Annotated in this window: 342 protein-coding genes, 4 tRNA genes and 15 pseudogenes (1 of these 361 running past the window's edge); 183 read left to right on the top strand and 178 right to left on the bottom strand. The window is 61.4% G+C overall.

All coding sequences use genetic code 11. The features are described from left to right. Positions 1-37: 37 nt before the first annotated feature. The gene (locus X741_RS01000000166335; protein WP_245272663.1) at positions 38-1,075 is read right to left on the bottom strand and encodes a hypothetical protein; all 1,038 of its coding nucleotides are present in this window, start codon (positions 1,073-1,075) and stop codon (positions 38-40) included. 939 nt (positions 1,076-2,014) lie between these two features. After that, on the bottom strand, positions 2,015-2,812 hold the full coding sequence (locus tag X741_RS159880; RefSeq protein ID WP_023776749.1) for a response regulator transcription factor: 798 nt from the start codon (positions 2,810-2,812) through the stop codon (positions 2,015-2,017). 517 nt (positions 2,813-3,329) lie between these two features. Here X741_RS159880 and X741_RS159885 point away from each other — a divergent pair. The 8 genes from X741_RS159885 (at position 3,330) to X741_RS159915 (ending at position 13,640) form a co-directional block, all read left to right on the top strand. Beyond that, a complete protein-coding gene (locus X741_RS159885; protein WP_198023934.1) occupies positions 3,330-5,183 on the top strand; it encodes a polysaccharide biosynthesis/export family protein in 1,854 nt (617 codons plus the stop codon). 333 nt (positions 5,184-5,516) lie between these two features. Beyond that, positions 5,517-6,659, top strand: a complete 1,143-nt coding sequence (locus tag X741_RS159890; protein ID WP_084018345.1) for a GNAT family N-acetyltransferase — start codon at positions 5,517-5,519, stop codon at positions 6,657-6,659. Between the two features lie 96 nt (positions 6,660-6,755). Beyond that, positions 6,756-6,840: transfer RNA gene (locus X741_RS159895), tRNA-Asn, on the top strand. Positions 6,841-7,113: 273 nt separating this feature from the next. After that, entirely contained in the window at positions 7,114-8,013 is a 900-nt protein-coding gene (locus tag X741_RS23680) for a 4'-phosphopantetheinyl transferase superfamily protein (protein ID WP_245272662.1), read from the top strand. Positions 8,014-8,229: 216 nt separating this feature from the next. Further along, positions 8,230-9,273, top strand: coding sequence for a thioesterase domain-containing protein (locus X741_RS159900; protein WP_245272661.1), 1,044 nt, complete (start codon positions 8,230-8,232; stop codon positions 9,271-9,273). Further along, entirely contained in the window at positions 9,266-11,272 is a 2,007-nt protein-coding gene (locus X741_RS159905) for a non-ribosomal peptide synthetase (protein ID WP_023776744.1), read from the top strand. The genes X741_RS159900 and X741_RS159905 overlap by 8 nt, the downstream gene beginning before the upstream one ends. Positions 11,273-11,306: 34 nt before the next feature. Further along, complete coding sequence (locus X741_RS159910; protein ID WP_084018370.1) at positions 11,307-12,485, top strand: acyl-CoA dehydrogenase family protein; 1,179 nt, start codon at positions 11,307-11,309, stop codon at positions 12,483-12,485. 297 nt (positions 12,486-12,782) lie between these two features. After that, on the top strand, positions 12,783-13,640 hold the full coding sequence (locus X741_RS159915) for a class I SAM-dependent methyltransferase (RefSeq protein WP_023776742.1): 858 nt from the start codon (positions 12,783-12,785) through the stop codon (positions 13,638-13,640). A 469-nt stretch (positions 13,641-14,109) separates the two neighbouring features. Here X741_RS159915 and X741_RS159925 read toward each other — a convergent pair whose 3' ends face one another. From X741_RS159925 to X741_RS1000000167415, 7 genes are all read right to left on the bottom strand, one after another. Next, the gene (locus tag X741_RS159925; protein WP_156937846.1) at positions 14,110-15,444 is read right to left on the bottom strand and encodes a hypothetical protein; all 1,335 of its coding nucleotides are present in this window, start codon (positions 15,442-15,444) and stop codon (positions 14,110-14,112) included. Then, positions 15,435-16,709 carry a glycosyltransferase family 4 protein gene (locus X741_RS0134210; RefSeq protein WP_051410406.1) on the bottom strand — a complete coding sequence of 425 codons (1,275 nt, stop codon included), beginning with the start codon at positions 16,707-16,709 and terminating at the stop codon, positions 15,435-15,437. The genes X741_RS159925 and X741_RS0134210 overlap by 10 nt, the downstream gene beginning before the upstream one ends. A gap of 14 nt (positions 16,710-16,723) precedes the next feature. Further along, positions 16,724-17,482, bottom strand: a complete 759-nt coding sequence (locus X741_RS159930; RefSeq protein WP_023776738.1) for a DUF1616 domain-containing protein — start codon at positions 17,480-17,482, stop codon at positions 16,724-16,726. Continuing rightward, a complete protein-coding gene (locus X741_RS159935) occupies positions 17,469-19,370 on the bottom strand; it encodes a hypothetical protein (protein ID WP_156937845.1) in 1,902 nt (633 codons plus the stop codon). Before X741_RS159935 ends, X741_RS159930 begins: the two co-directional genes overlap by 14 nt. A 68-nt stretch (positions 19,371-19,438) precedes the next feature. Then, complete coding sequence (locus X741_RS159940) at positions 19,439-20,584, bottom strand: glycosyltransferase family 4 protein (protein ID WP_023776736.1); 1,146 nt, start codon at positions 20,582-20,584, stop codon at positions 19,439-19,441. 5 nt (positions 20,585-20,589) lie between these two features. Then, positions 20,590-21,390, bottom strand: a complete 801-nt coding sequence (locus X741_RS0134205; RefSeq protein WP_023776735.1) for a glycosyltransferase family 2 protein — start codon at positions 21,388-21,390, stop codon at positions 20,590-20,592. A 642-nt stretch (positions 21,391-22,032) separates the two neighbouring features. Further along, complete coding sequence (locus tag X741_RS1000000167415; protein WP_023776734.1) at positions 22,033-23,667, bottom strand: hypothetical protein; 1,635 nt, start codon at positions 23,665-23,667, stop codon at positions 22,033-22,035. A gap of 94 nt (positions 23,668-23,761) precedes the next feature. Here X741_RS1000000167415 and X741_RS159945 point away from each other — a divergent pair, with 94 nt between their 5' ends. The 8 genes and pseudogenes from X741_RS159945 (at position 23,762) to X741_RS1000000171430 (ending at position 38,477) form a co-directional block, all read left to right on the top strand. Then, complete coding sequence (locus tag X741_RS159945; RefSeq protein WP_023776733.1) at positions 23,762-25,006, top strand: cellulase family glycosylhydrolase; 1,245 nt, start codon at positions 23,762-23,764, stop codon at positions 25,004-25,006. Next, positions 25,003-26,010: a glycosyltransferase family 2 protein gene (locus X741_RS159950; RefSeq protein ID WP_023776732.1), complete on the top strand. Its 1,008-nt coding sequence runs from the start codon at positions 25,003-25,005 to the stop codon at positions 26,008-26,010. Before X741_RS159945 ends, X741_RS159950 begins: the two co-directional genes overlap by 4 nt. A 1,273-nt stretch (positions 26,011-27,283) precedes the next feature. Beyond that, entirely contained in the window at positions 27,284-29,473 is a 2,190-nt protein-coding gene (locus tag X741_RS1000000167410) for a glycoside hydrolase family 16 protein (protein WP_023776731.1), read from the top strand. A 101-nt stretch (positions 29,474-29,574) separates the two neighbouring features. Further along, the gene (locus X741_RS159955) at positions 29,575-32,262 is read left to right on the top strand and encodes a type I secretion system permease/ATPase (RefSeq protein WP_023776730.1); all 2,688 of its coding nucleotides are present in this window, start codon (positions 29,575-29,577) and stop codon (positions 32,260-32,262) included. Beyond that, entirely contained in the window at positions 32,249-33,676 is a 1,428-nt protein-coding gene (locus tag X741_RS159960) for an HlyD family type I secretion periplasmic adaptor subunit (RefSeq protein WP_023776729.1), read from the top strand. The genes X741_RS159955 and X741_RS159960 overlap by 14 nt, the downstream gene beginning before the upstream one ends. A gap of 180 nt (positions 33,677-33,856) precedes the next feature. After that, positions 33,857-34,684: pseudogene (locus X741_RS1000000168010) on the top strand (hypothetical protein). Between the two features lie 13 nt (positions 34,685-34,697). Then, the gene (locus X741_RS159965) at positions 34,698-36,998 is read left to right on the top strand and encodes an AGE family epimerase/isomerase (protein WP_023776726.1); all 2,301 of its coding nucleotides are present in this window, start codon (positions 34,698-34,700) and stop codon (positions 36,996-36,998) included. Positions 36,999-38,351: 1,353 nt separating this feature from the next. Next, the gene (locus X741_RS1000000171430; RefSeq protein ID WP_023767916.1) at positions 38,352-38,477 is read left to right on the top strand and encodes a hypothetical protein; all 126 of its coding nucleotides are present in this window, start codon (positions 38,352-38,354) and stop codon (positions 38,475-38,477) included. Positions 38,478-39,953: 1,476 nt separating this feature from the next. On the opposite strand, the gene X741_RS0134175 is transcribed toward X741_RS1000000171430, so the two are convergent. From X741_RS0134175 to X741_RS0134160, 3 genes and pseudogenes are all read right to left on the bottom strand, one after another. Next, positions 39,954-40,205 carry a DUF768 domain-containing protein gene (locus X741_RS0134175; protein WP_023776724.1) on the bottom strand — a complete coding sequence of 84 codons (252 nt, stop codon included), beginning with the start codon at positions 40,203-40,205 and terminating at the stop codon, positions 39,954-39,956. An 871-nt stretch (positions 40,206-41,076) separates the two neighbouring features. After that, positions 41,077-42,287, bottom strand: a pseudogene (locus X741_RS01000000166320) (phosphomannomutase/phosphoglucomutase); the annotation flags it as partial. A gap of 2 nt (positions 42,288-42,289) precedes the next feature. After that, positions 42,290-43,045: pseudogene (locus X741_RS0134160) on the bottom strand (phosphomannomutase/phosphoglucomutase); the annotation flags it as partial. 348 nt (positions 43,046-43,393) lie between these two features. On the opposite strand from X741_RS0134160, the gene X741_RS1000000169585 reads away from it, so the two are divergent. Both X741_RS1000000169585 and X741_RS1000000169580 read left to right on the top strand, forming a co-directional pair. After that, complete coding sequence (locus X741_RS1000000169585; protein WP_023769451.1) at positions 43,394-43,648, top strand: hypothetical protein; 255 nt, start codon at positions 43,394-43,396, stop codon at positions 43,646-43,648. Between the two features lie 121 nt (positions 43,649-43,769). Next, positions 43,770-44,066 carry a hypothetical protein gene (locus X741_RS1000000169580; RefSeq protein ID WP_156937843.1) on the top strand — a complete coding sequence of 99 codons (297 nt, stop codon included), beginning with the start codon at positions 43,770-43,772 and terminating at the stop codon, positions 44,064-44,066. A gap of 984 nt (positions 44,067-45,050) precedes the next feature. Here X741_RS1000000169580 and X741_RS159985 read toward each other — a convergent pair. From X741_RS159985 to X741_RS160000, 4 genes are all read right to left on the bottom strand, one after another. Next, positions 45,051-45,824: a response regulator transcription factor gene (locus X741_RS159985; protein ID WP_023769453.1), complete on the bottom strand. Its 774-nt coding sequence runs from the start codon at positions 45,822-45,824 to the stop codon at positions 45,051-45,053. 368 nt (positions 45,825-46,192) lie between these two features. Then, positions 46,193-46,912 (bottom strand): Crp/Fnr family transcriptional regulator, encoded by a 720-nt coding sequence (locus X741_RS159990; RefSeq protein ID WP_023776718.1) that lies wholly within the window; start codon positions 46,910-46,912, stop codon positions 46,193-46,195. A gap of 152 nt (positions 46,913-47,064) precedes the next feature. Further along, the gene (locus X741_RS159995) at positions 47,065-47,352 is read right to left on the bottom strand and encodes a hypothetical protein (protein WP_023776717.1); all 288 of its coding nucleotides are present in this window, start codon (positions 47,350-47,352) and stop codon (positions 47,065-47,067) included. 2,294 nt (positions 47,353-49,646) lie between these two features. Continuing rightward, a complete protein-coding gene (locus tag X741_RS160000) occupies positions 49,647-50,015 on the bottom strand; it encodes a hypothetical protein (RefSeq protein ID WP_023776715.1) in 369 nt (122 codons plus the stop codon). 888 nt (positions 50,016-50,903) lie between these two features. On the opposite strand from X741_RS160000, the gene X741_RS160005 reads away from it, so the two are divergent. Genes X741_RS160005 through X741_RS160025 form a run of 5 tightly spaced genes read left to right on the top strand, consistent with a single transcriptional unit; the run spans position 50,904 to position 58,949 of the window. Then, on the top strand, positions 50,904-51,950 hold the full coding sequence (locus tag X741_RS160005; protein WP_245272660.1) for a glycosyltransferase family A protein: 1,047 nt from the start codon (positions 50,904-50,906) through the stop codon (positions 51,948-51,950). A 2-nt stretch (positions 51,951-51,952) separates the two neighbouring features. Then, complete coding sequence (locus tag X741_RS160010; protein WP_198023937.1) at positions 51,953-53,125, top strand: glycosyltransferase; 1,173 nt, start codon at positions 51,953-51,955, stop codon at positions 53,123-53,125. A gap of 6 nt (positions 53,126-53,131) precedes the next feature. Beyond that, positions 53,132-56,146: a trifunctional glycosyltransferase/class I SAM-dependent methyltransferase/polysaccharide deacetylase gene (locus X741_RS160015; RefSeq protein WP_031249836.1), complete on the top strand. Its 3,015-nt coding sequence runs from the start codon at positions 53,132-53,134 to the stop codon at positions 56,144-56,146. Further along, a complete protein-coding gene (locus tag X741_RS160020) occupies positions 56,143-57,132 on the top strand; it encodes a glycosyltransferase family 2 protein (protein WP_023776711.1) in 990 nt (329 codons plus the stop codon). The genes X741_RS160015 and X741_RS160020 overlap by 4 nt, the downstream gene beginning before the upstream one ends. Next, positions 57,129-58,949, top strand: a complete 1,821-nt coding sequence (locus X741_RS160025; protein ID WP_023776710.1) for an ABC transporter ATP-binding protein — start codon at positions 57,129-57,131, stop codon at positions 58,947-58,949. Before X741_RS160020 ends, X741_RS160025 begins: the two co-directional genes overlap by 4 nt. 154 nt (positions 58,950-59,103) lie before the next feature. Here the strand turns inward: X741_RS160025 and galE are convergent, their stop codons facing one another. Next, on the bottom strand, positions 59,104-60,078 hold the full coding sequence (gene galE / locus X741_RS160030) for a UDP-glucose 4-epimerase GalE (protein ID WP_023776709.1): 975 nt from the start codon (positions 60,076-60,078) through the stop codon (positions 59,104-59,106). Continuing rightward, entirely contained in the window at positions 60,075-61,049 is a 975-nt protein-coding gene (locus X741_RS160035) for a UDP-glucuronic acid decarboxylase family protein (RefSeq protein ID WP_023776708.1), read from the bottom strand. The genes galE and X741_RS160035 overlap by 4 nt, the downstream gene beginning before the upstream one ends. 765 nt (positions 61,050-61,814) lie before the next feature. On the opposite strand from X741_RS160035, the gene X741_RS1000000169570 reads away from it, so the two are divergent. From X741_RS1000000169570 to X741_RS160055, 4 genes are read left to right on the top strand one after another with little or no spacing between them, the layout of a single operon-like run. Continuing rightward, the gene (locus X741_RS1000000169570; protein WP_156937842.1) at positions 61,815-62,078 is read left to right on the top strand and encodes a hypothetical protein; all 264 of its coding nucleotides are present in this window, start codon (positions 61,815-61,817) and stop codon (positions 62,076-62,078) included. After that, positions 62,075-63,289: a glycosyltransferase family protein gene (locus X741_RS160045; protein ID WP_023776706.1), complete on the top strand. Its 1,215-nt coding sequence runs from the start codon at positions 62,075-62,077 to the stop codon at positions 63,287-63,289. Before X741_RS1000000169570 ends, X741_RS160045 begins: the two co-directional genes overlap by 4 nt. A 1-nt stretch (position 63,290) precedes the next feature. After that, positions 63,291-64,535, top strand: coding sequence for a glycosyltransferase (locus tag X741_RS160050; RefSeq protein WP_023776705.1), 1,245 nt, complete (start codon positions 63,291-63,293; stop codon positions 64,533-64,535). Beyond that, positions 64,532-65,680 carry a glycosyltransferase family protein gene (locus X741_RS160055; protein ID WP_023776704.1) on the top strand — a complete coding sequence of 383 codons (1,149 nt, stop codon included), beginning with the start codon at positions 64,532-64,534 and terminating at the stop codon, positions 65,678-65,680. Before X741_RS160050 ends, X741_RS160055 begins: the two co-directional genes overlap by 4 nt. On the opposite strand, the gene X741_RS160060 is transcribed toward X741_RS160055, so the two are convergent. Next, positions 65,658-66,233, bottom strand: a complete 576-nt coding sequence (locus X741_RS160060; protein WP_348625671.1) for a class I SAM-dependent methyltransferase — start codon at positions 66,231-66,233, stop codon at positions 65,658-65,660. The two genes, X741_RS160055 and X741_RS160060, sit on opposite strands and share 23 nt — an antisense overlap. 374 nt (positions 66,234-66,607) lie before the next feature. Between X741_RS160060 and X741_RS160065 the strand changes: the two genes are divergently transcribed. From X741_RS160065 to X741_RS160075, 3 genes are read left to right on the top strand one after another with little or no spacing between them, the layout of a single operon-like run. Continuing rightward, positions 66,608-69,322 (top strand): ABC transporter ATP-binding protein, encoded by a 2,715-nt coding sequence (locus X741_RS160065; RefSeq protein ID WP_023776702.1) that lies wholly within the window; start codon positions 66,608-66,610, stop codon positions 69,320-69,322. 35 nt (positions 69,323-69,357) lie between these two features. Continuing rightward, complete coding sequence (locus X741_RS160070) at positions 69,358-69,804, top strand: cyclic nucleotide-binding domain-containing protein (protein ID WP_023767387.1); 447 nt, start codon at positions 69,358-69,360, stop codon at positions 69,802-69,804. 7 nt (positions 69,805-69,811) lie between these two features. Next, positions 69,812-70,666, top strand: coding sequence for an MBL fold metallo-hydrolase (locus tag X741_RS160075; protein WP_023767388.1), 855 nt, complete (start codon positions 69,812-69,814; stop codon positions 70,664-70,666). 15 nt (positions 70,667-70,681) lie between these two features. On the opposite strand, the gene X741_RS160080 is transcribed toward X741_RS160075, so the two are convergent. Continuing rightward, a complete protein-coding gene (locus X741_RS160080) occupies positions 70,682-71,458 on the bottom strand; it encodes a polysaccharide deacetylase family protein (protein ID WP_023776701.1) in 777 nt (258 codons plus the stop codon). Then, a complete protein-coding gene (locus X741_RS160085; protein ID WP_023776700.1) occupies positions 71,455-72,543 on the bottom strand; it encodes a glycosyltransferase family 4 protein in 1,089 nt (362 codons plus the stop codon). Before X741_RS160085 ends, X741_RS160080 begins: the two co-directional genes overlap by 4 nt. A gap of 93 nt (positions 72,544-72,636) precedes the next feature. On the opposite strand from X741_RS160085, the gene X741_RS160090 reads away from it, so the two are divergent. From X741_RS160090 to X741_RS160125, 8 genes are all read left to right on the top strand, one after another. Continuing rightward, positions 72,637-73,797 carry a DUF3095 domain-containing protein gene (locus X741_RS160090; protein ID WP_023776699.1) on the top strand — a complete coding sequence of 387 codons (1,161 nt, stop codon included), beginning with the start codon at positions 72,637-72,639 and terminating at the stop codon, positions 73,795-73,797. Between the two features lie 111 nt (positions 73,798-73,908). After that, the gene (locus X741_RS160095; RefSeq protein WP_023776698.1) at positions 73,909-75,255 is read left to right on the top strand and encodes a nucleotide sugar dehydrogenase; all 1,347 of its coding nucleotides are present in this window, start codon (positions 73,909-73,911) and stop codon (positions 75,253-75,255) included. A 237-nt stretch (positions 75,256-75,492) separates the two neighbouring features. Then, a complete protein-coding gene (locus X741_RS160100) occupies positions 75,493-76,833 on the top strand; it encodes an adenylate/guanylate cyclase domain-containing protein (protein ID WP_023776697.1) in 1,341 nt (446 codons plus the stop codon). Between the two features lie 155 nt (positions 76,834-76,988). Continuing rightward, a complete protein-coding gene (locus tag X741_RS160105) occupies positions 76,989-78,884 on the top strand; it encodes an ABC transporter ATP-binding protein (RefSeq protein ID WP_023776696.1) in 1,896 nt (631 codons plus the stop codon). Then, the gene (locus X741_RS160110) at positions 78,881-80,779 is read left to right on the top strand and encodes an ABC transporter substrate-binding protein (RefSeq protein WP_023776695.1); all 1,899 of its coding nucleotides are present in this window, start codon (positions 78,881-78,883) and stop codon (positions 80,777-80,779) included. Before X741_RS160105 ends, X741_RS160110 begins: the two co-directional genes overlap by 4 nt. 2 nt (positions 80,780-80,781) lie before the next feature. After that, entirely contained in the window at positions 80,782-81,780 is a 999-nt protein-coding gene (locus tag X741_RS160115) for an ABC transporter permease (RefSeq protein ID WP_023767396.1), read from the top strand. Next, complete coding sequence (locus tag X741_RS160120; RefSeq protein WP_031249832.1) at positions 81,777-82,958, top strand: ABC transporter permease; 1,182 nt, start codon at positions 81,777-81,779, stop codon at positions 82,956-82,958. Before X741_RS160115 ends, X741_RS160120 begins: the two co-directional genes overlap by 4 nt. 174 nt (positions 82,959-83,132) lie before the next feature. Then, positions 83,133-83,612 (top strand): class I SAM-dependent methyltransferase, encoded by a 480-nt coding sequence (locus X741_RS160125; protein ID WP_023767398.1) that lies wholly within the window; start codon positions 83,133-83,135, stop codon positions 83,610-83,612. A 124-nt stretch (positions 83,613-83,736) separates the two neighbouring features. Here the strand turns inward: X741_RS160125 and X741_RS160130 are convergent, their stop codons facing one another. Continuing rightward, complete coding sequence (locus X741_RS160130) at positions 83,737-85,152, bottom strand: adenylate/guanylate cyclase domain-containing protein (RefSeq protein ID WP_023767399.1); 1,416 nt, start codon at positions 85,150-85,152, stop codon at positions 83,737-83,739. 205 nt (positions 85,153-85,357) lie between these two features. On the opposite strand from X741_RS160130, the gene X741_RS160135 reads away from it, so the two are divergent. From X741_RS160135 to X741_RS160145, 3 genes are all read left to right on the top strand, one after another. Further along, on the top strand, positions 85,358-86,182 hold the full coding sequence (locus tag X741_RS160135; RefSeq protein WP_031249831.1) for a hypothetical protein: 825 nt from the start codon (positions 85,358-85,360) through the stop codon (positions 86,180-86,182). 73 nt (positions 86,183-86,255) lie between these two features. Further along, entirely contained in the window at positions 86,256-86,780 is a 525-nt protein-coding gene (locus X741_RS160140; protein ID WP_023776692.1) for a GNAT family N-acetyltransferase, read from the top strand. A 383-nt stretch (positions 86,781-87,163) separates the two neighbouring features. Then, the gene (locus tag X741_RS160145; protein WP_245272659.1) at positions 87,164-88,357 is read left to right on the top strand and encodes a hypothetical protein; all 1,194 of its coding nucleotides are present in this window, start codon (positions 87,164-87,166) and stop codon (positions 88,355-88,357) included. 22 nt (positions 88,358-88,379) lie between these two features. On the opposite strand, the gene X741_RS160150 is transcribed toward X741_RS160145, so the two are convergent. After that, positions 88,380-90,143 carry an adenylate/guanylate cyclase domain-containing protein gene (locus X741_RS160150; RefSeq protein WP_023776690.1) on the bottom strand — a complete coding sequence of 588 codons (1,764 nt, stop codon included), beginning with the start codon at positions 90,141-90,143 and terminating at the stop codon, positions 88,380-88,382. 238 nt (positions 90,144-90,381) lie between these two features. Between X741_RS160150 and X741_RS160155 the strand changes: the two genes are divergently transcribed. Further along, positions 90,382-93,681 (top strand): adenylate/guanylate cyclase domain-containing protein, encoded by a 3,300-nt coding sequence (locus tag X741_RS160155; protein ID WP_023776689.1) that lies wholly within the window; start codon positions 90,382-90,384, stop codon positions 93,679-93,681. A 19-nt stretch (positions 93,682-93,700) separates the two neighbouring features. Further along, positions 93,701-94,381, top strand: a complete 681-nt coding sequence (locus X741_RS160160) for a redoxin domain-containing protein (protein ID WP_023767405.1) — start codon at positions 93,701-93,703, stop codon at positions 94,379-94,381. A gap of 89 nt (positions 94,382-94,470) precedes the next feature. Here X741_RS160160 and X741_RS160165 read toward each other — a convergent pair whose 3' ends face one another. Genes X741_RS160165 through X741_RS160180 form a run of 4 tightly spaced genes read right to left on the bottom strand, consistent with a single transcriptional unit; the run spans position 94,471 to position 98,972 of the window. After that, positions 94,471-95,541 carry an adenylate/guanylate cyclase domain-containing protein gene (locus tag X741_RS160165; RefSeq protein WP_023776688.1) on the bottom strand — a complete coding sequence of 357 codons (1,071 nt, stop codon included), beginning with the start codon at positions 95,539-95,541 and terminating at the stop codon, positions 94,471-94,473. Positions 95,542-95,544: 3 nt separating this feature from the next. After that, complete coding sequence (locus X741_RS160170) at positions 95,545-96,039, bottom strand: Rab family GTPase (RefSeq protein WP_023776687.1); 495 nt, start codon at positions 96,037-96,039, stop codon at positions 95,545-95,547. 11 nt (positions 96,040-96,050) lie between these two features. Continuing rightward, a complete protein-coding gene (locus X741_RS160175; protein WP_023776686.1) occupies positions 96,051-98,300 on the bottom strand; it encodes an OmpA family protein in 2,250 nt (749 codons plus the stop codon). A 6-nt stretch (positions 98,301-98,306) separates the two neighbouring features. Next, positions 98,307-98,972 carry a hypothetical protein gene (locus tag X741_RS160180; RefSeq protein ID WP_031249829.1) on the bottom strand — a complete coding sequence of 222 codons (666 nt, stop codon included), beginning with the start codon at positions 98,970-98,972 and terminating at the stop codon, positions 98,307-98,309. Between the two features lie 540 nt (positions 98,973-99,512). On the opposite strand from X741_RS160180, the gene X741_RS1000000169565 reads away from it, so the two are divergent. The 4 genes from X741_RS1000000169565 to X741_RS160195 all read left to right on the top strand — a co-directional run bounded on the left by X741_RS1000000169565 (position 99,513) and on the right by X741_RS160195 (position 107,333). After that, positions 99,513-99,692, top strand: coding sequence for a hypothetical protein (locus tag X741_RS1000000169565; protein ID WP_023776685.1), 180 nt, complete (start codon positions 99,513-99,515; stop codon positions 99,690-99,692). Positions 99,693-99,713: 21 nt separating this feature from the next. Continuing rightward, on the top strand, positions 99,714-102,611 hold the full coding sequence (locus X741_RS160185) for a glycosyltransferase (protein ID WP_245272658.1): 2,898 nt from the start codon (positions 99,714-99,716) through the stop codon (positions 102,609-102,611). A gap of 256 nt (positions 102,612-102,867) precedes the next feature. Next, on the top strand, positions 102,868-105,261 hold the full coding sequence (locus tag X741_RS160190; RefSeq protein ID WP_245272657.1) for a mechanosensitive ion channel family protein: 2,394 nt from the start codon (positions 102,868-102,870) through the stop codon (positions 105,259-105,261). A gap of 407 nt (positions 105,262-105,668) precedes the next feature. Next, the gene (locus X741_RS160195; RefSeq protein ID WP_023776682.1) at positions 105,669-107,333 is read left to right on the top strand and encodes a sulfotransferase; all 1,665 of its coding nucleotides are present in this window, start codon (positions 105,669-105,671) and stop codon (positions 107,331-107,333) included. A 142-nt stretch (positions 107,334-107,475) separates the two neighbouring features. Here the strand turns inward: X741_RS160195 and X741_RS160200 are convergent, their stop codons facing one another. Beyond that, complete coding sequence (locus X741_RS160200) at positions 107,476-108,624, bottom strand: porin (RefSeq protein ID WP_023776681.1); 1,149 nt, start codon at positions 108,622-108,624, stop codon at positions 107,476-107,478. 534 nt (positions 108,625-109,158) lie between these two features. Here X741_RS160200 and X741_RS1000000170795 point away from each other — a divergent pair. Continuing rightward, positions 109,159-109,578 (top strand): annotated as a pseudogene (locus X741_RS1000000170795) (site-specific integrase); the annotation flags it as partial. 493 nt (positions 109,579-110,071) lie between these two features. Here X741_RS1000000170795 and X741_RS160205 read toward each other — a convergent pair. Then, positions 110,072-111,139 carry a cyclic nucleotide-gated potassium channel gene (locus tag X741_RS160205; RefSeq protein WP_023776679.1) on the bottom strand — a complete coding sequence of 356 codons (1,068 nt, stop codon included), beginning with the start codon at positions 111,137-111,139 and terminating at the stop codon, positions 110,072-110,074. A gap of 383 nt (positions 111,140-111,522) precedes the next feature. Between X741_RS160205 and X741_RS24000 the strand changes: the two genes are divergently transcribed. Next, positions 111,523-112,599: a RelA/SpoT domain-containing protein gene (locus tag X741_RS24000; protein ID WP_023776678.1), complete on the top strand. Its 1,077-nt coding sequence runs from the start codon at positions 111,523-111,525 to the stop codon at positions 112,597-112,599. Between the two features lie 500 nt (positions 112,600-113,099). Here X741_RS24000 and X741_RS1000000170785 read toward each other — a convergent pair. The 5 genes and pseudogenes from X741_RS1000000170785 to X741_RS160225 form a co-directional block, all read right to left on the bottom strand. Then, positions 113,100-113,430, bottom strand: a pseudogene (locus tag X741_RS1000000170785) (Arm DNA-binding domain-containing protein); the annotation flags it as partial. 290 nt (positions 113,431-113,720) lie between these two features. After that, on the bottom strand, positions 113,721-115,283 hold the full coding sequence (guaA, locus tag X741_RS160210) for a glutamine-hydrolyzing GMP synthase (RefSeq protein ID WP_023767418.1): 1,563 nt from the start codon (positions 115,281-115,283) through the stop codon (positions 113,721-113,723). Positions 115,284-115,338: 55 nt separating this feature from the next. Continuing rightward, entirely contained in the window at positions 115,339-116,004 is a 666-nt protein-coding gene (locus tag X741_RS160215; protein ID WP_032927502.1) for a 5'-methylthioadenosine/S-adenosylhomocysteine nucleosidase, read from the bottom strand. Further along, on the bottom strand, positions 116,004-116,462 hold the full coding sequence (locus tag X741_RS160220; RefSeq protein WP_023686843.1) for a PaaI family thioesterase: 459 nt from the start codon (positions 116,460-116,462) through the stop codon (positions 116,004-116,006). The genes X741_RS160215 and X741_RS160220 overlap by 1 nt, the downstream gene beginning before the upstream one ends. A 140-nt stretch (positions 116,463-116,602) precedes the next feature. Then, positions 116,603-117,892, bottom strand: coding sequence for an RsmB/NOP family class I SAM-dependent RNA methyltransferase (locus X741_RS160225; protein WP_023776676.1), 1,290 nt, complete (start codon positions 117,890-117,892; stop codon positions 116,603-116,605). A 318-nt stretch (positions 117,893-118,210) separates the two neighbouring features. Here X741_RS160225 and X741_RS160230 point away from each other — a divergent pair, with 318 nt between their 5' ends. After that, the gene (locus X741_RS160230; protein WP_023776675.1) at positions 118,211-118,888 is read left to right on the top strand and encodes an MIP family channel protein; all 678 of its coding nucleotides are present in this window, start codon (positions 118,211-118,213) and stop codon (positions 118,886-118,888) included. A gap of 69 nt (positions 118,889-118,957) precedes the next feature. Here the strand turns inward: X741_RS160230 and katG are convergent, their stop codons facing one another. Then, on the bottom strand, positions 118,958-121,168 hold the full coding sequence (katG, locus tag X741_RS160235) for a catalase/peroxidase HPI (protein WP_023776674.1): 2,211 nt from the start codon (positions 121,166-121,168) through the stop codon (positions 118,958-118,960). A 178-nt stretch (positions 121,169-121,346) separates the two neighbouring features. Between katG and X741_RS160240 the strand changes: the two genes are divergently transcribed. Next, positions 121,347-122,255: a hydrogen peroxide-inducible genes activator gene (locus tag X741_RS160240; RefSeq protein ID WP_023776673.1), complete on the top strand. Its 909-nt coding sequence runs from the start codon at positions 121,347-121,349 to the stop codon at positions 122,253-122,255. 37 nt (positions 122,256-122,292) lie between these two features. On the opposite strand, the gene X741_RS160245 is transcribed toward X741_RS160240, so the two are convergent. From X741_RS160245 to X741_RS160260, 4 genes are all read right to left on the bottom strand, one after another. Next, positions 122,293-123,099: an amino acid ABC transporter ATP-binding protein gene (locus X741_RS160245; RefSeq protein ID WP_023776672.1), complete on the bottom strand. Its 807-nt coding sequence runs from the start codon at positions 123,097-123,099 to the stop codon at positions 122,293-122,295. Then, positions 123,096-124,040, bottom strand: a complete 945-nt coding sequence (locus tag X741_RS160250; RefSeq protein ID WP_023776671.1) for an amino acid ABC transporter permease — start codon at positions 124,038-124,040, stop codon at positions 123,096-123,098. The genes X741_RS160245 and X741_RS160250 overlap by 4 nt, the downstream gene beginning before the upstream one ends. A gap of 56 nt (positions 124,041-124,096) precedes the next feature. Beyond that, positions 124,097-125,029, bottom strand: coding sequence for an ABC transporter substrate-binding protein (locus X741_RS160255; RefSeq protein WP_023776670.1), 933 nt, complete (start codon positions 125,027-125,029; stop codon positions 124,097-124,099). A 121-nt stretch (positions 125,030-125,150) separates the two neighbouring features. After that, on the bottom strand, positions 125,151-126,164 hold the full coding sequence (locus tag X741_RS160260) for a 2OG-Fe(II) oxygenase family protein (RefSeq protein WP_023776669.1): 1,014 nt from the start codon (positions 126,162-126,164) through the stop codon (positions 125,151-125,153). A gap of 103 nt (positions 126,165-126,267) precedes the next feature. Here X741_RS160260 and X741_RS160265 point away from each other — a divergent pair, with 103 nt between their 5' ends. Together X741_RS160265 and X741_RS160270 are read left to right on the top strand one after the other, a co-directional pair. Further along, the gene (locus X741_RS160265; protein ID WP_023776668.1) at positions 126,268-127,212 is read left to right on the top strand and encodes a nucleoside hydrolase; all 945 of its coding nucleotides are present in this window, start codon (positions 126,268-126,270) and stop codon (positions 127,210-127,212) included. A gap of 125 nt (positions 127,213-127,337) precedes the next feature. Beyond that, complete coding sequence (locus tag X741_RS160270; RefSeq protein WP_023776667.1) at positions 127,338-128,012, top strand: TetR/AcrR family transcriptional regulator; 675 nt, start codon at positions 127,338-127,340, stop codon at positions 128,010-128,012. A gap of 58 nt (positions 128,013-128,070) precedes the next feature. On the opposite strand, the gene X741_RS160275 is transcribed toward X741_RS160270, so the two are convergent. Next, positions 128,071-128,595 carry a hypothetical protein gene (locus X741_RS160275; protein ID WP_023776666.1) on the bottom strand — a complete coding sequence of 175 codons (525 nt, stop codon included), beginning with the start codon at positions 128,593-128,595 and terminating at the stop codon, positions 128,071-128,073. 99 nt (positions 128,596-128,694) lie between these two features. Here X741_RS160275 and X741_RS160280 point away from each other — a divergent pair, with 99 nt between their 5' ends. Further along, entirely contained in the window at positions 128,695-129,603 is a 909-nt protein-coding gene (locus X741_RS160280) for a LysR family transcriptional regulator (protein WP_023776665.1), read from the top strand. A 48-nt stretch (positions 129,604-129,651) separates the two neighbouring features. Here the strand turns inward: X741_RS160280 and X741_RS160285 are convergent, their stop codons facing one another. The 5 genes from X741_RS160285 to hisS all read right to left on the bottom strand — a co-directional run bounded on the left by X741_RS160285 (position 129,652) and on the right by hisS (position 136,227). Then, positions 129,652-130,755: a calcium:proton antiporter gene (locus X741_RS160285; RefSeq protein ID WP_023776664.1), complete on the bottom strand. Its 1,104-nt coding sequence runs from the start codon at positions 130,753-130,755 to the stop codon at positions 129,652-129,654. Positions 130,756-130,823: 68 nt separating this feature from the next. Next, positions 130,824-132,596, bottom strand: a complete 1,773-nt coding sequence (locus tag X741_RS160290) for an AMP-binding protein (protein WP_023776663.1) — start codon at positions 132,594-132,596, stop codon at positions 130,824-130,826. Positions 132,597-132,726: 130 nt separating this feature from the next. Beyond that, positions 132,727-133,431, bottom strand: a complete 705-nt coding sequence (hisG, locus tag X741_RS160295) for an ATP phosphoribosyltransferase (RefSeq protein WP_023776662.1) — start codon at positions 133,429-133,431, stop codon at positions 132,727-132,729. Continuing rightward, positions 133,428-134,549: an ATP phosphoribosyltransferase regulatory subunit gene (locus X741_RS160300; protein ID WP_023776661.1), complete on the bottom strand. Its 1,122-nt coding sequence runs from the start codon at positions 134,547-134,549 to the stop codon at positions 133,428-133,430. The genes hisG and X741_RS160300 overlap by 4 nt, the downstream gene beginning before the upstream one ends. Before the next feature lie 181 nt (positions 134,550-134,730). Continuing rightward, complete coding sequence (gene hisS / locus X741_RS160305; protein ID WP_023776660.1) at positions 134,731-136,227, bottom strand: histidine--tRNA ligase; 1,497 nt, start codon at positions 136,225-136,227, stop codon at positions 134,731-134,733. A gap of 484 nt (positions 136,228-136,711) precedes the next feature. Here hisS and X741_RS160310 point away from each other — a divergent pair, with 484 nt between their 5' ends. Beyond that, positions 136,712-136,963, top strand: coding sequence for a hypothetical protein (locus X741_RS160310; RefSeq protein WP_023776659.1), 252 nt, complete (start codon positions 136,712-136,714; stop codon positions 136,961-136,963). A gap of 3 nt (positions 136,964-136,966) precedes the next feature. On the opposite strand, the gene X741_RS160315 is transcribed toward X741_RS160310, so the two are convergent. After that, the gene (locus tag X741_RS160315; protein WP_023776658.1) at positions 136,967-137,605 is read right to left on the bottom strand and encodes a DNA-3-methyladenine glycosylase I; all 639 of its coding nucleotides are present in this window, start codon (positions 137,603-137,605) and stop codon (positions 136,967-136,969) included. Between the two features lie 217 nt (positions 137,606-137,822). Here X741_RS160315 and X741_RS160320 point away from each other — a divergent pair, with 217 nt between their 5' ends. Next, complete coding sequence (locus X741_RS160320) at positions 137,823-138,566, top strand: L,D-transpeptidase (RefSeq protein WP_023776657.1); 744 nt, start codon at positions 137,823-137,825, stop codon at positions 138,564-138,566. A gap of 270 nt (positions 138,567-138,836) precedes the next feature. Beyond that, positions 138,837-139,757, top strand: coding sequence for a bifunctional 5,10-methylenetetrahydrofolate dehydrogenase/5,10-methenyltetrahydrofolate cyclohydrolase (locus X741_RS160325; RefSeq protein ID WP_023767442.1), 921 nt, complete (start codon positions 138,837-138,839; stop codon positions 139,755-139,757). 15 nt (positions 139,758-139,772) lie between these two features. Here the strand turns inward: X741_RS160325 and glcF are convergent, their stop codons facing one another. The 4 genes and pseudogenes from glcF to X741_RS160340 all read right to left on the bottom strand — a co-directional run bounded on the left by glcF (position 139,773) and on the right by X741_RS160340 (position 145,714). After that, positions 139,773-141,098, bottom strand: coding sequence for a glycolate oxidase subunit GlcF (gene glcF, locus X741_RS160330; protein ID WP_023776656.1), 1,326 nt, complete (start codon positions 141,096-141,098; stop codon positions 139,773-139,775). Positions 141,099-141,102: 4 nt separating this feature from the next. Beyond that, positions 141,103-142,388 (bottom strand): annotated as a pseudogene (locus tag X741_RS01000000166315) (FAD-binding protein). Between the two features lie 221 nt (positions 142,389-142,609). Then, positions 142,610-144,106 carry an FAD-linked oxidase C-terminal domain-containing protein gene (locus tag X741_RS160335; protein ID WP_023776655.1) on the bottom strand — a complete coding sequence of 499 codons (1,497 nt, stop codon included), beginning with the start codon at positions 144,104-144,106 and terminating at the stop codon, positions 142,610-142,612. A gap of 285 nt (positions 144,107-144,391) precedes the next feature. Beyond that, positions 144,392-145,714 carry a DUF3422 family protein gene (locus X741_RS160340; RefSeq protein WP_023776654.1) on the bottom strand — a complete coding sequence of 441 codons (1,323 nt, stop codon included), beginning with the start codon at positions 145,712-145,714 and terminating at the stop codon, positions 144,392-144,394. Positions 145,715-145,925: 211 nt separating this feature from the next. Between X741_RS160340 and X741_RS160345 the strand changes: the two genes are divergently transcribed. Genes X741_RS160345 through X741_RS160355 form a run of 3 tightly spaced genes read left to right on the top strand, consistent with a single transcriptional unit; the run spans position 145,926 to position 148,696 of the window. Next, a complete protein-coding gene (locus tag X741_RS160345) occupies positions 145,926-146,729 on the top strand; it encodes an FCD domain-containing protein (RefSeq protein WP_023776653.1) in 804 nt (267 codons plus the stop codon). A 25-nt stretch (positions 146,730-146,754) separates the two neighbouring features. Then, a complete protein-coding gene (locus tag X741_RS160350) occupies positions 146,755-147,891 on the top strand; it encodes an alpha-hydroxy acid oxidase (RefSeq protein ID WP_023776652.1) in 1,137 nt (378 codons plus the stop codon). Between the two features lie 37 nt (positions 147,892-147,928). Then, entirely contained in the window at positions 147,929-148,696 is a 768-nt protein-coding gene (locus X741_RS160355) for a metallophosphoesterase (protein ID WP_023776651.1), read from the top strand. Positions 148,697-148,856: 160 nt separating this feature from the next. On the opposite strand, the gene X741_RS1000000171425 is transcribed toward X741_RS160355, so the two are convergent. Both X741_RS1000000171425 and X741_RS160360 read right to left on the bottom strand, forming a co-directional pair. Next, positions 148,857-148,988 (bottom strand): hypothetical protein, encoded by a 132-nt coding sequence (locus X741_RS1000000171425; protein ID WP_280940330.1) that lies wholly within the window; start codon positions 148,986-148,988, stop codon positions 148,857-148,859. Between the two features lie 293 nt (positions 148,989-149,281). Next, positions 149,282-149,980 (bottom strand): type 1 glutamine amidotransferase, encoded by a 699-nt coding sequence (locus X741_RS160360; protein ID WP_023776649.1) that lies wholly within the window; start codon positions 149,978-149,980, stop codon positions 149,282-149,284. An 88-nt stretch (positions 149,981-150,068) separates the two neighbouring features. On the opposite strand from X741_RS160360, the gene X741_RS160365 reads away from it, so the two are divergent. The 5 genes from X741_RS160365 (at position 150,069) to X741_RS1000000169550 (ending at position 154,640) form a co-directional block, all read left to right on the top strand. Then, positions 150,069-150,731, top strand: a complete 663-nt coding sequence (locus X741_RS160365) for a hypothetical protein (RefSeq protein ID WP_023776648.1) — start codon at positions 150,069-150,071, stop codon at positions 150,729-150,731. 31 nt (positions 150,732-150,762) lie between these two features. Next, positions 150,763-151,497 carry a 16S rRNA (uracil(1498)-N(3))-methyltransferase gene (locus tag X741_RS160370; protein WP_023776647.1) on the top strand — a complete coding sequence of 245 codons (735 nt, stop codon included), beginning with the start codon at positions 150,763-150,765 and terminating at the stop codon, positions 151,495-151,497. Positions 151,498-151,872: 375 nt separating this feature from the next. After that, the gene (locus X741_RS160375) at positions 151,873-153,246 is read left to right on the top strand and encodes a glutamate--cysteine ligase (protein ID WP_023776646.1); all 1,374 of its coding nucleotides are present in this window, start codon (positions 151,873-151,875) and stop codon (positions 153,244-153,246) included. 90 nt (positions 153,247-153,336) lie between these two features. After that, positions 153,337-154,353, top strand: coding sequence for a DUF937 domain-containing protein (locus tag X741_RS160380; RefSeq protein WP_023776645.1), 1,017 nt, complete (start codon positions 153,337-153,339; stop codon positions 154,351-154,353). A gap of 29 nt (positions 154,354-154,382) precedes the next feature. After that, the gene (locus X741_RS1000000169550) at positions 154,383-154,640 is read left to right on the top strand and encodes a hypothetical protein (RefSeq protein WP_156937839.1); all 258 of its coding nucleotides are present in this window, start codon (positions 154,383-154,385) and stop codon (positions 154,638-154,640) included. A 140-nt stretch (positions 154,641-154,780) separates the two neighbouring features. Here X741_RS1000000169550 and X741_RS160385 read toward each other — a convergent pair whose 3' ends face one another. Next, positions 154,781-155,071, bottom strand: a complete 291-nt coding sequence (locus X741_RS160385) for a DUF1127 domain-containing protein (protein WP_023776643.1) — start codon at positions 155,069-155,071, stop codon at positions 154,781-154,783. A gap of 274 nt (positions 155,072-155,345) precedes the next feature. On the opposite strand from X741_RS160385, the gene X741_RS160390 reads away from it, so the two are divergent. From X741_RS160390 to X741_RS160400, 3 genes are all read left to right on the top strand, one after another. Continuing rightward, on the top strand, positions 155,346-156,302 hold the full coding sequence (locus tag X741_RS160390; protein ID WP_013893864.1) for a LysR substrate-binding domain-containing protein: 957 nt from the start codon (positions 155,346-155,348) through the stop codon (positions 156,300-156,302). Positions 156,303-156,386: 84 nt separating this feature from the next. Continuing rightward, entirely contained in the window at positions 156,387-158,033 is a 1,647-nt protein-coding gene (xseA, locus tag X741_RS160395; protein ID WP_023776642.1) for an exodeoxyribonuclease VII large subunit, read from the top strand. Between the two features lie 4 nt (positions 158,034-158,037). Next, positions 158,038-159,156 carry a P1 family peptidase gene (locus X741_RS160400; RefSeq protein WP_023776641.1) on the top strand — a complete coding sequence of 373 codons (1,119 nt, stop codon included), beginning with the start codon at positions 158,038-158,040 and terminating at the stop codon, positions 159,154-159,156. 54 nt (positions 159,157-159,210) lie between these two features. On the opposite strand, the gene X741_RS160405 is transcribed toward X741_RS160400, so the two are convergent. The 4 genes from X741_RS160405 to X741_RS160415 form a co-directional block, all read right to left on the bottom strand. Then, positions 159,211-159,462: a DUF768 domain-containing protein gene (locus tag X741_RS160405; RefSeq protein ID WP_013893861.1), complete on the bottom strand. Its 252-nt coding sequence runs from the start codon at positions 159,460-159,462 to the stop codon at positions 159,211-159,213. Next, positions 159,459-159,779 (bottom strand): hypothetical protein, encoded by a 321-nt coding sequence (locus X741_RS0134130; protein WP_023767835.1) that lies wholly within the window; start codon positions 159,777-159,779, stop codon positions 159,459-159,461. Before X741_RS0134130 ends, X741_RS160405 begins: the two co-directional genes overlap by 4 nt. A gap of 114 nt (positions 159,780-159,893) precedes the next feature. Next, positions 159,894-160,583: an SDR family NAD(P)-dependent oxidoreductase gene (locus X741_RS160410; RefSeq protein ID WP_023776640.1), complete on the bottom strand. Its 690-nt coding sequence runs from the start codon at positions 160,581-160,583 to the stop codon at positions 159,894-159,896. A 294-nt stretch (positions 160,584-160,877) separates the two neighbouring features. After that, positions 160,878-161,897 (bottom strand): isopenicillin N synthase family oxygenase, encoded by a 1,020-nt coding sequence (locus X741_RS160415; RefSeq protein WP_023776639.1) that lies wholly within the window; start codon positions 161,895-161,897, stop codon positions 160,878-160,880. 403 nt (positions 161,898-162,300) lie between these two features. Between X741_RS160415 and X741_RS160420 the strand changes: the two genes are divergently transcribed. The 6 genes from X741_RS160420 to X741_RS1000000171420 are packed head-to-tail and all read left to right on the top strand — an operon-like array spanning position 162,301 to position 166,294. Then, positions 162,301-163,236 carry a MurR/RpiR family transcriptional regulator gene (locus X741_RS160420; protein WP_023776638.1) on the top strand — a complete coding sequence of 312 codons (936 nt, stop codon included), beginning with the start codon at positions 162,301-162,303 and terminating at the stop codon, positions 163,234-163,236. After that, a complete protein-coding gene (locus tag X741_RS160425; protein WP_023776637.1) occupies positions 163,233-163,880 on the top strand; it encodes an isochorismatase family cysteine hydrolase in 648 nt (215 codons plus the stop codon). Before X741_RS160420 ends, X741_RS160425 begins: the two co-directional genes overlap by 4 nt. Next, entirely contained in the window at positions 163,877-165,199 is a 1,323-nt protein-coding gene (locus X741_RS160430) for a glutamine synthetase (RefSeq protein ID WP_023776636.1), read from the top strand. Before X741_RS160425 ends, X741_RS160430 begins: the two co-directional genes overlap by 4 nt. Beyond that, a complete protein-coding gene (locus tag X741_RS160435) occupies positions 165,199-165,981 on the top strand; it encodes an N-formylglutamate amidohydrolase (RefSeq protein WP_023776635.1) in 783 nt (260 codons plus the stop codon). Before X741_RS160430 ends, X741_RS160435 begins: the two co-directional genes overlap by 1 nt. Next, positions 165,978-166,187 (top strand): hypothetical protein, encoded by a 210-nt coding sequence (locus X741_RS160440; protein ID WP_023776634.1) that lies wholly within the window; start codon positions 165,978-165,980, stop codon positions 166,185-166,187. The genes X741_RS160435 and X741_RS160440 overlap by 4 nt, the downstream gene beginning before the upstream one ends. Beyond that, positions 166,169-166,294, top strand: coding sequence for a hypothetical protein (locus X741_RS1000000171420; protein WP_023776633.1), 126 nt, complete (start codon positions 166,169-166,171; stop codon positions 166,292-166,294). Before X741_RS160440 ends, X741_RS1000000171420 begins: the two co-directional genes overlap by 19 nt. Before the next feature lie 120 nt (positions 166,295-166,414). On the opposite strand, the gene X741_RS160445 is transcribed toward X741_RS1000000171420, so the two are convergent. The 14 genes and pseudogenes from X741_RS160445 to uxuA all read right to left on the bottom strand — a co-directional run bounded on the left by X741_RS160445 (position 166,415) and on the right by uxuA (position 180,877). Continuing rightward, positions 166,415-167,269, bottom strand: coding sequence for an SMP-30/gluconolactonase/LRE family protein (locus X741_RS160445; protein WP_023776632.1), 855 nt, complete (start codon positions 167,267-167,269; stop codon positions 166,415-166,417). 16 nt (positions 167,270-167,285) lie between these two features. Beyond that, positions 167,286-169,061, bottom strand: coding sequence for a CoA-transferase (locus X741_RS160450; RefSeq protein ID WP_023776631.1), 1,776 nt, complete (start codon positions 169,059-169,061; stop codon positions 167,286-167,288). Then, positions 169,058-170,074: a hypothetical protein gene (locus X741_RS160455; RefSeq protein WP_023776630.1), complete on the bottom strand. Its 1,017-nt coding sequence runs from the start codon at positions 170,072-170,074 to the stop codon at positions 169,058-169,060. The genes X741_RS160450 and X741_RS160455 overlap by 4 nt, the downstream gene beginning before the upstream one ends. Continuing rightward, on the bottom strand, positions 170,071-170,859 hold the full coding sequence (locus X741_RS160460; protein ID WP_023776629.1) for an enoyl-CoA hydratase/isomerase family protein: 789 nt from the start codon (positions 170,857-170,859) through the stop codon (positions 170,071-170,073). The genes X741_RS160455 and X741_RS160460 overlap by 4 nt, the downstream gene beginning before the upstream one ends. A gap of 2 nt (positions 170,860-170,861) precedes the next feature. Then, positions 170,862-171,473 carry a CoA transferase gene (locus tag X741_RS1000000171415; protein WP_280940328.1) on the bottom strand — a complete coding sequence of 204 codons (612 nt, stop codon included), beginning with the start codon at positions 171,471-171,473 and terminating at the stop codon, positions 170,862-170,864. Between the two features lie 122 nt (positions 171,474-171,595). Then, positions 171,596-172,075, bottom strand: a pseudogene (locus X741_RS1000000171410) (CaiB/BaiF CoA-transferase family protein); the annotation flags it as partial. Positions 172,076-172,097: 22 nt separating this feature from the next. Beyond that, positions 172,098-172,883 carry an SDR family oxidoreductase gene (locus tag X741_RS160465; protein ID WP_023776628.1) on the bottom strand — a complete coding sequence of 262 codons (786 nt, stop codon included), beginning with the start codon at positions 172,881-172,883 and terminating at the stop codon, positions 172,098-172,100. 1 nt (position 172,884) lies between these two features. Continuing rightward, positions 172,885-173,880, bottom strand: a complete 996-nt coding sequence (locus X741_RS160470) for an ABC transporter permease (protein WP_023776627.1) — start codon at positions 173,878-173,880, stop codon at positions 172,885-172,887. A 54-nt stretch (positions 173,881-173,934) separates the two neighbouring features. After that, positions 173,935-175,473 (bottom strand): sugar ABC transporter ATP-binding protein, encoded by a 1,539-nt coding sequence (locus tag X741_RS160475; protein WP_023776626.1) that lies wholly within the window; start codon positions 175,471-175,473, stop codon positions 173,935-173,937. Further along, positions 175,463-176,446 carry an ABC transporter permease gene (locus X741_RS160480; RefSeq protein WP_023776625.1) on the bottom strand — a complete coding sequence of 328 codons (984 nt, stop codon included), beginning with the start codon at positions 176,444-176,446 and terminating at the stop codon, positions 175,463-175,465. Before X741_RS160480 ends, X741_RS160475 begins: the two co-directional genes overlap by 11 nt. A gap of 67 nt (positions 176,447-176,513) precedes the next feature. Then, entirely contained in the window at positions 176,514-177,545 is a 1,032-nt protein-coding gene (locus X741_RS160485) for a sugar ABC transporter substrate-binding protein (protein ID WP_013893838.1), read from the bottom strand. Between the two features lie 28 nt (positions 177,546-177,573). Next, positions 177,574-178,422, bottom strand: a complete 849-nt coding sequence (locus X741_RS160490; RefSeq protein ID WP_023776624.1) for an IclR family transcriptional regulator — start codon at positions 178,420-178,422, stop codon at positions 177,574-177,576. After that, the gene (locus tag X741_RS160495) at positions 178,422-179,570 is read right to left on the bottom strand and encodes an extracellular solute-binding protein (protein WP_023776623.1); all 1,149 of its coding nucleotides are present in this window, start codon (positions 179,568-179,570) and stop codon (positions 178,422-178,424) included. The genes X741_RS160490 and X741_RS160495 overlap by 1 nt, the downstream gene beginning before the upstream one ends. A gap of 122 nt (positions 179,571-179,692) precedes the next feature. After that, complete coding sequence (gene uxuA / locus X741_RS160500; protein ID WP_023776622.1) at positions 179,693-180,877, bottom strand: mannonate dehydratase; 1,185 nt, start codon at positions 180,875-180,877, stop codon at positions 179,693-179,695. Positions 180,878-181,044: 167 nt separating this feature from the next. On the opposite strand from uxuA, the gene X741_RS160505 reads away from it, so the two are divergent. The 4 genes from X741_RS160505 to X741_RS01000000166305 all read left to right on the top strand — a co-directional run bounded on the left by X741_RS160505 (position 181,045) and on the right by X741_RS01000000166305 (position 184,039). Beyond that, entirely contained in the window at positions 181,045-181,845 is an 801-nt protein-coding gene (locus X741_RS160505) for a FadR/GntR family transcriptional regulator (protein WP_031249820.1), read from the top strand. After that, entirely contained in the window at positions 181,838-182,623 is a 786-nt protein-coding gene (locus tag X741_RS160510) for an SDR family oxidoreductase (protein ID WP_023767812.1), read from the top strand. Before X741_RS160505 ends, X741_RS160510 begins: the two co-directional genes overlap by 8 nt. A 3-nt stretch (positions 182,624-182,626) precedes the next feature. After that, a complete protein-coding gene (locus X741_RS160515; protein ID WP_023776620.1) occupies positions 182,627-183,739 on the top strand; it encodes a mannonate dehydratase in 1,113 nt (370 codons plus the stop codon). 165 nt (positions 183,740-183,904) lie between these two features. After that, a complete protein-coding gene (locus X741_RS01000000166305) occupies positions 183,905-184,039 on the top strand; it encodes a KTSC domain-containing protein (protein ID WP_245272656.1) in 135 nt (44 codons plus the stop codon). A 571-nt stretch (positions 184,040-184,610) separates the two neighbouring features. Here the strand turns inward: X741_RS01000000166305 and X741_RS160520 are convergent. From X741_RS160520 to X741_RS160545, 7 genes are all read right to left on the bottom strand, one after another. Further along, positions 184,611-185,606, bottom strand: a complete 996-nt coding sequence (locus X741_RS160520) for an acyltransferase (RefSeq protein ID WP_051410403.1) — start codon at positions 185,604-185,606, stop codon at positions 184,611-184,613. A 15-nt stretch (positions 185,607-185,621) separates the two neighbouring features. Then, positions 185,622-186,290 carry an isoprenylcysteine carboxylmethyltransferase family protein gene (locus X741_RS160525; RefSeq protein ID WP_023776618.1) on the bottom strand — a complete coding sequence of 223 codons (669 nt, stop codon included), beginning with the start codon at positions 186,288-186,290 and terminating at the stop codon, positions 185,622-185,624. 293 nt (positions 186,291-186,583) lie between these two features. Continuing rightward, positions 186,584-187,123, bottom strand: a complete 540-nt coding sequence (locus X741_RS160530; RefSeq protein ID WP_023767808.1) for a prepilin peptidase — start codon at positions 187,121-187,123, stop codon at positions 186,584-186,586. Between the two features lie 8 nt (positions 187,124-187,131). Next, a complete protein-coding gene (locus X741_RS160535; protein WP_023767807.1) occupies positions 187,132-187,680 on the bottom strand; it encodes a tetratricopeptide repeat protein in 549 nt (182 codons plus the stop codon). Between the two features lie 65 nt (positions 187,681-187,745). Beyond that, positions 187,746-188,120, bottom strand: a complete 375-nt coding sequence (locus X741_RS1000000170780) for a type II secretion system F family protein (RefSeq protein WP_245272655.1) — start codon at positions 188,118-188,120, stop codon at positions 187,746-187,748. Between the two features lie 668 nt (positions 188,121-188,788). Next, positions 188,789-189,760 (bottom strand): type II secretion system F family protein, encoded by a 972-nt coding sequence (locus X741_RS160540; RefSeq protein WP_023776616.1) that lies wholly within the window; start codon positions 189,758-189,760, stop codon positions 188,789-188,791. Beyond that, positions 189,760-191,148, bottom strand: coding sequence for a CpaF family protein (locus X741_RS160545; RefSeq protein ID WP_023776615.1), 1,389 nt, complete (start codon positions 191,146-191,148; stop codon positions 189,760-189,762). The genes X741_RS160540 and X741_RS160545 overlap by 1 nt, the downstream gene beginning before the upstream one ends. A 542-nt stretch (positions 191,149-191,690) precedes the next feature. On the opposite strand from X741_RS160545, the gene X741_RS160550 reads away from it, so the two are divergent. From X741_RS160550 to X741_RS160595, 11 genes are all read left to right on the top strand, one after another. Then, the gene (locus X741_RS160550) at positions 191,691-191,906 is read left to right on the top strand and encodes a Flp family type IVb pilin (protein WP_023776614.1); all 216 of its coding nucleotides are present in this window, start codon (positions 191,691-191,693) and stop codon (positions 191,904-191,906) included. Between the two features lie 11 nt (positions 191,907-191,917). Continuing rightward, positions 191,918-192,133, top strand: coding sequence for a Flp family type IVb pilin (locus X741_RS01000000166295; protein ID WP_023776613.1), 216 nt, complete (start codon positions 191,918-191,920; stop codon positions 192,131-192,133). 94 nt (positions 192,134-192,227) lie between these two features. Next, on the top strand, positions 192,228-193,268 hold the full coding sequence (gene cpaB / locus X741_RS160555) for a Flp pilus assembly protein CpaB (protein WP_023776612.1): 1,041 nt from the start codon (positions 192,228-192,230) through the stop codon (positions 193,266-193,268). A 43-nt stretch (positions 193,269-193,311) separates the two neighbouring features. Further along, entirely contained in the window at positions 193,312-194,757 is a 1,446-nt protein-coding gene (locus tag X741_RS160560) for a type II and III secretion system protein family protein (protein WP_023776611.1), read from the top strand. Next, entirely contained in the window at positions 194,744-195,034 is a 291-nt protein-coding gene (locus tag X741_RS160565; protein ID WP_023776610.1) for a hypothetical protein, read from the top strand. Before X741_RS160560 ends, X741_RS160565 begins: the two co-directional genes overlap by 14 nt. Before the next feature lie 71 nt (positions 195,035-195,105). Then, complete coding sequence (locus tag X741_RS160570; RefSeq protein ID WP_084018333.1) at positions 195,106-196,620, top strand: pilus assembly protein TadG-related protein; 1,515 nt, start codon at positions 195,106-195,108, stop codon at positions 196,618-196,620. 4 nt (positions 196,621-196,624) lie between these two features. Continuing rightward, a complete protein-coding gene (locus X741_RS160575; RefSeq protein ID WP_031249817.1) occupies positions 196,625-197,119 on the top strand; it encodes a TadE/TadG family type IV pilus assembly protein in 495 nt (164 codons plus the stop codon). Further along, entirely contained in the window at positions 197,113-197,748 is a 636-nt protein-coding gene (locus tag X741_RS160580; protein ID WP_023776607.1) for a TadE/TadG family type IV pilus assembly protein, read from the top strand. Before X741_RS160575 ends, X741_RS160580 begins: the two co-directional genes overlap by 7 nt. Next, on the top strand, positions 197,745-198,908 hold the full coding sequence (locus tag X741_RS160585) for an AAA family ATPase (protein WP_023776606.1): 1,164 nt from the start codon (positions 197,745-197,747) through the stop codon (positions 198,906-198,908). Before X741_RS160580 ends, X741_RS160585 begins: the two co-directional genes overlap by 4 nt. Beyond that, the gene (locus tag X741_RS160590) at positions 198,892-199,470 is read left to right on the top strand and encodes a L,D-transpeptidase (protein WP_023776605.1); all 579 of its coding nucleotides are present in this window, start codon (positions 198,892-198,894) and stop codon (positions 199,468-199,470) included. The genes X741_RS160585 and X741_RS160590 overlap by 17 nt, the downstream gene beginning before the upstream one ends. Next, the gene (locus tag X741_RS160595) at positions 199,467-200,048 is read left to right on the top strand and encodes a hypothetical protein (RefSeq protein ID WP_023776604.1); all 582 of its coding nucleotides are present in this window, start codon (positions 199,467-199,469) and stop codon (positions 200,046-200,048) included. Before X741_RS160590 ends, X741_RS160595 begins: the two co-directional genes overlap by 4 nt. A gap of 26 nt (positions 200,049-200,074) precedes the next feature. On the opposite strand, the gene X741_RS160600 is transcribed toward X741_RS160595, so the two are convergent. Beyond that, positions 200,075-200,611 carry a hypothetical protein gene (locus X741_RS160600; protein WP_023776603.1) on the bottom strand — a complete coding sequence of 179 codons (537 nt, stop codon included), beginning with the start codon at positions 200,609-200,611 and terminating at the stop codon, positions 200,075-200,077. Positions 200,612-200,936: 325 nt separating this feature from the next. Between X741_RS160600 and X741_RS160605 the strand changes: the two genes are divergently transcribed. The 4 genes and pseudogenes from X741_RS160605 to X741_RS160615 all read left to right on the top strand — a co-directional run bounded on the left by X741_RS160605 (position 200,937) and on the right by X741_RS160615 (position 206,585). Beyond that, positions 200,937-202,385: a TolC family protein gene (locus X741_RS160605; RefSeq protein WP_023776602.1), complete on the top strand. Its 1,449-nt coding sequence runs from the start codon at positions 200,937-200,939 to the stop codon at positions 202,383-202,385. A 42-nt stretch (positions 202,386-202,427) separates the two neighbouring features. Continuing rightward, a complete protein-coding gene (locus X741_RS160610) occupies positions 202,428-204,560 on the top strand; it encodes a type I secretion system permease/ATPase (protein ID WP_023776601.1) in 2,133 nt (710 codons plus the stop codon). A gap of 43 nt (positions 204,561-204,603) precedes the next feature. Next, positions 204,604-205,960: pseudogene (locus X741_RS01000000166290) on the top strand (HlyD family efflux transporter periplasmic adaptor subunit). Continuing rightward, positions 205,950-206,585: a ribbon-helix-helix domain-containing protein gene (locus tag X741_RS160615; RefSeq protein ID WP_023767787.1), complete on the top strand. Its 636-nt coding sequence runs from the start codon at positions 205,950-205,952 to the stop codon at positions 206,583-206,585. The pseudogene X741_RS01000000166290 and the gene X741_RS160615 overlap by 11 nt, the downstream one beginning before the upstream one ends. 34 nt (positions 206,586-206,619) lie before the next feature. On the opposite strand, the gene X741_RS160620 is transcribed toward X741_RS160615, so the two are convergent. Beyond that, positions 206,620-207,603, bottom strand: coding sequence for a transglutaminase-like cysteine peptidase (locus tag X741_RS160620; protein WP_023776600.1), 984 nt, complete (start codon positions 207,601-207,603; stop codon positions 206,620-206,622). 324 nt (positions 207,604-207,927) lie between these two features. On the opposite strand from X741_RS160620, the gene X741_RS160625 reads away from it, so the two are divergent. From X741_RS160625 to X741_RS160655, 7 genes are all read left to right on the top strand, one after another. Beyond that, positions 207,928-210,834 (top strand): Ig-like domain-containing protein, encoded by a 2,907-nt coding sequence (locus X741_RS160625; protein WP_023776599.1) that lies wholly within the window; start codon positions 207,928-207,930, stop codon positions 210,832-210,834. Further along, entirely contained in the window at positions 210,828-212,990 is a 2,163-nt protein-coding gene (locus tag X741_RS160630) for a type I secretion C-terminal target domain-containing protein (RefSeq protein WP_023776598.1), read from the top strand. Before X741_RS160625 ends, X741_RS160630 begins: the two co-directional genes overlap by 7 nt. A 114-nt stretch (positions 212,991-213,104) precedes the next feature. After that, positions 213,105-213,473, top strand: coding sequence for a hypothetical protein (locus X741_RS160635; protein WP_023776597.1), 369 nt, complete (start codon positions 213,105-213,107; stop codon positions 213,471-213,473). A gap of 32 nt (positions 213,474-213,505) precedes the next feature. Next, on the top strand, positions 213,506-214,264 hold the full coding sequence (locus tag X741_RS160640) for a transglycosylase SLT domain-containing protein (protein ID WP_023776596.1): 759 nt from the start codon (positions 213,506-213,508) through the stop codon (positions 214,262-214,264). A 94-nt stretch (positions 214,265-214,358) separates the two neighbouring features. Beyond that, complete coding sequence (locus X741_RS160645; protein WP_023776595.1) at positions 214,359-215,576, top strand: ABC transporter substrate-binding protein; 1,218 nt, start codon at positions 214,359-214,361, stop codon at positions 215,574-215,576. A gap of 48 nt (positions 215,577-215,624) precedes the next feature. Beyond that, positions 215,625-216,320 carry a thermonuclease family protein gene (locus X741_RS160650; RefSeq protein ID WP_245272654.1) on the top strand — a complete coding sequence of 232 codons (696 nt, stop codon included), beginning with the start codon at positions 215,625-215,627 and terminating at the stop codon, positions 216,318-216,320. 105 nt (positions 216,321-216,425) lie between these two features. Continuing rightward, a complete protein-coding gene (locus tag X741_RS160655) occupies positions 216,426-217,157 on the top strand; it encodes a GGDEF domain-containing protein (RefSeq protein ID WP_023776593.1) in 732 nt (243 codons plus the stop codon). Between the two features lie 297 nt (positions 217,158-217,454). On the opposite strand, the gene X741_RS160660 is transcribed toward X741_RS160655, so the two are convergent. Then, positions 217,455-218,237: a Crp/Fnr family transcriptional regulator gene (locus tag X741_RS160660; protein ID WP_031249815.1), complete on the bottom strand. Its 783-nt coding sequence runs from the start codon at positions 218,235-218,237 to the stop codon at positions 217,455-217,457. A gap of 134 nt (positions 218,238-218,371) precedes the next feature. Beyond that, positions 218,372-218,536, bottom strand: a complete 165-nt coding sequence (locus tag X741_RS1000000170285) for a hypothetical protein (RefSeq protein ID WP_023767776.1) — start codon at positions 218,534-218,536, stop codon at positions 218,372-218,374. Between the two features lie 217 nt (positions 218,537-218,753). Here X741_RS1000000170285 and X741_RS160665 point away from each other — a divergent pair, with 217 nt between their 5' ends. From X741_RS160665 to X741_RS160695, 7 genes are all read left to right on the top strand, one after another. After that, complete coding sequence (locus X741_RS160665; protein WP_023776591.1) at positions 218,754-219,053, top strand: PRC-barrel domain-containing protein; 300 nt, start codon at positions 218,754-218,756, stop codon at positions 219,051-219,053. A gap of 89 nt (positions 219,054-219,142) precedes the next feature. Continuing rightward, positions 219,143-219,580, top strand: coding sequence for a GFA family protein (locus X741_RS160670; protein ID WP_023776590.1), 438 nt, complete (start codon positions 219,143-219,145; stop codon positions 219,578-219,580). A gap of 272 nt (positions 219,581-219,852) precedes the next feature. Further along, positions 219,853-221,565 (top strand): HAD-IIB family hydrolase, encoded by a 1,713-nt coding sequence (locus tag X741_RS160675; RefSeq protein WP_023776589.1) that lies wholly within the window; start codon positions 219,853-219,855, stop codon positions 221,563-221,565. 104 nt (positions 221,566-221,669) lie between these two features. Beyond that, positions 221,670-222,863: an HlyD family secretion protein gene (locus X741_RS160680; RefSeq protein ID WP_031249814.1), complete on the top strand. Its 1,194-nt coding sequence runs from the start codon at positions 221,670-221,672 to the stop codon at positions 222,861-222,863. An 8-nt stretch (positions 222,864-222,871) separates the two neighbouring features. Further along, positions 222,872-224,458 carry a DHA2 family efflux MFS transporter permease subunit gene (locus X741_RS160685; RefSeq protein WP_023776587.1) on the top strand — a complete coding sequence of 529 codons (1,587 nt, stop codon included), beginning with the start codon at positions 222,872-222,874 and terminating at the stop codon, positions 224,456-224,458. A 128-nt stretch (positions 224,459-224,586) separates the two neighbouring features. Further along, positions 224,587-224,982, top strand: coding sequence for a hypothetical protein (locus X741_RS160690; protein WP_023776586.1), 396 nt, complete (start codon positions 224,587-224,589; stop codon positions 224,980-224,982). Between the two features lie 73 nt (positions 224,983-225,055). Further along, entirely contained in the window at positions 225,056-226,246 is a 1,191-nt protein-coding gene (locus X741_RS160695; RefSeq protein WP_023776585.1) for an NADH-quinone oxidoreductase subunit D, read from the top strand. Positions 226,247-226,432: 186 nt separating this feature from the next. Here the strand turns inward: X741_RS160695 and X741_RS160700 are convergent, their stop codons facing one another. The 6 genes from X741_RS160700 to X741_RS160725 form a co-directional block, all read right to left on the bottom strand. Then, positions 226,433-227,176: a ribonuclease activity regulator RraA gene (locus X741_RS160700; protein WP_023776584.1), complete on the bottom strand. Its 744-nt coding sequence runs from the start codon at positions 227,174-227,176 to the stop codon at positions 226,433-226,435. Between the two features lie 23 nt (positions 227,177-227,199). Then, positions 227,200-228,363 carry a mandelate racemase/muconate lactonizing enzyme family protein gene (locus tag X741_RS160705; RefSeq protein ID WP_023776583.1) on the bottom strand — a complete coding sequence of 388 codons (1,164 nt, stop codon included), beginning with the start codon at positions 228,361-228,363 and terminating at the stop codon, positions 227,200-227,202. 42 nt (positions 228,364-228,405) lie between these two features. Further along, on the bottom strand, positions 228,406-229,503 hold the full coding sequence (locus X741_RS160710; protein WP_023776582.1) for an ABC transporter ATP-binding protein: 1,098 nt from the start codon (positions 229,501-229,503) through the stop codon (positions 228,406-228,408). 9 nt (positions 229,504-229,512) lie between these two features. Continuing rightward, entirely contained in the window at positions 229,513-230,403 is an 891-nt protein-coding gene (locus tag X741_RS160715; RefSeq protein ID WP_023776581.1) for a carbohydrate ABC transporter permease, read from the bottom strand. Then, positions 230,400-231,347: a sugar ABC transporter permease gene (locus tag X741_RS160720; RefSeq protein ID WP_023776580.1), complete on the bottom strand. Its 948-nt coding sequence runs from the start codon at positions 231,345-231,347 to the stop codon at positions 230,400-230,402. The genes X741_RS160715 and X741_RS160720 overlap by 4 nt, the downstream gene beginning before the upstream one ends. A gap of 76 nt (positions 231,348-231,423) precedes the next feature. Next, positions 231,424-232,905, bottom strand: a complete 1,482-nt coding sequence (locus X741_RS160725) for a sugar ABC transporter substrate-binding protein (RefSeq protein WP_031249812.1) — start codon at positions 232,903-232,905, stop codon at positions 231,424-231,426. A 185-nt stretch (positions 232,906-233,090) separates the two neighbouring features. Here X741_RS160725 and X741_RS160730 point away from each other — a divergent pair, with 185 nt between their 5' ends. The 7 genes and pseudogenes from X741_RS160730 to X741_RS1000000167965 all read left to right on the top strand — a co-directional run. Continuing rightward, complete coding sequence (locus X741_RS160730) at positions 233,091-233,801, top strand: GntR family transcriptional regulator (RefSeq protein ID WP_023767762.1); 711 nt, start codon at positions 233,091-233,093, stop codon at positions 233,799-233,801. A gap of 57 nt (positions 233,802-233,858) precedes the next feature. After that, positions 233,859-235,025, top strand: coding sequence for a mandelate racemase/muconate lactonizing enzyme family protein (locus X741_RS160735; protein ID WP_023776578.1), 1,167 nt, complete (start codon positions 233,859-233,861; stop codon positions 235,023-235,025). A 60-nt stretch (positions 235,026-235,085) separates the two neighbouring features. Then, entirely contained in the window at positions 235,086-236,444 is a 1,359-nt protein-coding gene (locus X741_RS160740) for a mandelate racemase/muconate lactonizing enzyme family protein (RefSeq protein ID WP_023776577.1), read from the top strand. Between the two features lie 45 nt (positions 236,445-236,489). After that, positions 236,490-236,816, top strand: a complete 327-nt coding sequence (locus X741_RS160745; RefSeq protein WP_023776576.1) for an NIPSNAP family protein — start codon at positions 236,490-236,492, stop codon at positions 236,814-236,816. Positions 236,817-236,824: 8 nt separating this feature from the next. Continuing rightward, the gene (locus X741_RS160750) at positions 236,825-238,021 is read left to right on the top strand and encodes a mandelate racemase/muconate lactonizing enzyme family protein (RefSeq protein WP_023776575.1); all 1,197 of its coding nucleotides are present in this window, start codon (positions 236,825-236,827) and stop codon (positions 238,019-238,021) included. A 335-nt stretch (positions 238,022-238,356) separates the two neighbouring features. Further along, a complete protein-coding gene (locus X741_RS160755) occupies positions 238,357-239,031 on the top strand; it encodes a GntR family transcriptional regulator (RefSeq protein ID WP_013893750.1) in 675 nt (224 codons plus the stop codon). A gap of 52 nt (positions 239,032-239,083) precedes the next feature. Further along, positions 239,084-239,348: pseudogene (locus X741_RS1000000167965) on the top strand (SDR family oxidoreductase); the annotation flags it as partial. Between the two features lie 293 nt (positions 239,349-239,641). Here the strand turns inward: X741_RS1000000167965 and X741_RS160760 are convergent. Then, positions 239,642-239,718 (bottom strand) — tRNA-His (locus tag X741_RS160760). 351 nt (positions 239,719-240,069) lie between these two features. Then, entirely contained in the window at positions 240,070-240,528 is a 459-nt protein-coding gene (locus X741_RS160765; RefSeq protein WP_013893743.1) for a phasin, read from the bottom strand. 250 nt (positions 240,529-240,778) lie between these two features. On the opposite strand from X741_RS160765, the gene X741_RS160770 reads away from it, so the two are divergent. Next, positions 240,779-244,711 (top strand): PAS domain S-box protein, encoded by a 3,933-nt coding sequence (locus X741_RS160770; protein WP_023776573.1) that lies wholly within the window; start codon positions 240,779-240,781, stop codon positions 244,709-244,711. A 285-nt stretch (positions 244,712-244,996) separates the two neighbouring features. On the opposite strand, the gene X741_RS160775 is transcribed toward X741_RS160770, so the two are convergent. Next, on the bottom strand, positions 244,997-246,955 hold the full coding sequence (locus X741_RS160775; protein ID WP_023776572.1) for an acetoacetate--CoA ligase: 1,959 nt from the start codon (positions 246,953-246,955) through the stop codon (positions 244,997-244,999). A 186-nt stretch (positions 246,956-247,141) separates the two neighbouring features. Between X741_RS160775 and X741_RS160780 the strand changes: the two genes are divergently transcribed. Further along, positions 247,142-248,995 carry an AsmA family protein gene (locus tag X741_RS160780; RefSeq protein WP_023776571.1) on the top strand — a complete coding sequence of 618 codons (1,854 nt, stop codon included), beginning with the start codon at positions 247,142-247,144 and terminating at the stop codon, positions 248,993-248,995. A 26-nt stretch (positions 248,996-249,021) separates the two neighbouring features. Here the strand turns inward: X741_RS160780 and X741_RS160785 are convergent, their stop codons facing one another. The 6 genes from X741_RS160785 to X741_RS160810 form a co-directional block, all read right to left on the bottom strand. Beyond that, complete coding sequence (locus tag X741_RS160785) at positions 249,022-249,840, bottom strand: ABC transporter permease subunit (RefSeq protein WP_013893738.1); 819 nt, start codon at positions 249,838-249,840, stop codon at positions 249,022-249,024. Further along, complete coding sequence (locus X741_RS160790) at positions 249,837-250,805, bottom strand: ABC transporter permease subunit (RefSeq protein ID WP_031249811.1); 969 nt, start codon at positions 250,803-250,805, stop codon at positions 249,837-249,839. The genes X741_RS160785 and X741_RS160790 overlap by 4 nt, the downstream gene beginning before the upstream one ends. Before the next feature lie 9 nt (positions 250,806-250,814). After that, positions 250,815-251,957 (bottom strand): ABC transporter ATP-binding protein, encoded by a 1,143-nt coding sequence (locus tag X741_RS160795; protein WP_023766764.1) that lies wholly within the window; start codon positions 251,955-251,957, stop codon positions 250,815-250,817. A gap of 76 nt (positions 251,958-252,033) precedes the next feature. Then, positions 252,034-253,131 (bottom strand): polyamine ABC transporter substrate-binding protein, encoded by a 1,098-nt coding sequence (locus tag X741_RS160800; RefSeq protein WP_023776569.1) that lies wholly within the window; start codon positions 253,129-253,131, stop codon positions 252,034-252,036. A gap of 324 nt (positions 253,132-253,455) precedes the next feature. Next, complete coding sequence (locus X741_RS160805) at positions 253,456-254,409, bottom strand: DMT family transporter (protein WP_023776568.1); 954 nt, start codon at positions 254,407-254,409, stop codon at positions 253,456-253,458. Positions 254,410-254,545: 136 nt separating this feature from the next. After that, positions 254,546-255,994: an XRE family transcriptional regulator gene (locus X741_RS160810; protein WP_023776567.1), complete on the bottom strand. Its 1,449-nt coding sequence runs from the start codon at positions 255,992-255,994 to the stop codon at positions 254,546-254,548. Positions 255,995-256,230: 236 nt separating this feature from the next. Here X741_RS160810 and aceA point away from each other — a divergent pair, with 236 nt between their 5' ends. The 3 genes from aceA (at position 256,231) to X741_RS0134095 (ending at position 258,520) form a co-directional block, all read left to right on the top strand. Next, positions 256,231-257,520, top strand: coding sequence for an isocitrate lyase (aceA, locus tag X741_RS160815; RefSeq protein WP_023766760.1), 1,290 nt, complete (start codon positions 256,231-256,233; stop codon positions 257,518-257,520). Between the two features lie 63 nt (positions 257,521-257,583). Then, positions 257,584-257,826, top strand: a complete 243-nt coding sequence (locus X741_RS160820; protein WP_023766759.1) for a hypothetical protein — start codon at positions 257,584-257,586, stop codon at positions 257,824-257,826. Positions 257,827-258,106: 280 nt separating this feature from the next. Continuing rightward, positions 258,107-258,520 (top strand): response regulator, encoded by a 414-nt coding sequence (locus X741_RS0134095; RefSeq protein ID WP_051410412.1) that lies wholly within the window; start codon positions 258,107-258,109, stop codon positions 258,518-258,520. 63 nt (positions 258,521-258,583) lie between these two features. Here the strand turns inward: X741_RS0134095 and X741_RS160825 are convergent, their stop codons facing one another. Beyond that, positions 258,584-259,300: an HAD family hydrolase gene (locus X741_RS160825; protein ID WP_023776566.1), complete on the bottom strand. Its 717-nt coding sequence runs from the start codon at positions 259,298-259,300 to the stop codon at positions 258,584-258,586. 145 nt (positions 259,301-259,445) lie between these two features. On the opposite strand from X741_RS160825, the gene X741_RS160830 reads away from it, so the two are divergent. The 4 genes from X741_RS160830 (at position 259,446) to X741_RS160845 (ending at position 263,925) form a co-directional block, all read left to right on the top strand. Continuing rightward, entirely contained in the window at positions 259,446-260,882 is a 1,437-nt protein-coding gene (locus tag X741_RS160830; protein ID WP_023766756.1) for a glutamine synthetase family protein, read from the top strand. Positions 260,883-260,926: 44 nt separating this feature from the next. Continuing rightward, entirely contained in the window at positions 260,927-261,292 is a 366-nt protein-coding gene (locus X741_RS160835) for a four helix bundle protein (RefSeq protein ID WP_023776565.1), read from the top strand. Between the two features lie 122 nt (positions 261,293-261,414). Beyond that, entirely contained in the window at positions 261,415-262,701 is a 1,287-nt protein-coding gene (locus tag X741_RS160840; protein ID WP_023776564.1) for an FAD-binding oxidoreductase, read from the top strand. Between the two features lie 366 nt (positions 262,702-263,067). Next, positions 263,068-263,925, top strand: coding sequence for an SH3 domain-containing protein (locus X741_RS160845; protein ID WP_023776563.1), 858 nt, complete (start codon positions 263,068-263,070; stop codon positions 263,923-263,925). 39 nt (positions 263,926-263,964) lie between these two features. Here X741_RS160845 and X741_RS160850 read toward each other — a convergent pair whose 3' ends face one another. Together X741_RS160850 and X741_RS160855 are read right to left on the bottom strand one after the other, a co-directional pair. Then, complete coding sequence (locus X741_RS160850; RefSeq protein ID WP_031249809.1) at positions 263,965-265,269, bottom strand: Mur ligase family protein; 1,305 nt, start codon at positions 265,267-265,269, stop codon at positions 263,965-263,967. A 105-nt stretch (positions 265,270-265,374) separates the two neighbouring features. Further along, complete coding sequence (locus X741_RS160855) at positions 265,375-266,121, bottom strand: SDR family oxidoreductase (RefSeq protein WP_023776561.1); 747 nt, start codon at positions 266,119-266,121, stop codon at positions 265,375-265,377. Between the two features lie 315 nt (positions 266,122-266,436). On the opposite strand from X741_RS160855, the gene zwf reads away from it, so the two are divergent. The 3 genes from zwf to edd all read left to right on the top strand — a co-directional run bounded on the left by zwf (position 266,437) and on the right by edd (position 270,491). After that, complete coding sequence (gene zwf / locus X741_RS160860; RefSeq protein WP_023776560.1) at positions 266,437-267,906, top strand: glucose-6-phosphate dehydrogenase; 1,470 nt, start codon at positions 266,437-266,439, stop codon at positions 267,904-267,906. Continuing rightward, positions 267,888-268,604, top strand: coding sequence for a 6-phosphogluconolactonase (pgl, locus tag X741_RS160865; RefSeq protein WP_023776559.1), 717 nt, complete (start codon positions 267,888-267,890; stop codon positions 268,602-268,604). Before zwf ends, pgl begins: the two co-directional genes overlap by 19 nt. A 63-nt stretch (positions 268,605-268,667) precedes the next feature. After that, complete coding sequence (gene edd, locus X741_RS160870; protein ID WP_023776558.1) at positions 268,668-270,491, top strand: phosphogluconate dehydratase; 1,824 nt, start codon at positions 268,668-268,670, stop codon at positions 270,489-270,491. Positions 270,492-270,556: 65 nt separating this feature from the next. Here the strand turns inward: edd and X741_RS160875 are convergent, their stop codons facing one another. From X741_RS160875 to X741_RS160890, 4 genes are all read right to left on the bottom strand, one after another. Then, a complete protein-coding gene (locus tag X741_RS160875) occupies positions 270,557-272,215 on the bottom strand; it encodes a VWA domain-containing protein (protein ID WP_023776557.1) in 1,659 nt (552 codons plus the stop codon). Between the two features lie 128 nt (positions 272,216-272,343). Next, positions 272,344-273,342, bottom strand: a complete 999-nt coding sequence (locus tag X741_RS160880) for a GlxA family transcriptional regulator (protein ID WP_032923168.1) — start codon at positions 273,340-273,342, stop codon at positions 272,344-272,346. 28 nt (positions 273,343-273,370) lie between these two features. Continuing rightward, the gene (folD, locus tag X741_RS160885; protein ID WP_023776556.1) at positions 273,371-274,270 is read right to left on the bottom strand and encodes a bifunctional methylenetetrahydrofolate dehydrogenase/methenyltetrahydrofolate cyclohydrolase FolD; all 900 of its coding nucleotides are present in this window, start codon (positions 274,268-274,270) and stop codon (positions 273,371-273,373) included. Between the two features lie 186 nt (positions 274,271-274,456). Beyond that, the gene (locus X741_RS160890; RefSeq protein ID WP_023776555.1) at positions 274,457-277,036 is read right to left on the bottom strand and encodes a GumC family protein; all 2,580 of its coding nucleotides are present in this window, start codon (positions 277,034-277,036) and stop codon (positions 274,457-274,459) included. A 199-nt stretch (positions 277,037-277,235) separates the two neighbouring features. Between X741_RS160890 and X741_RS160895 the strand changes: the two genes are divergently transcribed. Then, complete coding sequence (locus tag X741_RS160895) at positions 277,236-278,531, top strand: lipopolysaccharide biosynthesis protein (protein ID WP_023776554.1); 1,296 nt, start codon at positions 277,236-277,238, stop codon at positions 278,529-278,531. A gap of 24 nt (positions 278,532-278,555) precedes the next feature. Here the strand turns inward: X741_RS160895 and X741_RS160900 are convergent, their stop codons facing one another. Genes X741_RS160900 through X741_RS160910 form a run of 3 tightly spaced genes read right to left on the bottom strand, consistent with a single transcriptional unit; the run spans position 278,556 to position 281,463 of the window. Next, positions 278,556-279,500 carry a DUF6492 family protein gene (locus X741_RS160900; protein ID WP_023776553.1) on the bottom strand — a complete coding sequence of 315 codons (945 nt, stop codon included), beginning with the start codon at positions 279,498-279,500 and terminating at the stop codon, positions 278,556-278,558. Further along, positions 279,497-280,300, bottom strand: coding sequence for a WecB/TagA/CpsF family glycosyltransferase (locus X741_RS160905; protein WP_023776552.1), 804 nt, complete (start codon positions 280,298-280,300; stop codon positions 279,497-279,499). Before X741_RS160905 ends, X741_RS160900 begins: the two co-directional genes overlap by 4 nt. Continuing rightward, positions 280,297-281,463 (bottom strand): glycosyltransferase family 4 protein, encoded by a 1,167-nt coding sequence (locus tag X741_RS160910; protein WP_023776551.1) that lies wholly within the window; start codon positions 281,461-281,463, stop codon positions 280,297-280,299. The genes X741_RS160905 and X741_RS160910 overlap by 4 nt, the downstream gene beginning before the upstream one ends. Positions 281,464-281,634: 171 nt before the next feature. Between X741_RS160910 and X741_RS160915 the strand changes: the two genes are divergently transcribed. The 3 genes from X741_RS160915 to proC are packed head-to-tail and all read left to right on the top strand — an operon-like array spanning position 281,635 to position 284,806. Next, positions 281,635-282,633 carry a glycosyltransferase gene (locus tag X741_RS160915; RefSeq protein ID WP_023776550.1) on the top strand — a complete coding sequence of 333 codons (999 nt, stop codon included), beginning with the start codon at positions 281,635-281,637 and terminating at the stop codon, positions 282,631-282,633. Further along, a complete protein-coding gene (locus X741_RS160920) occupies positions 282,602-283,930 on the top strand; it encodes an O-antigen ligase (protein WP_023776549.1) in 1,329 nt (442 codons plus the stop codon). Before X741_RS160915 ends, X741_RS160920 begins: the two co-directional genes overlap by 32 nt. 60 nt (positions 283,931-283,990) lie before the next feature. Beyond that, positions 283,991-284,806: a pyrroline-5-carboxylate reductase gene (gene proC, locus X741_RS160925; RefSeq protein WP_023776548.1), complete on the top strand. Its 816-nt coding sequence runs from the start codon at positions 283,991-283,993 to the stop codon at positions 284,804-284,806. A 2-nt stretch (positions 284,807-284,808) separates the two neighbouring features. On the opposite strand, the gene X741_RS0134090 is transcribed toward proC, so the two are convergent. The 7 genes from X741_RS0134090 to X741_RS160950 form a co-directional block, all read right to left on the bottom strand. Then, the gene (locus tag X741_RS0134090) at positions 284,809-286,227 is read right to left on the bottom strand and encodes an NAD(P)H-dependent oxidoreductase (RefSeq protein ID WP_023776547.1); all 1,419 of its coding nucleotides are present in this window, start codon (positions 286,225-286,227) and stop codon (positions 284,809-284,811) included. Positions 286,228-286,311: 84 nt separating this feature from the next. Beyond that, a complete protein-coding gene (locus X741_RS160930) occupies positions 286,312-287,706 on the bottom strand; it encodes a multicopper oxidase family protein (RefSeq protein ID WP_023776546.1) in 1,395 nt (464 codons plus the stop codon). A gap of 223 nt (positions 287,707-287,929) precedes the next feature. Next, positions 287,930-288,697, bottom strand: coding sequence for an alpha/beta hydrolase (locus X741_RS160935; protein WP_051410402.1), 768 nt, complete (start codon positions 288,695-288,697; stop codon positions 287,930-287,932). Continuing rightward, complete coding sequence (locus X741_RS1000000169545; RefSeq protein WP_023766731.1) at positions 288,666-288,821, bottom strand: hypothetical protein; 156 nt, start codon at positions 288,819-288,821, stop codon at positions 288,666-288,668. The genes X741_RS160935 and X741_RS1000000169545 overlap by 32 nt, the downstream gene beginning before the upstream one ends. Before the next feature lie 54 nt (positions 288,822-288,875). After that, complete coding sequence (locus X741_RS160940) at positions 288,876-289,799, bottom strand: MurR/RpiR family transcriptional regulator (protein ID WP_023776544.1); 924 nt, start codon at positions 289,797-289,799, stop codon at positions 288,876-288,878. Between the two features lie 151 nt (positions 289,800-289,950). Then, positions 289,951-291,501, bottom strand: coding sequence for a DUF882 domain-containing protein (locus X741_RS160945; protein ID WP_031249805.1), 1,551 nt, complete (start codon positions 291,499-291,501; stop codon positions 289,951-289,953). A 209-nt stretch (positions 291,502-291,710) separates the two neighbouring features. After that, the gene (locus tag X741_RS160950) at positions 291,711-292,928 is read right to left on the bottom strand and encodes a hypothetical protein (protein ID WP_023776542.1); all 1,218 of its coding nucleotides are present in this window, start codon (positions 292,926-292,928) and stop codon (positions 291,711-291,713) included. A 704-nt stretch (positions 292,929-293,632) separates the two neighbouring features. Here X741_RS160950 and X741_RS0134085 point away from each other — a divergent pair. After that, positions 293,633-295,054: a recombinase family protein gene (locus X741_RS0134085; RefSeq protein ID WP_051410401.1), complete on the top strand. Its 1,422-nt coding sequence runs from the start codon at positions 293,633-293,635 to the stop codon at positions 295,052-295,054. On the opposite strand, the gene X741_RS160955 is transcribed toward X741_RS0134085, so the two are convergent. Further along, positions 295,051-295,338 carry an XRE family transcriptional regulator gene (locus X741_RS160955; RefSeq protein WP_023776540.1) on the bottom strand — a complete coding sequence of 96 codons (288 nt, stop codon included), beginning with the start codon at positions 295,336-295,338 and terminating at the stop codon, positions 295,051-295,053. The genes X741_RS0134085 and X741_RS160955 overlap by 4 nt on opposite strands. A 133-nt stretch (positions 295,339-295,471) precedes the next feature. Here X741_RS160955 and glnQ point away from each other — a divergent pair. Continuing rightward, a pseudogene (gene glnQ, locus X741_RS1000000171405) lies at positions 295,472-295,742 on the top strand (glutamine ABC transporter ATP-binding protein GlnQ); the annotation flags it as partial. A 186-nt stretch (positions 295,743-295,928) separates the two neighbouring features. Here glnQ and X741_RS160960 read toward each other — a convergent pair. Continuing rightward, positions 295,929-296,273 carry an antibiotic biosynthesis monooxygenase gene (locus tag X741_RS160960; protein WP_023776537.1) on the bottom strand — a complete coding sequence of 115 codons (345 nt, stop codon included), beginning with the start codon at positions 296,271-296,273 and terminating at the stop codon, positions 295,929-295,931. Between the two features lie 52 nt (positions 296,274-296,325). Continuing rightward, the gene (locus X741_RS160965) at positions 296,326-297,189 is read right to left on the bottom strand and encodes a methyltransferase domain-containing protein (RefSeq protein WP_031249802.1); all 864 of its coding nucleotides are present in this window, start codon (positions 297,187-297,189) and stop codon (positions 296,326-296,328) included. A gap of 293 nt (positions 297,190-297,482) precedes the next feature. Between X741_RS160965 and X741_RS160970 the strand changes: the two genes are divergently transcribed. Continuing rightward, positions 297,483-298,427, top strand: coding sequence for a ketopantoate reductase family protein (locus X741_RS160970; protein ID WP_023776535.1), 945 nt, complete (start codon positions 297,483-297,485; stop codon positions 298,425-298,427). 195 nt (positions 298,428-298,622) lie between these two features. Here X741_RS160970 and X741_RS0134080 read toward each other — a convergent pair whose 3' ends face one another. Further along, positions 298,623-300,788, bottom strand: coding sequence for an alpha/beta fold hydrolase (locus X741_RS0134080; RefSeq protein WP_084018319.1), 2,166 nt, complete (start codon positions 300,786-300,788; stop codon positions 298,623-298,625). Positions 300,789-301,836: 1,048 nt separating this feature from the next. Here X741_RS0134080 and X741_RS1000000167950 point away from each other — a divergent pair. Further along, positions 301,837-302,281, top strand: a pseudogene (locus X741_RS1000000167950) (transglutaminase N-terminal domain-containing protein); the annotation flags it as partial. A 127-nt stretch (positions 302,282-302,408) separates the two neighbouring features. Further along, a pseudogene (locus X741_RS1000000170765) lies at positions 302,409-302,541 on the top strand (transglutaminase family protein); the annotation flags it as partial. Between the two features lie 285 nt (positions 302,542-302,826). Here the strand turns inward: X741_RS1000000170765 and X741_RS160980 are convergent. The 7 genes and pseudogenes from X741_RS160980 to X741_RS161005 all read right to left on the bottom strand — a co-directional run bounded on the left by X741_RS160980 (position 302,827) and on the right by X741_RS161005 (position 312,623). After that, positions 302,827-304,731 (bottom strand): tetratricopeptide repeat protein, encoded by a 1,905-nt coding sequence (locus X741_RS160980; RefSeq protein WP_198023933.1) that lies wholly within the window; start codon positions 304,729-304,731, stop codon positions 302,827-302,829. A 309-nt stretch (positions 304,732-305,040) separates the two neighbouring features. Then, complete coding sequence (locus X741_RS1000000169535) at positions 305,041-305,916, bottom strand: hypothetical protein (RefSeq protein ID WP_156937838.1); 876 nt, start codon at positions 305,914-305,916, stop codon at positions 305,041-305,043. A 60-nt stretch (positions 305,917-305,976) separates the two neighbouring features. Beyond that, positions 305,977-307,188 (bottom strand): hypothetical protein, encoded by a 1,212-nt coding sequence (locus tag X741_RS160985; RefSeq protein ID WP_198023932.1) that lies wholly within the window; start codon positions 307,186-307,188, stop codon positions 305,977-305,979. Positions 307,189-307,443: 255 nt separating this feature from the next. After that, a complete protein-coding gene (locus X741_RS160990) occupies positions 307,444-308,742 on the bottom strand; it encodes a TfuA-like protein (RefSeq protein ID WP_023776525.1) in 1,299 nt (432 codons plus the stop codon). Beyond that, positions 308,739-310,082, bottom strand: a complete 1,344-nt coding sequence (locus X741_RS160995; RefSeq protein ID WP_198023931.1) for a YcaO-like family protein — start codon at positions 310,080-310,082, stop codon at positions 308,739-308,741. Before X741_RS160995 ends, X741_RS160990 begins: the two co-directional genes overlap by 4 nt. A 451-nt stretch (positions 310,083-310,533) precedes the next feature. Beyond that, positions 310,534-311,012, bottom strand: a pseudogene (locus X741_RS161000) (AMP-binding protein); the annotation flags it as partial. Positions 311,013-311,429: 417 nt separating this feature from the next. Continuing rightward, entirely contained in the window at positions 311,430-312,623 is a 1,194-nt protein-coding gene (locus X741_RS161005; RefSeq protein WP_023776522.1) for a phytanoyl-CoA dioxygenase family protein, read from the bottom strand. A gap of 95 nt (positions 312,624-312,718) precedes the next feature. Between X741_RS161005 and X741_RS161010 the strand changes: the two genes are divergently transcribed. Further along, positions 312,719-313,750: a LacI family DNA-binding transcriptional regulator gene (locus X741_RS161010; protein WP_023776521.1), complete on the top strand. Its 1,032-nt coding sequence runs from the start codon at positions 312,719-312,721 to the stop codon at positions 313,748-313,750. Positions 313,751-313,766: 16 nt separating this feature from the next. Here X741_RS161010 and X741_RS161015 read toward each other — a convergent pair whose 3' ends face one another. Then, on the bottom strand, positions 313,767-314,627 hold the full coding sequence (locus X741_RS161015; protein ID WP_198023930.1) for a sugar phosphate isomerase/epimerase: 861 nt from the start codon (positions 314,625-314,627) through the stop codon (positions 313,767-313,769). A gap of 296 nt (positions 314,628-314,923) precedes the next feature. Here X741_RS161015 and X741_RS161020 point away from each other — a divergent pair, with 296 nt between their 5' ends. From X741_RS161020 to pcaF, 9 genes are all read left to right on the top strand, one after another. Continuing rightward, positions 314,924-315,937: a sugar ABC transporter substrate-binding protein gene (locus tag X741_RS161020; RefSeq protein ID WP_156937837.1), complete on the top strand. Its 1,014-nt coding sequence runs from the start codon at positions 314,924-314,926 to the stop codon at positions 315,935-315,937. 2 nt (positions 315,938-315,939) lie between these two features. After that, complete coding sequence (locus tag X741_RS161025; RefSeq protein WP_051410397.1) at positions 315,940-317,493, top strand: sugar ABC transporter ATP-binding protein; 1,554 nt, start codon at positions 315,940-315,942, stop codon at positions 317,491-317,493. Further along, positions 317,490-318,497: an ABC transporter permease gene (locus X741_RS161030; RefSeq protein ID WP_023776517.1), complete on the top strand. Its 1,008-nt coding sequence runs from the start codon at positions 317,490-317,492 to the stop codon at positions 318,495-318,497. The genes X741_RS161025 and X741_RS161030 overlap by 4 nt, the downstream gene beginning before the upstream one ends. A gap of 32 nt (positions 318,498-318,529) precedes the next feature. Continuing rightward, positions 318,530-319,252 (top strand): SDR family oxidoreductase, encoded by a 723-nt coding sequence (locus X741_RS161035; RefSeq protein WP_023776516.1) that lies wholly within the window; start codon positions 318,530-318,532, stop codon positions 319,250-319,252. Positions 319,253-319,277: 25 nt separating this feature from the next. Beyond that, positions 319,278-319,565 (top strand): YciI family protein, encoded by a 288-nt coding sequence (locus tag X741_RS161040; protein WP_023776515.1) that lies wholly within the window; start codon positions 319,278-319,280, stop codon positions 319,563-319,565. A 15-nt stretch (positions 319,566-319,580) separates the two neighbouring features. Next, on the top strand, positions 319,581-320,639 hold the full coding sequence (locus X741_RS161045; RefSeq protein WP_023776514.1) for a maleylacetate reductase: 1,059 nt from the start codon (positions 319,581-319,583) through the stop codon (positions 320,637-320,639). Between the two features lie 62 nt (positions 320,640-320,701). After that, positions 320,702-321,436: a 3-oxoacid CoA-transferase subunit A gene (locus tag X741_RS161050; RefSeq protein WP_023776513.1), complete on the top strand. Its 735-nt coding sequence runs from the start codon at positions 320,702-320,704 to the stop codon at positions 321,434-321,436. Beyond that, positions 321,433-322,101 (top strand): 3-oxoacid CoA-transferase subunit B, encoded by a 669-nt coding sequence (locus tag X741_RS161055; protein WP_023776512.1) that lies wholly within the window; start codon positions 321,433-321,435, stop codon positions 322,099-322,101. Before X741_RS161050 ends, X741_RS161055 begins: the two co-directional genes overlap by 4 nt. 1 nt (position 322,102) lies before the next feature. Then, entirely contained in the window at positions 322,103-323,302 is a 1,200-nt protein-coding gene (pcaF, locus tag X741_RS161060; RefSeq protein ID WP_023776511.1) for a 3-oxoadipyl-CoA thiolase, read from the top strand. A 50-nt stretch (positions 323,303-323,352) separates the two neighbouring features. On the opposite strand, the gene X741_RS161065 is transcribed toward pcaF, so the two are convergent. Then, on the bottom strand, positions 323,353-324,267 hold the full coding sequence (locus X741_RS161065; RefSeq protein ID WP_023776510.1) for a LysR family transcriptional regulator: 915 nt from the start codon (positions 324,265-324,267) through the stop codon (positions 323,353-323,355). 108 nt (positions 324,268-324,375) lie between these two features. Between X741_RS161065 and X741_RS0134065 the strand changes: the two genes are divergently transcribed. The 8 genes from X741_RS0134065 (at position 324,376) to X741_RS161100 (ending at position 331,744) form a co-directional block, all read left to right on the top strand. After that, positions 324,376-324,768, top strand: coding sequence for a Dabb family protein (locus X741_RS0134065; protein WP_051410396.1), 393 nt, complete (start codon positions 324,376-324,378; stop codon positions 324,766-324,768). A gap of 46 nt (positions 324,769-324,814) precedes the next feature. Next, on the top strand, positions 324,815-325,597 hold the full coding sequence (locus X741_RS161070) for an SDR family oxidoreductase (protein ID WP_023776508.1): 783 nt from the start codon (positions 324,815-324,817) through the stop codon (positions 325,595-325,597). A gap of 23 nt (positions 325,598-325,620) precedes the next feature. Then, positions 325,621-326,421: an SDR family oxidoreductase gene (locus X741_RS161075; RefSeq protein ID WP_023776507.1), complete on the top strand. Its 801-nt coding sequence runs from the start codon at positions 325,621-325,623 to the stop codon at positions 326,419-326,421. Between the two features lie 88 nt (positions 326,422-326,509). Further along, complete coding sequence (locus X741_RS161080; RefSeq protein ID WP_023776506.1) at positions 326,510-327,580, top strand: zinc-binding dehydrogenase; 1,071 nt, start codon at positions 326,510-326,512, stop codon at positions 327,578-327,580. Positions 327,581-327,920: 340 nt separating this feature from the next. After that, positions 327,921-328,874, top strand: coding sequence for a sugar ABC transporter substrate-binding protein (locus X741_RS161085; RefSeq protein WP_023776505.1), 954 nt, complete (start codon positions 327,921-327,923; stop codon positions 328,872-328,874). 67 nt (positions 328,875-328,941) lie between these two features. Further along, positions 328,942-330,081, top strand: coding sequence for an ABC transporter permease (locus tag X741_RS161090; RefSeq protein WP_023776504.1), 1,140 nt, complete (start codon positions 328,942-328,944; stop codon positions 330,079-330,081). Continuing rightward, positions 330,081-330,860: an ATP-binding cassette domain-containing protein gene (locus X741_RS161095; protein ID WP_023776503.1), complete on the top strand. Its 780-nt coding sequence runs from the start codon at positions 330,081-330,083 to the stop codon at positions 330,858-330,860. The genes X741_RS161090 and X741_RS161095 overlap by 1 nt, the downstream gene beginning before the upstream one ends. A 44-nt stretch (positions 330,861-330,904) precedes the next feature. Beyond that, positions 330,905-331,744: an intradiol ring-cleavage dioxygenase gene (locus tag X741_RS161100; protein ID WP_023776502.1), complete on the top strand. Its 840-nt coding sequence runs from the start codon at positions 330,905-330,907 to the stop codon at positions 331,742-331,744. Between the two features lie 997 nt (positions 331,745-332,741). Here the strand turns inward: X741_RS161100 and X741_RS0134055 are convergent. The 4 genes from X741_RS0134055 to X741_RS161115 all read right to left on the bottom strand — a co-directional run bounded on the left by X741_RS0134055 (position 332,742) and on the right by X741_RS161115 (position 334,774). Continuing rightward, positions 332,742-332,966, bottom strand: a complete 225-nt coding sequence (locus tag X741_RS0134055) for a hypothetical protein (protein ID WP_031249795.1) — start codon at positions 332,964-332,966, stop codon at positions 332,742-332,744. Beyond that, the gene (locus X741_RS161105) at positions 332,966-333,283 is read right to left on the bottom strand and encodes a hypothetical protein (protein ID WP_023776500.1); all 318 of its coding nucleotides are present in this window, start codon (positions 333,281-333,283) and stop codon (positions 332,966-332,968) included. Before X741_RS161105 ends, X741_RS0134055 begins: the two co-directional genes overlap by 1 nt. Beyond that, positions 333,283-334,062 carry a DUF3102 domain-containing protein gene (locus X741_RS161110; RefSeq protein ID WP_198023929.1) on the bottom strand — a complete coding sequence of 260 codons (780 nt, stop codon included), beginning with the start codon at positions 334,060-334,062 and terminating at the stop codon, positions 333,283-333,285. The genes X741_RS161105 and X741_RS161110 overlap by 1 nt, the downstream gene beginning before the upstream one ends. Positions 334,063-334,189: 127 nt before the next feature. Then, entirely contained in the window at positions 334,190-334,774 is a 585-nt protein-coding gene (locus X741_RS161115) for a hypothetical protein (RefSeq protein ID WP_156937836.1), read from the bottom strand. Positions 334,775-334,967: 193 nt separating this feature from the next. Between X741_RS161115 and X741_RS161120 the strand changes: the two genes are divergently transcribed. Continuing rightward, the gene (locus tag X741_RS161120) at positions 334,968-336,269 is read left to right on the top strand and encodes a hypothetical protein (protein ID WP_084018310.1); all 1,302 of its coding nucleotides are present in this window, start codon (positions 334,968-334,970) and stop codon (positions 336,267-336,269) included. Positions 336,270-336,784: 515 nt separating this feature from the next. Here X741_RS161120 and X741_RS161125 read toward each other — a convergent pair. From X741_RS161125 to X741_RS161130, 4 genes are read right to left on the bottom strand one after another with little or no spacing between them, the layout of a single operon-like run. Continuing rightward, on the bottom strand, positions 336,785-340,210 hold the full coding sequence (locus tag X741_RS161125; protein WP_023776496.1) for a DEAD/DEAH box helicase family protein: 3,426 nt from the start codon (positions 340,208-340,210) through the stop codon (positions 336,785-336,787). Between the two features lie 6 nt (positions 340,211-340,216). Next, complete coding sequence (locus X741_RS1000000169530; RefSeq protein WP_156937835.1) at positions 340,217-341,149, bottom strand: hypothetical protein; 933 nt, start codon at positions 341,147-341,149, stop codon at positions 340,217-340,219. Beyond that, complete coding sequence (locus X741_RS0134050; protein ID WP_031249794.1) at positions 341,146-342,327, bottom strand: restriction endonuclease subunit S; 1,182 nt, start codon at positions 342,325-342,327, stop codon at positions 341,146-341,148. The genes X741_RS1000000169530 and X741_RS0134050 overlap by 4 nt, the downstream gene beginning before the upstream one ends. Next, positions 342,324-343,898, bottom strand: coding sequence for a class I SAM-dependent DNA methyltransferase (locus tag X741_RS161130; RefSeq protein ID WP_023776494.1), 1,575 nt, complete (start codon positions 343,896-343,898; stop codon positions 342,324-342,326). Before X741_RS161130 ends, X741_RS0134050 begins: the two co-directional genes overlap by 4 nt. A gap of 175 nt (positions 343,899-344,073) precedes the next feature. Between X741_RS161130 and X741_RS161135 the strand changes: the two genes are divergently transcribed. Next, the gene (locus X741_RS161135) at positions 344,074-348,774 is read left to right on the top strand and encodes a DUF3320 domain-containing protein (protein ID WP_023776493.1); all 4,701 of its coding nucleotides are present in this window, start codon (positions 344,074-344,076) and stop codon (positions 348,772-348,774) included. Between the two features lie 30 nt (positions 348,775-348,804). On the opposite strand, the gene X741_RS1000000169525 is transcribed toward X741_RS161135, so the two are convergent. From X741_RS1000000169525 to X741_RS161150, 4 genes are all read right to left on the bottom strand, one after another. Continuing rightward, entirely contained in the window at positions 348,805-349,119 is a 315-nt protein-coding gene (locus X741_RS1000000169525; protein WP_023776492.1) for a hypothetical protein, read from the bottom strand. 276 nt (positions 349,120-349,395) lie between these two features. Further along, positions 349,396-349,806: a hypothetical protein gene (locus tag X741_RS161140; protein WP_023776490.1), complete on the bottom strand. Its 411-nt coding sequence runs from the start codon at positions 349,804-349,806 to the stop codon at positions 349,396-349,398. A gap of 155 nt (positions 349,807-349,961) precedes the next feature. Further along, positions 349,962-351,602 (bottom strand): tyrosine-type recombinase/integrase, encoded by a 1,641-nt coding sequence (locus tag X741_RS161145; protein ID WP_023776488.1) that lies wholly within the window; start codon positions 351,600-351,602, stop codon positions 349,962-349,964. Positions 351,603-351,681: 79 nt separating this feature from the next. Beyond that, positions 351,682-351,756, bottom strand: a tRNA-Thr gene (locus X741_RS161150). Positions 351,757-351,915: 159 nt separating this feature from the next. On the opposite strand from X741_RS161150, the gene X741_RS01000000166270 reads away from it, so the two are divergent. The 9 genes from X741_RS01000000166270 (at position 351,916) to yacG (ending at position 357,551) form a co-directional block, all read left to right on the top strand. Further along, a complete protein-coding gene (locus tag X741_RS01000000166270) occupies positions 351,916-352,116 on the top strand; it encodes a hypothetical protein (protein WP_023776487.1) in 201 nt (66 codons plus the stop codon). A gap of 128 nt (positions 352,117-352,244) precedes the next feature. Beyond that, positions 352,245-353,537 carry a UDP-N-acetylglucosamine 1-carboxyvinyltransferase gene (gene murA, locus X741_RS161155; protein WP_013893698.1) on the top strand — a complete coding sequence of 431 codons (1,293 nt, stop codon included), beginning with the start codon at positions 352,245-352,247 and terminating at the stop codon, positions 353,535-353,537. 194 nt (positions 353,538-353,731) lie between these two features. Then, a complete protein-coding gene (locus X741_RS161160; RefSeq protein ID WP_023776486.1) occupies positions 353,732-354,166 on the top strand; it encodes a DUF2948 family protein in 435 nt (144 codons plus the stop codon). A 7-nt stretch (positions 354,167-354,173) separates the two neighbouring features. Beyond that, a complete protein-coding gene (gene hisD / locus X741_RS161165) occupies positions 354,174-355,466 on the top strand; it encodes a histidinol dehydrogenase (RefSeq protein ID WP_023776485.1) in 1,293 nt (430 codons plus the stop codon). A 6-nt stretch (positions 355,467-355,472) separates the two neighbouring features. After that, positions 355,473-355,958, top strand: coding sequence for a UPF0262 family protein (locus tag X741_RS161170; protein WP_023776484.1), 486 nt, complete (start codon positions 355,473-355,475; stop codon positions 355,956-355,958). Beyond that, positions 355,946-356,401, top strand: a complete 456-nt coding sequence (locus tag X741_RS161175; protein WP_084018304.1) for a low molecular weight phosphatase family protein — start codon at positions 355,946-355,948, stop codon at positions 356,399-356,401. The genes X741_RS161170 and X741_RS161175 overlap by 13 nt, the downstream gene beginning before the upstream one ends. A gap of 87 nt (positions 356,402-356,488) precedes the next feature. Further along, complete coding sequence (gene infA / locus X741_RS161180) at positions 356,489-356,707, top strand: translation initiation factor IF-1 (RefSeq protein WP_006200926.1); 219 nt, start codon at positions 356,489-356,491, stop codon at positions 356,705-356,707. Positions 356,708-356,730: 23 nt separating this feature from the next. Then, on the top strand, positions 356,731-357,339 hold the full coding sequence (locus X741_RS0134040; protein WP_031249788.1) for a Maf-like protein: 609 nt from the start codon (positions 356,731-356,733) through the stop codon (positions 357,337-357,339). A 14-nt stretch (positions 357,340-357,353) separates the two neighbouring features. Further along, complete coding sequence (yacG, locus tag X741_RS161185; protein WP_023766678.1) at positions 357,354-357,551, top strand: DNA gyrase inhibitor YacG; 198 nt, start codon at positions 357,354-357,356, stop codon at positions 357,549-357,551. Positions 357,552-357,576: 25 nt separating this feature from the next. Here yacG and X741_RS161190 read toward each other — a convergent pair whose 3' ends face one another. The 6 genes from X741_RS161190 to X741_RS161215 form a co-directional block, all read right to left on the bottom strand. Further along, positions 357,577-358,947 (bottom strand): alpha-glucosidase/alpha-galactosidase, encoded by a 1,371-nt coding sequence (locus X741_RS161190; RefSeq protein ID WP_023776482.1) that lies wholly within the window; start codon positions 358,945-358,947, stop codon positions 357,577-357,579. Between the two features lie 18 nt (positions 358,948-358,965). Then, a complete protein-coding gene (locus X741_RS161195) occupies positions 358,966-360,633 on the bottom strand; it encodes an ABC transporter ATP-binding protein (RefSeq protein ID WP_023776481.1) in 1,668 nt (555 codons plus the stop codon). Positions 360,634-360,643: 10 nt separating this feature from the next. Next, entirely contained in the window at positions 360,644-361,783 is a 1,140-nt protein-coding gene (locus X741_RS161200; protein WP_023776480.1) for an ABC transporter permease, read from the bottom strand. Continuing rightward, positions 361,784-362,791: an ABC transporter permease gene (locus X741_RS161205; RefSeq protein WP_023776479.1), complete on the bottom strand. Its 1,008-nt coding sequence runs from the start codon at positions 362,789-362,791 to the stop codon at positions 361,784-361,786. A 113-nt stretch (positions 362,792-362,904) separates the two neighbouring features. After that, entirely contained in the window at positions 362,905-364,986 is a 2,082-nt protein-coding gene (locus X741_RS161210) for an ABC transporter substrate-binding protein (RefSeq protein ID WP_023776478.1), read from the bottom strand. A 102-nt stretch (positions 364,987-365,088) separates the two neighbouring features. Then, on the bottom strand, positions 365,089-366,555 hold the full coding sequence (locus tag X741_RS161215; protein ID WP_013893686.1) for an alpha-glucosidase/alpha-galactosidase: 1,467 nt from the start codon (positions 366,553-366,555) through the stop codon (positions 365,089-365,091). Positions 366,556-366,798: 243 nt separating this feature from the next. Here X741_RS161215 and X741_RS161220 point away from each other — a divergent pair, with 243 nt between their 5' ends. Beyond that, positions 366,799-367,674 carry an AraC family transcriptional regulator gene (locus tag X741_RS161220; RefSeq protein ID WP_084018358.1) on the top strand — a complete coding sequence of 292 codons (876 nt, stop codon included), beginning with the start codon at positions 366,799-366,801 and terminating at the stop codon, positions 367,672-367,674. Positions 367,675-367,701: 27 nt separating this feature from the next. On the opposite strand, the gene X741_RS161225 is transcribed toward X741_RS161220, so the two are convergent. The 5 genes from X741_RS161225 to X741_RS161245 form a co-directional block, all read right to left on the bottom strand. After that, positions 367,702-369,729, bottom strand: a complete 2,028-nt coding sequence (locus X741_RS161225; protein ID WP_023776476.1) for an aldo/keto reductase — start codon at positions 369,727-369,729, stop codon at positions 367,702-367,704. Positions 369,730-369,764: 35 nt separating this feature from the next. Further along, positions 369,765-370,844, bottom strand: coding sequence for a sn-glycerol-3-phosphate ABC transporter ATP-binding protein UgpC (ugpC, locus tag X741_RS161230; RefSeq protein WP_023776475.1), 1,080 nt, complete (start codon positions 370,842-370,844; stop codon positions 369,765-369,767). 8 nt (positions 370,845-370,852) lie between these two features. Further along, positions 370,853-371,689, bottom strand: coding sequence for a carbohydrate ABC transporter permease (locus X741_RS161235; RefSeq protein WP_023776474.1), 837 nt, complete (start codon positions 371,687-371,689; stop codon positions 370,853-370,855). Then, a complete protein-coding gene (locus X741_RS161240) occupies positions 371,686-372,546 on the bottom strand; it encodes a sugar ABC transporter permease (protein ID WP_013893681.1) in 861 nt (286 codons plus the stop codon). The genes X741_RS161235 and X741_RS161240 overlap by 4 nt, the downstream gene beginning before the upstream one ends. 90 nt (positions 372,547-372,636) lie before the next feature. Beyond that, a complete protein-coding gene (locus tag X741_RS161245) occupies positions 372,637-373,908 on the bottom strand; it encodes an extracellular solute-binding protein (protein ID WP_023776473.1) in 1,272 nt (423 codons plus the stop codon). 104 nt (positions 373,909-374,012) lie between these two features. On the opposite strand from X741_RS161245, the gene X741_RS161250 reads away from it, so the two are divergent. The 3 genes from X741_RS161250 to X741_RS161260 all read left to right on the top strand — a co-directional run bounded on the left by X741_RS161250 (position 374,013) and on the right by X741_RS161260 (position 376,848). Next, the gene (locus tag X741_RS161250) at positions 374,013-374,885 is read left to right on the top strand and encodes a helix-turn-helix domain-containing protein (protein ID WP_023776472.1); all 873 of its coding nucleotides are present in this window, start codon (positions 374,013-374,015) and stop codon (positions 374,883-374,885) included. 364 nt (positions 374,886-375,249) lie between these two features. Next, a tRNA-Phe gene (locus tag X741_RS161255) sits at positions 375,250-375,325 on the top strand. Positions 375,326-375,537: 212 nt separating this feature from the next. Beyond that, entirely contained in the window at positions 375,538-376,848 is a 1,311-nt protein-coding gene (locus X741_RS161260; RefSeq protein WP_023729047.1) for an integrase arm-type DNA-binding domain-containing protein, read from the top strand. A gap of 264 nt (positions 376,849-377,112) precedes the next feature. Here X741_RS161260 and X741_RS161265 read toward each other — a convergent pair whose 3' ends face one another. From X741_RS161265 to X741_RS161325, 14 genes are all read right to left on the bottom strand, one after another. Next, a complete protein-coding gene (locus tag X741_RS161265; protein ID WP_051410395.1) occupies positions 377,113-378,435 on the bottom strand; it encodes a type II toxin-antitoxin system HipA family toxin in 1,323 nt (440 codons plus the stop codon). Continuing rightward, entirely contained in the window at positions 378,436-378,729 is a 294-nt protein-coding gene (locus X741_RS0134035; protein WP_023689355.1) for a helix-turn-helix domain-containing protein, read from the bottom strand. It abuts the gene before it with no gap. Positions 378,730-379,414: 685 nt separating this feature from the next. Beyond that, positions 379,415-379,693 carry a DUF2274 domain-containing protein gene (locus X741_RS161270; protein ID WP_023689356.1) on the bottom strand — a complete coding sequence of 93 codons (279 nt, stop codon included), beginning with the start codon at positions 379,691-379,693 and terminating at the stop codon, positions 379,415-379,417. Positions 379,694-379,706: 13 nt separating this feature from the next. Next, the gene (locus X741_RS161275) at positions 379,707-380,924 is read right to left on the bottom strand and encodes a TrbI/VirB10 family protein (protein WP_023776470.1); all 1,218 of its coding nucleotides are present in this window, start codon (positions 380,922-380,924) and stop codon (positions 379,707-379,709) included. 10 nt (positions 380,925-380,934) lie between these two features. Then, positions 380,935-381,963 (bottom strand): P-type conjugative transfer protein TrbG, encoded by a 1,029-nt coding sequence (gene trbG, locus X741_RS161280; protein WP_023776469.1) that lies wholly within the window; start codon positions 381,961-381,963, stop codon positions 380,935-380,937. Next, a complete protein-coding gene (trbF, locus tag X741_RS161285) occupies positions 381,953-382,684 on the bottom strand; it encodes a conjugal transfer protein TrbF (protein WP_023776468.1) in 732 nt (243 codons plus the stop codon). Before trbF ends, trbG begins: the two co-directional genes overlap by 11 nt. Then, a complete protein-coding gene (gene trbL, locus X741_RS161290; RefSeq protein ID WP_023776467.1) occupies positions 382,685-384,007 on the bottom strand; it encodes a P-type conjugative transfer protein TrbL in 1,323 nt (440 codons plus the stop codon). Between the two features lie 36 nt (positions 384,008-384,043). Further along, complete coding sequence (gene trbJ / locus X741_RS161295) at positions 384,044-384,769, bottom strand: P-type conjugative transfer protein TrbJ (protein WP_023776466.1); 726 nt, start codon at positions 384,767-384,769, stop codon at positions 384,044-384,046. Next, positions 384,766-387,216 carry a conjugal transfer protein TrbE gene (gene trbE / locus X741_RS161300; protein WP_023776465.1) on the bottom strand — a complete coding sequence of 817 codons (2,451 nt, stop codon included), beginning with the start codon at positions 387,214-387,216 and terminating at the stop codon, positions 384,766-384,768. Before trbE ends, trbJ begins: the two co-directional genes overlap by 4 nt. Next, positions 387,210-387,482, bottom strand: coding sequence for a VirB3 family type IV secretion system protein (locus X741_RS161305; RefSeq protein WP_023776464.1), 273 nt, complete (start codon positions 387,480-387,482; stop codon positions 387,210-387,212). Before X741_RS161305 ends, trbE begins: the two co-directional genes overlap by 7 nt. Then, a complete protein-coding gene (locus X741_RS161310; RefSeq protein WP_023669260.1) occupies positions 387,482-387,790 on the bottom strand; it encodes a TrbC/VirB2 family protein in 309 nt (102 codons plus the stop codon). Before X741_RS161310 ends, X741_RS161305 begins: the two co-directional genes overlap by 1 nt. Positions 387,791-387,801: 11 nt before the next feature. Further along, on the bottom strand, positions 387,802-388,770 hold the full coding sequence (gene trbB / locus X741_RS161315) for a P-type conjugative transfer ATPase TrbB (protein ID WP_023776463.1): 969 nt from the start codon (positions 388,768-388,770) through the stop codon (positions 387,802-387,804). Next, positions 388,767-389,180, bottom strand: a complete 414-nt coding sequence (locus X741_RS161320) for a CopG family transcriptional regulator (protein ID WP_023708017.1) — start codon at positions 389,178-389,180, stop codon at positions 388,767-388,769. Before X741_RS161320 ends, trbB begins: the two co-directional genes overlap by 4 nt. A 120-nt stretch (positions 389,181-389,300) precedes the next feature. Further along, the gene (locus X741_RS161325) at positions 389,301-391,331 is read right to left on the bottom strand and encodes a conjugal transfer protein TraG (protein ID WP_023776462.1); all 2,031 of its coding nucleotides are present in this window, start codon (positions 391,329-391,331) and stop codon (positions 389,301-389,303) included. A gap of 383 nt (positions 391,332-391,714) precedes the next feature. On the opposite strand from X741_RS161325, the gene X741_RS161330 reads away from it, so the two are divergent. Beyond that, positions 391,715-392,554, top strand: a complete 840-nt coding sequence (locus X741_RS161330) for a hypothetical protein (RefSeq protein WP_023776461.1) — start codon at positions 391,715-391,717, stop codon at positions 392,552-392,554. Positions 392,555-392,593: 39 nt separating this feature from the next. On the opposite strand, the gene X741_RS161335 is transcribed toward X741_RS161330, so the two are convergent. After that, complete coding sequence (locus X741_RS161335; RefSeq protein ID WP_023776460.1) at positions 392,594-392,965, bottom strand: TIR domain-containing protein; 372 nt, start codon at positions 392,963-392,965, stop codon at positions 392,594-392,596. 106 nt (positions 392,966-393,071) lie between these two features. Then, positions 393,072-393,347 (bottom strand): hypothetical protein, encoded by a 276-nt coding sequence (locus tag X741_RS161340; protein WP_023776459.1) that lies wholly within the window; start codon positions 393,345-393,347, stop codon positions 393,072-393,074. 116 nt (positions 393,348-393,463) lie between these two features. Here X741_RS161340 and X741_RS161345 point away from each other — a divergent pair, with 116 nt between their 5' ends. The 5 genes from X741_RS161345 to X741_RS161365 are packed head-to-tail and all read left to right on the top strand — an operon-like array spanning position 393,464 to position 397,168. Beyond that, positions 393,464-393,949: a toll/interleukin-1 receptor domain-containing protein gene (locus tag X741_RS161345; protein WP_023776458.1), complete on the top strand. Its 486-nt coding sequence runs from the start codon at positions 393,464-393,466 to the stop codon at positions 393,947-393,949. Between the two features lie 47 nt (positions 393,950-393,996). After that, positions 393,997-394,392 carry a TIR domain-containing protein gene (locus X741_RS161350; RefSeq protein ID WP_245272652.1) on the top strand — a complete coding sequence of 132 codons (396 nt, stop codon included), beginning with the start codon at positions 393,997-393,999 and terminating at the stop codon, positions 394,390-394,392. A 43-nt stretch (positions 394,393-394,435) separates the two neighbouring features. Further along, positions 394,436-394,984, top strand: a complete 549-nt coding sequence (locus X741_RS161355; protein ID WP_023776456.1) for a hypothetical protein — start codon at positions 394,436-394,438, stop codon at positions 394,982-394,984. 19 nt (positions 394,985-395,003) lie between these two features. Beyond that, positions 395,004-395,999, top strand: a complete 996-nt coding sequence (locus X741_RS161360) for a caspase family protein (RefSeq protein ID WP_023776455.1) — start codon at positions 395,004-395,006, stop codon at positions 395,997-395,999. Positions 396,000-396,010: 11 nt separating this feature from the next. Further along, positions 396,011-397,168, top strand: a complete 1,158-nt coding sequence (locus X741_RS161365) for a S8 family serine peptidase (protein ID WP_023776454.1) — start codon at positions 396,011-396,013, stop codon at positions 397,166-397,168. 177 nt (positions 397,169-397,345) lie between these two features. Here the strand turns inward: X741_RS161365 and X741_RS1000000171640 are convergent. Beyond that, positions 397,346-397,971, bottom strand: a pseudogene (locus tag X741_RS1000000171640) (tyrosine-type recombinase/integrase). Between the two features lie 209 nt (positions 397,972-398,180). Here X741_RS1000000171640 and X741_RS161370 point away from each other — a divergent pair. The 4 genes from X741_RS161370 (at position 398,181) to X741_RS01000000166260 (ending at position 402,409) form a co-directional block, all read left to right on the top strand. Then, positions 398,181-398,507 (top strand): DUF1294 domain-containing protein, encoded by a 327-nt coding sequence (locus X741_RS161370; protein ID WP_023776453.1) that lies wholly within the window; start codon positions 398,181-398,183, stop codon positions 398,505-398,507. 486 nt (positions 398,508-398,993) lie between these two features. Continuing rightward, positions 398,994-399,911 (top strand): hypothetical protein, encoded by a 918-nt coding sequence (locus X741_RS161375; RefSeq protein WP_023776452.1) that lies wholly within the window; start codon positions 398,994-398,996, stop codon positions 399,909-399,911. Beyond that, positions 399,901-400,389, top strand: coding sequence for a hypothetical protein (locus X741_RS161380; protein WP_023776451.1), 489 nt, complete (start codon positions 399,901-399,903; stop codon positions 400,387-400,389). The genes X741_RS161375 and X741_RS161380 overlap by 11 nt, the downstream gene beginning before the upstream one ends. Before the next feature lie 133 nt (positions 400,390-400,522). Next, positions 400,523-402,409 carry a hypothetical protein gene (locus tag X741_RS01000000166260; protein WP_245272650.1) on the top strand — a complete coding sequence of 629 codons (1,887 nt, stop codon included), beginning with the start codon at positions 400,523-400,525 and terminating at the stop codon, positions 402,407-402,409. Positions 402,410-402,430: 21 nt separating this feature from the next. Here the strand turns inward: X741_RS01000000166260 and X741_RS161385 are convergent, their stop codons facing one another. The 6 genes and pseudogenes from X741_RS161385 to X741_RS161400 all read right to left on the bottom strand — a co-directional run bounded on the left by X741_RS161385 (position 402,431) and on the right by X741_RS161400 (position 409,339). Continuing rightward, a complete protein-coding gene (locus X741_RS161385; protein WP_023776450.1) occupies positions 402,431-403,477 on the bottom strand; it encodes a DUF3800 domain-containing protein in 1,047 nt (348 codons plus the stop codon). Between the two features lie 111 nt (positions 403,478-403,588). After that, positions 403,589-404,728 carry a hypothetical protein gene (locus X741_RS161390; RefSeq protein ID WP_156937834.1) on the bottom strand — a complete coding sequence of 380 codons (1,140 nt, stop codon included), beginning with the start codon at positions 404,726-404,728 and terminating at the stop codon, positions 403,589-403,591. 526 nt (positions 404,729-405,254) lie between these two features. After that, positions 405,255-405,431 (bottom strand): hypothetical protein, encoded by a 177-nt coding sequence (locus X741_RS1000000170755; RefSeq protein ID WP_245270346.1) that lies wholly within the window; start codon positions 405,429-405,431, stop codon positions 405,255-405,257. A gap of 184 nt (positions 405,432-405,615) precedes the next feature. Further along, positions 405,616-406,131: pseudogene (locus X741_RS1000000170750) on the bottom strand (caspase family protein); the annotation flags it as partial. A gap of 565 nt (positions 406,132-406,696) precedes the next feature. Continuing rightward, a complete protein-coding gene (locus tag X741_RS161395; protein WP_023776443.1) occupies positions 406,697-408,112 on the bottom strand; it encodes a mannose-1-phosphate guanylyltransferase/mannose-6-phosphate isomerase in 1,416 nt (471 codons plus the stop codon). A 195-nt stretch (positions 408,113-408,307) separates the two neighbouring features. After that, positions 408,308-409,339, bottom strand: a complete 1,032-nt coding sequence (locus X741_RS161400; protein ID WP_023735778.1) for a nodulation protein NodZ — start codon at positions 409,337-409,339, stop codon at positions 408,308-408,310. 973 nt (positions 409,340-410,312) lie between these two features. Between X741_RS161400 and gmd the strand changes: the two genes are divergently transcribed. From gmd to X741_RS161415, 3 genes are all read left to right on the top strand, one after another. Beyond that, entirely contained in the window at positions 410,313-411,383 is a 1,071-nt protein-coding gene (gene gmd / locus X741_RS161405) for a GDP-mannose 4,6-dehydratase (protein WP_023692482.1), read from the top strand. Next, positions 411,383-412,327, top strand: a complete 945-nt coding sequence (locus tag X741_RS161410; RefSeq protein WP_023689384.1) for a GDP-L-fucose synthase — start codon at positions 411,383-411,385, stop codon at positions 412,325-412,327. Before gmd ends, X741_RS161410 begins: the two co-directional genes overlap by 1 nt. A gap of 352 nt (positions 412,328-412,679) precedes the next feature. Beyond that, a complete protein-coding gene (locus X741_RS161415; RefSeq protein ID WP_023735779.1) occupies positions 412,680-414,101 on the top strand; it encodes a phosphomannomutase in 1,422 nt (473 codons plus the stop codon). A gap of 168 nt (positions 414,102-414,269) precedes the next feature. On the opposite strand, the gene X741_RS161420 is transcribed toward X741_RS161415, so the two are convergent. From X741_RS161420 to X741_RS161435, 4 genes are all read right to left on the bottom strand, one after another. Beyond that, entirely contained in the window at positions 414,270-416,666 is a 2,397-nt protein-coding gene (locus tag X741_RS161420) for a transketolase (protein ID WP_023735780.1), read from the bottom strand. A 51-nt stretch (positions 416,667-416,717) separates the two neighbouring features. Further along, entirely contained in the window at positions 416,718-417,668 is a 951-nt protein-coding gene (locus tag X741_RS161425) for a PDR/VanB family oxidoreductase (protein ID WP_023735781.1), read from the bottom strand. Positions 417,669-417,674: 6 nt separating this feature from the next. Beyond that, complete coding sequence (locus tag X741_RS161430; protein ID WP_023776442.1) at positions 417,675-418,166, bottom strand: MOSC domain-containing protein; 492 nt, start codon at positions 418,164-418,166, stop codon at positions 417,675-417,677. Between the two features lie 159 nt (positions 418,167-418,325). Beyond that, positions 418,326-419,831 carry a PLP-dependent aminotransferase family protein gene (locus X741_RS161435; protein ID WP_031249775.1) on the bottom strand — a complete coding sequence of 502 codons (1,506 nt, stop codon included), beginning with the start codon at positions 419,829-419,831 and terminating at the stop codon, positions 418,326-418,328. A gap of 74 nt (positions 419,832-419,905) precedes the next feature. Between X741_RS161435 and X741_RS161440 the strand changes: the two genes are divergently transcribed. Together X741_RS161440 and X741_RS161445 are read left to right on the top strand one after the other, a co-directional pair. Continuing rightward, a complete protein-coding gene (locus tag X741_RS161440) occupies positions 419,906-421,138 on the top strand; it encodes a PLP-dependent aspartate aminotransferase family protein (RefSeq protein ID WP_023776441.1) in 1,233 nt (410 codons plus the stop codon). A 52-nt stretch (positions 421,139-421,190) separates the two neighbouring features. Continuing rightward, a complete protein-coding gene (locus X741_RS161445; RefSeq protein WP_023735784.1) occupies positions 421,191-422,093 on the top strand; it encodes a dihydrodipicolinate synthase family protein in 903 nt (300 codons plus the stop codon). 397 nt (positions 422,094-422,490) lie between these two features. Here X741_RS161445 and X741_RS1000000167940 read toward each other — a convergent pair whose 3' ends face one another. Further along, on the bottom strand, positions 422,491-422,641 hold the 3' end of the coding sequence (locus X741_RS1000000167940; protein ID WP_023689393.1) for a hypothetical protein. It continues 230 nt past the right edge of the window; the window shows 151 of its 381 coding nt (coding positions 231-381); the start codon falls outside the window, past its right edge; the stop codon is at positions 422,491-422,493.

Genomic DNA, 422,641 nt, shown 5'->3' with positions numbered 1-422,641 from the left:
CGATGTTCCCGCAGCGACACCGGTTCCGGGCGTTGCGCTACCCGGCATTAGCGCGCATCTGACGTCGGGATGTGCGCCTCGCGCGCGGCGCCGCTTCGACGATATGTCCATTTGGGGGCAACACAGCGTCTTTGCGCGATCTCGCGTCGGTCACTCGGTGCAACCGCTCGTAGGGCAGCAATTCCTTAATGCGCGCGTCAAGAGTCACGATCTCGGCGCGCAGATCTTCGCATTCCTGCCTCTGGATATCGAGCTGTATCTGGTCTGAAGCCAGTTGCAATGAAAGCTCCGATAGGTTGGTGCTGACCGCCGACAGGTTTTTCTTGTCGCCTTCGCTCTCGGTTTTGAGGGCGACAAGCCTTTCCTCCGCGATCCGGCGCTCGGTCGCGAAATCGTTAACCTGGGTTCTGAGCAGGGTGATCTCGGCGGAGGTTTCGCTGCTGTTGTTGGTTTCCTTCTCCAGCCTCGATCGCAACTCCTCTATCTCGGAACGCAGCCCGCGCATCTCCGCGTGGGCGCGCGCCCGTTCGGCAGCGCTGTCGCTTTCCACGATGCGGGCCGCCTCGGTTGCCTCGGCGAGCTTGGCATGCGTGGTCTCCAGTGACTTCTGCAGCCGGGCTCCTTCCTTCTCGTGCCTGCCAAGTTGCGCCAACAGCTCGGCTATGTGCGCGCTTTCGTTGGCGTGAGTTGCCGCGAACTCGTCCAGTTTATGCCGAGCCTCGGTCTCCCGCTTTTGCGCCTGCTCGAGCTCGACCGAAAGGCCGACCTGCTTTTCGCGCAGCAGCTTGTTCTCGCTTGCGCGTCTGTCGACCTCCACGGTTTTGACGGTCAGGGCATTGACGATCTCGCCGAACTGCGTTTCGCGCCTTGCACTCTCATGGCCCATTTCCACCAGCTCGAGCCGTGCCTTCGCAAGCGCTGTACGCAGCGACTCGCGGTCCTGGACTATGCCGGCCTCGCGCTGTTGCCAGACCTCGGCTGCACGGTCGAGTTCGCGCAGCTTGCGGCCGGTGTCGAGCAATTGTTCCGACAAGGTCTTGTGTTCCGTGGTCAAAGCGACATTGGCCAGTTCCAACTCGTTGGCCNAGGGTATCGCGATGCAGGACGTTCAGAATCTCGCGCGTCATGCGATGCGCGGTGGCTATCTCGGCCAATCTGGTTTCGATCTCTTCCAGGTGGCCTTGCCCGTCCCGGAAAAGCCCGGCGACGGCCTCCAGGGCAGCAAGCCGGGTCTGCGTGTGCGGTGTCAACCTCGCGGACGGCGCGTCGCTTTCGCCTTCAGCAGGGCCAGTGTCCTCGTTTGCCGGCACTTCCGCACCTTCCGAACCCTGCCCATCGGTCGAAAGGCAGTCCTCGATTGCTTCGGCCAGGTCCGATTGGAATTCCTGAAATTCCTTGTCTACGTTCTCGGCCCGCTTGATTAGAGATTTGAAACTCACCACGACACACCCCTTACGCTCACCTTAGGCTGGCCTCCGGGCACACTTAACGANTTGCTAATGTATCGCATCACCTTCCATTCCGAAAGAGGCGGCTGCCATGGCCGATCCCGACCAAGCCGGCCGCATGGTCGAGACCAGCGTGGCGAGGCGCAGCACCAGTCTGAGGAGACTCGAGGGTTGTCGTGCTTTGGCTATTTGTTCAGGCCCTGGGCGACATTCAGGCTGCTTACACCGCCGCCGCAAATGCCCTTAGCAGCCGCAGGATGAAATCGAAGAGGACGTGTATCTGCCCACCCAGTTCATAGCGTACTCAATCGTATCCAAACTCTTGTGCTGCCCGCTCAGCAACCCGAAGCCTGTGTCGGGAACCAGCTGCCCTTCGTGGAGTTGGCCTCCTCGCCGGTCCGAGCAGGACTGCATCCAGTTGGTCGAATTTCTCCGCCCTCGACCGCTTCGAGTCGGGCCTCGTGGAGCCAAAATCCAGGAAGCAAACTTTGCTTTGCCCCCTTGATAAATCCCCTCATCGCGGAGCCTGGTATTGGGCGTGAATTCATCAGCTCCCGATAAAGCGGTCACATCGGATGAGCGTTCGCGAGAAAGGGGTACCCCTTCTGTCCTTCAAATAGATCTTGCGGACCTGTCATCTTTTCGTTCCCTGACGGGCCAGACGCGAGAGTGAGCACACCATGGTTCATCGCCCAAACTGCAGCCTGCGTACGGTTGCGAACCCGAATCTTTCGAAGGATCGCCTTGACGTGTACCTTCACCGTAGCTTCGGCGATTCTAATCTCGCGCGCGATGGTTTTGTTGGACTCCCCTTCGACCAAACAACGTAGAATACATTTTTCCCTGTTTGACAAAATCGACAGGCCCCTCTCCACATTCTCGATTTTAGCAGCCGCGCTTGTCAAGTCATCTGTTACCGCATTATATTTAAGATCAGGCCTTATATCTTGAATAAACGCCGAAGGTTCCACAGGCAACACCATCTGTCCAAGCATAACCAATTCGAGAGCTTTGATGAACGTGTCGGAAGGAGCGGCTTTTGTCAAATACGCGTCAGCCCCCGCACGAAAAGCCGAAACTATATCGCTCGATCGACAGTGATCGGCTAGCACAACAACATGACTGTTCGCACAAATTGCCTTAAAGTGAGCAATCTGTGCGAATTCAGCATCTGCATCAGTACCGCCGACATCCATTATAAGTAAGATGGGCCGGTGCTGGGGTAGCGGCTTCTGCAGAAGATCGTGAACACAAGCCGCAGAAAAAAGAATACGAAACTTTGCTGTATCCAAGATTCGACTAAGGCCCTCTCGGAGTAACTCGCTCGGCCCGACGAGAACCGTTACAAAGGATTGTTTTGTCATCGTAGCTCCCCAGCCCGCCCGGTAAGGCGCTCGGCGCGCCAACCGCATTAACGTTAACGTTACGCTAGGAAAACCCTAAGCCAAAATACCGCCCTTAGGCGTAGGGCAGCATCGAGACTCGGGTTTCACAAGCCCGTGGCCTTGGGGAGGCATGATGCGGGCGCCACGGCGCCGCCATCGTGGCGTTGGACGCGCGGCAGTGAGGGTTGCCGGGGCTTGGTTTCCCGCGTTTCCCGCGATGCCGCTCCCGCGTGCCAGTTGCGTCGTTAGGGCGGCTCTTCGTTGCGTTGGATCGCCTTGCCATCAAAGAGGTTCTTCTGCAGCGCAGCACATTGGACGAGCTCGTCCAAGTCAGTGCTTCATCCATAGGGAGTGCCCACAAAGGGATAGTTGTGCCGCAGGCGGTGAAGGGCCACGATGAGGAGAGTCTTGCTCCGTCAACCCATGCTCGACCAGTTTGGGAGGCATGGTCACCAGAAGGTGAAAGCTACACGCCATGGCTACAGAGTACAATTCCTTGCCCGTCACTCCCTCGTCACAGGCCGGCGGCCGCAGGGGGACAAAGGCCGTCCTGCTGGTCTTTGGACTCTCCGGAGTCGCCGCCCTGGGAGGGGGCGCGGTCAGAAACTGGGAGCCCATCAACTGGAAGGTCATCGGGGCTGTTTCCAGAGCCGTGGCGCAGAAGGTCAACGATGCCTCCGGAGCCGCGGCGCAGAAGGTCGAGGATGTTTCCGGGGCCGTGGTGCAGAAGGTCGAGGATGTTTCCGGGGTCGTGGTGCAGAAGGTCGACGATGTCTCCGCAGCCGTGGTGCAGAAGGTGTCTGCTGCTATCGACAGCTGGCAAGATCAACCGGTTCGAGCCACGGCCGAACCCAGCGCGATCGTGTTGGGACCGGGTGCGTCGGCCGTAACGTTGGGGAGCGCCGCCCCTGCCGTCCCCACCAGTACCGAGCGCCCAAAAACCCTCAGCACGGGAACGGATGCGTCGACCGTGGCGTTGCTCGAACGCAACGCCGTCCCTGCCGTTCCCACCAGTGCCCAACGCCTCCTCAGTACGGCGCCGGACCTGCCAACCGGAAGCCAGTTCGGCGTCGGCGACCGCCTCAAGGTCGTGTTCTACGAGCGCGTCGACATCGAAGAAGACAAATGGGGGGGCGCGTCCTCAGCCTCGGCCCTACGCGGTATCGTGCAGCGTCCGGAGCTGAGCGGCGAGTATACTGTCCAAGAGGACGGCACGATTTCCTTGCCCTTGCTTGGCTCCATTCCGGTCGCCAACCGGTCGGCGCAACAGGTACAGGCCGACCTGGCGGCTACCTTCGAACAACTGCTGGGCCGCAAAGGACTGGTCAACATCCTGTCGCTGGAGCGCCCGCCCATTTACGTACTGGGGCCAGTCAAGAATTCGGGTTCGTTCAAGTACGCGCCCGGCATGACGATCCTGCACGCCATCGCGCTGGCCGGCGGCCTCGACCGGAGCCAGGGCGAGCCGTGGCAGAAGATTGAAGCCGTGCGTGAAACCCAGAGGCGGGGCGGGGCGATCGATGCAATTTCGAAGTTGCTCGCCCGCGTGGCGGTGCTGAAAGCCGAGCGCGACGGCACGGCGCCCAAGATCCCGCGCCAGTTGCTGGAGATCGCCGGCGCGACTGAAGCCGCCAACCTCGTCAGCGAGCAGAGCGACCGGCGCAAGGCCGTCGCCACGACCCGCAAGGATCGCGAGCGCACGATCTTGCGTGCACTGGAAGCGGCCAGGCAAGATGTTGCCGCGTATGGGCACATGGACTCACTCGATGAGCTCGTCAAGCTGCGCGAGGATCGCGTCAACAGCATGCGCACGCTCGTGAATCGCAACGTTCTCAGCATGACGGTGATGGATCAGGTCCGGAGCGAGTTGTCCGACGCACAACAGCGTCGGCAGGATGCCCTCAACCAGTACGCGATGGCCAAGCAGCGCCTTGCTTCGCTGGAGGCTGAGGCGTTGCAGACCCAGGCCGACCTCAGGAACGATCTGGAGGTTGAGATCGAGTCCACTGAGACCCAGATCGCAGCCAACACGCGCGACTTGAACGCCAGCGAAGGCGTCCTGGACACGTTGCCGATGAACCGCGCCCAGGCTGTGAACGCGAACAGCGTAACCTACCAAATCGTGCGGCAATCGGCAGCCGGGCCGGTCAGCATCGAGTCCCCCGGGATGACCCTGTTGCAGCCGGGCGACCTCGTCAACATAATAGTGGCCGAAGGCGAGCCGGACGCGCTGGGCGGTTCGCCGGTCTCGACCTCGTCCCTGACCGGCGAGAGCTCGCCGGCCGGGTCCACTCTCAACGATGCAGGACCTGGCAGCGAGGTGGCGGAGCAGCCAATCGGTCCGAATTGATGGCCGCAAGGAAACTGTTCTGCACGGCACGGTCTGCGTGAATGAACTCGTCGGGCCGACGTGGGAGCCGCAACGATCACTCGCCCACAGCTTCAGCCGTTTCACGAACGGGCATATCCGTCTCCGCCGAGTTCGAAGTGTGGCTTGGACTGCCCGCCGTGGGTACTCAGGAATAGGGTCTTCACTTCCCGCGCCGGCGATACGAAACTTCTATAAACAGGGCAAACCCCCGGGCGCTCCATGGCTGACCAGCAGCGCGCAACAAGGACAGGAGTTCGCGATGTCTCAGTCATCGGTGCACAACCCTAACGTGCGGCTTCTGTAGGACACGCCATGCCCCAGGATGCTGTTATCGATGTGACCGTGGAGGCCTTGCCGGACATCGCGAGACTTGAAGCCATTTGGAAGGAGCTCGAAGCCCGAGCAACTCACTCATTCTACCTGTCCTGGCTCTGGATCGGAACTTGGCTGCGGCATCTGCCGGGGGGCGCTCAACCACATATTCTGGTCGCCCGGACGTCAAGCAGAATCGTTGGGTTGGCGATTATTTGCCGGCGGAGCACCTGGAGCTTCGGGCCACATGCGCGGGCGCGTTGGCTACTCAATGAAACCGGCGATGTTCGTTTCGATCGATTGTTTATCGAGTACAACAACATTCTTGCGGAGCGATCCCTGGCCGATGCCACCAGGGTGGCATGCCTCGAGGCCTTAGCGCAGCACTTGCGCTACTCTGACCAGCTGGTGCTCTCGGGAATCGATCCGGACTTTGAGCTGGCCGCTTGCCGCACTGCGGGCCGGGCCGGGCTCCTTACCGATGTGAGAGCGGACGATACGGCGCGGTGGATCGATTTCGCAGAAGTCCGCCGGAAAGGCGGAAATTTCCGCGCCACCTTGGGCCGCAATACTCGGCAGGCGGTAAGCCGCGCCATGCGGTTATATACTGAACGCGGCCCCATTGCGTTCCAGACCATGGAAGGCACTTTGGAGGCGCTCGCCGCGTTTGATTTGCTGGCCGAGCTTCATCAGGCGCGGTGGGGACGCAAGGGCGCCTTTGCCAATCCGAGCTTCCGCCGATTTCACGAAGACCTCATTGCACTCGGAGTTCCCACTGGGACCGTGCGCATCTCGCGGACGTTGGCTGGGGACCAGACGATTGGGATCCTGTACAATTTCGTGCATGACGGCCGTGTTTACAACTACCAAAGCGGCTTTCTCTTTGAGCGCGACGGCCGGCTTAAGCCTGGGCTTATCAGCCATGTTCTGGCTATCGAGGACAGCATCGGACGCGGGGAGTGCAGCTACGATTTTCTGGCAGGCTTCTCGGGGCACAAGTCGCACCTGGCCAATGCGGAGCATCCCATGAAGTGGATCGCTATAGGCAGAGACGGTCCAGAGCGCCGCATCGAGGCAAAGTTGCGCGGTGCCAAGCGGGTGCTAGGGACCATTGCTGCGAACATGAAAGAGGCCATGGCTTGAAGCGCCAACCAAAGAAGGAGGGTCCATCTTCACTCTATATCGCCCACCGGACGAGCGCTGTTTGAAGCACAGCGCGGCGGGCTCTCTAGTCTATGTTTCAGCGTGGCGGAATTGGTAGACGCACCGCACTGTTGATGCGGCGCCGACAGGCTTGTAGGTTCGACTCCTACCGCTGGAGCCATCATTTTAGGTCGTTGAAGAAGGGCATTTCGGCCCCTTCTGCCCGACGCGCGAGTACTTTTGGTCCACCGATACGCCTCCCAGTAAAGAGATCACTGGAGCGCCAGTTCACTGTCAGTCCGGCAAGAGACATTTGGCAGTTTCGCCTCCGGGCATACCCCTTGCGAGCAGCGGTATGCCTGGGTGTTTTGACGTAGCCCATCCATACACCAAAATATCCACCAGGCGCTCCTTGCTTTCGCCCCTACGTGATTGTTTCATCGGGGAAAGCCGCATGAATGGCGCTTGCCGTTCATTTGAAAGAATTGCACTTGTGCGCATGAGCGCTCCCAGCGATCGGCATCCACGTATGACTCCTGACTGCTACCCTGAGCTCGACTTTATCGAATTTTCTGACGCGGGCGGGAACGATCGTCATGGCGTGGGCGCGAGCTGGAATTCTCATGCTGTCTCGGTTCGGCCGGAACATCGATTAATCGGCGTCAGTCAGCTTCTTGTGGAGCCGGCACCGCCCCCTCCAAACGTCTTGGGTAAAATCGAGCTGAGACCCGAGACCATAATGCCGGTTCTCGAGAATGATGGTTTAGAGATCCTGGCATTCATGCTCGATGTGGAGCCGAACGTCGTCCGCGAGATAGGTGTTTGCCTCAACGAAGAGGAACGGCGGCGCGCCGAGGGGTTGAGACTGGAGCGGGACCGCCGGCGCTTTGTCGCTACACGTGGGCGACTGCGTCAGGTCCTCGCTTCCAAACTGGGAATCTCGCCATCCGAGGTCGAACTAGAATATGGGCACCGAGGCAAACCACAGCTCTCGCACCGCATGGGTGCTCGCGATCTGTGCTTCAGCGTCTCACGATCCGGAGATGTCGCGGTCGTCGCCCTCTCGACCAGGCAGGAGGTCGGGGTGGACATCGAGGCAGTTCGCCCTGTGCCCGAAGCGGACGAGATCGCAGCGCTCTGCTTTTCCGCCTCCGAGTATGGGTCCTACACCGCCCTTGGTCCCGAAGACCGGCTGGAGGGCTTCCTCCGGCGCTGGACCCGGCTGGAGGCTATCTCCAAGGCCCTGGGGTGCGGCTTAGGACAGCCCTCTTCCTGGGATGAAGGGGATTGGGCTGTCCGTAGGTTCGTACCGAAACATGGGTACATCGGGACGGTGGTAGTCCGGAATTGGTAGTCCGGAATTGAAGTGCCCGCGATGCCATCATTCGCTTACGATGCACTGTGGATAAACGAGGGCACGCAAGTTCATTAACGGGGCAGCGCTCCACAACGGGCAGCGCTCCACTCACATGTCCGGGCGTACGGATGACGAGTTTCATGGTGAAACCGTCGTGCTGAGGGAGTTGGGATGCGGGTCGTGAATCATGAAGGAAGTGGTTCGGGAGGCCCTGTGTCGGCAAACGTGATGCACATCCCGGAGCTTCTCGCAAACCTCGCGGTCAAGGACATAAAGGTCTGGGTAGAGGGCGATCGGCTGCGGTGCAACGCCCCAGCTGGCACACTGACGGCGGAGTCTTCCGACCAGTTGCGGAACCGGAAGGGCGAAATCATCGCCTTTCTGAACATGGCCACGGCGGCGGCTCGGCAACAGCCTGCAATCATTCCCCTGCAGTCTCGTGGAACACGCACGCCCATTTATGCCGTACCCGGGCATATCGGCGCGCCCTTCTCATTCTCGGACCTGTCGAAGCACCTGGGCGGCGATCAACCGTTTTACGCACTCCAGCCGCCCGGCTTCGATGGGCAGAGCGAGCCGATGGACCGCGTCGAAGATATCGCCAAGTACTTCGCCCGCCAGATCGTCGAATATCAGCCCACTGGTCCGTACATCATCGCCGGGTACTGCTCCGGTGCTGCAACCGCTTTCGAGCTGGCGAAAATCCTGTGTGGACGCGGAGCGGAGGTCCCATGCGTAGCGCTGTTTGGCCCTCTTCACCCCACCACCTTTAGCAAATTGCCGCGTCTGCTGTATTTCAATGCTAGCCGTAGCGCCGATTCACTCCTGCGAGAGATGGCGAAAATGCCGACATTCGGTGCCCGTCTCCGACATTTCGGCAGTCGCCTGCGGAATCTCGGCGAGCGCGCCATCGTGACCCCCATTCGCAGAAGCAAAGAGCCTGTCACGTCAGATCCGGTGCTGGCGAGCAGAGCTCGGCTCAAATCCGCGGCGATCACGGCTTTGCGGCGGTACATTCCCACTCCGTATTCGGGTCGAGTATGCATATTCCTTCCGAACAAGGCCTGGATGCGATCGGGTGCAGCACCGCACCGCTGGCTTCGAGTGGTGCCCCATGCCGAATTCTATTTCGGGCCCGAGGACTGCAACGATACCCTTATGCTGGAGGAACCGGACGCACCTGCCATCGCAGAACTTTATCGCCAAGCAACCCAAAAAGCTGAACGATCTGCTATCGGGAGCGCATCTCATGAATGAAGTCCTACCTATCACGGCGGAGGGCGGAGCGCTTTCCCTGCTGAAAGATGCCGATCATCAGGCGCTGGTCGTCGAGTACAACGCCACGGCAGCGCCCTACCCGTCGGACAGGACGATCATCGATCTCTTCCTCGACCAGGCGATGCGTAATCCTGATGCCGAAGCGATCCGCTTCGGCGACGCAACGCTGACGTACCAGCAGCTCAACGAACGCTCCAACCAAATGGCTACGCATCTGAGCTCGACCGGCGTGGGGCAGGGCCGGATTACCGTTGTGTTCATGGAGCACTCCATTGAAGTCGTCGTCGCGATCTTAGGCGTCCTGAAGTCGGGCGCGGCCTATGTGCCGGTGGATGCGGCAACACCGAAGGGGCGTCTCGCAACAATCCTGAAGGACATTGCCAACGGGACCGACGGGCGGGCGCCGGTGGCGATCACTCAGACGCGCTTGCGGTCCGTCATTTCCCCGGACCTTGCCGACATTTTCGTGCTCGACGCCGATTTCGGGTCGATCTCGGCTCAGCCGGTCTCGGCCCGACCGTCGGCTGCCACTCCGCACGGCGCCGCCTACATCATCTTCACCTCCGGCTCGACCGGCACGCCCAAGGGCGTCGTGATCGAGCACCGGAACCTGGTGAATTACATCTGGTGGGCCGCTCGGGTGTACAGTTCCGGCGAACGTCTCGCATGGCCCCTTTTCTCATCCCTCGCCTTCGACCTGACCGTGACGACGCTCTTCACGCCACTCATCACCGGTGGCCGCATCGTGGTCTATCTTGGTGATCCCGGAATCCAGAGCATGGTCGTTCTCAAGGTCATCGACGACAATGCCGTCGATATTATGAAGCTGACGCCGGCGCATCTCGCGATGATCCGCGACCGCAATCTTGGGACCACAAGGCTGCGCAAGTTCATCGTGGGTGGCGAGGACTTCAAGACCGAATTGGCTCGCGATATCACGAAAGCCATCCCCCATCCTGTCGAGATCTACAACGAGTACGGACCAACCGAGGCCACGGTGGGCTGCATGATACACCGTTTCGACATCGACCGGGACCAAAGCTCATCGGTGCCGATCGGCGTTCCGGCCGCCAATGCGGGCATCTACGTCCTCAGCAAGGCACATCAGCCCACCTCCCCCGGCATTGTTGGTGAGATGTTCATTGCCGGCGACGGCTTGGCGAGGGGCTATTTCAATCGCCCTGACCTCACTGACGAACGTTTCCTTACGGCCGCCGATCCCCGAGATCGGTTTTCGCAGCTGCGGCTGTACAAGACCGGCGATCTCGCCCGCTGGAATGCGGAAGGGCGCCTGGACTTTCTCGGCCGCGCCGATCATCAGGTGAAGGTTGGTGGCGCGCGTGTCGAACTGGGCGAGATCGAAGCGCGGCTTCTGAAGCACCCGCACGTTCAGGAATGCGCTGTCGCTGCCATCGCCACCTCGGTGGTGAAATCGGCGACACAACTCGGCCATGTCGAACCGCCAGCGGTCGAAGACGGCATCGCACGACTTGTGGCCTACTATGTCTCGTCGAAACCTGTGACCGTTGCGGACCTGCGCGCCCACCTTGCCGAAGAACTCATGGAGTCCATGATTCCGACACACTATGTTCGCCTCGAACGGATGCCGCTCACGTCCAACGGGAAGATCGACCGCACCTCGCTTCCCGAACCGACGGCGGAAAACATCCAGCCTGCACAAGACTTCGCCGCTCCCTCGACGGAGACCGAGAAGATGGTGGCCGCGCTGTGGTGCGATCTCCTCCAGGTCGAGTCGATCGGCCGGGACGACAACTTCTTTGGCCTGGGCGGGCAGTCGCTGTTGGTGATGCGGGCGGTGTCAAAAATGCGAAAGACCTTCGGCGTCGACGTGCAGCTTCGCAATCTCTTCGAGCGCCCGACAGTGGCCGGACTGGCGGAAGTGATAGACGCAATGCGCTGGGTGGCCGATTCCAGAGCCCCTTCACTCGAGGGACCGAGAGAGGAAATCGAACTCTAGCTTTCGAACGGCCCTCCGAATGGCCTTGGGGCGGATGAAGATGATGGACAACGCTTGGGTACCGTCGCGAGGATCGGGGCTGCCGTGGACAACGGGGGAGTATGAACTCCTGCGGGACCAGGTCCGCCGGTTCGTCGAGGAGGAGATCAAGCCCTGTGCGGATCGCTGGGAAGAGGACGGGTTCGTTCCCCGTCCGGTCCTGCGCCGCATGGGCGAACTCGGCTTCTTCGGCATCCGCTACCCGGCCGAGTATGGTGGTGCCGAGATGGATGCGGTTGCATCGACGGTCTTCGCCGAGGAGCTCGGGCGCTCGACCTATGGCGGCGCCGCCGATGCGATGCTGGTCCATAGCGACATGGCTTCCATGTATGTCTTTCACGACGGGACCAAAGCCCAGCGGGCCCGCTGGATGCCGGGCATTGTCAGCGGCGAGGTGATCACCGCGGTCGCCATCACGGAGCCGGATGCCGGATCGGACGTGAAGGCCATCCATATGCGCGCGACCCGAGAGGGCGACTCTTACGTGCTCGACGGCACAAAGCTCTACATCACGAATGGCGTCCACGCAGATCTCTACTGCGTCGCCGCCAAGACCGATCCCTCGGCAGGAAGCAACGGAATCACGATGTTCCTGGTCGAGAAGGGCACGCCGGGCTTCAGCGTCGCCCGCGAGTTGGACAAGCACGGCTGGCGCTCCTCCGATACCGCGGAGCTCGTCTTCGACGGTTGCCGTATCCCCGCCGAGAGCGTGCTCGGCGCGGAGGGACAGGGCTTTTACTCCATGATGCGCAACTTCCAGAACGAGCGCCTTGTCCTCGCGGCCATGGCGATAGGGACGGCCCAGGCGGCGATCGATATGACCCTCGCCTGGGTGAAAGCTCGCCGCGCATTCGGGGGCGCCCTTTGGGACTTGCAAGCGATCCGTCAACGTCTCGCGATGCTTTCAGCGAAGGTGGAGGCAAGCCGCCAGTTTCTCTATGCCACCGCTTGGCGCATGGCGGCGGACCAAGATTGCATGCGCGAGATCTCGATGTTGAAGGCCATCTGCGGCGAACTGGTCAATGAGGTTGTCTATGCGTGCGTGCAGTTCCACGGCGCCATGGGCGTCATGCGCGAGAGTCCGATCGAGCGGATAATGCGTGACGCCCGCATCCTGTCCATCGCCGGCGGCGCAACGGAGGTGATGCTGGAGGTGGTCGCGTCGATGTCGTGAGCCCAATGCCGCCGCCACATCACGGGGGCTGTCGGTTGCGACTGGGTTGGACATACGCTTGAGCGGCTCCTGCAGCACTGCAGCAATGTGCTCATTTGGCCGAGTTCCAAGGCTTATCCGGAAGGAGTGCCCATGAAGGGTAGTTGTGCCGCTGGCGGTGAAGGATCACGATAAAGGCAGAGCCTTGCTAGTCGACCGTGCTCGACCAGTTCGGGATGGGATGCCCAGCATTGAAAGTGAAAGTCACATGCCATGGCCATGGGTATAGAAAACGATTCCGAGCCCGGGGCAGATCGAATGAGGGTCGTGAAGCTGAAGCCTGACTATGTCGCGATCCAGCGGCGCTGCAAGGACACACGGCCGCCCGACCACCTGATCGCGCACTACGAACTCGAACGCGGACTCGCGGATCGGCTACGGGGCGCCTCCCGCGACGAGCGTTCCCGAGTCTATTCCGAGGTCTATTCGGAACTGTTCAACAGCCTGCCGGACCATCCGCAAAAAGCCGCCGTCGGCTCGCGCCCAGACCGGATCGCGAAACAGGTCAGGGCCCTCTCGCCTCTGATGGGGCGCGGCGACGTGTACCTCGAGATCGGCTGCGGTGACGCCTCGCTGCCCTTCGCGCTGTCCGGGATCACCCGTGAGGTGCTGGGCCTCGATGTTACGGAGGCCCTGGTGGATTTCGCCGCCGCTCCGGCCAATTTCCGCTTCCTGAAGACGGAAGGGGTCGAGATCCCGCTCGCGGACAACTCCGTCGATCTGGCGCATTCGGACCAGCTCATGGAGCATCTGCACGTGGAGGATGCCGAGGCCCAGCTCCGGGAAATCCACCGGGTGCTTAGGCCCGGCGCGCACTATGTGTGCACGACCCCGAGCGCGATCACGGGGCCGCACGATATCTCGATTTATTTCGACGAGGTGGCGACGGGCATGCACATGCGGGAATACGACTATTGCTCACTGCGCTCCCTGATGCTCCAAGCGGGCTTTCGCCTGATCGAGTTCCCGCTGGTGTTCGGCGGATATTGGCTCGCTACGCCGCCCTACTGGCTCCTGCGCGGTATCGAAGTGGCTCTGCAACAGCTTCCGGCTCGGTTGCGGCGCAATCAATTGGCCGGCGTCCTGATGGGCATCACGGCAGTCGCCACCAAATAACAGCGCCGGACTTCAGACGCGCGGGGGCCCACCTGGCCTCGAGAGCGTCGGCGACCACGGGACGCGGAATCGGACAGCGCGCCAATCAGCACGCCGATGCCCAGGATCTCGAACTTCCCGAAGATCGACAGATCGAAGGCGAAAGGGTCAAATCGGCGTCACTAGAACAAGTGTTGGACAACAGGAATCGGGTCGCTTCGGGAACATCGCCACCACGGCTAGAGCATTTCACCGTTTCACGGAAACGGCGAACCGCTCTATCTCTTTGTTTTTACGCAATTCCGAACGGAAAACCATGTCACACTTTTCCTGGAATTGCTCTAGGGACCAGAACACCCCCAGCGCGCGCTGCCCGATGGGAAAGCGCTTCTGGCACACGGCCCGGCGAAGTGGTCGACCCAGTCCGATCACGACGGCCCGAAGGCCGTCCAATTGCGGTCGATAACCCTGTGCCACGATCGATGTCTCTTCACGTCTGGAGCCGCGACGCGGTCGGTTGTTCCCGCACAGGGCCGGCTGCAGAATCGAGGTTCGTCGCGAAGGCCAACATCAGGGCCGCACACGCACCCTCGATGCTGACGGCGAGCGTCCAGCCCAGGACCAGGCCTTGAAGTCCACCAAGTTTCGCTCCCGCGATCACCAGGCACAGCTCCAGCAATCCGCCAAGCGCGAACCAGCGAGATGCCTTGCGCATCCTGTCGCCCAACCGCGCCAGCGTGCAGGCATGAAATTTAAGCGTTGATCCCAACAGGCTGAAGCCGAGGAAGCGCAGGCTCGAACCGGCGATCTCAGGATAGGCTGGATTGAAGACTGCAAGGACCGTCTGCGAATAGGTGAAGATGAATACGGCGCAGACCAGCGAGAAGAGCAACGACGCCATCACCGATAAAAGGATGTCGTGTCTGGATTGTTTCGGGCTCGCTCTCACAACGGGGAACAGGGCCGTGGCCAAGGCCGCGGGAATCAACGAGGCCATGGAGACCAACATCCACAACGATACGAAGGCGGCATTGATGGCCGGCGACAGGAGAACCAGCACCAGGTAGGGCATGATGACGGCCGGGGCCTGCACGGCCACGTCGAGCGCGTAGTGGTCGAAGACCTTCTTGCGGAGCGTTTGGAGCAGCTGTAGGTCGGGAGGCCCAACGAGATGACGCGCACCGCCCCGCGTCAACAGGTCCACGCCGACGAGAGACGCCAGCAAGCCGGCCGCCCAGCTCAGAAGAATCGCGGCATTGGAGGTGTAGCCGCCAATCGCGGCGGCAGCGATCAGCATCAGCTTCAACGTGCCGAACAGCACTAGCCGGATCATCCTGCCGGAGCTGCGAAGGTTGCCCAGGAATGCCTGGTCGGCCACGACGGCAAGAACGGTCAAACCGCAGCCGAGGACGAACGCAATACCCTCGAACCAGCCGCCGATCAGCGCGGTCGAGCTGTAGAAGTACGCATGCCCGAGGACGAACAACAAGGCCAGGCCGACCGCCAGCGCCACCCCGACGCACGCTGCCGCGGCCACGAGGCCGCGCTCCTTGCCAGGATGGCGGACGATCTCGCCCACCAGCATGGTCCCGATCCCCGCCTCCCCCAGCATGCCGATAAGCCCCATCACGGACAGGAGGGCAGCGATGTTACCGATCACCTCCGGCGGAAACAGCCGCGCCGCGAGCCACCAATAAACAAACCCGAGAGCGGCCGCCGCAGCCGTTCCGATTGCGAGCGCGCCGGAATTCATCACAAGCGCGGCGTTCTCTCGAAGCTTTCGGCGCACGCGAATAATGGCCGTCCCGGCGCGGTCTACCGACATGATTGCTGTCCCGAACCTTGCGCCGGCACCGCGGACCTGCCGGCGGCTGGGCGCAGGACCTCCCGGTAAACCTGCTCGATCCGGGCCACGACCGCCCCAGCCTTGAGGCGCTCGACCCTGGCCAGGCTTGTCGCCTCCAGGCGGGCTAGCAAGGCGCGGTCGTCAAGAAGTGTCTGCATTGCGTTGGCGAGGGCGGGCGCGTTGCCGCTCGGCACGAGAAGGCCTGTTTCGCCATGATCGACGAGATCGGGCATGCCGCCGATGTCGGTTGCAACGACTGTCTTGCCGGACGCCATCGCTTCCATGATCACTGTCGCGCAGGCTTCTGGCCCCACCGATGGCAGCACGCCGAACAGTGAGCGCCGCCATGCATGCATGATAGCGGAATGCGGCCACATGCTGAAGACTCTAACGTTCGGCGGAAATTCGGTTGGCGTATCGGCGACCCGGCGCCCGACCAGGACCAGCGGCGGCGCCCGCTCCAGGCGGGCATAGGCTTGCAGGAGAACGTCAATGCCCTTGAGGCGCATCATGTCGCCGACGAACAGGATGAAGCCATCCCCGGGCAGTTCCCGCAGGCAGGCATCTTCCGGACCAAGCACCCCGACATCGTCGGGCACGAAGTTTGGGATGACGTCGTAAGGGGCGCGGCCTTGGGTGAGTCCGGTGTGACGGGCCACCGCGTGGCTGACCGCGATGAAGCGGTCCACCACGCGGCGAGCGGCGAAGCTCGACGCCCAGTTGCCCAAGGTGGTCACGGCTGCCTTCACCGCCCCGTAATGCCCCGTGGCGCAAGGCAGGCACTTGGCCGGCGCCGGGCCACTGCAGAGATGGACGCCCAAGTGCATGAAGTTCTTCTTGGCGCAGACAAGGCCGTAGTCGTGGAGCGTAACCACGAGGCGTGCCCCGCCCACGCCTTTGATTGGCAGGAGGGACGCGTAAATCCAGTTGTGGGCGTGAACGATATCCGGCTCCTCCCGGGCAACCAGCCGCTTCAGGGCAAGGACAAGTTCGGGATCCGGGAAGGGTGGTGCATGGCGGCGCTCGGGATCGGTATGCAGGCCCGACAGACGCTGGAGCGTGCCGCGCAGTCGATGCACGCGGACCGCGCCGTCCAGCTCGGTTTCGGGGGAGCCGGGATGCATCAAGGTCCCAACGCTGACATGATGGCCCCGCTGCGCCAGCGCTGCGCCGAGATTGCGGACGTGCCGCTCCTCACCCCCGATTACCGGAGGATAGAACTGCGATAGCAGCAGGATGCGCATGATCGAGCCTCTTTTCAGATGCGCGGCACCAGCGTCGAAACACTGCGATAGAGCCGGTTATCCGCCGGTCGATAGAGCCGCGCCTCGGCCATCTGGCGAGTTGCCAAGGCGGGTACCGGGATTTCTCGCGTCCAGGTGTCGCCCGGCACGACGGCGACCGATCGGAAAACGGCGAACGGTTGCCCATCAAGGGTGATTTCCACGTCGAATTGCTGAGGTTCGGCCTCGGCGCTCCTGATCCCGACGGTGATCCGGCGGGACTCGCCACCGGCCGATGGCAACAGCCAAAACTCGGTGTATTTGAATTCCCGGTGGACCGCTTCGTCCCGGACGGCCAGCGCATAGGCTCCGTTCGCAATAAGCACCGCCAGCATGAGCACGGCTCCCTGCCAAAGCCGGACCCGCGCTGGACCCGGCCAGGCTGGCAGATCGGGAGTGTCGCGGCGGACGGCGGCCACCAGTGCCGCGGCGGCCGTCACGGCCCAGAACCACAGCGCCCAGCCGAGCGGCGCAAGGAAGCCTGCCGCGTTCAGGGCAAAGCCCCCGGCGATGCATGCGGCGAGGCTTGCTCCGACCGCGTAGACGAAGTGTTGCGCAAAGGAGGTGGTCTTGACGCCAATGGCCCGCAGCACCGTGTGGCCAGGGACGAGGAACACCATGGGCGCGCCCAGGGCGGTACGGAGGAGCACGCTGTCGCTGACCGCAACGGCCGCCACAGCGGCCCCCGCCCACAGGCAGCCGGCCAGAAGGTCCCGCTTGCTACGAATTTTCATGCAATCCCCTCACGTCGTAGATGACGATCCAGCCATTGTCGTAGATGCGGGTGACGCCCTTGACGTCATTGAACTTGAGCAGCGCCGCGCCCGAGAGCGGTCCCTTCTGCCGCTGCCACGGCTGAAAGTAAAAGCCGAGCACCGGCGGAGCCGTCGTCAGGCGCAGGTCCATCAGCAGGAAATCAATGTCGCCTCCTGCCAAGGCCCAAAACTCATCAGGCTCCAACGTCTCGGTCTCGAATATGCGCGCGGTATCGACGCCTTCTCTGATCTCGACCCTGACGTCCTGCCGACCGTAGCTCGCAAGCAGAAGGCGGTTGATGCGGTCGGTGGTGAAGCGGTTGCCGGCACCGAGCCATTCCTTGGTCCAGCGCGCCGTTTCGATCCCCATCGGTTCGATCGACTCCTGATCTGCGGCCACCCTGTAGCGCCCGTGGATCGGATTGAGCGAAGAGCTCATGAGGCCGCCCAGGACGATGACCGACAGAGCAACGGCCGGAGCGACGCGGCGCAACCCGCGTGGCGCGCGCCCTTCCCAGAAGTGGACGACGCTCACAGCGACGACCAGCCCGACGCCGATGAAAACGAACGTTCCCATGCGGTTTCCGATTTCCCATCCGGCGCTGGTCAACCGGAACGCCACCGAGACCGGAAACCCGAAGGCCAACAAGGTGAGGAGTATGATGCGGCTTTCGTGCCAGCGACGTTTGAGAATGTCCTGGATCGGACGCCAACCGGACCGCGCACCACCAGGCGCTGCCATGGCCAGCGACCGAAAGAATCCCGTTGCCAGTCCGAGTGCCACCAGCAGGAGCGCGAGCAAGGTGGTCAGCCGCATGTAGAGGGCCTTGTCCGGCACTCCGAGGTGCTCCAACCGTGGGGCGGGGCCCATCACCTTCCTGAGCAATGAGTCGAAGCCGGACTCAATCACCGGGCCGAGATAGGCTGCGAGAGGGATGCCACGGGCCTGCACCCACAGCGACGGCAGGGTTATGGCGAGGATCGCCGCGAGGCCCACCGCAGTGCTGGTCTTGATGCGCAAGGGGTCGTGCCGGCGCCAAGCCTCCAGCGCCGCCAGCGATCCGAAATAGATGGCGGCGAAAGCGGCCGAGAGGTGATGTGTGACCGCGAGGCTTGCCAACAGCAACGCAATCAGCCCGAGCGACTTCAACCTCGCTCGCCCGACAAGATCCTTGGACGCTGCTTCGACAGCGAAGGTCAGCACGCACAGCACTATGCCGAGGCTCTCGTAGGCGAACATCGAGTCGAACAGGAAAAAGGTTGAGCAGCCCATATAGGCCAGACAGGCGATGGCCGAGATACGCGGCGATCCGGCGATGCTTTCAAGGAACAGAAACAGGGCACCGATGAACGTGCCCTTGAGGATGACCAGCAAGAGCGTCGCCGCCGCAAACAAAGGCAGTCCCGTAAGATTGACGATCGCCGTCGCCACTATTTCCAGAGCCGGGTACGTTGGCCCGATCGGTAAGAGCGGGTTGGATAGGAACAACCGGCGGGCGGCGATGAGATCTTGGGCCGCGATCCAGTGCAAGACTTCGTCGTAGCCGCCGAAGCTGGTCGGGGAATAGACGATCTTGCAATACAAGAAAGCTTCGGCAAGCAGGAACAGGAGGAAAAGGCGCTCAGCCCGGGCTGTTGTCGGCCAGGCGATACGAAGGCTGGTTGGGACGACCAAGAGGACGACACCGGACCAAAAGAACAGCGGCGCCACGTCATACCCACGGCGCCCGGCCGCGTGCCCAGCCACGACCAGGAGTAGAGCCGCGGCGGTCGCCAGGCACAGAACCGCGATCCATCCGGAGTTGGCCCGTTGCAGCGGGGGATCGGCGCTGCCGCCGCCAAGGTCAGGACCGATAACGGCCGACACGAACCGTATCCCGGCCCTGATCGGGTTTATCCTGGCGCCCGCAGTGAAATGAGCCGATATCATCCGCCTCATGCCCCCGTCTCGCGAGGCCACGACATCACCCCACCGGGGTGCAATCGGACCGCGGATCGGTTGCTCAGGACATCGCGATAAACGTCGTTCAGCGCTTGCGCGCAGGCATCCCAGTCGGGCAGCGCCAGATCCGGAACCTCCCGATGGGCCTCCAGTTCCCCGGCCAGGGCGTCGGCCAGCTCCCCCGGACCGGCGTTGCACGAAATCGCCCGGCACAGGCCATTGGCGGCCAGCTCCCGCAGGCCCGACGTGTCGCTGACGAGGACCGGACGGCGCAGCGACAGGGCTTCCATCACGGCGACCGGATGGGCTTCGTACTCGCTGAACAGCACGAACAGCCCGGCACTCGCCAGCAGGTCTGCCATTTTCTGCCGCTCGGATCCGGGGATGGCTGCGATAGTGACCCGCTTCTCGAGGCCGAGCGCTGCGACGAGGCGCCGCAATTCTCTCTCGTACGGCCCTGTACCGACGATGTGCAGCCGCACGTCCGGTACCCGGCGGATCAGTTTGGGCAAGGCCGCGATCGCCCGATGATGGCCCTTGTAGCGCTCCAGCCTGCCGCTCGAGACGATCAGGTGTGGATCGACCTTGACGCCGGGGCTAGGAGCCGGCATCGCGGCGCCGTTCGGGATGACGACAAACCGCTCCCGCGGCACGCCCATCCTCGAGCTGAAGAAGTCGGCTTCGAATTCGGAGACGCCGATCAGCCGCGCGGCCCGGGCTACCAGCGGCCGGAGCAGCGTTTGCTGGGTGCTGCGTACGGCGTTGCGCAGCCGGGAGGAATGCCCGCCGCTGTGGAAGGTCAGGACGAACGGCAGGTGCCCGCGGACGGCCGCAAGCAGCCCGATCGGCGCCACGAAACTGCTGTAACCCTGGAAGTGGACCAGATCCCAAGCGCCGCGCCGGATCGCGGTATAAATGCCAGGTGCCACATAGAGGTCCAGTTTCCTTGGCCAGGCCGGCACGCGCCGCACACGCATGCCGCGCACCTCCTCCTCAACCGGCAGTTCCCCCGAGGGATCGGTAGTGAGCACGTCGACTGCGTGGCCACGCGCGACCAAGCGGGGACCGACCTCCTGGATGTGGGTTTCAGTGCCGCCCATGAAGGGGTAGCAGCGAGCGGCAACCATCAGGATTCGCATCAGGATTACCCGCCGTCATCACAGGCTGTCGCGCCTCGCCTGTGCTGTTGGTGCACCCTTTCACGCAGGATGGTCTTGAGGACGCGCCAGCCGTCCGGGATGGCGCGCAGATGGCTCACTCCACTGATGCGCGGAGCCTCGAAACTCGCCACCTCGACGATGTTGAGGTGGTTCTTCAATGCCCGTACGTTGATGAGGGTCTCAATCTCGAAGCCATCGCAGTCGCAATTCAGCGTGCCGACGTGCTTGGTCCAGAAGGCGATGTATCCGTAGCACAAATCGGAGAACCAACCGCCATAGAGCAGCCGCACGAACAGGGTCAACCCCCTGTTGCCGAACATCCGGAACAGCGACATGTCGTCGGTACCGGCGCCCTGGATAAAGCGTGACCCCTTGACGAGATCCGCGCCGGCCATCAGCGCACTGACAAAGACAATCGCCTGCTCCGGGACCATGGAGCCGTCAGCGTCCAGCATCACGATGATGTCGCCCGTGGCGGCCCGGAATCCCGCTTGCAGTGCAGCGCCCTTGCCCAGCCGGGGTTCCATGACAACCTTCACGTCCGCGCGCAGGCGGCGCGCGACCGCGACCGTGTCATCAGTCGAACGACCATCCACGACAATAATCTCATGCGCCCAGTCGGGGATGCGCGGCAGAAGCCAAGGGAGGTTCTCGGCTTCATTGAGTGTCGGGACGATAAAGCTCACTCGGGGCAGAGTCACTGCTCGCTGCAGCGCAAAATCAATCGGGTCGGGCGGCAATACGGCACCGACATGGGCGAGATTGCTGGGGAGACGCTCATTCATGGCAGCGCTGTGACGTCGAGTAGTGGAACCCAACGGACGGGCTGAAAGTGCGCCAGGACTGCCGGTGTCGTGCCAGGTAATAGGCCCCGTACACGTATCGACATGCTAGGCCGAAGCTGTTCGCGGCAGTGCGAATGCAATGCAGGCCGGGACTGGAACGGATCTGAGCAACATACCGGTGATCATGTTGTCCTTCCATGACCGATGAGCTTCCCGAAAGTCCGGTGCTCCGCATGGCGCGCACGCAAATGCACTGCCGGCCACAAGTCGTGGGGACCATTTCCAATAATCGCCACATCCACGGGTGTACTCCAACCATTTGCGGACTCCGGACCAAAATGAAATGAAGATGAGATGCACGAAGATTGGTACGCTTGTCGCCGGCCCTTAAAGCGCTTGTGGCTGGCCCCTAAAGTTTTTGTTGTTGTGCGAGCTTTACCGGTGAAGAAATGAAATGAAAGGGAGATGGGTGGTTAGCAAAAGACAATAGAAGACTAACTCTTTTGGGGTATCCTTTCGGGTTGTTTTCAGCTCACACCGCCAGCGCAGAGGTACGGGCAGCGGCGGCGATCACCTTCAGCAGCTGTGTTGACAGGCTCAAGCGCGTCCGGCTCTTTGCAGGCGGGGTACCTGTGCGGATAGCTAACCCGGTGAGACCGGCCAGGAGAGGGGCTGCCCAAACGACTCCGAGACCCCGCTCAGTCCCGAGACCGTCGCCTCAGGCTCCAGCAACCGATACGAGGTCGTGACCTCTCGCAAACCCCGCATATGCCCGAACAGGTCGATCACCTCCAGGCCGGACCGGCGGTTGTAGGTGTGACATCCCAACGCTCCGGACCAGATGCGACCGATCGGGGTCTGGGCAAACTCCAACTCGCTCAGCGAATCGATCTGGCAGAAGGTCACCGCGCCGCCATAGCCGCGCGCGCAGTCTTGGACCGGGCGTAGCGCGCGTCCGCCGTGTCGGATGACGGCGCCTGCGGGCCGACTGAGCCTGGCATCGAGCAGGACCGGGTTGGCTGCATGAGGCGTCCAAGACCCGGTCAGGCTCTCGGCGTGGTAGAGGCTCAAGGCATCCCAGGACGTGGACTTCCACAGCCTTGGGCTGACGAAAAACCAAAAGCGGCCCTCATGCCAGAGCGGCGTGGTATCGTAGCCCTCAATGCCTTCCATGAGGCAGGCTTCCCGTGTCCACCGGTAAGGGAACTCGACTGCCCTGTAGAGGCAGACATTCCTGGCCGCTCCCGATTCAGGGATCATCCAGATCTGACCATTCTGCTCGAACACGAACGGGTACGAGAGGTGATGCGGTTCCTCCACAACGATCCGGGATGCACCGGCTGTCCCGTCCCGGTTCACGGCCACGACCGCAATGCACCCCCGGTTCTTTGAGTAGAGATACTGCTCGACAAAGATGAAATCCTGCCCCTGATGCCGGAATGGGAACGGGTCGGCAAGGTAGCTGTCGGCATTCCCGGTGAGCATCCTGAAGGGTGCTTCGCCTTTGTCGAGCAGACTCGCCGATTCGTCGATGCGCCAGCCAACCCCCCACGTCCTGCCGCCCCTCGCCAGAACATCCAGACGCCCGATCGCCTTCGATGCAACCGTGCCGGTCACCCTTGCAAGGGCCGAAAGCGCGCCGCACGAAGGTAGCGCCGTCCGTGGACCGGGATTAGCGGACGCAGATGAACCGGTTTCCTCGCACAGGGCCTTGAGAATCAGCGGCACAGCGCAGGAAAGGGCGCTGTCGAGCCTCAATGCCAACACTTGTCGGTCTGCACTGGTCGGGCGCGCCGTCCACGGTCGCAACGGGCGCGCCGTGTCATGCAGGTCGACGAGAAGATCCTGATGATGCACCCAGGCCGCCACGACACCGATCTCGCCGGGTGCGCCATTGAAGATCGGGGTGAGCACGCGCCGCGCCGCCGGGAGCGATTCCGACCCGCTCAAATCGATCACCACATCCGCTTGGCCGGCCGGAGGCGGCGGCAGGCACCGCAGCGCCGCCTCCACCGGGTCGACGGCGCCCTTCCCGCTAAAACCATAGACCAGTCGTTCGAGTTCGAGCAGCAGACGGAAGATTGACGGCAGCGGGCGGCAGCCAGCCGCGAGAACGCAGGAGACCTCGTTGCCGGGCACTTCAGCGAGCGCCTCTGCCAGCCATAGATGCCAGCGCAGCAGCCGCGACGGATCGAGACTCAAGCAAATGCGCATTGTTGTTCTCACGTCGGATTTCAAGAAGACGGGAGCTTTGACGAGAACCACCCAGCCAAGCATCACTATGCCCGATCGACGCCGGTCTGTGCGAGGCCAGAGGAGGTAATCCTTAGGGGCGATTGCACTCGGCGTCCGGCCAGAGCCACATGCAGGGATGATCGACTGGCATTGGGCGAAATACGGGGCGAAATACGGACTGCGCAATGCGTGGCTCTGTGCATTTGCTTTGGCGTTTATGTCTGTTGTGGCAATCGCGAGCACCGTGGATAAGCCATCGGCGATGTCTTTCATCAAGACTTCCGGTACAAATTTCACGTTGGACGGCAAGCCGTTCTTCGTGACCGGCGTAAACAACCATTATCTGACCTATGGTTCGCAGGTTGAGGTCACCCGCGTTCTCGATGACGCGGTGGCGATGGGCGCCAATGTGGTCCGCACCTTCCTTCAGCCGGTGATCGGGTCGATCGACGGAAGCGTCCCTACGATCTGGGATTGGCGGCTTGAAGGCGAAGCCAGCAATCTCGCGGTCAAGGGCACCTACCTGCTCTACTGGGATCCAAGTCAAAACAGGATGGCGATCAATGACGGCGCCAACGGCATGCAAAAGGTCGATTTCCTTATCGCCGAGGCCGGCAAACGACACCTCAGGCTCATTATCGCCTTCCTGGATTTCTGGGACTACACGGGTGGCGCCCAGCAGATGCGGGCTTGGTACGGCAGCCAGGACAAGTCCCGGTTTTTCTTCACCGACCCGCGCACGAAGCAGGACTACAGGACCTGGGTCCGCCACGTCGTGCAGCACGTCAACCTGCTCACCGGGCTCGCCTACCGGGATGACCCGACCATCATGGCCTGGGAGCTGATGAACGAAGGCAATGCGCAGCCGGAGGCATTGCTGTTGGCCTGGACTGGCGAAATGTCGGCTTACGTCAAGTCCCTCGATCCCAATCACCTTGTCGGCTCAGGGAATGCCAACATTCCCGTGAAGCTAGCCGATTTGACAATCCCGACTCTCGATTTCGGGACCTGGCACGGCTACCCGCTCTATTACAGCCTGACGGTCCAGCAATTCAACGACATGATCACCGAGTTCTGCCAGTTGGCGACCGGCGCCAAAAAGCCGGTTCTTCTGGAGGAATTCGGCTATGCCCGCTCCAATCGGGACTCCGCCGAGGCTTACGCCATGTGGCTTGATACGCTTGCCCGTAATCCCAGCTGCGCTGGTTGGATGGTGTGGCGGCTGGTATCGCTGCAGGACAGCGGACGCTATCCCGTCGATGAACACGACCAGTTCGATATCCGCAATGATGGAAGCGTGATCTGGAACATCCTCAAAGCCGCGACGGCCCGGGCGGCGCAGACCCGCTTGGCCTCAGAAACCGCCCGGGAAGCCCAATGACCGAAGCCTCCGTTGTGATCTGCGCGCACACTCTCGACCGCTGGGACGAGTTGAAGCGTGCGGTCGGGTCCGTCCGCACCCAAACACGTGCCGCGCGTGAAATCGTCGTGGTCGTGGACAACAACGAGGCCCTGCTAGAGCGCGCCGCGCGCGAGATTGCGGGCGTTACCGTCCTCGCCAATGCCAGGCAACCGGGCTTGTCGGGCGGGCGCATGACAGGAGCGGAATACATCACGGCCCCGGTGATTGCTTTCCTCGATGACGACGCCGTCGCCGACCCGCAGTGGCTGGAGGAGCTATTGGAGGCTTATCGGGATCCGGCGGTGTTGGGGGCCGGCGGTCCGGTTGAGCCGCTGTGGCAGGTGCCGCCGCCCTCGTGGTTTCCCGGCGAGTTCCACTGGGTCGTGGGCTGCACCTACGCCGGCATGCACGTGCGGGACGGGTGCATCCGCAACCCGATCGGGGCCAACATGTCGGTGCGCGCCGACGTGCTGGAGCGCGCCGGCGGCTTTGCGCCGGACCTCGGGCGCCGCAAGCTCGGATTCTCCGTCAGCGGCCGAGCAAGGATCGGCGGCAAAGCTGAGAGCTGTGAGGAGACGGAATTCTGCATCCGGGCCGCCGGCCTATACCTCGGGGGCTATTGGGCGTATCGGCCAGCGGCGCGAGTGCTCCACGCGGTGCCGGTCCAGCGCACCACGTGGAAATACTTCGTCCACCGCTGCCTCGTCGAGGGCACCGCCAAGGCAGTGTTGACGGGTCTCGCAGGGTCCAAAGACGGCCTTGGGGCCGAATGGCACTACGTCCGGGAGGTGCTGCCGCGCGCCGTTGCGAGCGACCTGAGGGCGGCTATGCGCGGCAACGTCGGCGCCGCCCAGCGGGCCGGGGCGATCATGGCGGGCTTTGCCCTTACTGCGTTCGCCTACGCCACGACGCGCCTCGGCGGGGTCGCCGGCGCTTTGTCACAACATTTGCTGTCGCGGGTCCACGCGGCCCATCTGAGATAGCTCATAGGAGCCAAAATTTCCGCGTTCCGCAGCGAGGCTGACTGCTAGAATGTTGTCGCCGATGAGGACAAGCGATGCCGCATTATCGGGTTTACGTTCTGGATGAAGATGGCCAATTCATGGGCGGGGTCAACCTTGCCTGCACGGACGACGATGCGGCGAATGAGCACGCCAGGCGGTTAGCAGACGGCCACGAGGTAGAGCTTTGGCGACTGGTTGCGCGGTTCAAATTTGACAATCCGCAGGGTCGTCCCGCGGCGACGAAGCGCCGCCCTCACGCCCTTGGGCCACGTTTCAGCCATTTCAACAAGCCGCTTAAGCGATCGTATTTCCCCTGGATGGGACGTTGCGATTGAAAGCGGATGATGCGGATATCGCCGCCCGTACCGCCGGCCACGTCGCTGAGCAATACGTGCAAAGGCTGGAGCGCGTCAACGCCGCAAGGCGACCTCGGCCAAGTGCATCGACGCGCAAATGGCACGGTCAAACGTCCGCGCCGGCAGCCCGATAGCCTCGACGGCTCGTCCGCCACGCAGCATCCGAAGACATCCGGGCCGTGCTTCTCGAGAACTTCATATACCAACGACCCGCTCGAACCAACCGGCGCCCAACCAGCGCAACATTTCAAACGAGGGACACAGTTTTGGTAGGACGTCCGGAAGGCTGTCTCGGGACGGCTGTTCGATCACTTTCCATATTAGAATGTGTTAATAATTTATATTAGGAATGTGTTGATAAGCGTTAACCAAGCCTCATTCTCGCCGTAAACCGTGGTAGGGTCCGGCTGGGTTTCGTACATCGTCCTCGAATGATCAATTCAGTAGGCGCAATACGGTGTGGGCGATTAAGTAACGAGCGGAAATGCCTGTGTTTTACTTAGGGGCGCGGGTGAAATGAAAACAAAAAAGACGCAATAAACTAAGGAACTATCGTGCCTATACTAGACAGCAAGCTCGGCAGATCGTTCGCCGGGAGAGATGCGCTCAACCTAAATTCGGCCGCGGCTCGAACCGTCGAACATCTTGCGCGTTGCCAGCCACACCCCTCGTGGGTTCAAGGGCGAAGGCCCGAAGAGCCCGTCGACCACACTCGCCACCGATGGCGAGTTCAACGTTAGGTTCGCTCGACAACAACGCCTAGGGCGAAGACTTCCAACTTTCCACGACTTTGAAATCCGTTCGCTGTGCTAGCTGCGAGCATGTGACATGTCGCGCGCCTTGGCGATGCGCGGCAGTGGAATCCCCTGTTTTCAACGCCAAAGAAGGATCACGGAATGGCTCTTTCCGCACCCGCAGGCTTTGCTTCTAGCGACCTCGTCTTCGAGGAAAACTTCTCCGGCACGGCGCTCGATAGCGATTGGCATACGTACATCACCAGCAATGCCGCCAACGGCTGGGCCTGGAACAGCTATGGATCAGGTGGAAGCGGCCCGGGCGGGGCGTATGATGCAGACTACGATATGCCGAGCCAAGTGTCCGTGAGCAACGGGCTGCTGGATCTCACGGCGATCAAACAGCCCGTCAGTGGTATGAACCAGGGAACTGCACAGACATTCCCGATCACGTCCGGCGCGGTCAGCAGCTATGGCAACTTCGAATTCAATGGCGGCTACCTTCAGATCAGCATGAAGGCGCCGAGTGGCGACGGCGCGTGGCCGGGCCTCTGGCTGATGCCCGGCAAAGGCGCCGGCACCAGCGGCGACAATTTCGAGATCGATATGCAGGAGGGTGGATACACCGGCTCGGGACCGGCAAACCAGGCGTTCTCCTACCACCTCCACACGCCGTCAGGGGAGTTCGGCGGCGTGGTCGACACCGGCATCGACCTCACGGCCGGCTTCCATACTTACGGCATCAACTGGGTGCCCGGTGAATCGATCACTTGGTATCTGGACGGGAAACAGATGGCGCAAGTGACCAGCGCGCAGGTGCCGATCCCGAATGAACCGATGGAATTGATTATGAGCAATCAGGTCGCGAATTCCAACGCGGCCGGATGGCATACGGCTCTCGATAGCTCGACCCCATCGTCGATGCAGATGCTGGTCGATGGGGTTCAGCTCTATCAGAGGGCGGGCAGCGGCGACACCGTCACGGGCGCCAACGTCACTCCCTCGACATCCTCATCGACCCAGACCCCGCCTGCGCCAACGATCCAGCCAGCGGTGACGCAGGTCACCGCTTCACCGGGAACGGGAATCGAGCATGCCGGCGATGCCATCACGATGACGGTCGCCTTCAACAAAGCCGTAACCGTCACGGGCACGCCAGCACTGTCGCTCAATGATGGCGGAACGGCCAGCTATGTCAGTGGGTCGGGCACCAACGCGCTCACCTTCCGCACCACGGTCGCTTCGACCGACAAGGATACCTCGGCACTCGCTGTCACCGGGGTCAATCTTCCGAGCGGCGCCAGCATCAAGGATGCATCCGGTGTTGCGGCGAACCTCTCGGGCGCGATGAAGACGTTCTCCGGCCTCCAGATCGATCCGGTCTTGCCGGCGGTAACGCAGGCCACAGCCTCGCCAGGAACCGGCACCGAGCACGTCGGAGACACGGTCACGCTGACACTCGGCTTCAACGAGGCCGTGGCGGTGTCGGGCACGCCGACACTATCGCTCAACAATGGCGCGACCGCCACCTATGTGGGCGGCTCCGGAACGAGCGCGCTCAACTTCCGCACAACGGTCGCGTCGACGGACACCGATATCTCGGCGCTCGGCATCGCCGGCGTCAATCTGCCGAACGGTGCGAGCATCCAGGACGCAAGCGGTGTCGCTGCGAATCTTGCGGGCGCGGTGAAGACCTTCTCCGGTCTCCAGGTCGCGACGTCATCGACAGCCCCAACCATCCCAACTGCCCCAACTGGCCCAACTGCCCCAACTAACCCGATTACCCCTACTGCCCCGTCATCGATCGCGCCGGTACTCACCATCGCGGATCCCACGCTCAAGGTGAACGGGGGAGGCGGTACGGTCGACCTGGGGGTCGAGGTGACAACGACCGACCCCAACGATGTCGTGACCGTGAACATAACGGGCTTGCCGAGGTACGAGACGATCACCGACAAACTCGATGGCAAGACGTTCAGGGGCGGCAACATCACCTTGACAGCCGCGCAGGTCGACAGCGGATTGACGTTGCAATCGAACTACGGGGGCTGGGACCAGCCGGTGGCGACACTCAAGTTGACGGCAACAGCGAAGGACCCGGCCACCGGCGCCGTCGCGACAGCCTCGCCGCAGACCATGACCATAACGGATCCTCGGCCTGCGGCCACCACGGCGGATCATCGGCATGCGACCGGCACGGCCACAGCGTCCCTGGCAAGCCACAGTTTTGCGCTGCTGAACCAGTACCTGGCCGGTCACTCCGGGCGGGCCGATCACGGTCAGATCGTGGCGTCCTTGTCGAATGGAGCCAACTGGAATCAGGACTTGTACCTGACCAGACCGCACCATTGATCGCCTCCAGGGCTTCAGCGCCTGGTGCGACACCGTCGCGTTCGCGAAAGCTGAGAAGGAACATGGAACGCGGACGTGTATCCGCGAAGGGTTAAGCCAGAATGGCGATGCAAAACGAGAATGCCAACGCCGCAGACCTTGAAGTTCGAGCCCTGGCTCTGTTCCTGCGCCTTCATGGCGTAGACGCTAAGCCCGATCAGATCCGCGATCGCTGCGGTGGCGGCGATGCGATCGGCGTCCGTGCGATGATTCGCTGCGCCCGTGGGCTCGGGCTGAAGGTCGGCTCGCGCAAGACAAACTGGAAGCGACTTGGGAATGTCCGGCTCCCCGGCATCGCGTCGCTGCGGAATGGCGGGTTTCTGCTCCTTGGAAAGGTCAACGACAAGGCAGCGATTGTGCTTGATCCAACCTGGTCCCGTCCGAAGCAGATCGCGCGCGCTGAATTCGAAGCAATCTGGGATGGCCGTTTGATCTTGGTTGGACCGACTGTTGCAAATCGGATCGTTCATGCATTCGTCAAAATCGGTGCCCGCGGGCGTGACCTGGCGCAAGGTGCAGGCAATGCCTTGATGCGCGCTCGCGATACATTGATGCGCGCTCGCGACACATTGATGCGTGCGCGGGTCGCCGATCGACGCGATCCGGCGCCTCAGGCGGCAAGCAACGATTCTGAGAATGACGACTCAGGCCTACTTGCCCTGGCGATATTGCTACATTGCCATGGTATCGCGGCCGATCCGGGCCAAATTCGCCACCGGATGGGCGCGGCGCGGGCAGGTGTCACCGAAATCCTGCGCTGTGCAAAGGATTTCGGGCTCAAGGCTAAGGTACAGAGGACGAACTGGGATCGGCTCGCGGTTACTCCGCTGCCGGGGATCGCCGTGCTACGGGACGGTGGATTCCTGATCCTTGGCAAAATCCTCGACGACAAACTCATCGTTCAGCGCCCATCGTCACCGCAACCCTATGCATTGACGCAGGAGGAACTCGAGGCCATCTGGGACGGCGACATCATCCTGATGACACGGCGCGCGGCCCTGACGGATCTCTCTCGCCGATTCGATATCAGCTGGTTTCTCGGCGCGGTCCACAAGTATCGCTATCTTCTCGGCGAGGTGCTGATCGCATCGTTCTTCCTTCAGATATTTGCCGTCATCACACCGCTGTTCTTCCAGGTGGTGATCGACAAGGTGCTTGTGCATCGAAGCATGAGCACGCTCGACGTTCTGGTCACTGGTCTCGTCGCGCTGACCGTTTTCGAAGCTATTCTCGGCACGCTGCGTGTCTATCTGTTCGCGCATACGACGAACCGCATCGACGTCGAGCTCGGCGCCCGGCTGTTTCGTCACTTGATGGCGTTGCCGATCGCATATTTCCAGACACGCCGCGTCGGGGATTCAGTCGCACGCGTCCGCGAGCTCGAGAATATCCGCCAGTTCCTGACGAGCTCGGCGCTCACGCTTGTCATCGATCTCGTTTTCACCTTCGTTTTCCTTGCGGTGATGTTCTATTACTCGACGTTCTTGACTCTGATCGTTCTGGCGTCGTTCCCATTCTACATCTGCATTTCCGCGGGAGCTGCACCGCTGTTTCGCCGGCGCCTTGATGAGAAGTTCGATCGCGGCTCGGAGAACCAAGCTTTCCTGGTCGAGACCGTCACGGGCGTCGAGACGCTGAAGGCCATGGCGGTCGAGCCGCAGATGCAGCGCCGCTGGGAGGAGCAGCTCGCAGCCTATGTCACCGCAAGCTTCCGCGTGCTCAGCCTGAACAATACGGCGAGCCAAGCGGTGCAGATGATCAACAAGCTGGTCGTCGCCGCAACCCTCTATTTCGGTGCCAGGCTCGTGATCGGCGGCGAGCTGAGCGTCGGCGGGCTCGTCGCATTCAACATGCTGGCTGCGCGCGTCAGCACGCCGGTGCTTCGGCTTGCGCAGATCTGGCAGGATTTCCATCAAGCCCGCCTGTCGATCGACCGTCTCGGCGACATACTCAACACCATTCCCGAGCCAAGCTTCAATCCTGGCCGAGCCGCACTGCCGACGATCCGCGGGCGGGTGACGTTCGAGCATGCGACTTTCCGCTACCGCATCGATGGCCCCGAGGTACTGCACGACGTGTCGTTCAGCGTCGAGCCCGGTCAGGTCATCGGCATCGTGGGCTCCTCGGGCTCAGGCAAGAGCACCGTCGCCAAGCTGATACAGCGGCTCTATGTGCCGGAGAGTGGGCGGGTGCTGGTCGATGGCGTCGACCTAGCAATGGTCGATCTAACCTGGCTTCGACGCCAGATTGGCGTTGTCTTGCAGGATAACGTGCTCTTCAATCGCTCCATTCGCGAGAACATCGCCCTCGCCGATCCGGCTATGCCCATGGAGCGCGTCATTGCGGCGGCATCGCTCGCCGGCGCTCACGATTTCATCCTGGAGCTGCCTGAGGGCTATGACACCATCGTGGGCGAACGCGGCAGCAGTCTTTCCGGTGGGCAGCGCCAACGCGTCGCAATCGCTCGCGCACTCATTACCGATCCGCGCATCCTCATCCTCGATGAAGCGACCAGCGCTCTGGACTATGAAAGCGAGCGCGCCATTCAGCAGAACATGAAACGAATTTCTGCCGGCCGAACCGTCTTCGTCATCGCTCATCGGCTCTCGACCGTGCGCCACGCGAACCGGATCATAACGATCGAGCATGGCCGTATCGTCGAGGACGGTACCCATGATGACCTAATCCGCTCGAACGGGCGTTACGCAAACCTCCACTATCTACAAGCCGGCATCCATGAAGTCCGCTAATCGAAATGTCGTCGAGTTTCCCAGAGCCCAGCTTCGGCGCCGCGAGCACGAAATTGCGTTCCTGCCGGCGGCGCTCGAAATCACCGAAACGCCGCCGTCGCCGATCGGGCGCGCGATCGCGGCGAGTATCGTCGCGGTCTTCTGCTTCGCGCTGGTGTGGGCGTCGCTGGGCACCGTCGATGTCGTGGCAACCGCGACGGGCAAGATCGTGCCAGACGGGCGCACCAAGGTGCTCCAGCCGTTCGAAGCGGGCGTTGTGCGCGCTATCAACGTACGCGATGGGCAGAGCGTGAAGGCTGGCGAGGTTCTGATCGAGCTTGATCCGACCATGACCGAAGCCGACCAGGAGCGCCAGAAAAGCGAACTCCTTTCGGCCGAACTCGACGTCGCGCGGCTGCGCGCGGCGCTCGCGGAGGACCCGCTTGCTGCTTTCCAGCCACCGCACAGGGCGAGCGCCGCGGAGATCGAGATGCATCGTCAGTTTCTGATCAGTCAGCTTGCCGAACAGGACGCCAAACTCGCCGAGATCGATCGCCAGCGAAATCAGAAGGAAGCGGAACGATCGACCACCTTGGCAAGCGGAGCGAAGCTCCAGGCGACGATACCGGTTCTTGAGGAGCGAGTCGACATTCGCAAGAAGCTCCTCGACGAGGCACTTTCTTCGAAGGTCGTCTACCTCTCCGAGTATCAGGAGCTGGTCGGCCTTCAGCAGGATCTCAAACTTGAGCAGGGCCGCCTGCGCGAAGCCGATGCGGCCATCGCACTGCTAAAGGAAACGAGGGAAAGGACCGCTGCGGAGTATCGGCGCGCGACCTATGACGCACTCGCCAAAGCCCAGCAGAGGGCTGCGAGCGCTGAGCAGGAGGTGATCAAGGCGGAGCGGCTCACAAAGCTCCAACAATTGACCGCGCCGGTCGATGGCGTCGTGCAACAACTCGCCGTTCATACGGTGGGGGGCGTGGTGACGCCTGCTCAGGCACTGGCCGTGGTGGTTCCGAGTGGGAGTCATATCGAGATCGAGGCCATGCTCTCCAACCGAGATATCGGTTTTGTCCATCCGGGACAGAAGACTGAAATCAAGGTCGATACATTCAATTTCACCCGCTACGGGCTACTTCATGGAGAAGTGCTCAGCGTGTCATCGGACGCGATAACCCGCAACAGGCAACAGAGCGCATCGAATGACCCCGCGTCGGGCGTATCGCAGAGCGAAAGTGAGCCGAGAGGTCAGGAACTGGAATATGCCGCACGGGTTTCACTTGACCGTACGGACATGCAGGTTGATGACAAACTCGTCAAGCTCAGTCCCGGCATGGCGGTGACGGTCGAGATCAAGACTGGTACGCGCAGTATCATCGGCTATTTTCTTTCGCCGCTGGCGAAATATAAGCAGGAAGCGCTACGAGAGCGGTAAAAGCCGGCTTCCAGCCGACGAACCTTCGTCCTCCCGTTGTCAACTCTAGAGCGCAGGGCGTGTTCCTATTGGATGAGTGGTCCGAACCAGGACGTTAGGGCTACCCCCAATTCGCCAAGGGGCCCACCTCCGGGGCGTGCTACGACTGTTCCGCGCAATTGCAGAGCGGAAACCGCGACCGTGAACATAGTCGGCCAAGCCACTCCAAACACATTTCATCTTCGAAATCAGTGCTCTCATCGAAGCCACTGGCTTGCGGGAATACGACGCGCGCTGGTGGTTCGGGCATCCAGGCTCGGACAAAGAACCCGAACTCAACCTGATGGGCGTGCAGGCGATCGGCGTCGGCTCGGCACCTTGATCCGCCGAATGGGTGTCGGCCCGGACATCGTCACCGGACACGACTTCCGCAGTTATTCCATGGCCATTGCGACGGCACTGGTCTCCGGCCTGATAACGGCCAGCGCGCGCGTCAAGGACATCGGTTTGGCCCTTCCTCCCACAGCCTACTTCGCCCGGTTCGCACTCAACTTTCAGTCGGTGGCCATGGTGACGGCCTCCCACAACGAGAACGGCTGGACCGCAGTGAAGATGGGGGCGCAAAGGCCCCTGACATTCGGTCGGAGGAGATGACAGCTTTGAAGGCGCTTGTGCTGGACTGCGATCTCGATCTCATCGGCGGGCGGAACTATGAATTCGGGCCCGGATTTCGCGAGAAATATATCGAAGACCTGACTGCCGGAAAGACCGTCGGCCGAAAGCTGAGGGTGGTGGCTGCCTGCGGCAACGGCACCGCAGGTGCTGCCCAATCTCGTCACAGTGAACGGAGTGCGTGTGGTTGCCCAGGACGGCACGTGGGGCCTGGCCGGGGCCTCGTCGGACAAACCGGAAATTGTCGTCGTGGTGAAAAACCCCATCTCGTCGGACCGAGGTCGCGAGATGTTCGAGGCTCTCGATACTGTGCCGCGCCGCAATCCAGAAGTCGGGGTCTACAATCGGACATTCTGAGAGGAACTGGACCATGCCTGGCCGGATCGTAAGTTTTATCATGAGCGGGGGCGTCGGCTCTCGGCTATGGCCGCTCTCACGCGAAGACAATCCCAAGCAATTCCACGACCTTTCGGGCGACGGCTCCATGCTCGCCAAGACCGTCCGACGCCTCAAGGCGCGGCCATATGCTGAAACGCCGATCTACCTGATCGCTGCCGAACGACACGCCGATCGCGTTATCTCTGACATCGGTCCGCTCGGCCTCCAGGGCGGCAAGCCGATTTTCGAGCCCGTAGCTCGCAATACCGCCGCCGCGGTCGCCATCGCCACCTTGCAGACGATCTGCGAGCATGGCGGCGACGCGCTTGTGCTGATGGTCCCGTCCGATCATCAGATATCAACCGAAGCGCAATTCTGGGAAACCGTCGAGGCGGGCACGCCTGCCGCCGAGGCAGGAAGCATTGTAGTGTTCGGCATCAAGCCGACACATCCCGAAACCGGGTACGGTTACATCGAGGTTTCGGTGAACCGTGGCGGGGTTGCCGCCGTTTCGCGTTTTGTCGAAAAACCCGATGCTGAGACAGCCGGCCAATATGTGTCTTCGGGAAGATTCTACTGGAATGCCGGCATCTTTCTGTTTCAGGCCAACACGATGCGGCAAGCATTCCTCGACCTGCGACCCGACATCTGGGAAAGCGTGGAACGGGCCTACAAGACCGCCCGGACTGACGTCTCAGGCATCTACCTGCCCCAGGGCTTCTACTCGGCTGTCCCTTCGACATCGATCGACTACGCAATCATGGAGCGCGCCCGCGGCATCGCGATGGTTACGGCCTCCTTCCGCTGGAACGACCTCGGATCGTGGCAATCGCTGCTCGAAGCCAGCCCGACGGACCGCGACGGCAACGTCGTCATGGGCGACGTCGTCGCCATGGATTGCGGCAGTTCCTACCTCAGAAGCCTGGGCAGGCTGCTGACCGTCATCGGGATGAAGGATGTGGCGGTGGTGGCGACGCCAGACGCGGTATTCGTCGCTCCAGTCAGCCACAGCCAGAACGTGAAGAAAGTCGTCGAACAGTTGGAGAAGAGCGGACGCCTCGAGACCAAGTTCACGGCGTCGGAAGACCAGGTCATTGTTTCCGGCTCATGGCGCAAGCGCGTCGAGCACTGGCTCTTCGAGGAGACGCTGCCGCTGTGGTCCACCGCAGGTGTCGACGATGTGCACGGTGGCTTCCACGAGGCTCTTGGTTTCGATGCAAGGCCACTGGGCAAACCCAAGCGCATGCGCACGATGGCTCGCCAGATCTACGCTTTCGCGGTGGCCAAAGAACGCGGCTGGGACGGACCTGCCGACAAGCTGATCGACCATGGTATCGACTTCATCGCGAAATACGGCCGGACCGACCGCGGGGGTTGGGTGCGCACGCTTAATGCGGACGGCAGCGTGGCTGACCGAGTCGAGGACGTGTACGACCATTCCTGCGTGCTCCTGGCGCTTGCCCATGCTCATCGATGCGGCCATCAGGAAGCCCTGCGGCTTGCCCAGGAGACATTCCAATTCATCGACGCCCATCTTGAAGACGACAGCCTGAACGGTTTCTTCGAGACCCCGGGCTGGAAGGGGGTGCGGTTCTCGAACCCGCACATGCATATGCTAGAATCCTTCCTTGCCTGGCACGACGTCACCGGCGACCGTGCATATCTGCGTCGAGCGGCACGCGTCATCGATCTCTTCCGGTGCCATTTCTTCGACCAGGAAAGCTGGACGCTTGGGGAACATTTCGACATCGATTGGCTGCCATTGCCGGGTGACAAGGGACAGTGGACCGAACCGGGGCACCATTTCGAATGGGCCTCCCTCCTCGTCGATTTCGCCCGCGCGAGCGGGCAGAAAGACTTGGCGGCCTACGCAAGGAAACTCTACTCGTCGGCTGTCGCCAGCGGATTGAATCGGGCCACGGGTCTGGCCTATGCAGCGGTATCGCGGCAGGGATTGCCCCTCGACCGGCTCTCCCGCAGTTGGCCGCAATGCGAGGCCATCAAGGCGGCCGTCGCCCTGGACGGCATTGGCGGACCGGATCTGAAACCCGAGATCGAAGCTCGTGTCGCCCGCCTCTTCCGATGGCATATTGATCCGGCACCGCTTGGCTTGTGGGTCGACCGGATTGACGAGCGCGGAAGGTCACTGGCGACGGAGGTCCCTGCGAGCATCTTCTACCACCTGGTGACGGCGTTGATGCAGTATCTGGACAAGACTGGAGGACAGGTCAAACCTTTCCCGCTGCCTGCTTTGGATAGGGGCGAAACGGTTCCGAAGCAGATTTACGGCTGACCGGAAACTGGGCTGCTTTAGTCGACGGCGGAATCCCACGCCGGTTGGGAAGCCATTTGGCAGAGGTCGATGGCTTCAAACCTGTCCAAAACCGAATCTGGCATCCCACTTTGTGCATAGGCAACCGCAATCCGGGCTGAGGCGCCGAGCGATCTCCACCAATCCCAGCAATCGTAGACTGGTCAGCGTCGTAGCCGACCTGTCGGATGCGCAACTGGCGCGAATGAAGAAACGCTGTGCGGACGTGCTGGGCAGTCAAGGGACCCACGATCGCGACTTGCGCCAACTTTGCCTGCTGATCGCCCGACGCTAAATAGAACAGCCGGGACGGAAGTGCGAAGCAGCCGCAAGCCGGTGTGACACTCTCCTGCCTTCGTCCAGTCAGAAAGCTCGTTTCCGCGAGGTGACGGGCTTTTTGGCGGCCATGAGTAGAACTCGACGCTGGTCTTTCTCCTGCTTGGGCAGAGACCCTGCGCCACTACATCCGCCGTTTTCTCAAGCCAGACACCGATATCTCCGAGGAGCAGCGGCCAAAGCTGACGAGCTGGACCGAGAGCGCAACGTAAAGCCCCATGGAATCCATATACGAACTAAAGACGGGCCGGCAACCACCCTAACCCGGGGTTCACCCAAGGCCGACCTTAACTGACCTGGCGATGTGCCTTACCGCCAACGATCTAGTCTAGCCCCCTGGATCGACGTTTCTTCAAAGCTTTGGAACCCTTAGCTTCGGCAGCAAGACGTTGTTCACGAAGTCGCGCAGTTTTTGTATCTCGTGCCTCCTTCTCGGCGGCGTTAGCAAGTTTTGCCTCGCGGTCGGCGCGCTCCAATCGGTCTTTGTCGACGCTTCGCTGGGACAGTTTGGCCTCCTACCAGAAGACCCTTCAATTTGAATTTTGCCGAAATGTTCCCATAAATTCATCAGACCGTGGCCCGCCACGTGGAAGCAGTGACGGGCCGACTACGGCTGTGCGTCATGGCCATCACCGCCTCCTCCCTATTGCTGTTCTCATACTTCATTCGGATGGCTTTGAGGTATATTAGCATTGGCGCATAAATCATCGAGCCGACGGCGCCGTGCTCACAAACAGCCCGACGGTTAGGCCCGGTTCCTGTTCACATCCCAAAACCCACAGGCGCCGGGCCGCCTCGGATCGTTCAAGGGGCTGCGACTACAGCGAGACTGGCGTTATGGGCCAAGACTGCGTTGACGAGCCTGGATTCGGCGGCCATCAGCGGACGCCATGTTCTTCCAAGGCATACTGCGCCGCGGACCAATGCCCAGCCGCTTGAGAAAGCACACTTTCTTGCCTCGGCAGTGCCGGAACCTTTGCGATCGAGCGCGCGACCAAGATGGTCGATGCGCTTGCGCGCGACTACGCCAACACGACCGCGATGATTTTCGGCGCCGCGCCCAGCTTTGATGATGTCATAGCGTCGGTGGGGCAAATCGAGAAGACCCTGAACGGTGGCAAATAGGTCATCCTCGACGGCGCCGTCTTTCCAACCCACGCGCCGCCCTTCGTGCGACCCCGAGGTCATCAAGAGTTGGCTGCCACCAAAGCGCGTCACCAATCTCCGTCTTGGTTCGCGAAGGCCAGGTCTTGATGAGCTCATCGAGGGCGGCGGGACGCCACCGACCCCAGACATAGTCAGGGTCGTCTGGAAAGTCAGCGTACTGGGATCCAAGAACGTTGCGATGGACGGGCTCGCCACCGCATCCGATGGCCAGCGGGCCCGGGGAAAACTCTTCTGGAAACGTTCGACGGTGGTCCGATCATAGGGCAAGGATGCTGGTGCGCCCCGTGGAGCATCGTCATTCGAACTTGATCCGTCCGTTCTCTTCATGATCGTGGAGCCTTCACCGCATCTCTGACAGGAGAACGTTTTACGAAGGCGCAAGTGCTCTTCGCGCCGATGTCGGCTAGAACACCCAGATTGCAGGAGGCGAACGGACTTGGCTAATGTGGCCTGCACGATAGTGTGATCGGCGATGCAGCAATGAAGCAAGCTCTGAGCCTTCCTTCGGGGAGGCCGAGCGGCCGATCAGGCTGGATCTGCGCCAGCTTTCTGAATCCGACAGTGATCGCAATTCAGTCCAATCTCGTGCGACTTTGCCCTTCTGGCTAGCTGCTGGATCGGCTTGCCGATAAGGGGGCTGCCCAGCGGTAGGGGAATGGCCGGTGCAGTTGGGCGCTAGGGGCGATCCACACCGGCCACGGCGGGAATGGTTGGGATGTTCCCCGCGCTGCTTAAATTAAAGGCATATTAGCGATCGCGCAATTATCCTTATGGGTGTGCGAGCCGCGGGAGAATGGATGGCGAGCTCGAGCCGAAACCGACATAAACGGCCTCGATCCTGTCTGTCCGAAAGCGATCGAACCTACTATCGCCAGCAGAATATCCTTGCATGTCTCGAATATTGTCTCGCCAGTTGCGAATGCCGGATTGGTGGATGCCGGAGGTAGCCAGGCACTCCGACGACCCACACAAGTACAGACCAAACCGGCCCGACGCTCCCCGGCGAACGAGCGACCCTCGACCCGACCGGCGTCCTGGTCGATGTTGCAAAAGAAAAACCCGCCGACACTGAAGTCGACGGGCTATCTTCCCTCGAGTGTGCGCCCCTTCCCGGATGGTCCGCCCGACCCAGGAACCCTGCACGGGACCAACTTAGTCAACGCGAGCCGTCAGCGCTGTAGTATTGCGGCAACAGCACGAAGGATTCACATTGTGGAACGTTTCCCAGACGGATAGATCGAAGCGCTGCGTTGCCAACCACCAGCGCTGTTCGAGTGCGCGATCTGCTTCAAGCGGAGCTCGACCATCACATCAACTCATGGGCGATTGACGTTCGCTGTTGGGCCGAATGGCATGGCTTGCGACGCAAAAGCACGGCACCTCTCGACAGTTCGTACAGGCGCCGGGGTCCGCGCCCCGCGAAGGACGCTGGGCCTATCGGGACGCCCGATACCTCGCCGGGCGCCTACTCTGGCGCCCGCCGCCCAATTGTGCAATGGCTTCGACGAATACCCGGTAAAGGCTTTCAACATCTTCGTCGATTTCTATCCTCTTGATGCCGACTGCTTTCGCGTCGGCGAAGAGCTTGTGTGTGAGTTCAGCGATAAACACTGCATCGGGAGGCGCTGTCTCGGGGACCTCGTTAGTGATCCATTTGTGCAGAAAACTGATGCCGCGTGTGCTCATCCAAAGATCCACCAGGCGCCTAGGCTACAGACCGCGAGCACAAGGACTGCAGCCGAGATCATTATCCCCCTCCGGTTCTGCCACTTCGGTGGAGGGCTAGGCACCAGTTTCTCTGAATGGTTGTCCATCAGGGACAAGCTATGGTGAGAAATTAGGTTCCGCTAATCATGAACGCCTAGAGAGAATGTCAGACGCCGCCATATGCGGTCTGCACGTTGGGGAGCTTGAGGCCAGCCCACACAATAGCTGATTGAGGATCTGTCTCTCTGGAAGGGTGGGATGGACATCCAATCATCTGGCCAGGTCTGCGCAGCGCACCACCTGCATTGGTGCGCGAGGCGCCCAGGACTGTATATACGGCGTCTCGGTGAAGGCGCGATGTTACGCAAACAGGGCTCTTATCGGGGTGAGACCGAGTGTCAGCCTATCGACGTGATCGTTGATGTGGCCGGCAAGTGGGGGCTGTTCGTTGCCATCGACATCCATGAACGTTGATGCCTCTCCGCTGGTTCACGGACCTCGCCATACCATTGGGCATGGCTTTCCATGAGCTGGCGTCGAGCGAGCGAGATTGCGATGGTCACTCCCAAGCAGCGGAGCTCGTTCCATGCCCGCTGATCCCACGTTATTCGGCGCGTCGAACCATGTGTCATTAACCTATGATGTACAGGGACAGCGGTTTTGTGCACGGAAGATCCCAGTTTGCACGGCCGATGCCGACCGGTCTCGCGCGCAGTGCCGCCCTGCCAGAGGGAACCGTTCCGTCATGTAACGGAATTCTTGGCGGCCGACCGCATTATCCAGTCTGATAGGCTTCTCGTCGTTGACCCAGTCCAGTCTGCCCTCAGACCGAATGGCAAGACCCCGCCTCTCAGAAGGTCTGGTTGTAGGCGCCGACTTCGGGGCTGCGGCGCAGCACGGCGTCGACGGCCTCGAACATCTGCCGGCGACGCTGCGACGACACCGGGCTTTCGACGACCACGACGAGCTCCGGCTTGTTCGAAGACGCCCGCACCAGCCCCCAGGTGCCGTCCTCGGCGACAACACGCACGCCGTTGACGGTGATCAGGTCCGATATCTTCTGGCCGGCGAAAGCGGCGCCGTCNCGCATCATCGCCTGAAAGTCGGAGACCACCCGCTCGACCACGCCATACTTCACGTCGTCGGCGCAGTGCGGCGACATGGTCGGCGTGCCGAAGGTCAGCGGCAGCGCACGGTAGAGGTCGGCCATCGAGCTGTCCGGGTTGCGGTCGAGCATCTGGCAGATGGCGATGGCCGTGACCAGCCCATCGTCGTAGCCGCGCCCGATCGGCGGGTTGAAGAAGAAATGCCCCGATTTCTCGAACCCGGCGACGGCGCCGAGTTCGGCGACACGCCGCTTGATGTAGGAGTGGCCGGTCTTCCAGTAGTCGGTGACGGCGCCATTGGCCTTGAGCACGCCGTCGGTGTTGAACAGCCCGGTCGACTTGACGTCAACCACGAAGGTCGAACCCGGGTACTGGCCGGAGATGTCGCGCGCGAGCATCACGCCGACCTTGTCGGCAAAAATCTCGTTGCCTTCATTGTCGACGACGCCGCAGCGGTCGCCGTCGCCGTCAAAACCCAGCCCAACATCGGCGCCGGTCTCCAGAACCTTGTCCCTTATGGCATGCAGCATCTGCATGTCTTCGGGGTTGGGGTTGTAGCGTGGAAAAGTGTGGTCGAGTTCGGTATCGAGCGGGATCACCTCGCAGCCGATGCGCTGCAACGCTTCCGGGGCAAAGGCGCCGGCGGTGCCGTTGCCGCAGGCGGCGACCACTTTCAGCTTTCGCGCGATACGCTTGTCCTNTTGTCCTTGGTCAGGTCGTCGAGATAGGTGGCGCGAAAATCGCGGATGAAATCATAGCAACCACCGCCGACAAGATCGAAATCGCCGGCCTGCACGATCGCCTTCAGTGCGCTCATCTCCTCGGGTCCGAAGGTCAGTGGCCGCGCCGCTCCCATCTTGACGCCGGTCCAGCCATTTTCATTGTGCGAGGCGGTGACCATGGCCACCGACTGGGTTTCCAGCGCGAACTGGGCGAAATAGGCCATTGGCGACAGCNGCCGGTCTCCAGAACCTTGTCCCTTATGGCATGCAGCATCTGCATGTCTTCGGGGTTGGGGTTGTAGCGTGGAAAGGTGTGGTCGAGTTCGGTATCGAGCGGGATCACCTCGCAGCCGATGCGCTGCAACGCTTGCGGGGCAAAGGCGCCGGCGGTGCCGTTGCCGCAGGCGGCGACCACTTTCAGCTTTCGCGCGATACGCTTGTCCTTGGTCAGGTCGTCGAGATAGGTGGCGCGAAAATCGCGGATGAAATCATAGCAACCACCGCCGACAAGGTCGAAATCTCCGGCCTGCACGATCGCCTTCAGCGCGCTCATCTCCTCGGGTCCGAAGGTCAGCGGCCGCGCCGCTCCCATCTTGACGCCGGTCCAGCCATTTTCGTTGTGCGAGGCGGTGACCATGGCCACCGACTGGGTTTCCAGCGCGAACTGGGCGAAATAGGCCATTGGCGACAGCGCCAGGCCAATATCCCTCACCCGTGCGCCCGCGGCCATCAATCCGGACACCAGCGCCAGCTTGATCGACAATGAATAGGAACGGAAATCATGCCCGGTGACGATGTCGGGGCCGGCGCCGAGACGGCGGATCAGCGTGCCAAGCCCCATGCCGAGCGCCTGNTCCGGCGGCACAGCCGAACCGGGGTGGCCAAACCACCAGCGGGCGTCATATTCGCGGAAGCCGGACGGCTTTATCAGCGCCTCGGTTTCGAATTCGAAGCTGTTGGGCAAGGCCTCGCCGACGATCCTGGGGGTCAAGACTGGAAAACTCCAGATGGCTGAATAGATAGCGATCAAGCGGCGACATTAGCACAAAAGCCTCCCAGCTCTTACTCATACCGCCTGAATTGGCTCCCCGAGAATCGCCCGATCGTAGCGCGAGGTCACATTGGTTTGCGTGTGTTCTGACGCGCTAGGTAACGGATTGTAGCCCTTGTTACATTTTGTGATGGAACTTCTACCAAGTTGTGCACAGCTCCGTTTGGTTCCCACCTGCGGTTGCTGTCCCGTGTCAAGAAATTGACTTAAGAACTGGCGCCAGCACAGCCTAAGCGCTTTCGCGACCGGTATTTTTGACGTCGCAGTTTCACAAGATTGAGATAATTAATGCCTGTGTTTTTTTTCGACATCCAAGATGGCAAAACACGCTCGCCCGACACAGAAGGTACCGAATACCGTGGCATTGCCGAGGCGCAGGCCGACGCCATCAGGATGCTCGTGGCTATAGCGCAAGACGAATGGCATGACGGTGTGAAGAGTGCGCTGGCTGTCCAAGTATATGACGACAAACACAGACCTGTGGTCGCAGCCAAGATCGATTGCGCCGTAACGGTCTATGACGGTCCGTTGCGAGCCAATTAGTTAGATCCGCGGTCCGAACTGTCAGGTGCAAGGCGTTCAATGGCTCCAGGCGGCGCGGCGCCTTGTGGAAGCCTCCGTAGCGTTCGTTCACTCCCACGGTCGACCAGTGCGGCGATGCTCATTGAAAGCAAGTGTGCAACACGCTCGCGTCAGGCGCCGGCAGCAGAACATGATTATGGGAAGGCGTGAGCTTGGTTTCGAGGAGGTAACATTTCCCAAGCCGCTCGACAACACGCCTTACATGCTGGCTTTCGGCTACTGGGGCCACGAAGTTCGCATCGGCTGTCGAGACAACGGCAACGTTCTTCAACCCGATTGCCGACAACAATCTGCCGCGGCTGCGCAGACAGGAATTCTCGCAGTCTACGGCAACGACATCGCCGATCACTACATTTCCGCTCTCATCGGTCATGCCTGAATCCAGCAATGACTGCCCGGAGCCAAGGTCGCTCCAAGTGAAGCTTACAGGTACCAAAGCGATATTGCTGACTTTCTCCATAATGGCGTAGTCAATGGAAGTCGCCGGGTCTGACGCATAGAGATTGAGCGGAAGATAGGTACCAGAGTCGTTTGTCGTCGCCGCATCCAGGGCTTTTTCAGCGCGAGTCCAAATCTCGGGGACGGTGTCGAAGAAAGGCTTCGCGCATGGTGCTCGCGCGGTGCAGAAAGATGCCTGTGTTCCAGAAAAATGAGCCGGGTGCCGAGGTAGCTTTTTGCCACCTCGGGCTCGCGTTTCTCGATGAACCGAAGCACATTGCGAATGTCGATTTCACGCCGCGGGCGCCCCGGCCTCGACATAGCCAAATCCAGCTTCAGGGCGACTGGACGCAGGCCAAACACAACAACGCTGCCTTCCTCCGCAGCTGGCACGCCCTTCTCGATTGTTTCTCAGAGTTCCAGGCTGGTGGAGATCGCATGATCAGATCGCGCGATGAGAACAAATCCCCACGCCATGGCAAGCGATCGTGTGCAGCGTCGCAGTAGGGACGGCAGCAGCTGTGTTGCGTCCGATCGGTACGGAGATGGCACATCCACCAGAAAGGCCAATTCGGGCAAGGTCAGACCGGACGCTGTCTGCGTTCCGCTCCGATGCTATCAGATGGATGGGAATCTCGGCGTTGCTGCTTCGGGTTGTCCTTCCGAGACAGCGGCCATAGCCCGAAACCAACTCCCCCACTCAAAACAAAAAAGGAAATTCGACCAGTCATTATGCTTGCAGCCCGCTCAGGCGCGACACAGATCTCCAACAAGGTTTCCTCTGAGAAGCGCGCCAGCCGGAGCCGACGCAAATCTCGAAGTGCTTGTGAACTGTAGTTACAACCTACGCCAGCGCAGTTTGCGAGAGTCGCGGCTGAGAACTCTCTCCAAAACAAGGCAATCTAGATAAACACGCAATAGCGCTTCAACTCGCGCGTAACGAATGATTCTCGCCGGGGAACATCTCGTTCAGCATGTAGACAGCCTCAGTCCTGTTGGTTGCCTTCAACTTCTTCATGATATTTCGGATATGAACTTTGACTGTACTTTCTCGAAGGTTGAGCTCGTGGGCGATTATCTTGTTCGCCTTCCCGCGTCTGAGAACTTGGACAACGTCCTCTTGCCGCTCGGTAAACACGCTCGCCATAGATCTTGGCATTTCGACATCAGCCTTACTGGTCTTGTGCAGCCCTGCAAGGCTACTTGCCGGAACAAATGTGCCGCCAGCGATGACGAAGTTTATGGCTTCGACACAAATTTCGAAGCGGAGGGATGAGGGGATATATGCTTTGGCGCCGTAGCTCAGGGCCTTGAGAATCTGCTCCAACTCATCAGTGTCGGCCAAGATCGCAACTGGGGCGGGATGGGCCTTCTTGACGAGGTCGGCTATCGCGTCACCTGTCTTTGCATCACTGGCCTTGCGGCTTCCCAGGTTTAGCAGAACTGCCGAAACTGGCGGCTTATTCTCGCACGACTGCCATTCATCGATCGAGCCGAATGACAGGATGTCTTTCCCGACACGGTAAGTGGTCAAGCTTTGCGCCAGGCATTGCCGGTCAAGCACACGTTCATCGAGCAGAACCAGACAGGCTTCGGCAGTCGCCTTTCCGTGAAGACGTATTGCCCCTGCCCCGCCTTTTTGACCGACGAGTTCCAGCCCACGGATCGGTTTGGTGCCTGTTTGAATTGCCGTAATCATGCCACTCACCCGTAAACAACACCCAAGTTCGAGACCGGCGCGAGACGGGGATTTCGAGACAAGCGAAATAGTGCAAACGATTTTCTGTTCGCGTCAAAGATAACAGACTGTGCGTTCCCAGGCCCCCGCCATCGCCACGCGTCCAACGTATGCAGGCTATCAGCGAAACTGTACGCTCTCACTAATGTAAGTTAAAGAAGCGTAAAAAAAATGAGTTCATTTGGCGAGAGGAAGATCGCCCCGGTATCCCTGCATAACCTCGGCAAAGGCTCGTGCTATTTGGGTTGCGAAACACGACGCACTGGGCCACATAGACCGCCGCGGTGGCCGAAATGGACCGTCTCGGGGATGCAGAGGGAGGACATGCGTCAGCTGTCGATATACCTGTCATCGAAGCCTGCAAACTTGGCGATGCGCTCTCTATCCAGGATCCGGACATGGCCCTGACGGAACTCCAGAAGCTTGCGTTCACGCAATTCTCGCAACATGCGATTGACGTGGATAGGCGTCAGCCCTAGCGCGTCGGCGAGGTCGTACTGGGTAAGCGGGCAAGAATAGCCATTGCGGGCGACACCACCCACGCGCTCCAAGCGCGTCCTCAGTTCGAGCAGCAGGTGTGCGGTGCGCGTCAACGCACTGCGCCGACCAACATTTGTCAGATGTTGGGCGACAAGCGCCCGCTGATGGACCAGAGTTTCAAGAAATAGGGAAGCTATGCGAGGCGATTTGGCGGTTGCAAGCGCAAACGTCTTGGTTGATGCCTCGAATACCGCAAGATCGGTCTGTGCGACAAACGTCTCCGGAGCAGTTCCTGGGAAAGAGTGTGGCAGGACGACGTCGCCCTTCAATGCAAAATCCAGGATCTGACGCTGACCGCCGGCCAGATTGTGCGATATGCATCCCCAGCCAGACTCGATTATAAAGACACGAGCAGCGTGCTGCCCTTGATCAACGATCGCCGTTTCAGCCGGATACCGCCTCAGCGCGAAGCCGAGCGCTTTGACGTAATCCTTGTCATCATCGTCAAGTCGGGTCGATGAGGGACGGTTTTCGTTCCCGGTCAAAAATGGATGCGATGCAGATACCATTGAACCCCACCAACCCCTCCTTTTGACAACCCGGGTTAGTGTATATCAGGCTCGAGCAGATGAGTAGCCTATATTAGCTACGCCTGTTGGAATAGGAAGCGACGTCGGGTTGGCCGGAGCCAATCTGGCGAACAGCGCCCGTCGGGCGCGGATCAGGCTTTGCTTTTCTTGAAACTTTCTCGGATGGCCTCGACCATCTCACTCGCCACCATGCAACTTCGGTTGTCCACTTGCGTTGCAGCATTCCGCAGCGTCGTTGCGGCGTCCTTCAGCACCCCCCTGATTTCTCTGGCCGTGAGTATCTCGGATGCTTCCAGTTCAAGCAACAGCGCTTCGCTCAGATGCAAGGCGGCAAGTGCTATCGCCTTGGGCCTGTTGCCCTGCACAACGGGCAGGTCGCCGCCCGGCCTGGTGCGTGACTTCCTTTTTCCCATCTTCAATCTCTCTCCGGGCGTACAGCGCACGCCGCTGTCAGAATTTGAACCATATTAGTCCTATTCAAGAGCCCGACACAGCATACGGCGCCTACCAAGTTAGCTGTAGCTCATTGACAGGCCGGAACTCCAACTGACCTCTCGACACCAGGCAGACGTCGCGCGCGGTTGGCCTTTGGGGAACTGATCCTGCGAAGGATCCCGCAGCACTGATCGTTGCCAACAAAAGCTGCCGCGGATTTGAACCGTCTGGGGTTGCGACCCTTCACATGGCCACCAGTTTGGCCGCACCTGAAACGGGACGTGCGGACCTTCCCGTAATGGCGTTCTGCCGGACTGCCGCGTGGCTAACCTTTGTTGCCATGGTCGTCGTGACGATTGTTCCGATCGGGATGCCGCCTGTGTCAGGCTTTGGACCGGAACCCGCGCGAATAGCCGCTTTTGTGGCCTTCGGCTTGCTGTTCGGGTTCGCATATCATCGCAATTGGGCTCCTGACCCTCTGCCTTGTCGTTGCTGCCGGATTCGGCATAGAGGCCTTGCGAGCTGTTAAGCCCAACACGACACCCAGCCGTCGATGACGCTGTCATTGAGGCTGCTGCGGGTGGTGCCGGGGTCATGGCGGTTGTCTAATTGCGAGGAACGGTCAGTCACGACAGAGCCCGCAACAACTCTCTTGCTCACGTATTCACAACTGAGGTTTTGCCGATACGGGTGAGGACGCACAATCCGTGGACCTGGGGTGCAAAACCGTTCGGTGGTGAATCGCTTGGGAATTTGAATGGATCAAACCTTGGGACGACGGGGCTAGTCCCTTTGCATGCCTGCATCATCCAAGTTGTGGAATGGACTGACCGTAGTGCCGGACTGTACGCTCACCAGGGGCACTGCGCCTTGGGGGCTATGGCAATACCGTTGCCGGTCAGAGAGTTGTTGGAACTTGACGCCTACCGGCGAACGATCAAGGCTTCGACCACGCGTATGAACTCACCCTGCGAGAGGCTGGCTCCGACATAGCATTCTGCATCGGCTTGGCAGTAAGGCTGCGCCACTGAAGAATGCGCGGACCAGGCGGATGCCAGATGATATCAAGCGCATACCCGAGCCGAGATCCTCCCCTTGCCGCCAGTTCAGGTTGCATGCCGGTTTATCATTTGTTGGAGAATTCAGGCGCATCGTTACTGCGGACATGCCATGTGATTCGTTCATGTCCACTGGCCTCGGCGTCTCACCCATCGCCGAGGCCTATTCGTGCCTGAAACTGTTGGCTCGAAAAGCCTCGGTCCGTTTTGTGCGATCACGAACGCATGGGGTTCGTTGTCTTCAGCCGGCCGTGTCGGCCCCCCCCAAATCATCAGTTGTCACCGCACAATTCCGAGGTCGATATTTGTGTTGAGCCTATCGCGTCCCTGCCCGAAATAGCAGTGCGAAACGATACGCCTTTGGCGGGACGGGTTGGCAGAGCGCACGAGAAAGTGCTTCCGCGGTGCGCTGATCAAGTTCAAGCATGACATTGTCGTAAGTGTCCGAGAGGCCGCAACTAGGGCAAGCTAACAGGTCGGACCCTTGAGACCCAGTGACACCAGTAAGGGGCACTTTGCATCGATTGCAGCCAACCTTAGGATCACTTTCGATCATGTAGGAAGTATCCCGCTTGTCTTTCAGAACAAGCAATTGCGGTGCCAAACGCGGTTGATCCGTTTCGGGACATCCTTACAGCGGCCTCGCCGTGTCCTACACGATCATTGAGACCACGCCTTCGATATGCCTGCATGGTCGATCAACTGGAAGGTGGCAGCCTCCACGGCATGATCTGGCTGAACTGGATACGGCTATCCGGCGCGATGATACCCACGGTCGCGACGCTCACGTGGCTTTGATACGCAAACGGCTTAGCCATTGCGGCTGTGCATCGAGGAGCGTGCGGGCACATCGGTAACCGGCTGGTCTATTCCAATCATCCTCAGTGAGCTGGATAGCTGCCATTCAGCGCGCCAGGTGGCGCGATGCTCTTCTATCTCTGCTGAGCAAGCTTACGAGCGCACCAGTGTCATCACTCCCAGTCTCAGCCAACGTCTTCGGAGACGCCAAGAGGGCCACGTCGCAGTTCGACCGTGCGACCCATTGCGTCGGGGGACGCCGAGCTACAGGCCCAATACGCTAGCCAGTTGCAGCCTCTCGTGGCTGATATCGTCGGGCGAGGGTTGCGGCCGGCGGGAACGAGGACGATGGCCTCCTTACCATTGTGGAACTCGCGCCGGATCTTACGAGAAACGTCGGGAGGATCTGTAGCAGCCCACAATCAGCGACGGCGGTCGCGTTTTCCTACGGGTAGGTCGTGACTTTGCCCCGGCCCGGCTGGGATTTCACGCCAGAACTTCGGTTGCTCGTTCGGGCTTGACTGCGCCCAGCGCGGCTTGCCGGGGCCATCCGACCACCAGTCGATATGAATATCCGAAAAGATGCGCGCATGGGGGCAAAGCACGAGAATCCTGGTACCGTCCTTGGGCGCAGATGAAATATCTTCCCATCTTTCATCCCGCACCCGTGCAGCCGCGATGACCTTCTTCGCGAAGAGCTCGTAGGACTCGATCGAAGACGGCAATTCACATGCGACCAGGAACTCTTGCGTAAGTGCCCGCGCCAACGTTGCATCGGCGTCATCTGTCATCTGTCTCCCCCTTGAGTGTCTCCCCCTTGAGGTGAAAACCGGTCGTGCGCGATGGCCAGCGTCATTGAGTAACTCAGTTCGCACAAAAGCTTCGGCAACAGCCATATTCATCACCTCAACATCCCGGAGCCGGTTTTGGGCCAATCCCGTTGGCTTGCAGTGTACGTTCCGCGCGCTCCTTGCCAAAGTCAGCACCACGTGGCAGCGCTAATTTAGCAACAGCTCATATATATCATATGAGCCCGCTTGAGTCACCCATCTCACCATTCTGCAATAAGTTCGCGGGTAAGTCTTCAATTTCGGGTCAGCGTGAACAAGATCGGCAAATATCATCCAGCATTCCCTGATCCAGCAAGGCTCTGTCTTGAAATTCCAGAAGGAAACAGTTTTGAACGGAAGTTATATAAGCTGCCTGTGCACACTAGGCCCGGCTAGGGCGTGAGATCTTGCGTTATTGATTTGCATGGACCTACCTCACGCGATAACGATCTTCTTTGCATGAATTGCGATGATGGGACGAACATCCGGGAGAACTCGCCATGCATGGCTGGACTAGGCGCTGACGAAGCCGCGAGTGGCTTGCCGTCTCCAATGAACCAGAAGCGATAGTTCCCCGGCGTCCGGCAGTGCCGCTCGACTCCCCGGCCCTGCCCTCACAGGGTCCGACCGAACAGCGTCACGATCAGGAGTCGCCGATCCGAGCCTGTGGGTTGACTGGATTAATCAGGAAAAGCTAATGAAACAGCGATTGAGCGCGATGGATCTCGCGCCTGCTTCTTGGATTTCGACATGATTTTGTCGCGATCGCAATTCCTGGTGAGGCGGCTGGGAACGCCCGAGTAATTTTCGCCGCGAATTCGCCGATCATTGAAGAGCAGTACTGACAGCATGGCAGCACAGCCGTTTTTACCGTTCCAGGGGGAGAAAACGAAGTCGCCGATGATCCAGGACAAAGCCACGGTTGGCGTCATAGTCCCTATGTTCAATGCCGAGCGAACCATTCGCTCCACCCTGACCAGCATCTGCCAGCAGACCTACCAGGCATTGGACATTATCGTGGTGGACGATGGTTCGACGGACGAGTCCCCATCAATTGTAGCCTCCTATGCCGAGAAAGATCGACGTATACGCCTCATAGGGCAGTCGAATGGCGGCGTTGCGCACGCTCGCAACCGCGGCGCGGCTTCCACGGACGCGGAGTTTCTGGCGTTCGTCGACGCAGATGATCTTTGGGCTCCCTCGAAAATCGCACTGCAATTGCGCGCCTTGCGGGAAGGTGGCTCCTCGGCCGGCTTGGCATATTGCTGGTTTGCGCATATCGACCAGGATGGTCGGGTATTCTCGCTGCGCCATCAGCCTGACGCCGAAGGTCACGTTCTCCAGCGCATGTGCAGACAAAACCTGGTCGGCAACGGAAGTTCGATGCTCCTACGTCGCTCCGCATTCGAGCGGGTGGGACAATTCGATCCGTCCTTGCGAGCCAGGAACGCACAAGGCTGCGAGGATCTTCTAATGTGCCTAAGGATAGCGGAAAATTACGAATTTCGCCTCGTGCCTCAGTACCTTGTCGGTTACCGGATGACGAACGTCAATATGTCGAGCGATGTCATGCAAATGCTTCGTTCCTGCGAAATCGTCCTTGCCGAATTTCGTGAAAAATATCCGTCATTCGCGAGCGATTTCGACGCCCATTTCTTCGACATGATTCATTGGCTTGCTACACGAGCTTTGATTGAGGGACGATTTTTCGCAGCCGGCGAGCTGCTGAGGAGGTTCTTTGTGATGGAACCGGGCGTTGCGATCTCTCGCATGCCCAATATGCTCGAAGAGTATTGCAGGGCCCGACTGGTTCCTCAATGGCTCAAGATATGCGTGAGACGAATGCGGAACGACAAGAACGAATTTCGGCCCCTCTATGGCGAAATGAGCTGGTGAAGATGTCCGTCACGCCGAATCGGCGCGCAAATTTGTTGAACTCAGAACTGCACAAGCTGTTTGGCCCGGATGGCTGCTCAGGTATCCGGCACGTGGATTTAGACACTGAAGCTGCTCCCAAGGATTGCGATTCTGGCATGATCGTGCTGTGGCGCGGCGGGCTTCCAGTCGGGCATCTTCTTAGAGGGAGCGACGGTGAATGCCGCGCCGCCCCAATCGCGGCCTCGCCTGACCGAAGACCAGCTCCACCGTTTCCGGACCTACCGAACTCCAGCGTGATCATATGCACACGCGACAGGCCGGATGAGTTGCGGCGTTGCCTCTCCTCGCTTCCACAGCAAAGCGTCCCGCCGGCAGAAGTCATCGTGGTCGACAACGCATCGACAGGCAGCCAAACGCGCGAGGTAGCACTCGCTGCCGGCGCAATATACGTCCGCGAGGACCGACCTGGCTTGGATATTGCCCGCAATCGGGGCGCTAAGCGCGCATCCTCGGAAATCATCGCCTACACCGACGACGACGTCTTGCTTCATCCGCAATGGCTTGAGCAGCTGATCACGGCATTCGACAGACCTTCGATCGGCGCAGTGACGGGCCTTGTACTGCCCGCCGAAATTGCCACCGAAGCCCAGCTTTATTTCGAGACGTTCTGGAGCTTCGGGCAAGGCTACAGGCCTCAATTTTTCCGCGCGGCCGACTTTGCTGCCAGCAAGCACGACGTGTTCCCGGCCTGGAAAATCGGCGCCGGTGCCAGCATGGCCTTTCGACGCGAGGTGTTTGACCGCGCGGGATTGTTTGACGAACGCCTCGACGTCGGCCAGGCTGGATGTTCAGGCGACTCCGAATATTGGTATCGGTTGCTCGCCAACGGATATGACTGCCTTTACCAGCCAACCTCCGTCGCGTTCCATTTCCACAGGCGGACGATGGACGGTCTGGCTAAGCAAATCTACTTCTACATGCGCGGTCACGCGGCCGCATTGCTCGTCCAGCATGAACGAACTGGCGTCAAGGCGAATTTAAAACAGGCTTTCAAATGGAAGCCGCTTTGGTACCTCGGCAGAGTTCGCAGAAGGCTGCTTGGACGCAGGATTACCGAGGATCGGTTCCTTTGGCATGAAATCGCCGGCTATGCTTCAGGAATCCTGTTCTACCTCCGAACCAAGCGCGGGTAGGGAGACGTGGCGGACAATCCCTTGGTTTCAATCGTGGTGCCCGCGCGCAACGCGCAACTGACGCTCGCACAAGCACTCGACTGTCTCCTCGGTCAGGACATTGCCGATTGGGAGGCGATTGTCGTCAATGACGGCTCGAGTGATGGCACCGCCGAAATTATCGCCGGTCACGTTGGGCGCGATGCCCGATTTCGGACGCTGAACTCTTCGGCACACAGCGCCGCCGGCGCGCGCAATAAGGGGATTTCGTCAGCGCGCGGACGCTGGCTAATGTTCCTGGATGCCGACGATTGGGTGGACGCCAGCTTTCTCGCGAAAATGCTGACCGCACTGGAAGCCGAGCCCGGTTCTGTGGCTGCGTATTGCGGTTCTCGGCGAGTGATGCCCGATGGCGAACTCACCCCACCGAGCATCGCCCCGGAGGTTGCGATCCAACCATTCGAGACATTCGCGCGACGCTGTGCCATCCGTACTCACGCGCTGCTGATTGACCGGGCGACAGTCGTCGAGTTAGGCGGCTTCGATGTGTCGCTGCGCACGTGTGAGGACTGGGATTTGTGGCAGCGCGTCGCACGTCTCGGAAACCGTTGGGTGATGGTTGACGAGCCGCTGGCCTTCTATCGAGCCAGCCCCAACTCGCTCACGCGCAATTCGACGCAGATGCTGGCGGACGCCGAAATCGTGATCGCCCGAGGCTTTTCTGCCGACCCCCGGGTGAAACGCCCGGCGTCCGCGCACGCCAACGGAGCGAATTCGGCGGACGGGCGCGCCGCTTCCGAAGCACTCGCATGGTTTGCGTTGTGGAACGCCGCATCGGATTGCGGCAACGGCGGCGGCCCAATCCACCCGCACATCCTACGCGCTCTCCCGGCCAGATATGAATGGGCGCCTGAGATCGCCAAGGTGGTCTTCGACGGCTTGGTGGTAGGAAGTCTGTCGACGCCGCAGCAATTGGCTGCCAGATGGGACAGGTTCGGCGGCCCCCTCATCGATTTGGTCGATCAACTCGGCTATATCTGGAGCGATCCGGTTGCGGGTCGTCGCGTGCAATATCATCTCGAGCAAATGCTTCTCGACTTCGACGACCTTGCCGCTCCTCGCAGGCTGGCGCGGACACTTGGGATTCGCATCGATGCTCGAAATCCGACCTCGACCAAACTGCCGGAAGGGATCGATCAAATCTATGCCTACCTAATGGTGGATGGCCAGATCGCGGCCCTGGTTCAGTTCGGTGCACTCGGGACAGTGACAAAGCGACACTGGATTGAATTGATCCTAGATGTCATGCCTCCTCAAGAGCTCACACGCGACCTCTCCGGGTTTAAGCGCATGGCATTCCGTTTGTGGAAGGGTGCCGCGCGGGTTGCGAGCCGATCGCCTGTGCCGACCCTGCAACGGGGCGCCGGGGCCGACAAAACAAACGTGCTCACGGCACAGACGTTGCTGCGAATGGCCGGACGGTCTGATCGGGACAGTCACTACGGCAGACTTGCGCAATTGACAACGGCAGCGCAACGGCTGGCGCGGCCAAACACCGAAGCGACGGAACCTTCCGCACCGCCGCGTCCTGCACAGGTTGAGGGAAGGCGCGACGGTGATCGCGCGTCATTCTGGGATCGCTTTTTCGTGACTGCGGATCCTTGGAACTACGGTTCGCCCTATGAGCAAGAAAAATATGAGCGGCAGCTCGAAATTCTGCCGGCCGGTCCGATAGGACGGGCGCTTGAGCTGGCGTGCGCGGAGGGCCATTTCACGCGGCAACTGGCGCCCCGAGTGGGCCATTTGACTGCAACGGACATCTCCGCCGTTGCCATCGCGCGAGCGCGCGCACGATGCAGGGACCAGCTGAATGTCGAATTCAGGGTCCTGGATTTGAGCGCGGATACCCTGCCAGGTGAGATGGATCTGATCGTCTGCTCGGAAGTGCTCTATTACCTGGATGATCTGGACGCGTTGCGGCGCTTCGCCACAAAACTCGTCGACGCGTTGGCGCCCGGCGGCAGTTTCATCAGCGCGCACGCATTCGTGCTTGGTGACAATATGGAACGGACAGGCTTCGATTGGGATAATAAATTCGGTGCGCAAGTAATCTCGCAGACGCTGGCAGCGACCGAAGGCCTCGTCCTTGAGCGATCGATCCAGACGGAACTCTATCGCATCGACCGGTTCCGCCGCTTGTCCCCGGAAGAGCTGGCGGCGGAACCGACGGTCGATTATGTCTCGATCCTGGCGCCCGTCGAAATCGAGGTCGCGCGAAACGTCGTCTGGGGTGGGGCGCGGGCGCGGCGCAGCTACGTGGCGCGCAACGAGCGGCGGCAGCGCATCCCCGTTCTGATGTATCACAGCGTCTGCGATGATGGTCCGGCCGCTCTCGCCCGCTATCGCTTCACGCCCGCCGCGTTCGACAGCCAGATGGCATGGCTGCGCGCTAATGGCTTTCACGCGATCGTGTCGGAACAGCTGGGATGGTTTATCGCCAACCGTCACCCTTTCGTGGGCCGCCCGGTGCTCATAACGTTCGATGACGGCTTTCAGAACTTTGCGGACCATGCCTGGCCAACCCTGCGCGCGAACGACTTTACCGCGGAAGTGTTCCTTGTGACGGACCTAGTGGGTGAAAACGCGCTGTGGGATGCAGACAGCGGTCCGCCGACACCGCTCATGGATGCCCGGACGGTGGGGCGCCTTGCAGCCGAAGGTGCATTCTTCGGAAGCCATCTGGCGACGCATCGCGCAATCGACGGTCTTTCGAGCTCCGAGCTGGCCGCCGAGCTGCTGCGCTCGCGCATGTTCATCGAGCGCTGGACTGGGCGGCCAACGACGGCGTTCGCGGCGCCCTTCTCTGTCACCGACCGACGGCTTGGCCGGCTGGCGAAGGAATGCGGCTATCGAATCGGGTTCGGCGCCAGATCTGGGCCGGCGGATCTCGATTGCGATCTGATCGACCTTCCCCGCATCGAGATGCGCGGGGATCGTTCGCTCGATGACTTTGTTGCCATGCTAGAGGCCGTGCTCGAATGAACGGCGAACTCGTCAGTGTCATTATCCCCGCTCACAACGCGCAAGATACAATCGAGGAGACGCTCCGCAGCGTTCGCTCGCAGACTCACCGCGCGCTCGAGATTATTGTCGTCGACGATGGTTCGCGCGACCAGACTGTCACCATAGCCCGACGTCACACGGAGACCGATCCGCGTGTCCGGCTGATCGAGCAGGAAAATGCCGGCGTGGCCGCTGCGCGCAACACGGGTTGGCAAGCGGCGCGATCCGATCTGATTGCGTTCGTCGATGCCGACGATCTCTGGGCGCCGACCAAGATAGAACGGCAACTGGCCGCGTTCGATCGGGCGGACGAGAAAGTGGGGCTCGTCTACTGCTGGTATCTGGTCATCGATGCGCAGGGAGCGGTAACGGATGATCGGCATCGGCCAAACTGGCGGGGCGATGTGCTTGAGCGCCTTTTCCACGGCAATTTCGTTGGCAATGGCAGCGCCGCCTTGGTACATCGGCAGGCGCTGATCGACGCCAACGGTTTCGAAGGCGGACTGCGTGAGGCCGGCGCGCAAGGTTGTGAAGATATCCTCTTCTACTGTCGAGTCGCCGAAAGATACCACTTCGAAGTCGTCGAAGAGCCGCTGGTGGGATATCGCTATCTGCCGGGAAATATGTCGAGCAACATGACTCGCATGCTGCGGTCCTGGATACTGGTGGTGGACGAGATGCTCGGCCGCCATCCGGAAGCGGCATCTAAGCTGCGTGAGGGCCTGCATTTCTATTCGGCGTGGCTCCTGGAGCGGACTTTGCGCCAGAGGCACCCGCACTATGTGCTCCCGATCCTGTCACTGCTGCTTCGCCGTCATCCCGCGATCGCCATGCGGATAATCGCCGTGGATTTGCCCTGGATCGGGGCGCATTTGGCCAAGCGCGCCGCGACAAAGCTGGTGCGCGGTCGCCCGCCTGTCCGCCCGCAGGCGATCGTACGCTTCCCGACCGGGGAACTGAAATGAGCGATGCGAACGGCGCCATTCGCCGCGGTGCGGTCCGCGCTTCGTTGCGCGATCTTTCGCACCTGCTTCGCATCGTCGGCAAGCCGCGGTGGGCGACGCCCGCGCTGCTTGCGCTTGGCTTTCTGTCATCCCTGGCCGAGACGCTCGGCATCACCCTGATCCTGCTGTTCCTCTATTTGGTGTCCGACCGGATCACAGAAACTGGAAATGGCCTTCAGGGCCGAGCGCTGGGTCTGGCAATCTCCTGGCTCGGTAGTCCTACCCGGCTCGCCTTCGCGATCCTCCTGCTCATTCTCGCGCGTGGAGCACTGGCGCTGCTATATTCGTTGATAAGCTCCAGCATCGGCGAACGAATCAGCGAACGGGTGCGCAACCTCGTCCACGAACAATATCTCAGGGTCGCCTTCGGACACATCCAACGGCACGAACAATCGCAGCTCATGGAGGTGCTCGGGACCGAGTCGTGGCTCGTGGCTCAAGCCTATGGTGCGGTGACCCGACTCATCATCAACAGCTGCTCTATCTTCGTGTTCGCCGTCTTTCTCTTCACGATCTCCTTGAAGATCCTGGTGATCGCTGCCATTGGCTCAATCGCGATTTCGGCGATCTTGCGCATCTTTTCGCGACCTGCGCGGGATCTGGGCCATCAGGTGAAGAAGATCCATCAATCGCTCGGCGAACACATGCTTATGACGCTCCAGGCGTTGCGCACCATCCGGGCCTATGGACAGGAGGCGCTTCATCAGCGCCGCTTCGTGCAATCGTCGGCGGCCGCGCGCAAGGCATCGCTGTCCATGATTCGCCTTTCGTCTTGGATCGGCCCAACAACCGAGATCGGCTATCTGGGAATGTTGGGGGCTATCGTCCTGGTCTCCGGGTGGTGGCACATCAGCTTCGAGGTGACGCTGGCCGCCGTCGCGCTGCTTTATCGGCTGCAGCCGCATACGCAGGAGTTCGAGAGCAATCTGCTATTTCTGGCGCAGTTGCAGCCGCAACTGCGCTCAGTCCTGGAGATGGTTCAGTCCGAGGACAAGGAATATCCATCGCAGGGGACCATCGCGCTCGAAAATTTGAACGCGAGTATCGTCTTCGAGCACGTAAGCTTTGGATATGATCAAAATACGCCGGTCCTGACTGACCTGTCGTTCGAAATTCCAGCCGGAGAAACCACCGCGCTGATCGGCGCAAGTGGCGCTGGCAAGACGACGATCGTGAACCTCCTCCTACGGCTGTACGAACCGACCTCTGGCGACATCAAGATTGACGGCACCCGGCTCCAAGACATCAGGCGGGACGACTGGTTGTCCAAGATCGCAGTAACGGGTCAGGACGTCGACCTCGTCGAGGGCACGGTGACAGACAATATCCGGATGGCCAAAGCCGATGCGGCCGAAGAAGAGATCATTGTCGCTGCCCGCAGTGCCGGCGTCGCGTCATTCGTCGAGGACCTTCCTGAGCAATACGATACCTGGATCGGGCAAGAGGGGCTGCGATTTTCCGGCGGACAGCGACAGCGCATTGGCCTGGCACGCGCTGTATTGCGCAATCCGGACTTCCTGATCCTGGATGAGGCCACGAACGCGCTCGATATCGCGCTCGAGGACCAGGTGCGGCGCGCGATTGACAGGCAGCTTGGCAAAAGGACAACTTTGCTCATCACGCACCGCGTAGAAACGGCGCGTGATGCGGCCAATGTCATTTGGATAGAGAACGGCAGGGTCAACAGCCAAGGACCTGCCTCCCTCGTTGTTCCTCAATACCAACGTCGTCAGCACGAAATCGTGCGTGACTCTGATGCTGAGGATAAAGGACGCTGACGCTGCTCTACTTCGTCAGTCGGCCCTAACGCTGAAAACGTGATTAATCTAGCCTCACCACCGACTCGGTCCGGCGCGGGCAGCGAACTGAAAGCTTTCGGGCGGCGCGGTAGGTCTCGACGCCGGTAGGACAGGCGGCGGGGTGGCGGGCCTGTCACAATTGCCTGCGGTACCAGGCCAGCGCCGTCTCGACGATCCTGTCTATTCCGGATTGCTCAGGCGCCCAGCCGAGTTCCCGGTGCGCCTTGCCGGCCGCGGCTACGAGCGCTGGAGGGTCACCTGCCCTGCGCGGACCGTAAACCACAGGAAGGCGCGATCTCGATGCCCGGTTCACCGCATCGACCAGTTCGTTCACCGACGTTCCAGTTCCAGTCCCGAGATTGTAGACGTGGACACCCTTGTCGCGAAGGAGTTTCTCCCCCGCCAGCACGTGAGCACGCGCGAGATCGGTGACATGGACATAGTCGCGTACTGCGGTCCCGTCGCGGGTATCGAAGTCGATGCCGTTGACGGTAAAAATCCGGTCCCGCCTGACCGCCGCCTCGATTGCGAGCGGTATGACATGTGTTTCCGGTTCATGCCGCTCACCGACCTCGCCATCGGGATCGCATCCAGCCGCATTGAAATACCGGAGCACGACCGCGTCGAGGCCATGAGCATACGAAAGATTGTCCACCATCCGTTCTATGATGAATTTCGACCATCCATAGGGATTGATGGGCGACTGCGGATGCGTTTCGTCAATCGGAGAGTGAACCGGAACGCCATAAGACGCGCACGTGCTGGAAAAGATCAGCTTTTTGACGTCGGCCTTCAACATTTCCTCAAGCAAGACCAGCGATCCGAAACTGTTGTTTCGATAATAGAGTCCCGGGTGCTCGACAGACTCGCCCACATAGGCATAGGCGGCGAAGTGCGCCACCACATCAGGCCGATATTGTCGTAGAGTCGCCGACACGGCCTCGGCGTCGGAAATGTCTCCCTCGACAATCGGGCCCCATTTGACCGCGTCGCGCCAACCGCGCGAGAGATTGTCATACGTGATGACCGACCAGCCCGATTCGGCGAATGCCTTGCAACAGTGTGATCCGATATAGCCGGCCCCGCCGGTGACCAGGACGGTCTTCATTCGGCAGCGGCGGGTCGTAGATACCCCGACGATACCAAGCCTTCGAAATAGGCAATGGTCTTGACAAGGCCGTCTCGCAACGCGGTTCTTGGCTCCCAATTGAGCTCACGCAAGGCACTTCCGATATCGGGCTGTCGCTGTCTTGGGTCGTCGATGGGCAAAGGCAAAGAAATGATCCTCGACCGGCTTCCGGTAAGTTCGATCACAAGATTGGCGAGCTCGAGCATCGTGAATTCGACCGGATTGCCCAGATTGATCGGACCGGTAACGCCGTCATCCGTTTGCATCATGCGAACCAGACCGTCGATGAGGTCGTCGACATAGCAAAATGACCGTGTCTGCTGGCCGGTGCCGTACACTGTTATCGGCTCATTCTGCAGGGCTTGCACGATGAAGTTGGAGATGACGCGGCCGTCGTCAGGACGCATCCTCGGGCCATATGTATTGAAGATGCGCGCTACCTTGATCCGCAGCTTGTGCTGTCGCCAATAGTCGAAAAACAGGGTTTCGGCACATCGCTTGCCTTCGTCGTAGCAAGCACGCGGTCCGATTGGGTTTACCCTGCCCCAATAATCCTCGGTCTGCGGGTGAATTTCAGGGTCGCCGTAAACTTCCGACGTGGACGCCTGAAGGATCTTGGCGCGAACCCGCTTTGCGAGCCCCAGCATGTTGATCGCGCCGTGAACGCTGGTTTTGGTCGTCTGGACCGGATCGAACTGATAGTGAATGGGGCTCGCGGGGCAGGCAAGATTGTAAATTTCATCAACTTCCACATAGAGCGGAAACGTCACGTCGTGGCGGATGATCTCGAAGGATCTGTTGTCGAGTAAACTCGAGACGTTTTTTCGGCTTCCGGTGAAGAAATTGTCGACGCATGCAACCTCGTGGCCTTCTCCAAGCAATCGTTCGCACAAGAACGATCCCAGAAAACCCGCGCCTCCGGTCACCAGGATTCGTTTTGCCTGCTGCATTTTCGAGGCCTCCAAGAGACAATTTAGCCAAACCTAATATGTTGTCAGATTAGGCCGATTGGCCAGTAACCTGCTTTCAATTTTCGTTACCGACAAGACATTGTTGTCAAAACGCGTCCTCTCCGGTAGCGAACAAGGTTGGATCCCGGTTCCTCTCTTAGCTGTAGGACGAACCTCCAGGCCAAAGATGAGCTGTCCACGGCTATCGGCGATTCCGCGAGTGACAGAGAATGGCAGGCGCCCTTCGGTGCACTACACCGGGCGAGTAGACTTGCGGGCAAGCGTAGTGATGCGCTCCCGGATTGGCATTGCAGCAATGGGGGCAAAACGGACCATGCGGCCAACGAATGACCTCCAAATGCTGGCGGGCCCCCTCGGCGTCGTGGTAAATTGGGCTGGTCATGGTCGAACATTGCGAGATAACTAGAGGCCATTACGATCGACCAGCAACTGGTCTTGCACACCCACCGGCGGGGCGGTGCGTTGCCCGCGCTGACATCCACTCGATTCTTGCTGAAATTCCGGCTAGCTTGCGCGACAGATGACTCAGTTCTGGTCGGTGAACCACAATCAGACGGCCCATCAACAGATTGTTGGGCAGCACCTTTGGTCCCCCAAGACCGAGGACAACGGCGCGCGAAATGAGTTCCACAACAACAATGAACCGTGGGACGATTGGCTACACGGGCTGGAAAGCGGAACTCACCCGCACCGCTCCGACCCAATGGTTTTCGGAGACACCGAAACTTTTTGGAATCAAGAGGGATGATTTCTGCCGATCTTTTGGATACCACATTCCCTTTCGATCCCTCCCAAAACGACAATCAGGAGTCTCGGCCCCGCAAGGCGATATTCGCCAATCCATCAAGTTTCCGACTCAGACGATCGGAATGCCTGTCTGGCAGGCATTCCACCGAAGTAAAATATATTGAAAATGGCGACCTTATTTCTCAAAGCTACGGTGGTTTCGAAGCCGGCGCGTCGCTCACGGTCCTTAAGGCGAGAATTCTAAGAGACGTTCAACAATGACCCAGCACGCAGAAAACGCTCGAATTCTCATGTACAGCCACGACACGTTCGGGCTTGGCCACTTGCAGCGCTGCCGGACTATCGCGCATTCGCTCGTCGAGGATTTCCGCGGACTTCAGGTGCTTATCATTTCGGGTGCGACGATCGCTGGCGCCTTCGATTACCGCGCCCGAGTCGACTTCGTGAAGATCCCCAGCGTCATCAAGTTACGCAACGGCGAATACACCTCCCTGGAAAAGGATATCGATCTGCATGAGACGCTGAGGCTGCGCCAGTCGATCATCCGCCACACAGCCGAGACCTTCCGGCCGGATATCTTCATCGTCGACAAGGAACCGCTCGGCCTGCGCGGTGAGATCGAGGATACCCTTTCCTATCTCAAGACGCGTGGAACAACGCTGGTGCTTGGCCTGCGCGAGGTGATGGATGCGCCGCACCTGCTCGAAGCAGAGTGGGCGCGCAGGGATGTGATGCGCAAGATAGGCCTGTTCTACGACAAGGTCTGGGTCTACGGCCCGCCGGATTTCTACGATCCGCTGACCGGCATGGATGTGCCGCCGGCTGTCAGGGCAAAGATGAGTTTTCTCGGTTTCCTGCAACGGAGCCTGCAGCGGAACGAGTTGCCCGGCCACCGGCCCGAGGGCGACTACATCCTGGTGACCACCGGCGGCGGCGGCGACGGTGCCGAATTGATTCACGACGTCCTCGATGCCTATCAGCAGGATTCGCAACTTCAGCACAGGGCGCTGATCGTGCTTGGGCCTTACATGCCGGCCCGCAAGCGCAACAAGCTGCTCAGGAAGGGGTCTAAGATCCCCTATATCAAGATGATCGAGTTCGACAACCGCATGGAAGACCTGATTGCCGGCGCCAAGGCGGTCGTGGCCATGGGCGGTTACAACACCTATTGCGAGATATTATCTTTCGACAAGCCGGCGCTGATCGTGCCGCGCATCGAGCCACGGCAGGAACAATTGATTCGCGCTCGGCGCGCATCCCAACTCGGCCTCATCGAGCTGCTTTTGCCGGAAGAAGCCAAGGACTCCCAGCGATTCGCCGATGCACTGGTGTCGCTGCCGGACCGGTCCCGCCCCTCACAAAGTAATCCGCATCTGACGCTGGAAGGGCTGCCTCATATTTCCGAGATTGTCGCGGAATTGCTCGACCGGCGGGCCGGCCACCACCTTTCGATCGTTGAAGGAATCAACTGACTTGCAACGTCGCAAGATCGTCGTGGTCCTGAAGGGTTATCCGCGGCTGTCGGAAACTTTTATTGCGCAGGAACTGCTCGGTCTGGAACGCGCGGGGTTCGAGTTGATACTCGTCGCACTCAGGCGGCCCACCGACGCAAAACGGCATCCCGTGCATGACGAGATCAAGGCGCCCGTCCACTACCTGCCGGAATACCTGCATGACGAGCCGCTACGCGTGCTTCGCTCGCTGCTTGCCAATTTGCCGCGGCCGAGTTTCTGGCGCGCGCTCGGATCGCTCGCCGCCGATATCCGCCGCGACTTTTCTCGCAATCGCGCACGCCGCTTCGGGCAAGCGCTCGTGCTAGCGGCCGAATGGCCTGAAGAAGCAGGATGGTTGCATGCGCATTTCGTGCACACCCCGGCATCGGTGACGCGCTACGCCAGCCAGCTTCGTCGCCTACCCTGGAGCTGCTCAGCCCATGCCAAGGATATCTGGACTTCGCCGGACTGGGATTTGGCTAGCAAACTTTCCTCGGCCCGCTGGACAGTCACCTGCACGAAAACCGGCTTCGATCGTCTGAAAAAACTCGCCAACGGCAACTCGTCCGTGCATCTGAGCTATCATGGGCTCGACCTTCATCGCTTCGGCAGTTTCCGCGAGGCGCGAAAACAGCATGACGGCTCGGTGCCGGCCGAACCGGTCATCATCCTGAGTGTCGGACGCGCCGTTGAAAAGAAAGGCTACGATACGTTGCTGGAGGCTCTTGCCCTCTTGCCTGGTGATCTGGCGTGGCATTTCGAGCATATCGGCGGCGGCGAAGAACTGAAACGGCTCAAGGCGCTGGCGCAAAAGCTCGGACTGGATGGCCGCGTCTCCTGGAAAGGCGCGCTGGCGCAGGAGGAGGTGCTCGAGCACTACCGCAGCGCCGATATCTTCGCTTTGGCCTGCAGGATCACCGCGGATGGCGACCGGGACGGTCTGCCCAATGTTCTGGTGGAGGCGGCCAGCCAGCGGCTTGCCTGCGTGTCGACCGATATTTCCGGCGTGCCAGAGCTTTTGTCGTCGGATGAGACCGGATTGCTGGTCTCCTCGGAAAACCCGATTGCCCTGGCACAGGCGCTGGAGCGCCTGATTCGCGATCCTGTACTGCGCGCCCGCCTCGGCGACGCCGCGGAGCAGCGCGTGCGAAGCAAATTCGATCATGTGGCAGGCATTGGACAGCTCAAGGAACTGTTCGAGCGGGAGTGGCGGGCCGCCGAATGAAGCGGCTCTGCGCATTCTTCTATGTCCAGCATCTGCTCGGCATCGGCCATCTCGCGCGCGCCAGCCGCATTGCGGCGGCGCTAGTCGATGACGGGTTTGACGTAACCGTCGTGACCGGCGGAGCGCCGATCGCGGGATTTCCCGGACCGGGTGTTAAATCTGTGACCCTGCCGCCTGTCACCTCCGGCGACGAAGGATTTTCCGGGCTTGTCGACCTGCAGGGCAAACCCATCGACGATGATTTCAAGAAACGCCGTTCAGAGATGCTGCTGCAGGCTTTCAGGGATTGCGGGCCCGACATCGTCATTATCGAGGCGTTTCCCTTTGGACGCCGGCAGATGCGTTTCGAACTCTTGCCGCTGATCGAGGCCATCGAAGCGACATCGCCCAGACCGCTTTTGGCGACGTCTGTCCGCGACATCCTTCAGGAGCGCGTCAAGCCTGGCCGAAACGAGGAAACGGTCGATCTCGTCAACAGGTATTTCGACCTTGTCATGGTCCATGGCGATCCGGCTTTCGCAACCATCGACAAGACATTTCCACTGGCCGGCGCCATCAGGGCCGAGGTCGCCTACACCGGGCTCGTTGCCGCGCCGCCGGCGCAAGCGGCCTGCGAGCATTTCGACGTTCTGGTGTCGGTTGGCGGCGGGGCCGCCGGAAAGAGCCTTGTCAGATCCACCGTCGCAGCGGCGCGCAATGCCGACAACGCCTGGACATGGTGTTTGATCACCGGCCCCAACCTGCCGAAGGAGGACTTTGAGGCGATCGCACGCGATGCCACGCCGGGCCTGTCCATCTTCCGGTTCCGCGAGGATTTCGCCAGCCTGCTGACCGGCGCCCGCCTGTCGGTCTCGCAGGCGGGTTACAACACGGTCTGCGATGTCCTGCGCGCGGGGTGTCGCTCCCTGCTCGTTCCCTTTGCAGCCGGCGGGGAAACCGAACAGACGCGTCGCGCCCTGATGCTCGAAGAACTCGGTCTTGCAACGGTGCTGATGGAACAGGACCTGACGCCTGAAGATCTGGCGCAAGCGATTGACCGGGCGCTTGCAGGACCGCCGCCAGTCGCGCATCGTCTCGACCTGGAAGGCGCCTGTCGCTCGGCGCAAATCCTGCGCGAGCGCTTCAAACAGCTCCGATCAGCATGAAGCGCGTATAATTTTTTGTCGGCAGTTCGCCGGAGAACCTGATATCCCGCAGCGCCGCCATTGCTTCGAAGGCTGCAAGTGACGCCACGCAGTTGATGTGCGTCGGCTCGCTGAAATAATCGTTCGATTGCAGCAGCACGTTCGTACCCCGCGGAAGCAGGGCAAGCCAGGCGCCGAGATCGGCTATGTGTTCGCAGCTCGTATTGACCACCAGGTCGGGCCGCCCGGCCGCATAGTCGAGGGCGTACATATCTGCCGTCAGCGCCCGGAACCGGTCACCGGCCTCCCGGTTGAGGGTCAGGGCGACCGCCGCGACTTCGGGATCGATGTCGATGCTGTCGATCGCCGCTATGTCGAAGCGGGCGTCGTTGAAAAGCATTGCCGGCAATACGCCGTACCATCCACCTAGAACCCATATACGCCCGAACCGGCCGCCGTCGCTTTCGAACAGCTTGTCAAGCGCCCACATCTTGCAGGCGACCTGCTTGTGGTTGAAGGCGTTGGCGATATCGGCCTGCGGATGCTTGGCGATGACGCGCGCCAGCCCGGCCACGAGAGGGTGGTCGACATAGGTGGCAATTCCCCGTGTGAGGTCCAGGGCCTGCTCGTGCCCTTCCAGGCTGGCATTGCGTGGGCCGGCATTGCGTGGTTGCGTGACATCCATCATATTCATCTTCTATGTTGGGATTTCGGGCGACACAACGCAATCTTGCCTCACGCAAGGCTGTTCGACTTGCGGACGCAACTGTGCCGCAAGCCGTTCCGCCATTGGCCGGTGGCGAAGGAGGCCGATTGCATCTGTCCGGACCATCGGCGCCCATTCGCCTGGCTCGCAGCTTCGAGCTTGTCGTTGGCGGCGAAGACGTTGCAGATACATCATTTGCCAGGTGCCTTCACATCCTGCATCCTTCAAACTGACAGTCGCATATGGAACCCAGCCTAGCCCGCTATATCTGGACGCACACCAGGAAGCAGCAGCTCTGGATATTGATGATCGTCGTGCTTTCGATGATCCCGTATTTCATGTCGTTCGACCTGCCGAAGCTGATCGTCAACGGCCCGATCCAGGGCAAGGGCTTCGAGCAACCGGGCGCGACGCTGCCGTTCATGCGGCTGCACTACAACCTGCCGTTCATTGGCGAGGTGCAGTTCTTCTCCGGTTTTCAGCTCGACCGCACGGCGACGCTGCTCGCGCTCAGCATCGTGTTCCTCTTGCTGGTCGTCATCAACGGCCTGTTCAAACTCTACATCAATACCTACAAAGGCCGCCTCGGCGAACGCATGCTGCGGCGTATCCGCTTCGATCTGGTCGATCGTGTGCTGCGGTTTCCGCCGGTTTACTTCAAGCGGGTGAAATCCGCCGAAGTGGCGACCATGGTGAAGGACGAGGTGGAGCCGCTGGGCGGCTTCATCGGCGATGCCTTCCTGCAGCCGGTGCTGCTCGGCGGCCAGGCGCTGACGGCCATGCTGTTCATCATGGTCCAGAACGTCTGGCTCGGAATGATAGCGGTCGTGATCGTGGCGATCCAGATCGTGCTCATCCCGCGGATGCGGCGGCGGCTGCTCGTGCTCGGGCGTCAACGGCAGTTGACGGCGCGCGCGCTTTCGGGCCGGGTTGGCGAAATCGTCGACGGCATCGGCGCGGTTCACGTCCACGACACGTCAAATTACGAGCGCGCCGACATAGCTGCGCGGCTCGGACTCATCTTCAAAATCCGCTTCGATCTTTACCAATGGAAATTCATGGTAAAGTTCCTCAACAATTTTCTCGCGCAGCTCACGCCCTTTCTCTTCTACATGATCGGTGGGTATCTGGTCATCCAGGGGCGGCTGGATGTCGGCCAGCTCGTGGCCGTGATCGGCGCTTATAAGGACCTGCCCGGACCGATGAAGGAACTGATCGACTGGGATCAGGATCGGCAGGATGTCCAGGTCAAATATCAGCAGGTCGTTGAACAATTCACCGTCGAGGATATCATCGCGCCTGATATCGGGGCATTGACGATCGACGATCCCGCTCCGATGACCAAGCCGCTGTCGGCGATCAGCCTGTCCATAGCCGACGATGGCGGCGCCATGCTCCTCAATCGCATCTCGCTCGAGGTCAAGCCGGGCGAGACGGTGGCGCTGGTCAGCACCGCAACAGGCGGAGCGGAGGCGCTTGCGGAAGCTTTCGCGCGGCTGAACTGGCCGGACAGCGGAAGGGTCGCTTCGGGCAGCGACGACCTGCTTGATCTCCCCGAAGCCGTAACCGGCCGGCGCATGTCCTATGCCTCGTCGGATGTTTTCCTGTTTCAGGCAAGCCTCCGCGACAACCTGCTCTACGGGTTGAAGCATGCGCCGCTGACAGCGGTGACTTATGACGGCGCCGCGGCGGACCAACACCGTTGGAACATCGACGAGGCGCGCCGGTCGGGCAATCCGGATCTCGATATCCGCAGCGACTGGATCAACTATGCCTCCGCCGGCGCTACCGGCCCGCACGACCTCTTCGAAGCGGTGCGCCGGGTGCTCGACGCGGTTCTTCTGTCGCGCGACATTCTGGATCTTGGCTTGCGCTCTTCGGCCGACCTCACGCGCCACACCAAGCTTGCCGAAAGGATCGTCGAACTGCGTGCGGCGCTGCGAGCACGGCTGGAAGAAGAAGGGCTGAGCGCGCTGGTGGTTCCTTTCGAACCGGGCGCCTACAACAAGGAAGCGACGATCGGCCAGAACCTGCTCTTCGGCGCCGCCGCCGGCCCCGAGCTGGCTCACAAGGCACTGGCGGCCAATCCCTATTTTGCTTCTGTGCTGAAGCAAGCCGGCCTCGACCGCACCCTCTACGAAATGGGCATGGAGATCGCCGAACAGGCGATCGAGCTGTTTGCCGACCTGCCGCCGGAACACCAGTTTTTCCAGCAGCTCGCCTTCATGAGCGCCGAGGAGATACCCGCCTACGAAACCTTGCTGCAACGGCTCAAGAATCGTCCCTACGATGCGGTTTCGGAGAACGACCGCGCCATGATGGTCACGTTAAGCTTTGCCTATATCGAGCCCCGGCATCGCTTCGGCCTGCTGACCGACGAGCTGATGGGCAAGATCGTCGCTGCACGCAACCAGTTCTACGAAAACCTGCCGGCCGAGCTGCAGGACGCGATCGAACGCTACGATCCTGCCAAATACATTGCCGCGGCCACGGTCATGGACAATGTCCTGTTCGGGCGTGTGGGCAGCAATCATCCCGACGCGCCTGACCGCATACGCTCCATCGTCTATGACATTCTCGACGAGTTGGGGCTTTATGCCGAGCTTCTGGATGTCGGCCTCGATTTCAATGTCGGCGCCGCCGGCAGGCGCCTGACCGGCGGACAGCGACAGAAGCTCGATATTGCCCGCGCCTTGCTCAAGCGTCCCGATTTTCTCATTCTCAACCGGCCGCTGTCGGCGCTGGAACAGCGGGTGCAGGAAAAGGTGCTGCGAAACGTGCTTGAGGAAGCCAGACGCGACGACCATTCGCCGGCCATTGTATGGGTGGTGACGAATCCGGCAATGGCGACGATGTTCGATCGCGTTATCGTCTTCGATGCGGGTCAATTGGTGGAAGACGGAACACACGAGACACTTTTGGCAGGAAACGGTATCTTCAAGGAACTTCTGTCATAGTCTGGCGGACGCGAATTGTGGGAAGGTTTGCGACAATGCTGCTCAAGGATGAAGTTGGAATGCTGCAACGCGTTCCCTTGTTCTCCGGCATCGAGCCGGCAAAGCTCAAGCTGCTCGCGTTCACATCCGATCGCGTGAATTACGGTGCCGGCGAGATCCTTTTCCGGCAGGGCGACGAGGCGGACGCCGCCTATGTCATCCTTTCAGGCAGGGCGGATATTCTGGTCGATTCCGACAACGGACCGATAAAAGTCGCCGAATTGATGCCAAATTCGATCGTTGGCGAGATCGCCATATTGTGCAACAGCTCCCGCACGGCCACCGTCAGGGCAGCAAGCCAATTGGAAGCCTTGAGAATTCGCAAGGACCATTTCCTGAGGCTTATGAAGGAGTTTCCGGAAATGACCATCGAGATATTGCGGGTGCTGGCCGAGCGGCTAAGCAGTACGACCGCGGACCTGATCGACGCGCGAACCGCCTAGGGCGTACATGGACGACGACATTTTCCTGGTCAGGTTTTGGGGCGTACGCGGCAGCATCGCGGTGTCGGGGCCAGAATTCGCTCGCTATGGCGGCAACACGATCTGCATCGAGATGCGGTGCGGCGAGCATACGCTTCTGTTCGACGCGGGCTCCGGCCTGCGGCCCGCCGGCAAGGCGCTTCGGGCGTCGGGCGTGACCGATTTCGATCTGTTTTTCACTCATTGCCACTACGATCACATCATCGGGCTGCCGGCTTTCAAGCCTATGTATGAACGGGGCATCAAAGTTACGCTTTGGTCCGGGCATCTCGCTGGACGCATGACGACGCGGCAGATGGTCGATGAATTCATTCGGCCGCCATGGTTTCCGGTGACACTCGGTGTCTGCAGGGCGAGCCTCGACTGCCGCGATTTCGCATCCGGCGACGTGCTTCGTCCGCGCGAAGGGGTGGTGGTGCGAACCGGTAGTCTTACCCATCCGGGTGGCTGCATAGGCTACCGGGTCGAATGGGGCGGCCGCGTCGTAGCGGTGATCACGGACACCGAGCACGAGCCGGGCGAACTCGACCAGGCGGTGCTTCAGCTGATCGAAGATGCCGACCTCGTCATCTACGATTGCACCTACACCGAGGAGGAAATGGAGCGCTACCGCGGTAACGGGCACTCGACGTGGCAACAGGGCGTCAAGCTCTGTGAAGCTGCCGGTGCGCGCGGACTTGCGCTGTTTCACCACGATCCGTCACGCACCGACGATGAGCTGGACGGGATGGAGAGACTGGCCAAAGACAGGTTTGCCGGCGCTTTTGCCGCACGGGATGGCCAGACGCTCAAATTTCCAGTCTCGGTGCACAAAAAGCGCTGAGGTACATTCCTCCGCCTACCCTTTTCCTGGAACAGCTTTAGCGGCGCCGCGCCCGATCAATGTCTTGATCGGAAGCCATGCGCAGGCTTCGGTCCGTGTGGTGATCTCGAACAACCGTTCGAGGAAAAGCCAGGCCGATTCATCATGGACGAGGTGGTGGGTGAGCAGGCCGACCGGTTCGCCGCCGTCGAATGCACGCTGCAATTGCGCGACGATGGCCTGAACCAACAGGCCATGATCGCGGCAGCCGCGCGTGCCATGCCAATCCATGATGTCGACATTGCTGTTGATGACCGCCAGGGCAGCCGGCTTCGGCGGTCCGAAGACCGACAATGCCGTAAATCCTGTCGATCCAAGATCGGATACCAGGCCGGCGTCGATCCTGTTCCAGGGTGGCACCAGCATCGGAACGGCACGTGCGGCGTGCAGGCCGGTTACGCGCGACAGCCCGCGACCCAGGTCGTCGAGCACCACCTCGCGTGGCCGATGCGCGCCGAGCTCCTGCTTCTTCTCGCCCTCGGGGGCATGATTTCGGTGCGCCCAGCCATGGACGGCAACGGTGGCATGGGGCGCCTGGTCAAGCCGGACGACAAGCTTTTCGTTGGTCAGGGCCGGAATGACGGCCAGGGTGACCGAAACCGCGAAGTCACCGGTGAGGTCGAGCAACCGATCGAGCGCCAGCGTCGGATCCACGGCGTCATCGTCGCGCAGCCAGAACTCCGCCTTGCGGCCCGCCCGTTGCAGGCGCGCCAGCTCCTCCACCAGGGGCTGCCAGATCGGGGCGGATGTCATGACACCGGGATCTTCTTGAGAAGTTCGGCCAGACGCGCCGCCGCGCCACCGAGGGAGCGTTCTTCGAGAACGAAACGTCTGGCTTGTGCAGCCATGATGGTTCTTTCGTCGGCGCCGGCCAGAAGCCTTTCAATGGCGGAAGCGAACGCCGCCACATCTCGCGGCGGGGTGAGAAACCCGGTCTGGCCATCCCGCACGACCTCCGGCACGCCGGCAATGTCCTGAGCCACCACCGGAAGGCCGGCGGCCTGTGCTTCAAGATAGGCAACGCCATAGGCCTCGCCGTAACCCGGCCAGACGTAGATTCCCTTGGTGTAGAGGACATCCCGCACGGCGGCCGGCTCAATCGCGCCAAGCCATTCGATACGGTCGGCGGACAAGCCGGCGAATTGCGCCTTGACCTCGTCACGGGCAGGTCCGTCGCCGACGACCGACAGGGTCCAGGGCAGGTGGCCGATCGACCCGAGCGCTTGCGCCAGCATGCGATAGCTCAAGAGCTTGTCGCCCGGGCGCATCATAGCGACGGTGACGAGGCGCGTCGGATAATCCGGTGCCGGCATTTCGTGGAATGCCGATGTGTCGATGAAGGGTGAAAGCATGCCGAAAGCTGCGCCAGGAATGGCATCCGCCAGTCCCTGACGATCCCTTTGGGTGAAGCAGATGTTCAGTGCCGCCTGTTCGATGGCTCGGGCCACCAGCGCCTGGCTATCGGCCCACAAGCCGGCGTTGCGTCGCCTGGAATAGGAGGCTTCCGCCGTCACATAGGGGACAGCAAAGGCCGAAGCCAGCGCGGGCCCGATCAGGTCGGGCGCCTTGTAGTAGGGATGATAGGAGAACCAGAGATCGGGCTTGCCGTCACGGTCCCAAAGCCTTGTCAGTCTCGCGGCTTCGTCTGCGGCCTCGATCTTGAGCGCATCGAAACTTTTCGGCTCCGGCTGGCGTAGATAGAAGCGCAACTCCGATGCCAGTTCGACGCTATGCCCGCCATGCTGCAGCGCCTGGACCAGCATCCGTGCCATCTGGCGATCGCCGGAGACAACGGGATGGTTGGGCGACTTCAGCGGCGCGTAGAAGGCAATTCGCATTGCGCGACCCTATCATCGGAAAGCATGCGCAAGTCAAATTTCCAAGCATCATCGACTGCACCTCCAAGCAGTGGAATGTGCTATCTGATGCTCATGGAAACAGCTGCCGCCTCGGACCCGTTTGTCGCTTCTCTGCCCGCCTTCGCAAAATTCGAAAGCGTTGCCGACATCGACAACTATCGGCCCCTCCCCGATGGTTGGGCGCTGGCCACCGCCGACATTGTCGGCTCGACCAAGGCGATCGAGACGGGACGCTACAAAACGGTCAATATGGCCGGCGCCAGCGTCATTTCGGCCCTCCTCAACGCGCTGGGTCGGCAAGACCTTCCCTTTGTCTTCGGCGGCGACGGGGCGCTCGTCGCCTTTCCCGGCTCGGCGATGGAGCCCACCCGCAAGGCGCTGGCGGCTGTCCAGAGATGGGTGGCGGACGAACTGGACCTAACCCTGCGTGCCGCAATCGTGCCGATAAAGGATATTCGAGCGCAAGGCCTCGACGTTCGCGTGGCAAGGTTCCAAGCATCCGATGCGGTCTTCTATACCATGTTCGCCGGCGGTGGCGGCAGTTGGGCGGAAGCCGAGATGAAAGCGGGGCGCTACCGCATCGATCCTGCTCCGGCCGGCGCACGGCCGGATCTGACCGGCCTGTCCTGCCGCTGGAACCCGATCGAAACCCGTCATGGCGAAATCGTCTCGATCATAGCCACTCCGGGTTCGTCGCGAGATCTGCGCGGTTTTCAGTTTCTGGCATCCGACATCATCGCCATTGCCGGCAGACAGGAACGCGATGGCCACCCGGTGCCGGTGAACGGGCCGAGTTACAGCTTGCTGCCCGCCGGCCTCGATATCGAGGCGCGGGCCACGGCGCCGGTGGGACGGCGGTGGCTGTCGAAGCTGTGGGTAGTGTTCCTGATGGCGCTTACGGCCGTCACCGATAGATATGGCTGGACCATCGGCAGTTTCGATCCGAAGATCTACAAACGCGACGTGGCCAGCAATTCGGATTTCCGGAAATTCGACGACGGCTTGAAGATGACCATCGACGTTGACGCTGATGTGTTGCAACGGATAGAGAACCGGCTGAAACAGGCGGAAGAGGCGGGCATCTGCAACTATGGCCTGCACCGCCAGAAATCAGCGTTGATGACATGCCTCGTCGCCTCGCCGCTGCACCGCGATCACGTTCATTTCATAGATGGTGCCGCCGGCGGCTATGCGATGGCTGCCGCGAACCTGAAGGCAAAGTTGCCGGTCTGATGACAGCTTGCGAGAATCCACTTTCCGCAATATGCCTCGGCCATGGTTCTGTGGGACTGGTAAGCCGCGCATGGCACCGGCCAGCCTGTCCCAATTAACGGGAAAGCAGATTTGGACGCTTCACGATCTTCGGCATATGACTGTCTGCTGAACCGTATCTCGACCCAGGCCGCGCAAATCGGCGTGATCGGATTGGGCTATGTGGGGTTGCCGCTGGCAATTGCGGTCGCACGCGCCGGCTTCCCCGTTTTCGGTTTCGACATAGAAGCCCAGAAGGTCGAGAGCCTGAACAGCGGCCAATCCTACATTGAGGCGGTGACGTCGACTGCCCTTGCCGGCCACGTGGCGAGTGGACGGTTCCGCGCCACGGCGGATTTTGCCGAACTGTCAACCTGCGACATCATCATCATCTGCGTTCCGACACCGCTGACGAAGAACCGTGAGCCGGACCTCTCCTTTGTCAGGAACACGACTGGCATCATCGCAAAGCATCTGCGTCTCGGCCACCTCGTCGTGCTGGAATCTACCACCTATCCCGGCACCACCGACGATGTGCTCAAGCCCATACTGGAAGAAACCGGCTTGCGGTCGAAGATAGACTTCTTTCTTGGCTTCTCGCCCGAACGCGAGGATCCCGGCAACCGCAACTTTGAAGTCGCGACGATCCCCAAGGTCGTGGCAGGTGACGGCGTTGAAGCGGCGACGCTCGTGCAGGCCTTCTACCAAGGCGTGGTCAAAACCGTCGTTCCGGTTTCCAGCACGGCGACCGCCGAGGCAGTCAAGCTGACGGAAAATATCTTCCGTTCAGTCAACATAGCCCTCGTCAACGAATTGAAGGTTGTGCTCGGCGCGATGGGCATCGACATCTGGGAGGTGGTCGAGGCGGCCAAGAGCAAGCCCTTCGGCTACATGCCTTTTTATCCTGGCCCCGGATTGGGCGGGCACTGCGTTCCAATCGATCCCTTCTACCTGACGTGGAAGGCGCGCGAATATGAACTGCCGACCCGCTTCATCGAGCTGGCGGCAGAGATTAACACGGCTATGCCGCGTCACGTGGTCGATGAACTTGCCAAAGCGCTGGACCGGCGCTGCGGCAAGGCGCTCAGCCGCTCGCGCATTCTCATCATCGGGCTCGCCTACAAGAAGAATGTGCCCGACATCCGCGAAAGCCCCTCATTGCGGCTCATCGAACTCATCGAGGAATGGGGCGGCAAGGCGGAATTCCACGATCCGCATGTTCCCGAGATCCCGACCACACGAGAGCATATGGCCATCAGGGGGCGCCGTTCGGTCGAGTTGACCGAGGCGGCGGTGAAGGATTTCGATGCTGTCGTCGTTGCAACCGACCATGACGCGATCGACTATCAGGCCATTGCTGATCATGCCCTTCTGATCGTCGACACACGCAATGTTTTTGGGCGTCTCGGGCTGCTCCGAGAGACGGTGGTGAAGGCCTGACAGCGCCCCAGCCGGCAACTTTTTGCGAATGTCAGGAACGTGATTGCACTCCGGCCGCAGCTTCGCCACATAAAGCCGCAAGGCATGAATGCGGTTAAGCCTGTTCCTTGGTTGCAACGACAGTCATTCGGGAATTCCTTCGCCTTTGCCGCCGCACGCGACCGTTGACCTAGGGTATCTTTGGGTCTCTGGCGGACTGTGTTATGGCGGATCGAAGTCGACGGGTTTCGAGGTGGTATGAGCATGGCGCGAGCAGAAATTTCCACAATTCTCATGGATAAGGTTGCCGACTGGCTTACTCAGTCGGCGCTGGCGGGCGACGAGCTGGAAACATTGGTAAAGGGGTTTTGCGAGCGGCTGGCTGCTGCCGGCCTGCCGCTGAAGCGGGTGCATTTGAGCTTTTCGATGCTTCATCCGCTCTATGACGCGCTTGGCTTCACCTGGATTCGCGGCCAGGGCATGGAAGTGGAAGGCTTCCGCAAAAAGGACGGCGTTCATTCCGACAGGTTCCTGACCAGCCCATACTACCATCTGCTCAGCAACAAGCTCGACCATCTGCGGCGTCGTCTCGACCCGTCGGTCCCCTCGGAATTTCCTGTCTTCGATGAACTCAGGCTTATGGGCGTGACCGATTACATGGCTTTCGTCCATCCCTTCAACGGCAATACCAGTCAGGGCATGATCGGATCCTGGTCGACCGACAGTGCCTCAGGTTTCAGCGACAGCATGATTTCGGCGCTGCTGCGTATCCAAAACCATCTCGCCATCGCAACCAAAATGGCGGTGCTTACCAAGCTGGCCGACAACATGATGACCACTTATCTCGGCGGCGACGCCGGCAGACGCGTGCTGGACGGCCAGATCAAGCGCGGCGAGGGCGACACAATCCGGGCCGCACTGGTCATGGCCGATATGCGCGGGTCGACACGGCTTGCCGAAACTTCGGGCCGCGAAATCTACATCGACACGCTGAACCAGTTTTTCGACGCCATTGCTGCACCTTTCAATCGCAAAGGCGGGCAGATCATGAGTTTCATAGGGGATGGCTTCATTGCCGTCTATCCTTGCGAAAGGCATCGCTCGCAGTCCGAGATCGCCTGCCAGGCGGCTCTGGCGGCAGCGCACAAGGCCACCGCGCGCATGATGGAGCTCAATCTGCGACGAAAGGAAAAAGGGTTGTCCGACATAAAATTTGGCATCGGCCTGCATGTCGGCAACGTGATGTTCGGCAATGTCGGGCTTACCGACCGGCTCACATTCTCTGTGTTTGGCTCGGCTGTAAACGAGGTCCAGCGTCTCCAGACCCTGACCAAGAAATACCCGCACCGCGTTCTCGCCAGCAAGGACTTCGCGAGCTATTGCGGCGCCAACAGCTGGCTGACGCTCGGCAGCGAGGAACTGGCGGGGCTCAAGCAGAAGCTGACGGTGCTTTCACCCGATCTGTCGGGCGCTCTCGCACTCGATGAAGAGGGTGCGCTGGAGGCGATCTACGACCGGAGATCGGAGGCAGAGCAGGTCATGCTGCTTCATCGCGATGCTGCACGGCTGTCGCCGGGCGACCCGAGGAAGCTCCAGTAGCCCGCCCCAATCTGATCCGAACGCCTTGTTGATGTCCGGTCGCCCGATTCGCCACCGGCAACCGTTTCGAATCCAAGTTGCTCTAAGCCTGCAATACGCTAGTCTCGCGTTCTGGTCTGCCGCCCGGCAGGCCGGCAAACTGGGCCGGTGTAAGCATGAATTCGGGCGTTGATCTACTGCGGGTCGAAGATGTTGGCATCTCTTTTGCCATTATCGGGGGACCCTTGCATGCCGTCAGGCGGGCAAATTTTCGCGTCCTCCCCGGCAAGGTTACCGCGCTTGTCGGCGAGTCCGGTTCCGGAAAATCGGTTCTCAGCCAGGCAGTGATGGGCATTTTGCCGAACACAGCCCATGTTCGTGGCCGTATCCTATTTTCCGATCCTGAAAAGCCCGGCACGACACAGGATATCCTGCAGATGCCGCGCGATGGACCCGAAATCCGGGCGTTGAGAGGCAGCCGCATCGGCAAGATCTTTCAGGAGCCGATGACATCGCTTTCGCCGCTGCACACGATCGGCAACCAGGTCAGCGAATCGCTGCAGATCCACACGCCCATGCCTCGGGCAGAGCGCAGGGCGCGGACCGAGGAAATGCTCAGCCTCGTCGGCTTTCCCGATCCCAAGCGCGCCTATGACATGTATCCGTTTGAACTTTCGGGAGGATTGCGTCAGCGCGCCATGATCGCCATGGCGCTTATCTGCCGGCCCGCCCTGTTGATCGCCGACGAGCCGACGACGGCGTTGGACGTCACCATCCAGGCGCAAATCCTGCAATTGTTGCGCGAGCTTCAGAGCAAGCTGAATATGGCCATGCTGCTGATCACCCACGATCTGGGCGTGGTCGCGAATGTCGCCGACGAGGTGGTCGTCATTTACCATGGCGAGATCATGGAAGCGGGACCTGTCGAGGCGATATTCCGCCGGCCAGGTCACCCTTACCTGAAGGGCCTTATGGCAGCCGTTCCGCATTTCGACCTGAAGCCTGGTGAACGGCTAAAGGCGCTGCGCGAGGTGCCGGTGAATGTCGAGAACCTGCTTGGCAAACAGACGGCGCCGGCATCGAAGGGGGCCCACGACATCCTGCTATCGGTCAGGAATCTGACAAAAACCTTCACCATCCGCAAGTCGGGATGGTTCGGCGGCGATCATCAAACGCCTGTTCGCGCCGTGGACGGCGTGAGCTTCGATATCATGCGGGGTGAGTGCCTGGGTCTGGTCGGCGAAAGCGGCTCCGGCAAAACCACCGTCAGCAAGATGCTCATGCGAGCTGTCACGCCTAGCGGCGGCTCTGTGCTTTTCAATGGCCGCGATGGACCGATCGATGTGTTGGGAGGCGACAGAGGCGCCCTGCGCCTGCTGCGCGCGAAAATCCAGATGGTCTTTCAGGATCCGGTTTCATCGCTTTCACCTCGCATGACGGTGGAGAACATCTTGAGCGAGCCGTTGGAAATCCATCAACGAGGCAATGCCGCGTCCCGACTAGCCACGGTGAAGAGCCTTATGCAAGCAATCGGGCTCGATCCGCGCTTCATCAAGCGTTATCCGCACAGTTTCTCCGGTGGGCAGCGGCAGCGTATCGGCATCGCGCGCGCGTTGGCGCTGGGGCCTGAACTGCTGATCTGCGACGAGCCGGTTTCAGCGCTCGATGTCTCTGTCCAGGCGCAGATTCTGAACCTCCTGAAGGACCTGCAGAAGGAACTGGGCCTGACTTACCTATTCATCTCCCACAACCTCGCTGTGGTGGACTACATGGCAGACCGCATCGCGGTGATGTGCGGCGGGCGTATCGTCGAGCTTGCGCCGCGCGAAATTCTGCTCAGGAAACCGGTCCATCCCTACACGCGCTCACTGGTCGCCGCAGTGCCGTTTCCCGATCTCGATAGGCCGATGGATTTCAAGACGCTGAAGCTCAGCGGTGCTTCCGACAGGAGCGCATGGGGACCGCAATTCCGGGACGAGGGCGACGAGGATGTGCTGTCGCCGCTCGACCTTGGCGGCGGCCACCTCGTGCTGGCCCGACGTTCGGCCCATGTCAGCGAGCTACGGCCTTGATCAGCCGGCGCACCGTCCTTGGGCTCGTGGCTTCGGCATTTGTGCCGGGCACGTTACGCGCAGGCGATCTGGAGCCGGAGTTCCTTCAGCCGCAGCTGAAGGCCAGGGCGCTGCCGGCACTCGCCGAACGCCTGCCCAAGAGTCCGCGCGTATTGAATCTGGCTGCGATGGGCCGGCATCCCGGCCAGTATGGCGGCACGCTGCGCACGATCATCGGCAGCCAGAAAGATATCCGGATAATGACGATCTATGGGTATGCTCGCCTGGTCGGCTATGACGAAAAGCTTAACATGCAACCCGACATCCTCGAAAGTTTCGACGTAGCGCATGATCGTGTCTTCACATTCAAGATGCGGGAAGGACATAAATGGTCTGACGGCAGCCTGTTGACGTCGGAAGATTTCCGCTATTGCTGGGAAGATGTCTGGCTGAACGATGAGCTTTCGCCAGGCGGGCTTGCTCCGGGCCTGATGGCAGATGGCAAGCCGCCACGCTTCGAGATCGTCGACCCGTTGACGGTCCGCTACAGTTGGGAGGCGCCAAATCCCGACTTCCTGCCCAAGCTCGCTGCTGCCTCGCCGCTATCGCTTGTTCTGCCAGCCGCCTATCTCAAGCAGTTCCACAAGAAATACCAAGATCCGTTCCGGCTCGCCGGCCTAATGACGGAGAACCGGGTCCAGAAATGGACGCTCCTGCATATCCGCATGTCGCGGCAGTATCGCCCGGAGAACCCGGAGTTGCCGACGCTCGATCCCTGGCAGAACCGGACCAAGCCGCCGGCTGAGCAGTTCATCTTCGAGCGAAACCCGTTCTTTCATAGAATAGACGAGAATGGCAGGCAGTTGCCCTATGTTGACCAGTTTGTCTTGAATGTCAGCTCGTCGGCGATCATTTCCGCCAAGACCGGTGCGGGTGAGAGCGACCTGCAAAGCATGGGCATCGACTTCGCTGATTACTCGTTCCTGAAGGATACGGAGAAGCGTTACCCGGTGAAGATGCATCTCTGGAAACGCACACAGGGTTCCCGGCTGGCGCTGCTGCCCAATCTGAATTGTGCCGACCAGGTATGGCGTAGCCTTTTTCGTGACGTGCGCGTGCGCCGCGCCCTTTCCCTCGCTGTGGACAGGCGGGAGATCAATTTGGCTGTATTCTACGGATTAGCGCGGGAAAGTGCCGATACGGTTCTGCCGGAGAGCCCGCTCTACCGGCCGGAATTCGCGAAGGCCTGGGTCGCCCATGATCCCGACCAAGCCAACGCGCTGCTCGACGAGGTCGGGCTTCAAAAACGCGACGATGATGGTCTGCGTGTACTTCCCGATGGACGCCCGGCGCAGATCATAGTGGAAACGGCCGGCGAAAGCACGCTGGAAACCGACGCGCTCGAACTCATCACCGATCACTGGCGCCATATCGGCATCGCCCTGTTCGTCCGGACTTCGCAGCGCGACATCTTCCGCAGCCGCGCGCTTGGCGGCCAGATCATGATGTCAATGTGGTCGGGCATCGACAATGGCGTGCCGACCTCCGACATGAATCCGTACCAGTTGGCCCCCACCATCGACGACCAGCTGCAATGGCCGCTGTGGGGCGCTCACTACCTGTCTCGTGGCACGCTCGGTGAGGCGCCCGATCTTCCGCCTGTGGTCGAGTTGATGGCTCTGCTCAAGCGCTGGAACGCATCGACCGAGGCCGCGGAGCGCGCCGAGATCTGGAATTCAATGCTGTCGATCTATACCGATCAGGTGTTTTCGATCGGCACGGTGAATGGAACGCATCAGCCGGTTCTGGCGTCCTCACGGCTGCGCAATCTGCCTGACAAGGCGCTCTACGGCTATGACCCGACCGCCTATTTCGGTGTCTACATGCCCGATACATTCTGGCTTGGAGAGTCCTGAGCGTGTTTCGATATATTGTCTGGCGCATCGCTGTGATGGTACCAACGCTGCTGATCATATCGGCGCTGGTGTTCACGATCATCGAGCTTCCCCCAGGCGATTACTTCGACAGCTATGTTTCCGAGCTTCGAGCCCAGGGCGAAGCGGTAGATTCCGACCGCATCCAAATGATGCGGAAGGAATATGGTTTCGACCAGCCGCCGGTCATTCGCTACTTCTACTGGGTCGGCGGGATGCTGCACGGCGATTTCGGCTATTCCTTCGAATATGAGCTGCCGGTTCGCGACGTCGTCGGGGACCGAATGTGGCTGACCGTGCTGGTTTCCTTCGTCACGATCATCTTCACCTGGCTCATCGCCTTTCCGATCGGCATGTACTCCGCCACACATCAATACAGTTGGGGCGACTACGGCCTTACTCTGTTCGGGCTTCTCGGCCTGGCCATTCCGAATTTCATGCTGGCGCTGATCCTGATGTATTTCGCCAACATCTGGTTCGGCACCTCCATCGGTCATCTCATGGACCCGCAATATCTCAGTGAGCCGATGAGCTGGGCCAAGGCGAAGTCCATCCTCGCCCATCTGTGGATCCCGGTCTTGATCATCGGCACCGGTGGCACGGCAAGCATGATCCGGCGGCTGCGCGCCAATCTGCTCGATGAGCTTCACAAGCAATATGTCGTGACCGCGCGCGCCAAAGGCCTTCATCCCTTCAGGGCGCTCGTCAAATATCCGCTGCGCATGGCGCTAAATTTCTTCATTTCCGACATCGGCTCTATCCTGCCGGCCATCATCTCCGGTGCCGAAATCACCGCGATAGTGCTATCTTTGGAAACGACGGGCCCGATGCTGATCAGAGCGCTGCAAAGCCAGGATATGTATTTGGCAGGGTCTTTCCTGATGTTTCTTGCCTTTCTGACCGTGATCGGTGTCCTGATTTCCGACCTGGCGCTGGCGCTGCTTGATCCACGAATTCGCTTGCAGGGCGGCAGCACCAAATGAACAAGCAATCGCCCCTGCCCGCTCCGGGTGCCCCACTGCAACACTATGTTTCCATCGCGCCCTTTGACCTGCAATCTGTCGAGGCGATGACGGCGGAGCAGTCGAAGGTCTTTCAGGCGTCGCAGTTGCGGCTGATGTGGTGGAAATTCCGCCGGCACCGGCTTGCCCTTGCATCCGGCATATTTCTGGCAGCGCTCTATTTCGGGATACTGATCTGCGAATTCCTGGCGCCCTACAATCTGCACACGCGCAACATGGACTACGTCTATTCGCCGCCGCAGCGGGTACACCTGTTCCACAACGGCCAGCTTATCGGGCCATTCGTCTATGGTCGCCAGATGACGCTGGATATGGACACACTCAAGCGCAACTATATCGACGAACCGGATGATGTTCAGCGGATTCGCTTCTTCTGCAAGGGCGACAGTTACCGGTTCTGGGGCCTCGTCGAAGGTGACAGGCATTTCTTCTGTCCTGCCGAAAAGGGCCAACTCTTTCTGGCCGGCACTGACAGGCTGGGGCGCGATGTGCTCTCGCGTATCATCTATGGCGCACGCATTTCACTGACAATCGGCCTTGTCGGCATCAGTTTCAGCTTCCTGCTCGGCATTGTCATAGGCGGACTGGCTGGGTATCACGGCGGTATCTTCGACCTGATCGTTCAACGGATAATCGAAGTTCTGCAATCGATCCCCAGCATTCCGCTATGGCTGGCTCTGGCGGCGATCATGCCGATAACCTGGAGTCCAATCCTGATCTATTTCGGCATCACCGTCATCCTCGGGCTGCTCCACTGGACCGGGCTGGCGCGGGCCGTGCGTTCAAAGCTTCTGGCTTTACGCGAGGAGGACTACGTTCTGGCCGCGCAATTGATGGGCGCCAGCAGCAGCCGCATTATCCGGCGGCACCTCATTCCCGGCTTCATGTCGCATTTGATCGCGACGGCGACGATCTCCATACCCGGCATGATCCTGGGCGAGACGGCGCTGAGCTTCCTTGGGCTGGGCCTGAGGCCACCGACAACCAGTTGGGGCATCCTGCTAACGGAGGCGCGCAGCGTCAGCGTGATCGCGTTCTATCCATGGCTGCTTTTGCCGATGTTGCCCGTTGTTCTCGTCATCTTGGCGTTCAACTTCCTTGGCGACGGCTTGCGGGACGCGGCAGACCCATACAAATGACATCGCCTATTACGACGCCCGCCGGGCCGCCAAGTCCACCCGGTACGACCCTCGTCGGCAGCCTGTTTGGTGGTTGCAGTGTCCATCGTCGGCCTCTATATGCGGCGAGGCGCGATCGGGGTTTAATCACGGGCATTACCGATCTCTTGATCTGGTTGAGGACACACAAAGCATATGAGTCGTCTCGAGAATTTCATCAGCAGGATGACCGCACAGCGTGACATTCTCGATTACGTCTGCCCCGAGGTGGCGAAGATGGAAGGGCTGGTGCTCGAGCTTGGCCTCGGCAATGGCCGGACGTTTCACCATCTGCGCGAGCGCCTGCCCGGGCGCCGGATCGTGGTGTTTGACCGCGAAGTCGGCGCACACGCCAGCTCAATTCCCGAAGCTGAAAACCTCGTGCTCGGCGAAATACGCGAAACCGGCCGCAAGTTCATTGGCATCGAAGCCGCCCTTGTTCATGCCGACATCGGCACCGGCTATGATGATCGCGATGCAGTGACCGCTACTTGGCTTCCCGATCTGATTGCGAGCCTGCTTCGCGTTGGCGGCTTCGCGGTCAGTGGCACGCCGCTCGATCACCCGCTGCTGCAACGCCTTCCGGCGCCGACGTCGGAGCCTGCCGATCGTTATTTCCTCTGCAAGCGCTTGTGAGCAGCCGAGAGCGCTTCACGGAGACGCTGCTCCAGCTTCTTGTTTTAACGCAATTGCCAAGCGAAAGCGTAGCCATTCTCCCGGAAACCATTTCACGCTTGTCCAGGAATTGCTCTGAAATTCCTCAGGGGATTGTATATACCGCGATCTCCCGCTCAATGCCGCGCAGCGAGACTTCGTGAGGCACGGGCGTCAGCGCGTTCCTGCGCAACAGATCGGCGGTGAGATTGTCGTCGACCACCGCGCGGGTGGCGAAGATCGCCTGTGCGTTGGCGAGGTTCTGGACCCGTGAAGCAATGTTGACCGTCTGGCCAAAATAGTCCTGCCGCTCGTTCATGGACACGGCGATGCAAGGGCCGGCATGGACTCCGATCTTGAGCAGCAGGTCCTCGCGGCCGCTTTTTTCATTGAGCCCACGCATGGCATCGCGCATCCTGAGGGCCGCGGCCACCGCACGATCAGGTGTCGCGAAGGTCGCCATCACCGCATCGCCGATCGTCTTCACCACCGCGCCCGCCTCGGCCGCGACGATCTCGTGCAGCACCTGGAAATGCTCGCGCACCAGATCGAAGGCTGACAGATCGCCCACCCGCTCGTAAAGCTCGGTCGATCCGCGCAGGTCGGTGAACAGGAAGGTCAGACTGGTGATCTTCAGCCGCTGGTTGATGTCGAGCGTGTCCGTGCGATAGAGATCGCGAAACGTCTGGTTGGTGAGCAAGCGCTTGGCGGTCAGGAAGGGCCGGCGCTTGCCCAGGAAATCATGCAATGCGTGGCCTGCGATGAAGACCGTCGGCAGCACGCGGGTGTCGGTCCTGTTTTCCAGGGAAATGCGCAAAGGGCCTGGTTGCATCTCCAACGTCTGGTTCTGGACATGGTCGCGGTCGAAAACCAAGGAGAGGCTTCGGCGCTCCTTTGTTGGTTCGCCCTTAGCATCGATGAACTGCGCTGAATGCGTGACCGGCTCGAACACGATGACGAATTCAGGCGGAAGCTGTATGGGCAGAACCGCCTTTTCACCGGGCGCAAGCTCGATATCCTCCAGCGCGAACGCTTCCATCTTCTCCGCCAAATCTTCTTCCGGCAGATCGGCGCCGGACGCTAAGTAGATCTGGCGGAAATATTCCACCAACGGCAGTTCGTGTGGAGTGTGGGCGGCAATCTTGCGTATGCGTGGACTGACGGTGAATGTCACCTCGACCATCTCGTCGAGGGTTGGCGAATAACCCTCGGAGCACAGCGCGCAGGTGTATTCGTCCTTCTGCATGGTTTTCAGCGTGGCGTTGGTGTCGAGCACGCCGCCGCAGCCGGGGCACAGAACATTCCAGGAGATGTCGAAGATGCCCACCCGCGCCGCATGCAGAAAGGCGCTGATGGTGCGTTCCTCGTCGACGCCATTCTTGCTGGCGAAGGCCAGCGCATTGATGCGGCAAAGCTCGCGGTCCTTGCCCTCGGCGATGGTTCGCCGGATCGCATCGATTGCCTGCGGATCGACATCGGTCGATTGCCGCAGAAGTGAGAAAAGATCCTGAGCTTCGGTCATCGTGCAGGCTCCGGAAAATGCGCCCCGAGGCGTATTGGCCGGACCGGGCTTCGGTCCGCGCACCCCATCTTACGTCGAAAGGGATCGAACGGCCATTCGAATGGATAGATCTGATGACAGCTCAATTTGCATGCGGCGGATTTTCACCGGCCGCAAGCGGCGCTAGGGTGGGTGCATGGGGCATTCATCTTTGGGGCATTCTCCCGTGCCGACATCCGACAACCCGCCACTTCCCGCGGCGCTACGGCTTTTCTCGGCAGGGGTCATTATCGTCCTCATCGTCGGCGCCGGCCTGTTTTTCGCGCCTGCGCTGGTCAAGCCGCGCTGGCCCTGGCCCGTCACGCCGTTCAGTGCCCGCTTTCTCGGCGGCTTCTACACCGCCGAAATGGCAGTGATGGCGGCGCTCTTATTCTGGAATCGCTGGTCGCCGGGCAGGCTCGTGCTGGTCATGGCGTTCATCTTCACCCTCATAGTGTCGGCGGTTTCGTTGATCAATCTCGGCTATTTCAACTTCGAGCGAAAAGCGGCCTGGCTCTGGTTTCTGGTCTATCTTGGTTCGGTCGCGATATCGGGGCTGTTCCTGTGGCGGGCCAGGGGCCGCCAGTCAGCAAATGGCGTGACCCCGAGCCCGGCATGGCGCAGCTACATGTTGGCGGAAACGGCGGTCCTTTGGCTCTATGGCTTGGGCATGTTGCTGTTTCCCGCTATGGTCAGCAGCACCTGGCCATGGACGGTCGATCCCTTTCACGCCCAGGTCTACAGCGCCATCTTCCTCGCCGGAGCTGGCGGCACCTACCTTATTTGGAAAAGCGCCCCGCGCGAAGAATTGCTGGTGCTAGGCTTGGCGCAATTTCTGGTCGGCCTGCTTTCCATCCTTGGCCTCGTCATCACCGACGGCGCGGTGCACCGGATCGACTGGACGGCGGCCGCTACATGGAGCTGGCTCGCCCTTTTCGGCTGGATCGGCATCAGCGGCGCCTTAAAACTCTACACCGCCTCTCGGTATTTTGGTTCGCAATCGACAGCATAGGCGGCAGAGACGGCTGGATTTTCAGGTGACGTCCGGTGCATCGTGTAGGGCCGATTGCATCGCCAGGAAAGCCATGACCAGCACGACCTCACCATCAGTGGAGAAAATCCAGCCGCAGCTCCGGGCCGTCCGGCCAGGCGATGCCGAGGCGCTTTGCGCCATCTTCAACATGCCAGGCTTTCGCTGGGGCACGCTCAGGATGCCGTTCGAGATGGTGGAGCAGGTTGAGCGGCGCATCGCCAAGTCCGGCCAGGAAACCACCTGGATCGTTGCCGAGCTGGACGGCAAGGTCGTCGGCCATGGCAGCCTGGTCGCGCAGGGTTCGCCGCGCCGTTCGCATATCGGCGAGATTAATATCGGCCTTGACGATGGCTTTGTCGGCAGGGGCATCGGCTCGGCCATACTTGGCGCGCTGCTTGACGTGGCCGACAACTGGCGCGCCCTGAAGCGGGTCGAATTGAGCGTCTATGTCGACAACGAACCCGCCATCCACCTCTACACCAGCCACGGCTTCGAGGTCGAAGGCCGGCATGTGAAGGCCGGTTTTACCGACGGCCAGTACCGCGACCTCCTGAGCATGGCCCGGCTGCGGTTCTAAGATCCGCTTTTATCAACGTGCTGGCGACACGAGCGCGGTCGACAGCAGGTATCCTCGGAGTGCCGGGACAGCGACAACACGCAATCTGAGGCTCATTGCATCATCTCTCACAACCCAGTTTATGGCGTTGACGTAGACAATTCGTGCCGGATCCGCTCTCACTTGGCGTTTGCCCCGCAAGCGGTTAGACGGGACCGATGACCGACGTCTTTGATCCAACCCCTGCGCCTCCGGCGGAAATTCTGGCTGTGCTGTCGCTGCTCTGCCCGGAAGTCGTGCGTGACATCGAGCAGAACTGGAATGCGCCGGTTTCCGACTACGCCCGCCAGCTGTGGCGCCCGGTGGCAAGGCCCGTATCGGGCCCGGCGATCGCTGCCCGCTCGATGCTGCGCGAAGTCCTGCATCAGCGCCTCGGTGTAATTATGCAGCCTGAGGAGATCGGCAAGACCCTCGATGAGTTCGAGTACAGACCGGTGATCCAGTCCGGTCTGCACTGCCTGCTTCTGATGGATCGGATCACCTTCGATTCCCTCCTGTTTGCCTGGCTCGGCGCGGTCGAAAACGAGCTGTCAGCCTTCGTCGGCTTCATGGGAACGACGATGACCATGGAGACAATTGGCCGGGAGGGGCCCGGATGGCTCCATGTCGGTGACGACAAGGTCAACCTGTTTGGCATGGGGCGCCACAAGCTGTGCCGCAAAAGCGCCTGCGCGGCCGGTCCCGTCTCCCTCAACAAGCGCGCGCTCGAAGCGGTGGGCGATGAAACGGATGCCAGCCGCTGGCTAGGTACACTGCTTGCCCACCAGGATAAGGTCTTTGGAACCGCCGCCGATGCCATAACAGCGCTGAACGAGGATCTGGTCGCCAATTGGGATCGCTCCGGCATGGCCCTGCCGGTTTTCATCGATGATCGGCTCGCCGCGGCTGCCATGGCGCGGCATCTACGACATGACGGCAGTCTTCTTTCCAGGCTGCTCATCGAACCCGCAAGACGCCGGCGCCTCGAACATGCCTTGCAAGAGGCGGCATCGGGTCCATTCGGCAGGTTCCTCCCCAATGCCACGGACTATTTCTGGGGCATCCGCGAGGAGCGCGTGCGCAAGCTCGTTCTTGAGAACGGGAACCTGATCGAGCCTGACAAGCCGCATGGTCTTTCCATCCCGTTCGAGCGGCCACATCTTAGGCAGGCGCTGCTGGACGGCGTGCTGCTGCCGAACTTGTTCCTGACGTTCCTGGTTCTCGCCATCTTGCCGCGGGTGCGGGTTGTCGGCGGCCTGAGACAGATTGGCTATGTAGCGCTTTTCCACTCGATCCTCCTAGCTGCGTTGGACGAAACCGCATCGGAAGAGCGTGATCTGGCTGCGGAGCTGCAGGTAAGGGAAAATGCTTGGGGCACCCGGGTCATCGATGAAAAGATTTCGGTCCGCGAGCAGCTTGCCGGCCTGCCGGAAGGGGCGCTCTTCGCGGACCTGCTCCGGCAATACCGTTCGCGGACATTTGCCGAGGCCACCGACAACCTGAAACTGATTCGCGAAAACGCGCGATGGCGCAAGATCGGCCAAGCCTACAGCGTCTGATCCCGCCGCATGGCCTCACCTGTCATTGCTCTATACCGGCCTTGCGGAGCCCCTCCACCATGAGTTCGAAATCGGCAGGGTTCTTGTAGGGCAGGACTTTGCGACGGTATTCCAGCGAATAGTCAGGATTGACGCGAAGCACCTCCTGCCATGCCGCTTGGGCCTCGGCGAAACGGCCCAGATGGCCGTAGCTGGCGGCCAGAAGCGCCCGCGAGACGTCGGTGACAGCGTTGCGAGCCAGCCGTTGCATCAAGAGGTCAGCGGCCTCTTCGTACCTTCCAAGTTGAAACAAGGCCAAAGCCTGAAAGTGGAGAAGCACATCCGGGAAATATGGATTCAAGGTTTTCCCCCGGGCAAAACTCTCGACGGCGTCTTCGGATCTGCCCGAATAGTACAACGCCTCGCCGAGGGCAACGTGCGCTTCGGCGAAGTTCGGATTGAGGACTAGCGCGCGCTCGGCCTCGTCGATGGCCCCATCGTGTCGCCGTGTGTACAGCTTGACAATAGCAAGCGCCCAGTGCGCCCAGGGATCGCTGCCATCCAGCATTACCGCTCGCGTTGCGGCCTCTTCCGCTTGCGTCATCGATTCCGGGGGCGACGCACCCCACCGGTTCAGGTAATCGATGCCGTGGGTAAGGGCCAGGAATGCGTGGGCAGAGGCAAATTTCGGGTCAAGTTCGATGGCACGTTGCAAGAGGTCGCGAGCCGCGACGTTCGTCTCCCTTGTCAGCCGGTGCCACAGCTCCCTGCCCCGCAGGAAATAGTCATACGCCTCCGTGTTGCGCGGGTACTCGGTAGCCAGCCGCTGCCGATCACCCGCGGTCAGATTAAGCGCCAGCGCGCCGACGATCTGTTGCGTCACGTCGTCCTGCACGGCGAATATGTCGGTCAGGTCGCGATCGAACCGCTCCGCCCAAAGATGGCCGCCCGAGGTTGCGTCGATGAGCTGCGCGGTGATGCGCACCCGGTTCCCCGACTTGCGTACGCTACCCTCAAGAACATACCGCACGCCGAGTTTCGTGCCCACCTCCTGCACACCGACGTTCTGGCCCTTGAAGGTGAACGACGAATTGCGTGCGATGACGAAGAGCTGCGACAGTTTGGACAGGGCCGTGATGATATCCTCGGAGATGCCGTCGGCGAAGTAGTCCTGTTCGGCGTCACCGCTCATGTTGGCGAACGGCAGCACGGCGATCGACAGCTTCGGCGGCACTGCCGCAGCCGGCCGGCTAGTTGCGCTTTCCGGGATGGCGGTCCCGGCGCTGCCAACTTGGAGCGAATAGACCCGGATCGGCTCGGCGATGTTCTTGAGCTGTGTGCTGCCGAGATCGCTGACGGAGAGGTCGAGCCTGGCCTTGACCTGGCGATAGGCATCCTCGGACAGGCAGATGGCGCCGGCCGCCGCGAGTCCCTCCAAACGCGAAGCGATGTTGACGCCGTCGCCCATCAGGTCGCCGTCGCTTTCTTCGACCACATCTCCCAGATGGATGCCGATCCTGAACTCGATACGGCGGTCTTGCGGCACGCCGGCATTGCGCTCAACCATACCATTCTGAACCTCTATGGCGCATCGCACGGCATCCACCACACTGCGGAACTCAACCAGCGCCCCATCGCCAGTGCGCTTGATCACCCGGCCGTGGTGCACTGCGATGATCGGATCGATCAGGTCGCTGCGCAGTGCCCGCAACCTCGCCAATGTACGATCTTCGTCCGCGCTCGCGAGCCGGCTATATCCGACCACATCCGCAGCTAGAATTGCGGCTAGCTTACGATTCTCGCTCAAGGGTCCGTCTCCTTATCTTCACGATAGCAGGAAGACCGAACCAAGAGGGAACTTTCGCAACCGACAGCCACGCAGAACCGAATTGGCTGCGCGCTGTCACAGGTCCCACCCGATCGCCCGATGCCCATTTGCGCTGCCGCTTGCCCATCGACGGCTATGGGTTCATGCTTGTGAATACACGGGCCGGGAAATGCGTAGGGAGAACACGCCGTCACGGCCCCTAGTGAGGTCTGGCTCGATGGACTGCGCAGGCTGCGGTTTCGAGGTTGAGGGCGGTTACGCTTTCTGTCCGAGGTGTGGCAAGCGCCAGCCCGTGCCATGCGCCAGTTGCGGTTATCCCTGCGCATCTGATTTCGGGTTCTGTCCGAAATGTGGGGCAAGCGTCGGTGTGCCCGCAAAAGCCGTCGAACGGCTTGCTCCGACACCAAGCCGAACCATTGTGCCGCCCTCTCGAACTCCGTCGCTGCTTCCGAACATTGATAACGACGAACGGCTGCAGCCCATCTCTGACGCCGATCGCCGGACGGTAACCGTCCTCTTTGCCGACCTTTGCGGCTTCACGACACTCAGCGAGCAGCTCGACCCCGAGGTCATGCAAACCCTGCAGAACGAGCTGTTCAAGGAATTGACGGCGGCGGTGCGAAATTTTGGTGGTTTCGTCGACAAATTCATCGGCGATGCACTGCTCGCTTTATTCGGTGCACCGGTCGCGCATGAGGACGATCCGGAGCGTGCGCTTCGCGCCGCTCTCGACATGATCGCCCGGACGGCGCGGCTCGGCGAAAGCACCTCTCACTCCGGCTCGCCTCTATTACTTCATATTGGCATAAACACTGGCCCCGTCGTTACTGGACGATTAGGCATCGGCACCGCCAAATCCTATTCGGTGACCGGCGACACCGTGAATACAGCACAACGCCTGCAATCGCTGGCCGCACCGGGTGAAGTGCTGGTAGGCGAACTCACTCACAGGCTGACCCGGCATGCCTTCTCTTACGAGTCGATGGGTGATGTCGTGCTTCGCGGCAAGGCTGGCAGTGTGCTCGTCCATCGATTGGATGCACCGCTTGCGGTGCCGCGTGCAGCGCGTGGGCTCGAGGCGCTCGGCCTCAGCGCGCCGATGATAGGTCGTGCTGCGGAGCTCGACAGAATGCTGGCGAGCCTTGACCGGGCGTGCGGCGGCACGGCCCAACTTGTCCGCCTCGTCGGAGAAGCCGGTATCGGGAAATCGCGGCTGGTGAAGGAGTTCGTCGCCCGTGTCGGCGACGAGGACCGTTTTCGCAACGTCGCCGTGCGACAGACCACGTGCTCACCACTGGGCGAACAATCATTTGGCGCCTTGGGCGCAGTGGTGCGCAGTGCTGCCGGGATGATGCAAAACGACGATGGGGACGATATGCGGGGGAAGCTCTCAGGCTTGCTTGCCGATCTCGGCCTGCAGGGCGAGGAGGCGAAGCGGCTGATGCCTTTGCTCTACCATGTGGTTGGGCTTGGCGACCCGGATGCCACCTTGCAGCATGTCGAACCCGAGCAGCTCCGGCGACAAATTTTCTACGCGGTCCGCACCATCATCGAACGGCGGCTTGCGTTGTCGCCGCTGTTGATTGTCGTCGAAGACCTGCACTGGGCCGACGCCGTTTCGCTCGAGGCACTACGTTTCGTGATGGACAGGTTGGAACGCACGCGGTTGATGGTGCTAGTCACGCATCGCTCGGCACCGGAGAGCGGCCAACTCGACTCAAGTCGGGTCAGTCACACGGCGCTCAGGCTTTCACCGCTCAACAGCGATGAAGGACGCAGCCTGCTGGCGGCGCTTTTCGGCGAGAGCTGGGTAAGCTCCGCAGCAGGGCTCGTCGATCAGATCCTCGACCGAGCTGGTGGCAACCCTCTTTTTGTCGAGGAGATTGTTCGCGGCCTTGTTGATCGCGGTGTACTGGTGCGCGAGGGGCAGCGATGGCGGACCGTAGCAGGCGAAGTCGCAACCGACATTCCCGCCACAGTCCAGGCAATGTTGCTCACTCGCTTCGACCGGCTGCCACAAGAAGTGCGCCGGTTGGCCCAGGAAGCCGCGGTAATCGGGCCGCGCTTCGATGCCACCCTTCTGAGGACCGTGACAGCCGACCCCGCCTGGCTAGAAGCCGGCTGCGAACTGCTTTGCGATGCGGAAATCATCGAGGAAGTTGCCGGATCAGGCTCTGTCTCGTCGCAAAGCTACCGCTTTACGCAAACCTTGCTGCAGGACGTGATCTACCAGAATCTGCTCCGGCAACGCCGGACCGAAATCCACGGGCGGATAGGTGCTGCCTTGGAGCAACTGTGCGGCGATAATCCGGAACGGCTCGAGGACTTGACCGTGCTCGGTCACCAGTTCGCACAAAGCGCCGAGCGGGAGAAGGGCGCGCACTACCTGCAGGCGGCCGGCGATCGCGCCCGCATGATATACGCCAACGACGACGCCCTTCGTTTCTACGAGCGAGCATTGACTGCGTTGGAGGCGACCGGGCAAACACCGCTCAAACTTACAATTACCGAGCGCATTGCCGATTTGAGCGGCTCGGCGGGCCGCCGCGAGATCGCGCACCACCACTACGAGGCGGCCTTGCAGGCATACCGTGAGTCGGCTGATCGCGTAGCCTCTGCCCGCGTTCTGCGTAAAATCGGTCGGCTGCTCTGGGACGTCGGCAAGCGGGACAAAGCAGAATTCCGCTACGCTGAAGCGGCAGCGCTCCTCGATGGAGCGGATGCTCCGGTCGAGCAGGCGCATCTCTGGCAAGAACGTGGCCGACAAGCGTTCCGTAGCGGAGATCACGATCTCGCGGCAAAATGGGCAGACGCGGCGTTGGATTGCGTACGCACTCTGACAGCAGAGCATGTTTCCGAGGCGGGGCGCGGTGCCACTCTCGTAACCGCCGAGGCACTTAATACGAAGGCTGTCGCGCTGGCTCGCCTTGGGCGAAACTGTGAAGCCGTGCGTCAGGTCGAGCATAGCATTGAATTGGCCGAAGCCGCCGGTCTGCTGGGCACGGCCTGTCGCGGCTATACCAATCTAGGTGTGCTTTACACGACCATCGATCCCGCACGGGCGATGGAGGTCTGTCGACGCGGTCTTGAAGTCGCGCGCCATATTGGGGATTTGGGCTTCCAGGCGCGCCTCCTCGCCAATCTGGCGGTGGCTTGTTGTACTTTCACCGATCGCTGTCCAACGGAGGGCGTGCCTGCTGCCGAAAAGGCCATCGAGATCGACCGGGCACTCGACCAGCGCGAGCACCTGGCGGTGCCGTTAATCGTGCTTGGGCAGATTCACCAGTGCAACGGCCATCCGGAACTGGCCGTCGGCTTGTTCCACGAAGCACTGGACGTCGCCCGCGAAACGGGCGAGCCCCAACTGCTGTTTCCGTGCTATGATGGTCTAGCAACGCTTAATCTCGACCTCGACAATCTGGCGGAGGCCGAACGCTACTTTTCCCTGGCGCAGGGTATATGCGCCCAGCACGGGCTCGACCCGGAAGCGCTTGTGGTGCTGCCTTTTCTCGACTAGCCGGGATAGGGGGTTGGACATGTCCGCGCCTAGTGAATTGCTACCACTTCAACCGGGCGACCGGGCGCCGAACCTGGTACTCGACGCCATTACCCAGGAAGGCAAGATTGCGCTTGACGACTTTCGCGGGCAAAAACCGGTGCTGGTCGGCCTGTTTCGAGGTTTGCATTGTGCGTTTTGCCGGCGCCACATCGCCGCCCAGGCGCGGCTTGACCCGGAGCTGCGCGAAAGGGGCGTGGAGAGCCTGACGGTGGTCAACACGCCGATCGAACGGGCGCGTCTCTATTTCCGCTACCACCCGATGCCGAACCTGCTTGCGGCCTCGGACCCGGAACGCGCTTCACATCGTGCTTTTGGGCTGCCTAATCTCCAATTCACCGAGAACGAGACGAACTGGCCGTACAAGGTCGCGATGGCAGCGGCACAGGATATGCGGGTCGACATACCTGGCGAATTGCCCGGTCCCATGGATCCTATGACAGCCGCCGCAATCCTCGACAAGAAGGACCACTACGAGCTTACCGAAGCCGACGAGCAGATGATCGCAACGGGACATGGACAACTGGTCGGTCAGTTCCTGCTGGACCGGCAGGGGATCGTCCGCTGGAGCTTCACGGAGGTGCCAGAAGGTGGGCGATACATGTTTGGGGCGCCAAACCCGCAAGAGCTGATGTCAGCCGTGTCCCAAGTCGCCCAATAGACCGTCGGCGGTCACCATCGGGTCAAACTTCGCGTTACAGCTTGGGGCTTGAGATGAATGAGCCCAGGATCGGCACTGCTGCGCGGCAATCAGGCCGGGAGCCGCCACATTCTCACACGACCTGTACCACGCAATTCCGTTTCCTCGAGTGGGTCGCAAGCAAAATTTGGCCCAAGCATTTGGCGAGTTGCATCCGAAATGCGGATTTCATCGGGCTCCGCGGAGGTTTGAATACGCGAGGCGAGATTAACCGTCTCGCCCCACAAATCATAGGCGAACCGCCTCTTGCCTATGACGCCGGCGACGATTGGCCCTGAGTGAATTCCAATTCTGAGTCTCAGCGGTTCTCCTGCGAAGCGTTCGCGCTTGACCGCCTTACGCAGCTCAAGTGCATAGCGCGCGAGTGCCTTCGCATGATCGGCTCGCGCGGTGGGCAGGCCAGCGACCACCATCACACAATCGCCGATTGTCTTGATCTTTTCGCAGCCGTATCGTTCCGAGAGCCGATCCGCCGTCTTGAAGAAGTAATTTAAAATTGCGAGTGTCGTTACGGCTCCGACGCTCCGCGCTCGTTCTGTAAAACCGACTATGTCGGCAAAAAGCACACTCACTTCTGCGTGGTTGTCAGCAATTTTTTTGTGCGCCTTCAGCCGCTCCGCGATCGACGCCGGAAGTATGTTGAGGAGCAGGGTTTCGGCGCGATGGTATTCACGCGCCAATCCTTCCTGGCTCTTCCTCAACGCCTCGTTCGTCGATTGTAATTCCTTGTTGAGTTGACGCTCCCTCTCTTGCAGGAGGGTCATTTCATAAGCCTTTTGTTGAAGCCGCTGCCTATTGTCGCGTTCGGCAGTGGCGTCAAGAAAGAGCAGCCACACGCAGGCATTGTCAGCAAAAAAATGAAGGTCAGCGACACGCCCGCTGGGCAGTTCGACCATGGCAATGTGAAACGGAAGCTCCGGGCAAGGCAGCAAACCTTCCATGAATTCAAGCTGCTCGGCAACGGGCTCGCCAATGCGAAGCGATGAGAGCCCGTAATGCTCAACATTACCGCCCTTCGCAGCCACGCAAAACTGAGTGTCGATTTTCAGATAAGCGACGGAGTTCCCATTGTAGAAGAAGTTGAAAATCCAACTGCTGACTTCTTTTGGCAATCCATGCATGATCTACTTGGTTACCATCAAAGCAAGTTGACGAAATGCATCATCGACATTATCACCCGAGAGCGCACTCGTCAGATATATTTGCCATCCACGCTGCCTGAGTTCGTTGATATCACTCTCCGATATTGCCCACCGATCGGCCAGGTCGGATTTGTTGATCAGCACTACGAACGGCATTGCGCCGAATTCAGCCTCGACCCGTTCGCGCAGCGTGAGCGCCACGGCAAGCGTCGCAGCGCGGGTCCCATCGACGACTAGCACAAGCCCGGTTGCACCTCGAACATAGCTGACGCGGAATGAGCCGATGTCGTCTTCGCCGGCCAAGTCCCACAAAATCAGATCGACGGTTTTATCTGGGAGTGCGACATTCTTCTTGTCGATTTTCACTCCCACCGTGGTCAGGTAGGTTTCTGAAAAGATGCTTTGCACAAACCTGCGAACCAGGCTCGTCTTTCCGACAGCGAACCCGCCCAGCATGCAGATCTTTTTTTGCACCATCTTGGGCTCCCCTAGTCCAGGTTTACCGTAATCGAAACCCGGCGATTGGTGGAGCTCCCGGCTTGACTGTTTTCAGGCACCAGCGGCTCAAAAGTGCCCGCGCCCCGAACCAGCAGCAGTTCCGGAGCGACGCCGCGTTTGTTGAGAAGCGCGCGAACGGTCTCGGCACGGGCTGCACTGATCGACGCGTTGGCCGTCTCACGGCCTGTGGCGTCCGAATGCCCGGTCAACATGAAACGCGCTGCCACGCCTGACTTGCGGGCATTTTGGGCGAATTCCTTGATTTGATCCGCCAGCCTGTCGAGAACCGGCAGTTGCTCTGGTCCCGGCACAACTTTGCCGGAAGAGAAGAAAATATCAGTCGTCTGGATGGCCTCTCTCAAATAATTAAGTTCTTCGAGGTTCAACTCGCGCAGTTGCGAGACATCCAGAACCACTCCGTCCGCCGAAAGCTGTTCGGCAGCGGCCTGCGCCCGGTTGATCCAAGCGACAGGAGCCTCCCCCACGACTAGGATGCGACCTTGGATGATCGAAAGCTGAACCGATTTCGGCGGGGACAGCGACGCCGTCAGCCGCTTCACCACGAACTTTGGATCAAGGCTCTGAAAGAATTGCCACTGTGAGTGAACGCGGGCAGGATCGATCTGCGTTCCGGACAGCAGAGCTTGCGGGTCGGCGGCAAGCGGGTCTCTCAGGCCGGAAATGTAGAATTGGCCGCCCCTAACCGTTTGCTGAGCGACGATGATTCCCGATTGGGCTTCAAGTCGCGACACATAATACTGCCAGTGCTCCGCCTCGCGTGCTTCTGGGCTCACATCACGAACCTTGGAGATGTCGAATTCCGGTCCGCCTACTGAAAGCTGTCGGGCCGCGGCGCGCGCCCGATCTATCCAAGTGTCGGGAGCCTCACCCTCGGCAACGATGCGCCCATCGACGATGGCAAGCCGTACTGACTCCGGCGGAGCCAGCGACGCCGTCAGCCGCTTCAACACGAACTCCGGTTCAAGGCTCTGATAGAATTGCCACTGCGAATGGACCCTGCCGGGATCGACCTGCGTTCCCGACAGCAGGGCTTGCGGGTCGGCGGCAAGCGGGTCTCTCAGGCCGGCAATATAGAATTGGCCATCGCGTATGTTTTGTTCGGCAACGATGATGCCCGGCTGGCTCTCCAGTCGCGACACATAAGCCTGCCAGCGCTGCCCGGATTGCCATGAAAGAAAGAACCAACCGCCTGCCAGAACCAACAGCAGCAGGCCCAGGCCCACCACCAGCCACGGAAATCCCTGGTTTGATTCCTCCTGCTTCAGCTCGACGCAGGCCTGCAACTGCGCCTCTATGCCGGCCAACTGCGACCCGTCGCCGTCAAACTCCATTAAAGCCTGCGAGTATTCCTCATGGACACGGAGCAACACGTCGCGAACTATGTCATGCAATCCTTCTGGGGGGTTTCCTCGGATCACCGAAACCAGGGTCGCGAACGGTCCTACTTCTGACCAGAGACGAAGGTCGCCAAAACGAATAGTGTCCAGGCCGCTCTGCTCCTTCTCGTTGAATGAGTCCTTCACAAAGTCTTGGATTGCACTCAGCATAGAAGAGATCAGTTGAGGATCTTCGCTCGTCGCATTGTCGGCAGCTACATGCGCTATCAAGAGTCCAGAAGTGCGGTTAATCAGAAAGACATGTTCAACACGATATAAAAGAGAATGCTTCAGCACAACTTCCGAAAAGCTGGCTCCAGTTCTCCAAGATTCAAGTCTCCACTTTAGGCCATGCCAGGTAAATATATGCCTTAAGGTTTCATTCAGCGACTGAAAAGTCTGGTCGATCTTTTCCCCGATTGACTTGCGAATTGCTGGAAGAAACACAGGGTATAATATATCCGTCAGCGTGCGCGGGCTCTTCTGGATCGACCGTTGCACAGCCCTTTCGACAGCCGGCGCAAGCGCCTCACCGAGTTGCGCATGAGGCGCTCGTGCGGCTGCATTGGGAAGCACGTCGCCCACTGCTGCGGCAAGCTGCTCCGGTTCGTCGAGCAGATGCGTAACTCGTGAAAGCTCTGAAATTTCGCGGCTGACCAGCAACTGGCGCAGCGTTTCCATGCGAGGATCGGCGGTTGGAACTCCTCCGAGACGCGCACGGTAGTCCGGATCAACGTTCCGAGCAATTTCGATCAAAAGACGGGCCAGAGCCTCGCGATCAATCTCTGTATCGTTCGAGGCTGTTCTTTGCGGAAGGCTGATTGGGTCGACGGTCGACGTCAAATCCGATCAACTCACTTTCCAGCTACGGTCCGAGTTGTTCTTGCTGCCGACGGGATCCTGATTCAGACATTTTGCAACCTCGACAAACAGGCCGGCCAAAAGATTTCGGTCGGTCTTGACGTTGCCGAGATCGGAAAACATTTTCTCCATCAGCATCTGAATGCCTTCATTCTTTTGCTTGATTTCCTCACGCAGCAAATGATCGTTTCGATTTATCCGGTCGGCAATTTCGCGCTCAAGCTCGTTCACTTGATCCGACAACGCGCGCACCTGCTTTTCAAGCGCTTGATTTTGCTCGCGAAGATTCCGGTCAATCTCCTTGTCGGCGTCGGCTCGCGCGTCTTTTTCGTTCCGCAATTGCGCCGCAAGCGAGTCGACCTGCTTTTTCGCGTTTGACTCGTACATTTCAAGATTGCGCTTGGCCTCGGATTCGACATCCTTGAAGCGCTGCAAGACCCGTTCTTCAAGCTTGGAAAAGCGGCGATCATAGTCCTGCATCTGGTTGCCGAACAGCAGATCACGTATCTTGTCGACACCTACAGCATCGCCGGGGGTCCCGCTCTCGCGAGCCTGGCCCGCCATGAAGGCGAGCCCGTTTGCGTCTGCATTACTTGTCAGATTTCCGTCCGCTTTATTTGCCGGAGAAGCGGTACTCGAAGATTCCTTGGCCATCCGTATACCCTTCATTTAAACAGCTAACACCGTGCTAATTTAGCAACTAGTAAAGATGTCAGCAAAACACCCGGCTCGCAAGCCGGAATCTTTTCCGCCTTAGCGGGTTCACGCGTAAATTTGACATGCTGATCGAGCTCGACAATCAACCAGCGAACAGGCCCTTTTGCGGAACCATGTACGCAAATTGGCGGCCGTCGTCGAGCACTGCGGCATCGAGATCGAGTGCCTTGGACCCATCATCAGCAACTGCGGCGCTCGACTGCGGTTCCGATCAGTTCGATCAGGATCGGCTTGCCCTCGCGTGTTCGCCCGCGACCATCTTTTGTTGCCGGGCGGCGCAGCACTAAGGCGTGGGCATGAGCGCTTGCCATTCAAGCCTGTCTTCAGGTCTTTTTTTGCTACCCTAATTGGCCCCGATCTTGACAGGGCAGTGCTGTCATCCGATGCCGGTATCGGGTTTCGACATTCGCCAACTCTTGCAGAAGAAAACGAAAGCTCAATGATCCACAATAATGCTACCGCAAGGGTGTGGTGCCGATGTTCGATGTCGAGCAAAACAGCGGCGCAATGCATGCCGGCATTCACCGGCAGACCTGCCGGATACTGGGTATAGTCATGGTCGACGTTGAGCTCGAATGGATCGGCATCGATCGTGCCGGCCTGCGCCGACAAAGATCAACGCAGCTTGTTCTACCTGTTACGAACCGGCGCGGGTGAGACAACGTGGCGTATAATCCATTGGTCTCGATCGTAGTTCCTGCGCACAACGCGGAGGTAACGCTGACGCGCGCACTCGATTGCCTTCTCGATCAGGAAACCACGGATTGGGAGGTGATCATCGTCGACGACGCCTCCACGGACCGCACCCCCGCGATCATCGCCGCTTATGTGGAACAGGATGCCCGATTTCGGACCTTGAGTTCTTGCGCGAAAAGCCCCGCCGGCGCACGCAACAACGGGATTTCGGCGGCGCGCGGCCACTGGCTGATGTTCCTGGATGCCGACGACTGGGTGGATGGCAGCTTCCTTACGAAAATGCTGGCCGCACTAAAAACCGCTCCCGATGCAGTGGCCGCTTATTGCGGTTCGCGGCGCGTCATGCCCGATGGAGCGCTCACCCCGGCGAGCATCGCGCCCGAGGTCGCAAGCCAGCCCTTCGAAACGTTCGCCCGCCGATGTGCCATCGCCACTCACGCGCTGCTGGTCGATCGCGCGACAGTTGTGGAGTTGGGCGGTTTTGATGTGTCTCTTTCCACCTGCGAGGGCTGGGATCTGTGGCAGCGCGTCGCGCGTCTGGGCAAAAATTGGGTGATGGTCGACGAGCCGCTCGCCTTCTATCGAACCAGCCCCAACGCGCTCACCCGCAATTCGAGGCAGACGCTGGCAGACGCGGAAATCATTATCGCCCGCGGCTTTGCCATCGACCCCAGGGTCAAGCACCCAGCGCCGGCGCATGCCAAGGGGGCGATCTCGGCGGGCGGCCGCACCGCTTCCGAAGCACTGGCGTGGTTCGCCCTGTGGAACGCTGCGTCGGATTGCGGCAGCGGCGGCGGCTCGATCAACCCGCAATCCCTGCGCGCCCTCCCGGCAAGGCGTAAGTGGGCGCGCGAGATCGCCAAGGTGACCTTCGACGGCCTGATGGTAGGTAGCCTATCGGTGCCAGCCCATATGGCTGCCCGCTGGGACATGTTTGGCGGCGCCATCACGGAGTTGATCATCCAACTCGGCAAGGTCTGGGGCGACCCGGTTGCGGGTCGTCGCCTACAGTATCATCTCGAGCAAATGCTGCTCGATGCCGACGATCTTGCCGCTCCTCGCAGGCTGGCGCGCACCTTCGGAATTCGCGTCGACGCTCGAAATCCAACCTCGACCGAGCTTCCGGAAGGAATCGATCAAATCTATGCCTACCTGATGATGGATGGGCAGATCGGGGCTATCGTACAGTTCGGCGTACTCGGGAAAGTGACAAGGCGCCATTGGATCGAACTGATCCTGAATTTCCTTCCACAAAAGGACGACGGTGCCGACACATCAAGCACGCTGGCAGCCGAGGCACTGTCGACCACAGCGGAACGCCGGCCTGATCCGGACAGCCACTTCGGCAAACTCGCGCAATTGATCTCGGAAGCGCGGGAACTGGTTCGGTCAAGCGCCGAAGCAACGCAGCCGCATCCGGCGCCGCGCCGTGCACCGGCCTCGAGTGGCCATAACAAGGATCGTACGTCGTTCTGGAACCGGTATTTCGCGACAGAGGATCCCTGGAACTACAGCTCGCCCTACGAACAGGAAAAATATGAGCGGCAGCTCGAAATTCTGCCGGCAGGTCCCATCGGACGGGCGCTTGAGCTGGCCTGTGCGGAAGGCCATTTCACGCGCCAATTGGCGCCCCGAGTGGGCCATTTGACTGCCACCGACATTTCCGCCGTAGCCATCGAGCGGGCGCGCGCGCGCTGCATCGACCAACCGAATGTCGAGTTCGGCGTACTGGATTTTTTTGCGGACACGCTGCCCAATGAGATGGATCTGATCGTCTGTTCGGAAGTGCTCTACTACCTCGATGATCTCGCCGGGTTGCGGCGCATCGCCAAAAAATTCGTCGAGGCACTGGCGCCTGGCGGGAGTTTCATCAACGCACACGCATTCGTGCTACGCGACAATATTGAAAGGACGGGCTTCGACTGGAACACATTCGGTGCCCAAACGATCTCGAAAACCCTGTCAGAGACCGAAGGCCTCGTCCTTGCGCAATCGATCCAGACCGAACTCTATCGCATAGATCGCTTCCGCCGCCTGTCGCCGGACCACATGGCGACGGAGCCGGTGATTGATCATGTGCCGGTCCGCGCATCCATCGGTATCGGGGTCGCGCGCAATATCGTCTGGGGCGGGGCGCGGGTCTTGCGCCGCGACGTCGCTCGTGGCGAGCGGCGGCAACGTATCCCTGTCCTCATGTATCACAGCGTCGCCAATGAAGGTCCGGCCGCGCTCGCCCGTTTCCGGCTCACGCCCGCTGCATTCGCAAGCCAGATGGCATGGCTGCGCGCAAATGGCTTTCACGCGATCATGTCCGAGCAACTTGAAGGGTCCATCGCCAACCGTCAGCCTTTCGCTGGCCGCCCGGTGCTCATCACCTTCGACGACGGATTCCAGAACTTTGCCGACCATGCCTGGCCGATCTTGCGTGCGCACGACCTGACCGCGGAAGTGTTCCTGGTCACGGACCTGGTGGGTGAAAGTGCAAAGTGGGACGCTCTCAGCGGTCCGCCGACACCGCTTATGGATGCGGGAACGGTGCGACGTCTCGCCGCCGAAGGTGCGTTCTTCGGAAGCCATCTGGCGACGCATCGCGCCATCGATGGTCTGTCGAGCTCTGAATTGGCCGCCGAGCTCCTGCGGTCTCGTATGTTCATCGAACGGTGGACCGGCCGGCCAACCTCCGCGTTCGCGGCACCCTTCTCTGTCACCGATCGACGGCTCGGCGGGCTGGCCAAGGAGTCCGGCTATCGGATCGGCTTCGGCGCCAGACACGGGCCGGCGGACCTTAATAGCGATCCCATCGACCTTCCGCGCATCGAGATTCGTGGGGATCGCTCGCTCGATGACTTTGTTGCCATCGTCGAGGCCGTTCTCAATTGAAGGTGAACTTTGTTCATGTCATATTTCCGCTCACAATGCGCAAGGTCGACAGACGCCAGGTGTAGAGGGCGATGCGACTGTCTATCGCGCTAGTGGGAATAGACGCACACGGTCACGCTTTTGGCTGCCACGATGGGTCGGCGATACCCAACGCGGCATACGTTCTGGTCTACCAGAAGCCCCGGTGAGGCCCAGCGTCCTGAATTGCGGATCACATCACTGATTTGCGCGACCAGACCCTACGCAATGGTCTAGCTTGAACGATGGCGTCTTGCGCCGCAGCATCCCCTTCTTCAACGTAGGAGCAATGGCGGGCATAGATGTTGTTGCCTGCCGATTTGACCGGAAGGTTAACAGCATGATGCGTCTCATCACTCGACGATTGGGAACCAGGAACCTGGCGCGCCCGGCACAATCTCGCCGACACCTTGGCGCGATGTTCGTCCTGGTTTCCAGGCCGCTCATCTTTGGAATCACCCTCTTATTGGCTGGTCCAGCGCAGGCGCAGGCGCCGGCAACCGTCCCGCCTGAAAGGGTCAAACAGCTATTCGAGCTGCTCGACGATGCGTCAGTGAAGGCCTGGGTGGCCGAACAGCGAAATGCTGGGTCAACGAGAGCGCCTGCGGAGACAGGAGCTTCTCCGGCCGACGCACGGTCCGGCGCAGCGACCGCACCAGGCCAGATGAATACGATGGCATCCTCGACGCTCGATATGATCAGGCATCACATCGGAGGAATCGTGCGAACTTTGCCCCTGCTGCCAGATCAGTTCGCGCGCGTTCGGGCAGAGACGATGGAGGATATGTCCAGCAAGGGATCTGCCGGCGTACTCTTGCTGATTGCGATGTTCATCGCTGCCGGCCTGGCGCTTACTTGGGCAACGTACAAGTTGACCCGTCCATTTCGTCTCTGGATCATCGCGCAACCGAAGGGTACGCCCGTTGGGCGGGCCAAGAAAATCGGCGGTCGCACACTTTATTCCAGCATGCTGATCGTCTCGTTCGCACTGGGCAGCGCTGGCGCGTTCATGCTGTTCGACTGGCCAATGCTTATCCGCGAGATTGTACTGACATTTCTGATGGCGGCAGTCATTACATGGGGTGTGCGCATGTACGTCACCGCCATGCTGGTCCCTTCCTTCATGAACGTCGAGAACGCGGTCGAGGTTCGCGCTTTGCCGATCACCAATGAAGTGGCTGACCATTGGTCCTATTGGCTACCTCGAATCGTTGGCGTCTTCGCCTTCTTCGCCGCCGCGTTCATCCTCTTGCCAGGTCTCGGCATCGATCAGGACGGAATGATGGTCCTGTCGCTTGGCGCCGATTTCGTGCTGCTATTGCTTTTGCTGCTGGCCATCTGGCGTCGGCCAAGAACGCAACGAGACGGTGCGCGCCACAGCGTTCACACGGAAGCGACATGGCTATTGACGGCTTATTTGGTCGTCCTGTTCCTGCAGCGCATCGCCGGGCTTTATGTAATGTTCTGGTTCACCTTCGCCGCATTCTTCCTGCCGTTGGCGATCGTGATGACGCAGCGCGGAGTTAATTTCGTCCTGCGGCCAGGTTCGGAAGATCTCGGCCGGCCTACGATCCCGGCGGTGGCGATCGCTGTCATCGATCGCGGGATCCGAATGATTTTTATCCTGGCGGCGGCTTACTTTCTCGCGCGTGTCTGGGGTCTGGACATGCAATCGATGCGCGACAGCGATACGACGACCTTCATATTGCGCGGCCTGATCAATGTTGTGGTCATTGCCCTCGCGGCCGATTTCGGCTGGTCGATCATCAAAGCCTTGATCGAACGAAAGCTGGGCATCGAAACACCACACCCTGTGATCAGCGACGAAGAGGTCCCTATGGTCGATCCGCAGCAGGCGCGGCTGCACACGCTGTTGCCGATCCTTCAGAACATTCTGCTCGCATCGATCATCGTGATGGCGGTGCTTATGATGCTCGCCTCGTTGGGTATCCAAATCGGCCCGCTGATCGCTGGCGCTGGCGTTGTCGGCGTCGCGGTGGGCTTTGGGGCACAAACCATCGTCAAGGACATCATTTCGGGCGTGTTTTTCTTGCTCGACGATGCGTTTCGTGTCGGCGAATATATTTCCTCGGGCAATTACAAGGGTACCGTGGAGAGCTTTTCGCTGCGTTCGGTGAAGCTGCGTCATCATCGTGGTCCACTGTTCACCATACCTTTTGGGGAACTCGGGGCCGTCCAGAACCAGAGCCGTGACTGGGTTATCGACAAATTCAACATCACCGTCGGCTATGACACCGATATCGACTTCGCTCGCAAGCTGATCAAGCGGATCGGCCTCGAATTGGCGGAAGATCCCGAGTTCAAACACTGGGTGCTCGACCCGATCAAAATGCAGGGCGTACAGGAGTTTGGCGAGTACGGCATCGTGTTGAGGGTCAAGGCCACAACGAAGCCGGGAGGCGCTTTCGGTATGAAACGCAAATTCTATGTACGCCTCCGCCAGGTGTTCAAGGAGCAGGGCATCGAACTCCCATTCCCGACCGTCCAGGTGCAGGGGCTACAGACCCCACATGGGGCAGAGAATGCGCCGGTGGACATCACACCCGTGTTAAAAATGGCCGCAGCGCAATCGCACACACGTCGCAGAAAAAAGGCTAGCACAACGGAATAGGAAAGAGCGTCCGTCAACGGATCGACGTCGGAGATCCCCACTAAGCGGCAAGGTTCGTGCGCGCCTCGCCGCCGGCAATACTGTCTCCACAGTGGTGCGCGAGCCGACGTCATGGCGTACACGAGTTCGGTCGACGGAGCGCCGTGACCCGGCCGAGACATCGCGACGAGGTTTGCAGGTGGTCGCTTATATGGCATCCCACGAATGGATTGTTACGCGCCAAAACTTGTGATCACCGTATCGTCTTGGCAGTGCGCAGGGGGCTAGATTACTACCGCATAGCGCGGAACGGAAATCCGATAAGACTCGATCCAGAAGAATGGGGAAATCGTGGGGCGACGCCAGCGCTCTGCGCAAAACGGCTATTGAGGCTGGATTCTCCAAGCCCCTTTTGTTAGCCAAACAGGATGAGCAACCGATTGCCGCCCGCATGGGCAAAGCACCTCAGGACTCCACCGTCGCCGAAGTCGGCATCACCGAAGGCTGCGTCATCCAAAGCGCGGTCCCACCGCAGCCACGCCGACGACTTGCTTTTACGGCAGGCGCTCGAGTGGCAGCAGGCCGAACGTCTATCCGAGGCTGAAGAACTGTGCCACAGGGTCCTGGCTCGCACGCCCAACCATCCGCTGGCCCTGTATATCCTGGGAACGCTCGGGCTCGATTTCGATGACGAAAAGTCACTGCGATATTTCGCTCGGGCGGTGGCAGAGGATCCGCAGAATCCCTATTACCATCTAAGCCTCGGCGAGACCTATTTGAAGGTCAGCGAATTTACGCCGGCGATCAAGCACTTTCAGTACGCCCTTGAGTTGAAGCCGGATCTGGTGGAGGCGCTTTGCGCCTTGGGCGATGCCTACAATGCGTTTGACAAGGGGGAGATGGCGCTGCCGCTCTTTGAGAAGGCGCTCAGGATTGACCGAAATCATCCCGTAGCCCGATTGGGGCTGCCCCGCGCGCTCGCAAGCCTCGGCCGTATGGACGAAGCCGCGGTTCATCTGAAAGAGGCAATAGAACGGCGCATCGAGGTACCGGCTGCCCACAATGCGCTCGTACGCACGCGCAAATTCGCTGAAGAGCCGCCAGAGCTCGGGGCAATCCTGACGGAGCTTCAAGACCCGGGCCATGGGCCGGAGGGAGCGGCAGCGCTCCATCACGCCGCAGGAAAGCTTCTCAACGACCTCCGTCGCTATAAGGAGGCGATGGATCACTTCAAGAAGGGGAATCAAGCTGGGGGCCACACATTCGATCTGCAATCGTACCGTCGCTGGGTCGATGGCATGATCGCAACCTTCACGCCGGAACTGGTGACTTCAAGAGCCGCGTTCGGCAATCCCTCGGAGGCGCCTGTATTCGTCGTTGGCATGCCTCGTTCGGGCACGACATTGACAGAGCAGATCTGTGCCAGCCACTCCAATGTTCATGGCGCCGGCGAACTCAGCAAACTTAGGCGAACAGCCAATGGACTCGGTGTCGCAGACCGCTCCAACGTGAACCTCAGCCAATCGATCGCGATGATTACTCCCAATCTGACCAGGGCTTTGGCCGAAGAGCACCTTGCTTATCTGCGCGAGCGGGCTCCCGACTCACTGCGAATTATTGACAAGATGCCTCATAATTTCGAGCTGATTGGCCTGGTTGGCCTTCTTTTCCCCAAAGCGCGGATCATTCATTGTCGTCGCGACGCCATCGACAATTGCATCTCCTGTTTCGTCCTGCAGTTCAATAAAGCTCACAGCTACAGTGCCGATCTTGAGACGCTGGGGCTTTACTACAGGGAGTATGATCGCTTGATGCGGCATTGGGACAAGGTTTTCCCGGGTCGTATTTTCGAAAATCGCTACGAGACGTTGATCGAAAATCAGGAGGAGCAGTCACGCCGGCTCATAGATTATCTCGGATTGCCGTGGGACGATGCCTGCCTGCGCTTTTTTGACAGGGGCGGCTCAGTAAATACCTACAGCAATTGGCAGGTCCGGCAGCCGATCTATACGTCGTCCGTCAAGCGTTGGAAGAATTACGAAAGCGAGATTCAGCCGTTGATCGAGGCCTTGGGCGATCTTGCTGAGGTTTGACCGGTAGTGCCTGATGCTGCGCGCAGCTTAGGTTGCAGCAGGCGGGCGTCCATGCCATCGGCTGTCCGAAGTTCCATACAGACAGCATGAAAAAACCCGGCGGTTGCCCGCCGGGTTTTCGATTTCAATCAAGCAGCGCCTTTTAGAACGAGCGCTGGAAGCGAAGCATGCCGCCGATTGCGTCGTCATGGCCAGGAGAAATACCGGTCCAGTTCGACACGGAGTCATCGCCGAGACGCGAGTAGTCGACTTCGGCGGTGATCGTGAGGCCGGGAACAATGTCATAGGCAACGTTCGCGGCGATGCCGATGTTCTTGCCTTCGTCATACGACGCCTGGAGGTTGAACGAGGTCTTTTCGTTGAACTTGTAGGTGCCGCCGCCCCAGACTGCCCAATTGCCGCTCCACGGCTTGTAGAAGCCGCGACCGCCAGCCGGGAACGCCCAAGTGCCGTCGGTGAGGTTGTCGTCGGAGCCGTAGCCGCCCATGACGAACAGCGACAGAGCGTCGTTGACGTTGACGTCCAAACGGACCTTGCCGGAGACTTCTTCATAGTTGCTGTCGTAAGCGATGACGCCAGTAACCGCGCCCCAGCCCTGCGTCCACTTCACGCCACCGACGACATGCGGAACATAGCTGTCGATCGTTTCGGTGCCCGAGCCTTCTTCGAGAGAGACCACAGCCGAGAAGCCGTTGCCAGCGTCGAAGTAATACTGCACGACGTTGGTGTCGAAACCGCCATAGGGAACCAGCGTATCCTGGATGACGTTGCCCGCGTAGCCGATGAACGTATCGAAGGCCGATTCGTCCTTACCAACGCGGAGACCACCGAGCTGGATCCAGGCGAAGTTCAGCGAGACGGTGCCGTTGTCCGCAGTATTGAGCGCTCCAAACCTGCCTGAGTCACGGTTGTTATTCTGGAAGTTGAAGCGGGTCTCGGTATAGGTCTTCAAGGTGCCGAGTTCGGTTTCCTGACCGGTCCAGGTCTTCAGCGAGAAACGGGCATGCTTGTAGAAGGTGTCGTTGCTGTCGCCGCGGACCTCGTGATCGGCGCTTGTCGCACCGTCGAACGAACCCACGTCGCCGACGCCGATGTCGTAACGGATGTAGCCGCCGATGCGCAGGCAGGTTTCGGTGCCGGGGATGTAGAAGTAGCCAGCGCCGTAGATGTCGCAGATCTTGACGTATTCAGCGGGTTCCGGCTCGGCGACGACGACGGCGTCGGCGGCGCGCGCACCGGAAACTGCGATCAGGGCCGCAGCGGAGCCGAGAAGAAGGCTCTTGATGTTCATTTTCTGACCTCCAGTCAAAAGTTAAAAAACGGGTCTGGGTATTCTTTGCTGAAGGACAGCGTTCCCTGCCCCATCCCCACTACCGAAAAAGATGCGCACCGCGCCGCTCCTTCGAATTCGACATTACCCATGAGCCGGCGGCGTTCAACCACGATCGTATCGGCGCAGGGATAGTTCGGCCGCTATCCCCGACCTGTGTTGCAGAAACGTCACGATTTGGCCTCACTTGGAAAGCTCTCGTTAACCTTCAGGCCCGCCGCAACCGCTTGTTTCCAGCCAAGTCCGGCAATCGGCCGACGGAATCATGGCAAGGCCTGGACACGCCAGCCTGGGATTTGCCGCAGAACTGCCGCAGCTGGGGAAACCCGCGATTTCCGGCGCCATCTTATTTTTCCATATAGTGATGCGGGCTTGTTGATCGTGGCGGCGCTTTTATCCAGCGGCGCAACGCAGAGGCGGCCGAGTGGTCGAAGGCGCTGCCCTGCTAGGGGAGGCTCAATCTTTTGGTTGATCCGAAACTCCCGACCACTGTCCCGCAAGGCTTACAACATGGGAGATCTCGAGAGCCTGCACGAGTTCCGCCGCCAGAAAGAGCGGGCGGGACGGATTCGTTTTCTCGAGAGGGATGAAGAAGCGCGGCTGTTCGCCGCCATTAAGAGCCGCAGCGAGGACGCTTACAGGCTTTCCGTCTTCCTCGTCGATAGCGGCTGTCGTCTCGGCGAGGCGCTCGGGCTGACCTGGAACGACATCAAGGAACATCGCGTCAGTTTCCAAACCATCATATCCAGCCGCAACTGCACCATCCCGATGACCGAGCAGGTCAAGGAGGTGATCAGGCTGCCTCCGGACGGACGCCGTCGGTCGAAAGGCCCGTTCACCAAGTTGAGCCAGGCACAGTTCGCTGCCATCTGGAACGAGGCGAAAGCCGGGGTCGGACTTGGCGCCGAGTGGCAGAAACGCGATGAGGTGATCGCACTTAAATCTGGAAGCAGCAGGTTTGTTTTTCCATTGAAGCAGTTTGTCGATGCTCGCCCTGCAGATGGGACAGCTGAGTTGATCGCCATGTTTGGCGATCATCGGCTTGCCTGGAAATGGTTGATGACGCCGACGGACAAGCTTGGCGGGAACTCGCCGATAGATACTCTGCTAGCTGGGACGCTCGCGGATGTTGTTGCTGCCGCGCGTCTGGCCGTGGAGCATGCTCCTGATGTTTAGCCCCCGCATTTGGTGGCGGTCGTTCAGTTGAGAACCTTGCACAACGCGACATGATCCCGAGCGGGTGGTCGCGGTCCGTCGTCTCACTGACTGCCCACCGCAGCGGACTCGGCGGCTGCGCCTCTGGGACCTTCCACGTCCCGTCAAGAGCCACCCATATAATTCGCCAGCCATTCTCGACAGGGGCAGCCCTTGCAGTCGCGCCCTCCTCCTGACGGTCACCTTGGTACGGTCAAGCCGTCGGTGCCGTGCCGTGCCGCTCGCGCGCGGTCTTGCGGATTATTTCTGCGATTTCCGGGCTACTGCTGCATAGCATCTGGAAATCCGCCGCGTGCAGCGACAGGAGTGAGACCGCCGTTGCGGCGCTGACGGTCGCCGTACGCGGTTCGCCGCTCATCAGCGCCATCTCGCCGAAGAAGGCGCCAGGGCCAAGCTCCACTGGGTTCGGCATCACGACGCTCACCCGCCCCTCCACAACAAAGAACATCCGATCCCCGGTCTCGCCCCTTCGGCAGATCACGGCGCCGGCCGGCAAACTACGAGGCCTCAACGCACGAACGATCTCGACCAGCGCGGCCGGGCCGAGCTTCTGAAACAACGGCACGGAGGCGACCAATTGCCAATTGCGGACGAAATCCTCGCGACGGATTTCTTGATAGAAGCCGGAGGCAAGAATGCCGGCCCACAGCGCAAAGACGCCGATGCCACACATCATGACCGCCCCAGCAAGGACGCGGCCGGCGAAACTTTGCGGAATGGCGTCGCCATAACCTGTGGTGGACAGCGTGACCACCGCCCACCACATTGCCTGAGGGATGCTGCCGAATTTTTCAGGTTGGATGTCGCGCTCGATGACATAGGCCGCGAGCGCGACACCGAACAGAACGACGCCGAAAAGCGTAGTGACGCCGATCAGGTTGCGCGCTTCGTTGGCCAGCACCCTGCCCAGTACCGGGAAGAAAGTCGAGTCACGCAGCGGCTTGAGCAGCCAGACAGCACAGTAGAGGCTCCGGTCGGGCGTGCCTTCGAGCAGAAATGCAGCGAATGGAACCAAAACCGCGATCATATCGATGGCGATTGCCGGCGTTCTATCCCGAAGGTCTCCCGCCCAGCGCTTGAGCAGCGTCTCGGCCATCTGCAGGAAATAAGCGCCCCAAACGACCGCCAGCACGGCAGCCAGAGCCAGCCTGCTTCGTCCCGATAGGCCCGGCATGGTGAGCGCAGCCACCGCCAGCAGCCCAGGCGCAGCCAGCACCGCGTTTAGCGGAGCGTAAATTCTCAAGAAAGGCAGTACCGACATTCTATGCCCATGAGCGGATGCTATTCCTCCAGAATAGGATGCCTTCAAGGCAAGCGCAAAGGTGCATACTTTCACCGGGATGTTCATCACAAGGTGAAACTCCGTGTCGGGACCGAAAGGCCAGGTGCGCCAGATCACTCGAGAGGCGCTGTTAGTACGCGACGGCAACTGCATGGTTGCGACGTTGCATGCGCTCAAGTTACCAGGGCCGGTGAGTCACCGCTGAGGCAACTCAAGGAGGCACTGTCGAGGTCTCGTGGCTTCGATCCAGCCGCTCTGAGCGCACTCGAGGTATCAAAGCGGTACGATCCATGAGATCCGATTCTCTTGCGGTCGTCCCGCCCAGTTCAGAATGAGGCGGCCTCCCTTGACTTTAGGGTTCAATGACTGAGTACCCGCGCCTCAAATACAGCATGCAAGCCGTTCGCAAGGCAGGCGACCGGCTGGCAAAACCTATGCAGTTCGGACAAGACACCACCGCCGGCCAATACGTGGACACGATGCGGATCTTCTCCATCGCCAATAACTGGCGCGACTCGCACTTTCTGCCGATGCGGAGCGTTCGGTTCTCTGTCGGTCACCACATGAAAGCCCTGCGATTGAAGGGCGACATGGCATCGCGTCCGAAGCGTCTGGCATCCATTTGTCGAAAGCTTCGAGAGTCCACCACCAATTTGGACACCATGAACGACATCGGCGGCTGCCGAGCGATCATGCCCGACATCTATAGCGTCCGCTTGCTTCTCGCATCGATGCGAGACAAGTTCCCCCATGAGATCCGCTCTCGGGAATTCAACTATATCGATGAGCCGAAGCCGGACGGCTATCGAAGTCACCATATTGTTCTGCAGTACCGACCCAGAACTGCCGAGACTGAAGCGTTCCAGGGACGACGCATCGAACTGCAAGTTCGGACCACACTTCAGCACTCATGGGCAACTGCAGTTGAGGCCGTCGGGCTATTCCGGCGCCAGGATTTAAAGCACGGAAACGGCGAGCAGGATTGGCTACGCCTTTTCCAGCTCATGTCGGCGGAATTCGCACAGGTTGAGCAGTGTCCCATTCCTGTCGGTGTTCCGGATCACGATGACCGAGTGCGGGAATTGCGAGATATCAACAGGCGTATAGGTGCGACAACTATGCTTGAGTACATCGCGAATATTTATAGCCCATCAGGGAGCATCGCACAATCAATAGGGACTGTTCGACACCATTTAATACAATATAGTACGGATCGTAACGTTACCATCGAATCTTTTCGAACTATTATTCTGGGCGCACTGAAATTAAAGGATCTTGAGGCGAAAATCGCACTGAGGGGACTTGATTGGACGGCTGTCTTGGTCGAAGTGGACAAGGTCGAAAAACTTGTTGAAATATACCAGAATTACTTCGGGGGCGTTTCATTGTTCACCCGTAGTCTGAAGTCCATCTGCTCGGGAAAGGCGGCTCTCGAATAGGAGCATCCATCCCGCACCGGATGGTAGATCCGAAGCCGTACGAAACGCCCGATTACGGTTGGCTAAGCGGTCGCTTCTTCCATATGAGGTAGCCGGACCATTGGCCTTCCTCGACGGGAATTCGCCGTGTAATTCGAAATCCTTTGCCGGTTTCATCAGCCGCTCGCTCACCGAAGGCCTTCTGAACCGCTTGTTCTTCTGACTAAGCTTTCCGGCCCTTTGCGCCTCGGCTTTGGGCAGTATTTGGCGTGCGAGATGAACCCAACCGGTTCAGGGTCACGCCAGGGGGTTGGTGATGCTCCGAGTTTGCTCGGCGATTGTTCTCGCACTAATACGCTCCACCTCCCGTGTCTAGCGAGGTAATGCTTACGCTGTCCCTGGACAGCCGTGAAGCCGTTGATATGATGGCGGCGGCTGCAGCGAACGGCGGCACGGCCGACATCAATCCAATTGAGGATCATGGGTTCATGTACACCCGAGACTTGGCTGATCCCGACGGTCATCGGCGCGCCGGCGAGCCACTTCTCTCCGAACTCGCCAAAACTCTTAGCCTCTTTCAGGCGGCGCTTCTCGCGCTGCTTCTCGATGGCCGGAGAACGTCCCTCGCCAATAGCGCGCTTCGCGTCGAGGCACTTTTCTCGGGCCAACGCGAGCGAGATTCCGCCGCGTCCATACCTGCCGAGATAGACCGTCTCACGGCGTCCATTCTGTAGTCCAGCCGAAAAGAGATCGCGCCACTCGGCATAACCCGGACGTACATGCCGTCACGGTCAGCATCTTGTAGATTTTACCTTTTGGTTTCAGCGCTTTAAGGGCGACGTCCGTCAGCATACCCATTGCCTCCTGAAAAGTACCGTCAGCACAATTTCAAGGCTCCGCATCAGGAAATAGCGTTTTTCTTCAATGCCTTAATGGGCAAAGAAGTACCGTCACGAGCCTCACTGGTTTTGACGGTACTCAGAAAACTTCGGGTGGGCAATATGCGGAAGGTCTGTCAAGCGGTCCGCCAGAGCCAATCGCTGCGTACCGATTGTCGCTGATTGTCACTGACAGGATTTATTTTTGTTATCAGATAGTTACGTCGCGTATCGGCGTGTTTTCGGCGTTTGAGTGGGTCTGAATCATTCCCACTCAATTGTCCCGGGCGGCTTCGAGGTGACGTCGTAGACGACGCGGTTGATGCCGCGGACCTCGTTGATGATGCGGGTGGCGGCGGCGCCGAGGAAGGCCATGTCGTAGTGGTAGAAATCGGCCGTCATGCCGTCGACCGAAGTGACGGCGCGCAGCGCGCAGACGAATTCGTAGGTGCGGCCGTCGCCCATCACGCCGACGGTCTGCACCGGCAGCAACACGGCGAAAGCCTGCCAGATGGCGTCGTAGAGGCCGGCCTTGCGGATTTCGTCGAGGTAGATGGCGTCGGCCTCGCGCAGGATCTCCAGCTTTTCCCGCGTGATGCCGCCGGGGCAGCGAATGGCGAGGCCGGGGCCGGGGAACGGGTGGCGGCCGATGAAGCTTTCGGGCAGGCCAAGCTCCTTGCCGAGCGCCCTCACCTCGTCCTTGAACAGTTCACGCAGCGGCTCGACCAGCTTCATGTTCATGCGCTCGGGCAAGCCGCCGACATTGTGGTGCGACTTGATGGTCACCGACGGGCCGCCGGTGAAGGAGACGCTTTCGATCACGTCAGGATAGAGCGTGCCTTGCGCCAGGAAATCGGCACCGCCGAGCTTCTTCGCCTCTTCCTCGAACACTTCGATGAACAGACGGCCGATGGTCTTGCGCTTCTTTTCCGGGTCGGACTCGCCTTCCAGCGCGGATATGAACTTGTCCGAGGCATCGACCAGGATCAGCGGCAGATTGTAGTGCTGGCGGAACATCGCCACCACGCCCGCTGCCTCGTCCTTGCGCATCAGGCCGTGGTCGACAAGGATGCAGGTGAGCTGGTCGCCGACCGCCTCGTGGATCAGCAGCGCGGCGACGGAGGAGTCCACGCCCCCCGACAGCGCGCAGATCACCTTGCCCTTGCCGACCTGCTTGCGGATCGTCTCGACGGCATGTTCGCGATAGGCGCGCATCGTCCAGTCGCCCTCGATGCCGGCGATGTTGTGGACGAAGTTCCTGAGCAGCCTGGCTCCATCAGGCGTGTGCACCACCTCGGGATGGAACATGATGCCGTACATACGGCGCTCGACATTGCCGAAAATAGCAAAGGGCGAGCTCTCGGACTTGCCGAACACCTCGAAGCCCGGCGGCAGGGCGATGACGCGGTCGCCATGGCTCATCCAGACCTGGTGCCGCTGCCCGGTCGCCCACAGGCCCTCGAACAGCGGGCTGTCCTTCTCGATCTCGACGAAGGCGCGGCCGAATTCGCGATGGTTGGAGCTTTCAGCGACACCGCCCATCTGCACGCACATGGCCATCTGGCCGTAGCAGATGCCGAGCACCGGCACGCCGGCGTCGAAGACGATCTGCGGCGCACGCGGGCTGCCAATGTCCGACGTCGAGGCCGGCCCGCCCGACAGGATCACGGCTTTCGGATTGATGCGCTTGAACGCCGCCTCGGCCGACTGGAACGGCACGATCTCTGAAAACACACCCGCCTCGCGGATGCGGCGGGCTATGAGCTGGGTAAACTGGCTGCCGAAATCGACAATCAGGACGGTGTCGGGATGATTGGCTGTTTTCATGGCGAGCGTTTAGAGAAAGAAATGAGTCGGCGCAATGGGTTGCGGTGCCTGACTTTCAGGCTGGGCTCGCGTCTTCACGGGCTGGTTTGGCCCGAAGCAAGCCAGAGCCGATCGCCTGTTCGAGGCGAATGACGGCGTCCGCCAGCTTTTCGTCGATGACATGCAGATACTCCGTCCAGTCACCGACATGCCTGAGATCGGCCGCTCCGTCGGAAATGCCGCGCAGGCCGATCAGCGGGATATCGAACAGCTGGCAGGCGCGCAGGCAAGCGAAGGTCTCCATGTCGACCATGTCAGCCATGATCGTGTCGTAGGCCGCGCCGGTGATGATCGCGCCGCCGGTCGACAGCGTGGCTTCCTTGATCTGCGGAATCCTGAACGGCAGCGGCACGGTCACCGGCAGGTCGAGGAACGGCGTCGCGCCTTTCTCGAAGCCGAGTGGCGAGGCGTCGATGTCGCGATAGCCGACGGAGACGGCCTGGTAGATTTCGGTCTGCTCCAAGGTCCGGCTGCCGGCTGAGCCGAGCGATACGACAAGATCCGGCAAGGCTTTTTCAGACTTCAACCGGGAGAGTTCGGCGCCGAGGCGCACACCTGCCTCGACCGGGCCGACACCGGTCATCAGCGGCGTGAACAGTTTTTGCAGATCTGGGCCGTATTCGGCTTGCGCCGCCATGGCGAACAGGACGTTCTTGCCGCCAATTCGCACAACGTTGCCCATCAGCCTGCAATCCCGTCGCGGCCGACCACCGTCATCATGGTCCCGGTCATGGTGGCGATCAGCTTGGCCTCGCCGTCGGCGGCGAAGGCGTAGGCCTGGCCATCGGCGACGATGATGGTGCGGCCGGGTTTGGTCACCGAACCGCGGAACAGGAACCGTTCGCCCCGGCCCGGCGCCAGCAGGTTGACCTTGAACTCGATGGTCAGCACGCCGGAATTCTCCGGCATCAGCGAGAAGGCGGCATAACCACAGGCCGAGTCCAGCGCGGTCGAAATGACGCCGGCGTGCAGAAAGCCATGTTGCTGGGTCAGTGCAGCCGAATAGGGCATCTCGATCTCGATGATCCCCGGCGTCACCAGCGTCAGTTCGGCGCCGATCGTCGCCATCGCCTGCTGGCGTGCAAAGGACGCCCTGACGCGATCCTCATAGTCTGGAGCCGGTACGATCTTTGCCGCCATCGCCATTGCCTTCACGTTTGCCGGAAAAGCTTATTGCAGAGGCACGGACGGCAGGCAAACGCTTTTGCTGCAGTGCAGCAATCGGCTTGACCCGCGACAGCGAAACGAACCCGCCACGCATCGGCGCCATCCGATACGGTTCAGCCGGGCCTGCGCATGGCACACACATAAAAACCATCGGTGCCGCTCAGCGCCGGCGACAGCGAAATATCCCCGCCGGCGCCGATCCGCGCGGCCGCCTCCTGCCCCGGGAAACGGCTGTCCCACAGCGCGCGATGATCGACCGGGACAAAGCCGCGGTTGCGCCCGCGAAACGCGGCGATCTGTTCGCCATTTTCCTCAGGGAATACCGAGCAGGTGATGTAGACCAGCAGACCGCCGGGTTTGACATAGGCTTGTGCTGCATCGAGGATCGCCGACTGCTCGCCCTTGCGGGCGTCGAGTTGCCTTTGCGTCAGGCGCCATTTGGCGTCGGGACGCCGGCGCCAGGTGCCGCTGCCGGTGCAGGGTGCGTCGACCAGCACGACGTCCATATGACCCGAGAGCGGCGCAAGCTCGGCCGGCTTGGTGACCACCTGCACATTGCGGTTTTCCGACCGGCGGATGCGGTCGAAGATCGGCGCCAGCCGCGCCTTTTCGGCATCATGGGCAAAGATCTGGCCGGTATTGCCCATCTGAGCCGACAGCGCCAGCGTCTTGCCGCCGGCGCCGGCGCAGAAGTCGAGCACTTGCATGCCGGCCCCAGCACCGGCCAGCGTGGCCGCTATTTGCGAGCCTTCGTCCTGGACCTCGAACCAGCCCTTCTGGAAGGCCGGCTCTGCCTGCACATTCGGATGCCTGCCGTCGCCATCGATGGGCGGAATGCGGATGCCGTTTGGCGCTATGCGAGCGGGCTTGGCGCCGGTATCGGCCAGTTCCGCCAGCACCTTCTTGCGATCGGCCTGCAGCGTGTTGACCCTGATGTCGAGCGGAGGACGTGTCGCCAGCGCGGCGCCCTCCTCGACCCAGCTCGCTCCAAAGGCCCGTTCGAAAAGCGGTTCGCACCAATCGGGTATGTCGGCCCGCACCGCGGACGGCGCGTCGGCAAGCCGGCGTTCGGCGATTGCCTGGAGCTCGGTGGCGCCGAGCAGCGGCGGCGCGAACTTGTCACCGCCGAGCGCGTCGTTGAGCGACTGCGCCGTCTGGCCCCATTCGAGCAGCAGCGCGCCGAAGCCGATGGCGCGCGGCGTGTCTTCGCCGAGCAGCCAGCCGGCGGAGCGCTTGTGGCGCAACGCGTCATAGACGATGTTGCCGATCGCCGCGCGATCGCCGCCGCCGGCGAAACGGTGTGAGAGGCCCCAGTCCTTCAGCGCATCGGCCACCGGCCGGTGACGCCGGCCAATGTCTTCCAGCACTTCGATGGCCGCAGCCAGCCTTCCGCCCAGTCGCATTCGTCATTCCATCAAATCGAGCACAGCATCTCGGCCTGCTCTTAGAACCTTTCACGTCCGGATTGAACCCCGCTCCGTCTCGCGGCGTGGCGCCATCCCCACTGTCGGCAGCGAAGTTTGCCGACCAGTAACTCTCTCTGGCAACCAACAGCAGATCGATCAATAGATGAAAGATCCCTAATGTTCATACTGGCGCGTTCAAGCACGGCGCGTGGCGCAACGGCTCTGCTTTCCAAGTTTTTCTGTTGGGAATACTCTTGCCGCCATGATTCGCGGCGCAGAAAACGTAGACCGGCGGATCGTCACGAGGAGAGGGCAATGAAGACTTATCTGGCGGAAGTTCTAGGCACATTTCTGTTGGTGTTCATCGGCACGGCGTCGGTGGTGACGGGCGGCTTCGGCGGCGCGCTGCCGCTCGGCCAGGAAGGCATCGGTCTGGCATTCGGCATCGGCCTCATCGCCGCGGCCTATGCGATCGGCCCCATTTCGGGCGCACATCTCAATCCGGCTGTAACACTCGGTGTCTTCCTTGCCGGACGGCTGCCAGCCAAGGACGTCATCCCCTATTGGATCGCGCAGATCATGGGGGCCATTCTGGCTTCGCTGGCGCTTTGGATCATCGTTTCCGGCCAGGCCGGCGGCCACACCGGCGGCTTCGGCGCCAATGGCTGGGACGAGACGAAATGGGGCATGAGCTCGGCGTTCCTGTGGGAACTGATCGGCACCTTCACCTTCGTCACCGTGATCCTCGGCGTTACCGCTGAAAAGCACTCGACGGCATTTGCAGGCCTGGTCATCGGCCTTACGCTCGCGGGCATTCACTTCGCCATGATCCCGGTCACCGGCACCTCGGTCAATCCGGCGCGCTCCATCGGCCCGGCACTGTTTACGGGCGGTGCGGCACTCAGCCAGCTCTGGCTGTTCATCGTCGCGCCGCTGATCGGCGGCGCCATTGCCGGCGTCGTCGCCAAGGCACGCATCTTCGAGAAGGATTGATCTCGAAAGCTGAAATAAAAGGCGCGGGCCACGGCCCGCGCCTCTTTTTGTCGGGTCCTTACGCCGGAATCAGCCGGCGATGTCGAAGCGGTCGGCGTTCATCACCTTGGTCCAGGCCGCGACGAAATCCCTGGCGAATTTCTGTCCGGCGTCGCTGGATCCGTAGACTTCGGCAAGCGCACGCAGCTGCGCATGCGAACCGAAGATCAGGTCGGCGCGGGTGCCGGTCCATCTGACAGCCTTGGTCTTGCGGTCACGGGCCTCGTACACTTCCTCCGAACCCGGAACCGAACCGGCTGCCGGATCCCAGACCGTGCTCATCGAGAGCAGGTTGACGAAGAAGTCGTTGGTCAAAGTGCCCGGCCTGTCGGTGAACACGCCGTGCTTCGAGCCGCCAGCGTTGGCGCCGAGCACGCGCAACCCGCCGACCAGCACCGTCATTTCGGGAGCGGTCAGCGACAGCAACTGCGCGCGGTCGACCAGCATGGCTTCGACCGATATCGGCTGCTTGCCCCTGACATAGTTGCGGAAGCCATCAACTTTCGGCTCGAGCGCGGCAAAGGAGTGGACATCCGTCTGCTCCTGCGAAGCGTCCATGCGGCCGGGCGTAAACGGCACCTTCACCTCATAGCCGCCATCCTTGGCCGCTTTATCGACCGCGGCGACGCCGCCGAGGACGATCAGGTCGGCGAGCGAGATCTTCTTCTCGCCCGTCTGCGCCGCGTTGAACTCCTTCTGGATGCCTTCGAGCTTGGCAAGCACCTTCGATAGTTCAGCCGGCTGGTTGACGTCCCAGTCCTTCTGCGGCGCCAGCCGGATACGGGCGCCGTTGGCGCCGCCACGCTTGTCGGAATTGCGGAACGTCGAGGCGGATGCCCAGGCGGTCGAGACGAGCTCGGAAACCGACAGGCCCGAGGCCAGGATCTTCGCCTTCAGCGAGGCGATATCCTGCTCGCTGACCAGTTCGTGATCGATCGCGGGGATCGGGTCCTGCCAGATCAGCTCTTCCTTCGGCACCAACGGGCCGAGATAGCGCACGACCGGACCCATGTCGCGGTGGGTCAGCTTGAACCAGGCACGGGCGAAAGCATCGGCGAACTGATCCGGATGCTGATGGAAGCGCCGCGAGATCTTCTCGTAGGCAGGATCGACGCGCAGCGCGAGGTCGGTGGTCAGCATGGACGGCGCGCGGCGCTTCGAGGGATCGTGCGCATCCGGCACGGAACCGGCGCCGGCGCCGCCCTTTGGCGTCCACTGATGGGCGCCCGCCGGGCTCTTCGTCAGCTCCCATTCGTAGTTGAACAGATTGTCGAAGAAGTTGTTGCTCCATTTGGTCGGCGTCGTCGTCCAGGTCACTTCGAGGCCCGAAGTGATGGCGTCGCCGGCAATACCAGTGGCATGCTTGCTCGACCAGCCGAGGCCCTGCGCTTCGATGCCGGCGCCTTCCGGCTCGGCGCCAACCAGCGATGCATCGCCGGCGCCATGGGTCTTGCCGAAAGTGTGGCCGCCGGCGATCAGCGCCACGGTTTCCTCGTCGTTCATGGCCATGCGGCCGAAGGTTTCGCGGATGTCGCGGGCCGAAGCCAGCGGATCGGGCTTGCCGTTCGGTCCTTCGGGATTGACGTAGATGAGGCCCATCTGCACGGCGCCGAGATGGCCCTGGAGCTCGCGATCGCCCGAGTAGCGCTGGTCGTCCAGCCACTTGGTTTCCGAACCCCAGTCCACGTCCTGCTCAGGTTCCCAGACGTCGGCGCGGCCGCCGGCGAAGCCGAAGGTCTTGAAGCCCATCGATTCCAGCGCGACGTTGCCGGTGAGGATCAGCAGGTCGGCCCAGGAGATCTTGCGGCCGTATTTCTGCTTGACCGGCCACAAGAGCCGGCGCGCCTTGTCGAGATTGGCATTGTCCGGCCAACTGTTCAGCGGCGCGAAGCGCTGCTGGCCCGCACCGGCGCCGCCGCGGCCATCACCGATGCGGTAGGTGCCGGCGCTGTGCCAGGCCATGCGGATGAAGAGCGGTCCATAGTGGCCAAAGTCCGCCGGCCACCAATCCTGCGAATCCGTCATGACCTTGTGCAGGTCCTGGATGACCGCATCGAGATCGAGGCTCGCGAATTCCTTGGCGTAGTCGAAATCCTCGCCCATCGGGTCCGACAGGTTCGACTGCTGGTGGAGAACGCCGAGGTCGAGCTGGTTCGGCCACCAGTCACGGTTGGTCCGGCCGGCGGATCCATGCGCCACAGGGCATTTGCCCGCGCTGTTGTCGTCGGTTTTCGCGTCCATGTTCGTCTCCGATTTGCCGAGGTTTGATCTTTGCCAAGATTCTGGGGCCAGCCAGTGGCCGCACCAATCTGGAATTGTTCCAGACTAGGCCGCCTTGCCGATAAAGACAAATTGCCTTTCCTGTTTGTTTTGATAGGATTTCCTTATGGTAGGATTGCCCGCATGATAGGATTGCCGCGTGATAGGATTGACGGTTCGCCAGATGCATTATTTCGAAATGCTGGCCCAGACGCTGCATTTCGGGCGTGCGGCAAAACTGGCCGGTGTCAGCCAGCCGGCGCTGTCCGCGCAGATCGCGGAGATGGAGCAGCGGCTGAACTGCCGGCTGTTCGAACGTGGCGGCAAGTCGGTCCGGATGACCGACGAAGCGGCAGCGCTTTTGCCGCGCATCGAACATATCCTGGCCGCCATACGCGACGTTGAAACGACGGCCCGGCGCGGCCGCATGGCCATGGAGGGACGCTTCCGCCTTGGCATCATCCCGACCGTCGCGCCCTATCTCTTGCCGCGTGCCCTGCCCGAGCTGAAAAAGCACTTTCCGGCCTTGCTGCTCGAACTGCGCGAGGCCGTCACCACGTCCCTGGTCGAGGACACCGCATCGCGGAAGCTCGACGCCTTCATTGCCGCGCTTCCGCTCGACCATCCCGGTCTGACCACCGAGGCACTGTTTCCCGACAGGTTCTTCCTGGCCGTGCCATCAGGCGATCCCGCCTTCGCCTCGCCGCCGGTTCCGCCCGAGAGCCCGGCACTGGAGAGGCTGATGCTGCTGGAGGAAGGTCATTGCCTGCGCGAACAGGCGCTGGCCGTCTGCGGCAATGTGCGCCCGGTGGCGATGGCAAGCTACGGCGCCACCAGCCTGACCACGCTCTTGCAGATGGTGGCGCACGGGCTCGGCGTGACGCTCGTCCCCGAAATGGCGGCCGGGCCAGCGGGCACCATCCCGGACCTGAAGATCGTGCCGTTCCAGGAGCCGATGCCGCAACGCATGATTTGCCTTGCCTGGCGTCGCAACAGTACCAGGCACGGCGAATGCGTCGAACTTGCCAAGATCATCCGCAGCCTGGGCCCAGCGGCGTTGGCGGCATGATCCCGAGAAGTGGCAACCGCGCCCCGACAAGGAGACCTCACAGAACCCGGGACAGGAACTCGCGGGTTCGCGGCGATTTCGGGTTGGCGATCATCTCGCGCGGCACACCACGTTCGACAATCACGCCGCCATCCATGAAGACGAACTGATCGCCGATCTCGCGGGCAAAGCCGATCTCGTGGGTGACGACGACCATCGTCATGCCGCTCTCGGCCAGGTCGCGCATCACCTGCAGCACCTCGCCGACCAGTTCCGGATCGAGCGCCGATGTCGGCTCGTCGAACAGCAGGACCTTCGGCTTCATTGCCATGGCGCGCGCAATCGCAACACGCTGCTGCTGGCCGCCGGACAGTTCGCGCGGATAGCGGTCGATCTTGTCGGCGAGGCCGACACGCCGCAGCAGCACCTCCGCGTCGGCCTTGGCCTGATCGGCGGGAATGCGCCGCACCTGCGTCGGGGCCTCGATCAGGTTCTCCATCACCGTCATATGCGAGAACAGGTTGAACGACTGGAACAGCATGCCGATTTCTGCCCGGCGCCGGCACAGGAGATCGTCCTTGACCTCGTAGAGCTTGTCGCCCTGGAGGTCATAGCCGACGAACTGGCTGTCCACCAGCAGGATGCCGGCGCTGAGTTTCTCCAGATGGTTGATGCAGCGCAGGAACGTGCTCTTGCCGGATCCCGACGGGCCGATGATGCAAGCCACCGATCCTTCGGGCACGTCGAAGTCGACACCCTTGAGGACTTCGAGCGGGCCATAGGATTTGCGCACGCCGCGCGCGAACACCATGGAACCGGCCGGCACGCCGAAGCGAGCGCGATTTTCGGACTTCACATCGCTCATCGGGCGACGCCGCGCAGGCTGACGGCGTTGCGCAGTGCGCGCATCGTCAGAGGCTCGCGGCGCGTGTCGCTACGGCCGAAATGGCGCTCCAGGAAATGCTGTCCCACCGACATGATGCTGACCACCGCTAGGTACCAGAAGGCGACCACGATCAAGAGCGGGATCGTCTCGAAGGTGCGCGCATAGATGCTTTGCGCCGTATAGAACAGGTCATCGACGGCAATGAAGGTCACCAGCGACGTCATCTTCAGCAAGTTGATCGCCTCATTGCCGGTCGGCGGCAGTACGAAGCGCATGGCCTGCGGCAGGGTGATGCGCTTCAGGATCATGCGGTAGGGCATGCCGAGCGCGCTCGCCGCTTCCGACTGGCCAGATGGCACCGACTTGATGCCGGCCCGGATGATTTCGGCCATGTAGCCGGCCTCGCACAGCGAAAGCGCAACGACAGCCGAGAAGAACGGCGTCATGAAATCATTGGTGCGCACGGCAAACAGCGTGCCCAGGAAGGGCAAAGTGAGCGAGATTTCGCGCACCAGCAGCGACAGGTTGAACCAGAAGATCAGCTGGATCAGGGCCGGAACACCGCGGAAGAACCAGACATAGACGCCCGCGAAGGCGCGCAGCACCGGGCTTGGCGACACCCGCATGATGGCGATGACGGTGCCGACCCCGATCGCCAGCACCATGATGATGACGGTAAGCATCAGCGTGTTGCCAAGGCCGCGCATGATCGAGGGATGGAACAGGTAGCCGGCGGCCGTGCCCCAGGCGAAGGCCGGATTGCTGGCGAAGGCGCGAATGATCACAAACGCCAGCAGCAGCGCAAGCGCCGTGCCGACCCAGATGCCGTAGCGGCGCTGCGGCACGACGGTCAATCGCGACACGGCGGCGGCGACACCTGCTGGCTCGACGCCGATCTCGGTCGGGTGGGCCACGCCCATCGCTGGTCTCCTGATCGCTGGCCGGCGCCTGACGGACCATCAGGCGCCGGTAATTTCTATTCGGCGCGAAGCGCGTCCATGGTGCCGACGAAGTAGGGTTCCTTGATGGCATAGACGCCCATGCCGTACTTCTCCAGGATAGCCTTGTAAGTGCCGTTCTTGAACAGCTCGGAAAGCGCGCCCACCATCATGTCGGCGGTCTCCTTGTCGTCCTTGGCGATCGCCATGCCGAGCGGCGCGACCTCGTAAAGCGTCGGCAGGACCACCAGCTGGCCCTTGCTCGTCACCTCGAAATAGCTCGATGCGGTCGCATCGTCCATGCGGGCATCGACCCGATCGGACAGCACGGCCTGGACGATATCCGTCGATGAGTTGAAGACCGACTTTTCGATGGCCGCCTGACCCTTGTCGGTGCACTCCTTGCCGAGCTTGTCGACCAGGAAATCCGAGGCGCTGCCGGCCGAGACGCCGACACGCTTGCCGCAGAGCGGCGTGTCGCCGCTGAAGCTCGCCTTCTTGTCCGGCGATGTCGAGACGGCGAGGCCGGCCTTCAGGAACATGACAAAATCGACCTGCTTCAGCCGCTCGGGCGTCGCCGAAAACGTCTCCCAGGCGATCTTGAAGCGGCCCGCCGCCAAGCCCGGTATCATCGAGGGAAACGGCGTGCGCTGCACGTCGAGCTTGGCGTCGGCGAGCTTGGCCACCTCGCCGGCCAGTTCGATGATGATGCCGGTCTGCTTGCCGTCGGCATCGAGATATTCGAACGGCGCGTAGTCCAGCGTGTTGGCGACGGCGAGCGATCCGCTCTNCTGCTTGCCGTCGGCATCGAGATATTCGAACGGCGCGTAGTCCAGCGTGTTGGCGACGGCGAGCGATCCGCTCTGCTTGACGTCGGTGGATTTCGGAATCTCGGCAGCCCGGGAAACCCCACCCCAGGCGATTGCGGAGATCGTCAGCGCGAGGCTGGCCGTTCGCAGATATGCATTCATTGCTGTTCCCCTTTCTTTTCCTTGTTGGCAGTGTTGGCAGTCTTTGTCAGGCAAGGCCCGACTTGGTCAGGCAAGGCTCGAGCTGGCCGCTGTTCGGGGCCGGCTCGGGCTTGGCATCCGCTCAGGCGCCGGTCGCTTCCGCCGCCTTCTTCTTGCGATAGTGATAGTTCTTGTCGATGCGCTCCATCAGATAGTCGCCGTAGAGCACCGGCCCGTATTTCGGCTGCGTGCCGGCCGGCACGCAGACCGGCAGCGCTTCGATCGTCTCGTCCATGGACGGATCGAAGAAGAAGGGCTGCGAATAGCGCTCGCGTCCAGACCGGTTGATGACACGGTGCGGCGTCGAGACGAACTGGTCGTTCGACCAGCGCGCCAGGATGTCGCCGACATTCATTACGAAGGAGTCCGGGACCGGAGGTGCCGGAACCCAGTCGCCAGCTTTGTTCTTGACCTCCAGGCCGCCGACATTGTCCTGCGCCAGCAAGGTGATGAAGCCGTAGTCGGTGTGCGGCGCCGAGCCGAAGAGGCCTTCTTCCTGGGGCTGCGTCGGATAATGCAGCAGGCGCAGAAAGGTCGTCGGCTGCTCGAAATAGCGGTCGAGGCTGCCGAGGGGCAGCCCAAGCGAGAGCGCGATGGCGCGGACCATCTTGCGCGCCAGCGTGCCCATCTCCTCGACATAGCGATCGATCGTCTGCCGGAAGCCCGCCAGCGCTGTCTCGTCCGGCCACTGGTTGGGGCCTTGCAAGGGCTTTTCGGCCAGAGCCCTGGGATCATCGGCGCCGACCTCGTGCATGAAGAAGATCGATTCGCTCTGGTTCGGCTTGCTCACCGTCGCCACGGAGGAGGTTACGATCGTCGAGCCGGCGAAGGGCAGGTAGCCGCGGAAATTCCGGTCGATCTTCAGCTTGAGCTTTTCCTCCTCCGGCAAGGCAAAGAAGCGCTTGCTGGCTTCGCGGACGGCTTCGACATCGGCGCGCGGAATGGGATGGCCGGTGACATAGAGGAAGCCGATCGTCTCGAGATAGCGGCGCAGCGTCGCCGCCGTCTCGCGGATCGCGCCTTCGTCGTCGCCGTAGAGCGCCGACACGTCGAGGATCGGGATTTCGGAAAAATCGCCGCGCGCTTGTGCATCCATTTTCGAACACCCTGTCTTGAACATAAGATACAGTACTGTATTTCTACACATCCGAACGGCCTCATCAATAGGCTTTCGACCGCAAAAGGAAGAGCGCTGAAACATGGCACCACGCAAGATCATCATCGACACCGATCCGGGCCAGGACGACGCGTTCGCCATCCTTTTCGCACTGGGATCTCCGGCCGAACTCGAGGTGATCGGCATCACCACGGTCGGCGGCAACGTGCCGCTTGCCCTGACGTCGAAGAATGCGCTGAAGGTCGTGGAACTCGCCGGGCGCGCGGACGTGCCGGTGCATGCCGGATGCCCGGCGCCGATGGTGCGCAAGCTGATCACGGCTGAATATGTCCATGGCGAAACCGGCCTCGACGGCGCCGATCTTCCCGAGCCCGTGACGCAACTGCAGAGCGAACACGCGGTGAATTACCTGGTGCGCACGATCATGGAGGCGCCGGAAGGCGAACTGACCGTCTGCACGCTCGGGCCGATGACCAACCTCGCCATGGCCATGACCATGGAGCCGAGGATCGTGCCCCGGCTGCGCGAGGTGGTGCTGATGGGCGGGGGCTTTTTCCAGGGCGGCAACGCCACGCCCGCGGCGGAATTCAACATCTTCGTCGACCCGCATGCGGCCCACAAGGTGTTCGACAGCGGCGTGCCCGTGACCATGGCCGGCATAGACTGCACCTACACGGCCCTGATGACGCCCGAGTGGCTAGACCGCCTGCGCGCAACCGGCAGCCGCGCCGCGGTCGAAGCCGCCAATCTGGCGGACTTCTACCGCCAGTACGGCACCCACAAATTCGAAACGCCGGCGCGCCCCATCCACGATGCCTGCGTCACCGGCTACCTCCTGGCGCCACATATCTACGAGCAGCGCCAGTGCGCGGTGACGGTCGATATCGTCTCGCCGGAGACGATCGGCATGACGGTGGTCGACTGGTGGCACGTGACCGGCCGCGCCAGGAACTGCAACGTTCTGCGACGCATCGATCCGGCGCCGTTCTTCGAACTCATGCTGGAGCGGATCAGCGCATTGCCATAGAGCGGTTCCTGGAATTGCTCTGGTCGCGCGTTCCGCGATAGATGGACCCTCGAAGAGTCGCGAAGCGCATCGAAGCCGGCGAACGGATTGGAGGCGTCGCGCATGGCGATGAAGGTCTTGATCATATGAAAGCCGACAGCGCCCCGGCCAGAGGCAAGAGACCGTCCAAGGCAGCCCCGCGTTCGAAGACCGCGCGGCAGACGCTCAGCCGTGACGCCTGGATCGCCGCCGCGCGCAAGGTGCTGGAGAAGCGTGGCATCGCCGAAGTCAAGATCGACCGTCTCTCCAAGCAGTTGAAGGTCACGCGCGGCAGCTTCTATTTCCACTTTGCCAGCCTGGACGATCTTCGTGGCGGCCTGCTGCAGGAATGGCGCAACATCAACTGCGCACCGTTCTGGGCGATGCGCGAGATGCACGACATTGACGGGCTGCAATTCTTCACCGACATCGTGCATGTGTGGGTCGACGAAGCACCGTTCAGCCCGCTGCTCGATTTGGCCATCCGCGACTGGTCGCGAACCTCCCGAAAACTGGCGCAGGAGGTGAAGGACATGGACGATTTGCGCATAGCGCTGCTGATCCGCTCGTTCCGCGCCATGGGCTATCCCCCGGACGAAAGCCTGGTCAGGGCCCGCATCACCTATTTCCACCAGATCGGCCAGTATGCGCTGTCCTTCAAGGAGGATCCGGCGGTGCGCCGGAGCTACCAGCCGCTGTTCGGAGAGGTGCTGCTCGGGCCGCTCGTGCAGGAGCGCGGTACGGCGCCACGGCCGAGCGAGATGGAGAGCGGACGGCGGTAGCATCCGCTTTTCGCCTCGCCGCCATTGCCTTCGAAAGCGCAGCCGAGTTCCCGGATGACTAGGACGCCGTCGCAGTGTCGGTGACGGCGCGAGACGCGCTGCGGCGGGGGCGCAGCAGAAAATAGAATGCGGCGATATGGGTGATCATCAGCAGCGGTACGTAGATGATCGGGATCGCGTAGGCGGCGGCCAATTGCTCCGCGTGCGCGGGAAGACCGGCCTGGATGGCGTGGTAATAGTCGGCGATGAGATCGACCGCTCCCACGAGATTGAAGGCGACGACGAACGACCAGAACAGCCAGGGAATCCTTACCGAGACCAGCGCCAGCAGGGCCAGTATCCCTGTCGCGAAGTCGCCATAGGCGGCGAACGCGGCGAAGCCGGCGGGTAGATTCGGGCCGACAACGCCCGGAAGGATGAAGACGAGGCCGAAGAAGCGGAAGCTGTGCAGGGTGGCAATGGCGCGTTGCGCCGCGGTTCGGTCCATCGAGTTCAGCCACGGCAGCCCGTATGCGCCGAAGCAAAGCAGCCACGCGACATAGCCTAAGACGAGTTGGATCTGGAACAGCACTTCCGTGGGCATTTGGCCTCCTTGTTGGCAGGGCATTGCGGCCTCCCCGCTTCAGCCGATTACCTAGGCCCGCTTCCATCGTTCGACTATCCGTTGTAATCACAACGACCCATGAAGCAGAACTACACAGTCAGACATGGTACGCTGGAGGGCGTCGAGGTGTTCCTGGCCGTCGCCAGGCGCCGCAACTTCCGCCGCGCCGCCGCCGATCTCGGCGTGACGCCATCCGCCGTGAGCCAGGCGGTGCGCGCGCTGGAAGCCCGCATTGGCGCGGCGCTGTTCGTCCGCACGACGCGCAGTGTCGGTTTGACCGAGGCTGGTCAACGGTTCCTCGATCGCGCCGGCCCTGCCTTCGAAGAGATCGTCGCCGCTGGCGAGGCCGCCCGTGACGTCGGCCAACGGCCGACCGGTCTGCTGCGCCTGTCGGTGCCCCGCGCCGTGGTGCCGTTGATCCTGGAGCCGGTGATCGCGTCCTTCTGTCAGGCCTATCCCGAAGTCGAACTGGAGATCGCCGCCAGCGACGAGATGGTCGATCTGGCGACCGGCGGCTTCGATGCCGGCATCCGCCTCGGCCAGTTCGTCGCCCCCGACATGGTCGCCGTTCGGCTGACGCCGTCATTCTCGTTCGTGGTCGTCGGCAGCCCGGATTATTTCGAGCGCCACGGGCGCCCCGAGCGTGTGGAGGATCTGCGCCACCACGCCTGCCTGCGCTTACGCCGTTCGAACGGCGCCATCGCGCCCTGGTCCTTCATTGACGGCAACGAGGCGATCGAGGCCATGGTCTCAGGCCCGCTGATCGCGCATGATTATCCAACGATGGTCGGCGCCGCGATGCGGGGGATTGGGCTGGCGCAGATCCCTCGGCCCGTCGCCGAAGCTCCGATAGCGCAGGGAAAACTCGAGCCGGTGCTGGACAGCATCGCCGCCACGACGCCGGGCGTCTTCCTTTATCATCCCGGCAAGCGCCAGATCCTGCCGAAGCTGCGCGCCTTCATCGATCACCTCAAATCCGCGGTCTGAGATGGCGAAGGATGGTGGAACCCTGACGCTTCGCTTGCACCAAAGCTTTCATGGTATAAATATCAGAAATACATAGGTAAAAAATACTACGAGATGGACCATTCCGGTCAAGAACGTCGTTCTTTCAGTGCTGAAGCTTACATTGCATATGAAAAGCGCCAGGACCAAAAGGACCGCATCGGCAGCCGGCAGCCCCAGGGTCAGTCCTCTCCCCGTCAGCAGGCTGGCGGCTGCGACTCCCGGTATGGTCAGGCCGATCGTGGCGCAAGCCGAACCCATCGCGACATTCAAGCCGCGCTGCAGCTCATTGTTGAGTGAAGCGCGCACCGCCGAAATGGCCTCCGGCATCAACACCAACCCCGCGATCATTGCCCCCACAATGCTGTCAGCCTGGGTCACCTGGTAGTCAACGAGCGTATTTTCGACGCTTGCCGCGACCTGCTCGGCGAGAATGACAATTCCGATCAGTCCGGCCACCAGCAGCAGAGCGCTGGCGGAGATGTTCTCGTGAGGGGCAGCGAGCACCGAAACGTCGTGTGGTTGTCCCTGGATAAAGTCTTCCCGGTGCCGGACGGTCTGCGCGAACACGAAGCTTGCATAGAGCAGCACTGAAAGGACGCTGACGAAACCAAGTTGGGCTGCCGAAAACGTGCCGGGATCCGTAGTCTGGGTGTAGGTCGGCAGAATAAGCGTCATGACGGTCAGCGCGATCAGAACCGCCAGATAGGCACTGGTTCCTTGCCGCACGATGGCCTGCTTGCGATGACGCCAGCCGCCAAGTGCGAGACACATGCCGACAACGCCGGTGGACGTGATCATCACCGTCGAGAAGACGGACTCCCGTGCCAGCGTCGGGTTGTTCTCTCCATGCAGCATCATGGAAACAATGATCGACACTTCGATCGCCGTGACGGCAAACGTCAGCACCAGCGTGCCGTACGGCTCCCCTAACCGCCGAGCTACCGCCTCGGCGTGGTCGAGCACCACGAAAATGGTGACGAACATGATCGCACTCGACAGCGCACCGACAAGGATCCTGGCGTTCAACGAACCCTGGTCCACCGACAGCCCGCTGGCTCTGACCGCGACAGCCATCGCCAGGGCGGCCAGCGGCATCGCGTAGGAAATCGCCGATCGTCCGAAACCAGTCATGCAAGCCCCTGCGCGTTTCTGCAAACCCGGTTGCATTCGCGCACCGATAGATCGAAGCCTTCACCCGTTCACGCCGTCTTCTGCGTCACCAGTCCCAGTTCCTCCACCATCGCTTCGCGCATCAGGAATTTTTGCGGCTTGCCGGTCACCGTCATCGGCAATTCGCTGCGGAAGCGGATGTGGCGGGGGATCTTGTAGTGGGCGATCTGGCCGGCGCAGAAGTTCTTGATCTCCTGCTCGGTGGCGATCTGGCCGGGCTTGAGCACGATCCAGGCGCACAGCTCCTCGCCATATTTGGTGTCGGGAATGCCGAACACCTGCACTTCCCTGACCTTGGGATGGCGGTAGAGAAATTCCTCGACCTCTCTCGGGTAGACGTTCTCGCCGCCGCGGATGACCATGTCCTTGACCCGGCCGACGATGTTGCAATAGCCCTCCGCATCGATGGTGGCGAGGTCGCCGGTGTGCATCCAGCCGTCGGCATCGATCGCCTCGCGGGTCTTGTCGTCGTCGTCCCAGTAGCCCTTCATCACCGAATAGCCGCGCGTGCACAGCTCGCCCGGCGCGCCCACGGCAACCGTGGCGCCGTCGGCATCGACCGCCTTGACCTCGACATGAGGATGAATGCGCCCGACGGTCGAGACGCGCTTTTCCAGGGGATCGTCGACGCCGCTCTGGAACGACACCGGGCTGGTCTCGGTCATGCCGTAGGCGATGGTCACCTGCGACATATGCATCAGCGACACCACCTTCTTCATCACCTCGATTGGGCATGGCGAGCCGGCCATGATGCCGGTGCGCAGGCTGGAGAGATCGAAGGATTGGAAATCGGGATGATCGAGCAGGCCGACAAACATGGTCGGCACGCCATAGAGCCCGGTGCAATGCTCCTGCGCCACGGCTTTCAGCGTGGCGCCGGCATCGAACCCTTCGCCCGGGAAAACCATGGTCGCGCCCTTCGAGACGCAACCCATCGTGCCCATCGACATGCCGAAGCAGTGATAGAGCGGCACCGGGATGCACAGCCGGTCATCGACGGTCAATTTGATCGCCGACGTGACGAAATTGCCGTTGTTGACGATGTTCGAATGGGTCAGCGTCGCGCCCTTGGGCGCGCCCGTGGTGCCCGAGGTAAACTGGATGTTGATGGCCTCGCCAGGCTTCAGCCCCTCGGAAATGCGGTCGAGACTGTCATGCTCGTCGCGGCCGGCCATGGCCAGCACGTCGCCGAAATTGAACATGCCGGGCGAGTTCTCCTCGCCCATGCGGATGACGATCTTCAGCGCCGGCAGCCTTTGCGCCTTGAGCTTGCCGGGCGCGGCCTTGGCGATCTCGGGCGCCAGCGTCTCGATCATGCCGAGGTAATCGGAGGTCTTGAAGCTCGCCGCCGTCACCAGCGCCTTGCAGGCGACCTTGTTCAGCGCATAGTCCAGTTCGGTCAGCCGGTAGGCGGGGTTGATGTTGACCAGGATCAGGCCGATGCGGGCGGTGGCGAACTGGGTCACCAGCCACTCCCAGCGGTTTGGCGACCAGATGCCGACGCGGTCGCCCTTTTCCAGCCCCAGCGCCAGGAAGCCGGCGGCCAGCGCATCCACCGTGTCCGACAGTTCGCTCCAGGTGAAGCGCTTGTCCTGGCCAACGAAGACGGCGGCATCTTGCGTGGCATATTTGCTGGCGGTGTCGGAGAACAGCGCGGGAATCGTCTCCTTGAGCAGCGGCGGCGTGCGCTCGCCGGAGACATGCGCCTTGCCATCGACAGGGGCCACGAAGACATTGCCATTGCGAGCGGCGCGGCCACGCAGATTGGTGGCGTTCTTCAGCTCGTCGAGATTGACCGGCATCGCTGTATCCTCCCAGGACGAGCCCAAACCTATCAGCCTGCCGGGACGGTGGAAATCCCGCCGATGGTAGTGGAGGTGCTGGGGCCGCGCACTGCCGCAGGCACCCCCTGTCCGCCTTCGCCGCTGCCCTTCAAGGAGGAGGGAGAAGGGCGCTCATCTTCGACGCGATGTCGCGCAGCAGCGCTTCATCGGCCGCCGCACGCGGCTTCTTCGACGCCACCAGGCAGGCTTGCGACTTCAGGACAACGCCGTCGCCCAGCACCTTGAGGTGATTGGCGCGCAGCGTCGAGCCTGACGTGGTGATGTCGACGATGACATCGGCGAGGCCAGCCGCCGGCGCGCCTTCGGTGGCGCCAAGGCTTTCGACGATGCGATAGACCTGGATGCCGTGCTTCTGCGAAAAGAACTGCTGGGTCAGCCGCCAGTATTTGGTGGCGATGCGCAGCCGCCGGCCGTGGCGCTGGCGGAAATCGGCGGCGACGTCATCGAGATCGGCCATGGTGTCGACGTCGAGCCAGATATCGGGCACCGCCACCACGACGTCGGCATGGCCGAAGGCGAGACGGGCGACGATTTCCACGCGGGCCTCCCAATCGGCGAGGTTCTCGCGCACCAGGTCCTCGCCGGTGATGCCGAGATCGACCGCGCCCTGGCCGATCTCGCCAGATATCTCGGAAGCCGACAGCAGGGCAACCTCGATGCCTTCCGCGCCTTCAATGCGGGCGCGATAGGAGCGCTCGTCGCCGGGCAGGCTGACGGCGAGGCCGGCCCTGGCCAGCACCTCCAGCGCCTGCTCCTTCAACCGGCCTTTCGAGGGAATGGCTAACGTGATCATGGTGCCGTCTCCCGCAACGCCTCGATGCGGTCGAGCCAGACCGAAAAGCCGACGCCGGGGATCGCGGTCTTGGCGCCGAGCAGCGTCAGCAATCGGTCGTAGCGACCGCCGCCGGCCAGGGCGCGCTCGCCATCCCGCGCCGCGATTTCGAAGACCACACCGGTGTAATAGTCGAGCGGGCGGCCGAAAGCGGCATCGTAGCGGATTGTTCCCACCGGCAAGCCATGCGCCTCGATCGCGTTGGCGCGTGCCGCGAACTTTTCCAGCGCCGCCCCCAGCGAAAGCCCGGCACCGGCGGCGAAGCTCTCCAGCGCCTGGGCCGCGCCATCGAGCGGCACATCGATGGCCAGAAAGTTCTTGAGCGCCGCGAAAGCCTCGTTCGACAGCCGCACGCTGCGCAACTCGGCCTTTTCGATCAGCCGCCGTGCAATGTCCGTGGGCGAGCGCCCGGCCGACGCCGACAGGCCGGCCTCCTCCATGCCGCCGGCGATGTGCGCCGAAAGGCCTTCGACATCGCCGTCGAGGACAAGCGCCGCGACATCGCCTGAAAGCTGGCTGTTGCGCGGTGGATTGCCGAGATCGGCGAGTGCTGCCTCAAGCATCGGCGCCGAGCCGAAGGCCCGGGCAAGCCGCATGCGCCAGCCACGCGGCAACCCAAGGGCGGCGAGCACGGCCTCGAAAATGGCCTGGTCGCCGAGCGTGACCGCCAGGGAACGGCTGGGCAGCACCAGCGACAGCAAAGCATGCGCGTCGGCCACGGAGCGCGCATCGGCCTCGGCCGTGTCGCGGTCGCCGAGATCCTCGATGCCGGCCTGGAAAAACTCGTTGCCGCCTTCGCGGCGCTGGCGAAACACCTCGCCCAGATAGGAATAGCGGCGCGGCGTGCCGGCCTGCGAACTTATATGGTCGAGACAGACCGGAATGGTGAATTCCGGCCGCAGGCATAGCGTCTGCCCGGTCTCGCTCTCGGTAAGGAAGATGCGCCGCCGCAGATCTTCGCCGGCCATGTCGAGGAAGGGATCTGCCGGCTGCAGGATGGCAACCTCGACCGCATGCGTGTTGCGGGTGGCGAAGAGGCTGGTGATGTCGGCTGAGATGGCGGGGTAGCGGGAGGTCATGTGCTGCGCCCTTCCCTTCTCCCCTTGTGGGAGAAGGTGGATCGGCGCGCAGCGCCGAGACGGATGAGGGGTACGTGACGGAATGAGACGTTGGCATTCCCTGGAACACCCCTCATCCGACCTCGCTCCGCGAGGCCACCTTCTCCCCCAAGGGGAGAAGGACAAGAGGGGGCTGCGCTCGTCACTTAGACCGTTCCTCGGCCTGCGCCGCCAATATCCGCCTCACCTCGGCGACCAGCTCGCTTTCGGCCACCGTCACCTGGGCCGGGCGCGCGGCGCGCCATTCGGCGTTGTCGGTGATCTCGGCCGACATGCGTGCGCCTTCGATCAGGTCCTTGATCTGCAGTTCACCCTTGGCGCGCTCGTCGCCGCCCTGGATGACAGCGACCGGGCAATTTCGCCGGTCGGCATATTTAAGCTGCGCCTTCATCCCGGCGCCGCCGAGATACATTTCGGAGCGGATGCCGGCGGCGCGCAGTTCGCTCACCATCTTCTGGTAACGGCCGAGGCTGTCAGTGTCCCTGTCCATCACCAGCACGACGACCGGCGCGATCACGTCGGCGCTGTCGAGCTTGCCGAGGTTCTTCAGCGCCGTCATCAGCCTGGAGACGCCAATGGAGAAACCGGTCGCCGGCACCGGCTCGCCACGGAAGCGCGAGACCAAGCCATCATAACGGCCGCCGCCACCGACCGAGCCGAAGCGCACGATCTGGCCGTCTTCGTTGGGAATTTCGGCTAGAAGCTCGGCCTCGAAGACCGGGCCGGTGTAGTATTCGAGGCCGCGCACGACGGAGCGGTCCATGGCAATACGGTCTTCGCCGTATCCCGCCGCTCTGACCAGAGCCTCGATCGTCGAGAGTTCGCCAACGCCTTCCTGGTAGATCGCGTTCGAACTGACTATGGCATCCTGGCCGGCCTGTGCATTCTTCGCCGTGGCGAGAAGAACCGCCTCGGCTTGCACGTTCTCCAGCCCGGCACCCTTGGCGAAATCTCCCTCACCTTCCTTGCCGCCGTCCCAGCGCCCCGGGCCAAGCAGGAGCTTCACGCCTTCCGGACCGAGTTTGTCCAGCTTGTCGATGGCGCGCAGCACGGTCAGCCGGCGGCCTGCATTGTCGTCGCCGCCAAGACCGATCGCCTCCAGCACACCATCCAGCACCTTGCGGTTGTTGACGCGGATGACGTAGTCGCCGCGGTTGATGCCGAGCGCTTCCATAACGTCGGCCATCATCATGGCCATCTCGGCGTCCGCCGCGACACCCGGCGTGCCGATCGTGTCGGCGTCGAACTGCATGAACTGGCGGAAGCGGCCGGGCCCCGGCTTCTCGTTGCGGAACACCCAGCCGGAGCGGTAGCTGCGGTAGGGTTTTGGCAGGCGCTCATAATTCTCGGCGACGAAGCGCGCCGTCGGCGCGGTGAGGTCATAGCGCAGCGACAGCCACTGGTCGTCATCGTCCTGGAACGAGAACACGCCCTCGTTCGGCCGGTCCTGGTCGGGCAAAAATTTGCCCAGCGCGTCGGTGTACTCGATCAGCGGCTGGTCGGCCGGTTCGAAGCCATAGAGCTCATAGACCGAGCGGATCGTCGCCATCATCTTCTCGACGGCGCGGATGTCCTCGGCGCTGCGGTCGGCAAAACCGCGCGGCAGCCGCGCTTTCGTCTTTTCCGATTTGTCGGCCATGAGATGGGTCTTTTTGCTAGGTAAATGACGACTTATTTTGAGTGCGCGTGTCCTAACCGATGCAGCGGGGACCGGCAAGGGTCAGCGCCTCTGCCTTCTCCCTTGCGGGAGAAGGCCTCGCGAAGCGAGGTCGTATGAGGGGTGTTCCAGGGAACGTCAACGTCTCACTCCGCTGGAACACCCCTCATCCGTCTCGGCGCTGCGCGCCGATCCACCTTCTCCCACAAGGGGAGAAGGCAAGGGCACCGCCACCCCGCTTGCCCCTGCAACCCGCCCCTGCTAAAGCGCGCGCCATGAGCACGCCTCTCNTGGAACACCCCTCATCCGTCTCGGCGCTGCGCGCCGATCCACCTTCTCCCACAAGGGGAGAAGGAAAACGCTTGAAACAAAAACGAACCGAAAATGAAACAGTCCGGCCATGAGCACGGCATCGTGCCGACACAATCGCGGCCGATATAGCGCACCACATGAAGGGGTTCGGGACATGACCAGCGCAACAAAATTCCATGCCAACAGCGATGCCGGCGAACTGCCGGCGCGCTTGCGTCCGGCCGACATCCGCGCTCCGAAGATGGCTGGCCAGCCCGCCGGGCCATTCGAGATACCGGCCGATATCGGCAAGGGGCCTTCGATGCGCGATGCATTGGTGACCGGCCTGCTGGTGATCTACCCGACGGTGGCCACCGTGGTTGCGATCGTCGCCGGCCTGTTCCTGGCCAACATCAACGGCACCTGAGCCCTATTTCGGCCGCTTGAAAGCCTTCCGTTCCTTCTCGACCTCCTTGCGGCAAACACAACCCTCGAGGTGGTCGTTGACCAGCCCCATGGCTTGCATGAAGGCGTAGACCGTGGTCGGGCCGACAAAACTCCAGCCGCGCTTCTTCAATTCCTTCGAAATCCGCACCGAGACCGCCGTGGTCGGGTTGGCGCGCAAATGGGCTAGGTCGACGATCCTGGGCCGCTCGTCCTTGCCGGGTTCGAACTTCCAGAACCAGGCGGCCAGCGAGCCGAACTCGTCCACCATTTCGCGGGCGCGCTTGGCATTGTTGATGGTCGAGACGATCTTGCCGCGATGGCGGATGATGCCGGCATTGCCAAGCAGGCGCTCGACATCCTTGTCGGTGAAGGCGGCGACCTTGTCGAAGTCGAAGCCAGCGAAGGCCTCGCGAAAATTCTCGCGCTTGCGCAGTATGGTCAGCCACGACAGGCCCGACTGGAAACCTTCGAGGCAGATCTTTTCGAACAGCCTGCGGTCGTCCGACACCGGCCGGCCCCATTCATGGTCATGATAGTGCAGATAGTCGGGCAAATTGCCATGCCAGAAGCAGCGCGCGACACCGTCGGGACCGGCGAGCAGGCCGGTATTGTCTTTTTCCATTAGCCAAAATCCGTTCGTTAATGCGCTTGCGCGCTGCATTTACCGCGGCTTTACCAGATTCCTGAACCCGGCGGTAACCACACCAAAAGGTTTACTGACACAACCGCATTTTACGCATTCCGATTCATGTTTCGGTTGCTGCTTGCGCGCCAATGATCCGCTGAACCGGGAGGTCGTTTCCACCCGGTTTTATCAGACGATCAAGGGTGCGTTCCCGATGAAGAGAGTTTTGTTTCCCGTGCTCGGCGCCATGGCTGTGTTTGCCTCCGGCGTCACGCCCTCAGCCGCTGACGACCGCTATGCCGACAGGCCTCCGGTGATGGTCAGCCCCGACCTTTCCGCCCCCTGGGTGCTGCAGCTTGGCAATGCGCCCGGCATCGTGCGGCAGAACCGCCAGGTCGTGCAGCAGCCGCGCCTGCGCACCGCGCAGCCGGCGCAGCCCGATCGTGTGCGGACGGCAGCCGTGCAGGCTCCGGCCAAGCGCACGATCATGCGCCCGCAGATCAACCCGATCTACCTGCCGCAGGAAGTCGCCTATGACGGCCCGCAGAAGCCGGGCACGATCGTCATCGACACGACGCAGAACTTCCTGTTCCTGATCGAAAAGAACGGCAAGGCGCGACGCTATGGCGTCGGCACCGGCAAGCCAGGCTTCGAATGGTCGGGCACGCACAAGATCACCAACAAGCGCGAGTGGCCGGACTGGCGCCCGCCAGCGCAGATGATCAAGCGCGAGGCCGCCAAGGGCCGCTATCTGCCGACCTATGTGGCCGGCGGCATGGAGAACCCGCTCGGCGCGCGCGCGCTCTACCTCGGCACGACCGAGTACCGCATCCACGGCACCAACCAGCCGTGGACGATCGGCGGCGCGGTGTCGTCGGGCTGCATCCGCATGCGCAACGAGGACGTGGTCGACCTCTATGAGCGGGTCAATGTCGGAACCATGGTCGAGGTGATATAATAATTCTCGCGAATCACTTGGCCGGCAAAGCATTGAGCTTTTAGGGGCCAATCCAGAGATAACGGGGGACGGGCCGTATGGGGATGCGGCCGGTCAGGAAGGGCAGCACGGGAAACCGCGCTGCCCTTTCCGTTTTCCTGTGAAAACCGAGCCAACACCCAGGCAAGACTGCGCCCGAACGTCGCGCCGAGGGCATGGTGGTTCGCTTTCGTGCTGCCATTTTCGATGTTCCTTTGCTATGGGAGCGCAACCAGACAAAAGAGTTCCCCCATGCCCCTGTCCGATGACAACCGCTATCTCAAGGGCGGCCCGGTTGCCCAGCGCATCATCGCCGCCGTGCGCGAGGATGCGGCGATTGCCAAAGCCGAGGGTTTTCCGCCGAAGCTGATCTCGATCACCGTCGGCGATACCGATGCGGTCGATGTCTATGTGCGCAACCAGCGCGCCAAGGCCGAGCTCGCCGGCATCGATTTCGAGGAACGGCGTTTTCCCGCCACCATCACGTCGGGTGAACTGGAGGCCGCCATCCACGGCCTGAACGCCGATCCGCGCGTCACCGGCATCATCATCCAGCGGCCCGTGCCCGCCCATATCCCGATCAAGACGCTGCAAGCGGCGGTGCATCCGCTCAAGGACGTCGAGGGCATGCACCCGGCCTCGATCGGCAACATCGTCTACAACCAGCTTGACCTCGCGCCCTGCACCGCGGCCGCCTCGGTCGAACTGCTCAAGGAAACCGGCCTCGATCTCAAGGGACTGGAGGTCGTCATCGTCGGCCATTCGGAAATCGTCGGCAAGCCGATCGCGTTCCTGCTGATGAGCGAAGGAGCGACGGTGACCGTCTGCCACCACATGACGCGGTCGGTCGCAGCGCATGCGCGGCGCGCCGATGCGCTGTTCGTTGCGGTCGGCAAGCCACGGCTGATCAAGGCCGACATGGTCAAGCCGGGTGCTGCCGTGATCGACATCGGCATCAATTCCGAGATCGGGCCGGACGGGACGAGCCGCATCGTGGGCGATGTCGACACCGAAAGCGTGCGCGAGGTCGCCTCCTGGATCACGCCGGTGCCGGGCGGCGTCGGTCCGATCACGGTGGCGATCCTGCTGCGCAACACGATGGTGGCGCTCAGCCGCCAGCGCGCGCTCTACGAAGCGACTTACGGCACAGCCGACAGGCTGGCGGCGGAGTAACCGCCGAGCGCGGCCCTACTCCGCCGCGATCAGGTTCTCGTCAAGAACGCCTTCCGGCTTCGGTCCGCCATAGGCCCAGTCCAACAGTTTTACCGTGTGCACCACTGGCATCCTGGCAGCGGACGCGATCTGCGTGATGCAGCCGATGTTGCCGGTGGCGACGATCGAGGCGCCCGTTGCCTCGATGTTTTTCACCTTGCGGTCGCGCAGTTTTGCCGAAATCTCGGGCTGCAGGATGTTGTAGGTGCCGGCCGAACCGCAGCAGAGATGGCCCTCGCGCGGCTCGCGGACGACGAAGCCGGCCTTGGTCAGCAGCTCTTTCGGCTGACGCGTGATCTTCTGGCCATGCTGCATCGAGCAGGCGGAGTGATAGGCAACGACCGTGCCCGGCTTGCGCACAGGGTCAGGCATGTCAAAGTCGGCCAGATATTCGGTGATGTCCTTGGCCAGCGCCGACACAAGCGCGGCCTTTTCGGCATAGGCCGGATCGAGACGCAGCATGAAGCCATAGTCCTTGATCGTCGTGCCGCAACCCGACGCGGTGATGATGATGGCGTCGAGACCCCCCTGGTCGATGGCGCGCGTCCAGGCATCGACGTTCTGCCGGGCCGAGGCAAGGGCTGCCTCTTCGCGCCCCATATGGTGGACCAGCGCGCCGCAGCAGCCCTCGCCCGGAGGCACCACGACCTCGACGCCGAGCCGCGTCAGCAGCGAAATGGTCGTGTCGTTTATGGCGGGATCGAGCACCGACTGCGCACAACCGGTGAGGATGGCGACACGGCCCTTTTTCACCCCCTGCCCGGCATGGATGCCTGGCGAGGCCATCGGCGAAGCTGCCGGGATCGACGCCGGCGCGAGCTTGAGCATGGCGCCAAGCGGCTTCAGTGCCGGGACCTTCTCGAACAGGCCGATGAACGGCTTGCCCAGCTTGGCAAGCTTGAGCGCCGCGCGAAAGCGCTGGGGATAGGGCAGGACGAAGGCCAGCATGGCGCGGGTCAGGCGGTCGAGCAGCGGCCGCTTATAGGTTTCCTCGATATGGGCGCGGGCATGGTCGACCAGGTGCATGTAGTTGACGCCCGACGGACAGGTGGTCATGCAGGCCAAGCACGACAGGCAGCGGTCGATATGGGTGACGATCTCCTTGTCGGCGGGTCGGCCGTTTTCCAGCATGTCCTTGATCAGATAGATGCGCCCGCGCGGTGAATCGAGTTCGTTGCCAAGCGTCACATAGGTCGGGCAGGTGGCGGTGCAGAAGCCGCAATGCACGCATTTGCGCAGGATCTTCTCCGATTCCGCGACATCGGGATCGGCAAGCTGGGCAAGCGAGAAATTGGTCTGCATCGCGTTAGTCCTGGGCCATGCGGCCGGGATTGAGGATGTTTTTCGGATCGAATTCCTGCTTCAGCCGCCGGCTCAGTGCGGCAAGCGCCGGCGACTGCGGCTCGAACACCGGCAGAGCGGCGCGATGGGCGGGTGCCGCGCGAACCAAAGTCGCATGGCCGCCGCCATGTTTGCGTAACAGCCCGCGCAGCAGGGCGGCCTCCGGATCGCCCTCTTCCATGCGCAGCCAGACCAGCCCGCCCTGCCAGTCATAGAAGGCGCTGACGGCGGCCTGCATGCGCAAAGTCAGGACCATTTGATGCCCTTGGGAAGGCGTCATCGAGACGCGCCAGACCGGTTTCTCGCTGCCGTCGGCGAACGGCCTGCAGTCGCGCACATCGCGCCAGATCTGCCGCGAAACGTCCCCGGAAATTTCCTCCAGCGGTCCGGCCTTGCCGAGCAGCGTCTTCAGCGCGGCGATACGATAGGCGACGGACGGGCCGAAGCCCTCGACGCGCAACAGCGTGGCGGCATCGCTGCCGACCGCGCCGCCGGCGACACGCGCGGCGATGCGCTCGGGCAGATGGGCGGCGCTCGACACTTCGNATCGCTGCCGACCGCGCCGCCGGCGACACGCGCGGCGATGCGCTCGGGCAGATGGGCGGCGCTCGACACTTCGGCGCTGGAGCCGAGCGCCAGGGCCATGGCGCTTGCTGCCGCATCGTCGAGCAGGCCACGCACCGCGAGCGTGACCTCGGTCTCGGCCGCGGGCAGCACCTTGAAGGTGACATCGGTGAACACGGCCAATGTGCCCCAGCTGTTGGCCATCAGCTTCGACAGATCGTAACCGGTGACATTCTTGACCACTCGGCCGCCCGACTTGAATTCCTCGCCCCGGCCGGACACCACATTGATGCCAAGGATATGGTCGCGCGCGGCACCGGCCTTCAACCGGCGCGGACCGGACAGGTTCGCGCCGAGCACGCCACCGATGGTGCCTCTGCCCGGCTCGCCACCGAGCAGCGGGCCGTAATCCATCGGTTCGAAAGCGAGTTGCTGGCCGTTTTCCGCCAGCAGCTTCTCGATGTCGGTTAGCGCAGTGCCGGCCTTTGCCGACAGCACCAGCTCGGCGGGTTCATAGAGGGTGACGTCGGTGAGCATCGACAGGTCGAGCGTATGCTCGGTCTGCAGCGGGCGGCCGATGCCGCGCTTGGAGCCGTGGCCGATGATTTCGAGCGGCGCCTCTTCCGCCACGGCCCAGGCGACGGTGGAGAGGACTTCGGATGGGGTGATCGGGGTGAAGGTGGTCATGAAGAGACCGCGCCCTCGAATGCGGAAACGCCGCGTTCCTTCGCACCCCCCTCTGTCCTGCCGGACATCTCCCCCGCAAGGGGGGAGATTGGCAGCTTCAGCCACTCGCCTGGCTGGCAGCGCTGGAGATTAGCGAAACCCCACGCGACATCCGATCTCCCCCCTTGCGGGGGAGATGTCCGGCAGGACAGAGGGGGGTGTTCAAGCGCTGGCATACCCACTCAAAACCTCGGAATGTCCGGAAACGGCAGCTTGCCGCCCGAAATATGCATGCGTCCAAGCTCAGCGCAGCGGCGAAGCTGCGGGAACACTTTTCCCGGATTGAGCAGGTGGTTGGGATCGAAGGCACATTTGACGCGCATCTGCTGGTCCAGGTCGACCTGGTTGAACATCTCAGGCATCAAGTCTCGCTTCTCGACCCCCACACCGTGTTCGCCTGTCAGCACGCCGCCGACCTTGACGCAGAGCCGCAATATGTCGGCGCCGAAGCTCTCGGCCTTGTCGAGTTCTCCCGGCACGTTGGCATCGTAGAGGATCAGCGGGTGCAGATTGCCGTCGCCGGCGTGAAAGACGTTGGCGACGCCGAGCCCATATTTCTCCGACAGCTCGCGCATGCCGGCCAACACGCGTGGCAATTCCTTGCGTGGGATGGTGCCGTCCATGCAGTAATAGTCGGGCGAAATGCGGCCAACCGCCGGAAATGCCGCCTTGCGGCCAGCCCAGAAGCTCAGCCGCTCCTGCTCGAACTGCGAGATGCGGCAGGTGGTCGAACCGTTGCGGATGGCGATTGCCTCGACCGCGGTGATGAGATGATCGACCTCGACGCCCGGTCCGTCGAGCTCGACGATCAGCAGTGCCTCGACATCGAGGGGATAGCCGGCATGGACGAAATCCTCCGCGGCGTGGATCGCCGGCCGGTCCATCATCTCCATGCCGCCCGGAATGATGCCGGCGCCGATGATGTCGGCGACGCACTGGCCGCCCTGCTCGCTGGTCGGGAAGCCGATCAGCAGCGCGCGCGCCGTCTCCGGCTTCTTCAGGATACGCACGGTGACCTCGGTGACGACGCCGAGCAAGCCTTCCGAACCGGTCATGACGCCGAGCAGGTCGTAGCCTTCCGCATCGAGATGATTGCCGCCGAGCCGCACCACTTCGCCGCTCATCAGCACCATCTCGATGCCGAGCACATTGTTGGCGGTGAGGCCGTATTTCAGGCAATGCACGCCGCCGGAATTCTCCGCGACGTTGCCGCCGATCGAGCAGGCGATCTGGGAGGATGGATCGGGGGCATAGTAGAAGCCCTCCTGCTCGACGGCGGTGGTGATGCCAAGATTGGTGACGCCCGGCTGGGCGACGACGATGCGATTGGGGTAGTCGATCGCAAGAATGCGGTTGAAGCGGCTCATGACCAGCAGCACCGCGTCCTCGAGCGGCAGCGCGCCGCCCGACAGCGAGGTGCCGGAGCCGCGCGGCACGACGCGGATGTTGCGATCGTTGCAGTATTTCAGCACCCGGGAAACCTGCGCCACCGTTTCGGGCAGCACGACCACCAGGGGCAGCTGGCGGTAAGCGGTCAGGCCATCGCTCTCGAAAGCCCGCATGGCGTTGGCTGCATCGACCACGCCTTCGCCCGGCACGATGATGCGCATGTCGGCGACGATCTCGTCGCGCCGGCGCATCGTGGCGTCGTCTGTTTTCGGCATCGCAAGGCCGGACATCAGCAGCCTCATTTCGCTTGACTGGTCAAAATCTTTTACCAGTGAAGCGCGATGGTTGCAAATATCTCGGTGGTGAAGATCCAAGTCCAAGGGACGAGCGAACCTTCCGCAGCGGCAATCTGCCGCTGTCTCACCCTCCCCCTTGTGGGGAGGGTCGCGAACGAAGTGAGCGGGGTGGGGGTCGGCGCGGCGCTTTATGATGCCCCCCCACCCCGTCTCACGATCTTCGCTTCGCTGCGATCATGAGCCGACCCTCCCCACAAGGGGGAAGGTAAGGGGGCGCCGCTATTCGCCCGGGTGCTTGCCGGGCTCGGAATGCATCTGGCGCACGCGGCGCACGCCCCACCAGACCAGCAGGATGGCGACCGGCACCGATGCGGCGGTGACGATTTCGGGCGCGAAGGCATGGCCGAAAATCGAGGCGCCCTTGGCGACATAGCCGACGAGGCCGACCACGTAGTAGGAAACAGCGGCGACCGACAGGCCTTCGACGGTCTGCTGCAGGCGCAGTTGCAGGCGGGCGCGGTTGTTCATCGAGGCGAGCAGGTCGCGGTTCTGCTTCTCGACCTCGACATCGACCCAGGTGCGCAGCAGCGTCGTGGCGCGGGTCAGCTTGCGCGACAGATTGGCTTGCCGCTCCTCGACCGACCGGCAGGTGCGCATGGCCGGTGCAACGCGCCGCTGCAGGAACCCGCGCCAGGTGTCGTAGCCGGGCACGGCTTCCTCCTCGAGCGCCTCCAGCCGCTCGACGACGATGCCGTCATAGGCGCGGCTGGCGCCGAAGCGGTAGAGGCTCGATGCCGCGTCCGCCTCCAGTTCCGCGGCCAATTCGGTCAGGTCGGCGAGCAGCGTCTGGCTGTCGCGGGTCTCGGCGACCTTCATTTCCAGCGTGGTCTGGGCAAGCCGGTCCTCGATGCGGCGGGCGCGGCCGGACAAGGTCAGCGCCAGCGGCAGGCCGAGCATGGCGAGCGTGCGGTAGGTCTCGATGTCGATCAGCCGCTGCGACAACGCTCCGGTGCGCGCCGGCGTCAGGCCACGATCGAGCACCAGGATGCGCGTCATGCCGTCGCCGTCCTGGCGGAAATCGGTGACTATTGCCGCATTGCCCCGTTCGACCAGCGAGTAGCACAGGCTGGTCGGGTCGAAAGCGGCGATCAGCCGCTCACTCGCCTGCGTCCACTTGCGAATTTCCAGGCGGATGCCCGAGATGACGGTTCCCGGCGGTGAAAAGCCGTTGCCGAAGGGCGAGTCCTCCTGCGTCCTGCCGCTTTCGGAAAGCGGCCCCTCCCACAGATAAGTCGAGAATTCCGTGTGCCGTTCCCAACGCAGCGAGCCCTTGCCCGACTTCATGGCATGATGGCGGGCCTGGCGATCGGGCGCGGCGATGCCGAGCCGCCGCGACAGTTCGGAAAGGACGGCATGATCGACGCTGGAGCCGCCCTCGGTCATGAAGGCAAGCTGGATCAGGACGCGCGGCTTTTGGATCAGCGGATGCGGCCGGGCATGCACCTCACCCAGCGCGCCGGGCCGGCCTTCATGCGCTGGAAAGCCCATGACACTGCCTTGGGCGCGCGGCTGGAACTCGAGATTGGACGGGTCGTCTGACACGGCTAGTTCCCCGGGTTTCTTTGAACCCCTCTTGTAGTTGCGTCCCTCTAGGACCAATAGGCTGGTTACGCAAACAGCAAAGTTTAGCCGAAGATGATATGGCGCCGTGCGGCAAAACCGACCCGCCTCGACCAATTGGATAAATAATTTGACCAGTTGGCGACGCAGGCTTTATCCTGCGCGACACCGTTTTCACCTTCCAGGCATTCTGTTGAGCGATATTTTTTCCAGGATCGAGCATTCGCGCACCGCCGACGAGGTCGTGCAGCAGATCGAGAGCCTCATCCTCGAAGGCGTGCTGCGCACCGGTGACCGGCTGCCGGGCGAGCGCGAACTGGCACGCCAGTTTGACGTATCGCGGCCGATCCTGCGCGATGCCCTGAAGGCACTCGAAGGGCGCGGACTGCTGACGACCAAGGCCGGCGGCGGCACGCATGTCGCAGACATCATCGGCCAGCTGTTCACCAAACCGGTGGCGGACCTGATTTCGATGCATCGCAAGGCGGTCACCGACTATCTGGAATACCGCCGCGAGATCGAAGGCATAGCCGCCGAATATGCGGCGCGGCGCGCCACGCCGGAAGATCTGGCGCTGCTCGACCGCATCATGGCACGCATGGACCAGGCGGATCGCACCGGCGATTTCGACGACGAGGCCGAAATCGACGTCGAATTCCATCAGGCGATCTGCGAATGCGCGCACAACATCCTGCTGCTGCACACGCTGCGCTCCTGCTATCGGCTGCTGTCGGAAGGCGTGTTCCAGAACCGGCTGCTGGTCTTCACCGTACCCGGCGCACGCGAGGCTCTGCTTGCACAACACCGGGCAATTCACGCCGCGGTGAAGGCCGGCGACCCGGCCGGCGCCCGCCAGGCGGCGATGGATCACATCACCTATGTCGAGCGGTCGATGGCCGAGGCGGAGCGCAGCGGCGACTGGCAACGCGTGTCGCGGCTGCGGCTGCGGCAGCGCTCGGAAGCCGGCGACACCGAACCAGCACGCGGACGCGCCTAATCAATTCGATCAAGCGGGGACTATCATGAGCGACATTCTCACCATCGCGGACCTCAAGGATCTCGCGCGCCGGCGCGTGCCCAAGATGTTCTTCGATTATGCCGACTCGGGCGCCTGGACCGAGAGCACCTATCGGGCAAACGAAGAAGACTTCCAGAAGATCAAGTTCCGCCAGCGCGTGCTGGTCGACATGAGCAACCGCTCGCTGGAATCGACCATGATCGGCCAGAAGGTGGCGATGCCGGTGGCCTTGGCGCCGACCGGCCTGACCGGCATGCAGCATGCCGATGGCGAAATGCTGGCGGCGCAGGCGGCCGAGGAATTCGGCGTGCCGTTCACGCTCTCGACGATGAGCATCTGCTCGATCGAGGATGTCGCCTCGGTGACGAAGAAACCGTTCTGGTTCCAGCTCTATGTCCTGCGCGACAAGGATTTCGTGCTCAATTTGATCGACCGGGCGAAGGCGGCGAAATGCTCGGCGCTGGTGCTGACGCTCGATCTGCAGATCCTCGGCCAGCGTCACAAGGATGTCCGCAACGGGTTGACCGCTCCGCCCCGTATGACGCTGACCAACATCATCGACATGGCCATCCGGCCGCGCTGGTGCCTGGGCATGGCCGGCACCAAGCGCCGCACTTTCCGCAACATCGTCGGACACGCCAAGGGCGTTGGCGACGTGGCCTCGCTGTCGTCATGGACGACGGAGCAGTTCGATCCGCAGCTGTCGTGGAAGGATGTCGCCTGGATCAAGGAACGCTGGGGCGGCAAGCTGATCCTGAAAGGCATTCTCGACAAGGAAGACGCGCTGATGGCGGCCAAGAGCGGAGCCGACGCAATCATCGTCTCCAACCATGGCGGACGCCAGCTCGATGGCGCGTCTTCCTCGATCATGGTGCTGGAGGAGATCGCGGACGCGGTCGGCGACAGGATAGAGGTGCATATGGATGGCGGCATCCGCTCCGGCCAGGACGTGTTGAAAGCGCTCTGCCTCGGCGCCAAGGGCACCTATATCGGCCGGCCATTTCTCTACGGCTTGGGTGCGCTCGGCAAGGAAGGGGTTACCAAAGCCTTGGAAATCATCCGCAAGGAGATGGACATAACGCTGGCGCTGTGCGGAAAGCGTCTGGTCACCGACATGGGCAAGGACCAGCTCCGGCGCTAGGGTTCGTTGACAGCCTGATCACGGAGAACAGCGAGAGTTGGCGGAACCCGGCATCCATTTTCTCGACGCGCATGGGCCGGACGGCGTGCGGCTCTACGCGATCGGCGATGTGCATGGCCGGCTCGACCTGCTGGCCGCCATGCACCGGCGGATCGAGAGCGAGCTGCAGTGGGAACCGGTTCGCGACTGGCGGGTGATCCACCTCGGCGACTATGTCGACCGCGGGCCGGACTCCAAGGGCGTCATCGACTTTCTGATCGAGGCGCGCGAACGCGATCCGCGAAATCTGATGCTCGCCGGCAACCACGATATCGGCTTTCTCGATTTTCTGGGAACCCCTGACCCGGAGGGGCTTTTCATGCGCTATGGCGGCGTGCAGACGGCGCTGTCCTATGGTGTGTCACTCGCCACGGATGCCAGCTGGTTCGGCAAGACGGAAACGCTGAGACGAAGACACGCGGCGCTGCTCGAGGCAATGCCACCCGGCCATGTCGATTTCCTGCGATCGCTGCCGTTCTCAGTAACGTTCGACGACTTCTTCTTCTGCCATGCCGGCATCAGGCCGGGCATCCCCCTGGAGAAGCAGAACCCGCAGGACCTGATCTGGATCCGCGACGTTTTCCACGATTACACCGGCCTCTTCCCGAAGATCGTGGTGCACGGCCACACGCCGGTGCCGGAAGCGGAAGTGATGGCCAACCGCGTCAATGTGGACACGCTTGCCTGGCAATCAGGCATGCTCACCGCGCTCGTCGTGGACGGCGCGGACAAACGCATCCTGGAAATCACGATAAAGGAAGCTTGAGCGCCCGCGTCCGAGGACGCGAAGACGTTGCGGCTTTAGAGCAATTCCAGGAAAAGTGTGACACGGTTTTCCCGGCAAAAGCGCGTAGCGCTTTCCCTTGGGGATTGCGTAAAGACAAAGAGATAGAGCGGTTGGCCGTTCCGTAAAACGGTGAAATGCTCTAGCGCAAGGAAGCGGTGACGCCGTAGCCGTCGACCGCATTGTGGTTGTTTGCCGCGTCGGCGGCATAGATACCCAGCCCGCAAAGCACGATGGCGGAGAGCATGGTAAAGGACAGAAGCGCTGCTTTCACGGAAGTCATCTCTTGTTGAGCTTTCTGCATCTGTGCACGAGGCGGTTACCAATGCGTTGAAACGGAAAAATCGCTTCAAAATTTCGACGATTTCGCGCTTCTAGGCATGTTCTGTATCGGCGGTGTGTCGCACGGGTCACACAAAAGGTTCATCGCGGTTGCACAGCCGATGCAAGGCGCGCGCCTTCTAGGATGGCGGGCGGACACAAGCCAGGGACGAAAGGGGTTTTCCCGGAAGGATTCAGGGCTGCGTGCCAATTATGTCACGCAGCAGAGCGCCGAGGGGCGGAGGTTCAGATCGTCGCCACCCAGGCGCGGGCAATGGCGAGGCCGGCGGCGTCGGCATTGGGGCCGTTGCGCGCCATTTCGCCATCGAGTTCGCCAGCCCAGTCTGGATGGCGCGCGGCAATGATCGGCGCGAAGGAGGAACTCCAGTCCTTCACCATCGGCCGGTCGGCCTCGAAGTGGAACTGGAAGCCATAGACGGCGCGGCCGACGCGAAACGCCTGATTTTGGGCGACATCGTTGCCGGCGAGCCGTACGGCGTTTCGCGGCAGCTCGAACGTGTCGTCATGCCACTGGAAGATCGGGAACTTTTCCGGCAAAGCACCCAGCACCGGATCGGCCTTGGCGTCCGGCGTCAGCGACACGCCGCGCCAGCCGAATTCGTTGGCGCCGCCGATGCGGTTCTCGCCGCCGAAGGCGCGGGCGACCAGCTGGCTGCCGAGACAGATGCCGAGCACGGCGCGGTCCTTGCCGGCGAAATCGCGGGTCAGTTCGAGCAGTGCCGGAAAATAGGGATATTCATCGTCGGCCAGCGCATTCTGGCCGCCGCCGAGCACCACCATGGCATCATGCCCGGTTGCATCTTCGGGCAGGGGGTCGCCCTTGTAGGGGAGGCGCACATCGAGATCGGCACCCGCTTCCGCAAGCGCGGCCCCGACCTGGCCGAGGCCGGTATTGTCGTAGTTCTGGACCACCAGCACCCGCATCGCAAAACCCTGCTGACATGAAAAAGATGCGACGAGCGATATCATGCCGCCAGCATTGCAGCCAAGATGCGTATCCCAGGAGAGAACTATGCCACTGCAGAACCGGGTCGATCCGTTCGGCGCCATCCACGCCGTGCCCGAGCGCGGGCTGTTCACCGGCAATCGCGGCATCATCCACGATCCCGAGACCAGGACGCTGCTCAGGAAACGCTGGGCGCTTCAGGCCTGGATCATCTGCGTCTGCCAGTTCCGCAATGTGCGGCGCCAGCCGATGGGCCGCAACCGCAAGAGCGACGACCATCTGGGCGGCAAGGCCGGCTGGACGGAATTGTTCTTCCTCGACGAAGTGACGGCACTGGCAGCTGGGCATCGCCCCTGCTTCTTCTGCCAGCGCGAACGGGCCAGGGATTTCGTCGGCCATTTCGGTGAAGCGTTCGGTATTGCCGAGCCGCGGGCGCCGCAGGTCGACAAACGGCTGCACAAGGAGCGGCTGGCTTCGGGCGGCAAAAGGCCGGATGTGGCAACGGCCGAGCTTGCCGCCCTGCCCGACGGTGCGGTGATCGCGGCTAACGGCTGCGCATACGCCTTGCGCAACGGCAGGGCGTTGCCGTGGTCCTTTGCCGGATATGGCCCGCCCATCGACCTTGACCAGTTCGAAGGCAAGGTGCTTGTCCTGCTGACCCCGGAGACGACGCTTGCGGTCCTGCGTCATGGCTTTCGCCCGGTGTGGCATCCGTCGGCCGAGGCTTGACGCCGGCGGCCGGCTCGCCCATTCCTCGGCCATGCGCGCCAATTACAAGATGCAACGGCTGTTCGTGCCCGACGGTCTCGCAGAGGATGCCGAGTTCGATGCCGGCCAGCAGCAAAGCCATTATCTCATGCACGTGCTGCGGCTCGGCGAAGGGGCCGAGATCCTTGTCTTCAATGGCCGCGACGGCGAATGGTCGGCGGCCATCGCCGGGAAGACAAAAAGGGCGGTGCGGCTGAAGGTGCTGGCGCTGCAGCGGCCGCAGCCGCCGTTGCCCGACCTGATCTATTGTTTCGCGCCCCTGAAACAGGGGCGGCTCGACTATCTCGTGCAGAAGGCGGTCGAGATGGGCGCCGGCATCCTGCAGCCCGTCATCACCCAGCATACGCAAGTGGCAAAGCCTTCCATCGACCGACTGCGCGCCAATGTCGTCGAAGCAGCCGAGCAATGCGGCATCCTGGCGGTGCCGGAGGTTCGCGAGGCGGAAAAATTCGAACGCCTGCTGACCGGCTGGGACAAGGAACGGCGGCTGATCTTCTGTGACGAGGACGCCTCGACCAACAATCCGCTGCCTGCCTTGCAGGCGATAAAGGAAAAGAAGCTCGGGCTGCTGGTCGGGCCAGAGGGCGGCTTTTCCGATGAGGAGCGCAAGATGCTGCGCGCCCTGCCCTTCGTGAGCGCCATTCCGCTCGGGCCGCGCATCCTGCGCGCCGACACGGCGGCCGTGGCCGCGCTTGCGGTGATCCAGGCAAGTGTCGGAGACTGGTAAAGGATCTTCCCTTCTCCCCTTGCGGGAGAAGGTGGCCGAGCGAAGCTCGGTCGGATGAGGGGTGCTCCAGCTTGGCGCGGACATTACTCCGTCACCCACCCCTCAACCGTCTCGGCGCTGTGCGCCGATCCACCTTCTCCCACAGGGGGAAGGAAAGAAGCCGCAGTTCAATTCCTCTTGACCTGTGGCTCAGGATTTTTCGCTTGATCGGCTACTGACATTTCGTCCATCTAGCGCCGGCGGTCGTCCGGCCGCACTACAGCGCCGCGCGTCCTTTCGGACGCGCAAAGGACGCTGTAGCATTCGATTGGGGCACATGATCCTTTCCGAAAATCGAAAGTCGATTTTCGGGGTCATCTGCTGAGGGCTAGGATCATGGCGCGCGACACAACCGATTTCCGGCCGATCGAAGGCGTCGACGAACTCGTCGAGCATCTGGCCGAAGGCAACAAGGCGCGCGACAAGTGGCGCATCGGCACCGAGCACGAGAAATTCCCTTTCTATGTCGATGGCAATGCGCCAGTGCCCTATGGCGGAGAGCGCGGCATCCGCGCCATCCTCGAAGGCATGCAGTCGAAGCTCGGCTGGGACCCGATCATGGATGACGGCCGCATCATCGGCCTGGTCGAGCCGACCGGCCAAGGTGCGATTTCGCTCGAGCCTGGCGGCCAGTTCGAGCTTTCCGGCGCGCCGCTGGAAACCATCCATCAGACTTGCCGCGAGGGCAATGCACATCTGGCCCAGGTGCGCGAAATCGCCGAGCCGATGGGAATCCGCTTCCTTGGCCTTGGCGGCAGCCCGAAATGGTCGCTGGCCGAGACGCCGAAAATGCCGAAGTCGCGCTATGAGATCATGACGCGCTACATGCCCAAGGTCGGCACCAAGGGCCTCGACATGATGTACCGCACCTGCACGATTCAGGTTAACCTCGACTTCGAAAGCGAGGCCGATATGCGCCGCAAGATGCAGGTGTCGCTGAAGCTGCAGCCGCTGTCGACGGCGCTGTTCGCCAATTCGCCCTTCACCGAGAGCCGGCCGAACGGCCTGCAGAGCTGGCGCGGTGACATCTGGCGCGATACCGACAACCAGCGCTCGGGCCTGCTCGAATTCTGCTTCTCGCCGGATTTCGGGTTCGCCGACTATGTCGAATGGGCGCTCGACGTGCCGATGTATTTCGTCATTCGCGACGGCCGCTATCATGACATGACCCATGTCACCTTCCGCCAGTTCATGGCCGGGGCGGCGCGCAATGAAGTGCCCGACGGGCTGCCGACGATGGGCGACTGGGCCAACCATCTGTCGACGCTATTTCCGGACGTGCGCCTGAAGCGGTTCCTCGAGATGCGCGGCGCCGATGGCGGGCCGTGGCGGCGCATCTGCGCGCTGCCGGCTTTCTGGGTCGGACTGCTCTACGACGAGGCGGCACTCGACGCGGCGGAGGCGTTGACCGCGAGCTGGACATATGAAGAAACACTGGCCATGCGCAATGCGGTGCCTGAACTCGGCATTTCCGCGCCTTTCCGCAACACCACGCTGCGCGAGATCGCGCGCGACGTGCTGGCCATTTCGCGCACGGGGCTGAAGAACCGCGGCAAGAAGAACCGTGACGGCTACGACGAGACCTCGTTCCTCAACACACTGGACGAAGTGGTTGCGCGCGGCACCACCAGCGCCGAGGAGATGCTTTCCGCCTATCACACGCGCTGGGGCGGTTCGATCGAGCCGGTGTTCATGGAATATGCCTATTAGCCGCGAGCCATAACGAGCGACAAAAGCTGCTTCAATCGGGCGTTGAAACGAATTAGGCTCTCCGCCCAGGATTTCCCGGAGGAGAAGCCGATGCCTACCTTGTTCGACATGCTGACCCAGGCCCAGAACGGCAATGGCATGCAGGCGCTTGCTCAACAATATGGGCTTTCGATGCAACAGACACAGGCGGCGGTCGCAGCACTGCTGCCAGCCTTTTCGCAGGGGCTGCAACGCAACACCGCCGACCCTTATGGGCTCGGCGCCTTCATGACGGCGATGGCAAGCGGCCAGCACGCCAAATATTTCGAGGATGCGACCCGAGCCTTCTCGCCGCAAGGGGTCGATGAGGGCAACGGCATTCTGGGGCATCTGTTTGGCTCCAAGGACCTGTCGCGCGCCGTCGCCAGCCAGGCGGCGCAAGCGAGCGGCGTCAGCCAGCAGATCCTGCAGCAGATGCTGCCCGCGATCGCCTCGATGGTGATGGGCGGGCTGTTCAAGCAGACGACCAGTCAGATGCAGGCCGCCGGCGGTTTCGGCGGTGGCGGCAACAATCCGCTCGGCGAGATCATCGAGCAGATGATGCGGCAAGGCGGGGGCATGCAGGCCCCGGCGCCGCAACAGCGCCAGGCGCCGCCACCTCAAAACCCGATGGACAACCCGCTTGGCAAGGTCTTGCAGGACATGTTCGGCGGCGGTACGCCGCAACCGCAAAGCCAGCCGCAGCCGGCACCCAACCCCTATGGCGACAACCCGCTCGGCAAGGTGCTGCAGGACATGTTCGGTGGCGGCACGCCGCAGCCGCAAGGCCGGACCCAGCCGCAGCAGACCCAGAGTCCCTATGGCGACAATCCGCTCGGGAAAATCTTCGAGGAGATGCTACGGCAAGGAGGCGGCGGCTTGCCCGGCGGACAGCCGGCGCCACAACCTCAGGCGTCGCAACGGCCGCAGGCGCCGCAGCCAGAGACCAATCCGAGCGGTAGAGCGAGGAACCCGTTCGACGATTTGTTCGGCAAAATGTTCGAGACCGGCGCCCAGCAGCGCGACGAGTACCAGAAGGGCGTGGAAACGATCTTCGACCAATTCAAGCGGGACATGGACCGGCGGTAGTTCGAGCAATGACTTTAGGTGAAATAGTCGTGAACGGCTTGATGGCTGCAGCACTGATTGGGGGGGTCTACTCAATTTGTCGGTATGACTTCCTTAATCCCGGCGATGCTCCCGGTTACAGAGACATTCGCAACGCCTTAAGACATGGCAAACCGCTTCCGTCGCAATGGAAGCCCTTGGACGAGAGCAATCGCGCCGGCTATGGGATCTTTGCCGTCAGCCTTTTGGCCTTCGGGATTCTCATTTTTACAGACAGATGGCTGATTGAGCTGATCGATCAGTTCTGAGCCACAAAAGAAAAGCCCGGTCCTGGGAGGACCGGGCAACGTGCAGGCAGGCCGGCGGGGGACCGGCAGGGAGTGGGGAGCCTGCAGAACCTTTGGTCGCGCTGAACCGTGAATAGGTTCACCGGACCGAAACTCGGCGATCAAGCCACCTTGCGGGCGATGTCCTCGATCGTTTCCACACGATCGCTGGCAATTTCCCGCAACATCGCCGTCGGATCGCGGCCAAACGGCACGTCGATGGCGACATGCAGGTCGGCGCGCGTCAGGCCGATGTCGGCGAGCTCGGCGTCCGACATCTCGCCAAGGCGATAGAAGGCGCGGCGGTTTTTCCAGGCGCGATAGGCGTTGGAGACGGTGTTTGCCACGCGCGTCGCAACGGCCGGACGCGAGGTGATGCGCGAGGTCTCGGTGGCGAAATCAAACGTGGTCATGTCGGTCTCCTTCAGACTGCCGCATGACCCCGAACCGGAGGTTCGGAAAAGGATCATGCGCCAAAATCAAAATGCTACAGCGTCCTTTGCGCGTCCAAAGGACGCGCGGCGCTGTAGGCCGGACAAAACCGAACGATCGGCGCTGGCGACAGCGGCCGTTCCGGCTTCGATTCACATGCCTTCATGTGGACAATACCAATTTGCCATCAGCCGATTGATTAATCCAACGAATGTTTCTAATCATAGACATCAACAACAATGATGGATTGGACCGATGAAAGCGCCGCTCGATCTCGATCAGTTGCAGACCTTCATCTCGATTGCCGATACCGGCAGTTTCACCCGCGCCGCGGAGGAGGTTCACCGCACCCAGTCGGCGGTGTCCATGCAGATGCGCCGGCTGGAGGAGCGGATCGGCAAGCCGCTGTTCGAGAAGGAGGGGCGCACCAACAGGCTGAGCGAGGAAGGCGACAAGCTGCTTTCCTATGCAAGACGGCTGCTCTATCTCAACCGCGAAACGCTCGCCGCCTTCGACGACCAGCGGCTCGAAGGCACGATCCGTATCGGCACGCCGGACGACTATGCCGACCGTTTCCTGCCCGAGATCATGGCCCGCTTCACGCGCTCCAATCCGCGCGTCGAGCTGACCGTCATCTGCGAGCCGACGCCGGGGCTGGTCGAGCATATCAAGCGCGGCAATCTCGACCTTGCGCTGGTGACGCACAACGATGTCCGCGGCCAGTCGGAGGTGGTGCGGCGCGAGCCGCTGTTGTGGGTCACCTCCGCCAACCATGCGACGCATGAACAGGTAACGCTGCCGATGGCCTTTGGCCGGCCGAACTGCATCTGGCGGCGCGCCGCCGTCGACGTGCTCGACCAGCAGAACCGCGACTACCGTATCCTGTTCACCAGCTTCTCGGCGACCGTGATCACCGCCGCGGTGCTTTCGGGCCTGGCGATCTCGGTGCTGCCGGAATGCGCGCTCAGGCCCGGCATGCGGGTGCTGGGTGAAGCCGATGGCTTTGGCGCCTTGCCCGATTGCCGCATCGGCATCATGCGCGGCCAGACGTCGCGGCCGGAGATTGTCGACGCGCTCGCCCGCCATATTTCGGAAAGCCTGGACAATATTTCCGTGCCGCTTGGCGAGGAGACGGGAACATTCGACTTCGCGGCACTCGCCTTCGCCAAGATGAAGCGGAGCAAGCCGAACCAGATCCTGCCAGGCTGGTAGGAGGGATCAGGCATATGCGGACCATGAGTGCCTGGACCGACACTGCGCCTTGACGCGGAACGCCAACCAGCCCCCAATCGAGCGATGAGCGACGCAGCATCCGAATCACGCACCAACGCCACCGAATACACGGTGAGCGAGATTTCCGGCGCGCTGAAGCGCACGGTCGAGGACGTCTTCGGCAATGTGCGGGTGCGCGGCGAAATCTCCGGCTATCGCGGACCGCACTCCTCCGGCCATGCCTATTTCGCGCTGAAGGACGACCGCGCCCGGCTCGACGCCGTGGTGTGGAAAGGCACGATGAGCCGGCTGAAATTCCGTCCCGAGGAAGGGATGGAGGTGATCGCCACCGGCAAGCTCACCACCTATCCCGGCAAGTCCAACTACCAGATCGTCATCGACAATCTGGAGCCGGCCGGCGCCGGAGCGCTGATGGCGCTGCTGGAAGAGCGCAAGCGCCGGCTGCAGGGAGAAGGGCTTTTCGATGCCGGCCGCAAGCGCCGGCTGCCGTTCATGCCGCGCGTCATCGGTGTCGTCACCTCGCCGACCGGATCCGTCATCCGTGACATCATCCACCGCATCAAGGACCGCTTTCCGTTGCACGTGCTGGTCTGGCCGGTCCGCGTGCAGGGCGAGACGTCAGGCGTGGAAGTGACCAATGCCGTCGCCGGCTTCAACGCCCTGGCATGGGACGGCGCCATCCAGCGCCCCGATCTCTTGATCGTGGCGCGCGGCGGCGGCAGCCTCGAGGATCTGTGGGGCTTTAACGACGAAGCGCTGGCGCGCGCCGTTGCCGCCTCCGGCATTCCGGTGATCTCGGCCGTCGGCCATGAAACGGACTGGACGCTGATCGACCTTGTCGCCGATGTGCGGGCGCCGACACCGACGGGTGCTGCCGAAATCGCCGTGCCGGTGAAGGCAGACCTCGAAGCGACGCTTGCCAGCCTGGGCGCGCGGCTCAAGGCGGCGGTCCTGCGCAACTTCGAACGCAAGCGGCAGGCCGCCCGTGCGGCGGCCCGTGCCCTGCCCTCGCCCGACCAATTGCTGGCGCTGCCGCGCCGGCGCCTCGACGAGGCGACAAGCCGGCTCGGCCGCGGCCTGATGGTTTCCACCGAACGCAAGCGGGCACGATTTGTTGCCGTGAAGCTGACGCCGACGATGCTTTCGCAGCGCATTGCCGAGGCGCGGCGCACCAACGAACGCAATCTCTTGCGAGCGCAAGGAGCGCTGCGCGCGCTGGCGAGAGCCCGGCGTGCAGAGCTAAATCGGGCAGCGGACCAGTTGCCGAAATGTGCGAGGGCATCGCTGCAGCGGCACAGGCAGCAATTGGCCTTGCTGCAAGGCCGCATCACGATCGAGCCGACAGCGCGGCGCCAACGCGTGCAAAGGGATTTTCTGGCAGCCTTGACGAGGCGCGGTACGCAGGCGGTACTGATCCGGCTGGAGCGCTTGCGCGGGCGTGTTGTCCAGGCCGACAGGTTGATGGCGACGCTTTCGCACAAGGCCGTGCTGGCGCGTGGCTTCGCGCTGGTGAAGGATGCCGACGGCGCGGTCATCAAGCAGGCCGCCGACGTGGCGTCGGGAATGGCGCTTTCATTGGAGTTCGCCGATGGCACTGCGGATGCGGTGGCAACCAGCGGTGCGGCCCGGCCGAAGCCGGCTGCCAAGCCATCCGCAAAGACCCCAGTTGCCAAGAGCAGGGAACCCGGCAATCAAGGATCGCTGTTCTGAGATCATGACCGATAGTCCGCATCATCTGGCAACGCCATCCGACAAGCCGCGCGCGCGAAGCTTCGGCATCGGCTTCGACGGAACGCCAGGGCCGTTCAACGCGATCACCGACGTGCCGGGCGTCGCGGTCGGCTATGCGACGCTGATATCGGGCGACGGCACGCTCGTCGTCGGCAAGGGGCCGGTGCGCACCGGCGTCACCGCGATCCTGCCCAGGCCGCGCGCCGAGCTGGCCACGCCAGTCTTTGCCGGCATTTTCAGCCAGAACGGCAATGGCGAACTGACCGGCTCGCATATCATCGAGGAAACCGGCGCCTTCAACTTCCCGATCACCATCACCAACACGCATTCCTGCGGTGTTTCACGCGATGGCACGCTGCGCTGGATGCATCATGTGCTGCCGGCAGCACTCGACAGCAGTTGGGGCCTGCCGGTGGCGGCGGAGACCTATGACGGGTTTCTCAACGACATCAACGGCCACCATCTGACATCGGAGCATGTTGCCGAGGCCCTCGACGGTGCCGCCGGCGGCCCGATCGAGGAAGGCAGCGTCGGCGGCGGCACCGGCATGATCGCCTTCGGCTTCAAGGCAGGCTCAGGGACCGCGTCGCGCATGGTCGAGTGGCAAGGCCTCAGCTTCACGGTCGGCGCTTTCGTGCAGGCGAATTTCGGCAAGTTGCGCAATTTCACGGTTCGCGGACAGCGGGTCGAGCCGGAGCTTGCCGCGCTGGCCATCCGCGAAGCTGCGGAGCGCGCCGAAAAAGGCTCGATCATCGCCGTCATCGCCACCGATGCGCCCTTCCTGCCGCACCAGATGAAACGGCTGGCCCGCCGCGTGCCGCTCGGCGTCGCCATGACCGGCGGCTTCGGCTATCACAGCTCGGGCGACATTTTTCTTGCCTTCTCGACAGCCAATCCCGCCGCGGCACTGGCGCCGTCGGGCCGCATCGCCAGTGCCGATTTCATCCCGGACAGCGACATCGACCCGTTCTTCGACGCGGTGATCCAGGCCGTCGAGGAGGCGATCCTCAACGCGCTGACCGCCAATGACGACATGACCGGGCGCGACGGCAATTTCGTGCCGGCGCTGCCGAAGGTTTGGCTAAGAGAAACGTTCGGCTGAGACGAAAACGCGGGCCGAAGGGCCCGCGCATTCAGACAGGGTCGCCCCTAAAATCTATTCGGCGGCTTTGCTGGACGCCTGCTGGTTCCCGTCCGCCTCGGCTGCTTCCTCGAGCCGGGATGCGATGAGTTCCTTGATATCGCCGACTTCTTCCTGGATGTCTTCCAACGGAATGCCGACCTCCGCTGCCTTGGCAGCGCATTCCTTGGCCAGAGTCTCGGCCTGCTTCTCGATCCTGGCGTGGGACTGGCAATGGACCTTTTCGCCGATCCAACCCTGCAAGAACTCGATCGCGTGTTCACTCATACTGCTGTTCCCTGGCGGCAAAGCCGGTTGGTAATCATAAACGCCGACATCCCGCAAAGGATGCCTGTCCCCATTCCAACCGAGTCGTAACGCCCCGGCAAGCCGATGCCGTCCAAGGTCCACAGAGCCGTAGGAAATCGAGGTTTGAAGAACATTTTCTGATTCTGGAGGGGCTGGTACCGTTTAGCCGGATCGAGCCGGCTGTGCGCCACTGTTTCTATTTGCTTTTTTCCGGTTTTCGAGCCGATTTTCGTCACAAAAGATGGCGCAATACCTAGCACATTTACAGTCGCTTCCGTGGTGCAGCCCTCAGGCATGCGTTACGAAGCCGCCGCTATATAGTGATATCCCCGTTCAATGTCGACTCCTCTCGACCTTGACCGCCAGACGCGGAAAGTCGCACCTTTTGCCAGCCCCGTCAGCGTGCCCCGTCAGAATGTCTCCACCCACGGCCTGAGCTCCATTTCCCAGGTCCAGGCGCTGCGCTGCTGGCGATGGATGGAGAGATAGGCCTCGGCAATCGCATCCGGTGACAGCCGGCGATCCTGCGGCTCGGACTCCTGGCCCGACGTCGCCGAAGCGATGGCGCCATCGATGATGAAGTGCGCGACGTGGATGTTCTTCGGGGCCAGTTCGCGGGCCATGGATTGCGCCAGTCCGCGCAAGCCGAATTTCGGCATGGCAAAACCGGCGGAGCCGGCGAATCCTTTCACGCTTGCCGTCGCGCCGGTGAAGAAGATCGAGCCTGACCCCAGGGCGAGAAGCCGCCGGGCCGCCTGCTGGCCGACCAGGAACCCACCATAGGCACCGACCAGCAATGCCTGCCGGACCGCCTCGGGATCGAGCTCGGTTATCGGGCCGCGGGCGCGCCCGCTGGCATTGAAAATCACGATCGAAAGCGGACCGGCCCTGTCGGCGACATCGAACAAACGCTCGACCGATGCGGGATCGGAGACATCCGTTGCCACGGCCTGCGCGCCGATCTGTGTCTGCAAGGCGCCGAGTTTCTCGATGTTGCGGGCGGCCAGGACGACGCGAAAGCCCTCGCCGGCGAGCAGGCGCGCCAGCGAGGCGCTCAATCCGGAGCCGGCGCCGGCGATGACGGCGACATTGGATGTCATGAGACCCTCCTTCTTTCCACTGATTGCGGCCGATCGCCGAATGACCCAGACGAAACCTGCCGGATCGGCGCGGCCCTGGCAACGCGCATGTCAGGAAGAAAAATGGCCGGGCGCGAAAGCGGCCCGGCCAAAAAGAAGGTCAAAACCTTCAGAGGGGAACACCGTTCAACGAAATGGGAGGAAAACGCTGAACGGATTTTTACCTTTTGAGCCGATTTCCGGCCAGATACGACGAATAATTTTCTAAAGATCGGCATGAGTTGCGAAAATCCTGTCCTTTCGAGCCTGTGAAGCTCAGCCGGCCCGGACTTCCGGTTCCAGCAGGTCCGCATAGTGGCGCCGCGCGACGTCGGGATGCGAACGCAGCCGGCTTTTCAGCACATTGGTTCCGACATCGCGAAACAGCGGATTGTCCGGATCGCTGGCCGGCTCGCGTGCCTGCGCCGCCAGTTCCTCGGAAAGACCAAGCAGCGGTATCGTCGCATCGAGCCTGGCGCTGAAGAAGAACGGCACCGAAATGCGCTCGACCCCGGCGGGCGGCGTCACCACGCGATGCACCGTCGCGCGCAAATAGCCGTTCGAGGCCAGTTCGAGCAGTTCGCCGATGTTGACGACGAGCGTTCCGGGAATGGGGTCCACATCCACCCAGCTTCCATCATAGTCGACCTGCAGCCCTTTGCTATCGTCCTGGAGCAGCAGCGTCAGGAAGCCGCCATCCTTGTGCGCGCCAACGCCCTGGTCGCCGGCGGTTGCATCGCGGCCAGGGTAGCGCACGATCTTCATGCGGTGATTGGGCTCCCCGCCATGGATCGGGTCGAAGACGTCCTCGGGCTGATCGAGCGACAGTGCGAAGGCCTTCAGCAATCGGATCGCCACCGCCGTCGCCTTGCCCTGCCAGGCAAGCAGCGCCGGTTTGAGCTCCGGCAGCGCCACGGGCCACTGGTTCGGGCCTTGCAGCCGCGTCCAGGCGGGAACCCCAGGGCCTTGCACCACGGGCTGGCGTTCGACGCCGATGTCGAGTTGTTCGCGCCAGTCCTCCTTGCCTCTGGTCAGTTCGCCACCTGCGCGCGTGTAGCCGCGGAACTGCGCGGATCTGACCATCTCGATTGCAAGCTTGTCGGCCTCCGGCAAGGCAAAGAAATGGCGCGATGCGGTGAGTACCTCGCTGATCTCTGCCCAGGAGATGCCATGTCTGGCCAGATAGAAAAAGCCGATGTCGCGCGAAGCGGAACGCAAGTCCGCCAGAAATGTCCGGCGCTCCGACGCGCCTTGCTCCGGACGGCTCAGATCGAGCACAGGCACTATTCTTGGCATATCAGGCTCCTTCCCCTAGTCTTTCGGGACGTGGCATGAACCTCCACTTGGAAAACCCAGCCAATTGAACATGCAGGCATTTTTCCGCGATCGGAGTCGCCATCAATGCTTGCAAGTTTCATCGACTTCCTACTGCCCGGAAAGGAACGATCGGCCCTCGTCGCGGCCACGACGGAACAATTTTTCCATTAGCACGGGCAAGCAGATGATGATGGCAACCGGACAGGTGGGGGCGCCCTCAACTCCGCCGGGCCGCATGGCTGTTCCCCACAGTCTCTTGGCTGCTTTCCGACAAGGTAAGGCCAGCGATCGCGCAATGTCGATATCTCTTCATTCTTGACCGAGTTTTAAGTCTCTGTAATAAGCTCGACAAAACAAGAGAACACGGATTTCGGGGAGGCCAATGGCGATACGCGATGTTCTGATGCGCGGGGATCTGGCGCTGACGCCGTCGGAAGAGAAGATCGTCCGGCTGCTGTTGACGGACTATCCGACCTCCGGCCTCGGCACCGCTTCCTCGCTCGCCCGGCGCGCCGGCGTCAGCGATCCGACCGTGGTCAGGCTGGTCGTCAAGCTCGGCTATGACGGGTTTCCGGATTTCCAGGCAAAGCTGCTGGCCGAGGTCGAGGCAAGGCTGCATTCGCCGCTGTTGATGATGGAGGCAAAGCGGCAAAGCGGCTCCAGCGACAGCGCCGTGCTCGCCTATCTCGATTCTGTCACCGCGGCTCTGCAGAAGGCCACCGCCGCGACCCCGGTGCAGACCTACGAGCGGGCCGCGCGCCTTTTGATGGAGGCCAAGGGCGAGATCGTCCTGGTTGGCGGCCGTTTCAGCCGGCACATCGCCGGCATGCTCGCAGGATATCTCGCGCAGTTCCGGTCCGGGGTCCGCGATCTGGGCGTGCTCTCTCCGCAGACATTCGACACGCTGGCCGATCTCGGCCGCCGCGACGTGCTCGTCGTCTTCGACTATCGCCGTTATCAGCTCGACGTGATGGCTTATGCAAGCCAGGCGGCGGCGCTCGATGTGCGCATCCTGCTTTTCACCGACCAATGGCTGTCGCCGATATCAAATCTTGCCGAAGTCACGATCGTCAGCCCGCTCGAAGTCGCCTCGCCCTACGACACGCTGGCGCCGGCGACCGCACAGATGGAAGCGCTTACCGCCCACATCGTTTCGACGCTGGGCGATGACGCCCGGGCTCGCATCGAGAGGATCGAGAAAGTACGACACGCCGACGCGGTCACGCTCGACAGCGGCCCGGACGAGAATGGCGCAGGCCAACCTGGACCACGCAGGACACCTGGACCCAAATCAGTAAAGCGGGACGACAAAGCATGACCGAAACCTTACCCAGGCGAGACGAAGCCTTCCGTCCCGGCGAGACAGCGCTGCTGCTCGTCGACATGCAGCGCATCTGGCTGGAACCGGGTGCCGATCCCTCGCATCCGGAGCGCGGCCCCGACCACTATTTCTACCGGCAGACATCCTCGCGGACGATCCCCAACCAGGAACGACTGCTGGCGGCGGCGCGGGCCAATGGCGTCGAGGTGCTGCACACCATCATCCAGAGCCTGACCGAAGACGGCCGCGACCGCTCGCTCGACCACAAGCTGACGCCGATCCATGTCGCGCCGAGCCTTGCCGAGGGCCTGCCGGTCGCCTCGCTGGCGCCGGTCGGCGACGAGATCATGCTGCCGAAGACCTCTTCCGGCATCTTCAACTCGACCAATGTCGACTATCTCCTGAAGAACCTCGGTATCCGTTATCTCGTCGTGGTCGGCGTGCTCACCGACCAGTGCGTCGACATGGCGGTGCGCGACGGAGCCGACCGTGGTTACCTCGTCACCTGCGTAGCGGATGCCTGCGCCACCATCACCCAGGAGCGCCACGACCTCGCGCTCAAGGCCTTCGGCGGATATTGCTGGGTCACCGATACCGACAGCGTCGTCGCCCGTTTCAATGCCTTGGGAAAAACAGCATGACATCGACCGTCGAGCCGCTCGTTGCCGTCGTCACCACCGATCTCTCCGCCGTCACGCGGGGCCGCTTCGTTGTCGAAAGCAAGTTGCAGAAGACCGCGACGACCGGCGTCGGCTGGCTGCAGGCCAATCTGTCGCTGACGCCGTTCAACTCGATCGTCGATCCCAACCCCTGGGGATCGTCGGGCGACCTACGGCTGGTCCCCGATCTCAAGACGCGCTTTCGCACCGCACGGACCGGATCGGCAACATCGTTCGACATGGTGGTCGGCGACATTGTCGAGCTCGACGGCAGCCCCTGGCTCGGTTGCACGCGAACCATGCTCAGGGATGCGCTGGCGGCGCTGAAGGCGGCGACCGGGCTCTCCGTCATCGCCGCTTTCGAGCATGAATTCCACATTGCCGACGGCGGCTTCGCGCCGGCGCATTCGATGTCCTTCGCCGCGCTCAGGCGGACGGATCCCTTCGCCCCCAATCTGATGGCGGCACTGGAAGAGGCAGGCGTCGGACCCGAAGTGGTCATTGCCGAATTCGGCGCGGAGCAGTTCGAAGTGACGCATGAGCCCGCCGATGCGCTGATCGCGGCCGACCGCGCCGTCGCTATCCGCGAGATCACGCGCGAAGTGGCGCGCAATGCCGGCTGGCGCGCGAGTTTCGCGCCCAAGACCGCCCCGGATGCCGTCGGCAATGGCGTGCACATCCATTTCAGCTTTGTCGACGAGGCCGGCAAGCCGGCAACCTACGATGCGGCACAGCCCGGTGGCCTTTCCGCCAGAGCCGGCGCCTTCTGCGCGGGCGTGCTGCGTCATCTGCCTGGGATGACCGCCATGACGGCATCGAGCGTCTCGTCCTTCTACCGGCTGAAGCCGCACAGTTGGAGTTCGTCCTACACCTGGCTCGCCGACCGCGACCGCGAGGCATCGCTGCGCATCTGTCCGACGGTGACGATCGGCGGGCGCGATCCAGCGCGGCAGTACAACATCGAGTATCGGGCAGCCGACGCCACCGGCAATCCCTATTTGTCGCTGGCCGCGATCGTCCGCGCCGGACTGGAAGGCTTGAAGGCGGATCTGCCGTCGCCGCCGCTGGTCACCGGTGACCCGACGCTGATGAGCGATGCGGAACGGACAAGGCTCGGCCTGGTACGGCTGCCTGAAACGCTGCCGGCGGCGCTGGACGCGCTCCTCGCCGACAGCACCGTGACGGGATGGTTCGCTCCGGTCTTTATCGAAACCTTCGTCGGACTCAAGCGGCACGAGGCCGAGCGCCTGGCCGGCCTCGATCCGGTTGCCGTCTGCGATCTCTACCGGACGCTTTATTGATGACTGCGCGGACTGAAAAAGACCTGCTTCCTCGAAAAGACTGGCCCGACGCCGTCGAGGTTCTCAACGAGCGCGGCCTCTCGGACATCGTCCTGTTGTGCGAGCACGCTTCCAATCACATGCCGGCGGAATATCGCCAGCTCGGGCTCGATGCCGGCCATCTGCGGCGCCACATCGCCTGGGATATCGGCGCCGCGGAGGTGACGCGCCTGTTGTCGGCACGGCTCGATGCGCCGGCCTTCCTCAGCGGCTATTCGCGGCTGCTGATCGACCTCAACCGGCCGCTGGGCACGCCAGGCAGCATTCCGGCGGTGTCGGAGGACACCGGCATTCCCGGCAATGTCGGCCTCGACAAGGCGGAACGGGACCGGCGCGCCAAAATCATGTTTTCGCCGTTCCATGAGCGGGTGGCGGCCCATCTCGACCGCCGGGTAGCCGAAGGCCGGCCGACGCGGATCGTGACGATCCACTCCTTCACGCCGGTGTTCCTCGGTGTCGCCAGGCCTTGGCATGCGGGCGTACTGCACGCGAACGGAGTCGATCTCGCCGAAACAATCCTTACAGCCCTGCGTGCCGACGCGGCACTCAACGTCGCGGCCAACGTGCCTTATGTGATCAGCCGCGACGCCGATTACGCCGTGCCCGTCCACGGTGACGACCGCGGCATCCCCGCAGTCCTCGTCGAAATCCGGCAGGATCTTTTGTCGACAAGGTCCGGCATCGAAGAATGGGCTGATCGGCTGGCGGCGGCGCTGCCCGCACAGACGAAGGCCATCCCTTGAGCAATGTCAGCCTGCGCGAGCGCGACGCCGCGACCATCGCGCAGATCGGCAAGCTGCGGTTCTCGCCGCTCAGCGTGATTGGTGGCCAGGGCAACCGGCTGATCGAGGAAGGCGGCCGGTCGGTGCTCGACCTGTCGGGATCGGCCGGCCCAGTGGTCTCGCTGGCCGAGCGGTTGCTCGCGATCACATGCCGCCGCTGGCGCTGACCGAAGACGAAGTGGCCGAGGGCGCGGCGATCGTCGACCAGGCGATCGCCGACGTGAGTGTCGGCAAGGTGTCAGATGCGGATGTCGCGTCCTTCATGATGTGGTGACGGGCGGCGCGCCTGCGAGGAAACACGGTCGCCGTCCAACCTAGAGCAATTCACCGTTTCACGGAAACGGCGAACCGCTCTATCTTTTTGTTTTTACGCAATTCCGGACAGAAAACCGTGTCACACTTTTCCTGGAATTGCTTTAGGCAGCGCCGCCAGATCGATCTCGGTGATGTGCCAGCGGCCAAGATTTGCGGTGTAGAGTTTGTCGCCCTTGAAGGCGATGTTGGTGGGGTGCGCCAGCGTGGTCGCGGCTGGATCCTCGATCAGCACTTCGAGGCCTTTATCCTTGCGCCAGCGATAGATGCGGCTCGGTTCGTAGCACGAGATGAACAGCGAGCCGTCGGGCGCGAAGGCAACGCCATCAGGGACATTGCTCACGCCTTCGACGACAACTTCTCGCGGCCCTGCCGTGCCGTCCGCGAGGATCGGCACATGGCTGATGCAGGGCGCATCGCTTTCCACGACGTAGAGCCCATTGCCACCAGGCGCCATGGCCATGCCGTTGGCGAAGGACATCGCCTCCCGGCACCACAGGCCGCCCTCGCCTGTCTCGAGGTCATAGCGGAAGATGCCGGAGCGATTGTCCTCGCCGACGCTGTCCGACACGTAGAGGCAATTCTTCGCCTCGTCGACGATTGGATAATTCGGTACCCGGATGCCCGACGAAGCGAAGCGTTCCATGCGCCGGGTCGCGGCATCCCAGCGAAAGATCGCGGCATGCCTGAGATCGCAAGCAAAGCAGTTGCCCGCGCTGTCGAAGGCAATGCCGAGCAGAAAGCCGCCCGTGGCGCCCATGCGCTCGACCGAACCGCCGTCGGCGGCCAGGCGCAGCAGGTCGCCGGTCTCGGTGCCGCACCAGATCGACCCATCGCTGTGGACGGCCACGCCTTCCGGATGCGCGACGCGCGGATTGGTGAAGATGCCGTCGAAGAAGACGCGCGCGGCGGACATATCGAGCAACGGCTTTGCCATGGGTTCCTGCTTGCGATCATGATCCCTGTGCGGCGATGCAGCGCTCGACCATGGCGCGATCGGCGGCAAGAATCTCGGCGATCAGCGCGCCGCGCTGCTTGGCGCTGACGAATTCCAGGCGACGCAGACCGAGCGGGTCGATGCGGTTTCGCAGAACAGCGAGCGTATCGCCGGAAGGCAGCGGAACCTCCAGGCAATCGGCGTCGAAGGTCACCGCAAAGCCGGTGGCGTCGCGGATCTGTTGCCGCGTGACGCCAGGCATGATTTCGATGACGGTCAATTCCCTGGATGTCGGGTCGAGCCTGAAGATGCAGAGATCGGTGAAGACCAGCGCCTTGCCGGTGCGATAGCCCATCGGCTCGCGCTCGGCCGGCGTCAGCAGCCCACGGGCGGAGCTGACGATCTCGACCTCATCCACCAGCGACTGGGCTGAATGACGGGGGATATAGAGCAGATAGTCGCGATGCATGTTGGCGACATCGGCCATCCCGCCTTGTCCGGGCAGCCGGATCAGACCGCCGCTTGGTTTGCGGAGCGCGATGGTATTGACGCGGCCGCGCCGGTCGACCTGTGCCGCGCCGACGATCTCATGCGTCACGGCCCCGGCCTGATAGTAGGTCGAATAGGTGTCGTCGCCGCCGGCATGCGCCACCGCCGTCTCGCAATCCAGGCTTTCGATCAGCGACAGGACCATCGGGCTTGGAGCGATGTCGAGATGGCCGCAGCTCATCGTCGCGATGATCATGTCCGGCGCATGAGTTGCCTTGGCCAGCCGATAGGCGACGTTGGCGAGCGGGGACACCGCGCCGGCGCTGGTAAAGCTCTCATTGTCGAGTTCGGCGGCGATGCGGACGGCGATGATCTCGTCGACGGATGCTTTCTCTTCGCTCCGCGCGAGCGCTGGCATGGCAAGGACCGTCTCAGGGCGGACCTGCGCAGTCTCTCGGAGCCATACCGGCACGCCTTCGGACGGCGGGCGCAGATTGTCCGTCAAGGGCGTTTCCCTGGCCGCGAATGCCTCCGACAATGCCTGATAATCGGTGACGTAGAATGGCAGGCAGGAGGCCGGCCAGGCACCGCCCGGCGCCAGGGCTATGGCCGACACTTGGTTGCGGGTCAGGATGCTCTGGCGCCCGTCCTTCCGCAGCGCCCCGATCGGGACGATTTCCTCGACGGTGACCAGCACCTTGCGCGCCGCGCCCGCCATGGCGAAGTCCAGTGCGCGCGGCCCGATGATCTGCACATTGCCGCTTTCATCCGCGCGCTGCGCGTGGACAATGAAGGTATCGAGCCGTAATGGTGGGATGAACCCCATAGCGGTCCCTGCAATCGGATCGGGCCTAGCGCTTGCGCCCGATATCCGCGCGAGCATGTCCGATCCCTCGGGAAGCTGAAACGGCATCGATGGCAGGTTCTGCTGCGCCGCCCGCAACGCCTGGATCATGGCCAGCGCCGTCCAATCACGAACCGGGATCGCGCCGGTTTCGGCTGCGGCGCGGAACCTTGGCGGCAGGCCGAAAATGTCGAGGCTGGAAAAACAGAGGTCGATTTCAGCCACCGCGCCCGCTTCGAGCAGCAGTTCGAGCGGCAAGCCGCCTGCCCAGCAGATGTAACGCAACTCCTTGACGCCCGAGCCGGCTATCGCACGCAGCAATGCAATCGGCAGCCGGGCGAAATGGTGGCCGCCGACGCCGAGCGCGTCGCCTTGGCCGACCATCGCGACCAGCCCCTCGATATCGGTGAAGCGCGGCCGGTTCGGCTTGACCAGCGACTTTGCGGCACGGTTCGTCACAGCGCGGATGCCTCGATGCGATAGCGGGTCATGAACGGTTTTTCCGGCGAGAATTCCAACGCCGTCGCAATGCCGGACTGGGCGATCGGATTGTCGGCCAACGCGGTTGCCGGACCGAGCCCGAAGGGCGAGCAGATCGGCTCGATGCCGATGGCGACATGACGCCCATTCCAGGGTGCAGCCTTGCGGCCGCGGTTGGAATACCAGAGCAGAAGGCTTGGGAAATGCTCTTTCTGCCAGGAGAGTTTTACCCGGTAGCCGTCCTCATGGTTGGCAAGCGCCACCGCGTCGTCGAGACCCTCGATCTGCAGCAGTTCTTCGGTATCGGCGGCCAGCGGGACCCGCGAGGCATCAGTCGTGCCGCCGGCTCGCGCCGGTACGCTGGCCAGCTCAGTGAAGGATCTGTTCCGGGCGAACAGCGCGGCGCCGAGCTCGACATCGTGTGGATAGGTGCGGCCTTCATCGAAGCCGCCGAATTCCAGCGTGGCGGCACCCGTCTCTGACGGTAGTCGGAACACTGGATGAAGACCGATCGGCAGTCGGCAGGCGCGGCGAACGACGATCTTGAATTCAATGTCGATGGCCGGCGCCGACGGATCGGGTGTGATCGTGCGCTCAACGCGCTCGACCGGACTTCGCTCGGGATAGGCGAGCCCCAGCGACAAGGATGCGCCGTCGCTGTCGCGCCATGTCCAGTCATGGTTGGAGCTGTGGCCATGGACTTCTTCGTCGCGCTCCGGCGGCCCCATCACGCCTGCCCAGTCCTCCGGCCATCCGTCGGCGGGCACCGAGTAACCGAAGGGCACGCAAGGCCATTCGCCGCGCAATTTGCGCAGAATGCCCGGCAGCGCTTCCACCTCTGGCTCGTTCGACCAGGGTGCGATGTGCATCGGCGAGACCTGCCGGCCATTGTCTAGGACGAAGGTCACCGGCGCCAGCATCGCGCCGAGCCGCTGGACGGTCAGCGCACCATGCGCCCAGCCCAACCCGCGATAGGCGTCGTTGGTCTTCACGGTCCGGCCTTCTTCGCCTTTGTCGTGCTCCGCTCGGCGAACTCCCTAACCCGCCGCTGGCCGATCTCGCTACGGTAGAGGTCTCCCAATATGTCGCGCTCCATGGCGAGGCCGTCGGCCAGATCGCCCGACACGGCATGCGCCGTCAGCTTCTTCAGGCCTTCGATCGCAGCTGCCGGCTCGGCGGCGATCATCTCGGCCAGTTCCAGTGCGCGCGGCATCAGCCGGTCGACATCGACGATCTCGTTGACCAGGCCGGCGGCGGCGAATTCGGAGGCCGGCACGATGACGCCGGTCATCAGCAGAAGATTGGCGCGGTTGCGGCCGAGCCTGGCGACGCTGCGTTGCGTGCCGCCACCGCCGGGGATCAGCCCGAGCTTGATCTCCGGCAGGCCGAGTTTGGCGAACTGGTTGGCGATGACGATGTCGCAGCACAGCACCAGCTCCATGCCGCCGCCCAAGGCGAAACCGTTCACCGCCGCGATCACCGGCTTGCGGTTGTCTTCGATGGCCGCGTACATGCGCGTGCCGGCAGTCTGGAACGTATCGAATTCAGGGCCTGTCTGTGCGGCATATTCCTTGATGTCGGCGCCGGCCATGAAGCCGCGCCCCTCGCCGGTCACCACGATCGCGCCGACACCCGCATCTTGAGACAGCGCCTCGAACGCCTCGGTGATCTCACCTTGCATCAGCCTGTTCATGGCGTTGAGCTGATCGGCCCGCCGAAAGGTGACGATCGCGACGCGGCCCGACATTTCGACCGTGAGTGTCCGGTGGGCGCGCATCGTCAGGCTGCATCCACGGTCATGTCGCCGGATGCCTCGAGAGCGGCGATCTCGTCCTTCGACAGGCCGAACTCGGCCAGGATCTCACGGCCATGCTGGCCGACCAGCGGCGCCGGGCGGTCGATGGTCGCCGGCGTCTCGCTCATCTTGACCGCCGGAGCCACCACCCGCACCTTGCCACCACGTGGATGATCGTAGCTGGTGATCATGCCCATATGCGTGACCTGCGGATCCTCGGCCGCGCGGCGGATGTCCTTCACCTCGGCGCACCAGATGTCGACCGAGAGCAGGCGTGCCAGCAGATCCTGCGTGCCGAACTTCTTGGTCTCGGCATTGACCTTGTTGAACACTTCGTCGCGCTTGTCGAACAAGGTTTTCAGGTCGTCGTAGACGGCAAGCTGCGGCGCCTCCAGCACCTCGTACAGCGTCTTGAACGGGCTCATGGCGATCGAAATATAGCCGCCATCCTTTGTCTCGTAGATGCCGAACGGCGCTTGCATGCCGGGATGGCCGATGCCGGATTTCGGCCGCACGAAATCCTCGCCGAGGTTGAGCACCGCGACATATTCCTGGTTGAGATGTGCCAGCAGGCCGGCCAGCAGGTTGACCTCGATCTTCTGGCCCTTGCCGGTCTTCTCGCGATAGTAGAGCGCCGACAGGATGCCGTANTGCCGTAGACCATGTTCATGGCGCCGATCTGGTCGGCAAGGCCGGCACCGGCGGGAACCGGCGCCTGGTCGCCGCGGCCGGTGTTGGCAATCAGCCCGGCGAGCCCCTGGATCAGCATGTCCTGGCCGGGGCGCTCGACATAGGGACCCTCCTCGCCATACCCCGAACCCGAGCAGTAGATGATGCGCGGATTGACGGCCTTGAAGTCATCGTAGCCATAGCCGAGCTTGGCCAGCACGCCGGGGCGGAAATTCTGCACCACGACGTCGGCGCTCCTGGCCATCTCCATGAGGATGGCATGCACCTTGCGGCTCTTCAGATTGAGCGCGATCGAACGCTTGTTGCGGTTCCAGGCGAGGAAATTCGGGCTCTCCGAGCCGCCCACCCATTTGGCGAAGAAGGTCATGCCGCGGAACATGTCGCCGGCGCCGGCACGCTCGATCTTGATGACATCGGCGCCCATGTCGCCGAGCAGCTGCGTGGCGAACGGTCCTTGCAGCAGATGGCTGAAATCGAGGATGCGGACGCCTTCAAGGGCCTTGTTCATTTCAGATCTCATTTCAAAGTTTTCAAAGCAGTTCGGGAACGTAGCGCGGGGCAGCGGTCAGCCCGCCGTCGACACGCAGGTCGGTGCCGGTGGTGAAGCCGGCGGCGTCCGATGCCAGATAGACGGCGGCCTCCGCCACTTCGGAAGGCTCGCCGATGCGGCCGAGCGGATGCATCTTGACCCAGGCTTTCGCCAGATTGCCGCCGATCTCCTTGATCAACCTGTCGTTCATCGGCGTGTTGATGGTGCCCGGCGAGATCGAATTGACGCGGACGTTCATCGGCCCGAACTCGACCGCCATCTGCCGCGTCATCGCCATCACCGCGCCCTTGGCGCCGGCATAGGCGGTCCAGCCATCGAGCCCGATATGGCCCTGTGCCGAGGCCATGTTGATGATCGAGCCCGACTTCTGCGCGATCATGTGCGGCAGCGCGTATTTGCAGCCGCGAAACACGCTGGTCAGGTTGACCGCGATTAGCCGGTGCCACTGCTCGTCGGTCATCTCGTGCACCGGCATGCCGCCAATGGCGATGGCGGCGTTGTTGACCAGAATGTCGAGGTGCCCGGTCTTGCCGACGGCACTGTCGATAAGGCCTGATATGTCGGTCTCCTGCGAGACGTCGCAATGGACATAGTCGGCACGGTGGCCCGCCGCGCGTAGTGCGGCCGCGAAATCCTCGCCCGCACTGTCGGCGATATCGCCCAGGAAGACATGCGCGCCTTCGCGCGCCATCGCCTGCGCGATCGCATGGCCGATGCCGTCGGCGGCACCGGTAATGATTGCGGTTTTCCCCTCAAGACGAGCCATGTCAGCCTCCGTTCGCGCGCCGGCGTTTCGCCTCGTCGAAGGCGACGGCGGCAATGATGATCATGCCGGTGATGACCAGCTGCCATTCGGTCGGCAGGCCGAGCCCGCGCAGGCCGTTGGACAGGAACTGCAGGATCAGCACGCCGAGCGCCATGCCGGTCAGGCTGCCGATGCCGCCAGCAAGGCTGACGCCGCCGAGCACCGTCGCGGCAACCACCTGGAATTCGAAATTCAGCCCTGCCGTGTGCTGCGCCGAACCGACGCGCGCGGCCAGGATGATGCCGGCGACAGTCGCCAGCAGCGCGCTGATGATGAAGCAGATGAACTTGACACGCCGCACGTCATAACCCGCCAGCCGCGCCACTTCCTGGTTGCCGCCGACGGCATAGATCTGCCGTCCGAACGGCCGGTGCTGCATCATGTAGGCGAAGGCTGCAAGCAGGACGATGGCGATGACCGCCGAATAGGGGAGAATGTTGAACAGGCGGCCATCCGACAACGCAATGAAGCTGTCGAGACTGGCGTCGTCCGGGATCGCGCGCTGGCCGGTGTAGAGATAGACGCCGCCGCGCATGATGAACATCGTGCCCAGCGTCACGATCAGCGAGTTGATGCCGGCATAGGCGGTGAGATAGCCGTTCACCACGCCGATGATCAGCCCGAACAGCAGCGCGCCACCGATGCCGAGCAGCAGCGAGTTGGTGTCGTTCATGATGATGATCAGCGGCAGCGCGATGGTCGCGAGCAGCGAGCCGATCGAAATGTCGACCTCGCCGGAAATGAAGACGACGGCACAGCCGATGCCGGCGATCAACGGCAACGACGCCTGGCCGAGCACGTTGGTCAGGTTGCGCACGGAAAAGAAATTCTCGACCGTGAAGGAAAAGAACGCCAACACCAGGATGAAGCAGATCAGCAGCGCCAGTTCCTGCCGGGCAAAGAGCCGCGCCAGCACAGATGGCTGGGTTTTTGCTGAGGCCGTGCTTGCAAGGCTCATCGCTTGCTCCCTTTCAAGTACGGACCACGGGGTAGGCCGCGAACCACCATGGTCTCACCCGATCGCCGCATTGAGGATCTTTTCCTGCGTAGCCTCTTCGCGCGACATGATCACGGTGAGGCGGCCTTCGCACATCACCGCGATCCGGTCGGCGAGACCGAGCAGTTCCGGCATCTCGGACGTCATCATGACCACCGCCAAACCTTCGCCGGCGAGCCGGTCGATGAGCGCGAAGATTTCCGACTTGGCACCGACATCGATGCCGCGTGTCGGCTCGTCGACGACGATCACCTTCAAGCCTCGCATCAGCCAGCGCGAGATCAGCACCTTCTGCTGATTGCCGCCCGACAGGTTCTTCACCTGCTGGAACAGGCTGGGAGTCTTGATACGGAAGCGATCGACATAATCCTGCACCGCCTGGTGCTCCCTGGCCTTGTCGACGAACCCCAGGCGGGCGAAGGCGCCAAGCGAGGCCAGGCTGGCATTCTGGTAGACGGGCAGCTCGGCCATCAGACCTTCGCTCTTGCGATCCTCGGTGAGCAGGCCGATGCCGANGCCGAGCCTGACGCCGGTGCGCGTATCGTGCGGCGCGAGGCGACCGCCATCTACCGTGATCGTCCCCGATGTGATCGGGTCGTAACCGACGATCGCCTTGGCGAGTTCGGTGCGGCCGGCGCCCATCAATCCGAAGAAGCCAAGAACCTCGCCGGCACGGGCCTCGAAGGATACGTCATGCAGCTTCTTCGCCGTGCTCAGTCCTTCCACGGACAGGGCAATCTTGCTGCCCGCCGCGCCGCGCTGGCGGGGAAACAGATTGTCGATGCGCCGGCCGATCATGTCCTGGATCAGCGTGTCATTGGTGTGCTCGCCGATCGGCCTGGTCGAGATGTGTTTGCCATCGCGCAGCACCGTCACCGTGTCGGCGATCTCGAACACCTCGTCGAGCTTGTGGCTGACATAGACCACCGCGATGCCGAGGGCAGCCAACCGGCGGATGACGGTGAACAGCAGCGAGACTTCATTTGGCGTCAGCGAGGAGGTCGGCTCGTCCATGACCACGACGCGGGCTTCATGAGCGAGCGCGCGGGCAATCTCGACCATCTGCTGCTGGCTGACCGGCAGCGATCCGGTGCGCGCGGCTGGGTCGACATTGAAGCCGATGCGGTTGAACAGGGCCGCCGAATCGGCGCGGATCTTCTTCCAGTCGATCGAGCCCATCTTGCCGGTCGGATAGCCTTCGAGGAAGATGTTCTCGGCGACGGTGAATTCGGAGATCAGCGCGATCTCCTGGAAGACGACCTTGATGCCTTCCTTCAGGCTGTCGCGCGGCGACTTGATGTCGACCTCGCGTCCGCGCATGCGGATGGTGCCGGCATCCTTGCCGTAGACGCCGGCCATGATCTTGATCAGCGTCGACTTGCCGGCGCCGTTCTCGCCCATCAAGGCATGGATCCTGCCGGGCTCCAGCGTGAAGTCGACATTGTCCAGCGCCACGACGCCAGGGAAGCGCTTGTCGATGCCGCGCAATTCCAGCGCCGGCACGTTGGTGTCGATGGCCGCGGCTTCGCCGGGGTGCAGGAAATCAACGGACATTGGCTCTGTTCCGGATGATATCGAGATAGGTGGCGAGGATGATGACAACGCCCGGCACCACCATCTGCAGGTCCTGGTTCCAGCCGAGGATGATGATGCCGTTGTCGATCACCTTCAGCACCAGCACGCCGAGCAAGGTGCCGAACAGCGATCCACGGCCGCCGAGCAAGCTGGTGCCACCGAGAATGACGGCGGCGATGACGGTCAATTCGAAGCCACGGCCGGCGGTCGGCTGGCCGGCATTCATCAGCGATGACAGGATCATGCCGGCAATGCCGACGCAGAGCCCGGTGACGACGAAGGCGAACAGCTTGAGGCGCTCCGAGCGCAGGCCGGACAGGCGCACCGCCTTTTCATTGGCGCCGACCGCATAGAGGTAGCGACCGAGCGTGGTGAAGCGCAGCGTCACATAGGCGACCACGAAGATCAGCGCCGCCAGGATGACGGGAACCGGCGCCGCCCCGACATAGCCGGCGCCGAGATCGGTGAAGCTTGCGAGCTGATTGTGGTTCTGCACCGCCTCGCGGGTGAACAGATAGACGCCACCCTGCAGCATCATCATCGTGCCGATGGTGGCGATCAGCGAGTTGACCCTCAGCCGGGTAACGACCAGGCCATTGAACAGGCCGACGCCGCCGGCAAAGGCGAGCGCTGCCAACATGCCGAGTGTGAGGCTGTGGGTTGAATTCAGCACCGCCATGCCGATGCAGCCGACGAAGGCGAGCGAAGCACCGACCGAGAGGTCGACCTCGGCGGTGATGATGAGCATGGTCATGCCCGAGGCGACGATCAGCACCAGCGCGCATTGGCGCAGGATGGCGATGATGTTGGCCTCCGAATAGAATTGCGGCGCCGCGATCGAGATGGCGATGCACAGCACCGCCAGGATGACGCCCAGCACAAGCTGGCTGCTGCCCAGCAGCTGGCCGCCGATCAAGCGCTTCGGCGCGGAGGCGTGTGTAAGCTCGCTCATGTCAGTCCATTCCCGGCCACTTGCCAAGTGCCCTTCCCGCGATGCGGGAAGGGCGCTGTCGGCAGCCTTACTTTTTCAGGTCAGCCGAGGTCTTCATGCATTTTGCGGGCGGCTGCAGCGCGTTGACGGCGTCCCATTTGATGGTGCGGGTGGTGCCGTCATAGTCGTAATATTTCTTCCAGTCCTCGCCGTTCATCGGCGCGGTCGGGCTGACGATGTGCTCCGGCACTTCCTCGTTGTTGAAGAGCTTGACAGCGGCGTCGATGGCGGTGAAGCCTTCCTTTTCAGGGAACATCGCTGCCTCGATGCGGTAGGACGGCTCGTTCTGCATGGCGTTGATGAAGGCAAGGCCCTCGCCACCGGTACCGACGGTCAGCAAGCCATCCTGCGACTTGCCGGCCGCCTTCCAGGCCTGCAGGCCACCCAGCGAGGACGAATCGTTGATGCCATAGATGATGTTGATGTCGGCATTCTTGGCCAGGGCCGCCGAAGACACTTCGAGCGCGCGGTCCGGATTGCCACCGCCATCAAGGTCGTGGACCATGACCGCGTCGGGGATGATGGTCTTCAGCCCGTCCATGAAGCCGTGCGAGCGCAGCACCGTGGCGGAAAGCAGGGGAAGGCCGACATTCATCACCTTGGCGACACCGCCGAGCTTGTCCTTGGCGTATTTGCCGGCCTCCACGCCGGACATGTAGCCGGTGTCGTAGTCGCAGATGGCGACCATCGTGGTCATGCCCTTGACAGGGTTGCCTTCGAGCACCACGGGAATGTTGGCGGCTTTGGCCTGACGCAGCAGCGGCACCACGCCTTCTTCATTCACCGGGGTGATGATCAGCACGTCGACGCCCTTGGCGATAAAATCCTCGGCCGCGGCGACCTGCTTGGATATGTCGAGATTGGCGTCCTGGACCTCGACCTCGATTCCGAGTTCCTTGCCGTGCGCCTTCATGCCCTTGATGACGTTCTGATACCACTCATGGGTGGCGTAGTTGGTGACATAGCCGATGCGCTTGGGCATGTTCTCGGCATGCGCCGCCGCGGCGCCCAGGGCCAGCAGGGCCGCGGATGCGAACAGGATTGATTTGGACCGGTGCATTTTCTTCTCCCAGGTTTTATCGCTTTTGTTAGTCGCTGAACGGGTAATCCCGCCGTTCCGGGTCGGCACGTAACGAAGGGGTGGATTCGCCCCAGCCAAGTGCCGCCGATATCTTCTCGGCGGCGGCCCGGGTACGCTCGAAGACGGTTTCGCGGTCGAATCGCGCCGCCTTCTGCGGCAGCAGCGGGACGGTGAGCGCAGCGATGACGGCGCCGGTATGATCTCGCACCGGCATGGAGATGTTGGTGCAGGCTTCGACCGCGAGCGAAGCGCGCATTTCGTAGCCGAGCCTTGCCACCTCGTTCAGCCGAGCCTCGATCTCGGCCCGTGTGCCCTGCCCTTCACCGGCGGCCACGATGCGCTCGATGATGCGCTCGCGCTCGGCTCGGTTCGAATGGGCAAGCAGCACGGCACCCGAACTGGTTTCGAGGATCGGGAAATGCGACCCGAGTGCAACCGAATAACGCATCGGCAGCGGCGAATCGATCTGCAGCACCACCAGCGCGCTCCGGCCCTCGCGCACCACGAGATGGCAGCTCTGATCGGCATTGGCGGTCAGTTCGCGCATCACAGGCAGCGCGCATTCGACCAGCCGGTTTACCGGTGGATGCATGTGGGCCAGTTCGAACAGTTTCAGCGACAGCCGGAAGCGATCGGACTGCGTGCGGAAGATGTAGCCGCGCTTCTCCAGCAGAAGCAGGATGCGGTAGATTTCGTGGATGGAGCGGCCGAGGGCGGCCGCGATCTCGGTCTGGGTCAGCGTCTCGGCGCTGGAGGCCATGAACTCCAGGACGTCGAGCGCCTTCTCCACGGCCGGCACGCGGTAGCCGTTGCGGCCGCCTTCGGCTTCGTCTGGAGTCTCGGCGACACTGGCCATCACGCAACGCTCCGTTGCGGCTGGCCCTGCCGGGTTTCGCGGTAGAGGCGGTTCAGATGGTCAGCGAGTTCGGCCGCAGTCATGTCGCCGGCGATGGCGGCAGCCGCATGCGGCGCGCATTGGCGGAAGAAGGCGATGAAGCCCGGATGCGTCGGGCGCAGATAGGACGAGGCGATCGTGCGCAGCGTCGAACTGAAGAAACCGCCGGAGAGATGGTTGACCTCGGCATCCTTCCAGGCCGCCAGCGATCCCGGCTGCCCGCCTGACCTGACATAGTCGCCCCGCTGATATTCGGGCGAGCACAGGAACAGCGCGTAGTCGATCGCTTCCTGCTTGTGGTTCGACTGGGCGCTGACGCCGATGCCGGCGCCGCCGAGCAAGGCGCCTGCGGAGCGCGGCGTCGGCACGTCGGCAAAGCGCAGATACGGCCTGTCGGTCTTCGCGGCGTAATTCACATAACCGAAGGCGAACGGCACATAGACCACATCATCATGCGCGACCATGTGGTCGTAGCAGCGGATCGGGTTCCATTTCGATGAGTTCGGATGCGACAGCGCCGCAAGCTCGCGCAGTTGCCCGATGGCTTGTTCGACCATGTCCCTGGCGATGAAGTGCTCTGCATCCTCCCGTGGATGGCCAAGCGTCAGGAGCATGCACATGGCATCCGTCGGCACCGAGGGCAGGCCCAGCCACTTGCCATCCTTGCGCGCCTGCCGGCCAAGCTCGACCACGTCGTCATGCGTGCGCGGCACCGGCCCGTAGCGCTCCAGGAGATCCGGGCGATAGGAAGCGACCTGGCAGGCGGCATCGATGGGCAGCGCCCACTGGCGTCCGTTCTTTTCGTAGGATTGCCAGGAGGCACCGACGGAATCGCGTTCGAAGAACCGGATTTGCTCCGCCGACAGATAGGCGTCGAACGGCACCATCAACTCGTCCTGCGCGATGTCGCCGATGAAGGGATGGTCGAATACGACCAGATCGTAAGTGGCAAGCACCGGGCCGAGCGCACCCTCGCCGAATTCATACAGGCTGCGGCGGTCCCATTCGATTTCCAGGCCCGGATTGCCAGCGCAATACGGCCCCACACTGGCGTCGAGCGGACCCCAGCAACGTCGATGATCCCACGCAAGACCGCGCAGTCTTGTCATTTCAGGCAATTCCTCCCTGGAACCGGACATGCGTGTCCGGCCCGCCGTAGTAGCAGGTATTTTCACCCAGACAAATAGTTTTTACATATGCAAACGGCGAACCTATCGCCGGCTGACCATCCTCATGCCAGCCCGAACCGCTCCACGGCGCGCATGATGCCGCGCAGTTCGGCGAGCCCTTTCAGCCGGCCGATCAGCGAGTAGCCGGGGTTGATCTTCTTCTTGCCTATGTCGTCGGCAAGCAGATGACCGTGATCGGGACGCATCGGGATCCGCCAGTCGGCGCGGCCTTCCCCGCGGCGGCGCGTCTCTTCCTGCATCAGAGCGAGGATGACATGCGCCATGTCGGTGCCGCCCTCGAGATGCTCGGCCTCATAGAAGGAGCCATCCTCCTCGATGGTGATGTTGCGCAGATGGACGAAGTGGATGCGGTCGGCGAATTCCTTGACCATGGCGACGATGTCGTTGTCGGCGCGCGTGCCGTAGGAGCCGGTGCAGAACGTCAGGCCATTGGCCGGGCTGTCGACTGTTTTGAGGATGAAACGCGCATCCTCGGCGGTCGAAACGATGCGCGGCAGGCCGTAGAGCGAGAACGGCGGGTCGTCGGGATGGATGCACATGCGCACCCCCTCCTCTTCAGCCACCGGAATGATCTCGCGCAGGAACCAGGCTAGGTTTTCGCGCAGTTCCTTCGGGCCGATCGCATCGTATTCCGCCAGCGCCTCGCGAAAGCTGTCGCGGTTGTAGCTGCGCTCGGTCGCCGGCAGGCCGGCGATGAGGTTGCGCTCGACCTGATCGATCTTCTCAGGCGTCAATTCCTTCAGCCGCGTCTCGGCCGCCGCGATACGAGCCGGCGTATAGCTTGCCTCGGCATTCCTGCGCTTCAGCACGAACAGGTCATAGGCCGCGAAATCGATCGCATCGAAACGTAGGGCATAGCCCGTCGTCGGCAGCCGATAGGCCAGGTCCGTGCGGGTCCAGTCGACCACGGGCATGAAATTGTAGCAGATCGTCGCGATGCCGGCCTTGGCAAGCGATCGGATCGAGTCGCGATAGTAGCCGGCATAGCGCTCGCGTTCCGGCGCGCCGATCTTGAAGGAATTGTGGACCGGGATGCTTTCGACGACCGACCATGTCAGGCCGGCGGCCTCGATGATCCGCTTGCGCTCCAGCACTTCGGCCTCAGACCAGGCCCTGCCGTCATAGATGTGATGAAGCGCCGAAACCACGCCGGTCGCTCCAGCCTGCTTGACATGCTCAAGCGTCACCGGATCATCCGGACCATACCAGCGCCAACACTGTTCCATGAAGCCTCCTCGACATTTTCGGCAACCATATTGTTGGACCACAAGGCTGTCAACAAGCCAGAACTATGGCTCCCACAGACCGCCTTTGGCCATTTCATCTCGCTTCCAGTTGATTTCCCATCGTGTTCGCCGTAGCCTTGGTCCAACAAATGGCACGAGGTATTCGCGTGGAACAAGGTGATTCCGACCTGGCCGGAACGACAGACGACGCCGGGGTCAGCAGTTCGGCCGTCGACCAGACCGTACGGCAGATCCTCGATCTCATCCGCAATCGCTCGATGTCCGTCGGCGACGTGCTGCCCACCGAGCGGGAACTTTGCGAACTGTTCGGCGCCAGCCGCAACACGATACGCGAGGCGTTGCGCACCATCCGGACCTATGGCCTGATCGATCCCAAGCCGCGTGTCGGCGCGGTGCTGGCCGACCGCCAGAATGTCGCGATCCAGAATTTCTTCGCCGCCCAGATGGACATTTCCAAGACCTCCTTTCACGACATCCAGGGCTTTCGCCGCATCATCGAAGTGAGCATCGGCGACCACGCCATTCTCAATGCCAGCGCCACCGAAATCGATGCCCTTGACGAGATCAACGGCCTGATAGAGGCCAGCAAGGATGTGCAGGAGGCCGCGCAGCGCGATTTCGATTTCCACCTCGCGCTGGTGAAGCTCGCCGGCAACCGCATGCTGGTGCAGACCTATCAGTTCCTGTCGCCGGTCATCCTGCACATCATGACGGTCGGCAAATCCATCCGGCCGATCCTCAGCGAAACACGCCGCGCCCATGGCGAGATCATCGCGGCGCTGCGCGCGCGAGACCGTATCGCCTATAGCTATCTGATGAGCCGGCATCTCGATTTCGGCTTGCGCTTCGTTCCCGACGACCTCGAAAACGTACGGACCCCAACTCCTTCCAGGGATCTGCCTTCTTCCAGGGATCTGCCTTCTTCCAAGGATTTGCACCATGTCTGATTTTGAGAACAAGGTCGCGCTGATCACCGGCACGACTGGAATAGCACTCGCCACCGCAAGGCGGCTGGCGCAGGGCGGCGCCGCCATCATAGGCTGCGGCATCGACCGGGCGGCCAATGCCGCCATGCAGGAAGGCCTCGTCAAGGCCGGAGCCAAGGCGCTGGTGCAGACAGTGGATGTCTCGGTTTCGGACCAGGTTCGCGACGCGGTCGCGGCCGGCGTCGAGCGGTTTGGCGGCATCGACATCATCGTCAATTCCGCGGCGGTCCATCCCTATGGAACGGCGACCACGACCGACTGGGAAACGTGGAACAGGGCGATGACCGTCAATGTCGGATCGATCTACCTGACTGCGCATTTCGGCATTCCGGAGATGGTCAAGCGCGGCGGCGGCGCCATCGTCAATGTGGCTTCGGTGCAGGGCTTCGCCTGCCAGCAGAACGTTGCCGCCTATGCCACGACCAAGGGCGCCATCCATACGCTGACGCGCTCGTTGGCGCTCGATTACGCGGCATCCGGCATCCGGGTCAATTCGGTCAGCCCCGGCTCGATCCGAACGCCGATCCTCGAGAAGGCCGCGCGTGGCGAAGGCGGCAGCGACGCCGATGTCGAAGAGGCCTACAGGCGCTTCGGGGCGGCGCATCCGCTTGGCCGTATCGGCGAACCGGAGGAGGTGGCGGAGCTCATCGCCTTCCTGTGTTCGGCGAAGGCCGGCTTCTGCACCGGCGCGGACTACAAAATAGATGGCGGCCTGACCGCCGGTATCGGCGTGAAATAGACCATGAAGATCGGTCTCGGCCTTTACCGGGAGTCGCTCACCCCCGACAATTTCCGCTTCGCCCGTCAGGCGGGCGCCACTCATATCGTCGCCCACCTCACCAACTATTTTCGCGGCCGCGACCCCTCGCTATCCGCCGGCAGCGAGAAGGAAGGCTGGGGCGACTGCTCCACGGACGAACTTTGGAACTACGAGGATTTCGCCGGCCTGGTGAAGATCGTGCACGACAATGGTCTGGAAATCGCCGCGATCGAGAATTTCTCGCCGCGCTTCTGGTCGGACGTGCTGCTCGGCGGTCCCGACAGGACCAGGCAGATCGAAGGCTTGAAGCGCCTTGTCCGCGATGCCGGGCGCGCCGGCATTCCCTGCATCGGCTACAACTTTTCGATCGCCGGTGTCTGGGGCTGGTCGCGCGGGCCGTTCGCGCGCGGCGAGGCGATGTCGGTGGGGCTCGATCTCGCCGCCATCGACCCCGACCTGCCGCTGCCCGACGGCGTCGTCTGGAACATGCGCTACCGTGCCGGCCGGCCGAGTGCCGAACCTGTGACGGTCAGCAGCGAGGAACTCTGGCAGCGGCTCGGCGGCTTCCTGCAGGAACTCGTTCCGGTGGCCGAGGAGGCCGGCGTGATGCTGGCGGCGCATCCCGACGATCCGCCGGCGGAGGCGTTGCGTGGTGCCGCGCGGCTGGTCAACCGGCCGCAGAAATACGACCGGCTGATGGGCATCGTCGACTCGCCGTCCAATGGGCTGGAACTCTGCCTCGGCTCGCTGCAGGAAATGCCGGGCTCGGACGAGATCTACGAACACGTCCGGCGCTTCGCCCGGACCAAACGCATCGGCTACATCCACTTCCGCAACGTGCGCGGCAAGGTGCCCAGGTATCACGAGACCTTCGTCGACGATGGCGACATCGACATGGCCGAGATCGTGCGCATCCTGCGCGATGAAAACTATGACGGCGTGATGATCCCCGACCATACGCCGGAAATGTCCTGCGACGCGCCCTGGCACGCCGGAAAGGCATTTGCGTTGGGCTACATGCGCGCGCTGGTCCAGAACGCCGCGGCGCTCGGACCTTCGCGCACCCAATCCACCAGCATCCGGATGCACGCCTGATGACCATTCGCGGCGGCATGAGCGCCATGTAGGCCACCGCGCGGCAGGGAACCGGACCAGGCTTGGCGGGTTGATCCGGCTGGGCAGTCAGGTGCCGATATGCCATCGACCGCGATCCGGAACACACAATACGATCCCGCCACCAGGATCCTCTCCGTCTAGTTCGTGCCGAGCGGCAATCGCTATGACTATCTGGACGTTGCCCCGGCGACCTATGCCGCTTTCAGGAAGGCTTACTCGAAAGGCCGCTTCTTCAACGCATTCATCCGGGATCGCTACAGCTACCGTCGCGTGGCGTGACGGGCGCTAACGCACTTTTCCTGGCGAAGTTCTGGCTAGAAGCAATGCGCCATCTGCCCGAAGCCGCTCGGGGTGCATGTGCGGCCGGCATGGCTGACGTGGGGCCTTGGACCCGCCCGGTGACCGCTCTGGCAGCCGCTTATCGCCAGCAACAGACCCAAAACCAGGAGTCTTCTTCCAACCTTGATCACCACGGCAACGCCTGGCGCGGGTACGTCTGACGGGAGCCTGAAGGCCCTCGGATCGCATTTCATCGCGTCTCGCGACAGGCCTCAGGGGTTTTGTCGGCAGCGCGACCGCCGACGCGATCGATTGCGGTTGGAATGGCAAAAATTCTTGCCGCCGAAGCCCGAATGAGCGTCGGCAAACCGGGGTTGGAGGGCTTGGTTCGCCGACGCTCGACGATCGCGGTGGTTGGGGGTACTGGGGGGTCGTCGGTACCGCGAACCCCCATGTATTAGCACTTGCGAATATAAAGATACAGGGCTATTCGCGAATAAACACAGCTGATTTTGTCGAGGATTGCTGCTGGGAGCCTGGGATTGCCTGCGGGCAGCAGCCATCGACCTTTTTACGCAGGACGGAAGCCAGTTTCCAGGTGGGGATCATGCCGGCGCAGGAATTTGCGCAGCGGCAGCTCGAACCTGATGTACATCCGCCAAGCGAAAAGAACTGATGTTGCTGTGCCGATCACGATGACAAGGTCCGGAGGAATCGGAAAAGCGGTCCACACCATCAGAAGCAGCGTTATCGGCAGAGTGTGGATCAGATAGAGCATATAGGAGGCATCGCCGAGGGACGTCCAGACGCTCGGTTTCGCGTCGATCTGCATCGTGCCGAAAACGATCATCGCCGCCGGGAGACCGTAGACCAGCACGCGCTGGAAGCCGTTATCGCCGGCGAGAAACTCCATCGTCCCCCCTCCCGGCGCTATCCCGATGAAGCCGGTGGCTATCATCGCCACGGCGCCGATCGGCAGGCACCAAACCGCCGGTTTCCACTTGGGCATGTAGGCGAGACCGACGCCGAAGCCGAACTCGATGACCAGCGGGTTGCCAAGAAACTGCGGGACCGGACCCGCCGAGCGAAACATCATCGCGAGGCCGAAAATACCGACGAGTCCGACCAGCAGTCGCCGGTCGATGAGAACGACGGTCGCGGCGGCGTAGAAAAGCATTTCGAAGCACAGCGTCCAGGCCGCTGGCAATGCCGGCGCGGTCATTTGGTCAGTGGCAGGCCACAGCAGGAGTGTCGCCAACGCGTCGCGCCAGCCGAAGCCTGTTTTGTAGGCAACGATCGCATAGGGGATGCTGATCAGCAGGTAGAGCGGAACAATGCGCCGGAACCGTCTCCAGGCGAAAGATCGCCAGGTCAGACCAGGCGCCGTCCTGGCAATAATCACCCCCGATATGACAAAGAAGATGTCTACGCCCGCAAAGCCGGCCACCTGAAAATCGTGAGGCAACAGGCCATTGGATCCGGTGGCCGTAACGGCAGTCTGGGCTGCGTGGACATAGACGACCATCAGCGCGGCAACGAAGCGAAGTACTTGCAAAGACCAGATCAACCGGGCAGGCCCTGACTATTGGCCGCCAGGGCTTGGTATGGCCCCACCAAGGAACCGCGGCAAGAGCATGGGGACACGCCGAGCGTAGTCGCCGTATTCCGGGAAGGTTTGCCGAAGGATAGCCTCCTCATTTCTCGCGCGCCTATACTGCAAAAGAAATTGAAATGCGCTCAGTGTCACCATCAGCATCGAAAAGTGCGAAAGGACCATCCCCAGAACGAATACCGCCTCGCAGATGTAAAGCGGATGCCGGACAACCGAGTACGGGCCAGTGGTAACCAGGCGACGAGCCGTCGCCATGAGTGAGAAGGAACGGCCCAGCCAATAAAGACAAAAAATCGAACTGGCCGTACCGATGAGGATCAAGCAGAGGGCCACCACTTGCGCCGCCTCGCTTGGCAATGCCGGAGTCAGGTTCAGTGCGAGCAGGATCATGAATGTTCCAGCTACCGCGGTCACCCGCGGTTCAATTCCCTGCGCGGTTCCCTTCGGCGGAAGGCGGGCGATGGTCATCACAAGCTGCAGCAACAGAAACACGGTTGACGCCACTTGAGTGACGATTGCGAGCGAAATTTCCGAGGTGTCCTGACGAAAATAGAGGAACAGGGGTGTCGCGCTGGACGTCGCCAAGACCATCATGGCAAAGATAATAGCAATGCGGCCAAGAAAATCTTCGTTCAACATCTCGCCCCCTACCTAAGTAATCACCTAAGCATCTCTTCTGCGCTCCCGCAAGAATATGGTTCGCAAATAGTTAACGGTGCGCCCTTTAAACTTTTGATTAAGCTATCGGACCTACCCTAGCCAAATGCCCAACGTTCTTACCCTGCTTCGCGTCCTGGCGCCGATCTCAATTCTGATTTCAGCCATTGCGACGATTGCACTCAGCCCTCACAGCGCGATGTTTGCGTTTTGGTTGGCGTTGCCGCTGAATGCGGCTGGATGGCCCGCGCTTCGCATGGCGGAGCGGACTACCGTCAGTTAAGCTGATTCAGAATTCCCGAACTGGTGGCGACCACCAGCGCCGAATATATCTGCGTAACCATCGCGCATATGGCTGCCGCCGATATGGGGACGCCAAAGGGTACGACGCCTTTGCGATCCATGTGCTCGACATAATGGCGAAATAGTCCTGCTGGCAGCAAAAAGGGATTCTTGACCAGTGCGGCCGTGGCGATCGCAAAGACCAACAGCAACACGGAAAAGACGGCAAGGTTGCTTCCCCCGATGAGAAAGGGGGTGACGCTCAACAGTTTCACATCGCCAGCCCCAATCTTGCGTAACAGCCAGAATGGAAAGAGTGCGACGAACAGGATGGAGCCGCCAATCGCACTGATGCCCATCTCCAGCCACGAGCCGGTCTGCAGTGAATGCAGTTGCAGCGCGGCAAGTCCCAAGCAGAGCAACAGCAATACGTCGCGGTTGGTGATCTTCTGCACGCTGAAATCCGTCCAGGCGATTTTTGCAAGGAGCAAAATGGCGAAAGCTTTGAACAGAAGCGCGACGGCGAGCAGCATTGGATTGCCTACCGTTCTATATTCTGCACGCTGGATGACAGCAGCTTCAGATTGTTGGCTACCGTAGGGTCGTTGGGTGCCAGCTCATAAGCCTTGAGGAAATTCGCGCGGGCATCCTGCAGCTTGCCGCGCAGCAGATAGGAATAGCCGACATTGTTGTAATATTCGGGCGACGCACCCATCAGCTTGAAGGCTCGGCCATAGGCCCTGTCGGAAAGATCGAAGCGGTGGATCCGGTCGGTACAGGCGGCCAGCCCCATCCAGGCGCCGCCGTCATTGGGGGCGAGCTGCGTCGCCTTGAAGAACAAGGCGCCGGCATTGCCGTAATTCTCGGCGCGAAACTGGTTCTTGGCTTCCGCGACGGCCTGGTCCGAGGCGTAATATTCGACGTCGCTGACCGTCTTCAACCCGTCGAAGGCATCGCCAAACGACGTTACGTCGCCTTTCGACGGCTCGTTGGTGCGGACGACACCACCCGTGGTGTCCGCGCCGTTCGTCTGGCAGCCAACAAGCGCCATCATCAACAGACTGGCTGCGGCTGCGACTGAGAGGCGCATTGGCCCTGTCATTTTATCCCCCGAGAGTCCTGCGACTCTGTTTTAGAATCAAAGCATATACGGTTTCAGAAGAAAATGCCCTTCATGCGAATGATCACCGGCAACATGATCACCATCATCACCACCGGGAAGATGCACAGCCCCAACGGAATCATCATTTTGACGGGCAAGGAGTTGGCGCGTTCTTCGGCATGAAGAATTCTCTGGCTGCGCATCTCTTCGCTGTAGACGCGCAAAGCGTCGGTCAGGCTGGTGCCGAGCTCTTCCGACTGCCGAAAAAGGACGGCCAGCGCCCTCGCCTCGTCAAGGCCGATTCGGTCGGCGAGGTCGCGCAGCGCCTCGCGCAGCGGCTTTCCGGCACGCAGCTGCAGATTCATGATTGAAAGCTGGATGCCGAGCCATTTATGGGTGCCAGCCAGTTCGCTGCTGACACGCTCCACCGCTGCNTCATGATTGAAAGCTGGATGCCGAGCCATTTATGGGTGCCAGCCAGTTCGCTGCTGACACGCTCCACCGCTGCTTCCAGGCTCATGCCCGCATCCGCGCAGGTGATCATCATATCCATGAAATCAGGAAAGGCGCGGCGATAGACTTCCTTCTGCGCACTCTCGAAGCGATCAAGCAGAATGCTGGGCACCACGATGCATGCGAGCCCGAAAAGAGCAGAACCGGCAAAGCCTATGAAACCGGGCATTTGAGGCGGGAGAACTCGCGACAAGAGCGCATAGGCAGCCAGAAAACCGGCACAGGCAGCAGCAAGCCGTGACAAGGTGTAAATGAGCGGAGCGCTGGTCTGATAGAAGCCGGCTCGAAACAGCTTCGCCTCGAGCGCATTTGGTTCGTCCCGTTCCTTCTCCATCGACCGGAAATAGGCGTCGACTGGTCGCTGCGCGGATATCTTCGCGAGCAGTTCCTGTCCAGCGAGCGAGCGGCGATCGGCAATCCCTTCCGTCTTCAGGCTTTGCGCAACCAGCGTCCGCGTCTGCAGCGCCGGGAGGAACACAAGCGCGCCGAACAGAAATAGCGCAACCGCCGCCACGAAGACGGCAGCTGAGATCAAAAAGCTCAGATCCTGGATGATCGAAAACAAGTTTTTGCTTCGCTCCCGTCAGAAATCGAAATTGACCATGCGGTACATGATGAAGTCACCCAATAGCGCCCACAGCCCGAAAATCGTGAATACCGGCAAGATCAGCGGATTGCCCCAGACGGAGCCGTAATAGGACGGGGCAAGCAGCAGAAGAATCAGGAACATCACAATGGGAAACAGTGAGATGATCCATGCGGATACACGGCCCTCTCCCGAAAGTGCCCTGATCTTCATCCTGAGTTTCTGCCTCTCGCGCAGCACCACGGAAAGATTGGACAGGATCCCGGTAAGATTGCCACCCGTCTTGGCCTGGATCGACAGCGAGATCGACAGCAGGTGAAGGCCCTCGAAGCCAACGCGTTGCGACAGCTTCCGCACGGCTTGCTCGATGCTGAGACCAAATGTGATTTCGTCGGAAACAATGCCGAATTCGGTGCCGAGCGGATCAGGCATTTCGCGCGCTACGAGCGCGACCGCGACCGAAGCCGGATGTCCGGCGCGCAGCGAACGGACGATCATGTCGAGCGCATCCGGGAGCTGTTTTGCAAATTTCAGAATGCGCTTGTTGCGGGCGCGGCGAAGAACGAGAAGCGGCAGCCCAACTCCGATCACCAGAAAAGCGATGAGCGACGCCAAGGTGGAGAAATGCAACAGGACCGACATCAGCAACGAAATCGCCAGTCCGGCGCTGAGAAACGTCGCGGCGAAAACCATTGGGTTTCCGGTGATGCCGGACTGGGTGTAAAGCCTGTTCAGCCAGATCATCCCGAATAGAAAATCGCCTGATTCCGTCAGTCCACGTTCGCGCAGCAATCCCTGCAGGGTCTGTTCCGCTGGCGCTTCGTCCGCCAGCCGCCGCAGCCGGTGGTTGATCACCCCAATCCGGGATCGGCGCCCGGCAAAGGAAAGATACAGGGCCTCGCCGGCGAGAATGACCGAAGCCGCCGCCAGCATATAGATAAAATATAGCAATGCCTGGCCGGTCGGCATCAGAGGGCAACCTGTGGGTTGAAGGCATCCTTGGCAAAATGATGCCCGAGCGTCGCTGCCTCCGGCGCAAAACGCGGACGAACGCCGGTGGCGCGGAACTCCCCGATGACCTTGCCGTCCGAGGTCACCTCGCGCCGTACGAAGCTGTAGATCTCCTGCAGTTGTACGATATTGCCTTCCATGCCGGTCAGTTCGGAAATAGACGTCACGCGCCTGCCGCCGTCCGACAGGCGCTGGGTCTGCACGATGATGTCGATGGCCGAAGCGATCTGGGCGCGAATGGACTCGTGGGTCATCGGCATGCCGGCCATGCCCACCATCTGCTCCAGCCGCGAGATCGCGTCGCGCGGCGTGTTGGCATGGATGGTGGTCATCGAGCCCTCGTGGCCGGTGTTCATCGCCTGCAGCATGTCGAAGGCTTCCTCGCCGCGAACTTCGCCGACGATGATGCGGTCGGGCCGCATGCGCAGTGCGTTCTTCAGCAGCTCGCGTTGGCGGACCTCGCCCTTGCCCTCGACATTGGGCGGGCGCGTCTCGAGCCGGCCGACATGCGGCTGCTGCAGCTGCAGCTCAGCCGCATCCTCGATGGTGATCAGGCGTTCCCTTGAGGGAATGTAACTCGACAGCGCATTGAGCAACGTCGTCTTGCCGCTGCCGGTACCGCCGGAAACCAGGATCGACTTGCGTGCCTGGACAGCGATGCGCAGCAGTTCGATCATCGGCGGCCGGATTGAATTGAATGCCATCAAACGTTCGAGCGAATAGGGATTCTTGGAGAATTTGCGGATCGAGACCAGCGGGCCGTCGACGGAAATCGGTCGTACCGCGATATTGACGCGTGAGCCGTCATCCAGCCGGGCATCGACCATCGGCGAGGACTCATCGACGCGCCTGCCGATGTTCGAGACGATCTTGTTGATGACCCGCAGCAGATGCGCCTCGTCGCGAAACCGGATGGCCGTCTCTTCGACGATGCCGCGTCGCTCGATAAAGACGCGTTTGTGGGTGTTGATCATTATGTCGGTGATCGTGTCGTCCTTGAGCAGCGGTTCGATCGGCCCGAGTCCGAGCATCTCGTCGGCGGTTTCGCTGGTAATTTGGTCAAGCTCACGCGCGTTCAGCGGCACGTTTCGGTTCCGGACAAACTCTCGAACGATCGGAAGGATCTCATTCAGGATCTCATCCTTGGAGGCACTTTCAAGCGCGGTCAGATTGAACCGATCGATCAAATGGCGATGAAGCTCGACCTTTAGTGTCAGGAAATTATCGCCGTGGGACTCAATGTCGGAAGCCGGCGAAAGGACCGGCGCGACAGGCAGAACCGCCAACGACTCGGCCTTGGTGGCTACCGGCTGCTCGCTCGCCCCCTTGATAAACCGCCCCAGCATAATCCCCTATGCTCCCCTTCACTGCATATTAGGCGAAACTAAACATTAACCACGTGCGGCACAAGCGTCAGAACGCCTGCAGGCAGTCAATACTTTCAACATAGTTAAGGACCGCTGCGGAAAAAAATCGTTTTTATTTTCACCTTTGCATTGCTCAAATTGTGGTGGCGCCTTTAGCTACGAGTATCCTGCAACCCCTGCGTGCCTCGGGCAGGTGACCTCATCCGGCAATCGGCTCTTAAGCCCTTAGATATAAAAGAATATGCCAACTAGCTAAATTAAGGATTACTCAATTAGCCGGGCGACATAATTGTGAACGAATGGTTAAGAGCGCTTGAAAAATTAGCCGAATCAAGCTCTTGCTGAAATTTAGGGCCGCGTTGAGCTCGCCAGTTCATGTATTGGAGAGTTAAGGAACCATTAATCCCGTTTGACTCGGCAATTTCTCGGGACCTAGGATCGAGATGACGGGGGATGCTGGGTATGGGGTACATCCTTGGCTCTGTCTCGTCGGGTTCAAACCTCCAAAGGGAGAAATTGACATGAAGAAGCTCATGACGATGACCCGGCAGTTCCGCGACGACGAAAACGGCGCTGCCATGGTCGAATACTCTATCCTGATCGGTATCATTGCCGCGGCATCGATTGTCGCGGTCATCGCTATCGGCGGATGGGTCGGCAGTCAGTTCACCGGCCTTTGCGTGAAGCTGAACAACAAGGGACTCAACGCCGCCGGCACCGGCACCGGCACCTGCTAAGAGAGATAGCCATGACTCGGCTTATCGACGTAGCCAGGCAGTTCCAAGCCGATGAGAACGGCGCTGCCATGGTGGAATACTCTATCCTGATCGGCATCATCGCAGCGGCATCGATTGTTGCGGTTATTGCTATCGGCGGATGGGTCGGCAGCCAGTTTACTGGTCTTTGCGCGAACCTGAACGGCAGTGGCATATCCAAAACTGGCACTGCCGGTGGCACTTGCTGAAAACTTTCTGGGCCGAAATCGCTCGATTTCGGCCCAGAACCTTGCGCTTTGAAGGGGCTGACATTCGCTCGGTGAGCGATGGTGGGGTAGAAAAATGCGCGCTAATACGCTTATCATGATCGTTCTCGCCGGCGTGTTCGGCGTCCTGGCGGTGGTGCTCGCCAATATCTGGCTGGCCAGCCAGCGCAACGCGATGGCGCGGACGGACGACGTCCCGCGCGACACGGTCGTGGTGGCGGCTGAACCCTTGAAATTCGGCGACATGCTGACCGAGGACAAGCTGCGCGAAATCGCCTGGCCGGCGGGCGCGGTTCCGGCCGGCGCTTTCAAGACAACGAAAGAAGCGCTGGCTGGCGAAGGCACCAAGCAGGCGTTGCAGGCTATCGGCACCAACGAGCCTGTCCTGGCCACCAAGATCACCGGCCCCGGCCAGCGCGCCACGCTTTCGGCGGTGCTTGGCGAAGGCATGAAGGCCGTTTCCATCAGGGTCAACGACGTGCTCGGCGTTGCCGGCTTTGTCTTCCCCGGCGACCGGGTCGACATACTCCTGACGCGCACCGCGCGCGGCGACGACGGTACGGACAAAAGTTTTGTCGATGTCTTGCTGCAAAGTATGAAGGTGCTTGCCGTCGACCAGGTGGCTGACGAGAGCAAGGATAGCCCGACGGTGGTGAAATCCGTGACACTGGAGGCCAGCACCAAGGATGCGCAGAAGCTGACTTTGGCGGCGGGCGCCGGCCAATTGTCGCTGGCGCTGCGCCAGGCCGCGGCCAGCAAGGGCGAGACGACCGAACGGGTGACGCTGTCGGATCTGACCGGCGAAACCCCCGACGACGTTGCCAAAAGGCAGGCCGAGCTCGACAAGAAGGCAGCAGCGGAAGCTGCCGCTGCCGAGGAGCGGAAGCGCGCGGACGACAAGATTGCCGGGCTCACCCAGGCCGTGGAGAAGGTGGGAAGCCGCCTTGACGAATTGGGCAAGGTGAAACCGGCTCCGGCCGTGGTGTCGGCGCCGGAAGTCCGGGAAGTCGTCAAGGAAGTGGTCAAATACGTGCAGCCGGAACCGCCAAAACAGGTGACTGTGGGCGTTTTCCGGGGTGTGAAGCTCGAGACATACGACGTGCCGCGACAACCATAACAACGGCGCGGCGATGAGTTTGGCGGCGATTGGGGAGACGGGGATGCAGGGGTCTTGGTTGAGGAAGGCGGCGGCGGCGTTGTCCTGTCTGGGCGCGTTGTTGCTGACGAGCCTCGCGGCCGATGCGGCCGACAGATTTATCGACGTGTCGAACCCTAGCGTCCATCGTGTTTTCCTGCCGATGTCGCAATCGGTGACGCTGCAGGTGAATGCCAATCTGGGTGACATTGTCGTCGGCGACGAGAAGATCGCCGATGCGCAGCCCATGACCGATCGGACGCTCTATGTCATCGGCAAGGGCGCCGGTACAACCACGGTCAATCTGTTCTCCACCGACAAGCGCTCGCTCGGCGTCATCCAGGTCGAGGTCGGCGTCGATGTCAGCGACATGGCGGCAGCCATCCGCCAGGTGGCGCCACGGTCGCGCATCGAAATCGGTTCGATCAACGGCAAGGTCAGGCTTGGCGGCCATGTCAAGGATGGCGCCACGCTGGAAGCCATCATGCAGGTGGCGCAGCAATATGGTCCTGACGCCATCATCAATTCAGTCACCGTGGATGACAGCCAGCAGGTCAATCTGGAAGTGCGCGTGCTGGAAGCCAAGCGCAATGCCGGTCGCGACCTCGGCGTGTCGATCAGGAGCACGAACGGCAGCGGCACGACACGCGCCGCAACCGGCATCGCCACCGTCGACAAGGACAATTTAGTGCTCGGCCCGGGCGATCTGCTCACCGGCCTGCTGTCGACCAGCAATCCCTTCGCGGCTCTGATCACCCGCGTCATTGACAGCAACATCAAGGTCGACCTGATCATTGAAGCGCTTGAGGCCAAGGGGGTCGTGCGCACGCTTGCAAATCCCAACCTGACAACGCTTTCCGGCGAGCCAGCCAGCTTCAACGCCGGCGGCGAAGTCCCTATCCGTGTCGTGGGCAACGATGGTCAGGTAACCATCACGTACAAGCAATTCGGCGTCAATCTCCTGTTCACGCCGGTCGTACTCGACGACGGCAAGATCCATATGAAGCTGGCGCCGGAAGTGAGTGACCTGACCGGCTTCACCACCGCGGGCGATCCGATCTTCACCAACCGCAAATTGAATACCGTCGTCGAACTTCGCGACGGCCAGAGCTTCGCCGTCGGAGGGCTGCTGTCGAGCAAGACCACCAAGCTTCAGGAGCAGGTGCCCTGGCTCGGCCAGGTGCCGGTGATCGGCACGCTGTTCCGCAATTCGAGCAACCAGAAGGAAGAAACCGAGCTGGTCGTCATCGTCACGCCGCACATCGTGCGGCCGGTGAAGCCCGGCGAACAGCTGGCGACGCCGTTCGACAAGACGCGGCCGGCCAACGATCCCGAGTTCTTCGTGCTCGGCCAGCTCGAGGTGAACAAGGACATGATCCGCAAATATGAAACGGGCGACGGCGTCACCGGCCCCTATGGCCACATGCTCGACTTCAAATCGAAGGACAAGATGCTCTATGTCAAGAAATAGCGCCTTGATCCTCATTCTGTGCGCCGGTGCGCTGACGGGCTGCGCCGCCGACTATCTCAACCACTACGATTCGGTGACCCTGGCCGCCGGCGACACGCAGAAGTTCAATTCGATGCTGCAGACGGTGGATCCGCTCAATCCAAATTCCAGGAACACACATATCGAAGGCGACGGCACGCGCGCCGCGCTTGTCGCGCACAACTACAAATTTCCGCCGCCGCCGCCCCCACCGCCGGCGATCACGGTCAATGTTGGCGGGTCCGGCGTGACGCCGTGAGCTGAACAGAGGGATGCGGAGGGCGCCGGGCAAGCGGGGGGCCTTGGCGCAGGAAAGCAGAGAGTAAGGTCATGTTGGGGACCATTCGAGCCTTCTGGAACGATCAACACGGCGTAGCGATGATCCTGGTGGCCATCATGCTACCCGTGCTTATCGGCTTCTCGGTGCTGGCCATCGACATGAGCCGGCTCAACGGGCTGCACAACGATCTGCAGAAGGGTATCGACGCGATGGCGCTTGCCGCCGCGGCGGAACTGGACGGCAGATCGGATTCCATCACCCGGGCCAACTTGGCCGTGACGACCCTCGTCTCCAACAACACCCTGTTTTCGACATCGGGCGATCATCCGCTGGTTTTGGCCGATGTGACCGTCAAGTATCTGACCGGCATCCCCGCCAGCGACGAAACCGCATTGAGCGCTGCCGGCGTCGATGCCGATGGCACAAACTGGGCAAGCACCGATCCCAAGGCTGTTTCATTCGCTGAAGTGACGATCAACGCTTCCGGCGTTGCGGCTGGCGCAGGTGCCTTCGCGACGATCTTTCCGGCAAGTCTGGTCGGCAGCAAGGACACCATGGAAATCCAGCCGCAGGCGGTGGCCGGGTTCGTTCAGTCGATCTGCGAAACTGTCCCGCTGTTCATGTGCAACCCGTTCGAGACAACGGATTCTTCGACCAGCAAGACGATCCAGCAAGCCTTTGCCTCAGGCGACACCTACAGCCGCGAATTCCGCGTCCTGAAGGTCGACAGCAATCCTGGGCCTGGCAATTTCGGGCTGATCGACAACAACCTGAGTTCATTGCGCGATGCTATAGCGATGGGCACGTCTGGTACCTGCTACAGCCGCGACGCCCTCACCACGAAAACCGGCGTCACCCTCGGCCAGGTCAATACTGGTCTCAATGTCCGGTTCGATCTGTACAGCGGCTCGTTGAACAAGAGCAGCAAAGACTCCAATTACAGGCCGGCGACCAACGTTCGCAAGGGCCAGAAGACCGGCTGCAGCAAGTACGATCCCGTGACGGACAACACCGCGTTGCCTTTGCCTCCGGGCACCAACTACGTCGATGCGAAGGGAATGTCCGACGCGATCGGATCGCAGAGCTTCTGGACAAGTTACTGGCAGGTCAACCACGGGACGGCGTATCCGAACGTCCCCAGCACCACCAACCCGACCGGCTCCACGAGCGCTCCCGCATCAAGATATGACGTCTACAAGTACGAGATCGCCAAAAGCCTTGTTGGTGACAAGTCGCTGAATCCGACCAAGGAAAGCGGCGATCCATCCTGCTACAAGGGCCCTAACCCGACACTCGATCCAGATCGCCGGCTACTCAACATGGCGATCGTCAACTGCATCGCCAATCAGGCCAAGCTAAACGGCCATGTCTCGATCAAGCCCGACGGCTACGCAAGCGTCTTCATCAACACGCCAATCCAGAAGCAGGACAATAGCAAAGACGACGAGGATTCGACTGCCGGTGAGAAGCCGATCAGCCTGGAGATCGTCGATGTCGATGGCGGCTTTGCCAACAACACCCTTGTCGACAAGGCGTTTCGCAACGAAGCGCAGTTGTACCGGTAGCGCCATGTTCATCAAACTGAGGCAGTTCCTCCAGCGGTTCCACCATGACGAACAAGGCGCCGCCTTGGTCGAGATAGCTATCGTCATGCCGCTCGTGCTGCTGCTGTCGGCCGGCGTCTTCGAATTCTCGAACATCTTCAACACGCGTCTGCTTCTCGCGGCTGGCGTCGAGGATGCCGCTCGCTATATGGCGCGCTGCAGCAGCGACTGGAATACTTGTTCAACGTTGGCGAAAAACCTCGCGGTAAACGGGGCCGTCACGAACGGCAGCCAGAGGGTTACCGGGTGGACCGTGGGTCAAGTCACCATCACGCCAGTGCAATCGCTCCAGGCGATCGATTCGACCGGCACCGAGCTCTATCTCAGCAGCACCGGCACGGTCATTGTGGTGCAGGTCAGCACGGCATATCCATATCCTACTCTAGGCCTCTGGTCCTATCTTGGCTTTGCCAACCTTACGCTCAATGTTTTCCATCAGGAGCGTGTCTTAGGATGGTGATGCCGCGCGGCACGTTCTGGAGAAACCAATCCGGCGCGACAATGGTGGAGGCGGCCATTGCAATGCCCGTGCTGCTGACTCTGCTGCTTGGTTTCGTCGACTTTGGCTACGCCTTCTACCAATGGAATGCCGGTAACAAAGCGGTGCAGGCCGGCGCCAGGCTGGCGCAGATTTCCGCTCCGATCGCCAGCGGACTTCTGCTTGAGGCAAAAACACCCAGCGACCCACTGAATGTGGGAAAGGCGGTTCCGGCCAACACCTACAGCTACATCTGTACGGCCAATGCCGCCGGAGCTGCATCTTGCATCTGTGGAACAGGCGCCACATGCCAAAATCTCAATGTGAACCAGGCGGCTTTCGACTTCATCTTCAGCGGCAGCAGCAGCCGACCGGGAATGCTGACATTCCTGCCGACCCTTCTGAGATCCGAGGTCCAGATTCAGTATCAGGCGTCCGGGCTCGGCTACTGGACGCGCCCAAGCGGCCCGGTACCAACGATCACCGTCAGCATTGAAAAACATCCCTTCCAGTTCTTCTTTCTGGCCGGGTTTCTCGGTCTCGGAACCATCACCATGCCCTCCATGCTGAGCACGGTCACGGGCGAAGACATGAAAAGCACCTGGCCATGAACGCGATGAACACCAAGGTTACGCCGACCAAGCGAAAGCAGGTGGCGCTGTTCTCGTCGGATCCGAATTTCAAGCGCGAGGTGGCGACGCGGCTCGATGCGCTGGCGATCTATGACGTCAGGGTTTCCGAGACGGACGATTTTCTCAAGGGCCCGCCTGCCGATGCGCGCCCGGGCATCGTCATCCTCGATCTCGGCAGCGGCGGGCTGCTCGGCAGGCCCGGCATCGTCGAGGCGCGCGCGCTGTGGGCGTCCGTGCCGCTGATCGCGGTCTCCGACGAGCTGACGTCGGAGCAGACGCGCGTGCTGGTGCGCATGAACGCCTCGGACTGGCTGCACAAGCCGCTCGACGGCAAGGAGCTGCTCAACGCGGTGACCTTCCACGACACCGGCAACCAGGGAACGAAAAGCCGCATCATCACCTTCATCAGCGCCAGCGGCGGCGCCGGGGCCACGACGCTCGCGCTGTCGGCGGCCGAGTTCCTGGCCTCGAAATCGGCCGAGCGCGCGGCTTCGACCTGCCTGGTCGATCTCGATTTCCAGAGCGCCAATTGCGGCGCCTATATCAACCAGTTCAACCAGTTCGACCTGACGGGCATCATCGGCCAGCCCGAACGGCTCGACGTCGAGCTGATGGACGTCATCAAGCTTTCGCGCCCGTCCGGCCTCACCCTCTATGCGTTCGAGCGGCCGCAACTGCCCTTCGAGCCGCACGGCAGCGATTTCGTGTTCCGGCTCCTGGACCTCGTCGCCTACCGCTTCGACGACATCGTCATCGACCTGCCCAATCTCGACACGCCCTGGCACAATTCGGTGCTTTCGACGAGCGACGAGATCTTCATCGTGTTCGAGCTCAACGTCGCGTCGCTGCGGCAAGGCAAGCGGCTCTACAGCAAGATCCGCGAACTGCGCGGCAACGCGGTCAACATCACGCTCGTCGCCAACAAGCACAAGCGCAAATGGTTCGGGAACCACTTCTCGCGCAGCGAGCTGGAGAAGATATTCAAGGCGCCGCACATCAAGTCGCTGGCACTCGACAACGCGCTTCTCGCCGATGCCCTGAACCGGGCGATCCTGCCTTCGGAAGTGGATGGGCGCGCGCGCTTCAACAAGGATCTGAAGACGATGTTCAAAGAGCGGCTCGATGACGCTGCCCGATAGGCATCGGATCGCCTCGGGGCTGGCGGCCGCCTGCATCGCGGGCCTGGCGCTTGTGATGCCGGCCGGCGCCCATGCCGGGTCCGCGGGCGCTCCGCCACTGCCGGCCATGGGTCCAAGCCTGCGCAAGACGGTCGCCTTCGAAACCGCCGAACAGCCCGGAACGATCATCATCCGCAAGGACGAGAAGGCGCTCTACCTGGTGACGCGCCAGGGCCAGGCACTTCGCTACAAGATCAGCGTCGGGCGCGATGGGTTCGGCTGGACCGGGGTGGTCAAGGTCGGCGCCAAGACGGAATGGCCGCAATGGCGCCCGCCCAAGGAAATGCGTGCCCGCCAACCGGAGCTGCCGGAATTGGTGCCGGCCGGCCCCTACAATCCGCTTGGCGCCAGGGCGCTCTATCTGTCTCGGGACGGGCATGACACGCTCTACCGAATCCACGGCACCAATGACCCGTCAGGGGTCGGCTTCGACGGAACATCGGGCTGCTTCCGCCTCACCAACACCGATGTGATCGACCTTTTCAAGCGCGTCGCGATCGGCGCCAAGGTGGTGGTTCAATGACGACGATCAGCGAGCCGGGCATGCCGGCGATCGATGTTGGCAAACGCGAACAGGTCGCCGTCGACAGACCCGGCAACACAAAAGCGATTGGCGTCGTCGCCGCCGGCGCCTTGCTGATCACCCTGGTCAACATGGCGGCTGCCATCTATCTCTATCGGGGCATCAACGACCTGCGCTCCGTCGAGGCGCGGCTGGAGCAGCTCGGAGCGTTCGAGCAACGGATCGCGGCGCGGCTCGATACGGTCAACAACGGCTTCCAGAGCCGGTTCGAAAAACTGGACAGCCAGCTGCAGGGCAACTTCAACGAAATCAATGGCAGCCTTGCCAGGCTGGAGCAGACCCCGCCCGCCGTCGCCGGCAACAGTCCGCCGAACATGGCGGAACAATCCGAGGTTACCACCAGCACGGTGGCGGAAGCGCCCGAGGCGCTCGACAGCGAAACCGCTGGCGAGGCCAGCGTCATCGAGGCGCCGCGACCGCCCAAGAAGAGGATCGCTTCGGCGCCGCCTCCCCCCAACTCCAACTACCAACGCATAGAGCAGCCGGACGGCAAGGTCTATTACCGCAAGGTCAATTGACCGCGGGTGCCGGTATTGACGGCGTCTTAGAGATCCCGCTGCAGGGTGACGAGCTGCATTGCCCGCAGCTCCGCGCGTTGTTTCGCTTCGGTGAGGAAGGCAACGTGACAGTAAACACACGCGGCCGTGCCCAGAAGCAGGACCAGGCTGTTCTGCCAGGAGAAATCGACCATCAGCGAGAATTGGAGGCCGCTGGGTGCCGTAAAGGCGGCAATGGTGCTCGCCGTCTGAGATTGGCTGCTGGCTGCTATCATCAGCCCCACGAAAAGCAGCGCCAGATGGTTGGCCAGAAAGAATGGAGCCCGCTTGCGGGCGTGGCAGGCAAGCCAGCTGACGATCAAGGCGGCGGCCAGGATCGTGAAATCGAGAACCATCGAGCTGTCCAGATAGAAGTCGACCTGCTGCCAGAACATCGTCGACAACGGCCGCAGTTCAAGCCAGATCCACCACATTGTGGGGCTCGCCGGATAGGCGCCCAGCAAGAATGTCGCGATACGCGCTCCCGCTAGGATAGCAAGGACAAGAGCGGGAAAGAGAAAGAGCAGAATCGGCTTGCGTTTCATGTCGCCCTCCACATTAGCAATCGATGATAGACGGCAGAACTTGCGCAACCCTTAACGGCCGGGATTGCCCATTAGGAAGATTGGCCGGCGCATCAGCAGCGGCCTTCACATTTCCCTAACCGTACACGTCGGTTTTATGTGCCATTTTTGCTACATCACGCGGACGTTCTGGCTGGAAAATACTTTTAGCGTTTCCTAAAATAATAATTACCCACATATTTCGTGTAATCTGGTAGATGATCCACCGACGGCCGGCCTTGCTTGGGCCCAGGTTTGGTTGTGGCGCCCCGGAAAAGGGCGTTGGGGAAAAGTTGGGGCGGGCTAAATGAAAAAAACAGGCATTTCGGCCATGGGCAAGCGCCTTGGTCTTTTGATGGCGGCCACGATGCTGTCTTGCGGGGGTGCAAATGCCCTCACGCTCAAGGAGGCCGTGGCGGTTGCCGTCGAGTCCAATCCCGAGATCGGCCAGGCCATAGAAAATCGCGAGGCGATCGAATTCGAATTGCGCCAGGCAAAAGGGCTCTATCTTCCCAGCGTCGACGTGGAAGCATCCGGAGGGGCTCGCCGTCTCGACAACTCGTCGCGTCGCGCGCTTTCCCTCGATGATGACAACCTCTACCCGGCAGAAGCCGATCTGACGGTTTCACAGACCGTCTATGACAGCGGTGCAAGGCGGGCCGAGCTCAATCGTCAGGCATCGCGGGTCGATGGCGCGTCGTTCCGCGTGCTGGAGCGGTCCGAATTTATCGGGCTCTCGGTGGTCCAGGACTACCTCGAATACATGCTGCAGGCGTCGATCGTTTCAGAGGCGAAGAAGAACCTGGGCTTCCATCAGGCTATCCTCCACGACATCCAGGAAGGCATCGCGGGCGGCGGACTGAACGAAGCCGACCGGCAACAGGCCGAGGAGCGGCTGTTCGCGGCCAAGGCCCGCATGCAGGAAGCGTCGGAGGAACTGGAGGCTTCGAAGATACGGTTTTTCAAGACCGTCGGGAAACCGCTCACCAATGCGTCGAGGCCGGGCGACGTTTCGACCGCGCTGCCGAGGTCGCTAGACGATGCGCTGGGCCTGGCACGAGAAAACAACCCGCGCGTCCACATGGCCAACAGCGATATCGCCGCGGCGGCCTCGCTGGTGGACGCGGCCCGAGCGAAGTACGGTCCCTCGATCGTCGCCGAGGGCACGGCCCGGGCCGGATACGACATCGACGGCGACAATGGCGACACATCCGACCTGCAGGCGCGCCTGGTGTTGCGCTGGAACCTCTATCGCGGCGGCATAGACAAGGCCAATGAACAGGAGCAGATCCGCCGCACCAGCGAACAGCGGCTCGCCATGCATCAGGTTCTGCGCGAGATCGAAGAAGCCGTTCGCACCTCATGGGATCGCCGCTTCCGGCAGGCCGACCTGGCAAAGACCCTGAAGCTGCAGGCCGCCTCCAACGAAAAGCTGGTCGCGTCCTATCGCGAACAGTTCAAGGTCGGGCAGCGCTCGTTGCTAGACGTGCTCGATGCGCAGAATACGCGGTTCAACACCGCGACGCTGGCGGACACCGCATCCTATGCGTCACTCTTTGCCCAGTACCGGCTTCTGGCTGCGACCGGGGAATTGCTGAAGACAATGGATATCCAGCCGGCAAAGCAGGCCAACGCCTACGCACGGACCGAGTTCGCCGCACCGGAAACGGCTGACACCGAAACCTATGCGCGCACGCCTTCGGAACAGAAGAATGACCTGCCCTTCGACATTCTGGCGCCGGTCAGGAAGAAGTAAGCAGCGACATAAGGCGCGACCGACAGTCCTCGCGGGCAGATCGTGAACCAGCAACCCCATATCCTGTCGCCGAAGGAGGCTTTCAAGGCCTGCTTTTCGGCCGTTGCCGCGTATCTCGGCCGACCGAGCGCCGAGACCGTGCTGTTCGCCGGCGTGCCGCTGTCGGATACCCGCGTCGAGGTCGACGAGATCCGCAATCTTGCCGAACGCATAGGTCTGGAAGCGCGGGCGTTCGGCCATCGCGATTTCCTGCGCGGGCGGATCGATCTTCCCGCGATTGTCTTTCGCGTCAGCCAGTTGCCTGTTGCCCTGCTCGCCGAGGAGGAAGGCGGCGACTATTTCACCGCCCCCCAGGAAGACGGGCGAACCGCGATCAGCCGATCGGAACTCGCCGCCAGCTATATCAGCGGCGGTGTGTCCTTCTCGATCACCTACGCCAACGCCACGGAGGCGATGAGCATCGGCTCGGCGCCGAAGATCGAGCGGCGACATTGGCTGACGGGGACGATGGGCGGCTTCTGGCGCACATATTCGAAAGTCGTGCTGTCGGCGATGTTCATCAACCTGCTCGCCATCGCCTCGCCGATCTTTACCATGAACGTGTATGATAGGATCCTCCCGAACAAGGCGATATCGACGCTCTGGGTCCTGGCCATCGGCATCGGCGCCGTCATCGTGTTCGACCTGCTTCTGAAGACCGCCAGGGCGTCGCTCATCGACTATGCCGGGCGCAAGGCCGATCTTCGGATTTCGTATATGCTGTTCGAAAAAGTGCTCAACTCGTCGCTCTCGGCGCGACCCGGTTCGACCGGCGAGTACGCAAACCGGATAACGCAATATGAGTTCGTGAGAGAGTTCTTCACCTCGAATACCATCAGCGTCTTCATCGACACCGCTTTCGTGTTCGTCTTCCTGCTGGTCATCTATGCGATCGGCGGCTGGCTGGTCATCATTCCGGCCGTGGCCTTCCTGGCGTCGGTCGCCGTTGGCCTGGTCACGCAGCGGCGCATCGGCAAGCGGGTCGCGGCCTCGATGAACGAGGCTTCGCAGCGCCAGTCCCTGCTGGTGGAGTCGATCTCCACGCTGGAAACGATCAAATCCCTGCGCGCCGAAGCCTATCTCCTGCGCAAATGGGGCGAGCACTCGAAGAACGCCGCCAACACGTCCGAGAAGATCAAGCAGCTTTCGGCGGCAGCCGGCAACATCACCCAGGCGATACAGCAACTGGTCACCGTCGCCCTCGTGGTGGCTGGCGCTTATGCCTTTTCGGAGGGGCACGTCTCGACAGGGGCGATCATCGGGACGGTGATGCTGGCGGGCCGGGCCGTGGCCCCCCTCGGCCAGATCGCCATAACACTGTCGCGGTTTCGCCAGGCCATGCTCTCGTTGCGGATGGTCAACTCGATCATGGCCCAACCGGAAGACCGGCCGGACACGGTGGGCTTCGTAAACCGCCCGATCCGCAATGGCGCGATGGCATTCAAGAACGTCGGATTCGTCTATCCCGGTTCCGAAAACGAGGTTCTGTCCGGCCTGAATTTCACCGTCAGGCCCGGCGAGCGGATCGGCATAATCGGGCGGATAGGATCCGGCAAGACGACCATGGGCCGGCTGATCGGCAGGCTCTTCCTGCCGACCTCCGGCGAGTTGCTGCTGGACGGGATCGACATCCGCCAATACCACCCGTCGGAGGTTCGCGCCGCGGTCGGCATCGTTGCGCAGGCCGGCGATCTGTTCTCGGGCACGATCAAGGAAAATCTGCTGATGGCCTGCCCGGAAGCGACCGATGAGCAGATCATCGACGCGGCCAGGGCTGCCGGTGTCGACGAGTTCGTCTCCCGCCATCCGCGTGGCTACGACATGAACGTCGGCGAGCGTGGCACCAATCTTTCCGGTGGACAGAGGCAGACGGTGGCGATTGCCCGGCTGCTGCTGACCAAGCCGAAAATCGTTTTCCTGGATGAGCCGTCCGGCTCGATGGACCTGGCGTCGGAACGTCAGCTGATAAAGCAGCTCAAGGTGGCCTTTGACCGCGGCACCACGCTGATCGTCTCCACCCACCGCTTCAGCATGCTCGAGCTGGCCGACAGGCTGATCGTGATCGAGCAGGGTAAGATCGTCGCCGACGGACCGAAAGAACAAGTCATACAGGCGCTGCAGAAAACAAATGTTTGAGACAAATTATATTGATCCAGATCAATATAATGGGGTTTGGTAAATGCTTGCTAAGGAAGATCGGCCGCCGCTTTTTGCGTCGGCATCCATATTGATCATCGGCGCGCTCTTTGTAAGCTCGGTCGCTTGGGCGTCCTATGCTGAGGTTGATGAAATCGCACGCGGCGACGGCAAGATCATACCCGCCTCGAAGACTCAGATCATCCAGGCCAGCGAGCCGGGCGTCGTTCAGGAAATCGCGGTGACGATCGGGCAGATCGTCAAGAAGAACGACCTCATCATCCGCCTCGACAATACGTTCAACACCTCCAGTCTTGGCGAACAGCAGGCCAAGGCGCGGGCTCTGCAGACGCGCATTGCCCGGCTCAAATTCGAACAGACCGGGAATTTCGAAGGCTCATTTCCATGTCCGTCCGAAATCCAGAAAGTCGCCCCTGAAATCTGTGACAACGAGCAGAAGCTGCTCGTAGCCCGCCGCGACAACTTCGAAGTCAAGCTGTCGGTTCTCAAGTCGCGTCTCGATCAGCGCGAGAAGGAGCTGGACGAAGCGACCGCCAATTCCGATCGCCTCACCCAGAATCTGACCGTCAGTGACCAGGAGGCAAAGCTGGTCGAATCGATGGTCAAGAAGGGCCTGATGGCACGAACCGAGCAGTTGCGCGTCGAGCGCGAGCTGACCGAACTCAACGGCCAGCTGACGCTCGCCGGAGAGACCATCAAGAAAGCCAAGTCGGCCATCACGGAGGCTCAGCTTCAGGTCGACGAACTCGGTCTGCAGTTGCAACAGGAGGCGCTCAGCGATCTGACGCAGGCGCTGGCCGACCTCTCGGTGGTTGACGAGACGATACGCGGCGCCACAGATAAGGTGGCGCGCACCGATATCCGTTCACCCGTGGACGGCATCGTCAACACGCTTGACGTGNACAGATAAGGTGGCGCGCACCGATATCCGTTCACCCGTGGACGGCATCGTCAACACGCTTGACGTGAATACGCTCGGCGCCTTCGTCCAGCCCGGCGCGGTCGTCGCCGGCATCGTCCCGACCTCCGAGACATTGCTGGTCGAAGCCCGGGTCTCGCCGCGAGACGTCGCTTTCATTCGACCGGGCCAGGACGCGCTGATCAAGGTAACCGCCTATGACTTCTCCATCTTCGGCGGCATCGAAGGCAAGGTCTCCAACATCACCGCCGACAGCCTGGTCGACCAGAAAACCGGCGAACCTTACTATCAGGTGCGCGTCGCCACGGAGCGATCCACGCTGACACGCGATGGCAAGGTCTATTCGATCATCCCGGGCATGATCTGTTCCGTCGATATCAAGACCGGACGCAAGACGATCCTGACCTACCTCCTGAAGCCGATCAACAAGGCACGAGAGGAGGCGATGAGTGAACGATAGCGCCACTCCTCCCGCCGTTCTCGACCGGTTGCTCGTGCCGACGAAGGCAGAAGACCTCGGCATGGAGTTCCGGGTCGTCGCGCGCCTCGGCATACGACGCGGAATCCGCCTGGAGCGGGCTTTCTGGACGTCGCTGAGGCATATGGCGGAAAGCCGGAAATGCACGATCGGCATGCTTGTCGATGAGATCGCCGAAGGTCAGCCTGCTTCTGGCAACCTGACATCGGCGATCAGAGTTGCCTGCATTCGTGACATGGCGGAAGAAAACCTGACGTTGAAAAGGCTAGCCTCGATAAGGACGATCAGCGCGATACTTGTCGCCTGTCCCTCGCCCGCCTTTGCTCTTTCATCATCGAAAAAAATCCTGACCTTCAACGCTCCGTTCCAACAGCTGGTAAAGCGCCAATTGCCGACGGCGCCGAACGATGACGGGCGTCAGGATCTCAGGCTGGCACTCGATCTCAACGTCGCGGATATATTTGCACGGCTGGATGCCAATGGCGAAACCCCAGTCGCCAGCGGGTTCGTCATCGGCGCCGGCGACCGCCGCTATCGCGGCCAGTTGAACGCGGTGCGGGCGCCGCTGATCGAGCAGGACCTGCTGATGGCGTTCGTCAGCGGCTAGAGTGTAGCTTCGATCCAACGTCCGCCGGCTGTGCTTACTTTCGCACAAGCTTCCCCAAAGCCATATCCGGCTGCAATCCTTCGCCAGGTGCGACGCCCGCAAAGCCGCCCTTGAACTCGGCAACCTGCGCATTGCCCGATCTCGAGCCATGGATCCAGGCGCGATCCGTGCTGAAGGAATAGAGCGGAACGTAGTCGGGGAGATCGCTGTCACGCAGGACGGTGTTGTGGAGGCTGTCGAGAATGAATACGCCATCCGCCGTGCTCACCGACAGGACGGCGTGGAAGAACCCGCGCTTGCGATCCTGGAGGACGACGAGCGCCATGCTTTGCGCGGGAATGCCGGCCCTGAGCAGCGCCGTCATCTTCAGTATGACAAAATCCTCGCAGTCGCCGGCGCGCTTGTCGAGTACCTCCGAAGGCTTCGCCCAATAGTCGAGCTTGCCATAGACGACACTGTCCTTCCTGTAGGCGATCAGGCGATTTATGCCGCTGTTGACGAGGGATAGTTTCTCGGTGAATCCCTTGCCCTGTGCCGTCGAGATCAGCGTGGCGAAAGCCGCGCTCTTGTGCTCGCAGGCACTGCCTGCCGTGCAGCCGACGATTGCCTGGTAGACAGGCGCCCACCGAGCCGCGACAGGAAAGTTGTGCATGGACAGCGCGACCGACCCGAACACGCCGGGAATGATCGCCGCCGTCTGGATGGGATCAATTCCAACATCGGCCGCTCGGACATCGGCGGGCGTTGGCGCAACGGCAGCATTGGCGTCGTCGATGGCGTAGCTCATGGGGACAAAGCCGGGCTGGTATCCCGCGACCGGCTGCCAGGGCCGGGACCTTTCCAGGGAAACGCCACCCAGGCTACGCGGCGCCTCGACCTTTTCGACGAGCCCGCCGACCGATGCGACACCCTCGAAACGAGGGCTCGCGAGCGATGGCTGCGGCAGGCCCGCAAGGCCGATCGCCAGCAAGAGCAGTTTGAGACCGATTGTCCCCGGCGCGGTTTTTTCTTTTTTCATAACGCCCACCTTTGACTGTGGACGGTACCAATCTTGTCTCAACTTATTGGCAACGAAGGTAGATAACGACGGCAGAACTTACTTCGTCTGTTTTACACAAAATTTTATTCTAATTTATACTTTTATTTACCATCCAGACGGAGGCGAACCGCCGTCAAGAGCCGCCGATACCGGCAATATATAACGGAATATATGTTACCGGTTTACCACGCGTAAAAAATACGATTTTGTGCATATTGCAGTATATCAAATGGATTGATCAACCGTTGCAAAGCAATGGTGAGCGCTGTCTCTTTCCGGGAAATTCCGGAGGGGGACAAGCAAATGACCACCAATATCGAATTGGACACCGCTGCAAGGTCCTGGGACGAGCATTCCGCCGCCAGTGACCATCACGGTCAGACATCGCCCGCGGAGATCCAGGTCGCCCAGGCGGCTTCGACGCAACAGGCCGCGCCGGCAGCGGCCGAACCTGTGCCGGTCGATGTCGGCAGCGGCGCGCCCATCAAGCCGGAGGCACCCGCGGAGGCGAAAGCAGCAGCGGCGCCCGCCCCCCACGAATACGTGGCCGACGCCAACCATGTGGTGAAACTTCCGGCCAATGTCTCGATCGACAACATCAAGGTCGACGGGCACAATCTCGTGCTCGAGCAGGCCGATGGCTCGGTCATCGTGATCAAGGATGGCGCCCTCAACGTGCCGACCTTCCTCATCGGCGACGTCGAGGTGCCGCGCGTTGCCCTGATCGCCGCGCTCGAAGCAAGCCATGTCGACGTCGCCTTCGGCGCCGATGGTTCGATCTCGGCTGGCCCGGGCGGCTCGACCTCCAGTGCAGGCGGAGACTTCTCGGTTCCCGCCGGCGGCATCGGCGACGGGTTCGGTCTTTCGGCGCTGTTGCCCCCGACAGACCTGGCGTTCGGCCAGCCGGATCACCGCGAGCTGTTCCCGAGCCTGCTGCCCGACTCGACGCCGTCGATCATCGACCTGACGCCTTCCGTCAATGGCGGCGACGCCATCGTCAACGAGAAAGGCCTGCCGGCAAGCTCCGGGTCGGAAGGCTCCGGCGAGGCGCAGAATCCCGCCCCCAACAGCGACCAGTCCGAGACCAACACCGGCACCTTTACCATCACCTCACCCGACGGTATCGGCTCGCTGACCATCGCCGGCCAGGTAATTTCGGCTGCCGCGCTTGCCAACAGCGCATCGACGTCGATCGACATCACGACGCCGCTCGGCAACACGCTGACCATCACCGGCTACGATGCCAGCACCGGCCAGGTGAGCTACAGCTACACGCTGCTGCACAGCGAGACACATCCAGCAGGCAGCGATCCCATTTTCGACAATATGACGGTGACGGTGACCGACACCGACGGCGACGTCTCCCTTCCGGGCACGCTGTCGGTGCAGATCGTCGATGATGTGCCGACTGCGGTTGCCGATACCGACAGTTTGACAGAAGGCGGCTCTGTGAGCGGCAACGTGATCACGGGGCTTGGCAGCGACGGCAATGCGGCCGGTGCCGACACCAAGGGAGCCGACGGCGCTGCTGTGAGTGGCGCGACAGGCGCGGGGGCGACGACGGTGGTGGGCGGCGACTTCCATGTTGTCGGCCAGTACGGCACGCTGACGCTCAGCCCCGACGGCACCTACAGCTATGTTGCCAATTCAAGCATCAGCAACGCATCGCCGGTGACGGATACCTTCACCTACACGCTGAAGGACGGCGACGGCGACACCTCGCAGACTACGCTGACGATCACCATCAACGACGGGACCGACCCGTCGGTGGTGACGAACGCGATCATCACGGTGGACGAGGAAGGGCTCGGCACCGCCAATGCGACCGGCAACGCGACCGCGGCCGACGCCGAGAACGGCAGTGGAACGGTATCGTTCCATGCTGGTTCGGACAACATTACCGGGGTGGCGTTCACGTCGGTTGCCGGGATCACGGCGGACGTCAACGGCGTTGCCGGCGCCGACATCGTCTGGACGCTGGCCGGCCCGACGCAGATCATCGGTTCAATCAACGGCATCGATGCCATCCAGATCGACCTGGTTGCCCCGTCGCTGCCGATCCTGGCGGGCACCAACGGGTCCGCGACAGTCAATGTGACGCTGCTCGACAACTTCCCGCATCCAGACGCGGGTGGGGAGAACTCAATCAGCCTGACCGGTATCAACGTGGTTGCCACCGATACGGACGGTGACCAGGCGAGCGCAACGGTTCAGATCAATGTCACTGACGACACGCCGGTGGCGACGAATGATGGCGTGCTTGCCAGCCCCGCGGAGAACGTGACGGCTCTGACGATCGGNGACGACACGCCGGTGGCGACGAATGATGGCGTGCTTGCCAGCCCCGCGGAGAACGTGACGGCTCTGACGATCGGCACGGTCGCGCAGATCCTGAGCAACGACCATTACGGCGCGGACGGTCCCGCGGCGTCCGGCGCGATCACGATTGGAGCTGGCGACCATGGCGGCACGGTCGCGATTGTCGGCGGCAACCTGGTCTACACCAACACGGCGCTGAACGTAGCGAACGGGACGACGGTCGACGAGACCTTCACCTACACGATCAAGGACGGCGACGGCGACACCACGACGGCGACGTTCAAGGTGACGCTGACGGACACCGGGGTTACGATGGGCGCGGCGCCGGCGAACCTGATCGCCGACGAGGACGACATCGTCGGGGCTGGCGGCAACCCGGGCGGCACGGGCGACGACGCGCCGGTTCTGTCGGGCCATATCTCCTACACGCTTGGCGCGGACCATATCGGCAGCGTTGCGCTGTCGACGGCCGGCAATGCGACAGGCCTGCAGACGCTGGCCGGGGTTGCGGTCGACACGACATGGGTCGGCAGCCAGTTGATCGGCTACGTGCACGGCACGGATCCGAGCCTCGCCGCCAACCAGGTGTTCACCATCGCGGTGACGAGCGTCACCGACAGCGGCGCGAACTACAACATGACGCTGCTGCAGCCGGTCCAGCACACAGTCAGCGGCACGGAAGACAACACCGCACCGTTCACGGTCACCGCGACGGTGACCGACGCCGATGGCTCCACCGGCACCACCAGCTTCACGGTGGTGATCGACGACGACACGCCGGTGGCGACGAATGATGGCGTGCTTGCCAGCCCCGCGGAGAACGTGACGGCTCTGACGATCGGCNGACCGACGCCGATGGCTCCACCGGCACCACCAGCTTCACGGTGGTGATCGACGACGACACGCCGGTGGCGACGGCCAACACCCTGGTCCAGCTCGACGACGATGCACTGAGCGGCGGCAATGCCGGCGGCATCGGCGACGATGCCAACGCGGCCAACACGACCGGGACGCTGGCGCACAGCTATGGCGCCGATGGCGCCGGCACGACGCTGCTGACGGCGGCGGGCATTGTCCTGCCGTCCGGCTTCACGGCCTTGGCCAGCAATGGCGGCCAGACGCTGACCATCAGCCAGGGCGCCACGGCGGTGCTGCAGATCCAGCTCGCCGACACCACCTCGGGCGCCTACACCGTCACCCAGCTGCATGCCATCGACCATCCCGCCGGGCTGGACGAAAACAACCTCCAGTTCACCATCAACTATGTGACCACCGACCATGACGGCGACACCGCGACCGGCTCGCTGTCGATGAACGTCGACGACGATACCCCGACGATCACCGGCATTCAGGACGCGATCATGCCGAACGTCAGTGGCACTGATGTTCACGGTACTTGGCAGCCGTCTTTCGGGGCGGATGGACTGAGCCTCACATCGGCAGTCGGTCTTGCAATGGGAACCGCACCGAGCGGGCTAACCTATGCGTTTACCAGCCAGGGGAACAACACCAATGGCGATGCGGTGACTCAGATCGACGTGAAGAGTGGAACGACGACCCTCTACACTTTCTATGAATACGCCCACTATGATACGGCAGCGCATTCCTCCGAGATGTTCGCCTATACGAATCTCACGGATGCGCAGGGGGCAACTGGCGCGAACGAGTTCTTCACGTTATCTGTGAATGCCAGCGGCACCTACGATTTCCATCTGGTGTCCAACAGCTTGCAGTCGACGTCGACCTTCAGTGTTCTGTCGGGAATTAGCAATGGTAATGGCGACTACGTAAAGATCGTGAACGGCGTCGCCTCATACGGCAGCGATCCGATACCGGCTAATGGCTACGACGTTATCATAGACGGCTTCGATGCGGCCCATCCCAATCCAACAGACAACAGGATCTTCAAGAACGCCAACGGCATGGGAGTAGAGAGCGGTAATCTTGACACGAACGAGACCATCACCTTCCACTTCAGCCAGCTTCAAAGCCAAGTCACTGTTGGGGTCGGGAAGGGCAATAACGCCGGCTCCGAACACTTCCTGGTAACCATTTGGGATGCTGCGCATACTACGTCAGCAAGCTGGAACGTCACGCAGGCTGACGGCACCAAATTGGTTGTCGACGCAGCCCACTGGGGTACTGGCGGAACGACGACTGGCGCCTTCTTCAATTTCGGCGAGGTGGACGTTAAGAATATTGCGAGCGGCGGTGGCGAGGACGATAAGGTCGTCCTGCTGTCACTGACCTACAACTCACAGACGGTCGTCAGCGATGCCACGCTAAACTTCGCGCTCAGCATCACCGATCACGATGGCGACACCGTCACCAGTTCGGACAATCTGTCCGTTTCTCTGGTCGGATCACATATCGGGTCAGAGACGGGCACCGACACGACCGCGGAAGTCATTGCCGCGAGTTCCATAGCCGACTCGCTCAGCGGTGGTACCGGCCCAGGCGATACAGTCGACTACAGCAATGCGTTGAACTCGGTCACGATCGACCTGCTAAACCAGCTCGTGGGCGGGCCCGGCGCACTGGGCGACCACATCAGCAGCTTTGAGAATGCCATCGGCTCGAATTTCGCAGATACGTTGACCGCCAATAATACGGGGAGTGTGCTGTGGGGCGGTGGAGGCAATGATGCCCTCATCGGCGGAGCAGGCAATGATACGCTCTATGGCGGCGCGGGACTGAACAATATGACGGGTGGCGGCGGCAACGATACATTTGTGATCGATCCATCCAAACTCGCGGTCCACATAGCCGATGTCATCGCAGATTATACACCTGGCCATGACGTTATCGACCTATCCGATCTGCTCAAATCCCTCGGAGGCAACGCGCCGACAACCGACGCGCAGGCAGGCGCGTCGGTCGACGTTACCTTCTCAGGCGGCGCGGCTCACGTGATGGTTGATGACAACGGTATTGCTGCCGGCGGCAGTATGGTGGAAGTGGCATCGCTGACGGGAGTTGCTAGCGGTTCTGCGATTTCCATTCTTTATGATCACAACTTGCCAACTCACACCGAAACTGTGCCTTGACGATGCTGATCGATGTACCAACGCGCAAACTTGGCAATCCAACGACGTAGCGCGCAGCCACACTCCCATGCTATGCATTAGCGAACGATGAACTTTGGATATCGAGGGGCTTACATGAAACGTTCTGCAAGATCGCTGGTTTCGGCCACGGCACTGCTCTTGGCTGGATCGACAGGCTTCGCCGCCGACATCATCGAAGGCCCGACGGGCGACTATTGCCGGACCGTCGGCACTTCCAATCTGGTGCTGAACGACAACATCGTCGATCTCAAGGCCCAGGTGGTGAAGCTGATGGACGAGTCCGTCGCCGCGGCCAATAGCTCGGAATGGATCAACTCGTCGCGGCCGGTCTTCGTCTGGGCGTCGGAAGCCAAGGTCGCCTGCGGCATGGCCTATGGCTATCTGAAGACGAACTACAAGGACGAGGACACGCTCAACAAATGCGAGTGTTTTCACGATCGCATGGTCGAGTACATGCACTGACCGGATAGGCAAATTTGCGCCTGTTGGCCATCATGCCAGCCGACGGATCCTTGTTGAGGGCGATCGCCGCAACGATCGCGCTGGCTGGCTTTGCCCAAAGTGTCACGCCGGCTCGCGCCAACTGGCTCGAACGGCCTTCCGTGGCGCAACATCGGTCGTCGGGTTCGACGCGGCCGCCGCGTTGCGACGCGGCCGTGGCGTGGACCCGGCAGACGTTCAAGGCATTTGCGAGCTGTCAGGCCTCCATCTATGGCCTCGAGCCGGCGCTGGCGCATGCCGTCATGGAGATCGAAAGCGGCTTCGATCCCGACGTGCGGGGCGCCGATGGCGAAGTCGGCCTGATGCAGGTGATGCCGGCGACAGCGCGAATGCTTGGCTTTCGAGGTTCCCTCGACGATCTGGGCACGCCGGCGACGAACATCGCGCTGGGGGTCAGGTATCTTGCCCAGGCAAACAGGCTCTCCGCAGGTGACCTCTGCACCACGGTCATGAAGTATCGCGCCGGGCATCATGAAAGCCGGTTTTCGGCGCTCTCCGTCCGTTACTGCCAGCGCGCGCGGGCAATCCTTGCCAGGGACGGGTTCGAAGTGACCGGACCGTTGCCGGTCGCGACCTTCGGCTTTTCCACATTTTCGACAGACGGGCAGGATGGAGCCGCCGCCCAGGAAAACCGTGTCTGCGTGCGCCGAGTGTTCGTACCCGGGCCGCGATACATGAAATGCGCCGACTACAGGACCGCGGGGCAAGCAAGACAGATCAGGGCCCTGAGGGCCCGGCTCTTCGGCGGGTAAAGAAAACAACAGGACAGCGCGACAAGGCCGCCGTAACATGCGTGGCAGACCAGACCGGGAAGAACAAGCCGGCGGCAGACAGGGCGGGACGATCATGGAAGCTGGCCGAAAGGTCTATTGTGCGCGGTCGTCGGCTCTCGCCTTCGCGGTCGCCGTGACATTGTCGGGCTGCCAGTCGAAGGGCAACGTCACCGAGGTGCTCGACCCGGCGGCAATTGCCGCGCCCGCCGAGCAGGCCACGTCGGCGGGGCAGAATGGCGGCGCCGGCACCGGTCCGGTCCAGGCGACCCAGTCGCTGGGCACCGGTTCGGCAAAAGTGACGATGCTGCTGCCGTTGTCCGCACCCGGAACGGCAGGTGAAAACGGCCGCAAGATGCGCGATGCGGCCAAGCTGGCGATGACGGATATCGGCAATGGATTGCTCACGCTGACGATAGAGGACACGAAGGGCGACAGCACACAGGCCGGCAAGCTGGCGGTACAGGCCATCACCACCGGGGTGAAAGTCGTCATCGGCCCAACCGAGTTGCCGGCGGCTCAGCACATCGCCACGCTGTCGGGATCGAAACGGCCACCGGTTCTGGCACTTGCCGACAATTTCGCCGGCAGCGCCGGGGTTTATGCCGTGCCGCTCAGCGAAGCGGACAGCGCCGCGGCGGGTGCGGCGGGGCTTGCCGCCAAAGGCAGCAAGAAGTTCGTATTGCTTGTCGCGGGTGGCCCAAACGCCAGCGCCGTCGAGAAGCGGGTCGCCAACGGCCTCAGCATCTATGGCGCCACGCTAGCGGTCACTGTCCCCTATTCGGGCGGCGACGGTGCCGCGAAAGCGGTCGACGAAATGGGCTCGCTCGTGGACACCCCCGACGCGGTCATCGTTGCCAGCGGTGATAACAGCCCCTCGTCCGTGCTTGCCGCCCTCAAATCGAAGGGCATTCCGGGAAAAGCAATCTCTGTCGTGGGAACGAACCGCTGGCTGGAGCACCCAATCGATCCGCTGTTTGAGGGCGCGTATATCGCCACGCTCGATTCGAGCGAAACCGGGCCGATCGCCGACCGCTTCAGGACGACATACAATTATCCGGCCGACGTCAATGTAGCCTACGCATATGATATGGTTGCCCTGACAGCGGGAATTGCCAGCGCGGTCGGACCCGACGGTTTCAGCAAACAGGTTCTCGAAAACCCGAACGGATTTCGCGGATCAACGGGCCTGTTCCGCTTTCGCGCCGACGGGTCCAGCCAAAGATCGATGCCGTTCTATCGGGTTCAGAAAGGTGCGCTCAAACTGGTTGCCAAATCGACCTCTGGTTTCTGAACCGCCGGTGACGGGGCCTGGCTCGAACGCCGCGCTGGCGTGATGGGCATGCCCGGGCGCATCCGCTGGGTTATCGCGGTCGGAGGCTTCGAGCTCGTGCTCGGGATTGTCCTGATCATGCAGGCCGGAGCCTTGCTTGCGATCGACCGGCCCGCCCCCGCGCCCCAAATGGAGCGTGCCGGCAACCATCCAACCCCTGTGGTCGCGGCCGTTCCCGACGGTCCATGGCGAGACGCGCGCAGGGTTGCCGAGAGTCTTGTCGCGCCGCCGCCGATTGACTTGTCCGAAATCGAGCGGGCCGAAGCCCGCCCGCCGCTCGGCGATCTGGGTCTCGCCGTGCCCCCCAAAAGGCCGAGGCCCGGTGACTGGCGCGAAACCCTGCTCTTTCGCCCGGTCGCTACGTCGTCGGCGACTTTCGAATCCATGGGACGCAAAGTGATCATCAGTGGCGTCGCGAGCATCGAACCGGAGAGAACCTGCTCGTTTCAAGACGTCGCCTGGCCTTGCGGCCAGCGCGCACAAGACGCCTTCAACTCCTGGCTGCGGGGACGCGCGCTGAAATGTTTCGTACCGCCGGACATTGAGCATTTTGCCATCGCCGCGCCGTGCAGTCTTGGCAAGCAGGACGCCGGCGCCTGGCTTGTGTCCAACGGCTGGGCGATGGCGCTGCCGACCGGCATCTATGGCAAGGCACAGGCGGTCGCCGAAGAGACGCAGATGGGAATCTTCGGCCCTCCGCAATAGCTGCCAGGATCGATGACGCTCCCACATCGATCAAATTGTATGGTTTGCCGAAACTGAAATTGCGGGAGCCGATGCTATATCAGCTGTCTGACAGGAGATTGGCCAATGGCACAAAACGCAGCGAACGCCTCCGCCCCAGCGTGGAAGAGCGTCGCCTGGCTCACCGTTCTGGGAACTGTCGGGAGCCTTGGCCTCTCCGTCGGCCTCAACTACCTGCTGTTGTTCAGCGATGCCCTGACGCCGTTCGGGCGCAGCATGGTCAGCGCAGTGCTGTTGCCGCTGATCATTGGGTTGCCGCTTTTCGTGCTGATCGGCTGGATGCAGACCCAGATCCGCGGCTACCGGCGGGAACTCAACAGGTCTGGAACCTATGACAGGGTGACAGGCTGCCTGAATGGTCCGGTTTTCACCTCGATGATCGAGCGGCGCACAGCCAGGCCGTCGGCGTCGGGGCCACGCTCGGGCGCCTTCCTGGTGATCCACGCCGAGCATCTTCGATCCATCAATGTGCGCTTCGGCCCCGGCTGGGGCGATGAGGCCTTGCGGCTCGTTGCCTCGGCCATACAGTCCGCTGTCCGCAAGGAGGATATGGTGGGGCGCATAGGAACATCGATGTTCGGGGTCTTCCTCCCGGGTGCGACCGAAGCCGAGGCCAAGGACATTGGCGAGCGCATCCGGGCAGGCGTCGCGCGGGTCTATTTCGCGCCCAAGGGCAGCGAGGACGTCCTGGCGATCAGTGTCGGAAGCACCGTGTTTGAAACCGAGCTGGCATTCGAGGACATGTTCCGCTCGGCGGAACAGCAACTGTCAGGCGCAGAACCCGTCGCGAGTCTCTGAGCGATCGCGGGACAGGCCGCCAACCACGCGATTTCCACGGCATCGAACAGACCGTGTGACCCATTTGCCCGGGATGCAATGCGTTATCAGGCTATGTACAGTTCTTACCAAAGCTCGATCGTTCGTTGCAGGCTTTTTGCGGAACGCTAGATTGGCCACGCGGCATCCCCAATTCATGCCGCAGTGGCCGACGCGGGCTTAGGCAATGGTGTCTCACCGGCATCATCGCGTCGGCCACTCGCAAAATGATCCGAGCCGGTCCCGACAGGCACGCACCCGTCCCGCTTCCCTCAACGCTTACGTGGGAGGCCGTTCCTGCCTTGCGGGGTTTTTTGAACCCAAGTCCCCGACAAGCCGGCGGTATTGGGCTTCGGGTGATCCATAAGCCTCTCGCGCCAACGTCAGCAGGCCATCGCGACTGCGGATCGTGATTTCTCCGCGACGGGCACGGATATAGCCATAGCTCTCGATCATCTGCAGCCCGACAGTCACTCCAGGGCGTCTGACGCCGAGCATGATGGACAGAAATTCATGGGTTATCACGAGCCTGTCGCCGACAGTGCGGTCCCCGCACATCAAAAGCCACCTGGCCAGGCGAACTTCCAGGCTTTGCCGCGCGTTGATCGCTGCCGTGTAGCTGGTCTGGACGTGAAGATATTGGACATAGCGCAACAGAAACGGCCGCAACGTCGGGCTATCCTCCAGGGCTTCGACGAATGGGGCAGCCGGTATGCGGATCGCTTCACTCGTCGACTGCACGTAGCAGTCGAAGTTCGCCTCGTCGTCTCCCATCACCAAGGCCGAGCCGGTCATTCCTTCGAAGCCGATTATGCCCACTTCTGCTTCGGCCTTCGCCGATGTCTTCGCCACCACCGATGCCAGCCCGCTTTCAAGAAAGTAGACGGCTTCAATCTTTTGACCCGCGGTTTCCAGCGGCGCGCGCAGATCCAGGAAGACGCTCTGGAGATGCGGCTTCAGCCGCGCGAAATCGTCCACGCTCATCCGGCGCAACAATTCGCTCTTGGCTTGCAGGATCTGGTGATCCACGAGACTCTCTCCCTTGGGCAAGAGCACTCGCATCTCTTAGCCGGCCGCGCCCGTCGAACGAGCGGACGGTGACGAACCATAGACTGCGCTTCACGCAGCACTAGGAGGGCTAGCACGTTGGTATAAAACCGACATTTACTGCTGTGGAAAAATCGCGGCTTCGCGGGCTATCCATCTTTCGCCGCAAGACGAGCCTCGCGCAGGATGGAGGCGCGGTCGAACCCGACCAGCGATATTATCTCGCGTATCTGCTGCTCCGTAGCGCCGGAATCCCGTGCAAGTGCACGCACCGTCTCTGCCGTCAGACCCGGGCGCTCAGGTTCTTTCGCCATGACATCCTCGTGCCGGCCAAAGCGCGATCGCCTTTCCCAAGCGTCGCGCGAACCATTTTCTCTTTGTACGATTTCGTACAGACCTTGGCGAGTCAAATCGGGCCTTGGCTCAATTCGGGTGGTTCTCCAGCCCATCCATCCGAGACCACCAAAATCGTTCGGAACGATTGCCTCGCTGGGTGGTTCAACTATCCCGTCCCAACAGGAGACTTGACCGATGGATCACACCAATCACGTCCGCCTCACGAGCGCAGAATTGACGCCTGACATCTTGGAAGACGCCACGATTTACGACGCTGACGACAACAAGGTCGGCACCGTTTCACATGTTCATGGTTCCGGCGCCGGCAGTCAGGTGGTGATCGACGTCGGCGGATTTCTCGGCATCGGCGCCAAGCCGGTGGCCGTCCCCGCGAGCCAGTTGGATTTCATGCGCGATGAAGATGGCGATGTCCACGCGGTGACCAACTGGACCAAGGATCAGCTCAAGAACATGCCCGAGCATCACGACGCCTGATCAGGGATTTACCCTGTCCCGGGAGCGGCCGCATGACCAATCCCGGGAGATCGGAACGCGGCAGATGCTTCGGCACCATGGAGTGACGGATGACGCGGCGCGAGACCGGGACTTGCTTCTGCGGGGCGATAGCCGCCGTCATGGACGGCGAGCCTTTCTGGATATGCTACGATCACGACGACGATTGCCGTAGGGCTATCGGCGGCCCGCTCACGGTCTGGGTCGGGTATCGGCCCGACCAATTCCGGCTTTTGAAGGGAACTCCGAAAAGCTTTTCGAGGACACCCGGCGTGGTCCGCACCTTCTGCCCCGACTGCGGGAGTTCCATCGGCTACAGCGACGAAGGCCTGCCGGACGAACTCTATCTGACGATCGGCTTCTTCGACAAACCTGAAGGGTTGCGCCCACAAGCTCATGCCTATTGGGAACTCAGGCTGCCTTGGGTCGCATCCGACGACAAGCTGCCGCGTATCGATCGTTATTCGAGGAAGCGCGACGCAAAATTCGGCAATCCACGTGACAGGTAGACTGACCGCGCCGCTGGGACGATGCTGAGATCACCGCTTCTTCCAGAAAGGGTTCATTGCGCGGTATGCGCTCGTAACTGAATGGCGACAGGTCGAGCATCTGAAACGCGCCACGGACGATCAGTTCCGAGACCGCCCGGATCTCAGAGGCGAGGACACCCCCACTCTTTTAACCAATGATTCCCGGCGCTCCTGCGAATGGGAGCCTTTATCCCGATCATTCGTTCTAGCCTGAGTTCAACGCAACCTGGCAACGATGAAAGGTGGGCAGAATGTACTTCATCGCCCTGGCGACTGACTATGACGGCACGCTGGCTCATGACGGGATCGTCTCCAAGAAAACGCTCGCTGCCCTGGAGCGGTTCAAGAAGAGCGGCCGCAAGCTGGTTCTGGTCACCGGACGCGAACTGCCCGATCTCAAACGCGTCTTTCCCGAAGTCAGCCTGTTCGACAAAGTGGTCGCTGAAAATGGCGCCTTGATCTACACGCCGGCAAGCGAGGAAGAGCGGACGATCTCGCCCGCGCCGGATCCCAAATTCGTCGCCAGGCTGAAGAAGCTCGGCGTCAAGCCGCTTTCGGTGGGGCGCTCGATCGTGGCAACATGGGAGCCGCATCAGGCGACCGTTCTCGACGTCATCAAGGAGACCGGCCTGGAGCTCGAAATCATCTTCAACAAGGGCGCGGTGATGGTCCTGCCGAGCGGCATCAACAAGGCCACCGGACTGATCGCCGCGCTTCAGGATCTTCGGCTCTCGCCACACAATGTCGTCGGCATCGGCGACGCCGAAAACGACCATGCCTTCCTGCGAGCTTGCGGCTGCAGCGTCGCCGTGGACAACGCGATTCCCGCCGTCAAGAACACCGCCGATCTGGTGATGCCAGGCGCACGCGGCAAAGGCGTCGAGCAACTGGTCGACAAACTGATCAAACGCGATCACGAGATCGTTTCGAGACGGCATGACGGCATTGTTCTGGGCTCGGTCGCCGGCGACGATGTCTATTTGTCGCCGACCGATACGGTGCTGATCGCCGGCAGTTCGGGCATCGGCAAATCCACCTTGGCCACAGCGCTGACGGAACGCTTCGTAGAGAGCGGATTTCAGTTCTGCGTGTTCGATCCCGAGGGCGACTATGACGGCCTCGAGGGCGCCGTGCGGATGGGCGATGGATCAAGCGCACCGACAAAAGCGCAAGTGCTGGACTTGATCGCCAAGGCCGACAGCAATGTCGTCGTCAACGGGCTGGCGCTGCGCGTCAACGAGCGGCCGGACTTCTTTGCCGACCTTTTGCCCGACCTCGGCAGTTTCCGCCGCCGGACGGCCAGACCGCACTGGCTGATCATCGACGAAGCGCACCATCTTCTTCCCAAGCGGCGCGAGGATACGCGTGCGGTCCTGTCACTGGAATTGCCGGGCACGGTCTTGATCACGGTCCATCCCGAAGCGATCTCGACCGATGCGCTGCGGCTGGTAACAGCCATTGTTGCCCTTGGCCCCAAGGCGAAGGACGTCGTGAAGGTCTTCTGCCGCGAGACCGGCATCGACCCGCCAAAGGACATGTCCTCGCCCAAGGGCGAGCGGGTGTTGTTCTGGCGGCCCCAGAAACGCAAGAAAATCGCCACGGTCAAGGTCGTCGAGCCGCGCCAATCGCTGAAGCGGCACAGCCGCAAATATGCCGAAGGCCAGCTCGATGAGGCGGGCAGCTTCTATTTCCACGGACCAGACGATGCAATGAACCTCAGGGCTCATAATCTGATGATTTTCGCCCAGATCGCCGAAGGTATAGACGACAAGACCTGGGAGTTTCACTTGCGTGCCGGCGACTATTCCAAATGGTTCCGCAACCAGATCAGGGACAAGGACCTGGCGCGCGAAACCGCCGAAGCGGAGAAGGACAAAACGCTATCGGCCGAGGAGAGCCGCAAACAGGTGCTCAATGCCGTGCGCCGCCGCTACACCGCCCCCGCCACCGCACCTGAAGAATAGACCTGCAATGCGCCCGTCGCACCCTTCGTCAGGAACTTTTACGGCCAGCTGCCGTTGACTCGGCTCCACAAAGCGGGCGGCACCCTTTGCTCGAGAGTTTTCCCGTGGACGCGAAAACCCAAACAAAAGAACCGGATGAAACGTACAAAACGCGCGAAGCTTCGAGCCGGACGAAGCCAGGCCCATCGCCCAAACGCAAAGGGGCTGCGGCGCGAACCGACGCCCCGGAGAATGAGGCGGGCGACAAAAGCGCTGGGCAGGCGAAGCCTGGCCTGCTGAGCCTGCCGCGGCGGCGTCCCTACCTGTCCATCGCCGTCCTGATTGTCCTGCTGCTGATCGCGGCGGGGCTCGTCCTATGGTGGCTGAACGCGCGCCAGTATGAATCGACCGATGACGCCTTCATAGACGCCCGGACGGTGACGATCGGCGCCGAGATATCGGGTCGCGTCACCGACGTCGCCGTAACGGACAACCAGCCGGCCAAGGCGGGCGATATCCTGTTGCGCATCGACGACGCCGACTATCAGGCTAACCTCAAACAGGCAGACGCAGGCGTGGCCGCGGCACAGGCCGAGATTGCCGACGTTCAAGCCCAAATCGAAGCACAGAACGCAAAGATCGACGCCGCGCAGAAACAGGTGGCCCAGGCCCAGGCGGCGCTCGATTTCGCCAAGGCCGAGGATCAGCGCAACCGCGAGCTCCTGGCCAAGGGCACGGCCACGCAGCAGCAGGCCCAGCAGGCCGCTTCAACGCTGCGTCAGGATCAGGCTGCTCTCGACAGCGCCCAAGCCAACGCGGCTGCCGCCAAGAGCCAGATCGTGGTCCTGCAGGCACAGGACAAGAGCGCCGAAGCCAAGCTCAATCAAGCCAAGGCGAGCCAGGACCAAGCGCACACCACGCTGTCGCGCACCGCAATCACCGCGCCGGTTGCCGGGCATGCAACCAGCATCTCGGTTGGCCAGGGCACCTATGCCCAGCCCGGCCAGGTGCTGATGATGTTCGTTCCCGACGAGGTCTGGGTGAAGGCCAATTTCAAGGAAACGCAGCTCGATCTGATGCGGCCTGGACAGCCGGTCGACATCGACATCGACGCCTATCCTGAAAAATCCTTCCATGGTCGCGTCGACAGTATCCAGGCGGGCAGCGGCACCGCCTTCAGCCTGCTGCCGGCCGAGAATGCCACCGGCAACTTCGTCAAGGTCGTGCAGCGCGTGCCGGTCAAGATCGTCTTCGACAAACCGCCCGGCGTGCTGCTGGGACCGGGCCTGTCGGTGGTGCCGACCGTCAAGGTGCGGTGAGTGGCGAGATGGCCGGCGCGCAAAGCGAAAGCAGATCCGCCGCCGGTGGGCGCAATCCCTGGCTGATTGCAATCGTCGTCTCGATCGCCACCTTTATGCTGGTGCTCGACACCTCCATCGCCAACGTCGCGCTGCGCAACATCGCCGGCAGCCTGGCGGCTGGGATGGATGAAAGCACCTGGGTGATCACCACCTATCTGGTGGCGAATTCGGTGATCATCCCGGTCAGCGGCTGGCTGGCCAGCGTGATCGGCCGCAAGCGTTACTACATGCTTTGCGTGGCGACCTTCACCATCGCATCGCTGCTGTGCGGGCTGGCGCCCAACCTGGAAATGCTCATCGTCTTCAGGATCCTGCAGGGCCTCGGCGGCGGTGGCATGGCGCCCAGCGAACAGTCGATCCTCGCCGACACCTTTCCGCCCGAAAAACGCTCTCAGGCGTTCGCGCTCTACGGCATCGCCGTCATCGTCGCGCCGACGGTGGGGCCGACCATCGGCGGCTGGCTGACCGATCATTTCTCCTGGCATTGGATCTTCTTCATCAACGTCCCGTTCGGCATCATGTCATTGGCCCTGGTGCAGTGGCTGGTCGTGGAACCGGATGTGCTTGAACGCGAACGCCTGGAGCGGCTGAAGGGTGGCCTCAGAATAGACTGGGTCGGGTTCGTTCTGGTGGCAACCGCGCTTGGCTGTCTGGAAATCTTTCTCGACGAAGGCCAACGCAACGATTGGTTCGCGTCGGCCTTCATCACGACCTTCGCGGTGATTTCGGCGATCTCGTTCCTGCTGCTGATCCCCTGGGAGTTCAACCACCGCGATCCGATCGTCGATATCCGCTTGCTGTTCAGCCGCCAGTTCGGCACGTCGTTCCTGGTGATGATGGCCGTGGGCGCGGTGCTGTTCAGCACCACGCAGCTGATGCCGCAGCTGCAGCAGACCGCCTTCGACTATACGGCGACACTATCGGGCCTCTCGATGATGCCGGGTGGCATCGCCATGCTGATACTGATGCCGATTTCCGGATTTGCCGGCAGCATCATCCAGCCAAAATATCTGATCATGGCGGGGATGTCCGTTGTCGCCATCGCCCTGTGGCATATGACGGCGCTGACCCCGGACGCCAGCTTCCGCTTCTTTGCGTTTGCGCGCGTCTTCCTGATGATCGGCCTGCCGTTCCTGTTCATCCCCATTTCGACCGCGGCCTATGTCGGTCTGGCGCCGCAGCAGACCAACCAGGCATCTGCGCTGATCAATGTCGCCCGCAATATCGGCGGCAGCATCGGCGTATCCTTGTCCAACACGGTGATCGCCCAAAACGCGCAACTCCACCAGGCACACCTCGTCGGCCACACGGCACAGTCGTCGCCGGCCTACCAGCAGGTGCTGCGTCAGGCAACCGAGCACTTCGTGGCTCAGGGCTCGCCGATGGTCGAGGCAAAACAGCAGGCGATCGGCTGGATCGGGCAGTTGATAGCACGCCAGGCCTCATTGCTCGCCTATGTCGATGTATTTCGGTATTGCGCGGTAGCGACGGCGGTCCTGGTGCCGCTCGCCCTGCTGCTGCGGTCTCCAACACCGAAGGCCGAAAAGCGCTAGCCGCATTCCTCCCAAATCCCATCAGACGTTTGCCGGGCAAAAACGTCCCGATGTGGTCAGAGTTGCGGAACCATCCCCCCGGCATAGGGGTTTCTTCCGATGTCTCTCGAGAGGATGAAGGAGCGACCATGCGGATTTTGACGATAGCCATCGCACTTTCCGGGGCGGTCATCACTCAGCCCATCCATGGGCAAACCATCGCCCCGCAGCTCCCCCAGATGACGTCACCGCAGGGGGAAGTCCAACCGGAGCAGACGCTGCCCAATCAAGGCTCTCCTGATTTGAATTTCACCGGCGTCGCCGTTGTCGCGGTCGAGGATTTGCCTGCAGAAATCAAGGCGCAGGCGGATGCCGTGATCAATCAGACCAGTGCGCAAGACTTGCTTCGGCTGCAAAACTCCGTCGACGCTTCGCCTCAGGCAAGCTCGGCATTGAGGGCGAACGGGCTTAACTCCTCGCAGGTCGTCGCGGCAAACATCGATGGCGATGGCACTTTGACGCTGATCATCCAGACGACGACTTGAGCGGCGCGCCGACAGGATCACGCTGCGAACCAACAAACGCACTTGCCAGTAAACGCACTTGCAGAGAGCCGTCATGGCCGAAGCCGCCGTTCGCAACTTCACCATCAATTTCGGACCACAGCATCCTTCCGCCCACGGCGTTCTTCGATTGGTGCTCGAACTCGATGGCGAGATCGTCGATCGCGCCGATCCGCATATCGGGCTGCTTCACCGCGGCACCGAGAAACTGATCGAGTACAAGAACTATCTGCAGGCCCTGCCCTATTTCGACCGGCTCGACTATGTCGCGCCGATGAACCAGGAGCATGCCTTCTGCCTTGCCGCCGAGAAATTGCTCGAAATATCAGTGCCCAGGCGCGGACAGCTCATCCGCGTCCTGTTTTGTGAAATAGGCCGGCTTCTGTCACATCTCCTCAACGTCACGACCCAAGCCATGGACATCGGAGCGCTGACCCCTCCGCTCTGGGGGTTTGCGGAGCGCGAGAAGCTGATGGTCTTTTACGAGCGTGCCTCCGGCGCCCGCATGCATGCGAACTATTTCAGGATCGGCGGAGTGCACCAGGACCTGCCGCCAAAGCTGCTGGACGATATCCAGGCTTTCTGCGACCCATTCCTCAAGGTCTGCGACAATCTCGACGATTTGCTCACCGGCAGCCGTATTTTCAAGCAACGCAATGTCGATGTCGGCGCGATCGGGCTGGAAGATGCCTGGGCGTGGGGTTTTTCCGGTGTGATGGTGCGTGGATCTGGAGCGTCATGGGACCTGCGCAAGGCACAGCCGTACGAATGTTATCCCGAAATGGATTTCGACATTCCCGTCGGCAAGAATGGAGACTGCTATGACCGCTACCTCGTTCGCATGGAGGAAATGCGTCAGTCGGTCCGCATCATGAAACAATGCCTGGATAAATTGCGGTCACCGGAAGGCCAAGGGCCCGTGGCCGTCCCGAACCGGAAGATCACGCCGCCGCGGCGCGCCACGATGAAACGGTCGATGGAAGCGACCATCCAGCATTTCAAACTTTATACCGAAGGGCTTCATGTGCCGGCCGGAGAAGTCTACGCCGCGGCCGAGGCTCCGAAAGGCGAGTTCGGCGTCTATCTGGTTTCGAACGGCAGCAATGTTCCCTATCGGTGCAAGATCCGCGCGCCGTCCTTTGCGCATCTGCAGGCGATGGATTTCCTGTCCCGCGGACACATGATCGCCGATGTTGCAGCGATCATCGGATCGCTGGATATCGTGTTTGGGGAGATCGATCGCTGACCGGTGCGCGGATCATGTACATTGGCTCGTCATAGTGCCCAGCCCCTCTGAGGGTCATCAATTGTCCGGTTGCTTCAACTTGCGATCACGCGCCTGCGATCACATATCGATCCGGTGGCGCGGACCGGGCGCTCGTGGTTCTCGTCGAGCGGCACGGCCGATAGCTGCCCATGCGGGATTCCAAGGTCAATCCGCCGGGCGATTGGTTTTGCGCCACTCCTCATATTCGCCTTGGGCATCGTCATGCAGTGGGTAGTAGCGCTGCAGCGGTGCGCCCTCCATGAGCTTCATTCTGGAGAACTCCTCCCAATCGTGATGCTTCCGTGATTCTTCGATCACCTTTGCGGCCATTGCGACGGGAAGCACCACCACTCCGTCATCGTCGGCGATGATAATATCTCCTGGGATCACTGTGACACCGCCGCAGGCAATCGGGACATTGACGGCATTCGGATAGATGCTGGTCTGCACATGATAGTTGGGCGTCCAGCCGCGCAGCCATAGGGGCAGATCGAGCTTCTCGACATTGGGCCTGTCGCGCATGCACCCATCGATGACGATGCCGGCTCCGCCCCTGCCCTTGAAATAGGTCGACATCATATCGCCAAAGACGCCCGAACTCATGTCGCCGCGCGCGTCGACCACGACCACATCACCCTCCTGCGCGTGATAGAGCACGTGCCGGTGCAATTGCGTCTCCGGATCGGCATATTCTCCCTCGTTGAAAAGGTCCGGCCGCTGCGGCAGGAATTGCAGCGTCAGCGCCGGCCCGACGATCGACTTCCCGTGGTTCTGCGCCACCGGACCGACCATGTGCGGATTGCGGAAGCCCATGTGGCCAAGCGTGCCGGCAACCGTCGCGGCGCCGATCTCCCTTAGCGCGTCGATCAGGTCCTTGGGCGGCCTCGTGATGTCGGGAGTATGCGTCATTGTCGGACTCCGTTTGCAGGGAATTACCAGTTCGTAACAGAACCATCGCGGCGCTTGAGGTGAGGCGCTTCCCAGAAGCGCAGGCTCTGCGCCTGGACCGCCGCTTCGTTGACTTCGATGCCGAGCCCCGGCAGATCGCCGACCGGGTAATCCGGGCCGTCGAGCCGTGGTTGCACGGGGAAGAAATCGGAATTGTCGAAGCCCAGCTTTCTTTCGGGCGCCCTGGTCTCGAGCCATGCGAAGTTCGGTACCGCGGCGGCGAGATGCACGGTCGCGGCAGTGCACACCGGACCAAGCGGATTGTGCGGCATCAGGTCCACATAATGCGCCTCGCTCCAGCCGGCGACTTTCATCGCCTCGGTGAGCCCGCCGACATTGCAGACATCGATCCGGTTGAACTGGTGGATGCCGCGCTCGATGTAGGGCAGGAAATCCCATTTGCTGGCAAATTCCTCGCCGATGGCAAAGGGGATGTCGGTCATGGTGCGCAGGGATTCGTAGGCCTCCGGCGTCTCGGCCCGTATCGGCTCCTCAAGGAAATCAAGCACGCCGCGGCCGAGCTTGTTGCAGAAGCTCGCCGCCTCGGCCACCGACAGCCGATGGTGATAATCGATGCCGAGGACGACATCGCCGCCCAGCGCCTCGCGCGCTCTGTTCAGCATATGCGCGGTTGCCCCGATCGACTCGCGCGGCTCGAAGATATCCTTGCTGCTTTGCCCTACGGGGAAGAAGCGGATCGCCTGCCAACCCTGTGCGCACAGTTCGTCGGCTCGCTCGATGGCAGCATCGCCCTCGGCTTCGTCTCCAGTCGAGGCGAAGGTGGGGACGCGGTCGCGCTGCTTGCCGCCCAACAGCTCGTAGACCGGCACCCCCAGCGCCTTGCCCTTGATGTCGTGAAGGGCGATGTCGATAGCGGAAATCGCTGCCTGCAGAACGCGGCCGCCTTCGAAGTACTGGCTGCGATAAACCTCCTGCCAGATCCGCCCGATCTGCATGGTGTCGCGGCCGATGAGAAACTCACGATAGTGCTCGATCGCGCCGGCCACTGCCTTCTCGCGACCGCTCAAGCCGCTCTCACCCCAGCCGAAGATGCCTTGATCGGTCTCGACCTTGACCAGCATCTGGTTGCGGGTCCCCACCCAGACTGGATAGGGCTTGATCGCGGTGATCTTAAACTTCTCGGTCATCCAGCCCACCCCCAATGCAGCCCACCCAATGAACCCGCCCTCTCAGTTGCCCTCGAGGGCCATCTCCGTTTCGCCATCGAACAGGTGGATGCGCTCCTGATCGAACTCGAGCCAAATCTGCTCGTCGGGTGTGACGGCGATGTTGGGCGACACGCTGATGTTGACGATGGCACCGGAGAGAAACGCCTGCACGAATGTGATGTCTCCGGTTGGTTCCACCGTATAGGCCTTGGCCGGAATGGCTCCGTGCACCGCGCTCTTGTGCAGCTTGATGGTCGAGTGTCGCGCACCGAGAACGACCTTCCTGCTAGTCGCTCCCTGGACCTTGCGCGCGTTGGGTTGCGACAGCTCAAGGCTCCAGCCTTCAGCGCTCGAAAGGACGGTGTCGCCGTTGTCCGTCGACGCCTGCAGTGGAATAAGGCTCATCGCAGGGCTGCCAACGAAGCTCGCGACGAACATGTTGGCTGGATGTGCGAAAACTTGCGCCGGTGAATCGTATTGTTGCAGGTATCCGCCGTTCATCACCGCCATCCTGTCTGCCATGGTCACGGCCTCGAGCTGGTCGTGCGTCACATAGACGATCGTCGCCTTGAGATCCTGGTGGAAGCGCTTGATCTCCGACCGCATCTGCACGCGCAGCTTGGCGTCGAGGTTGGAGAGCGGTTCGTCCATCAGGAACACCGCCGGATCTCGAACGAGGGCGCGGCCCAGGGCCACGCGTTGCTGTTGTCCGCCTGAAAGTTCGCGCGGCTTGCGCTCGAGCAACTGCGTCATGTCGAGCACGCGCGCGGCTTCCCTGACCTTCCTGTCGATCTCGTCCTTGGGCAATCTGCGCATCTGCAGCGGGAACGCCAGGTTCTTGTAGACCGATTTCTGCGGGTAGAGCGCGTAGTTCTGGAACACCATCGCGATGTCCCGGTCCTTGGGGTCGAGGTCGTTGACCACCCGGTCCCCGATGACGATGTCGCCGGATGTGACCGGGATCAGCCCGGCGACGAGATTGAGCGTGGTCGTCTTGCCGCAGCCTGAGGGGCCGACGAGTGCAACGAACTCGCCGTCATTGACCGTCAGCGAAACATCGTTGACGGCTTTGAAGCTGCCATACGTCTTGACGAGATCTTTGAGGACCACGTGGGCCATCGGCAACTCCTAGTGCTTGACGGCGCCTTCTGTAAGGGCGCGTACGAAGTATCGTTGCAGGACGAGGAACAGCACCACGACGGGCACGCTCATCATGAAGCTGGCCGCCATCAGACCCGGAAAGTCGGTCGTGTTCTCCGAGAAGAAGCGCTGGATGCCGACCGGCAGGGTCAACTGCTCGTTCTTGGAGAGGAAGGTGTAGGCGTAGATGTACTCGTTCCACGCGCCGATGAAGGAATAGATCGCGGTGGCGATGATCCCTGGTGCCGAGAGTGGCATCACGATCAGGATGAAGGCCTGGAACCGCGTCGCTCCGTCGATGCGCGCTGCCTGCTCGAGCTGCACCGGAATGTTGTCGTAGAAGCCCTTGAGCAGCCAGATCGCCAACGGCAGTCCGAATGTGAGGTAGGTGAGAATGAGCGAGTCATGCGTGTTCACCAGCCCGATCGCGCGCATCAGGATGAAGAGCGGCACCAGAAAGATCACCGCCGGGAACATGTTGCGAAGCAAGACGGCGAAGAACAGGAAGTTCCGGCCCGGGAAGGTGAAGCGCGAAAAGGCGTAGGCCGCGGGAACCGCCACGATCACCGAAAGGACGGTCGTGGCAGTGGAGACGTAAAGGCTGTTCCAGAAGAAGCGGAGGAAGTCCTGGCCGACACTGTTCTGCGGATCGAGCAGCTTCTGGTAGCTGGCGAGGGTAGGCTCGTCCGGCCACCATTGCGGCGGGAATTGCATCGCCGCGAAGCCGGACTTGATCGAGGTGATCAGCATCCAGATCATCGGCAATGCGGTGTAGAGCAGCATGAACACGAGGAAGATGCGCCCGCTCCAACGCCATCCGTCGACGCGTATGCGGCGACGGGTCTGGCCTCGAGCGGCTGTCTCGGCAATCGTGCTCATGCGCTCTCATCCTTCCGGTCGTTTCCGCTTAGCGCGCGGACGTAAAAGTAGCCGAGCGTCATCAGAATGAAGAACAGGAGCACCGAGTAGGCCGATGCGACGCCCCAGCGCTGCCGGCCGAAGGCGAGCTCATAAATGTGCGTGATCCAGATATGCGACGCGTTCGACGGCCCGCCGCCGGTCATGATCCAGGGGATGATGAAGGAATTGAAGTTGGCGACTGCCAGAAGAAGGATCGTCACCGTCGAGACGTTTCTAAGGTGCGGGAAGGTGACGTGCCAGAAGCGCTGCCATGCGCTGGCTCCGTCGACCTTTGCAGCGCGCAGCAACTGGTCCGGGACGGTCTGCAGACCGGCCATCATCATGATCATGGCGAACGGGAACTCCCGCCAGATATTGACGACGATCAGGGAGGGCAGCACCGTGCTGACGCTGTCGATGAAATTCGGCGGCCGGTCGGCCCATCCGAGGCCGACCAGCACGGCGCCGATGATCCCAAAGTCCGAATGATAGATCCACTTCCAGATGTAGGACGCGGCGACGGCGCTGATGACCCAGGGAATGATCAGGATAGCGCGCAGCACCCCCCGACCGATGAAGTCGCGATGCAGGGCCAGCGCGCAGCCAAATCCCAGGACAAAGGAGAGGAAGGTGGATGCCAGTGTCCAGATAAGGGTGTTCGAGGTGACCTTCCAGAACACCGGGCTGGTGAGGATGGCGGTGTAGTTGTCGACGCCGATGAAGATCTTGTCGCGGAGCTGCAGGCCAGGCGGCGTGTTGAAGAACGACAGTTCGATCGTGTAGTAGATCGGATAGGCGATGACGATCAGCATGACGGCAATCGCGGGAAGCACGTACGCGTAGTCGGCGCGATGCTCCCAAATCTTGCGCAGCAGGGGTCGCAATCTCCCGCGAGCCCCGCTCTTGCCGGTCACGATCGTCACTTTGGCGGGCCCTTGTTTTCGGAAAGAACCGGTTGCGCTCCGGGCGCAACCGGCAAGATCGCAGGTCAGGCTTCGGCTAGAGTCCGCCGCCCATCAGGTCTTTCACCTTCTTGGCCGCGTCGTCGGCTGCCTGGTCGACGGTCATTGCTCCGGTGAGGGCATTCTGGAGCATGTCCGGGACGATGATGTTCATGATCTCGGGAGATTGCGGCAGCGCCGGGAACGGGATGCCGTATGGCAGCATGGAGGTCGTGACGTCGAGGAACTTGATGCTGTCCAGACGCTCCTTCATCCATTTGGTCTTGAAGCCGTTAAGGTTGCCCGGGTTCGAACCCGCATAGGCCATTTTCAGTGACCATTCGGGACTGGTCCACATGCAGATGATGGCCTTCGCAGCCGGTTCGTCAACCTTGCCGCCCTCGACATATTCGGGCTTCAGGATGTGGATGTTCGAGCCGCCGAACACGACGGCGCGCTTGCCGTCGGGACCGGTCGGAATCAGCCCGTAGCGCATATTGTCGATGACGGTCTGCGCCTTGTCCTTGTCGGCGCCCGTCGCCTTCGCCTGCAGATCGAGCATGACATTGTAATCGGACGGGTGCGAGATCATCATGCCGAGCTGGCCGGCGAGGAACAGCGGCTGGTTGTCGGCCTGTTGGTTGGTGAGCGCCGAAACCGGAACCGACTTGTCGCGGACATACATGTCGTAAGAGGCTTGCAGCGCGGCCTTGCTCTGCGGGCTGTCGAGCTCGATCTGCTTATAGGTCGGGTTCGCTCTGGCTTCGTCGAAGACGCCGCCGCCATAGGCCCACAACTGAGGCATGAAGCGGTACGGGGTATTGCCGGCATTCTTGCGCGCCACGAGCCCGTAACCGGCGATGCCGAGCTTGTCGTGGATCTGCTTGGAGTACTTCACGACGTCGTCCCAAGTTGCCGGAGCCTTGTCCGGATCGAGACCCGCGCGCTTGAAAATGTCGGCATTCCAGATGAACGCCATGGTTTCATTGTTGGTTGGGATGCCGTAGGTCACACCGTCCCAGGTCACGGCTTTCATGGCGCCGGGCCAGAAATCCTCGGTCGAATATCCGACATCCTCGGGCTTGAGCGGCTCCAGATAGCCCTTCGAGGCGAACTCGGTGCCACCCAGGATCTGCAAGCGGACCGCCATTGGCGCTGCATTGCCAAGGAGCGCCGTGCGGAACTTGTCCAGGAGATCGTTATAGGTGAGCGCCTGATCCTCAAGCTGGATGTTCGGATAGGTCTTGCGGAAGGTCGCGAAGAAATCCTTGTAGTACTGGCGCAGGAGATCGGGGTCGCCCTCGAAGACGCCCTGATACCAGAACGTCAGTCGTCCCTTGTAATCGAGCGGGGTGACCTTGCCGCAATCGGCGGCGGTGTCGAACTCCTGTGTGCCTGCAATCGAGCGCACATACTCCGGCGACCACTTGCTCAGGTCGACCGGCGGCGCACCAAGCGCCGATGTGGACATCAGCGATGCCGTCAAAACACCGACGACAGTGCCGCGCAGGACCGCACTGCCGAGCGTAATTCTCGTCATAGGTATCCTCCCTGGTTCTCCGCCCTGCGATCGCGAGGATGCCCTTTTTCGGCACGGGTGTACCCTCTCGACCATTTAGTACGTTTTCAGATCGTTGTTTGTCTGTCAACGCACAGGATCGTACATTGTTTGTGAAAGCCGTGTGTGATATCCGGCAAAGAATGTATTGACCTGAGGAGCCGGCCTTGGCCGAAATAGCTGATTTCAAAGCCATGCCACCCGATGGGATCGATCCCATCGGGGCTTCGAGCGAGGGCGCCTCGCTTTATGAGCGGATCAGGGAAGACATCATCGAGGGACGGCTCGCCGCCAACGAGCGGCTTGTGGTCACCGATCTCGCCCGGCGCCACGGGACTTCGACCAATCCCGTGCGCGAGGCGCTGCAGCTGTTGCGTGGGGAGGGCTTTGTCACCTTCGTCGCCAACCGCGGGGCGCGCGTGCGACCCATAGATCAGGATTTCGTCCGCGATATCTACGAGATCGGTGTCTTGATCGAGCCGGCGCTGACGCGATGGTTTGTGAATATGGCCACCGGTGAGGACATCGCCGAACTCGAACGTCTCCAGGGCTTGATCGAAGAGAACAACTTCGCCGACACGTTCAGGCACAGCGAGCTGGATACCGCCTTCCACACCGTGATGTACCAGCGGCACTACAACCGCCATGCCGCCGAGCTTTGGTGGAAGCATCGCGAAGTGCTGCGAGCCGTGAGCAGGCGTTTCAATTTCACGCTCGCCCGGCGGGCCGCAATCATGCGCGAGCACCGCGAACTCATTGCGCTGGTGAAGGCGGGAGAAGCCGACAAGGCGGCCGAACTCGTCTCCCGCCATGTCGAGGGTTCCGGCCGGCATGTTCTCGAACAGATGCGTGCGCGCAACGCCGCTCGGGCCGGATAGGACGAGAGCTCAAGTCCAGAACATCGTGCCCTGACATTTCAGACAAAGGGAGTTGAGATGAAAATCACCAGCGTTCGGCCGTGGCTGATCAAGTCCGATGCTTCCTATTGGGGAGAGTACCTGTTCGTCGAGGTGACGACCGACGAAGGGGTAAGCGGCTGGGGAGAAATCACCACCACGACCAGACTCGCCAACCGCGCTCTTTGCACGATCCTGCGGCAGATCGGTGTCGCCATGACAGGTGAGGATCCTGCGCGTATCGAGCATCTCTGGCACAAGATTTTCCGCAGCTTCACCTATATGGGCAGCCGCGGCGCCGCCGTCGAATGCGTGAGCGCCATCGACATAGCGCTATGGGACATCCGGGGCAAAGTCTTGGGCAAACCGATCTACGAGTTGCTGGGCGGGCCGGTGCGTGATGAAATCGCTCTCTACACTCATCCCAACCAGGCCAAGTTCACCAGCAAGGACGCGGTGGTCCGCGAAATCCTGGACATCGTCGAATCCGGACATACCGGGCTAAAGTTCGATCCCTTCCCCCACCAGGGTCGGACCGCCGATGGCTTGGCGCGTGAACAGCGGGACGGCTATCTCGACGGCAGCATGACCCGCAAGGACGAGCGCGAAGCGGCCGAACTTACGGCGCTGATCCGCGAAACGGCAGGCCCTGACGTCGACATCCTCATCGATGCGCATGGCCGCTTCGACGTCCCCACCGCCATTCGCCTCTGCCGGAGCCTCGAGGAAGCCGGCCAGATCGACTGGTTTGAGGAGCCTTGTCCGCCCGAGAGCCTGAATGCCCTCAAGCAGGTGCGTGAGAAGGTCAGTGCCGCCATCTCATGGGGTGAGCGCGGCCACACGAAATGGGATTTCGTGCCGGTACTCGAGAACAGGCTCGCCGACTACATCATGCCGGATGTCACCTGGACTGGCGGCATTACCGAGCTCAAAAAGATTTCAGCCCTCTGCGAGGCCTACTACATCCCGGTCTCGCCACATGACGCCGCGGGCCCGATCAACGTGGTTGCGGGAGCGCAGGTGATGATGACCGTTCCCAACTTCTACAAGCTCGAAACGTCGGAGTGGAACCTGGGCAAATACGATCACCTCATCGACAGACCGCTCGACGTTTCGAACGGCAGCCTCAAGCTGACGGCGAAGCCTGGCCTCGGTGTCGAGATGAACCGCGACTACTTGCAGGCCCATGAGATTGAGCTGAGCTAGCAAGGCTTCATGCCGGCCAGCGTTTGGGGCGACAAGCCCCGACCAGAACGAGGACAAGTCATGCCAAAGACGGACGGAGCCGGCGAGGCTCTCAATCGGGTCAACACGAACTCCAAACCCTCCGACCTGCGCATCACCGATCTGCGCGTCGCCGAGATCGTCGGCGCGCCGTTCACTTCGGCGCTCATCAAGATCTACACCAATCAGGGCATTGTCGGCCTTGGCGAAGTGCGCGACGGCGCCAGCGCGACCTATGCGCTGATGCTCAAGAGCCGGTTGCTGGGCGAGAACCCCTGCGACGTCGACCGGCTGTTCCGCCGCATCAAGCAATTTGGCGGCCACGGGCGGCAGGGTGGCGGTGTCTCGGCGGTCGAGATCGCGCTTTGGGACCTTGCCGGCAAGGCCTATGGCGTGCCGATCTACCAGATGCTCGGGGGACGGTTCCGCGACAAGGTGCGTGTCTATTGCGATACCGACGCGGAGAAGCCTAGCGGCACCGAGACCGGCAAGCGGCTCAAGGCGCGGATGGATCTCGGTTTTACCTTCCTCAAGATGGACCTCGGGCTGACGCAGATCTCCCACATCCCAGGCGCGGTGGTCGCGCCGGCTGGCGTGCTCGATGGTTTCCGCGGGCACGCCGCTCGCGGCCGGGCACGTACGCTGGACGAGCGCCGGGCGCGCAACGCCGCCTATGACGCGCAGAACGTGCAGCATCCCTTCACCGGCCTCCACTTCACCGAAAAGGGCATCGACCTACTCGACCGATATATCCACGAGGTCCGCGAGGTGATCGGCTACGAAATCCCGCTCGCCATCGACCATGTCGGCCACATCTCGCTGCAGGACGGCATCCGCCTCGCCCGGCGGATCGAGAAATATGCCCCGGCCTGGCTCGAGGACGTGATCCCCTGGCAGTACACCGAGCAGTATCGGCAGCTGCAGCAGGCGACTTCGGTGCCGATCTGCACGGGCGAGGACATCTACCTCAAGGAAGGCTTCGAGCCGCTGCTCAAGGCGGGCATCTCGGTCATCCATCCGGACCTGCTTACCTCGGGCGGCATCCTCGAGACCAAGAAGATCGGCGACGCGGCGCAGGACCATGGCGTCGCCATGGCCATCCACATGGCGGAAAGCCCGATCGCCGCAATGGCCGCCGCGCATGTCGCGGTGGCCACGGAAAACTTCATGGCGCTCGAATATCACAGCGTCGAAGTGGACTGGTGGGACGATATCGTCACGGGCTTGCCCAAACCGCTGGTCAAGGACGGGTTCATCACCGTGCCGGACAAGCCGGGGCTGGGCATCGACGACGTGGTCGATGAAGTCATCAGCCAGCACCTGCAGGAAGGCGTCAAAGGTATTTGGCAGCCGACCGATCACTGGGATGACGAATACTCCTGGGATCGGACCTGGAGCTGACTCTACACCTCTTCCAGGAGGGAGAGATGAACACAAGGATCGACCATGATCTACGAACTTCGCATTTACGACTGCCTGCCGGGCCAGTTGCCGGCGCTGCTCAAGCGCTTTAACGACCATACCTTGGCGCTGTGGGATAGGCACGGCATTCGCCAGGCCGGGTTCTTCACCACTGTGGTCGGCGAAAGCAGCAATCGACTGACCTATTTCGTCGCCTGGGAATCCCTTGCCGAGCGCGAGATGAAATGGAAGGCCTTCACCACCGATCCGGCATGGCTCAAGGTCCGCGACGAGTCCGAGCGCGACGGCCCGATCCTGGCAAATATTTCCAGCCAGTTTCTCGCGCCAACCGCCTTCTCGTCGGTGAAATAGAGGACATCATGAAGATCACCGATCTCCGGTGCGCCGTCATCGGCAAGCACCCCATCGTCCGCGTCGTCACTGACGAGGGCCTCCATGGCCTGGGCGAGGTCGAGTACACCAAGCCCTATCTCAAGCCCTGGGTTCTGCATTTTCGCGACGCACTGATCGGTGAAGACCCGACCGATGTCGAACGCTGCATGCTGAAGATCCGCCAACGCGGTTCGTTCAAGCCCTACGGCGCCGCCGTCAGTGCCATCGAGCACGCACTCTGGGACGTCGCCGGCAAGGCGGCAGGCGTTCCGGTCTACAAGCTGCTCGGTGGCAAGGTGCGTGACAAGGTCCGGGTCTATAACGGCTCCATCCGCAAGAAGCGCACCGGGGACAGACCCGAGGACTACGCGGCCGACGTCAAATGGATGATGGAGCGGCCGGAAAACTTCTTCATGGTCAAGCAAGGCATCTCCTTCCACTCCAACATGAAGACCAGCGTGCCCGACTTCCACTACGGTGTCCGCCAGCCGCCGACCTATCACGGCGCTATGGACCAAGGGCAGATCAGCGAGCGCGGCATGGCGCACATGGTCGAATGCGTCATCGCCATGAAGGAGGTGCTCGGCGAAAAGGTCTCCCTTGCCCTGGATTGCGGCCCGGGCTGGTTCCTGCCGGACGCAATCCGCTTCGCGCAGGCGGTGGAAAAATACAATCTCATGTGGCTCGAGGACATGCTGACGGGCGACTACGTGCCATGGGTCAATCCGCAGGCCTACCGCGAACTCACGACATCCACTTCCACCCCCATCCACACGGGAGAGCAGATCTACCTGCGCCATAATTTCAAGGAACTGATCGAAACACAGGCGGTCCGCGTCATCGGCCCGGACCCCGCCGATATCGGCGGCATCGCCGAGCTCAAATGGGTGGCCGAGCATGCCTACATGCATTCGATCATGATGGCGCCGCATGGCACGGCAAACGGTCTGCTGGGCCTCGGCGCGCTGATCAACGTCTGCGCCACACTGCCCGCCAACTATATCGCCTTCGAATATCCCAGCGCCTCCGACCCCTGGTGGGAGGATATCGTTGTTGGCCTGCCGACGCAGATCGTGAAGGACTCGATGATCGACCTGCTCGAGGCCCCCGGATTGGGCCTCGACATCGATGCCGTGGGCGCGAAGAAATACCTCAAGGAAGAGGACGCCGGCTTCTTCGATTGAATGCCCGCAGCGCGAACCTTTGCAGATGCGACCCTCGTCGGCTGCATCCTGGATCCGCCACACCCGGCTATGCAGCCAAATCACGCAAGTCGCCGCGGAAGATGGAGCAGGCGGCCCGGCTGAGCGCGATCCGCCTTCGGCCGGAGTGCTCGCCTATCGGCATGCGGCTCGGTGCAAGCCTTCCCTTGCGGGTCGAATTCCTCACTGCGGATAGCGACTATTGCGACTGCGCAACCCCTTCCATCGTCGACGAACCACGGCTCGCATTGGATGCAGCGCGATTTACATTCTAGTATAATCTGATCATTTCTGGTGAACGAAGCCACGGATTTGCCATGGACCTGGATCCTTCGACCCTCAATCGGGCTCTGCCGCTCCGCGATCAGATTTATCAGAAGATCCGCAACCTGATCGTCGTCGGGCAGATGAAGCCGGGGGAAGTGATCAACGAGGTGGCGATCGCCGAAGCCCTCGGCGTCTCACGCACTCCGGTGCGGGAAGCCGTCAAGCGCATCAGCGACGAGGGTCTCGTCAAGATCCTGGCGCAGACCGGCACCTATGTCGCGCCGATCAGCCGCGCCGACCTGGAAGAAGCCTATGTCATCCGTCGGGCGCTGGAGATGGAGAGCGCGCGGCGCGCGGCCGTCAAGCTGACACCGGCATCGGCCGAACTGCTTGAAGACAATATGGCGGCGCATCGGCTTGCCATATCGCGCGGCCGATATGCCACCGCGATACAACTCGACGATGTCTTCCACCGCACCATCGCCGAGATCTGCGGCCTGCCGATGATCTGGCGCGCCGTCGACATCTCCAAGGCGCAGATGGATCGCGGCCGTTACCTCGCCATTCCCAAGCCCGGCTATGGCGAACAGACGATCGAGCAGCACGAGGCCATCCTCGACGCGCTCAAGCGCCATGACGCCGAGGGGGCAGCGCAAGCGATGGAACACCATATCGAGACGTCGTTCCGCAACACGCTCGAAGTCGCGGCCGACCTGCTCGGTTGAGGCGGCCCACCCGGCGGGCGCACCAAGTCGGAAGCGCTCGGTTATGGCCGCCGTCATCGGCATGACCAAGTCGCTCGGCAACGAACTGGCCCAGTACGACATCGCGGTCAACTGCATCTCGCCGGCCACCGCGCAGACGCGCATCCTCGAACAACTGACGGCCGAGCGCATTGAATACATGCACTCGCGTATCCCGCGCGGCCGCCTGCTGGAAGGTCGACGAGGCCGCGACCATGGTCGCCTGGCTCATCTCCAAGGAGAACAGCTTCACCACGGCCTCGACCTTCGATCTGTCGGGCGGGCGGACAACCTATTAGAGCGCGTCGCGCTGAAAACCGGGTCACTTTTGGGCGACATGCATTGGTCGCACACCGGCATGCCGCATTCTGCGGTGCGGCATGCCGGAAGCACGGCCTGTCCGGCGGACGCCGGCACTCCGTCAATGGCCGGCCGGCAGATTGATGGCGCATAACTGCCTCGGCACGATCTCGAGCTCGCCGTCGGGCACGGCGACCGCGATGCCGGCAATGTGCCGCATCACATGGGTGCGACGGTTTCCGGGAGCGATTGAGTTCGCCCGAAGAAGATCAAGGCCTTGTGAAAAAGCCGATGGTACCGTTGGCTGGGATCGAACCAGCGACCTCCGGATCCACAATCCGGCGCTCTAACCATCTGAGCTACAACGGCACGTTTGCCTGAGCAGATCGAGGTGGGAAGTCCCGGCGATCTGCTCTGTCGTTCGGCGATGCGTCCTTACGGGCTTATGGATTCTAATTCAAGGCTTTTGGAAAGCAAAGGGCAGTTCCCCACATCTCGCCGCAACGACGCTGGTTTCGCCGGGCAAAGAAAAAGGCCGGCGGGAGGAGGTGCCGGCCTTTTCCTGTTACGAGCCAGCGGGAGGAGGTGCTGGCTGGTCACCCCGGGAAGCAGAGGGAGGAGGTTCCACTCGCCGGGTATTCGTTGATGGCTGTCATCATACGCTTTATGGGCTTGAAGAAAACGCGACCTTTTGTTGCATCTTTCAACCAAGCGCAAATATTAGGCAGCCTTAATGTCCTTCACGGCCTTCTCGAAGGCGGTCTTGATCGGCTTGGAGACGTCTTCGGCCGCCTTGGAGGCAACAGCCTGGAAGTCCTTGGCCTGCTCGACGGTCATTTCGACGCGCTTGCGCAGGAAAGCGGTCTGCAGCTCGACGACTTCCGACAGCGACTTGGCGCCGATCAGGGCTTCGAGATGCGAGAAGCCGGCTTCGGCATTGGCGCGCAGCGCCGCGATGGTCTTGAGCGAGAGGTCGCCGGAAACAGTCTTGGCGGTCTCGTAGGTGGACTCCAGAGCCTTCTGTGTTTCCTCGGCGCCGGTCTTCAGCTTGGCATAGGCCTCTTTCGACTGCTCAACGCCCTTTTCGGCGAAAGCGCGGATCTGGTCGGTGGCCTTGGAAGCGTCGAAGCTCGGGAATTCAACGTTTTCGATCGTCTCGGCGGTCTTGGTCCTGGACATTTTCCATCCTTTTCAGCGGCAGCGGCTTTGACAGAAAGCCGTCTCGTTCATGTATGATGGCAATATAAAGGCAATTTTTGTGCATTGCAATATCTTTGTTGCAGTGCACAAAAAAATTGTTTTCCGCCGTTAACCAAAAGCCCAAATTCCAACCTTTGCACGTTCTGGCTTGTGGACCTTCGCGCCTGCGGCTTTTATTAACAAAGCGTTAACTGCAAATTTCGCCGCTCCGTGAGGGTTCGCCAAGCGCATGCCGTCCGAATACTCCTTCCTCGATGTCGCCGTGCTCGACGCGGTCCGCCAGCGGTTCGCCGCCGGCGACGCAATCGCGATCCTGTCGGTGGATCTGGAACAGGTGATCTGGGCCAATGGGCCGGGTGCCGCGGCGTTCGGCTATCCCGACATCGAAGCCATCATCGGTGCGTCGGCGCGGCTGCCGCTGATCGCCCGCCGCCAGATCATGGCGACCAGCGGCTTTCCCGAGATCGGCAGCGACCGTGCCATCACGGTCCGGCTGGCAACCGGAATGACCAGCCGCGCCGCCGGCTTCCTCGCCAGCGCCGTGACGCTGCCCGATGACGAGAAGGCGATCATGCTGGCGGTGCCGGCGGCCCAGACGGGTTCGCGCAGCACTGCCGAAATCGCCAATCGAGCGATCAGTGGGTTTACCGAAGACGGTCATTTCATTGCCTTCATCGATGCCGAAGGCAAGGTCGAGGCAGCGTCCGAGGGCTTTGCGGCGCTCGGCATCCAGCCCGAGACGCTGGCGGCACTGGTGGCCGACGTGGCCGCCGAGAGCGAGCGCATCGTCAAGCGCCTCGTTCCGGGCAGCAAGACATCCTACCCGGCCGGTCTCGCCCGGCTGACGCCGGAGCGTCATCTCCTGGTGGTGATCGACGAAGATCAAATGGAGGAGAGCGGCGCCATCGAGCGAGCGCCGGCGAACGACCGCTCCGACGGAGTGGCCGCTGGCGCCGCCGTGCAATCCCAACCCGAACTCGACAACGAGCCGGCGGCAGAGCCACGGGCGGATGCGGTGGGCCAAGAACCCGTCCCTGCCGGAGCCGCCGCTGAGGACATCGTGGGACCGGCAGCGCGGGAGAGCGCGGAAACGGCCGGCCAGACACCGGTCGCGGCAAACAGCGACCAGCCGCCGACAGGCGGAGCGCCGTCGCAGCACGACCACTGGTACTTCAATGCCGACGAGAACGATGGGCGGCCAGCGCCCGCGACGCCCGACCCGGAAACCGTGCCTGGACAGACCGCCGCTGACGCTGCCGTCGAAAAAAGCGGAGCGGATGGCATCCAGGCAACCTCCCCGACTGTCCCGACCGCAACCCCGGCTGCCAGGACGATAGACCGCTCGGCGGCGCCGATGCGTTTCGTCTGGCGCACCGACGCCGAAGGCAAATTCAGCGCGCTGTCGCCGGAGTTCGCCGATATCGTCGGCCAGCCGGCCGCCGATGTGATCGGCCGGCGCTTCAGGGATGTCGCGGCGGCCTTCGGCCTCGATGCGTCCGGCGAGATCGCCGGCCTTCTGGAGCGGCGCGACACCTGGTCCGGCCGCACCGCGCTGTGGCCGGTCGTCGGCACCGATCTGAAGATCCCCGTCGACCTCGCGGCTTTGCCCGTCTATGGCCGCAGCCGCGCTTTCGAAGGCTTCCGCGGCTTCGGCGTTGCCCGCCCCAGCGACGCCGTCGTCGATCCCGAAGCGATCGGCATGGCACTTATGCCCAACGGCAAGGCTCCGGCGGCACCAGAAGCTGTCGAACCTGCCGCCGAAGAGCCGAAAGCCGGCGAACCGAAGGCGGATCCGTTCAAGGGCGAGGTACCGGCGCTGACCATCGTGCCGAAACCGGAGCGGCGCTTTGCCGACAAGGTGATCCGGCTGGCTGAACACCGGCAGCCGGTCAATGACAAGGGGCTGTCGACCTTGGAACGCAGTGCGTTTCGCGAGATCGGCGAACGGCTGAAGAAGGACAGTTCGACGGCCGAGCCGCCAGAGGCTGAAAAGCCCGGCGTCGAAAGCCCCGCGGAGCCGGCGGCAGAAGCACCCGCTGAACCCGTGGAGGAAGCACAGGCGCCGGCCGTGAAGACGGACGCTCCAGCCGATGCGACCGGCGAGGTTTCGGAGGCAGATGCCGCAACGCCACCCGAAGAGCCGAAGGATGCCGGCGAACACCCGGCGACAGAGCCCCAAGGCGACGCGGTCCTGGCCGAGCCCTCCGAGACCGAAGTCGATGCCGAGGACGAAGCGGATCTTGCGCGGCTCGACGGCGTGGACGAAGCAGTTCGTGCGGAAGACGACACCTCGCCCGGTGCAACCGGCTCTCTGCTCGACTATGCCGACCAGAGCGAACCCGGCCCCGTCGCGGACAATGACGAGCCTGCCGTCTCCGAACCGGCAGCGGCGGAACCGGAGAGCACCGAGCCCGCTGCGACCGACGCCGAACCGGTTGGCGCAGACATGACGCATGAGCCTGTCGACGACGACAGCATGACGTCGGCCGATTTTCGCGATGCCGAGGACAATGAGGATTGGGCCGGCAGCGAGGAAGGCGCCGCGCCCGACGTGCAGGCGGCCAGTGACGGGGCAGAGGCCCACGCCGAGCGGCCGCGCCTGCAGGTGCCACCGCTCAAGACCGAAGGGTTCACGCCGTCTGCATTTTCCGTCGGCGACGAAAGCAAGGCTCCGGACACCTTGCTGCTCGGCAAGCTGCCGGTGCCACTGCTCATTCATTCGGGCGACCAGTTGCACTACGCGAATGAGGAATTCCTGAACCTGACCGGCTACGCCGCGCTGGACGATCTCGAGGATGCCGGCGGCCTGGGCGCGCTGTTTGCCGACCCCTACGCCGAGGACGGCGTCTCCGACGGCAGCGATCGGGCGCTGCGGCTGAGGACGCGCGATGGGCAGGAATTTCCGATCGACGCCATCCTGCGCTCCGTTCCCTGGCGCGACGGCAAGGCACTGATGCTGGTCGTGCGCCGTTCCGGCGAGGATGAGACGCCTGTAGCTCTGCATGTGGTCAGTGATGAGCCTACACAGCCCGACATTTCCGAACTCAAGGCGCGCATCGCCGAGATGCGCACCATCATCGATACCGCCACCGACGGCGTCGTGCTGATCGGCACTGACGGCACCATCCGCTCGATCAGCCGCCCGGCCGAAGCGCTGTTCGGTTTCGACAGCGACGAGGTGACCGGCAAACCGTTCGCCTCGCTGTTTGCCATCGAAAGCCAGCGGGCGGCGCGCGACTATCTCACCGGACTGTCCGAACCGGGCGTGGCGAGCGTCCTGAATGACGGCCGCGAGGTCATTGGGCGCGAGGCGCAGGGTCGCTTCATCCCGCTGTTCATGACCATCGGCCGGCTGCCCAACGACAGCGGCTTCTGCGCCGTGGTGCGCGACATCACGCAGTGGAAACGGGCGGAGGAGGATCTCACCCAGGCGCGTGCGGTGGCCGAACGCGCCTCCTCGCAGAAGACCGATTTCCTCGCCCGCATCAGCCACGAGATCCGCACGCCGCTCAACGCCATCATAGGCTTTTCCGAGCTGATGGTCGACGAGAAGTTCGGGCCTGTCGCCAATGACCGCTACCGCGACTATTTGCGCGACATCAACCGCTCGGGCAACCATGTGCTGGATCTGGTCAACGACCTGCTCGACATCTCCAAGATCGAGGCCGGCCAGCAGGAGATGGCTTATGAGGCGGTGTCGCTCAACGACACGCTGGCCGAGACTGTGGCGATGATGCAGCCGCAGGCCAACCGCGAGCGCGTCATCATCCGCTCCAGCTTCGCCTCGCGGCTGCCGGAAGTGGTGGCCGATTTGCGCAGCGTGCGCCAGATCGCGCTCAACATCCTGTCCAATGCCATCCGCTATACCCAGGCGGGCGGCCAGGTGATCGTCTCGACCGCCTATGAGACCTCGGGCGACGTCGTCATGCGGGTGCGCGACACAGGCATCGGCATGAGCCAGGCCGAGATCGAGCAGGCATTGAAGCCGTTCAAGCAGATCAACGCCCTGAAGCGCGGGCGTGGCGACGGCACCGGACTTGGCCTGCCGCTGACCAAGGCCATGGTGGAGGCGAACCGCGCCCGGTTCACCATCAATTCGACGCCGGGAGAAGGAACGCTTGTCGAGGTCGCGTTCCCCTCGACCAGGGTGCTCGCGGAATAACAGGTTGGGCAGCCAGAAGGTCGGGCAGCCAGCAGCCAATTCCGGCAAAAAGAAAAGGCGCCCAAAGGACGCCTTAGAGATGGAATTGCTGTCACAACGGGGGCTTGAGCGAATTCAGATCCTCCGGGGGCTGAGGAACGGGATTTCTCCCTCAAGTTACATGCGACTATCGACGCCGGGCCTTAACAAGTCCTTACCGGCGCCGCGGAAAATTTACGAATGTGTACCACTCGTGAAATCTAGGTAAATTCGCACGACATATTTGGTTAACCATGCCGCTTGTGGTCACTCGGCCAGCTGCGGCAGGTCGCGGAACAGCTCCAGCGCCTCGGGGTTGGCGAGCGCTTCCTTGTTCTTGATGACGCGGCCATGGACCACGTCGCGTACCGCGAGCTCGGTGATCTTGCCAGACTTCGTGCGGGGAATGTCCGACACCGCGACGATCCTGGCCGGCACGTGGCGCGGGCTTGCGCCGCTGCGGATCTTGGCGCGGATGCGTTTTTCGAGTTCCTCGTCGAGCTGCACGCCGGCTGCAAGGCGCACGAACAGCACGACCCGCACGTCATTGTCGAAATCCTGGCCGATGCACAGTGCCTCCAGTATCTCCGGCATCTGCTCGACCTGGTTGTAGATCTCCGCCGTTCCGATCCGCACACCGCCCGGGTTGAGCGTGGCGTCGGAGCGGCCGTGGATGATCATGCCGCCATGGCCGGTCCATTCGGCGAAGTCGCCATGGCACCAGACATTGTCGAAACGCTCGAAATAGGCGGACCGGTATTTCTTGCCCTCGGGATCGTTCCAGAAGCCGATCGGCATCGCCGGAAAAGCCTTGGTGCAGACCAGTTCACCCTTCTCCTGACGGACCGGCCTGCCGTCGTCGTCCCAGACATCGACGGCCAGACCAAGGCCAGGCCCCTGGATCTCGCCGCTCCAGACCGGCTCGATCGGCACGCCTAGCACGAAACAGGAGACGATGTCGGTACCGCCGGAAACCGAGGCGAGATGGACGTCTTTCTTGATGCCGTCATAGACGAAGCGGAAATCCTCGGGCGAGAGCGGCGAACCGGTGGAGGAGATCGCCCGCACCGTCGACAGATCATGGCTGCGGATTGGCTTGAGACCAGCCTTGCGCACCGAATCGATGAACTTGGCCGAGGTGCCGAAGAAGGTCATCTTCTCGGCATCGGCGAAATCGAACAGCGTGTTGCCGTCGGGGTAGAAGGGCGAGCCGTCATAGAGCAGCAGCGTCGCGCCCGAAGCGAGGCCCGACACCAGCCAATTCCACATCATCCAGCCGCAGGTGGTGAAATAGAAGAAGCGATCGCCGTCGATGAGGCCGGCATGCAGCCGGTGTTCCTTGACATGCTGGATCAGCGTGCCGCCGGCCGAATGGACGATGCATTTGGGAACGCCGGTGGTTCCCGACGAAAACAGGATGTAGAGCGGATGCGAAAACGGCAGCCGCTCGAAGGTGACGGGCTTGACGGCGAAGGGCGAGAGCGCCTCTTCCATCGCCACGGCCTTGTCGATGGTCGCGGCCACATCGGCAGAGGTGCCGAGGTAGTCGACGACCAGGACCTTGCGGACGGTGCCGAGCCTGGCCGCGACCGCCGCGATCTTGTCGGCGACCTCGATCGCCTTGCCATTGTACCAATAGCCGTCGGGCGCGATGAAGACGACAGGCTCGATCTGGCCAAAGCGGTCGAGCACGCCCTGTTCGCCGAAATCGGGGGAGCAGGAACACCAGACGGCACCGATCGAGGCCGTGGCCAGCATGGCGGCAATGGTCTCCGGCATGTTGGGCATCATCGCGGCAATGCGGTCGCCCTTCTTCACCTTGAGCGACAGGAAAAGCTGCTGCAGGCGCGAGACCAGGCCATGCAGTTCGCTCCAGGACAGCCGCCGTTCGACCTTGTCCTCGCCACGAAACACGATTGCCTCGCCAGCGCCGGTCTTCTTCAACAGGTTCTCGGCGAAGTTCAGTGTGGCATCGGGAAAGAACGATGCGCCGGGCATCTTGTCGCCATCGACCAAGGCGCGCTCGCCCTTTTCGCCGACAATGCCGGAAAAATCCCACACCAGGCTCCAGAATGCCTCGCGGTCCTCGACCGACCAGCGGTGAAGCTCGGAATAGGAAGGAAACGCTGCGCCGGCTTTCGCCTCCGCGGCCTTCATGAAACCGGTCAAGGGCGCGGCATCAATCTGGTCTTGCGTCGGGGTCCAGAGCGGTACTTCGGCGGCCATGATCGATCCTCCCAAGGTCGTCACCGCTTATGCATATCGCAGCGCAGCAGAGCAAGATTTTGTTCGGCCGATGCGGGCAAGTGTGCGCAAATGCCATCGCCGGGCCATAAAGACTTGAAATGCCTCAGCCCTAAGTCGTAGTGACGACTGGACGATTTTTGTCGGAACGGAAGCATACAGGGCGATATGCCGTCATCCTTCATCCGCCGCGGAGTATGGGCGATCGGCGCTGCCGTAATCGTCATCGCTCTCGTGGTCGCCGCCCTGCCGCTGATCGCCTCGACGCGCATCGTGCGCGACCGCATCGCTTGGGAAATGAGCGCGTGGAGTGGCTTTCGCGTCGCCATCGATGGCTCGCCGCGCATCGAGGTCTGGCCGAATTTCCGCGCGATCCTGACCGATGTGACGCTGTCGAAGTGGACGGACACCGATGCGCCGCCGGTCGTCGAGGCCGAACGGGTCGAGGTCGACCTCTCGGCCATGGCGGCATTGCGCGGCGATGTAGAGTTTTCCACGGCACGGCTGGTGCGGCCGACGATCCGGGTGCAGCGGTCGGCGGACGGCCTGTTCCTGCCGACGGCGCCGACCGGCGGCCGCATCGCGCGCTCCATCGACGCGGCGCGCGGCGTGGTCAGTGCCGATCCCGCCAAGCCCGATCTCGACAAGCTGCCGACCGACACGTTCGGCACGGTGGAGTTCAGGGACGGCCGCATGGTGGCATCCGTCAACGGCAAGGACGTGGAGATCCTGAGCAGCCTTAGCGGCCAGGCGACCTGGGCGGCGATGAACAGCAATGCGACGCTGTCGGCAACCGGAATCTGGCGCGGCGAAAGCGTGACCGTGGACGCCGCCTCGGCAAAGCCGCTGGTGCTGTTTGCCGGCGGCATGGCACCGCTTGCCCTGTCATTGAAGGCCGCGCCCGCCACTTTCTCCTTCGACGGCACGGCCAGCATGTCCGAGAATGCCTATTTCGACGGCCAGGTGAAGTTCGCGGCTCCCTCGCTGCGCCGCGTGCTGGAATGGACGCAGGCTGGCATCGCGCCGAGCGCGGCGATCGGCTCGGTCAGCATTTCGAGCAAGGTCACCGCGTCGGCCGGGCGCATCAAGTTCGAGAACACCGCACTGGCGCTGGACAACAATCCGGGTATGGGCGCGCTGGACCTGTCGCTTGGCGACGCGCAGCCGGTGATTTCGGGCACGCTTGCCTTCGACACACTCGACCTCAGGTCGTTTCTGTCCGCCTTCACGCCGCTGGGACCGGCAAGCGGAGCCGGACCGGGTGACGTCGAGACAAGTTTTGCCGATCGGATCAACCTCGATCTCAGGCTGTCGGCGGCGCATGCCACGGCGGGTGCCATCCAGCTTGCCGATGTCGCCGCCACCGCCCAGGTCAAGGATGGCCTTTCCGTCTTCGACATCTCCGACGCCTCGGCCTTTGGCGGCAACATCCAGACCAGCCTTCGTTTCGACCGCAAGCCCGAGGGCACCCAGGTCGAAATCCGGCTGCTCGCATCCGATGTCGACGGCGGCGCGTTCGCTACGGCTGCCGGGATGACCCGGCTGGTGCCGGTAGGCACGGGTACGGTTTCGGTCATCCTCAAGGGACCGGGCAGGACCTGGGATTCGATCTTTGAAAATGCCGATGGCTCGGTCTCGGCGACCTTCGGCCCCGGCGCGCTCAGCAAGTTCAACCTGCCGGCCTTCCTCAAGCATACCGAACAAGGCGGCTTCTTTGCACTCGATGACGTTTCGGACGGGACATTGCCGATCGACGGCGCCGAAGTGAAGGCAACCATTTCGAGAGGCGTGGCAAGGCTGGACAAGGCCGAGGCCAATTCGGCGAAATACAAAATCTGGCTTTCCGGGATCGCCTCCTACGCCGGGCGCGGGCTGGCACTGTCCGGCGGCGTCATCCAGCCGGACCAGGCCGCCACGCAGGCGAATGGCCAGCAAGGCCCCAACCAGTCGTCCTTCTTCGTCGGCGGGACATGGAGCACGCCGTTCATTTCGCCGATAAGCCGCGGCGTTTCGGGCGAGTAGCCCCGCCCGAAACATCCACCGCGCAGCTAACCGCGCTGGGCGGCCTGTTCATCCAGCTGGCGCTGCACCTCACGCCGTTTGTTGGCGATCGAGGCGATGATGACGCCGACCGCGACCACAGCGATCAGGATGGTGCAGGCGGCGTTGATTTCCGGCGTCACGCCGAGACGGACCTGGCTGTAGATCTTCATCGGCAGCGTGGTGGCGCCCGGCCCGGAGGTGAAGCTGGCGATGACCAGATCGTCGAGCGACAGCGTAAAGGCCAGCATCCAGCCGGACACGATCGCCGGCATGATGACCGGCAGCGTGATCTGGAAAAAGGTCTTCGTCGGCGTTGCACCAAGGTCCATCGCCGCTTCCTCCAGCGAACGGTCGAAGGAAACCAGGCGCGACTGAACGACGACCGCCACGAAGCACATGGTCAGCGTGATATGGGCGAGCGTCACGGTCAGGAAGCCGCGATCGAGACCGACGGCAACGAAGAGCAGCAGCAGCGACAGGCCGGTGATGACTTCCGGCATGACGAGCGGCGCGAAGACCATGCCGGAAAACAGCACCCTGCCCCTGAACCGGGTGTAACGCGTCAGGGTGAGCGCCGCCAACGTGCCGAGCACGGTCGCCACCGTGGCCGAAATGACGCCGACGCGCGCCGTGACCCAGGTGGCGTCCATCAGGCCCTGATTGTGGAACAGCGACACATACCATCTGGTCGAGAAGCCGCCCCAGACGGTGACGAGCTTGGACTCGTTGAAGGAGAAGACGATGAGCAGCACGATCGGCAGGTACAGGAAGGCAAAGCCCAGCACGATCGAGGTGACGTTGAAGCGGCTCCAGGTGGTGTTCATTTGTCCTGCTCCTGCGCCTTCGCCTGTGCCTGCTGGAAGAGCATGATCGGAACGGTCAGCAGAAGCAGGAGGATGACGGCCACGGCCGAAGACACCGGCCAGTCACGATTGGCGAAGAACTCGTTCCACAAGGTCTTGCCGATCATCAGCGTCTGCGAACCGCCGAGCAGGTCGGGGATGACGAACTCGCCGACGGCCGGGATGAATACCAAAAGGCAACCGGCAATGACGCCCGGCAGGGATAGCGGGAAGGTGATCTTCCAGAAAGCTGATGTCGGCGGGCAGCCGAGATCCTTGGCCGCCTCGATCAGCGAATAATCCATCTTTTCCAAAGACGAATAGAGCGGCAGCACCATGAACGGCAGGTAGGAGTAGACGATGCCGATGAAGATCGCCGTGTAGGTGTTGAGGATGACCAGCGGCTGGTTGATGATGTGCAGCGACAAAAGCAGCTGGTTGAGCAGTCCCTCGGGTTTCAGGATGCCGATCCAGGCATAGACTCGGATCAGGAACGACGTCCAGAACGGCAGGATCACCAGCATCAGCAAGGTCGGGCGGATGGTGGCCGGCGCGCGCGCCATGCCGTAGGCGATGGGGTAGCCGACCAGCAGCGTGAGCACGGTCGAAATGGCGGCGATGATCAGGCTGGTGACGTAGGCTTTGAAATAGAGCGCATCCTGCGTCAGCCAGACATAGTTGTCGAAGTTGAGATCGCGAAACCCGGCGAAGAAGCCTGACACGCCGTCCTTGAAGCCCAGCACCGGCGTGTAGGGCGGCATGGCGATCGCCGTCTGCGACAGTGAAATCTTGAAGACGATGACGAAGGGGACGAGGAAGAAGAACAGCAGCCAGAGATAGGGGACGATGATGACGAGGCGGTTGACGAAGCCGGCGCCCAGCCGCGCCAGGAACGGCTTGTCGGCGACCGATGGCACGGCGGCGTCGGTGACAGCGATGTTGGACATATCAGCCCCCTACCGCGCCAGCACGACGCCGGCGTCGGGCCGGAAAGACACCCAGGCGCGGTCGTTCCAGGTCAGCGGATCCTCGGTCACGCGCACCGCGTTCAAGGCGCTTGCCCTGATGATCTGCCCGTCGTCCAGCCTGACGTGATAGACGGTCATGTCGCCGAGATAGGCGATGTCGTAGACCTCGCCTTCCAGAGCGTTGACGGCATCTGCCGGCTTCTTCGACGAGACCCTGATCTTCTCCGGCCTGATGGCGAAGACGATGTCGGCATTGGCCTTTGCAGCCGCGCCACCATTCTCGACGACGATCTGGGCTCCGCTTGGGCCGGTGATGCGCGTCGTGTTGGCCGACTGTTCGGCAACCTTGCCCTCGAACATGTTCACGTTGCCGACGAAATGGGCGACGAAGCGCGATGCCGGAGCCTCATAGACTTCCGCCGGTGTCGCAACCTGCATGACTTCGCCCTTGTCCATGATGGCGATGCGATCGGCCATGGTCATCGCCTCTTCCTGGTCGTGGGTGACGACGACGAAGGTGAGGCCGAGTTCCTGCTGCAGGTCCATCAGTTCGAACTGGGTTTCCTCGCGCAGCTTCTTGTCGAGCGCGCCGAGCGGCTCGTCCAGCAGCAGCACCTTCGGGCGCTTGGCGACAGAGCGGGCAAGGGCGACGCGCTGGCGCTGGCCACCGGAGAGCTGGTGCGGCTTGCGCTTGGCGAACTGCTCGAGCTTGACCAGCTTCAGCATGTCGGTGACGCGCTTTTCGATATCGGGCTTGGCCATGCCTTCCTGCTTGAGGCCGAAGGCGATGTTGTTTTCCACCGTCATATGCGGGAACAGGGCATAGGATTGGAACATCATGTTGACCGGCCGGCGATAGGGCGGAATGCCGCGCAAATCCTGGCCATCGAGCAGGATGCGGCCAGCCGTCGGTTCCTCGAAGCCGGCAAGCATCCTGAGCAGCGTCGACTTTCCACAGCCGGAGGCGCCCAGCAGCGCGAAGAATTCGCGCTCGAATATGGTCAGCGACAGATTGTTGACGGCGGTGAAGTCACCGAACTTCTTGGTGACGTTCTCGAACTGAATGTATGGCTTGGCGTTCGGGTCCTTCCATGGCGCGAAATCCCTGCGGATGCTGCCAAGCGATTTCATATCCCCACTCCGTCTGTCCTGAGTCCCCAAAGAAAATCGACCCCGGCAGTTGGCTGCCGGGGTCGTGTCGGATTGCTTACTGGCCGGTGACGATCTTGGTCCAGCTGCGCGTGATGATGCGCTGGGTCTTGGGATCGTACGGCTGGACAGTGTAGAGCTTTTGCAACGTCGCTGCGTCAGGATAGACCGACGGGTCGTCCAGAAGAGCCTTGTCGACGAATTGCTGCGACGCCTTGTTGCCGTTTGCGTAGAGCACATAGTTCGACGATTTGGCGATCACTTCCGGCGTCATCATGTAGTTGATGAATTCGAGTGCCTCGGCGGTATGCGGCGCATCGGCCGGAATAGCCATCTGATCGAACCACATCTGGGCGCCTTCCTTCGGCACCGAATAGCCGATCTCAACGCCTTGCTTGGCTTCGACGGCACGGTTGCGTGCCTGGAACACGTCACCAGACCAGCCGATCGCCAGGCAAATGTCGCCATTGGCGAGTGCGTTGATGTATTCGGAAGAATGGAACTTCCTGATGAAGGGCCGCACTTTCATCAGCGCGTCCTCGGCCTTGGCAATGTCGTCGGGCGAGGTGCTGTTCGGGTCCAGACCGAGATATTTCAGCGCCGCCGGAATGATGTCGGCTGGTGAATCCAGCACATAGACGCCGCAGTCCTTCAACTTGGCGAGGCTGTCCGGATTGAAGAACGTATCCCAGCTGTCGATCTTGTCGGTGCCGAGTGCCGCCTGCACTTTCTTGATGTTGTAGCCGATGCCGACGGTGCCCCACATGTAATTGACCGAGTATTCGTTGCCGGGGTCATATTTGGCGGTGCGCTCCGAAACCGTGTCCCACATGTTGGAGATGTTCGGCAGCTTCGACTTGTCGAGCTTCTGGAACACACCGGCCTGGATCTGGCGGGCCAGGAAATTGCCGCTCGGCACGACGACGTCGTAGCCGCTGCCGCCAGCGAGCAGTTTGGTTTCCAGGATCTCGTTGGAATCGAAGGTATCGTAAACGACCTTGATGCCGGTCTTCTTGGTGAAGTCGTCGATGATCGAACTGTCGATGTAGTCCGACCAGTTGAAGACGTTGACGACGCGGTCCGCGGCGTGACCGCCGGCGGTGAAGAGGGTCAGAAATACCGAGGTCGCCGAAAGCCAGAGCGCTTTGCGGATCATGCTATTCTCCTTTGGTGAGTGTTCCGTCGCCGGCTCGTCGCGGCATGCGCGCGACCGGGCATTTTCGTCAGGGTATTGAGCTTTCCAGGGGACAACAAGAACCGATCCGCGCGCCGCCTGCGGCCGTCCGGCTGTCCTGGACTGGAAGGAATTACGGCGCCGTCAGAAGCTTTCGCCGCCGCGCGGACAGAAATACAGGAATGTGGTCCGGTCTCGATCGGGCCGCCGGGGAGACTTGGCAAGATACGCCTGTCTTGTTGTTGCCGTATTCCCAGCCTGCCCGGGCGGCAGCGACGTTGTCAATGGCAAAGCTTCGGGCCGGCATCAATTAGGCGACGGCACCCCGGTGACGCCTGCTCGCTGCGGCCGTGCTTGGCGCTTGAACTCCAGCCCGATATGGACAAGCAGCGCCGTGACCACCACCGCGCCGCCGATGATGGTGCGCCCGGACGGCACCTCGGAATGGATGAGCCAGACCCATATCGGCCCGAGAATCGGCTCGAACGTGCCGAGCAGCGCCGCGATGGCCGCCGGGACCAGGCGCGCGCCGGTGGCGAAGAAAGCCAGGCCAATGCCGAGATTGACGACGCCGAAGGCGAAGAGGAAACCCATGTCGCTGGCCGACACCGCAAAGGTCGACGCCTGCGACGCCGCCAAGCCGGCGGCCAGGATCGTGCCGAGACAGGTCGCAGGCGTCATGCGCACGCTGGAGAACCGCCTTGTGATGACGGTTGCGATCGAGAACATGAATGCGATCAGCAGCGCCAGCCCGTCCCCCACGGGCGAGACGGCGCCATCGAGCGATTCCGACACCATGATGGCAACGCCGGTGATGACGGCGGCGATCGCCACCCAGGTCACGACAGTCACCCGTTCGCGAAACAGCACCCAGGCAAACAGCGCCGCCAGAAGCGGCACGCCGGCCTGCATCAAGAGGATGTTGGCAACAGTCGTGTAAGCGAGTGCCACGACGAAGGATGTCGACGCGATGGCGAAGCAGAACCCCACGGCGAGACCGGGCAGGCCCATGTCGCGAAACGATCTCAGCATGCCGCGCCAGCCGTCACGCCAGGCCATGAAGGAGAGCAGGAAGGCGGCGGCCCAGACGGAGCGCCAGAAGATAACCGTCCAGCTGTCGCCGACGGTGATGAAGCGGGCGATGGTGCCGCCGAAACTCCACATCAGCGCCGACAGGAAGACCAAAAGCATGCCGACGCGTTCCTCGCGCGGCGAGGCTGTCGGGGTAACAAGGCCGGGCGATGATGCTGCGTCTGTCATGGGCGCGACTGTCGGGCTTTTGTGGACGGGACGATGCGCAAGGGACGACAAAAAACTGCTCTGTTCGCGTAGCGCAAAGACTTGAGCCGCGGGTGATCCAGACACCGGCGACGATTGTGGCACCTTTGCTGCCGCGTTACTGGAAGTCGAAGGCGCTCAGGCCGGTCACCATCTCGTCGAGGCCGAGCGGACGCGTCACCGGCGGCTCGGCACGCGCCAGGCAGCCGACGCGTTCGCAAAGCCGGCAGGCAGGCCCGACAGGCGTCGCCGCAATGACACCTGGTCCGGACTTTCCGGCGGTCGTCGCGCCCGGCAGTGCCGCGCCATAGACGATGTCGTCGCGAAAGCCGATGTCGCAGCCAAGCAGCAGCGCGGTGCGGCGCGGTCGTTCGGAGAACGCGCCCTGCGGCCCTTCCAGCGTGCGGGCGATGCACAGGAACTCGGCGCCGTCGGGCATTTCCACCGCTTCGACGAAGACCTGGCCGGGCTGGGAGAAGGCGACATGCACGGGCAGCTTGGGGCAGCCGCCGCCGAAGCGGCTGTGCGGAAAACCCTGGCTGCCGGCCTTGCGGAAGCGATTTCCCGCATTGTCGACCTCCAGCATGAAGAAGGGCACCCCCGGGGCGCCCGACCGCTGCAGCATGGTCAGCCGGTTCGCCGCCTGCTCGAAGGAGACGCCGAAGCGCGAACGCAGGACATCGATGTCGTAGCGGGCGCGAACTGCGGCGGCGTAGAAGGCCTGATAGGGCATCATCAGCGCATGCGCCGCATAGCGGCCGAGTTCGAAGCGGGCGAGACGACGGGCTTCGTCCGTGCTCAGCTTGAGCGCCTGGATCTCGCCGGCGACCGCGACCGTCATGCGGATCAGGCAGGCTTCCATCGCCACTTCGCGCAGCTGGTCGAACGGCGACAGCCGCTCCGAAAGGAACAGCCGCTGCGAGTGGCGATCGTAACGGCGGCGCCAGTTCGGCATCGTGGCAACCGGCAGCACCTTGACGACGATGCCGTATTCGCGCTTCAGCCAGGCTTTCAGCGCGCCGAACAGGTCGTCGCCGGGATCGAGCACAGACGTAAAAGCCTCGGCTTCTTCCTCGAGTGCCGAAAAATGGTTCGGCCGCCGCTCGAAGGTCTCGTGCACCTCGTCGATCGGCAGGCGGGCGCCGGAAAGCGCCGTCGCCCGCCCCTCGCGGGCGAGAAGCTCGTTGAGATCGGACAGCCGCTCGGCCTGCTCGCGATAGGCGCGAAACAGCTTTATCACCGCGGCGGACGCATTGGGTGCCGCCTCTGCAAGCTCGATCAGCTCCTGATCTCCAGGCAACTCGCCGACCAGCAGCGGATCGGTGAACACTTCCTTCAGGGCAGCGACAGACCCCCTTGCCTCGCCCTGCAACTCATGCGGATCGACCTTGTAGACGGACGCCAGTTTCAGGATCAGCTGCACCGTCAGCGGCCGCTGGTTGCGCTCGATCAGGTTGAGATAGGACGGCGAGATGCCGAGCCCCTCGGCCATCGCCGTCTGGGTCAGGCCCTTGGCGTTGCGGATGCGGCGGATGCGCGGCCCGGCGAATATCTTCTGGTCAGCCATCGGCTATCCTTGACAGGAATTTACACAATTTCCACGGCAATCACGCTGCCGATTTCTTTACAATTATGACAGATTTACAGCGACCCTCTGTCAAACACAACACAAGTTTTCCCTTATATCCCGGCATATTTGTTGATTTACCTGGCTCATTCCGCGCCGCAATGTAAATTCAGTCACATTCCAGCAGGCCAATGACTGGCCGCCGGCCAGAGCGCAGCAATCCTTCGGAGTATCCCATGACTGATTTTTACAACCTCGTTCCATCGGCGCCGGAAGGCCGTTTCGACGGGATCGAACGTCCCTATTCGCCGGAGGATGTGAAGCGGCTGCGCGGTTCGGTGCAGATCCGCCAGAGCCTGGCCGAAATGGGAGCCAACCGGCTGTGGAAGCTCATCCATGAGGAGGATTTCGTCAACGCGCTCGGCGCCATGTCCGGCAACCAGGCGATGCAGCAGGTGCGCGCCGGGCTGAAGGCCATCTACCTGTCGGGCTGGCAGGTTGCCGCCGACGCCAACACGGCGTCCGCCATGTATCCGGACCAGTCGCTCTATCCGGCCAATGCGGCGCCCGAGCTGGTCAAGCGCATCAACCGCACGCTGCAGCGCGCCGACCAGATCGAGACCTCAGAGGGCAACGGGCTTTCGGTCGAAACCTGGTTCGCGCCTATTGTCGCCGATGCGGAAGCCGGCTTCGGCGGACCGCTCAACGCCTTCGAGATCATGAAGGCATTCATCGAGGCGGGCGCCGCCGGCGTGCACTACGAGGACCAGCTGGCGTCGGAAAAGAAGTGCGGCCATCTCGGCGGCAAGGTGCTGATCCCGACCGCGGCGCACATCCGCAACCTCAACGCCGCGCGCCTGGCGGCGGACGTGATGGGCACGCCGACGCTGGTTGTCGCCCGCACCGATGCGGAAGCGGCCAAGCTGCTCACCTCCGACATCGACGAACGCGACCAGCCTTTCGTCGACTATGGCGCCGGGCGCACGGTTGAAGGTTTCTATCATGTGCGCAACGGCATCGAGCCCTGCATCGCCCGCGCCGTCGCCTATGCGCCTCACGCCGACCTGATCTGGTGCGAGACGTCCAAGCCGGATCTGGCGCAGGCCAGGAAATTCGCCGAGGGCGTGCGCAAGCACCACCCGGACAAGCTGCTCGCCTACAATTGCTCGCCGTCGTTCAACTGGAAGAAGAACCTCGACGACGCGACGATCGCCAGGTTCCAGAAGGAACTCGGCGCCATGGGCTACAAGTTCCAGTTCATCACGCTCGCCGGCTTCCACCAGCTCAACTACGGCATGTTCGAATTGGCACGCGGCTACAAGGCGCGGCAGATGGCTGCCTATTCCGAGTTGCAGGAAGCCGAGTTCGCCGCGGAAGCCAACGGCTACACCGCGACCAAGCACCAGCGCGAGGTCGGCACCGGATATTTCGACGCCGTGTCGATGGCGATCACCGGCGGCCAGTCGTCGACCACCGCCATGCATGAATCGACGGAGCACGCGCAGTTCAAGCCGGCTGCGGAATAAGTCCACGAAAAGACGACCAACAGAGGAAACGCCCGACAGGGCTTCGGACACAGGAGAAAACCAATGGCATCGATAAGCCGCGTCAAGGAACGGGCGGAAGAGCAGTCCACCACGATGAGCGTCGACCAGCAGGCGACGATCCGCATGCTGGCCAATGACCTGCACAGGCTGAACCAGTCGGTCATGAAGGCGGTCGAGGCAGGTGTCTCGGTGGAGCTCGTGCGTTCGGCCAGGCACCATGGCGGCGATGGCAATTGGGGCGATCTGCTGATCCCGGTGATCGTCACGCAGCAGAGCCATAGCTGACCGGGCTGACCGGAAATCGTTGCAACCGGCCCTTCACCTGCGCAGCGTATGCGCAGGTGAATTTTATTTTCATGCGACCAAGCAGTGGACAGGGCAGTACAGTACTGTTGCTTGACTCCACTGTCGTACGAGGTGCTCTCGGGAGCCTTTTATTTCAACTTGACACGGGGGCGATCTCACGCCAATTGTCGCTCGGATTTCAACTCTGCATTGAAACGGGAGCGAGCTTCTTGGCCGACTTGGGTGCCCTGTGAATCGTGAGGGCGAGACCGGAAGACATCTGAATCCGGGGACCCGAGGTTCAAGCAGCGAGACGATCCACGATCCCTCGAAGGTGCTGGTCGTCGGAAAATCGCCGATCAATCGCGTGGTGGTGTCGAAGATTGTCGAGCGTTCCGGGCTCCGACCAATCTCGGAATCACCCGACATGGCGGCGCGGACCTTGCGCTTGCTGGTCCCCGGCGCGATCGTGCTGGACGGCGGCCCCGACAACAAGGACTGCGACAATCTGATGTCCGGCATCGAAACGTTGCGGCGCGCTTCGGGGAAATCGTTCCCTCCCGTGATCCTGCTTTCGACCAAGAATGGCACGACGGAAAGCCTGGGCTTGTCAAGTATCATCGATGCGGTTGTGACCAAGCCGATCACACCTGAACGGCTGCAACCGGTGATCGACCGCCTCGTCAGCCGCTAAAGCAAGTCGAGGAAGCGGTTTTCTGTCCGGAACCGCGCGGGACCTAGCTGGTGGAAGCAGCGATCAACCTCGTTTCGTGATGCCCTGAACCAGTTCGGGCAATTGCCCGAGATCGGATATCTGCAGGAACCGCGGCTCCGCGACCGGCGCCTCGACATGGTCGAGCACCCAGGTCAGTTCGTGCGGCACATGTACGCCCCAACCGCCGGCTTCGATGGCCGGCATCACATCCGACTTCAATGAATTGCCGACCATCATGCTCTTTGCAGGACCGTCGCCATGGCGGCTGAAGAGGCGCGCATAGGTCGCGGCATTCTTGTCGCTGACGATCTCGACCGCGTCGAACAGGTCGCCGAGGCCCGATCCGGCCAGCTTGCGCTCCTGGTCGAAGAGGTCACCCTTGGTGATCAGCACCAGGCGGTAGGCGCCGGCGAGTTTCTCCACCGTCTCGCGCGCGTGCGGCAAGGGCTCGATCGGGTGGCTCAGCATCTCGCGACCGGCATCGAGAATCTCCGCTATGACCGAAGCCGGCACCCGCCCATCGGTGACCTCGATCGCCGTTTCGATCATCGACAGCGTAAATCCCTTGATGCCGAAACCATAAAGGGCGAGGTTGCGCCGTTCGGCCTCCAGCAGTCGCGCCGAGATCTGTTTTTCCTCGGCATGATCGGCAAGCATGGCGGCGAACCGCTTTTCGGTCATGCGGAAGAACTGCTCGTTCTGCCAAAGCGTATCGTCGGCGTCGAAGCCTATCGTCGTCACTTCGCTACTGGTTCGCATCGCAGATTTCTTGTGTGCAGAACAAGCCGAACCTAAGCCGACCCGTGGGCAGTTTTCAACCGCGAAGGCAAATGCCGGCAGCGGCTCCCCTTCCCTTCGGTAGCCGGGCACGGCTATACTCCGAAATCCGCAACTCATCTGGTGAATGATGCCGCCTGCAAAAAAGGAAGTCCGTCCGTCGAGCCGCGGAGGACGGGCGCGTACGCCTGCTTTCGTGAAAAACCTGCGCGGCGTGAAGAACTGGAAGGAAGTCAGCGAATGGCTGGAATGGCGCGGCATCGAGGATATCGAATGCATCACACCTGACCAGGCCGGCGTCGCGCGCGGCAAGATGATGCCGTCGAAGAAATTCACCTCAAACACCTCGCTGGCGCTGCCTTCGGCCGTCTTTATGACGACGATTTCCGGTGGCTATCCCGAGGACGGCAACGGCTTCCATTATCCCGAGGACGACGGCGACCTCAAGCTGATGCCGGACCTCTCGACGCTGACTGTGGTGCCCTGGGAGGAAGACCCGACCGCCGCCGTCATCTGCGACCTCGTCCACCAGGATGGCCGTTCGGTCGAATTCACGCCGCGCAATGTCCTGAAGCGCGTGCTTGCCGCCTATGACAGACTGGGGCTCAAGCCGGTGGTGGCGCCCGAGATCGAATTCTACCTGGTGCGCAAGAATCCGGATCCGGACTATCCGCTGACCCCGCCGGTCGGCCGCTCGGGCCGCGCGATCGGCGGCGGCGCCGGCTATTCGATCGCCGGCGTCAACGAGTTCGATGAACTGATCGACGACATCTACCATTTCTCCGAAAGCCAGGGCCTGGAGATCGACACGCTCATCCATGAAGAGGGCGCCGGCCAGCTCGAGATCAATCTGCGCCACGGCGACCCGATCGAACTTGCCGACCAGGTGTTCATGTTCAAGCGCACGATCCGCGAGGCGGCGCTGAAACACGAGATCTATGCCACCTTCATGGCCAAGCCGATCCAGGGCCAGCCGGGTTCGGCCATGCATATCCACCAGTCGATCATCGACAAGAAGACGGGCAAGAACATCTTTTCGTCCGAGGACGGCTCGGAAACCGAGGACTTCTTCCACTTTATCGGCGGCATGCAGAAGCATGTGCCGAACGCGCTGGTGATGTTCGCGCCCTATGTCAATTCCTACCGCCGGCTGACACAGGCGGCCTCGGCCCCCGTCAATAACAAATGGGGCTATGACAACCGAACCACGGCGTTCCGCGTGCCGCGCTCCGATCCGGCGGCCCGGCGTGTCGAAAACCGCATCCCGTCCTCCGACGCCAACCCCTATCTGGCGCTGGCGGCCTCACTTGCCTGCGGGCTGATCGGCATCACCAGGAAGATCAAGGCCGAGCCTCCGGTGCTGACGACCGCCAATGCGCACGAGATCGACCTGCCGCGCAGCCTGCTTGAAGCCGTCGACCTGTTCGAGGGCGACGAGGAACTCTGCGCGCTGCTGGGCAAATCCTTCGCCGCGACCTATGCGGCGATCAAGCGGGCCGAATTCGAGACCTTCATGGAAGTGATCAGCCCGTGGGAGCGGGAGTATCTGTTGCTGAATGTTTAGGGGAGTAAGGGAGTAGGGCAGTAGGGCAGTAGGGGCGACTGACGATGGCGAAGATCGAATCGTACAGAGATTTGATCGTTTGGCAGCAGGCCATGGATCTAGCTGTATCAATCTACAAAGCGACACGAACCTGGCCGAAAGAAGAGATCTATGGATTAACGGCTCAGTTACGCAGGGCGGCCACCTCCGTGCCCGCCAACATCGCCGAGGGCTATGGGCGAGAAAGCCGAGCCTCCTATCAACAATTTCTCAGGATCGCGCAGGGATCGCTCAAAGAGCTGGAAACCCATCTGCTGATAGCGCAGCGCGTTGGAATCAGCTCCCACGAGGCCACCGAACCATTGATGACCCGGAGTGAGAGCGTGGGAACGCTCTTGCGGCTTCTGATCCGCAAATTGTCACCTGAATAGTTCTCCCTACTGCCCTACTGCCCTACTGCCCTACTGCCCTACTGCCCTACTGCCCTACTGCCCTACTGCCCTACTGCCCTACTGCCCTACTGCCCTACTCCCTACTCCCTAGAACGAGCATCATGCCTTACCAATCCCCCATTTCCCCTGGCCGCTCCTGGTATGAAGACACGGCCAGACCTCGGCCTGAATACCCGACGCTCGATGGCGACCGGAGCTGCGATGTTGTCATCGTCGGCGGCGGGTTCACCGGCCTGTCGGCGGCAACGCATCTGGCCAAGGCGGGAACCAATGTCGTCTTGATCGATGCCTACCGTTTCGGCGATGGCGCGTCCGGGCGCAATGGCGGCCAGCTCGGCACCGGCCAGCGTGCCTGGGCCGAGGATATGGAGGCGGAATACGGATTGTCGCGAGCCAAGGCGCTGTTCGATCTCGCCGAGGAGGCGAAGGCGCATCTCATCGAATTCGCCGCCACCAACCAGATCGATATCGACTACATGCCAGGCCAGCTCTCGGTGGCGCACAAACAGCGTTATGTCGACGACTACAAGGCGCATGCCGAGATCATGGCCAGCCGTTTCTCCTACCCGCATATTTCCTTCATGAATAAGACGGAAACGGCGGAGCGGCTGGGCTCGACCGCCTATTTCGGCGGCACCCGCGACACCGGTACCGGCCACATCCATCCCATGAAGCTGGTGATCGGCACGGCGCGGGTGGCGGCACAGGCCGGCGCGCAGCTGTTCGAGGGGACGCCATCGACCGGCATCATTTCCGCCGGCGGCAAGGTCAAGGTTTCCACGCCAAGTGGCACCGTGACGGCCCAAAAGTGCCTGATCGCGGTCAACGCCTATGGCGGAACGCTCGAACCGGTGAGTGCGGCGCACATCATGCCGATCGGTTCGTTCATCGGCGCCACCGTGCCGCTCGGCGCGGGATCTACGGTGCTGCCGGGCGGCGAATCGGTCGATGATTCCCGCTTCGTCGTGCGCTATTTCCGCAAGTCGGGGGATGGCCGGCTGCTGTTTGGCGGACGTGAGGTCTATGGCGTCAACGATCCCAAGGACATCCACATTCATATCCGCCGCCAGATCGTGGAACTCTATCCGGCGCTAGGCGATGTCGAGATCACGCACGGCTGGGGCGGTTATGTCGGCATCACAGTGCCGAGAAAGCCATTCGTGCGCGAAGTGATGCCGAATGTGATCTCGGTCGGCGGCTATTCCGGCCACGGCGTCATGCTGTCGAACTTCTTCGGCAAGCTCTATGCTGAAACCGTCGCCGGCAATCGCGACCGCTTGAAGCTGATCGAGGACCTTAAAATTCCGCCATTTCCCGGCGGTCGCCGCTTCCGTACACCGCTGCTATTCCTGGCGCTCAACTGGTTCGCGCTGCGCGACAGGATTTGAAGCGCGTCGCGCGTCAGGTCGTTTTATGCATGTCGTTATCCAAAACCGAGTTCACTTTGGGCGACATGCATTGGACTGGATCAAGTGAGCCACGATGCCGTGCCATCACGACCTCATGTAATATTGTAATATTCCCTGTAACATTTGTTGCCCAGGGGACACGTTGCGCAATTGCCGGCAAAGGCGCAGAATCTTCTATAATGGCGCAGTGATGCCACAATCGCGGGCGAAAGGTGCCTCTTCTGGGTGATTGTTCGGGGGTTGCTGTGGGCGCCTGCCCGTGTTGATTTTGGGACCGATGCCGATCAAATGCCGAACTTGCGGCACGATCGAAAGAACCTCGGCCCGCTTATGGAGGTGGCGAGATTGAGAGAGCCCTTCAGTTTCGGTGCTCCGGAACGTCGGCGCTTTGCCATGCAGTTCGGCTATGACATGCGCCCGTCCTTCTGGCAGGAAGTCCGTTCGAATTCACATTTGGTGATTGCCGCGGTCGGCACTGCCGCGTTGCTTGGCGTGGCCGCGGTGGCGCTCTGGCTGGCATTGCCGGCCAGCGAGAGGCAAGCCGCTGCCAGCCAGGAGCAGAGCATTCCAAGCATTCCGGTGAAGACGACCAAGATCGTCCCGGCCGGGACCACGGTAGCCGCGGCGGCAGCGGTGCCGCAAGCCGAGGGCAAGGCCAATGCGGCCTCTACGGCCATGGCTGTCGCCCAGGCCGCTATTCCCGCACTCGCTGCCAACGATCCTCGCTGGACCGGCTCGCAGACAAAAGCCGCACCGGCTCCCGCTTCAGCCGGCCAGGGGACAAGCAAGGCCGAGAAGGCGCCGGACAAGCCGGCCACCACGGCGGCGTTCGCGCAACCGGCGGCCGATAGCGATGCCACCGCCGAACTTGCCAAGGTTGCCGCGCCGCCAGCGGCGGCAAGCGGCAGCAATCCCGATGGCGCGCAAACCGCGGCTATCCCGACGGTAAAACCGCAGGCACCGGACCAACAGGACGACATTGGTCAAGCCGAAGCAAAGCCACGGAAAGTCGCAGCCGCCAGCACGGGACGCATTCTGAGAGCCGTGACCATGCGCAGCAGTCCGAAGAAGCATGCCGCCGCCATCGTCACGGTGCCAGCCAAGACCTCGGTGCAGGTGATGAACTGCAAGCAATGGTGCCAGATCGTCTACAACGGCAAGACCGGCTGGGTCTACAAGAGCTATATCAAGACCGGCGCGTAACTTGCCTGCGCGTCTGGCACCGGCCTCGCTTTCGAGACCCTATGACGACCTGCCACCGAACAGGCCGCGGAATTGCCGCCACACCTTGGCGCGCCTGCGTCGCATGACATGGGCACGATGCTGCTCGTAAGGCAATTCATATAGACCGCAGGTGTGGCAGCCCTCCGGCTTGCCGCAGATATGGATCCAGCATTTGACGTCATGCGTCCAGGCAAGCGCGATGCGTTCGAGGTGAAGGTTGGATGAGCTTTTAACGAGGATCAGTTCGCCGGCCACCGCTGTCCGCTTGATATGGTCCGAGACTTCCTTCGCCGTGCGAAGCTCGACAAACCGGCCGTTGTCGCGATCGATCTGGCTGGCACGCGAGCGATGTGCATTGTCTCCAGTATAGATCACCTGGTCGACGATTTCCCGCGCGGTTTGATAGGCGTGGGCGTATTTCCTAGTCGAACCGGCGTAGTCCGAAATCTGGCCCAGCACGATGCGTTTGCGGCTAGCAGTGGCCTTGGCCACCATGTTCAGGGCAAGATTGATCGAGTGCCAGGGCGCCTTGGCCGCATCGATGATGAATTGCGGGCCGCCTTGGGTGATCAGCACGGTACAGCGATTAACGACCGGCTGGAACGTCGCCACCTGGACGGCAACCTTGTCCGGAGGGACGCCGAGTTCAAGCGCCGTCGCAACGGCGGCAACGGTCGGCAGCCAGAAATATTCGGCGGGAAAAGACGTCTTGAGTTGCAGCAGCCCTCCCCGCCAATGGATCGAAAGAGTCAGCAGATCCGGATATGCGGCGTGGATCTCGGTCACACGGTAGTCGGCCGTCTGTGCCGTGCCGAAGGTGACGACACGGCATCCAGTGCGGGCACCCATGTCGGCTACATGGGGATCGTCGGCATTGAGGACAGCAAGGCCGTCCGGTCGCAACGCCGCGACCAACGCGCTTTTTTCCAAGGCGACGTTTTCCAGCGTCCTGAAACTGGTAACGTGCTCCAGACGAACCATGGTGACGACAGCCACATGCGGCCGCAGCATTTCCGCCATGGGCCGGATCGTGTCGATGCCGTACGCCCCGGTTTCCATGACGACGTAGTCTGGCCTCTCCACTTGCTTCATACGCTTGTAAAGCGTGCTGACGACTGAATGGATGGTGTTGGCCAGAACCTGCGTGTAGACGGGTCGATGAGCGGCCAATATGTGCCCAAGCAGCGCCGTGACAGTCGATTTTCCCGAACTGCCGGTGACACCGATGAAGGTTGCCTTGCTTTTCGCCCGGGCACGCCTCGCCCTGTAGACGCTGATGCGCCACCGCAGGTCTTTGAAACCTCTCCGCAGTTTCGATTTCATCGCGCCAACAACCCCTTCGCCCCTGGCAAGACTCCAGGCCCCGTAACGCAGTCAAGTCGAAGCCCGAGGCACGGTCAAGCCGGCGATTGCGCCTGACATGGTGCTTCAGATGCAGCGCCCGCCATCGACCTCCAGCGCCACTCCGGTGATGAAGGCGGCTTCGTCCGAAGCCAGCCATAGCGCCGCATTGGCAATATCGAGCGGCGTCGACAGCCGGCCGAGCGGGATCGAGGCGCGGAATTTCTCGCGGATATCGGGCGTGTCGGCGCCCATGAATTTCTCCAGCATGCCGGTCTCGCCGGCGACCGGGCACAGGCAATTGACGCGAATGTTCTTGGGCGCCAGTTCCACCGCCATCGACTTGGTGGCGGTGATCGCCCAACCTTTCGATGCATTGTACCAGGTGAGACCTGGCCGTGGCCGCAGGCCGGCGGTGGAGGCCGTGGTCAGGATCACTCCGCCGCCTTGCCGCTCCATGATCGGCACGACGGCAAGGGCCGCGTGGTAGATGGCCTTCATGTTGACTGCCGTGATCAGGTCGAAGGTCTCCTCGTCGACCTTGAGCAAGTCGCCATTGCGATGGGTGAAGCCGGCATTGTTGACCATGATGTCGATGCGGCCGAAAGCACTTTTTGCGGCATAGATCATCTCGTCGAATTCGGAGCGCAGGGAAACGTCGGTCTGCGTCCAGATCGCCATCTCGCCGATTTCGCCGGCGACACATTCCGCGCCCTTGGCATCGAGATCGGCAACGACCACCCTGGCGCCCTCTTCGGCGAAGCGCTTGGCAATGCCTTCACCAAAGCCCGATGCCGCACCCGTGATGACGGCAACCTTGTTCTCCAGACGCATGCTTTTCCCGCTCCTTGAATTCATCCCGCCGCTTGCACGAAAGGACTGCCGGCCGCCGAGGCCGACACAGCGACGGATACGGCGCAGATTTCTCCCTTAGCTTTCGTCACATTCACGCTCTATGCTGCAACTGCGAAGCGTCCGGAGTCTTCGATCACCGACAAGCCTCCGGGTGGCGCCAAGTGTCAAGCGCACACGTGGACCCAATCAATATCCAGCGATTGGTCCTCGATGTGACACCATGGCACTGGAAAATTTAAATCGATTAGATTATATCAGCCGCGTAATCGCTACCGGCGTCAGAGCGGACAGACCATGACCAGCCAGATCATCCCCGTCGACCCTTTCGACTTCATCATTTTCGGCGGCACCGGCGACCTGTCGGAACGCAAGCTTCTGCCGTCGCTCTACTACCGCCAGCGCGACCATCAGTTCTCCGAGCCGACACGCATCATCGGCACGTCGCGCTCGAAAATGAGCGACGACGAATTCCAGGCCTTCGCCAAGCAGGCTATCTCCGACCACGTCAAGCCGGCCGACATCGACGCCAAGGAATTGAAGACCTTCCTGGCGCGGCTTTCCTACGTTTCGGCAGATGCGACGAGCGGAGCCGGCTTCGACAAGCTGAAGAAGGCGATCGGCGAAAGCGACCGCATCCGTGCCTTCTACCTGGCCGTGGCGCCGGCACTGTTCGGCGATATCTCGCACAAGCTCAAAGAGCATAATCTGATCACGCCGAACTCGCGCATCGTGCTGGAGAAGCCGATCGGCCGCGACCTGGCTTCGGCGCAGGCGCTCAACGATCTAGTCGGCGACGATTTCCACGAAAGCCAGATCTTCCGCATCGATCATTATCTCGGCAAGGAAACGGTGCAGAACCTGATGGCGCTGCGCTTTGCCAATGCGCTCTACGAGCCGCTGTGGAACTCCGCCCATATCGACCACGTCCAGATCACCGTGGCCGAGACCGTCGGCCTGGAAGACCGCGTCACCTACTACGACAAGGCCGGCGCGCTGCGCGACATGGTGCAGAACCACATGCTGCAGCTCTTGTGCCTTGTCGCCATGGAGGCGCCGTCGTCGATGGACGCCGACGCCGTGCGCGACGAGAAGCTGAAGGTGCTCAGGGCGCTGAAACGCATCAACGGCAACGAGGCACCGAAGCACACCGTGCGCGGCCAGTACCGCGCCGGCGCCTCGGCCAGCGGAGCTGTCAAGGGCTATGTCGAGGAGCTTGCCCATGACAGCAACACCGAGACCTTCGTCGCCATCAAGGCCGAGATCGGCACCTGGCGCTGGGCGGGCGTTCCGTTCTACCTGCGGACCGGCAAGCGGCTGGCGACCCGGGTTTCGGAAATCGTCATCGAATTCAAGCCGATCCCGCATTCGATCTTCGGCGACACCGCCGGGCCGATCTTCGCCAACCAGTTGGTCATCCGGCTGCAGCCCGACGAAGGCGTCAAGCAGTTCATCATGATCAAGGATCCCGGTCCCGGTGGCATGCGGCTGCGCCAGATCTCGCTCGACATGAGCTTCGCGCAATCCTTCGACGGCCGCGCGCCGGATGCCTACGAGCGGCTGATCATGGACGTCATCCGTGGCAACCAGACGCTGTTCATGCGCCGCGACGAGGTCGAGGCGGCATGGAAATGGATCGATCCGATCCAGAATGCCTGGGAAGGCGCCAGGCAGGAAGCGCAGGGCTATACGGCAGGCACATGGGGGCCGTCGGCCTCGATAGCGCTGATCGAACGTGACGGACGGACATGGCACGAGAGCAATTGAACGGCGCCAGCTACAACTGGAACGGCTTTGCCGGGCGCCAGGACTTGGCGGCGGCCCTTGCCGGCCATGTCACGACGCGCCTGACCAAGGCCATCGACGAGCGCGGCACCGCCCTGCTTGCCGTTTCCGGCGGCACCACCCCGGCGAGGTTCCTCGCAGCGCTGTCGGCAATTCCCATTGCCTGGAACAAGGTGACGGTGACGCTGGTCGACGAAAGGTTCGTGCCGGCATCCTCGCCGCGCTCGAATGCCGGGCTGGTCGCCGCCAACCTGCTCCAGAATGCAGCGGCCGCGGCGCGCTTCGTGCCGATGTATCACGAGGCGACAAGCATCGAGACCGCGGCAGCGTCCGACGATACAGCGCTCAAGGCACTGGCCTGGCCGCTCGACGTCGTGGTGCTCGGCATGGGCAGCGACGGCCACACCGCTTCGTTCTTTCCCGATGCCGACAATCTCCCTGCCTTGCTCGATCCCGCCTCGCAGAGGATCGTGCTGCCGGTGCACGCGCCAAGCGGCGGCGAGCCGCGGCTGACGCTATCGATGGCGCGCATAGTCGCAGCCGGCTTCATTGCGCTGCATATCGAGGGCGAGGACAAGCGTACCGCCTTCGAGGATGCGATGAGACCAGGTGCGAAAAAGCCCATTCGCAAAGTACTCGAAGCAGCACCCATACCAGTAGAGGTGTTCTGGGCACCCTGATTTCACGAAAGCAGCCCCGGCAAACAGTGGGAGGACGTTCTCCGGGGCTCGAAAGGACCGACCATGACCGCAAGACGCGACATCGAAGCCATCACCGAGCGCATCCGCCAACGCTCGAAGCCAGGACGCGAGCGTTATCTCGGCCGCATCGCCGAAGCGTCGAACCAGACCGCCAACCGGTCGGTGCTGTCCTGCGGCAACCTTGCCCATGGCTTCGCCGTCTGCAGCCCTTCCGAGAAGCTCGCGCTCGGCGCCGACAAGGTGCCGAACCTCGGCATCATCACCTCCTACAACGACATGCTGTCGGCGCATCAGCCTTTCGAAACCTTCCCTGCCCTGATCAAGGAGGCCGCGCGTGAAGCCGGCGGCATCGCCCAGGTGGCCGGCGGCGTGCCCGCGATGTGCGATGGCGTCACGCAGGGCCAGCCGGGCATGGAGCTGTCGTTGTTCTCGCGTGACGTCATAGCCATGGCCGCCGCGATCGGCCTGTCGCACAACATGTTCGACGCCGCCGTCTATCTCGGCGTCTGCGACAAGATCGTGCCGGGACTGGTGATCGCGGCGTTGACCTTCGGCCACCTGCCGGCGGTGTTCATTCCCGCCGGTCCGATGACGACAGGCCTGCCCAACGATGAGAAGGCCAAGGTCCGCCAGCTCTATGCCGAGGGCAAGGCGGGTCGCGCTGAACTTTTGGAAGCCGAGTCCAAATCATACCACGGGCCAGGCACCTGCACCTTCTACGGCACGGCCAACTCCAACCAGATGCTGATGGAGATCATGGGCCTGCACACGCCGGGTGCTTCCTTCGTCAATCCCGGCACGCCGCTGCGCGAGGCCTTGACCCGCGAGGCGACGAAGCGGGCGCTGGCCATCACCGCGCTCGGCAATGCCTATACGCCCGTCGGGCGCATGATCGACGAGCGCTCTATCGTCAACGGCGTTGTCGGCCTGCATGCCACCGGCGGCTCGACCAACCACACTATCCACCTGATCGCCATGGCGGCGGCGGCCGGCATCGCCATTACCTGGCAGGACATTTCCGACCTCTCGGAAGCCGTACCGCTCCTGGCTCGCGTCTATCCGAACGGGCTTGCCGACGTGAATCATTTCCACGCCGCCGGAGGGCTCGGCTTCCTGATCCGCGAACTGCTCGACGAAGGCGTCCTGCACGAGGATGTGCAGACGGTCTGGGGCGAAGGCCTGCGGCCCTATGCGGTCGAGGCAAAGCTCGGCGCTGATGGCTCCGTGGTGCGCGAGGCAGTCCCGCTCCAGAGTGGCGACGAGAAGGTGCTGGCGCCGTTCAGCAAAGCCTTCCAGCCGACCGGCGGCCTGAAGGTGCTGGCGGGCAATCTCGGCCATGCCGTCATCAAGACGTCCGCCGTCAAACCGGAGCGGCGCCTCATCGAGGCACCGGCCAAGGTGTTCGACAGCCAGCAGGGGCTGAACGACGCGTTCAAGGCCGGCACGCTGACAGGCGACTTCATCGCCGTCATCCGCTTCCAGGGACCGAAGGCCAACGGCATGCCGGAACTGCACAAGCTGACCACCGTGCTCGGCATCCTGCAGGATCGCGGCCAGCGTGTCGCGCTGGTCACCGACGGGCGCATGTCGGGCGCATCCGGCAAGGTGCCGGCGGCGATCCATGTGACGCCGGAAGCCGTCGAGGACGGTCCTATCGCCAGGATCCACGACGGCGACATCATCCGCCTCGACGCCGATGCCGGCACTCTGGAGGTGCTGGTGCCGGGGACGGAGTTCGCGCTGCGCCGCACCGCCGAAGCCGATCTCATCGGCAACGAGTTCGGCTTCGGCCGCGAACTTTTCGCCGGCTTCCGGCAACTGGTAGGACGCGCCGACCACGGCGCCAGCGCATTTGGAACGGCCTGACGTGATCCCGTCTCATCCATGAAAAGGGCGGCTTGTGGCCGCCCTTTTAGGTTATCCATGCGACCCTATTGCACCGTCAACTCAGCGCGCTCGCCGGCCTTGACCGTCACAGTGCCTTCCTTCGAGCTGTTGTCCGATTTCTCCGAGACGACGGCATAGTCCCCCGCCGGTATCGCCGCCTGATACTTCTGGTCGTATGCGTAGCCAAGCGACTTGCGGTTGCCGTTGATGTCCTTCTTGGTTTCGAAAATCTCAATCTTCGAGGCCCCGGGCGCGGTGATCGCCAGCACGCCGGCATTCATGGTGACCTTCACATCCTGAAATTCGCCGACCTTGACGTTGAACGGCTGCTCGACGACTGCAAGATCGACCGTCGCAATCAACACATAGTCATCAGGCGGCAGATCGAACTTGCTGTCGGGACCATAGGCATAGGTCACCTCGTCCCGGGTTCCGTCGATCTTCTTTTTCGCCTTCACGATCTTGAAGCCGATGCCCGAACCGTCGGCCTTGTCGCCGCCGGCTGTATAATAGGCGTTGGCAACGACATGTCCGACGCCGACGATGATGTCCTTTTCAACTGTCTTGCCGGCAGCGAGCGGTATCGTCTCGGAAACCACGCCCTGGCCGATAGTGACCGTCACTTTCTCGTCGCCGGCCGGCAACACGGTCTTGGTGGTCCCATAGTAGGTCGCGGGATTATCGGCACTTGGGTAGTCGATCACGACAGCTGCGCCATCGACAACATCCGCCCCCGCGCTTGGTCGCGGATGAATGACGAGCGTGCCGGCATTCAAGGTGAAGAGCGGCTTGGCGACCTGGCCTGCCTCGATCTTGACCTTCTGCTCCACCTTGGCCTCGCCGTCGCGCGCGACGATGACGTACTCGCCCGGTTCCAGATTGGCTTTGTAGGCGCCATATTCGGTGGTGACGCTGTCGCCACGCGTGCCGTCGGACTTTGCCTTGTAGACTTCCCAGGCATTGCCGTCGGTGACCGGATCACCGCCCTCGGCAAGCACCGCCGTCGGCATGAAATTGAATTCCGGCTTGGCAGGCTCGGGTGCCGGAGTGGGCGCAGGTTCGGGTGCAGGCGCCGGCGCTGGGGCGGCGACGGTTTCGGCCAAAGCTTCCTGCAGCGCCCTCTCGTCGGAGGCCTGGATGTATTTGCCGCCGGTGTTGTCGGCGAGGCAGGCGATCTGCTTGCCTTCGTCGGCGGTCAGGCCGAAGCCGACGACGTCGGCCGTGAAGTCGACACCGGACGCTTCGAGTTCCTTGCCAAGCGCACAGGGGTCGCCGCCGCAGGTCTCGAGTCCATCGGTGATGAGGACGACCGTCGCCTTGTCCTCGGTGTATTTCAGCGCTTCGGCCGCGTGCTTGACGGCTGCCGTCAGCGGCGTCTTGCCGAGGAATTTCAGACTGTCCGCGGCATCCGTGATGGCGCTTGCCGAGCCGGCCTGAGGCGGCACGATCAGCTGGATGTCGTCGCAGCTGCCTTTCTCGCGATGACCATAGGCCATGAAGCCGATCTCATCGTCGGCGGGAACCGATTGCAGCACGGTCCTGAGCGACTCGCGGGCGATTTCGAGCTTCGGCTTGCCGTCGATCTGGGCCCACATCGACCCGGAAGCGTCGAGAATGATGATGACCTTGTTGGCGGCAAAGCCGAACGTCGTCATCGACAAAAGGAGGATCGCCGCAGCGACGCTCCGTGCAAGTCCCGCCATCGAAATCTCCTGATTGATCCACCCCGTTCGCCGGCCGAAGCTATTTGAGCCCACCTTGGGACACAAGCCCGGACGCGGCCCTGTCCTCCGGCACCTGGCATCTTGGCCGGGCTGTGCCGTGGAGCAGCTCAGTAAGTCGTCCGGCGCTCTTCAGAAGGCGGGCGGCCGAACTGCAGCCGGTAGCTCTGGGCAAAATAGGAATGCGAGGTGAAGCCGGTCGCGATCGCCACGTCGAGGATCGGCATGTTGGTCTGGCGCAGCAATTCGCGCGCCCGTTCCAGACGCAGCCGCATGTAGTAGCGCCCGGGCGTGACATTGAGATGGCGGAGGAACAGGCGCTCCACCTGGCGCACCGACAGGCCGGCCGACTTGGCGAGCTGTACCGCCGAGAGCGGCTCGTCGAGATGGTCGGCCATCAGCTCGACGATGCGCCTTAGCTTCTCCGACTTGCCGGTGAGGTCGCGTTCCGGCCCGACGCGCTGGCGGTCGCCGGCCGAGCGGATGCGCTCGTGCTGGAACTGGTTGGCGACGCCATTGGCGAGGTTCGAGCCGAAATCGCCGCGCACGATCTCCAGCATCAGGTCGATCGAGGTGGTGCCGCCGGCGCAGGTGTAGCGCTTGCGGTCGATCTCGAAGACATTGCCGGTGCAGTTGATATCGGGAAAACGCTCGACGAAGCCGGCGCGGTTTTCCCAATGGATGGTGCAACGATAGCCGTCGAGCTGGCCGGCCTCGGCCAGCAAATAGGATCCGACCGAGAGCGCGCCAAGCGCGTTGCCGCGCCGGCCCCAGCTGCGCAGGGCCGCCAGAACCTTGCTCTTGCCGGGGAATTCCGTGGTCAGGCCGACCGAGACGAAGAGGATGTCGACCGGCGGCAGGTCGGCGACGCTGTAGTCGATCTTGAGCGGCAGACCGTTGGAAGCCATCACCGGATCGCCATCGGCCGATACCGTGGTCCAGCCGTAGAAATCGCGGCCAAGCAGACGGTTCGCCGACCGGAACGTGTCGATCGCGGCGGCCAGCGAGAACATGGAAAACTTGTCGACCAGCAGGAAGGCGAACTGCCGGCCGCCTTGAACGGGATCATTCGTGACCGGCCGTTCCTGGGAAACAGAGGGGTTCGGCAAAGCTGTGGCTTTCAGGGACAACCCGGGCTCAGAAGGAGGGCCGTTTCAGTCCGGCCGCAAGGTAGGCCGAAGCTAACGTATTGGCCATCAGCATGGCAATGGTCATCGGCCCGACACCGCCGGGTACCGGGGTGATGGCGCCTGCTTCCTTGGCCGCCTCGGCATAGGCGACATCGCCGACGAGGCGGGACTTGCCCTCGCCCTTCTCGGGCGCTGGAATGCGGTTGATGCCGACATCGATGACGGTGGCGCCGGGTTTCACCCAATCACCCCTGATCATTTCGGGCCGGCCGACGGCGGCGACGAGAATGTCCGCCGTGCGGGCAAGCGCCGGCAAGTCCTTGGTGCGGCTATGGGCGATGGTGACGGTGCAGTTGGCGGCAAGCAAGAGATTGGCCATCGGCTTGCCGACGATATTGGAACGGCCGACGACAACCGCGTTGAGGCCCGACAGGTCCTTGCCGCGCACGCGCTCGATCAGGAGCATCGAACCGGCGGGCGTGCAGGGAACGAAGGCGGTGTCGAGCTCACCAGTGCCGAGCTTGCCGACGTTGATGAAATGGAAACCATCGACGTCCTTCTCCGGCGCGATGGCCTGGATGACCTTGCCGGCGTCGATATGGCCGGGCAGCGGAAGCTGCACCAGGATGCCGTTGATCGCCGGATCGGCGTTGAGCTCGCCGATGATCTTCAGCAGCGAGTCCTGGGACGTATCCGCCGGCAGCGTGTGCTGGAGCGAATGAAAGCCGCATTCCTTGGCGGTGCGGGATTTGGAGGCGACATAGACCTGGCTCGCCGGATCCTCGCCGACGATGACCACGGCAAGGCCAGGCTTGGCCTTGCCCGTGGCGACCAGCTCGGCGGTCAACGCCTTGACTGTCCGCACCACGTCTTCGGCAACGCTCTTTCCGTCAATCACTTCGGCCATGGACGACTACCCTCAACACCGTTTCGCTCAAATCCTGGATCAAGTTCCAAGGGCATGCCTTTGGCGACTTGCACAAGCGCGGCATTGTCACGAAAATTCAAGCACACAATCCCGTCAAAGCGCCGTCTCATGCCGTTTACTCGAAACCGGCACGGTTTTGTTCGGCACCAGCGACTTTCGTATGGCTCAGAAGTAGCGGCGGCGGGCGCGACTCTCGGTGAGTTCGCGGACCGCTTCGCGGAACTCGCGCAGGCTGGCGCGAATTTCCTCGATCGGCGCTTGTTCGGCGCTTTCCTCGACCTGCGAACGAGGCTCCGCCGGCGGCTGAGCCGGATAGGTCTGCGGCTGCGGTTGCGGATACGGCCCGGCATAAGGCGCCATGGCCTGGGCGTAGGGAGAGCCCGCCGGCGGCTGCCATGGCTGCATCTGGGGATGGCCCACCGGTGCCGGGGGATAGGACGGCAAGGGGGGCGCCGGATAGTTCGCCTGCGGCGGCATCACGGGCGACCGCGACGGGGGGCCCATCGGCCCTGCATAGGCGGCGTTGAAGCCTGGCTGGAAAGGCGGCCGCGGATAGGCCGTCGCGCCCGGCGGCGGCATGAAGGCGGGATTCGGTTTCGGATAGCGCGAAGGCATGGCGGCATCCGCCGGACACGCATCTTCGCCAAAGGCAGCGAACTCGCTGGAGTTGTCGTCGTCCGCCTCGGCGGACGGCTTGCTGGACATGGCGTTGCGCAGCTTCGCCATCAGCGCGCCGATCCGCCCCGGACGTTCTTCGGCAACGGCTTCGGCCTGCGCGATAGGCGCGGGAGGCGCCGAGGCAGGCGGAGGAGGAGGAGGAGGCGGTGCCGGGGGCATGGGCACTGCCGGCATTGGCGGCGCAGGCGGAGGGGGTGCGCGGAACGCCTGGTCTTCAAGAGGCGCCTTGCGGTCACGGCGCGAGCGCGATGTCGCGGTCTCGCGCAAGCTTTCATAGGCGCCACGCATGGCGCCGAGACCAATGCCTGAGGCAAAGCCCAGCAGCAAGCCGGCGAGCGCCGTCACGGCCCGCGACGGGCCTTTCGCCTCGAGCGGCGCAAAGGCCTTGGAGATGACGTTCATGTTGGCGGTGTTGATGTCCTTCTGCTCGCCGGTCTCCTTGGCGCGCAGCAGGAACTGTTCGTAGACGGAGCGCTTGGCGGTGGCTTCACGCTCCAGTTCGCGCATCGACACCAGATCGTTGTTGACGTCGCCGCTACGGACCTTGAGCTGGGCAAGGCGAGAAGAGAGATCCTGTTCGAGCTGGACGGCGCGTTTCAGGTCGACCTGCAGCGACGACGCGATGCGGCGCAATTCGCCGGCGATGCGGTCGCGGGCGCCGGCGATCTGTGCGTCGAGGGCCTGGAGTTCGGGATGGCGCGGCCCAAGCCGGATGGCGGCGCGGTCGGCTTCCTGCTTGAGCGTTGCATATTGCGAGCGCAGGTCGCTCATCGTGTTGGAGTTGATCTCTTCCGGTAGGGTGCCGGAGAGCACGGAATTGACGTCGACCGAGCGCGCCGAAGCCGCCCTTGCATTGAGCTCCAGCGTGCGGGCGCGGGCGACCGAGAGCTGTTCGTTGAGCTTCAGCATTTCGTCGTCGCTGATCAGGTGGCCCTGCGCGTCGACAAGATCGTGCGAGGCCCTGAAATCCTCGACCTTGCGCTCGGCCGCCTCGACGCCCTTGCGCAGTTCATCGAGCCTTGCCGTCAGTTCGTCCGTCGCGCGGCCGGCGGTATCGGACTGGATCTGACCGAAGGTCTGGAGAAAGACGTCCGTCATCGTGTTGGCGATGAGGGCGGATTTCTCGCCATTCTGCGTGGTCGCGCTGACGGTGATGACGAAGGTCTTGCCGCCGCGCTCGACCGAAAGGCTTTCGGCCAGATTGCCGACGGCGAGCGCACGGCGACGGACCTCGTCGACACTGCCCGGGCCATCCTCGCGCGACAGGATCGAATGGATGAGCGACCTGATGCCGAGGCCGCCGGCCCCCTCGCCATTGAACTCCGGATCGTTCACCAGGTTGAGCTTGTCGACGACCTTGTTCAGCACCGTGCCCGAAGTCAGCACCCGGACCTGGTTTTCGACGATGGCGAGCGTGGCGTCGGAGGCGACCACATTCTGGGTGAGATCCCGGTCGGTGAGCTTGAGGTCGCGCGGATCGACGATGAGTTCGGCCGTGGCTTCATATTTCTTCGGCGTCGATAGCGCGATGGCGATGCCGAGCCCGGCACCCAGTATCGTCGTGGTGATGATCAGCAGCTTCGACCTGGCGACGCCGCGCACCACCTGCATCGGATCGATCAGCGGCTTCCATTGCTGATCGTCGCCGCGATCGCCAAAGGATGCATCGGCTTCGCCATCCCGGCGGGATCCGGACCTGTCATGAGAGCGGGCGCTGGCGGAAACCTCCTCGGCAGCCATCCTTGCGCGCGGCATGCGTGGCGGCGGATCGCCGGCGCCATAGTCCTGCTCGCGCCAAGCGTCTTCCCGTGCTGCCGCTTTCGGCTGCTCGTCCGGCCGGAGCCGCCCGGTTCCGACGTCAGCAGACGAGGCTGGATCCGTACGGGCCTGACGCCGTGAACGGGCAAGACGATGGCGCGTGGCGGCATCCTCGCGCCATGCCGGATCGGCCCGGTCCCCGATCGAGACCAGGGATGGGTCGGGATCGTCCTCACCGCGCACGGCCTGGCCGAGCGCCAGCAGCGAACGCTCACGCTTCCAGTCCTCGCGGTTTTCCCTGTCAGCCATTGTCCGGAGCTTTACCCTTGGCGGCGTGCGGAACGGCGCTTGGCCATTCGTTAAGCCACGCTAAACAGGCATGGAAAACAAAACGTTAATTTTTGCCTGCCCGGCATGCCGTTTGTCCCCCCGGCGGCACAATTTTCCCAACGCACCCAAGCCGCAGAACGGCACGTTAAGCTTTCCCACCTATGCATTTCCTTGACGCATGACTGAGGCCAGCGACATACCGCAAAGGCGGCCCCTCGCCCGGATCGGCACTTTCGTGGCCGAACGACGGGGGCTGCTCCGCGACTATTTTTCGGCGATCAGCGGCGCCGGCGGTCGGCTGGTGTTTTCGTTGGCCTATTTCATCGCGCTTGCCAACACGCTGTCCATCTCCGAATTCGGCATGTTCGCGACAGCGTCCGCCGCCGGGGTGATGCTGTCGCGGCTCCTGGCCTTCGGTTTCATTTCGGCGCTCTACCGCACCGCCACCATCCGGCCCAACCTGATCGGCACCTTCACCGCCGGCTTCCTGCTGCTCGGCATCGTCTCGCTGCCGCTGCTGGCGGCAGCCTCGTTCGGCGTCTATCTGATCTTCTTCGCCAACACCGTGCCGCTGCCGGTGTTTTCGGCGATCGTGTTCGCCGAAACGCTGCTGTGGCGGCCGGTCGAAGTGGCGCTGATCGTCAACAACGGGCTGGGCAAGTTCGGCCGCGCCGCCCTGCTGGCGATCCTGACCACGGCGCTGCGGGCGCTTGGCGCGGTGCTTTTCATGATCTCAGCGCAGCACAGCGTCTGGGTATGGTCGTGGTTCTATATCGGTGCCAATGCCGCCTCGCTGCTTCTGGCTTTCGGCTGGTTCTATCCGCGCCAGCGGATGCGGCTGCGCATCGAGCTTTATCTCAGGCGGCTCGCCGATTCCGTCTACGTGGCCGGCGCCGAGGTGCTGTTCTACCTGCAGATGGAGTTCGACAAGCTTCTGGTGCTGGCGATCGGCGGGCCGCATCTGGCCGGTATCTATGCCATCATCATGCGGCTGGTCGACCTGACCGCGATCCCGATCCGCACCTTCTCGATGATGCTGGTGCAGCGCATGATGCGCGCGCCCGAACTGTTGTCACGGCTGGCGGTCAAGAGCGGCATCGAGGGTGGCGTGTTCGCGGTCTCGACACTTGCGCTGCTGACGCTCGGCATCGTGCTGCACTTCTTCCCCAACGCGCTCGGCAGGAACGTCTCCGAAGCGGCCCCGCTGGTGGCGCTGGCGATCTGCGTTCCGGGACTGCGCAATCTGGTCGAATACCAGGCCGAGCTTCTGTTCGCGCGCGGCCAGACGCTGGTGCGGGCGCTCAATCTCGGCCTGCTCGCCGCTCTGAAGGCGCTGCTGCTGACCTATGTGCTGACCACCATCGCCGACACGCCGAAGCTGGTGCTGTCGCTCAACATCGTCTTCCTGCTGCTCTATCTGGCGTCGATGCTGCTGACCTATTCGGCGCTGCGTAGGCCGGCAAAGCCGGTATAGGGCATCCGGTTCCTATTCTCCGGATCATGCCTCAGCCAGCCCGATCAGGCGGCGGATGCGGCCGATGTCGGTGCCGATGAAGGACTGCATGCCGATCGCCACCTGCTCCGGCGCCATGCCGGCAACGAAGCGGCGGAACTCGTCGTCCGACAGCGCCTCGCCCGTCCAGTGGACGCGGCAGAACTCTTGCGAACCGTGAAAGTGGCCGGCGCCGTCGAGCAGATCGTCGACGTAGCGGCCATAGATCATGCATTCGGAGAATTGCCGAGCCGAGCCGATGACCTCGACCCAGTCGCGGCCATGGACCTTCTCGATCCGGTCGCACATGGCCAGCACGGTGTCGCGGCGCCAGGCGATTAGCGTCGAGATATAGTCGTGGGCCGATGTTCGGGACGGGTCGATGCCGAGCGCCGAGCCGGCATTGCGAGACCAGATGCGGTGCTCGTCATGCCCGTCATCGGCAAGCACATCATCGGCAAGCACGCCATCGCGGCGGAACAGCCGCGCCTTGCCATCGCGCCAGAAAGCGGCGCAGTCGAAAGGCCTGAGGAACGCAATGTCGGAATCGCAGAAGACCAGCACGTCTTCCCTGGCGTGCGCCGATATCGCGATGCGGCGCAGCTGCTGCACGTGCCAGCCGCGCAGCGGCTGCGTTTTCAGGCTGAGCCAGACGCGCCGGCGAAACAGGCTGAGCGGATCGTCGAAGGCGCGCAACCAGCGCGGCAGCAGGTCCCGCTCATCGACGACCGTGCGCCGGTTGGTCTGCAACTGGCGGAAAAGCGCAACGTCGCGATGTTCGACCAGGATGTAGTGGTGCGCGGCACCCGAGACATGCCGGTCAAGCGTTTCGCACAACAGGCGGCAACGCTCGAAATCCGGCGCGTAGCTTGCCGTAACCACCGCCGCCGTCGGCGTCTTCGGCAGCAAGCCCGAGCCGGCAAGGGGGTCTGGGACGAACCGCTTGTTCAACGGAGCTCTCCGGGCGCGTCCGCGACAGCCCGGCCGCCCGACCATCTCTGCTTAACGACCCGCCACAGGAACAAGGGATTGCCGACCACGTAGCGGCGCCAGAGCCGGCCCGGTTCGACCGCCAGCCGGAACAGCCATTCCAGCCTCAGGCGGCGCATCCACATTGGTGCTCGCGGCACCGAGCCGCTCAGGAAATCGAGCAGCGCGCCGACCGCGATCGGCAGCGTGCAATGGCGTTCGTCGATGTGGCGTTCGATCCACAATTCCTGGCGCGGCACCCCCATGGCAACCAGCAGCATATCAGGCCGCAGCCTTGCGATCCGGCCGATGATCTCCGGTTCCTGCGCGGCGGAGAAATAGCCGTCGTGAATGACCACGAAGCGGTGCTGCGTGGCAAGGGCCGCCAGCTTGACCGACGCCGCCTCGGCGTTGACACGCGTGGCACCAAGCAGCCCGACGGTCAGCGGCCTCGTCGATGCCTGCAGGAAGGCCGGTATGAAATCGGTGCCGTTGAGATTGTCCGGAAACGGCGCGCCGTAGAGCAGTTTTGCGGCGAGATCGACGCCGATGCCATCCGGCAGGATGAGGAAATCGTCGAGCGCCTCGGCAAAGACAGGGTCGGTATAGGCGATGTTGGCATTGTGGGCGTTGAGAAAACTGACCTTGGTGAAGCGCTGCTCGGAGATCAGCCGGTTCAGCAGGGCGATCGCATCATCCCAGCGGATGGCGAGCACCGAGATTCCGAGGATCGTCTTCAATTTGTCGAGCCCGGACGCGGCGCGGGCGGTGTGCATGTTCATGCAAACGCCTCCTGCCTGACCACTCCGATTTTGTCGAGGCCGAGCCGGATGGCGGCGTCGAGCGCCCTGATTTGCTCGCGATGGAACGCGCTGCCGTCGACGTCGCGGATGTCGGCTGCCGCAGCTTCCAGCGCCCTGGCGAAGCCGGCCGGATCGTCGATGACGACACAATTGGCGGGACGATGATCGATACCGCGCAGCGAGCGGCTGGTGGCGACCGAAGGCAGGCCGAGCTCGAAGGTCTCGATGGTCTTCAGCTGCACGCCGCTGCCGGCGGTGCTGATCAGCGGGATGACGGCGGCGGCGCGCACGAAGGCCTGGGCATCGGGCACGCGGCCGACAAATTCGACACCCGGATGCGCCGAGGTCACGCCCGACGGCATGCTGCCGGCGATCCTTATGCGGAAATCGGGCCGCAGATGCGGCACTACCTTGTCCAGGAACCAGTCGAGGCCGATGCGGTTCGGCTGCCAGGTCCAGGTGCCGATCAACGCCGCGTCACAGTCGATGTGGCGCGGGCCTTTCCGGGCCTTGGCGCCGGTTACCAGCGGCAGCACCGCAGAGCGGTCGTCGGAGCCAACACCAAGGGCCGCACGATCTTCCTCGGCCAGCGTGAAGACGAAGCGCGCTTGGCGGCAGAGACGCTCTTCCACGACCTCGAGCAGCCTTGCCTCGCGACGGAACAACAGGCGCTGGAAGATGCCGGTGGCGGCAGCGGCATTTTCCCGTGCCGAAAGATGCTCGACATTGTGGGCGACGAAGATCGAAGGCCGGCCTTCGAAGAGCTTTTCGAAAGCGCCGACGAACTGCACGGAGTTCAATACATAGCCGTCGAAGGGGCCGGCGCGTTCGATGGCGGCTAGAACATCACTGTCGGACACCGCGCGCAACTTGATCGACGCGAAGGTGAGGCCCGAAAGCATCGCCTTGCCGACCCAGACCAGCTTTTGCGGCGCGGAGGCATTTTCGGTGCGCACGTCGACGGAACCCAGCACGACTGTGTTTTCCGGATCGGCCGCGGCCCTCCCCGGCCAGGTGAAGCCGATGACCGTTACGCGCGCGCCAGCGCGCCGCAAGGCGGCGATGATCGCAGCATTGGCGATCTCGTAGCCGGAGGCGAGAGCGCCATCGGGCACGATCGATGTGGCGAACAGCAGATGCATCTCACCTATCCTGTGGTGTAGCCGGTAGCAAAGCGCGGTGAACCCTTGATTAAGCCAGCACGATCAGCGGCCGAAAGCCCGTGTCTGGCAGACCTCTCCGTGCAAGGTGATTAACGAAACCTTATCATCGTGGTGCTACCAGAACCCAACTCACGAGGCGGCTGGACACGGATGATCCCTTTGCCATCGGACGGTTCTGTATCGATCGCAGGACGGTCTCCCCGGCTTGATGTCGAGGCCGTTGAAGCGGTCGTCACCTTGCCGACCTTCAAACGGCCCGAACAGGTGCTGGAAACGCTGGCATCGCTGCAGGCGCAGCGGACCGGCAGGCGCTTTGCCGTCATCGTCATGGAGAACGAGGCCGAGGCGCGTGAAGGCGCCAAGGCAGTGCTGCCGCTGTTCGAGCGCGGCGAGATACCGGGCATGGTCATCATTGCGCATGAACGCGGCAATTGCAGCGCCTACAATGCGGGATGGCAGACGGCGATCCTGCATTTCCCCAACTTCAGGCATCTGCTGGTCATCGACGATGATGAGATCGCCGAGCCGCAATGGCTGGAGCGGATGTGTCGAGCTGCCGAAACGCTCGGCGCCGATATCGTCGGCGGGCCGCAAGTGCCTGTCTTTGCCGATCCTTCCCATGTGCGATGGGCCGAACATCCGGTCTTTGCGCCTCCCTACCGGGAGACAGGCCGGGTGCCGGCGCTCTATTCGTCGGGCAATCTCCTGGTCGGGCGCGACGTGCTTACCGCCATGGGGCCGCCCTTCCTCGATCTCAAATTCAATTTCATGGGTGGCGGCGATTCCGATTTCCTCAGCCGGTCGGCGCAGAGAGGCTTCGTGCTGGGGTGGTGCGCCGAAGCGGAAGTTCGGGAGATCGTTCCGGCGCGGCGTGTCGAAGCCGACTGGATCCGTGCGCGCAGCCTGCGCAACGGCGTCATCTCGACGCTGGTCGAGAAGAAGAAACGTGCCGGCACGCCGATGGCCGGCGCCAAGGTGTTCGCGAAGAGCCTGGCGCTGCTTGCCGCCTCACCCCTTCGCGGCATGGTTCGGCTGGCGCGGACAGGATCGCCGGCGATCGCCATCTACCCCATCCATGTGGCGCTAGGCCGCGTGATGGCCGAATTCGGATATGCCAATGAGCAATATCGCCAGCCTGAAAAAAACTGAGCGCGCTCCGCTCAGCGACGCGTTCACGCGCGCAGGCGTGGCGACCGCGATCGCGGCGCTTCTGTTCACCGTCATCATGGTGTCGTTTCGCCCGTTCCAGCCCGCCGGCGCCGAACTCACCGGTGACGGTGGCGACATCGTCAACCAGCTCGGTTTCGGAGCGCTCGGCGGAATTTCGATCTTCTCGCTGATGGCTTTCGCTGATCCGCGCATCGTGCGCTCGCTGATCAGCCCGTGCTGGGTGCTGATGCTGGGCTTCTTTTTCCTCTCGGTGGTGCTGGCGACGGACCCGCCTTCGGCCATGCGCGCCGCATCGTTCACCATGATCGGCATCCTGACCATGGCAACGATCCTGGTGCTGCCCCGCGATGCCGAGGCCATCTCCAAGGTCATCATCTTCACCGCCGTCGTGGTCATGGGTCTTTCCTATGTCGGGCTGATCGTCTTCCCGCACGAAGCCATGCACACCGCCGATTCACAGGAGCCCGAGCATGCGGGCCTGTGGCGCGGCGTGTTCACCCACAAGAACATCGCTGGCCCGATCATGGCCTGCTTCAGTTTCGCAGGCCTCTATCTCTACCGGCGCGGGCAACGCTGGTGGGGTGCGGCAATCTTTTGCGCGGCGATGATCTTCATGCTGCACACCGGGTCCAAGACCACCGCCGGCCTGGTGCCGTTCTCGATCCTGATCGTGATGTTCCCGAGCCTGATAGGCATGCGGCTCGGGACGCCGATCCTGTTCGCGCTGGCGATCGTCGCCACGGCGGTCGGCACGCTAGGCATCGTCTTCCTGCCGCCGGTCAAACATCTGGCGGCGATCTATTTTCCCGATCTCACCTACACTGGGCGCACAACGCTGTGGGAGTTCGCCGGCTCGATGCTGGCGAAGAAGCCGTGGACCGGCTACGGCTATGAAAGCTTCTGGGGCACACCGCTGCTGCTCAACCAGGACCAGCCCTTCGACCGTCCCTGGGACATACGAACCATAGTACACGGCCATGACGGCTATCTCGACATCGCCGTGCTGATGGGCATTCCGGCCCTTTGCGTGGCGGTCTACACCTTCCTCATCGCCCCATTGCGCGATTACATGCGCATTCCGCTGCGCAAGGAAAACATGTATCTCGGCGACTTCTTCATGATGGTGGTGTTGTTCACGGCGCTCAACGCTTTCCTCGAAAGCTTCTTCTTCCATCGCGGCGACCCGGTCTGGCTGTTCTTCGTGCTCGGCGTGCTTGGCCTGAGGCAAGTGTCCTTGCGGCCGATCGCGGTGCGCAACGCCTCCCGCCCGGCCTGACAGGGCTTCCCCAGAGAACCGCGAGCGTCTATGTCAGGGCCTTCCTTCGGAGGGCTTTCGATGACGATCAGGCTTGTTCTCGCCGGCTGCGGCAATATGGGTTACGCCATGCTCTCGGGCTGGCTGAAATCCGGCAAGCTTGCCCCGTCGACGGTTTTCGTGGTCGAGCCCAATGCCGACCTGTGCAACCGCGCCGCCGCACTGGGCTGCCGCACCGCGGCGGATGCCGGTGCCGTTCCCGCCGATGCCGTGCCTGATCTCGTCGTCATCGCGGTGAAGCCGCAGGTGATCCGCGACGTCACCGCCGCCTACAAGCGTTTCGGCGATGGCCGCACGACCTTCGTCAGCATAGCCGCCGGGACGCCCTCCGCCACTTTCGAGGAAATCCTGGGCAACCGCGCGCCGATCGTGCGCTGCATGCCCAACACGCCCGCGGCGATCGGCAAGGGCATGATGGTGGTGTTTTCCAACCCCCTGGTTTCCGACGACACCAAGCGTTTCGTCGCCGACCTGTTGTCGGCCAGCGGCGAAGTGGCCACCATCGAAGACGAGGGGCTGATGGATGCGGTGACCGCCGTCTCGGGATCGGGACCGGCCTACATCTTCCACTTCATCGAAGCGCTGACCGTCGCCGCCGAGAAGGCCGGCCTGCCGACGGCGACCGCCAAGCTGCTCGCCATGCAGACCGTCTACGGTGCTGCCTCGCTGGCGGCCGAGAGCGGCGAGGAACCCGGCCTGCTGCGCCAGCAGGTTACCAGCCCCAACGGCACCACGGCGGCAGCACTTGGCGTGCTGATGGGCGAGGACCGGTTGACCAATCTGCTGACGCAGGCGGTTGAAGCAGCGCGGCTGCGGTCGATCGAGCTGGGGAAGTAGGCCTACATCATCCCGTACAGCATCTCATCCTGCAGCCGGCGCAAGGCGAACAGCCTCGTCGTCTGGTCCGGCGCGGCGTTGTCGGCGGTCAGCAATTCGCCTTTCCTGACCGGCTTCAGCACCTTGCCGCCCTCGAGCAGGCCGACCGGAACGGCGCGCTGGGCGCGGGCATCGCCGACGGTCATCGTCCAGGAGCGGTAGCAGGTCTCGCCGATCGCATCGAAGGCTTCGCCCGCCGCGAGATCGCGCTTGGCGACCGCGCACACTTCGGCAACGGGCCGTGGCAGCGGCACCATGTCGGGCTTGCCGAAGAGCACGATGCGGGCGGCGGTCAACGGCACCTCCAGCGAGGTCAGATGATATGGCCGGAACAGGCTGTAATAAGGGCCGTGGCCGATATGAAGATCGTCCATGCGCTCGATGATGCGCGGATGCGTCGCCTCGACGATGACGAAGACACCGGGCGCGACGCCCTTGCCGATCGTGTAGTCGACGACGCCTTTCTTCAACAACAGCCCGCCATCCTCGCGCGGAATCAGCACCTTGACGAGGTCGTCGCGGTCGGCTTTCGGGCCATGCATGCCGGGCACGTCCGGCACCAGCCCGGTGGCGTTGGCGATGGCGCACATCTCGACCATGGTCTTGGAACCGTCGACGAACTCGACCAGCATGCGCGGGTTCATGTTGCGGCGGATCGCTTCCTCGCGATAGTCGTCGGGCACCGCATCATGGTTCAGCGGGTTGTTCTTGCCCTTGCCGGCCGAGACGATGGTCAGGCCCAGCGCGGAGGCGAACTCGATCAGCTCCATGCAGCTCGACGGCTCGTCGCCGGCGCCGACCGAATAGACGACGCCAAGCCGGTCGGCCTGCTGCTTGAGGTAGCAGCCGATGGTGACGTCGGCCTCGACATTCATCATCACCAGGTGCTTGCCGTGCTCCATGGCCCGCAGCCCANCAAGCCGGTCGGCCTGCTGCTTGAGGTAGCAGCCGATGGTGACGTCGGCCTCGACATTCATCATCACCAGATGCTTGCCATGCTCCATCGCTGACAGGCAGAAATCGGCGGCGACGCCGGGCTTGCCGGTGGCATCGATGACGACGTCGATCAGCGGATTGGTCACCAGCATCTCGTTGGAGGTGACGGCGATTTTTCCCGCCTCGATTGCGGCGGTGACTTTCGAGGCGGTGTCGGCTTCGGCCGCCATCGCCTCGTCACCATAGGCGATGCGGATGGCCTCGCGCGCCGTGTGCGGGCGCCGTGTCGAAACGGCGCAAACCGAAATGCCGGGCATCAGCATGCCTTGGGTGACCAGGTCAGTGCCCATCTCGCCCGAGCCGATGACACCGATGCGCACAGGGCGTCCCTCGGCGGCACGGCTGGCGAGATCGCGGGCAAGCCCGGTCAGGGCGACATTGGTCATGCTGGCGCATCCATGGTTCGTGATCCGGAGGCGGCAATAGCAGGGAACCGCCCTCCCTTGCCAACGAAACCGCCTGATGTGGCTTCACACCACCCTGACATAGCTCGTCATGCCCGATTTCTGATGCTCGATGATGTGACAGTGCAGCAGCCAGTCGCCGGGATTGTCGGCGACGAAACCGAGCTGAACCTTCTCGTTCGGCTGGATGAGATAGGTGTCCGAAATCAGCGGCTGAACAGGGCGCGTCGAGGACGACAGCACCTTGAAGCTCATGCCGTGCAGATGCATCGGATGCGATTGCGGCGTCAGGTTCTCCATGTCGATGACATAGCTCTTGCCCAGCTTCAATTCAGCGAGCGGTGCCGTCGGATCCGGCGTATCACCCGGCCACGGCACCTTGTTGATGGCCCAGAAACTGTAGCCGAGCGAACCGCAGATGACGTCGCTCGGGACGTTTTCGGCGGTGGCGCTGAGCGCCAGGGAAATATGCTGGGCAGCGGCGAGATCCACTTCTTTCACCGGATTGGCCTCGAGCGGAGCAATGTCACGAACGTCCCGTTTGAGCGAGCCGCCGGTGGCGCGCAGGTTGGCGAGGATCTTGGGCTTGGTGCCCCTGACGTCTCGCAGGCTGACGATCGCGCCCTCCTCGTCGGGCATGCGGATGGCGAGTTCCATGCGCTGTCCCGGTCCAAGCAGCAAGGCATCGGGCGAAAAACGCTCAGGCACTGGATTGCCGTCGAGCGCGATGACGGTCGCCTCGGCCCCGTCGACGCGGAAGGCGTAGATGCGGGTGACGTCGGTGATGGCGACGCGCAGCCGCACCAGCCCGCCGGCCGGTGCATCATATTGCGGCTGGTCGAGCCAGTTCGCGGTCCGCACCGTGCCGTAGGTGCCGGTTCTCGCGGCATCGCGCGGCCGAAACTGGTCGATGAACTGGGCGTCGTCGCCAAGGCGCCAGTCGCGCAGATTGAGGACGAACTCGGCGTCGAATTTCGGATCGCCGGGGCTTTCGACCACGATCACGCCGGTCAGGCCGTGACCCATCTGCTCCAGCGTGTTGCAATGCGGGTGGTACCAGAAGGTGCCGGCGTCGGGCGGCGTGAAGGCGTAGTCGAAATGATCGCCGGTGTAGACATAGGGTTGGACCAGGAACGGAACGCCATCCATCTTGTTCGGCACGCGAATGCCGTGCCAGTGGATGGTCGTCGGATCGTCGATGGCGTTGACAAGGCGCGCGGCGAAAGGCTCGCCCTTTTTCATCCGGAGCACCGGCGGCGTTCCGGCATTGCCATAGGTCAGTACATCCCTGGTCAGGCCGCCGTCCATCAGCTTCGTCTGGATTTTGGCCGTCTGCAGCACCACCGGTTCGGGCGCGGCGGCTGCCCAGCCGCCGAGCCGGCCGATGGCCGGGATCCCAACTCCGCCAATGCCTGCGATCGCGGCCGTTTTCAAAAGCCCGCGGCGTGTGAATAGGGTCATTCAGCGCTCCAACTGCCAGGACGATTATCTGGCATTTATCGCGGCCTTGGATCACAGACGAGCCATCGGCGCAAATGCCGAGAACGGCATATCGCGTCTACATGGCGCCTGGATGGCATTTATCATGCATGTGCTATGCGCGCGCCTGGCGAGAAGCCAAGCATGTGCAGCGCTCTCACTTTATCACGCCCATGGTCGGCGAGGCTGCAGGCTGTTCGGTGGCCTACTTTTCGTCGACGCTTGCCAGGAAGCGGGCGAAGATCGGGGCAAAACGATCCGGCGAATCCCAGAACGGCGCATGGCCTGATTTGTCGAGCAGATGGGCCTTGCCTTCCCATAGGTTGGAAAACTTCACTGCGGCGACGAAATCGGTGTTGACGAAAGGCTCGTCCATGCCGTTGAGGACGGCGATCGGCGGCGTCTTGCCGGCGACTATCTCGCGCTGGTTGCGGCCGGTGCCTGCCGCGAATTTCTCGAACATCAGCCGCCGCGCCCGCCCGTCGGTGCGGGCGACCGTGTCGATGAGGAACGGCTCGAACGGCTCGCCGCAGGTGCTGCGCGCATAGGCCTCGACGTCGGCGGCAGTGAAGGCTTCCTGTCCGGCGAGGTGCATATGCGGGCTCGACTTGAAGCCGTTGCCGACCTCCTCGGGCGAAACCGGCGGAGTGCCTGATATCATCAGGCCGAGCAGGCCCGGAAATCGGTCGATCATTTCCAACCCGATATGGCCGCCGAGCGACCAGCCGAAGACGATCGCCTTGTCGACGCCGAGCAGTCCGAGCACTTCGGTCATCGCATCGGCATAGCCTTCCATGCTGTAGGAGCGCTCCGGATCGATCGCGTCGCCTGATGCGCCGTGCCCCGGCAGGTCGGGTGCGATCAAATGGTAGCGCTCGCCCAACGGGCCGGCAACGTCACCAGCGCGGTCGAGCGCCTGCTCGGCGATCCCGGCGTGCAATTCATGCTGACCGGCTACGGTTGATCGCCGCATTGGCTTCGAATTTGGGATTGACCGAGGGAATGCGGACCATGTCGCGGGTCAATCCGATCAGCCAATCACGGTCGGTCTCGATCTCAGCCTGCACGGCATCGATGATTGTTTGGTTGTCAGGCATTTTCTCGGTCCCTTGGTTACGCGACGATAGCGGGCAGTGCGAAGCGCATCGGCATCACTTTTTCCCGGCCCTGGATTTGTGGGCCGGCTTCGACGGCCCCGCGTCATCAGACGAGGCCGGTTCGGCGGCGTCGAGCGTGACCGCGTTGGCACTGCGGATCTTCTCGATGTCCTCGATCCGCTTGCGAACCCCCGCGCCATGACCTTCGAGCGCATGGGCGAAAACGGTTTCCATCTGCGCGACGGCGGTCGCCAGCGTGTCGAACGGCGAATTGGCGTCGATCGCCGCGACCATGGTCAGGTCGGCGATATCGGCGATCGGCGACAGCCAGACATCGGTGAACAGCAGGACGGAGACGCCGCGCTCGTGGGCCTGTTGCGCAAAGCTCACCACGTCCGACTGGTAGCGGCGGTAGTCGAAGACAACGAGAAGGTCGCGCTTGCCAAGGTCGATCAACAGGTCGAAATCAGCAGGGCTGAGCGAACCGATGTCGCGCACGCCGGAGCGGAATTGCAGGAGGTAGCCGGCAAGCATGGAGGCGATATGCCGGCTGAAACGGCCGCCCAGCAGCACCACCTGCCCCTTGGTTTCGAGCAGCAGGTTGACAGCGCGCGTATAGGCCTGCAGGGGCACCGCCGTGCGCGTGCGCTCCAGACTGTCGGAAACCGAATGGAAATAGGCGAGTGCCGTGCCTTCGCTGGAGCCGCCCGGGCGCTTGGCCTCCATCATCAGAAGCGGCGAATGCAGCCTGGATTCGACCTCGGTGAGCAGGCGCGCCTGGAAATCGGCAAACCCGACATAGCCGAGCTTGGTCATCAGCCGCGTCACGCTCGGGTCGCTGACCCCGGCGCGGCGTGCCAGCCGGGTCGCCGTGCCCAGCCCGGACATGGGATAATCGGCTAGCAGGACCTGAACGATCTTTTCTTCCGCCGACGTGAACGCCAAGGTGGTGTTGGCCAGTTCTTCGCGGATCGACATGTCATCGCCTCTCGCCGACGGAAAGACGATTATCTTACAATTTCATGCATGATTGTCAAATTTGGAAAATATCTTACAGAGCTCAACGGGCGTCGCTGTGGAGGCCGCTGATTTCGCCCGACGGGTCTGGGCCGTCGCGGCCGTCGCCAGCCTATTTGAAGCTGGCGATGGGCAGGAACTTCACCGCGGAGCCGGTGAAGCGGCGGTGATCCGACGTCTGTCTTCGCGGCCGGAATCCGTCGAGATAGATCTGCTCCGGTGCCCTGCGAATGAAGTTGGCGGCAATGACGGGCGCCGGTGTCGACACTGTCCCCCTGGCGATGCCGCGACCTGTCGCAAGCGACCGGCCGGACAATGCGGCCGGCACGAAGTCGGCGGTGGCTTCGGGGTCGAGACGTGGCTGGACACGGTCGGCCTTCAGGCTGGTTCTGACGCGCTCTTCGGGTTCTGATGGAGGGACCGCGATCCGCTGCCCGGCCAGATTGTCGGGGCCGTCATCAGGATGATGCATGGCCAGCAGGGCACCGACAGCATCGCCGGATTTGGCTGCTTCCGGCTGATGCGCCGGGCTCGTCCGGCTTTCTGGTCGCCATGTCGGCAACGGGATGTTGAGCGCGACCATGTCCGGCGCGACGCTCGCCGGAGCGGGATCCGTCTTGCCCAAGGAAATTTCGGCATTGGCTGATGCCGGCTTGTCGTCCGGCAATTTGGCGCGCGGCGCGAAGGCCGGCAGCGGCACTGAGCCCGGCGCCATGGCCATGACAGTCGCTTCAGGCCCGGCGAGCGGTTCCTCTGCCGGATCAGCGGTGGCCGTCTGGATGTCCGCGCGCTTGGCTTCTTGCGGCGGCATAATAGGGATGCCGGGTTCAACGGATTTGGCCGGCTTGCGCGGCGCCGGTGCCGCTTCCGCGACATCTTCCGCCTCGTCCTCGCCGCGACCCAAAAGCGTCGCCAACAAGCCACGCGACTTGCGTTGGCCGCCATCGACGCTTGCCAGTTCGATGTTGGGCGTGCCGGCGGCCTTGCGCGATTTGTAGGCGGCGAACGCCTGCTCGTAGCCGGGCAACGGTTTGCCGTCGCTCGGCACATGCAATGTGTTGCCGTTTGGGAAGACCCTGGCGAGTTCCTGGCGGCTGATGCCCGGCCAGTGCCGCACATTGCCGACATCCATGTGTATAAAAGGCGACCCGGACGTCGGGTAATAGCCGACACCGCCGCCCTGCATCTTGAGCCCGATGTCGCGCAGCTTCTTCAGCGGCACGTCCGGCAGGAAGAAGTCCATCGCGCGGCCAACCATATGCTGGCTCTCGCGAGCCACGCCCTTCGAGCGGCCGCGCAGCATGCCGTTGGTCGCTGGCGAACGATAGGCGCTGACGATGTGGATGTAGGCTGTCGAGCCGCTGGCCCGGTAGGCCTGCCAGACAAGGTCGAGCAGGCGCGGATCCATCCTGGTCGGCTCGTTGCGGCGCCAGTCGCGCAGCATCACATTGATCTTCTTCAATCCCGCCTGATCGTAGCGCCCGTTGCGCTTGAAGACGATCTCGGCCTTTTCGCCGGTATGAAGATGCTGGATCTTCAGGGTGCGCGTCTCGGCGAACGCGCTGGTGACGCACATGCAGAGGAACGCTGCCACGACGGCCGGCAACCGTGTCCAGCAACGGGAAGCGCCGGGCGTGTTTTGTTCGCTTTCGATCACGGTCATGCCTTGCACATCGTTTTTGTTTCGGGCGATTTGACGTCCCCGCCGGGATGAGGAACTTTCTCTTCGAGCCCTCGACCTGGCGAGCAGGCTCGATCACGCAGACGGGCACCCGTCATGTCGATGAACAGCATCTTGGTTAACGAATCGTGTCGGCGCCGGGAATGGGACGCTCCCACAGCGACGGTTCTCCGGAATTTCAGCCAATCACTTCAGCGGAACAGATATTTCGACACTTCGGGGTTGCCGCGCCGCCACATCACATTGTCGAGGAAGTAGTGGTGCACGTTGATGAATATCCACGCGATGAAGAGGAAAAGCGACGAGCCGAACACCGCCTTGTCGTAGGGAACAAGGTCCGCCAGTGCCATCGGCACCAGCCAGAAACCGAGCGCGCCGAGAATTGCGCCGACGACGATGAAGGCCAGCACCCGCAGCCTGTACACCGGCCCAAGGATGGACAGGATTTGCCATCGCGGCCTCTCGACGGCATCCGCGCGGTCGCGTTCGACATTGGTCTGGTAGCGCCAGACCACCGCCAGGTACTGCAGGGAATGGAGCGCCGGCACCACCAGCAGCCAGAGCGGGTTCATCGTCACGAACAGGATCCAGGCATAAAGGGACACGACGTAAGCGACGACACCATTATAGGGCAGCACCCCGCCATGCCTGCGCCAGCGGTTGATGAACATCACGGCGGTGGCCGCCGAGGAGGCGGCGGCGATCGACATGGCGATGGNATGCCTGCGCCAGCGGTTGATGAACATCACGGCGGTGGCCGCCGAGGAGGCGGCGGCGATCGACATGGCGATGGTGATAAGCCACGGCGGGACGGCGAAGGTGTAGTATTCCAGACCCCAGAACTGCCTCTCGGTGATCACCACGTTCGTCTGAAGCCAGGCGAACAGCCACACGGCGTAGCCGTTGAACAGCAACACCTTCTTGTCCTGGTCGCTGAAGAACCTGCGCTTCAGCACGGCATCCACCATCAGCATGCCGTAGCCTTGCTTGACGTAGTGCCAGCCGACGAAAAAGCCCATCGCGTTGGTCGCATTGCCGAGCAGCCGGGCGTTCCCGGTCAGCGAGCCATAGGCAAAGAAGGCGGCCATGGCCAACGGGACGACGATCCCCGCGAGGATATAGCGGATCTGCAGACTGCGGCCGTAGCCCTCGCCGCGCACCTTACGCGCGAAGTTGCGATAGAAGATCTGGTAGGAATGACCGAAGTGCGGCTGGTTTATAAGATGGGAGAGCAAGAACATCGTCAGCGTCAGGGCCGCTTCGTATCTGAGCGGCACAAAATACAGAACCGGCAGGATAACAAGCGCGCTGCCGCCAAGCATGAAAAAGTCGATGAACGGGCCAAAGAGATATTTTTGCGGCGTGGCCGCGACCGACGCCGGGGCATCCGCCGAAAGGTGAAGTGCCATGGTGCCTTCTCCTTGTGATCGTTTATTCTAGCCATCGACCCTGGCGTCGGGCAAGCCGCCGGTGCGCGAAAACGACCTGATCGGACGCACGCCTAGGTTCCAAAGCAGGCCAATTCAGGAAACAGGGGGGAATCTGGTGCTGCGAGAGAGGATTGAACTCTTCGTGATGTAAACAAAATCAATGGCTTACGCGGTATTTTGTAACATTGTGACGGACGTAGAAATGGTCGATGATGCGGACGTCAGCCGCCAGCGGCAAATCCATGTCGGTTTGATATCTCGGAATGTCGAGTGCCAGTTATCGCATCATCTCGGCAATATTCGTCCCAGGCGATATGCGACTCGTAGTCAAATGCACATTTGAAGCAATAGCCTTCCAGATCCGCACCCAACATAAGTTTGAACGCCGTGCAGTAGGAGCGAGTCCCACTTTGAGTTGGAAGGGCAGCAGCCACCACTACCGATCGGTCAGCACCAGCAGGCAGCTCGAGTAAACGGAATACTGCGTCACTGGAAGCGAGCTCAACACTCGTTTGGGAATTTGAATGTCCCAAACAACCTGGTCGCCCAGCCTTCCGGTCCTCAGCGTGTTCCTCCAATCACTAGGGGGGTTGTTTGCTCAAGACGTTGTGGGATGTAATATGCGCTTGTCGTCAGCAGCGCCGTTCCTGCCGCATTAGAGTCAGCTTGCGCGGAGGCACATAGTGACTGAGCTTACAAGCGATCTCCGCGTTCCGGCTGCGCAGTATATTCGCATGTCAACCGAGCACCAACGGTATTCCTTAGAGAACCAGATCGCCGCCATCGGGGAGTATGCCCAAAAACGAGGGTTCGCAATCGTTGATACCTACGCAGATGCCGGCAAAAGTGGCTTAACCTTGAAGGGAAGAGATGGTCTGAAGCAGTTGTTGGCCGACGTTGTGACTGGCCAACACTCCTATTCTGCCGTTCTCGTTTTAGACGTCAGCCGATGGGGCCGCTTTCAGGACACGGATCAATCCGCCCATTACGAGTTCCTGTGTCGTAACTCGGGTGTCGCGGTGGTGTATTGCGCCGAGCCCTTTGAAAATGACGGCAGCATGGTCTCGACCATCCTAAAGAACATGAAACGCGCGATGGCTAGCGAGTTCAGCCGCGAACTATCTTTCAAGGTCTCAAGGGCACATCGACAGCAGGCCCTGCTTGGTTTCAGTCAAGGAGGCGTCCTGCAATATGGCGTAAGACGACTCTTGGTGAACAAAGACCGAGAGCCGCTGTTTCTACTTAAGTCCGGAGAACGAAAGGGATTAAGTTCTGACCGTGTGTTGCTTGTCCCTGGACCACCGGATGAAATCAGTGTTGTGCAGCGAATATTCGACATGTTTGCAAATCAAAAGCGAAGTATGAGTCGTATTTCAACCAGTCTGAATCAAGACGGGCTTCCCTCTACAAACGGTCGGGTCTGGAATCACCGACGGGTCAAAGCCGTGCTCAGCAACGAATTGATGATAGGTTATTACGTATATAATCGCAGATCCTATTTGCTGAAGGGCAGACCTAAACGTAACCCTCCTGAACAATGGACAAGAGCACGGGTGATGGACCCGATCGTAGACGTAAGGCTGTTCGAGAAGGCTCAACGGGAGCTCCGTTTTAAGCGGGGCTACGGTTATGAAAGACCCCGGATGGTCAAATGCCTCCGGCGCCTGTTCAAGGAAAAGAAAAAGCTTACCGTTTCGATTATCAACGCTTGCCCATATACGCCTGCTGCGGCAGCGTATGTTGCGCACTTTGGGAGCCTGGCCGTCGCCTATGCAGCTGTCGGTTATGAGCAGTGCTCCGCAGGTCCTAAGGCAGATCGACACTACTCCGACGAAGAGCTTTTGGAGTGCCTTCGACGACTGAAAAGGGCATACGGATATGTTACGGTCGCGCATATAAATGCTGACCCTGAGCTACCTAGGTATCAGGCTTTCCTTGACCGATTTGGCACGATGAGGACAGCCTATTCGCTGGCAGGCTTGCCCGCGACCAACTCGGAGTTGATCTCGGCAGGGCTTCTACGGGCGACCCTTCGACGCGAGAAAGAACAACAGGGCAGCTCGGGGCATCGACGCCGTTCAACTAGGACCGGGAGTCGGGGTTAACGTCCATTTGTCCTCCGGATCGATTCGTCGCTGAGCCTATCAAGACAGCGGACCAGGCGTTTGATAGAGAGCTCTCCCGTGCGACCGGTAACAATGGCGGAGACTTCGGGGTGTTTCATACCAAGCATTTCAGCCGAGTTCGCGTCAGACAGACGGAGGTGTTTTATAATGGCCCGGATCTCGCGGGCCAGCTCGGCTTTGCGCAGTTCGCCGACGGGATCATCAAAACCCAAGTCTGCAAACACGTTCCCACTGCTAATGTCGGCGGTGACTTCTTCTTTCATGACATTAGGACTTTCCCATAGTTTCGCGGTGGTGCTCCTCGTGACGGGACCCTATCGTCCCAGCGGCTGTCTTGAAAGGACGACGAGTTCGGCCTCATCTTTGATGCCGGCCTTGTAGTTGGGGAAAGCCAGTATGACGCCGCAGATCATGCTGTTCGATGAACCGACGTCCGCACTCGATCCCGAAATGGTCAACGAGGTCCTGGAGACGATGGTCGGTCTTGCAGAAGATGGGATGACGATGGTTTGTGTCACGCACGAGATGGCTTTGCCCGCAAAGGTAGCCGATCGCGTTGTATCCATGGACGGGCGGCGAATTCCTGGAGACGGCTTCCTCGGATGATTTCTTTTCGTGCCCCCATCACGGACGTGTGAGGAATCTCATCAGCCAGCTCTCGCATTAGCCGCCGACGAGGGTTTCTTTAAGCTTGCGCCCGACGCATCACGGTCTGTCAGCCTAGTGCTGCAAGAAAGGATTGAACTCTGGGTTATATTAATAAAATCAAGAAATTATCAGACGTTTTGTAACATTGTGACGGCCGTCGAAATGACCGCGCAGGGCCATGAAGTCAAGTGACGGCCGGGTGGCGCTAGCCGAACAAAGCGCGCGAATCAGCAGGCGCTTCGGAACGCCCCTTCAAGCTGTAATCCCAGAGGACATTGGCGGCCCGTATACGATAATCGCGCAGTATGCCGTCACGCCCCTTAGCCATAATCACGCGATGCTCTTCGAGATTGCGCCAGTTTGTCAGCGCAGCTTCGTCGCGCCAGAGCGAAAAAGAGAGGAACTTTCCGGGTTCGTTGCAGCTCTCGAACCGCTCCGCCGAGATGAAACCGTCGATAGATTCCAGCAGCGGGCGTAACTCTGTTGCCAAGGTGTCGTAGTCATTTTGCCGATCCGGGTGGGGCCACAATTCCGAAATAACAGCGATCACAGGAAATCTCCGCCAGTGAGTCACACGAAATGCGTTGTGGAAGCGTATTGTTTTATCGGCCAGTCGTGGATGATTGTGTCAGGCGAGCCCACGCTCCCACCTCGTAGCGACCGACCACGACGCTTCCGTTGGTGGTGGCCTCGTCGCGTATCCGCTCCTGCAGGCTTTCGGGTTGGAGGTCCAAGGCGTTGATAACACCGGTCTGTTCCATAACCGGTGCCATGGTCACGGCGAGATCGGAAATGAGGTCGATGCCGCTCAGTCTGTCGGAGCCGCCACCAGCTAGGGCGCTGACCGCCATGGTCGGTGCAGGCAGACCGGCCTTGATGAAGGCCGCATGAAGACCGAGGCCCATGTAGGGATTGGTGCCCACCTTGTGGAACGTGTCCACGATGCATCGGAAACAGTGGTCGTATGTCGGCGCGGGTGGAAAAGAGCTCGCCCCTGTCCAGTCCACCTCGTGGAAGACGACGACGCCGCCAGGTTTCAAATGTTTGGAAATCCCCTTCAACATCGCAACCGGATCTGCGGAAAACATCAGCACATACCGGCCGACGATTGCATCGAATGGCATATCAAACGTCAAATTCGCCGGATCCCCTTCGACAAAGCCGACATTGCCCAGCGACTGCTCTTTCGCTCGTGCGGTCGCAGCGGCAACCGCCATTGGCGATCGGTCGGTTCCGACGACCTCCCCAGCCGGTCCAACCAAACCCGCGGCAAGAAACGCGACGTCGCCGGCGCCGCTGCCTACATCCAGCACCCGCATGCCCAGACCTATTCCGGCGCGTTGCAAATAACTTCGTGTGAACGGTTCGACCAGCGCAGCTTGCGTCGCCAGCCGTCTCAACTCACGATCGGTGTGGCCGAGCTCATATTCGTAACGGCGCTTTGTGTCGGTAGGCTGAGATCCCATAGCGCACCCCTCGGTCGGCTCTAGGATCATAGATCATTTCGTAAAACACTCCATCAATCGCTAGTTGTCCCAGGCGCCCCTTTGAACAATCGGAGGCTCGCACTAATGCTTAGCCACGGGATTCTTTGATTAACTGCATCGTGGAGATGGGGTGTTTCGTCCCTTGCGGCCAATAGGAGTGAAAACCGGCTTCAAAACATATGCGTTTGTGCTAATTTAACTGATAGCGCAGTGACCTAATCCCTGCGCTGGTGAACGCCGATCGATCTCAAAATTGCCGTTTAGGAAACGCGGTGAGTGATCCAAGGATATTGGTTCTTGGTGCCGGAGGCATCGGGGGCTATTTCGGGGGGCGGCTGGCGGAAGCTGGCGCCGACGTCACTTTTCTTGTGCGACAGGGGCGTCAGAAACTCCTCGAGGAGCGTGGCCTGCGGATTGAAAGCCAATTTGGAAATGTCGAGTTGGACGTCAAGACGATCCTGGCCTCGGATGCAGAGGCTGACTACGACGCTGTGATCCTGACGTGCAAAGCCTACGATCTCGACGATGCCATCAAGACAATCGCCCCGGCTCTTGCTCCATCCGGCTTCGTCTTGCCACTACTCAACGGCGTGGCTCATATCGACATTTTGAATGAGGCATTCGGTCGAAACCGTGTGCTCGGCGGATCGGCCAGGATACAGGTTACCGTGACTGAAGACGGTGTCGTCCGGCAGCTCAACGACTGGCGTGCGATCACGATCGGCGAACAATCAGGAGAAATCTCCAATCGCGTCGAGACTTTGAAAGCCATGTTAGACAAGGCGCGAGGCGTCGAAGTTCATACCGTCACCGATATCATGCAGCGCATGTGGGAAAAGCTGGTCCACCTTGCCACCGCGGCCGCCATGACCTGCCTGATGCGAGCGAACGTCGGCGAAATCGTGCGAACCCCTGACGGCGAGAAGATATTTATCGGGCTGCTGGACACCGTCAGCGATATTGCTGCGGCCTATGGCTACCGTCCAAGCAGCGAGTTCCTGGAGACGTATCGAAGGACGTTCTCCCACCGCGACTCGCTCTACACGACTTCCATGCTGCGCGATATCGAGCGGCGCGGTCGAACCGAGGTCGATCATATCATCGGCTTTATGCTACAGAAGGCTAGCGGAACCGGTCTCGACGTGCAGACGCTCCTGCTCGCCTACACCCACATCAAGGCCTACGAACAGAGGCTGGCCGCTGGGCGCCTTACCTAACTTTACCGGTGCAATCTGATCCAACATTCACCGACGTGACTTTACATTAGAAATTCAACATTTTCGACACGGTTGCGCAAAAGGGCCCATGCGGCGTAGCCCGCGCAACCGGCGCAATACCAACGGCGAACAGATCGAGCGCATTGCCGGTCGAACTGGTGGTCCGCGGCACCACAGCTCCACCGCGTCTCTAGGTCACCTTTTCGCTGAAAACGCGCGTGGAACTTGCGCCGACTTCGGGCCCGCGGTCAGGCTGCTGGCCCATCCGACGGAAAAAAGCTGCAAGCTACCGGGCAGCCCGCTCGCTTCAATCTCGCCATGCTCTTCGAATACCAGGTCGGAGCCGACCACAAGATCACGCACGGTTCGCGATGCGACGATCTCGCCCGGCAGCGCCTGATCGAGCAGCCGCGATGACAGGTCGATCGCGATGCCGGAAAAATCTTCGCCACGCTTATCGCATTCGCCGGTATGGACCGCAGCCCGCACGTCGAGACCGGATTGCCTAAGGCGATGACGGATCGCTATCGCGCACCGGATTGAACGCGTCGGCCGCTGGAACACGGCGAGAAAGCCGCTTGCGGAGCGTCTGATCTGCTTGCCTTCGGCAGCCAGCAGTTCGACTCGAATATCCTCGGCATGCCGCTCGATCAAATCCGCGCCGGCACCAGAGCCCTCGATCTGCACGGACAGAACCGACACCAGGATCCGCTCGCTCGACGCCGCCGGCATGGCGCTAGTGACGAAAGCCTGGATCTCGTCAACGATGCGGTCGGAATTCTCGCCCCAGATCACATGATCCCGGCCGGCAAGTTCGACGTATTTGGCGCCTTCGATATGCGTCGCCAAATAGCGTCCTTCCTCCCGCTTTACCCAGCGGTCGCCGATCGTCTGCACGATCAGCGTCGGAACATGGATAGCCGGGAGAATGTCGCGAACGTCCATTTCGGTTCCCCAGCGCCAGAGCGCGATCGCGTCGGCAGGCGAGGCTGAATTCCTCAGGTAGGCGGCGAACCATTCTCTCTCGACAATGTCGCTCATCAGGCTGGGTGCCGCGTTGCTCATGTCCGCCGGCTCTCCCCACTCTCTCTCGACGACGGTCAAATCTTCTTCGACCTGCTTGCTTGTTCTCGCCCAGGGGTAATCCTTCGACCATCTGCCGCTGGCATAGGCTCCGTTGAGCACGAGTGCCGCCGTGCGCTCGGGATAGGTCGCCGCGAATAGCATGCACATAGGGCCGCCCTCGGAACTGCCGAACAGGACCGTGCGTTTCGAGCCGACCGCATCCAGCACAGCCCGCACGTCTTCCATCCGCTCTTCCAGCGTCGGCAAACCGACATTGCGATCGGATAACCCCGTGCCGCGCTTGTCCAAGCGGATCAGGCGCGAGAAGGCGCCGAGGCGGTAGAGCACGTGAGCCAGCCGCGGCGACGACCAGGCAAGGTCGAGGTTGGAGACCCATCCAGGCACATAGATCAGGTCGATCGGCCCGTCGCCGGTCACCTGATAAGCGATGTTGATTTCGGCCGATTTGACGTAGTGCGTCGGCGGCCTGATGGGCTGACTTGAGAAATCCGGACGTTCATCGGCTTGGAACCGCGTCTGTGCTCTGGGTGTTGGAAAAACCGCGTCCGATGTCCGGCGCGCCCGAAGGTCTTCATACAGCTTCCGGGTTTCAGGCTCGGGTCGCAAGTCGAGCTGCCGCTGCAGGGCATCGCGGCAACGCTCATATTGTTTCAGTGCTAGGTTGGCGCGGCCCTGGCCTACATAGGCCCGCATCAAGGCGCGATGGATGTCTTCCCTGAGCGGCTCCATGGCGAGGAGGCGCGTTGCTACCCGGACGCATGAGGCAGGATCGTTCGTCGCGGAGTAGTGCGCGACTAGCTTGTCCAGCACCGCGACAGCCATCGCCCTCAAGCGTTCGCGCTCGACCTGCAGCCAGTCCTCGAACGCCTCCTCCTTTAGGCCGAACCCGTCGAGCAGGTCACCGCGATAGACCGCGAGCGCCTGTTCGAGGTTCTCAGGCCCCGAACGCGCGGCTAGCGCCTCGAACCGCGCGACGTCGAAGTCAAGTCCGTCGAGACGGAGGGCGACGTTCTCACCATCCGTCATGAAGCGCCCGCCGGATGCGTGCATGGCCTTCCTAACGGCCGACACCGCCTGGCGGAGGTTCATCCGGGCCTGGGTTTCGCCGTTGACGCCCCAAAGCAGGGTCGCGAGCTTCTCGCGTGACTGCGATTGCCCGGATTGCAGCGCGAGATAAGCCACCATCGCCCGTGCCTTGCGGCTGAAGACCGGGACGGTGACGCCGACACCGGTAAAGTCGAAACCGCCGAATAGATAGAGATGAGGGTGCGCCATCGGATCCGCCACAGCCACAACTTTCTCTGCAAACCTTGTCCCTACTTACCATCAATTCAACCGTGATTTTGCACGGCGTGGTGCTTTTCACGAATCCTTCACGCCGGTTCCAGCGCGTTTCTCACGGCGCTGGAAGAGATTGGCTGGACAAGGCAGCCCTTGTCTCAGGAGGACGCTATGTTGCACCCAACCGAATGGCCCATCTGGCATGACGAACCATGGGAGAATCGGCAGCCGCGCGGAGGGGTTGCGCCGCTGCGTCACGATATTGCGCTCGCGCGCTATCTTGAGAAGCAGCGGGCCGGCCGAGAATCAACGGTCCGCTCGTTCGAACTCCCTACGACAGCGGTCCGCGCATGTGTGCGGATGGCAAATGCCGGGAGGGATTTTCTCGGGCGCTTGGTCGCTCCCATCGGAGCGGCCGAGAAATTGGAAAGGTTGTCACCGTCGATAACCCAATCGCCCTCTGGGAATGATCGGCTCGACTGAGCACAGGCCACGTTGAAGTCTGCTCTAGGTCCCGGCGATCTATTGCTGCCCGCGAAGCGCAGCCCGTCGATACACATTCTGCGGTCACGATCGGATGGTATTTTTCGACCCAGTCGACCGACAGTGACTGATGCAGTCGTCGCCTGCGAGAGGGCGTGGGCAGATGCAACGGCATAGCAGGCGGGGCGGCGGGCGGGGGCCGATGGCCGCTGATGGTGGCATGACGACTGGCCGCGCTACCGCGCAATTCGTCGTGCAACCAGGCGAAGCATCGATTCGCACTCAACGGCTTTCCGTTCATGGTCGTCGCGGGGCTTTGGCGGGAAAGCTGCCGGCAATAATCCGGCCACGTTCACCATACTGACGACTGAGCCGGGGCCGGATGTGGCGTGTTACCACAACCGGTAAATGGTTGCGCTTCAACCGGCGGGTTGGGCGGCCTGGATCAATCTCACGCCCAGAGGTTGCGTTCTGTGACCGGCACGGGAAGGTCGCCTGGAGCGGTAATAGTTCACAGGTTTCCGAGCAGGGCCCTTCGGATACACGTCGAAAGGATTATATGATCGCGCGAATATCCCTCGTGAAGTTGCTGACGGAAGCCGATGCGATTTTTTCAGTCAAGCACTCGACCGTCTATCGCTATAACCGGCCGGGAGGTTTGGCGAGCACCGGCTGATGTTCAGAGCGCGTCACAGTTTCGATCAACGACTTCTGGACCACGCCCTGTCCGTGGACCCCGAGCCGAGGGGGGTTCGATGGATCCATGACGTTTTTGGAAACTGCGTTGCCGTGATCGAATTCAAGGGTTCGGCCAATGAACTCCATTTCGCGACAGACATTCGGCTCGATCACACGCCGCAGCATGCGCCTGATTTCCGTATTGGAGAGGCCGCGCTGAATTATTCTCTTACGATCCCAATGAGGCGGCGGACCTCGCGCAAACCATGGAGCGACATCATGCCGATGACGGCGACGAGATCGGCAAATGGGCACGGCAGTTCGTGAGTGCGGCAGGACACACCGAGACCAGCAAATGGTAGTGCATCAGTTTGAAATTCAGGCTTCCGTTGGAAGCCAACGGCGGACAGGCATCATCAAATGTCGCTTCGAAGATTGATGATGCGAGCATTTGATGCTCGGCATAACCGCCCTTCGCATAGGTAGGATCCTGATGGCGACGGGTTGCGACGCGACTGATGTTGCTCTCTCAACCAGTTTCGGTTCATCGAGACTTGCTGGCTTCGAAGTTGTCACTGACGAAGTCCAAGCGGAGCACTTGTTAGCGACCCTATCGGAAATCGAGTGCCTTCACCTTGATCTGATCGCTGTGGCCACGGCTCCGGGCAAGTTCGCGCTGCGAGAAAGGTTTGAACTCTAGCTTACCATAGTAAAATCAATGCCTTACGACTCATTTTGTAACATTGTGACCACAGAATGAGCAGCAAATGGCCTACTGGGCCGTGGGCAGTTTTAGTGCATTGGTGCCACAACCGCGCATCGCACCCATTCATTGAAACGGTGACCTTCTCCAGGGCCCCCTGTGACCGTGCTACCTTACCCCGGCCTTGCGCAGACCCTCGATAAGTAATTCAGTGTCCTCCGGATATTTGTGCGGAGGAACCTTGCGCCACTGCGCGGTAGTGAAATTTGGGTGCACCTCCAATAGCGCATGGGCATGCCTCTCCGCTTCTCGGGCGTTCCCGAGATACGCATAGCTCGCTGCCATAAGCCGATGACCCTCGGAGTCATCCCGCATCTTTTGCAACGTCTCTATCGTTTTTTCATATTCGCCGAGCTGGAAATATGCATCGCCGAGATACCAGAGATAGGAATCCGGATAATAAGGGTTGAGCCGCATCGCCCTCTCTATCAGCTTCACGGACCGCTCCGCTTGACGAACGTAGACAAGGCAATCGCCCATTTCGGCTAGCAGGTCGGCGTCGTTGGGATTGAGCTGCAGAGCACGCTCGTAGGCTGCGATCGCAGGATCGTGTTCCTTCTTGTAGAGCCGGGCCAGGCCCATTTCGGAATAACCGCGTGCATCGAGGTCGTCATGCTCGACAGCCAGATTCGCCAGGTTTAACGCCTCGTTCAGCGCGCCCTCCGGATCGGTGGTCCATGCATAGCGCCATTCAACGTTGAAGGTCCGCGACATCGCTGCATAGCTGCGCGCATATTGAGGATCGAGTTCCTGCGCCTGTCTATAAAGTCGCCTGGCATGCCCGTTGCTCTCCGGGCGGAAGCGGAAACTAAGATCCTGTCCTCGCAAGATCAGTCCATAGGCATGGACGTTGGGGTGGTTTTGAGCCGTAAAGCGGCGCTTTTCCGCCACGTCGATTTGGACGGCCAAGCGCGAAGCTGTGGTAGCAGTAACGTCGTCCTGGAAGGCAAAGATATCCTCGATCCCGCCATCGTAGTGCTCGGACCAGATCGTATTCTCAGTCTGCGCCTCGATCAGGTCGACGGCGATCCGCAGCTTGTTTCCAACGCGCCTCAGGCGTCCTGACAGAAGGTATCGAACGCCGAGCTGATCGGCAATCGCGCGCAGCGACCGCGTCTGGGCGGTCGCAGCAAAGGTCGAATGACGAGCAATCACCATCAGGTTGCGGAAGCGGCAAAGATTGGAAATCAGGTCCGCAGCAACACCTTGGCACAGATGCAGGTCTGCAGGATCGCCCGAGGCGTTCTCGAGCGGCAGGACGGCTAGCGAGCTGTTGGGGACGGAACGCTGGGGTGCCGGCGCAAACGGCAGCGCCGACACTTTGGGCTCGACATTTGCCCGACTGAAGTCGACGGCGAGGACTTCGACCTCGTCAGCTATGTTCTTCAGCTTCTGCTTTCCGAGCGACCGGAACGAGCAATCCGGCTCATTGCGCACGAACTGGTGAACCGATTCGGCAATACATATGCCGCCAGGCGACGCCAGCGCCTGAATGCGTGCAGCCATGTTGATGCCATGACCGTAGACGCCGCCGTCGCCGACGATCGTGTCGCCTATGGTGATGCCGATCCGGTAGGCGATTGGCTCCTGGCCACCGGACCACACCGCGGCGTTGGACATCTCCCGCTGCATCTCGACGGCAAAATCCAGGGCTACGGTCGCACTTGGAAACAGGGCGACCAGTCCGTCGCCCGCGGTATCGACAACCGACCCGCCATAGTCGCCGACGAGGCTGCTGATGAGACTCAGAGAGCGTATCAAACGGACGACCGTCCCCTCCTCGTCCTTATCCATTAGGCGGCTATAGCCGTGGACGTCTGCGTAGAGGATCGCTGACAGCTTGCGATTGAGTTTGTCTGTTCGCGCGATGACCATGGCCCCTTTCACCCCATTGTTCGCAGCCGCAATACAATCCGCCGTGGGAGCCAGCTTAGCACACAAATGGCCGCTCATGCAGAAGCCGGCGAGTTGGAAGAGGCGGAGTGCCGGAGCGGAAGTGCGCCGTTCCTTCAAGGCTGAAAATCCAGTTCTCGACGGGCGCGACATAGGCTGGATCGAGGTCACCCGGGGCGCGACACCGCCTACAACAGTGCGCAGGTGTCGTTACCGGGAGACTATTACGGGCTCGGCATCGGCACGCGGCTGATCAGTGCCTGCTCGACACGGTGGCGCGAGGAGAAGACCGTCTCCCTGTCGGTTATTCGCATCCGAGCAATCAATCTCTTGGAGCGGTTCGGCTGCCGCATCGTCGATCCCAAGCGTCGCCAATCCTCAGCATGGTGGGCGAGCCCGGACCCGGGTCAGCGACGCATTCCTTTCCGGTCAATCGTTGTTGTTGCCGCCGCGGGAGCCGCGCGCACTCATTCCCCTTGCACTCATCCCACGCGCGCTCATCCCCCTTGCACTCATCCCCCGCGCGCTCATGCCGGCAGCATCCATGCCGCCCGATCCGCTGCCTACGACAGCCTCAAGCAGCACGTCCTCGAACATGCCCGTCTCGACGTCCATGCGAATCGTGTAATCTGCCTTGTCGTAAGACCAGACCATCAACTCATCAGCAAACTGAAAGTCCGCTGCGCCTAATCCTGTCAGGGAAGGATCGCCGGGAGCGCGCGCGGGTCTTGGCTTACCATTTCCTCCCATCTTAGCCTCGGACGCCGGAATCCCACCGCCATGAACAAGAAACACGATCGGTCGCGGAAGCTCATAATAGTATCCTTCAAAGCTAAACGCATAAATTCTTGCCAATCGCGGGTCCCGGCTCGCCAATAGTTGGCCTTCCGTTTGGCCAGGCAGACCAGCCCGGGGTTGAGCAAACGGTCCATGCCGGTCATCTCCCACAAAGGCTGTTATCGCTCCAGCAGACGTTACCTGGAACATTTTCCCTGCATTCACCGTGCCGGACCCCACTCGCACGAAATAAGGGTCGTAGTCTGGTTCATACTTGGTAAAAACAGCGTCCTGCTTGCTATATACCCCATTTTCAGAAGCAGTAGTTTGATCTTTCAATAAGATGCGCTTACCGTTTCTGACAACAACGCCATCTATAGATGTTGGCCAAGCTGCTATGTTGATATTTGTTGTAGAAGCATGACGCACTCGCTCTGTCGCTGGCGCTTCAGGCAATGTTATTCTGAGGTCCTCCATTTCCCGTCCGAATAGCAAAATATTCGAAAAGCTTAGTAATGTCTCTGCCATTTTTTTTCTCCCCCATGTCGATTCAATGTGGCTGCGCTATCACTTGGGATTCCATTGTGCTTAGGTTTGTTCGTAGTGAAATCTCTCTCGATACGTAAGTCGGGTTCCGTTGCAACAACCGTTCGGCCCCTCCGGCACAAACACCCTCGGAAGATCGAAGTGACTTCTCGGCCCGGGCGGCTTGAGTCTTGGCCCTGCGCTTGCAAAACCGATGGCTCGGCGTCCGAGATTTACATCGAGAATCCTGCGCCAACGTCCGCCGGTGATGATGCGGTCGACGGCGCGCAGCGTGTTGCCGACGGCCGCATAGCTCAGATCGTCAGGGGCGAGCCGCCGCCAAGTTTCGGCGAGCAGCATGCCGAGCTCGTCGCGCGAGGCGACCAGCGCCTCGCGGAAATGTCCCGGCGCTGCGGCGTAGGCCTCGTCGAAGATCGGCTGAATGACGCGGAAATAGTCTGGGCTGTCCTCGAGCCTGTCGGAAAGGTCTGCCTGTCCTTGGCTGATCAGCCCGCGCGCCACGAGCTCCTCGTGGAACAGGTCGACGAAGATGTCGAACATTGCGCCGGTGAGTGGCTGGGCGAGCGCGTGCTCGTCGTGCCAGCCGCGCGCAAAATCGAGCATAGACAGAGGGTTGGCGGCGAGCCTAATTTGGTCGTTGCTGGATAATTCGGCGATGCGGTTGACGAGATTGTGGGTGTAGAGATTTCCGTGGCTGGTCTCCAGCAACTCGTCGACGACGGAATCAAAATGCAGGGCGGCGATCAGCGCGGTCAGGTCGGCGGCGGATTCATGGAAGCCGTAATATTCGGCTGATGCCGTTCCCGGATCGGGCACGCCGATGACCGAATAAACGATGCAGTGCCCAACCTCGTGCGCGATGACGTCAAAGTTCAGGCTGAAGGGCTCGATGCCGCCGTCTTCGCTCTCATGGATGCCGACCTCCAGGAAGCCGTAGCCCATGAAGGCGTTTTCCAGGAGATCGCGCTGGATGACCAGTTCCAGCCGGTCGAGGTCACGCCGAAAATGCCAGGCGATTGGATGGCCGAAATATTTCTCCCACACGTCGAGCGTCCAGCGCACCGAGCCGAACAGATGCGCAGCCTCGAACTCAGGATCCTCCGGCGCGATGTGGTCGAAATGTCCCTCGAGATCGGGAAGCGCCGGCGGAAAGATATCGCCCGGCCATGGCGGCAACAGATAGATCTGGTCACCGCGCAGGTTTTTCACTAGTCCGTAAGCGAGCGGCTTGCCGATGGGATCGACGACATACATGCGATCATCACCAGGCCCTGGTCCTATAGACCCGGCAGGCGACGATACGATAACAGTTTCAGGTTTGCGGAAAGGCAGCAGAAACGGCGCCTGGGCAAACAGCCTGAAGCGCGTTCCGTTTTTGACTGCGTAGCCTTCCCCTCCAAATGCCATGCTGGTCGCACCCTGTGGACAGAGGCATTCACGTCTTATTGGCCGCGGCATCGTCGGCCGCAGCAAAGTCATGCTAACGAACTTTCGCCCGAGGTGCCAGAGTCATTGCCCCAACGTGCGTTGGGTCGCGAAAGTATAGTCACTGGCCAAAAGCTCGTAGAACTTGTCCACGCTGACAAGCCCGATAGAGGCGGCGTGGTCGGAAAGGTCTTTTGGAACGGCCTGGCCGAGGCATTTCTCGAAATACCAAACTGCCAACAGGGCACGCGGCACCGGCGCAGATGTCGACGCCCATCGCTGTCTGGCCAGAGCCTGGCCGCGGTAGCCGCTATAGAGATCGAGTTCGCGCAGCCGGTCCAGCATGCCCTGATGAAGTGCAACATCACGATCTCGCGCGAGCGCCTCGATACGGGCATTGTCCTCCAGAATAAGCTCCACTCCCGCGAGGTCCGTGCCGTTCTCTCCTGCCCAGCGGATTACGTCCGTTTGCCGCATGAAGCCGCGCCGAGAGCGGAACTCACGGGCCGCGCGCTTTACGGCATGGCGATCGGGCGCTGCATCCCCTTCACTCCGAGCCAGCAGTCGAAGCAGGGAATCACGACGCACTTGCGCGTAGTCGCCCCGCAACCGAAGTTCGTCCAGGATGGCTTCGTCTTCGGCCGTGGTCGCTTCATCGTTCCTCAGAGTTTCGCTGCGCCAGTGTGCGTTGTGCCAGTTTTCGGTCCTCTCGAAATGGAAGTTCGGTGACTCGGGTTTCGCGCCGCTGCGGATGAACGCGTCCATCTGGCTCAACAGTTCGAGCGCGTCGTCGCGCTTACGATCAACCTTTCCTGTTCGCAACCAGTCGGAGAGCGCCTGCATCTGCTCCGGATCGCCAATATCCTCCAGCAGACCGCGCCAGGTTCTCAATTGATAAAAGCGTGCTTTCGCACCGGTGGCGAGACGTATTCCGGTGGCTTGGTCTATGATTCGTGCTTCGACCGCCATTTCGAGCGTCGCGCGGATGTTGACCATCGGTTCGCTGAGGCGGATGTAACCGGTTTCCGGCGGGCCATGGATGAGCGCGACCTCATCGTCATCGGTGAGCTCGCCGTCCCGATACGCTTCGAAGATGCGGCCGACGCCGCGCATGCCGAAAGGATGCAGCTCCGCGGCCCGCAGCGCCCCCATGCTGGATGCGCCGAACACGGCGATCCTGTGTGCAAGCGCCCATAGTATTTCCTTATGCAACACCGCCGCCTGTCCATCGAAATAGCCGTCGATGATGCCAATGGCTCTGGGACTCCGGCGGGCTGCTGCATAGAACTCGCCCTGACGCACCGGCGGCCTGAACTCGAAGCCTTCATAACCTGCTACATCCTCTGCTTTCACACTGGGGCCGCAGAAGACGACCGCGTTCACAGAGCGGCTCCCAGGGTGCGGCGGGCCCGTTCGCCTGGCACGTAGCCGCCGTGATCGTCCGGTCCTTCGAGACCGGGTATCACCACTTTGACAACCGGCAAGCCGATGTCATCCTTACTGAGGTCAACGGCGACAACCTCCTTCACTCTCGCCGCTTGCAACCTATTGATTAACCAACCCAGATTCGACGCTATCCCGACCATCGAGTCTTTTTCAGCTGAGGCAATCTGCCTGTCAGGAGAATGCTCGGATAAAAGTCTTTCAGCGAGCCGGTGGCGGTTCTCCCGATACGCTTCGCGATATTCCTCGGGCTTCAGATCGTCCCGCGCCCCGGAAACGTAGGTCGTTCGAACCTGCGCGGCCTCGATTAGCGCCTTGAGCAATGCGATTTCTGGCACCGGATGCGCTGCAGCGCCGATCCCGTGATGGCTGTTTCGATCGCGTTGATCGGCGATCAGGCAAAAGAACGCTGGCACACCGATGTCCGAAGTCGTTTCCCAAACCGCTACGCGGAAGTCGGCGCGCTTCAGTTTTTCGAGCACGTCTCGGCAAGGTCCGTTCGGAGCGCTGCCAAGATCGACCCCGGTGCTCCTTCGTTGGGTAGACGGCAGGCGGTTCCAAAGGCCGGTCGCATCGCGTTCGACCACCTCACAGATTGCGTGATGGATCGCCTCATCATAGCTGCTGCCCGAGGCTAGCCCATTGCTGCTGCAATCGAAATAGCCGCTTCCCGGCGGCGCAGGCACAGTGAAGTTTGCACGGACGCACTCGAACGGCAGCCACCTCCCCTCGTGCGAAATCAAATCCGTGCCCTCTATCCAAAGCGTCACGAGATCGCGGGTAAATTGTTCGCCGGCAACTCGCGGCAGACGACCAATTTCAGCAAAGCTGTGAGAGTGCGAGAGTTCTGCCATGCTGCCGAGCTTTAGTGGAAGCTCTATGTGTTCGGCGTGGTAAAGTTCCACACTTTCCATCAAGCCAGACGCGATCGCGGCATCCATATCGATGCCTTTGCCTTGCGATACCGCAAGCGACCGGGCATTCGGCCGGCACACCATCACGACAGGTATGCCAATTCGATCGAGCCCGGTCAGGTTGGCGACCCGAGTTATCCCCATACGGGCCCAATGCGGTTTTACCCGCGCAATAGCCTTGCCTGCATCTCCCCCATATTGAGGAGTTCTTGATGAGACTAAACGCGTGCCGTCCACGGTTGACACTTCGAGCTCTGACCTAACCACCACGGACATCGTGTGCTTAGGAGGCAGCCTACCGACTTTGATAGGTTCGTAACAGGGAGATTCGCAGGCAATGCGGGTCGAACCAAAGGAGGCGAGCATTGATCAGGTCGATTACCTGCTGCTTAGCGGCTGTTTTGAGCGGTTGATGTTCGTTGCAGTTTCCGCGAGATGCGGGGGTGATCGAGCATCGCACAGGATCAAAGGTGCCCCCATTGGGCGTCTGGCACGCCCTACTTCATACGGTGGATAATGCCACTCGAGAGCCTTGGCTTCCTCTTCGCGTGTCATCGGGCGAAACTCCCATGAGTCCGCGCTCGCGATGCAGCGTCGCCAAACGAGCCTGCCCGCTGCGAGGTCGTAGACATACTCGCGGCCGAACCGAAGTCGATCATATCATCGCTTTCTGCTGCAGAATGCCAGGGGAACCGGTCTCGACGTGCAGACGCTCCTGCTTGCCTACACGCGGCGACCAGAGTGCCCTGTTCGAAGGGCAGCGGCCGCGGAGGGATTGCAGCGGACGATGACTGACTGATGAGTAATCGTGATCCTCTGTCACTTCGCCGAGCCCAAAATACTGGACCAGCACTGGGCCGAGCTTCGCCAAGGCTTGCTCTTGGCCAGTGCGATACATCGGAGCTCCGGCATAGATGACATATCGAAGGGATGTGTGGTCATACCTATCCACGGCAGGATGCTCGATTAGCAGCTTGAGAATTGTCGGGACCGTGAAGATGTTGGTGATGCGCCACTTTTCGATCAACGCCCATGCCGCTTCGATGTCGAACCGGTCCGTTGCGAGCAGCACCGTCTTGGCGCCTCGCGCCACTTGAGTCAGTTGGTGGACGCCTGCCCCGTGGGAAAGCGGAGCGACCACGAGCGACGCGTCCTCCTCAGTGGTCCCGGCATCAGATCGCAAAGATGGTTGGTAATGACGAACGCCATCTGGCCGTGCGTCAGCACGGCTGCCTTCGGCCGGCCCGTCGTGCCTGATGTGAACAGGAACCAGCAGGGGTCATCTCGTTCAACTGCCGCCGTTAAGGGGTGATGCGAGAAAGGATTGAACTCTGAATGAGTTCAATGAAATCAGTCACTTAGCAAGCCTTTTGTAACATTGTGACGACCGTCCGGCCGACCTCGCTTATGGCTTGGGACGGCCAGCCTCTCAGCAAGGGACAGGGTGCATGAGTAGCTTGGCGAAGGAGCGAGGTCATCGTGTCGGAATCGCCGCTCTTCAAAGTCGGTGACGTTATCCAGGCAGAACGGTTTCAGTTGGCAGCCTTATACGCTGTCACAGCCAATCCACGCTGCTTTTAGATTAAGCGGGATCACACTAAGGAGTGGCCGGCAATGCGCAGCAGAACCCGGCGCAGCCTGGCGAGCTGCGCTTTGGTGATGTGTTTGTTCCACTCGGGCCAGGACTTAATGGAAACAGCACTACCCCGTATTTCACGTCAGCTTCTTGGCGGCCTGTTCGTTCAGCGCCTCGCCAAATGCTTCCGGTGTCCAGCCGGCCTCGAGCGCGCGGTGGAATAGCGCCTGCTGCGTTTCCGGCGCTAGCCCGCCGATCGGCGGATCGCGATCGAGATTGGTCGGGAAGGAGTAGCCTTCCGCCGACGAGGCGATCGCGTTCATGACCGCCGCTGTCGAGATCGCGCCGGTGGCCAGCATCTTCTGGATCGCGGGATAGAGCGCGCGGCTCATGCTAGTGCGGTCGACGCTTTCCATCGCGCGGCCGTAGCCCGACGACACCTGCAGCAGGTTGGCCATGCGTCGGATATTGGTGGAGCGGTTGTTGCCGGCTCCATGGAACAAAGCCGGGTTGAAGAACGCTGCGTCGCCCTTCTCCAGAGCGAGTTGCACGTGATGCTCAGCGAAATAGGCCTTGAACTGCGGCAGCCCGGTGGCGAGGTATCCCGGCAGATAGGCTTGCGAGTAGGGCAGATAGAGCGTCGGGCCGCTCTCCAGCGGCATATCACAATGGGCGACGGCCCCCTGTAGCGTCAGCACCGGCGAGATCCTGTGCACATGAACCGGATAGCGCTCGATCACTTCGGGAGTCTGGAAGCCCAGATGATAGTCGCGATGCGGCGATTGGGCCGCGCCGCCGGGATTCACGCAGTTGATCTGCGAGGTCATCTGATAGGCCGGGCCGAGCCAAGCTTCCGAGATCAGCGCGATGATCTCATTGCCGTAATAGGCCGCGAAGGCGGCGGGATCGCGCAGACAGAACTTTTCGAGCGCATTCCAGATGCGGTCATTGGCGCCTGGCTTAGCGAAATGGTCGCCGCCGCCGGTGCCGGTGGCATGCTGCTCGGCGATCATGTCGTTGAAGAGCGCCGTCGCGGCGTCGATCGGGCCGGTGTCGGCAAACGCCTTCTTGAACGCCACCACGCCCGGTCCGTCCGTCAGTGCCTCGACCCATTCGGCCAGCAGCGCCTTGCGGGTTTCGGGATCGCCCACCGCCGTGCGCACAGCGTCGCCGTCATAGACCGGCACGTTCTTTTCGATGCTCATGGCGAAAGGATAGTCGCCGGCGTCCGTCTTCTGCTCGACGAGTGCGCGAAAATCCTCGATGTCGCATTGCTGCTTGGTCAGCCAGACCTTCGCGGACCGGATCCTAGCTAGGTTATCGGCCTTCATGACGCATCCTCCTGTTGCGGTTCTGATTGTGATTGCCGTATACAGCAGTCTGCTGTGCTTGTTGCCTCGTAAACACCTCAAAAACACCTCAGGATATGTCGCGCGCCTTTCTTCTCAAGGATATCGCCCTCCAGGCCGGGCTCAGCCTCGCCACCGTCGATCGCGTGCTGAACGACCGGCCAGGCGTGCGCGAGCACACTGTGCGGCGGGTGAAGCAGGCCATCGGCGAGCTCGAGCAGCAGCGTGATCAGATCGGCCTTGCCGGCCGCAAGTTCGTCCTCGACGTCGTCATGGAGGCTCCCGGCCGCTTCAGCGAGGCGGTTCGCCAGGGGCTGGAGCAGGCGATGCCGTCCTTGCAGCCGGCAATTTTTCGCGCCCGCTATCATCTCGCCGAGACCCGCAATGTCGAGAATACCGTCGGGATCATCGACGCCCTGCAGTGCCGGGGCAGCAATGGCGTGTTCCTCAAAGCGCCTGATGTCCCGGCGGTGAGGGCCGCGGCAGCGCGGCTTGTCGGCGCCGCCATCCCGGTGGTGACGCTGGTGACCGATCTTCCCGACACCGGACGGCAAGCCTATGTCGGAATGGACAACCGCGCGGCGGGCGAGACGGCCGCCTACCTCCTGGGCGAATGGCTCGGCGGCGGCCCGGCGCGCATCTTGGTGACCATCTCCAGCAACCGGTTTCGCGGCGAGGAGGAACGCGAGATCGGGTTCAGGCAAGCGCTTCGCGAGCGTTATCCCGCTCTGGGCATCGTCGAAGTCAGTGAGGGCCATGGCCTCGACCGCAATACCGGCATGCTCGCGCTGGCTGCCTTGCGAGCCAATCCCGACATTGCCGGCGTCTATTCGATCGGCGGCGGTAATCGCGCGATCATCGAAGCCTTTGCCTCGCTGGGCCGCACGTGCCGAGGTTTCATCGGCCACGATCTCGACGCTGACAATCTCGCGCTTCTACGCGACGGACGGATCAGCGCCGTTTTGCATCACGATCTCGGTCACGACATGCGAAACGCATGCCTGCATGTGATGCGCGCGCATGGATTGCTGCCGAAATCACCGGTCTCGGGCATGGCCAATATCCAGGTCATCACGCCCTTCAACGTGCCGCAGGCGGTGCAGCTTTAGTCCTGCGGGTGGCGACCTATAGCTTCGCGAATTGTGCCATGGTGCTGTCGAAAACGCGCTTGGCCATTTCATCGAGCCCTAGTTTGCGGTGGCGTGCCGACAAGATTTCCGTTCCGTAGACGCCCTTGTAACCAGCGGCTCGAATTTCTCGCAAGAACGCCGGCACATCGAGCTCTCCCTCACCACAGAGTTCACGATGGTGGATAGTGTCTTCCCAGAGGTCGTCAACCGGCGGCACTTTCAGTGCGTCATCGACCTCTACCGCTTTGATGAAGCGAGTAGGGATCTTGCGGATGTCGCTGAACGGAATTCCGCCGCGTGCCAGGTGCCAGATGTCCACCAGGAGGCCGCCGTTCGGCTGATCGGCTTCGCTGACAATGGCTAGGCCGGTCTCGATCGTGCGAACATTCGACCACGGCATGATCTCCAGCACGATATCTGTGCCATAGACGGAGGCTTCTTGGCAGAGCTTCGCGAACTCAGCCGCCATAAGCGGAACGTCCGCGGTCTGTTCATGAAAGCCGGGACCGATCTTGATATCCCGCATACCGAGCTCCGCGGCGACATCGAATAGCTGGCGGCGGAATTTGTCGGATTCCTTGCGCTTCTCGTCGTTGCGATACCAGTTCAGCAAAAACTCGATCTCGATATATTTCATCCCGTTTGCCTTCAGGATGCGCTTCATTTCCGCAAAGCCAATCTTGCCCTGCGTGGCCATCGTGTCCTCGTAGTGAAGCCCGAAGCCCTTGAAGCCGGCCCGCGCTGCCGCCTCCACCCTGTCCTTGAATGGAAACGGGCTGATCTCGACCGGGCCGAGAGGGTAAACGTCGCCTGAAAGGGCGAAATACGAGATCAAGAGTTCGACGTCTTCAGCCACGATCTTTGCTATCCTATTAGTTATGAGCCGCGCGCCCCCGGCCAGTCTGCTCAAGTCAATATCATGCCGCTTGGCGAAAGAAAGTAAGCTGTTTAAGAAACACTTTTGCAGCTATCGCAATAAGGCAGCGCCTTTGGGCATCCCGAAGAACCCGCGCTAGATCTGGGCCGTAGCCCCGAGAGACAGAATCAGCTCTCAAGTTTATTGCGCCGGATGCAAGACTGTTTCCCTGTGGCTCGCCTTTATCCCGTCCGATGGGAATGGCATGAATCGAGAGCCATCAAGGGAGGTAGATTGTGAATAAACTACTCAAATCAATGCTCGCCACGACGGTCTTCGTCTCGGCGGCCGCGTTTGCGTCGCAAGGTTATGCGGCCGAGAAAATGAAGCTCGGTCTCTCGATGCCTACGCTGAACACTCCGTTTTTCACCGTTCTGGTGAACGCAGCCACCGATGAGGCCAAAACGGTCGGCGGAGAGGTCGTGCAAACAACGAACGCAAACAGGGACGCGAGCCAGCAGGTGACGGATTTCCGCAACCTGATCAGTGCTGGCGCAAACGTGATCCTGGCCGGCGTCGTGGATCGCGCTGCTATCAAGCCAGCGCTCGACTACGCAAAGAGCCACAAGGTTCCGGTGGTCATCGTCGACGACAAGCCTGCAGCCGGCGAGGTCTACGCAGTTGTGCGTGCCGACAATCTCGAGATGGGAGCTCGCGCAGCAGAAGCTCTTACCGCCGCCATGGGCAACAAGAAGGGCACGGTCCTGCAAATTACCGGCGCGTTGACAACCACCAACGGCCGCAATCGCAAGGACGGCTTCGACAAGGCCTTCAAAAAAGCCTCAGACGCAAAGATCATTGAACAGACCGCCAACTGGGACGGTCCGACAAGCGCGAACGTTGCGCTCACCGTCATGAGCGGCAATCCTGACATCGCCGGCATCTATCTGGCGACGGACACACTCTACTATGATCCGGTCTCTTCGGCATTGAAGTCCCGTAGCCGCCTCGTTCCGGCTGGCCAATCGGGTCACATAGCCATGGTCGCGATCGACGGTGGCTCGGGTGCCCTGAAGGCAATCCGCAAGGGCTTCCTGGACGCCACCATTTCTCAACCTGTTGTGGACTACGCCAAGCACGGCGTCGACTATCTCAAAGCTGCTCTTGACGGAAAGCCGATGAAAGAAGGCCCAACCGATCACAGCAGCACGGTGGTGAAGGACGGCGCGTATTTCGTCGACGAACTGCCATCGCCGATTATCACCAATGCGAATGTCGACGACAAGACCCTCTGGGGCAACGCGAAGTAGTCATGGCCGCTCGCCCCGAATATTCGAAGGCGTTGGCGATGTCCGAGCAGATCGTCAAGATCGACGGCGCCGTCAAACGCTTCGGCGGGACCACCGCTCTCAATGGGTTGTCCATCGAGATTAGACGGGGCGAGTCGCATGGCCTCATCGGCCGCAATGGCGCGGGGAAATCTACGCTCGTATCAATCCTCACGGGCTTGAGGGCGATCGATTCCGGGACCTTCCTGCTGAACGGCTCAGCGCCACCGGCGCTGAGCGATCGAAACGCGTGGCGTGAGGCGGTTGCCTGCGTCTATCAGCATCGAACTCTCGTTCCCGACCTCAGCGTCGCCGAGAACCTCTACCTTGGGCGATATCAAGGCAAACGGATGATTTCCTGGCGCGCTTTGAACCAGGAAGCCGCAGCGGCCCTGGAGAGTTGGAACATTCCCATCCTCCCCACTACCCAGGTCAGAGACCTCGGTGTCGGGGAAGCACAAATGGTGGAGATAGCGCGCGCCCTCAACCAAGGGTCGCGGTTCGTTATCCTCGATGAACCGACTGCTCAGCTTATCGCAAGCGAGATCGATCAATTGATATCGCGGGTCAATGAGCTGCGAGAGCGAGGGGTGACCTTCCTTTTTATCTCGCATCACTTGGATGAGGTGCCGCGAGTGTGTGACGCCGTGACTGTGCTCCGTAACGGTCGTGATGTTCTGAATGGAGGCGCGCAAAAGCTCTCTACTGCGCAGATCGTGTCTGCCATGGTAGGTGATGAGGCGACAGGCATCGCTCTAACCGCCAGTGAACATGTAGCGCGGCCGGCGCTGCCCCCCGATACGCCCGTTGTTCTCAGGGCGCGAGTTAAGGTGGACGCTTGCCAGGACGCACTGAATCTCTCGCTCCGCGCCGGCGAGGTCGTCGGATTCGCCGGACATTCCGGCTCAGGTTCTCGCCATATGGCGCTCGCACTGGCGGGACACATTTCGAAGTGGTCGGGCGAGATAGTGCTGAACGGCAAAAGCGTGCCCAAGCCTTGGAATCCCGGGACAGCGGTCGAACATGGCGTGGCGCTTTTGCCAGAGGATCGCATCAAGACCGGCCTCGTGGGATCAATGTCCATTGAGGACAACATCACGTTGCCGTCCCTTAAGGCATTTTCGAAGCGTGTTCTCATTGACCGGCGGGCTCGCAGAAAATTTGCGGAAGACAATCGTGCAGATCTCGGAATTGTCTGTCATTCCATAAAGCAAGGTGTTGGAGAATTGAGTGGCGGTAACCAGCAAAAGGTGTTGCTGGGCTCAGCTCTCAGCAGCAGCCCATCCGTGCTGATCCTCCTTCACCCAACGGCCGGCGTCGACATTGCCTCGAAGGCCACCATCCTCGAGATTGTTGAACGGCGCCGTCGGGATGGATTGGCCGTTGTCCTCGTCAGCGACGAACCTGAGGAACTTGCATTCTGCGATCGCGTGCAAGTCTGGGTTCGCGGGAGAAAAGTCATCGAAAAAAGCGGGATGAGCGAGGAAGAGCTCGTGTCCGCAATGGAAGGGTTCCATCTGTCTCCGGAGGTGTCATGACCCACAGCCCAATCACCGCAGGCGCGGTCGCGCCAGAATGGGTTCTGAGCGATCTGCTTCAACCGGAATGGGCTATCCTACCAGTCCTGGTCGTCGTCATTATCGTCGGTGCAGCGCTGAATTCGGCCTTCCTTTCTTACGACAATTTCTATGGCGTGGTGCAGCAGGCCAGTGAGCTTGGAATTCTCACCATGGGCCTGACCGTGGTTCTCATTGCAGGCAAGTTCGACTTGTCGCTTGAATCCACTTTTGGACTAGCGCCGATGGTCGGAGTCTATTGCCTTCTCGACGCAGGCGGTAGTGGCCTGAATCTCGCAGACTCCCCGTTCTTGGCGCTTGTCACGATCTTCCTGACAGGCGCACTGATCGGTGCATTCAACGGCATCTTGGTAGTCTATCTCAAATTCAACGCGTTCATCGCCACCTTGGCCACTTTGATCCTGCTGCGCGGCATAAGCCTCGGGTTGACACGTGGTGAAACCCTTTCTGATTTGCCTTCGCTTCTGACCTATCCTGGTGAAGCTACTGTTCTGGGGGCGCCAGTCTCCTTTTTGGTCGCCCTCGGCTTGCTGGTCATCCTCACTGTCTTCATGTCCCGCCACAGGATTGGCAGGATGCTCTACGCGGTTGGCGGCAACCCCCAGGCAGCTCGCGTCGCGGGTATCCCGGTGGAGCGGATTCTGATGGGCGTATTCGTGGTAGCCGGCATGCTCGCGGCGCTGGCAGGGTTGCTGCAGGCAGGACGAATTGCGTCAATCCCGTCGTCTCTCGGACAGAACCTGATCTTCAATGCGTTCGCAGCTGCCGTTTTGGGCGGAGTAAGCTTGAACGGCGGCCGCGGCACGATCGCTGGCGCGTGTGGAGGGGTGCTTCTGCTGGTTCTGATCCAGGACGTGTTGGTCCTGTCCCAAGTCCCCGCGTATTGGATTAATGCCACGACGGGCGGGATCATCCTCATTGCGCTCTTCATCAGCAAAATAAGCGGAGCAGACAAGGCAAATTGAAACGGCCAAGGGCACGACACGGGAGAAAGACGATGCGTCTGAGAAATAAGGTGGCACTCATAACCGGCGGAGCACGAGGCATAGGCAAGGCTACGGTGGAGCTGTTTGAGAGGGAAGGCGCGAAGGTTCACGCATGCGATCTCAGCTTCGATGAGGAGCTCACCAGCAAGAACGTGGTTCGCCACAAGCTCGACGTTACGGATTTTGAGAATTGGACCGCCGTAGTGGAAGCCATCATCGGTGAGGATGGCAGGATCGATATCCTGTTCAACAATGCGGGGACGGTTCTGTCCTACGACGGGATCGCAGAGATCGCTATTGACGACTGGAACAAAGTCATTGCCATCAATCAGACTGGCCCATTCTACGGAATGAAAGTCGTCATCCCCCACATGAAGGCAAATGGCGGTGGGTCAATTGTCAACACGTCCTCGATCTGGGGGATAGCCGGAGCGGCAGGCGTGTCCGCTTATACCGCGTCCAAGGCCGCCGTCAGGCATATGAGTAAGAACGCTGCCCTGACGTATGTGGGTAACGGTATACGCGTCAATTCAATCCACCCAGGGATTGTCAGCACGCCGATGATCGACGCCCAGGATTCGAGCATCACGGCCGCCATCGTCAATATCACTCCCATGAAGCGGCTCGGGAGGCCGGAGGAAATCGCCCACGGCGCATTGTTCCTGGCCAGTGACGAATCCAGCTTCATGACTGGCGCCGAGCTCGTCATTGATGGCGGCTACACTGCGCCATAGGGCCTCGAAGATCGGGAGATACACGTTGCTTTTTGTCGTTCACTGCCTTGACCATCCAGACGCACTTCCGCGGCGTCTGGCAAATTACGACGCGCACAAGGCCTATCTTGCGAGCGGCTCCATTGCGACCGTGATTTCTGGACCGCTGGTCGCGGAGGACGGTGTGACCATGATCGGATCACTCTTCGTTTTCTCGGCCAACAGTATCGATGACGTAACGGCCTTCAATGCTGCAGATCCTTTCGCCTCGGCCAATGTCTGGCAGAGCGTGAACATCCATCCCTTTCTGATGCGTGTGGACAACCGCCTCTGACGCGAAAGAATGACAATGAAGACCTTCGTCTATAACGGCCAACCCGCCCGAGTGATCTTCGGTTTCGGAACGATCTCGACACTGTCGGAAGAGGTCGAACGAATGGGTTTGCAACGTGTGCTCGTGCTGGCGACGCCGCCGCAGGAGGCGGATGCCTTTCGCCTTGCCAAGTCAATCGGGGAGCGGGCGGCTGCCGTCTATGCAAAGGCGACAATGCATACGCCTGTTTCGGTCACGGAAGACGCGATGCGCGTGGTGGCCGAGCTCGATGTCGACGGCCTGGTTGCAGTTGGAGGCGGTTCAACAACGGGGCTCGCCAAAGCAATCGCGCTGCGGACCGACTTGCCGCAGATCGTAGCCCCAACAACCTATGCCGGTTCGGAGATGACCCCGATCCTGGGTGAAACCAAGGACGGCGCGAAGATTACTCAGTCGAGCCCGAAGGTTCTGCCCGAGGTTGTCATCTATGACGTGGAACTCACGATGACACTTCCCGCCGCTATGTCCGGAACAAGCGGGATGAACGCGATCGCTCACGCGGTTGAGGCTCTTTATGCGCGGGAAAGCAACCCCGTAGTCAGCTTGATGGCGAAAGAAGCGATTGGTGCTCTTGCCGACTCTTTGCCGGTTATCGCGCTAAGGCCGCAGGATCCGGAGGCGCGGTGGAAAGCGCTCTATGGCGCCTGGCTCTGTGGCATATGTCTCGGCTCAGTTGGAATGGCGCTGCATCACAAGCTTTGCCACACTCTGGGAGGCACCTTTGACCTGCCACATGCGGAGACCCATACGATCGTGTTGCCGCATGCGCTAGCCTACAACGCTCCTGCCATTCCGACGGTGATCGACAGTTTGCGTGCCGTTCTGAAGGCCGATCCCGCGATGGCCCTCTATGACCTCGCCGGACAGATTGGGGCCAAACGTGCACTTTCGGACATCGGCATGCCGCAGAGCGGGATCGACATCGCAACGGACCGTGCGCTCGCAAACCCGTATTGGAACCCCCGTGCCCTGGAGCGCGAGCCAATCAGGGAACTAATCGCCCGGGCCTATGCCGGAGAACCACCACAGGCTTGAAAAATTGTGGGCGGATACTTCCTCGCCTTCGCGAGAGCAAGGCCGGTCCAAGAGGAGTTGGTATGGACAAGACTATCGCGTCTCTTCGCGAAGCCGTGAGTGGTATTGAAGACGGCATGACGGTGATGATCGGCGGCTTCGGAGGGTCCGGGGCACCAATCGAACTGATCCACGCCTTGATCGACCGTTTCCTGCAAACTGGTCATCCGACGAACTTGACCGTTGTGAACAACAACGCAGGGAACGGGCATGTTGGGCTCGCGGCCCTGATCGAGCAGGGGATGGTTTCCAAGCTGATCTGTTCGTTCCCGAGGTCGGCCGATCCGCGCGTTTTCACGGACCTCTATATGGCTGGCAAGATCGAACTCGAACTCGTTCCGCAGGGGACACTCGCGGAGCGCATTCGCGCGGGAGGTGCCGGAATCCCCGCATTCTATACGCCGACGGGATACGGAACGGACCTTGCGAAGGGCAAGCCGGTGGAGGAGTTCGAGGGCCGCCCCTACATAAGGGAGCGTTGGCTGAAGGCCGACTTCGCGTTGGTAAAAGCGCATCTTGGCGACACGTTTGGCAACCTCACCTTCAATAAAGCCGCGCGCAACTTTAATCCGCTGATGTGTATGGCTGCCCAGACGGCGATAGCCCAGGTGTCCTGCATTGTTCGCCCCGGAGATCTCGACCCGGAGACCGTCGTGACTCCCGGCATCTTTGTGCGGGGCCTCGTGGAGGTCGCGGAGCCGGCGCAAGAAGAGACTCTTAACCGGGCAAATGCTGTCTACCCGGAGATGCTCCAATGAACAAATTGAACCCCACTCAGATTGCGTGGCGCGCTGCCCAGGACATAGCTGATGGCGCATACGTCAACCTCGGTATCGGGCTCCCTGAGCTCGTCGCGCGCTTCCAGCCGCCCGGACGACAAGCGATCTTTCATACCGAGAATGGAATCCTGGGCTTCGGCGAAGCTCCTGCAGCCGGACAAGAAGACTGGGATCTGATCAATGCTGGTAAGAAGGCAGTGACACTGAGCCCAGGGACCGCCTTCTTCCATCATGCCGACAGCTTCGCAATGGTTCGTGGGGGACATCTCGATGTCGCTATCCTCGGTGCCTACGAAGTGGCTGAGAATGGCGACTTGGCAAATTGGTCGACCGGGCCAAACGGCGTCCCCGCCGTCGGCGGGGCCATGGACCTGGTCCACGGCGCCAAACGGGTAGCAGTGATTACAGACCACATCACGAAGGACGGTAAGGCCAAACTCGTCAAGCGATGCACTCTGCCGCTCACCGGCATCCGGTGCGTGACACGCATCTACACCAGCTTGGCATTGATCGATATCGAGGACGCGCACTTCGTGCTTCGTGAGAAACTGTCGTCTATTTCACTCGACGAATTGCAAGCACTGACTGGCGCTGAATTGCACGTTGTCGGCGCGGTTGCCGACCTTATCGTTCCGGATGTTTGACATGAGCGAAGCGTTTATCTGCGACTACATCCGCACGCCGATCGGCCGCTTCGGCGGCATGCTTTCGTCGGTGCGAGCTGACGATCTCGGAGCCGTTCCGCTGAGGGAACTGATGAAGCGGCACGCGTCCCTCGACTGGCAAGCGGTGGATGAGGTGATATTCGGCTGCGCAAACCAAGCCGGCGAAGACAATCGCAACGTCGCCAGAATGTCGTTGCTGTTAGCCGGACTACCTGAAACCGTGCCTGGAACGACGATGAACCGCCTCTGCGGCTCAGGCATGGATGCTGTGATTACTGCGGCCCGCGCTATCAAGGCAGGTGAAGCAGACCTTGTGATCGCAGGGGGCGTCGAATCCATGTCGCGGGCGCCCTTCGTATTGCCCAAAGCTGAAACGGCATTCTCTCGACATGCAGAGGTCCACGACACGACTATCGGTTGGCGCTTCGTCAATCCAGCGATGGCGGCGCGCTATGGTGTCGACTCGATGCCGCAGACTGGCCAGAACGTTGCGGACGATTTCGGGGTCAGCCGGGAGGATCAAGACCTGTTTGCGCTCGCTTCTCAAAAAAAGGCGGCAAACGCTCAGTCCAGCGGGCGCCTGGCACGTGAAATCACCCCTGTTGTCGTTCCTCAGCGCAAGGGCGATCCCCTGATCGTCGACCGAGACGAACACCCTCGTGCCACGACCTTCGAAACGCTTTCCAAGCTGAAGCCGCTCTTCGACGGTGGCAGCGTAACAGCAGGCAACTCTTCAGGAGTAAACGACGGCGCCGCGGCCTTGATCATTGCAACCGAGACTGCCGCCAAGAAGAATGGTTTGACGCCGATTGCTCGCATCGTCGCCGGCGCTACCACAGGCGTTGCGCCGCGGATCATGGGTATTGGGCCCTCACCCGCATCTCAGAAGTTGATGAGCCGCTTGGGCTTGATAGCGGACGATTTCGACGTCATCGAACTCAACGAGGCCTTCGCCTCGCAAGGCCTAGCGACGCTTCGAGAGCTAGGGGTAGCTCTGAATGATGATCGGGTTAACCGCAATGGCGGTGCGATCGCACTTGGTCATCCCTTGGGCATGTCGGGCGCCCGCATTGCCGGCACGGCGGCGATCGAAATGTCGCTATCGGGGGGCAGGCGCGCACTCGCTACCATGTGCGTCGGTGTCGGACAGGGAATTGCCGTGGCATTGGAGAGAGCATAAGCAACTGCCACCAATGCCACCGTTTGTGCGATGCTGCGAGCCGAGACGGCTTAGCTCGTCCAGATTCTTTCGTATTCGCCGACGCGGAAGCGTTCCACCAGGAAATCTATGAACAAGCGGGTTCGTGTTGGAAGCATGACCTTCGTAGGAAACGCAATATTCATGGTAAGGCGGGGCAAGTCCCAATCATCCAGAACCCTGACGAGGCGCCCGGCGTCAAGATCGGCCTGTATGATGTAGGCTGGCTGGGCCAGAATCCCCAAGCCGTTTCGCGCAGCCACACAGATCAACTGGCCATCATTTGCATTGATGATGCCGTCCACGTCGATTCTGACCTGATCGTCGCCCTTGCGGAAATTGAATTGGTTCCAGTTGTCGGCGAGTGTGTAGAGAATGAGATCGTGCTGGGCCAAATCACTGGGATGGCGGGGAGTGCCACGACGCTCCAAGTAGGCTGGAGATGCCGCCAAAAGACGCCGCGTCTCGGCAAGGCGCCTGATTGTAATGGAACTGTCCGCTTCGACACGGCGCGTTCTGATTGCGAGATCGAGGCCATTCTCCACGATGTCATAGTATCGGTTAGAGGACACGATATCGATAATGACGTTGGGGTATCGATCGCGAAACTGTTGCACGATAGGCATCAGATGCAGCAGGGAAAATGAAAGAGAGGCTCCGACCCGCAGCCGACCATTCGGGCTGGCCGCTTTTGCTGACACATTTGCTTCGGCGTCGAGAAGGCTATGCATGATTTCCCGTGCCTGCCCGTAGAACTGCTCACCTTCGCTTGTGAGACTCAATTGGCGGGTGGATCGCTGCACGAGGCGAACGCCGAGGCGTGTCTCCAAGTTCATCAGATAGCGGCTCACGCTCGAAATAGACATTCCGAGCACCTCTCCTGCTCGAGTGAGGCTCGCTTCTTCCGCGATCCTTACGAACACGTCCAATTCAGTCCAGCGATCCATTTTTGCGCCCAGCGGGAAGGTGTTTCCTCGACGGCACTCTTTATCGTCTCTGCGGCAAATGCAATTCCTGCTAACGATAATCAGTTGTCGCACGCCTGAGAGGATCGGATGGGTCTGCCCAGCATTGAAAACCGAACTGTTGGCGGCTGTATAAAGCACATCGTCATGTGGAACGTTGCCGGCGCAAATGCGACCGAGAAAGATCAGGTTGCTGCCGCAATAAAATCGGGGTTCGAGGGCCTAAGGGACCTCATTCCCGGCCTCCTCCACCTGGAGATCGGTGTGGACTTCAGCCGCGTATCCTACGCCTGCGATGTAGTCCTTTATTCCGAGTTCACTAGCAAGGAAGCACTCGCTGCATACGCCGCCCACCCAGCTCATCTGAAAGTCCGAGATGAGTTGGAGGGTATGCGTATCGCCAGGCACCAGGTTGACTACGTCCAGGACGCAGAAGCAGTCGCTTCGTCGTCTGGGCGAGCGTCGCATACCGCCGTCGGATAGGCCTGAACCCTACTCGATCGTCGTTCCAAGATTGGAGGAGCCCCAAATGCCAACGGTCACTTTCGGATTGCCCGACATAGTCGTCGTTACCGGCACGGGGTCCGGCCTTGGAAGTGAGATCGCGACTTTGCTGCTGGATTGTGGGTCGAAGGTCGTCGGAGTGGATCTGACGTCGTCCACATTGTCTGATCGTGAAGGCTACGCCCAGGTTACGGGTTCAGTTTCCAGCCAGACCACCTGGGCAAAGGTGCAAGATGCGATAAATTCCGCTGGCTCCGGGAGGCTGGGTCTAGTTACCTCGGCAGCGATCCTCGACACCGGCTTCATCCCGAACACCACCCCAGAGATTATCGCGCGTGCAATGGACGTCAACGTCACCGGCACTGCGCTTGCAATGGCCACATTGATCCCGCTGATGGAGAAGAGAGGGGGGTCAGTGGTGGCGGTGGCATCGGTAAATGCTGGACTGGCCGAACAGCAACTGGCTGTCTACAACGCAACCAAAGCTGCGGTGAGGCAACTTGCCCGAACTGCAGCCCTGGACCATGCCCGCGCAGGGGTTCGCATTAACGTTCTCAGCCCCGGTCCTATGATGGCTGGACTGTTCAAGCGACACTTGGAATCCGCCATCGATGGCGACAAATTCCTGGCGACCCGCTCGAACAGGCAGCCCGAGGGGAAAATTCTGGAGGCGATCGAAGTCGCTCGGGCAGCGCTGTTCCTGTTGTCTGATGGGGCCCACGCAATCTTGGGTGCAGATCTGATCGCCGACGGTGGTCTGACGGCTGGCTTTGATTTTCGCACGGGAGCCGAAGGCGCTTCGGTCTGATCGGCCCATAGGGAGGAAGAGCAATGGAAACTGGTCTCAAGGGTAAAGTCGCCTTTATCACTGGCGGCGCGAACGGAATCGGTCGGTCCACGGCCATCGCGTTTGCGAAGGAAGGTGCGCACGTCGGCATCCTGGATATTGATGAGACCGAAATGCAGAAGGTGGCCGAGTCAGCCAGGGCTCTTGGAGTCACGGTGCATACCGCGGCAGGAGACCTCTCGACAGCGCGCGGCGTGTCCGACGGCATGGACGATTTGCTCGCCGCCTTTGGCGGCCGCATCGATATCCTGGTGAACAATGTCGGGTCAGGAGCGATCCGCTCCTTTGATGACGTCGATGACGCAGCTTGGGATGCCACCCTCGCCTTGAATTTCATGAGCTACGTCCGCGCCATTCGCAAAGTATTGCCAATCCTTCGCGAAAAGGGTGGTGTGATCATCAACAACGCATCGGATCTAGCCCGCCAACCCGAACCGGTGCCGATCGATTATTCGGTATCGAAGGCCGCAGTGCTTTCGCTGACCAAAGCGCTAGCTCGCGCGGAGGGCCCCAAGATCCGTGTCAACGCAGTGGCGCCGGGTCCCATCTGGACGCCGTTCTGGACGAAGCCAGGTGGGTTCGCCGAGACAATGGGCAAGTATCACAACATGGAGCCGCAAGCCGCCGTGGAGCATGAGATGAAGCTTCGTCAGTTGCCACTCCAGCGGCTAGGCGATCCCGACGAGGTCGCAAACGTTGTCGTGTTCCTCGCTTCCGACCTTGCAAGCTTCGTGACTTCGGCGGTCTGGGGCGTCGATGGGGGATCGATCCGGTCGATTGTTTGACGGATGTAGCCGGGGGCGTTTTACGCGTTGCCAGGTTACTCGAAACGCAGGCTCCGCACCTCGGCGAACTCATTGAAGGTAGTCTGATATGAAAGCAGCTCGGTTTCACGCGAAGGGAGATGTTCGCATCGAGGAGATAGAATTGCCATCGGAGCTGGCTCCCGACGAGGTTCTCGTTCGGAACCAGCTCTGCGGAATCTGCGGGACCGACCTTCATGAATTCGCTGCCGGTCCGATATTCATTTCCGCTCAGCCGAACGCTTTCTCTGGCGCCTCTATCCCTCAAATCCTAGGGCATGAGTTCAGCGCGGTCGTCGAGAAGGTAGGCAATGAAATCACGCATCTGAAGCCTGGCGACCGCGTATCCATTCAGCCTCACATGGGGCCGCTTGACGGCTATTTCGGCGTTCGCGGATTGCATTTCCTGGGAACGCGCGGGGCAGCCACCGGGCTGACCTGGCCTTGGGGCGGTTTTGCGCAATTTGCGGTGATGAAGGGCTATGCCACCGTTAAAATGCCCGACAAGTTGACGTTTCAACAAGGCGCTTTGGTAGAACCCGCCGCGGTAGCGGTGACCGCGGTTGATCGCAGTGGGCTGGTGCCCGGCGGATCGGTTCTGATCACGGGTGGCGGGCCTATCGGCGCGCTCACGGTTCTGGCGGCCCATGCCGCCGGAGCAGCGAAGATCTTCCTGAGTGAACCAAATTCAGCAAGGCGCCGGCGCATCGAAAACCTTGGCGTTCCGGTAACGACGATCGACCCGACGCAATCCTCTCTCGCGTCGTCGATCAGCAGAGAAACGTTCGAAGGTCTCGGTTGCGACGCCGCCATTGAATGCGCTGGGAGTCCGCGCGCAATCTCAGACTGTTTATCGGCGGTCCGACCGCAGGGCACAGTGGTGTTGATCGGCCTCACAAACAGCAAGGTGGAGATCTCGCCTTTCGATCTCATTGTGCGAGATATCCGGCTGCAGGGCTCGCTCTGCTACCCGACCTCGCTCTGGCCGCGAGTGTTCTCCATGATAGGAAGCGGGCGGCTTCCGGTCGACCAACTGGTTGACGCGGTTATTTCCCTGGATGAGCTCGTCGACAAAGGGTTTGAACCACTGCTCGACCCGAGTGGCACGAAAATGAAAATCCTCGTCGATCTCAACGCCTGATCCTGAACTGGCCGTTCCTTAGGCGCTCTGTCGAGCTCCACATCCAATAGCAGCGGTGCTGACAGCCGACGTCGCGGCGTATCGGCGCGCCGTTCTGCGCAACTCGCTTATTTACAGCTCGCACGAAGACGAACCTGGAGGTCATGATTTAAATACCGATGAGCTTTTTGCAGCTGGTGCAAGACTGTTTCCTCGATAGCCCGGTTTATCCCGATTGCCGCTAGATGCATAAATGAAGGCACGTTGGACCCAAGGCAGCCAAGCTGGCCCGGACAACGGGGAGGTCGCTTCAAGTCACCGTTTGGCAGAGCGACAGCAAGTTTCCACCAGGGAGGATCCAATGAAATCTTCATTCAAGAACGCACTGCTTTCGGCCGTATTTACCGTCGCCGCCACCGTCGCTTGGAGCGTATCAGCTCATGCAGATGGCGAGAAATACGTTCTCATCGAACATTCCCCCGATAGCGAGACCTTCTGGAATACTGTGAAGAACGGCGCCAGCTTGGCGGCCAAGGAAGTTGGAGCGGAGGTTACATTTCGCAATCCGCCGACCGGCGATCTTGCCGACATGGTTCGCATCATACAGCAGACCACTGCAGAAGCGCCGAGCGGTATAATCGTAACGATCCCGGACGCCGACCTTGTCAGTGGCCCCATCGCTGATGCGGTTGCCAAGGGCATTCCGGTGGTGACAATGAACACCGGAACGGCGGAGCAGTCGAAGAAGCTCGGGGCACTTCTGCACGTCGGGCAACCGGAGTTCGACGCGGGTGAAGGCGCCGGTGAACGCGCCAAGGCCGCGGGCATCAAATCGTTCCTCTGCGTGAACAGTCTCTTTCCGAACGTCGCCGGCGAGCAGCGCTGCCAAGGCTTCGCGAAGGGTCTTGGCGTAGAGCTCGGCAAGCAGATGATTGATTCTGGCACCGATGCAACCGAAATCGCCAACAGGGTGAAGGCCTATCTCTCCGCCAACCCCGATACCGGCGCCGTCCTCACGCTTGGCCCGATGACTGCGATACCGACCATCCAGGCTCTCAAGGACAACGGGATGGCGGGCAACATCTTCTTCGCGACTTTCGACCTGAACCCGGACATCTCCAAGGCGATCAAGGATGGCGTCATCAACTTCGCCATTGACCAGCAGCCCTTCCTGCAAGGCTACCTGCCGGTGATCACTCTGACCAACTACCTCCGCTATGGCGTCGTCCCCGCGAACTCAGTCCTCTCCGGACCCGGCTTCGTCACCAAGGACAACATCAAGTTGGTTGAATCCCTTGCGGGGCAATACCGCTAGGCAATCACCACCGAAAACGGCGGAGGCCATGGCTTCCGCCGTAGCCTTACGGCAGGAGTTGGAAATCATGACGAATGTGCAGACCACCGAGGTTCCACGGCCCACGCTCCCTAACGACGAACGCGTAAAAGAGCTGCATCGACTCCACAAGGCGCTTATTCGGCCAGAGCTCGGGGCCATCTGCGGCACGATCGCGGTTTTCGTATTCTTCTTGGTCCTTGCTGGTGGCACGCAAATGTTCGCCCTCGAGGGAGTGATGAATTGGAGCACGGTTTCGGCCCAGTTCGTCGTGCTTGCGGTCGGTGTATGCCTTTTGATGATTGCCGGTGAATTCGATCTTTCGCTCGGCTCGATGGTGGGCTTCTCTGGCATGGTGTTTGCGCTTCTTGTCATGAAGCTCGGCATACCTGTATGGGCAGGGATCCTGTTGACGATGATGCTCTGCGCGAGCCTTGGCATGATCAACGGCTGGCTTGTCATCCGCACCGGCTTGCCTTCGTTCATCGTCACTCTCGCATTTCTTTTCATTCTTCGCGGTGCCACGATCTGGAGCGCCATCACATTCAACCGCCAGCCCGTTGTTTCGGGTCTTGGTGAAGTCGCAGCCGGAGATCCAATCGCCTGGCTCTTGGGAGGTGAGGCTTTCACAGGATTGTTCCAGTGGCTTGGTCAGCAAGGCGTCATAGCAACCTTCACCAAGGGCACCCGCATGGGGCAGCCGGTCGTGAGCGGCATACCCATGTTGATAATTTGGGCGATCGTTTTCGTGCTCGTCGGGCAATGGGTTCTCACCCGGACCCGTTTCGGAAACTGGATTTTTGCTGCGGGCGGTGATCCGGAAGCTGCCCGATACGTCGGTGTTCCGATTGCCCGCGTGAAGATACTCATGTTTATGGTTGCTGCCCTGTGCGCCGCGTTCCTCGGCATCGAGCAAGTCATCGAGTTCGGGTCGGCAGCCTCTGACCGGGGAATTACCAAGGAGTTCGAGGCCATCATCTGCGTGGTGATCGGCGGAGCACTTCTTACCGGTGGTTACGGCTCCGTGGTCGGCGCCGCTCTGGGCGCGATTATCTTCGGTGTCGTCCAGCAAGGCTTGTTTTTCACCAACGTGGAAAGTTCGCTTTTCCGTGTGTTCCTAGGGAGCATCCTGCTCGCCGCAGTTCTGGCCAACACCTACGTGCGCCGAATGATCACGGGAGAGAAGTGATGGCTGCCCCGATCCTCGAAATGGTCGACATTCGCAAGCAGTTCGGTCACATCATAGCCTTGTCTGGAGTGTCTTTCGACGTGCAGCCCGGCGAGTGCCATTGCCTGCTTGGCGACAACGGCGCAGGCAAGTCGACTTTGATCAAGACCATGTCCGGCGTGCATGTCCCTTCCCAAGGGGAAATTAGAGTCAGTGGGCAAGTCGCTCACTTCACCACTCCTCGGGACGCGATGACGGCAGGCATCGCAACGGTCTATCAGGACCTCGCAATGATCCCCCTGATGAGCGTTGCGCGAAATTTCTGGATGGGCAGAGAACCCCAGAAGGGCATCTGGCCTTTCCGCCGTTTCGATATCGAGAAGGCCGACACGATCACCATGCAGGAAATGCGGCATATGGGCATCAACCTGCGCGAGCCCAGCCAGGCAGTGGGAACGCTCTCGGGCGGTGAGCGCCAAACTGTTGCCATCGCGCGCGCAGTCTACTTTGGTGCGAAGGTTCTCATACTGGACGAGCCCACATCGGCTCTTGGTGTGCGGCAGACCGCCAACGTTCTCACGACCATCGATCGTGTCCGGAAAAAGGGTATCGGTGTCGTGTTCATCACGCACAATGTCCGGCACGCGCTGGCCGTCGGTGACCGCTTCACAGTTCTCAACCGCGGCAAGACCCTGGGGACAGCCGACCGGGGCCATATCAGTGCCGAGGAGTTACAAAATTTGATGGCCGGCGGACAAGAACTTGCGCAGTTGGAGGCATCCTTGGGGGGAACGGTTTAAGTTCGTGGAGCCACGATCAAGCGCGCAATTGGGAAAAACCACACATGGCGAAGTATTTGAACGAACACAACTCAGCGGAAACGGTCAATGCGCGCATGGGCAATACCATCAACCCGCGCCTCCGCCAGGTTATGGGGTCCCTCGTGGCGCATCTGCATGCCTTCATCAAAGACGTCGAACCGACGGAAGAGGAATGGGGCGTCGCCATCGAATTCCTGACCCGGACAGGGCAGATCTGCAGTCAATCGAGGCAGGAGTTCATCCTGCTTTCTGACGTGCTAGGGGTTTCCATGCTGGTCGATGCAGTCAATCACCGGAGGCCAAGCGGTGCTACGGAGAGCACTGTATTTGGCCCATTCCATGTTGTTGGTGCGCCCGAAAGGCAAATGGGCGACAGCATCAACCTAGATGGTCTGGGAGAGCTTTGCTTGTATGAAGGGCGTGTTCTCGACCTGGACGGAAAGCCCATTGCCGACGCTTGTGTCGATGTATGGTCTGACAATGAAGAGGGGTTTTACGATGTCCAGCAACCGGACATCCAGCCACCCTTCAACAATCGTGGTGTCTTTCGGACCGGAGCGGACGGTCGCTACTTCTTCCGGGGAATCAAGCCTGTCTCTTACCCGATCCCTGACGATGGACCCGTTGGCCAGATGCTGGAGAAGTTGGGACGCCATCCTTATAGGCCGGCGCACATGCACTTCCTATGCGGCGCACCTGGGTATGACCGCGTCTGCACTCACATTTTTGTAGCCGGCGATCGCTATATCGAGTCGGATGCAGTCTTCGGCGTGAAGGACTCGCTTATCGTCGATTTCGTTCCGGTTCAGGATGGCGACGTAAAATGGAAAGCGGAATTTGATTTCGTGTTGAAACCAGTGTGAGCCCAGATAGGCAACGAGGCTTCCCTTGCAACTCAGCGGCAGCGCTCACGGTTGGATCAGCTGGATACGTGCCAGCGACATCGCCAGCTACTATGCCGTTTCCTAGGTGCATATCGCTGACTGTTTCGAACCTAAAACCTGCGTCGGAAAAAACTGGGGAATGGCCAACGTTTTATCCCTAGGAGCAGGAAAAAAGCACCTCCCGTGGAAATCCATCGAAGTCCTAGGATGGTGGCGCAGGTGCGATGGGGATGTCTCGGGACACCACCGATATTCGGGGCTCCAATCCTCCTCTGGCCACAGTCCAATAGACAGTGCTCCCTACGCACACGTCGATAGCACTTCATTGCTACCCCAGGTTGCGCGGATAAGTTGGCACTCAACTTTCCGAGTGTCAACTTTGGGCTCCAGAGTGTCAACTTAAAACCCGTGAATGGGTCATTTTGCCTACGTCAGGCCAGTCGCTGTCAACCTCGATGGACAATCAAACGCCCCTGAACCTACCGCTATGTTGACATAAGTTTACATTAGGTTGGCACTTTAGAGCTTAAATCAGCTTTTTTGGCGAAGTGTCAACTTAAGCGTCCGCCAATGGATCAAGCTGAACGGCTTAGCCTGACGAGGAAACTGATGAGAGAAGCTCATCCGCCCCATGGGCGCGATAGCTATTCTTGTCGAAAGGCACCGAAGCGCAGGCGAAACGACCGGAACCTTGCCAGGCAAGGCCGAATATATTTCCAGGACGGCCCGTGCGCGAGCGTCAGGCATAAAGCTGGCCGTAAAACGGATGCCCGAGATTGTGCTTTCCGGCAGTGCCGATGGCTAGGTCTCGTTGAACGACCACAAGTGTTTCAGAGATACAGGAGCACGACAAAGGAGGCATACTGGTGCGCCGACCGCATGCTTGGCTTTGATTGGACGCGGCCAAACCTCCAATGGAAATGCCAAGAGCCTGCTGATGCGCAGCAGCCTCCTGGCTGTCGACGTGCAGAACAGGTTAAGAAGCAGGCGTCATCCGCGACCCGGCCTTCATTCTGATGCGTGCCTTTTCATGGAAGATCGGGCTCGGGCTCTCCTCGACGAGGTCAAGGATCATTTCTGCAACTTCCAGAACCCCGATGTCGGCAGTGTCGGACAAAGCCGCTCCGATGGTATCCGCGATATCGAAGAGCAGCATATCACGAGGATCGGGTTCATACGCTTCTGAGGGGATGATGGGCATCAGGCGGTTCCCTCGACGGTGCGGAGCCGGCCACCGATATCCAAGAGAAGATGCTCGTCCAGATACCGCGCATGTTCCGGGCAAAGGACGCAGTCGCGTGCCATCAGCCGAGGATCGATTTCCACGAAGTTCATCTTCGGCTCGCCCTTGTAGAGAAGCATGGAACTCCAGCCATGCCTGTGCGGTTCGGTGGTGCTCTTGAAGCATCCGTCCCATGCGCACATGCCGGGGAGGTTGATAAACTCCTCCACGCTCATCACCTGTTCCTCGACCTTGCGGATCTTCATTGCACGGCGGCGTTCGTGACGGTTGGCCATTATTCGGCTCCTCCGCTAGAACGCACCCCAAAAGACGCTGCGATTGCCTTGCCCAAAAGCCCACCGAAGGCGGGCGCGTTAAAGCCGGCGTGGCCATCAATCTCCTGCCGGGCCGCATGAGGCAGCGCGTCAGCAATGCGCTTCGCCAACTCTTCGGCCGCATCCTGGTTCTTGTCGGTCGAGGCCGAGGTCGACGCCCTCTTGCTGGTGGCCGGCTTCATCTTCTTTGAGCACTTCGCCGCCTTCGCGATGGCGCCGGACATGATGCCCTTCACGCACTTGTCCTTGTATTCGTCCGACTTTCTGTCGAAGTCGTAAAGCGCGGTCGGCGGCAGAAGGGCGACAGACTCGGGCGCGCAACCCCGCGCTGCAAGCTCATCGAACGCCCTGGAGGCGTTCATGTAGTTCTGCGCGGTGCGCTCACTCCAGCCAAACTCGCGCTTGAGCCAATCGCCGAAACGGCCGTGTTCCATCTTCTTCTTGACGGTGATCAGGTCGCGACCGTTTTCCACGAGCATGAGCACCCCGCGGTGCGTCCGGGTCCGGATGCGGTCAGCGATCGAAGCGAACTGCGCATCATTGTCGGTTGCCCGGGCTGCGACCTTCTTGTCGGCGTCGGTCGGCGGGATGATCTCGCCCTCAAGCGGCTTCGAATCCGCAACGGTTGCGGATTTAGGTTCGGGCGACTTCGTCGGAAGGGCGACAACATTGCTGGCGCCAAGGTCGAGATCCTGAAGTTCGTCATCCGTGGCCAGCGTTGCCGGCGCCGTCATGGTCATGGTATCCTGAAAGCTCATCGCGATTACTCCTATGTGGTTGCGATGTTGGAAAGGTTGATTGGTAGTCGGCATTTCCATTCGCCTGCCGGGCGGTTGCAGCCGTTCCGGCAGGCATCTCTCTCGACGGCTATTCGCCCTTGATCTTCCATTGATAGAGCGACACCCGGACCATCTTGTCCTGGAGACGATCCATCATCGTCTTCAGCCGGACGATGTCGGCGAGCGCCTTCTTGCGGACCTCAGGGTCCGAGAGATCTGACTGTTCGATTTCTGCTATTCGCTTCTTGAGCTCCTCCTGCTTGTAGTGATTGATCACCATCGCCATGCCGGACGCGGTGGCGATGAGATTGTCGACCATGCTTTCGGCGCGGCCGATGGATCCTTCGAAACCCGCATAAGGATCGTAGTTGTCGTCCTTCAACCGCTCGACCTCGCCATCAATGGAATACGGGCCGCGGTCATCGTCGAATTCCGGGCGCGGCAATGCTGCGGCGTCCAGGTGGAACATGGCGGCTTCCCAATCGCCACCGGCCTTGGTCCGCTCGAGCCAGGCGCAGAACGGCTCTTTCAGGAAGGGATAAGTGCTGTCAGGGAGCAGACGCTCCTGCTCTCGCTGCCGTTCGATCTGTTCGCGTTTACGTTGTGCAGCCGATTTGGCCATGGTGCTACCCCTTGTGATTGTGAATATAGAAATCACAATCACGCTTGTCAAGCACGAAAACTGTTGGGACTGGATTTTTTGGCCAGCCCTACCAGACCACTTGCTTGGGGCGCCAACCTCAGAGAACGGCATAGAAGCCCAACAGTGCGTTCCGGGAGACAAGCCAGCGAAAGGGACTCTGGAGGCGCCAAGTCTCACCAGCGACTCTCTATGAGTCGGCAAACGCTATTGTGTTCGTGGTCTCGTGCCGGACGGGATTGCTGCGAATCACGGCACCCGATACGGCATCGGCATCCACGGCGGGGCACAAATGGCGATCTCAGTTCCCTACTTCACGATCAAAACCAAGTCGGACCCCGGCGAACTTATCTTCCGGCGGAGACCCATGGCCAATTCGCAGGCCCGTCTGGCTGGGCGCTATACGCTGGAACCGGACATCGACCTGGAAGCCTTCTCCTGCCGAGCGGTGATTGATTGGATCGTGATCTGTTTCTGGCTTGGCCGGAAGACGCAGATTCAATGGTTGAAGCGAGATGTAGATTCGGCGCTCGGAACGAACTGTCACGTTGATATCCACGACGAGGAACCGGGAGGTGTGTCCGACAAGTTCGACGTCACGATCCAGGAGCCAGACCTGCGAAAGATCCGAGCGCTTTGCGACGCCCTCGAGGCCAAATACGGATCGGAAATACTGCCTGCAGTTCGGGCGATTGAAATCAGCGTCGATTTCAAACCGAAAGATCCTGACGATGCGGCCCGTGCGAAGTTATACACCGCACTGACCCGGCATTTCTGGACCGACCGGGACGTGATATCGCGCCCCTACGACCGCCCTCGTTTCACCTGGGGAACAAAAGCGGAGGCGGCAGCGGAGAAGAAGAAAAAACACGACCAGGTGCTCATGCACCTCCCTAAAGAGGAGCCGTGCGTCAACGAGCATTTTCTAATTTCGACGGAACACGACCGTGCGCCGTTCGTGGACGCGAACTACTACGTCGGCGCAAAAAATGCCGACGTGAGATGGCGCATCATGGACAAGGTGGTCGATCAGCAGAACAGAGACGCGGGAACGTTCGTGCCGCTTGATGATGCCGATAAGCGGGTGCGGGTCGAGGTGACATTAGATCGGCCGGCAGTGGAACGGCTTGGCGTGACGTTCCTCGAGGATCTTCCCAACCTGCACTTCGCACGGCTACAGAAGTCGTTCTTCACGTTCATGCTGCCGACATTTCACGGCACAGGGAAGGCTGGCCGCCCCCTGGGTGCCGCGATCAATATATGGCACGATCAGCACCGGATCCGGAAATTCCTGAAGATTGGCGTGATCGGGTTGAAGGCCATGGACGACGCGAGAGAGAGGCTGGCCAAGAAATTGCGACGACAAGAGCAAGGACGGATGGTAGCGAATGGGTTGAAGATGCAGCGGCCGTCGCGCGTCGGAACCCAGAAGGCCGGAACCTTTCGTGCATACGAGGAGCTGAACGGGCGCGTCAGCGATGCACTCGGCGAACTCGAGCGGCGTGTCGGGGCTGCCTTCTCCAAGTAAGCTCCCATAGAGAAGGTGGGGAAGGATGCTGTTGGAGTATGAGGTAATAAAGAAGTTATTAGGTCCAGCGAAGACAGTTTTGAGCCAACGGCTGCTGCTTAAGGGTTTCTGCCCCCGCATCTCTGCGAAATGTCCCGGGAAAAACTTGCACACTTGGCTGATCAACGCCTAACTGGTCTCGACACGAGATCGGCCGAAAGGGGCATGCGCGGCCGTCTCCGTGCCTCCATACCAGTCGATGAACCTGGTCGGCGCGCCATGACTGCTCGCGGAAGAAGTTTCACTCGAGCGTGACCCGCCGAGACGGCGATGTGATGATGTTGCCCTCGGGTGCATTGGAATCCGCAACCGTTGCGGATTTGGGTTCTCGGGAGATTGTCATCGGCAGCGCGACCATGGCCCCTGCACCGAGGTTCGACGCACAACTCGTCCGGCGTCAGTTCGCCGACGTGCCCCTTCGTTCCCGCACGAATAGGGGGCGGCTCCGAGCACGACCAACAATTCGATCGCCTATTTCACACAACAGCGCTGTTGCTGATCTCCCGGATCCGGGCAACGAGATCCGTAACGCGCCCATCGTCGAAGACCTGCTCCGGCCCGGTCGGTGCGATGTCGGTAAACGGCGCCTCATAGAGCAAGGCGGGATCCATCGATCCGGCTTCAGTCAGATGCTCGACCACTAAGTCGATGAACGCGATCTGTTGATGGGTGGCGGTTCCATGCGCGAGGAAATCGGCGAAGGCCGCGTTCACGGCCGCCCGGTCGAGCCCGACCAGCGAGCGCACGAAGCGACCGAAGCCGCGGCTGGCCTCCTTGGCGCGCTCGATATCCTGCGGACCGGCAATCCCTGCCTCCAGCAGCAGCCGTTCCAACTCCGTCAGATCGTAAGCGGTCAGCGGCTCGCCCTGGTGTAGCTTGTCGAGAACCTGGTTGCCGGAAAGACCACGGAGGAAGTGCCGAGCCTTCGCCTTGAAGCGGGCGAAATCGGCCTCTCCGACTTGCGGCAGATCGATCTCCTCACCGGCGCCGATCTCATCCGCGAAGTTCGAGTAGACGATCGCCCTGCGGCCCTTCTCGATGTGCTGAATCAGATTGCGTAGGCGCAGCCGCGCCAGCTCTAGCAAGGGAACGGTAATGCCCTCCCACCACTCGGCGGTCTGGATCTCTTCAATGAGCGCGGCCTGGGCTGCGATGCCCGGAATGGCCGTCTGATCTTCGAGAGCGGATGCGATCTCCAGAAGCTGTTTCTTCAACGTGTCGAAACGCTTCGAGCCTTTCAGCAGTGCAAGCTCAAGCTGGAACATCAGCAGGTCGAAGCGCTTCGCTTCCTCGGTCCCCAGTTCACGTGACGAAGGCAATGGTGCAATGTCGCTCACCAGTTCGTCGCGCGCCTCGTCGTCGATGCCACTCCAAGCCTGGTCAGCCTGGTATTTCTCGACCGTCCGGCGCTTCTGGCGCACGATGAAGTTCTCGAGGTTCAGGCCAGCGACGGTCTCGCGCAGAACGGCGAGCGCGCTCGCGCGCACCTCTTCCACGCTTGGCGGGTCTGGACGATTGCCGGACGCCTGGTAAGGTTGCTGCTCGGGTGCCGCAAAGCCGCCCGCCTTGCCATCCTTCTCATCCAATGCACGCACAAGATCGAGCCTGGTGGCGAATAGGCGGGCCGACAGCGACTTGGCCGCGCTGGCCTCCTTGATCTCCGGATTGGCGCCGAAAAATTCGAGGTTCTGGCAATAGTCGAAGACGCGGAAGAACTCCTTGTCTTGGCCGGGACCGAACAGATCGGGGCAGAGACGCGTGCCGCGGCCCATCATCTGCCAGAATTTTGTCTTCGACCGAATCTGCTTGAAGAAGACCAGGTTCACCACTTCCGGCACGTCGATGCCGGTATCCAGCATGTCGACCGAGATGGCGATGTGCGGGGCCTTGTCCTTCTTGGAGAAGTCGTCGATCAGCGTCTGCGCGTAGGCGCCGCTCTCATAGGTGATGACGCGGGCGAAATGTCCAGCAAGCGACGGATACGCCGCGTTGAAGCGAGCTTCGACGTAAACAGCGTGCGCCTGGTTCTTGGCAAAGATGATGGTCTTGCCGAGCCGGTCGCCGCCTTCGACCTTCACCCCGTTCTGCATCAGGTGCGCGATAACCTGGTCGACGGTGTCCTGGTTGAACAGGCGTTTGTTCACCTCGGCCGCCTCGACCGTATCGGGGATCTCGTCCTCGCCCCATTCCAACATGTCCCACTGGTCCTTCTCCTCTTCGGAGAGATCGTCGTAGCGCAAGCCGGAGCGCACGATCTTCAGCGGCACGGAGGTCGCTACCGGCGGCACGAGATGGCCGTCGGCGACCGCTTCCTCGAGGCTATAGGCGTCGGTGGGCACGCCGTCTTCCAGGTCGAACAGCGAATAGGTGTTCTTGTCGATCTCGTCCTTGGGTGTCGCGGTCAGGCCGACGAGGAACGAGTCAAAATACTCGAAGATCGCGCGATAGCGCTGGTAGACCGAGCGGTGAGCCTCGTCGATGACGATGAGGTCGAAATGGCCAGGACCGAACTTCGCCTTGCCCTCCTGCCTGCCGTCGATGAGGTTCATCATCGTCGGATAGGTGGAGAGGAACACGCGGCCCTCGCTGGTGCGTTCGGTGACCAGATTGACCGGCGCCGAATCCGGCAGATGCGCCTTGAACGCGCCGGCGGCCTGGTTCACCAGCGCCACGCGATCTGCAAGGAACAGCACGCGCTTCACCCAGCCAGCGCGCATCAGCAGGTCGACCAGGGCTATGACGGTGCGCGTCTTGCCTGAGCCGGTGGCCATCACCAGCAGCGCCTTGCGCTCGCCCTCGTCTTCGAAGGCCTTGGCGATGGCACGGATGGCACGCTGCTGGTAGGGGCGCTTGTCGCCGGCGATCTTCGTGTTGAGCTTTGTCTCGGCGAGCCTCCTGCGGCTCGTGCGCTGGATCAGGAGTTCCAACTCGTCACGCTTGTAGAAGCCGCCGATCTGGCGCGGCGGATAGCGCACATCGTCCCAGATCCAGTGCTCATAGCCATTCGAGTAGAAGATCACCGGCCGCTGGCCATAGCGCGCCTCCAGCCGGTCGGCATAAAGTTTTGCCTGCTGCTGACCCTGGCGGGCATCCTTGCGCGTGCGCTTGGCCTCCGCCAGGCCGAGCGGCTTGCCATCCGCGCCCCACAACACATAGTCGACGAAGCCTACGCCCTCGTCGTTCGGCATGCCGTCGACGCGGAATTCAATGTCTTCCGGCCTGTCCAGCGCCCAGCCCGCCTCGCGCAGCAGAAGGTCGATGAAGCGGTCGCGGGTCTCGGCCTCGTTGTAGTCATGCGTGGAGGGAGCCGCCTCGGCGGCATGCCGGGCCGCCGCCACTTCGGCACGCAGGCGCTGCAATTCGGCGTCGAGGTTCTGCCGGTCGGAAAGCAGCTTGGTCAACTCGCCGTTCTTGGCGTCGAGCTCGGCTTGCTGCGCCTTCAGATGCGCGAAGGCCTTTTTCAGCGTCTCGTCGCGACGCACCAGCACCGAGGGGTCGAAAGCGAGGCTGTCCGCCGGCTTTGCCTTGCGCGCATAGGTGCGCGCCAGCCAGAAGCAAACATGGAACAATTCCTTGACCGCCCCGGCACCATCTCCAGGCCGAATAGTCTTTTCCTCGTGCACGGCGCGGTTGCGCAGCGTGTTGATGAACTTCGCCTTGGCGAACACCGCCTCGCCCGCCGCCCGGCGAAAGCTAGGCTCATGAAGCAGGGCCGCGATATTGTCCTGATAGGGCAGCTTCAGACCCGGGTCGTTGCGGAACGCCCATTTGACCGCGAGCTCAACCGTCTTGCCGGCGAAGAACGCCGCTGCCGTCGGCGACACGCCCGCCTGCCGTTCGGCTTCCACCGCCGCCTCGTGGACGGATGGGAATTCGGCGGCCAGAAAAGTGAAGTTGGACATGGAATACTACGCGCTATAGCAGTGATCAGAATCGAGGCCGTTGGTCAAGTATGGAGTGAATGAAGCCAGCATGAGTGAAACGCTAATAAAGTCTTTCATTTCAAGGTTCCGAAGTGCGTTCGCCGGAGTGCCTCCGTGCCTTAGACCTGGATAGTCGGATCCAAACCTATAAAGGTCTTTCCCTACTTCCTTTAGTCTCGCGTGTGGCCAATCCAACTGATCGCATATCGCCCCCAAAGTCGTTGCAGTCACATTCGGACAATTTCGACCCAACGCCTCTAGTAGGTTGAACTGCTTCTGCAAGCATGTTTTCATACGAGCTTGTGTCCGGTTCAATCTGAGGTCTGAAAATGCTTCCTCAAAATCGTCATACAGATTCCTGAGGTGATCGTCTGCTGATGAGATACGTCTGATCTCGGCGATCAACTTAGAAAAAACCCCAGGAATCGTTATATGCAATGAAAATGGCTCACGAACTTCATACCGTAGACTAAACCCAACAATAAATCTCTTTATCAGCGCTCTAAAACGATCGTTTAGACTATCATCACCGTATGTTACGAGAGCATTGTGAGCCGATTCGAGAAAAATAACTGCTTCAGTTTCGCTGCTTATTTCAGTTAATAGCGTTCTGAAGAATTCTCTGGCGGCTTTCTCAGAGTTAAGTGCTGTTTCGTATCGGTCACGATAATGAGAGTAGCGCGTCATTGCTCCTTCATATTCGACACGAGCTTGGATCGCCGCCGCGTCAATCAATTCGCCACTGGCATCAAAAGCACCGCTAGGAGGCGCTGGAGGTGATGTGGGTGGTTGCGGTGGGGACGCCAAATTTCTTACAAATTCTGAGAAGAGATCCTCGGGAGTCTTTGATGACTTTGCGAAAGGAAGCCATACTTCCTGCCAGGTGCGCGACCATACACGAAGGAGCTCGCCGTTCATCGGAACTCTCCGTCAAAGGCGCGTTGCTGAAGTGAGGCGAAGAGTAGCTGAGTCTCTGTTAGCGACGATATTACACGTTCTGTTTCGGCACCTATGGACTGAGCCATCCGAGCAAAGCGTCGTTGTAGATCGATCGGTGGAACGATAGTTGGAAACTCTGACAATTGCGTTTTATTGATCGAAGCGATTCCAGTTGTCTGCTTTGCAACACCTAAAAAGTATCTCTTTCCATACGGGCTAGCCACGAGCCAATTCAGAAACAGAGGCAGGACCGCATTGGAATTTATTCGCACTCGGAATATGTGGTTTTGATGTATTGCCTCACTTAGCTCGTCAGCCCAGAGAGTGCCCCGTCCAAGCTTGTCCGGATCCCCTCCCTCAGTCAGCAACAGGTCGTCTTTTCGTAGACGATGGCGGGAGATTTCACTTTCCGTAGCGTGAATCGTTTTGACGTTGGTGAGTTCGAGCCTTCGATCTTGAACGTTTGCCACGGCAAGGTAAGGAACCGGCCTGGTGGACTGTCCGTTCAGCTTTCTGCCCTTTGTTATTCCCGATCCGATCTCAGCCAAATCCGACAAAGGGATAGGATCGCCCCAATTCGAAATATCGTCGCTAGTGTGTCCGAACAATTCGAAAAAGATCGACTGCGTGAGGTTGTCGAGCAATTCGACGGCGCGCTTGCGCTTGCGGCGGAGCACATCCGACTTGTCTAGGATCGCCGCGATCCGCTGTTGCTCGCGGAGCGGTGGCAGCGGGATCATAAGCGCCGAAAAGCGAGACTTGTTCACTATCGGAATAGTCGTAGAGGCGGAACTTGATTCCAAAGTGCGCCCGAGCCGTTCACATGCATAGTAACCGTATCTCGGCCAGACTTTGGTCTTGTCGAAGTCAATCCAGTTGATCTGCTGGTTGGCTACAACTGGGGTTCCGGCAATTCCCGTCTTACCCAAGGATCCTATACAGCATACCAAAACTGCTTCAGTAGGGATGATGCGGCCTACCGCTGCGCCCTTTCGGGTCAATCTACGATCGGCCGATGTGATTGGTTCTCCAGAGCCCAGCTCCGACGGAGTGATAAACGGAATATCCCCATCCCAATACTCCGCAACATTTGTCTTTGGCGTGGAGCCCGTGTTGACCGACCCGATGCTAGATAGGGACGCGAGCGGCCAATTCACAGCATCGCCTCCAATTCTACTAGTCCTTCCGCGATCTCCTTCTCCAGCGCCTTCAACTCGGCAATGATCTCCTTTGGCGGGCGATGCTCCTGTGCCTCGTGCACCACCTCCTTGTAGCGATTGATGGAAAGATCATATCCGGTCGCCGCGATGTCCGCTTTGGCCACGCAGAAGCTCTGCGCCGTGCGCGGCCGCTCGCGCTCCTCCCCGTTGCGGTTCGCCCAGCGCGCAGCGATGTCGGGCAGGTTGTTTCTAGCCAGTTCCTCGTCATTCAATGTCAGGTTGACGAAATGGCCTGCCTCGCGGTGCACCGGCGTCGGCCCGATCTTTTCGCCCGGCAGCAGGGCGCTACGCTTGTCATCCAGCGAAAAGCCATCGGCTTGACAGTCGTAGAACCAGACATGTTCGGTGCCACCGGAATTTGTCTTGGTGAACAGCACGATGGCGGTCGAAACACCGGCGTAGGGCCGGAACACGCCGGACGGCAGCTTGACGATGCCGTCGAGGCGGTGATCCTCGACCAGCATCCTGCGGATTTCCTTGTGAGCAGTGGAGGAACCGAACAGCACGCCGTCGGGGACGATCACCGCCGCTCGCCCGCCGGGCTTCAGCAGCTTGAGGAACAGCGCCATGAACAGAAGCTCGGTCTTCTTGGTCTTGACGATAGCCTGCAGATCCTTGGCCACCTGATCGGCGTCAAGCGAGCCGGCGAAGGGCGGATTAGCCAGCACCAGCGAATAGCGGTCCTCGTCGTCGGCATGCTCCTGGCTGAGCGAATCCTTATACCGGATATCGGGATCTTCGACGCCGTGCAGCGTCATGTTCATTGAACCGATGCGCAACATGGTGTTGTCGAAGTCGAAGCCGTGGAACATCTCCTCGTTGAAATGGTCGCGGCTCTCCTGGTCGATGAATAGCTTGGGATGGTTGTCGCGCAGGTATTCGCCGGCCGCGACCAGGAAGCCGCAGGTGCCGCAGGCCGGGTCGCAGATGATGTCCTTCGGGGTCGGCGCCGTCATCTCCACCATCAGCGCGATGATGTGGCGCGGCGTGCGGAACTGGCCGTTCTGGCCGGCGCTGGCGATTTTCGACAGCATGTATTCGTAGAGGTCGCCCTTAGTGTCGCGGTGCTGCATCGGCAGCTTGTCGATGAGGTCGACCACCTTCACCAGCAGCGCCGGCGAGGGAATGGTGAATCGCGCGCCCTTCATGTGGGTCGCATGCGCTGTGCCGTCCTCCGCCATGGTGCGCAGGAACGGGAAGACGTGTTCGGAAACGAGCTCGAACATCGTGGCGGCATCCTTGTTCTTCAGTCGCGACCAGCGCATGTCCGCATAGGCTACGCCGCCGTTCGCGCCGATGCCGTCCTTCCCATCAGGAAAGATATGCTGGCGCATAGACTGGCCGGTCCGCGTCGAGCGGTTCTCCTCGAGCTGCTCGGCATCGTCCAGCCCGCGCATGAATAGCAGATAGGTGATCTGCTCGATCACCTCGAGAGGGTTGGCTATGCCTCCCGCCCAGAAGGCATTCCAGACGGCATCGATCTTCGAACGCAATTCACCTGTGATCATTCTTGCAAGCTCTTGATTCTAACAGTGGCTACAACCTAGGCTAGATGAGACAAAAAGAAAAAGGGGGTTGGGATGGCTAACACCTTAATGATGCGCGCGATGCGCGACGGCAACTGTGCTGTTGCCGGCGCCGGAATATTTTCGGTCCGCAATCCTGAATTTCGCGATCAGACTAATGCTTGAAGTCAATACAAAGGCGATTTCCAGGGTTTTGGAGGCGGCGAGGCGCAAGCTCCTCGAAACCGGGACGCGAAACCGGCTGATCCACGTCAACAGGGCCAATCAGCGGGCGAACTGTCTGAACGCGATCAACGAACGCTCCGACGACATTTTCGCGCTCCTGCGCATTCAAGGCAAGCGCATGCGCTTCAAGGCGATGGGCAAGGACAAGGCAGAGGAAGGGCAGGAAATGCTGCTCGCCTCGTCCGACGATGATGGCGAAGCCGGCTCTGAAAGATATAACGATAATTTCATCGAGACGCCTCTTGGCCCCGAAGCGCTGGCACGGCGTCTCCTGCGCATGGCTCATGATGCGAAGACGGCGGAAGAAGAACAGGGTCTCAACATCCTCTATCTGGCCATGGGTTTCCTGCGTTGGCGCGAGAGCCCGGCATCCGAGATCCTGCGTGAGGCGCCGCTGGTCCTCCTGCCGGTGCAACTGGTGCGCAACGAGCGCACCTCGACCTTCGATATCTTGTCCCGCGACGATGACGTCACCACCAACCTGCCTCTGCAGGAGCGGCTGAGGCAGGATTTCGGGATCGTCCTGCCGGAAATCGAAGAGGCTGAAGGGTGGAGCCCATCGCAGTATTACGCGCTCGTGGCCGAGGCAGTCTCGGCTCAATCGGGCTGGTCAATCGATGCCGACGGCATGCAAATCGGCTTCTTCTCCTTCGCCAAGCTACTCATGCACCGTGATCTCGATCAGGCGAATTGGCCGGATGGCACGCTCGCCGATAACGATTTGCTTGCCGGGCTTCTGGCTGACGGGTTCGAGGCCGATACACCGCTCTTTGGACCCGATGACAAGCTCGACGACCGCCTCGACCCGGCGCAGATCATCCAGGTGATCGATGCCGATGCCTCACAGACCAAGGTGATTGAAGAGGTTCGGAGAGGTGCAAGCCTGGTTGTGCAGGGACCGCCGGGAACCGGCAAGTCGCAGACCATCACCAATATCATCGCAGCGGCGGCTCATGACGGAAAGTCAGTGCTTTTCGTCGCCGAAAAGATGGCGGCGCTTTCGGTCGTGCATGACCGTCTCGTGAAGGCAGGACTGCGCGACATCTGCTTGGAATTGCATTCGCGCACGGCCAACAAGAAAGCTCTGGCGCAAGAACTCGGCCGAACGCTCATGGCCAGTGCTCGAGCTTTGCCGGGAGCTGCCGATCCCGCCCAGCTTCGCCTCACGCGCGACGAGTTGAACCGGATCACGGCGCTTTTGCACACGCCTCTGTCGCCGAGCAACGAAACCCCTTTTCGTGCGATCTCGGAAATCATCGGTTTCATAGGCCAGGGGGCAAAGCCACCCTCGATCTCCGAGGAAGGCCTGGCTACGCTGACACGGGAGGCACGCCAACGGGCTCTGTCGGCGATATCCGGGTTCGTGGCGGCGCTCGAAACTGCCGGTGAGCCTGAGGCGCATCCGTTCCGTGGAACTACGGCCCTCGATCTGCAACCCACCGATTTGGCGCGCCTCGCGAATGAATTGGCCGCAGCGACAAACGCGATCTCGGAGCTGTGCAGCGCGGCGGCACACCTTGCGCAGACACTTCACCAGCCCGAGCCGCGCACGCTGGCCGAGATCTCGGCGATTGGCGCAGGGATCGAGGCATTCGGATCGGCCCCGACAGGGGCAGCGGCATCAGTAGTTGCGCTGTTTCCGAATGCGGACCAACCTCGGCAGACCGAAGCGTTGCGGGCTGGGGCAGACTGGTCGGCGGCTCAAGCCACCGCAGCAGGAAAGTTCGCGACTCCGGCTTGGGACGCCAGTCTCGGCGCGATTCGGCAGGCAATCGTGCGCGGCCAGAGCTCCTTCTTTGCACGGCATTTTGGTCCTTATCGGCGTGCTTCCGGTGAATTGGCCAGCCTTCTGTCTGGCTCGCTGCCTAAAGCACCCACAGAGCGACTGGCGCTGGTCGACGAGCTGGCAGAAGTCCAGAACCGACGCAAGCGCCTGGCCGAGGAAGAGGGTTGGCTGCAGACGGTCCTTGGCGCCGTGTGGCGCGGTGAGCGCACACCTTTCGCAGCCCTGCTTGCCATCAGCGAATGGTTGGCAGGGATCAGGCAGTCGGGGGCAGTTACCGAGGCAGCTCACGTCACGGAAGCGCTGGCGGCATTTCCGGATCCCCGCGCCGCCGCGCGCGACCTCGCGGCCCGTATCGAGGCTTGCCGCGCAAGAGTGGAAGCACCGATTTCCCGATTGCAGCTTGATCTTGGGCAAGCGGCAATCGGCGATTCGCTCGAAACGGCTCCGCTGTCCGAACTGGCGAACGCTTTTGCCGAGATGTCGGCCGACACAGGACGCTATGGGGACTGGGCGGCACTTGCGCGCAGCATCACCACGGTATTCGGCAATGGAGCTGGGGCGATCGTCACCGCGGTAGACGAGGAGCGTCTCGCGCCCCACGAATCCGAACGCGAGTTTGCCTATGCCTGCGCAGAGGCCCGCTGGAACGCAGCACGTGCCGCACGACCTCAATTGAACACGCTACCTCAGCTCGATCGGCACGACCTCGTGCATCTGTTCCGCAAGCTCGAGAAAGATCGCATCGAGACTGCAAAGACCCTGATCTTGTCACGCCATTTCGAGCAGATGCCACGCGGCACGATGGGAGAGATGGGTATCATCCGCGGTGAAATCGGACGTAAGCGAGGCCATAAACCTATCCGCTGGGTAATGAAGAATGCGGGTAGCATGGTGCAACGCATCAAGCCGGTAATGCTGATGAGTCCGATTTCGGTCGCCCAGTTCCTGCCGCCCAACAGTGTGACCGTCGACCTTCTTGTGATTGATGAGGCATCCCAGATTCGTCCCGAAGATGCCTTGGGTGTCGTCGCCCGTGCCCGCCAGATCGTGGTGGTGGGCGACCAAAAGCAACTACCCCCGACTTCGTTCTTCGACCGTCTGGTCGACGATGTTGAGGATATTGACGATGAGGACGAGGATGCGCCGCTCGGCGCCACCGCAGCTGACATGGAAAGCATCTTGTCGCTGTGTGAGGCACGCGGCCTCCGTTCGCGAATGTTGGAATGGCATTATCGGTCACGCGATCCATCGTTGATCCGGGTGTCGAATGCCGAATTCTACGGCGATAACCTTGTCCTGCCACCCTCGCCGCTGCAACTCGACGACGACTATGGACTGAAGTTCCGACGCGTTCCAGGCGTATACGCACGCGGCGGCAGCGGACTTGGCCGCCAGGGCACTAATAGGATCGAGGCACAAGCCATCGTGCGCGGGATGGCGGAACACGCCCGAGCATGGCCGGACCTTTCTCTCGGAGTCGTCGCCTTCTCAAAGGCGCAGGCGGACATGCTTACCGAGCTGCTCGAACTCGAGCGCCGTCACGATCATGTGCTGGATGGCTTCCTGCGCGAGGGACGACATGAAGATGTGTTCGTCAAGAACATTGAAAACGTGCAGGGTGACGAGCGTGACGTCATCCTGATCTCGGTGGGCTATGGACCGCAGGAGCCCAACGGACCGCTGGCTTCTATGTCTTTCGGACCAGTGAATAGTGAAGGTGGCGAGCGGCGTTTAAACGTCCTCTTCTCCCGTGCGAGAGTTCGCTGCGAGGTGTTCGCTTCCTTCGACCCAGGCCATATCGACCCGGCACGCAGCAAACGTGAAGGTCCGCGGGTCTTGAAACGCTTCCTCGACTTTGCCAAGACCGGCATCATGGAGGAGCGCGTGTTGAGCGCCCTCGATGCCGACAGCCCGTTCGAGGAAGATGTCGCCGCAGCAATCCGTTCACTCGGCTATTTGGCTGATCCACAGGTTGGGACGGCAGGGTTCCGAATCGACCTTGGCGTGCGTCATCCCGATCATCCGGGGCAATATCTGCTCGCGGTGGAATGCGATGGTGCCGCCTACCATGCAGCCCTGTGGGCGCGTGAACGTGATCGTTTGCGTCAGGATGTCCTGGAGAACCTTGGTTGGGGGTTCCATCGCATCTGGAGCACCGATTGGTTCCATCATCGTGCTCGTGAGATGCAGAGGCTGGCTGCAGCACTTGACCAGGCGAGGCGGGCAGTTGAGGACGGCATTCGCGTGCGTGGAGCAAATCACAGGGTTTTCCTGCCGACTCCGCCCGAGCAGGCCTTTGCAGAGGAATCGGTCGAATTCGACCACCTTACCTTGACGGCTCCGGCCTATGTCCGTGCCGAGCTTTCCGTGCGGTCCAGCGTTGAGCCGCATGAGGCTTCCGTTGCCCAGCTCGCTGACCTCGTCGCGAAAATTGTCGGGATCGAAGGGCCGGTCCACATCGACGAGGTGGCGCGGCGCATAACCTCGGCCTTCGGCAAATCGCGGGCCGGCAACCGTATTGCCGAAGCGGCAGGGCGTGCCGCGCGTCTTGCCACGCAAACAGACCACGCGCTGAGATGGATGGGATCATTCCTTTTAACAGAAGAACAAGCCCAAAACCCACCGGTCCGCGACCGCTCTGCCGAAACCGGCAGCCTGCTTAAGGCCGCCTATCTTCCACCGATAGAAATAGCCGCCGCAGCTCAGCGCATTCGTTCAGAAAGTGGCGGCATGTTACCCGAAGATTTGACCCGGGCAGTAGCGCGGCTCCTGGGATTTCAACGGGTTGGAAGTGATTTGGCGGAAGCGATCAACGATGCTCTCCTGGCGACCGACGGAGCGCGGTAAAGTAGTATACTTCCCGGGGAGTGAGACGAACTATTCAGGCATCTCCCTTCTGAGCCTCTTCAGCCGCTTGCTGGGTGGCAAGGCGGTTATGATGTGACCGTTCGTCACCAGAACGAAATAGCGTTCCCATAGCCGGGTGTTCCGGATCATGTAGACAGTGCTGTCTGGAGGTCGGCGCTCGATGACTGTCGCACGGCCGGTTTCAATGTCACGGAGCATCTGCGAGAATTCGCCCGGTGCGAGAACAAGGCCGTATCGGGCCAAAAGCTGCTGATGAAAATGCCAGTGTTTCTTGGGAATGGATTTCCCATTCCAGCGAGGATCAAATCCATCTCTGTTTTTCATGAGGTCCAGAATCCGTATGTATCTGCTGCGAATGCAGCACAGCCTGCCGCGGTAAGCGGTAGCTTGGCCGCGCGAAATTGTGTGGGAGGCGGAACTACGGACGAGTCTGGAAGATCATCCGGAGATTCTGCACGCGTTCAAGCGTTGGCACCGGATCCGAATCCCAGGATGCGAGCCTGATTACCTCCAGCCAGAAGCGCTCGTTGGAGGTAATCTCACGGTCCCGGATATGGGCGACCCGGCGACAGCCTTCGGCAGGTAGGCCCCGGTTGCCTCTCATTTGCCGAAGATCCCACGAATGGCAGACCGCGCCTTCGAGGTGAGGCTCGGATTGGAGTTGTCGGATGCGCGACGGATTTCCTCGAGCCAAGCCACTTCGTTCTCGGTGACCAAGGTTCCGAAGATTTGCCTGACGGCAAGCTCGGTGGTGTCGCCGCCGAGCTGTTCGAGCGCCAACTGGAAGAGCATCACCGGATCGCATTCCAGGGCGGTTGCCAGAGCCGCTACTCTGTCGAGGGGCAGCTTGGCTGTTCCAGCCTTGATCATGGCGAGCATATTGGGGTTTACGAATCCGGCTTCGCTCGCGATCGCGATCTGGGTCTTCTTCGGGCGCAGCTCCAGGATGCGCTTCTCAAGATACTTGGCGAGCCTGGTGCCCGCATAGGGTTTCCCCTGATTGCTACTCATCGTCACTTCCTCTGAAATCGCAGCTTTGATGCGCTGCTAATTTCTTTATAGCGACGGCCAAATGGGGATTTCGTGGGATGTGAAGAACATTCGAGGCCTGCTCACCGGCAACGCCAAGCTCTTCGAGATTACCTTCTCAAGCTCAAGTGCCGGCATTATGAAAATGTTGCAGCGCCACTACTTGAGCCTTGTGGAGTTTGCGGATTTGCGCTGAGGTCATAGGACGGAAATCGATCGATGGCGGCTTTCCTGGCTTTCAGAGTAACGTCACCGTAGTTGTCACCGGCGGTTGTTGAAGCGTGACCCTGAATTGCATCAATGGCTCGCTTAGAAATTCCCTCTTCCTCGCCCACCGTTTTGAAGCGGTGCCGCCAACCGTGGTTCGGTTGGACACCTTCCGGGATCAATCCTGCCCCTTGGAGCCATTCGCTGATCCTGCCCGCCGTCGCTCGCGCGGCCTTGATCGGATCCCGACCTTTGCCGTTGCGATAGAATAGTGGCCCTGCCGGCGCTGCCTGGAGGAAGTTGAGGAAGCCCAGCTCGATCAACTGTGAGTGCAACGGCACGTCCCGATACCCGCCCGCCTTCACAGTGCCAGCTTCGGGCCTGATACGCATCACGTGTGCTCCGTCTTCCTCACGGAAGTCCTCTTTTCGAAGCTGGGTGATTTCGGTCACACGCGCGCCGCTGAATGCGCACAAAGCGGGCACCCAACGTTTGGCGGCCGTCGTTTGTCGGAGCTCCATCGTTGCCGTGTTGTCGGTGACGGCGGGAACGTGATCGCGGGCGGCGATAAGGATTGCTACAGCCTCCTCGCCGGTGAATCCCTTTTCACGATTGCGAGCACCCTTCGGCACTTCCTGCCGAACTTTCTCTGCGGCGTTCGAGTCCAATCGATCGTTCTCAACTGCCCAAGTTAGAACCGAGCGCACCGCTGCCAGGTAAACGTCGGCAACCGTTTTAGGCGACAGACTCTTCAGCAGCTCGTCTCGCCAGTCCGTCAAATTCTTCTTCGTCAATCGGCGGGCATCATCGTGGCGAACGAACTTCGCTAGATCAGTGAAAACCGGTCGCCACCGTTTCTCGGTTCCCCTCGCCTTGCCAACCAGCTTCTTTGCCACGATGTATTCAGCAAAGAGACCTTTGAGGGAGACAGGCGGCAGCGGGTCAGCTTCGGGCTGTGCGTTCGCCAGCATCGGGTGAGAAGGTTTGCCACTGAAGTCGCCTTCGTCGCGCTCGGCAACACGCGCCAGGGCTTCGTATTCCGAAACGCAGATATAACGGGCCAGAGATCGCCATTCGTCGGATCCGAACGCTGCCGTCGTGTTACCTATTTGCCGGAAGCGCTCGATTCGATGCTCGACCAAGTCGGCCAAATCATCGTCAGATAGCTGGCCTGCAATGCCTCGCCGCAATCTGGCAACGAGCAAATCGTCGACAGAAACCGAGGCCCATTGCGAGCTCGAATTTCGAAGTGCTTCGTCTTGGGCGAGACGGATCTGGTAATTACGCAAAGCGATCTGGTCACCTGCGAGCGGATACCGACCAGATGTGGCCGCGCTTTGGCCTGCTGCCGCTGCACGGCGCTCGGCGAGCGCTATCTCGTGCTGAATGGTCGCAACAGCGCCTGGAAGCGCCTTAAGCGCCGCTCTATAGTCCGGTCCAAGCGCCTTCCTTCGTTCGCTCCTTCCGCCCATGAACGGCCTGAGGTCCTTCGGAATAACGAGCCGAGCAAAATACCGCCCGTTGCGATTGAGGAGATGCAGAACACGCCCAGGCACGAGTCTTTGGTCCAATTTGTTACACCATTTGTAACATCAGAATGGACAGAGAGCCTTGCATGTCAAGGGCTACAGCGATTTCAACGAGATAGGATGGTGCTGCGAGAGAGGATTGAACTCTCGACCTCTCCCTTACCAAGGGAGTGCTCTACCACTGAGCTACCGCAGCCGCTGATGGCGGGCTTCTGCCATATCGAACCGGCAAGCGCAAGGCCAAGTGCAACGCTTCTGTTAAAGCCTTTGCCGGATAGCTTTTAATGACATGGCGGCGCCACAATGTTGGCTATCCCTGAATGGGTGTCGGCCGACAGGCAGGCGGGACGGGACGATGAACGACAAGACAAATCAAGCCAAAAAGGGCGGCACGGACCGAAAGGACCGGCTCGCCGAGCAATTGCGGGCCAATCTGCAGAAGCGCAAGGCGCAGTCGCGCTCACGCCTCACTGGCGACGCCGACAAGCGGCGCGCCGGGGAAGCCGACCAGCGGCCGGAGGGGCTCGGCGGAGCCAAGGAAATACAAAAAGATTAACTCAAATCGGCCACTCTTGGGCCAGGGTGGGCGAAATCCTATTTCTTGAACCACGCCGGCCAATGGTCTAGACGGACCGATACTCAAACGATTGAACCGGCCTTTTCTGGCCGAGAGGGACGTTTTCCATGGATCGCATCAGAATTGTCGGCGGCAACAAGCTTGCCGGAAGCATTCCGATCTCGGGCGCGAAAAACGCGGCCCTGCCGCTGATGATCGCCTCGCTGTTGACCGACGACACGCTGACGCTGGAAAATGTGCCGCATCTGGCCGATGTCGAGCAGCTGATCCGGATCCTCGGCAATCACGGCGTCGACTATTCGGTCAATGGCCGTCGCGAGAAGCAGAATGAAGGCTATTCGCGCACCATCAATTTCTCCGCCCGCAACATCGTCGACACGACGGCGCCTTACGAACTGGTGTCGAAGATGCGGGCCTCATTCTGGGTGATCGGGCCGCTGCTGGCCCGCATGGGCGAGGCGAAAGTGTCGCTGCCGGGCGGCTGCGCCATCGGCACGCGTCCGGTCGACCTGTTCCTCGAAGGCCTGCAGGCGCTGGGCGCCGACATCGATGTCGACACCGGCTATGTGCTCGCCAAGACCAGGAACGGCCGCCTTGTCGGCAACCGTTACGTGTTCCCGAAAGTCTCGGTCGGCGCCACCCATGTGCTGATGATGGCGGCGTCGCTGGCCAAGGGCGAGACGGTGCTGGAGAACGCCGCCTGCGAGCCCGAGATCGTCAACCTCGCCGAATGCCTCAATGCCATGGGCGCCAGGATCTCCGGCGCCGGCACGCCAACCATCACCATTGACGGCGTCGAAGCGCTTTCGGGCGCCCGCGTGCGCGTCATCCCCGACCGCATCGAGACCGGTACCTATGCCATGGCCGTCGCCATGACCGGCGGCGACGTGGTGCTCGAAGGCGCGCGTCCCGAATTGCTGCAGACCGCGCTGGACGTGATCGCCCAGACGGGCGCCGAGATCACGCAGACCAATTCCGGCATCCGCGTCAAGCGCAACGGCGCCGGCATTTCGCCGGTCGACGTGACGACGGCGCCGTTCCCGGCCTTCCCGACCGATCTGCAGGCGCAGTTCATGGGCCTGATGACGATGGCCAAGGGCAAGTCGCGCATCACAGAAACGATCTTCGAGAACCGCTTCATGCATGTTCAGGAATTGGCCCGGCTCGGCGCCCACATCACGCTTTCGGGCCAGACGGCGATCGTCGACGGCGTGGCGAAGCTGAAAGGCGCGCCGGTTATGGCCACCGATCTTCGCGCTTCCGTCTCGCTGGTCATCGCCGGCCTGGCCGCCGAAGGCGAGACCACGGTCAACCGCGTCTACCATCTCGACCGCGGCTTCGAGCGGCTGGAAGAGAAGCTCTCCAACTGCGGCGCGGTGATCGAGCGGATTTCGGCGTAAGGCAACTGCCTTCCAGCGCTGGCGATTGGCGAAAGCCGAAGCCACATCCAATCTCCCCCTTTGCGGGGGAGATCAGCGGTTCCGCCGTAGGCGCCGCCAGTTCATTGCTTGGGCCGGATTCCGTGCTGCGGTTGCACCGACCGGAAAGACCGCCTAACAGAGGGCTTAAACCAACTTTCAGGTGCACCTTCAGCATGGCAGCCCTCAAGCTCATCGCGCTCGACGATCAGGATCTGAGCATTGTCTCGGCCCATGTCCAGGACGCCGTGATGAAGGTTTCGGACCTCGAATTCCTGCCTTCGGCCAAGCGTTTCGTGCTGACAATGAACCGCTTTGTCTGGGAGGCAAAGTCGGGCCTGTTTCGCCAGCACAATGAGCGGCGGCAGGCCGTACTGCATTTCGACCGGGTGCTCGGCGCCAAGACTAACGGCATAGCCCGCGACAAGCCGGCCGAGATCCTGTCCCTGCTGGCGATCAGCTTCATCGAGATCAGCAAGCCGGGCGGCATCGTCGAGCTGATCTTTTCCGGTGGCGGCACCATCATGCTCGATGTCGAGTGCATCGAGGCCCGCCTTGCCGATGTCGGCGGCGCGTGGGAAGCCACGTCGCGCCCCGTCCACAAGGCTTGAGTATCCGATGGCCATCACGCTTCGTCAGTCCGATGCCGATTTCGAGCAGCGTTTCGCCGCTTTCCTGTTGACCAAGCGGGAAGTCTCCGAGGACGTCGACGCCGCCGTGCGGCAGATCATCGCGTGCGTGCGAGCCGAGGGCGATGCGGCGCTGATCGACTACACACAAAGATTCGACCGTGCCGATTTGAACAGCCTCGGCATTGCGGTGTCGAAAGAAGACATTGCGGCCGCCTACGAAACGGCCGACCCGAAGGCGGTCGAAGCGCTTGAATTCGCGCGCGACCGTATCCGTTCCCACCATGAGCGGCAGCGGCCCAAGGATGATCGCTACACGGATGCCGCCGGGGTCCAACTCGGCTGGCGCTGGACGGCGATCGAGGCGGTCGGGCTCTACGTGCCGGGCGGCACCGCAAGCTACCCAAGCTCGGTGCTGATGAACGCGGTGCCCGCCCGGGTGGCCGGCGTCGAGCGCATCGTCATGGTCGTGCCGGCGCCGGGCGGCATCATCAATCCGCTGGTGCTGGTGGCGGCCGACATATCAGGCGTGTCCGAGATCTACCGCGTCGGCGGCGCGCAGGCGATAGCGGCACTTGCCTATGGCACCGAGACCATAAAGCCGGTCGCCAAGATCGTCGGGCCCGGCAATGCCTATGTCGCGGCGGCCAAGCGCCAGGTGTTCGGCACGGTCGGCATCGACATGATCGCCGGCCCCTCGGAAGTGCTCGTCGTGGCCGACGGCAGCAACGATCCGGACTGGATCGCCGCCGACCTGCTCGCCCAGGCCGAGCACGACGCGTCGGCGCAATCGATCCTGATCAGCGACGAGCCGGCTTTCGGCAAGGCGGTCGAACAGGCGGTCGAGCGCCAGTTGCAGAGCCTGCCGCGAACCGAGACGGCGTCGGCGAGTTGGCGCGATTTCGGCGCGGTGATCCTGGTGCCAACGATCGACGCGGCATTGCCGCTGGTCGACCGCATCGCCGCCGAGCATGTCGAACTGGCAATCGACGACGCCGAGGGCTTCCTGTCGCGGATGCGCAATGCCGGCGCGGTTTTTCTCGGCCGTCATACGCCGGAAGCCATTGGCGACTATGTCGGCGGCTCCAACCATGTGCTGCCGACGGCGCGCTCGGCGCGCTTCTCGTCGGGCCTGTCGGTCCTCGACTTCGTCAAGCGTACCTCGATCCTCAAGCTCGGACCGGAACAGTTGCGCCTGCTGGCGCCCGCGGCGGTCGCGCTGGCAAAGGCGGAAGGGCTCGACGCGCATGGCCGCTCCGTCACCATCCGGCTGAATATGTAGGCCGATATGACGGGCTCCGATCAAACCCGCGCAAAACTGATCGATGTCGAACTCGATGAATCGATCGGCCGTTCGACGCCCGATGTCGAGCATGAGCGGGCGGTGGCGATCTTCGACCTGATCGAGGAGAACAGTTTTCAGCCCGTCAACGACAGCGGCGCCGGTCCCTACCGGCTGAAACTGTCGCTGGCCGAGCAGCGCCTGGTGTTCGCCGTGGCGCGCGAGGACGGCACCGCGGTCGTCACCCACATCCTGTCGCTGACGCCTCTGCGGCGCATCGTCAAGGATTACTACATGATCTGCGAAAGCTATTACGACGCCATCCGCTCCTCGACACCGAGCCATATCGAGGCGATCGACATGGGCCGCCGGGGTTTGCACAATGAAGGCTCGCAGACGCTGATGGACCGGCTTTCTGGCAAGATCGACATCGATTTCGATACGGCGCGCCGGCTGTTCACGCTGGTCTGCGTGCTGCACTGGCGGGGCTAATCCTGGCTACCCTGCCCCGCTCGATCCTGTTCCTGTGCGGCATGAATGCCGTGCGCTCGCCGATGGCAGAGCAGCTGGCACGCCGGATGCTGCCCGCCACCATCTTCGTCGCTTCGGCCGGTGTGCGCGCCGGCGAGCGGGATCCGTTCGTCGATGCCGTGCTGGCCGAGGACGGTCTCACGCTGGGCGAGCGCCATCCACGGACGCTGGACGAGCTCGAGGATGACTATTTCGACCTCATCGTGACGCTGGCGCCGGAGGCGCACCATGCCGCGCTGGAGCTCACCCGCTCGCTTGCCGTCGAGGTCGAATACTGGCCGACACCGGACCCGACCGGTGCCAGCGGCACGCGCGAGCAGATCATGGCCAGCTATCGCGACGTGCGCGAGCGGCTGAAAGCCCGGATCGGCGGCAGGTTCGTCGCTCCAGACCATCCGGATTAAGCGTGTTCACAAGCGAACGATTATCATATAGGTTCCGCCGAAATTCCAGCCGGGGCGCTGGAATTGCCATCCAAGCAAAGGTATCGAATGCCGAAGGAAGAAGTCCTCGAGTTTCCGGGTGTCGTGACGGAATTGCTGCCCAACGCGATGTTCCGGGTGAAACTCGAAAACGAACACGAGATCATCGCCCATACGGCCGGCCGCATGCGCAAGAACCGCATCCGCGTGCTGACCGGCGACAAGGTTCTGGTCGAGATGACGCCATACGACCTGACCAAGGGCCGCATCACCTACCGCTTCAAGTAAGATCAGGGCTCGGCCGGAACGCGATGAGCATTTTGCAGAAGCTGGTGCTTGCCTCGGGTTCGCCGCGCCGTATCGAACTCCTGCAGCAGGCCGGCATCGAGCCGGACCGCATCCTGCCAGCCGATATCGACGAGACGCCGCTGCGTGCCGAGCATCCGCGTTCGCTGGCCAAGCGGCTGTCGAAGGAAAAGGCCGAGAAAGCGTTCGCGTCGCTGAAGACCGAGACGGACCATGCGCCAAGCTTCGTGCTGGCTGCCGACACGGTGGTCGCGGTCGGGCGGCGCATCCTGCCCAAGGCCGAGACGCTCGATGATGCCGCCAACTGCCTCGGCCTGCTGTCGGGCCGTTCGCACCGGGTCTATTCAGGCATCTGCCTGATCACGCCGGGCGGCAAGTTGCGCCAGCGGCTGGTCGAGACGCGGGTTCGCTTCAAGCGGCTGCCGCGCGAGGAAATCGACGCCTATGTCGCGTCCGGCGAGTGGCGTGGCAAGGCAGGCGGCTACGCCGTCCAGGGTCTCGCCGGCGCCTTCGTCGTGAAGTTGGTCGGCTCGTACACCAACATCGTCGGCTTGCCGCTCTACGAGACGGTGGCGCTGCTGTCGGGCGAAGGCTTCAAGATCCATCAAAACTGATTGTCCCCACGGCTATGAGCCCCGACGACAAAGTGACCCCGCTGCGCCCCAAGCGCCCCTGCCCCGAATGTGGCAAGCCCTCGGCGCGGGAGACCTACCCATTCTGCTCGACGCGCTGCAAGGACATCGACCTCAACCGCTGGCTGAAGGGCGCCTATGTCATCAAGGCCCGTGACGACGAGGAAGAGCCGGACGCCGACGAGCCGAAATAAAGCGGCCATCGGCGACATGCTCTGATCAGGCCGCTTCCGTCTTGCGCTTCACGCGCGCCCAGGCCGGCAGCCAGTCGCCGTGAGCGGCCAGGAGATCATCGACCAATGACCAGATCTGGTCGAGATCGAGTTCGGCCGATGTGTGCGGGTCCATCATCGCTGCATGATAAATATGCTCGCGGTTCTCGCTCATCAGGGCCCGCACCGTCAGTTCCTGGACGTTGATGTTTGTGCGGATCAGTGCCGTCAGTTGCGGCGGCAGGTCGCCGATGTAAGTCGGCTGGATGCCTGAGGCATCGACAAGGCACGGCACTTCGGCGGCGCAATCGCGGGGCAGCGAGGTGATGCAGCCATTGTTGCGGACATTGCCGTAGATCACCGAGGGTTCGCCGGTCCACACAGAATTCATGATCGAGGAGGCGTATTCCCGGGACGGTTCGACCTCGATACGGTCGGCCGAGCGATAGGCCTGCGCTTGGTCCTTCCAGTGCTCGATCTGTTCGATGCAGCGCTTGGGGTATTCATCGAGCGGAATGCCGTATTTCTCGATCAAATCGGGGCGGCCCTCCTTGATGAAATAGGGCGTGTATTCAGCGAAATGCTCCGAGCTCTCGGTGACGAAGAAGCCCAGCCTGGTCAGCATCTCGTAGCGCACCTTGTTGGGACAGCGCGGATTCCAGCCGGGCTTGGGCGCGCGGCCCTCGCGATAGGCGCGTACGAGATCGGGATAGAGGTCGCGGTAGGAGCCGTCCGCCTGCCGATGCTCGAACTTCAGGTAGAAGGCCATGTGGTTGATGCCCGCCGAGCGATAGCGGATTTCCTCGTAGGGAAGGTCGAGATCGTGCGCCAATTCCATCGCCGTGCCCTGCACCGAATGGCAGAGGCCGACCTGTTTGATATCAGGGTATTTCTCCGATATCGCCCAGGTGTTGATCGCCATCGGGTTGACGTATTGCAGCATGATCGCTTCGGGGCAGACGGCGAGCATGTCCTCGCAGATCTTCCACAGATGCGGAACGGTCCGCAGGCCGCGCATGATGCCGCCGACGCCGAGCGTGTCGGCGATCGTCTGGCGCAGGCCGTATTTCTTCGGCACTTCGAAGTCGGTGACCGTGCAGGGCTCGTAGCCGCCGATCTGAAAGGCGACGACGACGAAGTCGGCGCCGGCGAGTGCCTTGCGCTGGTCGGAGTAGGTCTCGGCCTTCGCCTTGACGCCGAGCGTCGCGATCAGCTTGTTGACGACGACGGCGCTCTCCTCCAGCCGCTGCGGATTGATGTCCATCAGAGCGATCGTCGCGCCCGACAGCGACGGGCGCTGCAGCACGTCGCCGACGATGTTCTTCATGAACACCGTCGAGCCGGCGCCGATGAAAGTGATCCTGGGATTTTTTGCCACGCTAACCTCCGGCTATGTTCAGGCCACGTCGAAAGCGGCCCTGACGAGCCGTTCGGTGTAGGCGGTCTTGGGATTGGAGAGGACCTCGTCGACAGGCCCCTGCTCGACGATCTTGCCGTGCTGCATGACGATGACGCGGTGGCAGAGCGCCCGCACCACCTTCAGGTCGTGCGAAATGAAGAGGTAGCTCAGGCCGCGCTCGTCCTGCAGCTTGCGTAAGAGGTCGATGATCTGGGCCTGGACGGAGAGGTCGAGCGCCGAGGTCGGCTCGTCGAGCAAGATGAATTCGGGTTCGAGCGCGATGGCACGGGCAATGGCGATACGCTGGCGCTGGCCGCCGGAAAATTCGTGGGGAAAGCGCGACAGGATATCGCCGGGCATGCCGGCGCTGACCAGTGCCTCGCGCACCCGCTCGACCCGCTCGCGCCGCGTCGCGCCAATGCTGTTGACGATCAGCCCTTCCTCGATGATCTGGCCGATCGTCATGCGCGGATTGAGCGAGGAGAAGGGATCCTGGAAGACGATCTGCATGCGCGAACGCAGCGGCCGCATCTCGTTGCGGGACAGGCCCTGGATCGGCTGGCCGTCGAAACGGATTTCGCCGCGCTTGGCGTCGATCAATCTCAGCAAGGCCTGGCCGAATGTGGTCTTGCCGGAACCGGATTCGCCGACCAGCCCCAGCGTCTCGTGGCGGCAAAGTTTGAGGCCGAGATCGTCGACGGCGACCAGCTCGCGCCAGTCCGGTTTCAGGAAGGTGCCGTGGCGCAGCATGAAGCAGACGCGCACGCCGCTTGCCTCGAGGATGGTGCCACTGCCCTCCGGCAGCGGTTGCGGCCGTCCGCGCGGCTCGGAAGCCAGCAGCCGCTTGGTGTAGGGATGCTGCGGATCGGCGAACAGCCGTTCCGTGACATTGTGCTCGCACATTTCGCCGTGCTGCATGACATAGACGTAGTCGGAGAATTTGCGCACCACGGTGAGGTCATGGGTGATCAGGATCACCGCCATGCGCAGCTCTTTCTGCAGATTGCGGATCAGGTTGAGGATCTGCGCCTGGACGGTGACGTCGAGCGCTGTGGTGGGCTCATCGGCGACCAGCACGTCTGGATTGTTGGCGAGCGCCATGGCGATCATCACACGCTGCCGCTGCCCGCCGGAGAGCTGGTGCGGGTATTGCTTGAGCCGCGCTTCCGGCTCGGGGATCTGCACATGCCGCAGCAGCTCGAGCGCCCGCGCCCAGGCTTGCCTGCGGCCCACCTTGCGGTGCACCCTGATCGCCTCGACGATCTGGCTGCCGACCGTGTAGATGGGATTGAGCGAACTCATCGGCTCCTGGAAGATCATCGAGATGCGGTCGCCGCGCAGCTTGCGCCGGTCGCGCTCGGCGAATTTCAGGATGTTCTGGCCGTCGTAACAGACGCTCGATCTTGGCGACACGGTGGCGCGCCGCGACAGCAGCCCCATGACGGTGCGCGCCGTCACCGACTTGCCGGAGCCGGATTCGCCGACGATGGCGATCGTCTCGCCGCGATAGAGCTGGAACGAGACGTCCTTGACCGCCTCGACGACACCGTGCTCGACCTTGAAGGCGACCTCGATGTTGCGGGCATCGATGATCGGCTCGCCCTGGCGCCCGTCATGGTCGTGGCGGACGGCAGGTGCGAAGGTTTCGGCGAGCGCGACGGTCATTCCTGCCACCTCAATAGGGGTCGACGGCGTCGCGGAGGCCATCGCCCAGCGCGTTGAAGGCAAAGACGGTGACGAGTACGAAACCGACCGGCGACAGGATCCAGGGATAGGTGCCGATGACGGAATAGGTCGCGGTATCCTGCAGCATCAGCCCCCATGAGATCAGCGGCGGCTTGACCGCGAAGCCGAGGAACCCGAGGAAAGATTCCAAGAGCACCACTGTCGGGATCGCCAGCGTCACGGCGACGATCACGTGGCTCATCACATTGGGGAAGATGTGCTGCATGATGATGCGCCGGTCGGTGGCGCCAACCGCCATGGCGGCGCGCACATATTCGATCCGCGCCAGCGCCAGCGTCTTGCCGCGCACCTCGCGCGACATCTGTGCCCAACCCAATGCCGACATGACGATGATGACGAAAGCGAGGAAGACATTGGTGGGCGCGGTGACCGGGATCAACGTCGTCAGCGCCAGATAGAGCGGCAGTTGCGGGAAAGCGAGCACCAGTTCGACGAAGCGCTGCATCCAGACATCGAACCGGCCGCCGAAATAGCCGGAGACCATGCCGACGGTGGTGCCGATGACGGTGATGATGAAGACCACCGTCAGCGCGATCATCAGCGAGACCCGCGAGCCGTGGATGGCGCGCGACAGGACATCGCGGCCAAACTTGTCGGTGCCGAGGAAATGCACCGGCAGGCCGTCCATCGAGGCGAAGAAATGCCGGTTGGCCGGAATGAGCCCGAAGAGCCTGTAGGGTGCGCCCTCGACGAAGAAGCCGAGCAGCCTTGGATGGTCGTAGTCGGGGCCGACGATGGGCTGGAAGGTGACCGGATCGAGATCCGCCGAATCGGCGAGTGCATAGACCCTCGGCCGCATGACGAGATTGCCGTCCCTGTCGTGGAAGGAAGGCACTTGCGGCGGCGCGAAGCCGACATCGGTCGCCTTCGGATCCATCGGCGCCACGAACTCGGCGAATACCGCCATCACCAGCAGCAGCACGACGAGCCAGAGCCCGGCCATGCCGGTCCAGGAGCGCTTCAGCCGGCGCCAGACAAGCGCGATGTAGCTCTCGTTGCCGCGCGCCGGTATGGCTGCGATGGGCGCTTCGGCCGGCAGCGATGGGGGTGACGGATCGCGCGCCAGCATCTAGCTCTCCCCGAATTGACGGATGCGCGGATCGAGCAGGACGAGCAGCATGTCGGCGATGATGTTGCCGACGATCAGCGTCGCCGACAGCACCATCATGAAAGTCGCGGTGACGTAGACGTCGCCGACCGCCATGGAGCCGACGATCGCCGGGCCGACGGTCGGCAGCGCGAAGATGATCGCCGTCTCGATCTCGCCGGTGAGCATGTAGGGCAGCACCACGCCCTGATACATGACGAGCGGATGCAGTGCGTTGGGCACGGCATGGCGCATGACGACGGCGCTGCCGGTCAGGCCCTTGGCTCTCGCCGTCTCGACATATTGGGCGTTGAGCGTATCCAGCAGATTGCCGCGCATGACGCGCATGTTGTAGGCGAGGCCGCCGAAGGTGGCGATCGCGACCACGGGCCAGACATGCTTGACGAGGTCGGCGAACTTGCCCCACGACCATGGCGCGCCGCCATATTGCGGCGAGAAGAACGAGCCTATCTCGGACACGTTGAACTGGAAGACCAGGAGATAGACGATGATCAGCGCCATCAGGAAGCGCGGCACCGTCATGCCGAGGAAGGAGATGGCCGACAGCGTCGAGTCGATCCAGGTGTATTGCCGGGTCGCCGCCCATATGCCGAAGGTGATGCCCAGCACCGAGGCGAGGAGATGACAGACCAGCGCCAGCAACAGTGTGCGCGGCAGGCGCTCGCCGACGACGTCGGCAACCGGCTTGTTGTAATAAAGGCTGTAGCCGAAATCGCCGCGGGTGACGATGCCGCCGATCCAGTTGAGATACTGGACGGGCAACGGCTTATCGAGGCCATGTTCGATACGATATGCGTTGGCCTGAGCGTCGGCTTGGGCGAAGGAGGCGCCACCCTGGTTGATCAGCTGCGAGCGGATGTAGTCGGCATAATCGCCCGGCGGCGCCTGGATGATGGCAAAGGTGACGAGACTCAAGATGGCGAGGACCGGTATCGCCGACGCTATGCGCATTGCCAAGAATCGCAGCATGGACGGTCCGCTTCCTCATCTTGCCGGACGCGCCGCTTGGGGCGTTCGGAGGTTGGTTTTTCCCGGCCGCGCCATCAGCGCGGCCGGGTCTCTCTCAGTCAGGGGAGGTAAACCTACATCGGGCCCTTGTCGCCGGGCTTGCCGGGGAGCTCCTCAGGGAAGAGTTCGTATTTCGCCTGCTTGTCGGCGGTGACGAAGACACGTTCACGGACGATCGAATCCTCGGCCCAGTTGAACATGAAGATCGGTGTACCCTGCGGGATGTTGGAGAAGCGCTTGTTGACGATCAGCGCCCCGGGATACTCCGTCAGGCCGATATTGTAGACGTGTTCCGTCGATATCTTCTGGAACTCCTTCATCAGGCTGGCGCGCTCGTCATTGTCCGACGAGGAGACGAACTTGTTGACGATGTCGACGAGGTTCTTTTCGAAAGGCATCAGGTCGACCTGGCCGCTTTCCGGCGCGCGGTGATCCCAGCTGGTCTTGGGACCGACCGGCGCGAGCTGTTCGGTGTTCTGCACGACCGAGGTCAGTTCCTGGTCGTTACGCCGGATCAGCCAGTCGAAGCGGCCGGAATATTGCGAGGCGTCGCGCTGGGTGCCGTTGAGGCCGTTCAGCACAACCCGAAGCCCGAGCTTCTCCATCTGGGCGACGACGCCTTCGGCGAGGCTCTTGTCGGTGCCGTAATCGTTGTTGACCAGCATCACGATCTCGACGTTCTTGCCGCCGGCGGCGCCGGCCGGGAAGTTCACGAAACCGTCGCCATCCGTGTCCTTGAGGCCGGCCTTGGCGAGTTCGGCCTTGGCGCCCTCGAGGTCGAAGGGATAATAGACGGTCGACTTGCGGTCATAGAAGCTGGTGCCAGACGAGAAGCCGCCGGGATAGATGGCGGTGAACGGCCCTTTGACCAGGGAGTCGCCAAGCGCCTTGCGGTCGAGCGCCATGGTGACGGCCTTGCGGAAATCCTCGTTGCGGTTCAGCTCGCGGATGGCCTGGCCGCGCTCGTCCGGGTTGCCCCAGCCATTGGCGGAAAAGTTCAGGCGCAGATTGTAGCCGATGAGCCGCGGGCCGAAGGCCAGACGTGCCGGCGCGTTCGACTCCGCAGCGCGCTTCAGCGAGGCGACGAAGTTTTCCGGCTGCTCGAGGTTTGAAAAGTCGCCAGAGCCAGCCACCGCCTGGACGTCGCGGTCGGCCCAGGTCGACAGCTTGTACTGCAGTTCGTCGAGGTAGGGCAGCTGGTTACCCTTTTCATCAACCTTCCAGTAGTAGGGGTTGCGGCGCATGACGATGATGTCGTCCGGCCGGTATTCGACCGGCACCCAGGCGCCCATCACCGGCATGTTCATATATTCCGGCGGGAAGGCGTTCTTGAACTGGTCGTAGGTGTTCTTCGAATATTTGGGATGCTGCGGCTTCAATATGTGCGCGGGACCGGGGCAGAAAGTGCCGTAGGCCATGGCGTAGAGGTACTGTTTCGGGAAGGCGTCCTTGAAGGTCCACTCAACGGTATGATCGTCGATCTTTTTCAGCGTCGTGCCGACGCCGAAGGTTTCCTGTGTCGCACCATTCAACGGAGAGACGTTCGGGTCGATGACCTCGTCGTCCCAGTAGAACATGACGTCGTCGGCGTTGAAGGCAACGCCATCGGACCATTTTGCGCCCTCGACCAGATGCATGGTCAACTTGTGGCCATCCTTCGACCAGTCCCAGCTTTTGGCCAGGTTCGGCAGCGGCTCGGTGTCCTTGGCCTCGACCTGGAACAGCGGCGCGGTGCGCGTCAGGCACTCGGAAAGACCGATGTCGATGCCGCCCCATCCTTGCGTCTGGCCGGCGCCATAGTTCCAGCCTTCCGGCCGCCCGCCGATGACATGGCGCATCGTATCGCCGTAGACGCCAATACCATCGGGCATGTTGGCGGTCTTGAAGACCAGCGGCTCCTTCGGCAGCCTGTCCTTCACAGGCGGCAGCTTGCCGGCCTTGACGTATTTTTCCGTCACCCAGTCCGGCTCGTGATATTCCGGCAGCGCCTTGAACTCCAGGATGGAGTCGCGCGCCACATACTTGATCTTGCCTTCGGCCGGAAACGTCGCCGGCGTCGGCGGGACCGTCGGTTCGGAAGCGAAGGCGTTGAGCGCCGGAACGGAGACGCTCAGCGCCAGTCCAGCGACAATGCCAATGTTGCGTAGGTTCCTCATTATCTCCTCCCTCGTGTTCAGACTTTTTCTGCTGCTGGTCTTCTGCATTGGCGGCTGACTGCGGCGGACCTGCCTCCCGTGGATCCGCGGCCGCTCCCGGGTTCAGCCGGTCTGCTTCAGAGCGGCCTTTTCGGCGCGCAACTCCTCGATCGAGCGGACGTTGCGCCGCGCGGCACCGGCCCATTCGCGGGTCTTGACCACGGATTTCGACAACCGCTCCTTGGCGGCCGGAACGGCATGCGCGTATTGCGGCAACCAGGCGGCCTGGGCGACGACCATTTCGTCGACCATCTGCCAGACCTCCTCCGGAGTCGACACCGCGCCAACCAGCGGATCATGCAGCACGGCGAGCTTCAGGAGATCGATATCGCCCGATATCGCGGCATGGACCGACATGCGCTGGACATTGATCGAAGACATGCAGGTCGCCGCACAGGCCTCCGGCAGCGTGATGCCGGCGGCCATGTTGATGCCGAAACGATCGACGAAGCCGGGCGACTCGATGATGGCGTCCTGCGGCAAATTGGTGATCACACCATTGTTCTTGACGTTGAAGTGGCCGCGATAGACGCGGTTGGTCTCCAGCGCCTCCAATATGTGGCTGGCATGCTCGTTGGATCGCTTGGCCACGTCGATCGGCTTCGAGGCCGCTTCAAGGAACTGCGGATACTCCGTCTCGAACCAGTTGCGGGTCTCGGTCGAGTAGCGGAGGTAGCCGCCGGTCTCGCCATGGATCCAGTCCGACATGTCGATCCAGCGCATGATCTCGTCCGGACGCTTCCGATACCAGGGCAGGTATTCGGACAGATGGCCGTTGCTTTCGGTCGAATAGACGCCAAAGCGCTTCAGCACGTCGATGCGCAGCTTCTCCTGCTGTGAGTAGACCGGATGCGCCTCGAAGGCAGCAACCAGTTCGTCCTTGCCGATCTTGCGGCCATTCAGGCGCAGATCGGTGAACCAGGTCTGATGGTTGATGCCGGAGCAGATATAGTCTAGCTCCCCAGGCGACTTCGCACCCAGCACCTTGGCGATCTGCTCGGCACCGTGCTGGACGCCGTGGCAGAGCCCGACCGTGTCGACCTTGCCGTACTCGATCGCCGCCCAGGTGTTCATGGCCATCGGGTTGGCGTAGTTGAGGAACTTGGCATTGGTGTCGGCAACCTCGCGGATGTCCTTGCAGAAGTCGAGGATCACCGGAATGTTGCGTTGGCCGTAGAGAATGCCGCCGGCGCAGATCGTGTCGCCGACACACTGGTCGATGCCGTATTTCAGGGGAATGCGGATGTCGTCGGCATAGGCTTCCAGGCCGCCGACCCGAACGCAGCTGATGATATAGCGCGCGCCTTCGAGCGCCTTACGGCGGTCGGTGGTTGCCGTCACCCTGGTCGGCAATCCGTTCGCCTCGACGATCCTGTCGAGGATCGCTTTGATCATCTGCAGATTGTGCTCGCTGAGATCGGTCAACGCGAATTCGATGTCCTTGAATTCGGGCACGCAGAGAATGTCGGTGAACAGTTTCTTGGTGAATCCGACGCTGCCGGCGCCGATAATAGCGATTTTGAAACTCATCACCTTCACCTCGATCCGATCGAATGCTAGGCAAGGAGCAACAAGGGAGGATATGGCCACACGCCAAGGCGCGCCTGCCATTCACGCCGGAATCCGGCTTTTCTCCTCCCGCCCGCTCCTCGACGCGGGTCATTCGCGTTCTTCGAGGCGGGATTATGCGCTTATTCGCGAGCGCGACCAGAGAAGGATTATGCTTTCAGGGGTAATTTTGTGCTGCGGGATTTGATCGCCAACGGACAGTCGATGCGCACGATCTCGCTGCCGCGCGGCCGCCAGCGCCTGCATGCCATGCCGACAAGCACGGGCTATGAAGTGCGCGAGGACGAAATCTACGACTGGGATGGGCGCAAACGCGGCCAGACGCCATTCACCGTGCTCCAGCACACGATCAGCGGAACCGGCCGGCTGCGCTACGAGAATCGCAACTATCGCCTGCAGCGGAACGACACATTGCTGGTGCTGGTACCGCACAACCACCGCTACTGGCTGGCCAGGGACGAGCGCTGGGAATATTTCTGGATCTCGATGAACGGCGAGGAGGCGCTGCGCATCCACAAGTCGATCCTCAGCGTTTCGGGTCCGGTGTTCCGGCTGCAGCCGGCGACGATAGATCATCTTGCCGATTGCAGCTTGCGGCTCGTCAAGGGCGCCGCTTCGCCGGGCGCTGCTTCGGCGATCGCCTACGAGGCTGCGATGGCGCTCTATGACGATGTCTTCGGCTCCCACGCCTTTGCCGAGAAACAGAGCGCCATGCAGCCGGTCATCGATCACATCAACGCCAACCTCGACAAATCGCTGCCGGTGGCGGAGCTGGTCCAGATCAGCGGCCTCAGCCGGGCCCATTTCTCGCGCTGCTTCGCCGAGAGCGAAGGCTTGCCGCCAGCCGAATTCGTGCTGCAGCAACGCCTGCAGCGCGCGGCGAAGCTTTTGACCAAGGCCGACTTCCTGCCGGTGAAGGAAGTCGCCATCCTGTGCGGCTTCGAGGACGCTAACTATTTTTCAAAGGTGTTCCGCCGCCTTTATGGCACCACGCCCAGCCAATTCCGCACCACCGGCATGTACGCCAGCTTGCGCACCCCGCCCCGGGGTGGCGTCAGGGTGTCCGATGACGAGACCTGACGCCGCTTTGTCCTTGTTTGATGCGTGTCAGGCGGCGTGCAGCCTGCCACTATCCAGCCATTCGAGATCGGCCGGCGAAAGCTTGATGTCGAGGGCGCGCAGGCTGTCGTCCAGCTCGCCCAGCGTGCGCGGCCCGATCAACGGAATCGACGGGAAAGGCTGGTTGAGCACATAGGCCAGCGCGATGTGGATCGGGCTCTTGCCCAGTCGTGCGGCGAGTTCGATCGCCCGGTCGCGGCGGCCGAAATTGCGCTCCGAATACCAGACCCGCACCAGTTCCTCATTGTCGCGCAGGTCGCGTCCGGCGCGGTCCGTGAAGAAGCCGCGGCCCTGGCTCGACCAGGCGAAATTCGGCATCTGCCTGGATGCCAGCCAGGCCTTCCAGTCATCGGTGGAGGAGGTGATGCACCCCGCCCAGATCGGCTCCAGCATCTCGGCCAGCGAGAAGTTGTTGGAGAGCGCGCCGGGTTTCTGCTTGCCGGTCCGTTCGGCATAGGCAATCGCCTCGTCCATGCGCTGCATCGTCCAGTTCGAGCCGCCGAACGGACCGCGGATGCGGCCTGCCTTGACCTCGCGGTCCATCGCATCGACGAACTCGCCGACCGGCACCTCAGGGTTGTCGCGGTGCATGAAATAGATGTCGACATGATCGGTCTGCAGCCGATCGAGCGACTGGGCGAGCTGCTTGCCGATCACGTCGGGATAGCAGAGCGGCGAATGCGCGCCCTTGGCGATGATCACCGACTGCTCGCGCACGCCACGGTTCTTCAACCATTGGCCGAGCAGCGTCTCGGTGTAGCCGCCGCCATAGACATAGCCGGTGTCGAAGAGGTTGCCGCCAGCTTCGAAGAAAGCGTCGAGCAGGATCGAACCCGAGGAGAAGGTGCGGAAATCCTCGAAGCCGAGCGCCACTATGGATGCCTGTTTCGCCAGGCCTGGGATGGCGCGCTTGGCGATCGCTGTGCCGCTGGGGCGCAGCGGCCGGCCGGAAATGGTGCTGGTGCGCAGCGGGGCCTTTTCGATCTCATACTCCAGCCCGACGGCGGCGCGCCATCTGTCGAGCACGCGCAAGGTGCCGAGACTGTCGGCCCAGCCCATCCCCGGCCAGGCGAATTCCTGCCGCCCGGCGCGGATCGCCTCACCGGCGCCGTCGACCTCGAAGGAATAGACATGGCGTTTTTCGTTGACGCTGATCGTCTCTTGCGACCCGTCGGAGCCGATCACGTCGATGTGGCCGAGGCCGACGTCGCGGTTGCCACCGGCGAACCAGAAGTCCGGTACTTCGATGCGGCCCTTGGTACCGAGGATGCGCAGGACATTGTCCTGGTTGAGCGAGATGCTGCAGGAGACCTCGGCGACGATGCCATCAGGGAAATGCAGCAGCGCCGAAGCCCACTCATCGACGCCGGACTGGCCGAGATGGGCGGTGCCCACCACCTTGTCGGGCTCGATGAAGGGTTTTCCAGCCGCCGCCCCGGCAATCAGCCGGACCATCGAGACGGGATAGCCGCCAACGTCAAGGATGCCGCCGCCGGCGAGATCGTTGGCGTAGAGCCGATGTTGCGGCATGAAGCCCGGCATGGCGAAACCGAAGCTCGACTTGATCATCCTGATCTCGCCGATGACGCCGGACTTGATGAGTTCCACCAGCTTCAGCGTCTGCGGATGCAGCCGGTACATGAAGGCTTCGCCGAGAAAGGTGCCGGCCTTGCGCGCGGCGTGGATCATGGCGTCGGCCTCGAAGGCGGTCAGCGCCAATGGCTTTTCGCACAGCACATGCTTGCCCGCTTCCGCCGCCCGGATCGCCCATTGCGCATGGCCGGGATGCGGTACCGCGATGTAGACGGCATCGACCTGCGGATCGTCGAGCAAGGCCCCATAGCCGTCGAGGATGCGGGCACCGGGGAAATTCTCCGCAAGGCCCGGCTTGGCGGGATTGCGCGCGCCGATGGCGACCAGCTTTCCGGTGTGCGAAGCGGCCACGCCGCCGGCGAAGGCTTGGGCGATGCCGCCCGGACCAAGAATGCCCCAGCGAATGGGCGTGGTTGCAGTCATTGTCATTCTCCTTGAAGGCTGGGAGGGGCGGCCAGTCAGCGCAGCCGCAGCCCCTTTTCGTCGAACAGGTAGGATTTGCGGATGGAAACGGTGACTTCGGACGTGTCGGGAACCTTGGCCGCGTCGCGCTGGATCACCACATCTTCGCCGTGCGCCGTGCGGGCATAAAGAAAGCTCGTGCCGCCAAGGTGTTCGATCACGTCGATGGCGACAACGAGATCGGTGTCGCCTTCTCCGGCGACGCCGAAATGTTCGGGCCGCACGCCGACAATGACCTTCGTCCCGGCCTCCGGCGTGGTGCCGCTCAGCGGCTGGGTGATGCGGGTTTTCTCCTGGCCCGCCAACTCGACCACGACACCACGCGCATCGCGCCCGACGATGTGGCCCTTGATGAAGTTCATCTTCGGCGAGCCGACAAACCCCGCCACGAACAAATTGTCGGGATCGTCGTAGAGTTCGAGCGGCCTGCCGATCTGCTCGATATGGCCGGCGCGCAGCACGACGATCCGGTCAGCCAGCGTCATCGCCTCGGTCTGGTCGTGCGTGACATAGACCATGGTGGCGCCGAGTTCCTTGTGCAGGCGCGAGATCTCGACCCGCATCTGCACGCGCAGTTCGGCATCGAGATTGGAGAGCGGCTCGTCGAACAGGAACACCTGCGGCTCGCGCACGATGGCGCGGCCGATGGCGACGCGCTGGCGCTGGCCGCCGGAGAGCTTTTTCGGGCGCCGGTCCATCAGTTCGCTGATGCGCAGGATCTCGGCCGCCCGCTTCACCCGCCGCTCCGTGTCGGCCTTCGGATTGCCGGTCATGCGCAATCCGAACGAGAGGTTCTGCTCGACGCTCATATGCGGATAGAGCGCATAGGACTGGAAGACCATGGCGATGCCGCGGTCGGCCGGCTCGACGTCGTTGACAGCCTTGCCGCCGATGGCGATCTCGCCATCGCTGATGTCCTCGAGCCCGGCGATCATCCTGAGCAGCGTGGACTTGCCGCAGCCGGAGGGGCCGACGAAGACGACGAACTCGCCGTGCTTGATGTCGATGTTGGCGCCGTGGACGACCTCGAAGGTGCCGAAGCGCTTGACGACATTGTTGAGCGTAACGGTTGCCATGCTGGCCCTTACTTGATCGCGCCGGCGGCGATGCCGGCGATGAAATGGCGCTGCAGCAGCACGAAGACGACAAGCATCGGCACGGTCAGCATTACGGCGCCGGCCATGATGCCGCCCCACGATACCTTGGTGAGGCCGATCAGCGTACCTAGCGCCACGGGTGCGGTCATCGAGCCCGGCTGGCTGTTGATCAAAAGCGGCCAGAGATAATTGTTCCATGACGCGAGGAACAGGATGATGGCGAGTGCGGCCAACATCGGCCGCGCCAGCGGTAGCGCGACGAACAGGAAGATGCGCCACTCCTTCACGCCTTCGACGCGCGCGGCGTCGAAAAGGTCGTCCGGCATCATCGAGAAGCTCTGCCGCATGAACAAGACGCCCAGCGAATTGAACAGCGGCGGCACGATCAGCGCTACCCAGGTGTTGGCGAGTTGGAAGTCGCGCGCCACCATGATGAATTGCGGGATCAGCACGACCGCATAGGGCAGCGTAATGGTGCCGAGGATGATGGCGACGACCACGCCCTTGCCGAAGAATTGGTAGCGCGCCAGCGCCCAGCCGGCCATCGACGTCAACAGCACCGACAGGAAGGTGTAGGTCACCGCCACCGAGACGGAGATGCCGATGGCTCCGACGAAGTTGGTGTCGCGTTGCAGATTGTTGAAATTGTCGACGAAATTGCCGTGCGGCAGCAACTCGATGCCCGGGCTGAATATGCCGTTGTCGGGCATGGTCGAGAACACCACCATCATCCACAATGGAAACAGCCAGATCAGCGCCAGCGGCGTCAGGAAGAGATGCAGCAAGAGGCTGCGTCTCAGGCGGGCCGAGGAGAGCGAGCTCATTGCTTTTCCCTCGTCAGCCACAGTTGCACCAGCGTGATGGCGATCGCCAGCCCCGCCATAGTATAGGCGACGGCCGAGGCGTAGCCGAAATTGAGCGAGCGGAAGCCCTGGCGGTAGAGCAGCAGGCCGAGCGTCTCGGTGCCGCCGCCCGGTCCGCCGCGCTCGGTGATCAGGAACGGCTCGGTGAACAGCTGCATGGTGCCGATGATCGACAGCACCGTGCAGAACACGATGACCGGCTTCAACAGCGGCAAGGTTATGTAGAAGAATTGCTTGAGCTTGCTGACGCGGTCGAGAGTCGCCGCCTCGTAGACATCCTCGGGAATGGACTGCATGCCGGCCAGAAGGATGATGGCGTTGTAGCCGGCCCAACGCCAGGTGACCGCGATCATGATCAAAGCCATCGCCGGTGTGACGTTGGAGAACCAGTCGATCTTGGGCAGCCCGACGCTGTTCAGGAGCTTGTTGACGATGCCGAAATCGAGGCTGAACATCAGCCGGAAAACAGCCGAATAGGCGACCTCGCCGACCACGACCGGAGCGAAGAAAGCGAAGCGATAAAGCCCCCTCGCCTTCAACAGCGGCGAATTCAAAAGCACAGCCATCACCATGGCCAGCGCGATCATCACCGGCACCTGGATGACGAGGATGAGCAGCGTGTTCTTCAGAGCGTTGAAGAAGGCCGGATCGCCGATCAGCCGGCCCCAGTTGAAGCCGGGGGCAAAGCGCCAGGGCACCGTGCGCGTCGCCTGGAACGAGATCATGAACGAGGAGATGATCGGCCACAGCCAGAAGACGGAGAAGATCAGGAGATAGGGAGCGAGGAAACGATAGGCCGTGGCGTTACGGTTGCGCATCATCGTCCTCCTTCTCCCGTCGATGTTTCAAGCTGGTGGTCCGCGCGGGTCCGGGCGGCGCGAGTGCCGTCCCGGACCCCGTCTGGGAGGTCATGACTTGACCGGCAGTCCGGTCGCCGCGGCGATCTGGCTGGCGGCATCGTCGAGCGCTGCCTTGGCGTCGGCATAGCCGCCGGCGAGATATTTGGTCTGCACCGCGCGCATGATGATTTCGGCGTCGCTCTGGAACTGCGTGCCACGGCTGGGGACGACCTTGGGCAACGTGCCGAGGATATCCTTCCACACAGCCTGGCCACCCCAATAGGGCAGGCCTTCCGAGACGTAGGGATCATTCAGCGCCGACACCAGCGAGGGGACGAGACCGAATTCCTTCAGCATCGTGATCTGGCCCTCATTGGTTCCGAGCGTGTATTTCAGGTACTCGTAAGCCGCCTCCTTGTTCTTCGACACCGAGGTAATGGCCAGCGATGAGCCGCCGAGATTTGCGGCGCGCGGGCCGTCGGAGGTCAGGCTCGGCATCAGATAGACGCCCCATTTACCGTTTTCGCCCGCCGATTCGGTACGGATGGTGCCTTCATACCAGCCGCCATAGACCTGGGTGGCGACCGTGCCGGCGGTGTTGTTGGTGATCTTGGTGCCCCAGTCGGCCGAGGACATGATGCCGGCATCCTTCATGTCCTTGATCTTGGCCAGCGTATCGACACATTTCGGCTGGTTGACCGTGATCGACTGGCCGTCCTCGGCGAAATAGGAGCAGCCTTGCTCGTTGGAGATCATACGGAAGAATTCGGTGTCGCCGTTGAAATCGGCATTGGTCATCGAGACGCCCGGATTGGCGGCCTGGATCTTCTTGCCGGCGGCGATGAAATCGTCCCAGGTCTTGATCGACGCCGGATCGACACCGGCCTTTTCGTAGAAGTCGCGGCGATAGAAGGCGGCGACCGGGCCGGAATCCCACGGCATCGCATAGGCCTTGTCGCCGACTTCGAGCTCGGTGCGCTTGAAATCGGGGAATTTCTTCTGGTCTTCGGCGCTGTAGCCCAGCGTGTGCAGGTCGACGAAGCAGTCGGGGAACTGGCTCCAGTAATTCTCGGCCTCGCCGTTCTCTATGGTGACGATGTCGGGCAGGCCGACACCGCCTGCGGCACAGCCGGCGATCGACTTGTCATAGGTCGGCTGGTTGCCGAGATCCTGGACCGTGACCTTGATGTCGGGATGCAGCTTGTTGAAGCCGGCGACCGTCGCCTTCAGCGACGAAGCGGCGACGTTCCAGCTCCAGATGGTGATTTCGCCAGATTGCGCGAATGCCGGGGCTGAGCCCAGGGCAAGCGCAAGCGCGGCGCAGGACAGTTTGATGCGCATTGAAATCCTCCCATTTCATTTGCTCTCTCTGCGAGCCTGGCTAGACTATGCAGCGCGGAAGGCTTGTCCCGGACAAAGGGAATAAGGAATTGGCGGAAAGTAAGATGCCGGAACGGCCGTTTTACCAGCCTGGCGCCAGCAGCGTGGAAGGCCTGCCGCTGCTGTTGCAGATGTTTCACACCACTCCCCTGGTGATGCTCAAGCCGCACTGGCATGCCCAGGTCGAGGTGAATTTCATCGTGCGTGGCAGCGTGCACTACCGCATGAACGAGCACGAAATCTCGCTTTCGGCCGGTGAGATGTGCCTGTTCTGGGGCGGCCTGCCGCACCAGATGGACGATTTGAGCGACGACACCGTCTATGCCGGCGCGCATCTGCCGCTGGTGCATTTCTTCCGGTTGCACCTGCCGGCGGACATTCGCCATCGGCTGATGACGGGCGCGACGCTGGTGACCGGCGCCACCGATCAATCCGACAACGACAATTTCGCCCGCTGGAACCGCTATGCCCGCTCGGGCGACCCGACCAAGGCCGAGCATGCCGTCAACGAACTTCTGCTGCGGCTGGAGCGGGTGCGGTTCGAGCCTTACCGGCTCGTGCCCGAAACCGCAGCCGGGCACGAGACGGGTAGTCCCTTCGACCAGCAATCGTCGCGCAATGTCGGGCGCATGTGCGATTTCATCGCCGAAAACTTCCTCTACGACATCGATTGCGTGAACATTGCCGGGGCGGCCGACATCCATCCCAAATACGCCATGAGCCTGTTCAAGAAGTCGACCGGCATGACGTTGAACGAATATGTCAACCTTCTGCGGTTGAGCTACGCACAGGCGCTGTTGATGCATCAGGACGCCAATGTGCTCCGCGTTGCCATGGATTCGGGCTTCGGTTCGCTCAGCGCCTTCAACAAATCGTTCCGCAAGCTGGCCGGCATGACGCCCTCCGATTTTCGCAAGGGCCTAGCCAGCGCCAGATAGCCCGCAGGCCGGTTGGGGCCTGGCCAGGGATGCGAGCACATTTCGGCATCTCGCCCATCGCCGCATCTCACCGCATCTCGCCGCATCTCAATTGTCGGCTAAAAGGCAGGTCGGGCTGCCGGCAAAGGGCAATCGCGGGCTCGGGCAAGGATGCCGAGGCCCGAAACAGTACAGGCCGCGCGCCATTCCGGGGATGAAAGCAGCATGGAAAGGGACCCACCACACTGCACGTCTTTTCCTGTCTGAAATCGCAACCTAGGCGCTGGACAGGCCGAATTCCCGTGCTATAACCCACGCGCTTTCAAAGGGCGCCTCACGGCGCCTTCGTGAAATCCGGTCAACGCAATTTCGGTTGCCGGAACAGGCCCAGATAGCTCAGTTGGTAGAGCAGCGGACTGAAAATCCGCGTGTCGGTGGTTCGAATCCGCCTCTGGGCACCATCCCCTCTTCTCCCGACACTCCGTTTAGCCGAACCGTCTACGCTGCAGCTTCTGCAAGCGACTGGAATTATTGATCTTTTGCTGTCGCATTGCGCAATTAGGCGTGACAGAGAGCGCTTCGGGCGCATTTGATCCAACGAGGCGGGGGGATGGTATTTCCGTTGGTATTCGACATCCTGATGGTATCGAAACAGCCAAGGGAGACCTGACGAATGGCCCTATCCGACGTGAAATGTCGAAACGCCCGCCCTGCTTCCAAACTCGCGAAATTGTCTGACGGGGGCGGGCTGCAGCTATGGGTACAGCCCACGGGCTCTCGCCTCTGGCGGCTCGCCTACCGCTTTGACGGCAAGCAGAAACTGCTCGCGCTGGGCAGCTATCCCCTTATCTCTCTCGCCGAGGCACGGGAGGCGCGCGATGATGCTAAAAGGCTCCTGCTAGCTGGCGTCGACCCTGGAAAGGAACGCAGCTTGCGGAAGGCCGATTCGGCAAAGGACTCCTTTCGCTCAATCGCGGACGAATATGTTGACAAGCTGAAGAAGGAGGGACGTGCCGACCGGACGATCAGCAAGGTCAAATGGCTGCTCGACTTTGCCTATCCGATAATCGGCGACAAGTGCATTCGGGAGATCGAGCCGGCCAGCATCCTTACCGCCCTCCGTCGCGTGGAGGTTCGCGGTCGATATGAGTCGGCCAGGCGACTGCGCTCCACCATCGGCAGCGTGTTTCGATACGCGATCGCGACCGCACGCGCCGAGACAGATCCGACCTTCGCCCTCAGAGGCGCACTCATCAGTCCGAAGGTAACGTCTCGCGCCGCGATTACCGATCCGAAGGCCTTGGGCGGTTTGCTGAGGGCGATCCATGCATTTGACGGACAGCCTACAACGCGAGCCGGTCTGAAGCTGATAGCGCTGCTGTTTCCCCGCCCAGGCGAGCTTCGCGCCGCTGAATGGGAAGAGTTCGATTTTGAAAGCTCGGTGTGGACGATCCCTGAAGCACGCATGAAAATGCGACGGCCGCACCGCATACCCCTATCAAAGCAAGCGATCAGCGTCCTGACTTCACTGAGAGAAATCTCTGGTGATGGATCGCTGCTGTTTCCTAGTGTTCGATCGGCTTCGCGTCCGATTTCCGACAATACCCTTAACGCCGCACTGCGTCGTATGGGTTACAGCAAGGAAGAAGCTACCGCGCATGGTTTTCGAGCAACGGCATCAACTCTGCTGAACGAATGCGGCAAGTGGCATCCGGACGCGATAGAGCGGCAGCTGGCCCACATTGAGAACAACGACGTTCGGCGCGCCTACGCCCGGGCAGAGCACTGGGACGAGCGCGTCGAGATGATGCAGTGGTGGGCCGATTATCTGGATGAACTCAAGAGCAAAAACCTGCGGGTGATCTCAATCGAGGGACGCCGCAAGCCTGCTGTCCACACACCAACGCGACCATCCACTTTGAAACCAACAGAGGCCGTTCATCAAACGCCGATACAAATCTCCAACCGCCGGAAATCATACTGACCGTCGAAAAACGCCACAACTCGACGCCAAATCGTAGGCCCGCATTGTCAGATTTTCCGGAGAGAAAGTTGACCGCGTTCGGCAGGAAGCTGCCGTTCTGCAGCCGACCCCATTTCCGTCATTCAAGCTGCCGATGGCCGGTTCCGAAACCGGCCATCTACCCGGCCCGGGGCCGCGCGCTATTAGAGCGAGAATCCCGTGGGCAGTGTGCGGTCCGTCCGTTTCGCCGGCATTAGTCCGTGGATCCGCTATCCCCGCCCGACTTTAACCTCCACAACCTTCCTCTCCATAGATCCGGGACAAGCCCTTGATGCGCGTCGCGATCGCGTCGACGAGGCGACCAACGATCTCATGGATGATCCCCTCCTGGCGAAGCTCTTGGGCGCACTCCGATGCCATATCGGGCATCACCGCGAGCTGATGGCGGATCGTCCGCACCGTGTACTCGCCGCCAACCTTTGCTGAGGACGCACAGCGCCCCCAGTGGCGCGGCATGATCTCCTCGATGGGATAGACTCTGTCGATCTTCATCGCCAGTTTAAGGTCGCGCATCTCAGATTGGATCTCTCCCCCGAGGTGCGGCAGAATGGAGGAGATGTCGTAGAGCGGAGCTAGGCGGGCCTCGCCCTGGGCTCCGAGCAGCATCGAGTAGTTCTTTGCATGCGCGTCCGTGCCGGCGATGATCCAGTTGAAGACGTTCGCGGCCATGAAGATCTGACGGTCTTGGACGGGGTCGAGGGAGGCCGACAGCACCTTTCTGGAGATCGTCGTGATACCTGGCCCACCCTGGTTCTCGTACTTGAGCGTCGGCATCACCGACAGGGCCTGGCACATGTCCTCCTGATGGATGCGGATGGTCTTGCCCTCGTTGTTGCGGCGGTCGTAGCGCTCGATAACGATTGCCTTTTCGCCTGCGAAGTCGAGAACCTGGCTATGTGCAGCGTCCATGCCGAGCTTGGATGCAAGCTGCAGGCAGAAATGCTCGTTCTCGGTATGCCCGTGCAAGTGCGGCAAAGGCGGCTTGAAGATGTGTGTCGTGGGCGTGTCGCCTAGAGGGATCCCCCAGCGATTGCTGCCCTTATCGAAATGGAACGCCGTCTTTGCCTGCGCACCAGCGAGACTGAACTGACCAGGATCGCCGATTCGCCGGGTCGCTGCACCATCTTTGCGCAGATCGCGCAGGCGGTCGCCGATCTGCGCCTCGGTGAGCAACTCCACGTTCTCGCCGCGGGAAATCTGGTCGCCACGCGAAAGGAACTGGACGGCGCCGGCGCAGTCGCGGCCGACATTCTTGAGCAGGGCAAACGGGTTTCGGGCGGAGACCTGGAACCTCTGCGCCCATCTGGCGAGGGTCTGCTCATTATCCGGCAGTAGGCCCCAGAGGAATGCCTCGACGACCTTGCCCTCGTAGGTCCTGGTGATCGTCGGCAGGGACAGGGAGAGCGGGATCGCCACCGGGCCTTCCATCCATGCCTCGTGATAGGAGAACGAAAGCTTGCCGCCCTGCAGGTGGTGGAGCCCCCCAACCGGTCTGCCAGCGATATAGACGTCGAGGGTGTCGATCGGGTTCATCATGATCATCGTCATCTAGAGCTTGTAGGGAATCTCGTCGTCGTCATCGTCGACATGCCGTTCATCGGCATTATGATGATGATCAGCCGACGTCGGCGCCGGCGGGATCTGAAAGTCCATCTCCACACCAAGCGTGGTCAGCGCCAGTAGCACGTTGCCGATCTCGGCGCTGGGCTTGCCGTTCTCGATCCACGACACCCACGTCTGCGTCGTGGTGATCATTTTGGCCAAGGCAGCCTGTGACAGGCCGCGCCGGGTGCGGGCCTCCTTGATCAGGATTCCAATGTCGCGAGCTGTTCTGATCTTCATGGCGTATACGATTTCTGTATGAGCTAGCCTGATATAGGCTCGTATATGACGGGTGTCAATATACGTCACTATATCAATTTAAGGCTATATAGGTTCACATATCGACAACCTTCATATACTAACGTATATAAATCATTGCGCCACGCAACAATGTGCGATCGACCTTTCGCCACGGTACCATCGAGAATGACCGCTGGTCGAGAACTCAACAACTTGTCGGGGCCGGGAGCGATCCGGTCCGCTATTCAATTACTGTTGGCGAGAAGTTGTCATTCAGCATCCGGTCTGGCGGCATCGTGACAAGATCGATTTTTTGTCCGAAGAGAACGAGGCCGGCCGCAAGAAAAAGCCACGGCTTTTATGCACTTATTGTCTAGCAGGCTTAGTTGTTCCCCTGAAACTTGAATCTCCCTCAGACTCAGTGTCTTCTCAGGGTAACCGCTGGGAATTAGACATGCCTTCAGGCTCGTTTCAACACCGCGTGTGGCAACGGATTGTCGCGTGCTTTCCGACGCCGGCGCACCTCGATGTACAGGAGCGCAATCATCGCTTCCTTGAAGAGGCGCTCGAACTCGCTCAGGCGAATTCCTGCACAAAGGAGGAGGCACTCGAACTGGTGGAGTACGGACCGGCGGCAACGCGGTCAGCATCAAGAACCTAGCGTGCTCCAAAACGACACCAAGCGCTAACCGTTGTCCAGTGTGGAAGATGATTGCCTTCGTGGTTTCTCCGACGCGCCGGCGCCCGGCAGACCTTCCTTTCTGGCCTTGGCAAACGCCCGGTCGCCTTCCAGGAACCCGACCAGCATAAAGGGGATCAGTTCCGCCACCGTTTCGGACTCGCCATAGGTCTCACGGTAAAGTGCGGCATAGTCGTTGAGTGCTTGGCTCAAGTCGGCGCCAACGGTGATGGTGATCTTCGAAGGTGTCCGGTCCGGAAGTTTTCCGAGTTTCAGGTTAGCCATGAAGTCCTCCTGTTCACCCCGTGTATGGCCGCAACACGAGGTCCTTGTGCACGATGACGCGCAACGGCCAACCAGGGCGCACGGTGATCGTGGGTTGGACGTTCAGGTTCTTTTCAGTGATCCGTTGGCCCGCTTGACTGACGTTCTGCTGGGTGGATTCACGAATTGCCTTGACCAAGTCGCTTTCATTTTCCCCAAAGCTCAACTCGGTACCAACCCCCAGCAATGTGGCCACCGCGACGCCCTTGATCAACTGCCAAGTATGGAAATCCACCTTGTCCTCAAGCCCGGCATAGCCGGCCGCGTCGGTCACGGGCAGATTGTCGATTTCGGTAGAGGAGCCGTTCGGCATAACGATGCGTTGCCACACCAACAGAGCGCGCCTTTGCCCAAAGGCTACAACGCTGTCGTAGGTGCCGATCAGCCGTGAGCCCTGCGGGATGAGCAGGATGCTGCCGGTGACGCTGTCGTGCACATTCTCGGTGATCTGGGCGACGACAAGGCCGGGCAGATCGGAATTGATGCCGGTGATCAGGCTTGCAGCGATCACGCTACCGGCCATGATCTGATAGGGCGAAGCCGGCGTCTGCAGTGCATGCGGGTTGTAGATCCCGCCGGTGTTCCGTTGATCGATGAAATCGAGCTTGCGCTGTTGATTGTTCTGGTCGCCCTCGGCCGGCGCGACGGAAGCTCGCTGGCCTTCGGCATCTGGCTGCGGAGACGCCGTCTCGAAAGGGGAACGTCCGCCCTGCCCATTGCCAAAAGCTTCCGCCTGCTGGGGCCGGTTTTCGATGCGGAAGAGGACTTGCGACTCGCGCGCCTCAATCGCTTGTTGTGCAAGCCGCTGCGCCTCGGCGGAAACGTCTTGCCCAGGTGCGATGCCAAGCTGGCGCTGGTGCTCGAGAATAGGACGGCCGAGATCCCCGGGCAGCGGCGGTCCAAGCACCGGAGCCTTCGGCTTGCTCCCGGAATAGTCCTTGGGCAGCGATTCAAGTCCCTCGGCGGTCGGCTTGCGGTCCGTGCTGTAGAGCTCTTCGGCCTGCTGTTTCAGGCGCAATGCGGGTCCCCGCAGCGCCATCATCGTGACGCCAAAAACAGCGCCGGAACCAACAGCAGCGATCGCGACGATTATGCCGCGCCTGAACCGCACCGCTCGGCGGGGCGAGGCTCGCAGCTGCAGCTGTTCGGGATTGAGCTTCGGCGGAGCATTCGGATGGGAAGTATCGGTCATGAGCCTCCCCTCACCTGCCAAAACGCGAAAACAGCGAAACCCGCCGCGGCGGTTTCCGACCGTCGGTTCTCGTAATGCGCACCACCTGCTGCTGTTTGGTGCCCAGCCTTAGCTCGGCCGCAGCAAAGAGGCGATCGACGATGTAGTAGTTGCCGCGCATGCGATAGTTGACGAGCTGGTTGTCCCCGTCGGCTCCGACGATGAAGAGCGGCGGCGCCTCACCTTGGTCTATACGGCGCGGGAATTCGATATAGACCCTGCTGCCATCATCAAAGGCGCGCGTCGGTCTCCATGGTGGCGTGTCGCCGGCGATCGAATAGCGGAAGCGGATGTTTTCGAGTGCTACGTTCGAGGCCGCGGGCATTTCAGCCTCGGCCTGAGCGTTGCGCCGCCGAAGCGCCACGAGTTGGTCTTCGCTGTAAATCCAGGAGAGCGCCGCCATGGCAGTTTTCTCAGTGCTTTGAAGCTGCAGGTGATAGGATCGCCTGTCCGTCGTGATGACCAGATTGGTGGCAAGCCCCGGCGCGAATGGCTTCACCAGCACATGAGTGCGCTGGTCATCGCCTGAGCCACTAACGGTGTCACCGATCACCCAACGGACCGTATCGCCGGCTGAGACCGAGGTCAGCTTCTCGCCCCGCTGCAATGAGATATCGGTGACGCGCTCCGGCGCGGCGTAGAGCTGGTAGAGCGCGCCGTCGGCAAAGGGGTAAACCTGCACCGCATTGACATAGCCAAACTTGGTGGGTTGTTGCGTCGCCGCCTTGTTGGCATCGGCGACCTGTTCTTCCGGCGAGCGCTTATCTGGGGCGGGCTTGCCGGGTGCGGGCATCAACTGACCAGGCAACGGTAACGGTTTCGGCACTTCCACGACCTTGACCGGCTTCTCCGGCGCCTTCTCGATCGCGGCTGGTTTGAAGTCCTCGTGGTCATAGGAAATCTGAGGCGGCGGCACTGGCTTCGAGGCACAGGCCGAAAGAACCGCAGCAGACGCCGACAGGATCAAGGCAGCACGAAGCAATGGGGCTCTATTTGTCATTGGCGGGCTCCTTAGGGGAAACGGGGGTTGGCGCGGCGCTGTCGAGCTCGCGCGACCAGTCGATGGCGTTGATGAAGACGCCGAGCGGGTTCTTGCGCAGCTGCTCGGTTGTCCTAGGCGGGCGGATGAGGATGGTGAGGATCCCGATCCAGCGCGTCGTGCTGGCGAGGCTGCCGCGCTCGAACACCTGCTCGGTCCATTTGACCTGGAACGAGCTGTCGGAAGCCCTGACCACGCTGGTCACCTGCACTGACACGCTGCGCGTGCCGATTTGGCCGAAAGGGTCGTTCGCCTTGGCATATTCGTTGAGGAAGAGCGCCGCTCGGTCGGTGGCAAAGTCGTAGGCCGACAGCCAATTCTGCCGCACCAGAACCGCATCGGTGGAAACCGAACGGACATTCTGGATGAAGCGGCTGAGATGCCAGGCGATCTGGGCATCGTCGGGCTGGTAGTTTTGGACTGCCGGCGCGACCGCGTGCGCCTCGCCAAAGCGGTTGACCTCGACGACATAAGGCACGACGCGGCCCTGCATCGACTGCCACAGAAGCCCACCGGAAAGCCCCGTCGTCAGAGCCAGGCAGCCAAAGGCCATGAAGCGCCAGTTCTTGGCCTGGACGCGCGCCGTGCCGATGCGCTCATCCCAGAGTTGGCTGGCCTTCTGGTAGGGTGTTACGGGTTCGGGCGTCTTTCCATAACGCTGAACGGGTCGCTTGAAGAGCATCTAGTCTTCCTTGTCATTGAGGGAGGGATTGGCGCCGCTTCCGCCCCGATCTCCATCGCGCACCGCCTGCGTGGCAGCATTGCGATGGGCGCGTGCGGTCTGTTCGGAACGCAGACGCCTTGCCCAGACCGGCGCGGGGTCAGAGGCTGCAGCGGGCGAGGTTCCTGTCTTTGACGCGGTCGGCATGCCGCCGGTCGCGGTCCAGCCGGCATCGCGACCGGCGTCGGCACTACGGCGGAATGGTTCTGCTGCGGATCGCATTCCCCGCATCGCGGCGCCGCTAGCGGCACTCGCAACCCCATGCAGCCCAGCAGCTACCCCGGACAGCCCGGACTCGGGCGATGTCGCGCGCCCCGTTTGCCAAGCGACGGTGGCAGCGGACCCCATGGCGGCGCCGGCACGGACTGCGGCGAGGCCGCCGCCTGTTGCCATGCGCGCGCCGGCAAACGCAGCGCCTCCGGCAACGAGCGTTGATCCAGCTGCGGCCGCCGTTGTTCCAAGTGCCGCGCCAGCGCCAAGCTGCGGCGCGCCGGAAACAAGACCCGAGGCAATCCCGGGGCCGAAAATGCCGAGCCCAAGCAGCGCCAGCGCACCCAGCACCTGAGACATGGCCGCCGCCAGGTCCGGCTCCTGGCCCTGCAGGGCGGAAGCGAACTCGCCAAAGAGCGTGGAGCCGATGCCGACGATGACGGCAAGCACCATCACCTTGATGCCCGACGAAATCACATTGCCGAGCACGCGCTCGGCCAGAAACGCCGAGCGGTTCCAGAGCGCGAAGGGCACCAGGACGAAGCCGGCCAGCGTGGTGAGCTTGAACTCGAGGATGGTGATGAAGAGCTGGATGGAAAGAATGAAGAAGGCGATGAGGACCAGGAACCAGGCCAGAAGCAGCACGAAGATGGTGAGCGCGTTACCGAAGATCTCGGGGAAGCCTACTAGCTGGCTCGCTTGATTGAGGAGCGGCCAGGCGCCCTCGAAGCCGGCCGCGGCAATGCGGCCTGGCCGCAGGAGACTGTCGGCGGACAGGTTGCCGGCCGATGCGTTGATGCCGAGACCGGCAAAGGAGCGGTAAATTATGTCGGCGAGGTTCTTGAAATTGTTCAGGACGAAGGCGAAGGCGCCGACATAGAGCACTTTGCGAACAAGCCGGCCGAGAATGTTGGGCTCGCCGCCGAACGCCCAGACCAAGCCCGCGAGCGTGATGTCAATGCCGATCAAAATGGTGGTGAGAAAGGCGACGTCGCCCGAAAGCAGACCGAACCCACTGTCAATGTAGCGGGTAAAGGTCTCCATGAAGCGATCGATGACTCCGAGGTCGTTCATGTCGCCGCCTTCCTCGTTGTCTTGAAGAACTGCCGCTCAGTTGCCGGGATAAGCCGTGCCGGTGCCCAGGAAACGCTTCGTCTTCTCGCGAGCGGCTTCCTCAGACTGCGCCTTGCGCGCCGCATCCTCGGCTTCGGCCCGGAACTGGGTCGCAAGCAGCGTCTGGATCTGCATCTGCTGCTTGGTCGAAAGCGCGATCAGCTGATTGGTAGCCTGGCTTGCCTCGAGGGCACCTGCCGCGCCCTGACTGCGATTGACGAGATCGGTAAGCAGGTCGCCATCGGCCTGCACGTTCTCGACGATCTGCGACTGCGCGCTCATGGTCTGGCGGAACGCCTGCATGGCGCTCTGCCAGCGCTCGCGCGCGGCGCTCGCCACATCGCTGACCTTGATGGTGGCGTCGTAGCTTTCCGGATATTGCTGGCGCCACTGGTCCTGCAGCTTGTCGAGATCGAAGCTCAGGCCGCTCGCCTGGGTCATCAGACCGTCAATCCGTTGGAGCGAGCCGGTAAGCTGGCCCACGGAAGAGAAATCCAGGCGCTGAAGGTTGCGCGCCATGTTCTGCAGCATGGTCGCCTGGTTCTGAAGCGACTGGATTTGGTTGTTGATCTGCTCCAATGCGCGTGCTGCCGACAGCACATTCTGCGTATAGTTGGACGGGTCAAACACGATGAGCGCATAGGCCGGCTGGACGTAGTCAGCCATCGGTTTGGCAATCAGGGAAACGGTGACCAGGCTAGTAAAAAGGCGGCGTCCGATCATGACGATTGCTCCTTGTTAGGTTGAGGAAATTGCTGGAGAAGCTCGGCAGCCCAATCCAGGCCGCGCGCACTGAAGAAACGGGCGGCAAAGCTGCCCTGCCCCTCTGCGGAAAGAATATTGTCGATCAGGGTCTGCGCGGCCGGGTCGGAGGCGCCGCAAAGCGCAAGAGCGATCGGGCCTAGCCCGAGCTCGAAGAGGCGATTGCCGCGGCGCGACTGCAGATAGTAGTGGCGCTTCGGCGTGGCGCGGGCGACCAATTCGATCTGTCGCTCATTAAGACCGAAGCGCTCATAGGCTGCCCGTGCCTGCGGCTCCACCGCACGATCATTGGGGAGAAAAATGCGCTGCGGGCAGCTCTCGATGATTGCGGGTGCGATAGAAGAGCCGGCGATGTCGGCAAGCGACTGCGTCGCGAAGATGACGGAGACGTTTTTCTTACGCAGCACCTTAAGCCATTCGCGGATGCGGGCGGCAAAGAGCGGGTTGTCGAGATAGACCCAGGCCTCGTCGAGCATGAGCAGCGTCGGCCGCCCGTCAAACCGGTCCTCAAGACGATGGAACAGATAGGTGAGCACAGGCAGCACAGCGCCTTGGCTGTGCATCAGCTCCTGGGTCTCGAAACACTGCACATCCGAGATGGCCAGCCGGTCGTCATCGGCATCGAGCAGGCGGCCGAATGGTCCGTCGAGCGTGTAGGGCATCAATGCCGATTTGAGCGCATTGGACTGAAGCAGGACCGACAGGCCAGTCAGCGTGCGTTCCTGCGCCGGCGCGGTGGCGAGGCTGGTGAGCGCCGACCAGATTGCCTCCTTCACCTCCGGGGTGACTGTGACATTCTCGTGGGCAATGAGGCCGGCGATCCATTCGGCAGCCCAGCTCTGTGTGGCCGGGTCGTCGATGTGGCGCAGCGGCTGGAAACCAAGCGCACCATTCGCACCCAACGCATGGTGGTCGCCGCCCATGGCAAGCGCGGCGGCGCGCGCCGAATTGCCTTTGTCGAAGACATAGATTTGCGCGCCAGCGTAGCGCCGGAACTGCAAAGCGATCAGGGCAAGCAGAACCGACTTGCCGGCACCGGTCGGCCCGACAACCAGCATGTGGCCGACATCGCCGATATGGGTCGAAAGCCGAAACGGCGTCGAGCCGCTGGTTTCGGCGAAAAGAAGCGGCGGAGCGTAATCGCCGGTGACCTCGGCAAGGTGCTCGTTCTCCGCTGGACCTGCCCACACGGACGACAGCGGCACGAGATGGGCAAGGTTAAGCGTGTGAACGAGCGGCTGGCGAACGTTGGCGTAGACATGACCCGGCAATGAACCAAGCCACGCTTCGACGGCATTGATGCTTTCGCGAATGGTGGTGAAGCCGAGCCCGTTGACGATCCGCTCGACGGCGCGAAGCTTTTCCGCGGCGGCTTTACGGTTCTGATCCCACACCGTCACCGTTGTGGTGAGATAGCCGAAGCCGACATGATCGCCGCCCAATGCCTGCAGTGCTGCATCGGCATCGAGCGCCTTGTTGTCGGCGTCACTGTCGACGAGAGGCACCGGTTCGTTGGTCACCACCTCGCGCAGAATAGCCGCGATCGATTTGCGCTTGGCAAACCACTGCCGGCGGAGCCGAGTCAGCGTCTTCGTGGCTTCCGCCTTGTCGAGTGGAATGAAGCGCGTCACCCAGCGATAGGCGAAATCCTGGTTATTGAGCGCATCAAGGATTCCTGGCCGGGTGACGTTCGGAAAGCCGAGAACTGTGAGCGTGCGCAGATGCTGCTCGCCCAGCATCGGCTCTAGGCCGCCGGTCAGCGGCGCGTCAACCAGGACGCCGTCGAGATACATTGGCGTTTCCGGCACGGCAACCGGATGACGGCGTGTCGAGATCGTGCCGTGCAGGTACGTCAGGCTCTCGGCATCGTCGAGCGCGCGCACCTCGGGCACGAAGCCCGAAAGAAGATCGAGAACGCGGTCAGTCTCGTCTCGGAACCGGGCAAGCTCCTGGCGCCAGTCTCTTTCCCCTCCCAAGTCATGCGAGTCGACGAGAGCACTTTCCGCGCGCGCTTGGCCATCGGGCCCAGGCATGAAGACCAAGGTCAGATGATAGATGCTCTCGAAATGCGCGACCTTGCCCTCGAAGGCCGCGCGCCGTTCCTCATCGATCAGCCATGAGGCAGCATCGGGAAGGGCCGAGCTCGCATAGCCCAGCGCTTCGATGCGCTCGGCCTCGAAGAATAATGCCCAGCCAGAGCCGAGCCTTCTCAGCGCATTGTTTGCCCGCGCGCATATGCCGATGAGTTCGGCCTCCGTCGCGCTTTCAAGGTCGGGGCCACGAAACCGCAATGTCCGTTGGAAGCTGCCATCCTTGTTGAGCACGATGCCGGGCGCGACGAGTGCTGCCCAGGGCAGATGGTCGGCAAGCCGGTCGGCTTTGCCGCGGTATTCGGAAAGCTTCAGCATGCAAGCCAGCCCTTTTGACGAAGATGACGGACAAGCACGCTGGCAAAATCCGGATCACGCCGTGCGGCAAAGACCGCGAGCGTGTGGCCGGCGATCCAGAGGATCACACCCGCAATCCACTGCTGCAGGCCTAGGCCGATGGCCGCGGCCACCGTGCCATTGAGGATCGCCACCGCCCGCGGCGCGCCGCCGAGCAGGATCGGCTCGGTGAGCGCCCGATGGACCAGAACCTCGAAGCCTTCGATATGCTGCTCTCCGGTGCTCATCAGACGACTGCCCCGCCGCCAAAGGAGAAGAAGGAAAGAAAGAAGCTCGAGGCCGCGAAGGCGATCGACAGGCCGAAGACGATCTGGATCAGCCGGCGGAAACCGCCCGCCGTGTCGCCGAAGGCAAGGGTCAGACCGGTGGTGATGATGATGATCACCGCGAGGATCTTGGCGACCGGCCCCTGCACCGATTCCAGAATCTGCTGCAGCGGCTGTTCCCACGGCATGCCGGAGCCGGCAGCGTGGGCCTGGGCCGTGAGAAGAAGCGCGACGGCGGCGAACGAAAGAAAGCGAAGCTTCTTGCGCATGAGGTGACCTTTCAGAGCTGCTGGAGTTGCGGAAGTGTGAGCGGGGTGACGGCGTAATCGCCGCTGCCGTCGAGACCCGTGACCTCGGCGATCGCGTCAACGCGGCGCGCGGGTCCTCTTCCGGCAATAAAGATGACCAAGTCGACGGCATCGGCGATCAGCCGGCGGGGAACGGTGACAACGGCTTCCTGGGCGAGCTGCTCAATACGATAGAGTGCGGAGCGTGCCGAATTGGCGTGAACCGTGGCAATGCCGCCGGGATGTCCGGTGTTCCATGCCTTCAGCATATCGAGCGCTTCCGCGCCTCTGACTTCGCCGACGATGATGCGGTCGGGCCTCAGCCGTAAGGTCGAGCGTACGAGATCGGCGAGTGTGATGGAGCCCCGCCTCGTCCTCATGGCAACGCAGTCCTTGGCCGCGCATTGCAGCTCGCGGGTGTCCTCAATCAGGATCACCCGCTCATCGCATTCGGCGACTTCTGCCAGTAGAGCATTGGTAAGTGTCGTTTTGCCCGACGATGTGCCGCCGGCGACCAGGATGTTGCGCCGCTCGCGCACTGCCTTCCTCAGGGCATCAGCCTGCAGCGGGAGCATGACGCGATCGGCGACGTAGTTGGCCAGCGTGTAGAGTTTTGCCGCCGGTTTGCGGATGGCGAAGCATGGCGCCAGCACGACCGGCGGTAGCAGACCCTCGAAGCGCTCGCCTGATGGCAATTCGGCACTGACAATCGGACTATCTGCATGCGCCTCGGCGCGTACATGGGAGGCGACGAGCCGGATGATGCGTTCCGCCTCGGCAGGATGCATATGCACGCCTGTATCGACCCGGCCTTCTCCCAACTGGTCGAGCCTCAGCGCGCCGTCGGGGTTGACCATCACCTCGATGACGGTCGGATCGGCAAGGGCCTCGGTGATCGCGGCGCCCATGGCTGTGCGCAGCATGGCTCGGCGGCGGTGGTCCGCTGCGGGATGAGAGTTCATCCTTCGCCTCCGTTGCCATTGCCGTAACCAAGCGAGCGCTTCCCGGAGGCTATCTGGCGACCGACCTGCTCGACGAATTTGTCAAAGCGCTCTTGGGCGATCGCCTGTGTCGCCCGATCCGGAATTGGCGTGTGCGCATGAAGCGTGATTGAAAAGCGGATTAAGAGCGCCAGGCTCTCCAGAGTTATTTCGGCGTCGCGCCTGACATGGTCGAGATCGCGGGAAAGACGGTCCAGCCGCTTGCCGTAGCGCTGGTCGAGCTCGTTTTCACCACGCCGTTCGATGAAGGCCTCGACCGCTTTCGCGACGATTGCCGATTTCGTGGTCGACGGGTTGCGGCTGAGGGTTTCCAGCTTCTCGCTCAATTCGGGTTCGAGCAGAAACTGGTGGCGAATGCGATGGGGCTTCATACATCTCGTTCCGACTGGCCGGCGCTGATGCGCCGGCGGTGCGAACGAACATCGCCGATATCCGCAAAATCGCTTATGGGCGTTATCTACGCCGAGATACGCCTCAGTTGCGGAAAGCGTTCAGAAGCCGGGGATGATGTCCTTGTCGTCGCCCCTTCCCTCGTTGAGGCCGTAGGCGCTCGCCGCGGTAGAAACCCGGTCCATGACGCGCTTGTCTGCGAGTGCCTCGGCGTCATCGTCCGACAGATTGAAGAGGTCATCCTGATCAGGCTCCCGAGAGACGACGACGTGGTCTTCAGGCAGGCCGGGATGACGCTGCTGTTGCACGCCGCTCCCTTCTTCGATTGCCGCGCCGGCGTGTTCGTCATCGGCAGCGAGACGGCGGTCAACACTGCGGACTTGTCCGCTCCAATCGTCGGGGCGCGACGCAGGACAGTCCGCGTACAGACCGTCGCGCAACACCGGCGCCGGCAGCACCCGTTCGGTGAAATTCGGATCCTGGTAATAGCGCAACTTCTGGGCGCGGATCGGCGGCAACCCGGAAACAAGGATTAATTCGTCAGCTTGCGGCAACTGCATCACTTCGCCAGGCGTCAGCAGCGGGCGAGCGGTCTCCTGGCGACTGACCATGACGTGCGAAAGCCAGGGCGCCAGCCGGTGGCCGGCGTAGTTGCGCATGGACCTGAGTTCCGTCGCCGTACCGAGCGCATCCGATATGCGTTTGGCCGTGCGCTCGTCGTTGGAGGAAAAGGCAATGCGCACATGGCAATTGTCGAGAATGGCGTTGTTCTCGCCATAGGCTTTGGAGATCTGGTTCAAGGATTGCGCGATCAGATAGGCGCGGATGCCGTAACCCGCCATGAAGGCGAGCGCGGTCTCGAAGAAGTCGAGGCGACCAAGAGCCGGAAATTCGTCCAGCATCATGAGCAGTTGGTACTTGCGGCTTTTCTTCGGGTCACCTTCCAGCCGCTCCGTCAGTCGCCTGCCGATCTGATTGAGCACCAGTCGCACCAGTGGCTTGGTGCGCGAAATATCCGATGGCGGCACCACTAGATAGAGCGACATCGGTCGTTCCGCATCCATGAGGTCGGCAATGCGCCAGTCGCAGGCCGATGTTGCCGAGGCAACCGTCGGATCACGATAGAGCCCGAGAAACGACATTGCGGTCGAGAGAACGCCAGAACGCTCGTTCTCTGACTTGTTCAGCACCTCGCGAGCCGCCGAGGCCACGACGGGATGGACCCGAGGTGTGTCCGCCGTGCCGAGGTGGTTGGTGGTCATCATCCGCAGCAGTGTCGCGGCAAACGAGCGTTGCGGATCCGACAGGAAAGTGGCGACGCGCGCGAGCGTCTTTTCTTCTTCCGCGTAGAGCACGTGCAAGATGGCCCCGACCAAGAGTGAATGACTAGTCTTCTCCCAATGATTCCGCCGCTCCAGCGCGCCTTCCGGATCGACGAGAATGTCCGCGATGTTCTGAACGTCGCGGACCTCATCTGAACCCCTGCGCACTTCCAGCAGCGGGTTATAGCACGCCGATCTCGAGTCGGTCGGATTGAACAGGAGGCAGAAAGAGAACTTCGACCGCCAGCCGGAAGTCAGCTGCCAGTTCTCGCCTTTGATGTCGTGAATGACGGCCGAGCCGGTCCAGGAAAGAAGCGTTGGAACGACCAATCCCACGCCCTTGCCCGAACGTGTCGGCGCAAAGGCCATGACATGTTCCGGCCCGTCATGTCGCAGATAGTGGTCCTTCAGTTTGCCAAGGAAAACGCCGGCCGGCTCAAACAGGCCTGCCTTCTCGATTTCCCGAGCCGCGGCCCATCGTGAGGAACCGTAGGTGGTGACCAACCCCCTCTGCCGCGCGCGCCAGAGGGAGCCAGCTATTGCGGCCGCACACCCCAAGAATCCGCTGGCTCCGGCAAGCATGCCGGCCTTGTCGAAGACCTCAGGCGCATAGGCGTCGAAGTGAAACCACCATTCGAACAGTTTCCACGGCTTGTAGATCGGCCGGGCCGCCGCGGCAAACCATGGCGCGCCAAGCTGCGGCTGATAGTCCAGCATGTGGGCGCACCATTGCGTTGCCGCCCATACGCCAACGATGACGATGGCGAACACAACTACGATCTGGCCGACAAGGAGCTTCGTCGGTGTCACGGGCACAGCCTCCACTGTTTGGTAGTAGATGGAAGCAGCATGACGTGACGTTCCAGAATATTGAAGATACCCAACATACGCGCCCGTGCGATGCAGTGAACGTTGCAGGCTTGGAAGATTGGGGGGCGTCAAGAAATGTCATCGCGAAGGCACGAGCGAATGACTTGTATGGGCCGACTGTGGACGGTCCGGTTCCGGGCGAAGCACTGGAAAAGCTGACGTTCGGCCAACGACGCCATCTCTGTCCTTCCGAAGCCACTGACGGTCTCCCAGAATCTGCCATTGCTGGCACGCCCAACTTTCGGCTTGATCGGAGCCGTGTAAGAAGACCGTCCGCGCGCGGCTGTACCCTGCCCGCTGGCAAGCAAGTTGAGGGATGCTAGATGGGACAGGCGAAGCAGAAGAAAAGCCGCTACCAACAGCTGCTAGAGGATCATCCTCTGTGCTGCCTTTGCGGTGGCGCGACTAAGTCGTCCACAGTTGATCACATCCCGCCTCAAGCGTGTTTCCCGAAAGGCTACTTCCCCGAGGAGTTTGAGTTTCCGGCGTGCGAAGCCTGCAACGGATCGAGCAAGAAGGAAGACCAGATATTCGGCTACTACATGCAGATGGGGAACCCCGATCTATTTACCAAAGACCTGTGGTCAATGTGGAAGCTACAAGCCGGCATCAAGAACAACTACAAATCTGCACTCTTGAACACAAAGCTGAGCAATCAGGCCAAGGCGGAAGCGCTCACTAAGATGGGTATCCAGGTGCCGCCGGATGCCGACCTGACCAACTTGCCGCTTGCGGGAGCGTCCGATGAGTTTTTCGAGGCTGCGAAGGTCATTGGTCGGAAGCTAGCTTGCGCGATCTACTACAGGGAGACGGGCGGCAAGTTCCTCACAAGGAAGCACTACATCTGGACTGGCACAGTCCATGGCCGCCATCCACGCGCATCGGTGCTGACGGACTACCTGAACCGGATGCTGCCGGACAGAGAGGAGGGCAACCGGCGCAACATCAAGGAGTACGGGCGTAGGTTCGGCTACCGCTACGGCTACAAAGAGAAGGAGGACTTTATGATCTCCGCGTGTCAATTCGGAATCGGCTTTATATGCCTTACCTCCAGCGGCTTGCTTGAAAAGGGCTCAAAGAACATTCCCCCTGAGGATCTTCTGACGATCTTCCCGACGCCCGATGAACGGGCAGCCGCGGCGGCAGAAGCGGAGATTGTATAGCGGCGGATGGCCAGGAACACAGTTGCTGATGTCCCCCCGTTACAAGCCGTCGATCCAGTTGGCGATGTTGTTCCAGGTCCACACCATGGTGTAGACGCCCTCGATCTTAGTGCGATCGTCCTTGTAACACCACATGCCTCGAACCGGTTTGCCCTCCTCGCGGGCACACTTGATCTCCCATTGTTGACCCGTCGACCTCTGAGCGTTCTCGGTGACGAGGACGAGCACGCCATCGGACCGTTTGATGCGAGTGCGTACGCGGGCTTTCCACCCCTCGTCGTACGCCTCCTTCACTGACATATCGATGTACTCGAACGGCGACCGTGTATTGAGCGACTGACCTTTGAGATAGTCGCGAGATCGAACGTCCTCGATTGCAAACGCTACGAACACCACCTTCTTCTCAGCCATTCGACGCTCCCAGGGAATCGAGTTCACGGACAGACAGCCTACTGCAGGCCCGCGATTCTGCCAGCCGCATCGACGCCGCCATGGATGGCGTATCTTTGCTGCAGACCTAAGATCGAGCGAGCGCTTGGACGATGATGGGCAGATATCTCCGCACCTGCTCCCGATCGCTCTCCTTCTCCTTCTCGGTCAGCTCTTCAAAGGAGGTTTCGATCTGCCTCTCCCATCTCTCCACAAGCTCCGCGGGGAGTAACAGACTTCCGTCCGGTAGCCGGGACGCTTGCTCATGAACGAAACGCTGCCAGTGAGACCAGCGTTCGTGCTCGACCGCTGCCAGCTCGTCCGTGATTGAGCCGATGAGTTGGTCGATGCTGGCCTCGTCCATGTGCGCTCCTTTGAAGTCCTTCGTTCTCGACGATTGAGATTTACGGTGAATTCGGAATATTCCCAATAGATCGTGGGCGACTCGGCGCTAATCTTGTGGGAAATGGAGCGACTCGGATGCCGATGAAAGTGTTCATTTCCCATAAGGGTTCAGACAGCGATCTGGCGGAGCGGGTCGCTCGGCGAGTGCGTATCAACGGAATGGACATCTACCTCGACACGATCGATGACGCGCTGACCAAGGATGGTCCGGATCTGGCGGATCTGCTCCTGACCCGGATGTCGTCGTGCCAGCAACTCATCGCCGTCGTTTCGATCAAGACTAAGGACTCCTGGTGGGTGCCATGGGAGATCGGAGTTGGCTCTGAGAAGAATTTCCGCATGGCGAGCTATTCCGAGCAGCACGTCTCCCTTCCGAGCTATCTCTCGAAGTGGCCCGCTCTGCACAGCGACAGGGATGTGGACCTTTATTGCCAGTATTCCAAAACGGCGTCGATCCGGGTGGCTCGCAAGATGGACGAGGTGTTCACCGAAGAGCGCCGCGTCCTGGTCCGTAAGTCGGATGCGCAAGAGTTTCATCGTCAACTCAAGGCCGCGCTGTAGCAAGGGATTCGCGCCCGAGCCGAGTGAAGCGCCGAAAGGGGAGGAGCATGGGTATGACCAAGAAAAAGGTCTTCATCAGTTTTGACTACGATCATGACGAGACGCTGAAAACGTTCCTGGTCGGTCAGGCCAAATTGGCCGACAGTCCCTTTGAGTTGGCGGACTGGTCGATCAAGGAGGCGATAGACGAGAACTGGAAGAAGCACGCTCGAACCCGCATCAGGTCAGTCGACGTGGTTTGCGTCATCTGCGGCAAGCACACCAATACCGCTACAGGCGTCAGCGCCGAGTTGAGAATGGCGCAGGACGAGTTCGTCCCGTATTTCCTGTTGGCGGGCTATTCCTCGGGCGGCAACGTGAAGCCGAGCGCCGCCTTGGCGAGCGACGCCATGTACAAGTGGACTTGGGAGAACCTGAAAATACTCATCAACGGTGGGCGCTAAGCTCAGAAGCTCAATATGGTCGACATTAGTAGCGGGGGTATTCTTGAAAGTTCCAATTTTTCTCAGCAGACCCACGCCTCACCTAGCCACTCAGGAACTATTCATCACCCAGTTCGCTGAGGCTTTGACGCAACGCGGCTTCGAGCCCATCAGCATGGGGCCAGGCAGCAGCTACGATTTCGATGCGCCGCTGGTCGGCATCCGCAGATTACTCACCCATTGTTGCGGTTTGGTATCGGTCGCTTTTCGACGGACTCTTGCGTCGGCGGTTACGAAATATCCGGGCGCCGACCTTCCGGACATGACGGCGCGCGACGACTCCAACGTTTGGTTCACCAGCCCGTACTGCCAGATCGAGCCGGCGATGGCCTTCCAACTCGGCCTGCCCATCTTGATCATGCGGGAGCGAGGGGTATTGGCGGAAGGAGTCCTGGAGAAGGGCGTCACGGGTCTCTATCTGCCCGAATTCAGCCTTGCCGACGGCGCCGGCTTCATTAACGGGGATGAATGCCGCGGCTTGCTGGATCAATGGGGCGGGTACGTCAGGGCCGCCTATAAACGGCGCGGTGACCCGCCTAGACTGTACGATTGAGTCCGCTGAAGGAGTTCACATGAAACGCGCTTTGGTCGTCGGCATCGATTCCTATCCCAGTCATCCCCTGACCGGCTGCGTCAACGATGCGCTGGCCATGGGCGATCTCCTGGAGACTTTGGGCAACGGGGATCCGAACTATGCGGTGCATAGGCTGGTCAGCCAAGATTTCGAAGTTACATCCGCCCTCTTGAACGAAGCCGTCGAGCAACTGTTCGAGGGCGATGCCGAGACGGTCGTCTTCTATTTCGCCGGGCACGGCATCATCAACCGCGAGACCAACAACGGCTACATCGTCGCCCAGAATGGGAAGAAGGGCGGATGGGGGATGTCGCTCAGCGATGACATCCTCGGGCTTGCCAACAAAGCCTATCCAAGGATCAAGTCTAGCGTCATTATCCTCGACAGCTGTCACTCTGGATTTGCTGGCGAGCTACCGGCACTAGTCAGCAAGGATGTGTCGGTGATCGGTACTGGCGTCACCATCTTGACCGCCAGCCATCGTGATGGTGTGGCCGGCGAGGGTCAGAAGCACGGGCTATTCACCGACATCCTCCTCGCCGGTCTCAAGGGCTCTGCATCCGACATACTCGGGAACGTTACTCCAGCGGCCCTCTATTCACTCGTCGACCAAACGCTGGGTCCTTGGGGCGGGCAGCGCCCGATCTACAAGGCCAACGTCCACACGTTCGTCAAACTTCGCGAGGTCGCGCCAAAGATCTCGAAGGAATTCCTCCGTCGTTTGCCCGAGCTGTTTCCGAATGACGCCGCCGAATTTCCGCTGGATCCCTCCTACGAGCCCGCGCGCGACAACGTCCCGCCCGAGATAGTGAGCTTACCGGTCGACGAAGGTCACGTGGCGATCTTCAAGGGCCTCCAGGCGTGCAACAGGAATGGCCTAGTCGTTCCTGTGGGGACGGAGCACATGTATTACGCGGCAATAGAATCGCACAGCTGCAAGCTGACCGCGATCGGCGCGCACTACCGCAGGCTTGCCGAGCAGAAGCGCTTTTGAGTGGGGAGTCGATGCGCAAATATGTGATCATCAGGAAGACCGAGGCCGCCGTTGGTGGAGCCAATAGAGGAATCGAGAGCACCTCCCCCGATAGGGGGCCGTCCGTGCTCTATGAGAGACTTACGGATCAGGCCGCAGCCACGCTCGCTTCCCTTCCGGAGGTCAAGGCGATCGCCCCTGCCATGGCCATCAAGCTCATCCGACCGTTCCAGGGCTCGAGTTCTGCGACCGGGGACGTTTGGGGGCTGCAGGCCACCGGCGCCTCGACCTCCGGGTTTTCCGGGGAAGGGGTCGTACCCGCAATACTCGATACCGGGATCGACCCTACTCACCCGGCGTTCGCTGGCGTCGACCTCGAGGAAGAAGATTTCACTGGCCAAGGGAACGGTGACGTGCTCGGCCATGGCACCCACTGCGCTGGAACGGTTTTCGGCCGCGATGTCAACGGCCTTCGGATCGGTGTTGCGCGCGGGATCAAGAAGGCCCTAATCGGCAAAGTGCTCGACAACAGCGGCAGCGGTGATACCCAGACGCTGGAGGACGGGGTCAGTTGGGCGCTGAGACGAGGCGCCAATATCATCTCAATGTCACTCGGCTTCGATTTCCCGGGCATGGTCAAGAGCTGGATTGACGACGGTTGGCCTGCCGATCTGGCTGCCTCAAACGCTCTCGAGTCCTACAGAGTGAACCTCCGCGTCCTCGACGCGGTGATGAGCCTGACCAAGCCCAGGGGAGGTATCCACGGTGGCACCCTGGTGGTGGCGGCATCCGGCAATGAGAGCAAGCGGGAGCAGCATCCAAATTGGCGGATCGCTGCTTCGCTGCCTGCCGCCAGCGACGAGGTCATCGCTGTCGCTGCGGTGGGTCGCCGCGGCGAAGGTTTCGTGGTCTCGGACTTCTCCAACAGCGCGGCCCTTCTGAGCGGCCCGGGTGTCGACGTGATCTCCGCCAAGACCGGCGGAGGCTTGGACACGCTCAGTGGCACGAGCATGGCGTGCCCGCATGTGGCCGGTCTTGCGGCGCTATGGTGGGAGGCGACCCGCCGCGGCGGTCGAATACCAACGGCGATCAATGTTCGTTCGGCGCTGATAGGCAGCGCCCGACGGGAGGGCTTCGCAGGCTCCGATGCGGAGGCGGATATCGGGCAAGGGCTCGCAACCGCGCCATGACGGCCCAATCGATGTCGGCACACCACCTCCAACTTGCTTTTTCGCCTTGCCAGGACGCCAATGTCTGCTTTTGAGAAGCCGCAAAGGCTCGCCGAACGACCGAAGTTGGGCGCAAAGCCGCTGGGCCGAGCATGAAGCGATGACGACCCCACGCGACTCACGCGAGGTCGTCCTCTTTCAGATTTCAGTTCCCTCGGCCAGTGTCAGTGCATCCTCGACGTCGACGCCGAGATACCGGACGGTGTTCTCAATCTTGGTGTGGCCGAGCAGAATTTGAATTGCTCGGAGATTCCCGGTGGCCTTATAGATAATGGAGGCCTTTACGACGAAGCGAGTGGGTGCCATAATCCTCACGGCGAAGGCCAACCGCCGAAACCCATTCATCGACCAGGCGCGCATACTGCCTGGTGCTCAAAGGGCCAGCATGATCGACCCGACTGGGAAAGGCAAATCGTCGACCGTTCCACCTCTAAGTTCGAGCCATGCAAGTAGGCTTGCTCGGGCGTCTGCCATCAGTTCGAATTGAACTGGCCTCCCAGTCTTCTGCTGCACAACCATCGCCCGGGTCCGAATCTCAGCGCCACTCACTAACGTGCCAATCTTGAGCTTCACCAAGTCGCAACCACGTAGCTTGCTATCAATCGCAAGGTCGAACAGCGCTCGGTCCCGTGATCGACCTTCGCGGTCGAGAAAGAACCGGATTTCCCAAATCTGACGAACCTTGGTCGTTTGACGCCTACTCTCTTGCCTGCATTCCAAGCGGAATGGCCTTGTCCGACGAGGTCATACTGCGAATGTCCCATATCGTTTCTCCTCAGGCCACTATTGGCCAGAGCACAAACGTTCAGGAGATTGTGGGGTCGAGAGCGGTCGGTCGGCTTTTGCGTTCCGATTGGCGAAAGTCGCCCTTCGGGTCACCATGACGACGTTTCAGATACCTCATTTAGATGGACCCGTTGCCATCCGTTGGTTTGACGGGCTTAGGTTATACTGGCCCGAAGGTGAGGAGCGCATGCCTGAGCAGTTTGCAATCGGGGTCATCGGCTACGTTCTCGCGGTAAACTTGCTGGCGTACGCCTTCATGGCGTTCGATAAGGCTATGGCCAAGAACGGTTCCCAACGCATTTCAGAGTGGACGCTTCTTACACTCGCCACCATTGGCGGCAGCATCGGAACTGTGATCGCGCAAAAAACGATCCGGCACAAGACGCGCAAGGAGCCGTTCCGCTCCAGGCTCGCTCGCATCCTCCTGCTCCAAGTCCTCGCGGCAATCGCGATTGAAGTGGGATTGCTCTTTCCGGGATCGCGCGAAACGCTCTCGCAATTCCTCGCATTCTGAGGCGAATTCGGGGCCGTAAGTTGAACGTACGTTGTTGCGCAGCGTCGACCGGAAAGCTGCCCTTAGGCTGTGGAGCCCGCAACTCCCTGCATTTGGTGTGAGATTGAAGCCGAGCGCACGGGAGCGGCGTGAACGAGGGTGCGCACTGCCTAGCTTGTGGCCTCCGAAGCCATGTTTGCGACGGCGGGTTCCGGCCTCCGCGAAATTGTCGGCCGTTCAAGAGGCGCGCCATCAGATGGAACGAAAACTGAATGGGCGATGTGTATCGAGCGGCCTGCCCACAGTTGTCGATCTCGTTCTGTCTCGGCCGATGATTGCGCCGGCATGGTGGCGGCGGCCCTTTTCACACAGCGTTGAGCCCTCAAGCTCATCGCATAAATCGGCATTTGTGAAATGACGGGCCTTGCTTTTGCTTGGCTGGTTCCCCAATGGTCCGTTGAATTATGATGCATTGGCGTTAAGCTGATAATATTGGGGGTATCGGCAATGTTGAATGCAGTGCAGGTCTGGAATCCAGACGATTGGGAGCTTTTTGCCCAAAGTTTACTTCATGGGCGTCACGGTCCGCTGCACGTGCAGAAAATTCCGGCTGCCCACAAGGGCGACTACGGCATTGATTACTACTGCACAAAGGACGCGGTTGCCTACCAATGCTATGCGGTCGACGAACCAATTAATATTTCGATTCGGGCGGAGCGCCAGAAGAAAAAGATCACAACGGACGTGGGGAAGCTCGTCAAAAATCATGCCGAGATTGGAAAGTTATTCCACGGCGTGCCCATCAGGCACTGGGTCCTCATGGCGCTCCTCCATGACAGCAAGGACGTTAATCTTCACTGCGCCAAGAAGACGAAAGACTTGCGTGACGTTGGTTGTCCTGCGTTCGACCCTACGGTCGAGGTGATCATTCAAGATCCCAGCAATTTTCCGAATGACGCCGTTGCTCTGGGAATGTCTGCTCTTTCCAAGGTAACTCTGTCTATCCAAACGCCCTCACCATCGGAATTGGCCACATGGGCGGCAGGGTCTTCCGACCTCCTTGCCAATGCCACCGCGAAGCTCAAAAAGCGGGCATCACCAGACAAGCTCGATGATGTCGTGGGCGACACAGTGAGGTCTTTCCTGCAGGGCAACGCTGTGCTCGATGCTCTTCGCTTTGGTTCGCCCGATCTCCACGAGAAGGTCATGTCTGCGGTGAGGAGCCGTGCTCGACGATTGGAATTTGCTGGACCCCAATCAGGTGGATCCGCCGGGGAGATACTGCACGCGGAACTCGATGCCCTAATTGCTGCGATGCAAGCGGCGGCCCCAAGTCTTTCGGCGGAGAACGCAGAGCAGATCGCGTACGGCTCCATATGTGAATGGATCATGCGTTGCCCGCTGGATTTTCCCAATGGCCAGTGAGTCGAGCCTTCGGCATGCCATACTCGGCGGGGCATTCACCTATACGGCGCGTCCCGACCCCATGCCGGGGGACCTCCGCATGTCTTGGGGGATAGCCGTGCTGGTCCTCGCGCTCTTTTATAGCCGGGCGAAGAAATCCAACTTTCAGAAACTCCAGTTTATGGCGCATGCCGTTCGATTGCCGGAGGGCATGGAGGAAGTTCGCGGGCTTCTGTCAGGTGAATATACACCCATGGAGGTTTCTGTTCGAGTAGAGCCGTCTCTCAACCGAGCTGTGGCTTTGGCACATGCACTGAAGCTGGTGAAGATTGAAAAGGGCACGTCGGTCTCGCTCACAGACACCGGCGAGAAAATGGCTTCGGTCATTGTGAAGGGTGGCGACACGCTGAGAGAGGAAGTGTCGTTCCTTCGTGATGTAGCGCCGAAAATGACCGAGGCACTCATGAAACGAGTTTGGCGGCTGGAGGATCTCCTATGACACTGCGCTTCCAGCGTTTGCGACTTGTGCAGTGACATCCGACGGGTTGTACGGTGCAGATGTTCCATTCTCTCCTGGCCTGACGGTCCTGTGGGCTGACAACACAAAGGGTAAATCGACCTGCATGCAAGGAATGCTTTATGCCTTGGGCCTAGAGCGCATGCTGAGCCCACGGCGAGAGATTCCGCTGCCGCATGCTATGACAACCTATCTCAACACGGACGCCGAAAAGCGCGTTGAGGTATTGGAATCGAGTGTGTCGCTCGAAATTGCTAACGGAAGCGGCCAGGTCATCACCGTGAATCGCGCCGTGAAGGCAAGCACGGATACCCGGCTAGTCACTGTCGACTTCGGTGCCGCATTGTCAACCGACGGGGCCGCCATGCGCCGACAGAACTTCTTCGTTCTGGATCCCGGGGCTGCGCAGCGCGAAGACGGCTTTCACCACTTTCTCGAAGGTTTCGTAGGATGGCGATTGCCGCAGGTTAGGCGGTACGATGCTCCCGAAACGAAACTGTACCTTGAGACCGTATTCCCCTTGTTCTGGGTTGAGCAAAAGTTTGGATGGTCGGCGATACCGGCCGCCATACCGACCTATATGCGAATCCGCGAGGTGCATAAGCGCGCTGTCGAATTCATCATGGGGCTCGATGTATACAAGCTCGAGGTGCAGAGAGAACGCCTCGCGGAGCGCCTAGCAGCAAACTCGAAAGATTGGTCCGTGGTTCGGCAAGAACTGGAACGATTTGTGGCCAGAGGTGGCGGACGAGTTGCAGCTCTAAGCGAAAGCCCTGTAGCCGATCCGGCTGTATTGTCGAACGCGCATGTGCAGCTGGCTGAGGGGACAGAATGGGTTCCATTGAGTTCCGTCGTCTCCCAACTCAGGGGGAGTGTCGCGGAGCTAGCTGCGAGAGCGGTACCTGACGTCGAGGAGCAATCGGAAGAGGTTACTCAGAAGCTGTCCCAGATCACCCAGAATGTCGATCAGTTAAATGCCGAGCGCATTCGTGTGCATGCTGTTCAGCAACTCAAAATTGCTGACATGCAGTCCCTAAAAAGGCGCATCGGCACTCTTGAGGACGATCTGGCAAAGAACCTCGACGTGCAAAGATTGCAGCGCTACTCCGGCGTCACGGCCGCACTGACGCCAGATAGGTGTCCAACATGCGAGCAGTCACTGATAGACACGTTGCTGGCACAGGACGCCCTTTCGGCGGTGATGCCAATCTCCGACAATATCGAATACATTCGATCGCAGAAGAAAATGTTCGAAGACATCCTCGCCAGGGAACAGGCCGAGGAGAATGATCGGCGGGATCAGCTCTCGGCGATCGGTCGAAGACTGGTCGACTACTACGCTCAGATTCGGCTCCTTCGATCAGAGTTGGTAGCGCCCGGCGCCAACCCATCCGCAGCCATCATAGAAGAGCGCATCCGAGCTGAGGCACGATTGCGGGACCTCGAAGCCCTTCAGGCGATTTTTGATGATGCCCTGGATCGACTTGGTAATCTGCAAGAAGCCTACAGTTCGCTCCTCCTTGAGCGAGCCCAGATTCCGACTGAAAAGCTTTCTCCCGGCGATCATGACAAACTAAACCGGCTGACGTCACTGGTACAGGATCAGGCCAAAGATTTCGGCTTCAGCACATTCTCGCCGGCAGAGCTATCGATTTCCCAAGACAGCTACCGGCCCGAGAAGGAAGGATTTGAGATTGGCTTCGAGACATCAGCTAGTGACGCCATTCGTCTGAAATGGGCCTATCAGTTGGGACTGCTCGAACTCGCCAGTGACAAATCCACCAACCATCCCGGCATGCTTGTCTTCGATGAGCCGCGTCAGCAGTCGTCTTCTCGACCGAGTTTTCAGAACCTTCTGAATCGCGCGGCCAAAGCCAAAACGCGGAATCAGCAAGTGATATTCTCCACAAGCGAGGATCTCGAAACCCTCAAATCGATAACTTCTGTGATTGACTGTAGGGAGGTGATCTTCCCGGGCTATATCCTTCAAAAGCTTGCGTAGGGTCGTATTCCACCGAGGCCTTCATGGACTGTCGCGACCACGTTGTCGCTCATTGCGCAGAAGATTAACGTGAACGATCAGCTCTGACATACGGCGCGAAAGCATGAAATCATCAGTTTTGGTCTTCAACCTGGCTTTGAGCGCGGTAAGCGCCTCGCCTCTGGGTGAACGCTGAGCGACCCAGAGCAAAAGGTCCGTTGCCTGAAGCCCGGCATTGTCTTTCGATGACGGCATCTCGAATTGGGCGAGCTGATACTTGGCGAGTGAAGCGTCAGGAAAAGAATCGTCCATCGGGTCGTGCCAAATGATGTTGCCAAATTGCTCGTAGGTTTCGGCCAGAGTTTTGCGAAATTCGTCCTGCTTATCATGCACGAGGCGTTCCGGCGAACTGGAGTGTTTCGATGCAAAATCATGAATGGCCTGAAAGAGGTGGGTGAAAGCCACCACGTTTGGAGTGTTGGCCTGATAGCCCTTCCTCTTCAACGTATTCGCGAGTGTGAATTCCGCAGGCTTCTGCCGAGCGTATTCGAAGGCCCTAGAGACCACTTTGGACACGGCCGGCGGTGTCACCCTGATGTCCATTCCGGCTTCGATCAGATCGAGGCTGGTCGTTATGCTCGAGAAGTCATCACCCAAGAAGGCATTCCAGAATAGCTTCGCGGTGTCGCGCGACATGGCACTGTCGACAGTAAGGCATAGAACGTGGCGATTGAGTTCGTCCCAATACCAATTGCCAGGGACCGCCTTGTTCTCTCCTGCATCGAAAATCACGTCCACGAACTTGGTCGGGGCCATATAGGGCTTGTGAATCTCAGTTAGGCTGAATGACCATGCTCCTGAAGCTTCGAGAGCGTCGATGACGGATTGGCCGAGTTTTGCCACAGCGTCTTCCGGCCACTCATGCGCATGAAAACGCTCTACCGACCTCTCTTTCAGAAAAGGGGACAATGCTGCTTGCGCGTGCGGCGCGATGTCGGAAGTTGCGAGTATCGCGCCTAGTCGAAAGTACTCATTTTCGTCGAAGATGTTGCGTCCCGAATTGCCTGTCTCGTCTGCAAATGCAAACATTGCTGAACCTCTCGGCGCGGATCATCGTCTCTCGTGCTCGGATCGGGGAGCTCCCATACCGATATTATAAACAAGGGATATTCTATGGACGCGGTATGTCGAAAAGAGACGCTACGAGCCAAGCCATTCTAGCCAGTGGTCGGTGCTGATACTTGGGATCAGAGCGACCGGATTAATGTCGAAACTCACGCTGCCGGCGCGATGCTCGAATTTTGACGCACGCAAGCCTGCCCAGAACAACGCTAGGTCCTTGTCGGCGGTGCATAGCATAACTGGCTGATTCGGCCAGATAGCGAAGATGTGCATCAGAATCTCGAGCGAACGCAAATCGGCCAGAGCGTTGTAAGCTTCGTGCCTTCCATAGACGGATTTGAACTTCAACATGCCTTTCGCCGGACTTTTTCCGTTTGGACCCAAGGCAGCGCTAAGGGCTGCGAGGACCGGGAGTGAGCGTGCCGGCAGGCCGCAAGCCTTCGCGGTAGCAAGAATCTCATCGCATACGGTTTGCCTCCGCCTTTTTCCGACGGGTGCCTGAAGTGTCGGATTGAGGCGGACGAGAAAATCCTGCTTACGGCTCATGCCTTCGCGGGTATCTTCGATCAATCCTAGGATGCCCTTTAGACCATCGGCGTCGGCAGCGATTAGAGTGGCATTTGGGAGCGCCGAACGCAGCTTTCTCACTGCCTCGTCGAGACTCCGTCGTGCGGATTCCGCTGTCGGATGTTCCCTGTCGTGGCCTTCGAGAGCAAACAGCGCTGGATTGATGCGTACTGCGCTGTCCGCAAACAGATCGATGAAGTCGCCCTGCGTTCCATTCTTGGCCACCCCGCCCAGCAATCGCTTATCCAACTCAGCGACGACGCAGCGGTCCGGTAGCACGATAGAATCGTCCGCGATCGCGATTGCTGAGGGCAGCCAGCCTCCTTTAACAAGACCAATGGATTTTGATGCGTAGCGACTTTGCAGCTCTGCCCGAAAGCTGCCTACGCGCCCGATATCAGCCGCCTCGACGTCGCCTCCGATAATTGTCCCACGACCGACAAAGGGAATGACCACCGGTTGATCGAGCTTGGCGTTTGCCAGGATTTCGTAGCCCAAGGGTTCGAATTTGAAATCCGCAAACTGCACTTCTCGCCCGTCTCTCCCATCTTCGGCGGACTCTCGGCAGACCATCATGCGTTTGTTCGGCACTGCGAAGGCCGATCCGTCAGAAGGAGATGTCGTCATCGCTAGGAAGGTACTCTCGCTCATGTTGTTTGACGTAATCGATCACATGCTGATGCTTGCGCAGTATGGCATAAATCAAATCAAAATTCGCGCGAACGGTACACGGAGCAGACACTTCGTTTCGATCTCTACCAATGTCTGGTTCCGGGCATGCCAGACGCGTGTCCCTACGACCGACTTAGGCGCGTTCCCGCCTGGCAGCTTTGGGGCCGACTGCGGACTGTCCTCTTTCGGCTGTGAATTGGCGAATAGCTGCCATTAGATGCTGGTAGGAACCACCACTTTTGACCCCAAGTCGGATGCTTTCCTCAAGTTGTATCATGGTTTGATGATGTACCGCCGCCATCCCGTCTCTTTCCTCGAAGGCTAGTCGCCGCCGCCGATCGACAGACTGAAGAACATCGACGCAATCTTGCTCGCGGTTTCCCCAAAAGATATTGTCCAGCTGCGCCATTTGCTTGACCATTTCTGAAGCTTGACTTCCGTCTTCCTGCCGAAGGCATGCGACATTGGCTTGAACGAGACATCGCTGACCCCGGGGCCGAGCGGATTAGCGCAACGCCTTGAGCTCGCGGTGGGCAGGGAATTCGTCCAGTGCCGCGTCGATCACGCTCTCGCGCGAAATGCTGCCGCCACCGCCCAGGGAGATCAGGCGGAGCGCGGCGAACCACTGCGCTCGTCCGTTGCCGCTCAGCCTGAGGCGCGAGACGTCGCCCCCCGCCCGCAGCCAGATGTCCTGGTCCGTCGGGCCGAGCGGGAAGAGGTCCCCTCATGATCTGCTCGAGGTCCCGGTGGCGCTGATTGACGCCCGGTGAGATCGACTTGGTGCCGCCGAGCGCGAGTGCGACGGGGAAGTTCTCCTCAAGGTCGCTAGCCTTGAACACTGGGTGCTGCCTTCCCGGGACGGACTGCCTGACCGTCTCAGACACGTGGTTGAACAGGTCAAACCCGATGGTCCCGTCGCTGGCGGCGGTGGCAGCGCCCTTGAGGCCGGAGAGCATCGCGGTCGTGAACACGCTGTTCCGCTCGCGTCTGAGCACCAGAGACGTCTCGGTCGCACGCGACGACGCGAGCACAACCCGGCCTGTCCCCCGCGCCAGTTTCCGCAGAGACTTCTCGTCGAACCCTTCGTCGTTCCCGTCCTGCCCATCATCGCCCAGGCCGGACTTAAGCGTGGCGGTGCCGGCGGCATGGCACGCGTCGACGACGAGGATGACCCGCGGTGCCTTGATGGCGGCGATCGCAGCGGACAGCTCGGCCTCGCCGAGCGACGTTCCTGCGACGTCCGTGAGCTTGCAATCGTAGGGGAGGAGCGCGCTCGTCGCCTCGGCGCCACTGCCGATGCGCGCCCCGTGGCCCGAGAAGAAGATCGCGACGGTGTCGTCGGCGGTCGCGGTCGCCGCGAGGTAGGCAAGCGCTTTGCGGATGTTTTCGAGCGTGGACGCGTCGTCGGTGAGGACAGTGACGTTCGCCTCCGGATATCTGCGGCGGTCTGGTGTTCCAGCTTAGCGATGGAAGTCGTCTCGTTCGAACCGTGGTTCCGATGGCCTTTCAATCAGCGCTTGCCGGGATCATGCTTGCCGCAGACCTGGTCAAGCATAGTGCGGGTTTTCCGATGAGTCGGACAACCAGCACTCGCATGAATCTACTGCGCCCCCTTGGTTCTCACCTCCATGATCCGAAAGCCAAAGATTCCAGCGGCCGCTGCATCTGCAGCGATGAGGATTTCATTGCCGCCTACAGGCTGAAACACGGCTGTGCCGTTGGACAGCTGAGCAACGGGTCCGCCTAAGAAATATCTGAAGTCTTCGTTACCGCGGACGGCGAGCTGTCAAGCGCTCACCGATGTTTTCGACCACGATCGAGTGCCTGATGAGAGTGCGGGCGGATACTATGACACGCTCGGCCCGCTGCTTGCCAATGTCAGGCCCAGAACCCACGACAGAGATCCTTGAGCGACGGCTCGCCGTTTAACGTTTTTTGTACTGTTATCTACGTTCGACCATATTCGTCGTCGAAGCGAACGATATCATCCTCGGCGAGATAATCGCCGCTCTGCACTTCAATGATAACCAGGTCAATTCTGCCTGGGTTCTCGAGCCGATGCTTATGGCCGCAGGGGATGTAAGTAGATTCGTTTGTCCCCAGGAACAACTCCTGCTCGCCATTGACGATTTTGGCGGAGCCGCTGACCACGACCCAGTGCTCCGAACGATGATAGTGCATCTGCAGGCTCAACTGGCGACCGGGCTTCACCTCGATGCGTTTGATCTTGAAGCGCTCGCCTTCCTCCAGAACCGTATAGGTACCCCAGGGCCGGTGTACCGTGCTATGGACCAGATGAGCTTCATGTCCCGAAGCCTTGAGGCCCTCGAAGAGCTTCTTAACGTCCTGAACGCGGTCGCGGGATGTGACAAGCAAAGCGTCCGGAGAATCCACGATCACCAGATCGCTTACGCCCACCGTGCCGATGACGCGCTTGTCGGAGCTCACATAGGTGCCGGTCGTGTCGACCATATGCACATCGCCGCGTATCCTGTTCCCGCTTTCGTCGGGGGCGATCAAATCGGCCATTGCGTTCCAGGATCCGATGTCGTTCCAATCCATGTCGCAGGGAACCACGGCAAGTCTGTTAGTCTTCTCCATGACAGCGTGGTCGAGCGAGATTCGCGGCGCGGAACCGAAATGCTCAGGCGCGAGTTCGATTTTGGCAAAGCCTTGGCATTGACTGGCGCGGCCGTTCTCGTAGCTGTCGGCGACGGCCTGGAGCACCTCGGGACAATGCAAAACCATCTCGTCGAGCATGGTTTGCGCACTGAAGCAGAAGATGCCGGCGTTCCAGAAGAAGCATTTGGACGCGACATAGGCTTTGGCTGTCTCCAGATCCGGTTTTTCAACGAAACGGACGACGTTCTCACCATCTGCTTCGATGTAGCCGAATGCGGTTTCCGGTCTGGTTGGGGTGATGCCCAATGTGGCGATCCGCCCGAGCTTCGCATGTTCCATGGCCAGGCCCATGACGTCTAGAAACGCAGGCAGGTTGCTAATCAGGTGATCGGCCGGGAAGACGCACAGGATCGCGTCAGGGCCTTGCGTTGCCCTCGCATGGATCGCGGCTGCAGCCACGGCGGCGGCCGTATCCCGAGCTTCGGGCTCGAGCAGAAAGGTGCGTGGCAGGACCACGGAATCCAGTTCGTCAAATTCGTCCTTGGTCAGGAAGAGGTGGTCCCCGGATGTCACAGCGACGAGTTCCACGACACCTTCTATCGAAGCGGCGCGCAGCACAGTGTGCTGAATGAGAGAATATCCATCCGCTACTTTGAGGAAAGGTTTGGGGTGCGATTGCCTTGAGGCGGGCCATAGCCGCGATCCGGCTCCGCCGCTGATGATCACGGGAATGACTTTCATAACCAACCTCAATCTCGTCTCTGGAGTGATCGCCCGCGTTCTTTCGAGCGTCAGCGTCACGATCGCCGTCGCTCTGGCTTGTCTGCGGCCCCCGCGTAACAGCGAAGTTCTGGCGCGTTGCGGGCGGCGTCAGATGACGACGCTATCGGTAATGTACGACGCCTCCACTGGCGTCGGTGAGAAATGCGCATTCAACTATGCCTGTTGGTTGCGTCTGCCGAATTGCGCAGGTGGCGGGTCATAACTGAGATCAGAGACTTGGCTGTCTTCTATCAAAGTCAAACGACTTGGCTCTTTCAGATCGAATTCAATTACCCGTGGTGCGAAAAGGCGTGCATATCGTGTAAAGGCGCTCGTCGGGGGAAACCGAATTACGGTATCGCAGCGCCCGAGAAGATACATCTCAACGAGGGCGGAAATTCCGCCGTCAATCCCGAGTGCTGCAGTGTGTAAGGGGCCAGCTTGATTGGGTCCGAAGTGCTTCGGGACAGTGAGCAGATCGGGAAACCTGGCCGACAGAAGATCCAGTATCCGCGCGCTGTCCGTGCATAAGAACAGCCGCACAGGCCTGGGGTGCGGTAACGCCTTAGCCTTGTCAATTGCAGCGCACACTTGCCGAACGGCGAGCTCCGGATCGGCCCAGTAGGGCGCATGCTCCATGATGTCTTCACCGTTACCGTGCCGAACATGAATCCCGATGATGCTGTGCCCCTCAAAACGTTCCTGATAAATGGCATCTATGCGGGCTTGAATTTCTGGCCGAGGCTGGACACTCTGGAACACCTGCCGCTCTGCATCCTCATCGCACCGCCACATCAGACAAGCGTCACACACTACTGTGTTCGCTTCGACATCGTGTTCGGCCTGAAAGAGCTCGCCCAACTCATCGCGCTCTTGGAAAATCTGCTCATCTGGCCGGTAAAGGCACTCGATCGCCGGCCTGTTCCACCACTCCGGGAAGAATGGACCAGGGAAGGAAACGTCGTTGATCCGGTCGTCGGAAATAGCCGGCACGCCAGCGATGTCATTGATCGGCTGGAAGAACACCGGAAACGCATTTGTGAAGGGTTGGTCGAGGTAGCAGGCCCCCCGCCAGTCGATGACTAGAGTTCGTCCCGACCGCTGCGCGTAGCGCCAAGCGGCCGCCAATGACCACAGACAATCACCGAACCCCGTACGCCTCCGAGAGACGACGAACCGGCGCTTTTCCAATCCACTAACATGCATTTTCGGAAATCTCGTTCAGAGAGGAGGTTGCCCGGTTTGGTATCCTTAGTCGACACGTAGACCCTGACGCCGGGCGCTTGGCAGAGGCCGGGCCATAGGGCAGAAGAGCTCACTCAGCACTGCCCACTAATCCCGTGACGCTCGCACAGCTTGAAGCCGATGCCCTCGCTTCCGGTTCCGCCTTCTCTACTGGGCCTCCGCGGCATATGTAAAATCTATTGAGTGGATGCCGGCCATCCATGTGTTGGATGCCATGATGAAGGGGCTCGGCTGACGCGGGCCCGGCCAATAGAGCCGAAACAGCCGGGAAACGCTGCGACACTGCCTGCCGGAGCAAATCGTTCCGTCGACGCCATACGCCAAGGGTTCAAGGCTGCATACAGCAACCGGTACCGGGCGAGATGAGGTCGACAGCTCGACGCGCCTGGAACCAGCTGATCGACAGAATCTGCAGTCTGCTCCCAAAGTTCTGCACGACCTGTGCCGGATGCTGTGGTGAGGGCTCGCGGCCACGAACGTCGTCCTCGCCCCGAACGGAAGCTCGCGCCTACGACTCCGGGCCGGCGATGCGCCCCCGCTGCTCGGTCGGACCATCCATTCTGTGGATGCACTTTATCCAAACAATCGATTTCACTGATCCAAACAATTCCCATTAGAAGACGCTGAAGCAAGAAAGAAAGGCGTCCTCACTCGCTGATGGATGAGCAAATCAGCTGCAAGGTGCTGGGAGTACATGTCGCTCACGGCGTGAGCTGAGCGGCACTCAGACCGCATGTACGAAGCCGACAGGTTAGCGGCGCAACTCTATTTTGCTGTGACTCCAAGCAAGAGGTGTGCTCGGCTGGCGGACTGTCAATGACGAGCTTCGCGCCGCATCTGTCGAAGTGCTCCATAGCGCACGGGGCTGGCCGCACATTCTGTCGGCCTGGCGAGCCGGAGCCGAAACTTTAAACTTTAATAGGGCAGGAATAGAATGGGCGATAGCAGGAAAGTTGCTCTTATTACGGGCATAACTGGACAGGATGGTGCCTATCTTGCCCGTCTTCTTCTCAAAAAAGGCTACATCGTTCATGGGATTAAGCGACGTTCCTCTTCCTTCAACACGGGTCGTATCGAAGACCTCTACCAAGACCCGCACGAATCCGATCCGCGCCTGATCTTGCATTACGGTGACCTCACTGATTCGACTAACCTCATCCGCGTGGTTCAGGAATCTCAGCCAGACGAAATTTACAACTTGGCTGCTCAGAGCCATGTGCAGGTGTCGTTCGAAACACCTGAGTACACAGCAAACGCGGACGGTATCGGTACATTGCGACTTCTTGAGGCGATTCGCCTCCTCGGTCTGACGGACAAGACCCGCTTCTATCAAGCCTCGACTTCGGAGCTATACGGCCTCGTGCAGTCCGTACCGCAGAACGAAACGACGCCCTTTTATCCGCGCAGCCCTTACGCCGCCGCCAAGCTCTACGCCTACTGGATGGTCGTCAATTATCGCGAGGGCTATGGTATGCACGCTTCCAACGGCATTCTTTTTAATCACGAAAGCCCCCTTCGTGGCGAAACTTTTGTGACGCGCAAGATCAGCCGCGCTGCCGCTGCTATCTACCTGGGCAAGCAGGACAAGCTTTATCTCGGCAATCTCGATGCTCAACGCGATTGGGGCCATGCGCGTGAGTACGTGCGAGGTATGTGGATGATGATACAGCAGGATCAACCGGATGATTACGTGCTGGCTACGGGCAAAACGACTCCTGTCCGCCAATTCGTCGAGTGGGCTTTCGAAGATATCGGCGTCGAGATCGAATGGCGTGGCAAGGGTGTCGGCGAAAAGGGCTATGATGTAGCGAGCGGCAGATGCCTAGTCCAAGTGGACCCACGCTACTTCCGCCCCACGGAAGTCGATCTTCTCCTGGGTGACGCTACCAAGGCGAAGGAGAAGCTCGGCTGGGTGCATGAGACATCCGTGCGCGAGCTTGCTGCGGAAATGGTACGCGAAGACCTGAAGGTCATGCAGACATCTGTAGTCATGAAGGAAGCGTAATGTATGATCTGAACGGAAAAACCGTGTGGGTCGCTGGCCACAAAGGTATGGTGGGCAGCGCTGTTGTACGCCGACTCGCGTCTGAAGACTGCAAAGTTGTGGCCGCCCCTCGGGGAGAGCTAGACCTCAAGCGACAGACCGAAGTTGAAAACTTCGTGGCAGTGATGAAACCGGACGCTATCATTATGGCGGCGGCAAAGGTAGGTGGTATTCTCGCGAACGCCACCTATCCGGTCGACTTTCTTTACGACAATCTGATGATCGAGGCCAATATCTTCGCGGCAGCCCACGAAAACAATGTCGACCGCGTCCTCTTCCTCGGCTCGTCTTGCATCTATCCGAAGATGGCACCACAGCCCATTCCTGAAAGCGCGCTTTTGACCGGGCCACTAGAGCGCACCAACGAATGCTACGCCGTCGCCAAGATCACCGGCATCAAAATGGCTCAAGCCTATCGCCAGCAATACGGCCGCGACTACATCTCCGCTATGCCGACGAATCTCTACGGGCCAGGCGACAATTATGACTTGCAGTCAAGCCACGTCATCCCAGCGCTGATCCGGAAAGCGCATGAAGCTAAGCTCATAAGTGATAAGCAAATCACCATCTGGGGCACGGGCACACCACGTCGGGAATTCATGCACGTCGACGACTGCGCCGACGCATTAGTCTTCCTTCTGAAGAACTACTCTGACCATGATCACGTCAATCTCGGCTGCGGACAGGACATCACGATCCTAGAGCTGACTAGAATGATCTGCCGTGTAGTCGGATTTACCGGGGAGATCGCGCATGATCACTCTAGACCTGACGGTACACCGCGAAAGCTGATGAGCGTCGACAAGCTGCGCACTTTGGGATGGGCAGCAAAGATCACTCTCATGGAAGGCATCGAGAGTGTCTATCATGCATTTCTAAACGGGAGCTACACCGAACGGCGATAGATAAGAGGATTTGCTGCGTCTCAGGCCTGTACGCGCTTTCGGGACCCAGAGCTAATGTAGACTGAGACAATCACTCGATGGCGATAGCGCTCATGTGAGCCAGCCGCGAGGAGCCCCGCCGGACCCGGACCCCATCCGCTCCAACCTCGTCGCCGTGAAGGTCACGGTGCGCTGCCCACGCCGACGCCGACTGCGTCAATCCTCACAAGGGTAACCGTCGATAACCGAACGCGTCTACGGTAACCGAATGTACTTCTTGTTCTCGTCCGAGGGATCTGTCGATGGGCATTCCGGACGAGCCAAAGTTTGAGCATGTTACCTTCAAAACCCGGTTAGCAACGTCGGATTTGGTATGAAATTCGGAACAAGTGGATTACGGGGCCTGGCGACAGAATTGGCAGGAGCCGCCTCTGCCCTATATGCAACGGCATTCGCGACATTCCTGCTGGAATCCGGCCTGGCCAGAATTGGCGACGAGATACTCATAGGGCGCGACTTTCGCGCCTCGAGTCCGGCCATCGCCGCCGTCTGTGCGGCGGCACTGTCCGCGCTCGGCTTCATCGTAGTCGATTGCGGCGCAGTCCCCACCCCTGCCCTGGCACTGTATGCTCAGGCGCGTAAGAGTGGTTGTTTGATGATCACAGGCTCGCACATTCCGGCCGACCGTAATGGAATAAAATTCTATCGACCCGACGGTGAGATCGACAAGGGTGATGAGCGGGAGATAACGCGCATCGCCTTGCAGTTGGAGAAGCGCGGATACGTCCTTGAAGGTGCTGTTGCACGTCGGCAGCACCGGGAGGCCGAATGCAAGGCCTTTTTCATGGCGCGCAATCGAAAGCTTATGGAGATTAATGCTCTAAAGGGCTTAACGGTGGGCGTATATCAGCACAGCACAGTCGCGCGCGATCTCTTAGTTGACATTCTCTCATATCACTGTGCGACGGTCGTAACCCTGGGACGTTCGGAAGGTTTCATTCCTGTCGACACTGAAGCGGTCTCTGACGAGACTGCTCAACAGTTCAAGCTCTGGGCCAAAGAGCATCGGCTTGATGCGGTCGTCTCGGCAGATGGCGATGGTGACCGCCCACTGGTAGCTGACGACCACGGAGACCCCCTTCGCGGTGATTTGTTAGGCCTGATTACGGCGAACTTCCTGCAAGCGAAGGCAGTCGTCACGCCGGTCACATCAAACTCTGGTATCGAGACCGCAGGTTCTTTTAAAGTCGTGCGTACCAAGGTTGGATCGCCATTTGTTATTGCTGCCATGCTCGATTTGGTTGCGTCGGGTCACGAGCGCGTGGTTGGTTTCGAAGCAAACGGTGGTTTGTTGACCGGCACGGACTTTGACCCGAACGGAACTAAACTGACAGCGCTACCTACACGCGACAGTTTTCTCCCCATCCTTGCGGCACTTTCCCTTGTTAGTACAAGTGGGCAGCCACTGTCGGAGATTGGCAGTTCCTTTCAATTGCCGGCAGCGGCGGCGGATCGCTTGGAAAATTTTTCCGTCGAAAGCAGCACTCGCCTCATGACATACCTTCGTACAGCGGAAACTAACATCGCCGCCTTCGTCGGGTCGATAGGAGTGGTAAGCAAGGTTAGCGATGTTGACGGACTTCGTATCACTCTCGCGGATAAGCGTGTCTTGCATTTGCGTCCATCCGGAAATGCCCCGGAAATGCGGTGCTACGTCGAAGCCGAAAATCGGGAGGACGCGGAGCTTTTGCTCCGGACTGGATTGGATCGAATTCGTAATTGGACGCAAGGCTAAATAAAAGCCGCCTCCCTGCGTATTCCAGGTGACCCTGGGGGTCGCACAAGCTACTCAAGCGCGATCAGAACGTCCACAGTGTCCCGGCCCTTTCCGCTTTGAAGCAAACCGGAACGCCCGTGGAAACAGCCGATCCGTACCAGCCACGGAGCATCCGGTAGCTCATGGTCAAGGCAGCGCCTTCCGGTAGCGAACAGCCGGTCCCGCACTCACCGCCTGTGCCGCATGTACGATGGCGTTGGTGTCCAGGCCGTGGTGACGGTATAGGTCCGCAATAGTCCCCGTCTGGCCGAACTGCTCGACCCCGAGCGCCTTCACGCGATGCCCGTTAACCCCACCGAGCCACGCGAGCGTCGCCGGGTGGCCGTCGATCACGGTGACGATGCCGCAGTCACGCGATAGCGGCGCGAGCAGCCGCTCGATATGACTCAGGGCGCCAATCGCGCCACGCTGCCGGGCACGTTCCGCCGCCTGCCAGCCCGCATTAAGCCGGTCCGCGGAGGTGATCGCGAGCAGCCCGACATCGCGCCGGTCCTCCGCCAGAAGACCCGTCGCGGCAATCGCCTCCGGCGCGACGACGCCTTGATAAGCAATGACGACACTCGCGTTGGGCCCAGGCGGACGCAGCCAATAGGCGCCATTGACGATGTCCCGCGCGAGCGCCGGGTTCATGTCGCGCGGCGGCTGCTCGAGCGGCCGGGTTGACAGGCGAAGATAGACCGATCCTCCGGTCTGATCACGCAGCCACGTCGTCTCATCCGGATCCCCCTCGCCATTACGTTGCATGTAATCGAAGGCAAAGCGCATGATCACGGACAGTTCGTCGACGAAGGCCGGTTCGAAGGCGCAAAGCCCATCCTGCGCCATGCCGATCAATGGGGTGCCGATCGACTGGTGTGCTCCGCCCTCGGGCGCTAGCGTCACGCCCGAGGGCGTTGCGACCAGCATGAAGCGCGCATCCTGATAGCAGGCGTAGTTTAGCTGGTCGGCCGATCGGTAGATGAAGGGATCATAGACTGTCCCGATCGGCAGCAGGCGCACGCCATTGATCGAGTGCGAGAGACCGAGCGCCCCGAGCATGATCATCAGGTTCGACTCGGCGATCCCGAGCTCGAGGTGCTGCCCCTTCGGCCCAAATTCCCAGGTAAAGGTCGACGGAATGCGTTCGGCCTTGAAGGTGTCCGCCATGGTCTCCCGGGCGAAAAGGCCGCGCCGGTTGACCCAGCCACCGAGATTGGTCGAGACCGTCACATCGGGCGAGGTGGTGACAATGCGATCGGCAAGCAGACTGCGCTCGCGTGCGATGTCGTTCAGGATCTGTCCGAACCCCATCTGGGTCGAGAGCGGCTTGCCGGGCTGCCCCGGTGACGGAAGGGTTTCAGGCACCGGCACCGACGGCGCAGACAGCCTCCTACGCCCCTCACTGAAGAACGGCGCCTTTGCGAAGAAGGCGTCAAGTTCCGCTTCCGGCAAGGTGGCGGCCGCCCATTTGTCCCACTCCTCACCCCGCTTTACGCCCATTTGCAGGCGGTAGTCTTCCATCTGCGTGGGCGTCATCTGCCCCGCGTGGTTGTCCTTGTGTCCGGCAAGCGGCAGACCGTAGCCCTTGATGGTGTAACAGATGAAGCAGACGGGACGGTCATGCCTGGACGCCGCCTCGAAGGCTTCGAGGAGGCTCGGCATGTCATGCCCGCCAAGGTTCGTCATCAACGCCTGCAACTCGTCGTCGGAGCGGCGTTCGATCAGAGTGGTGACCGGCCCTTGGTCTCCGATCTCGTCGAGCAGCCGCTTGCGCCAGGCAGCACCCCCTTGGAAGGTCAGCGCCGAATAGAGCTGGTTCGGACAGCGCTCTATCCACTCGAGCAGCTTCTCGCCCCCCGGCTCGGCAAAGGCAGCCTCTTGCAGAGCCCCGTGGCGCAGGACCATCACGTCCCAGCCGAAGTTGCGAAAAATCTGCTCGAACCGCTGCCAGAGGCCCTCCCGGATCACGGCGTCGAGCGACTGGCGATTGTAGTCGACCACCCACCAGCAGTTCCTGAGCCCGTGCTTCCAGCCTTCGATCAGGGCCTCGTAGATGTTGCCCTCATCCATCTCGGCGTCGCCGATCAGGCTGACCATTCGGCCCTCGGCACGCTCCTTCATCCAGCCGTGACCCGAGACGTAGTCCTGCACCAGCGACGAGAACAGCGTCTGAGCAACGCCGAGACCCACCGACCCGGTCGAGAAGTCGACATCGTCGACATCCTTCGTCCGCGAAGGGTAGCTCTGCGCGCCCTTGTAGCCGCGGAAGTTCATGAGCTTTTCGTGCGTCTGGTTGCCCGCCAGATACTGAAGTGCATGGAAGATCGGCGCCGCATGGGGTTTGACCGCCACTCGATCCTGCGGGCGCAGGACCGAACCGTAGAGCGCGGTCATGATGGTACTCAGCGACGCGGACGAGGCCTGATGCCCCCCGACCTTGATCTCATCGCCCTCGCGGACGTGGTTGGCGTGGTGGATCGTCCAGGCTGCGAGCCAGGAGACGCAGCGCTCGATCTCGTGCAGATATTCCAGTTTCCTCGTCATTCAGTTTCCCGCAAATCAGCTGCCGGTCTCACAGGACCCCCGCCCAAATGGTCAAAGATCGAGTTTCAACACACCTGTCGCGCGCGACACACAGGGGATGAAGCGGTGGTCGCGTGCCTCTTTGGACAGGACGGCATCCCGATGGATCGGCTGTCCCGCCAGCATTGCGCATTCGCAGGTCCCGCACACCCCGTTCTCACACGAGGCCATCAACGGCACACCGGCCGCACGCAAGGCGGCCAGTGCCGTGGTCTCAGCCGAAACCTCAATCACCCTGCCCGCACGGAGTTCTATGACGAATGGTTCCGGTGGCGCGCCATCAAACTCGGGAGGCTGGAAAGTTTCGAAATGAACCGTGCCCTCGGGCCAGGGTTCAGCCGCCCGCCCCACGGCGGCCATGAATCCGGGCGGCCCGCAATAGTAAACCTGAGCCTCGGCCGAACGGTTCGCCAGCAGCGCGGCGATGTCCTGGCGGGTCGCCGGCTCGTCGTCGAAATGGATCCGCACATTGCCGCCAGGAAGATCGCTCCCGATCGCCGCCAAGAGTGGGGTGAGCGCCCGGCTGCGGGTGAAATAGTGCAACTCGAAGGGCTTGGCCTGCCGGGTGAGCGCGCGCGCCATGGCCAGAATCGGGGTGATCCCGATTCCCCCTGCCAGCAGCAAAGTCGGCCCCTCGCCTGGCTTGAGCGCAAAATGGTTGCGTGGCGCGGAGACAGGCAGTGTGGAACCGACGGCAATGGTTTCGTGGATCCACGCCGAGCCGCCACGGCCGTCATTCTCGCGCTTCACCGCGATGGTGTAGCGGCCAAGCTCGGTCGGGTCGCCGCAAAGTGAATACTGACGCACCTTCCCTTCAGGCAGATGGACGTCGACGTGAGAACCCGCTTCGAACGCCGGCAGCACAGGTTTGCGTGGGTGTTTCAGGTCGATGACCAGCACCTCGCCCGGCTCCTTGCGGGCGGCGGTCACGGTCAGCTTCATGATGATGCGCGGCGAGGCCATGGCGTTTCACTCGTCGATGGGCAAGATCAGATCACCGGGGCGGATCACGCCCCCGACCTCGATTGTGCAGTTCAGGCCGGAGCGGTTCAGAAGCCCCTCGTAGAGACCCGGAAGCCCGAGCAACTCCTCGATATACTTGCACGGCACATTCATCCGGGCGGCCCTGAGAATCGTTTCCCCGACCCGGAAGCGTTTGCCGACAAGATGGCTAAGCGGAACGCCTCGTGTCGTCAGATTGCGCCGGTGATCTTCGGGTCCGAGCTTGGCCTTGAAGCCCGGAATCCTGGGCTCGCCCTTCGCGATGGCGTCCAGAACTTCAGCTTCGATCAATGTCACCTCCCGAACGTCGGGACGCGCCGAATAGGTCCCCGTCCCCAGGTAGTAGCGGTCTCCGACAATGCCTTGGCCGGCAATAAGCTGCGCCTGCGCCAGCTCCTCCATTTCATAGGAGGCGGCAGGCGCGATATGGACTTGAAGCAGCTTTCCTCGCCAGGTCATCATCGCTCTCGGAAATTCGTCTCGTGGAAACCTGCTGCAAAACTGGCCTGATCAACAGCGCCAGTTGCATGGCATTTTCCCGGTCCAGTTGGCTGTTTGGAAAGAAATACGGCGGGCCCTCGGACCGTTTTCAGCGCCAGCTTTCGGCGTCGCCCCGTCTCAGTTGTTCCGCGCCGGCATCGCGTCTTGCACCTGCTTGACAACCTCTCGCAGGACCTCAACGCCCTTCCCGATCTGCCGAATGCTCAAGGCGGCATAGCCCATGACAAGTCCGACGCGATCGGTGCGGCCTTGGTCCGATGGCCGTTCGTAGAGCGGCGAGATCAGGTGTAGCCCCAGGCCAGCGTCGCGGGCGGATTCGACCAAGGCCGTTTCCCGCGATCGTGGCAGGTCATTGAACCAAACCGCGACGTGCAGTCCCGCATCTGCTCCCTGGACAGTGATGCGATCCCCGAAGCTGTGCTGCAAGGCACCCAACAACGTTTCCCGACGCTCGCCGTTCAGCCTGCGCACACGGCGCACATGGCTTTCGTAGCCGCCGCTCTCGATCAACGATGCCAGCGCTTCCTGTTCAGCGACCGGCGAATGCCGGTCTGCGAATTGTTTGGCGGTTGCGAAGACCTCCTGCAATTCGGGCGGGACGACGAGGTAGCCGATGCGCAGCATCGGCGAGAGCGTTTTGGAGATCGTGCCGAGGTAGATGACAGCCCCGTGGTCCTCGAGACTGTGCAGCGGAGGGACCGGATTGATGTCGTAGCGATATTCGCTGTCGTAGTCGTCCTCGATCACATAGGCGTTGTTGTGCCGCGCCCATTTCAGAAGCTGATGGCGGCGCGCGATCGGCATGACGCCGCCAAGCGGAAACTGATGCGATGGCGTCACATACGCCAGTCGTGCTCCGATCCCCGCCAGCAACTCGGTCCTCATCCCGTCTTCGTCCACGATGACCGGGATGGGTGAGGCACCCGTACTGGCAAAGACCTGACGCGCCATCCTGTAGCACGGATCCTCGATGACGAAACGGTCGGCGGGATCGAGAAGCAGGCGCGCGCACAGATCAAGGCCCTGCTGCGAACCGTTCACAACTATGATCTGGTCGAGGTCGCAGCTCAGGGTCCGGGCGCGCCAGAGATAGCCCTGAAGCGCCTGGCGAAGCCGGCGCGAGCCGCGAGGATCGTCATAGGCAAGACGCAGCGGGCGCTGCCCCATCGCCTCGTTCATCGCGCGTTTCCAGACCAATGAAGGGAAATCCGACGGCGCGAGGTCGCCATAGCGGAACTCGACCTTCAGCCCAGTCGGCAGATAATCTGGCCAGGGTGACGTCGCGCGCAGCCGCTCGCCATATGCGGACAGGTGGATCGGGCCGACCCGTTGCGCGTGAGTGCGCCCCGTCCCATGGCCCATCAACGAAGACGCAACGCGAGGTCGTGCGCCTTGACGGACTTCGATGAAACCCTCCGCAGCCAGTTGCTCATAGGCGACCGTCACCGTGGTTCGCGAAACGCCGAGGTCATTTGCCAGGGCCCGGGAGGATGGCAACTGACTGCCGGTTTCGTAGACGCCGCCGAGGATTTGCTCGCGAAGGGCTTCGTATATCTGGCGTGCACCCATCGCGTGCGAGCGCGCTGCAGACCCGGCACTTGAAGACTGGACCATCTCTTTCATCGCCAACTGGATATTTCACATTGGCCAGGTTGCCGTCAATCTTTCGGAACCCCAAGAGAGATCGCAGAGGCCGAATGACCAGCTCCCATCAATCCGAAACCGATGCTCCCACGGGGTCGCTCAACCGCACCAGCCCCGGATTTGCCACCCGGGCGATCCATCATGGCTACGATCCGGCCGGCTTTTCCAATGCCGTCCAGCCGCCAGTGTTCCTGACGTCAACCTATGGGTTCGAAAGCGTGGCAGCAAACGATGCCGCCGCCGCCCTTGGTGGACGGCTCTATGCGCGCGAATACAATCCCACGACCGAGATCCTCGAGCAGCGGCTCGCGAATCTGGAAGGAGCCGAGGCGGGGCTGGTTGTTGCCTCGGGGATGGCGGCCTTCGGCACTCTGATCCTGTCGCTCCTGTCCCAGGGCGATGAACTCATCGTCCACAAGACGCTTTATGCGAACACGCTTGCCATGGTCGAACAGGCGGTCCCCCGCTTCGGCATCAAGGTCGTCGCGGTCGATCTGTCAGATCCCCAAAATCTCGATGCCGCGATCACCGAGCGGACGCGGCTGGTTTTCTTCGAGACGCCGGTGAATCCGCTGAGCCGCATCGTCGATATCTCTGCCATTGCCAAGCGCGCCCACGCGCGCGGTGTGAAGGTTGCCGTGGACAGCACCTTCGCCTCGCCCGCGCTCCAGCGACCGCTTGAGCACGGGGCGGACATCGTGCTCCATTCGCTGACCAAGTACATCAATGGTCATGGCGATGCGCTTGGCGGGGCGCTTCTCGGCGACGCCCAAACGCTCCGTACGCTGCATGAAACGGGCCTGCGCTACATCACCGGCGCAGCGCTCTCGCCCATGTCAGCTTTCCTGATCCTGCGCGGTCTGAAGACGCTGACGCTGCGTATGGAACGGCACAGCGCCACGGCCCTTGCGGTGGCTCGGGCGCTGGAAGCGCACCCGGCGGTGGCATTTGTGAGTTATCCGTTCCTCGACTCGCACCCTGATCAGGTGATGGCGCGAAAACAGATGTCCAACGGATCGGGCATGTTGGCCTTTGGCCTCCACGCTGGATACGAAGGAGCGCGCCGGATGATGGACCGGCTCAACCTGATCATTCGCGCCGTCAGCCTCGGCGATGCCGACAGCCTCATCTATCATCCAGCAAGCCTCACCCGTGCTCGGCAGCCGATCCGCAAGGATGCCCATTTGGCCGATGGAGTCGGCGAGGATCTCATGCGTCTCTCGGTGGGGCTTGAAGACGCTGATGACCTGATCGCCGATCTGCGGCGGGCTTTGGACGTCTTGTAATGACCTGGCGTGCGGCCATCTCTGCGCTCACACATAGATCTGGAGCCTTGCCATGGCATTCCTGAGCGGTCTTTCCGCGTTCCCCATCACCCCGACCAATCGTGACGGCCGCGTCGATAGCGTTGCCCTGCGCAGGCTGATTGCTCGGCTTGGCATTGCTCAGGTCGATTCCATCGGTCTTCTCGGCAGCACCGGCACATACATCTATCTGTCGCGCGAGCAACGGCGGCGGGCGCTCTCCGAGACCTTGGACCAAACGGCGGGGCAAATGCCGGTCGTGGTGGGTGTGGGCGCGCTGCGCACCGATGAAGCCGTGGGGCTCGCGCAAGACGCCAAGGCCCTTGGAGCAGCTGCGGGTTTGCTTGCCGCCGCCTCCTACACCCCGCTTACTGATGACGAGGTGTTCGAACATTTCTCCACTGTGGCGCGCGAAAGTGGCCTGCCGATCGTCGTCTACGACAATCCAGGAACGACGCATTTCCATTTCAGTCCACCCCTTGTCAGCCGCCTGGCAAAGGTGGCTGGGATTGTCGCCATCAAGAATCCGACAGACAAAAGCGATGCGATCAAGAACCACCTGACCGCCCAGAGGCGCACACTGCCGGAAGGGTTCTCGATTGGCTACAGCGGCGACTGGAACGCCGCCGAGGCCATGATCGCCGGCGCCGACACATGGTACAGCGTCCTTGCGGGCATCCTGCCCGAGGTCTGCATGACGATCGTCACAGCGGCGCAACAGGGCGATGCGGCCGAAGCGCGACGGATCAATGCCGCGCTGGTCCCGATCTGGAGCCTCTTCAAGGAGTTCTCGAGCCTTCGCGTCGTCCATGCACTCGCTGAATTGCTCGACGTTTGCAGTGCCGAACCCCCGCGTCCCATCCTGCCTCTGCCCCCAGCAGCGAAGCGCCAGATCGCCGCCGCGTTGAAAGGTTTGCCATCGGATGCCAGCCGGTGAACAGCAAACCCCGTTCGGCAAGTGAAAGGAAGTGCATGTATTTACCCGCTCATTTCGAGAATTGATCGATAACAACGCACTCGGCGTGCTGATAGCCATGGCTGGAGCGGTCTCGACGCCAATCACACCCCTTCGAACTCGACAATCGACTGCGGAGGTACAGACTGCGCAGGGCACTCCGCCCATGCCGCACCGTTCGCCTTCAAACTAGGAATCGGTGGTTTGTCCATTTGAATGGCATCGAGCCGGCGCTTTACTCCGGCCGGGTGCGCGCATTGAAGCCGGTGCCAATGCCGCCGGCGAACACCAGATTTCCGTCCTCGACATTCGCCAGAGCACGCTTCCCGACCGCCGTAACTGTTGCCGGGTTCGCAGCCGATGACGATGAACTCATCACTCAGCACGCATTTTGTCTCACCCATTCTTGGCGCCGGCCGGATCGATATGGACTGACACGCAGCTTGGAGACGATGCCGTCGAGGCCGAACTGGCAGACTTGCGCGAGAATGTCGCTGCCGCCGCTGATCTCGTCGCTCAGAACGATGCCG

Origin of the sequence: Mesorhizobium sp. LNHC221B00, assembly GCF_000502935.1 — a bacterium.
Classification (GTDB): Bacteria; Pseudomonadota; Alphaproteobacteria; order Rhizobiales; family Rhizobiaceae; genus Mesorhizobium; species Mesorhizobium opportunistum.
This window is presented reverse-complemented; position numbering and strand designations above follow the sequence as displayed.

Bases quoted from the DNA above. Each gene is read 5' to 3' on its own strand.
- X741_RS159880 (WP_023776749.1), bottom strand. From the start codon at position 2,812: ATGACAAAACAATCCTTTGTAACGGTTCTCGTCGGGCCGAGCGAGTTA.
- X741_RS159890 (WP_084018345.1), top strand. From the start codon at position 5,517: ATGCCCCAGGATGCTGTTATCGATGTGACCGTGGAGGCCTTGCCGGAC.
- X741_RS23680 (WP_245272662.1), top strand. From the start codon at position 7,114: ATGAATGGCGCTTGCCGTTCATTTGAAAGAATTGCACTTGTGCGCATG.
- X741_RS159905 (WP_023776744.1), top strand. From the start codon at position 9,266: ATGAATGAAGTCCTACCTATCACGGCGGAGGGCGGAGCGCTTTCCCTG.
- X741_RS159910 (WP_084018370.1), top strand. From the start codon at position 11,307: ATGAAGATGATGGACAACGCTTGGGTACCGTCGCGAGGATCGGGGCTG.
- X741_RS159915 (WP_023776742.1), top strand. From the start codon at position 12,783: ATGAGGGTCGTGAAGCTGAAGCCTGACTATGTCGCGATCCAGCGGCGC.
- X741_RS159925 (WP_156937846.1), bottom strand. From the start codon at position 15,444: ATGTCGGTAGACCGCGCCGGGACGGCCATTATTCGCGTGCGCCGAAAG.
- X741_RS0134210 (WP_051410406.1), bottom strand. From the start codon at position 16,709: ATGCGCATCCTGCTGCTATCGCAGTTCTATCCTCCGGTAATCGGGGGT.
- X741_RS159930 (WP_023776738.1), bottom strand. From the start codon at position 17,482: ATGAAAATTCGTAGCAAGCGGGACCTTCTGGCCGGCTGCCTGTGGGCG.
- X741_RS159940 (WP_023776736.1), bottom strand. From the start codon at position 20,584: ATGCGAATCCTGATGGTTGCCGCTCGCTGCTACCCCTTCATGGGCGGC.
- X741_RS0134205 (WP_023776735.1), bottom strand. From the start codon at position 21,390: ATGAATGAGCGTCTCCCCAGCAATCTCGCCCATGTCGGTGCCGTATTG.
- X741_RS1000000167415 (WP_023776734.1), bottom strand. From the start codon at position 23,667: ATGCTTGGCTGGGTGGTTCTCGTCAAAGCTCCCGTCTTCTTGAAATCC.
- X741_RS159945 (WP_023776733.1), top strand. From the start codon at position 23,762: ATGATCGACTGGCATTGGGCGAAATACGGGGCGAAATACGGACTGCGC.
- X741_RS159950 (WP_023776732.1), top strand. From the start codon at position 25,003: ATGACCGAAGCCTCCGTTGTGATCTGCGCGCACACTCTCGACCGCTGG.
- X741_RS1000000167410 (WP_023776731.1), top strand. From the start codon at position 27,284: ATGGCTCTTTCCGCACCCGCAGGCTTTGCTTCTAGCGACCTCGTCTTC.
- X741_RS159955 (WP_023776730.1), top strand. From the start codon at position 29,575: ATGGCGATGCAAAACGAGAATGCCAACGCCGCAGACCTTGAAGTTCGA.
- X741_RS159960 (WP_023776729.1), top strand. From the start codon at position 32,249: ATGAAGTCCGCTAATCGAAATGTCGTCGAGTTTCCCAGAGCCCAGCTT.
- X741_RS159965 (WP_023776726.1), top strand. From the start codon at position 34,698: ATGCCTGGCCGGATCGTAAGTTTTATCATGAGCGGGGGCGTCGGCTCT.
- X741_RS1000000171430 (WP_023767916.1), top strand. From the start codon at position 38,352: ATGGTCGATGCGCTTGCGCGCGACTACGCCAACACGACCGCGATGATT.
- X741_RS0134175 (WP_023776724.1), bottom strand. From the start codon at position 40,205: ATGAGCACACGCGGCATCAGTTTTCTGCACAAATGGATCACTAACGAG.
- X741_RS1000000169585 (WP_023769451.1), top strand. From the start codon at position 43,394: ATGCCTGTGTTTTTTTTCGACATCCAAGATGGCAAAACACGCTCGCCC.
- X741_RS159985 (WP_023769453.1), bottom strand. From the start codon at position 45,824: ATGATTACGGCAATTCAAACAGGCACCAAACCGATCCGTGGGCTGGAA.
- X741_RS159990 (WP_023776718.1), bottom strand. From the start codon at position 46,912: ATGGTATCTGCATCGCATCCATTTTTGACCGGGAACGAAAACCGTCCC.
- X741_RS160000 (WP_023776715.1), bottom strand. From the start codon at position 50,015: ATGACAGATGACGCCGATGCAACGTTGGCGCGGGCACTTACGCAAGAG.
- X741_RS160005 (WP_245272660.1), top strand. From the start codon at position 50,904: ATGGCAGCACAGCCGTTTTTACCGTTCCAGGGGGAGAAAACGAAGTCG.
- X741_RS160010 (WP_198023937.1), top strand. From the start codon at position 51,953: ATGTCCGTCACGCCGAATCGGCGCGCAAATTTGTTGAACTCAGAACTG.
- X741_RS160020 (WP_023776711.1), top strand. From the start codon at position 56,143: ATGAACGGCGAACTCGTCAGTGTCATTATCCCCGCTCACAACGCGCAA.
- X741_RS160025 (WP_023776710.1), top strand. From the start codon at position 57,129: ATGAGCGATGCGAACGGCGCCATTCGCCGCGGTGCGGTCCGCGCTTCG.
- galE (WP_023776709.1), bottom strand. From the start codon at position 60,078: ATGAAGACCGTCCTGGTCACCGGCGGGGCCGGCTATATCGGATCACAC.
- X741_RS160035 (WP_023776708.1), bottom strand. From the start codon at position 61,049: ATGCAGCAGGCAAAACGAATCCTGGTGACCGGAGGCGCGGGTTTTCTG.
- X741_RS1000000169570 (WP_156937842.1), top strand. From the start codon at position 61,815: ATGATTTCTGCCGATCTTTTGGATACCACATTCCCTTTCGATCCCTCC.
- X741_RS160045 (WP_023776706.1), top strand. From the start codon at position 62,075: ATGACCCAGCACGCAGAAAACGCTCGAATTCTCATGTACAGCCACGAC.
- X741_RS160055 (WP_023776704.1), top strand. From the start codon at position 64,532: ATGAAGCGGCTCTGCGCATTCTTCTATGTCCAGCATCTGCTCGGCATC.
- X741_RS160065 (WP_023776702.1), top strand. From the start codon at position 66,608: ATGGAACCCAGCCTAGCCCGCTATATCTGGACGCACACCAGGAAGCAG.
- X741_RS160070 (WP_023767387.1), top strand. From the start codon at position 69,358: ATGCTGCTCAAGGATGAAGTTGGAATGCTGCAACGCGTTCCCTTGTTC.
- X741_RS160075 (WP_023767388.1), top strand. From the start codon at position 69,812: ATGGACGACGACATTTTCCTGGTCAGGTTTTGGGGCGTACGCGGCAGC.
- X741_RS160080 (WP_023776701.1), bottom strand. From the start codon at position 71,458: ATGACATCCGCCCCGATCTGGCAGCCCCTGGTGGAGGAGCTGGCGCGC.
- X741_RS160085 (WP_023776700.1), bottom strand. From the start codon at position 72,543: ATGCGAATTGCCTTCTACGCGCCGCTGAAGTCGCCCAACCATCCCGTT.
- X741_RS160090 (WP_023776699.1), top strand. From the start codon at position 72,637: ATGGAAACAGCTGCCGCCTCGGACCCGTTTGTCGCTTCTCTGCCCGCC.
- X741_RS160100 (WP_023776697.1), top strand. From the start codon at position 75,493: ATGAGCATGGCGCGAGCAGAAATTTCCACAATTCTCATGGATAAGGTT.
- X741_RS160105 (WP_023776696.1), top strand. From the start codon at position 76,989: ATGAATTCGGGCGTTGATCTACTGCGGGTCGAAGATGTTGGCATCTCT.
- X741_RS160120 (WP_031249832.1), top strand. From the start codon at position 81,777: ATGAACAAGCAATCGCCCCTGCCCGCTCCGGGTGCCCCACTGCAACAC.
- X741_RS160125 (WP_023767398.1), top strand. From the start codon at position 83,133: ATGAGTCGTCTCGAGAATTTCATCAGCAGGATGACCGCACAGCGTGAC.
- X741_RS160130 (WP_023767399.1), bottom strand. From the start codon at position 85,152: ATGACCGAAGCTCAGGATCTTTTCTCACTTCTGCGGCAATCGACCGAT.
- X741_RS160140 (WP_023776692.1), top strand. From the start codon at position 86,256: ATGACCAGCACGACCTCACCATCAGTGGAGAAAATCCAGCCGCAGCTC.
- X741_RS160145 (WP_245272659.1), top strand. From the start codon at position 87,164: ATGCTGCGCGAAGTCCTGCATCAGCGCCTCGGTGTAATTATGCAGCCT.
- X741_RS160155 (WP_023776689.1), top strand. From the start codon at position 90,382: ATGGACTGCGCAGGCTGCGGTTTCGAGGTTGAGGGCGGTTACGCTTTC.
- X741_RS160160 (WP_023767405.1), top strand. From the start codon at position 93,701: ATGTCCGCGCCTAGTGAATTGCTACCACTTCAACCGGGCGACCGGGCG.
- X741_RS160165 (WP_023776688.1), bottom strand. From the start codon at position 95,541: ATGCATGGATTGCCAAAAGAAGTCAGCAGTTGGATTTTCAACTTCTTC.
- X741_RS160170 (WP_023776687.1), bottom strand. From the start codon at position 96,039: ATGGTGCAAAAAAAGATCTGCATGCTGGGCGGGTTCGCTGTCGGAAAG.
- X741_RS160180 (WP_031249829.1), bottom strand. From the start codon at position 98,972: ATGGCCAAGGAATCTTCGAGTACCGCTTCTCCGGCAAATAAAGCGGAC.
- X741_RS1000000169565 (WP_023776685.1), top strand. From the start codon at position 99,513: ATGTTCGATGTCGAGCAAAACAGCGGCGCAATGCATGCCGGCATTCAC.
- X741_RS160195 (WP_023776682.1), top strand. From the start codon at position 105,669: ATGAGCAACCGATTGCCGCCCGCATGGGCAAAGCACCTCAGGACTCCA.
- X741_RS160200 (WP_023776681.1), bottom strand. From the start codon at position 108,624: ATGAACATCAAGAGCCTTCTTCTCGGCTCCGCTGCGGCCCTGATCGCA.
- X741_RS160205 (WP_023776679.1), bottom strand. From the start codon at position 111,139: ATGTCGGTACTGCCTTTCTTGAGAATTTACGCTCCGCTAAACGCGGTG.
- X741_RS24000 (WP_023776678.1), top strand. From the start codon at position 111,523: ATGACTGAGTACCCGCGCCTCAAATACAGCATGCAAGCCGTTCGCAAG.
- guaA (WP_023767418.1), bottom strand. From the start codon at position 115,283: ATGAAAACAGCCAATCATCCCGACACCGTCCTGATTGTCGATTTCGGC.
- X741_RS160215 (WP_032927502.1), bottom strand. From the start codon at position 116,004: ATGGGCAACGTTGTGCGAATTGGCGGCAAGAACGTCCTGTTCGCCATG.
- X741_RS160220 (WP_023686843.1), bottom strand. From the start codon at position 116,462: ATGGCGGCAAAGATCGTACCGGCTCCAGACTATGAGGATCGCGTCAGG.
- X741_RS160225 (WP_023776676.1), bottom strand. From the start codon at position 117,892: ATGCGACTGGGCGGAAGGCTGGCTGCGGCCATCGAAGTGCTGGAAGAC.
- X741_RS160230 (WP_023776675.1), top strand. From the start codon at position 118,211: ATGAAGACTTATCTGGCGGAAGTTCTAGGCACATTTCTGTTGGTGTTC.
- katG (WP_023776674.1), bottom strand. From the start codon at position 121,168: ATGGACGCGAAAACCGACGACAACAGCGCGGGCAAATGCCCTGTGGCG.
- X741_RS160245 (WP_023776672.1), bottom strand. From the start codon at position 123,099: ATGAGCGATGTGAAGTCCGAAAATCGCGCTCGCTTCGGCGTGCCGGCC.
- X741_RS160250 (WP_023776671.1), bottom strand. From the start codon at position 124,040: ATGGGCGTGGCCCACCCGACCGAGATCGGCGTCGAGCCAGCAGGTGTC.
- X741_RS160260 (WP_023776669.1), bottom strand. From the start codon at position 126,164: ATGGATGCACAAGCGCGCGGCGATTTTTCCGAAATCCCGATCCTCGAC.
- X741_RS160265 (WP_023776668.1), top strand. From the start codon at position 126,268: ATGGCACCACGCAAGATCATCATCGACACCGATCCGGGCCAGGACGAC.
- X741_RS160270 (WP_023776667.1), top strand. From the start codon at position 127,338: ATGAAAGCCGACAGCGCCCCGGCCAGAGGCAAGAGACCGTCCAAGGCA.
- X741_RS160275 (WP_023776666.1), bottom strand. From the start codon at position 128,595: ATGCCCACGGAAGTGCTGTTCCAGATCCAACTCGTCTTAGGCTATGTC.
- X741_RS160280 (WP_023776665.1), top strand. From the start codon at position 128,695: ATGAAGCAGAACTACACAGTCAGACATGGTACGCTGGAGGGCGTCGAG.
- X741_RS160285 (WP_023776664.1), bottom strand. From the start codon at position 130,755: ATGACTGGTTTCGGACGATCGGCGATTTCCTACGCGATGCCGCTGGCC.
- X741_RS160290 (WP_023776663.1), bottom strand. From the start codon at position 132,596: ATGCCGGTCAATCTCGACGAGCTGAAGAACGCCACCAATCTGCGTGGC.
- hisG (WP_023776662.1), bottom strand. From the start codon at position 133,431: ATGATCACGTTAGCCATTCCCTCGAAAGGCCGGTTGAAGGAGCAGGCG.
- X741_RS160300 (WP_023776661.1), bottom strand. From the start codon at position 134,549: ATGACCTCCCGCTACCCCGCCATCTCAGCCGACATCACCAGCCTCTTC.
- hisS (WP_023776660.1), bottom strand. From the start codon at position 136,227: ATGGCCGACAAATCGGAAAAGACGAAAGCGCGGCTGCCGCGCGGTTTT.
- X741_RS160310 (WP_023776659.1), top strand. From the start codon at position 136,712: ATGACCAGCGCAACAAAATTCCATGCCAACAGCGATGCCGGCGAACTG.
- X741_RS160315 (WP_023776658.1), bottom strand. From the start codon at position 137,605: ATGGAAAAAGACAATACCGGCCTGCTCGCCGGTCCCGACGGTGTCGCG.
- X741_RS160320 (WP_023776657.1), top strand. From the start codon at position 137,823: ATGAAGAGAGTTTTGTTTCCCGTGCTCGGCGCCATGGCTGTGTTTGCC.
- X741_RS160325 (WP_023767442.1), top strand. From the start codon at position 138,837: ATGCCCCTGTCCGATGACAACCGCTATCTCAAGGGCGGCCCGGTTGCC.
- glcF (WP_023776656.1), bottom strand. From the start codon at position 141,098: ATGCAGACCAATTTCTCGCTTGCCCAGCTTGCCGATCCCGATGTCGCG.
- X741_RS160335 (WP_023776655.1), bottom strand. From the start codon at position 144,106: ATGTCCGGCCTTGCGATGCCGAAAACAGACGACGCCACGATGCGCCGG.
- X741_RS160350 (WP_023776652.1), top strand. From the start codon at position 146,755: ATGAGCGACATTCTCACCATCGCGGACCTCAAGGATCTCGCGCGCCGG.
- X741_RS160360 (WP_023776649.1), bottom strand. From the start codon at position 149,980: ATGCGGGTGCTGGTGGTCCAGAACTACGACAATACCGGCCTCGGCCAG.
- X741_RS160365 (WP_023776648.1), top strand. From the start codon at position 150,069: ATGCCACTGCAGAACCGGGTCGATCCGTTCGGCGCCATCCACGCCGTG.
- X741_RS160370 (WP_023776647.1), top strand. From the start codon at position 150,763: ATGCGCGCCAATTACAAGATGCAACGGCTGTTCGTGCCCGACGGTCTC.
- X741_RS160375 (WP_023776646.1), top strand. From the start codon at position 151,873: ATGGCGCGCGACACAACCGATTTCCGGCCGATCGAAGGCGTCGACGAA.
- X741_RS160380 (WP_023776645.1), top strand. From the start codon at position 153,337: ATGCCTACCTTGTTCGACATGCTGACCCAGGCCCAGAACGGCAATGGC.
- X741_RS160385 (WP_023776643.1), bottom strand. From the start codon at position 155,071: ATGACCACGTTTGATTTCGCCACCGAGACCTCGCGCATCACCTCGCGT.
- X741_RS160390 (WP_013893864.1), top strand. From the start codon at position 155,346: ATGAAAGCGCCGCTCGATCTCGATCAGTTGCAGACCTTCATCTCGATT.
- xseA (WP_023776642.1), top strand. From the start codon at position 156,387: ATGAGCGACGCAGCATCCGAATCACGCACCAACGCCACCGAATACACG.
- X741_RS160400 (WP_023776641.1), top strand. From the start codon at position 158,038: ATGACCGATAGTCCGCATCATCTGGCAACGCCATCCGACAAGCCGCGC.
- X741_RS160405 (WP_013893861.1), bottom strand. From the start codon at position 159,462: ATGAGTGAACACGCGATCGAGTTCTTGCAGGGTTGGATCGGCGAAAAG.
- X741_RS0134130 (WP_023767835.1), bottom strand. From the start codon at position 159,779: ATGCCTGAGGGCTGCACCACGGAAGCGACTGTAAATGTGCTAGGTATT.
- X741_RS160410 (WP_023776640.1), bottom strand. From the start codon at position 160,583: ATGACATCCAATGTCGCCGTCATCGCCGGCGCCGGCTCCGGATTGAGC.
- X741_RS160415 (WP_023776639.1), bottom strand. From the start codon at position 161,897: ATGCCAAGAATAGTGCCTGTGCTCGATCTGAGCCGTCCGGAGCAAGGC.
- X741_RS160420 (WP_023776638.1), top strand. From the start codon at position 162,301: ATGGCGATACGCGATGTTCTGATGCGCGGGGATCTGGCGCTGACGCCG.
- X741_RS160425 (WP_023776637.1), top strand. From the start codon at position 163,233: ATGACCGAAACCTTACCCAGGCGAGACGAAGCCTTCCGTCCCGGCGAG.
- X741_RS160430 (WP_023776636.1), top strand. From the start codon at position 163,877: ATGACATCGACCGTCGAGCCGCTCGTTGCCGTCGTCACCACCGATCTC.
- X741_RS160435 (WP_023776635.1), top strand. From the start codon at position 165,199: ATGACTGCGCGGACTGAAAAAGACCTGCTTCCTCGAAAAGACTGGCCC.
- X741_RS1000000171420 (WP_023776633.1), top strand. From the start codon at position 166,169: ATGCCGCCGCTGGCGCTGACCGAAGACGAAGTGGCCGAGGGCGCGGCG.
- X741_RS160445 (WP_023776632.1), bottom strand. From the start codon at position 167,269: ATGGCAAAGCCGTTGCTCGATATGTCCGCCGCGCGCGTCTTCTTCGAC.
- X741_RS160460 (WP_023776629.1), bottom strand. From the start codon at position 170,859: ATGCGCGCCCACCGGACACTCACGGTCGAAATGTCGGGCCGCGTCGCG.
- X741_RS160465 (WP_023776628.1), bottom strand. From the start codon at position 172,883: ATGGCTCGTCTTGAGGGGAAAACCGCAATCATTACCGGTGCCGCCGAC.
- X741_RS160470 (WP_023776627.1), bottom strand. From the start codon at position 173,880: ATGAGCCTTGCAAGCACGGCCTCAGCAAAAACCCAGCCATCTGTGCTG.
- X741_RS160480 (WP_023776625.1), bottom strand. From the start codon at position 176,446: ATGAGCGAGCTTACACACGCCTCCGCGCCGAAGCGCTTGATCGGCGGC.
- X741_RS160485 (WP_013893838.1), bottom strand. From the start codon at position 177,545: ATGCACCGGTCCAAATCAATCCTGTTCGCATCCGCGGCCCTGCTGGCC.
- X741_RS160490 (WP_023776624.1), bottom strand. From the start codon at position 178,422: ATGGCCAGTGTCGCCGAGACTCCAGACGAAGCCGAAGGCGGCCGCAAC.
- X741_RS160495 (WP_023776623.1), bottom strand. From the start codon at position 179,570: ATGACAAGACTGCGCGGTCTTGCGTGGGATCATCGACGTTGCTGGGGT.
- uxuA (WP_023776622.1), bottom strand. From the start codon at position 180,877: ATGGAACAGTGTTGGCGCTGGTATGGTCCGGATGATCCGGTGACGCTT.
- X741_RS160510 (WP_023767812.1), top strand. From the start codon at position 181,838: ATGTCTGATTTTGAGAACAAGGTCGCGCTGATCACCGGCACGACTGGA.
- X741_RS160515 (WP_023776620.1), top strand. From the start codon at position 182,627: ATGAAGATCGGTCTCGGCCTTTACCGGGAGTCGCTCACCCCCGACAAT.
- X741_RS160525 (WP_023776618.1), bottom strand. From the start codon at position 186,290: ATGTTGAACGAAGATTTTCTTGGCCGCATTGCTATTATCTTTGCCATG.
- X741_RS160530 (WP_023767808.1), bottom strand. From the start codon at position 187,123: ATGCTGCTCGCCGTCGCGCTTCTGTTCAAAGCTTTCGCCATTTTGCTC.
- X741_RS160535 (WP_023767807.1), bottom strand. From the start codon at position 187,680: ATGCGCCTCTCAGTCGCAGCCGCAGCCAGTCTGTTGATGATGGCGCTT.
- X741_RS160540 (WP_023776616.1), bottom strand. From the start codon at position 189,760: ATGCCGACCGGCCAGGCATTGCTATATTTTATCTATATGCTGGCGGCG.
- X741_RS160545 (WP_023776615.1), bottom strand. From the start codon at position 191,148: ATGCTGGGGCGGTTTATCAAGGGGGCGAGCGAGCAGCCGGTAGCCACC.
- X741_RS160550 (WP_023776614.1), top strand. From the start codon at position 191,691: ATGAAGAAGCTCATGACGATGACCCGGCAGTTCCGCGACGACGAAAAC.
- X741_RS01000000166295 (WP_023776613.1), top strand. From the start codon at position 191,918: ATGACTCGGCTTATCGACGTAGCCAGGCAGTTCCAAGCCGATGAGAAC.
- cpaB (WP_023776612.1), top strand. From the start codon at position 192,228: ATGCGCGCTAATACGCTTATCATGATCGTTCTCGCCGGCGTGTTCGGC.
- X741_RS160560 (WP_023776611.1), top strand. From the start codon at position 193,312: ATGCAGGGGTCTTGGTTGAGGAAGGCGGCGGCGGCGTTGTCCTGTCTG.
- X741_RS160565 (WP_023776610.1), top strand. From the start codon at position 194,744: ATGTCAAGAAATAGCGCCTTGATCCTCATTCTGTGCGCCGGTGCGCTG.
- X741_RS160570 (WP_084018333.1), top strand. From the start codon at position 195,106: ATGTTGGGGACCATTCGAGCCTTCTGGAACGATCAACACGGCGTAGCG.
- X741_RS160575 (WP_031249817.1), top strand. From the start codon at position 196,625: ATGTTCATCAAACTGAGGCAGTTCCTCCAGCGGTTCCACCATGACGAA.
- X741_RS160580 (WP_023776607.1), top strand. From the start codon at position 197,113: ATGGTGATGCCGCGCGGCACGTTCTGGAGAAACCAATCCGGCGCGACA.
- X741_RS160585 (WP_023776606.1), top strand. From the start codon at position 197,745: ATGAACGCGATGAACACCAAGGTTACGCCGACCAAGCGAAAGCAGGTG.
- X741_RS160590 (WP_023776605.1), top strand. From the start codon at position 198,892: ATGACGCTGCCCGATAGGCATCGGATCGCCTCGGGGCTGGCGGCCGCC.
- X741_RS160595 (WP_023776604.1), top strand. From the start codon at position 199,467: ATGACGACGATCAGCGAGCCGGGCATGCCGGCGATCGATGTTGGCAAA.
- X741_RS160600 (WP_023776603.1), bottom strand. From the start codon at position 200,611: ATGAAACGCAAGCCGATTCTGCTCTTTCTCTTTCCCGCTCTTGTCCTT.
- X741_RS160605 (WP_023776602.1), top strand. From the start codon at position 200,937: ATGAAAAAAACAGGCATTTCGGCCATGGGCAAGCGCCTTGGTCTTTTG.
- X741_RS160620 (WP_023776600.1), bottom strand. From the start codon at position 207,603: ATGAAAAAAGAAAAAACCGCGCCGGGGACAATCGGTCTCAAACTGCTC.
- X741_RS160635 (WP_023776597.1), top strand. From the start codon at position 213,105: ATGAAACGTTCTGCAAGATCGCTGGTTTCGGCCACGGCACTGCTCTTG.
- X741_RS160640 (WP_023776596.1), top strand. From the start codon at position 213,506: ATGCCAGCCGACGGATCCTTGTTGAGGGCGATCGCCGCAACGATCGCG.
- X741_RS160645 (WP_023776595.1), top strand. From the start codon at position 214,359: ATGGAAGCTGGCCGAAAGGTCTATTGTGCGCGGTCGTCGGCTCTCGCC.
- X741_RS160650 (WP_245272654.1), top strand. From the start codon at position 215,625: ATGCCCGGGCGCATCCGCTGGGTTATCGCGGTCGGAGGCTTCGAGCTC.
- X741_RS160655 (WP_023776593.1), top strand. From the start codon at position 216,426: ATGGCACAAAACGCAGCGAACGCCTCCGCCCCAGCGTGGAAGAGCGTC.
- X741_RS160660 (WP_031249815.1), bottom strand. From the start codon at position 218,237: ATGCGAGTGCTCTTGCCCAAGGGAGAGAGTCTCGTGGATCACCAGATC.
- X741_RS1000000170285 (WP_023767776.1), bottom strand. From the start codon at position 218,536: ATGGCGAAAGAACCTGAGCGCCCGGGTCTGACGGCAGAGACGGTGCGT.
- X741_RS160665 (WP_023776591.1), top strand. From the start codon at position 218,754: ATGGATCACACCAATCACGTCCGCCTCACGAGCGCAGAATTGACGCCT.
- X741_RS160670 (WP_023776590.1), top strand. From the start codon at position 219,143: ATGACGCGGCGCGAGACCGGGACTTGCTTCTGCGGGGCGATAGCCGCC.
- X741_RS160675 (WP_023776589.1), top strand. From the start codon at position 219,853: ATGTACTTCATCGCCCTGGCGACTGACTATGACGGCACGCTGGCTCAT.
- X741_RS160685 (WP_023776587.1), top strand. From the start codon at position 222,872: ATGGCCGGCGCGCAAAGCGAAAGCAGATCCGCCGCCGGTGGGCGCAAT.
- X741_RS160690 (WP_023776586.1), top strand. From the start codon at position 224,587: ATGCGGATTTTGACGATAGCCATCGCACTTTCCGGGGCGGTCATCACT.
- X741_RS160695 (WP_023776585.1), top strand. From the start codon at position 225,056: ATGGCCGAAGCCGCCGTTCGCAACTTCACCATCAATTTCGGACCACAG.
- X741_RS160700 (WP_023776584.1), bottom strand. From the start codon at position 227,176: ATGACGCATACTCCCGACATCACGAGGCCGCCCAAGGACCTGATCGAC.
- X741_RS160705 (WP_023776583.1), bottom strand. From the start codon at position 228,363: ATGACCGAGAAGTTTAAGATCACCGCGATCAAGCCCTATCCAGTCTGG.
- X741_RS160710 (WP_023776582.1), bottom strand. From the start codon at position 229,503: ATGGCCCACGTGGTCCTCAAAGATCTCGTCAAGACGTATGGCAGCTTC.
- X741_RS160715 (WP_023776581.1), bottom strand. From the start codon at position 230,403: ATGAGCACGATTGCCGAGACAGCCGCTCGAGGCCAGACCCGTCGCCGC.
- X741_RS160725 (WP_031249812.1), bottom strand. From the start codon at position 232,905: ATGACGAGAATTACGCTCGGCAGTGCGGTCCTGCGCGGCACTGTCGTC.
- X741_RS160735 (WP_023776578.1), top strand. From the start codon at position 233,859: ATGAAAATCACCAGCGTTCGGCCGTGGCTGATCAAGTCCGATGCTTCC.
- X741_RS160740 (WP_023776577.1), top strand. From the start codon at position 235,086: ATGCCAAAGACGGACGGAGCCGGCGAGGCTCTCAATCGGGTCAACACG.
- X741_RS160745 (WP_023776576.1), top strand. From the start codon at position 236,490: ATGATCTACGAACTTCGCATTTACGACTGCCTGCCGGGCCAGTTGCCG.
- X741_RS160750 (WP_023776575.1), top strand. From the start codon at position 236,825: ATGAAGATCACCGATCTCCGGTGCGCCGTCATCGGCAAGCACCCCATC.
- X741_RS160755 (WP_013893750.1), top strand. From the start codon at position 238,357: ATGGACCTGGATCCTTCGACCCTCAATCGGGCTCTGCCGCTCCGCGAT.
- X741_RS160765 (WP_013893743.1), bottom strand. From the start codon at position 240,528: ATGTCCAGGACCAAGACCGCCGAGACGATCGAAAACGTTGAATTCCCG.
- X741_RS160770 (WP_023776573.1), top strand. From the start codon at position 240,779: ATGCCGTCCGAATACTCCTTCCTCGATGTCGCCGTGCTCGACGCGGTC.
- X741_RS160775 (WP_023776572.1), bottom strand. From the start codon at position 246,955: ATGGCCGCCGAAGTACCGCTCTGGACCCCGACGCAAGACCAGATTGAT.
- X741_RS160780 (WP_023776571.1), top strand. From the start codon at position 247,142: ATGCCGTCATCCTTCATCCGCCGCGGAGTATGGGCGATCGGCGCTGCC.
- X741_RS160785 (WP_013893738.1), bottom strand. From the start codon at position 249,840: ATGAACACCACCTGGAGCCGCTTCAACGTCACCTCGATCGTGCTGGGC.
- X741_RS160790 (WP_031249811.1), bottom strand. From the start codon at position 250,805: ATGTCCAACATCGCTGTCACCGACGCCGCCGTGCCATCGGTCGCCGAC.
- X741_RS160795 (WP_023766764.1), bottom strand. From the start codon at position 251,957: ATGAAATCGCTTGGCAGCATCCGCAGGGATTTCGCGCCATGGAAGGAC.
- X741_RS160800 (WP_023776569.1), bottom strand. From the start codon at position 253,131: ATGATCCGCAAAGCGCTCTGGCTTTCGGCGACCTCGGTATTTCTGACC.
- X741_RS160805 (WP_023776568.1), bottom strand. From the start codon at position 254,409: ATGACAGACGCAGCATCATCGCCCGGCCTTGTTACCCCGACAGCCTCG.
- X741_RS160810 (WP_023776567.1), bottom strand. From the start codon at position 255,994: ATGGCTGACCAGAAGATATTCGCCGGGCCGCGCATCCGCCGCATCCGC.
- aceA (WP_023766760.1), top strand. From the start codon at position 256,231: ATGACTGATTTTTACAACCTCGTTCCATCGGCGCCGGAAGGCCGTTTC.
- X741_RS160820 (WP_023766759.1), top strand. From the start codon at position 257,584: ATGGCATCGATAAGCCGCGTCAAGGAACGGGCGGAAGAGCAGTCCACC.
- X741_RS160825 (WP_023776566.1), bottom strand. From the start codon at position 259,300: ATGCGAACCAGTAGCGAAGTGACGACGATAGGCTTCGACGCCGACGAT.
- X741_RS160830 (WP_023766756.1), top strand. From the start codon at position 259,446: ATGATGCCGCCTGCAAAAAAGGAAGTCCGTCCGTCGAGCCGCGGAGGA.
- X741_RS160835 (WP_023776565.1), top strand. From the start codon at position 260,927: ATGGCGAAGATCGAATCGTACAGAGATTTGATCGTTTGGCAGCAGGCC.
- X741_RS160840 (WP_023776564.1), top strand. From the start codon at position 261,415: ATGCCTTACCAATCCCCCATTTCCCCTGGCCGCTCCTGGTATGAAGAC.
- X741_RS160850 (WP_031249809.1), bottom strand. From the start codon at position 265,269: ATGAAATCGAAACTGCGGAGAGGTTTCAAAGACCTGCGGTGGCGCATC.
- X741_RS160855 (WP_023776561.1), bottom strand. From the start codon at position 266,121: ATGCGTCTGGAGAACAAGGTTGCCGTCATCACGGGTGCGGCATCGGGC.
- zwf (WP_023776560.1), top strand. From the start codon at position 266,437: ATGACCAGCCAGATCATCCCCGTCGACCCTTTCGACTTCATCATTTTC.
- pgl (WP_023776559.1), top strand. From the start codon at position 267,888: ATGGCACGAGAGCAATTGAACGGCGCCAGCTACAACTGGAACGGCTTT.
- edd (WP_023776558.1), top strand. From the start codon at position 268,668: ATGACCGCAAGACGCGACATCGAAGCCATCACCGAGCGCATCCGCCAA.
- X741_RS160875 (WP_023776557.1), bottom strand. From the start codon at position 272,215: ATGGCGGGACTTGCACGGAGCGTCGCTGCGGCGATCCTCCTTTTGTCG.
- folD (WP_023776556.1), bottom strand. From the start codon at position 274,270: ATGGCCGAAGTGATTGACGGAAAGAGCGTTGCCGAAGACGTGGTGCGG.
- X741_RS160890 (WP_023776555.1), bottom strand. From the start codon at position 277,036: ATGGCTGACAGGGAAAACCGCGAGGACTGGAAGCGTGAGCGTTCGCTG.
- X741_RS160895 (WP_023776554.1), top strand. From the start codon at position 277,236: ATGACTGAGGCCAGCGACATACCGCAAAGGCGGCCCCTCGCCCGGATC.
- X741_RS160905 (WP_023776552.1), bottom strand. From the start codon at position 280,300: ATGAACATGCACACCGCCCGCGCCGCGTCCGGGCTCGACAAATTGAAG.
- X741_RS160910 (WP_023776551.1), bottom strand. From the start codon at position 281,463: ATGCATCTGCTGTTCGCCACATCGATCGTGCCCGATGGCGCTCTCGCC.
- X741_RS160915 (WP_023776550.1), top strand. From the start codon at position 281,635: ATGATCCCTTTGCCATCGGACGGTTCTGTATCGATCGCAGGACGGTCT.
- X741_RS160920 (WP_023776549.1), top strand. From the start codon at position 282,602: ATGAGCAATATCGCCAGCCTGAAAAAAACTGAGCGCGCTCCGCTCAGC.
- proC (WP_023776548.1), top strand. From the start codon at position 283,991: ATGACGATCAGGCTTGTTCTCGCCGGCTGCGGCAATATGGGTTACGCC.
- X741_RS160930 (WP_023776546.1), bottom strand. From the start codon at position 287,706: ATGACCCTATTCACACGCCGCGGGCTTTTGAAAACGGCCGCGATCGCA.
- X741_RS160935 (WP_051410402.1), bottom strand. From the start codon at position 288,697: ATGCGGCGATCAACCGTAGCCGGTCAGCATGAATTGCACGCCGGGATC.
- X741_RS1000000169545 (WP_023766731.1), bottom strand. From the start codon at position 288,821: ATGCCTGACAACCAAACAATCATCGATGCCGTGCAGGCTGAGATCGAG.
- X741_RS160940 (WP_023776544.1), bottom strand. From the start codon at position 289,799: ATGTCGATCCGCGAAGAACTGGCCAACACCACCTTGGCGTTCACGTCG.
- X741_RS160945 (WP_031249805.1), bottom strand. From the start codon at position 291,501: ATGACCGTGATCGAAAGCGAACAAAACACGCCCGGCGCTTCCCGTTGC.
- X741_RS160955 (WP_023776540.1), bottom strand. From the start codon at position 295,338: ATGAAAGAAGAAGTCACCGCCGACATTAGCAGTGGGAACGTGTTTGCA.
- X741_RS160965 (WP_031249802.1), bottom strand. From the start codon at position 297,189: ATGGGATCTCAGCCTACCGACACAAAGCGCCGTTACGAATATGAGCTC.
- X741_RS0134080 (WP_084018319.1), bottom strand. From the start codon at position 300,788: ATGGCGCACCCTCATCTCTATCTATTCGGCGGTTTCGACTTTACCGGT.
- X741_RS1000000169535 (WP_156937838.1), bottom strand. From the start codon at position 305,916: ATGGCAGAGACATTACTAAGCTTTTCGAATATTTTGCTATTCGGACGG.
- X741_RS160985 (WP_198023932.1), bottom strand. From the start codon at position 307,188: ATGTATGTCGTCGATCCCATCGGCAAGCCGCTCGCTTACGGACTAGTG.
- X741_RS160995 (WP_198023931.1), bottom strand. From the start codon at position 310,082: ATGCTCGCCTCCTTTGGTTCGACCCGCATTGCCTGCGAATCTCCCTGT.
- X741_RS161005 (WP_023776522.1), bottom strand. From the start codon at position 312,623: ATGAAGGCCGATAACCTAGCTAGGATCCGGTCCGCGAAGGTCTGGCTG.
- X741_RS161010 (WP_023776521.1), top strand. From the start codon at position 312,719: ATGTCGCGCGCCTTTCTTCTCAAGGATATCGCCCTCCAGGCCGGGCTC.
- X741_RS161025 (WP_051410397.1), top strand. From the start codon at position 315,940: ATGGCCGCTCGCCCCGAATATTCGAAGGCGTTGGCGATGTCCGAGCAG.
- X741_RS161030 (WP_023776517.1), top strand. From the start codon at position 317,490: ATGACCCACAGCCCAATCACCGCAGGCGCGGTCGCGCCAGAATGGGTT.
- X741_RS161035 (WP_023776516.1), top strand. From the start codon at position 318,530: ATGCGTCTGAGAAATAAGGTGGCACTCATAACCGGCGGAGCACGAGGC.
- X741_RS161045 (WP_023776514.1), top strand. From the start codon at position 319,581: ATGAAGACCTTCGTCTATAACGGCCAACCCGCCCGAGTGATCTTCGGT.
- X741_RS161050 (WP_023776513.1), top strand. From the start codon at position 320,702: ATGGACAAGACTATCGCGTCTCTTCGCGAAGCCGTGAGTGGTATTGAA.
- X741_RS161055 (WP_023776512.1), top strand. From the start codon at position 321,433: ATGAACAAATTGAACCCCACTCAGATTGCGTGGCGCGCTGCCCAGGAC.
- pcaF (WP_023776511.1), top strand. From the start codon at position 322,103: ATGAGCGAAGCGTTTATCTGCGACTACATCCGCACGCCGATCGGCCGC.
- X741_RS161065 (WP_023776510.1), bottom strand. From the start codon at position 324,267: ATGGATCGCTGGACTGAATTGGACGTGTTCGTAAGGATCGCGGAAGAA.
- X741_RS0134065 (WP_051410396.1), top strand. From the start codon at position 324,376: ATGGGTCTGCCCAGCATTGAAAACCGAACTGTTGGCGGCTGTATAAAG.
- X741_RS161070 (WP_023776508.1), top strand. From the start codon at position 324,815: ATGCCAACGGTCACTTTCGGATTGCCCGACATAGTCGTCGTTACCGGC.
- X741_RS161075 (WP_023776507.1), top strand. From the start codon at position 325,621: ATGGAAACTGGTCTCAAGGGTAAAGTCGCCTTTATCACTGGCGGCGCG.
- X741_RS161080 (WP_023776506.1), top strand. From the start codon at position 326,510: ATGAAAGCAGCTCGGTTTCACGCGAAGGGAGATGTTCGCATCGAGGAG.
- X741_RS161085 (WP_023776505.1), top strand. From the start codon at position 327,921: ATGAAATCTTCATTCAAGAACGCACTGCTTTCGGCCGTATTTACCGTC.
- X741_RS161090 (WP_023776504.1), top strand. From the start codon at position 328,942: ATGACGAATGTGCAGACCACCGAGGTTCCACGGCCCACGCTCCCTAAC.
- X741_RS161095 (WP_023776503.1), top strand. From the start codon at position 330,081: ATGGCTGCCCCGATCCTCGAAATGGTCGACATTCGCAAGCAGTTCGGT.
- X741_RS161100 (WP_023776502.1), top strand. From the start codon at position 330,905: ATGGCGAAGTATTTGAACGAACACAACTCAGCGGAAACGGTCAATGCG.
- X741_RS0134055 (WP_031249795.1), bottom strand. From the start codon at position 332,966: ATGCCCATCATCCCCTCAGAAGCGTATGAACCCGATCCTCGTGATATG.
- X741_RS161105 (WP_023776500.1), bottom strand. From the start codon at position 333,283: ATGGCCAACCGTCACGAACGCCGCCGTGCAATGAAGATCCGCAAGGTC.
- X741_RS161110 (WP_198023929.1), bottom strand. From the start codon at position 334,062: ATGACCATGACGGCGCCGGCAACGCTGGCCACGGATGACGAACTTCAG.
- X741_RS161125 (WP_023776496.1), bottom strand. From the start codon at position 340,210: ATGTCCAACTTCACTTTTCTGGCCGCCGAATTCCCATCCGTCCACGAG.
- X741_RS1000000169530 (WP_156937835.1), bottom strand. From the start codon at position 341,149: ATGAACGGCGAGCTCCTTCGTGTATGGTCGCGCACCTGGCAGGAAGTA.
- X741_RS161130 (WP_023776494.1), bottom strand. From the start codon at position 343,898: ATGATCACAGGTGAATTGCGTTCGAAGATCGATGCCGTCTGGAATGCC.
- X741_RS161135 (WP_023776493.1), top strand. From the start codon at position 344,074: ATGCTTGAAGTCAATACAAAGGCGATTTCCAGGGTTTTGGAGGCGGCG.
- X741_RS1000000169525 (WP_023776492.1), bottom strand. From the start codon at position 349,119: ATGAAAAACAGAGATGGATTTGATCCTCGCTGGAATGGGAAATCCATT.
- X741_RS161140 (WP_023776490.1), bottom strand. From the start codon at position 349,806: ATGAGTAGCAATCAGGGGAAACCCTATGCGGGCACCAGGCTCGCCAAG.
- X741_RS01000000166270 (WP_023776487.1), top strand. From the start codon at position 351,916: ATGAACGACAAGACAAATCAAGCCAAAAAGGGCGGCACGGACCGAAAG.
- murA (WP_013893698.1), top strand. From the start codon at position 352,245: ATGGATCGCATCAGAATTGTCGGCGGCAACAAGCTTGCCGGAAGCATT.
- X741_RS161160 (WP_023776486.1), top strand. From the start codon at position 353,732: ATGGCAGCCCTCAAGCTCATCGCGCTCGACGATCAGGATCTGAGCATT.
- hisD (WP_023776485.1), top strand. From the start codon at position 354,174: ATGGCCATCACGCTTCGTCAGTCCGATGCCGATTTCGAGCAGCGTTTC.
- X741_RS161170 (WP_023776484.1), top strand. From the start codon at position 355,473: ATGACGGGCTCCGATCAAACCCGCGCAAAACTGATCGATGTCGAACTC.
- infA (WP_006200926.1), top strand. From the start codon at position 356,489: ATGCCGAAGGAAGAAGTCCTCGAGTTTCCGGGTGTCGTGACGGAATTG.
- X741_RS0134040 (WP_031249788.1), top strand. From the start codon at position 356,731: ATGAGCATTTTGCAGAAGCTGGTGCTTGCCTCGGGTTCGCCGCGCCGT.
- yacG (WP_023766678.1), top strand. From the start codon at position 357,354: ATGAGCCCCGACGACAAAGTGACCCCGCTGCGCCCCAAGCGCCCCTGC.
- X741_RS161195 (WP_023776481.1), bottom strand. From the start codon at position 360,633: ATGACCGTCGCGCTCGCCGAAACCTTCGCACCTGCCGTCCGCCACGAC.
- X741_RS161200 (WP_023776480.1), bottom strand. From the start codon at position 361,783: ATGCTGGCGCGCGATCCGTCACCCCCATCGCTGCCGGCCGAAGCGCCC.
- X741_RS161205 (WP_023776479.1), bottom strand. From the start codon at position 362,791: ATGCTGCGATTCTTGGCAATGCGCATAGCGTCGGCGATACCGGTCCTC.
- X741_RS161210 (WP_023776478.1), bottom strand. From the start codon at position 364,986: ATGAGGAACCTACGCAACATTGGCATTGTCGCTGGACTGGCGCTGAGC.
- X741_RS161215 (WP_013893686.1), bottom strand. From the start codon at position 366,555: ATGAGTTTCAAAATCGCTATTATCGGCGCCGGCAGCGTCGGATTCACC.
- X741_RS161220 (WP_084018358.1), top strand. From the start codon at position 366,799: ATGCGCACGATCTCGCTGCCGCGCGGCCGCCAGCGCCTGCATGCCATG.
- X741_RS161225 (WP_023776476.1), bottom strand. From the start codon at position 369,729: ATGACTGCAACCACGCCCATTCGCTGGGGCATTCTTGGTCCGGGCGGC.
- ugpC (WP_023776475.1), bottom strand. From the start codon at position 370,844: ATGGCAACCGTTACGCTCAACAATGTCGTCAAGCGCTTCGGCACCTTC.
- X741_RS161235 (WP_023776474.1), bottom strand. From the start codon at position 371,689: ATGAGCTCGCTCTCCTCGGCCCGCCTGAGACGCAGCCTCTTGCTGCAT.
- X741_RS161240 (WP_013893681.1), bottom strand. From the start codon at position 372,546: ATGCGCAACCGTAACGCCACGGCCTATCGTTTCCTCGCTCCCTATCTC.
- X741_RS161245 (WP_023776473.1), bottom strand. From the start codon at position 373,908: ATGCGCATCAAACTGTCCTGCGCCGCGCTTGCGCTTGCCCTGGGCTCA.
- X741_RS161250 (WP_023776472.1), top strand. From the start codon at position 374,013: ATGCCGGAACGGCCGTTTTACCAGCCTGGCGCCAGCAGCGTGGAAGGC.
- X741_RS161260 (WP_023729047.1), top strand. From the start codon at position 375,538: ATGGCCCTATCCGACGTGAAATGTCGAAACGCCCGCCCTGCTTCCAAA.
- X741_RS161265 (WP_051410395.1), bottom strand. From the start codon at position 378,435: ATGACGATGATCATGATGAACCCGATCGACACCCTCGACGTCTATATC.
- X741_RS0134035 (WP_023689355.1), bottom strand. From the start codon at position 378,729: ATGAAGATCAGAACAGCTCGCGACATTGGAATCCTGATCAAGGAGGCC.
- X741_RS161270 (WP_023689356.1), bottom strand. From the start codon at position 379,693: ATGGCTAACCTGAAACTCGGAAAACTTCCGGACCGGACACCTTCGAAG.
- X741_RS161275 (WP_023776470.1), bottom strand. From the start codon at position 380,924: ATGACCGATACTTCCCATCCGAATGCTCCGCCGAAGCTCAATCCCGAA.
- trbG (WP_023776469.1), bottom strand. From the start codon at position 381,963: ATGACAAATAGAGCCCCATTGCTTCGTGCTGCCTTGATCCTGTCGGCG.
- trbF (WP_023776468.1), bottom strand. From the start codon at position 382,684: ATGCTCTTCAAGCGACCCGTTCAGCGTTATGGAAAGACGCCCGAACCC.
- trbL (WP_023776467.1), bottom strand. From the start codon at position 384,007: ATGAACGACCTCGGAGTCATCGATCGCTTCATGGAGACCTTTACCCGC.
- trbJ (WP_023776466.1), bottom strand. From the start codon at position 384,769: ATGATCGGACGCCGCCTTTTTACTAGCCTGGTCACCGTTTCCCTGATT.
- trbE (WP_023776465.1), bottom strand. From the start codon at position 387,216: ATGCTGAAGCTTTCCGAATACCGCGGCAAAGCCGACCGGCTTGCCGAC.
- X741_RS161305 (WP_023776464.1), bottom strand. From the start codon at position 387,482: ATGAGCACCGGAGAGCAGCATATCGAAGGCTTCGAGGTTCTGGTCCAT.
- X741_RS161310 (WP_023669260.1), bottom strand. From the start codon at position 387,790: ATGCGCAAGAAGCTTCGCTTTCTTTCGTTCGCCGCCGTCGCGCTTCTT.
- trbB (WP_023776463.1), bottom strand. From the start codon at position 388,770: ATGAACTCTCATCCCGCAGCGGACCACCGCCGCCGAGCCATGCTGCGC.
- X741_RS161320 (WP_023708017.1), bottom strand. From the start codon at position 389,180: ATGAAGCCCCATCGCATTCGCCACCAGTTTCTGCTCGAACCCGAATTG.
- X741_RS161330 (WP_023776461.1), top strand. From the start codon at position 391,715: ATGGGACAGGCGAAGCAGAAGAAAAGCCGCTACCAACAGCTGCTAGAG.
- X741_RS161335 (WP_023776460.1), bottom strand. From the start codon at position 392,965: ATGGCTGAGAAGAAGGTGGTGTTCGTAGCGTTTGCAATCGAGGACGTT.
- X741_RS161340 (WP_023776459.1), bottom strand. From the start codon at position 393,347: ATGGACGAGGCCAGCATCGACCAACTCATCGGCTCAATCACGGACGAG.
- X741_RS161345 (WP_023776458.1), top strand. From the start codon at position 393,464: ATGCCGATGAAAGTGTTCATTTCCCATAAGGGTTCAGACAGCGATCTG.
- X741_RS161350 (WP_245272652.1), top strand. From the start codon at position 393,997: ATGGGTATGACCAAGAAAAAGGTCTTCATCAGTTTTGACTACGATCAT.
- X741_RS161360 (WP_023776455.1), top strand. From the start codon at position 395,004: ATGAAACGCGCTTTGGTCGTCGGCATCGATTCCTATCCCAGTCATCCC.
- X741_RS161365 (WP_023776454.1), top strand. From the start codon at position 396,011: ATGCGCAAATATGTGATCATCAGGAAGACCGAGGCCGCCGTTGGTGGA.
- X741_RS161370 (WP_023776453.1), top strand. From the start codon at position 398,181: ATGCCTGAGCAGTTTGCAATCGGGGTCATCGGCTACGTTCTCGCGGTA.
- X741_RS161375 (WP_023776452.1), top strand. From the start codon at position 398,994: ATGTTGAATGCAGTGCAGGTCTGGAATCCAGACGATTGGGAGCTTTTT.
- X741_RS161380 (WP_023776451.1), top strand. From the start codon at position 399,901: ATGGCCAGTGAGTCGAGCCTTCGGCATGCCATACTCGGCGGGGCATTC.
- X741_RS01000000166260 (WP_245272650.1), top strand. From the start codon at position 400,523: ATGCTTTATGCCTTGGGCCTAGAGCGCATGCTGAGCCCACGGCGAGAG.
- X741_RS161385 (WP_023776450.1), bottom strand. From the start codon at position 403,477: ATGTTTGCATTTGCAGACGAGACAGGCAATTCGGGACGCAACATCTTC.
- X741_RS161390 (WP_156937834.1), bottom strand. From the start codon at position 404,728: ATGAGCGAGAGTACCTTCCTAGCGATGACGACATCTCCTTCTGACGGA.
- X741_RS161395 (WP_023776443.1), bottom strand. From the start codon at position 408,112: ATGAAAGTCATTCCCGTGATCATCAGCGGCGGAGCCGGATCGCGGCTA.
- X741_RS161400 (WP_023735778.1), bottom strand. From the start codon at position 409,339: ATGCATGTTAGTGGATTGGAAAAGCGCCGGTTCGTCGTCTCTCGGAGG.
- gmd (WP_023692482.1), top strand. From the start codon at position 410,313: ATGGGCGATAGCAGGAAAGTTGCTCTTATTACGGGCATAACTGGACAG.
- X741_RS161410 (WP_023689384.1), top strand. From the start codon at position 411,383: ATGTATGATCTGAACGGAAAAACCGTGTGGGTCGCTGGCCACAAAGGT.
- X741_RS161415 (WP_023735779.1), top strand. From the start codon at position 412,680: ATGAAATTCGGAACAAGTGGATTACGGGGCCTGGCGACAGAATTGGCA.
- X741_RS161420 (WP_023735780.1), bottom strand. From the start codon at position 416,666: ATGACGAGGAAACTGGAATATCTGCACGAGATCGAGCGCTGCGTCTCC.
- X741_RS161425 (WP_023735781.1), bottom strand. From the start codon at position 417,668: ATGGCCTCGCCGCGCATCATCATGAAGCTGACCGTGACCGCCGCCCGC.
- X741_RS161430 (WP_023776442.1), bottom strand. From the start codon at position 418,166: ATGACCTGGCGAGGAAAGCTGCTTCAAGTCCATATCGCGCCTGCCGCC.
- X741_RS161435 (WP_031249775.1), bottom strand. From the start codon at position 419,831: ATGAAAGAGATGGTCCAGTCTTCAAGTGCCGGGTCTGCAGCGCGCTCG.
- X741_RS161440 (WP_023776441.1), top strand. From the start codon at position 419,906: ATGACCAGCTCCCATCAATCCGAAACCGATGCTCCCACGGGGTCGCTC.
- X741_RS161445 (WP_023735784.1), top strand. From the start codon at position 421,191: ATGGCATTCCTGAGCGGTCTTTCCGCGTTCCCCATCACCCCGACCAAT.